Origin of the sequence: Agrobacterium rosae (assembly GCF_002915175.1) — a bacterium.
Classification (GTDB): Bacteria; Pseudomonadota; Alphaproteobacteria; order Rhizobiales; family Rhizobiaceae; genus Agrobacterium; species Agrobacterium rosae.
Genome location: NZ_NXEJ01000002.1, coordinates 1 through 459,272 on the forward strand (window position 1 = coordinate 1; position 459,272 = coordinate 459,272).

A 459,272-nucleotide genomic window follows, 5' to 3' on the forward strand; every position below is an offset into this window, starting at 1 on the left:
AACCTAAAAGGATGCCGGCTGGTGGCCCTGGGTCTTGCCGAGCGCAACCGTCTGGATCAGGGCGCGCATGATTGGTATCAGACCACACATGATTGGCATCAGACTACGCTTGACGTGTTCGTCGGAACTGTCGTCGGGTAAAGCCGCCATGCCGGTCCCCAAGTGACTGATGTTTCAACAAACTCAAACATTTTCCGACACATCGTGACACGCTTTGACAAGCGTGTTTCAAACGTCTTGAACTTCTTATCTATCACCGTCGCAACGATATGGATGCGGCGTATGTCGATTAGACTTAAGAGGGAGCCCTCGCGAAACCCAACGGAAAGGGCTGACTGTCGCGTAATTTTATATCATAGTCGGCCATAGTGCAGATATCCGTCGTGTGCGATCCTCGTCCCTTACGTTGTCGGGCAAAATCTCATTGAAAGTGCGTATTTCGGAAGAACGGGACAGTCGTTTCAGTAAATCGCGGACAGTGGTTTCACTAATTCCGGGACAGCATGATGTGGTCGATTTTCGCCTGTCTGGTTGAAGTCATGAGAGATTGATTTCGCCGTTTTCAGCGGCGGTCAAGTGGGATGGTGTTTTTTGCCGTCGCATGCTGTCTCCTTCAAGGGCAATGCGGTGCGCATTGTGGATGATCCGATCGAGGATTGCGTCTGCTATTGTCGGTTCTCCTATCATGTCGTGCTACTGGGCGACGGGAAGCTGCGCGGTGATTAGCGTCGATTTCCGGCGATAGCGTTCCTCGAAGATTTCCAACAAGTCGAGGCGCTGTTGATCGGTGAGCGTGTGGGTTCCCCAGTCGTCGAGGATCAGCAACGGGACGCGGGCGAGTTTATCGACCAGCCGTGGAAAGCGGCTGTCGAGCCTGGCAAGGCCAAGGTCTTCGAACAGACGCGGCATGCGCAGATACAGGATGGAATGATCGAGCCGGGCAGCTTGGCGACCGAAGGCGCAGGCAAGCCAGGTTTTTCCCGTGCCGGTCTGGCCTGTGATGATCATATTCTCATGCGCCTTCAGCCATGCCCCTTGCGCAAGCGACAAAGTGTTGCGGCGGTCGAGACCACGATGAGCGACAAAGTCGATGTTCTCGATGCAGGCATCGGGAAAGCGGAGCTTTGAAGCTGCAAGCCGGTTGGTCAGGCGCTTGTCGGATCGCAGAGCCGTTTCCCGATCAAGCATCAGGCCAAGCCACTCGTCACGGCTGAGATCGCTGCTGTTGTTCTGAGCGGCAAGTTCGCGATAGGCCGTTGCCATTCCGGCAAGGCCAAGGGCCTGCATCTGTTCGAGAGTTGGATGTGTCAGCATGGGTCTTTCCTTTCCTTCACTGGTAATAGGAGCCACCGCGGATGTTGGTGTGCGGCGGGGTGGGTTTTGCCGAATCGATCTGGGGTTTGGTCCGATCGAGACCGGATTTGAGAATGGCGGCGACAGAGGAATAGGTGATGGAGTTTATGACCAGCGCCCGCTCACAAGCCGCTTCCAGGCGATCCGTCTCGTAACGGCGGGCAAGGGACAGAATGCCGAAAGCCGAGCTATATCCCTGTTCGGGATGAGGACGATCGCGCATCACCCGCTCGACCAGAATGGCGGTGTTCACCCCGATCCTTGCGGCCTGGTTCAAAAGCGATGCCGGCGTCGTGTTGGCATAACGCTGGTGGGATTTGGGCATGTGCTCGTTGACCGTGACATGCCCGGATCGCTGAGAACGCCTGATATGGCTGGCAATCCGCTTGTGATCGAGGAATATCTCGACCACCCGATGGGTCAAACGCACATCAACTTGTCGGCCGATCAAGCGATGCGGCACAGAGTAGAATGTCTTGTCGACTTCGACGTGGTAATCGGGATGGACCTTTGCCGATTTCCATTCCGCATAGTCGAATGGCGTCGCTGGCAGCGGCGCAAGCGCCTTTCTCTCCACCTCCTCGAACAGATCTCGGCGCGACTTGCCGATGTGGCGCATCGGGCGGTTGTTCAAGTCGTCAAGCAGAACCGAGATCGCGGCGTTCAGATCGGACAGGCTGAAGAAGCGCCGGTTTCTGAGGCGAGCCAGTATCCAACGCTCGACGATCAGCACGGCGCCTTCGACCTTGGCTTTGTCACGCGGCTTGCGGCTTCTGGTCGGCAGGATGGTCGTATCATAATGTTCGGCCATGGCAGCGAAGGTGGCGTTGAGCGTGGGCTCGAACCACAGAGCCTTGGCGACGCCTGCCTTCAGATTGTCGCACACGATCGCCTTCGGGACGCCGCCGAAGAAGCTCAGTGCGCATCCCTGACCCTCGATCCAGTCCGGCAGTTTTTGGCTGAAGCTGGCATAAGCGAATGTCAGTGACGAGGCGGGAAGCATCGCCACGAAGATTTGCGCAGAGTGGACGACGCCGGTCGAAGGGTCGGTGATGGGGATGGTGTGGCCGGCGTAATCCGTCTGCATCCCCGCGCCCGCCTCATGGCGGTTGCGGAAGGTTGCGTGAGCGCGGCGTTCGAAGGCGGCAAAACGGTCGCAGAACCATGTGTAGCCGTAGCCGTCGGGATGGCTCGCCCTGTATTCCTGCCACAGCAGCGTCAGCGTCACACCCTTGCGCTTCAGCTCGGCAGAAACGGACCGCCAATCCGGCTCGACCAGATCTTGTGGCGGTCGACCAACCCGCCGGAAGAGATGTCGCTCCAGCGCGGCATCGTCATCGAGACCCGCAGGTAACGGCCAGACCGAAAGGCCGGTCTCCTTCGCTCGCAGCAGATACGTCGCCACGGAGGTTTTGCTGATCTTCAGGCGTTCCGAAACGGCGCGAACCGAAAGGCCCTGTTCATGCGTCAGCCGCAGTATCGATCGAATGTCTTTCACTGTCGTTCGTCTCGCTTGCTTCCGTCTTGGCACGGCCCCTCTCAACCGATGATGAGGAGGCAATATGCCAGAACGGCGCTTGCGAAAATCGACCTAAATCTGCGTCCGAGACTGTCCCGGAATTAGCGGAATCGCTGTCCCGTATTTACTGAAATCGCTGTCCGCGAATTACCGGAAGCACTGTCCCGAAATTAGTGAAACACGCAGTGAAAGACTAGTTTGGCAAATCGAACAGCCGAACGCCACGTCCCCGCCTGCTTGCCATCACACAGGCGGGACGACAGGTAACGCCTCTTCTTTAACCCAGCGGGGCTGTCAGCGCATCGTAACCATAGACCCAGGCCGGGTCCTCCGGCTGCTTCAGCCACGTATTGGCGTTGGATATCGTCTGTACGGTCGTCGCGCGCTCACGGCGTGTGGCTTCGTAAATCGCGAAAGCGTCCGTGTAACCGGCAATCCCGCTCTCTTCTAGGCAGCGTGTCAGGATTGCAGCGTCTTCGATGGCCATGCAGGCACCTTGCGCCATGTGCGGGCGCATTGGATGGCAGGCATCACCGAGCATCACCAGACGGCCACGACTCCAGAGGTTGAGCGGATCGCGGTTCCAGAAGGGCCATTTGGTCACTGTTTCCGTGGCATTGATCAGGGCCTGAACAACGGGATGCGATCCTCCGAAGATCGCTTCCATCTCCTCTTGAGAACTGTCAACGAAGCTGGTGTCGTGTTCCCATCCATCTACCGGTACACCGGTGACGTAATAATATTCATCGCCGTTGCCCTTGGTGGCATAGGCCATAATATGGCGCGATGCCTCCCACCACCATTTGACGCAGGTTTCAAATTCGAGACCCGATGCCCGCAGCTTGTCCATATCGACTACGGCTCGGTGGCCGACCCATCCCGAGAAGCGTGGTTTCTCCGGCCCAAGCAGCATTTCTCGGATCATGGAGTTTATACCATCCGCGCCGACCACAAGACCGGCTGAGATCTGGCGTCCATTGTCGAAAGTCAAGAGAACGTCACTGTCACGTTCCTCGATTGCCGTCAGGCGATGATTGAAATGTAAGTGGTCCTTTTCGAGGATGGAGATCTGCTCCGCATGCATGTCTCCTCGGTGGATTGTAATGTAGGAGGCACCGTATTCGCGCCGGCCATAGTCGCCAAGAGGAATACGGGAAAGATATTCGCCGGTATTTCCATCGCGCGAAAACCAGAAGTCAGGGTGCGCACCGATCTCTTCCAGACGCTTCTCCATCCCGATCTTACGGAAGATTTTCATGACATTTGGCCCGATGTGAATGCCCGCACCGATACGGGAAAAGGCAGGTGCCTGCTCGAAGGAGTGAACGTCGAACCCGGCTTGAGATAGAAGGGCCGCCGCCGCAGCACCTCCCAGGCCAGCGCCGATCACAGCGATTTCAACTTTCTCTATGGGAGTGGTCATTGTCTTTCCTTTCGATTTAAATTGTTCGTATACGAACGATTTTTGTGTTGCTTTCTCCATGCCCTTTTGGTCGGGGCCACAGGTTTGCTGGCTGCATCACCAGGTTGGAAGATCGGGGGCGAAGCGCTGGCGCAGATAGCCGGCAAGCGCCTGCCGGTCGTCGGGAGTGAATTCGTCTTTGAATGAGGGCATGTCGCGCAGGTCGAGTTGGTCGGGAGCTTTGAGGCCTTCGTTCAACACCGTGAACAGCGCATCCGGTCGGGGTGCGCGAAGGGCGGCGGACTGTGCAAGCGATGCCCGCGCAGCCGTTGCTGTACCGGGGATGGCCGGTTCATGGCAGACCGCGCAGGCGCTTTCATAGATACGGCTAGCACGACTTGGAGGTAAGTCTGGCGCTGACCTCGGCGTCACGTCGGGTGAATTGGCTGGAGCCTTGATTTGTGCCGCCAGATAATGTGCCATGGCACGAATGTCGTCATCTTGCAGCGTGGTGAGGCTTGCTACCACCTCAGCCATTGGGCCTGATGCGGCGGCATTCTGCGAATGGCCATGCCGCAGATAGTCGAAAAGTGTGTCGGCATTCCAGCCGATGGCATCCGGCTGCGGTCCTGAAAGGGCAGGAGCATACCAGCCCTTGATCATTGCGCCTGTCATCTCAGGCATTTCGGCACCGGCGATATTGCGTGGCGCATGGCATGCGGAGCAGTGACCTGCACCTTCCACCAGATATTTGCCCCGGTTGTAGATGTCGCTCTGTGCCGCATCGGGCTGGAAAGGAGTTGAGTCGTGATAAAGGAAGTTCCAGACGGCGAGTGTAGAACGGATGTTTGCAGGCGCGATCATGCGGGCCTGTGGTGTTTCCTGATGCACGGGCGCGAGTGTCTGAAGATAGGCATAGAGCGACAGCATGTCGTCGCCGGAGATTCGGGCAAAAGACGTATAGGGGAAGGCGGGATAGAGATTATGCCCGTCGCGGCTGATGCCGTGGCGCATGGCGCGTTCGAAGGCTTCGAAGCTCCAGCGACCAAGTCCTGTCTCAGGGTCGGGTGTCAAATTGGTGGAGTAGACGGTGCCGAAGGGAGTATCTATGGCACGGCCGCCTGCGTTTGCAGTTTTGCCATCGGCCGTATGACACGTGGCGCAGTTACCAGTCGCAAAGACCTGTCGGCCTCGCTCAAGTGTGGCCGTGGAGAACACATCGGAAGAGGGTGCATTGGACGGCGCGATGGCACGGTTTACGGAGAGGGAAACGGATCCCAATGTGAGAAGTCCACCAAGGACAGTGCCGAAAGCCAGAACCTTCTTGCGCGCCGCCCAACTCGGCCGTTTCTTCTGTGCTCCGGCCCCTGCCAGCAGTGGCGGTAGTGGTGGCAATCTTAGCGCGGCCAGTTCCGCGCGCATCTTCTCTGGCGTGAAGGGCACTTCGCGCATACGCACGCCTGTTGCGTCGAAGATGGCATTTGCAATTGCCGCTGCGCTAGGTACCGCAGCACTTTCTCCAACCCCAAGCGGTGGGTCTCCGGGGCGCTCGATCAGCATGGTCTGGATATCGGGTACGGACGGAAAGGTCTGGATCGGATAGGCGGCCCAGCTTTGTGGAGTGGGCGATATAGCGTCGAAGGTGACTTCTCCTACCAGCACACGGCTTGCCGTCTGAATGGCATTACCGTGGATTTGTTGGCGCACGCCGTCCGGGTTGATGACAAGCCCCTGGTCCTGCCCGATGAAGATACGTGAGAGTGTGACTTCACCCGTTTCCAGATCAACGGCGACATCCACCACCCAGGCAGCCGACGCCGCCGCCGTGCCGGGAAAGGTGCCGTGAACATAGGTTGCGAAGGCAAAACCTTGTCCAAACGCCATACGGCCTTCGCGGCGCAGGCGGGGGCCGTTGTGCTCGCGCCATCCCGCTTGCTCGGCAGTCCTCCTTACCAGATCGGCCTCGCGGGGATCATCGAGATGACGCAGCCGAAAGGCGACCGGATCTTCTCCGGCCTCAAAGGCCATCTCATCAATGAAGCTTTCGTGTGCGAAGGTGTTTGGCAAGGCGGACACGCCTCGCATCCACGAAGCTCGTACGATGGGTGCCATATCATGCACGGTGATGCGCTTGTTCGGCACACGATAGGGCGGAACGATCGTTCGATCACCCATGTCGGCAGCGCGGGGTTCCGGGCTGATCCTGCCTGTGAGAAGAAGGGCAAGGTTCGGTCCCCGGTTGGATGGATACCAGCTATCGAGTGCATAGGCGTGTAGCGAACCGGATTTCAGTCCGCCATTCACCTCCATCAATTGTGCAGCACCCTTGGGTTCCCAAAGATGCTCTTGCGCCCGCGTCAACTGAACGCGAACTGGCAGGCCGGTCGCGCGTGACAGCAGCAGAGCATCACCGCAGACGTCGTCCGCGCAATTGCGGCCGTAACAGCCGGCGGCCTGAAACCGGCGAATATCGATATTGTCAGACGCAATATCCGCCAGAACAGCAAGGTCTCCCCGCAGCATGTGCGGGTTCTGCGTTCCGGACCACACGATCGGTGCGCCGTCGTTCCAATTGGCAACCGCGCAGGATGGGCCAATCGAGCCATGCTCGTGATAGGGCCACAGATATGTGCGCTTGCGACTGATGTCGCAGTCGTTGATGGCGCGTGTAAAATCACCGGCTCGATCAAGGATACGGGGGGTCGAAGGGTAATCCTTGAGCGCTTGTCGCAGGTTCGACATGTCTGGAATATCGGGTGGCATATGCCACTGCGTCGGTAGGGCTTCGGCAATAGACTGAGCCTGATCGGCGCGTTCTGCAACCACGCCCAGAAAATCTTCATGTCGCACGATTGCGATGAAGCCCGGGAGGTCGCGGACACTCGCCTCATCATAGCTGATGAGACTGTGTCCGATGAAGAATCCACTATCACGCCCGGCATAGGGCGGGCGAATGACGTGACCATGCACCATGCCTGGCACATCTACATCATGAATATAGGGATGGATGCCAAGCAGCTTGTCCGGCAGATCACGTCGGCCCGTCTTTTGTCCGACGATACGATAATCCGTGGGATCCTTGACCTTGGTCGTCCGGTCGAGTTTCAGGAGAACCGTCTCGTTGCCAATCAGTTCGCGGTAATCGCAGGATTTATCGTGCCAGCTCAGGCGACCGTTTTCACTTTTGATGTCATCGGCAGATACGCCGAACCTATGAGCGGCTGCATCGATGAGATAAAGTCGGCCTTGCGCAGCAGCAATGCGTAGCGGGATTGCGGCAACCTGGATCGTTTCGGATGCAATCGTCGCACCCTGATCCGGCGTCAGCGCCGTATCGCCAAGGACCATGCGCACGGCAGAAACTGGGAGATCGAGTTCCTCTGCAACAATTTGCGCAAGAGCTGTCTCGACACCCGTACCGAGATCGACATGGCCGTTATAACCGGTGGCGTGTCCATCATGGTCCAGCCGCAAAAAGACAACCCGCCCCCCAGGAAGTTCGTCATAGACGCAAAGGCCGCCAGTCTGCGGATTAGCCGTCATTCTGGCGCTCCCGCATCAGTTCCGCAGCGCGCTCCACCGACGCAATGATCTCCAGATGGGTGCCGCATCGACACAGATTGTGGCGCAAGGCATTGCGAATATCGTCCCTTGTGGGTGACGAGTTCGTGTTTAAAAGTGCCGTTGCGGTTATAACCATACCGTTCAGGCAGTAGCCGCATTGTGCGCCCTCGCACTCGAGAAAAGCTTGCTGGACAGGGGACATTTTTCCGCTCGTCGGATCGGCCAGCCCTTCGAGTGTTGTGATCTCAAGACCTGCTGTGCGCTTGGCTCGCATCACGCATGATCGTGCTGGCATACCGTCAATAAGAATCGAACATGATCCGCATTGCGCTTTGCCACAGCCATATTTCGGCCCCTTGAGGCCGAGTTGCTCCCTCAAGACATCGAGGAGCGTCCTATCTCCCGTATCTTGAAGATGATGCACGGTTCCGTTCACGGTCAATTCGAGCGTGTTCGTCATGGTTCCCTCTGGGCTTTTTTTGACCCTTGTCGCGAATTCACCAGATAATTCGTTTGTGTGCAAACGATTTTAATGCCAAGGAGCAAGAAAAATGCGCAATTGTCGGGCAATAAATTTTTTGTAGTATTTTTAGGCAATTCTAATGTGTTGTTGACAGGAGGTTGCCTATGCTCTTTCAAAGCACTTCCTGCTTTGACCAGCAGCAACTCTATGCTTCAGTTCGATTGAGACGGATCAGAAGCTTTGGAATACTCGATGAACGATCGGAATGCCCCTTACATACTCGACGAGCAGGTCGGCTTTCTGCTTCGCCTTGCGTCCCAGCGGCACATGGCGCTGTTCGTGGAGCGGACGGCAGGCGGGTTGACGCCGACCCAGTTTTCGACGCTTTACCGCTTGCGTGAATCCTCCGAGGCGATTTCCCAAAATGCCCTTGGTCGTTTGGTGGGTATGGATGCCGCGACGACGAAGGGTGTTGTGGCGCGCTTGCTGGTGCGTGATCTGATTCGTGTCGAAAAGGACACGGAGGACCGGCGTCGCTACACGTTGTTCATCACCGATATCGGTAGCCAGTTGCTCGATGCCGTGCTGCCAGCCGTGCAGGACATAAGCGAGTCGACACTCGCGCCGTTGACGCTTTCGGAGCGCGATCAGTTTCTTAAGATGTTGAAGCAGCTGATTTAAAATTATACAAAAAAATAATTAATACGGTTTGCGTTGCAGTTCTGTAGCGAAAATGCCGGCAGATGAGGATGGCGTGGACAACACTAAAGAAAAAAACCGACGTCCAGGTCGCCCATCGAAAGCCGCTGTGCTTGGTGCGACGCCTGATTTGCGCGACAAGATTCTGGATCATGCCGAACTCGTTTTTGCCGAGATGGGTTTCGAAGGTGCCAATCTTCGTGAGATCGCAGCGCGGGCTGGCGTCAATCAAGGATTGATCCGATATTACTTCGGCGCGAAGGTCGATCTTTTCGATGAATGCTTCAAGCGGCGCGGTAGTCTTTTGGCAGGGTACAGGCATGTCAATCTTGACCGGCTTCTCGAAATGACGGAAACGCCTGGGGTCGAAGATATCATATATGCCTATCTGAAGCCGCAATGGGACATGAAGTATTCCGGTCCGAATGGTGCCGCCTTCGTTGCCATGCAGGCGCGCCTTCACGCTGAGCCTGAGGAGCACGCTCTTCGGTTGCGACGTGAAGTGTACGACGCTTCCGTCAAGCGTTATGTCGTTGCTCTATCCCATGCGCTGCCTGATGTGCCGAAAGACATCATCAGCGTACGGATGGCATTTCTCGTTGGAGCCTATCTTTTTATGCTCAACGATCTGGGCCGGATCGGCGACCTCACCGAGGGCCACCTCATGGCATTCAGCAAGGATGAAATGCTGGAGCAACTCGTCCGCTTTCTCGCAGCGGGGATCCGAGCCCGTACTTGAATGGCCGGGATTTCAAAAATTCCACTGGGCATTATTGGCTGAGGCCATCCTAAAAAACAAAAGAATAGAACGCGTTGCCGCGCTGGATCTGATTGTGCTTTCCTAAGGATTGCCTAATTTTGATGCTTGCCGAAAAAACACGCTTGTAATTCTTCAAATGAATAATTAACCTCCGTTCATAGGCTATGGAGGCTCACATGAAGACTTTTCGGATCGGCCAGATCGTTCCCAGTTCAAACATAACGATGGAAACCGAGATTCCGGCTCTGCTTCGCGCCCGTGAACTGATCTCGCCGGAACGTTTCACCTTTCACTCCTCGCGCATGCGGATGAAGCATGTAACGAAGGAAGAACTCGCTGCCATGGATGCCGATAGTGACCGTTGCGCGCTGGAGCTTTCCGATGCTCGAGTCGATGTCATGGGTTATGCTTGCCTGGTCGCCATCATGGCGATGGGACTGGGATATCACCGTGAAAGCCAGTCACGGCTGCAGGGCCTGACAGTCACGAACGGCAATCCCGCACCGGTTGTCACATCTGCCGGCGCTCTTGTGGATGGGTTGAAGGCGATCGGTGCCAAACGCGTTGCGCTCGTAGCCCCCTATATGAAGCCACTGACAGAATTGGTTGTTGCATACATTCGTAACGAGGGCATCGAAGTCTCCGACTGGCGGGCGCTGGAGATCCCCGACAATCTGGCGGTGGCGGCTCACGATCCCATGAACCTTCCCAATATCGTCAAGGGAATGAAGACGGACGACGTCGATGCAGTCGTGCTTTCTGCCTGCGTACAGATGCCCTCATTGTCGGCCGTTCCCATGGCAGAGGCGATTACGGGCAAGCCTGTGTTGACTGCGGCGATTGCCACAACTTGGCAGATGTTGAACGCACTTAATCTCAATACTCGCGTACCCGGCGGCGGCACCCTGCTGTCCGGCGTTTATTGAGGTGGAGCATATGACCAGAGGATATAACGTCAACGCAAATGGCATTCGCCATCATCTTCTTCATTTTTCAGGGGATGGGCCACCAATGCTGCTGGTGCCGGGCATAACATCGCCCGCCATCACCTGGGGCTTCGTTGCTGAACGGCTGAGTGATGCCTTTGACGTGCACGTACTGGACGTGCGCGGCCGCGGTTTAAGTCAAGCGGGCGATCTCGATTACTCGCTGGATGCTATGGCGGCAGATGTCGTGGCGCTCGTAGCGGCCACCGGCATCGAAAAACCGGTCATCCTTGGCCATTCGATGGGCGCACGCACGGCCATTCGCGCCGCGCGGCTGGCACCGGATGCCTTTTCGGGCCTCGTTCTCGTTGATCCTCCCGTTTCTGGGCCGGGACGACGTGCTTATCCATCTGCCTGGACCTGGTACGAGGATTCCATCCTGATGGCGCAGAAAGGGTGTTCAGGAGAAGACATGCGTCGCTTCTGTCCCTCATGGACCGATGAGCAGAATGCATTACGGGCCGAGTGGCTTCACACCTGCGAGCTGGATGCAATCCGCACGGCATTTGACGGGTTCCACACCGACGATATCCATGCCGATCTGCCCCATATTGCCTTGCCGATACGGCTTGTCGTCGCAGGCGGTGCAGCCGTGATCGGCCCGGAGGATATCGAGGAGATCAAGACCCTTGCACCAGCCGTCGAGGTACGAATCGTCGAAAAGGCGGGCCATATGATCCCTTGGGATGACCTGGACGGTTTTCTTGCCGCTAGTTTGGATTTTCTGCCGGCCCTACCTGCCAATTGAAAGGATATTGATATGGACCACGCGAGCTTCACAGAAATTTGCCTGCACCAGCTGAAAATGTCCGGCGTGCACGAAGGTGAGAAGCTGATCGTTCTGACGGAGGGCAACAACCGCCTGGATTACGCTGATGCCTTCATGGCGGCTGGCCAGCGGCTCGGTGCGCTGATGTACCATATGCGATTGCCCACCCCTTTGCCGACGGGCGGCTGGAATGTCGGCGTTACCGGTCTGGCTGCCATGCCGGATGCTGTCGAGGCATTGAAGGCCTGCGATATGCTGATCGACTGCATCTTTCTGTTGTTCTCGCCGGAGCAGATGGCCATTCAGGCCGCAGGCACACGCATCCTGACAGCTGTCGAGCCGCCGGAACTGTTGGCGCGCATGCTGCCAACTAAGGAAATCCGCGAAAAGGTCGAAATCGGCGGCGAGATGCTCGCCAAGGCAAAGGTCATGCGCATCACCTCGCCGCATGGAACCGACGTGATCTACAAGCTCAATACCTATCCGACCGTGACGGAATATGCCTGCACGGATGAGCCAGGCCGTTGGGATCATTGGCCGTCAGGCTTCGTCTTCACCGGCGGCGACGATGACGGTGTCGATGGTCAGATCGTGGTGGCACCTGGCGATATTCTGCTGCCGCAGAACATCTATGTCCGCGAACCGATCATTTACACGATCGAAAAAGGCTGGGTCACCGATATTCGTGGCGGGCTCGATGCGGAACTGGTCAAATCCTACATGGAAGACTTCAACGACCCGCGCGGCATGGGTATGAGCCATGTCGGCTGGGGCATGAACCCGCACGCCAAGTGGCACAATCTTGTTCCTGGCGCATTCTCTGGCGGCATGGGCATGGAGCCGCGCAGTTTCTATGGCAACGTCATGTTCTCGACCGGCCCCAACAATGAACTCGGTGGCCCCAATGATACGCCGTGCCACCTCGATATTCCCATGCGCGGATGCTCGCTGTTTCTCGATGACGAACCTGTCGTCATCGATGGCGACATCGTGGTGAAAGAAATTCAGATGGCTCGGTCTTAAGCGCCACTCTTTGCGGCGGGAAGGAAGAAAACATGTCGCAGCAGGAAATCTACCAGACAGCTGGCTTCGGGCAACCCGTTCCACGCGGAACACGCCCCGGGATTGTCGTCGTCGATTTTACCTACGGGTTTACTGACACGGTCTATCCGACAGCCGCGGATATGACACAGGCAATCGCCGCAACTCGGCGGCTGACCGACCTCGCCCGATCTAAAGGTATACCGGTCATCTACACGGCCATCGCCTATCATTCTGGCGACGTTAAAATGCTGCCATGGCTTCGAAAGGCAACGGGTATGGCGGCCTTGATCGAGGGCAGTCGTCTGGTTGAAATCGACGCCGACACCGGCATTCAACCCGACGATCCGGTGATCTTCAAGAAAGGGGCGTCTGCTTTTCACGGAACGGCGCTCGCTGCACTTCTCGCCGGAGCCGGTGTCGATACACTGATCGTCACAGGTGCGACGACATCCGGCTGCGTGCGTGCAACAGTCGTCGATGCCGTCCAGTCCGGCTTCAATGTCCTTGTTCCCGCTGACTGTTGTGCCGACAGGGCCAAGGCCCCGCATGATGCCAATCTCTACGACATGCATCAAAAATATGCCGACGTTACAGACGCCGCCGATATCGAACAGTGGCTTGCGTCACTTTGATCTGTAGATCTTAGCCTGTCCTCAAAGGTGCAGGCAACGCCTGCTCTGTCGGGTCTTTCGCCATAGTGCATGACCGCAGTGTCTAACCTTCAAATCAGCAGAAAAATTATAAAAAAGCCGCCTTGAAGCGGCAAACTCCAGAGGAACGGAACCATGAAAACACTTATGAGAATTTCCGGGATGATGCTCGCTCTGTCTTGGGCGGGGCATAGCATGGCAGACGAAATCAAGATTGGTGAAATCAACAGCTATTCCAGCCTTCCCGCGTTCACCGAACCCTACAGGAAGGGTTGGGAAATGGCGGTCGATGAAATCAACGCCGCTGGCGGCATCAAAGGTAGCAAACTCGTGGTCGTCTCAAAGGACGATGGCGGCAAGCCGGGCGAGGCTTTGACAGCCGCCAACGAACTGGTGTCGAAAGAAGGCGTCGTCATGGTAACCGGCTCGTTCTTTTCGAATGTCGGCCTTGCCGTGGCGGATTTTGCCAAGCAGAAAAAGGTCTTTTATCTCGCCGGTGAGCCTCTGACGGATGCCATGGTCTGGTCGAAGGGTAACGACTACACCTTCCGCCTTCGCCCGTCCAACTATGTGCAGGCAGCAATACTCGCACAGGAAGCAGCCAAATTGCCGGCAAAGCGCTGGGCAACCATTGCGCCGAATTATGAGTATGGCCAGAGCGCCGTTGCCGTCTTCAAGGAGCTTTTGCTAAAGGCCCGCCCGGATGTGGAGTTCGTAGCCGAGCAGTGGCCGCCCCAGGGCAAGATCGATGCGGGTTCCGTGTCTCAGGCCATAGAAGCATCGAAGCCGGAAGCCATTCTCAACGTCACCTTCGGTGCCGATCTGGTGAAGCTGGTGCGTGAGGGGACAACCCGTGAGCTGTTCAAGGACCGCTCTGTCGTGTCTTTCCTCACCGGAGAGCCAGAATATCTTGATCCGCTTCAGGCGGATGCCCCGCAGGGCTGGATTGTAACCGGCTACCCTTGGTCATCGATTGATACAGCAGACCATAAGAAATTCCTCGATGCCTATCAGGCCCGTTACAATGACTATCCACGTCTCGGATCGGTCGTCGGTTATTCCCTGATCAAGGCCGCAGCCGCTATCCTGGAACGCAGCCAGTCGACCGATGTCAAAGACCTGATCACCGCCGCAAAAGGCGTAACGTTTGATACCCCGTTCGGCCAGTCATCTTTCCGGGCCGCTGACCATCAATCCACTCTGGGTGCTTATGTCGGCAAAACGGCACTGAAGGATGGAAAAGGCGTCATGGTCGATTTCAAGTATCAAAGCGGTAGCGACTTCCTACCAACTGAAGCCGAAGCTGCCAAGCTTCGCCCCTGAAACAGATGAGGGCGACGCGGCAGGATTGCGTGTTGCCTTCCCTGCCGCGGCTTATATCGCCACGTAACAACTGCATGTTCTTCTGCGTGAATGCTGGAGAACAAGGGGATATCAATGGAACTCTATGTTGTCCAATTTTTGACGGGCTTGGCAAATGCTGCCTCGCTGTTTCTCGTCGCCTCCGGTCTTTCCCTGATTTTCGGGGTTACGCGCATCGTCAATTTCGCCCATGGCGCATTCTATATGCTGGGTGCCTATATCGCTTACAGCCTGACGGTGCGGTGGCAGACACCGCTTGGTTTTTGGGCGGCACTTCTCGTTTCGTCGGTGGCCGTCGCGGTTGTCGGCGTCATTATCGAAACCCTGCTTCTTCGCCGCATCTACCATGCGCCGGAACTTCTCCAGCTTCTGGCGACCTTCGGGGTGACGTTGATTGCTGAGGATGCGGTAAGGCTGATCTGGGGACCGGAAGATCTGGTGGGGCCACGTGCGCCTGGCCTATCCGGTGCCGTCTCCATCCTCGGTCGCGCAATGCCAGTCTATGATTTCGTCCTCATTGCTTTGGGGCCTGTTGTATTTGGTCTGATCTGGCTGCTGCTGCACCGCTCGCGCTGGGGACTGCTGGTGCGGGCCGCCACGCAGGACCGTGAAATGGTCAATGCGCTCGGCGTCAATCAGAAGTGGTTGTTTACCGGCGTGTTCGCGCTTGGTGTCTTTTTGGCCGCGTTTGGGGGAGGGCTGCAAATCCCGCGTGACGCGGTGACGCATTTCATGGATCTCTCCATCATCACAGAGGTTTTCGTCATCGTGGTGATTGGCGGTCTTGGCAGCATCGGCGGAGCATTTCTGGCCGCCATCATCGTCTCGCAGCTCAATGCATTCGGCATTCTCATTCTGCCGGGTATCTCGCTGGTTCTGATGTTTGCCGTCATGGCCATCGTGCTGGTGCTGCGTCCCTGGGGACTGTTGGGTAAGCCGGTTGTTCGCTCCCGCAGCCCGGCCGCGCCGCAGGGCGGTGCCTGGCGGCCTTTTGGAGCCAAGGGCCGTATCAGCTGTGCCATCGCATCTGTCATGGCGATGCTGTTGCCTTTCATTCTGGGTGATTACGGTATCAGCGTCGCATCTGAAGTGATGATCGCGATCATCTTCGCCATCAGCCTGCAATTTCTGATGTCGGTCGGAGGTCTTGATTCCTTTGGCCAAGCTGCAAACCTCGGGCTCGGTGCCTATGGCGCTGCGATGTGCGTTCAGTATTACGGTATCTCCATGGAACTGGCTTTGATCGTCGGGCCGCTGATTGCCGCAGCTTTTGCTATCGTCGCAGGGTGGTTCTGCGTCCGGCTGTCCAATATCTATTTCGCCATGTTGACGCTCGCCTATGCGCAGATCCTCTGGTCCGTCGTCTTCCAGTGGGTCGATGTGACCGGCGGTGACAATGGCATCGTTGGAGTCTGGCCATCCGAGTGGGCCTCAAGCCCCGAAGCCTTTTACTGGCTAACCGCAGCCTGCGCGGTGGGTGTCGTTTGTGCCATGCGGTATCTGACGTTCTCACCTTTCGGCTACAGCCTTCGAGCTCTGCGCGATTCTCCCATGCGTTCGGCAACGATCGGCATTTCCCAGCGGCATGTGCAGCACGTAGCATTCGTCGTCAGCGCTTTTTTCGCAGGGCTGGCCGGTGTGCTGTTTGCATTCCAGAAAGGCAGCATCTTTCCCGATGCGCTTGGAATATCGACCTCTGTCGATGGCCTGATCATGGTTCTGCTGGGTGGCTTCAACACCATATCGGGCAGTGTGGTCGGAGCCGTCGTCTACAAGGTGGCGTCCATCTGGCTCATGAGCAACACCGACTTTCCTCGCTTAATCCTGGGCAGTGTCATCGTGCTTCTCGTGGTCCTTTTCCCGCAGGGCATAGTCGGTTCGACCCAACGCTTACTTGAAAGCTGGCAAAACAGAAGACGACAATCCACGACCCTTGCCGCTGCACCGGCAGAAAATGGCGGTGCAGCATGACGGATGCTTTGCTGAAGGTTGAAAACCTCTCCAAAAGTTATCAGGGCGTCAAGGCTGTCCAGGGCGTATCGCTTGTTGTTGCCCCGGGTGAACTGCTGGCCATGATCGGACCGAACGGAGCAGGAAAGAGCAGTTGCTTCAACATGCTGAATGGGCAAATCCGTCCGGATGAAGGGCGCATTGTCATCTGTGGCAAGGACACGACCGGCTTTTCTCCAGAGCGGATTTCCCGGCTTGGGGTCGGTCGAACCTTCCAGGTCGCGGAGACATTTCTGTCCATGACCGTTCGCGAGAACGTTCAGTTGGCCGTCCAATGCGCACGATTCAACCCTTTGTCGCTTTCCGCGTTCTTCGGCAATCTCGGGCGCAATTTCCGCGCAGAGGCTGATGATCTGCTCGAACTGATTGGATTGAAAGAGCAGGCCGGACGATCCTGCCGGGAGCTCCCCTATGGTGATATCAAGCGGCTGGAACTGGCGATTGCGCTGGCAGGAAATCCGAAATTGCTTCTGATGGACGAGCCCGCTGCCGGCATGGCCACCAGAGAACGCAAGCTGTTGATGCAATTGACGTCACGCATCGCCAAGGAGCGGCAATTGGCTGTTCTGTTTACTGAGCACGATATGGATATCGTTTTCGACTATGCGGATCGGATCATCGTCCTTAACCGCGGCCAACTGGTCGCAGAGGGATCGCCTGCGCAAGTGCGAGCCAATGAAGATGTCCAGGCGATTTATCTGGGCTCCGGTGCTCTCTACAAACAGGAACACTAAGACATGCTGGAAGTTGCAAAGCTGAATAGCTGGTATGGCCCTGCCCATATTCTGTTCGATGTCAGCCTGAAGGTGGTGGCTGGAGAAGTCGTGGCGTTGTTGGGTCGCAATGGTGCCGGCAAATCCACAACGATGAAATCGATCGTCGGGCTTGTGAACCGTCGTGAGGGCAAGCTGATATTCAGGAATGAGGATATTTCGAATCTCGCGCCTTTCGAAATTGTCCGCAAGGGTCTCGGCTATGTGCCGGAGGATCGGCGCATCTTCACGGAATTGACCGTCGAGGAGAATCTTGAAGTCGGTCGTCAATCAAAGCGCGAAGGAAGTGCTGCCTGGTCGCCGGAACGGATTTACGAGATATTTCCCAATCTCGCTGAAATGCGCAAAAGACCGGCTGGACGAATGAGTGGCGGCGAGCAGCAGATGTTGACAATCGGCAGAACCTTGATGGGCAATCCCTACCTGGTTTTGCTCGACGAACCGTCCGAAGGGATCGCGCCAAAGATTGTCGAGCAAATGGCGGAAGCAATCGTCCTTTTGAAACGCGAAGGTGTCTCCGTATTGCTGTCAGAGCAAAACCTGCATTTTGCGCGGTTGATCAGCGATCGCTGCTACATTCTCGAAAAAGGCGTTACCCAGTTTTCAGGCACCGTAGCTGAATTGGATAACCGTTCCGACCTCAAGGAGGCCTACCTCGCCCTTTGAAGAGGCCAGCCGGAAACCCTGCTCCTAATTGTTACGAAAGAAAGGGATTGATATGAAAAATTACAGCATGTTTTCGATATTAGCGACTCTTATACTTTCCGGGATCTCTTCCATGAATGCGGCCAACGCCGCGCCGTCGACAGATTTTGCAGCGCGTTGTTTGGCTTTAAAAGGTGCCACTGTTGAAGGCGGCGTCGTTACTCTGGCCGAGGCAACGCAGGCCAGTGCCCTTCCTGTCACGGAGAAATCCGTGCCAGATCACTGTCTGGTGCGCGGGGCGATGAACCAGCGCACAGGAATCGATGGACAGCCCTATGCCTTGCAGTTTGAGCTTCGTCTTCCGGTCGAGTGGAACAAGCGATTTTATTATCAGGGCGGCAGTGGTGTTGACGGCATCTTGTTTCCGGCATTGGGCACCTATAGCGGAGGTGGCAACCTTCGCAATGCCCTTCTGGACGGGTACACCGTCGTCACAACGGACTCGGGCCATCAGGAGGTCGCAAACAAGCCGAATGGCCGCTTCTCGTTCGGCGCAGACCCGCAAGCAAGACTCGAATATGGCAACATGCAGGTTCCGCAGGTGACCGCCGCGGCAAAGACGCTCATCCGCGGTTTTTATGGCGAGTTGCCGCAATACTCCTATTTTTACGGTTCATCCAATGGTGGCCGCCAAGCGATGATTGCTGCGCAGCAGTATCCCGATCTATTCGATGGCGTATTGGCCAGCGCCCCCGGATTTCGGCTTGCACAAGCCTCCATTCAGGCCCTCTATCAGGCCAAGATTGCAGCAAAAATTGCTCCAAAGGGACCAGATGGTCGCCCCGATATCAAGAAGACTTTGACGGACAGTGAAAAGGCTATCGTGGTCAAAAAAATCCTCGATGCCTGTGACGCGCTGGATGGAGCGAGTGACGGGATGGTCAGCCGGATCAGCGCCTGTCATCCCGATCCTGCCGAATGGACGTGCAAGGCGGGTGAGACAACAGATTGTCTGCAGCCGGAAAAAGCATCCTACATCAAGGCGCTGTTTGCCGGAGCCTATACGAGTGATGGCCGCGCCATTTATTCAAAATGGCCGTTCGACCCCGGCATGGTGGAGCAGACAAGCAATTCTTTCTATTTCCTTTTCGCTGGAGAAGCCTCGCATATTTACACCACCCCTCCGACGATCACCGAGGATATCGCCGGTTATGGTCTATCGGCTGATATCGATAGGGAATTTGCAAAGATCTCGGCAACGGATGGAGTGTTCACGGTGCCTGGAACCAAATTTACCAATGCCGAGTCTCCCGACATGGATGCGTTTCGGGCAAAGGGTGGCAAGCTTATCATCTTCAACGGTACCGCAGACCTCGCATTCTCGGTCTATGATGTCGCTGACTATTACAAAAAAGTTGAAGAGAGATACGGCGCAGATGGTGCTCGCCAGTTCGCTAGAGTGTTCTTCGTACCGGGTATGGCTCATACCCGTGGCGGAGCCTACGGCACAGATCAGTTCAACGCTTTCGGTGCTTTGACCGAGTGGGTCGAAAAAGGCGTTGCGCCCACACGGCTGACCGCAACGGCGCGTGCCGATGCTGGTGTAAAGTGGCCAGGCAGAACACGTCCGATCTGCCTTTATCCAGCGGAAGCGGTTTATGATGGACATGGCGATATCGAAAAAGCTGAGAGCTTCGTATGCCAGTAATAAGGCGGCTTCGAGGTATCGACAGGTTTCGGAATGAAGCTGGCTGAATAATGCCTCATGCGAACGTCATCACCCCATCAAGATCACGGATTTGCCCGGAAGGCGGTTGCCGGCTTCCAAATCGCTGATCAAGGCAATTGCTTCTGAGAGGGAAACGATGCGGTTGATTGGGATCGTGAACTGGCCGGCGAGGGCTAGGTCTACGATCTTTTGCAGGATTGATGTGCTGAGCACGCCCCTGACGAAGTTGTGTCTCGATGAGATCAGTGATCTGAACACGTTACCGACGGTCGGATCGATGTCCACCGCGATGCCTGAGCGCTTGGTCAGGAAATCCTCCTCCGCGGAGGTAAGGCCGCCATGGCAGTCGAAGACGACGTCGAAGGTGCCCTTCAGGTTTTCGGGCAAGGCTTGAGTGTAATCCAGTACCCGCGCCATTCCCATGTCAGCGAAGCTGGCCAGAGATGAAGGCCCGACCCGCACGGTGATGACAGCTCCTAATGTCTTGGCGATGGCGGTCGCTGCCTGTCCGACGCCACCGGCGGCGCCGTTGATAAAGAGCGACTGCCCGGCCTTCAGCCTGCCGCCATCGATCAGCGCGCGCCAGGCGGTCACGCCGACGGTGGGCAGAGTGGCGGCTGCGGGAAAGGACAACGCGGCTGGCTTGTGGATGATCAAATCCTGGGTGGTGATCGCCGCTTCGGCAAAAGCGCCGGGCTTCATCATCGGCACCTGGCCCAGCACGTCGTCTCCAGGAGCAAAGCCGGTTACGCCGGGGCCGATCGCCTCAACAACGCCGGCGAAGTCCATGCCCATCGCCCGCGGAAAACGCCGGCCCATCATGAGTTTCATAAAGCCCTGGCGTAGCTTCCAGTCGAGCGGATTGATTGAGGCAGCTTTGACGCGCACCAGAATTTCTTGTCTGCCGAGGGCTGGGAGTTCGTAATCTTCAAGCCGCATCACGTCGGGTCCGCCATATCGATGGTACTGAATGCGCTGCATGTCATTCTCCTGGTTCGCGTGATTTCAGAATAGTCTCAAATATTGACTTACTCCAGATAGGTGACTACACATCGCCTAACAAGAACGCATATTTTCAGGACCAGGTCACATGGATATGCCTACACCACCCGACGCCGCCTCTGCCGATTGCCGTGGCGTCAGCGAGATTCTCAACCGGGTCGGCGACAAATGGACGATGCAGGTGGTGGTCGCGCTTCGCGACCGGCCACGGCGTTTCAACGAGCTCAAGCGCCAGGTTGCCGGCATCTCGCAGCAGATGCTGACGCGGACACTCAAGACGCTCGAACGCGACGGCATGGTCGAGCGCACTGTCTGTGGCACGACGCCGCCGCAGGTGGAATATGCGTTGAGCGAACTCGGTCACTCGCTGTCGGAGCCCGTGCGGCAGTTGGCGCAATGGGCAGTGACGCATCTCGCAACCATTCACGACAACCGCCTGCGCTATGACACGAACCGCTAAGACCGGACGTCCTCGTCCGCCGCCCGGATACATGATTTGAGACGCGGCACTCTTTGTCGTTTAGACCCCCGGCGCGACGAAGGCCTTCTCTGGAAACGCCTTCCCAACGACCTCCAAGAATGCGCGCACCTTGGCACCGACCAGGCGGCGTGAACTCTGTAGTGCCCAGATTTCCACGGGCGGCCCCGCTTGTTTACCCCAATAGGCAAGCCTGCCGGCTTCGATGTCTCCGGCAACAAGCAGTTTGGGCAGCATGGCTGCACCCGCACCTGCCAACACCGCATCGCGGACCATCAGCAGCGACGAGAGGCGGAGAACCGGGTCGGGCCGCAGGACGATGTCAGCTTCCGTTTCGGAACTGATCCGCCAGACGGTCCCCGCCGGCGTCGCGGAGAGCAGGATTGCCTTCACCGTCGATTCCTCACCATTCACACCTGGAAAAGGTCGCACCATGCCAGGCGGTGCCACGATCAGGCGTTCATCGTTGAGAAAACGGCGGCCGACGAGGCGTTCGTCCGGCGATGGGTCGATGCGGATGATCAGATCGTAACCATCCTCGACCGGATCGACCTTACGGTCCTCCGCAACGATTTCGAGCTGGACCTCCGGATAGGCCAGAGCAAACCGCGCGGCAATCCGGGGTAGCGCCACATGCGCGAAGACCATCGGCGCGCTCACCCTCAGCCTGCCTTTCGGCGTGGATGCGCCCAGCACGACCGCCTCGCCAGCTTCCGCGATTTCACTCAGCAGCCCATGCGTCCGCTCATGAAGCGCCCGTCCTTCATCCGTCAGTCGCAGGTTCTGGGATCCACGCTCGATCAGCCTCACACCGAGGCTCTCTTCCAGTTCGGACACCCGCCGTGACAGCGTGGCTTTCGAGCGGCCCGAGACGCGGGCGGCGCGGCCGAACCCACCATTGGCTGCGACAAGATCAAAGTCAGACAGAGCCTGCAGATCCATATGTGGTGTTCCGTATTTGAGACATCCAATCTCGATATTGGCACCTTCTCAGCGATAATGAAACGGCTATCTTCTCCCTCAGCAAATGCACACGACAAACACAAGGAGATTTCGACATGAGCATTCTCGTAACAGGCAGCACAGGAACCATCGGGGCGCAGGTCCTAGCCCATCTTCAAACTGGTAACCTCGATGTCCGAGCTCTGACGCGGTCACCCGAGACGGCGCAGCTTCCCGCTAGTGTGACGGCGGTTCGTGGTGACCTCGCCGATCCGGATTCAGTGCGCGCAGCACTTGTAGGTGTCAGCACATTGTTCGTGCTCGCCCCTAATGTCGCCGATGAACTGACCCAGACCATGCTGACCCTGACAGTCGCCCGTGAAGCCGGTGTCAAGGGCATCGTCTATCTCTCGGTATTCGGCGGCGACGACTATGCCGATGTGCCGCATTTTGCCGGCAAATACACGGTGGAGCGCATGATCGAGGCGCTCGACTTACCAGCCACGGTTCTGCGTCCCGCCTACTTCATTCAGAATGACCTTCGGCAGAAGGACGGACTTTTGAAGGCCGGTGTCTATGGCTCGCCGATCGGCAAGAAAGGCGTCTCGATGGTCGATATCCGCGATATCGGCGAGGCCGCCGCCATCGAGCTTATTCGTCGTGATCAGGCCCCAACGCCGCTCGGCCGCGAGACCTACGCCCTGGTTGGTCCCGACAGCCTGACCGGCGAAGGGATCGCCACCATCTGGAGCGACGCTCTCGGCAAACAGATCCGTTATGGTGGCGACGATCTGGTCGCCATGGAGCAGCGCACGAAGACCATGCTGCCCGCCTGGCATGCGCTTGACCTGCGCCTGATGTTCGGCCGCTATCAGACGGAAGGTGCTGTGGCGAGTGCTGACGATATCGCCCGTTTGACCACGCTCCTCGGCCGCGCGCCGCGTTCCTATGCCGCTTTTGCGAAGGATGCCGCCGCCCAGTGGGCGAAGGGCTGAGACCGCACCTTACATCCCCGACAAAGGAGATCTGCCATGATGACGATCCAACCCCTTTTGGCCGTAGACGCGCCAGTGGTGGCGGCGATGCGAAAGGCCGCCTCGGCCCATAAGGGTGAAACACTCGGGCCTGAAGCGCGGCCGATGTTCGACGCCATGTTGGCCGCAACACCTGCTGCGGCAAATGTCCGGGTCGAGACCGCGACGGTTGGCGGCATTGCGGGCTTCTGGCTCCGGGTGCCAAACGCACGACCGGGTGCACGCATCCTCTATCTTCACGGTGGCGGCTATGTGCTCGGTTCGGCCCAGGCGTTTGGCAGTTTCGTGGGCCAGATCGCCGCACGTGTCGGCACCGATGTGTTCGTGCCGAACTACCGGCTGGCACCTGAGCACCCGTTCCCGGCAGCAATAGACGATGCGGTTGCTGCCTATCGCGGCCTTGCCGCGGAGGGAGCGGAAAGGATCGTGGTGGTGGGCGATTCGGCGGGCGGCGGTCTGACGCTGGCGCTGTTGTCGATCCTTGCGACCGACAAGAACATCGGCAAAGTGCAGCCGGTCGGCGCGGCGGTGATGTCGCCCTGGACCGACCTTGCACTCACCGGCGAAAGCTTCGAGACAAGGGCGGAAGCGGATCCGATCTTTACGCGTGGCGTGCTCAAGGCCTTTTCTGATATGTATCTTCAGGGCCAGGATGCCACGAACCCGAAGGCCTCGCCGCTCTATGCTCAACTTAACGATCTGCCGCCCGTTCGCATCGATGTCGGAGACGACGAAGTGCTCCTCTCCGATTCAATCCGCTATGCTGAGCGGGCGCAAGCGGCAGGCGTGGAGATCAGGCTGTCGGTTTGGGAGGGCATGCCGCATGTCTTCCAATCTTCGATCAGTCAGTTTCGCGCGGCCGAACTGTCCGTGAATGCCATCGGTGATTTCCTGCGCCAGCGGCTCGATGCCGTGGCTGACGTTACCGTCCCTTCCAACTCACTCAAAGGAGCTTGATCATGACACGCGTATTGTTTGTAGGACAGAAGCCGGACACCGTCGACTTTTCCGACCCCTCCCTGCCACCGGGGTTCGATGCCGAAAAAATTCAGGCGGGTATCGACATTGCGGAGACGACCATGACCGAGCGCGGTTGGGACGGCGACATCTGCATGATCGCGCCCGACGACAGTGGCATCGCGACATTGGCCGCGCAGCTGGCAAGGGTGGATTATGATTGCGTCGTGATCGGTGGCGGACTGCGCCTCCCGCCCAAAGGGCTGGAATTCTTCGAGAAGGTTGTCAACGCAATCCACCAAGGCGCACCGAAGGCGGCAATCGCATTCAACACCCGCCCGCAGGATACCGCAGAGGCCGCAGCGCGGTGGATCAATAATGCTTCCCCGTCCATCACCACAAACTCGGAGGTTTGACATGAAAATTCTGGTATTGGGCGCGACCGGCGCCACCGGACGACTGATCGTCAGCACGGCCATCGCAAAAGGATACGAGGTCGCAGCCCTCGTTCGCTCCAAGGCAAAAGCTGCGGATCTCGTCGGTGCTGAACTGATCGAAGGCGACGCACGCGATCCCGCCGCGCTGACGCGCGCCATCGCCGGCTGCGACGCCGTTATCAGTTCGCTGGGTACGGCCATGAGCCCGATCAAGGAGGTGACCCTGCTCTCGACTGCAACTCGCGCGCTGGTCGATGTCATGGAGCAGCAGAACATCCGTCGTCTGATCTGCATCACCGGCCTTGGCGCTGGTGACAGCCGCGGCCATGGCGGCTTCTTCTTCGACCGGCTGTTCCTGCCGCTGATGCTGCGCAAGGTCTATGAAGACAAGGATCGACAGGAAGATGCAATCCGGGCCAGCACACTCGACTGGACCATCGTCCGGCCGACGGTGCTCAACGACAAGCCGGCGCGCGGCGGTATCAAGGCGCTAACCGACCTGTCAGGCGTCCATGGCGGTACCATCGCCAGATCCGATGTCGCGGAGTTCGTCGTGCAGCAACTCACCACCGATACGTGGCTGCACAAGGTACCGCTGATCACGTGGTAGCCTTTGGAGTAAGGCAGTAAAAGCACTTTTGCAGCTCTTGTTTACAACGCTGCGATCCGGAGTGCGGAGGGTTGCTGCGCAGGACCGAAATACCGGGACGCCAACCATCAGTCCTGCGCGGTAGGTCGTATCACGATACTGCCGACATCCACGTCGTCAGGTTGGTCGATGGCAAAAGCGATGCCACGCGCAATCGCCTCGGGCGGGATGGCGATTTCCTTAATCCGTTCTGCGATTGCATCCTTGACGGCGTTGTCGGTGAACGAGTCTGTAAGGTTGGTCGCAATCATACCTGGGGACACTTCTGTCACACGCAGATGGGGTCCTGCTTCCTGTCGCAGAGTTTCAGTTATCGTTCTGACGGCATTCTTGGTTGCGGCATAAACGCCCATCGTCGGCACGATCTTGAGGCCAGCCGTTGAAACCACATTAATGACATGCCCGCTGCTCTGGCGAGCAAATACAGGAAGCGCCGCGGCGATGCCGTACAACGTGCCGCGCAGATTCACGTCGATCATTGCGTCCCAGTCTTCGACTTGTAAGGCGTCAAAGCGCGAAAGCGGGCTGATCCCGGCATTGTTGACGATAACATCCAATCGACCCCAGCGCTCGACCGCGAGTGCCACAAGTGCTTCGAGATCGCTACGAACCTGCACGTCGGTTGCTTTGTAGGAAACTTTACCGCCACTCGCGGCTATGTCCCGACCAACCTCCGCCAAGACATCTTCACGCCGCGCGCCCAGCACAACAGCTGCGCCTGCTTTCGCAAGGTGTATTGCGGTTGCGCGGCCAATGCCGCTGCTTGCACCGGTAATCACCACTACTTTGCCTGCTATTGTCATGTCATTCTCCTTCAATTTGACTATAGGAGATGTGCGCTGGACGTACTATGCTTGAAGAGCCATGGTTTTATCGCAATCGTCTCTATTTTTTGACCCGCTGTCAGACGTACTCACCGTGCTGAACGCGCAAGCAACGCGCAGAACCCGCTTTGAGGGGTCGGGAGACTGGGCGCTGTCGTTTCCGGCGCTCGACCGTCTGAAGTTCGTCGCGGTTCTGCGTGGAGGAGGCTGGCTTTTGCTGCCCGGCATTTCCCCGCAGCGCATCGAAACCGGCGACTGCTGTTTAATCGGTCGTACGGCTTACGCGATTGCGAGCGATCCCGCATTGGACCCCATCGACGGTACGCCGCTTTATGCCAAAGGGAATGACGTTGTTCGCCTGCGGGGTAATGACACGGTCATTCTCGGCGGCGGCATTTCCTTTGCACCCGGGACCGCAGCTTTTTTCCTCGACATGGTTCCAGCGCTCATACCCGTATCAGGAGCGTCGCCGGAGGCAGCGGCGATTACGGCAGTTCTAAGTCTGTTGGAACGGGAGTCAGAGCAGTCTGCTATAGGGCACGAGATTGTCACAGCCAAGCTGGCAGAGGTTCTCATCATCCATGCAATCCGTACCTTCGCATCGGCATCGGGCATGACCAGTGGCTGGCTTGGTGCACTGGCGGATGTCCGTATCGGGCGCGCAATCCAATGCTTCCATAACAATATTGCGCGACCATGGACCGTTGCAGATCTGGCCGCTGAGGCGGGTATGTCAAGAGCGGCATTCTCGTTGAGTTTCACCCGTCGTGTAGGACTGGCACCGTTTGCATATATGCGCAACTGGCGCATGACACGCGCCCGCGTCGCGCTGTCTGAAGGTCATTCACGCGTTTTCGACGTCGCCGCAAGTGTCGGCTACACATCGCAAAGCGCATTTGGTCATGCTTATCGTCAAACATTCGGAGAGTCTCCGCGACGCTGAAAATAGTTCCTCACTATAGTGGAATGGGTGCCCTTGCGTTTGGCATGAGGCTCGGTCGCCCAGATCCGATACGGGTTCGAAATCTTGCTGAGTTGTTCGCCTTTTCTCTTTCGGAATGACAGGCCCGCGCGCCTTGTCTGTGCCGTTTTCAATAGACCGTGGATGCAGCCAAAAACTCTGCGATCACTTCCAGAAAGGCCGGGCCATAGCGGTCGAGTTTTGCTTCGCCTACGCCGGGGACCTTGGCCATTTCGGCGCGGGAGGTGGGTCTGGCACCGGCGAGTTCGATCAGCGTTTTGTCATGGAAGATGACATATGGCGGCAGGTTCTGGGTGCGGGCGATTTCCATGCGCCGTTCCCGCAGGGCCTGGAATAGTGCTGCATCGCTTTCTGGAAGATTTGTCGCTACTTGGCCACGCGCGTTGCGATCTCTGCTTGCTTTTCGCGGTGCCTGGGGCTTTCGCAGCAGCAATGCTGGCTTTTCGCGCAGGAACTGTCGTCCGGTTTCGGAAATGGAAAGGCCGCCGTGGCCTTCCAGATCGACCTCGATCAGGCGGGACGCGATCAATTGGCGCAGGATGGCGCGCCAGGTGCGGTTATCGTGTTCCTTGCCGATGCCATAGGTGGTGATCTGGTCGTGGCCGAAGCGGGTAATGCGCTCGTCTTCGACACCCAGCAAAACACTGATGATATAGGCTTGGCCGAAGCGCTCCCCCGTCCGGTAGATGCAGGACAGGATTTTCTGCGCGGCGATAGTGCCATCGAAGAGTTCCGGTGGCTCCGCGCAGGTATCGCAATTGCCGCAAGGGTCGCAACTGTCACCGAAGTAGGAGAGCAGGGCCTGTCTGCGGCATCCTGCCGTTTCGGCCAGACCCAGCAATGCATCCAGCTTTTGCCGCTCCATATGTTTGCGCTGGTCAGGCGCATCGGAGGTCTCGATGAAGCGATTGCGCAGCGCGATGTCTTCGGAGCCGTAGAGCATCAGCACATCGGACGGCAGGCCGTCACGACCCGCGCGACCCGTCTCCTGGTAATAGGCCTCGATGCTGCTTGGCAGATCGATATGGACGACAAAGCGCACATCTGGCTTATCGATGCCCATGCCAAACGCGATGGTGGCGACCATGATGATGGCTTCGCCATGCTGGAAATGGGTCTGGTTTGCCTCGCGGTCCTCTCGTGCCATACCGGCATGATAAGACAGCGCATCGTAACCTTCGGAGCGCAGCCATTCCGCCGTTTCCTCGGTCTTTCGTTTGGACAGGCAATAGATGATGCCGCTTTCATCCTGATGGTCCCGCAGGAAGCGTTTGACCTGCGCGCGGGGATTGTCCTTCTCCATAATGGCATAGCGAATGTTCGGGCGGTCGAACCCGGCTATGAAAGCGTCGCTGCCTTCAATGCGCATGTGCTCCAATATTTCCGCCCGCGTCGGCTCGTCCGCGGTCGCCGTCAGCGCCATGCGCGGCGTGTCGGGAAACCGCTCGATCAACATGTCGAGTTGGCGGTACGGAGGCCTGAAATCGTGTCCCCATTGCGACAGGCAGTGGGCTTCATCGATAGCGATAATTGATAGCGGCACGCTCTGGAGAGAATCTAGAACGTCCGGCTTCAGCAAGGTTTCGGGTGCCGCATAGAGAATGCTGACCTTGCCAGCGCGAATATCGGCCCATAATGCGCGTCGCTCGTCGGGCGCCAAGTTGGAGTTCAAGGCTTCGGCTCTGACACCAGCCTGACGAAGAGCTGCGACCTGATCGACCATCAGCGCGATCAATGGCGAGACGACGAGGCCCATGCCGGGGCGGGAGAGGGCGGGAATCTGGTAGCAGAGCGACTTTCCACCACCTGTCGGCATCAGCACGAAGGCATTGTTGCCGGCAATCACGTGCTGAACGATGTCTGCCTGCTGCCCGCGAAATGTGTCGTAGCCGTAGATGGTCTTGAGAATATGGAATGGATCAGTATTCAAGGGGGTCTTCTTTGAGATTCGGTTGTCCGGCACCTCATTCCATATTCATGATAATCACAACCCCTTTAGAGCGGGAAACACAGGCAATCACTCTGCCGCGGTTTTGAGGCAGCCGTCTATGATCCCTCGGATTTCTGCACGGCAGGACCCGCAATTCGTTCCCGCGCTCAAGGTCTTGCCGATGGCTTCGACGGTGTGGCATCCATCGCGGATGGCCGTCGTGATCTGGTTGACGCCGACATTGAAGCAGGAGCAGACTGTTGCGCCGGGGTCCGATTTGCCAAAGCCGGGTCGGCCTGCAACGAGGAAGAAACGGGTCCGTAAATCCTCGTGGCGGACAGAGAGTTGGGAGATTGCCCAGTTGCGTGCGACAGCGACAGGGTTATTGGCGATGTAAAGTGCTGCCAGCAATGTCTCGCCATCAAAGAAGGCAAGACGGACCTGGGCGCTGCTGTTGTCGGCATAGCCTATGGGTTCTATGCTGACATCGATACCAAAAACGCTGCGCGCCCAGCCGCTCCAGTCTTCGGGGATCTCATCGAACGCCATCTCCAGACGATAACCGCCGTCGGCCTTTGCCAGCGCCCAATAGGCGCAATCGAGACCCTGCGGTTTGGCCTGCGTTACCGCGAACGCATAGGCTTTCGCCTGAAAACGGCGCCCGGTGACGGCGATGTTTTTCGATGCCGGTTGGCCGGAGAAGGGGTCGGTTACCGATGGCACCAGCCTGTCCACACGGGCATTGGCAGCAAACTGGTCGTTCCAGTGCATGGGCACGAAGATATTGCCGCCCGCCTGTCGTTCCGTGACCAGCGCCCGCACGATGATCTTGCCGAGCGGGCTTTCGATTTCCACGAGATCGGCGCTTTCGATGCCGGCTTCCATGGCATCGCGCGGGTGCAGTTCAACGAAGGGTTCTGCGAGGTGAGATGAAAGGCGCGCGCTTTTGCCGGTGCGCGTCATGGTGTGCCACTGGTCGCGAATGCGACCGGTGTTGAGGGTCAGCGGGTAGGCTGCATCGATGCGGGATGTTTGCGGCAGGGCGGTGCTGACGAAGCGGGCCTTGCCATCGGCATGATAGAATTGTCCGTCTGCAAAGAAGCGGCTCGTTTCGCGTTGCCCGGAAGCGGCCTGTGGCCAGTTGAAGGGCGACAGGCCGTCATAGGCTGGCTTTGTCAGGGCGGAATAGGCGCCAATGTCGAAATCACGCGAGCCGTTATTCTCGAATGCGGAGAGATTTGCGTGTTCGGTGAAGATATCGGCTGGGCCGGNCGAGCCGTTATTCTCGAATGCGGAGAGATTTGCGTGTTCGGTGAAGATATCGGCTGGGCCGGTGTAATCGAACGCCTCGGCAAAGCCCATGCGGCGGCCAACTTCTGCCAACTGCCACCAGTCTGCCGTTGCCTCTCCCGGTGCGGGCAGATAGCCGCGCTGGCGGGAAATTCGCCGTTCAGAGTTGGTGACGGTTCCGTCCTTTTCGCCCCAGCCCAGCGAGGGCAGGAGGACATGGGCGTATTTGGCCGTATCGGTGGTTGCGAACATGTCGGAGACGACGACGAAGGGGCAGGCTTTCAATGCGGCTTCGACGGCGCTGGCATCGGGCATGGAGACCACTGGGTTCGTTGCCATGATCCACAAAGCTTTGATGCGGCCATCGGCCACCGCCTGAAACAGATCGACGGCTTTTAGGCCCGGCTTTTGGGCGATAGTCGGTGCGTTCCAGAACCGCTGCACGCGGTCGCGGTCATCGGCATTTTCGATGGCCATATGGGCGGCCAGCATGTTGGCGAGACCGCCGACCTCGCGCCCACCCATGGCATTGGGCTGACCGGTCAGTGAAAACGGCCCCATGCCTGACCTGCCGATGCGGCCGGTTGCCAAATGGCAGTTGATGATGGCGTTGACCTTGTCCGTGCCGCTGGCCGATTGGTTGACGCCCTGGCTGTAGCAGGTGACGGTCTTTTCCGTCCGCTCATAGAGTTCGTAGAACTGGATGAGTTCGGCAATGGTCAATCCAGTCGCTTCTGCAATTTCGGGAAGGCTGTATTCCTCAGCGGATTGGACCGAAGTATCGAAGCCGTTTGTGAAGCTCTCGATATAGGTTCGGTCGATGGCAGGGCCGTTGGCGAGATGGGCCAAAAGGCCGGTAAACAGCGCGACATCGCCATCCGGGCGGATCGCCAGATGCATGTCTGCGATGTCGCAGGTCATGGTGCGGCGCGGGTCGATGACGACGATGCGCATTTGCGGACGCTCGGCCTTGGCGGCGGCGAGACGCTGGTAGATGACCGGATGGCACCATGCGAGATTGGAGCCCGTGAGAATGACGAGATCGGCTTCGAAAATATCCTCGTAAAGGCCCGGCACTGTATCCGACCCAAAGGCGCGGCGGTGGCCGGCGACGGAGGAGGACATGCACAGGCGCGAATTCGTATCGATATTGGCCGAACCGATGAAGCCTTTCATCAGCTTGTTGGCGATGTAATAATCTTCGGTCAGCAACTGGCCGGAGACGTAGAAGGCGACCGAGTCAGGTCCATGTTCGGCAATGGCTTCAGAAAATTTAGCGGCCACGAGGTCAAGTGCACTGTCCCATGTCACCCGCTCGCCATCCACTTGCGGATAAAGTAGACGCCCGTCGAGATCGATGGTTTCGGCCAGCGCCGAGCCCTTGGAACAGAGCCGTCCCAGATTGGCAGGGTGATCGGGATCGCCTTTGACGGAAACAGCGCCATCGTCTTCGATCTTGGCAATCACGCCACAGCCGACGCCGCAATAGGGACAGGTAGTCTTGACCTCTTGTGCCATGCTCACTCCGCCGCGATCATGAGGCTTTCGATTGATATCGACAGCTTGCCGTCCACATTGCGAACGGGAATGGTGCGCACCGCACCCTCATCCGCACCCAGCGCCTTGCCGGTTTCCAGCGAAATCACCCAATTGTGCAGCGGACATGTGACCGATGCGCCGTGGACGATGCCCTGGCTTAAGGGGCCGCCCTTGTGCGGGCAGTGGTCTTCGATGGCATAGACATCGTTGTCCGCCGTGCGGAACACGGCGATCTTGCCCGATGGCGTTTTGACGCAGCGTGCGCCGCGCAGAGGAATGTCGGAGATTTCGCCGATATCGACCCAGTTCATTGCGTTCATCCTGTCCTTGTCGATGATGTCTCCGGGTGGGCGGAAACTCCTCTTTCCGCCCACCCGGCTGCCCACGCGTCCGTCACGCCTTGCGGCGGTCGGTCACTCTGCGGCTTGATTGAAGCCGATGGTCGCCATCGGTTTGAATTCGTGCTTGTGTTCGCCGGACACGCGCTCCGACCACGGATCGACCTGCGCAAATTTCTGGCTGAAGACGAAGCGCTCGAAATAGGCCTTGCGCTTTTCGGCATCACCCATGATCTGGCGGCGGACTTCGTCGTAACCAATGCGCTTGGCCCATTTGTAGATGCGCTCGAGATAACGACCCTGTTCGCGATACATCTGCGTTAGCGCCACGATATGCTCCAGCGCCTCGTCCTCGGTTTTGACGAGGCCTAGAACTTCCGTGCCCTTGATGTCGAGACCGGCAGCACCGGCGAAGTGGATTTCGTAACCACTGTCGACGCAGATGACTCCGATATCCTTGCAGGTGGCCTCGGCGCAGTTGCGCGGACAGCCGGAGACGGCCAGCTTCAGCTTTGCCGGTGTCCAGGAACCCCACATGAACTTCTCGACGCGAATGCCGAAGCCGGTCGAATCCTGCGTGCCGAAGCGGCACCAGTCCGAACCGACGCAGGTTTTGACGGTGCGAAGGCCTTTGGCGTAGGCCTGACCGGAGATGAAACCGGCCTTGCCGAGATCGGCCCAGACGGCGGGCAGGTCTTCTTTTTCGATGCCGAGCAAGTCGATACGCTGGCCACCGGTGACCTTCACCATCGGTATTTCGAACTTGTCGACAACATCGGCAATGGCGCGCAATTCGTTGGCATTGGTCACGCCACCCCACATGCGCGGCACGACGGAATAGGTGCCGTCCTTCTGGATATTGGCGTGAACACGCTCGTTGATATAGCGCGACTGGTAATCATCGGCATATTCATCCGGCCAGTCGGAAACGAGATAGTAATTCAGCGCCGGACGGCATTTGGCGCAGCCGCAGGATGTTTTCCACTCCAGCTCCTGCATGACGGCAGGGATGGTTTTCAGACCCTTGGCCTTGATCAGACGACGGACGTCATCATGGCCAAGCTCCGTGCAGGTGCACATGGGCTGAACGGCAGCTGGATTATAGCTGTCACCCAGCGTCAGCGTCATCAATTGTTCCACAAGGCCGGTGCAGGAACCGCACGATGCCGAGGCCTTGGTGTGGGCGCGGACATCATCCAGCGATGTCAGCCCCTTCGACGTGATGGTCGAGGTGATCTTGCTCTTGCAAACGCCGTTACAGCCACAGATTTCCGCGTCATCCGGCAAGGCTGCAACGGCCGCCATAGGGTCCAGTGGGGACCCTCCCTGATAGGCTTGGCCAAAAATCAGTGTGTCGCGCATTTCCGAAATATCGGTCGCTTTTTTCTTCAGGTCGTTGAACCACGCGCCATCGGAGGTTTCGCCGTAGAGAACGGTGCCGATAATGCGATTGTCTTTCAGGATCACGCGCTTGTAGACGCCTGCGGTAGCATCGCGCAGTACGATTTCCTCGCGGTCATCGCCATCGGCAAAGTCACCGATGGAGAAGAGGTTGATGCCGGTAACCTTGAGCTTCGTCGGCGTATCCGCATGGACGAAGGCCGGTGTGGCATCGCCCGCCAGATGAGAGGCCGCGACCCGTGCCATTTCGTAAAGCGGCGCGACGAGGCCGTAGACCATGCCATCCACCTCGGCGCACTCACCGACGGAGAGAATATCGCCGTCCGATGTCTGCATGCCTGCGTCCACGACGATCCCGCGATTGACGGCAAGACCTGTGTCCTTTGCGAGACCCGCATTGGGCCGAATGCCGACCGCCATCACCACCAGCGTGGCAGGGATGATGGTGCCATTGTCGAGCTCGATGCCTTCGACCTTGTCGGTGCCGACAATCTGCTTAGTATTGGCCTTGGTGATGACCTTGATGCCGCGATCTTCCATCGCTTTTTGCAGGAGATAGCCCGCTGCCGGGTCGAGCTGGCGCTCCATCAGCGTCGGCATTACGTGCAGTACGGTCACGTCCATGCCGCGCATAGAAAGACCGGCCGCCGCTTCCAGCCCCAGCAACCCGCCACCGATGACGACGGCCTTTGCGCGGGATTGGGCGGCCAGCAACATCGCATCCACATCATCTAGATCGCGATAGGTGATGACGCCGGGCAGATCCTTGCCCGGAACAGGGATGATGAAGGGAACGGAGCCGGTGGCGATGACCAGCTTGTCGTAGTTTTCCGTTACGCCATGGTCGGAGGTTACCGTCTTCGCAGCGCGATCGATGTTGACGATGCGGTGGCCCTTATAGAGCGTGATGCCGTGCTGGATATACCAGCCGTCACCATGGATGATGATGTCCTCATAGGACTTCTCACCCGACAGCACCGGCGACAGCATGATGCGGTCGTAATTGACGCGGGGCTCGGCGTTGAAAATCGTGACCTGATATCGATCAGGTGCTTTCTCGAACAGTTCTTCCAGCATGCGCCCGGGGGCCATGCCGTTTCCGATGATGACAAGCTTTTCTGTCATGTTGGTTACTCCGCAGCTTCGACGAAGCGGTGACGTTCGTAGAGGAACTTCAACACGGCTTCGCGGCATTTCAGGTAGGTTCGGTCGGAGGCAAGCTCGATGCGGTGGCGCGGTCTTGGCAGCGGCACATCGAGAATTTCGCCGATATGTGCGGCGGGACCGTTGGTCATCATGACGATGCGGTCCGAGAGCAGCACGGCTTCGTCCACGTCGTGGGTAATCATCACCATGGTGTTGCCAAGACGGGCGTGGATTTCCATCACCGCATCCTGCAAATGGGCGCGGGTCAGAGCGTCCAGCGCACCGAAGGGCTCGTCCAGCAGCAGAATTTTCGGCTCCATCGCCAGCGCCCGGGCAATGCCGACACGTTGCTTCATGCCGCCGGAAATTTCGGATGGTTTCTTGTCCTTGGCATGGGCCATCTGCACGAGGTCGAGATTGCGCATGACCCATTCGTGGCGCTCAGCCTTGGACTTGCTGTAGCGGAAGACCTTTTCGACGCCGAGATTGACGTTTTCGTAGACGCTCAGCCATGGCAGCAGGCTGTGGTTCTGAAAAACCACGGCGCGTTCCGGGCCGGGCTCGTTCACCTCGCGGTTTTCCAGAAGGACGACGCCGGAGGAAACCTTGGTGAGCCCCGCGATGAGGTTCAACATGGTGGACTTGCCGCAGCCGGAATGGCCGATGACCGAGACGAATTCGCCCTTGCTGATGGTCAGGTTGATGCCCTTCAGCACCTCGGCGCGGGCACCGCCCTTATCGAAATATTTGTCGATGTTATCGAGCTTGAGATAGGCGTTCATCATGTATTTCTCCTTTGACGCAATCCCGAACGGAAAACCGGTTTCCACTTTTCCTGGAATTGCTTGCCTTCTCAGTTGGCCGCTGCGCCGCGGGTGATGACATTGCCGAGTGCTGCGACCAGTTTGTCGAGCACGAAGCCGACGACGCCGATGTAGGCGAGGGCGACGATGATGTCGGGCAGGCGCGAGGAATTCCACGCATCCCAGATGAAGAAGCCGATACCGACGCCACCGGTCAGCATTTCCGCGGCGACGATGGCGAGCCACGAGAGGCCGACACCGATGCGCAAGCCCGTGAAGATGTAGGGCGCGGCGGATGGCAGCATGATCTTGTAGAAGAACTCCAGCTGGTTCAGCCGCAGCACCTGCGCCACGTTGCGGTAATCCTGCGGAATGTTGCGCACGCCAACCGCGGTGTTGATGATGACCGGCCAGATGGAGGTAATGAAGATCACGAAAATGGCGGATGGATTGCTGTCCTGAAAGGCGGCCAGCGAAAGCGGCAGCCAGGCCAGCGGCGGCACGGTGCGCAGCACCTGAAAGATCGGGTCGAGACCGCGCATCGCCCAGATGGACTGTCCGACGACCGCACCGAGGATGACGCCTGCTACTGCGGCAAGGCCGAAACCATAGGCCACGCGCTCCAGTGAAATCAGAACTCGCCAGCCCAGCCCGATATCCTGCGAGCCGTTGACGAAGAACGGATAGACGATCAGGTCATAGCTTTCCTGAAACACCTGGCTCGGCGGCGGCAAAGTCGCGCCGGGGGAGGAACAAAGCATCTGCCAGACGACCAGCATGATCACCAGCACGACGAGCGGCGGAACGACGTTGCGGGTTATGGCAGCGGCGATCTTTTTGGCGTTCAGTGCCGGTGCCTTGCGGCGGTCGATGGCAATCACAGTGCCGCTTTTCGGAATGGCGGTGGCCGTTGCCATGCTGTCTGTCTTGCGGGCGGTTGCGGTCATGGGTCTATCCTATTTGCAAGAGGTCCGTGCCCCTCACCCCAAGGAGGAGGGGCGAGAGCGTCTTTAAGAAGCGGCTTTGATCGAGAGGCTTTCGAGATAGGCGGATGGATTTTCCGGGTCGAAAACCTTGCCATCGAAGAAGGTCTCCTTGCCGCGGGATTTCGATGTCGGGATATCGGCTGCAGCCACGCCCAGTTCCTTTGCGGCTTCGCGCCACAGGTCTTCGCGGTTGACCTGGGACACCAGCGCCTTGATGTCGGTATCCGGCGCGAATTTGCCCCAGCGGACATTCTCGGCGATGAACCAGCTGTCATGGCTCTGGAACGGGTAGGACGCGCTATCTTTCCAGAATTTCATCTGCAAATCGGTGCCATGGGCCACACGGCCATTGCCGTAATTGATGTCACCCTTCAGGCGACCCAGCACATCCTTTGGCGGCACGTTAAACCATTGGCGCTTGCCGAGAATGGCGGACATCTCATCCTTGTTGTCCATGCTGTCGCACCATTGCTGGGCTTCCATCACGGCCATGAGGATGGCTTTGGCGGCGTTTGGGTTCTTCTCGACCCACTCGGCGCGCATGCCGAGTGCCTTTTCAGGATGTCCCTTCCAAAGCTCGCCGGTGGTACAGGCGGTAAAGCCGATGCCCTGGTTGACCAGCTGCTCATTCCAGGGCTCGCCCACGCAGAACACATCCATGTTGCCAACTTTCATATTGGCAACCATCTGCGGTGGCGGAACGACGATGGTGGAGACATCCTTGTCCGGGTTGATGCCGCCAGCGGCTAGCCAGTAGCGTATCCACAAATCATGCGTGCCGCCGGGGAAGGTCATGGCCGCCTTGATCTCCTTGCCTTCGGCCTTCTTCTTCTCGAAGGCTGCTCTCAGCTTGGAAGCATCCAGCTGCACGCCGGTCTCGGCATATTCCTTGGCAACCGAAATGCCCTGGCTGTCGAGGTTAAGGCGGGCGAGAATGGCCATCGGCACGGGCACATTGTTCTGTGTCACCTTGCCGGTGTGCATGAGGTAGGGCATGGGGGTCAGGATATGCGCACCATCGATGCCGTTGGATGCGCCGCCGAGAACGAGATTGTCGCGTGTCGCACCCCAGGAGGCCTGCTTGGCAACTTCCACATCAGGCATTCCGTATTTGGCGAAGAGCCCTTTTTCCGACGCGACGATGAGGGGTGCGGCGTCCGTCAACGCTATGTAGCCAAGTTTGGCGCCTTTAACCTCCGGCGCGGCGGTAGCGGCAAATGCGCCGGATGGGAAAGCGGATTTCATCGCCGTGATCAGGGCTGCGGTGGCGGTGGTCTTCAGCATGCTGCGGCGGCTTATGGTGCCGGTGAATGTCGGTTTCATGCGCATGTTCCCCATTTTTGATCCGCCGTTCCGGCGCTGTTTGCGAAAAGTAAAAATAAAAAAACGCCGCTCGGAGATTGCGTTTGCCGGGAGGGAGGTCCCGGTCAGCAAAAACCTTGCGACGTCAGTGTCGTTGGTAAGCAGCAGTGAAGCGCTTTTATCCTCGATCGCCGTTGACCGAGTGTTTTCTATAAAGCAAACGCTATGCCAGTTTGTTCAAAAGCTTCCATGTGGCTGAAATGGCATGGGTATTTTTAGATGCGCGGGTGCGCGGCTATATTTTGATCGTTGCGTTTTCGGATTATAATTTGCGCAGCTGATTGTGGCTCAATGTTTTTAATGCGCAGCTTTTGTGCAGATACGACGCTTAGGCTTCATCGATTCCAGTGTGATTTTCTGCATGCGCACTCACTGCAAAGCCGTTCACGTAGTCTACAATCGCGCCCGGATCGAAGACGTTGCCATCCATGAAACGGTCACCATCTCTGTCACCTTCAATCCGCGTATCGGCATCTTGCGGTGAATTACCTGTGCCCAAAGCATCGCGGTAGAGGTCGCTGCGATAGGCCGATGCCGCAGCTTCTGCGGCTTGCGGCGTAAATTGGGCCTGCCCCCAGCGGATCATCTGGCTGTAAATCCACAACGCCTGGCTCTTGCGTGGGTAATTGGCAAAATTGTCGTGGAAGGTGAAATAGCGCTCAATCACGCGCTGATTGCCTTGCGCATCGACACTGAAGCGTCCAGCTAGTACCTGGCGGATGATCTCGACGGGTGCGGCGATGTATTTCTCTTTCGCCAAGGTTTCGGCCAGCGCATTGTGGTTTTCTGCATCGTCACACCAGCGCGCCGCAGCATCTAGCGCCACCAGCAGGCGGGAAACTGCTTCGGGTTGTGCCTCTGCCCATTCCGGGCGCATACCGACGACTTTCTCCGGTGCTGATGGCCAGATATCCTGTTTTGCCGCAACGATACGGCCAATGCCACGTTCGCTTGCAACCATGTTCCAGGGCGCCCCGACGCAGAACCCGTCGATAGCACCAGCGGCCAAGGCATCCGACGTCAGCGGTGGCGGCACGACGACGAGTTTGACGTCTTTGTCAGGGTGAATACCGCCAGCCGCCAGCCAATAGCGAAATTCATAATTATGCGATGAGAAGGGGTAGGTAACGCCGAAGGTCGGTGCCGGTTCGCCACGTGCGCGCATTTCATCGAGAAGTGTTTTCAGTGCTTTGGCATTGTCCAGCGCGCTGGCGGTTTCGGAAATTCCCGCCACTTCGCGCATGCGCGCAAACAACCGCGTCGACAGCGTAATGGCATTGCCGCCACGCCCGAGCGAAAACGGCGTGATGGTGGGGGAGGGGTTGGAGCCGAGATCGAGCATCGAAGCAACAGGCATGGGAGACAACATGTGGGCGATATCGAACTGTCGGAACGCCAGACGGTCGCGCACATTGGCCCAAGATACATCCTTGACCAAATCAAGCGTCAGGCCTTCTCGCTCGGCGAAGCCGAATTCCGCAGCGGCGATCAGGACGGAGGCATCGACCAGTGGAATGAAGCCTGCGCGCAAGGTGCGCTGGCGGTCATTGCCAATAAGGCCGGGCGCGCTGTCTGCGCTGCCGCTTTTCGTTGTGTCGCTGACGATAGGCGTCATCTGTATGCTTCCTTTCCTGTCCCTGCGCCGCTCACATCAGCAAACCGGCGGCGGTGACCACGCTTTGCGCGATCTCGGACAGTTTCTTCTTCTCGTTCATCGCCGTCTGGCGCAAAAGCGCGAAGGCTTCCTCTTCGGAAAGGCCGCGCATCTTCATCAAAATGCCCTTTGCGCGCTCCACGATCTTGCGGTCTTCCAGTGCAGATTTTGCGTCAGCCAGTTCTCGCTTCAGGCGGCTAAAGGCGTTGAAGCGGCTGACGGCCATATCGAGAATGGGTTTGACGCGTTCTTTCTTCAGGCCATCAACGATATAGGCAGAGACACCTGCCTCGACCGCTGCTTCGATGGAGGCCGTATCGGACCGGTCCACGAACATGGCGATGGGTCGTCCTACGGTGCGGGTCAGTTGAAACAAATGCTCCATCATGTCCCGGTTGGGATTTTCGATGTCTATGACGATGACGTCGGGACAGAGCGTGTCGATGATGCGCGCCACGCCGTGGACCTCGTGGATCACGGTGACGCGGTCATGCCCCGCCTCTCGCAGGCCTTCCTCGATAATGGAGGCGCGAATGGCGTTTTCATCGATCACCAGAATGGTCAGGTCGCGCAGCGTCATGTGCGCATAGATGACGCAGCGCACAATCATTTGCAATCTTTTTCAGCGCGATTAAAAAATAGGCGTTTGGTATGATCTCTTTTGTACCAAAACATTTCTCTTCATCGGTGGCGGCTTGACAAGTATCTTATGTTTATAAAAAGTTAGCCGCATGAGTGCAGGGGTGGACTGGTTATCAGAAACAAGCCCGATCAGCCGTAAAAGCGCGGCGGAATCGGTATTTGAGGATTTGCGTCTGGCAATCGTCTCCGGGCGTTTGACCGTGGGCACGCGTTTGCCTGCCGAAACGCATCTCGCCGTCCGGTATGGCGTCAGTCGCCCCATCGTTCGCGAGGCTCTACGGTCCTTGCAAACGCTGGGCATGACGCAGACCCGGACAGGCAGCGGCACGTTCGTTCTGACCGACAGACCCAGCCCGGAATTGAGCTATGGTGGCTATTCGGCACGTGACCTGATCGAGGCCAGACCCTTCATCGAAGTTCCTGCAGCAGGTTGGGCGGCGGTGCGTCGCACCGGTGAGCAGCTTTCTCGTATCCTAAAACTGTGCGACGCGATGGACGTGCAGGAAGATCCGCACAAATGGGTCAAGCTGGACTCGGAGTTTCACAGCACCATCGCTGAAGCGTCCGGTAACTCCGTGTTCGCCAAAGTCGTTGCAGATGCCCGCGATTCGCTGAGCCAGCAATCTGAACTGCTCAACATCATGGCTCCGCGCCGCATCGCTTCGAATGTGGAGCGTCGCCTGATTGCAGAAGCCATCGCTGCCGGGTCGGATGAGACCGCCCGAAGCGCCATGGAAGCGCATCTCGGGCAGGTCAAACAGATCGTCACCGCCATTCTGGGCGATGAAAAAGCGTTGCGTTAAAGCACGTCCTCGCCCTTTGGTTGAAGGCTCAGCAATGGCAGATTGGCCAGCAATTCCGGCCTGAGTGCCTGCTCCAGCTGTTCAGCGGTCATGTAACCTTTTTCCAGAACCACCTGCGCAACCGTGCGCCCGGAGGCCAGTGCTTCCTGCGCCACCTGCGTTGCGGCATAATAACCGATCAGCGGGTTGAGTGCCGTCGCAAGCCCCAGCGATTCCTCCAGTCTGCGTGCCATGATCTCGACATTGGCGGTAATGCCGTCGACACAACGCTCTGCAAGTGTGCGGCAGGCGGCGCTCAGCTGTGAAATGCTGTCGGATAGCGAGCGCATGATGATAGGCTCGAATGCGTTGAGTTGAAGCTGTCCGCCTTCGGCGGCCATGGTGATCGTGATGTCGTTGCCAATAACGGCAAAGGCGACCTGATTGACCACTTCGGGAATGACCGGATTGACCTTGCCCGGCATGATGCTGGAACCGGCCTGGACCGGTGGCAGGTTGATTTCGCCAATGCCTGCGCGGGGGCCGGAGGACAGCAGGCGCAGGTCGTTGCAGGTCTTCGACAACTTGACGGCAACACGTTTCAAAACGCCGGAAAGGTGCACGAATGCGCCGGGGTCCTGCGTGGCCTCGATCAAATCTGCGGCGGTCACCAGCGGACGGCCCGTGAGTTCCACCAGATGTTTGCAGGCGACCTCGGCATAACCGGCAGGTGCGTTCAGCCGCGTGCCGATGGCCGTCGCACCCAGATTGATTTCATGCAGCAAGGCTGCGGATTCGATCAGGCGGAGGCGATCTTCACCAAGCATGACGGCAAAGGTGCGAAATTCCTGACCCAGCGTCATCGGCACGGCGTCCTGCAACTGTGTGCGACCCACCTTGAGGATGTCATCGAATTCCTTGGCCTTGCGCTCGAAAGCATCCTGCAAGATCAGCATGGAGGCGGCAAGATCATCGATGGCTTCGATCAGGGCGACATTGATGGCGGTCGGGTAGGCGTCGTTGGTCGACTGGCTGAGATTGACGTGGTCGTTGGGGTGCAGATGCGCGTAGTCGCCCTTGGCGTGGCCGAGAATTTCCAGTGCACGATTGGCGATGACCTCATTGGCATTCATGTTGGTGGAGGTTCCGGCACCACCTTGGATAACGTCGATGATGAACTGGTCGTGCAGCGCCCCACCACGGATTTCGCCGCAAGCCTGTGAGATAGCGTCGAGTTTTTCGCTGTCCAGCAAGCCTAACTCATGGTTTGCCCTTGCGGCTGCCTCCTTCACGAAGGCCAGTCCACGGATGAGATAGGTATAGCGGCCGATGGAGAGGCCGGTGATCTGGAAATTTTCGGCAGCCCGCGCCGTATGCACACCCCAATAAGCTTCGTTCGGAATGTCTTTTTCACCCAGCAGATCGTATTCCTTACGCATGGTCACCACGGTTTCCTCCACATGGAAAATCAATATATCTGTAAAGCTGCTTGACAGATTTTGATTTTGTACGCCTAGTACAGGGCAGCGTCAACGGGGGTGGATGGAGGGTTGACGCCCGTGAGAAGGGCCAGTATCTGGAAATAATCTGTCTTACAGCATTACAGAAGCAGCTGTTTTAGCATATTTTGTAGTGATCTAAGCAACATTGAAGTCGCTGATCCCACCATGCCGGATGGGCCATCCGGGTGGAGCGGGATTTGCTGGCGACGAAAGCTCTCAGGGAGGGGCGATGTCAGTGGACAAGTTGAACCAAGCCAACCATGAACCTCAATTGGAAGCCCGGGAAGAACTGGGCTATCACAAGGCGCTGAAACCGCGCCAGATTCAGATGATCGCCATTGGGGGTGCCATCGGGACCGGGCTGTTTCTCGGCGCAGGTGGTCGTCTCGCCGTTGCCGGACCGGCGCTGATTTTCGTCTATGCGCTTTGCGGCTTCTTCGCATTTCTGGTGCTGCGCGCCCTTGGCGAACTCATCATGCACCGCCCGACATCGGGCTCCTTCGTATCGTACGCCCGTGAGTTCTACGGCGAGAAAATGGCCTTTGCGGTCGGCTGGATGTACTGGCTGAACTGGGCCATGACGTCTGTCGCCGATGTAACGGCCGTGGCGATCTATATGAATTTCTTCAAGCAATATGTCCCTTGGATGCAGGGCATCGACCAATGGGTCTTTGCCCTTGGGGCGCTGATCATCGTGCTTGCCATGAACATGCTGTCCGTCAAGGTTTTCGGTGAGCTGGAATTCTGGTTCAGCCTCATCAAGGTCATCGCTCTCGCGACCTTTCTCGTGGTCGGTATCTATTTCGTTATTTTCGGCACGCCTATCGAAGGTCATGTCACCGGCTTCAGCCTGATTACCGACAACGGCGGCTTTTTCCCCAATGGTATTTTGCCAGCCTTCATCATCGTCCAAGGGGTGCTGTTCGCCTATGCATCCATCGAGTTGATCGGCACGACGGCGGGTGAGACGGAAGATCCGCGCAAGGTCATTCCGGGCGCCATCCGCACCGTGGTCTTCCGCCTGTTGGTGTTTTATGTCGGCTCCGTGCTGCTTCTGTCGCTGCTTTTGCCCTATACGGCTTACAAGGCTGGCGAGAGCCCGTTCGTGACTTTCTTCGGCTCCATCGGCATTGAAGGTGCCGATATCATCATGAACCTTGTCGTGCTCACGGCTGTTCTGTCATCCCTCAATGCGGGACTTTATTCCACCGGACGCATCCTGCATTCCATGGCGGTTTCCGGCTCCGCACCGGCAGCTTTGGCAAAGATGAACAAGGCGGGCGTGCCCTATGGCGGCATTGCCGTGACCGCCGTCGTCACCGTCATTGGCGTTATTCTCAATGCCATTGTGCCTGCTGCCGCGTTTGAAATTGCGCTCAATGTCGCAGCATTGGGCATCATTTGCGCGTGGGGTGCCATCGTGTTATGCCAACTCAAGCTGTGGCATCTGTCCCAGCAGGGGAAAATGAACCGTCCTGATTTCAGAATGTTTGGCACGCCTTATACCGGCGTCCTGACGCTTGTCTTCCTCTGCGGTGTGTTGGTACTGATGGCGATGGATTATCCGGCTGGGACTTGGACTGTAGGTTCGCTCATCATCATCGTTCCAGCTCTCGTGGCGGGGTGGTATCTGTTGCGCAATCGCATTCACGAACTGGCGAAAGCAGATGCATCGAGTAGCGCAGGTGCGCGGAGTAAAAATTGAGAATGACGGAATCGAAATTGCTGGTGGCTGTCATTGCCACCGGCGGCACCATTGCCAGCACGCGTGATGAAACCGGTACGGCCAAGCCCGCGCTTTCGGGAGAAGATCTGATTTCCGGCCTGTCCGGTGCCCATGTTCTGGTCAAGCCGGTCGAGCTTATGGCGAAGGATTCGTCCAGTCTCACCATTTCCGACATGCAGAATATCAGCGACGCGGTGGGCAGGGAGCTCGCCGACCCGGCGGTGTCAGGCATTGTCGTTCTTCATGGCACGGATGCCATGGAGGAAAGCGTGCTTCTGGTGCATCTCCAGCATCGCCTGACCAAACCGGTCATTTTTACCGGAGCACAGTTTACCGCGGACCATCCACAGGCTGATGGTCCGGGCAATCTTTCTGCGGCGATCGCCGCGTCGACCGATCCGTCCAATTCAGACAAAGGCGTTCTGCTCTGTTTCTGCGGCAGGTTGCTGCCTGCATGGGGCCTCTACAAACGCTCCGCCGACGAGCCCGATGCGTTCGATCTCTCCGGCCAGGCGACCTGTGCCGAAAGTCCGGGTTTCACCGCAGACGTTAAAAACATGCGAGTGGATATCGTTGCCATTTATCCGGGCTGCGATGCCGTTCATATCGATGCCAGCCTGAAGGCGGGTGCCAGGGGAATCGTCCTGTCTGCGCTGGGTTCAGGCAATGCCAACGCATCTATCGTCGATGCGGTCCGCCGCTGTACCGAAAACAACGTGCCAGTGGTCGTGTCCAGCCGGGTGTCAGTTGGTGAACTCGTTGCCGGTTATGGCGGTGGCGGCGGCGGTCACGATATGGGGGCACAGGGGGCTATCCACTCCCGGACGTTGCGGGCAGGGCAGGCGAGAATTCTGCTGGCCGCGATGCTGGCGTCTTCGAAAAGCAGGGCCGACATGACGGACGCATTCAACGATTTTCAAAAAATGGCGAAAACGTGATTTTTTTGGGAACCATTGTGATCTGATCCCGTTTCACCGGCTGGGAGACCACCGGGGGCTTTTTATGGCAGTGACATCAACTGCAGTCATCCTGACGCTTATTGGACTAGCAATTTTTGGCTTTGGATCTCAGCTCGTGATGCTGGGCGGAAGCTTTTATTATGCATTGGCAGGTATCGCATTCGTGGTCACTGCCGTTCTTCTGTTTAAGAGAAACAAAGCGGCACTGCACTTCTATGCCGCTTTCGTGGTCGCGACATTGTTGTGGGCCCTATGGGAAGTCGGCTTCGACTGGTGGCAACTCGGCCCTCGTGGCGGTTTCATCATCCTGATTGGCATGTGGCTTTTGATGCCATGGATCAGAAAGCCGCTCGGCTTTACCAGTCCGACAGGCACCTCTTACGGTGCGAATGCGGTTCCGTTACTGACGGCTGTGCTGGTTTCGGTCGGTGCCGCAGCGTTTGCCATGACCCAGGACCCGCATGATCTGGAAGGCAATCTTCCCAGCGAGATCGTTACGGCGGCTCCATCCTATGGAAACGACGTTCCTGATGGTGACTGGCACCAATATGGCCGGACATCCTACGGTCAACGTTATTCGCCGCTGACGCAGATCAACGCGACAAATGTCAGCGGATTGAAAGAAGCGTGGCGCTATCAAACGGGCGACGTCAAGTTGCCCGATGACGTGGGCGAGACGACCTATCAGGTGACGCCCTTAAAAGTCGGCAATTCGCTTTATCTCTGCACACCGCACAATTGGGCCATCGCGGTGGACGCTGCGACCGGCAAGGAAAAGTGGAAATACGATCCTAACGCCGGAATGAACCCCGACCGCCAGCACCAGACCTGCCGCGGCGTGACATATTATGCCGATCCGGCAGCTGAAAGCGGTGCCTTTTGTGCCGCTCGAGTTTATCTGCCGACGTCAGATGCCCGTCTCATCGCACTCGATGCGGCGACGGGCCAGGTCTGCACGACTTTTGCCGACAAGGGTACTCTTCGTCTGACGACCGGCATGGAGCATAATCCGGCTGGTTACTACTACTCGACATCCCCACCTGCTATTGCGGGCAACAAGATCATCATCGGCGGTGCCGTCAACGACAACTACTCGACGCAGGAGCAGTCCGGCGTCATCCGTGCGTTTGACGTTGCGACTGGTGCTTTGATCTGGAACTGGGATTCGGGAAACCCTACCCAGACCCGACCGCTTCAACCGGGTCAGACCTATACGACCAACTCTCCCAACAGCTGGTCGGTATTCAGCGTCGATGAAGCGCTTGGGCTTGTTTACATCCCCTTGGGAAATCAGGTTCCGGACCAACTCGGTATGGGTCGAAGCGAGAATGTCGAGAAATATTCATCGTCCATCGTCGCGCTGGATGTAAACACCGGGCAGGACAAGTGGGTTCGCCAGTTCGTGCATCACGACCTCTGGGACATGGATGTTCCGGCGCAGCCTGTGTTGCTCGACATTACCAAGAAGGACGGACAGACGGTTCCGGCCCTAGTTGGCCCAACCAAACAGGGCGACATCTATGTTCTGGACCGCCGCAGTGGCGAGCCTATTCTGGCTGTGACGGAAGAAAAGGCTCCCGGCGGTACGATTCCGGAAGATTTCAGCGCGCCGACGCAGCCGACATCCGCTTTGTCGTTCAAGCCTGATCCGCTGGTTGAAAAGAACATGTGGGGCGTTTCCATGTTCGACCAGCTGGCCTGCCGCATCAAGTTCCACCAGCTGAATTATGAGGGTCGCTATACGCCGCCGTCGCTGAATGGGTCTCTGATTTATCCCGGCAACTTCGGCACATTCAACTGGGGCAGCGTTGCGGTTGATCCAGAGCGTCAGGTGATGTTCGGCATGCCGACCTATCTGGCCTTCACGTCGCAACTCGTTCCGCGCTCTCAGATTCCGCCACGCGGTCAGGATGAAAAGGGCAGCGAGCAAGGCCTGAACCGGAACGATGGCGCGCCTTATGGTGTCTTTATGGGGCCATTCCTTGGGCCATTGGGTGTTCCGTGTCAGGCTCCGCCATGGGGCTATGTCGCAGGCGCTGATCTGCGCACCGGTGATGTGGCCTACAAGCACAAGAACGGCACCGTCTATGACATGACGCCGCTGCCACTGCCGTTCAAAGTGGGTGTTCCCGGTATCGGCGGACCGATGATCACCAAGGGTGGCGTCGCGTTTCTGGGGGCTGCGGTCGATAACTACCTGCGCGCCTACGACCTGACATCCGGAAAACAGCTTTGGGAAGCGCGGCTTCCTGCTGGGGGTCAGGCAACGCCGATGACCTATGCCATGGACAATGGCAAACAATATGTGGTGATGGTTGCAGGCGGACATGGTTCGGTCGGCACCAAGCCCGGTGATTACGTCATCGCCTATACGCTGCCTTAAAAATCTATCGAAAAGTCGATGTCGGAATGGCCGGGAAAATCTTTCCGGCCATTTTTCGTTGTGCCTGCCCGCAACATGAATTTGGGACTTGCGATAAAATGTAATAACATTACAAAAGCAATGCTTGACGACTCGTTTCCAATACGTCTATCTGGTTGTGACGGTTTCGAGCGAGTGATCGCAAGAAATAATAGGGAATGCGGTGCGAGCCTTCGGGTTTAATGCCGCAGCTGCCCCCGCAACTGTAAACGGATTGTCCAACCCTTTGGCGCTTTCACAAGCGTCATGCCACTGCGAAGCAATATCGCGGGAAGGTGGGTGAAGACGCAAATCCGTGAGCCAGGAGACCTGCCGTCATAAGTTCATTCCAATTCACGGGCGGGGATGCCCGGAGCAGGAGACGTCGTGATTGCATCTTGCGCACCTCAGCGCCTTATTCCATCTGCCATGTCCCGGTTTCAGATCGTCCTAGTGCTGCGTGTTGCGGACTGAAGGTCTAAACATGTTCATACAAGGCTGCCTTGTGCCGCCCATGACGATCGGGGACTATCGAAAAAATGACATTCCATTTCAAAAAGACAATGTGTGCTGCGGCTTTTGTTGTCGCGACAACGTGCGCATCCATGCTTTCGGCACAAGCCGCTGAAACAACCTATCCTCTGACGATCAAGAATTGCGGTCGGGACGTAACCTATCCGCATGCGCCGCAGCGCACCGCATCGCTCGGCCAGAGCACTACGGAAATTTTGTATCTGCTGGGTCTCGCTGACAAGGTTGTTGGTACCGCCGTATGGATTGGCCCTGTCATGAAGGGATATGAAGACGCCAATGCCAAGGTCAAGCGCCTTGCCGATAACGACCCCAGTTTCGAAAGTGTTCTGGCCACTAGGCCTGATCTCGTTACGGCGCAGTTTCAGTGGCATGTCGGCCCCGAAGGCATCGTTGCCAAGCCGGAGCAGTTCGAAGAGCTGAACATTCCCGTTTACACCTCGCCCGCCGATTGCACCGGCAAGGACAATTCGGGCGGTGGTGATGGCGTGCGTCATTCCGTCTTCACCATGGATCTGATCTATCAGGAGATCACTGAACTCGCGCAAATCTTCAACGTTCAGGACAGGGGCGAAAAGCTGGTTGCCGATCTCAAAGCCCGTGAAGACGTGGCGCGCAAGAAGATCGCGTCTGCGGATGGAAAGCTGTCCGCCGTCTTTTGGTTCTCCAGCGCAGAGCTGGACATCGATCCCTATGTTGCCGGCACCAATGGTGCACCCGGCTACATCATGTCTGCGCTCGGCATCAAGAACGTGATCGACAGCGAAGAGGAATGGCCAACGGTCGGTTGGGAAACCATCGCCAAGTCCGAACCGACTTTGATTGTGGCCGGTAAGATGGATCGTCGGCGCTTTCCGGCAGATGACGTCGTCGTCAAGGAGAAGTTCCTCAAGGAAGACCCCGTTACGAGCCTCATGCCTGCGGTTAAACTGGGCCACGTCGTCGCCATGGATGCGCAGGCGATGAACCCGACAATCCGCACCATCGAAGGCATTGAAGTTCTGGCCGACGCCGTCGTCCAGCTTGGACTATCCAAGTAAGTCATGGGTGCATGTTTCACCCTTGCCCGTGTCGCCTTGCTGGCGGTCGGGTGCCTCGCGCTTGCGCTCTGGCTCGGTGCTGCCATTGGCGAGACATCCATCCCCATGGATGTCGTCGCCAAGACGGTTGCGAACCGTGTGTTCCATGCGGGTTATCCGCTGGATGCCATCGATGAAGGCATCATCTGGAACTACCGCCTCAGCCGGGCGGTGGTCGCCGCCTGCTGTGGTGCGGCATTGGCAATGTCCGGCGTCGTCCTTCAGGCACTTCTGCGCAATCCATTGGCTGATCCTTACATTCTCGGCATTTCAGCGGGTGCTTCCACCGGGGCGGTCAGTGTTGCCATTCTGGGGTTCGGTGCCGGCATGCTGACCATGCCACTGGGTGCCTTTCTGGGTGCGCTTGTGGCATTTGCCTTGGTCAGTCTGCTTGCCCTGCGCGCAGGTCGTGGAAACAGTGCGATCATTCTGGCCGGCGTCGCGGGCTCACAGCTGTTCAATGCGGTCACGTCTTTCATCGTCACCAAGGCCGCCAATGCCGAGCAGGCGCGCGGCATCATGTTCTGGCTGCTCGGCAATTTGTCAGGGGTGCGCTGGCCGGACGTATGGCTGGCTCTGCCGGTCACCATCATCGGCTTTGCAGTCTGTCTCTGGCATGCGCGCGCACTGGATGCGTTCACGTTCGGCGCGCAATCAGCCGGGTCTCTCGGCGTACCGGTTCGGCGCGTCTACATCGTCCTCACCGGAGTATCCGCGCTGATGACCGGTATCATGGTCAGCATCGTCGGCTCGATCGGCTTTATTGGGCTCGTCATTCCGCATGCGGCGCGCATGATCGTCGGCATCCGCCATGGGCGTTTGCTGCCCGTCGCTGCGCTGACGGGTGCCATGTTCATGATCGCTGCCGACATCTTGTCGCGCACCATTATCGCCGGGCAGGTTCTGCCCATTGGCGTGATTACCGCCTTGTTCGGCGCACCCGCCTTTGCGCTCATTCTCAGCCAGCGCAGGAGGGCGATATGATACTTGTCGCCAAAGATCTGTGCTGGTCTGCCGGTGGGGTCGACATCGTCAAAAATGTCAGCCTTGAAATCAAGCCGGGCGAGTTTCTCGGTATCGTCGGGCCTAATGGCTCCGGCAAGACAAGCCTTATGTCGCTTCTGTGCGGTCTCAGGAAAGTGGGATCGGGCGAAGTCAGTCTCGATGGCAAGGCAATGCAGAGCCTGAACAGGCGCGACGTCGCGCGACATATTGCATTCGTGGAACAACAGGCGGAAACGCAGGAGCGGATCAACGCGCGTCAGGCTGTGGAGCTTGGTCGCACGCCGCATATTGGCGCTCTATCGCCATGGTCGGCGCAGGATGATGCCATCGTGGACCAGGCGCTGCGGGATGTTGACGCCGACCATCTCGCCAAGCGCATGTGGCATACGCTGTCGGGCGGGGAGCGGCAGCGCCTGCATATCGCCCGGGCGCTGGCGCAAAAGCCCGACATCCTGCTTCTGGACGAGCCGACGAACCATCTCGATATCGGCCATCAGATCGCGCTTCTGCACCTTGTGCGCAAACAGCGACTGACTGTTGCCGCCGCCCTTCACGATCTCAACCACGCGGCCATGTTCTGCGACCGTGTCGCCGTCATGAAAGGCGGCAACCTCGTTGCCCTCGGCAAGCCATCCACCGTGTTTACCGTCGATCTGATCGGCGATGTCTTCGGTGTGGCGGTGGATGTCGAGCGCGAAGATGGCGACATCTGCCATATCCGCTATCGACCGCCCCGCGATGAGACCCTATCAACAGACAGGACGACAAAATGAGCTTTGTTCGCATGCTTTCCGCCACCGTGTTTTTCACCTGCCTCGCCATCTCTCCGGTGCTTGCAGAAACATTCGAGGTGAAGATGCTCAATCAGGGCGAAAAAGGCTCGATGGTGTTCGAGCCGGATTTTCTGGCATTGAAGCCGGGTGACACGGTCAAATTCATCGCTACCCAGAAGAGCCACAATGCCGCGACCATCGATGGCATGGTGCCGGAGGGCGCGACCGGCTTCAAAGGCAAGATCAACGAGGAGATCGAGGTCTCGTTTGATCATCCCGGTTTTTACGGCATCAAATGCTCGCCGCATTACGGTATGGGCATGGTGATGCTGATTAAGGTCGGCGAAGCGATGCTCCCGGAAAGCTACAAATCGGTCAATCATCCCGCCCGTGCAAAACCGCGTTTCGATGCGCTGTTTGCCGCTGCCGAAGGCAAGCCCTGATCCTTGGATTTGGCCGTAATGAGTTGGCGCATCCGTTTTCGGTTGCGCCTCTCTTGAATTGAGCAGACGGCCTCCCACATCTGGATCAACCCGCTGGTCCGGGCCCCTCTGGTGAAAGTCTCGGCGCTTTCACGATGTCGGACCTTTTCCGATGTCTTCGCCGAGTGTGCAGAGGTTAGCGCATGATTTCCGATATTGCCGCGTGGTTCATCACGCTTTTCGTTCTCAATCCAATCCAGGCTGATGTGCAGGAGCGTATGCAAGGCGTCAACGCGTCGGCGCAGTCCATTCAGCAATCCCAGCAATGTATTGCGGCGCAGGGCCCAAAGCTGCTCCAGCGTGCCGGTGAAGACCCATCTTGGGCGATCGCCACTGCGGCAGGGTATACGCTCGGCTGGACTTCACCCATGCAATTGCTGGATACGAGCGATCCGAATTGCGCCGAACTCACCCGCCTGTTGCAGGCCGGTGAGGGCGAAGAGGCCAATAGCTAAATTCTATCGGACATCCGGCAGCCTGAGAGATCAGGCCTTGCCGGATTGCCAGTTGCGATACCATTCCACAAAGGCGGCAACGCCCGTTTCGATAGTGATATCAGGCGCGTAGCCGGTCAGTGCTCGCAGCAAATCCGGCGAGGCGAAAGTGCGCGGCACATCGCCCTGCTGCATCGGCAGCATATTGCGGATGGCCTTCTGGCCAAGAACGTCTTCCACCGTTTCCACAAAGCGCATCAGTTCCACCGGCTGGCCGCCGCCAATATTGACGACGCGGAACGGCGCGTGACTCGACAACGTGTCGGTCACGCCCTCTTCGGTCACGCGGTTGTCTTCCGATGGCGCGATGTGGCTCAGCCGCACGATGCCTTCGACCAGATCATCGATATAGGTGAAGTCACGGCTCATCTTGCCTTCGCCGTAGATGTCGATGGGCTGGCCCTTGAGGATTGCATCCACGAATTTGAACAGCGCCATATCAGGGCGTCCCCACGGGCCATAGACCGTGAAGAAACGGAAGGCCGTCGTCGGCACCTTGTGCAGATGCGCGTAGCTATGCGCCATCAGCTCCATGGACTTCTTGGTGGCGGCATAGATCGTCATCGGCTCGTCGGCCTTGTCGCTTTCTGCGAAAGGCACTTTTTCGTTGGAGCCGTAGATGGAAGAGGTAGAGGCCAGCAGCAGGTGCTTGGGTTGCAACGTCTTTGCCAGTTCCAGGATGTTCCACGAGCCGATCAGGTTCGAGTTCACGTAGTCCTTCGGGCAGTCGATGCTGTAGCGCACACCTGCCTGTGCAGCGAGATGGATGATCACCTCGGGCTCAGCAAGGTTTGCGGCGCGGTTCAGCGCATCGGCATCTTCCAGCATTCCGATCTGGGCTTTGAAACCGTTGGATCGGGCTAGAATGGCATGGCGTTTTTCCTTGAGCGCGATATCGTAATATTGCGTCATTCCGTCAAAACCGACGACGAAATGGCCATCATCCAGCAGTCTTTTTGCCAGATGAAAGCCGATGAAACCTGCTGTGCCGGTGATCAGATATCGCATGTTTTCGCCTAGCTTATAATGAGCGGCCGATGCCGGCATAGGTGAAGCCGTGAGCCGTGACTTCGTCCGGACGATAGATATTGCGCAGATCCACCAGCACGGGTGACGCCATGATCGACTTCAGCCGGTCGAGATCAAGCGCGCGGAACTGGTTCCACTCGGTCACGATCACCACCGCGTCGGCATCCTGTGCGGCCTCGTATGGGCCGGTCGCATATTCGATGCCCTCCATCAACGGGCGCGCATTGACCATGCCTTCTGGATCATAACCCGTTACCTTTGCGCCTGCGTCCTGCAAGGTCTGGACGACGGCAATCGCCGGGCTGTCGCGCATGTCGTCCGTGTTTGGCTTGAAGGTCAGGCCCAGCACGGCAATCTTCTTGCCTCTGATATCACCACCCACGGCGGCAATGACCTTGCGGCCCATGGCGCGTTTGCGCGTATCGTTGACCGCAATCGTCGTCTCGATCAGGCGGACCGGGCTGTCGAAATCCTGTGCCGTCTTGGCCAATGCCAGCGTATCTTTCGGAAAGCACGAGCCGCCATAGCCGGGACCGGCATGCAGGAACTTGGCCCCGATGCGGCCATCAAGGCCGATGCCGCGCGACACGTCCTGAACGTCCGCACCGACCTTTTCGCAAAGGTCTGCCATCTCGTTGATGAAAGTGATCTTCATGGCCAGGAAAGCGTTGGCGGCGTATTTGATCAGTTCGGATGTACGGCGTGTGGTGAACAGCAACGGTGACTGATTGAGATAAAGCGGGCGGTAGACTTCCGTCATGACAGGTCGGGCGCGCTCGTCGGACAGACCGACGACGATGCGGTCAGGACGCTTGAAGTCGTCGATGGCAGCCCCTTCACGCAGGAATTCCGGGTTGGAAACAACGGCGATATCTGCGCTTGGATTCTCCTCGCGGATGATGCGCTCAACCTCATCACCAGTCCCGACAGGCACGGTTGATTTGGTGACGATGACGGTAAAGCCGGTAACGGCTGCGGCAATCTCACGGGCCGCGGCATAGACGTAAGCAAGATCCGCATGGCCATCGCCACGGCGCGATGGTGTGCCAACCGCGATGAAGACGGCATCGGCATCTGCGACGGCGCTTTTCAGGTCGGTGGTGAAGCACAGGCGGCCAGCCTTGGCATTGCTGGCGACGATCGCATCCAGGCCCGGCTCGAAAATCGGGATTTGGCCGTTTTTCAGGGCTTCGATCTTCTCAGGCATCTTGTCGACGCAAATAACGTCATGACCGAAATCGGCAAAACAGGCACCTGAAACAAGCCCCACATAACCAGAGCCAATCATTACAATACGCATCAAAAGACCTTTCGGGATCAAAGCTGGCGACAAACTCACCGGCCGCACGTGCGCCAAACAGCATTTTGGCTAGGTGTTTATCCGCCTTCGCTGCCGGGGCCAAGCGTAGAGCCTGTTTTCAACGGAAGATTTCACGAAATTGTTGTAAATGAAGCTGATACCAAGGCACCGCAGGGCTTGTGAAGCGTTCATCCAACATATCTTCTGCTGCTTATTCCAGGGAACATCGTCATCCATGATCCAGCAATCCAGCCTTTCGGAAATTTCACTCTGGCTTTCGCAGCAAGGCTATGAAGGGGTCGCTGAAGAAACGCTGCTTTCCGGTTTTTGCGAGCGTTGCAATTCGGCAGGCATCAGCATTTCCTCGGCGCTGATCCTGATGGATACGCTGCACCCGGATTTCGAGGGTCACGCCTTCCGCTGGGACAGCCACGACGTTTTCGAATCGTCCAGTGTCTATGATTTTACCGATGATGGAACGGCGCGCGAGGCTTGGGAAAGCTCGGTGTTTTTCCATCTCATCAAAGAGAATGCCGATGAGGCGCGGCATCGGTTTTATCTCGGTGAAGACACGAAATTTCCAAAGCTCTCCGAACTGAAGCAAGCTGGACATACGGATTATCTGGCGGCGATCCATCGTTTTACGGATCGCGGGAGCATCGGTGAAATGAATGCCTTCTATTCGCACTGGCTGACGCGGCACCCGGAAGGCTTTCATGATGATGAGCTTGCCGCCCTGCGCCTGCTTTTGCCGACGCTTGCGCTGGCCTTCAAGGCCGCATCCTGCATGCGCATCATCGGCACGATCAGCGATGTCTATTTGGGCCGCGATGCGGGCCGCAAGGTCATGAGTGGCACGATAACCCGTGGCGAAGTCGAACGGATCGATGCTGTCCTGTGGTTTTCCGATCTGCGGGATTTTACCGGCATTTCCGACCGGGCACAGCCGGACCAGATCATTCCGTTTCTCAACGACTATGCCGGTCTGGTTATCGATGCGATCCACGCCCATGGCGGCAGCGTGCTGAAGCTGATCGGTGACGGGGTGCTGGCCATCTTTCGCGATGCCGATCAGAGTTCGGGATGCGCTGCGGCACTTGCGTCGGAAATTACGATGCGCACCAACCTGACCGTGCTGAACAACCGGCGACAGCAGGAGGGTCTGCCGACAACGGATGTCTATCTCGGCTTGCATGTGGGGGAGGTGTTCTACGGCAATATCGGCAGCCGCAACCGGCTTGATTTTACCGTGGTCGGACCTGCGGTCAACATGGTCAGCCGCATCGGCAGCCTGTGCAGCTCGGTTGATCGGGACACGGTGATGTCCCGCGAGTTCATGGCCATGTGTCCGGAAAACATGCGCGGCTTCATGGTGTCGATAGGGCGTTATGCTCTGCGTGGCTTTGCCAGGGCGCATGAGCTCTACACCATCGACCCGGAAATGTGCTGAAGGTCGACAACGAAACGAAATCGAACGGTTTTTCCGTTTTCATACCTTGTGCCACTTTGATGTAAGGCGTAGCCAGAGGTGGGGGCTATCGTCACATCACCGTCTTGCACGCATCTTTTCGATGTCGGACGGTTGCCTGTTCTCCGTTCAGGATCGGTTGCCATGCAAAAAGGTTTTCTACTGGGGTTGCTCGCCTATGCCAGCTTTTCCTGTGGAGACGCCACCATCAAGTCGCTGGGCTCTCAGGTCAGCGTCTTCGAGATCGGCTTTTTCAGCATCCTCTCATCGGCATCTCTCATTTTCTTTCTAAAGCCGAAGGAAGAACGCTGGCGCCACTTCTGGCGCATGAGCAGGCCGTGGGCCGTGCATGGGCGTGCGATTTCAGGCCTGTTTGCGGGCATTCTTGGCATCTATGCGTTTACCAGCGTGCCATTGGCCGAGGCCTATGCGCTGATTTTCCTGTCGCCGCTTTTCGTCACCATTTTGTCGGCGCTGGTGCTGAAAGAAGATATCGGGCTTTGGCGCTGGTCTGCGGTCATGGCAGGCATCGTCGGGGTGTTGCTGGTGGTGCGACCCGGCTTCAAAACGCTAGAACTTGGGCATTTCGCAGCCCTCTGCGTGGCATTTCTCGCAGGGCTCACCATCGTTCTTCTTCGGTCGCTTGCGGGGCGGGAAAAGCGCACGTCGATCATGGGCGTGCTGATCACCTACGGCCTGACATTCAATGGTATCCTGATGATACCTGATTTTCAGGTTCCGACGCTCAACCAGATCGGTGCCTTTATCGTCATCGGCATGTGTACGGCTGTGGGGCAGATAACCCTACTGACGGCGACGAAAATTGCGCCTGCCAGCCAGATCGCGCCATCTCACTACTCCCAAATCCTATGGGCCGTCGCCATCGGTGCATCCTTCTTTGGCGAATATCCGGACAGGCTTGCAATTTGTGGTCTGGTGGTTATCGCCTCTGCCGGATTGCTGACGATGATGCGCGAAAAAATCCGTCTTGGCTTCGTGCGCTGGAACCCGTTTTTCCGCAACAGGTTGTGAGCTAGAGGGTCTGGCCGACCTGCTCCAGCAGCCAGTTTTGAAACGCACGCGCCAGGATATTGTCCTGACGTCCCTCGGGCAACGCGATGTAATAGCTGTTTTCGGTGGTTAGCGGCACGTCGAAGACGACGTTCAACAAGCCCGATTTCAATTCGGTTTCGATCAGATAACGCGGCAAAAGCGCAAAACCCAAACCGCTGACAGCGGCTTCGATCAGCATGGAAAACTGGTCGAAACGGCTGCCGCGATAGGCACTGTCCGATGTCAGCTTGTTCATCTCGAACCATTCCGTCCATAGCTTGGGGCGTGTGGTCAGGTGCAGGAGCGGTCCCTCCAGCATATCGGCGTGTTTTTCCAGGACTTTGGACGCCAAAAGCTGTGGACTTGCCACGGGCACGATGACCTCATTGCACAGAAATGTGCAGGTGCCGTGGGCCCAGACTGGCTGACCGTAATGGATGGCGATATCGAAGCCTTCCTCGTCGAAGTCGAAGGGTTGTGCGCGAGAGCCCACCGTCAGCACCGTGTTCGGGTGCTTTACCATGAAGTCGTGCAGGCGCGGGGTGAGCCAGCGGCTGCCGAAGGTCGGAAGCGTGGCGATGGACAGCAGCGCGCTCGATGAGCCAGCGGTGACGGCTCGCACCATCAATTGTTCGGATTGATGCAGCAGTTTCTGCACATCAGGCAGGAACTTGCGCCCCGCATCGGACAGCACGACGCGGCGGCGAATGCGCTCGAATAACAGCATGCCGGTCTGCGCTTCCAGATCGCTGATCTGGCGGCTGACGGCGCTTTGTGTGAGGTTGAGCTCTTCGGCGGCGCGCGTGAAATTTCCGTGCCTTGCAGCGCATTCGAAAGCCTGCAAGGTCACGATATCAGGAACCAGCCGTCTGCGTGTGTCCATTCCCGTCTCGCATCAACCTACACGCTTTCTCGGTTGAAAGCAGCTCTCAAACCCGTACATGATCGGGAAAGAGAATGAAACGGAAATTCCAGCGCGGACAGGAAGCTGCCATCAGCCGATCGACATCAGGCTTGCATTGCCGCCAGCCGCCGTCGTGTTGACGCTGACGGAGACTTCTTCCAGCAGCCAGTTCAGATTGTAGGGCTGGTCACTTCCCTGCAATGCGTCGCTGGAGGCCGCCTGAACCAGGACAAGCGGCCCTGCAAGCCGCGCAATCTGGGCGTTTACCTGTTTCACGCGTTCCGCATCACCTTCCACCAGCGCACCGGCATATGGCCCGGATTTGCCCCAGTCGTCCGACCACGCGATGTGCGCTGCGACGCTGGATGGCAGTCCGCCGAGTTCCGTTTCCAGACCTGTCTGCTTGTCGATTGCAACCGTATTTCCGGTTGCTAAAGCTGCTGCCAACTGACGGAACAATCCCTGTGCAGTAAGTGGAGCCAAGAGGACGTGACCACGTGGATGCAAAGCATAAAGGTTGCGCTCGCCCACCGGGCCTGCCAGTTCCGTTTCGAAACCAAGGCCCGAGAGTTGGGACGAGAGGCGAGCCATTTCTGCCGCTGCCTTGTCGCTCTTGGTTTCCAGCCAGTTGGCGAAGTCGTTGACAGCAGTGTCGTTCTGCTGGCCCTTGCGCTCAACGGTCGGCGCATTTTTTGTCAAACGTCCAAGATAGAGCGGGCCGCCAGCCTTGGGGCCGGTGCCGGAAAGACCACGCCCACCAAAAGGCTGGACGCCGACGACAGCGCCGATGATGTTGCGGTTGACATAAAGATTGCCCGCTTTGATGCGTGAAAGGACATGCGCAATTGTCGTATCGAGACGCGTGTGCAGGCCGAAGGTCAGGCCATAACCGGTCGCGTTGATGTCATCGATCAGACGATCCAGTTTTTCGCGCTTGAAGCGGATGACATGGAGGACGGGGCCGAAGACTTCGTGTTTGAGGTCGGACAGCGACGTCAGCTCGATGATCGTCGGCGGCACGAAAGTACCCTTGTCCGTCTCACCGGAGGGCGTGATCTGCTCTATGCGGTTGCCCAGCGCACGCATGGATTCGATATGCTTTTCGATGTTGTCCTTGGCTTCCAGGGTAATGACCGGGCCGACATCCACCGATAGCCGATCCGTTCTGCCGATGCGCAATTCGTGCAAGGCACCTTTCAGCATGGTCAGCGTTCGCTCAGCCACATCGTCCTGAAGGCAGAGAACGCGCAGTGCCGAGCAGCGCTGACCGGCACTGTCGAAGGCGGATGCGATGACATCAGCCACCACCTGTTCGGCCAGTGCCGAGGAATCCACGATCATAGCGTTCTGGCCACCGGTTTCGGCGATCAGCGGAATGGGCTGGCCATCGTTAGATACCCGCGCTGTCAGTTGTTTCTGAATGAGGCGGGCGACCTCGGTGGAGCCGGTAAACATTACGCCTGCGGTTTGCTTGGCACCCACCAGCTGCGCGCCGGTTTGGCCATCGCCCGGCAGAAGCTGTACCGCATCTGCGGGAACGCCAGCCTCATGCAGCAGGCGAATGCCCTCTGCGGCAATCAGCGGCGTTTCCTCGGCAGGCTTTGCCAGAACCGGGTTACCGGCAACAAGTGCCGCAGCCACCTGGCCGATGAAGATCGCCAGCGGGAAATTCCACGGGCTGATGCAGACGACGGGACCTAGGGCCTGTTGCTGCGGACCAAACGTGCTGCGGGCTTCGGCTGCATAATAGCGAAGGAAATCGATGGCCTCACGCACTTCGGCAATGGCGTTGGGCGCGGATTTTCCAGCCTCGCGCATGATGAGGCCAAGCAGCGTTGGCAATTTCGCCTGCATCAGATCGGCAGCCTTTTCCAGGCAAGTAGCGCGATCCTCCACGCTGGTCTGTGGCCATGTGGATGCCGCTGCGGCTTCCAGTGCCTTGGTGACATCGTCCTCGGTCGGTTCGGTAACGAAGCCAACGACATCATTGCGGTCACCCGGGTTGAGAACGGATCGTGTAGAACCCGTGGCATGTGGTGATGCGGCTTTCCATTCGGTCTCAGCACTTGCCGAAAGGGCCTTGCCGAGCGCGGCGAGCGTCTCTTCATTGGCGAGATCCAGCCCCGAGGAATTCGTCCGAGCGCCATAGAGATTGGCCGGCTTGGAAATCTTGTCATGCTGTGCGCCCGGTATCGGCATGGATTTCACCACGGCGACCGGGTCCTCCAGAAGAGAGTCGACGGCAACATTCGGGTCCGCGATGCGGTTGACGAAAGAGAAGTTCGCACCGTTTTCCAGGAGGCGGCGCACGAGATAGGCCAGCAGCGTTTCATGGGTTCCCACCGGTGCGTAAAAGCGACAGGGGCGGTCGAGATTGTGTTTGCCGACGACCTCGCTGTAAAGCGGTTCGCCCATGCCATGCAGGCACTGGAACTCATAATCACCTATTTTGAACTCTGGACCGGCCAGATGATAAATCGTTGCCAGAGATTGCGCGTTGTGGGTCGCGAATTGTGGGAAGATGACGTCCCTGTTAGCGAGAAGTTTAACGGCGCAGGCGATGTAGGAGACATCCGTATGGACCTTGCGGGTGAAGACGGGGAAGTCTTCCAAGCCATCCAGTTGCGCCCGTTTGATTTCCGCGTCCCAATAGGCACCCTTGACGAGACGCACCATGATGCGGCGGTTCGATCTGCGAGCGAGGTCGATGATATAGTCGAGCACGAAAGGGCAGCGGCGGCTGTAAGCCTGCACGACGAAGCCAAGGCCCTGCCAGTTGCCCAGTTCCGGGTCCAGCGCGATGGATTCCAACAGATCGAGCGACAGCTCCAACCGGTCGGCTTCCTCGGCATCGATGTTGAGGCCGATATCGTAGCGCTTGGCCAGCAACATCAGGGATTTTACGCGCGGCAGAAGCTCATCCATCACACGCTGGGCCTGCGTACGGGCATAACGTGGATGCAGCGCAGACAGCTTGATGGAAATGCCGGGGCCGCCATAAACGCCGCGACCGGCGGAGGCCTTGCCGATGGCGTGGATCGCCTGTTCGTAGTCACGGTAATAGCGCTCGGCGTCCTTGGCCGTGGTCGCAGCTTCGCCCAGCATGTCGTAGGAATATTGAAAGCCCTTCGCTTCCAGTGCTTTGGAGCGGCTGATCGCCTCGCCGATGGTCTGGCCGGTGACGAATTGTTCGCCCATCATCCGCATGGCCATATCGACACCACGGCGGATGACCGGCTCTCCGGCGCGGGAAATGAGTTTGGTCAGCGCTGAGGAAAGACCCTTGTCGTTGACGGTAGACGTCAGCTTGCCGGTGATGACCAGCCCCCAGGTCGCAGCGTTGACGAACAGCGAGCGACCTCCGCCGAGGTGGGACCGCCAGTCGCCGGTGGCAATCTTGTCGCGGATCAGGGCGTCGCGTGTGGCAGCATCGGGAATACGCAGCAATGCTTCGGCAAGGCACATCAGCGCCACGCCTTCCTGGCTTGAAAGCGAATATTCCTGCACCAGCCCCTCGACGCCGGTACCTTTCGCCTTGGAGCGCAGGGCTTTGACCAGCTTGCGGGCAGTGTTGCGAATTGTCTCGCCCTGTTCAGGGGAAACAGTTGCCGCTTCCAACAGTGTTGCAACACAATCGGGCTCGGCAAGGCGGTAGGCGGCCGTTATGGCTTTACGCATAGCGCTTTGCGGTCGCACCGGCGGTGCGAAATCGGTGAAAACGCCGTCCGTTTCGTTTGCTTGTGTCGTGGTAAGCCCAGCTAGATTTTCGGCCATCGGTCCGGTCCCTGATATCGGTCACGAGCGATGTCTATTCCAGCGCTCTTTTTCGCAGATCAGAATATCATTGCTAGCAAAATTGCTATGGTCCTATTTTAGCGATATATCAGGGCAAAATGACTTATAATCGGCATCAACAGAGGTCAATCGGATGGCTAAACCATCAGAATCAGGTGATCTGGATCACTTTGATCTGAAGATACTACAAGCGATGAGCGAGGATGGGCGTATGTCCATCCTGCAACTCTCCAGGCAAGTCGGGCTTTCGAAGACACCATGTCAGACACGGCTCAAACGCCTGGTGGATGAGGGCTATATTCTCGGCTTTCGCGCCATGCTCAATCCGGCCAAGCTGGGGCTGGAGCATATTGCGTTCACAGAAGTCAAACTATCGGACACGCGTGAAAAGGCGCTGGAAGAGTTCAACACGGCGGTGCGCAAGATCAAGGAAGTGGAAGAGTGCCACATGATTGCGGGCGCTTTCGATTATCTGCTGAAGGTACGCACGACAGACATTCGGAAATACCGGCTGGTGCTGGGCGAAAAAATCTCCAGCCTTCCATGTGTGGCCAACACATCGACGTTTGTCGTCATGCAGTCGGTAAAAGATGTCGGAATATGAAAACGGCGCTGCCGTGAGGCAACGCCGTTTCAAATCTGAGCAAAGTGTTTAGCGAATTGCTGCTGCAGCAGTGACAGCGGCAACCTGGGCATCAGGCCCGAACTCGTTTTCGTCCTGGATACCAAGCAGTTCCTGCAGACGAAGACGCGCACGGCTCACACGGCTTTTGATCGTACCAACGGGGCAACCGCAAATCTCTGCAGCTTCCTCATAAGCAAAACCGGAGGCACCGATCAGGAGAATCGCTTCACGCTGATCTTCCGGAAGCTTTGCAAGAGCAGTCTTAAAGTCCTGCAAATCCACGGAGCCATGCTGTTCCGGTGGCACGGACAGCCGGGACGTGTAAACGCCATCCGTGTCCTGAACCTCACGGCCGGATTTTCTGATCTGGCTGTAGAATTCATTGCGAAGGATCGTCACCAACCACGCTCGCATATTGGTGCCCGGCTGGTAGCTTTCCTGCTTCGCCCAAGCCTTCATTATCGTATCCTGTACGAGGTCATCGGCGCGGTCGCGAGAGCGAATGAGGGAAATGGCGAATGCTCGTAGATTGGGAAGGGCGGCCAGCATTTCGCGCTTGAAATTGTGTTCGTTCTTGCTCGAATCTGTTTCCATCATCCCCTCGAAGCTTTTGCGTTATTTTCAGCTTCGTCGAGCTTTTCGAGCAGATCGAGAAATTTGTCTGGAATGCCCTCGTCCTGAACGGCATCATACAGTTCTCGTAATTTACGCGAGATGACGGCTCTACCCGAGTCGGAAACCGTCGGCGACGTTCCCTTGTCAGATGGATCCTGATCCGATTGAAACATATTCATGATTTCCGGTATTCGTTAGGTTATGCCCGTAGTAATGCACGACTAAAAAAATAGTTCCAACCCACTGGAACTATTTTTTGAACGCCGCGTTTTTTCCATTAGGTTTGCGTTGCAAGCCGCATGATACAGGGGAGAATTCCATGTCAGTTTCTACACGCATCGCACCGCATCTGCCTTACCTCCGCAGGTTTGCCCGTGCCGTTTGCGGTTCACAATCGACAGGTGACGCATATGTTGCCGCCAGCCTTGAAGCCTTGATCGCAGATGTGAGCATTTTTCCGCAGACAAGCAGCGATCGCGTTTCACTTTACCAATTGTTTGTCTCGATCTTTAGTTCCGTGACGATCAACATCAAGAGCGACGAAAACCTGACTGGCTGGGAAAAGCGCGCATCCGCCAATCTTTCTGCGGTCCCCGCAGTTCCGCGTCAGGCATTCTTGCTAACAACCGTTGAAGAATTCTCCATCGCCGAAGTTGCCGAAATTCTGCGCGTACCCGAACCGCAAGTTGGGAAGCTCATCGATGAGGCCGCCTCTGAAATCGCCCGCCAGGTCGCGACCGACATCATGATCATCGAGGACGAACCTCTGATCGCGATGGATATTGAGCAGATGGTGACCGATCTCGGCCATAACGTGACCGGCATTGCACGCACACACAAGGAAGCGCTCGAGCTGTTCCACCGGACACAGCCGAAGATGATCCTCGCGGATATTCAGCTTGCAGACGGAAGCTCCGGTCTGGAAGCAATGAAGGAAATTCTTCAGATGACCACGCTGCCTGTCATCTTCATCACGGCTTTCCCGGAACGCCTTCTCACAGGCGAGCGTCCTGAGCCGACCTTCCTCGTCACCAAGCCATTCAACCCTGACATGGTAAAAGCCCTCATAAGTCAGGCTCTGTTCTTTAATGAAAGTTCACGTGTCGCAGCTTAAGTGACGCTGGATTGAAGAGATTTTGGAACCCGGGTTCTTACCCGGCGTTCAGGTCTGCATGTTTGCTCGAACAAAGCGACCTTGATCGCCGTACCCGTTAGGAGACCATATTGCATCGGCTGGCGTGGCATAATGCGGGGCGAGATGAGGGCGACCTTCACGATTCACTCGTGCTTGCCCTGTTGGACTCTGATGAGACGGTCATGCTTCAGGACCGCGACAAAGAATATATCTTTATCGCAAACCTGCCAGACGTCTGGAGTCTGCCGACTGAAACCGACGAGGAGCCGAATGATGTAACGATGTTCGGCAAGGACCTCGCTACCCGCCTGTCGGATTTGAAGAAAGATCTGACATCGGCAGGAAGCAGGGGCATGCTGGAGGTGAGTGCGGGCAAGGACCGTGTCTTTCAGTTTCACGTCTACTCCACCGTCAACATGTCCGGACAACGCGTTCTGAAAACGACGATCAGAGAGATAACGGTTGAGCGAAGGCGAGAGCAGTTGCTCCGCTCACTGTTGCGCGAAGTCAGTCATCGCTCCAAAAACCTCCTCGCCATTATCCAGAGTCTCTCGTCCCAAACAGCGCGGTTCAGCCTGACGAAGGACGACTTTTTGCGCAAATTCAGGGGGCGGCTGCACGCATTGGCGCAGTCCCAGGATTTGATAACGGATTCCGATTGGCGCGGTGCCGAGATTTTCGACTTGCTGAAACAGCAGGGAGATCTCTATCTTCCGGAATACCCGCATCTGATCCAGATGAAGGGCGAGAACCTTCTTCTCAATCCCAATGGCGCTTTATATGTGGGGCTGGCCTTCCATGAACTGGTCGTCAACACGATCAGCCACGGGGGAAATCTGTCGCAACACCTGCCGTTGACGCTCGATTGTCGCAAAGACGGTGAGTTTTTCGAAGTGCGCTGGGTGGAGCCGCTGGGCGGAAGCGGTGCATCTCAGATGCCTGCCGATTCGGACAAGAGAAGCAATTTCGGAAGTGTGGTTTTGGAAAAGGTCGTGCCCGCTGCATTGGGTGGTGAGGCCACATACAAGGTCTCTGCCGATAGCATCGATTACTTCTTGAGATTTCCCGCTCCGCTGCCGACCTGAATCCTCACCTCGTAAAGCCGTTCAGCAAATTGCGCAGCCGCATAGACGTGCGGCTTTCTCTGCTTATGCATACTTGCGATGAATTACGGCGCAAAGCCCAACAAAAAAGCACGGCTCCGTAGAGCCGTGCTATCTATGGCAGGTTTTCAGGGGCAAAACCTGCGTGCGCCAAGCCTCAGGCGGGGACGGGGAGTGGCTTGGCTTGTTTTAAAAACGCAGGTCTCGAAACTTGGTTCCAAGCGGTTTCAATTTTAATTCGGGACGGCCGTTTTTTTTCGAGCGAGAAAATGATGCGTGGGTGCCGTAAGGGTCCAACGAAATCCATGAACCGTATAATCCGTTGAAATGGTTGCGGAAAATGAACTTTCTGCATGACGTTTCGTAATGGTTGTGCCGAAACCGCTTCGGGTCGGAGGAACGGCGGGCGGCCCGCCGACATCTTTCCAGCGGATGGTCAGCTGATCACGATCACCGTCGATCTCACGATCCCAAAAGAGTTCGACAGTGCCTGTGGCCGCTGACAGCGCACCGTATTTGATCGAGTTGGTCGCCAGCTCGTGAATGATGAGACCCAGATTTTGTGCAGCTTCCGGTGACAGCATGAAGTCTTGTCCGGCGAGCTTGACCTGATCTATGGCGCTTCCGAAAACCTTCAGATGCGTTTCCAGCAATTTGTGTATCGGCAGGCCCTGCCACTGAACCTCTGATAGTGCGCTGATCGACATCCCCAAACCACGGAGGCGGTGTTCTACCTCCTTTTGAAAATCGGCAACGCTGGTGTTTTCGCGCGCCAGCTGGCGCATCATCGCCTGAACCAGCGTCAGCATGTTCTTGGAGCGGTGTACTAGTTCGTGCAGGATGAGGTGGGTGCGGTCTTCCGCCTGGCTGCGATCGAAGGACGCGTTGGAAAGCGCAATGGCGACCTGGTTGGCTTCCTTTATCTTCGTGTCGATTGGCGACACGATTTCGCCCTCACCAATCCGCTTGGCCATCTCGACCAGTTCGCGTATCGAGCCGCGCATCTGTCTGCCGACCAGATAAGCGCCGGCAATAGCAATGAGAACCAGGGCAAAGCTGCCGGTTATCATCTTGCGCCAGGTGCTTGCCAATGCGGACTGGCTGTTGTCGGCTGGTCCCCAGATGATGGCTTTCCACGACCACCCCGGCAGCTGCGAGTAGGCATATATGGTACCGTCGTCATCTTCAAAGCTGCCGCTGAACGCCCGGATTTGATCGCTTGCCAAGGTTTGGGAGAAAGTGGCTCCGGCTGCGATTGTCTGCGGTGTGCTGGATGCCACGACGCGATTGTCTCCATCCAATATCGCTATCGTCCAGCCCGGCGGGAGGCTTTCCGTCGAAATCAGCCCCATCAAATCGCGGGCATTCTGCGTCATGATCAGCGCGTCACCCGCAGCAGAGAGTGCTGATGGCAATGGGCGCATGACGTTAAAGACCCATTCCTTGCTGGTATTGCCATAAAAGATGTTGGACACCACGGTCCTGCGTCCGGAAATGACGTCTGAAAGCTTGATCGCGGGCGGCACATTCCCGAGGGGCTGGTCGAGCGGCACGCGGCTGTTTAATCGCTGTTTGCCGTCGGCGGTTGCGATGATGACGTATAGACCTTGCTTTTGGAGGCTATCACTCACACGCTTGTGAAACGCCGCGAGGTCTCCATCCTCCAGCTCTGGAAACTGCGAGAGCAGATTGAGGGAGGTTGCCATTTCCTGCAGACGGCGGTCGATGTTGCGGCTGACCGCACGCGCATCTTCCATGGCCTCCCTTTGAAGGTCGCCCCGTTCGTCTGCCTCCAGCTTCAACATCAAATAGCCGACGAATATAATCAATGGCAGCGTGATAACCGTTGTCATAACAACGAGATAGACACTAATAGGCGCGGTTGGAAAAAAACCGGCAAGGCGCTGTCGTAGTCTCGGTATGATATTGTTCTGCATTGTCTCGCGGGTTTTTACCGGTGCTCAAATCATATTGGCATACCACAGAATGGCTCAAGCCTCGGTCCTTCGCAATCCCATAATGTGCCCGTTTATCCGCCACTTCTGATAGCCATTTGTGCCTTCAGGTGCCTAAAAAAACATCGGAACCAATTTCCTTCCTGCGCCGTTTGCAAATCAACAGGCTCACACAGAAACGGATTTACCGTCGGGAGCCAGTTGAAATTGACACCACAAGGAAGGTACGAAATGAAAAAGACACTCACCATGATCGCCACAGCCGCTCTCTTGGGTTCCACAACATTCGCACCAATTGCTATGGCACAGGCCACAGCGCAGCCCGCACCAGCGGCTCCAAGTGCGACTGCCCCGGCAACGACAGCATCGCCAGCTCCCTCGGCATCCACGGGTGGTGCATATCTGACGGAGCAGGCTGCAACGCAGATCAGCGCCAATGATTATATCGGCAATGCAGTCTACACCTCGACCGATGAAAGCATCGGTAGCGTGACCAACCTCATTCTCCAGGAAAATGGCGGCATCGTCGCAGCCGTTGTGGGCGTCGGCGGGTTCCTGGGCATCGGTGCCAAAGACGTCGCCGTTCCCATGGACAAGCTGACCGTTACGCGTGATGCGGCAAATGGCACAGTGCGTCTGACAACGACTGAGACCGCAGAGTCTCTCAAGGCTGCTCCCGAATTCGTCACGATGAAGGATAAGAAGGCCGCTGAAGGTTCTGCCGCACCAGCAACAAATTCCACGACGGGCGGCGCAACGACCACTGCGCCCAAGCCATAATACGGTTACCTGGGAGAGGAGCTATGAGAGTGGTCTCATAGCGGAAACACCGGTCCATTTGGACCGGTGTTTTTTTGTTTAGATGCTGGCGTTTCGTGACGAGTGCCAACGCCAAGCCGAGCGGATGATATCAGTCAGCGTATATTGCGGCTCCCAACCCAGGACTTCCCGTGCCTTGTCGTTGTTGGCAACGAGAGTGGTGGAATCGCCTTCGCGGCGGTCCGCATATTCTACGGGGAAGGGGCGGCCCGAGACTTCGGAAATCGTGTCGAGCAATTCCTTGACTGTCGTCCCGGTGCCGCTGCCGAGATTGAGTTCGACTGTCTCGCCACCATTCAGCAGATAATCGACGGCACGAACATGGGCATCGGCCAAATCCAGAATGTGGATATAGTCACGCACACAGGTGCCATCTCTCGTGTCGTAATCCGTGCCGAACACTTTGAAGCCTTCGCGACGTCCCAATGCAGCCTCGATGGCAAGCGGAATGGCGTGGGTCTCAGGCTTGTGCCACTCACCGATACGCCCCTCGAAGTCAGCGCCGGCCGCGTTGAAATAACGCAGCATCACAGATTTCAGACCTTTATAGGTGCTGTAGTCCTTCAGTGCCTGTTCCACCACCCATTTGGTGCGGCCATATGGATTGATGGGAGCCTGTGGGTGAGTTTCGTCCAGGGGCACGCGTTCCGGCAGGCCGTAGGTTGCGCAAGTGGAGGAGAAAACAAAGGCTTTGACGCCAGCGTCCATGGTCGCAGACAAGAGTGTCAGCGCGCCGGTGACATTGTTATCGTAAAAAGCGACGGGATTTTTGACCGATTCGCCGACTTCGATCAGCGCTGCAAAATGCAGTACAGCTTCCGGCTGATGTTTCGCGAAGACTTCGTCCAGCCGCTTACGGTCGCGAATGTCGCCCTGTTCGAAGGGCCCCCAACGCACGAATTCTTCGTGGCCATTGGAAAGATTGTCGAAAACGACGGGTTCATATCCGCGTTCGGCCAATAACAGGCAGGTATGGGAACCGATATATCCGGCACCGCCGACAACAAGGACTTTCTTCCGCATCCAACATTCTCTCCGTTAAAAGACGTGTTGGCAAACTGCCTAACATTTTGTCGGCAGAAGGGCAGCGGGAATTTGTTGCGGATGAAAAAGAAAGCCGCCTTCTGGTTGAGGCGGCTTTCGGTATTGGGTTACTTCTTTTTCAGGATCGTCGTTCGCGTGGCAACATAACCTAGCGCAATCGCCGCCAGTAATGTCACGTATGGCCGCGTCTGAAGGACACTCGAGGCCATGGTCTGCGCGGCAATCGGTGCAGCCGCCAACGGCAAAACAGGTCTCATTGCATACCGTCTTGGTCTGCGAGCGATCGCAAGGCTGACGAGCATGATAACGCCGAGCAGAAATGCGATCCCTGCAATCACCAGAGCCGCAGGACCGGCACCCAGTTCTTTTGCCAAATAGATCGAGCCACCGATAATGGCTGCGATGAAAGCGATGGCAAAGAAGATGCCCGCCAAGGTCCACAATAATAGAGTGGACTTGATACGGCGGGTCACTAACTGGCCCTCGCGCTGGGTGTCACCAAGATAAAGCAGCAGCGTTTGAAGCATGTTGCTGCCTTATTTACGGGTGACGAGAGCGAGAAGGAAACCTGCCGCGACAGCGATACCCAACGACTGAAGCGGGTTCTTCTGTACCTGATAGGTGAGGTTGTCGTTGATGGACTGGATTTCGTTGCGCACGGTTTCGACGGTTTCTTCGCCAGCGGCGTAAGCGTCATCTGCAACACGTGAAGCACGGGCCTTGACCTCATGCGAAACGCCAGCTCCCAGCGCCTTTACGCTACCAGCGAGATTTGCCAGGTCTTCGCGCAACTGTGCGAGCTGCGCAGATACTTCTGCTGCATCGCCGCTTTCAAGAGTTTCACGCACTTTGTCTTCCACGTTACGAACCGTCGCCATGATTTTTCCTTTGCTGAAATGATGTCCAAACGCCGTGTCTACGGCTCACGCGTAAGTTCAAAACGTGCCGCTCGGGGTTTGGTTCCGCTGTTTGCGCGGCCAGACATAAAAAACAGCCTCAGTGCAGAATCTGTGCTGCGGGTTTGTTTTCCTGTCACAAGCATCATATAAGGCCCGTCTCAAGACGCGACCTTCTCCCATCCACGACAAGATGTGACCGACAAATGCTGCAAACGCCATATTACCTGATCGACAAGACGAAGCTTCTCCGCAACATGGAGAAGATTGCCTATGTGCGCGAAAAATCCGGTGCCAAGGCTCTCTTGGCGCTGAAGTGTTTCGCAACATGGTCCGTGTTCGATTTCATGTCGCAATATATGGATGGTACGACATCGTCTTCGCTCTACGAAGTGCGCCTGGGTCGCGAGAAATTCGGCGGTGAAACGCATGCCTATAGCGTTGCCTATGCCGATTACGAGATTGACGAGGTCATCTCGAACGCTGACAAGATCATCTTCAATTCCATCGGTCAGCTGGAACGCTTCGCCGACAAGGCGTCTGGCATCACGCGCGGGCTGCGCCTCAACCCGCAGGTCTCCTCTTCTACCTTCGATATCGCCGACCCGGCGCGCCCGTTCAGCCGTTTGGGCGAGTGGGATGTTGCAAAGGTCGAAAAGGTCATGGACCGCATTTCCGGCTTCATGATTCACAACAACTGTGAAAATGGCGATTTCGATCTGTTCGACAGCATGTTGTCGCAGATCGAGGACAAGTTCGGCACGCTTCTGGCGCGTGTAGAATGGGTCAGCCTCGGTGGCGGCATTCACTTTACCGGGGACAATTACCCGCTCGACCAGTTCTGCGATCGTCTCAAGGAATTCTCTGAAAAATACGGCGTTCAGGTCTATCTGGAACCCGGTGAAGCCTCTATCACCAAGAGCACGACGTTGGAAACAACGGTTCTCGATACGTTGTTCAACGGCAAGAACCTTGCAATCGTCGACAGCTCGATTGAGGCGCATTTGCTGGATTTGCTGATTTATCGCGAAACCGCCAAGGTATCGCCCAATGAGGGTGATCATTCCTATATGGTCTGCGGCAAGTCCTGCCTTGCCGGCGACGTGTTTGGCGAGTTTCGTTTCGAAAATGAATTGAAGGTGGGTGACCGCGTCTCCTTCCAGGACACGGCCGGTTACACCATGGTCAAGAAAAACTGGTTCAATGGCGTCAAAATGCCGACCATTGCCATCAAGGAACTGGACGGTTCAATTCGTGCCGTCCGTGAATTTGGCTTCGCCGATTTCGAGCAGAGCCTGTCTTAAAGCACTCAAACACACTCATCCCTGCGGGGATAAAGGGGGCATCACCTGAAATGAAGAAGAACGTTCTCATCATCGGCGCCGGTGGCGTGGCACAGGTCGTGGCGCATAAATGCGCCCAGAACAGCGATGTATTGGGAGACATTCATATTGCGTCACGCACTGTCGAAAAGTGCCGCAAGATTGTCGAGTCCGTACGCGAAAAGAAGAGCCTCAAGACAGACGTCAAACTTGAGGCCCATGCGCTTGACGCGATGGATATCGAAGCAACGAAAGCATTAATCGCAAAAACCGGCGTTCAGATCGTCATCAATGTCGGTTCGGCTTTCGTCAACATGTCCGTTCTTCGCGCCTGCATGGATGCAGGTGTTGCCTATATGGATACCGCCATTCACGAAGATCCGACCAAGATCTGCGAAAATCCACCTTGGTATGGAAACTACGAGTGGCAGCGCGCGGCCGAGTGCAAGGAAAAGGGCGTTACCGCCATTCTCGGCGTCGGCTTCGATCCGGGTGTCGTCAACGCCTATGCGCGTTTGGCCAAGGATGAGTATTTCGACAAGGTCACCTCGGTCGATATCGTCGATATCAATGCCGGCAGCCATGGCCGCTGGTTTTCGACCAACTTCGATCCGGAAATCAACTTCCGTGAATTTACCGGCGTCGTCTATTCCTGGCAGAACAACCAGTGGCAGACGAACGAGATGTTCGAAGTCGGTCAGGAATTCGACCTGCCGGTCGTCGGCAAGCAGAAGGCCTATATGACCGGCCACGACGAAGTCCATTCGCTTTCCAAGAACATGGATGGCGCAGACGTGCGTTTCTGGATGGGCTTCGGTGACCACTACATCAACGTCTTCACCGTGTTGAAGAACCTTGGCCTGCTCTCCGAAAAGCCGGTCAAGACCGCCGAAGGTCTGGAAGTCGTGCCGCTGAAACTGGTCAAGGCCGTGCTACCCGATCCGTCTTCGCTGGCACCTGATTATGTCGGCAAGACCTGCATAGGCGATGTCGTGAAGGGCATCAAGGATGGCAAAGAGCGTGAAGTCTTCATCTACAACGTGGCCGACCATAAGGACGCCTACAATGAAGTCGGCTCTCAGGGCATTTCCTATACCGCTGGCGTTCCGCCAGTTGCTGCGGCCATGCTGATCGCCACCGGCGAATGGGATGTGAAGCAGATGGCAAACGTGGAAGAGCTGCCGCCGCAGCCATTCCTCAATATTCTCAACAAAATCGGCCTGCCAAGCCGCATCAAGGATGAGAACGGCGACCGCGCCCTGACATTCTGAACCGCCGATAAATGACAGCGAAAAGCCCCGCATGCCGGGGCTTTTTATTGACCTGACCTTGCTTGGGGTGGTCGGTTTATTTCTTGCCGTTCTTGCGTGCAGACACCTTGGGTTTCGCTGCTTCCTGGGCAGCGATGTCTTTCACGTCTGATTTTTTGCGGGTCGCGGGCTTTGTGGCCCGGGTATTTTCGAGCAGCGCATATTCGTGTTTGGCCTGTTCCCAGTGATCGGCGTCCCGTCCATGCGGATGCCCCTCGCTTTCCCACAGGGTGTAGGCACGTTTACTAATCCATTCTTGCGATGAAACCTGCATATTGATCTCCTGTTACGACGTCATCGCCCGAAAAGGGCTGTCTGTGTGGTCCGGCTGGAACGCTGGACAGGAATTGGTGCCGGTATTTTACCAAGTCATTACATGCCACGATTCGCGAAAGCGTCAAGTGAAATTGCTGCACCGCAAAACGCTATGGTTGTTCCTTTTTCGAGTGATATCAACGCTTGGGAAAAGGCCATGTTTCACGTCGCAGTGATAAATGTTGCGTGATGTTGCCGAGACCTTCACACTGTACAAGGATGCACTGTGACTGAGGAGGCATGATGCAGAACGGTTCCGTGACGGATGAAATTCTTATCGAGAAAAATGGCAGTGTCGGCCTTATCCGCCTGAACAGACCCAAAGCCATCAACAGCCTCAACGAAGCCATGGTTTCCGGCATGAAAGCCGGATTGGACCTCTTTGCCCGCGACCCGGATGTGACAAGTGTCGTCCTGTGCGGAGAGGGAGAACGCGGTCTTTGCGCCGGTGGAGATGTGCGCCTGATCTATCAGGCGCGATCCGACGATGAGGCTGGCCGCACGCGTTTCTGGCGTGAGGAGTTTCCACTGAATGAGCGGATTTCCCATTATCCGAAACCCTATATCGCTTTTATGGATGGCATCGTCATGGGCGGCGGCGTCGGCATTTCCGCCCACGGCCGATATCGTATTGTGACCGAGCGAACCCGGCTCGCCATGCCGGAAACCGCCATCGGTTATTTCCCGGATGTGGGTGCAACATGGTTGCTTCCCAAAGCACCGGGTGAAACCGGAACATGGTTGGGCCTGACGGGCCGTGAAGTTGGTGCGGCCGATGCGATATATGCGGGCCTTGCAGATTATCACATTCTCTCGCGCCGACTGCCTGAACTGGTGCATGAATTGGCGCAAACCTCTTTCGCTGCCGATGTCGGAGCCGTCATCGAGACGTTTTCGGTGAGGCCGGAAACCCCTGCTGTTCTCGCTGCCAACAGCGACGCAATCGACGCTGCATTCCGCTTCAACACGGTTGAGGAGATCATTGCTGCACTTGCGGCAGATGACGATGATTTCGCCAGGGAAACGCTCACTATCCTGCAATCGAGGTCTCCGACCAGCCTGAAATTGACCTTGCGGCTTTTGCGTGCAGGACGGCAAAGTTCCGGGCTGATCGAATGTCTGGAGCGGGAGTTTGCCGCAGGCTGCGAAGTGCTGCGCAATCATGATTTCTACGAGGGCGTACGCGCCGCACTCGTCGATAAGGATCGCAATCCCAAATGGCATCCGGACACGCTTGGCGACGTGACGGAGGAAGATTTGGATCGGTATTTCGTTTCCGTCAAGCCGCCGCTGTTTCGCGACCATCGCCTCTGACACCATCTTCGCGAACATGCGTTCGAATTTTACTGGCCATGCAGTAAAACATTCTAAGTTCGACTTGAGATGGAGAGGCTAATTCCTCGCGGCAGCCAGCAGGTTTACGTATCTTGCCGGTACAATTTTATGCTGTGGGGAATTCCATGAAACGGATCATGTTAATCGGTGCTGCCATTGCAGCACTTCTGTCAACCTCTGCCTTTGCGCAAGAGCCAAAAACGCTTCTCAACGCGTCCTACGACGTGGCGCGTGAAGTGTTTGCCGCTGAAAACGAAGCCTTCATCAAGGCGCATCCGGGCGTGACCATCGACCAGTCGCATGCGGGAACCTCCAAGCAGGCGCGCGCCATCGTTGAAGGTCTCGAGGCCGACGTCGTAACCTTCAATCAGGTCACTGACATTGATTTTCTGGTCAAGCAGGGCTTCGTTTCCGCCGATTGGCAGAAGAATTTCGCCAATGATGCGTCGCCCTTTTATTCCTTCCCATCCTTCCTCGTTCGCGCTGGAAACCCCAAGAATATCAAGGATTGGGACGATCTTGTCAGGGATGATGTGAAGCTGGTTTTCCCGAACCCGAAAACCTCAGGCAACGCCCGCTACACCTATCTGGCCGCGACTGCTTACGCGAAGGAAAAGTTCAATAGCGATGACGCCAAGGTTCAGGACTTCATTAAGAAAATCTTCGCCAACACGCCTGTCTTCGACACCGGAGGCCGTGCCGCAACGACGACCTTTGTCGAGCGTGAAGTCGGTGACGTGCTGATCACCTTCGAGGCTGAAACACGCGGCATTGCCAAGCAATATGGCAAGGACAAGGTCGAAAGCGTCGTTCCTTCGGTAAGCCTTCTGTCAGAGTTCCCGGTTGCCGTGGTAGACAAGGTTGTCGATAAGCGCGGTTCGCGTGAACTGGCAAAGACCTATCTTGATTTCCTCTACACCGAGGAAGGCCAGCGCATTGCTGCCCAGTTCGGCCACCGCGTTCACAATGAAAAGGTCGCCGCCGAGTTCAAGGACCAGTTCCCACAAATCCGCCTCGTCAACGTCAACGACGTGTTCGGCGGCTGGGATAAAATCCAGAAAGAACACTTCGCATCCGGTGCCGTGCTTGATACGCTTTACGGCAACCGCTAATCGCTGATTGGTTGAGATGACATCGACCCGGTGGGCCTCCCGCCGGGTCTCTCTTGCATGATGGGGGACGGTTTTGAAACGCAATGTTTTGCCGGGGCTGCGCTTGTCGCTTGGCGTGACCCTGCTTTATGTCGGCATCATTGTCGTCCTGCCACTGGCTGCCCTTGTCTTCAAGGCGGCGAGCGTTGGTCCTGCTGAATATTGGGCGATCATTTCCTCGCCACGCGCCGTCGCCAGCTACCGCGTCACCGTGCTCTGCGCCCTTGTCGCCACGCTGTTCAACGTCGTCTTCGGTCTCGCGCTCGCCTGGGTGCTCACCCGCTACCGTTTCCCCGGCTGGCGTCTGGTCGATGCCATTGTCGATCTTCCCTTCGCGCTGCCCACGGCTGTCGCCGGTATTGCGCTCACCGCACTTTTCGCGGGCAATGGCTGGTTCGGCTCGATCCTCGCCCATGCCGGTATCAAGGTTGCCTATACGCCACTCGGCATCATCATCGCCATGGCCTTTACCAGCCTGCCTTTCATCGTGCGCACGGTGCAACCGGTGTTGGAGGATTTGGACCCGGCCCTGGAGGAAGCAGCGCAATCTTTGGGCGGCTCGGATTTCGAGATTTTCCGTAAGGTGATTTTGCCTTTGCTGACGCCTGCCATTCTCGCGGGCCTGTCGCTGTCCTTTGCCCGCAGCCTTGGTGAATTCGGCGCGATCATCTTTATCGCTGGCAACCAGCCGTTTTCGACGGAGATCACCTCGCTCCTCGTCTTCATCCGGCTGGAGGAATATGATTATCAGGCCGCAGCCGCCATCGCTTCCGTGCTGCTGATTACGGCCTTCGTCATGCTGGCTGTCACCAATTACCTTCAGACACGCGCCCTGCGCTACACGGTGAGGAGCTAGCCGATGAGTGCTCATGCCTCCCGTCGTAAGCCGCCACGCGTGGGTGACGCCCCTTGGGTGCGCCGCTCGCTGATTGCGTTCGTACTGGTGATCGGTGCCTTGCTCGTCGTCGCGCCGCTGCTCATCATCGGCGTCGAAGCCTTCTCTCAGGGGTGGAAGACCTATACGGCCACCATCAATCACCCCGATACGCGCCACGCCATCATGCTGACGGTCATCACGGCGTTGATCGCGGTACCGGTCAACACTGCCTTCGGCATTGCCGCCGCGTGGGCGATTACGAAATTCGATTTCCGAGGCCGTCGCTTTCTGCTGGTCCTCATCGAGATACCCTTCTCCATCTCGCCCATCGTGGCGGGTGTGGCCTATCTGTTCGTTTACGGCCTGCAAGGTCTGCTCGGCCCATTCTTCGCTGCTTACGATATCAAGGTGCTGTTTGCCCTGCCGGGCATCGTCATCGCCTCCATGTTCGTCACGGCACCCTTCGTCGCGCGCGAACTGATCCCGCTGATGCAGGCGCAAGGGCGTGATCTGGAGGAGGCGGCCACCTCGCTCGGCGCATCCGGCTGGCGCACCTTCTGGTCGGTTACGCTGCCCAATATCAAATGGGCGCTGCTTTACGGCGTCGTGCTGTGCAATGCGCGCGTGATGGGGGAGTTCGGCGCGGTATCGATCGTATCAGGCAATATTCGCGGCCAGACCAATACGCTGCCTTTGCATATCGAACTGCTCTACCACGATTATCAGGCCGCAGGCGCTTTCGCCTCGGCATCCATTCTCGCGGCTCTCGCCGTCGTCACCATCATTGCCAAGGTCGCGCTGGAAAAGCGCGGGGCAGGGCGTGGAGCCAAGAAAACCGCTGCCATTTCGGAGACAACTGCATGAAAATCCGCCTCGAAAACGTGGTGAAGACCTTCGATAATTTTCGTGCAGTGCGGGATGTGTCGCTGGATATCGAAAGCGGTGAACTGCTGGCGCTGCTCGGCCCTTCCGGCTCCGGCAAGACGACGATCCTGCGCATGGTCGCAGGTCTGGAATATACCGATGGCGGCCAGATTTATTTTGGGGATGAGGACGCCACCAATATTCCAGTACGTGACCGTGGCGTCGGCTTCGTGTTCCAGCATTATGCGCTCTTCCCGCATATGACGCTGCACGAGAACATCGCCTTCGGCATGAAAGTCTCCAGGGTCAAGCGCGACAAGGCGGCCATCGATGCGCGGGTGGATGACCTGCTGCGGCTGGTGAAGCTGGATGGTCTGGGCGAACGGTTCCCGGCGCAAATCTCCGGCGGCCAGCGCCAGCGTGTGGCACTGGCGCGTGCGCTCTCGGTCGATCCCAAGGTTCTGCTGCTGGATGAACCCTTCGGCGCGCTGGACGCCAATGTGCGACGTGATCTGCGCCGCTGGCTGCGCGAAATCCACAACGAACTCGGTATCACCACCATCTTCGTCACCCATGATCAGGAAGAAGCGCTTGATCTCGCCGACCGCGTGGTCATCCTCAATCAGGGTGAAATCGTGCAGCAAGGCACGCCCAAAGAGGTTTGCCGCCAGCCCAACTCCTCCTTCGTCATGCGTTTTCTGGGCGATGCCAACCGCATTTCCGGCACGGCGCGTTCAGGTAAGGTTTTCGTCGGCTCAGCCGAAGTCCCCTTCGCCTATGGTCAGGCAGACGGCCCGGTCGATATCTACGCCCGGCCCAATGATCTGGAATGGGAAGACCTGCATGATGGCATTCCGGCCCAAGTAACCCGCGTGCTGGACCGCGCAGGTGATCGCCGCGTGATTGCCTCGACCACAGAGGGCGACCTTCTGGAATTCGACGTCTCCCCGGAAACCGCCGTCGAGGCAGGCGACCGCGGCCATATCGTCATCCGCCGCGCCAAGATTTTCCCTGCGGGTTAAACGCTGAGCTCAAACGTCGTTTCGGCCAGCGCCTCGCCATTCACCATCAGCTGTATCAGGTGCAGGCCGGGATAATGCTTGCGGGTGGTGAAATCGCGGATGGCGCGGCTGATGGACAGCGTGCAGCCTTCGCCCGGTTGAAGGCTCAACTCTTTCCATTTGAAAATCTTGAGCGAGGTGCCGCCGCCCTTCTTCACGTAGTGAACGGCGTAATCGATGACCAGCTTTTGGGGCTTTTCGGATGTCGAGCGAAGCGATGCCGAAATCCGCACATTGCCGCCCAGCGGCAGGGCGTCCGGCGTTACCTGAAATGCCTCTATCGCAATATCCGCTTTCTCGTGTGCGCCAAGATGTGCCAGCGCCGAGGCATCGCCCTTTTTCACGAGGGTTCGCAGAGCCTTCCGGATGATCCATGCGGTGTGTTTGTTCTCCTTCGGCCAAGTGGAGATGCGCTCAAGAACCCATTGCGGATTGTCCTTGGTGATATCGTTCAGATGGTTGGCCACGGATTTGCGCACATAGAGCGCGTCATCGCTCTTGAGGTTTTCCATAATATTAGCAACCGGCGAGGGATCATCGATCAGCGCCTTGATCTGGAACGACCATGGCAGACGCGGGCGGCAACCTTCGCTGGCCAATCGGCGCACGTGCTCGTTTTCATCTCGCGACCATTCCTCCATCGTCGCCAGCGCGCGGGGCATGTCGGCGAGGATGAAGTGACGGATGGCGAATTCCGATGAGCCAAAGCGCGTGAAAAATTTAAGCGCTGCCATGGACTTATCGAAATGCTCCAAGCCGTAGAGTGCCACGTATTCCGACAGGGAAATCGAGGCAAAGCCGTGGTTGATGCGCGGCGCAAGTGCGGTGAGGACTTCGAGGTTGCGAGCGTAATCGCCGGGCAGCATGGCGTGAAGGCTGGTTGCCACCTGGCGCATGCGCTGCATAATGCCGAGTGTATCGAGATCGGTCTCTGCCAGTGCCAGAAACGCCTCTTCATCGAAGGGCGGATAAACGGCTTTCGTTTCGGCGGCGATGAATTGCAGACGGTCGCGGTTGAAGATTTCCTTCAATGCCGGTGCCGCCGTGTCGCTTGCCTCTGCCATCTAATTCCCTCGTCGTTCCTTCTTTGTTCTTAATGGCGAGTGCGCAATTTTGCAAATGAAAAGCCCGGTGTCGCAAAACACCGGGCTTTAAACTTCAGTTCAAATCAGCCGGATATCAGTTCATCTGGCTCACGAAGCGTGTTTCCAGATAGGCACCGACGGCCTCCGAACCACCTTCCGTGCCGTAGCCCGAGTCCTTGATGCCGCCGAAGGGTACTTCTGGCAGAGCAAGGCCGTTGTGGTTGATGGTCAGCATGCCAGCTTCGACCTGACGGCCAAGTTCGTGCGCCGTCTTGACCGAGCCGGTGAATGCAAAGGATGCCAGGCCGAAGGGCAGGCGGTTTGCTTCCGAGATCGCGTCATCGAAGGACTTGAACGTGTTGACGATGGCAACCGGGCCAAACGGCTCGTCGTTCATGATCTTGGCAGATGTCGGGACGTTGGCCAGCACGGTCGGTTCGAAGAAGTTGCCCTTGTTGCCGATGCGCTTGCCGCCGGTCTTGAGTTCCGCGCCGTTGGAAACGGCATCCTGAATAAGGGCTTCCATCGCCGGGATGCGGCGCTCATTGGCGAGCGGCCCCATGGTGATGCCATCTTCCAGGCCGTTGCCGACCTTAACGGCCTCAGCGGCTTTGACGAAACCGTCGAGGAACTGGCTGGCAACGCCTTCCTGCACGAGGAAACGTGTCGGTGCGACGCAGACCTGACCGGCATTGCGGAACTTCGACATCGCCATGATTTCGACGGCCTTTTCGATATTGGCATCATCGAAAATCATGACAGGGGCGTGGCCGCCAAGTTCCATCGTGGCGCGCTTCATGTGCTTGCCGGCCAGGGCAGCGAGATGCTTGCCGATCGGCGTGGAGCCGGTAAAGGAAATCTTGCGGATGACCGGATGCGGAATGAGATATTCGGAAATTTCCGAAGGCACGCCATAGACGAGATTGACGACGCCAGCGGGAACGCCTGCATCAACGAAGGCGCGGATGAGTTCGGCAGGTGATGCCGGTGTTTCCTCGGGAGCCTTGACGATGATGGAGCAGCCAGCAGCGAGCGCTGCGGACAGCTTGCGCACGATCTGGTTGATCGGGAAGTTCCAAGGCGTAAAGGCTGCAACGGGACCGACGGGAACCTTGATGGCCAGCTGCGAAACGCCGGTGGCGCGGGCAGGGATGACCTGGCCGTAGGTGCGGCGTGCTTCTTCGGCAAACCAGTCGATGGTATCGGCAGCGCCCATGACTTCCATGGCAGACTGCGCCAATGGCTTGCCCTGTTCGCGGGTCATCAGCCAGGCAATCGTGTCCTTGCGCTCGCGCAGCAGGTCAGCCGCCTTGCGCATGATCTTGGAGCGCTCATAGGCGGATGTTTCGCGCCAGACCTTGAAGCCCTTGTCGGCAGCGTCCAACGCCAGATCGAGATCAGCCTTTTCCGCATGGGCGATCTGGCCGAGGATTTCGTCGGTTGCCGGATCGGATACGGCAATGGTCTTGCCGGACAAGGCGTCGCGCCATTCGCCGTTGATGAGGAGCTTGACGTTGGGATAGCTGTGCATGTGAAATACCTTCGTGACTTTACCGACCGGCACGGTGCCGATGCTTGGCGTTTAACTGAGGTCTCGGAATTTACCGGTGCTGCATGACATGTCTTCCGTGGCGGGACAATCGAATGCAGCGATACCGGATATGGCAAATGGATTTGCCAGAGACGATGATGACATCTCTATATTAATTCGTGCGGCGGCGGTTTCAACCGGTCAGCGCATTAAAAAGTATTATTTATTTCGCATCGCAGCAAAAACCGGCGGCATGGCACCGCCGGTTGCTTGATCGTTCAATCTCAGAAAAACGCCTGAATGCCGGTCTGGGCGCGGCCGAGGATCAGCGCGTGCACATCATGCGTTCCCTCATAGGTGTTGACCGTTTCCAGGTTCTGCGCATGGCGCATGACGTGATATTCGATCTGAATGCCGTTGCCGCCATGCATGTCGCGGGCCTGACGAGCAATATCCAGCGCCTTGCCGCAATTGTTGCGCTTGACGATGGAGATCATCTCAGGTGCCATCTTGTGGTCATCGAACAGACGACCGACGCGAAGCGAGGCCTGAAGGCCGAGCGTGATTTCCGTCTGCATGTCGGCCAGCTTCTTTTGGTAAAGTTGCATGCCGGCCAGCGGCTTGCCGAACTGCTTGCGGTCCATGCCATATTGGTGGGCGCGGAACCAGCAGTCTTCGGCGGCACCCAGCACACCCCAGGAAATGCCGTAGCGGGCGCGGTTGAGGCAACCGAACGGACCCTTGAGACCGGAGACACCAGGCAGCAACGCATCTTCGCCCACTTCGACGCCGTCCATGACGATCTCGCCGGTGATGGAGGCGCGCAGCGACAGCTTGCCACCGATCTTTGGTGCGGACAGACCCTTCATGCCTTTTTCCAGCACGAAGCCGCGGATCTGGTTGTCATGCGCTTCAGATTTTGCCCAGACGACGAAAACATCGGCAATCGGCGAATTGGAAATCCACATCTTGGAGCCGCGCAGGCGATATCCACCCTCGATCTTTTCGGCACGCGTCTTCATGCCGTTCGGGTCGGAACCCGCATCCGGCTCGGTCAGGCCGAAGCAGCCGATCAGCTCGCCGGAGACGAGGCCGGGCAGATACTTGTCCTTCTGCTCTTCCGAGCCATAGGCAAAGATCGGGTAGATGACGAGCGAGGACTGCACGCTCATCATCGAGCGATAACCGCTGTCGATGCGCTCGACTTCACGTGCGACGAGGCCGTAAGCGACATAGCTAGCTTCGGCAGCACCGTATTTCTCGGGAAGCGTCACACCCAGAAGGCCGGTCTGGCCCATCAGGCGGAACAGCTCAGGCTCTGAAGTTTCGGACAAATAAGCTTCGTTGATGCGCGGCAGAAGCTCCGATTGGGCAAAGGCCGCTGCCGTATCGCGGATCATCCGCTCGTCTTCGGTCAGTTGGTCCTCGAGAAGAAACGGGTCCTGCCAATTGAATGCTGTGCGTTCGCTCACGGTAAATCTCCAAAATTGCTGAGCCGATTATTGGCATTTGGTAGCGTCGCGGCAAGCCATGTTTACTCATTTTGCTATTACCGATAGGAATGCGCCATGACCTCGCTCAGCCGCAAACTTCTGCCCTCCACCAGCGCTCTCGCCGCCTTTGATTCCGTGGCGCGGCTGGGCAGTTTTTCGCTGGCCGCAGACGAGCTTTCGTTAACGCAAGGAGCCATCAGCCGGCAGGTTCTGTCGTTGGAAGAACAGCTTGGCGTGCGGCTGTTCGATCGTGGCGCGCGCGGTGTTTCGCTGACCGCCGAGGGTCAGACCTATGCCAAGGCCATCGGCACGGCGCTGGGCGATATCCGCTCCGCATCCTTGCAGATTATGACCAAAACGCATGGCAGCACGCTGAACCTCGCCATGCTGCCCACCTTTGGCACGCGCTGGCTGTTGCCGCGCATTCCCAAATTCGTGGCAGCGCACCCGGAAATCACGCTCAATTTCGCCACCCGCATCGGCCAGTTCGATTTCGAAAAGGAAGGCCTCGATATGGCCATCCATATTGGCCAGCCGGATTGGCCGGCGGCGGAAAGCACGTTTCTGATGGATGAGATGGTGGCACCGGTGTGCAGCCCATCCTTTCTCGCGCAGCACCCCATCGCCAAGGCGCAGGATATCTCGACCCTGCCGCTGCTGCATATGGCGTCCAGACCCGGCGCGTGGGACCACTGGTTTCAGAGCCTTGGGCTTGGCGCACAGAATGCACCCGCCATGCGGTTCGAACAGTTCTCCAGCGTGGCGCAGGGCTGCATCGCCGGGCTGGGTGTGGCGTTGATGCCGCTGTTTTTGATCGATATCGAACTCAAGGCCGGGCAACTGGTTCCGGCCTTCGATCATCAGGTCAAAAGCCCCAGTTCCTATTATGCCGTGGCTCCGCTTTCGCGCATCAACCATGCGCCCGTGGTGCTGTTCAAGCAGTGGCTTCTGGCTGAGGTCGAGGCGTTTCGCACGAGGGGTTGATAATAATTTCTCCCTTGTTTTCGCCACTTAGAGTTTTCCCGCAGAAATTCACCCGTTGCCGACTCGACAAAAACGCACTTTCGAATTACGCTGATTAAACGTTTAATCACGCGGATGGATAAGCCATGACCTCTGGTCGTGCAGGCGCAAATCTGACGGCAATCGCCTCGGCACTCGGTGTGTCTGCGGCGACGGTCTCCAATGCGCTTTCCGGCAAGGGTCGCGTCTCCGCAGAACTCTCAGACAAGATACGCCTGAAGGCTGCAGAACTGGGCTATGTGCCCAGCATCGCCGGTCGTGCCCTGCGTACCGGCAAAAGCGGCGTTCTGGGTCTGGTGTTGCCGGATATCGCCAATCCGCTGTTTCCGCAGATCGCCCAGGCCATCGAAAAGGCAGCTGACGATGCCGGTTACGGCGTTCTGATTGCAGACTCTCATGGCGATGTCGCCAAGCAGACACAAGCGATCAACCGCCTCATCGAACGCGGCGTCGAAGGTATGGTCATCGTGCCCCGTCGCGGTACGCGCATCGGCAATGTCGATTGCCCCGTGGCCGTCATCGATTCACCTTCCACCCCTGGAAATACGGTGTCCGCCGATCATTGGGACGGTGGCGTTCAGATCGGTCGGCATCTGGCGGAACTGGGTCACGACAGAGTGGTCATCATCGGCAACAATCCGGATTCCAACGTTCAGAATGACCGCGTTGGGGGAATCAGGTCTGGGCTTGGCAGTGCTGCGCGGACGGAGACGCTGTGGATTGCGTCTGTGGAAAAACAGGGTGGGGCAGGGTGTCCCTTGGGTGTCGCGCAGAAGGTAGCGCAGGGCTTTACCGCTTTTGCGGCGGTTTCCGATCTTCACGCGCTGCGCGTTCTGACCGAATTGCAGCGTGATGGCGTGACCGTGCCGGAACAGGCCAGCGTGACAGGCTTTGACGATCTTATCTGGGCACCTGTCGTCACGCCGGCGCTGACCACCATTCGCATGGATATGGCGCGTGTCGCGGATCTCGCCGTTACAGCACTGGTGCGCAGCATCGATGCCGAAGACCGCCCCGTTTCGGGAGGCGTCGTCGCCGATGTCTCGAAAGTCGCAATGCAGCTCATCATCAGAAGCTCTTGCGGCCCAAATCATAACAAGCAGACAGCCAACAAAACCTCGACAGCAGGAGAACTCACATCATGAAGAAGATCATTCTGGCATCCGGAACGGCGCTGATGCTGTCCATGGGTGCCGCGCAGGCGCAGGACAAGACACTGACGATTTCCGTCTATGCCTTCGCGCAGGACGAATTCAAGGAACTGGTCTACACGCCGTTCGAAGCCAAATGCGGCTGCAAGCTGGTGGTCGAAACCGGCAACAGCGTCGAGCGTCTGGCCAAGATGGAAGCCAACAAGGCAAGCCCGGTCATTGATCTCGCCATCGTCTCCATGGCCGATGCGCTATCCGCCGCCCGCAAGGACCTCGTTCAGAAGATCGATACCGCCAAAGTGCCGAATGTCGACAAGCTCTATGATATCGCCAAGGACCCGAACGGCGATGGCATGAGTGTTGGCGTCAACTTCTACGCCACCTCCATCGTCTACCGCACCGACAAGATGAAGATCGATAGCTGGGCCGATCTGTTGAAGGACGGCATCGTTGACCACGTGGCCTTCCCGAATGTCACCACCAATCAGGGCCCGCCAGCGCTCTATATGCTGGGCAAGGCCATTGGCAAGGATACGCCTGACCTCTCCGGCGCTATCGAGGCTGTCGGCGAAAAGAAGGACGAGATCGTCACCTTCTATGTGAAGTCTTCGCAGTTGGTGCAGCTGATGCAGCAGGAAGAAATCTGGGCCGCCCCCATCGGTCGCTTCTCCTGGGCACCCTTCACCAAGCTCGACCTGCCACTGGCGTGGGCAACGCCCAAGGAAGGCCAGACGGGCGGAATGAATGTTCTCGTGGTGCCGAAGAACGGCAAGAACGAAGACCTCGCGCTGCAGTTCATGGATTTCTGGCTCTCGACGGATGTGCAGAAGGCGCTGGCTGAAAAGCTGGTCGATAGCCCAACGAATAAAGAGGTGAAGGTCTCCGACGAAGTCGCCAACAACATCACTTACGGCGATGAGACGGCGAAAAGCCTCCAGCTCATTCCCTCTGCTGCCACGCTGGATAACCGCGACAAGTGGTTGTCGGAGTGGAATGCGAAGGTTGGTCAGTAAGGACGGTTCGGGCGTTGGGGGCTACGTGCTGACGCACGTCACCCCCCTCTGTCCTGCCGGACATCTCCCCCACAAGGGGGGAGATCAGCAGGATGCACCGACACCGCTCCTGTCTCGACCTATGAGATGGCCTGAAACTTTGCCGCGAGTCGATCTCCCCACCTGTGGGGGAGATGCCCGGCAGGGCAGAGGGGGGCTGGCACCCACCAACGCTCAATACAAATCCTCCGCCAAGCAAAGGCGGAGACAATTCAACACCGGAGAAGACTCCATGTTTCAAAACCGGGCTGAAGCCTTGGCGCTTGCCTTGCCCGCTGCAATCTTTGCGGCGGCGGTGTTTCTTGTGCCCGTGTTCATTCTTCTGTCGGAAGGGTTTCGCACCGCCGATGGCTGGACCTTTCAGGCCTATGTGGATTTCTTTTTCGATCCGCTGAACCGCGCCGTGTTCCTGCGCACGCTGAAGCTCGGCGCGCTCGTCACCGTAGTCTCCGCCATCATCGGTTATGCGGCGGCCTTCGCCATTGTCAATCTACCGGCCAACTCCAAAGGCCACATGATCAACCTCGTCATCCTGCCGTTGATGATCTCGCCGGTGGCCCGCACCTATGCCTGGATCGTCATTCTCGGTCGCACCGGCATGGTCAACGAGCTGCTGAAGCTTGTGGGCCTCACGGATGCGCCGATCCGCATTCTGTTTTCCGAAACGGCCGTCTTCATCGGCCTGCTGCAATTGTTTCTGCCGCTGATGATCATCTCCCTCATCAGTGCGCTGGAAAACATGCCGAAAGACGTCATCGCCGCCTCGCGGGTGCTCGGTGCCAACTGGTTGCAGGTGTTCTGGAAGGTCATTCTGCCGCTGACCAAGGAAGGTCTTGTCGTCGGCGGCACACTGGTCTTTACCGGCTCTCTGACGGCCTATATCACGCCCGCCATTCTCGGCGGCTCCAAGGTTCTGATGCTGGAAACGCTGCTCTACCAGCAGGTCACGGTCTCCAACAATTTCGTTGCCGCCAGCGTCATCGCCTTCATTCTGATCGTCATGAGCTTTGCGGCCAATATCCTGCTCAAGCGCATCGCCACGGCAAGGAACAAGAAATGACCCGGCACCTCTTCATTCCGCTCACGCTCGCGCTGGTCATCGGCTTTCTGATCGGCCCGTTCCTCATCATCGTCGCCGCATCCTTTTCGGCGGGCGATACGCTGGCCTTTCCGCCGCAGGGCTTTTCGTTGAAATGGATCGCCAAAGTCTTCACGGTCGAAAGTTTCCGCGAAAGCTTTGCCATGTCGATGTTTCTGGCCATCGGAGGAACCTTCGCAGCGCTCATCCTCGGCGTACCCGCATCCTACGCCATGTCGCGCTACAAGCTGCCGTTTTCGGAGACCATCCGCACCATCGTTTCGGCCCCGATCATCGTTCCCGGCATCATCGTTGGCCTGGCTCTGCTTAGATATTTCGTCGTGCCCTTCGGCATCGGCATCACTTTGGCACTGTTTCTGGCCCACACGGCGCTGATCCTGCCCTATGCCGTGCGCGTCGTCTCGGCCAGCCTCACCAATCTGCGCTCGGATATCGAGGAAGCAGCCGTCCTGCTCGGGTCTTCCCGCATCGGTGCATTCTTTCGCGTGGTGCTGCCGAATATCAGGGGCGGCATTCTCTCAGCCTTCATTCTGGGCTTCGTGACCAGTTTCAACCAAGTGCCGGTGTCGCTGTTCCTGTCCGGTCCCGGCGTGCGCACCCTGCCCATCGATATGCTGGGCTATATGGAAATCGTCTTCGACCCATCCGTGGCGGCGCTGTCGTCGCTGCTCGCCTTCCTGTCCATCGGCATTGTCTTCATGGCCGAACGTTTTCTGGGGTTCTCCCGTTATGTCTGATGCAAATTACCTCTCGCTCCAGAACCTGTCGCTGGCCTACGGCAACTCCGTTGCGGTCAAAGACCTCAATCTCGATATCCGCAAGGGCGAGCTTCTGGCGCTGCTCGGCCCATCCGGCTGCGGCAAGACCACCACGATGCGCGCCATTGCCGGGCTGATGCCCGTAGCCGGTGGTCGTATCGATCTTGACGGTGCCGATATCACCCGCGTGTCCGCCAACAAGCGGGCGGTGGGGCTGGTGTTCCAGTCCTACGCGCTGTTTCCGCATCTGACGGTCTACGAAAATGTCGCCTTCGGTCTGAAGCTGAAGGGCATGAAAGGTTCGCCGCTGGACGAGAAAGTCGTATCCGGCCTGAAATCCGTTGGCCTCTCCGCTTTCGCCTCGCGCAAACCAGCGGAATTGTCTGGCGGGCAGCAACAGCGCGTGGCGTTGGCTCGCTCCATGGTCATGGACCCCAAGGTTCTGCTTCTAGACGAGCCACTATCGAACCTCGATGCACGGTTGCGGCTGGAAATGCGCACGGAGCTTCAGCGCGTGCAGAAGGCCACCGGCGTCACCATGATTTTTGTCACGCATGATCAGGTCGAGGCCTTGGCGCTGGCCGACCGCATCGTGGTGATGAAGAATGGTACCATCGAGCAGATCGGCACGCCGGAAGAGATTTACAACGCACCCGTCTCGTCCTTCGTGGCTGACTTCGTCGGCTTTGAAAACATCTTTCGTCTGGAAGGTGACGAGCTGAAAACAGACAATGGCCGCATTGCCCTTTCCGGTCAGGTTCCGAGTACGGCGGGACTTGCCTGGAGGCCGCGCATGGTGACCCTCGGTTCAGGACCTTTCGAGGGAACCGTGCGCGGCACGTCTTTTGCGGGCAACACGCGTGAATATCTGCTGGATACACCGCTTGGCCCCATCAAAGCGGAAGTCGATGCCGGACTGCCGGTGCAGGACATCGGTACACCACTTGCCTTCGACCTGCCGGTCAAGAAAGCAGCCAGCCTGAAAGTGTTCAGCTGATCATGGGTATCTGGATCGACTGCGACATGGGCTTCGATGACATCGCCGCCATCATGGTGGCAACGTCTCACGGGCTCCAGATCGATGGACTCTCGCTGGTGTTCGGCAACGCACCGCTGGCGCAGGTGCGCCGCAATGCTGCCAGCGCGAAAATAGCCTTTGGCTGGGACTTCCCCATCCATACGGGCCGCGAAAATCCCGTTCTCGGAAAGCTTGAAACCGCACAAACTATCCTCGGCGATACCGGCATTCCAACGGTTGGTGCAGGCCTGCCCGCCGCTGCCGATCTGCCCCACAGCAATGCGTTTCAAGCGCTTTGCGACTGGCTGACAGATGGCAGCGAAGACAAGCGTATTCTCGCGCTCGGCCCCGTCACCAACATCGCCGCGCTCTGCCTTGCAAGGCCAGACCTTGCCGCCCGCATCACAGACCTCATCTGGATGGGTGGCGGCGTCACGGCTGGCAATCATACGGCATCTGCGGAATTCAATGCCTTCGCCGATCCCGAAGCGCTGGCCATCGTCATCGCTCACGGTCTGCCCCTGCGCATGGTCGATCTCGATCTCTGCCGGAAGGTCACCGCTACGCTTTCGGATGTTGCACCCATTCGCGCAGCCGGAGGCAAGAATGCAGGCTTGATTGCCGATATGCTGGAAGGCTTCATCAACATCGCGACCAGTCGCGGGCGTGATGCCATGGCCCTTTACGACCCCTGTGCAGCCGTCGCCTTGGTGGCCCCAGATTGCATTGGCTGGAAAAAAGCGCGCGTTGATGTCGAGCTTCACGGTGGGCTCACGCGTGGCCGCACCGTGGTCGAAGCGCGTGCCGCCCATGCGGAGCGTTTCAATGCGCAATTTGCCGAAACGGTTGATGCTATCAGCGCCAAATCCATCATTCTCGATGCCCTGCGTCAGGAGGCAAGCCGATGAAACAACAGACCATTATCGTTGATCGTGACGGGATGATTGAAGATACATTGCGCGCCCGCACCGTGGCGGCAGCACGGGGCGACCAGCCCTTCGATATCCTGATCAGCGGTGGCACGCTTGTCGATGTGGTCACGGGCGAGCTTCGTCTGGCCGATATCGGCATTGTCGGCCCGCTGATTGCCAGCGTCCACGCGGCTGGAAGCCGCACAGATGCCGCACAGGTTCTGGATGCGACGGGCGCTTTTGTTTCGCCGGGGCTGATCGATACGCATATGCATGTCGAAAGCTCCATGGTGACGCCCGCCGCCTACGCCGGTGCCGTTGTCCCTCGCGGCGTCACCACCATCGTCTGGGACCCGCATGAATTCGGCAATGTCCATGGCATCGATGGCGTGCGCTGGGCGGCGGAAGCCAGCAAGGGGCTGCCGTTGCGAGCCATCCTGCTGGCACCATCGTCCGTGCCGTCAGCGCCGGGGCTGGAACAGGCGGGTGCAGATTTCGACGCTTCCGCCATGGCCGAAATGCTGTTCTGGCCTGAGGTCGGCGGCGTTGCCGAAGTCATGAACATGCGCGGCGTCATCGACCGCGATCCGCGCATGAGCGCCATTCTTCAGGAAGGCCTGTTTTCCGACAAGCTGATCTGCGGCCATGCTCGCGGTCTTGAAAGTGCAGATCTCAACGCCTTCATGGCAGCAGGCATCACGTCTGACCATGAGCTGACATCCGCTGCCGATCTCATGGCAAAGCTGCGGGCCGGGCTGACGATAGAGCTGCGCGGTTCGCACGACCATCTCCTACCGGAATTCGTGGAAGCCTTGAACGCGCTCGGCCACCTGCCACAAACGCTGACGCTATGCACCGACGATGTTTTCCCCGACGATCTCGCTAAAAATGGCGGGCTGGATGATGTGGTGCGGCGGCTGGTGCGCTACGGCCTTAAACCGGAATGGGCATTGCGCGCGGCCACGCTGAATGCGGCCATGCGTCTGCAACGCAACGACCTCGGCCTCATCGCTGCCGGTCGTCGTGCCGATATCGCAGTCTTCGAAGACCTGTCGCAATTTGTCCCACGCCATGTGCTGGCCAGCGGCACGCCCGTTGCAGAAGCTGGCAAGATGCTTGTCGATCTCACAGAAATGGATGCAGCACCGCTCAAGCATTCGGTGAAGCTGACGTCTCGCTCGCCCTCCGATTTCAAGGTCAAGTCCGAGGGCAAAAGGGTCAAACTCGCCACCATCGACAAGCCGCGTTTCACTCAGTGGGGGACGGCGGAAGCAGCCGTCGAAAACGGTTTCGTGGTGCCGCCTGAAGGTGCAACCATGATTTCCGTCACCCACCGCCACGGCAAGGCCGACCCCGTCACCAAAACCGGGTTCCTGACCGGCTGGGGGAAATGGGACGGTGCCTTCGCCACCACAGTTGCGCATGACAGCCATAATCTGACGGTGTTCGGCGGCAATGCGGATGATATGGCGGTCGCCGCAAACGCCGTTATCAAATCAGGCGGCGGCATGGCCGTCGCATCCGGCGGTAAGGTTACGGCGTTGCTGCCACTACCGCTGTCCGGCCTCGTCTCCGACGTAGGTTTGGAAGATGTCGCATCCGGTTTTGAGACCGTGCGCGATGCGGTCGGCCAAATCGTGGAATGGCAACCGCCCTACCTCGTCTTCAAAGCCTGCTTCGGTGCCACGCTCGCCTGCAATATTGGCCCCCACCAGACGGATATGGGCATCGCGGACGTTCTAACGGGGAGAGTGATGGAAACGCCTGTGCTGGAGATTTTGGCTTAAAGGCGTACTCCGTCCTCACGTCCGTCATGCTCGGGCTTGTCCCGAGTATCTAATCACGTTGAATGTCGGCGGTTCGTTAGATCCTCGGGACGAGCCCGAGGATGACGCAAGAGGGAAGCTTTTGCGTCTATTCGCCCGCCAACTCCTGCTCCACCAATGTCGTCCAAAACGCGACACCTGACGCAGTCGCCTCATCGTTGAAATCATAGGACGTGTTGTGGTGCAGCGCGCCGTCTACCGCAGGGCCGTTGCCGAGCCAGACGTAACATCCCGGAGCTTCGCCCGCAAAGAACGAGAAATCGTCACCCGCCGTTGAAGGTGGGAAGGCAGTTCTGGCTTTTTCGCCGAAAACGCTTCGTGCTGCTTTGAGTGCCCGGGTTGTCGCATCCGGATCATTAATAACCGGTGGAATGCGGCGGATGAAGTCGTAATGCACCTCGATGCCGAACATGGCAGCGGTTCCCTTTGCCAGCCGCCCGATTTCCTCTTCCAGCTGGTCGCGAACATGGGCGGAATAGGCGCGTGCCGTGCCGCCGATTTCGACAATATCCGGAATAACGTTCAGCGCTTTGGGATCACCCGCCTGCACCGAACAGGCGCTGACGACAGCCGGTTGCAGCGGATCGACCACGCGTCCGACGATGCTTTGCAACGCAGCCAGAAAGCTTCCTGCCGCCGTGATCGGGTCGCGCCCCAGATGTGGCTTTGCGCCGTGGGTGCCGATACCCTTGAACGTCACCCGCCAGCTGTCGGAGGAGGCCAGTTGCGGCCCTTCGACCACCGCCATTTCATCCACATCCAGCCCCGGCATGTTGTGCAGCCCATAGACCGCATCGCAGGGGAAAAGATTGAACAGCCCATCCTCTACCATCTGTTTCGCGCCGCCGCGCCCTTCTTCGGCTGGCTGGAAGATGAAGTGCACGGTACCAGAAAAATTGCGGGTCTCGGCCAACTGCCGGGCAGCACCAAGGAGCATCACCGTGTGCCCATCATGACCGCAGGCGTGCATCTTGCCTGCTATGGTCGATTTATAGGAGCGGTCGGCCATTTCAGGCATGGCGAGCGCATCCATGTCTGCCCGAAGCCCGATGCGGCGCGTGCCGTTGCCCACCTGAAGCGTGCCGACGACACCGGTTTTGCCCAAACCACGATGAACGGCAATCCCGGCCTCTTCCAGATGCCTGGCAACCAGCGCGCTGGTGCGCTCTTCTTCGAAGCCGAGTTCGGGGTGCGCATGCAGGTCTCGCCGCAAAGCGGTCAGAAAAGGCAGGTCGTTTCCGAACCGGGCGAGCGGGGTCATGGGCGGTCTTTCCTTGCAAAGTCGAAACGGTCTTCTTTTTCTAGTGCAGAAGCCCCTGAAAATTAATAGGACCGACTGGGAAAACCGAAATAATATCGGAGTGAAAGGAATGGTCATGAAGCCGCACGAATTCTGGCAGGAAATCCACGCGCCCGGCAGCTTCGACCTCGCCGGTCCCCATTCCGGTTTCTTCCCGGTTACGCTCGATGATGGCAGACAATTGCGCCTGCCGATCCGCCCGCTGGCTGATGGGGAACACGCGCTCGCATCGCTCATCATCAACCAGGCGTCCTTTCCCGTGGTCGAAGCTTTGGCGGATGATCTGGCGGGCAAGCTCAAACATTTCGAGATAGACATTGTCGTGGGCCTTCCCACGCTGGGCCTCACGCTCGCGGCAGAGGTCGCGCGTCGCCTCGGTCACAGCCGTTATGTGCCGCTCGGGACGTCACGGAAATTCTGGTACCTGGAAGAACTTTCCGTGCCCATGTCATCCATCACCACCCAACAGCAGAAGCGTCTTTATATCGACCCGCGCATGCTTCCACTTCTGGAGGGCAGGCGGGTTGCGCTGGTGGATGATGTGATTTCCAGCGGCACCTCGATCATTGCAGGTCTGTCGCTTCTCGCGGCCTCCAATATCGAGCCCGTGGTCATCGGTGCCGCCATGCTGCAATCGGACAGATGGCGCGACAGGCTGTCGGATTTCGGGGCGCAATGGCCGGGCAGGGTGCAGGGCGTTTTCACCACACCTCTGCTGAAAAAGGCAGGCGACGGTTGGATTTTCTGACGGGCATCAATCGGCGGTAGTCGTTGAATGGCTATTTTTTCATCCTGCTCAATTTCTGACTTGCGAAGCCTTGGAGGATGGGCCTAGGATCGTCGCCGATTGAGTAAGCCCATGGCTTTAAATAAAAAAACGGCTGCGCCGTTTGGAATGTCTGCATGCAACTTGTTTTCGATGGTCATAATGATGTGCTCCTACGGCTGTGGCGCAATGCCAAATCGGGGAGCGATCCTGTCGCCGAGTTCATGCAAGGCACGTATGAGGGTCATATCGATGCGCCGCGCGCCAAGGCGGGCGGATTGGCCGGTGGCATCTGCGCCATCTACATTCCCTCCGGTGATCTGATCCTGCAGGAGCCAGATGTTTCAGGGCATTACGTCACCCCGCTTGCAGCCCCGCTGGATCGTCAGCTATCGCTCGATATCGCGCTGGAAAAAGCCGCCATTGCGCTGCGTCTCGATCAGGCGGGAGGCTGGAAGCTTTGCCGCTCGACCACCGAAATCCGCCAAGCCATGGAGAACGGCGTGTTTGCTGCCGTCCTACACATGGAAGGCTGCGAGGCGATTGCCGCCGATCTCGATGCGCTGGATGTGTTTTATGCCGCCGGTCTGCGCTCGCTCGGCCCGGTCTGGAGCCGCCACAATATTTTCGGCCACGGCGTGCCCTTCGCCTATCCCATGTCGCCGGATACCGCACCCGGCCTCACCGATGCCGGTTTTGAATTGGTGAAACGCTGCAACCAGCTCGGCATTCTCATCGATCTCGCCCACATCACCGAAAAAGGCTTCTGGGATGTGGCAAAAACCACCGATCAGCCCTTGATCGCCAGCCATTCCAACGCCCATGCCCTGACGCCCGTGGCGCGCAATCTCACCGATAAGCAGATGGACGCCATCAAGGAAAGCAACGGACTTGTTGGGCTGAACTACGCCGTCACCATGCTGCGGCCGGATGCGCGCGATGACGCCAACACGCCGCTTTCCGCCATGGTGCAGCATATCGATTACATGGTCGAGCGCATGGGCATTGATTGCGTGGCGCTGGGTTCGGACTTCGATGGTGCGACGATACCCGCTGAAATCCGCGATGCTAAGGGCAACAATAATCTTGTTGCGGCGCTCAAATCTGCGGGTTACGCTGATAAAGACCTTGCTAAAATTTGCCGGGAAAACTGGCTGCGCGTTTTGTCTCAGGCATGGCACGAACCGGCCTGAGACCGAGTAGACACAAAGACACAAACAGGGGAAGACGATGAACAAATCGCTCAACAAAGCCGCCCGCATCCTCGCCACCAGCGTGGCCCTTTCGATGCTCTCTCTCGCGCCACAGGCCTTTGCGGCAACGCCCGCTGACACGCTGGTCGAAGGTTTCGCTATCGATGACATCATCACGCTCGATCCGGGCGAGGCGTTCGAGATCACGACGGCCGAGGTCACCGGCAATACCTATAGCAAGCTCGTCTCCATCGACATCACCGACACGTCCAAGGTGAAGGGTGATCTGGCCGAGAGCTGGACGACATCGGATGATGGTCTGACCTACACATTCAAGCTGAAGCAGGGTCTCAAATTCGCCTCTGGCAATCCCGTGACGGCAGACGATGTGGCCTTCTCCATGGAGCGGGCCGTGAAGCTCGACAAGAACCCGGCATTCCTGCTCAATCAGTTCGGTCTCAAGGGTGACAATGTGACCGAAAAGGCCAAGGCTACGGATGCCAACACGTTCGTTCTGACGGTCGACAAAGCCTATGCACCCAGCTTCGTTCTCAACGTTCTGACGGCAACCGTTGCCTCCGTTGTGGACAAGAAGCTGGTGATGGAAAAGGCGAAGGCCGTTACGCCAAGTTCCGATTACAAATATGAAACCGATTTCGGCAACGAGTTCCTGAAGACCGGTTATGCTGGTTCCGGCCCCTACAAAATTCTTGGCTGGAAGGCCAATGAAGCGGTTATTCTGGAAGCCAACCCGAATTATTATGCCGAAAAGCCAAAACTGAAACGCGTCATCTATCGCCACATGAAGGAAAGCTCTGGTCAGCGTCTGGCGCTGGAAAATGGCGATATCGACGTGGCGCGTAACCTTGAGCCGGGCGATATGGAGTCCGTTTCCAAGAAGGACGGCTTCACGGTCATTTCCGCGCCTAAAGGCACGGTCTATTATCTCGGCCTGAACCAGAAGAACGACTATCTGAAAAAGCCCGAAGTCGTTGAAGCCTTCAAATATCTCATCGATTACGAAGGTATCGGCGCCACCATCATCAAGGGCATTGGTGAGGTCCACCAGACCTTCCTGCCAAAGGGCCAGTTGGGCGCGCTGGATGAAAACCCCTTCAAGCTTGATGTCGCCAAGGCCAAGGAATTGCTGGCAAAAGCTGGTCTGAAGGATGGCTTCACCGTCACCATGGATGTGCGCAACACCCAGCCGGTCACGGGCATTGCCGAGAATATTCAGCAGACCTTGGCGCAGGCGGGCATCAAGCTGGAAATCATTCCCGGCGATGGCAAGCAGACGCTGACGAAATATCGTGCCCGCCAGCATGACATTTACATCGGTGACTGGGGCTCGGACTATTTCGACCCGAATTCCAATGCTGAAACCTTCACCATCAATTACGACAATTCCGATGCCGGCAAGAACAAGACGCTGGCATGGCGAAATGCCTGGGACGTTCCTGAGCTAACGAAGCAGACGCAGGCCGCGCTTCTGGAAAAGGACAACGCCAAGCGCGCCGCCATGTATCAGGACCTTCAGAAAAAGGTTCTGGAAAGCGGCCCGTTCGTGGTGATCGAGCAGAAAACGGAAATTGCCGGTTTCTCCAACAAGGTCAAAGGTCTGAAGCTCGGACCGAGCTTCGACACCAACTATGTCTTCCCGGTCTCGAAGGAGTAATCCGGCAGGATTGGTCCATTGAGCATCGTTGAGACATCAGCAAGGCCACGGCGCGGCAAGAAAAGCCGCGCCAATACGCGCCTTATCGCCGTCCTTGGCTTCATCGTTACCGTCCTCACCACCTTTTTGGGTTTGATGGCGGTTACATTTTTCATTGGTCGCGTCATCCCCATCGATCCCGCCTTGGCGATCGTAGGAGACCGTGCGCCCGCCCATGTGGTGGAACGCGTGCGCGAGGAACTCGGCCTCAATCTGCCGCTCTGGGAACAGTTTTTCATCTATATCAAGCAGGCGCTTTCGGGGAATTTCGGCAACTCCGTGCTGACGACCAATCCGGTCTTTGAGGATATCAAGCGCTTCTTCCCAGCCACCATCGAGCTTGCCACCATCGGCACGCTGATCGGTGCTGTCTTCGGCATTCCGCTCGGTGTTCTCGCCGCCGTCAAGCGTGGCAGCATCATCGACCAGATCGTGCGCATCATCGGCCTCGTCGGTTATTCCGTGCCGATCTTCTGGCTCGGCCTGCTGGCGCTGCTGGTGTTTTACGCCAAGCTGAACTGGGTCGCGTATCCCGGTCGCATGGATATCGTCTACGAATTCACCTTCACGCCCGTCACCGGCTTCTACCTGCTGGATGCCTTCTGGCAGGGGCAATGGGATGTGCTGTGGGATCTCTTCCGCCACATCATTCTGCCTGCCGGATTGCTGGGGTATTTTTCGCTGGCCTATATCAGCCGCATGACGCGTTCCTTCATGCTGAATGAACTCTCCCAAGAGTACATCGTCGCCGCCCGCGCCAAGGGCTTGTCGGAAACGCGCATCATCTGGTTCCACGCCCTGCGCAATGCCGCCGTGCCGCTGTTGACGGTCATCGTGCTGTCCTATGCCGGTCTGCTGGAAGGCTCCGTCTTGACGGAAACCATCTTCTCCTGGCCAGGACTTGGCCTTTACATCACCAACTCCTTGCAGAATGCGGATATGAATGCCGTTCTCGGTGGCACCATCGTGATTGGCGCTGTGTTCATCAGCATCAATCTCCTGTCCGATCTGCTCTACCGGACGCTCGATCCAAGGACGCGCAGCCGATGACGCCAGCTTCGACACCACTAAAACCCTATAGCCGCGAATGGCTGCTGTCCGACCGGCCCGCCTCGCGTGGGCAGGCCCGGCTCGGCCGCGCCTATGTCATCTGGCGGCGGTTTTCGGAAAACCGGCTGGCGCTGGCCGGTCTCGGCATCATCATGGCGCTGGTCCTCGTCGCGATCTTCGCCGATGTACTGGCCCCGCATTCCGCCGTCCAAGGCGATCTGCGCAATGCCCGCCTGTTAGCCCCCGGCAGCGACGGCTATCTGCTCGGCACGGATGATCAGGGCCGCGATATTCTTTCGCGCCTCATTCACGGTTCGCGACTGACGCTGTTCGTGGTTCTGCTGGTTGCCATCATCGCCGCGCCTGTCGGCCTCATCGTCGGCACGGTTGCCGGTTATGCCGGTGGCTGGGTGGATGCCGTTTTGATGCGCATCACCGATATTTTTCTGGCGTTCCCTAAGCTCGTTCTGGCGCTGGCGCTGGTTGCGGCTCTGGGGCCCGGCATCGAGAATGCCGTGCTGGCCATCGCCATCACCTCATGGCCGCCCTATGCCCGCATCGCGCGTGCCGAAACCATGACGTTCCGCCATTCGGATTTCATCGCGGCGGTGCAATTGATGGGCGCGTCGCCTTGGCGCATCGTGCTCAAACACGTCATGCCGCTCTGCATGTCATCGCTCATCGTGCGTGTGACGCTGGATATGGCGGGTATCATTCTGACCGCCGCTGGTCTCGGTTTCCTCGGTCTCGGCGCGCAGCCGCCGCTGCCGGAATGGGGCGCGATGATCGCATCCGGTCGCCGCTTCATTCTGGATCAGTGGTGGGTTGCCGCCATGCCGGGCATCGCCATTCTCATCGTCAGCCTCGGCTTCAATCTGCTGGGTGATGGTCTGCGCGATGCGCTGGACCCGAAGGAGGCAGGCCAATGAGTGCGCCGCTTCTCACCGTCGAAAACCTGCGCGTCTCCTTTCCCACCCGCACCGGGTTGGTGGAAGCGGTGCGTGGCGTGTCGTTTACGCTCGGCAAGGAGCGTCTCGGCATCGTCGGCGAATCCGGCTCCGGCAAGTCCCAGACCGGTCGCGCCATCATGGGGCTGACGCCATCTTCTGCCAAAATCGAGGCGGATGCCCTGCGTTTCGGCGATATCGATCTGCTGACGGCCTCGGCCAAACAACGCCGCAGCATTCGCGGCAAGCGCATCGGCATGATCCTTCAGGACCCGAAATATTCGCTGAACCCGGTCATGCCCATTGGTCGCCAGATCGTGGAAACCCTGCAGACGCATGAACGCATCAGCACATCGGCGGCCAAACAGCGGGCGCTCGATATGCTGGAGGCCGTGCAGATCCGCGAGCCGGAACGCGTCTACGGGCTCTATCCGCACGAAGTGTCTGGCGGCATGGGCCAACGCGTGATGATTGCCATGATGCTGGTCTGCGGCCCGGAATTGCTGATTGCCGATGAACCGACCTCGGCGCTGGATGTGACCGTGCAACTGGAAGTGCTGGGCATTCTCGACAAGCTGGTGCGTGATCGTGGAATGGGCCTCATCTTCATCTCGCATGATCTGCGGCTGGTATCGTCCTTCTGCGACCGTGTCATCGTCATGTATGCGGGCCGCGTGGTGGAAGAGCTTCAGGCCTCCAATCTGGACAATGCTCAGCACCCCTATACGCGCGGGCTGCTCAACTGCCTGCCGAAAATTGGCGATAACAGGCATCCGCTGCCGGTTCTGGATCGCAAGCCGGAGTGGCGCGCATGACCACAGTTCTTTCCGTTAAAGACTTGGTCGTGGATTTCGATGGCCATATCGCGCTTGATGGTGTCAGCATCGATGTGGCCCAAGGCGAATCCTTCGGCCTCGTTGGCGAATCCGGTTCTGGTAAATCCACCCTGCTGCGCGCTATTGCCGGTCTCAACCACTTCGATGAGGGCAGCCTCATGTTGGAGGGGCGGACCTACAAGAGCAAATTCCGCGAAAAGAGCTTCTACCGCGATGTGCAGATGGTGTTTCAGGACCCCTATGGCTCGCTGCATCCGCGCCAGACGGTGGATGCGCTGCTACTGGAGCCGCTGACGATCCATGGGCTGGATGACAAGGAAGGCCGCATCACCCGCGCGCTGGATGAGGTGGGCTTGGGAACTGGTTTCCGCTTTCGCTATTCGCACCAGCTTTCCGGCGGCCAGCGCCAGCGCATCGCCATTGCCCGCGCGCTTATTCTGGAGCCGAAAATCTTGCTGCTGGACGAGCCCACATCGGCGCTCGACGCCTCCATTCAGGCCGAAATCCTCAATCTGCTGGAACAGGCCCGCAAGGACCGAAACCTCACCTTCCTCATGGTCAGCCACGACCTCGGCGTCATCAGCCATATGTGCGACCGTCTGGCCGTGATGAAAAGCGGCAAGGTGGTGGAGATGCTGGATGTGGAAGCGCTGGAAAGCCGCAAGTTTGAGGCCGATTATACGCGGCAGTTGCTGGTGGCGAGTGAAGGTTTCGTGCGCGATTGAGGGTTCCGCCGTTTGCCGGTATATGCCTCATTCTTGTTGAATGCGAATTTTGCCAAGCCCACCGTCGTCATCCTCGGGCTTGACCCGAGGATCTAATCACGTTGCCAAAACCGAGAGGTGGATAGATCCTCGGGTCAAGCCCGAGGATGACGACAGAGAACTTGGCCTAGCTAAAAAATGACGGAAATAGGCAGGGGCGGATACTCACCATGAATCTACGCGCATTGATGTATTTCGATGAGCTTGTCCGCACCAGTTCCATGCGGGCGGCGGCGGAAAATCTCAATGTTGCGCCCACCGCCATCAGCCGCCAGATCGAAAATCTGGAAGAGTATTTCGGCACGCCGTTGGTCGAGCGGTCCAGCCGCGGCGTGACCTTGACGGCAGCGGGAGAGCTTCTGGCAGAGCGCGCTGGCAAGACCCTGCGCGAGCTTGGGCATGTCCACCAACTGATCGATGATCTCAAAGGACTGGAGCGGGGACGTGCTACGATCTATGCCAATGGCGCTACCGTCGCCAGCCTGCTGGCACCGGCGCTATCGCAATTTTCCCAAGCCTATCCGAAGCTTCGTTTTGAGGTGCACATCACCTCTGCGCGTCAGGCCATCGACGCTTTGGTCTCCGCACAGGCCGATATCGCCATCACGCTGTTTGCGCCGAAGACATCAGAGGTCAAAATCCTTGCACAGCGGGAGATTGGCTATGATGTCATCCTTCCCGCAGATCATCCCTTGGCAGCCAAGTCTTCGATTTCATTAAAAGAACTTGCCAACATGCCGCTTGCCCTGCCGGAAAAAACCTTCGCGGCACGGCAGGCCTTCGATGCGTTGTTTGCGCAGGCCGGTGTCGCACTAGACCCGGTCTTCACCGCAAGCTCACTGGAACTGCTGAAAGAACTGGTGCTGGACCAAGCCGCCGTGACGCTTCTGCCAGCCCTTGCGGTTGCACGCGAAATCAAGTCCGGCCAGATGGTCGCGATCCCGCTCAGCGGCACAAAGGGCGTGCGCACAAACATGGAGCTTTGCGTTCCACCGGACCGTGAACTGTCCTTCGCCGCCGCGACGCTCGCCGCTTTCATCGAGACCTTTATGGGCAGTCTGCCGAAATAGGCGGTTGATTTTTACCCTTGTTGTCGTGTAGCGATTTTCGCAACGCGCTGAACACAAAATGTTTGCGCCACTCGACCGGAGACGATGATGATGCGCAGCACGCTTTTGCAATCGGTAAACCTCACACGCCGCCTGGCCTTGGGTCTTGCCGTTGCCACCACGCTTTCAGCCATGCTGCCCGCTACAGTGGCTTTTGCAGCGGCAAAAAATTTCATCACCATCGGCATGGGCACAGAGCCTGCAGGGCTTGACCCGACAGCCGGCGCCAACGTCTTCATCGGCCAAGTCACATGGCAGAACGTCTTTGAAGGTCTCGTCACCATCGACAAGGACGGCAAGATCCAGCCGCAACTGGCAGACAGCTGGGAGATTTCCGAAGACGGCAAGACCTATACGTTCAAGCTGCATGACGGCGTGAAATTCCACGATGGCGAGGCCTTCGATTCTTCCGTCGCCAAGGCGTCGCTGGACCGTGCGCGCGGTGACGCCTCCATCAATCCGCAAAAACGCTTCTTTGCGGCCATCGACAGCATCGAAACGCCAGATGCGACGACGCTTGTTCTGAAACTGAAGCAGCCCTCCGGCAGCCTGCTGTATTGGCTCGGCTGGCCCGCCTCGGTCATGGTCGGCACCAAATCCGCCGATGCCAACAAGACGACGCCCATCGGTACTGGCCCGTTCAAATTCGTCAATTGGGCCAAGGGCGAAAAGGTCGAGTTGGCGCGCAACATGGACTACTGGAACAGGTCCGTGACCGTTGCGCTGGATAAGGCGACCTTCCGCTTTATTCCAGATCCGCAGGCGCAGGCCGCAGCGCTGAAATCAGGCGATGTCGATGCCTTCCCAGAGTTCGGCGCACCGGAATTGATGAGCTCTTTCGAGGGCGACGCGCGGCTCGGCACCTTCATTGGCAATACCGAATTGAAGGTGGTGGCAGGCATGAACAATGCCGTCAAACCCTTCAACGATAAGCGCGTGCGGCAGGCGCTGATGATGGCGGTGGATCGCGCAACCGTCATCGAAGGCGCTTGGTCAGGCTTCGGCACGGCAATCGGCAGCCATTACACCCCCAATGATCGCGGCTACATCGATACGACTGATATCTTCTCGTATAATGCGGAAAAGGCCAAGGCGTTGCTGGCGGAAGCTGGTTATGCCAACGGTCTGACCTTCACCATCAAGGCCCCGCAGATGGCCTATGCCCAGCGCAGCGCACAGGTCCTGCAAGCCATGTTTGCCGAAATCGGCGTGACGATGAACATCGAAACCACCGAATTTCCGGGCAAATGGGTGTCGGATGTTTTGAAAGGTGCCAATTACGAAATGACCATCGTCGCCCATGCCGAGCCGATGGATATCGATATCTTTTCGCGCGATCCCTATTACTTCAACTACAAGAACCCGACCTTCAACGAAATCATCAAGAATGTCGAACTGACGTCCGATCCGGTGGAGCAGGAAGATTTGTATAAGGACGCGCAGAAGATTCTGGCGGCTGATGTGCCTGCATTGTTTCTGTTTGTGATGCCGAAGCTTGGTGTGTGGGACAAGAAGATTCAGGGGCTTTGGGAAAATGAGCCGATCCCGTCGAATGTTTTGGCGGATGTGCATTGGGAAGAGTGAGCTGGATGGCGGGTTTGCTTCATAGTGCGGCTCAGTGGGCTTGGGTTTCCCCCTCTGCCTGCCGGCATCTCCCCCACAAGGGGGGAGAAAGCACTTTGCGCACGCACCGCCAAACTGCAACTTTTAAGATGGTCGAAAGGTCGCCCCAACCTTTCTCCCCCCTTGTGGGGGAGATGCCGGCAGGCAGAGGGGGTAAGCTACACCCCCCATCATCCAACGTCGCCCGGGCACCCACATGATCGCCCTCATCTCCAAACGCATCCTAACCCTCCTCATCACCCTGCTCGCCGTCTCCTTCCTCATCTACTTCGTCATGGGCCTGCTACCCGGCGACCCTGCTGCCATCATGCTCGGCACATCGGCCAGTCCCGACACGCTCGCAGCGCTGCAAAAACAGATGGGCCTCGATCAGTCCTTGGCGCTGCGCTACCTGCACTGGCTAGCGGCCATCGCGCGGGGCGATCTCGGGCAATCCTACACCTACGGCGTCCCAGTCGCCGGGCTCATCCTCGACAGGCTCAGGGTCACACTCCCACTCGCCCTCATCACCGTCGGCCTGTCGATCCTCATCGCCCTGCCGCTCGGCGTTCTTGCGGCGCGATACAGAGGTGGCGTCATCGATTTTCTCTGCGGTCTGTTTTCCCATGCGGGCATTGCCGTTCCCGGCTTCTGGGTCGGGCTGTTGCTGATCCTGCTCTTTTCCACCACGCTCGGCTGGATGCCCGCAGGCGGTTTTCCCGGCTGGCAGGCGGGGTTTGGCCCGGCATTGAAGGCGTTGGTGCTTCCGGCGGTGGCGCTAGCCTTCTCGCAGGCCAGCGTGCTGACACGGATGTGCCGCTCGGCCATGCTGGAGGTGATGAGCGAGGATTTTGTGCGCACTATCAGGGCCAAGGGCATCGGCGAGGGTGCGACCCTGTGGAAGCACGTTCTGCCCAATGCGCTGATTCCCGTCATCACCATGATCGGCCTGCAATTCACCTTTTTGATTGCAGGCACGGTGCTGGTGGAAAATGTCTTCAATCTGCCCGGTCTCGGGCGTCTTGCCTATCAGGCGCTGACTCAGCGCGACATTGTCGTCATGCAATCGGTCGTGCTGTTCTTCTGCGCGCTGGTCATCACCATGAACTTCCTTGTCGATATGGCCTATCTGCTGATCGACCCGCGCTTGCGGGCGCGTGCCACATGAGACGATTCAATCGCCGCAGTGCCACCCTCCTAACTGGTGCCGTCATCACCGGAACTCTGCTGACCATCGCGTTGCTATCCCTCGTCTGGACGCCGCAGGTGCCGACGAAAATGAACATTGTCGCAAAGCTGAAACCACCGCTGATGCAGGGCCTGCTGGGCACCGATCATTTCGGGCGTGACATTCTTTCCATGCTGATGGTCGGTGCCTGGAATTCACTCTCTACCGTCGTCATGGCGGTTGCCATCGGCGCCACCATCGGCACGCTGGTCGGCGTGTTTGCCGCTGCGCAACGCGGTGTTGTGGAGGCTTTGCTGATGCGGCTTTGCGATATTATTTTCGCGCTGCCGCCCATCCTTTCGGCCATGATGCTGGGTGCTTTCATCGGCTCCGGCCGCTTCACCGCCATCGTCGCCATCGCCACCTTCATGGTGCCGGTCTTTGCCCGGCTGACCTGCGCTGCGGCCTTGCAATTATGGGCGCGAGATTTCGTGTTGGCAGCGGAAAGTCTGGGGCGGGGCAGGGGGGGCATCACCTTCACCCACATTCTGCCGAACCTTACCAATCTCATCATCGTGCAGGTCAGCATCCAGCTTGGTCTTGCCATTCTCACCGAAGCGGGCCTCAGCTTCCTTGGCCTCGGCATGCCACCACCGGCACCCACATGGGGGCGGATGTTGTGGGAATCGCAGACCTATCTCTCCGCCGCGCCCTGGCTCGCCATTCTCCCCGGCCTCGCCATTGCGCTGGCGGTTCTGGGCTTCAATCTGCTGGGAGATGGCCTGCGCGATCTGCTCGACCCCAAGCTGCGCCGATAGCGAAACAACGACAATGTGAGGCAGATGTCGTATTGCTGCCGCCATTGATCTGTTACAGCGGTGCCACAATTGTGGAGTTGAAACCCTATGCTGCGCCTGTCGGACAATCCCGCTCTATCGGTCGATGATGCCGAGCCGACCTTGGCGGAACCTGCCGAGACCCCTGTCGGCCTTGTCGATATTCTGCGGGCACTGGCAGGCGATGAAAGCCGTGCACGCATCTCCGTCGGTGATCTTCTGTCTGCGATGGGTGATCGCGCCTTCGGGGCACTGATGCTGGTCTTTGCTCTGCCCAATATCGTGCCCACACCGCCGGGCACATCGGCCATAACGGGCACGCCTCTCGTCTTCCTCGCCGCCCAACTCTTCGCGGGCAAAAGCCCGTGGCTGCCGCGTGTCATTGCGGATCGTTCACTGGCGCGCGAAGATTTTGCCCGCGTCGTGCAAAAGATCGTTCCTGTCTTGCTGTGGGTGCAAAAGCTGCTGCGCCCACGCATGGAAGGTCTGCTCTCGCCGGTTTTCGAGCGGGTGATCGGCCTCATTTGCCTGCTGCTCGCCGTCATTCTGGCCTTGCCCATCCCGCTCGGCAATATCCTGCCCGCCATCGCAATCTGTTGTTTTTCCTTCGCTCTTCTGGAACGCGATGGCCTGTTTGCGCTGCTGGGCGGTGTCTTGTCGGTCGTCTCGGTGGCCATCGTCAGCGGCGTGATTTATGGCATTGCCAAAGCCATGCTTTATTTCGTTATCGGACCACTGTTTGGCTGAGCTTGCCTTGCCTTGTTTGACATGGGCGTTGAAAAAATGTCAGCACAGTGGAAATATGACCTAAGGGCAGGCACATGGCCAAAAGATCCGAAACAGGTGGACGGCTAGATGACGCGGCGCGGGCCGGGTGGCTCTATTACGTTGCCGGCCGCACGCAGGATGAGATCGCATCCGCCATGGGCATCTCCCGCCAGTCCGCGCAGCGCCTCGTGTCATTGGCTGTTGCCGAACGCCTGATCAAGGTCCGGCTCGATCATCCCATCGCCGCCTGCCTGGAAAAAAGCGAGGCTCTACGCGAGCGCTTTTCGCTGAAATACGTGGAAGTCGTGCCGAGCGATCCGGCAGGCGTGTCCTCCACTGTCGGCATTGCCGAGGCGGGGGCTGCGGAAATCGAACGCTGGCTGCGCAAGACCGATCCCATCGTGCTGGCCATCGGCACGGGACGGACGCTGAAGGCGGCGGTCGATCAGTTGCCGCCGATGGAATGCCCGCAACACCGCATCGTGTCGCTCACCGGCAATATCGGCCCGGATGGGTCGGCTGCGTACTACAACGTCATCTTCTCGATGGCCGATGCCATCAAGGCGCGGCATTTCCCCATGCCCTTGCCGGTTCTCTGTTCGTCTGCGGAAGAACGGGAATTGCTGCATGATCAGTCGATGGTCCGCTCCACGCTGGCGCTGGGTGCCGCCGCTGATGTGACCTTTGTTGGTGTCGGTCAGTTGGCAGAGGATGCACCGCTGTGCGTCGATGGCTTCCTTGAAGTTCAGGAGATGCGCGATCTTATCGCGAAGGGTGGTGCGGGCGAGATTTGCGGTTGGTCTTTTGATCGGGACGGACAGATTCTCGACACGCCGATCAATGATCGTGTCGCCTCCGTTCCCCTGCCACCGAGAGAGACCAGCACGGTGATTGGCATTGCCCAAGGCAAGCAAAAATCACCCGCTATTCTTGCGGCGTTACGCGGTGGGCTGCTGAACGGTGTCATCACCGACGAGGCTTCCGCCGAATATTTGCTCAGAGATTGAGCAGAAATATTACTGTAAAACCAGTATGTTAGCTATTCCTTGTGCATCGCAGCGCAGGTAGGTGCTTGACTTCCGTCTCCCAAAAGTGAGTAATTGCCCTAGAGCAAAGCGAATGCTCACAAACTTCTTCTGGGAGGAAGATCATGACTTTGAAGACACTTCTGCTGGGCGCGTGCTCGGCTCTCGCCTTTTCGGGCCTCGCTTCCGCAGAAACGCTGACCATCGCCACCGTCAACAACGGCGATATGATCCGCATGCAGGGACTGACATCCGAATTCACCGCCAAAAATCCCGATATCAAGGTTGAATGGGTTACGCTGGAAGAAAACGTCCTGCGCGAACGCGTCACCACCGATATCGCCACCAATGGCGGCCAATACGACATCATGACCATCGGCAACTACGAAGTTCCGATATGGGCCAAGCAGGGCTGGCTTCTGCCGCTCGAAAAGCTCGGCGATAACTACGATGTCGCTGACATGCTGCCTTCGATCAAGGGTGGTTTGACTGTCGATTCCAAGCTCTATGCTGCACCGTTCTATGGCGAATCCGCCATGATCATGTATCGCAAGGACCTGTTTGAAAAAGCAGGCCTGAAGATGCCGGAAAACCCGACCTGGGAATTCATTGGTGACGCAGCCCGCAAGATCACCGATCGTAAGGCTGACATCAACGGCATGTGCCTTCGCGGCAAAGCCGGCTGGGGCGAAAACATGGCCTTCATCACGGCTCTCACCAACTCCTTTGGTGGTCGCTGGTTCGATGAAAACTGGAAGCCTCAGTTCGATCAGCCTGAGTGGAAGAACGCGCTTCAGTTCTACGTCGATCTCATGAAGGATGCCGGTCCGTCCGGTGCTTCCTCCAACGGCTTTAACGAAAACCTGACACTGTTCCAGCAGGGCAAATGCGGCATGTGGATCGACGCCACGGTAGCGGCCTCCTTCGTGTCGAACCCGAAGGATAGCAAGGTTGCCGACAAGGTTGGCTACGCGCTGTTCCCGACGCATGGCGAATTGAAGAACCACGGCAACTGGCTCTGGTCCTGGAACCTCGCCATTCCCAAGAGCTCGCAGAAGGCAGAAGCTGCTGAAAAGTTCATTGCCTGGGCAACCAGCAAGGAATACACGCAGCTCGTCGCATCCAAGGATGGCTGGGCCAACGTTCCTCCGGGCACCCGTACCTCGCTCTACAAGAACGCGGATTACGAAAAGGCGGCGGGCTTTGCAGCACCGACGCTCGCTGCCATGAACGCGGCTGATATCACCAAGCCAACGGTGAAGCCGGTGCCTTACACAGGCGGTCAGTTCGTGGCGATCCCTGAGTTCCAGTCCCTTGGCACCACGGTCGGTCAGCTGTTCTCGGCGGTTGTTGCCGGTCAGTCCAGCGTCGATGACGCGCTTGCCAGCGCACAGTCCACGGCCACGCGTGAAATGACGCGCTCGGGATATATCAAGTAATCCTCCCGAAGATCGCCGTCCGGCCTTAAGGGTCGGGCGGCGGGTATATTCAAAGCCGTTATGTTTCCGTGAAATCCCCTCCCCAACCCCTCCCCACAAGGGGGAGGGGCTTCATCCGCAGCACCGCTGTCGCCTCGAGTGAATTTCGGCGCTTGCGGCACGGTTTCTCCCCCCTTGTGGGGGAGATGGCCGGCAGGCCAGAGGGGGTCTTCGACACCAAGCTCAGAAGGCGGAGGAAGCCATCCGATGGCGACGCAAAATACGAAAAATCTGGCGCGGGTTATGATGGCGCCGTCGGTCATCCTGCTTCTCGTCTGGATGATCGTGCCACTGGCCATGACGCTGTGGTTCTCTTTCCAGAATTACAATCTTTTGAACCCGGCCAATGTCAGCTTCGCTGGCTTGTTCAATTACCAGTATTTCTATACCGACCCGGCCTTCTTCCAGTCCATCTGGAATACGCTGGTCATCGTCGGCGGCGTGCTGATGATCACGGTTATCGGCGGCATCGGCATTGCGCTGTTGCTGGACCAGCCCATTTTCGGGCAGGGCATCGTGCGCATTCTCGTCATCTCGCCCTTCTTTGTCATGCCACCCGTTGCGGCTCTCGTCTGGAAGAACATGATCATGCATCCCGGTTATGGGGTGCTGGCGGACCTATCAAGGTTCTTCGGATTTCAGCCCATCGACTGGTTCTCGCAGTTTCCGCTTCTGTCCATCGTCATCATCGTGGCCTGGCAGTGGCTGCCTTTCGCGACACTCATCCTGCTGACGGCACTTCAGTCGCTGGATGGCGAGCAGAAGGAAGCCGCCGAAATGGATGGTGCCAGCTTCTTCAGCCGCTTCATCTATCTGACGCTGCCGCACTTAGCGCGTGCCATCACCGTCGTCATTCTCATCCAGACGATCTTCCTGCTTGGCGTCTATGCGGAAATCCTCGTCACCACCAACGGTGGCCCGGGCTACGCCTCGACCAATCTCGCCTTCCTCATCTATCGCACGGCGCTGCTGGGCTATGATGTGGGTGGAGCGTCCGCCGGTGGCATCATCGCCGTCATCCTTGCAAACGTCGTCGCCATCTTCCTGATGCGCGCCGTCGGCAAGAACCTCGATCGATAGGAGACAGGATCATGGCTCGTAAAGTCTCGACACGCTCCAAAATCGGCTTCACCATTGCCGCCTGGGTTATTGCCCTCTTGCTGTTCTTCCCGATCCTCTACGCCTTCGTCACATCGCTGAAGACGGAGCCGGAAGCGATTGCGGGCTTCAGCCTCTGGCCATCGGGAACGTTTGAAAACTACATTACGGTCAATACGCAGCGGGATTACTTCAAGCCGTTCATGAACTCTGTGATCCTCTCGGTAGGCTCCACCATCGTGGCACTTCTGATCGCGATCCCTGCGGCCTGGGCCATGGCGTTTTCGCCTACCAAGCGCACCAAGGATATTCTGATGTGGATGCTCTCCACCAAGATGATGCCTGCGGTGGCGGTGCTGGTGCCGATCTATCTCATCTTCCGCAATGCCGGTCTGCTCGATACCCGCATCGGCCTCACCATCATGCTCACCTTCATCAATCTGCCGATCGTGGTTTGGATGCTCTACACATACTTCCGGGAAATTCCGGGTGAAATTCTCGAAGCGTCCCGCATGGATGGCGCATCGCTCTGGAACGAGATCGTCTATGTGCTGACGCCGATGGCGATCCCGGGCATTGCCTCTACGCTTCTTCTCAACATCATTCTGGCGTGGAACGAATCCTTCTGGACCATTCGTCTCACCACCACCAATGCCGCACCGCTGACGGCCTTCATCGCCTCCTTCTCCAGCCCGCAGGGTCTGTTCTGGGCGAAGCTGTCTGCCGCTTCGATGATGGCGATTGCGCCGATCCTCGTGCTTGGCTGGTTCTCCCAGAAACAACTCGTTCGCGGCCTGACCTTCGGCGCGGTGAAATAAGGAATAAGAAAATGGGCAGCATTTCCCTTAGAAAAGTTTCCAAGGTCTTTGGTGAAGCCAAGGTCATCCCCTCCATCGATCTCGATATCGAAGATGGTGAGTTCGTGGTCTTCGTCGGCCCGTCCGGCTGTGGCAAGTCCACACTGCTGCGCCTCATCGCAGGCCTTGAGGATGTCACCGGCGGTCAGATCATCATTGATGGCAAGGATGTGAGCGAGAAGGCACCGGCAGAACGCGGCCTTGCCATGGTGTTCCAGTCCTACGCGCTTTATCCGCATATGAGCGTGCGCAACAATATCGGCTTTCCCCTGAAAATGGCCAAGCTCGACAAGGCCGTCATCGACAAGAAGGTCAATGATGCCGCAAGCGTTCTGAACCTCACCGACTATCTCGACCGTCGCCCCTCGCAACTGTCGGGCGGCCAGCGCCAGCGTGTCGCTATCGGTCGCGCCATCGTGCGTGAACCCTCGGCCTTCCTGTTCGATGAGCCCCTGTCCAACCTCGACGCTTCCTTGCGCGGCACGATGCGGCTGGAAATTTCCGAACTGCACAACACGCTGAAGACGACGATGATCTACGTCACCCACGACCAGGTGGAAGCCATGACCATGGCCGACAAAATTGTCGTGCTCAATCGCGGCAATATCGAGCAGGTCGGCTCGCCGATGGAGCTTTACAAGACGCCGCGCAATCTCTTCGTTGCAGGCTTCATCGGCTCGCCACGCATGAACTTCGTCAAGGGTGCCTATGCTGCCGCCAAGGGTGGTGACACCGTCGGCGTTCGCCCGGAACATCTGCTGCTGTCCAAGGAAAGCGGTCTATGGCAGGGCAAGGTCACGGTAGCCGAACATCTCGGCTCCGACACCTTCATTCACATCAATGTCGATGAGATCGGCATGATCACCGCCCGTGCCGGCGGCGAGTTTGCGTGTCAGCATGGCGATACCGTCTTCATCACGCCGGATGACAGCAAAATCCACAAGTTCGATAGCAAGGGTCTCGCCATCTAAGGGCCAGACCGCATCGCCGTATGGTTGGCCGTATCAGCGGCCAGCCAAGGCGACTGCTCCATGACAGGAAATTCGAGGATCGTCTCATGACATCAAAACTCTCGCTCGCAACGCTCGATCAGGTCAAGGCAACGGCGTCCGTTCCGTCCTATTCGCGTGACGACCTTTCCGCAGGTATCGTGCATTTCGGCGTGGGCAATTTCCACCGCGCCCATCAGGCTATCTATCTGGACGATCTGTTCAACACCGGTGCCGATCATGATTGGGCCATCATCGGAGCGGGCGTTCTGCCGTCTGATACCGTCATGCGGGAAAAGCTTGCGGCACAGGATTTCCTGACGACGGTGGTGGAGCAGGACAACAACCGCACCAGCGCGCGGGTCACCGCCCCTATGATCGATATTCTCAAAATTGGTGACACAGCCGCTATCATCGAAACCCTCGCCGATCCGAAAATCCGCATCGTCTCGATGACCATCACCGAAGGCGGCTATTTCATCGATGCTTCAGGCACCTTCAATCCGCAGCACCCGGCCATTGCCGAAGACGGCAAGAACCCCACAACTCCCAAGACGGTGTTCGGCCTCATCGTCGCTGGCCTGAAAGCTCGCAAGGACAAGGGCATCCAGCCCTTCACCGTCATGTCCTGCGATAATATTCCGCACAATGGCAAGGTCACGAAAAACGCGGTCGTCGGGCTCGCAGCACTCTCCGATCCAGCCTTTGCCAACTGGATCAGCGACAACGTTTCCTTCCCCAATTCCATGGTGGACCGCATCACGCCTGCGACGGGTGATCGCGAGCGCGATATCGCCCGCGACGATTTTGGCATCGACGATAACTGGCCGGTCTTCTGCGAAGAGTTCAAGCAGTGGGTGATGGAAGACAATTTCCAGGCGGGACGTCCTGCGCTGGAAAAGGTCGGCGTGCAGTTCGTGCCGGAAGTCGCGCCCTATGAGCATATGAAGATCCGCATTCTGAATGGCGGCCATGCGGCGATTGCCTATCCGGCAGCTCTTCTCGACATCCACTTCGTGCATGAGGCAATGGAGCACCCACTGATCCGCGCCTTCCTCGCCAAGCTGGAGAAGGAAGAGATCATCCCGATCATTCCGCCGGTGCCGAATACGGATCTCAACGAATATTTCGATCTGATCGAGCGGCGGTTCCTCAACCCCAAGATCGGCGATACCATTCCTCGTTTGGCGCAGGATGGCTCCAACCGCCAGCCGAAATTCATCCTGCCATCAACGGCAGATCGCCTTGAAAAGGGTGATGATATCGTCGGCCTGTCGCTGGTCTCGGCGCTGTGGTGCCGCTATTTCGCCGGCACGTCCGATAGCGGCGCAAAGATCGTCTTCAACGATGCCAGCGCCGAGCGCCTTCAGGCCGCCGCCATCAAGGCCAAGGACGATCCGATGGCGTTTCTGGCACTGGACGGCATCTTTGGCGAGGTCGCCAAATCGGAACTCTTCCGCAAACGCTTCGCCCATGCCTTGAAGACGTTGTGGGAGAAGGGTACAGCCGAGACACTCGAACTTTACCTGCAAAACAAGCTCGTCAGCTGACGAAAAGAGATGTGCCATGCAAACCGGGAGCGCGCCTTTGCTGATCTTTGATTGCGACGGCGTTCTCGTGGACAGCGAGCCGGTTTCCATTGCTGTCCTGATCGACATGGTCGCCCATCAGGGCGTCCAGATCACCGAAGAGGAAGCCTATCAGCGGTTCCTGGGCCGTAGTGTCGCCAGCATGACGGCGACGTTGTGGGAGGAATATGGTGTCGAAACAGACATCGATTTTCTCGAACATATGCGCAGCGAACTCTTCCAGCGCTTTCGCGATGAACTGAAGGCTATAGACGGCATGGCCGAGACGCTGGATCGCCTGTCGGTGCCGCGCTGCGTTGCGTCCTCCAGCCAGCCGGAGCGCATTCGCTACTCGCTCGGCCTGACCGGCTTGCTCGACAAGCTCGAACCGCATATCTTCAGCGCCACTATGGTGAAAAATGGCAAGCCCGCACCGGATCTCTTTCTGCATGCGGCAGACCAGATGCAGGTGGAGCCTCGTCACTGCATCGTCATCGAAGACAGCCCTGCGGGAATTGTCGCGGCTAAAGCGGCAGGCATGCGCGTCTTTGCCTTTACCGGCGGATCGCATGCTCGTTTCCCGGCATTTCGTGAACACATAGCCAGCCTGAAACCCGATCTGGTGTTTGACGCCATGCCGGATTTGGTCCAACTTGTGGAGAACCACAAGATAGGCGGCAGTTCTGGAATGAAGGCTGATTGACGTGCGCATCCACATCTACTCCTCCGTCATTCCTGTGCTCGTCACAGGAATCCAGCCAGCCCAAGTCTTTGGGCTGAAAGGACTCTTTCCGCCGTGCGGACGTGCGTCGACTGGATTCCTGTCACAAGGACAGGAATGAGGGGCATGCGTCAACATCTTGTTGCTGTCGATGTCGGCACGGGCAGCGCCCGCGCTGGCGTTTTCGATGCGAGCGGCAGGCTGATTGCGCGCGCGACACACCCCATCATCATGCAGCGTCCCAAGGAAAACCACGCCGAGCACGATTCCGCCGACATTTGGAATGCCGTCTGCATCGCCGTGCGCCAAACTATGGCAGATGCCGCCATTCCCGCATCCTCCGTCGCAGCCATAGGCTTCGATGCCACCTGTTCGCTCGTCGTCCGCGGGCCACAGGGCGAGCAGGTCACGGTGTCCACAACAGGCGAAGAGCGCTTCGATACCCTCGTCTGGCTCGATCACCGTGCCATCGCGCAAGCAGATTTTCTAAGCAGCTCGGGCCATCCCGTGCTGGATTTTGCAGGCGGATCGATTTCGCCTGAGATGCAGATGCCCAAGCTAATGTGGCTCAAAAAACATCTGCCAGACAGCTGGGCCAAAGCCGGATATTTTTTCGATCTTGCCGATTTCCTGACATGGAAGGCCAGCGGCAGCGCCAAGCGTTCCAACTGCACGCTGACGGCCAAATGGAATTTTCTGGCGCATGAAGGGCAGGGCTGGAGCCAGGATTATCTTGAAATGGCTAGCCTGGGCGATCTTCTCCAACGCGGCAACCTGCCCACAGAAACCGTCGCGCCCGGCCAGAGCGTCGGCAAGCTTTCAGCGCAGGCTGCTGACGAGTTAGGCCTCGATACGGGCTGCGACGTCGCGGCAGGCATGATTGATGCCTATGCCGGTGCGCTGGGCGCTCTCGGCGGTAGCCTGCAATCGGACGTCGGCAGCAATGTCGCTTTGATTGCCGGAACCTCCAGCTGCCTCGTGACGCTCACGCCAAAACGCATGCCCGGCCACAGCCTCTGGGGGCCTTATTGGCAGGCGGTGCTGCCCGGTCATTGGCTGGTGGAGGGCGGGCAATCGGCCACCGGCGCGCTTTTGGACCACGTCGTGCGCATGCATGCCGCGGGCGGCGAGCCGACCTCGGCACTCCATGCCCGCATCGTGGAACGCGTGCTGGATTTGCGCAGCACGGAAGGCGAAGGCTTTGCCGATCACCTGCACGTCCTGCCGGATTTTCACGGCAATCGCTCGCCGCTGGCTGATCCACATGCGCGTGGTGTCGTCAGTGGGCTGACGCTCGACACCTCCTTCGATAGCCTCTGCCGTCTCTATTGGCGCACGGCCGTCGCCATCGCGCTCGGCGCACGACACGTGCTGGATGCCATGGAAGGTTTCGGTTATCGCGTGGAAACGCTGCATGTAACGGGCGGTCACGTGCACAATCCGCTCCTGATAGAACTCTACGCCGATGTCACAGGAAAACGCATCGTCATTCCCGCAAGCGCAGACGCGGTTCTGCTCGGCACGGCCATGACGGCGGCGTCTGCGGGTGGTGTGCATAAGGGATTGGCCGCTGCCGGTGCGGCCATGTATTCCGGCGGTGAAGAGAAGACATTAAGCGGCGAACGCAAACAGCGTTACGAGCGAGACTATCAGCGTTTTCTCGCCATGTACCGCCACAGGGCCGAACTCGAAGCCATCTGACGCTATAAAAAAGAGCGGCGCAAGCGCCGCTCTGGGTCATTCAGCCATTCAGCGCGCGCTGCATATCACCAATGCGGCGGTTCCGGTCTCTGCGGCCGGTTTCGCTTTTCTGAGACAGTGAGTGCAGCATGAATTCGGTAATCGCCACCAGTTGCAGCATGCTGTGTCCGCCATTTTGCGCTAGCGGAATGGTCAGGCAGATGTCTGCGCTGTCAGGTCCCCACTCGTAAAACCGGGTGGTGATCAGCACCGTCTTGTAACCAGCCTTCATGGCCATCTTCGCAAGGCGCTGCAAAGCGGCAAGATTGCCACCACAGTCCATCAGGATCAGAAGCGTGCCTTCGACGGGCTCATCCATCAGCGCGATGTAGGTTGCGCCATCACGTTGCAGATAATGAACACTCTCACGCGATTCCAAAAGCTTGGTGTAGAAGTAACGGCAGATGCCAAAACTTTCAGCCGACGAGGCCACAAACACCTTCTTGCTTTCGGCGATATTATTGAGCGCCGTTTTCCAAACGGATTGGCCAGCCAAATCATAGACCGCCTGAACCGCTTGAATCTGTTGCAGCATCAGCGATGACAGTGGTGTTTGCGGCGCTTCCTGCGCAACAGCCGGGGCTGTGTCGGCAATGTGCGATTCGTCACGCAGATGCTCGCGAATGTCGCTCAACTGTCTGTAACCCAGCGACCGCAGAAAACGACCGACGGTCATTGGGCTGAGGCTCAGCTTTTCTGCCAGTGTCGCGGCTGTTTCGAACGGCAGTTCGGCCAGATGCTCGATAAGGTATTTCGCAATACGTCGCTCAGACGGTGTGCCGGTCTTGAGCGAACGGGTGAGATCAATCAGCAATTTTTCCAACGACGCCTCTTTTTCTTGTCTTTAGCGGACGATGGTACTCAAGCGAGATTTCCCGCTGCCATTCGTGACGACTAGGTTGTACAAAAGGCCAAGTGTCATCCCGTTGATCCCCACTCCGACGAGAATATACGACTTTTTGCCTGTTTGTTTTTATAGTTTAGTAGTTGCTTTCCTTCAAGTGCAAAATGACGGGTTGAAATTTTTCTTTGCGGAAAAGTGGTGGATTCTTGTTAAAGGGCCCCTTGGCCCCTATTTCCACGTCCACATGCAAGCGAATCCGGATCGCCTGTAAATCCGCCAAAAGGGAGGCAGTTAATGATTTTTGGTGCGGCGCGAGATGCTTTCAAGAATCTTTTTGCGCCAGAGACACGATCGGTGTTCTGGAAGTCTCTCGGGCTGACGATTTTGGTGCTTATAGGGCTGTGGTTTGCCATCCGTGGCATCTTCATATGGCTTGCATTGCCGTGGCTTGATTCGCTGGTGCCCAGCATGCCGGAATGGGCGGGCTGGATGAGCTTCATTCTGGCCATCATCGCGGGCATCGGGCTTGCGCTCGCCCTGGCTCTGCTGATCTCGCCGGTCACTGCCGTCATCGCCGGTCTGTTTCTGGATGATGTCGCTGAAGTCATTGAAAAGAAAGATTATCCCAACGACCCCCAGGGTACGGCCATGCCGCTGGCGCAGGCCATTCCGTCATCCCTGAAGTTCTTCGGTATCGTCATTTTGGGCAACCTGATCGCACTCATGCTGCTGCTGGTTCCCGGCGTCAATCTCATCGCGTTTTTTCTGGTCAACGGCTATTTGCTGGGTCGGGAATTCTTTGAATTCGCGGCCATGCGCTTCCGCACACCTGAGGATGCACGCGCCTTCCGCTCAAAACACGGAACGACGGTTTTCATGGCCGGTCTGGTGATTGCAGCCTTCCTCGCCATCCCGTTTCTCAACCTTTTGACGCCGCTTTTCGCCGCTTCGCTGATGGTGCATCTGCACAAATCCATCAGCCGCCGCGACCCATCATTCACCCGTCAATTGGGCCGGTAGCTCGACAAGCGGGGCTGGAATATCGCAGGTTTTTTCCGGAGATTTGCACAGATCTGCAATCACGCAGCGCTCGCATTCCGGCTTTCGCGCCTTGCAACAGTAGCGCCCGTGCAGAATCAGCCAGTGGTGGGCGTGAAAAAGATAGTCGTCCGGGATGATTCGCACCAAGCGGTCTTCCACCTCATCCGGAGTTTTCCCCGGTGCCAGACAGAGCCGGTTGGCAATGCGAAACACATGTGTATCCACCGCCAGTGTGGGAACGCCGAAGGCCATGGACATCACCACATTGGCGGTCTTGCGGCCGACACCCGGCAGCTTGATCAGCTCCTCGCGGGTGCGTGGAACCTCGCCACCAAAATCATCGATCAGCATCTGCGAGAGCGCGACGACGTTCTTGGCCTTGTTTCGATAAAGACCAATGGTCTTGATGTAGCCGATCAGCCGCTCTTCACCCAGCTCCAGCATTTTCTGCGGGGTATCGGCCACGGCAAACAGGCCGCGCGTTGCCCGGTTGACGCCAACATCCGTGGCCTGCGCCGACAAGGCGACAGCCACCACCAGCGTAAACGGGTTGGAATGTTCCAGCTCCCCCTTCGGCTCCGGCCGCTGGATGGAGAAACGCCGGAAAATCTCCTTGAGTTCGTCCTGTGAATAGAGCGTCTTGACCCGCACCGGCTTGCGACGTGACGTCGTATTTGACTTTTTCACAATTTGGGTGCTGGATTTCTTCTTGGCAATTGTCATGGTCAGCTGTGGTTTCGGGCTATTGAGGACGGCAAGGTGGACAGGGTAAACGAGCAGCCGGTTTTTGCAGCGGAACTTGTTCCTTATCGCTCCCTTGGACGCAAGGGCTTTCGCATTCTTCTGGTGCTGACAGGTGCCGTTTGCCTTCTCTACGGCGTCTTCTTCATGGTCACCGGCGCATGGCCCATCGGCCTGTTTCTCGGCCTGGATTTTCTGCTTCTCTATGTTGCCTTCCGCGCAAACTACCGGGCTGCCAAAGCACGCGAAGAAGTTACCGTGTCGCGCACCAACCTCTCTATCCGCAAGTTCTCCCCGGCAGGCCAAATGGTGGAGCATCGCTTCAACCCGTTCTGGGCGCGGTTTCAGGTCCAGCGGCGTGATGATATCGGCATAACCTCTATGCATGTTTCAGGTGAGGGGCGGGTGACCGATGTCGGCTCCTTCCTCAATCCGGATGATCGCGAAAGTTTTGCCAAGGCTTTTCGCGGTGCGCTCGCGACGGTTCGGTTGAAAATCTAGCGGGTCGAGCAAGAAACGGGTGGAGATGGGCGAGACGTCGTGGTTTTGTGTCCCCCAAGGAGATACGCCATGAACGCCAATATCGTGCTGAAGGAAGACATCACCCCGGTTGGGTCTGACTATGAGACCGTACGGCAGGTGATCGAAATTCTGACGGTGGAATACCGCGATCAGCCATCACTGGAAACCATCGCGGCGAAGCTTTCGCAATCGCCCACGCAGTTGCAGAAGACCTTTACCCGCTGGGCCGGCCTGTCTCCGAAAGCATTTCTACAAGCGGTAACGCTGGATCATGCCAAGCGGCTGCTGGGGCAAGAGCGGTTGCCGCTGCTGGAAGCCTCCATCGAGGTCGGCATGTCTGGACCCGGCCGCCTGCATGACCTTTTCGTGACCCATGAGGCCATGTCGCCGGGGGAATGGAAAGCCAAGGGCGCAGGCCTGCAAATCCGCTACGGCTTCCACCCGTCTCCCTTCGGCCTGGCGCTCGTGATGATCACGGATCGCGGGCTGGCCGGATGCGCCTTTGCCGATGCCGGCGAAGAAAAAGCCTGCTTCGAGGACATGTCGCGCCGCTGGCCCAATGCCGACTACTCCGAAGACAGCGCTGCCACCGCCCCCTACGCATCCCGTATCTTCGATCCAGCCAAATGGAAAAGCGAACAGCCCCTGCGCGTCGTCCTGCTCGGTACGGATTTTCAGGTCCGCGTCTGGCAGAGCCTCTTAAAAATTCCGCTTGGCAAAGCTGTCACCTATTCCCATGTCGCCCACGATATCGGCCAACCCACGGCATCCCGCGCCGTCGGTGCCGCCATCGGTGCCAACCCCATCTCCTTCGTCGTCCCCTGCCACCGGGCAGTGGGCAAAAGCGGCGCGCTGACGGGGTATCACTGGGGGCTGACCCGCAAACGGGCTATGCTGGGCTGGGAGACGGGTAAGGTTTGATCAGTGTGCGGCGCATGTGATATAGGATGTGAAAATCACATCTGCCGTGTGAAACCATGGAAAGCGTATGAAAAGCACGATCCAACTTTCCGACGATATTGACCGCCGTATCGATCTGGTTGCGGCGAAGAGCAGTTTAACACGAAGCCAAATCGTTGAGGAAGCGCTTGCTCACGGTCGATCGATCGCTTGGCAGGAGCAGTGGGTCACAGGTGTGAAAGAGGGTTTGGATGACGCCAAAAACGGCAATTTCGCCAGCGAAGAGGATATTGCCGAGGTTTTGAACCGCTACGATCAGGCTTGACCGGCTCTGCGCGTTATCTGGACAAAACGATCTCTGAGAGAACTTGCCACTATCGGCGACTATATTGCTGAGCAGAATCCTCGGGCGGCAGTCCGCATTGTCCGCCTCATTCACAAGACCACAAGAGACTTACTCTCATCGAACCCATTCATTGGGAGGCGAGGGGACATCGAGGGCACGAGAGAACTCGTCATATCGGGCACGCAGTACATTGTTGCCTATGTCGTTTCCGGCGACGACGTCCAGGTTTTGTTCGTGCAACATGGTGCCCGCGAATGGCCCACTGCCGTTTCTGACTGACATCAGTTACGCTGCCGTCTCCCCCAACTCCAACAATGCCCGAGCCGCCGCCTCATCCGTAATCAACGTATTGCACCCAATGCGTTTGATGGTGGCGCGGATGGCAGTGGCGCGGTGGGCGCCGCCGGAGGCGAGAACGATGTGCTTGGCCTTTTTCAACGTGTCGAGGCCGATCGCCATAGCGCGCTGGTTGATGGGGTGGTCGACGGAGCGTCCCTCGGCGTCGATGAAGTTGAACATGGTGTCGCAGACGCAGCCTGCCGCCACCAGTTCGTCATGGGTCTGTTTGGAAATGAAGCCTTCCGACAGCGAGGTCGAATGCAGCCCGATATCGCCGCAGCTGACGATGGCGAGATCGAGATTTTCGGCGAGTTCGAACAGCGTGTTGAGGCCGCATTTTTCGATCAGCGCGCGGCGGGTCTCGGCGCTGTCCACCAGCAGCGGAGCCAGGAACATATAACATTCCGCTCCCAGCGCGCTGGCCAGACGCCACGTATAATCCAGCGGGTTGGTCTGGTGTACCGCCACGATGCCGCCCAACAAGGACACCACCTTGCAGTTTTCCCGGCGCGGCGGGCGGAAGCTGGAGAGCGATGCCGTCATGGTGCGGCCCCAGCCGACGCCGATGGTGGCATTGTCGGGCACCGCCTCGGACAGGAACTGGCCGAGTGCCAGGCCCACAGCCTTGGCAATGTCTTCTGCCTTCGATGAAGCGGACGGAATGATGATGGCTTCATCCAATCCGTAGGCGGCCTCCAGCTTGATCGCGAGTTCGACGTAATCCTCGATGCCTTCATTGATCCAGATCTGTACCTCGGAGCGCTTCATGGCCTCGTCCAGAAGGCGGATGACGGTGGAGCGGCTGATGCCGAGTTTTTCCGCCACGTCCTTCTGCGTCATGCCCTGATTGTAATAGAGCCACGCCGCCCGCAGCCGCAGGGATGCAGCTTCAGAATAGGCTGTATGGGTGTCTCTTCGCAGTTTCGCCACTGTTTTCGCCATGCTTGGAGGAAGCCGTCACTATGGCAGGCGTGAAACTTATGTCAATTGCATTGCGCAAATGTCTTGACTTTGGGATTGGCACCGCGCGATACTTAACAATGAGAAGACAGCTTGGTTCCGACATCGCGCGCAAGCGAGGGCAGGAACGAAACCCGGCTGAAACGGTTTTCAAAGATGACGAGGATCAATCAGCATGACATCCAAACTTGACCAACTCCGTAAAATCACGACGGTTGTCGCCGATACCGGCGATATCGAGGCCGTCGCACGCCTGAAGCCGGTGGATTGCACCACCAATCCGTCCATCATTCTGAAAGCACTCGGCACGCCGATGTTTGCGGATACCGTGAAGGAAGCCGTTTCCTGGGGTAAAAAGCAGGGTGGTGATTCCGATGCCGTGGTCGGTGCTATTGCGGACCGTCTGGCGATTTCCGTCGGTGCAAAGCTTGTCGAACTCGTTCCGGGCCGCGTATCGACTGAGGTCGATGCCGATCTGTCTTTCGACACCAAGGCGTCCATCGCCAAGGCGCATCAGATCATTGCCGGTTACAAAGAGCGTGGCATCGAGCGTGATCGCATCCTCATTAAGCTTGCCTCCACTTGGGAAGGCATCAAGGCTGCCGAAGTGCTGCAGGCCGAGGGCATCGATTGCAATCTGACACTGCTGTTTTCGCAGGCCCAGGCCATTGCCTGCGCGGAAGCCAAAGCCTTCCTCATCTCGCCCTTCGTCGGTCGTATTCTGGACTGGTACAAGAAGTCCACCGGTGAAGAGTACACAGCTGAAACCGATCCGGGCGTGGTCTCCGTTCGCAAAATCTACAATTATTACAAGGCCAACGGCATCTCCACCGTCGTCATGGGCGCTTCGTTCCGCAATGTCGGCGAGATTGAAGCGCTGGCCGGTTGCGACCGCCTGACCATCAGCCCGGCATTGCTGGAAGAGCTGGAAAAGGACACCGGCACGTTGGAGCGCAAGCTTTCTGCTGACGATTCCAAGGCCGAGCCCTTGCAGTCCCTCGATGAGAAGGCCTTCCGCTGGCACCTCAATGAAGATGCTATGGCAACGGAAAAGCTGTCGGAAGGTATTCGTCAGTTCGCCAAGGATCTCGAATCGCTGCGCGGCATCATTCGCAAGCAATTGGCCGCTTAAAGAATTCTGGAACCTTCGCGATAGTTGCTCGTTATTAAAGTATAATACCTCCAGTCAAGAAAACGCGATCGGTCCCCTGCCGGTCGCGTTTTTTATTGTCCGGCAGCCACTCCAGAGATTTTGCGGGCAGCGTCGCAAATGAGCTCTATGCAATCGTCCACGCTTGGCGCATCGCTGTTCAGAGGCGTAATGTAGGGGCAGGTGACAACCGCAAGTGCCGTGCCATCAAGCGTCGGGATCGGCGCGGAAATATTGCGAACGCCAGCGGTTTGAAGACTGTTCATGCTCTCGTATCCATCAGTCCTGATCTGCTCCAGGCGCTCGATCAGCCCTTCCGGCACGGATTTTTCATCGCCACCTCGAAGCTGTTCGGCAATCATGATCTCGCGTTGTGCATCCGTCTGGAAGGCCAGCAGGACATGGCCGGAACCGGTGTTGAACAGGCTCATCTGCGCGCCGACGCGGATCGACAGCGCCCAGTAGGTGGACGAATCCTGCTGCGCAATCACCGCCACGACGCCGCGATCATAAACTGCCAGATGGCACGCCTGCCGGGCGCTGTTGGAAAATTCCCGCATGACAGGAGCTGCAAAGGACACGAGTCTGCGCAGCGGCGCATGAAAATGGGCAAGGCCGAACATTTTCAAGGTCAGAAAAAACCGATCGCCGTCCTGCCGCTCCACATAACCCCGGCGGACAAGGCGGTCCAGCATGCGGTAGAACTCATTGGGGCTTTTACCGATCGCCTTGGCGATTTCCACCTGCGTCAGGCCACCATCCGTGCTGGCCAGAAGCTCGAGAATATCCAATCCCTTGTCCAGGGCGGGCGCGCGGTATTTATCGCTGTCGTCTTCGATCATCTGGTTCCTGTATGGTCCGGGCAAAGACCGTCACCGAGTTTACTTGACGTCATATAAATACACTGTTTACATATGAATTGTCGATCCATATTCGGCGTGGAGACGTGCCCCTATGGGCGGGAGGAGAAATACCATGGCGCAGGATTTTACTGGCCAGACAGTCGTCATTACCGCTGCGGGGCAGGGCATTGGTCGTGCAACGGCAGAGAGGTTCATCGAACTGGGCGCGCGCGTCATCGCGACGGATATCAACGAGGCGGCGCTTGCCACTTTGACACAGGCGGAAACCCGCGTCCTCAATGTTCTGGATGGAGATGCCGTCAAAACCTTTGCAACAGAGGTCGGCCATACCGATGTGCTGTTCAATTGCGCTGGCTTCGTACACTCCGGCACCATTCTCGATTGCGATGAGAAAGACTGGGACTTTTCTTTCGACCTCAACGTCAAGGCCATGTACCGAACCTGCCGGGCATTTCTCCCCGCCATGCTGGAAAAGGGCAAGGGTGCCATCGTCAATATGTCCTCGGTTGCTTCAAGCGTGAAGGGCGTGCCAAATCGCTTCGCCTATACCGCATCCAAGGCGGCCGTTATCGGCCTGACGAAATCCATCGCCTCTGATTTCGTCACCAGGGGCATTCGCTGCAACGCCATCTGCCCCGGCACGGTGGACAGCCCGTCTTTGCACGACCGTTTGCGCGCCACGGGCAATTACGAGCAGGCGCTCGCAGACTTCATCGCTCGCCAACCCATGGGCCGCATCGCCAAGGCAGAAGAGATCGCAGCACTGGTGACGTATCTGGCTTCGGATGAGGCTGGTTTTACGACCGGACAGGCGCATGTGATCGATGGCGGTTGGACGGCGTAAACGCCAAGCCACTCTTTTCCCTCCGTCATTCCGGCCTTGAGCCGGAATCCAGTCAGCCCAAGTCTTTGGGCTGAAAAGAGTCTTTGACCTGACAGACGTCAGGTCGCTGGATCCCGCATCAAGTGCGGGATGACGGTAAGGAATTATAAAAGAACAACAAAAAAACGGCGGACCCTGCGGCCCGCCGTTTTCCGTCATAGTCTTACGTTTAGAGGATAGCCTGGCCAGCCATCAGTGCCAGCACCAGGAAGATCACGAAGACCACCACGGCGATAAAGAACAGAATACGGGCGATGCCCGCCGTCGCCGCGGAAATGCCGGTAAAGCCGAATACACCGGCAATCAGCGAAACTACGAAAAATATGAGAGCCCACTTCAGCATGGCCATTCCCTTTGCGTCAATTGATGCGGTCGAGCGCACACGCCATCGACCTGCACATATTGACGCGAATCCCGCCCCTGTGGTTCCGCAGATTCTGAAATAATCTTTTCAATTGCGCACAATTGTCTTTCAAATCGCAGTTTCCACCCGGTTCGTGGCGCGCGCCTGCATTGTGGTGCGTAAAAATGCCAGAACGAACAGCGCTGTCATGACGAGAACGATGGTCGGGGCGGGGGCGCTATCGATCAGGAAGCTGGCCCATATGCCTGTTACCGATGAGAAAACGGCGATGATGACGGCTGCAATCAGCATGCTGGAAAAGCGCCGTGTGATCAGAAAGGCGATCGCCCCGGGTGCCACCAGCATGGCGACCGAGAGAATGATACCAATGGCCTGCAAAGCGCCAACCACCGTCAGAGACAGCACCGCCAGCAATCCGTAATGCAGCAGCCGCACCGGCAGGCCGATGGCCTTGGCATGCTGCGCATCGAAGGCATGAACCAGCAAATCCTTGCGCAGGATGACGAGAAACAGCGTCGCTGCCAGTGCAATCAGGCCGGTTTCGATGATGTCGCCCATGGCAACGCCCAGCATGTCGCCGAAGAGAATATGGTCCAGATGCACGTCGCTCTGCACTTTCACATAAAGAACCAGTCCCAGGCCGAACATGCCGGAAAAGACGATGCCGAGAACGGTATCTTCTTTGATGCGGCTGTTTTCCTTGAGGAAGCCCGTTCCCAAAGCGCAGATCATGCCCGCGACGAAAGCGCCAATCGAAAAGGGAATGCCGACGATATAAGCGATCACCACGCCCGGCAGCACGGCATGGGAGACGGCATCTCCCATCAGCGACCAGCCTTTCAGCACCAGAATGCACGACAGCATCGCCATCGGCACGGCAATCATCAGGGTGATGATGAAGGCATATTGCATGAAGGGTAGTTGGAACGGCAGGATTGCCAGTTGCAGGTTCTCGCTCATGGTGCGGTTTCCAATGCGGACTTCGCCTTCGCACGGGAGGCGAGATAGCCGTGTTTGGGCGCAAAAACAAAGGCGGTCAGGAAGATCAGCGTCTGCAACACGACAATGATGCCGCCGGTCGCTCCGTCGAGGAAGTAACTCAGATAAGCGCCGACGAAGCTGGTGGCAGCACCAATGCCGAAGCTCATGCCGATCAGCCGCTCAAACCTGTCGGTCAGCAGATAGGCCGTTGCACCCGGCGTGACGACCATGGCGACCACCAGAAACGCGCCGACTGTCTGCAAGGCCGCAACCGTGGAGGCGGCGAGCAAGGTAAAGAAGATGATCTTCAACAGTTCGGGGTTGAGACCCACGGTGCGGGCGTGGTTCTCATCGAAAAACACCACCATGAAATCGCGCCACTTCACCGCCAGCACCAAAAGGCTGATACCGCCGATCAGCGCCAGTTGAATGGTGTCTTCCGGGGTGATCGCCAAGATATTGCCGAGCACGATGGTCTGAATATTGATGGAGGTGGGCGACAGCGACACCATGAACAGGCCAAGGCCGAAAAACGAGGTGAAGATCAGGCCGATGATCGCGTCTTCCTTCAGCCGTGTTTTCTGGTTCAGGAACAGCATGGCACCCGCCGCCAGACCGCCGGACAGAAATGCGCCGAGCGAGAACGGCAGGCCCAGCATATAGGCACCGGCCACGCCGGGAACGATGGCGTGGGACAGCGCATCGCCGATCAGCGACCAGCCCTTCAGCATCAGATAGGACGACAGAAAACCGCAGACGCCACCCACGAGAGCGCTGACCCATATGGCGTTGAGCATATAGGAGTAGGTGAAAGGTTCGAGAAGAGTCTCAATCATGGCTCTTCGCTTTCGTCGTCGCGGTGGCCGTTCCATCCTTGCTGTAGATCACGAAGGGACGCTCATCATCCGTGATAACCTTAACGCGGCGCGTGTCGGCATCGTCATGCAGATCGGCACCGCCCAGAATGAAGTGGCGCAGGCTGCCGCCAAAGGCCTTCTGCAGGTTCTCTTCGGTAAAGGTATCCTCGGTCTTGCCCGACGCAATGACCGTGCCCTTGACGAAAACCGCCCGGTCGCAAAACTCCGGCACGCTGCCGAGATTGTGGGTGGAAACCAGCATGATGCGGCCTTCGTCGCGCAGCGCCTTCAACAGCGTGACGATCTGCTCTTCGGTGTTCACATCGACACCGGTAAAGGGCTCGTCCAGCAGAATGACCTGGCCTTCCTGTGCCAGCGCGCGTGCCAGAAACACCCGCTTTTTTTGCCCGCCGGAGAGTTCGCCGATCTGGCGCTTGCGGTAGTCCACCATGTTGACGCGGGCCAAGGCTTCATCGACCATCTGGTGATCGCGCTTGGAGGGAATGCGCAGAAAATTCATATGGCCGTAACGGCCCATCATCACCACGTCTTCCACCAGAACCGGAAAGCTCCAGTCCACCTCTTCGGCCTGCGGCACATAGGCGACGAGGTTCTTTTTCAGCGCATCGCGGGCGGGCAGATCGAAGATTGAGACCGCGCCTGCCGCTAGCGGCACAAAGCCCATGATGGCCTTGAAAATGGTGGACTTGCCTGCGCCGTTGACGCCGACAAGCGCCGTAATCGTGCCGCGCGGAATGGAAAAACTGGCGCTGCGCAGCGCCGTGTGGCCATTGCGGTAAGTTACGGTCACATCATCGACGCTTAGTCCTGTCTCAGCGCCCTTTCGCTTTCCCATCATCATTTGGAAAGGCCTTTCACAACAGTTTCCGTCGTTACACGCAGCAGGTCGAGATAGGTCGGTACCGGGCCGTCGGCTTCGCTCAGCGAATCCACATAAAGGACGCCGCCATAGGCAGCGCCGGTTTCCTTGGCCACCTGCTTTGCCGGGTCGGGAGAGACCGTGCTTTCGCTGAAAATGACCTGAATATTATGTTCGCGCATGGCATCGATCACGCCGCGCACCTGCTGCGGGGTGCCCTGGCTGTCGGCATTGACAGGCCACAGGAACAGTTCTTTCAGTCCGAAATCGCGGGCGAGGTAGGAGAATGCGCCTTCGCTCGTCACCAGCCAGCGCTTATTCTCCGGCAGCGCGGCAATGGCATCGCGCATCGGCTGTATCTCGTGTCTGATCTTGTCGGAATAGGCCTTGGCATTGGCCGCATAGAGATCGGCATGGTCAGGATCGATCTGCGCCAAAGCCTTGCGGATGTTCTCGACATAGATCAGCGCATTGTCTGGAGACATCCAGGCATGCGGGTTGGGCTTGCCCTGATAGGCACCTCCGCTGATCGACATCGGCTGCACGCCATCGCTCACCGTCACATTCGGCACGTCGGCAAGGTTTGCCAGAAATTTCTGAAACCACAATTCCAGATTGAGACCGTTCCACAAAACAAGGTCCGCATTGCGGGCTTTGAGAATGTCACGCGGGGTGGGCTGGTAGTTGTGAATTTCGGCACCAGCCTTGGTGATGCTGTCCACTTCGGCTGCATCGCCCGCCACATTGCGCGCCATGTCGGCGATGATGGTGAAGGTGGTCACGACCTTCGGTTTTTCAGCAGCCAGGGCTGAAAAAGGCAGGAAAAGCGCCGCTGCGGCCAGGACGTTGCGAAGTGTCGATACTGTCATCGCCCGATCAAACTCCTAATGCGATTAATTCGCAATATCAATTTGCGAGCATTTTTCGCCCTTGTCAACGCTATTGCAAATCGTTCGCAAAAATAAAAATCTTGATGAATTTTGACGGAGTCCAAAAATGGTCCACTCCTAGCGGCGGATTCTTGCCTGAGTTAAATCTTCTTCAACAACAACACGTCAGAATTGATCCCTGCATGTCGGTGGTTTTACCCGCTGGTGCACTCGATATCGCTCGCCATTACGGCCGCTGTTGCGATGTTGGGTTGATGGACATGAAACGGGGTAGTGAATGTCGGAACGTTCGACGTGAAAGCAGTGTTCAAGAGAATACGGTTTTCTCGCAAGTTCGTATTGATTGGCAGTGTTGTCCTCCTTCTCGGGGGAGCATCCGGCATGGCCGCCGTTTTTGTCGGTAAAGAGCGCCTGTTCGGCCCCTCCAGCGTATCTCTCAACGGTCTGGAGTGCACGCTGGTGCAATCCGTCAGCATCAAGAAAAATGGCTCTGTCTGGGTCCGCAAATTCATTCGCACGGATGGCGGGGATGGCCCTGAGCGCATAAAGACAGCGTTGCGTGTGGCGAAAGCCGTCTATGACAAGCAGAAGCCGGATCTCGTGCAAGTGTCCGTTCTGGACCAAAAAGGTCCAACCATGCGCTCGGATATGCGTGGGCGGGCGGTTGCTGCACAGATCGTTTTCATTCCCGACGTGAAGAAGCTACCTGATGATGCGGGTGCAAAAACCTATTCTGCCTATTATTACGATGGCGTTCCCAGCGCAGATGGCGTTTTCTACGGCCTGCGGGTCGATCTGCCTCTGGAAGACACTGAAAAACTGGCGACCAGCCTGAACGAGTTTACCGATTGCATTGATCTGGCCGCAAAAGAAACGCCTTCGGGTCATGATGCCCCTGCTAAGGGTCACGACAAACCGGAGGGCGGCCATGGCGAAACTGGCGGCCATGGCGAAGCAGCACCACCCGCGACCGAGCACGCGCCTGAATCCTCCGAGGGTGCACCGCATGAAACAGCGCCTGCCGCAGTGGACTACCCGGCACTTCTGACCTCAACGCCTGAACATGATAGCGTTAGCATATTCAGCTTTGCTTACATAAAGTCGCTGATCTTCGGCAAAGGCCCGACAGAGGCTGTGGCCGCAGAACCAGTTCAGGGCCAAGCACCAGTCGCGGAAGAGCCTGCCGCGCACGACGATGCCGCGCCTGACACGGCGCAAGAGCCAGCCAAATCTGAACATTGATCGTCGTTTGGACGGCGCAAACCTCCCCCTCCGTCATTCTCGGGCTTGACCCCAACCCACCATCGCCACCGGCCAACAAAAAAGCCGAAGGCATCGCGGCCTCCGGCTTTCAATATTCAGTGATAACAGCCCGTTATCAATCCGTCTTCTGGCGACGCGCCGGGAACAGGATGACGTCGCGGATCGATGGTGCATTGGTCAGCAGCATGACCAGACGGTCCACGCCGATACCGAGGCCACCGGCTGGCGGCATGCCTTGGTCGATGGCGTCGAGGAATTCGTCGTCCAGCTGCTTGTCCTTTTCACCGCGGGCATGCGCCTGCTCCAGCTGCTCCACCATGCGGCGGCGCTGTTCTTCCGGGTCGTTGAGTTCGGAGAAGGCATTGCCCACTTCCCAGGCGTTGCAATAGCTCTCGAAGCGCTCTACCAGACGCGGCTCGCCCGGCACTTCCTTGGCGAAGGGCGAAATGTCCTTGGGGAAATGCGTGACGTGGCTCGGCTGGATCAGTGTGCTCTCGACCTTTTCTTCAAAGATGAAGGCAAGGCATTCGCCCCAGGTCCAGTCCTTCTCGACTTCGAAACCGGCTGCCTTGGCGGCAGCACGGGCTTCTTCGTCAGTCTTGATGGCCAGGAAGTCGATTCCCGTGGCTTCCTTCACCGCATCCGGCATCGGCACGCGCTTGAACGGACCCTTGAAGGAAATCGTCTTGCCCTGGAAGTCCAGTTCCGTCGTGCCGTGAATGGCCAGCGCCAGCGTTTCGAACATCCGCTCGACCAGACCCATGATGTCTTCGTAGTCGGCATAGGCCCAGTAGCATTCCAGCATGGTGAATTCCGGATTGTGCCGGGTAGAAACACCTTCATTGCGGAAGTTGCGGTTGATTTCGAACACCTTGTCGGACAGGCCAGACACCAGCGTGCGCTTCAAAAACAGTTCCGGCGCAATGCGCAGATACATGTCCATCTTCAGCGTGTTGTGGAAGGTCTTGAACGGATCAGCCGTCGCGCCGCCATAGACGGTCTGCAACATCGGCGTTTCAACCTCGAGGAAGGCTTCCTCTTCCATGAAACGGCGAATGCCGGAAATGATCTTGGAACGCTGCTGGAAACGCAGCTTGGATTCCTCGTTGGACAGGATATCCAGATGGCGCTTGCGATAGCGAATTTCGATATCGGAAATCCCGCTCCATTTCTCCGGCATTGGCAGCAGAGACTTGGTCAGCATGGTGATTTCTTCGGCATTGATCGTCAGCTCGCCACGCTTGGTGCGACGCACCTTGCCGGTCACGCCGATGATGTCGCCGATGTCAATCATCGGCAGAAGATCGCGCGCTTCTTGCGGTGTCGTATCCTTGTGGGAGAAAATCTGCACCTTGCCGGAGGCGTCATGGATATCCATGAACATGCCGGAATTGCGGTTTGAGTAGACACGGCCCGCAACGGTGACGGTATCGCCAGTTTCAACGTCCGGCTCGATGTCGGCATATTTTTCCGCCAGTTCGGCGTTGGTCAGCGTGCGGTGAAAATGGGCGGGATAGACGTCGCCAACCTTCTCACGCAGCATCGCCAGCTTCTGGCGGCGTACTTCGGTCACGTCGGAGGAGAGGGCGGTCGTTTCGGGTGTCTTATCGGTCATCGTCGGGGCCTTTTTCGGGCTGTGTTGTTTTCATTGCTGCGGTCACGATACGCGCCCGCACCTTTTCCTTATCTGGTATCCTCGGCCCTCTCGGTCGTCATCCGCCCACCTCCACCTCCGTCATCCTCGGGCTTGACCCGAGGATCTACCGGCGGAGCGGCGTTCTCACCGTCGAGGCCTAGGCACCCGACGTAGATCCTCGGGTCAAGCCCGAGGATGACGAGCGTGGGGTCTGCCGAGCAACACCAAACAGCGTCGTTTTTACGTTCCAGCGCCAACCATCGTCGCCGCAACCGCAATCGCCACCTTCAACCGCTGGCGCACGACAGATCGACCCAGCACCGCCATCGAGTCAAACAACGGCAGCGAACGCGAAGAACCGGACATCGCAACAAACAGCGGCGGCGTCACCACGCGCAGCTTCTTGCCCGTCCGTTCCGCCACATCGCGCAATTCCGCTTCGATGGCCTCAAGCGTCCAGTCTGGCATTTTTTCCAGATCGGCAGCAACCGTGGTCAGGATTTCGTGGATTTCTTCCGGCTTGCTCTTCAGGCCAGCAAAGGACGCAGGCGTCAGGCCCACATCGCTCGACAGCAGGAAGCCCGCGAGGTTCGGCAGATCGCCCAGCTTGGAAATACGGCTCTGCGAAAGCTTCAGACCTTCTGTCAGACGCGCATTTTCCATCGCCCATTCCAGCGTGCGGGCAATGAACTCGTCCTGCGTCAGCTTTTCGCGCAGCCAGCGGCCATTTAGCCAGTCCAGTTTCTGAATGTCGAAAATCGCGCCAGCCTTGGACAACGCTTCCGGGTCGAACTTTTGCGCCAGTTCATCCATGGTCAAAAGCTCTTCGCCTTCGCCCAGCTGCACGAAAAACAGGCCGAGAAAGTTCATCAGCGCTTCCGGCAGATAGCCGAGTGCGGAGTAGTAGGAGATTGATGTCGGGTTCTTGCGTTTCGACAGCTTGGATTTGTCGGCATTGCGCATCAGCGACAGATGCATGAATGTCGGCTGGTCCCAGCCGAAATAGCGATACAGCAGAATGTGCTTCGGCACCGATGCCAGCCACTCTTCGCCGCGCGCGACATGGGTGATCTTCATCAGATGGTCGTCGATGACATTGGCCATATGATAGGTCGGCATGCCATCGGCCTTCATCAGAACCTGCATATCGACGCTGTCCCAGGGGATCGACACATCGCCATAAACGCCATCGGTGAAATCGCAGGAGCCTTCGGTCGGGATTTTCATCCGCACGACGGAGGCTTCACCAGATGCCATACGGCTAGTGACTTCCTCTGCTTTGAGATGCAAGCAAAGACCATCATATTTCGGCGGCTTGCCAGCGGCGCGCTGCGCCTCGCGCATTTCCGTCAGGCGTTCTGCCGTGCAGAAACAGCGGAAGGCATGGCCTTTTTCCAGCAGCTCGTCGGCAAATGGCTGGTACATGTCCTTGCGGTCGGACTGGCGGTAGGGGCCGTAAGGGCCGCCAACGTCAGGGCCTTCAGACCACTTCAGCCCGGTCCATTTCAGCGCTTCCAGCACCTTGTCTTCATATTCGCGCGTGGAACGCGTGGCATCGGTATCTTCGATGCGCAGAATGAATTCACCACCATGCTTCTGGGCGAAGAGATAGTTGAAAAGCGCAATATAAGCGGTGCCGACATGCGGCTCGCCAGTGGGGGAAGGTGCAATACGGACGCGGACGCCGGAAGTGGTCATTGAAATTCACTCGTCGTGACTGGTTGTGATAGCAAGCCGATAGGGCCCGATATCACGAAAATTGACGTTGGATGCGGCGGGAATGGCTGAAAACAGGCGCAAAGCGCAACTTTCACACGTTCCCATTAGGCATGGCCTTAGGCCATATTACGCCGCATGCGTCAAGAAAATTAGGTTGCAGCGCATTTATCAATCAGGTCCCGTAAAGCAGCCTTCAAGCAAAGTTGCGGCCTCATCCGAAATGCCGACGATCTTGTTTGTCGCCTGTCGGTAGAGCTTGAAGTTGAGTTCGGTCTCGGGCTTACCATCGTTCCAGTCGCTAAACGGCTTGAGTTGCGTCCGGCCCAGAGGCCTAGTCGCCATTGCCATGCACTTGACGGTAATGCTGACAAGCGGTGTCTGGCGATCAATGCCGGGCTTCTTGGCAATCGCTTCCGTACTCTCGACAATGCCCTTAGCGATAAGGCCATGCCCGCCTTCGTTCTCGCTCGCAAACAGAAACACGTTGTTGCCTTTGGCAATATGCTTGCCGCCATACATGGTCTTCTGCGCCGGGAATATGAATGTCGTCGCTTTCGCGTCTGGGATATCGGTCTTGATGACAAAGGCCATGCTTCACCTCCGCAACTACGCCGTCATCCCGCACTTGATGCGGGATCCAGTGCGATCAAGTCCTTGATCGCAAGAGACTCTTTAGCGCCGCAGACGCGGCGCTGCTGGATTCCGGCTCAAGGCCGGAATGACGGAAAAAAGAAGAGACTTCAATTTTCAAAACCATATTGTCAGTTGTCAAAGGCCCGCACGACGCGGGCCTTTTATTTCGTCAAAGCTGCTCAGCGCACTTAATGCACTGTACCCTTCTTTTTCTTGCGCGCGTTTCGCGAGATCATGTTCAGCACTTCCACCAGCGCCGAGAAGGCCATGGCGGCGTAGACGTAGCCCTTTGGAACATGGAAGCCCATGCCTTCGGCGATCAGCGTCGTGCCGATCATCAGCAGGAAGGCGAGTGCCAGCATGACGATGGTCGGGTTCTTTTCGATGAAGTTGGCCAGCGGCGTTGCGGCCAGCAGCATGACGGTGACGGCAAAGACGACGGCCACGACCATGATCGGAACATGCGGTGTCATGCCGACGGCGGTGATGATGCTGTCCACGGAGAAGACGAGGTCGAGCAGCAGGATCTGGACGATGGCGGACGAGAAGCTGTTGATGGCAGCACCACCGACCATGTCTTCCTTGTGATCTTCTGGGTCCACATTGTGGTGGATTTCCTTGGTCGCTTTCCACACGAGGAACAGGCCGCCGACGATCAGGATGATGTCTTTCCAGGAGAAGCCCTGGCCGAAGAGTTCGAACACCGGTTCGGTCAGCTGAACGATCCAGGCAACCGTGCCCAGCAGGCCCAGACGCATGATCAGCGCCAGACCGATACCGATCTTGCGGGCCTTTTCTCGCTGATGCTCAGGCAATTTGTTGGTCAGGATGGAGATGAAAATCAGGTTGTCGATGCCAAGCACGACCTCCATGACGATAAGTGTGACGAGCGCCACCCATGCGGCGGGGTCTGTCAATAGAGGGACAATGGAGTCCATCGGGCCTGTTTTCCTTTTCAGCTATCCGGCTTCGACAATTCGAAACGCAACAGTTCTATATTCGAATGCGCGAGAAACAAGCGTGTGACAGATGTGTCATGCCATATTTTCTGGATATTGCGCGCATAACGAGAAATGCGGATGCTGAATGGGCTCAAGCCTTCTTGGTTCCATACGCCGCCATAAAAACGTCGATGGCGCTGGAGAGGACGCGCTCGGCATCTTCGGGTGGGACATCCCCGTCCAACTCACCGAAGAGCCGCATTTTGAAGAACGTACCGGTGGCAAGCTCTATGAACTGGCGTGCTGCAAGGTCCACATCGGCAGCAACCAGCGTTCCTTGATCGACATGGTGCTGGAGAAAATCGCGCAGCACGACGCGGACATTGTTTGGTGCCGCGACGAAGAATCGTTGCGACAACTTTGGCATGCGGTCGATAACGCCAAGCACTGAGCGCATGGCAGGTATCATGTCAGTGCATGTCACCTTATGGATAAAAGCATCCCCGAACTGCCAAAGTCCGTCGCGGACTTCCTCTGTGCCAGCCAGAATGTCGCGCATGGAATGAGCGAATTCCGCGCGGTGGCGGTCGATCAGGGCAGCAAACAGCTCGTCCTTGTTCTGGAAATAGACGTAGATCGTACCCTTGGAAACGCTGGCTTCGCGGGTAATATCGTTCATGCTGGCGGCGTCGAAGCCCTTTTGCTTGAACACGCGCCACGCACCATCAAGGATCTGCTCTCGCTTTGCCGGGTCTTCGCCCGCCGCAAACCGTCCCGCCGGTGAAGCGGTGCAGCACTCCTCACTGTGTTTGTCTTCGGTCACGCTTTGATCCGCCAATCTTTTAGATTCGATTCAATATATCGAACCAACCGGTTCGATATCACTTGATATGTGTCAGGAAAAAGATTAAGTCAATCGAACCGAACGGTTCAGTTCGAAGTTATTCTTTTTTTACAGTGAATGGTGTTACCGATGTCGGCCCAAAAAAGCGGTGCAGTCCGTGCAGTCAATTCGTCAGATGAAACCGAGGCACGCGCCGACGAGGGCAAGCCGGTGACGGCGGAGCAGAGCGCTGCTCCCGCGCAGGCCGCTGTTCCAGAGAAGAAAAAGCGCAAATCCTTCGTGCTTCCGGTCATCGCGGTTGCCATTTTGGCTGCTGGCGGCTGGTATGGCTATCAGTACTGGACGGATGGCCGTTTCCTCATCTCCACCGATGACGCCTATGTAAAGGGCGATATCGCCGTCATCTCGCCTAAGGTTTCCGGCTACATCACCAAGGTTGATGTCGTCGCCAACCAGGAAGTCAAGGCTGGCGATGAACTGGTGACGCTGGATGATGGCGATTACCGCAATGCGCTGGATCAGGCAGAAGCTCAGCTTCTGACGCAGCAGCTGTCGCTCAACCGCATCGATGCGCAGATTGCCGGTGCAGAAGCATCGCTGGCGCAGGCCGTTGCCCAGAAGGGTTCCTTGGATGCCGCATTGCGCGGTGCCGACATCAACCTGAAGCGCGCCAACGAACTTAAAGCCAAGGATGTCGGCACGGCCGCATCGTCGGATAACGCCCAGATCGCCATGGAACAGGCCAAAGCCAATCTGGTCGCCGGTGAGGCGGGCGTCGTTTCCGCCCAGGCCAATATCGATCTGCTGAGAGCGCAGCGCAAGGAAGCCGAAGGTTCGGTCAAGTCGTTGGAAATTTCGCGCGACAAGGCTGCCCGCGACCTGTCCTTCACCGTGCTGCGCGCGCCTTATGATGGCGTCATCGGCAATCTCTCGGTCCAGACGGGCGATCTCGTTTCGGTCGGCAAGCGTCTCGCATCGCTGGTGCCGATGGACAACCTCTATATCGATGCCAATTTCAAGGAAACGCAGCTCGCCAAGATAGAGCCCGGTTCCAAGGTGCGCGTGCATGTCGATGCCTTCGGCGATCACGACATCGAAGCCACAGTGCAGTCGATCGCGCCTGCTTCCGGCTCCGTGTTCTCGTTGCTGCCGCCGGAAAATGCCACGGGCAACTTCACCAAGGTCATTCAGCGTGTGCCGGTTCGCGTCGTCTTCTCCAAGGAAGATCTTGCCAAGCATAAGCTGCGCGCCGGTTTAAGCGTGGTGGTCGATGTCGATACCCGGACGGCACCGGACAATACGCGCACGGCTCAGAATCAGGCGAAGTAACCTTCGCTAGACCGTTTTCACGCAATTCCGGCAACAGCGTTTCGCATGTGTTGCTGGCATTGCTCTAAGGACCAAGATCATGGCGGCAACAGCCACTATGGCAGGCGGTACGATGGCCGCCGCCGATCCACCGATGGATAAAAAACGCCTTATCGCATTTTTCGCGATGGTGTTCGGCATGTTCATGTCGATCCTGGATATCCAGATCGTGTCTGCATCGCTTGCGGAAATTCAGGCCGGCCTGGGTGCCGGGTCCGATGAAATCGCCTGGGTGCAGACCTCCTATCTGATTGCGGAAGTCATCATGATTCCGCTGTCGGGAACGCTGGCGCGTATCTTGTCGACACGGGTGCTGTTTGCCACCTGCGCCGCCGGCTTCACCATTTCCAGCGCCCTGTGTGCGACAGCCACGAACATCGACCAGATGATCGTCTATCGTTGCATTCAGGGCTTCATAGGCGGCGGCATGATCCCATCCGTATTTGCCGCCGCCTTTACGATTTTCCCGGCCTCGAAGCGCTCGGTGGTGTCTCCCATCATCGGTCTCGTCGCAACGCTGGCACCCACCATCGGCCCGACGGTCGGCGGTTATCTGTCCAATGCCTTCTCCTGGCACTGGCTGTTCCTCGTCAACATCATTCCCGGCATCATCGTGACGTTGGTGACGTGGAATTTCATCGATTTCGACAAGCCGGAACTGCCGCTGTGGAAGAAGTTCGACTGGTGGGGCCTGCTCTCCATGGGCGTGTTCCTGGGCTCGATGGAATATATCCTGGAAGAGGGCAACAACAACGATTGGTTCAACGACACCCACATCGTCATCGGTGCAGTGGCGATGACCATTGGCGGCGTCGTGTTCTTCTGGCGCGCCTTCAATGTCGATTTCCCCGTGGTGGATTTGAAGGCCTTTGCGGACCGGAATTTCTCCATCGGCTCGCTGTTTTCCTTCGTCATGGGCATCGGCCTTTACGGTTTGACCTATATGTACCCCCTCTATCTCGGGCGCATCCGCGGTTATGATGCGTTGATGATCGGTGAGACGATGTTCGTCTCCGGCATGGCCATGTTCTTCACCGCGCCGATCGCGGGCAGGCTTTCCACCAAGCTCGATCCCCGCGTCATGATGGCCATCGGTTTCATCAGTTTCGGTTCGGGAACGTGGATCATGACCTACGTCACTGCAGACTGGGATTTCTACGAACTGCTGATCCCGCAAATCCTGCGTGGCTTCGGGTTGATGATGTGCATGGTGCCAATCAACAACATCGCGCTCGGCACCCTGCCGCCCGCCCGCATGAAGAACGCGTCCGGCCTCTTCAATCTCACCCGTAACCTTGGCGGTGCCGTGGGCCTTGCGATCATCAACACCCTGCTCAGCCAGCGTACAGACGATCACTATTTCCGCATCGCCGAGCATGTGAATTTCGGCAATCCGGCCGCGCTGGAATGGCTGAACACCGTTGGTGCAAACTACGATTCCTACGGCATGGACGGCACCTCCGTGGCAGTCAAGAAGCTCGTCGGCGTGGTGTCGCAACAGGCATGGTTGCAGGCCTTTGCGGATGTCTTCCTGGCGCTGACCGTTCTGTTCAGCTGCCTCATCTTCCTGACGGTGCTCATCAAGAAACCCAAAGCCGCGCCTCCACCCGGTGCCGGGCACTAATTTCAAAAGTTCCACCGCAGCGCTGAAGGGTCGCCAGAAATGGCGGCCCTTTTCGTTTTGTGTGGGAAGCGTCGAATATGCCGCTTACCCCCCGCTGTCCTGCCGGACATCTCCCCCTCAAGGGGGGAGATCGGCTAGACGCGCGCTCATCACCCATCCACACCGCCAAAAATGGCCAAGAGGTTGCCACGAGTCGATCTCCCCACCTGTGGGGGAGATGCCCGGCAGGGCAGAGGGGGTAAGCCACACCCTCCAACCTACAACCATCAAACCTTAGCAGCAGAAACCGTCGCCTCGATATGCTCAACCAGCGCATCCGGCAAACCAAGACGGCCCGCGAGCAGATCCAGATAGCCGCGCTCTGCCCGGCTGTCGGGCTCGATGGTCAGGCGGGACGCGGTGTAGAGTTCCACCTTCTGCTCTTCGGTCTTGGCAGCGGCCACCAGTGCGTTGATATCGAGCGGATCGGCAAGTTCTTTCTCGATGAAGGCACCTGCTTCACTATCGAGCTCTGAGACCTGCACCTTTTCCATGATGCGGGCGCGCTCTGCCTCGTCTATGTGGCCGTCGGCCTTGGCGGCGGCGATCATGGCCTGCACCAGTGTCAGTGCAAAATTGTTGGAAAGCGTTTCAGACTGCGGGTGAAAGGGGGAGTCCACCGGTGGCGGCAACAGTGCCTGAGTGGGCTGCGGTTGCTGCACGGCCTCTGGCTTCTGGCCTGACTGATAATTCTTATAGGCGAGGTAGCCCAGACCGGCGATGGCGGCGATGCCACCAACGGCTGCGGCGTTGCCCGCCAACTTGCGACCGGTTTTGGTGCCGAAGATGGCAGCGGCGATGGCGCCTGCCTTCATCGGATTGTTCTTCGCAATCTGGGTGGCCTGTCCGGCCCGGTCCCGCACGCTTCCCGACAGGCCCGGTACGTTGGAGCCCAAAAACTGGTCTAGAAGCTTCTTCGCGTCGAACATTCAAATCTCCTGTTTTGTTCAATATCAAAACAGGAGATAGGGAGTGCGACGACGAATACAAATGGCTGTAACGTTCACGCAGTCGTGAACGCCAACGCTCAGCCGCGCAACGCTGCCGCTTCGGCTGCAAGCTTGGTGATACCAGCCCAGTCACCGGCCGCGATGAGTTCCTTCGGCGCAACCCACGAGCCGCCGACGCAAACGACGTTCGGCAGCGACAGGTAATCCTTGGCATTCTTTAGCGAAACGCTGCCCGTCGGGCAGAACTTGATGTCTGCCAGCGGTGAGGACAATGCCTTGAGGTAAGGCGCACCGCCAGCCTGTTCAGCGGGGAAGAATTTCAAAACCTTGTAGCCCTTGTCGCGCAGATGCATGACTTCGCTGGCGGTTGCGGCACCCGGCAGAAGCGGAACCTTGGAACCCTTGGCCGCTTCCAGAACGCTTTTGTTGACCCCGGGGCTAACGATAAAGGTGGAACCTGCCTTGACAGCGGCTTCGAAATCCTTGGCATTGAGAATGGTGCCAGCGCCCACATGCGCGCCTTCGACTTCGTCTGCCACAGCACGGATCGCGTCCAGCGCTGCCGGGGTGCGCATAGTGATTTCGATGGCTTTCAAGCCACCTTCGACCAGCGCGCGGGCCAAAGGCACGGCGGATGCGACGTCTTCGACAATCAGAACAGGCACAACCGGCTGGAGTTTCAGGATGGAAAGCAGCTTTTCGGAATCCTGGGCCATGATGGTGTCTCCTCTATTGAATCGATTGAATTGCGCATTCAATTACCGCGCCAAGCCTGACCTGTCGAGGCAAAACGAAATATTTCAGTTTCATTACTTTTTCATGACAGTTGCATAGGTTACGGTGGCCGAAATCAGGCAGGTTGTTGAATGGCAAAAGAAATCGAACGCAAGTTTCTGGTCGCGGATGAGAGCTGGCGCGACCAGATCGCGTCACGCACGCCGTTCCGGCAAGGCTATATCGTTTCTTTGCAAGACCGATCCGTGCGGGTGCGCATCAAAGGTGATGACAGCGCAACCCTGACCATCAAGATCGGCACCAACAGCCTTGTGCGCGACGAATATGAATATGACATTCCCGTCGCCGATGCCGAGGAACTGCTGACCACCGCCACCGGCATCATCATCGAAAAAATCCGCCACACGGTGGAGCATCAGGGTTTCATCTGGGAAATCGACGTCTTCGATGGTCTGTACAAGGGCCTTGTCGTTGCGGAAGTGGAGTTGAAAGCAGAGACCGACCAGCCCGACTTGCCAACATGGCTGGGCCCGGAAGTCACGGGCGATCCACGTTTTTCAAACCAGCATCTGGCAACAGACGATTTGCGTGCAGAGTTGAGCCATGTCATTCCAAATTAATCCTGCCAAACCTTTTCCGGATGAACTGAAACGGGTCGGACTGGAGCTGATCGATGACGCCATTTCCGGCTTGTCACAGCAACCGGATGGCCCCCATGCCGCCGTGCACGACGCACGCAAGAAGTTCAAGCGGCTGCGCGCCCTCTACCGCTTCACACAAGCCGAAAATCCCGCGTTCCGAACCAACGAAAACCTGCGTTTCCGCGACATTGCCCGCTCACTGTCTCAGGCCCGCGAGGCCGCTGCCCTTGTGGAAACCATTCATTACCTTCAGGATTTCACCAACACAGATGCGGAGCGCGCTGCCCTTACCAGCGCCCACGACACCCTGGCCAAACGGCGTGACGCAATAACCGGTGACGATGGCGACTTGCACGTGCGCATCGCAGCCGCGATTGCCGAGTGTGAAAATGGCAAGCGCGCCCTCAATCAGCTCTCCTTGCCGGAAAGCCGGAAAGTGGCTGTGAAACTGGTGAAGGCCACGTGGCGCAAGCAGCGCAAAAGGGCGTTGGAAGCTCTCAAGGCCTGCCAGGAACAGGCCCATGACGAAGCCTTTCACGACCTGCGAAAGAGCGGACAGGTCTATTGGATGCATCTGGCCCTCATGCGGCGGGTCTGGCCATCGGCCATGCGGGCCAAAAAAATCCAAGCCAAAGAGCTGGTCGATCTTCTGGGCCACGAACATGATCTTTCCGTGCTGGCAGCCTTTGCGACACAGGAGCCGGAAGGCTTTGCCAACGGCGAAACACTGAGTGTGCTGCGCGATGCGATCACCCATCGCCAGCAGGCGCTGCGTCAGGAGTGTCTCGATCTTGCCGACCGGGTGTTTGCCGAATCCGCCAAGAGTGAAAGCAGGATCATCGGCCTTTTGTGGGAACACGCTGCGAACTAAGTGATGAGGCTCGTGTTTTCAAAACTTCACCGCCAGCCGCACGCCTCAGCGAAATATGATTGCGCAAAAGCGCATCTGGCTGTATTTCAGCCGCCATGACCGACACCTCCACCCTACCCCGCCCGGAAGCCGCCGGCGATTTTCTCGTGGCTGCGCTGTATCATTTTGCCCGCTTCGCGCGGTTTGAAAGCGTACGCGAGCCGCTGTTCACGCTGTGTCAGCAAAATGGCGTCAAAGGCACGCTGCTTGTGGCCGCAGAAGGCATCAACGGCACCATCGCCGGAACGGATGCGGGTGTCGGCAATGTCCTAGCCTATCTTCGCGCCCAGCCGGAATTTGCCAATCTTGAGCACAAGGAAAGCCGCGCTTCCAAGATGCCGTTCGTGCGCATGAAGGTGAAGCTGAAGCAGGAAATCGTCACCATGGGCGTGCCGGATATCGATCCGAACCAGATCGTCGGCACCTATGTCGATCCGAAGGACTGGAACGAGCTGATTTCCGATCCCGATACGATCCTCATCGATACCCGCAACGATTACGAAACCGCCATCGGCCTGTTCAAGGGCGCGGTCGACCCGCAGACCAAGACATTCCGCGAGTTTCCCGACTGGGTGAAGAACAATCCCGGCCTGCACAACAAGCCCAAGATCGCCATGTACTGCACCGGCGGCATTCGCTGCGAAAAGGCCACTGCCTTCATGAAGGATCAGGGTTTTGACGAGGTCTACCACCTCAAGGGCGGCATTCTGAAATATCTGGAAGAGGTGCCGCAGGAAGAAAGCCTGTGGGAAGGCGCCTGCTTCGTGTTCGATGAGCGCGTGTCGGTGGTCCACGGTCTGGTTGAGGGCGACCACAAGCTCTGCCACGCCTGCCGCAACCCGATTACGCCAGAAGTTCGCCTCTCGCCGAAATTCGAAGAAGGCGTGTCCTGCCCAAGCTGCTATGACGACCGCACCGAAGAAGACCGTCAACGCTTCCGCAACCGCCAGAAACAGATCGATCTGGCGAAGATGCGGGGTGAGAAGCATATTGGGCGATAGGCGGTAGGCTTCTCCACCACAGCCGCCGCCTATCCGTCGTCTCTACCTTTTCTAGCGCCTTCACCCTCTCCGCCGTCATCCTCGGGCTTGACCCGAGGATCTGACCACGTTGGATGTTGGGGTTCGTTAGATCCTCGGATCAAGCCCGAGGATGACCGCGTGTTGTAGGTTGACGCCACGTTCTAGATGGACGCCACGACATCACACCTCAAGACACCTTGCGCTGCGCCACCGGCGCATCCTGCGCCTCCAGCAATGGCAAAATCTGTTCGGCCGGAATTGGCCTTGAGAACAGATAGCCCTGCAATTCATCGCAGCCGCACAGGTGCAGAATGGCGGCCTGGTCTTCCGTTTCGATGCCTTCTGCCGTTACCGGAATGCCGAGCGAGCGGGCCAATGCCACGGTGGCCGTCAGCATTTCCAGCGAGCGACCGCCTTCGTCCAGCGCTACTACCAGCGATTTGTCGATCTTCATGCGGTTGAAGCCGAAGCGGCGCAGATAACCGATGCTGGCAAAGCCGGAGCCGAAATCGTCCAGCGCGATGCTGACGCCGATCTGTTTCAGCTTCTCGATGGCAGCACCTGCCCGCTCCGGGTGGTGGATGAAATAGCCTTCGGTCATTTCCAGCATCACGCGCGCTGGCGCAATGTCGTGCTCCTCGAGAATAGACAGAACCTGTGCGGCAAAAAGCGGATTTCTGAACTGCACAGGCGAGATGTTGACGGCGAGCTTTATATCCGGCCAGGCGACCGCCTCATGGCAGGCCTTGCGCAGAACGGCCAGGCCAAGCTGGTCGATGAGACCGCTGCTTTCCGCAGCTGCAATGAAGACATCCGGCGACACCGGCCCATAACCGGCGCGGTTCCAGCGGGCCAGCGCTTCAACACCGTTGATCCGGCGGGTGAGCGTGTTGACCACGGGCTGGAACACGACCTTGATTTCATCGTGCTCGATGGCGTATTTCAGATCTGCCTCGAGCTGGTTCTTTTCCTCGCGGCGTGTGTCCATGTGCGGTTCATAGGCCATGTAGCGGCCTCGCCCGCTCTCCTTGGCCTCGTACATGGCCATATCGGCACGGCGCAACAGCTCCTCGCCGTCGATATCGCCACCCTTCGACACTGCCGTTCCGATGCTGCAGCCGATGGCGGCCACCCGGTCACCGATCATGAAGGGTTCTGAGAACAGGGTCAGAATGTCGTCGCAAAGCTTGCGGCTTTCGATGCGGGCATCGGGCCCTTGCAGGACGATTGCGAACTCGTCGCCGCCCAGCCGCGCCAGCAGCGTGCCGTCTGCCACAAGCACCTTCAAAGCTGCCGCAACACCCTTGATCAATAGGTCACCGGCACCGTGGCCGAAGGAATCGTTGATTTCCTTGAAACCATCAAGATCGAGATAAATGAGGTTGACGTAGGAATTGTCTTCGCCCGACCGCAGAAGGCACTTCTTCAGCCCCTGGAACAGTCCGGGGCGGTTGTATAGTCCGGTCAACCGATCGCTCAACAGTTCACGACGTGCAGACGCCTCGTCGCTTTTCAGCTTTCTCAGTGCAGCGGTACCAATTGCGATGAGCGCCAGAAAGAACAGAAGGCTGATGGCATTGGCGGCAAAGATGCGTGGTCTTACCTCGCGCATGCTGATGTCACCCGGCATTTGCGACTGCCAGGTCAGATTGCCCAGCACCTGCCCCCTGGGATCAACGATGCTGACGAAGTAATCCGGATGCGTATCGGGAGGCTGCAAGGCAAGCCCGTTGATGACGTAGGTATGCGCAAGCTGCTCGATCTTCTGCGCCGTCAAATGGCGGGCAAAGATCAGATACCGTCTTGCGGCTTCAGGCACGTCAAGCAAGCCGGATTTGTTGCGCACTAAAGCAACACCCACGGCGGCGATGCCGTCCTGCGTCCGCAAAAATCCCGAGACTTCGGATGGCTGGCCAGTCGGGATGGAGCGAGCCTGCTGGATCAGTCCCGCCAAGCCATCTCCGAAATAGCCTTGAAGCGACCAATCCGTTGCCACACCTTGGCGGTAGGACATCAAAATCTGATCGTTCATATCGATGAGGACAGCCGTATCGAACAATTCGCTGTTGACGGTCATGTCGCCATAATTGCTGATGATCCACTCCAGACCATCGGCGGCATAGGTAAATCGGGCAGCGTCGTCCCAGGCTGCGTAATCGTTGAGTGTCGCGGTGAGCTGATTGAGGTAGGTGGAGAGTGCGCCGGAGGTCGTTTCCAAAGAGCGCTGATCATCCAGTGCATTGGCATTTTTGGCGACATCGCCCAGCGCGGATAAAATGAGAACGGTGACAATGGCGACGACGATGGCAAGCGCAGACAAAACCCCTGCCACGGCGGTGGTCCGGCCGATCGACAGTGTTCTGGCATGCTTACGCGGCATCTGACAGCATCTTTTTTCCTCTAAAGGCTGTATATTCCGCGTGAAGTCTTCAAAAGCTATTAAAATACCCCGCCGCAATGCTCTCAATTGCAACGCGCATGGGGCAAAATCCGTAACGTCTTAGTTTAGGGCTAACCGAATGTAAAAAACCTCCCCCGTCTGCACGGGAGAGGCTGAAAAAGGCCGTCTGAAAGCGACGCTTACCAGGACGGAATGACCGTGCCGTTGTACTTTTCAAGAATGAAAGTCTTCACTTCCGGGCTCTGGTAGGATTCGACCAGTGTCTTCACCCAAGGCTTGTCCTTGTCCTGCGTACGCACCGCGATGACGTTGGCGTAAGGGGATTTCTCGCTTTCGATGGCGATGGAATCCTTCTTCGGGTTTAGGCCGGCAGCGGTTGCATAGTTGGTGTTGATGACCGAAGCGTCAGTATCATCAAGCGAACGCGGCAGCTGGGCAGCGTCCAGTTCCACGATCTGGATGTTCTTCGGGTTTTCGGTGATGTCTGCAGGTGTGACCTTCAGACCGACGTCAGGGTTGACCTTAAGCACACCCTTGGAGGCCAGAACCAGCAGCGCACGACCGCCATTGGTCGGGTCGTTCGGAATGCCGACGGTTGCGCCGTCCTTCAGCTCGTCAAGGCTCTTCACCTTCTTAGAATACACGCCCATCGGCGTGGTGATGGTGGTGCCGACGCTGACGAGATCGAACTTGCGATCTGCGACCTGGTTGTCGAGGTAAGGCTGGTGCTGGAAGGAGTTGGCCTGAAGCTCGCCATCTGCCAGCGCCTGGTTCGGCACGACATAGTCAGAAAATTCGAGGATTTCGAGGTCGAGACCCTTGGTGGCTGCAACCTTCTTCACCTGCTCCATGATCTGCGCATGTTCGGCGGGGGTGACGCCGATCTTGATGGTTTCAGCCAGTGCACTGCCTGCGAACAGGGCTGCCAGCGATGCTGCGATGATGAGTTTTTTCATGGGGTGTCTCCTTTGTTTTGTGTTTTTAGTTTTTACGATTGCGCTTGTCGAAGCTACGAGCCAGCGCGTCACCGGCGCTTTGCACGATCTGGACGAGCACGATGAGAACGACGACAACGACCAGCATCACGTCAGGCATGAAGCGCTGGTAGCCATAGCGAATGCCGAGATCCCCCAGCCCTCCACCGCCGACAGCGCCGACCATGGCCGAGTAGCCGATGAGACTGACGAGCGTCAGCGTCAGTGCCAGCGTAATGCCGGGCTTTGCCTCGGCCAGCAGCACCTTGGTGACGATCTGAAGCGGTGTTGCGCCCATGGCACGCGCGGCTTCAATCAGACCCTTGTCCACTTCGCGAATGGCAGCTTCCACCAGACGCGCCACGAAGGGAATGGTCGCGACCGTCAACGGTACGATGGCAGCGGAGGTGCCGATGGAGGTGCCTGCGACGAGCCGCGTGAAGGGAATAATCGCAACCACCAGAATGATGAAAGGCGTGGAGCGGGCGGCATTGACGATGAGCCCGATGACGCGGTTGACCATAGGTGCCTCGAACAGCTCTCCCTTACCACTGGTGGCGAGGAAAATGCCGATAGGCAGGCCGAGAAGCGAGCCGACGAGACCGGAGACCGCGACCATGTGGAGGGTCTGGATCAAACCCTTCCAGAGAACAGCAAAGAGCATATCAGGCGACATAACCGAGGACCTCCGTGGTCAGGCCGGTATCGGCATAGAAACGGCTGGCACGCGCCGTGACCTCTGGCGTTGCCGGATAGGACACCACCAGCGAGCCGAAAGGCTGGCCGGAGATTTCCTCGATGGTACCGGCGAGAATGTTCACGTCAGGACCGATCTCGGCAACCAGTCGCGCCGTGAGCGGCTGAAACGCGGTATCGCCGAAGAAGACGAGACGCACCAGTACGCGGTCGGCGGGCGCTGCATCCGGTTTCAAACCAGATGTGACCCAATGCGGCAGCTTCACGCCAACGGCTGACGATAGCAGGCTGCGGGTCGTTTCATGCCGCGGGTTCGTAAAGATATCGAAGGTGGTTCCCTGCTCAACGATCAGGCCCTTGTCGATGACCGCCACCTGAGAGGCTATGGTCTTCACCACCTCCATCTCATGGGTGATGAGCAGCACGGTAAGGTTCAGCTCGGCGTTGATCTTCTTCAACAGTTCCAAAATGGACTGCGTGGTCTCCGGGTCGAGCGCGGATGTGGCTTCGTCGGAAAGCAGCAGCTTCGGCTCTGTCGCCAGCGCACGGGCAATGCCGACACGCTGTTTCTGGCCGCCGGAAAGTTCGGCGGGATAACGGTTGGACTTATCGCCCAGCCCGACCAGATCGAGCAACGGCCCGACCTTCTGTTTGATCTCGGCCCGCGAGACACCAGCGATTTCCAGCGGCAAAGCGACATTGTCGTAAGCGGTGCGCGACGACAGCAGATTGAAGTGCTGGAAGATCATGCCCACAGAACGGCGCAGGGTGCGAAGGCCCGCTTCATCCAATGCGCCGACATCCACGCCATCGACGGCAACCTTGCCAGCGCTTGGGCGCTCCAGCCCGTTGACGAGCCGGATGAGGGTGGACTTGCCCGCGCCGGAGCGGCCGATGATGCCGGAAATCGAGCCTCTGGGGACGGTGTAATCGACACCGGCAAGCGCGGTGAACGACGTCTGGCTGGCCGGATCGCCAAAGGTCTTGGTCACGGCGTCAAAAACGACCATCGGGTCGCTGGCCGCCTGACCGGCAGGCACGGGGCTGGCCGCAAAATTCTGTGGTGTCATCAAATGCTCTTCGGATGAAATCTGTTACGTCGAAACCCGGCGGCAGAAAAGCCGCTCTTCACGCTGCCATCAGGCACATTCGACAAGGCAAGACGTTCCGTAGCACTGATGTTCAACTTTCCTGATAGAAGCCGGGATCGGCTGTTTTGTATCGCAAACATGCCCGTCTGCGATACCATTTTGTAGGTATGATTTTTCAATTATTAGCAGAACTTAGAAAAATCGACCAAATCAACGGATTAAACGATCACTTCACCGTGGTGACGAACTCTTCCAACGGGCGGCGCACCTTCTTGAGGTTAACCAGCCAGTCGCCCTCTTCCTTGCGATAGCCCAGCGGCAGGATCACTGCCGAGCGCAGGCCCTTTTCACGAAGGCCGAGAATTTCGTCCAGCTTGGCCGGATCGAAACCTTCCATCGGAGTGGAATCCACACCCTCGAACGCGGCCTGTGCAACGGCGATGCCGAACGCGATATAGGCCTGACGGGCGGCGTGCTGGAAATTCACCTCGGCATCACGCTGCGGGTAAGACGACAGCAGAGACTGACGGTACTTTTCCCAGCCTTCGTTCTTGAAGCCACGCTCGTCATTGGTCAGATCGAACATGTGGTTGATGCGGTCTGCGGTGTAGTTGTCCCAGGCGGCGAAGACCAGCAGGTGTGAGCCTTCGGTGACCTGCGCCTGGTTCCAGGAAATTTCCTGAATCTTGGCGCGGGTTTCCGGGTTGGTGACGACGATGATTTCGAAAGGCTGCAGGCCGCTCGATGTCGGCGCCAGACGGGCCGCTTCGATGATGCGGTCGACCTTGTCCTGCGAAACCGACTTGGAAGGGTCCATTTTCTTGGTGGCATAACGCCAGTTCAATTTCTCGATCAGCATAAAAATCTCCTTGGGACGACCCTCATGTCATGGCACGCATGCGCCGAGCCGGGCTCTCCATAAAACCCACCACACATAGGTCATGTTGCGCCGCACACAAGAAGGCACAGAGAAGTAACCACGCAAAATCCTCTCCGGCCCGCTTTATGAGAAAAGCGAACCGGAGGGATGATGAATGCCCGGCAAATGCGTGTTGCATTGGCAGGTATGGTCGAGGTCTTGGCATTTGCCGGACCCGTTACAACAGCACTCTCACGATATCTATCGGAACGCCCGGTCCCTTGCTTGGCCAGTGGCAAGAGGTGGGTCCACGGAAACGACCCTCTTTTAAGAGATGCCGCTTGTCGATACCGGCTTTCGAACCGCGGGAGTGCCGCGCGTTGCACCCCTTTGCTTCGAAAGCACGGGGATTATGCGAGAGGGTGGGAGAGCGTGGAGAAAAAATTATTTTTATTTTTTGTAGGGCTGGTTTGGCGACGAAACGGAGGCTTTTCAAGCATAGGCCTCGCCCCAATCTCCGTCATTCCGGCCTTGAGCCGGAATCCAGCAGCGCCGCGTCTGCGGCGCGAAAAAGTCTCTTGCGATCAAGGACTTGATCGCACTGGACCCCGGCTCAAGGCCGGGGTGACGGAGGTTCCGGGGCGGGGAGAGGAAGCGCCTGCCACAAGGGCAGGCGATACCCTTAAACGTAGCGATTGACCACATTTTCCAGATATTCCTGACGACCGGACTTCGGCTCAGGGTTGATGTTGTCCCGCTCGACCATCGCCGCGATCTCATCCAGCTTCAGCTCACCGCGCAGCAGCTTCTGGGCGTCTGCCGAATCCCACTTGGCATAACGGTCTGCCAGAGGCTGTGACAGGGCCTTGTCCTCGACCATCTTGGCCGCAGCCTTAAGGCCACGGGCGCAGCAATCCATACCGCCGATGTGACCGATCAGCAGATCGGCAGGATCCAGCGACTGGCGGCGCAGCTTCGAATCGAAGTTGGTGCCGCCGTTCTTGAAGCCGCCGCCTTCCAGCACGTGGTAATAGGCCAGCGCCATTTCCGGCACGTTGTTCGGGAACTGGTCGGTATCCCAGCCGGACTGGTAGTCGTTGCGGTTCATATCGATGGAGCCGAAAATGCCGAAGGCGTTGGCCATGGCCAGCTCATGCTCGAAGGAGTGACCGGCCAGAATGGCGTGGCCCTGCTCGATATTGACCTTCACTTCCTTGTCCAGCCCGTGCTTTTGCAGGAAGGCGTAAACGGTGGCGACGTCGTAGTCATACTGGTGCTTGGTGGGCTCCTGCGGCTTCGGCTCGATCAGGATCGTGCCTTCGAAACCGATCTTGTACTTGTATTCCACCACCAGATTGAGGAAGCGGCCAAGCTGATCCAGCTCACGCTTCACATCTGTGTTGAGCAGGGTTTCATAACCTTCACGACCGCCCCAAAGAACGTAGTTGGCGCCGCCGAGTGTCTTGGTGGCATCCATGCAGGTCTTCACCGTCGCAGCCGAATAAGCGAAAACGTCAGGGTCAGGATTGGTTGCAGCGCCGGACATGAAGCGGCGATTGGAGAACAGATTGGCCGTGCCCCACAGAAGCTTGACGCCGGTATCGGCCTGCTTCTGGCCGAAGTAATCCACGATCTCGTTGAGGTTGCGGGTGTTCTCCGCAAAGGTCTTGCCTTCGGGGCGCACATCGGCGTCGTGGAAGCAATAGAAGGGCGAGCCCAGCAGCGAGAAGAATTCGAACGCGACATCCGCCTTCAGCTTGGCGGCCTGCATCGTGTCTTCGAACCATGGACGTTCGAATGTCTGGCCACCGAACGGATCGCCGCCGGGCCATGTGAAGGTGTGCCAGTAGGCCACGGCAAAGCGCAGATGATCTTCCATGCGCTTGCCGCCGACGATTTCGTCGGGATTGTAATGGCGGAAGGCCAGCGGGTTGGTGCTGTCTGGGCCTTCATATTTGATTTTCTGGATGTCGCCGAAAAAGCCTGTGGTCATGGTTCTCTCCCTTGGATGGTATTCATGTCTTTGATGTCGGCGGGTGGAGTTCACCCCCCTCTGTCCTGCCGGACATCTCCCCCTCAAGGGGGGAGATCGACCTGTTGCTCGCTATCGCCCTTCTTGAACGTTGCGAGTGAAGCGTCGGTGGGCCGTCTTGCCGATCTCCCCCCTTGAGGGGGAGATGGTCGGCAGACCAGAGGGGGGTAACCCCATCCACCAGGGCTCAATGTGAAAGTGTTTTGATCGCCGGATAAAGCGCCCGATAACGCCCATAAGCCTCCTCATAGGCATCGCCCAGCGCTGCCACCGGCTCGATCGTCTCCTCCGTCTCCGGCTGCGAGCACACCGCAACCGGGTCTGCCCCCGTCGCCGCAATCAACCCCAGACGGGCAGCGCCAAACGCTGCGCCGAAGTCGCCTTCCGCCGGAATATCGACGGGGACCCCGAGCGATGTCGCAATGGACGCCAGCCAGTAGCGCGAGCGCGAACCGCCGCCGATGGCGGTGACGCGATCAATCGAGGTGCCGGCGGATTTGAGCGCTTCGAGGTTGTCTCTTATGGCAAAGGTAACGCCTTCCATCACGGCCTGCGTCAGCGCCTTGCGGTCGCTTTCATGGGACAGGCCGATGAAGGAACCGCGAATGGCTGCGTCATTGTGGGGCGTGCGTTCGCCGGAGAGATAGGGCGCGAAGGTGACGCCTGTCGGGGCCTTTAGCTCGTCGCCCAGTTCGGTGGAAAGATCGGCTGCGGATTTCCCCGTAATGCCGGAATACCAGTTCAGCGCATCGGTTGCCGAGAGGATGACGCCCATCTGGTGCCACGTGTTGGGCAGCGCGTGGCAGAAGGCGTGGACGGCGCTTTCGGGCTTGGGCAGGTAGGATGCGTTGGCGGCGAACAGCACGCCTGACGTGCCGAGCGACACGAAGGCATGGCCTTCCGACACGGTGCCCATACCACAGGCGGAGGCGGCATTGTCCCCTGCTCCACCGGCAACCACGACCTTGGCAGAAATGCCCCATGAGGAGGCAAGCTCGGAGCGCAGCGTGCCTGCTTCCTCGGTGCCTTCCACCAGCGATGGCATCTGCTTCTCGGAGAGTCCGGTGGCCTCCAGCAGTTCGGACGACCATTTGCGTGCGCCGGTGTCGAGCCACGAGGTGCCTGCGGAGTCGGACATTTCCGAGATATATTCGCCCGTCAGCCAGAGGCGCAGATAATCCTTCGGCAACAAAACCTTGCCGACCTTGGCGAAAATTTCCGGCTCGTTGTTGGCGACCCATACCAGTTTCGGTGCGGTGAAACCGGGGAAGACGATGTTGCCGGTGATCTTGCGGAAACGCGGGTCGGCATCCAGTTTCGCCGCTTCGGCGTAAGAGCGGGTGTCGTTCCACAGAATGCAGGGGCGCAGCACATCGCCTGCCGCATCCACCAGCGTTGCGCCGTGCATGTGGCCGGACAGGCCGATGCCCTTGACCGCCGAAAGCTCCTTCGGAAACTTGGCTTTCAGCCCGGAAATCGCCGTTTCCGTTGCCTTGATCCAATCTGCCGGATTCTGTTCCGACCAGCCATGATGGAGGCGTGAAACGTCCAGCGCGCCATTGGCTGAGCCGATGACGTTTTGATCGCCATCGATCAGCAGCGCCTTGACGCCGGATGTTCCCAAATCGAGACCGAGATACATGTTTCCTCCAGTGCTATGTCAGTGTCAGGGGAGATTATCCCGCAAGAATATGTCGATACGAATGCGTTCCTGCGCCTCGATGACGGCAAGGCCATCGGCACGCGCTTTGAGCACACGGATGGCGCTGCGCACCTCATGGCCTGCATCCTGGTTCAGCACGGCATCGAACACGCCTTCCGCCAGGGCATTGGCGGTGTTTTCGGTCAGTTCGTGGGCGATGACGCAAGGATACGATGATTGGCGCGACGCCTTCAGCGCCTTGATGAGACCGCGATTGCCAGCACCCAGACTGTAGAGGCCGAGAAGATCGGGATTTGCCTTGAGGCATTCCGCCACCAGCTGCTCAACCGTTTCGGGGTCATCGCGCCCCTCCAGAACCGGCAGCAGGCTCAGATCGGGAAACTCTTCTGCTATGACCGACTGGAACCCGGCGAGCCTTTCGCGGTGGTCCTTGACCAGCATCGAGCCCGCTAGGACCGCGACATTGCCACCTTTTTCCGGTAAGAACCGCCCCATCAGGCTGGCAGCGGTACGGCCTGCTGCGACGTTATCGACGCCCGCAAAATGATCGCGCCTGGAGCCGGTGATATCAGAGACGAGGGTAACGGCGGCGATACCGCTATCGGCCAGCCGATCCGCCGCTTCCACCACATCCTGCGCATCGATGGCGACGAAGGCAACGCCGGACGGCTTTTCCAACCGGGCCACATCCAGCGCCTGGGCGAGCGCCGCCGCATCGAAAGGCGGCACTTCGATGATGCGGATGGAGGTGCGCTCAACATAAGACCGGGAGGCTGCCGCCCTCACCTCGGCGCGAAGACCGGCCATGAAGGAATTGTCGTTGTTGGGCAGGATGAAGACCAGCGCATAGCTGCGGCCCTTGGCCAGATTGGCGGCGGCCATATCGCGCACATAACCCAGCTCCAAAATCGCCGTCTCGACCTTGGCACGCGTGACCGCGTGCACACCCGGACGCAGGTTGATCACCCGGTCAACGGTGGCAAGACTAACGCCTGCCTTCGAGGCAATATCGTGAACTGTCGGCTTCATGTTTTCTCCCGGGAGATTCCTTAGAGGAGTTTTTGAGGTACGTAAATCAGAAAATGATGTACGTACCTCAATATTGGGGTTGAGGGTGTTACTTTTGAGGCGAAGGGAAGTTACAAGGGGGGGGTGAGCCACACCCTCCAACCTCAACGCAATCCTCTGTTGTCTTTACCAACCACCTACCGTACATCTTTTCCCTCATTTTACGGGGATAAGAATGCGCGATCTCAGCCAGTTCAAAGGATGTCCGGCACCGCAACCGGTAACGCTCGAAGGTCGGTTCGTTACTGCTGTTCCGTTCGATCGCGCAGAGCATCTGGAAAAGCTGTGGGATGCGCTTGGCGGGCTCGGCATCAATGACCTGCTGAAATATTTCCCGAAGGATGGGTTTTTGAATTCGCAAGCTTTCGGCGACTGGATCGAAGGCGCGCAGGCCGGGTTTGGCTGGGTGACGCTGGTGTTTGTTGACAATGCCAGCGGCGAGGTCGTGGGCATGGCCAGCTATATGCGACCGGACCCGAAAAACGGCGTGGTGGAAGTGGGCTCCGTTGCCCATGGCGTAAAAATGAAGCGGTCGCCGCTTGCCACCGAAGCGCATTATCTGATGGCGCGCCATGTGTTCGATGACCTCGGTTACCGTCGTTATGAGTGGAAATGCCACAATGAAAACGAGGCATCCAAAGCTACGGCCAAGCGCTACGGCTTCATGTTCGAGGGCGTGTTTCGCCAACACATGGTCTCGAAGGGTGCCAACCGCGATACGGCTTGGTTCTCGATGATCGATAGTGAATGGCCGGTGATACGGCAGTCTTTCGAAGCGTGGCTTTCACCGAATAATTTTGGCGACGAAGGCGTTCAGAAGCAGAAGCTCGAAGATATTCGCGCAGGGATAACGGCATGACCGGCAAGACCAGCAGCTCGGCCATCATCGCCGCCATCGCCATCCTCCTCGGCTTCGGGGTGCTGTTCTACATCATGCCGACGATTACGCTGTGGCTGGCAAACCATTATTCCGTCTGGGCCGCTGCGGCCTTCGATACGGTTGCGGTGTTGGCCTTCTTTTTGATCTTCTGGCTGCGGGCGCGGTACCAACGGCGTCACCGCTAGCTAAGGCCACCAAATCGCACTCGCATAGCCTCACACCTGCAGGGATGCACCCAGCAAGCCAAGCCCCATCAGCAAGACGAACACCGCGCCGGCGATCTCTATGCCGTGGGTGATGCGTGATGCCTTGGTGCTGCCGGTGCCTGCGAAGCGGACGGCGATGTCTTTGGCTTTGACGGCGAGGCAGGCCAGGAGTGAGACGGTGATGGCGGTGCCGATGGACATGGCGAGGACGGAGAGGATGCCGCCCATCAACAACCCGTTCAGCACGGAAAAGCTCATGACGATGATGGCACCGGAGCACGGGCGCAGGCCAACGGCGATGATGGCCGACCATGCTTCATGCAGGCTGAAATCTTTCGCGCGCAGCATGGATGGGTCTGGCGCGTGGGCGTTGCCGCAGGTGGTGCAGAGGTCGCCCGTGCCGCTCTGGGCGTGATCTGCGAAGACGGGCTTGCCCTGGAAGCGAAGGCCGCTGCCCATTCCCGTTCTTGGCGGGCCAAGGGTGACGGGTGCGGGATTGGCGATGGCAAGAGCTGGTGCGGGCTCTACTTTCACCATGAGGCTGCGCAGCTTGCGGAACAGCAGCCATGCGCCGAACAGGGCGACCATCGCGAAGCTGGCGATTTCCATTGCCTGCGTCGCCTTGGTCATGGTGATGGAGGTGCCGCGCAGCACCAGATAGGCAGCACCGACCAGTGCGATGGCGACCGCGCCTTGTAAAATGGCTGAGATGAAGGAGATGACGATGCCGCGTCTCAGCTGCGTTTCGTTGGCAATCATATAGGACGAGATGACCGCCTTGCCGTGGCCGGGGCCGGCGGCGTGGAACACGCCATAGGCAAAGGACAGGCCGATGAGCGATGTCAGTGCCCACGGGTCGTCCCGCATGGCTTTCAACGCGCCCGTCAAGGCGCGGTAGAAGGTTTGCTGGTGGACGTTGATCCACTGGAAGAGGGGGGCGAGCGGTCCTCCGATGGAGATGGAGGGTTCTGCCGAGCCGATGCCGAGTGGAGACTGGGCGTGGGCGGTGGACAGGGTGGCGAGGAAGATGGCGCATAAGATGAGAAGAAAGCGAGCGCTGGTGAACTGTTTCATGTCGGTCGGTGAAGAAACCATGAGACCTTGGTGTTCGTGGTTTGCCCCCCTCTGCCCTGCCGGGCATCTCCCCCACAGGTGGGGAGATTTCATCGCCGCAACCCGCTTGCCCGTCTCAAAGGTTGAGGATGAAGCGAGGGGCGTGCCTCTTGCCGATCTCCCCACCTGTGGGGGAGATGCCCGGCAGGGCAGAGGGGGGCGGCCATTGGCGCTGCCGGACACTTGAGCACAAAATGCACTTACGACCCTCAGCATTTCAGCTCCAGTCGCGTGGCAAACAGCTTGGTCATGTCGGTGCCGGTCGGATCGTTGAAGAAGGCGTCGGTCAGATTGTTCTGGTTCTGGGAGATGATTTCATCCGGGTCTGGCCGCACGACCTTGTGTTTGCAGGCCGCCAGATGCGTGCCCTTGACGACGATGTCGGTGTCCTTGGCGAAGTCTATTGCCGTGTAGAGCGTCGGGTCCCATGCGCCGAAGGTTAGCGTGCCTTTTACGGGGAGCGGCTTTTGCGGCTTCATGGAAAAGAACATCAGCACCTGACCGTCTTTGTAATCGACATGGATGGCATCGGGCTTGCCGAGATCTACCGGTTTTCCGTTCATTGTGACGAAGGTGTAATAGGAGAATTCGGCAAGCGATTCGTGCACCGTCGCGCCGATTTCAGCCAGTTCGTCCTTGTCCAGCTTGGCATCGCTGTTCTTGTCATAGTCCAGCACCACGCTTGCTGAAAACATCTCATCGAAGCGCCAGATGTTGCGCACTTCCGCGATGTTCCCGTCGGCACCCTCGATGATTTCCATCCGCGCTTCGGCAAAGATATGCGGGTGCGCCATGGCGCTGAGTGGCGCAAGACAGGCGGACAGGCATGCGCCCAGCGGTACGATCACGTTTTTCATGGATGCCTGTCTGTCTCGACGCTTCAATCTGGTTTGTGATTCTACCGGAAAATGGGACCGAATTTCGGCTTGGCCGGAGATGTGCTGCGAACTCATCCGTAATTCTTGAACCAGTTCGACAGATAGTCCACGAAGCTGCGCACCTTGGCGGGCAGGTAACGCCGGTGCGGGTAGACGGCATAGATGCCGCGATCGCGGGAAATATAGTCATCGAACAGGGTCACGAGTTCGCCTGAGAGAATGTGCGGTTTGGCGATGAAATCAGGCACGATGGCGACGCCGAGGCCGGTGCGGGCGGCACGCAGCGTGGCCATCGGGCTGTTGACCTCGATAGGGCCGGTAATCGCCACGGAATTGGTGCCGCCGCCCGGTTCGAAATAGCGGATGTGGTTGTGGAAGCGGGAGTTGGTGTCCACGATGCAGGGCACCTTGGCCAGATCCTGCGGCGAATTCAGCGGGCCGTAACGATCCACGAATTCAGGGGTTGCTACCGCGTAAACGCGAAAGTCGGCCAGCTTCCTGGCGATCATGCCGGAATCTTCCAGCTTGGTGATTCGCACAGCCAGATCAAAGCTTTCCTCGATCAGGTCCACGAACCGGTCTTCAGCGACGATTTCCAGAACCAGTTCCGGGTTTTCCTTGGCAAAATCGATCAGGCTCTGGCCGATTTCCGCGTCGATGAAGGTGCGCGGCACGGAGATTCGCAGCTTGCCTTTCAGGTCGGCGTTGTTCTCGCGCACGAGATCAGCAAGGTTGTCGATTTCCTTTAGGATATCGGCGGCGGTGCGGTAATAGGTATGGCCGGCTTCTGTCATGGAAAACTGGCGCGTGGTGCGGTTGAGAAGCAGCGCGCCGAGATCGTCTTCCAGTTCACGGACATATTTGGACAAAAGCGCCTTGGAACGCCCGGTCTTGCGGGCGGCGGCGGAAAAACCCTCCGCTTCGACGACGTCGATAAAGGCCCTGATGCGGGTGAGAGTGTCCATATACGGCTCCTGTTTGTTCCATATTCTTGAACGTCCGAGCCCTATCGTTCAAGAATAAAATCGAGTGCCGAAAAAATCCGCATTATGATGAAAAATTCCCTTGATTGTTACAGCGAATATTCTTATCTCCCGTTTGCCCAAAGTCGCACGTGCCCATGTGTGTCCGCCGGACCCTCGATGTGGTGAGGAGTTTGGTAAGGTACCTGGAATTAACCCCTCCAGTCGCTATTCCGGCCAACCGGGAAATGCGAGGACATACGAAGCAACGACGGTGCGGGCCTTTCTGGTTCTCTGCCGGCTTTCCATCAGCCGGGGTACTAAAGAGGCACACCATCATTGCCGTAAGTGCGGTTGGGTATGATTCCCTCCAATCCCATGGCAGACAAAGCCGAATAATGCTCCTGGCAGGGCGTTGTTCATATTTGCGCCTTGAGCGTATGCGAATGATTCTGCGTCTCCACCAGCGGATCGTTCTGCATATCTTGAGCGCCCTTTGTCCTCCGGATTTTCCGGGGTCGGAACATTTTAGGGAATACAACGATGACGACTGCACGCATCATTGACTTCATCAAGACCCGCCGCCCCGAAGGCCCTTGCCTGGTGGTTGACCTTGACGTTGTGCGCGACAATTTCCACGCGTTCCGCCACGCTCTGCCAAACAGTGCGATCTATTATGCCGTCAAGGCAAACCCGGCTCCTGAAATTCTCAAGCTGCTGGCTGGCATGGGTTCCAACTTCGATTGCGCCTCCGTGGCTGAAATCCAGATGGCACTCGACGCCGGTGCGACATCCGACCGTATCTCCTACGGCAACACCATCAAGAAGGAACGCGATGTTGCGCGCGCATTTGCGCTGGGCATCGATCTCTTCGCCGTGGACAGCCATGAGGAAGTGGAAAAGGTTGCCCGTGCAGCGCCTGGTGCCCGCGTGTTCTGCCGCGTTCTGACCGATGGTGAAGGTGCCGAATGGCCGCTGTCGCGCAAGTTCGGCTGCGTGCCGCAGATGGCTGTCGATGTTCTCGTCTATGCCCATCAGATGGGTCTGGAGTCCTACGGCGTTTCCTTCCACGTCGGTTCGCAGATGATGAACCTCGACGCATGGGACGCTGCTCTTGGCGATGCAAAGCGCGTTTTCGCTTCGCTTGCCAAGCAGGGCATCCACCTGCAGATGGTCAACATGGGCGGTGGCTTCCCAACGAAGTACCTGCGTGACGTGCCTGCTGCCGAAGAATATGGCCATGCCATCGACACGGCGCTGCGCAAGCACTTCGGCAATCAGATTCCAAAGACAATCATCGAGCCAGGCCGCGGCATGGTCGGTAATGCCGGTGTCATCAAGGCGGAAGTCGTGCTTGTTTCGCGCAAGTCCGACAACGACAACCACCGCTGGGTGTTCCTGGATATCGGTAAGTTCGGTGGTCTGGCCGAAACCATGGACGAAGCCATTCGCTACCCGATCCGCACCGAGCGCGACGACGATGCGATGGAGCTTTGCGTTCTGGCCGGTCCGACCTGCGACAGCGCCGACGTGCTGTATGAGAAGAACATGTACCCGCTGCCGGTCTCTCTGACCATCGGCGACGATGTTCTCATCGAAGGCACGGGTGCCTACACGACCACCTATTCGGCGGTCGCATTCAACGGTTTCGAGCCGCTGAAGTCCTATGTGATCTGAATGAGTGACGCCTGTCTGGGGGCAGGCGACAGTCTCTAGGATCCTCCCGTTCCGGCTTTGCCATCCGCGCTTAGGCGCAAACCCTGCTTGCCGCACCTCTGTCCAGCCGAGGAAAGGCGTGGTCTGGCGGGCCGGAACGGTTTCACATTATTTATCGCATGTCGTATCGCAAAACCGCTCAACGCCTTTGCGCGACATGCTTTCATTTTAGGGTGCCGCTTTCGTGGGCGGCTTGGTGACGGGAGGCCGAGATGGCCGCTGTTCTCAATTCTGTACGTGCATTTTTCACACCGCAGACATTTCATATCGACGCTGAAAATCCGGGTGATGTCGTTGCCCGTGAAAATCTGCTGGACCGCGTCATGGGTCCGGGCCGTCGTCGCAAGTCGTCGGAAAAGCTCCGCGCAGGCCGCGTGCCTGCCGAAGGTCTTGCTCTGGTCGCCCGTGATGAAGATGGCCACGTCATCGGCACCGTTCGTCTGTGGAATGTTCAGGCAGGCGTAACCCGTGAAGGCCGTCCCGTGTCTGCCCTGTTGCTGGGACCGCTTGCCGTGGATTGCGCCCATGAAGGCAAGGGCATCGGCTCCGCCTTGATGCGCGCCGCCATTGCCGAAGCCGCCAAGCGCGATCACGGTGCCGTCCTGCTGGTGGGTGATGCGCCTTACTACGAACGCTTCGGCTTCTTCGCCAGCCACACCCAGCATCTCGTCATGCCAGGCCCGTTCGAGCGTTCGCGTTTTCTGGCCCTGGAGCTGAAAAAGGGCTGGCTGGACGGCGCGGCGGGTATGCTGGTCGCCAGTGGGCGTAAGTTTTCCTGAGCCAGGGCAGAAACTATAGAAAGAAATGGCTCCTTTACGGGGCCATTTTTGCTAGCAGATATTCTGCTGCCACAATCCATCGCCGGACTAGACCATCCAATCACTTATCGTGAAGCTTGAATGCTGCTTTGGTGCGATCGACAAAGTCGAAATAGGGACCGGGACCGCAAGAAAGGCGTGAGATTCCCGTCGAAGCCAGTTCGCTTTTCGTAGGCGTCGTTCCGGTCCGCATCACATTCACTGGCAATTCGACAGCACCACATATCTCTTTTATCGCGGGTAGATCGGTTAGGCCGGGGATGAAAAAGCCGGATGCGCCTGCATGTGCGTATGCCTTCCCGCGTTCTATCGCGTCTGCAACGAGAGTTTTGTGTTTACCTTTATCGTTCTGCTGCAAAAACAAGTCCGTTCGCGCATTGACGAACAACGGGATATTTGCACCTTTGGCAACATGACGAATGGTGGCAATGCGGTCACATTGCTTTTCGATGGTATGCAATCCTTGTCCGTCAACGATTTGGTCTTCGAAGTTTATGCCAATCGCGCCAGCGTCCAGCAGACGAGAGCAGTTTGCCGTCAAACCTTCAAGGTCCTCCGCATATCCGCCCTCGAAATCTACGGTCACGGGCAGGGCCACCGCTTTACACATCTGCGAAACAATGGCGATAACGAGGTCGAACGGTATTTTTTGACCGTCTTCGTAGCCATGTGCAAGTGCCATGGACATGCTGCCTGTCGCGATGGCTTTTGCACCTGCGTCCTCGATGGCCATCGCGCCACCCGCATCCCAGACGTTATAGAGAAACAGCGGATCACCGACACGGTGAAGCTGCGCAAAAGCTTGTGCTTTATCTGCTTGCGACATGAGGAGTATTCCTTTCATGAACGACAAACTGCCGTTCAATTTCAATGAGTTTCTGCTTCCTCCACAGCCCGCCGCCATAACCGGTGAGTGAGCCATCCGCGCCCATGACTCGGTGGCAGGGGATGATGAGGGATATCTGGTTTGCGCCGTTGGCGCGCGCTACGGCACGAGTTGCAGACGGTCTCCCAATGGCGCGTGCGATCTCACTGTAGCTGCGGATTTCACCGGCAGGAATGGCGCGCAGGGCATCCCAGACATTGCGGGAAAAATCGCTGCCATGCAGGGCCAGAGGCACGGTGAAGCCCGCTGATGCGCCGGAGAAATAATCGGCCAGCTGCGCTTCTAGGAGCCGATGCGGAGGGAGCCTACCAACGCCGAGCTGACCTTTGGACAACTCGAACAGTTTCTTCAACTCGCTGGAAAGCGCCTTGCGATCCACGAATTCAAGGAGATGGACTGCACGTTCGTCGGCGACTGCAATCATCTTTCCAAGCGGTGTGGACAGCCAGTGCGCCTGCAACATGGCGTTTTCCGCCAAACGCCCTGGCGCCTGCCCAATGAGACGGGAAAAGGCGGTACGGAAAGCAGAGGGAGAGGAGAAACCGGCGTCCTGCTGCGCATCGATCACACGCCCGCCATCGCTCAAGGTCTCAAAACCCCGCCGCAGGCGCTCCAGCCGTGCCATTTCCAGAAAGGTCATGCCGAAATGTCGTTTGAAGCTACGCCTGACCGTGGACGGGTCTAGGTTCATCGATGCAACATCCTGCTCGCTCCAGCGGCGGTCCGGCTGCTCCGAAAGGGCATTCAGAAGCATCGATATCGCCGGGTCCGCATTGGCTGAGGGAGCAAGCGGGTGGCACTTCAGGCAGGCGCGAAATCCGGCTTCCATACATTCTGCAACGCTGCAAAAGAAACGGCAATTCTCCGGCTTCGGCTTTCGTGCAGGGCATGTCAGGCGGCAGAAAATCCCAGTCGAAGTGACACCGACATAGGCGCGGCCATCATAGGACTGGTCGCGGTCGAGCAGCGCTTTGTAAAGGGTGGCGGTATCTGGCAGAGCGAACATCATGGCTCTTCCTATAGGCTCTTACGGGGTAGGACAGACGGAAATCGGGCGTCTATTGAAATAAATGCTCCGCCGCAATGTCTTTTAAAATACCCGAAAAACAGACGCCTTGGAGGCGGGTTTGCAATCGTCAAATCCCCGCGGTGTCGGACCTGCAGCAGTGTTGCGTGCGGCGTTGGGACATGCGCGCGATTCCTTATTGTGTTGATTATCTCAAACCGTCTTTTCTCTAAAGTCGATAGTCCGGGCTGAAAGACTATGTGATCAAGGAGAGACTTTGATGAAGAACCGCTATATTGTGATCCTAACGGCAACTGTTGCGTCGATTGTCGTTGCTCGTGAAAATCTGCTGGACCGCGTCATGGGTCCGGGCCGTCGTCGCAAGTCGTCCGAAAAGCTGCGCGCAGGTCCGCGCTTTCTGGCCCTGGAACTGAAAAAGGGCTGGCTGGATGGCGCGGCGGGTATGCTGGTCGCCAGTGGGCGTAAGTTTTCCTGATACATCATCCCCGATGATCCGGATTGCCGCACCGTTTCTAAGCGTGGTTAGAAACTGCCGCTGAAGCGGGAAGATATGGCACTGCCGCGATAGGCGGCGGTGTCATCCTGCTCATCGTGCAGCAGGCGGGAGAATTCCAGCTCCAGCTTGCGGTTCTTGCCGGTATCGAGCGCCAGCGTGGCGACAAGGCGACGTTCGCTGCTGTTGTCATCGTAGTAAATCCATTCCTTGTGGGTTCTTTCCACCGAGAGGTCGAAATCCAGCGTCTTGGTGAGCTTGGTTTTCATCACCGCTTTCCAGCGGCGCTGAAACTCGCCCAGTGCATCATCCAGATCATAGAGCGCGTAATCCTGGGAGAAGGCTGCGCCGAAGGACAGGCGGTCGTTGAGCGCCCATTCGGCTTCCGCGCGAAGGTAAGGGCGGGTGCGCTTGACCTGATTGCCGATCTCATCCCCCGAGATTGTCGTGAGGCCTGCTTCCATCAGAACCGCAAGGCTGTTGCCGAATTTGCGGCCATAGGCGAGCGAGCCGCGAAGGTTGGTGGCAGGGAAGCGACCATAGAGTTGCTGCTGGCTGTACGGTATCAGGCTGGTGTTGTAGGCGACGGTCACGCCGACTTCGCCTCCGGCCAGTGCGCGGATGTGGTCTGCTTTGAGGCCAAGGAGCGCTTCATTCGCTTCCAGCCGCGCAGGCAGGAAATAGCTGGGGCGGAAATGCAGCTTGCCCTTCATGAGGCTGGTGTAGCTGGCTGTCACCGTATTCTTGCCGCCGAGTGCTTCAAGCGTGGCTGTGGTGGAAAAATCGAACTTGTGGTCCAAACGACGATAGCCGATGACCTCATCTGGCAACTTGAGAAAGATATCGCCTGCGTCACTGCGCGTACCGCGCATCTGGGCGCTCCATTCCAGCTTGTCGGAGATCTTGCGCGATAGCGTGAAATTCACCCAGCTATTGTGTTCGTTGGCGAACTCATAACGCGGGACACGAACCTCCTGATGGTTGAAGGAGTAGCCGAATTTGGTGCCTTCCCGTTCGATATCGCCTTCGACCCCGATGCTCGTGCGCAGGCTGAGAACCGCTATTTTGTTGATGTCGTTGAAATAGTTCGTGTCGTAATTCGTTTCCGCATTGTAGGTGACGCGCGGGTCCGCGCCGGCGTTTTGAGCGCAAGCACCGCAGACGAGCAACGCGATAACGATGCGAGGAACCATCAACATCTCCGATATCTAATTGAGAGATATCTTATGGATAGATGGTTAATAACCTTTCGCTACTGACGGGCGTTGTTGCCGGTTGATGTTCGGTCAGCGGGAAGCGCGGCTTTAGCGCGTATTTTATTCAACTTACAAATGTTAATATTAACGGTTTATTATAACATTAGCATATGCTTGCATTAGGCGATCCTAATTGTACTGTCTGGTCACGCCAAGCGGCGTTGTTTTAAAGATCAGAGGAGAGACAAATGCTTACGAAAATCGCATGTGCTACGATCGTTCTAACCGTTGCTTCCATGGCTCCTGCTCATGCCGGCGGACTGCTGGGTGGCCTTCTTTCTGGTAACAGCAACAAGGGCGGCCTTGTCAATCTATCGCCAAATGTCGATCTCGGCGTCGGCAACATCCTGTCCGGCAACGGTTTGCTGAACGGCAACAAGACCGGCCTGTTGAGCGGCATTCTCAATGGCAACAGGACATCCGTCGATGCCATCGGCAGCGGCAATGATAACGACCGCGGTTATAACAAGAAGAAGCGTCGCCACTAGCGCATACCCCTCGTGCGTTTGACCCCGCGCACGGCGCAAAAAGGCCAATTATCTGCTGAGAGAGTTGCGGAAGGGGAGCCGAAAGGCTCTCCTTTTTTCGCGGTACATGGCGATGATGGCACCCTACGCTGTGTTGGATAGCCTTAAATAATACCCGTCCGGGTCAACGATCCGGAAATCGGTTATGCCCCATGGATGGGTGGTAAGATCACCGGAAATTGGCCATCCGCTTGCCTTTACCCGGTCGTATAAGGATTGAAGCTCATTGACTTCGATGACGATCTCCACGCCCCGACCGGCGCGTTCATCAGTCGCCACTTTTGCCGGATGATCCTCTGGCAGGGCATCGTTCTTGTTCAGAGCCAAGCGGATGTCACCCTTGGACAGAGGCGTATAGCCACCATAACCCTCTGGCCCAGCAGTAAAATCCAGCACGCTCGTATAAAAGCTCTTCGACCGGGCGATATCTGCCACAAAAAGCTCAATGCACAGTCTTGGCCTTCTCATATCCATCGACGTCCTCCGGCATGGCAATCGGGGCAACTATACCCGTTAGCGTAAGGACTATGGTCGATTTCAACGAAATTGCGATGGGGTTTTACGCCGTAATATCGATGATGCCGCAATCGCCTGCTTCCGACGCGAAGGCTAGCAGGTTGCCGTTGTTGCTCCAGTCCATGGAGGTGATGGCACCCTTGCCAGGGCGGCGTAGCAGCGCTTCCTTCTGATCGGCCAGACGCACACCGAGGATCATGCCGTCGGCAAAGCCGACCGCCAGCACTTCGTCCAGTGGGTGGAATGCGACATGGGTGACCATGATGTTGGCGCGGGTGCCGAGCTCCAGCGGGGCCTTGCCCATGGGGCCATCCTTGCCGGAGAACGGCCAGACGATGGCTGCGGGCGCGCCGGATGAGGCGAGCCATTTGCCCTTGTGCGACCAGGAGATGGATTTGACCTTGGCGGGATAGCCGGTCATGCGCATGTGGCGCGTTTCCATGCCACCCTTGGTGGCTTCCATCTTCCAGCCGTGCAGGGCGTTTTCCTGCATGGTGGTAACGAGGAATTTGCCGTCTGCCGAGAAGGTGACACCGGTATGGGCACCCTTCCAGTCGAGATCAATCGGATCGCCAGCGCTCGCCACCCAGTGCAGCGTCACGCCGTTGTAGCGGGCGGCCGCGATGCGCAGACCCTTCGGCGCAAAAGCGATGGCCTCGACCGTGCGTTCTTCCTTGAATTCCTTGACCGTGCCATCACCCAGACGCACGAAGCTGGACTTGCCGACTCCGTAGGCGATGGCATTTTGCGGACCGCCTGCGACAACGCTGATCCATTTGCGTGGCACATGGGCAAGCTCGGTCACCGTGCCATCATGGCCGATGCGCAGCACCTTGCCATCTTCGCCGCCGGTGAGCAGCGTTGCGCTGTGGGGATCACGGATGCAGGTGAGCAGGCCCTGATGCGCCTCGATGACCTTCTCGCCACCATCCAACCGGTGAATGCTGCCGGCAGCTGTGGCAAAGAGCGGGATTTCCCCCAGAAAATGCGTCGCGACGACGTGGCCTTCAAGGTCAAGAGGGGCAACGGTGGGCATGGGTGTTGGGTCTTTCTGTCGTCAGGCAGGCGCGTTGGCCTTTGGTTTTTATAAGCGTCTGGGCAAGCCGTTCACTCTTCCGTCACCCCGGCCTTGAGCCGGGGTCCAGTTGCCGCGCGTCTGAGCGGCCTGAAGAGTCTTTTGCGATCAAGGACTTGATCGCACTGGATCCCGCATCAAGTGCGGGATGACGGAGGCAAGTTCGGAGCAATCAAGCCGCAGCGACACACGCATTAAAGCTGTTTTCCAGCTTTTCGCGGTCGAGATCGCGGCCGATGAAGACGAGACGGCTTTCGCGCTTTTCGCCGTCTTTCCATGCCCGCTGATGGTCACCTTCGATGATCATGTGGACGCCCTGGACGACGTAACGCTCAGCATCGTCCTTGAAAGCGATGATGCCCTTGAGGCGCAGAATTTTCGGGCCGTCGGTCTGGGTGACCTTCTGAATCCACGGGAAGAAACGCTCGGCATTCATCTCACCGCCGCGCAGCGACACGGACTGGACCGTTACATCATGGATGGGTGAGGGGGCGTGGTGATGCCCATGATCGTGGTGGTCGTGGCCATGGTGGTCATGATCATGCCCGTGGCTATGGTCGTGATGATGGTGATCATGGCTATGGTCATGTCCGCAATCGGGGCCGCAGACGTGGTCGTCATGTTCCTGCTCGAGGAAGTGCGGATCGTTTTCCAATGCGCGTTCCAGGTTGAACGCGCCCTGATTGAGCACGTGGGCAAGATCGACGCCGGAGCGGCTGGTCTTGTGGATGCGGGCCGATGGGTTGATGGCGCGAACGACATCTTCGATGACGGCCAGTTCCTGCGGCGTGACGAGATCGGTCTTGTTGATGACGACCACATCGGCAAAGGCGATCTGGTCTTCGGCCTCGCGGCTGTCCTTCAGGCGCAGCGGCAAGTGCTTGGCATCCACCAGCGCGATGACGGCATCGAGCTCTGTCTTGGCGCGCACATCGTCATCCATAAAGAACGTCTGGGCGACGGGAACGGGATCGGCAAGGCCGGTGGTCTCTACAATGATGCCATCGAAACGGCCGGGGCGGCGCATCAGGCCTTCAACCACGCGGATAAGGTCGCCGCGCACGGTGCAGCAGACGCAGCCATTGTTCATTTCGTAGATTTCTTCGTCGGACTCGACGATGAGATCGTTATCGATGCCGATTTCGCCGAATTCATTGACGATGACGGCGTATTTCTTGCCGTGGTTTTCCGACAGGATGCGGTTGAGAAGCGTGGTTTTGCCCGCGCCCAGATAACCGGTCAACACGGTGACGGGGATTGGCTTGATGGTTGGTGCTGCTTCGGTCATGAGAAACCTCTGAAGGTAATGGGCCGCGACGCGGCTTTGAATGCGTTGTCGTTCATATAGGCGTGTGGCGAAGTGAGTTCAAAGAGAATTTGCCGAAGATTTTTGATCCGAGCTTTCAAGCAAATTCATGTCGAAGGCGGATACGTCCTCCAAAAGCTCCAGCAAGCCTGCGACCGCATGGGCGATGATCGCTTCACCCTTTTCGGCACTGGCGGCGGCGGCATTGCCCGCAACGCCCTGTGGATTCAGGTCCGACATGCGCCAGCCGAAGGCGTGTGGACCATAGGCGCGCAGGTGTTTGAACCGTCGTGTGAATTCGGACTGTTTCGACGCGAAGTTTTCGGCGTTTTCCATCCGTGCCAATTCAGGGTGGAGGGCTAGCATAACAGAGGTTTCGATATCGCCGCCGTGGATATCGATGGCCTTATCTTCCGGGGTGATGATGCCCTGCGGCATGCCGAAACGGGTCCAGCTGGTGGCGACCGCCAGCATATCGAACCGCACCCGTGCTTCCGTGGCGACGACGGTCATCAGCGGGGAATTGCCGCCATGGGCGTTGAGCATCACGAATTTGCGGATGCCCTTGTTGTGCTGGGCCTCGGCAATGCCAAGCCAACGGTGGACAGCCTCATCGAAGGAAAGCGTCTTTGTGCCTGAGACATCCATGTGCTCGATGGAATAGCCGACCGGTTCTGAAGGCAGGAAATGGATGGGCGTGTTGGGGGCAAGCGCCTGTTTCAACCGATCTACGATGCCCTCAACGATCAGCGTATCCGTCTCGAACGGCAGGTGCGGCCCATGCTGCTCATGCGCGCCCAAAGGCAGCACGGAGATGATCTCGTTTTGCGCGTAAGGTGCGGCTGTTACGTTATTGTCGTGAATATGCGTATATGTGTCAGACATCTGGCGATCTGCGCCTGCATTCGTTAAGTGTTACCAAGAACATATCGTCGTCCGGGACTTCAGGAAAGGCATTTGCTGATGAGCAAGGATAAGCTGGCTAAAAAGAGCAAGTCTGAGAAGAAAGCCAAGTCTGGCAAAAAGAAGGACTTGCCGTTCAACCCGGAAGAACTGGCCCAGTCCATTACGCAGGCGGCCCGCTCCATGCGCACGGCGCTGAGCCACAATCTTGCAGCCAGCGGTCTTTATGCGGGCCAGGATGGCGTGATCCTGGCACTAGCGCAGGAAGGCAGCATGACGCCGGGGCAGATTGCCCAGAAACTGGGCGTCAAGGCGCCGACCATGACCCGCACGATTGGCCGGATGGAGGCGCAAGGCTTTGTCGAGCGCAGTGCCGGTGATGGCGACGGGCGGTTGACCATGGTGAAGCTGACCGAGGCGGGCCTGAAAAGCGTCGAGCACATCAACACGTCTCTGGCCGATTGCAACACGCGTGCCGTGGATGGATTGTCCGCCAAAGAGGTGAAAACGGTGGTCAAATTGCTGCGCGCCATCGATGCGAATTTGCAGTCTTTTGAATCAATCGATTAAAATTTTGAATCTCTCTTATCGATCGCTTTGAATCCCTTAAAATTGTTGCGCGTTTTGTTTAAATTGTTTAGTCACAATTTAAAGGCTGCGGAGGCGGCTTGCGTGACCGTGGGAGGGTGCTGTGGCGCAAAAAATCAAGCTATCAACTATTGCTGAAAGTCTTGGACTTTCGACCGCGACGATCTCGCTGGCGTTGCGTGACAGCCCGCTGGTGGCAGGCGATACGCGGGAAAAAATCAAGATACAGGCGCGCGCGCTGGGTTATATTTATAACCGCCGTGCCGCCAGTCTGCGCACCTCTCGTTCCGGCATTATCGGGGTGGTTTTCCATGATGTGATGAACCCGTTTTACGGGGAAATTCTGAAAGCCATCGAAAGCGAGCTGGATCGCAGCCGCCAGACCTTCATTCTGTCCAACCATTACGATTCGGTCGAGAAGCAACGCACCTTCATCGAGACGCTGCTGCAGCTTGGCAGTGACGGCATCATCATGTCGCCTGCCATCGGCACGCCGCTGGAGGATATGACGCTGGCCGAGGAAAACGGCATGCCCGCCATTCTCGTGGCGCGTTCCATGGATGGCGTGGATATGCCGACCTTCCGGGGCGATGACAGCTACGGTATTTCGCTGGCCACCAACCACCTGATCAGCCTTGGCCACCGGACCATCGCCATGGTGGGCGGGACGGACCAGACATCCACGGGTCGCGACCGGTATCAGGGCTACGTCAATGCGCTGCGCAAGGCGGGCATCGAAGTGGACCCGAACCTGCGCATTCCCGGTGCGCGCTCCAAGCAGGGCGGGTTTGAGGCTGCGGTGAACTTCCTTTCCCTGCCGCAAAAACCGACGGCTGCCGTGTGCTGGAACGACCTTGTCGCCATCGGCCTGATGAACGGTATTTCCCGCGCCGGTTTCGTGCCGGGCAAGGATATTTCGGTGACCGGCTATGACGATCTGGAGGAAGCGGCCATTGCCACGCCTGCGCTGACGACGGTGTCCAACGGTCAGGCGGAAGTCGGTCGACTGGCGGCGCGGGCGCTGCTGGACAGGCTGGCGGGCAGCCATGAGCCGGATGGTATTCACCTGATCAAGCCGGAAATGCGCATTCGCCAATCCACCAGCCCCTGCGTTCCGCGCAAGTAGCTTTTTGGGTTCCGCTTTGTAAATCGATGGGCTAGCTTGGCCTCATGCACAGCAGGAGGATACACAAGCATGTCAGATAGCAAAGCCGTCGTTCTCGTTCCGGGCAAAATCCACCCACGCGTTCTCGAGCGCTTCGACGGCAAGGTGGAGATTAAGAAAGCACCGGCGGGGCCTGAGCCTTCGCTTTCTGCCGAGGATGCGCAGCGTGTTACCGCCGTTGCCGTGTCCGGTGGCTTCAATGCCAAGTGGATGGATGCGCTGCCCAATCTCGAGGTCGTCGCCAATTTCGGTGTCGGTTATGATGGCGTTGATGTGAAGCATGCCGCATCCCGTGGCATCATCGTCACCAACACGCCCGACGTTTTGAACGACGAGGTGGCGGATACGACGATTGCGCTGCTGATCAACACTGTCAGGCGTTTTTACGAGGCGGAAAAATATCTTCGCGAAGGCAAATGGGTGTCCGAAGGGCCGTTCGCGCTCTCGCCCTTTTCGCTGCGCGGCCGCAAGGTCGGCCTGTTCGGCATGGGCCGCATCGGCCAGGAAATCGCCAAGCGGCTGGAGCCGTTCAAGGTGGAGATCGGCTACCACACGCGCAGCCGCAAGTCGGAGCTTTCCTACACCTATTACGGCTCGCTGAAGGAAATGGCCGATGCTGTCGACGTGCTGATCTGCATTGTGCCGGGTACGCCGGAAACGCATAAGGCTATCAATGCAGACATCCTTGCGGCGCTGGGTTCCAACGGTGTGTTCATCAATGTCGGGCGCGGTTCCAGCGTGGATGAAGATGCGTTGCTGAAGGCGCTTCAGGATGGAACGCTGGGGGCGGCTGGTCTGGATGTGTTTTACGCGGAGCCGAAGGTGCCGGAAGGGTTCTTGTCGCTGCCAAACGTGACCCTGCTGCCGCATGTGGCATCGGCTTCGGTGCCGACGCGCAATGCGATGGCAGATTTGGTGGCGGATAATGTGTTGGGATGGTTGAGTGAGCGCAAGGTGGTAACGCCGGTGGCTGAGACGCCTGTTAAGGGGTAATGGGTGGTTACCTCTCCCCTTGTGGGAGAGGAAGAAAAATCATGACCTTAGCTGAAAGCTAAGTCATAGATTTTTCAGGTGAGGGGTTGGCCGCTTGCGCCGAGAGAAGACCCCTCACTTGCGATTTCTAACACTTAGCCTTTGGCTAAGATGTTGAAATCGCTTTCTCTCCCACAAGGGGAGAGATAAGGCCCGCATCCTTCAATCAAACCTTCCCAGCCTGATACTCCCGCACAGCTCTCCCAAACGCCTCGAACAACGCCCGTGACGGCGCATCGGTCTGCGCCCAATATTCCGGGTGCCACTGCACGCCGACGGCGAAGCCCTTGGCGTCGATGACCGATACCGCCTCGATGGTGCCGTCTTCCGCCGTTGCTTCCACCTGAAGCAGGGGTGCCGTCTGCGCGATGGCCTGGCGGTGCAGGGAGTTGATCTGCACTTCACCAGCGAGGCCCAGATGCTGCGCGATGCAGGAGCCTTCGCGGATGAAAACGGGCTGGCGGATGGCGAAGGCTGCGTCGCGATCGACGTCGGCGGGTTTGCGGTGGTCCCAATTGCCGGGTTGTTCCTGAATTTCACTGGCGAGCGTGCCGCCCAGTGCCACATTCAATTCCTGAATGCCTCGGCAGATGGCCAGCATTGGAATGCCGCGCTCTATCGCGCGACGAATGAGCGGCAGGCTGGTGGCATCGCGACCGGGATCGAACGGGCCATCGCTATCTTTGGCTTCGGCGCCATAGAGGGATGGGTGAACGTTGGTGGCGGAGCCGGAAACCAGGAGGCCGTCGACGCGGTCCAGAATGGCATCGATGTCGTTGCCCTGCTCGAAAGCGGGGACAATGAAGGACATGACGTCGGCCACATTAAGGGCAGCGGACAGGTACTGCGTTTGGGCCGCGTGCCACTCCGCACCATCGAGAAATCTGATGTCGGCGGGAATGGCGATGATGGGTCTGGACATGATGGCTCCGAAGTCGATGTCTACCTTGTGAAGGCCCTTGGGGGGATTCGTCAAGCTTTGCATTCGTGGTTTGCGCTCATCTCTTCATTCTAAAGTATAAGGCAGGACCTATTCTTGACCGACATGCTTGTCAGCGTCAAAGACCCGTGCTTTGCTCGCGATATGCCTGATAGCGGAGGGGAATTCGGCTGAGGCACAAGATTCGTATCTGGGAGGATATTTATGGATCGTCGTTCATTCATTAAAAAAGGTGCCGTTTCCGGTGCTGGAGCCGCCGCTGCAACCGTTCTGGCGGCACCCGCCATCGCGCAACAGAATACCAAGATTACGTGGCGTCTGACCTCGTCGTTTCCGAAATCGCTGGATACGATTTTTGGCGGTGCGCAGGATGTGGCCAATCATGTCTCGGCAGCGACCGATGGCAATTTCAACATCCAGATATTCGCCGCCGGTGAAATCGTGCCGGGTTTGCAGGCGGCCGATGCCGTATCGTCAGGCACCGTCGAGATGTGCCACACATGCTCTTACTACTATGTCGGCAAGGACCCGACATTCGCGATCGGCACGGCCATTCCGTTCGGGCTCAATGCGCGCCTGACGAACTCATGGTTCTATGAGGGCAATGGCAACACGCTGCTGAACGAATTCTACGCCAAGCACAATCTCTATGGCATGATCTCAGGCAATACCGGCGTGCAGATGGGCGGCTGGTTCCGCAAGGAAATCAACACCGTCGAAGACTTCAAGGGCGTGAAGATGCGCATTGCCGGTCTTGCCGGCAAGGTGGTCGAGAAGCTGGGTGTTGTGCCGCAGCAGATCGCCGGTGGCGATATCTATCCGGCGCTCGAAAAGGGCACCATCGATGCGGCGGAATGGGTTGGACCCTATGACGACCACAAGCTGGGCTTCCAGAAGGTGGCAAAATATTACTATTACCCGGCCTTCTGGGAAGGTGGCCCGGTCATCCATTCTTTCGTCAATCTGGACAAATGGAACGCCCTGCCGAAGCAATATCAGGCCGTGTTGCAGGATGCTTGCGCCTTCGCCAACACCAATATGATGGCGAAATACGATGCCAAGAACCCGACCGCGATCAAGCAGATCGTGGCCGAAGGCGCGACGCTGCGGCCATTCAGTCAAGACATTCTCGATGCTTGCTACAAGGCAGCGTTGGAAGTCTACGCCGAGATTTCAGCTGTTAATCCAGACTTCAAGAAGGTTTATGAAGACCAGGTGGCGTTCAAGCGCGAGGGGTATCTGTGGATGCAGCTGGCGGAATATACGTTCGATACCTTCATGATGATCCAGCAGCGCAACGGTAAGCTCTGAACGCGATCATAGGACGCAAGGGAAATGAAGCCCGGACCGAAAGGTCCGGGTTTTTATTTTGCTATTTTTGATTGAAAATTTCTCGACAACGTCTGGCGCAATCCTATAGTCGCGAAAGTTGAATGGCGAAGCAGTACACTCCGGGGCCAGACGGAGTATCGGCGGGGATGGGCCGCGCCGACCTTGGCAAGTGGCCTTGCTTTTCAACTGTGAAGGTAATGCAATGCGTAAACCGCTGAGTATTGCGTTTATCATAAAGAAAAACCGGACGGGCTGGTCGATAGCCGTCCGGTTCACATTCTTTACAAGATAGGCAAAAGAAAGGTAGGGCAGCAACCCTGCCTTCCACTTCACCAATATAATACATCAGTCCACACGCATCAAGTGTTTCCCTTACGGACCAATTTTCGGCGGCTCGTTCAGGTTCGGCATTCCCGGCAAGCCGTTTCCGCCCGGTTGTGCGGGTGCGCCGTCCATGGGTGGCAGGCCGAAATTCGGCATGGTGTTGCCGCCCTGATTGCCGAAGGCGGGGATGTCGATCTTGATGGTGTTGAGGTCGACCTGCGGTGCCTTGTCCAGCCAGTAGGTGACGGATTCCGGCCAGAAGATGACGATAGCGACGAGGATGAGCTGCATGCCAAGCCATGGTATTGCGCCCATGTAAATGTCCGATGTCTTGACGCTACGTGGCGCGATGGAGCGCAGATAGAACAGGGCAAAGCCAAACGGCGGATGCATGAAGCTGGTTTGCATGTTGATGCAGATCAGCACGCCGAACCAGATGAGGTCGATACCGAGAGATTGCGCAATCGGGGCCAGCATCGGGATGACGATGAAGGCGATTTCGAAGAAATCGAGGAAGAAAGCCAGGAAGAAGATGAAGATGTTGACGAAGATCAGGAAGCCAATGGGCCCTCCGGGAATGCCCGACAGCATGTGTTCGATCCACAGCGAACCATCCATGCCCTGAAAGACAAGGCTGAAGCAGGTGGCACCGACGAGGATGAATACCACCATCGACGTGATGTGCATGGTGGAATGCATGCCCTGCTTGACCAGATCCCATGTCAGGCGACGGTGGGCGGCGGCCAGCGCCATGGCACCGACGACACCGAGCGCACCCGCTTCCGTTGGCGTTGCAAGGCCCATGAAGATGGTGCCGAGCACAAGGAAGATCAGCACGATGGAGGGAACCATACCTGCCAGCACCTTGAAGACCAGAGCGCGGTTGAGTTCTCCGCGCGCTTCCGGCGGCAAAGCGGGCAAGTCCTTCGGGCGCAGTTTCGACATTACGAAGATGAACAGCAGGAAAATGGTGACCTGCAGGATCGATGGCCCGATCGCACCGAGATACATGTCGCCCACGGATTTTCCGAGCTGATCAGCCAGAACGATCAGTACCAGCGATGGCGGGATGACCTGCGTGATGGTGCCGGACGCCGCGATGACGCCGGTGGCAAGGCGCGGATTGTAACCGTATTTGAGCATGATGGGCAGCGAGATGACGCCCATGGTGATGACCGAAGCTGCCACCGTGCCGGTGATGGCACCGAGGATGGCCCCGACGAGGATGACAGCATAGGCGAGGCCACCAGGGATGGCACCGAACAGTTTGCCGGTGCCTTCCAGCAAATCTTCCGCCAGCCCGCATCGCTCCAATATGGCACCCATGAAGGTGAAGAAGGGAATGGCCAGCAGCAGATCATTGGAGATGATGCCGAAAATGCGAAGCGGCAGTGCCTGAAGAAAAGCCGGCGAAAAATGCTCTGTGAAAATGCCGATGACGCCGAACAGAAGCCCGACGGAGGCAAGCGAAAACGCCACGGGAAAACCGTAGAGCATGAAGATGATCATGCCCAGGAACATCAGCGGCGGCAGAATACCGTATTCGAACATGGAAATATCCTTTCCGTCAGCCGTGAAATTACTGGAGCGGTTTTTCGTATTTGGTGTCGAGCTGGTAGAGCCCGCCCAGCGCGCCGATGCGCTTCACCAGTTCGGATATTCCCTGAAGGACCAGCAGTGCAAAGCCCGCAAAGATGATGAACTTGACCGGCCAGCGAATAAGCCCGCCTGCATTCGACGAAACCTCGTTCTGTTGCAAGGAGAGCCAGAACATCGGCCAGCTCAACCACGCCAGAACGAAGCAAGCGGGAAGCAGAAAGAAGACGATGCCGATGATATCGACCCACAGGCGGGTGCGCGCTGAAATCGCGCCATAGATGATGTCGACCCGCACATGTTCGTTCATCCGCAGCGTATAGGACGCGCCGACGAGAACGATGAAGGCGAACATGTACCACTGGATTTCAAGCCAGCCGTTCGAACTGTAATTGAAAAGGTAACGCACAATCGCGTTGCCAGCGCTGACGAGGCAGCAGATCAGGACCAGATAGCCTGCGAACTTGCCCATCGCCTCACTGAACCAGTCAATAAGGGCGCTCAGCTTTAGAAGAGCTTTCATTCTTTCCCCTCCTCGAATCCCTTTGCGGGTATTATAGGTGGGAGGTGCCCTTTGCCGCCTGCACCTGACGATGCTGGCAGCGTGTCTGATCAAAGATTCGGACGTCCTCCACACTCTTTCGTGTAGGAGTTGGTTTTGAGAAATGCAACTGCGATAGCGCGCTGCTTCAGGTAAACCGGGTGTTTCGAAAGAATTGGCCTTGTGGCTGTTGCTGGACTGCACTGTTTCGCAACGTTTTTCGAAGTATCCTATCCAAGCAGACAGCTGTTACTCAATCCATTGCGTTTTTCTGCCAGTCCATGTTAGGTCTCGTGTCGGAGCTTTCTGCAATGTCTTGCCTTGGGAGGAACGTGCCGCGCGCACGTGGAGTACCAGGCAAGCTCGTGGATTTATGAAGGGGAAAGAGAATGAGCGAACATCATACAGGACCAGCCGAAGTCGGTGCGCCGATGAATTATTCCGAGCACGAAAAGACCTATAACGGCTTCCTGTCCGCAACCAAGTACGTGACCATTATGGTCACTGTGCTGATGATTGCCATGGCTGTCGGCTTTTTCACTACCGGCGGCTTTTTCGGTGGCGCGCTCGTGTTTTTCATTCTGACGATTGCCGGGTTCGTTCTGCTTCGTTGAGTTTCCGAATTGAGAGTGGCGGCGGGAGGCAAAACTCCCGCGGCCCATATTATTTTTACAATCTAAGATAATTTTTGTCTGAAATGGCAATTCATGGTTAAATATCGGCGATTCCCAATGCAGTCGCCTTTCCTTTTCAGTTTTACTGTTGGGTACCATGGCTTTTTCAGACTTCGTCTACCGTCCGTTCGAACGGCTGATCCGACCGCTTGACATTCCCTACAAGCCGCTGCCCCCGCAGGGGCCGTTTCACCTGCTGATGTATTTTGTGCGGATGTTCCGCGGCGTCCTCATCGCGATCTCCGTGTCTGCGATGTTGATGGAGGCGACCAACCTCTTTCTGATCTGGAGTTTCTCGGCCATCGTCGATGGCGTGACGGCGCAGGGTGCCAAGGCATTCCTGGAAAATGATTGGCCGCTCCTGGCGATCATGGTTTTCTTGCTGTTTCCCGTGCAGCCAATCCTTGCGTTCATAGCCAACACCTTGTCCTCACAAGCACTGGGGGTCGGCATGCCCGCAGCCATTCAGTGGCAGGGGCACAAGGCGGTCGAGCGTCAGGATATCCGCTTCTTTCACGATCTCTTTGCCGGGCAGGTTGCCTCACGTCTGTCGCAGGTGGCGTCGGCGGTTCAGCAACAGGTCGCCGTGGGATTTTACTCCATCCCGTATTTTCTGATGCAATTCGTCGGCTCGCTTTTCCTGTTGAGCACGGTTGCATGGCCGCTTGCGTTGACAGTGCTGATCTGGATCATCATCAGTGTCGTGATTGCCGTTCGCGCCGTGCCGAAATTTTCGGAACTGGGCCGACGCTCCGCCAAGCAGCGCAGCCTGCTTGTGGGGTCGATGACCGATCTCTACGGCAATATACAAATGGTCAAGCAATTCGCCGCCGAAGACAGCGAGGCGGGCATGCTACGCAAGGTGTTCGGCGATGTCATCGAGACGCAGCACAAGGAGCGACGGGCTTATCTGACCACGCGGTCGAACATCCTTCTCCTCAGTGTCTGTCTGTGGATTGCTATGCTGGGCATCGGCTTTTGGGGCATGATCGATGGCTTTGTGACCACCGGCCAGTTCGCAGGCTCGATCTATCTGACACAGCGGCTTTCCGCAAATGCTCGTGCCTTTCTGGATATGGGCCAGCAAATCTTTCAGGCCATCGGCACCATTCGTGATGCCATGCCTGTCATGACGACGCCACCGACGATCGTGGATGCGCCGCATGCCGTGCCACTTTTGGTGAAGCGGGGAGACATCAGTTTCGATCATATTCGCTTTGCCTACCGTTCGGAAAAAACGGTGATCGAAGATTTGACGCTCAAGGTTGCTGCCGGTGAAAAGGTCGGACTGGTAGGCTTGTCAGGTGCGGGAAAGACGACGCTGGTGAACCTGCTTTTGCGCTTTTACGAGCTGGATAAGGGTGACATTCTCATCGACGGCCAAAGCATCCGCTTCGTCACACAGGCCAGCCTGCGCGAAAGCATCGGCGTCATCTCCCAGGATGTTTCCCTGCTGCACCGCTCCGTGGGCGACAATATTCGCTACGGTAAGCCGGATGCCTCCGCCGAAGCCATCAATGCGGCGGCAAAGGCAGCGCAGGCCGACGGCTTTATCGCCGAATTGACCGATGCCGAGGGGCGCAGCGGCTACGACGCATTCGTGGGAGACCGAGGCGTGAAACTATCGGGCGGCCAGCGCCAGCGTGTTGCCATTGCACGCGTGCTCTTGAAAGACGCGCCCATCCTTATTCTCGATGAGGCGACATCTTCGCTGGATAGTGAATCGGAGGCGGCGATTCAGGAGAAGCTGGATGTGCTGATCGCTGGGAAAACGGTGATCGCCATCGCCCACCGCCTGTCGACCATCGCGCAGATGGACCGGATCATCGTGCTGGATAAGGGACGGATCGTGGAGGAGGGAGCGCCAGCGGCATTGTTGGAGCGGGATGGGCTTTACGCGCGGCTATGGCAGCGGCAGACGGGTGGGTATATTGCTGATGGGGATGAGGGGGGGTAGGGCGTATTGCTGGCGAGGGTCGCGGACTTCGGCTTCCCTCGCGTGTCATCATCAAGCGCCAAACGCACCGTCAATCGTATGCATCGCCCCGGTCACGAAACCGGCCTCGGGGCCTGCAAGCCAGGCGACCATTCCCGCAACTTCTTCAGGCCGTCCATGGCGCTTGATGGCCATGAAGCTGTGCATGAGGTCTTTCATCGGGCCGTTCTCCGGGTTTGCGTCGGTATCGACCGGTCCCGGCTGGACGACGTTGATCGTGATTCCTCTGGGGCCAAAGTCACGCGCCAGCCCTCGCGCCAAGCCTTGTAGGGCGGACTTGCTGACCGCATAGGACGCCATGCCAGGGACGGGCATCCGGTCACCATTGACTGAGCCGATGACGATGATCCGTCCACCGTCAGGCATCTGGCGTGCCGCCTCCACCGAGGCGTGATAGGGTGCCTGGATATTGATCTGAAATAGTCGGTCTATCGCATCCGGATCCTGTTCCAGAGCGTCACCGAAGATGGCTATCCCTGCATTGACCACCAATATGTCCAGAGGGCCGCTTTCGCGTACCCGGGAAATGACGTCATCGCGGTTGGCGCTGTCTGTCAAAACTGCCTTGCTTCCCGTCTCAGAAGCCAGCTGATCTGCCGCATCCCGGGAGCCCGCATAAGTGAATGTCACGACAGCACCGTCTGCTGCAAACCGGCGCACAATGGCTGCTCCGATACCCCGGCTGCCACCGAGTACCAGAACGGATTTTCCTTGAAAAGTTGACATCTGGGCTCCTTGAGAATTAATTTAATGAATGCTACATAAATGCCTGGATATTTTCGTCAAGAGATTTTTGTAATGAACACTACAAATACTGTACGCCCGCGTGGCCGTCCACGCCGTTTTGATCCCGACCAGGGCGTGGCCGTTGCCCAACAGCTGTTCCACGCGCGTGGCTATGACGCTGTCAGCGTGGCGGATGTCACAGAAGCGCTCGGCATCAATCCGCCCAGCTTTTACGCGGCCTTCGGCAATAAGGCGGGCCTCTATGACCGCGTTTTAGCTCGCTACGCAGCAACAGGTGCCATTCCTCTCGCCGATATCCTGCGACCCGACAGACCGGTGGCCGAATGCCTGGCGTTGCTGCTGGAAGAAGCCGCTCGGCTCTATGCTGCCGATCCGACAGCCGCCGGCTGTCTTGTGCTGGAAGGCACGCGTTGCAATGACGAGGAAGCGCGTGCGGCTGCTTGTGTCTTCCACACGGCTGCAGAGGGTGTCATCTGCGCCTACATTGCCGAACGCCACCCGAAGGAGGCGGAACGCCTGACGGATTTCATCGGCACTACCATGACAGGTCTTTCCGCCAAGGCCCGCAGGGGGCTCGCCCTCGACCGCCTGCTGCATATCGCACGCTTGGCTGGGCGGGCATTGGCGCAAGAACTCGCCGCTTGAGGATGTGATGGTTGGGGAGGGGGCTCCACAATAAAAAAGCCGGGAGCGATGCTTCCGGCTTTTTTCTATGTATATGACTGCTGTCGTTTACGCTGGTCTTGCACCGCGCGTACGGGCCAAGCCATCGACGGCCGGCTTGTATTTGGGGTCGAGGCGGGCGGCGTGGCCGTAGGATTTGGCGGCCTTGTCTTTTTCGCCGCGGCGCTCGTAAACCAGGGCCTGGTTTGCCCAGGATTCGGCCAGATCACCATTCAGCGCAATCGCGTGATTGAAGTCAGCGAAGGCGTTTTCGTCGTCATTGAGGGCGACGTAGGAAATGCCACGGCCGTTGTAAGGCTCTGGCGAGTTCGGCGACAGCGAGATGGCTTTCGAGAAGTCTTCGATGGCCTGGGCGTGCTGGTTGCGCAGCTGATAGATCAGGCCACGATTGTGCCATGCACGGCCATCCGTCGTCTCGAGATTGATGGCGGCGGAGAAATCGTTGAAGGCTTCGTTGACGCGGCCTGTCTGGCGATAAAGATTACCCCGACCGATCAATGCGACATCATAGCTGGGATTGATCTGAAGCGCGGAGTTGTAGTCCTGCAAGGCCAGCTGCTGCTGTCCGCTGTTGCGGTAGACGAGGGCGCGATTGGCATATGCCTGATAAAAACGCGGATTGAGCTGCAATGCGCGCTCGAAATCTGCGATGGCACGCTTGGAATCGCCAGAGCGTCCGTAGGCCGAGCCGCGGACATTATAGCCTTCTGGGTCTTGCGGGTTGGCATTGATGACCGAGGTCAGCGAGGTGATGTTTTCTGACGAGCCCTGAGCTCGGTCCAACTGGAAAACGTCATTCGTTTGTGTCGTCGTAGCGCAGCCCGAAAGGGTTACGAGCACTCCGCAGACGAACAGGGAAGAACTAAGCCGCATTTTTTTTCTCTGGGATACGCCGTTTGAGACTGCAAACGGATTTCTGGAATCACGGGTATCAACAGCGTTCATGCGATTTGGGTTCCCTTTACCACGTCCGTTTCACAGCTATAAACTCAAAGAGCGGCGGCGAAAAAATCGCCCCCGCCCCATAAGCATTCAATAACGTCTAAAAAACGGCCTTAGGTGCGGCCAGCTGCTGGACGTGGGCCTGCAATCAGACCTTCGCGCTGCATGCGCTTACGTGCCAACTTGCGAACGCGACGAACAGCTTCAGCCTTTTCGCGAGCGCGCTTCTGGGAAGGCTTCTCGTAAAAATCGCGCATCTTCATTTCGCGGAAAATGCCTTCGCGCTGCATCTTCTTCTTAAGAGCGCGAAGCGCCTGATCAACGTTGTTGTCGCGGACTAGTACCTGCACGTGAATCCCGTTCCTTTGGTTGGTTATTTTGCCGTGTGAATTATGGCATTCGCAAGCAAACAAAAAATCGTTCGGTTGGCCGGTGGCCGACGCGATTGGTGACGTGCAATATCAGATCGTTTTCGCCAAGTCCAGCCGTTAACTGTCTAGAGGCCTTAAAAACCAGCCTAGAGAGCATTCTTCTATCATATGTCAAAACAATCATGTCGGCGCGTCGCAAAATGGACATTGCAGTTGATATTGATTTGCCATGTGTATGATGGTGCCGGAATAATCCAGCCGGTTTTCAAGGAGTGGTTCGCGCATGCGCAAATATTCGGTTTTCGCCGTGGCTCGCGAGGCTCTGCGCGGACACAAAGGCTGGGATGCACAATGGGCCTCTCCCGAACCGCGCAAGGAATACGACGTCATCATCATTGGCGGTGGCGGGCATGGGTTGGGTGCAGCTTATTATCTGGCCAAGGAACATGGCATCACCAATGTCGCCGTGCTGGAAAAAGGCTGGATCGGCGGAGGAAACAGCGGACGCAACACCACCATCATCCGCTCCAACTATCTCTATGAAGAGAGCATGGATATTTACGAGCATTCCCTGAAGCTGTGGGAAGGCCTGAGCCAGGATCTCAATTATAACGTCATGTATTCGGCGCGCGGCGTGATGATGCTGTCGCACAATGTGCACGACCAGCAGAGTTTCAAGCGCCATATCAATGCCAACCGTCTCTATGGCATCGACAATGAATGGCTGACACCGGAACAGGCGAAAGCCTACTGTCCGCCGCTCGATATTTCCGCCAATGCGCGTTACGCCATCAATGGTGCGGCCTTGCAACGGCGTGGCGGCACGGCGCGACATGATGCCGTGAACTGGGGTTATGCGCGCGCGGCGTCGGATCGCGGTGTGCATGTCATTCAGAACTGCGAAGTGACGGCTATCCGCCGCGGGCCGGACGGCGCGGTGACGGGTGTGGAGACCAATCGCGGCTTTATCGGTGCCAAGAAGATCGGCGTTTCGGCGGCGGGGCATTCCTCCGTTGTCATGAAGATGGCGGATGTGCGGGTGCCGCTGGCATCCAACCCGTTGCAGGCGCTGGTGTCTGAACCGCTGAAACCGATTTTCCCCTGCGTGGTCATGTCCAACACGGTGCATGCCTATATCTCGCAATCCGACAAGGGTGAGCTGGTGATTGGCGCGGGGACGGACCAGTATAATTCCTATTCCCAGACCGGCGGTTTGCAGATCGTCACCCACACGCTGGATGCGATCTGCGAGCTGTTCCCGATTTTCCGCCGCGTGAAGATGATGCGCCAATGGGGTGGCATTACCGATAACACGCCGGATCGCTCGGCCATCCAGAGCGTGACGCCGGTGCCGAACCTGTTCCTCAACTGCGGCTGGGGCACGGGCGGGTTCAAGGCGACGCCGGGATCTGCGCATCTGTTTGCGCATCTGATCGCGCGCGGCGAGCCGCATAAATTGGCGGAAGGCCTTAATCTGGATCGGTTCCGTTCCGGACGGCTGATCGATGAGGCGGCGGCGGCGGCGGTGGCGCATTGAGGGCGGCTGCGGCAATTCTTGCTGCTGCTTTTGCAGCCTCGCCTGCGCAGGCCAACAAGCTTGTGTTGGAAGAGAAAGATTTCCGCATGCAGACGATCCGCAAGGCGCAAGGGGAGGCCAACTGGCCTTTTGCTGCAACCGAGGGCGTGCTGCTGTGCGCACCTGTCGTCGGTGACAAAGCAGTTTATTTCGTCGGCACGACCGAGGGTGGCGGGCAGCAAGAGCCTGTTATTCTCAACACCAACCCGATGATGATGGCTGTCATAAATCTCGGAAAAACGAAGGTTTTCCGCGACTTCACGACTGTCGATGAACTGATGGGCAGGCTCTACCCCTACATCACCATGGGGAAACGCCTGTGTGACCAACCCGCCGGAACCATCGTTCCGGAAAGCTCTCTTTGAGGCAAGAACATGCTGCTGATCCGTTGTCCCTATTGTGAAGAAGAGCGTTCCGAGCTGGAATTCCGCTGGGCGGGCGAGGCGCATATTGCGCGGCCCGAAAACATTGTCGGAATTTCCGATGAGGAATTTGCCGAATATTTCTTCATGCGCGACAATGACAAGGGCATGGTGTTCGAGCGCTGGCGGCACATTCACGGCTGCGGGCGGTTCTTCAACGCGGCGCGCCATTCCGTGAGCGACAAGATTTACCTGACCTACAAGGCAGGAGAGCCGAAGCCGGATGAGGCGACGGTTGCCGCCGGACATGAAGGAGCAGCCCGATGAGCGGCGCCTATCGCATCAAGGGCGCTGGCCGCCTGACGCCCGCCCGCACGGCGCGTTTTACCTTCGATGGCAAGATCCACACGGCTTTGCAAGGCGACACGGTTGCCTCTGCGCTGCTGGCCGATGGCGTGCATCTGATTGGCCGTTCGTTCAAATATCACCGTCCACGCGGTTTTCTCTCCGCCGGGCCGGAAGAGCCGAATGCGCTGATCGATGTTTCCAGAGACAGCAGCCGCAAACAGCCCAACGTGCGGGCAACGGTGCAGGAAGTGTTCGACGGGGCGATCGTGTCCTCGCAGAACCGCTTTCCATCGCTGTCTTTCGATGTCGGCGCGATCAACGACTTCTTCTCGCCGATGTTTGTGGCTGGCTTCTACTACAAGACCTTCATGTGGCCGAAGGCCGCGTGGGACAAGCTTTACGAGCCGATTATCCGCCGCGCGGCGGGTCTGGGCAATGCGCCCAAGGAAGGCGACAGCGACCATTATGCCAGCCGCTACGCCCATTGCGACGTGCTGGTAGCAGGCGGTGGCGTGGCCGGTCTGACTGCAGCGCTGGCGGCGGCGAAGACGGGTGCGAAGGTTATTCTGGCGGATGAGAACCCGGAGGTTGGCGGTGCGCTTCGCTTTGATACCGGCTCGACCATCGATGGTCTCAACGGCTATGACTGGGCGCAAAAGACGTTTGCCGAGTTGAAGGCCATGCCGAATGTGCAGGTGCTGACGCGCACCACCGTGTTCGGTTATTACAACCACAATTTCATTGGCCTTGCCGAGCGCGTGACCGACCATCTGGCGACACCGGGACATGAGCCACGCGAACGGCTGTGGCAGGTTCGCTCGAAGAAGGTGGTGCTGGCGACCGGCGCTATCGAGCGACACATGGTGTTTGCCAATAATGACCGCCCTGGCATCATGCTGGCATCTGCGGCGCGCACCTATCTCAACCAGTATGGCGTGACGGTTGGCCACAATGTGGGGGTCTATACCGCGCATGATTCTGCCTATGAAACCGCCTTCGATCTGAAGCGGGCAGGGGTGGCGATTGCTGCCATTATCGATTGCCGCGCCAACCCGGATGCCAAGCTTCTGGACGAGGCGCGGGCGCTGGGCATTGAGGTACTGGCGGGCCATAGCGTGTATAATACGGCGGGGCGTCTGCGGGTGTCCTCCATTACGGTGGGTCGCAATGGCGGTTCATCGAAGCGCAAGATCAAGGTCGATGCGCTGGTGGTTTCGGCCGGCTGGACGCCATCTGTGCATCTCTTCTCGCAATCGCGCGGCAAGCTGACATACGACGCTGAAAACCAGCGTTTTCTGCCCGACGTGCATGTGCAGGAGTGCGTCTCCATCGGTGCCTGCAACGGCACGGATGATCTGGGCGCCCTGATTGCTGAGGCAGCATCTGCGGGTGGTGGCACGGTGGAGCTCTCTGCCAGCAACTCGCATGTGTGGACCGGCGGCATGATTGGTGCGGCGGAAGGGGCTGGCGAAGGCGACAACGTCAAAGCCTTCATCGATTTCCAGCACGATGTCTGCGCCAAGGATATCCGCCTTGCGGTGCGCGAGGGCATGCATTCCATCGAGCATATCAAGCGCTTCACCACCAATGGCATGGCGTCGGATCAGGGCAAGATGTCCAACATGCATGGTCTGGCCATCGCCTCCGAAGCGCTGGGGCGTGATTTGCCCAAGGTGGGGCTGACGACATTCCGTGCGCCCTATACGCCTGTTACTTTCGGCACGCTGGTGGGCCATTCCCGTGGCAAGCTGTTCGACCCCGCCCGCAAGACGCCGATGCATGCGCTGGAAGAGGCTGCCGGTGCTGCCTTCGAAGACGTGGGCAACTGGAAGCGCGCGTGGTTCTATCCGCGCGCCGGTGAAGACATGCACCAAGCGGTGAACCGCGAGTGCAAGACGGTGCGCGAAACGGTGGGCGTTTTCGATGCCTCCACGCTCGGCAAAATCGAGGTTGTGGGGCCGGATGCCGCCAAGTTCCTCAACCTGCTCTACACCAATGCCTGGGACACGCTGAAGCCCGGTCGCTGCCGCTATGGCATCATGACCCGCGAAGACGGCTTCGTTTATGATGACGGCGTGGTGGGGCGTCTGGCGGAAGACCGTTTCCATGTGACGACCACGACCGGCGGTGCGCCGCGCGTGCTGCACCATATGGAAGACTATCTCCAGACGGAATTCCCGGACCTCAATGTGTGGCTGACATCCGCTACCGAACAATGGGCGGTGATTGCGGTGCAGGGGCCGAAGGCGCGTGAGGTGATTGCGCCGCTGGTAGAAGGCATCGACCTTTTGCCCGAAGCGTTCCCGCATATGGCGATTGCCGAGGGCACGATTTGCGGCGTGCCGACACGGCTCTTCCGTGTGTCCTTCACCGGCGAACTCGGTTTCGAAATCAACGTTCCCTCGGATTTCGGCCCGGCGGTTTGGAAGACGATTGCCGAGCGCGCCGAGGCCTTGGGCGGTTGCCTCTATGGCACCGAAACCATGCATATTCTGCGCGCCGAAAAGGGCTACATCATCGTAGGGCAAGATACGGATGGCACGGTCACGCCTGATGATGCGGGTCTTGGCTGGGCGGTGTCCAAGAAGAAGACCGATTTCGTCGGTATTCGCGGCTTGCAGCGCCCGGACCTCAAGCGTGAGGGCCGCAAGCAACTTGTGGGCCTGCTGCCAAAAAATCCACATGACGTGCCGGAAGAGGGTGGGCAGATCGTGGCCGATCCGAACCAGCCAAAGCCGATGACCATGCTGGGGCATGTGACCTCCGCCTACTGGTCGGAAAATCTCGGTCGCTCTATCGCCTTCGGTCTGGTGGCTGGTGGCCGGGCGCGCATGGGCGAAACGCTTTATATTCCGCTGGCCGACAAGACGATTGCGGTTGAGGTGACGGACATGGTGTTCTTCGACAAGGAAGGAGGCCGCATCAATGGCTGATCTGGCAAACCGCACTTTGGTTCTGGAAGGCGCACGCGCCGGCTCCGCCAACGTCTCCATCAAGATGGCAGCGCCCGCTTACCGGCTGTCGCTGCGCGCCAAGGCGGATGCGGTGACGGAGCTTTCGCAGGCGCTTGATATCAGCCTGCCGCAGAGCCCGAAAACCTCGACAACTTCGGCCTTGCGCGCCGCGCTTTGGCTCGGGCCAGACGAATGGCTGGTCATCGACCAGGGCGAAAGCAACCTGATGGACGCCTGCGCCGCCGTTTCCGCCCCCCACTCCGCTACCGACGTCTCCCACCGCAACACAGCCATTACCGTTTCCGGCACGGGCGCGGAAGCCACGCTAAACACGGGCTGCCCGCAGGATTTGTCGCTGGCTGTGTTTCCGGTTGGAGCATGCACGCGTACGATTTTCGGCAAGGCGGAAGTCGTGCTTTTGCGCGTGGCGGAAGACACGTTCCGGGTGGAGTGCTGGCGGTCTTTTGCGGATTATGTGTTCGGATTGCTGGAAGAGGGTTCGCGGGATGCTTGAGGATGATCAGGCAGAGCCTACGCACTGCCTGACGTACCTCTTCAGTTTCTGGTGCCGAGCGCCAGGCGGCATGCCAAACCGGCAAATACGGTTGCCAGTAGATATTGCGGTAGCTTGGGAAAGCGGCTGACTGCTGACAAGCGGTTACGGATGCCGGTACCCAAGAGAATGACCGCACCATTCACCAGAAAACCAATGCCGTTCAGAATGCTGGCGAGCACTACCGTCTGGATGAGCATCGAACTTCCGTTCGGATCGATAAATTGCGGGAAAAGAGCCAGCACGAACAGTGCCATTTTCGGGTTGAGGATGTTGGTCACCAGACCCTCGCTAAAAATCCGTTTGGCTGAGAGTTTTTTGAGACCTGCCGATGGCGCGAAGGCGGAGCTTCGGGAGCGAAGGGTCTTGTACGCCAGATACAGCAGATAGGCGCAGCCCGCCCAGCGCACGACCTCATAGGCAATGGGAACAGTCAGAAACAGCTGGGAAAGGCCAAGCGCTGCGGCGATCGCGTGGCAATACGTGCCGACAGCTATTCCGGCATAGGTGAGAAAACCGGCGCGTCGGCCTTGGCTGACACTGCGAGAGGCAATCAACAACATATCGGGGCCGGGCGTCGCGGTCAGAACGAGTGCTGCGGCGGAAAAAAGCATGAGTGTGGAAAAGTCCGGCATATGATTTCCTTTTGAAATGGGAGCCGGAATTCCGATGTATCATTGTTGCTGGGGATTGCAACTGCAACTGCCCTCGGTAACAGCTGCAATCTTTTGTGCGCAGACAATAGGTGACATTCTCCTCTCTCGTCATTCCGGCCTTGAGCCGGAATCCAGCTGATCCAACCTCATACATCATCCTGAGCCAGTCAAAGGAGAGGTGGCGCGTCGCACCCTCAAGCATCCGTCGTGCGCTCCGCCTTGGGATAGGGTCGTCCCATCCCCTCAAAGGCGCGCTAGCGGTATGTTTACGCCGCCGCCGTCAGTCGCTCCCCTGCTATCCGATAGGAAATCGCCTCTGCCAAGTGGATGCGGGTGACCGTTGCCTTGTCATCGAGGTCGGCCAGAGTGCGGGCGACTTTGAGGATGCGGTGGTAGCCTCGGGCGGAGAATTTTAGTTTTTCGGCAGCGTCGCGCAGCAGTTGCAGGCCTGGGGCATCGGGTTCACCGAATTTTTCGATCAGCGCCGTGGAGCAACGGGCGTTGGTGCGGATGCCGTTGAAACCGGCGGCGGAGAAACGATCCTGCTGTAGATCACGGGCGCGTGCCACACGTCTGGCGACATCGGCGCTGGCTTCGGCGGCCATGGGGCGAATGAGGTCTGCGGCGGAGACGGCGGGGACTTCGATACGGATATCGATACGGTCCATCAGTGGGCCGGAAATGCGCTGCTGATAATCGGTGACGCAACGCGGACCACGGGCGCAGGTGAAGCCGGGTTCACCGGCCATGCCGCATTTACACGGGTTCATGGCGGCAACCAGCTGGATTTCTGCGGGATAGCTGACGCGATGGTTGGCACGGGCAATGATGCATTCGCCGGTTTCCAGCGGCTGGCGCAGCGCATCTAAAGACTGTGGCGAAAATTCCGGGAATTCATCGAGGAAGAGCACACCAAGATGGGCAAGCGAGGCCTCGCCGGGTCTGGCGCGCAAGCCGCCGCCGACGAGAGCTGCCATGGTGGCGGAATGGTGTGGGGTGCGGAACGGGCGGCGATCCGACAACTTGCCGCCGGAGAGTTGGCCCGCGATGGAGTGGACCATGGAGACTTCCAGCAACTCCGCAGCCGACAGTGGCGGCAGAATGGAAGGTAGGCGCGAGGCCAGCATGGATTTTCCCGAACCGGGCGGGCCAACCATCAGCAGATTGTGGCCTCCGGCGGCGGCCACTTCCAGCGCGCGCTTGGCGCTTTCCTGCCCCTTGATATCGGCCAAGTCAGGCAGGTTGGCGGGATGGGCACGAATGGCCGGAACGGGGCGTGACAGGCGTTGCGTGCCGCGAAAATGATTGACGAGAGCAATGAGGCTGCGGGGTGCGAGAATATCGAAATCGGCTCCGGCCCATGCGGCTTCTCCCCCGCTATCTGCCGGGCAGATGAGGCCTTTGCCCTGAGCATTTGCGCCGATGGCAGCGGGAAGCGCGCCAGAGACGGCACCGATGGTGCCATCCAAGTTAAGTTCGCCCAGAACGACATAGGCACCCAGTGCATCAGCGGGGATAGCGCCCAACGCAGCCATCAGCCCAAGCGCGATGGGAAGATCGAAATGGCTGCCTTCCTTGGGAAGATCGGCGGGGGCAAGATTGACGGTGACCTTCTTGGCGGGAAGTGCAAGGCCGGAGGCGTGGAGGGCCGCCTGCACCCGCTCCCGGCTTTCGGCCACGGCCTTGTCCGGCAGGCCGACGATCTGCATGCCCACCTTTCCGGGTGCGACCATGACCTGAACTTCGACGGGCACACCCTCTATGCCCTGAAATGCCACCGTATTCACGCGCGCAACCATGTAAGCCCCCAACAGGCGGACTTTAGAAAACGCGCAATCAAGCGTGTAAGTGTCCGCCCATGCAACCTTGCATAACGCAAACCGGAAAACAAGAACAGGAAGTGAACAATTTCACTTGTACCGCACAGAAAATTGTGCGCGGTTGTGAGGCGTCAGACGCCGGTGGAGCCGAAGCCGCCGGTCCCGCGAGCGGTATCTGACGTCTCGGTGACCTCAAAGACGGCCACCTGGGTGACGGGTGCGATGACCATCTGGGCGATGCGCATGCCGCGTTCAACCGCGAAATCCTCTTGGCCCAGATTGGCGAGGATGACTTTGACTTCGCCGCGATAATCGCTATCAACCGTTCCCGGCGTATTGAGGCAGGTGATGCCGTTCTTGATGGCAAGGCCGGAGCGCGGGCGGATTTGCGCCTCAAAACCCTGCGGGACTTCGAAGATGAAGCCGGTGGGGACGAGCGCGCGCGCGCCCGGCTTCAGGACCAGGGGTTCATCTGATGGAACGGCGGCGCGCAAATCCATGCCGGCGGCACCTGATGTTTCGTAAGATGGCAGTTCTATGCCGTCCGCATGCGCCAGACGGAGGAGATTAAGAGCGGGGCAATTTTCGTTTTTTAGGGTCATGCGGCATTAGTTTGCCGTGTGGGTGCCAAGGTCAATTGCAAAAGCGGCCCCGAAACGCTAGATACCCGGCAATTCCACAGGATTTGTTTGATGCCCGAAACACTCGCAGAGGCGGTTTCCCGCCGCCGCACCTTCGCTATCATCGCGCACCCGGACGCCGGTAAGACGACGCTGACCGAAAAGCTGCTGCTGTTCGGCGGTGCCATTCAGCTGGCCGGTGAGGTGAAGGCGAAGAAGGATCGTATCCAGACGCGCTCCGACTGGATGAAAATCGAGCGCGAGCGCGGCATCTCGGTCGTGACCTCGGTGATGACGTTCGAATATGACGACAAGGTCTTCAATATTCTCGATACGCCGGGCCACGAAGACTTTGCTGACGATACCTACCGCACGCTGACGGCGGTGGATGCGGCCATCATGGTCATCGATGCCGCCAAGGGCATCGAGCCACGGACGCTAAAACTGTTCGAAGTGTGCCGCATGCGCGACATTCCGATCATCACCTTCGTCAACAAGATGGACCGCGAAAGCCGCGATATTTTCGAGATTCTCGATGAGGTCGAGGAGAAGCTGGCGCTGGACACGGCCCCGATCACCTGGCCGATTGGTCGTTCCAAGAGCTTCTGCGGCTCCTACCATCTGGCCAGCAACCGGGTGCGTGGGTCGGACAACGAAGTCGAGGCGACGCAGGTGAACGGGCCGCAGGCGGTGGCAAGCCGCTTGCCGGAAAACGAACGTGATGCCTTTATCGAGGAAACCGAACTGGCGCTGGAAGCCTGCCGCCCGTTTGATCGCACGGCATTTCTGGAGGGGCATCTGACGCCGGTGTTCTTCGGTTCGGCTTTGCGCAATTTCGGCGTGCGCGATCTGATCAACGCTCTCGGCGACATTGCGCCGCCGCCGCGCAACCAGGTGGCCGATACGCGCACCGTGCATGCCGATGAAGACAAGATGACGGCTTTCGTCTTCAAGATTCAGGCCAATATGGACCCCAACCACCGCGACCGTATTGCCTTTGCGCGCATCTGCTCCGGCAAGCTGGAGCGTGGCATGAAGGCGCGGCTGGCGCGCACCGGCAAGCAGATGGGCCTGACGGCACCGCAATTCTTTTTCGCCTCGCAGCGCCACATTGCCGATACGGCCTTTGCGGGCGATGTGGTGGGCATTCCCAACCACGGCACGTTGCGCATTGGCGACACGCTGACCGAGGGTGAAAACCTGGTGTTTCAGGGCGTGCCGAACTTCTCGCCGGAAATTCTGCGCCGCGTGCGGCTAGAAGATGCGATGAAGGCCAAGAAGCTGAAGGAAGCCCTGCACCAGATGGCCGAAGAGGGCGTCGTGCAGCTGTTTTCGCCGGAAGACGGCTCACCTGCCATTGTTGGTGTTGTCGGCGCGTTGCAGCTTGATGTGTTGAAGGAACGGCTGATGGGCGAATACGGCCTGCCGGTTTCGTTCGAAATGTCGCGGTTCTCGATCTGCCGCTGGATTTCAGCGGAGCAGGCGGCGGATATGGAGAAGTTTCTCACCGTCAAGCGCGGCGATATTGCCCGCGATCTGGATGGCGACCCGGTGTTTCTGGCGCAGGATGCGTTTTCACTGCGCTATGAGGCGGAACGGTATCCAGGCATCAAGATGGCTGCGATCAAGGAGTATCATGTCGCCAAGGCGGCGTGATTCTACAACAAAAGCGTCTCTCGCCGCACTAACGCGCGGCTGCTGGACCCCGCATCAATTGCGGGTGACGGAGCGGGAGTGATTGGCGCGAAGAAGAGGTGGATCACGCCGCCTTCTGCTGCATCTTCATATAGCCGACCGTCGCAAGCCACAGCAACACGCCAATAAACAGCAGCACACCGGCAATCGAATATTGCACCATATCGCGCCCTGTCCATGGGCCGACGAGGAAGAAGCAACTGACGGCGCCAATGATGGGCAGGATTGTCGGGGTGCGGAAATGTTTGTGCTCCACCTTGTCCTTGCGCAGCACCAGTACGGCGACGTTGACGATGGTGAAGACGCCGAGTAGCAGCAGCGCCGTGGTGCCGCCCAGCGCCGGTACGCCGCCTGCAAAGGCGATGAGGCCGATGGCGATCAAAGATGTGAAGACGATGGCGATGTAGGGGGTCTGGCGGGCTTTGTGGACCTTGCCGAGTGCGGGTGGCAGTACACCTTCGCGGCTCATGCCGTAGATCAGGCGGCTGGCCATCATCATGTTGATGAGGGCGGAATTGGCGACTGCGAACATGGTGATGATGCCGAAAATACCGATGGGGAAGTTTGGTGCGCCTGCGGCAACCACTTTCAGCAACGGCGTTTCGCCTTCTCCGAGATCAGCTGCCGGAACCAGCGTGATGGCGGAAATGGCGACGAGAATATAGATGACGCCCGTGATGGCGAGGCCGCCGAGCAGCACTTTCGGGAAGATGCGGGCTGGCTGTTTGCACTCCTCGGCCATATTGACCGAATCCTCGAAGCCGACCATGGCGAAGAAGGCAAGCGTCGTGGCCGCGACAACGGACCAGATGACGCCGTGTTCGCCGGCAGGCTCGAAGGTCCAGACGCGGGAAACATCGCCTTGTCCATTACCGATGGCCCAGAAGCCGATGCCGATGATGATCAGCAGGCCGGTTAGCTCCACGACGGTCAGCACGACATTCATCTTCACGCTTTCGCCCACACCCCGGAAATTGATGAGCGCAATGGCGACGATGAAGGCAATGGCGACGCCGGTGACGCCGAAAGCGCCGAAATCAAACCCGGTGACGGTGGTGAAGTTAGCGGCAAAGGCGCGTGACGCCGTGGAGGCGGATGTGACGCCCGACGACATGACGGTGAAGGCGACGAGGAAGGTGATGAAATGCACACCGAAGGCTTTGTGCGTGTAGAGCGCGGCACCAGCAGCTTTTGGGTATTTCGTGACAAGTTCCAGATAGGAGCAAGCGGTCAGAAGCGCGACGCCGAAGGCAATGAGGAATGGCAGCCAGACCACCCCTCCGACTTCCGCCGCTACCTGCCCGGTCAGCGCGTAGATGCCGGTGCCGAGGATATCTCCCACGATAAACAGAAGCAGCAGCCCCGGCCCGATGACGCGTTTGAGCTCAGTTTTCGGTTCTGCGGAATCGTCCGGCTGCGTGATATTTTGTGCCATTGAATTGTCCCCCTCAAGGCGTGTAGCCTTCAACGCGTATAGCGGGGACAGGTTCCGGCTCGTTGGGAAGAAAACGTTGTGCGCAATGGATGTTCGCTAGCGGGACCGTGAGGGCTAACGCCACATGATGCTGCGCGCGTCAAACATCGTCCGGCCGATCCTCCGGGTTAAACTGGCTGATGGTGGTCCACCGCGCTGTCAAAGCTGGTTTCTTTTCGTCTTCGATTTCCACTGTCACGTCATAGGTGTTCATCAGCATGGCACCGCCGCGGAAGCGGGCTTCGGTGAGCGTGAAGTGGCCGCGGATGCGGGTGCCGCTTTTGACGGGGGCGACGAAGTGGAGTTTGTCGAAGCCGTAATTGATGCCCATGGTTTGCTCACGGATTTTGGGCAGGGCGCTGTAGTTCATGGCTGACAGCAAGGACAGCGTCAGAAAACCATGGGCGATGGTGCCGCCGAAGGGGCTTTCATCCCTGGCGCGTTCGGGATCTGTGTGGATGAACTGGTCGTCGAGAGTGGCCTTGGCGAAGGCGTCGATCATCGCTTGATCGACGGTGATCCAGTCCGATACGCCGACTTCGGAGCCGACTAGGTCTTTAACGTCAGCCAGAGAAATTTCTTTGGGCATGGTTCCTCGCGAAGACAGGACGTTTGAACGCTTTGACGTGCCAAACTCTACAGGGGCGGGCCTAAAGAACAATGGCCTTTTTGCAATGCAGCATTCAAGGCCCCAGATAGAAGACAACTGAGCGGGCAGGCAGGTGGGCGGGATTGCCGAAATCCGTGCCGATGGCCTGCCAGCCTTCGCCGGGAAGTGAAAACGGCACGACCGCGTGGGTTCGGTTGAACAGAATGGCAAGCCGGGCCGGTTCGTCGGTTCGGCTGTCATGGGTTTTGATCAGTACCGCGAGCGGGGTGCCTTCCGGCTTTTCCCAGTCGGTTGGGGTCATCGGCTCTCCCAATGGCGACAGCCAAGAGATGTCATCGGTATGGGGCGAAAAGAAATTCATGTCGCTGAAAGCGCTGAAGCGCTGGCGCAGATTGGACAGAAAGGCCGTGTGTTCGATCAGGTCCGGCGAAAGCGCTGCCCAATCGACCCAGGTGATCTCGTTATCCTGACAATAGGCATTGTTGTTGCCCTGCTGGCTGCGCCCGCCCTCATCACCTGCCGTCAGCATGATGGTGCCGCGCGTGGCAAACAGCGTCGACAGCATCGACTTGACGTCGTTGATACGGGCTGCATGGATTGCCGGATCGGTGGTCGGCCCCTCGACGCCATTGTTCCAGGAATGGTTCTCATTGTGGCCATCGCGGTTGTCTTCGCCATTGGCCTCGTTGTGTTTGTGGGCGTGCGACACGAGATCGAACAGGGTGAAACCATCATGTGCCGCGAGGAAATTGACGCTGCGGGTTTCGGTTCTGTCGTGGCGGGAGAAAATGGGCGAGGAGCCGGCGAGCGCATCAGCGAGCGCGCCGGTCGTGGCGTCATCACCACGCCAGTAACGGCGTAGATCATCACGAGCGCGGTCATTCCATTCGAGGAAATTGTCAGGGAAATTGCCGAGCTGATAGCCGCCGGGGCCGATATCCCAGGGCTCTGCAATCAACACACGATCGTACAACAATGGGTCGGCTTTCATGGCGGCCAGGGTTTCGCTGGCGCTATCAAAACCGTCTGCCGTGCGGCCGAGGACGGGGGCGAGATCGAAGCGGAAGCCGTCTATGCCGGCATGTGCCACGAAGTGCCGGAGTGTATCCAGCACCAATTGCCGGACCTGCGGGTGGTCGCAGGCGACGGTATTCCCGGTGCCGGTATCGTTGACCAGCGTGCCGGGATCATTCGGCATATGGCGGTAATAGGTGAGGTTATCCAGCCCGCGCAGCGATAGTGTCGAGCCGAAACGGTCGCTCTCGCCGGTGTGGTTGAAGACGAGATCGAGGATAACGCCGATGCCTGCTTCGTGCAGGGCGGCGACCGTCTCACGCAGTTCCGTGATGCCGCCGGGGCAAAGGCGCGGGTCCAGCGTCATGAAACCGACTGGGTTGTAGCCCCAGCCATTGGTGAGGCCGAGCGGGGGCAAATGCCGCTCATCGATCCAGGCGGTGATCGGCATCAGTTCGATGGCATCGACGCCGATGTGCTTGAGGTGCGCGATGATGGCGGGGTGGGCAAGGGCCGCGACCGTTCCCTTGATGGTATCGGGCACATCAGGGTGCAGCATGGTGAAGGGCTTGACGGCGACTTCGTAGATCAGGCCGCCCGGTGCGAAGAGGGGTGGCTGGCGTTTTGCGGGCTGGTGTTGCGAGACGATGGATTTTGGCATCACCTGCGAGGTGTCGGTGCCGAAGATGAACAGTGCCGGATCGTGTACGAAAGGCCGGTCGATTTCCGTGGCGTAGGGATCGAGCAGGAGTTTCGATGGGTCAAACCACAGCCCGTGGTCTGGGGCGTAGACGCCGTCTGCGCGGAAGCCGTAGCGGGTGCCGATTGGGGCATTTGTGGTGAGGCGGTGGATGTCGTTTTCATCGCGCTTCATCGGTATGCGGGCGGTTTGGGTGGTGCCGGTGGGGTCGAAGAGGCAGAGGTCGATCTGCGAGGCGTGGCGGGAATAGACGGAGAATGCCGTGCCGTTTGCCGTGGGGATGGCGCCGAGCAGGGGAACGGTGGGGCTGGGCATGGGGGTTCCGTTCGTGTTTTGAGGTGTGTGGGTGGGGCTTACCCCCCTCTGCCCTGCCGGGCATCTCCCCCACAAGGAGGGAGATCGACTCGTTGAGAACTCTCACCCATCTTCAGCGTTGCGAATTGGTGATGAGCGCGCGCCCAGCTAATCTCCCCACCTGTGGGGGAGATGCCCGGCAGGGCAGAGGGGGGTAAGCCCCAACCGCTGCCCTAGCGAACCATCACGTAATAACCGTCGGAGCATCGCGCCCCGTATGCTTCTTAATGCCTGCAATCGCGTCCGCTGCCGAAATCAAATCCGCCAGCGCTTCCTGCGTTTCAATATTATGGCGAGACGCATCTGCCTCATAACGCTCGACATACAGCCGAAGCGTTGCGCCTGATGTGCCGGTGCCCGACAGGCGGATGACGATGCGGGAGCCGCCTTCGAAGAGGATGCGGATGCCCTGGTTCTTGCTGACGGACTGGTCGACCGGGTCGTTATAGGCGAAATCGTCGGCGGCCTTCACCTTCAGCGCGCCGTAGCTGGTGCCGGGCAGGGTGGCCAGTTTTTCGCGCAGGATGGAGACCAGCGTGTTGGCGGCGTCACTATCGACTTCTTCGTAGTCGTGGCGCGAATAGTAGTTGCGGCCATATTCGGCCCAGTGCTGGGTGACGATGTCCTTGACGCTTTCCTTGCGGGCGGCGACGATGTTCAGCCAGAACAGTACGGCCCAGAGACCATCTTTTTCACGCACGTGGTTGGAGCCGGTGCCGAAGCTTTCTTCGCCGCAGACGGTGACCTTGCCAGCGTCCAGCAGGTTGCCGAAGAACTTCCAGCCGGTCGGCGTTTCATACATGCCGATGCCGAGCTTTTCGGCGACGCGGTCAGCGGCTGCACTTGTGGGCATGGAGCGGGCGATGCCGGAGATGCCGGACGCGTAGCCGGGGGCAAGCTTCGCATTGGCGGCGATGATGGCGAGGCTGTCGGACGGGGTCACGAACATGCCCTTGCCGACCACCATGTTGCGGTCGCCATCGCCATCGGATGCGGCACCGAAATCGGGACCGTCAGCGCTCATGACAGCGTCATACATGTCCTTGGCATGGACGAGGTTCGGGTCCGGGTGGTGGCCGCCGAAATCTGGCAGCGGAACGGAATTCCACACGGAACCGGCGGGCGCGCCGAGGCGCTTTTCGATGATTTCAACGGCATAGGGGCCGGTGACGGCGCTCATGCTGTCGACAACGACCTTGAAGCCACCGGCGATGAGGTTTCGGATGGCGGCGAAATCAAAAAGCTCTTCCATCAACGCGGCATAATCGGAGACCGGATCGATTACTTCGACTGTCATGCCGTCAACATCAGCCGTTCCGATCGTGTCGAGGTCGACATCAGCGGCGTCGGAGATGCGGTAGGTATCGATCGACTTGGTGCGATCAAAGATGGCGTCGGTGATCTTTTCCGGTGCCGGGCCGCCATTGCCGATATTGTATTTGATGCCGAAGTCTTCGTTGGGGCCGCCGGGATTGTGGCTGGCCGACAGAACGATACCGCCGAAGGCCTTGTATTTGCGAATGATATGGGATGCCGCAGGCGTGGACAGAATGCCGCCTTGGCCGACCAGAACCTTGCCGAAACCGGATGCTGCCGCCATCTTGATGGTTTTTTGAATGACGTCGCGGTTGTAATAACGACCGTCGCCGCCGATGACCAGCGTCTGTCCGGCAAAGCCTTCCAGGCTGTCGAAAATCGACTGGATGAAGTTCTCCGCATAGTTTTCCTGCGCAAAGACCGGCACCTTCTTGCGTAGACCGGATGTACCCGGCTTTTGGTCCTGAAATGGCTTGGTCTTGATCGTGTTGATCGTCATTTATTGGCCTTTCGAAATAAGTCGGGCGTACAGTGCGGCGTAAAGGCCAGCACTTTTTTCCCAGGAAACGTCCGATTTCATGCCCTGCTTCTGCATCTGCGTCCACAGTTTCTGGTCGTGATAATAGCGCACTGTGCGCCTGATAGCCTGGCGCAAACCTTCCGCCGTAATCGAAGAAAATTGCACACCCGTCGCCACCTTCGCGGCGATGGCAGCGTGGTTGGCATCGATGACGGTATCATTAAGGCCGCCATTGCGCGCAACGACGGGAATGCAGCCGTAGCGCAGGGCGTAAAGTTGCGTCAGGCCGCAGGGCTCGAAACGGGAGGGAACGATGATGGCATTGCAGCCCGCCTGCATGAGGTGGGACAGTGGCTCGTTATAACCAATGGCAACGCCCACCCGGCCCGGATGGCGTGAGGCCGCGGCCAGAAGCGCGCCTTCCAGCCCGATTTCGCCCGCACCCAGCACGACAAGCCTGCCGCCTGCGGCGACGATATCGTCCACGACTTCGGCCACGAGATCGATGCCCTTTTGCCATGTCAGGCGCGATATGACGCAAAAGAGAGGGCCGCTATCCTGATCGATACGGTAGTGGCTGGCCACCCGCGCCTTGTTGAGGGTGCGCAGCTTGAGATTGGCCGCAGAATAATTGTCGTGGATGAGGTGGTCGGTCGCGGGGTTCCAGACATCGGCGTCGATGCCGTTGACAATGCCGTGCATGACATGGGCGCGGCTTCTGATAACGCCATCGAGACCCATGCCGAATTCCGGCGTCAATATTTCTTCGGCGTAAGACGGGCTGACCGTGCTGATGACAGTCGATGTCTGGATGCCGCCCTTCAGGAAGCTGATATCGTTATAATATTCGATGCTTTCGGTGTTGAAGGCATGCGCGGGCAGGCGCAATTCGCTAAAGATGTTCGCGCCGAACTGGCCTTGAAAGGCGATGTTGTGGATGGTCAGAATGCTGGGGATTTCCGGCGTTTCGGCATAGCGCATATAGACCGGGGCCATGGCGGCCTGCCAGTCATGGGCGTGCATCAGATCCGGTTGCCAGCCTTCCAGCTTGCCTGCAGCAATTTCGGCTGCGGCCAGCGACAGAGCGGCGAAGCGCTTCCAGTTGTCGGCAAAGTCCTTGCCGGTGGAATCGAGATAGGGGCCGGCCGGGCGGTCGTAATAAGCGGGGGCATCCAGAATGAGCAGGTCCAGCCCTTCGTGATGCGCCTCGAGAATATCGGCATGTTCGCCTAAGAGATCTGGCAGTTCGGCTATCTTCACCGCACCTTCGACCGCTGCTTTGACGGCGGGGTAACCGGGGATCAGCGTGCGGGTGGTGACCCCGCAGGCTTTAAGGGCGATGGGAAGCGCGCCGGCGACATCGGCGAGCCCCCCGGTTTTGATGAGGGGATAGACTTCGGATGCAACCGAAAGAACTTTCATGAGGCCTACAAATCCAGCTTGTCGATCATCGATTGGGTTATCAGGCAGATGCCGCTGTCCGTGCGGCGGAAACGTTTTGCATCCAGGTCATGGTCTTCTCCAACAACAAGCCCTTCCGGAATGACGACGCCGTGGTCGATCACGACATTGCTGAGCTGGGCGTGGCGTCCGATTTTCACACTCGGCAGCACTACGGCATTCTCAAGGCGTGAGTATGAATTTGCCCTGACGCCTGTGAACAGCAGGCTACGATTGAGCGACGAGCCGGAGATGATGCAGTCACCCGCGACCACAGAGGAAGTGGCCGAGCCACGGCGGTTTTCATCGTCATGCACGAATTTGGCAGGCGGCAGAATTTCCGCATAGGTCCAGATTGGCCAGGACTTGTCGTAGATGTCGAGGTCGGGAACGATGTCGGTGAGGTCGATATTGGCCTGCCAATAGGCATCGATGGTGCCAACATCGCGCCAGTATGGGCCGTTTTCGAAATCGGAGCGCACGCATGACGAGGCAAAACGGTGGGCCACGGCCTTACCATGCTGCACGATATGAGGAATGATGTCCTTACCGAAATCGCGGCTGGAATTCGGGTCGGCAGCATCACGGCGCAGGCATTCCATCAGGAATTTCGTGTGGAACACGTAGATGCCCATAGACGCCAGGGCGAAATCCGGATTGCCGGGAATGCCCGGTGGATCGGCGGGCTTTTCGATGAAATCGATGATTTCATCCTTTTCGTTGACATGCATAACGCCGAAACCGACGGCTTCCATGCGCGGCACTTCCAGGCAGCCGATGGTCACATCCGCGCCGGAATCCACATGCTGTTGCAGCATGTATTCATAGTCCATCTTGTAGATGTGGTCGCCCGCCAGAATGACCATATATTCCGGGCCGTGGGACTCGATAATGTCGATGTTCTGATAGACCGCATCGGCGGTGCCTTCATACCATTGCGTTTCGGACACGCGCTGGGAGGCGGGCAGAATATCGAAGCTTTCATTGCGTTCCGGGCGGAAAAAGTCCCAGCCGCGCTGAAGGTGGCGGATGAGTGAGTGGGCCTTATACTGCGTGGCGACGCCGATGCGGCGAATGCCGGAGTTCAGCGCGTTGGACAGCGCGAAATCGATGATGCGCGCCTTGCCGCCGAAATAGACGGCGGGTTTTGCGCGTCTGTCGGTCAGTTCTTTCAGGCGGCTGCCACGTCCACCGGCCAGAACATAGGCCATCGCATCGCGTGCCAGTGGCTGAATTCTTTTCTCACTCATAGCAGTCCTCCCATAAAATTCCGTAGATTATCTTGACGACAGACACCGCAGTTCCCGAACACGGTGCCAGATATTCAGTTCCCATGCCGTCAGCTTTCCAGCTCCAGCATGATGACGGCCAGCGGTGGCAGGGTCAGGGTTGCACCGATCTGCCCGCCCGCATCCACCGCCTGTACGCGCCCGCCATTGCCCTTGCCGGTGCCGCCATAAATCTCGGCATCGGTGTTGAGAACTTCGCGCCAGCGACCGGCAGTGGGTAGCGGCACGTAGAAATTCTCGCGGTAGACAGGCGTCAGATTGCTGATGACCGCCACCGGCTTTTCACCCGGTGCCAAGCGAAGCCATGCAAAAACGGAGTTTTCATGGTCGTCGGCAGAAAGCCACTGGAAGCCTTCCGGTTCACAGTCACGCGCATGCAGCGCGGCTTTCGAGCGGTACATGAAGTTGAGATCGCGCACGAGGCGGCGCATACCCTCATGCATATGATATTGCAGCAGGTTCCAGTCGAGCGAGGACTTCTCGCTCCACTCGCTCCACTGTGCGAATTCCTGGCCCATGAACAGCAGCTTCTTGCCTGGATAACCCCACATGAAGGCATAGTAAGCGCGCAGGTTGGCGAATTTCTGCCAGTCATCGCCCGGCATCTTGGCAATCATCGAGCCCTTGCCGTGCACCACTTCGTCATGGGAAATGGGCAGGACGAAGTTTTCGCTGAAGGCATAGAGCAGGCCGAAGCTGAGTTCCTGGTGGTGAAATTTGCGGTGCACCGGCTCGCGCTGGAAATAGCTCAGCGTATCGTGCATGAAGCCCATGTTCCATTTGAAGCCGAAACCGAGACCGCCTTCATGAACCGGCTGCGAGACCTTCGGCCATGAGGTGGATTCCTCGGCAATGGTCATGACGCCGGGGTGGTTGCCGTAAATCAGCGTGTTCATCTGCTGAAGGAAACGCACGGATTCCAGGTTCTCGCGCCCGCCATATTCGTTGGGAACCCACTCGCCTTCCTTGCGGGAATAATCGAGATACAGCATGGAGGCGACGGCATCGACGCGCAGGCCATCGAGATGGAATTTCTCGGCCCAATAGAGCGCGTTGTTGATGAGGTAGGACATGACCTCGACGCGACCGAAATTGTAGATCGCGGTGTTCCAGTCGGGGTGAAAACCCTGACGTGGATCGGCATGCTCATAAAGTGCTGTGCCATCGAACCATTTCAGGCCGTGTTCGTCGGTCGGAAAGTGGGCGGGAACCCAATCCAGGAGAACGCCGATGCCGACCTTATGGGCACCGTTGACGAAGCGGGCAAAGCCTTCCGGCTCTCCAAAACGGGCGGTTGGCGCGTAGAGACCAGTGGTCTGATATCCCCAGGATGGATCATAGGGATGTTCGGAAATGGGCATGAATTCGATATGGGTAAAGCCCATGTCGGCGCAGTAAGGGATGAGCCGTGCGGCCAGTTCATCCCATGTCAGGAACTCGCCGTTTTCGCCGTGCTGCCACGAGGAGGCGTGAACTTCGTAGATGCTGATCGGCTGGCGGCGCTGGTCGATGCTGGCCCAGTGTTTGCGGTGCGCGTCATCGCTCCATTCCTGAACCAGTTCAGGCGTGGTGACGGAGGCGTTCTTGGGACGCAGTTCGGCGCGGCGGGCATAGGGGTCGGCTTTCAGCGGCAGCAATTCGCCATGCGGACCGATAATTTCGAATTTGTAGCTGCAACCGGCGTAAACATCCGGCGCAAAGATTTCCCAGATGCCCGTATCCTTACGGAAGCGCATGACGTGACGGCGGCCATCCCAATTGTTGAAATCACCCACGACCGACACACGCCGGGCATTGGGTGCCCAGACGGCGAAGTGAAAGCCTTCGACGCCTTCGAGCTTTAGCGGATGCGCGCCCATCTTATCGAACAGGCGCAGGTGCGAGCCTTCACGCACGAGGTAATCGTCCATCGGGCCGAGAACCGGACCGAAGCTGTAGGGGTCGGTCACGGCCCATTCCGCATCGTCGCGCAGGGCGCGGTAGCGGATCGGCTGGCGTTTGGACAGGGTGATGGGGCCTTCGAAGAAGCCGTCGGCATCGGTGCGGGCCAGTTCGCCCGCAACGTTGCCGTCCAATGTCATGACGGTGACTTCTTCCGCACCGGGAATGAAGCACCGGGCCACAAAGCCGTCCGGCGTCTGGTGGACGCCCAGGACGGCAAAGGGGTTGGAATGCAAACCGCTCTTGATTGCCTCGATCTCAGCCTTAGCGATGGTGCCAGTCTTTTTCTCTTCGGCAGAATTGAGCGGTTTCTTCATCAGGCTCTCCAGATTTCGGACGCATATTGCCGGATCGTCCTGTCGGACGAGAACCAGCCCATGCGCGCCGTATTGCGTACGGTTTTTTCGTACCAGCTTGCCGGTTCGCTCCAGATGGCATCGACGTCACGCTGTGCTTGCGCGTAGGCGTCGAAATCTGCGGCGACCATGAACCAGTCGGTGTTGTAGATACCGTCCATCAACTCGGCGAAACGCGAGCGGTCGTCGGGCGAAAACACGCCCGATGCGATGGACGAAACGGCTTGTGACAACTCGGCAGAGTTCTCGATGATGGCACGTGGATTGTGCCCTTCGGCACGCGCCTGTGCCACTTCGGCGGCGGTTTTGCCGAAGATGACGATGTTGTCTGCACCGACATGTTCCAGCATTTCGACATTCGCACCATCCAGCGTGCCGATGGTCAGCGCGCCGTTCAGGCCGAATTTCATGTTGCCGGTGCCGGATGCTTCCATACCAGCCGTTGAAATCTGCTCCGACAAATCGGCTGCCGGAACCATGATTTCTGCCAGCGACACGTTGTAATTGGGAATGAAAACCACTTTCAGAAGCCCGCGCACTGCCGGATCGTTGTTGATGACGCGCGCGATATCATTGGCGAGCTTTATGATGAGCTTTGCATTGTGATAACTCGGCGCTGCTTTGCCAGCAAAGAACTTAACGCGTGGCACCCAATCCAGTTCCGGGCGCGAACGGATTTGATCATAAAGAGCAACGGCTTCGACGAGGTTCAAGAGCTGGCGCTTGTATTCATGGATGCGCTTGATCTGGATGTCGAACATGGCAGACGGATCGACGCGGATGCCCATGCGCTGAGCGACCAGATTGGCAAGACGCACCTTGTTCTGACGCTTGATTTCGGCGAATTTCTCGCGGAAGCCCGCGTCTTCGGCGAAGCGATCGAGGGCCACCAGTTTTTCCGCGTCATCGAGAAATTCATCGCCGATGGATTCGCGGATGAGGTCTGTCAGGCCGGGATTGCACTGCATCAGCCAACGGCGCGGGGTAATGCCGTTGGTCTTGTTGTTGATGCGGTCAGGATAGAGCGTGTGAAGGTCGGAAAACACCGTTTCCTTCATCAGCTCGGTGTGAAGTGCCGACACGCCATTGATGGAATGCGAACCGATGAAGGCGAGATTGCCCATGCGCACCCGGCGCTCGCCGCCTTCTTCGATCAGCGAGATGGAGCGCACCTGCTGGTCGAGCATCTTCTTTTCCTTGCGGGCAAAGAGAAGCGTCTGGGCGTTGATCGCATAGATGATCTGCATGTGGCGCGGCAGCAGGCGCTCCAGCAGCGGTACCGGCCAGCTTTCCAGCGCTTCGGGCAGAAGCGTGTGGTTGGTGTAGGAGAAGGTATGGCGTGTGATGTGCCAGGATTCCTCGAAGGTCAGGCCGTGCACGTCGCCCAGCAGGCGCATCATTTCGGCAATGGAAATGGCCGGATGCGTGTCGTTGAGCTGGATCGAAACCTTGTCCGCAAGGTTGGTGAAATCTGGATATTGCTGCAAGTGACGGCGCAGAATGTCCTGAAGCGAAGCGGACGAGAAGAAATATTCCTGGCGAAGGCGCAGTTCCTGGCCCGCCGGATTGGCGTCGGCGGGGTAGAGAACGCGGGTCAGCGCTTCGGCCTTGTTGCTTTCGCGCAGTGCGCCGATGTGGTCGCCGGCGTTGAAGGCGTCGAGCAGGATCGGGTCGATCGGCTGTGCCGACCACAGGCGCAATGTGTTGACGCGGGTACCGCGCCAGCCGACAACGGGTGTGTCGAAGGCGGTGGCGATCATGCGCTCGGCCGGTTTCCAGACGAAACGCTCCGGGTCTTCATATCCACCAACGGTTTCGACCGAACCGCCGAAACCGATTTCGTAGGAGCTCTCACGACGCTCGAATTCCCATGGGTTGCCGTGGGCAAGCCATGTCTCGGGCAGTTCCACCTGCCAGCCTTCGGCCATCTGCTGGCGGAAAAGGCCGTGGACGTAACGAATGCCGTAGCCATAGGCCGGGATATCGACGGTTGCCATGGATTCCATGAAACAGGCGGCGAGGCGGCCAAGGCCACCATTGCCCAGCGCTGCGTCCGGCTCCAGACCGGCGATCACGTCGAACTCGACACCCAGCGAGGTCAGAGCATCCTTGATCTCGCCCATCAGGCCAAGATTGGAGATGGCATCGCGCATCAGGCGGCCGATCAGGAACTCCAGCGACAGATAATAGACGCGCTTGCTGTCGTTCTGGTACGCCTTGCGCGTGGATTCCATCCACTTGTCGATGACGCGGTCTCTGATGACCAGAATGGTGGCCGTCAGCCAGTCATGCGGCTTGGCAACCTTCACGTCCTTACCAATGCGGTAGGTCAGTCGCTCGATAATTTCGGAGGCGAGAACTTCTGGTTCCGAGCTACGCGGGGCGGGACGAGGAAGATCGTTGGTAACGAGTTTATTGATCATTGGTCGGTCAGCACCTAGTTGGGAGGAGAGTGTCTGATTCTATCGATCCGGCATGCCAGTTATAACGGTAATTTATGCACCGATATCGAGCTGTGGCAACAGTCGTTTTGTCGGAAACGTGAATGACTTTAGAGTGTTACGACATGCTTATGCATGTTGTATGAAAACAACGAAAAAACCACGAAAACCGGGAGTGGTTTTCGTGGTCTATCAAATGGCGGTTAAGGATTCAGTTCGTCAGGCGGCTGATGTTTCCGGATGCTTTTCTGGCAATGTCGCCGAAAGCTTCAACGATTTCTTCCATATTTTCCGGCGCGTAATAGTTGTCGATGCTGGTGGCGCAGGCCTGAAGAAGGGCTTTACCCTTGTCCGGTGCCATGAAGGCGATGGTAAAAATCTTGATGTCGTCGGCCTTGGCTTTTGTGCATGTTGCACGAACCTGAGTGTCGATGGTGGAGTTCCAGCTTGAGCTTGAACCGGTCATTTCACCATCCGTCATCAGCACGATGTAGCGATTATAGAACTTGTTGTCCTGCTTACCCTGCTCGACACCTTCCTTGGTCGTCATGATATTCGTGTTGTTGCTTTTGAGTGCGTCATAAGCGGTATTCAGCGCGGTATTGGCATTCGTGCCGCCTTCAGGATATTGCGGAATGGCCTGCACATAGGCGTTTGTCTTCTTCGTGCCCCACTCAAATCCCTGTTCTGCAAATTTTACATCGCTATAAGCAACGGCTGCGGTGCGGACCAGCTTGGATTCCGGCGATCCGCCCAGCTGATAGGTGGGGTCGGCTTTGTTGAGTGTGTCGACAAGGTAGCTCACGGCAGTTTTAAGGGACGTGCTTTTGTTGACGTAGCAAGGGTTCGACGTGACCTTAGACTGGCTTTGGCCCCAGTTGCTGGAGGTGTAGTTCGGGCATGAATATTTGCTTCTGTCGACGGTATCCGTCCTGAACGACATCGAGCCGGAACGGTCCAGTACCAGATACATGGACATGGGAGCGCCCTTGTTGAAGCTGCTCTCTGACGTGCTTGTAGCGCTCAGCGTCAGCGTTTTTGCCCAGATCATGCCCAGCAACGGATTGAGCGGCATCTGATAGCTGACCGTCGTAGAGATCTTGAAGCTCGTTCCTTTGGTGGTTTCTGTCCGTTTTGCGACGCTGTTGATATTGGACTCGAGTGCTTTTTTCTCCAGCTCAGTCAGACCTTGCGCGAAGGACTGTCCGCCAAGAAAAGATGCGACTCCGCCCTTGAGCTCTTCGTCGCTCAGCTTGCCTTCGGATTCGCGAAATTTCGTTGCGGCGGCCAGAGTTGCAGCGTCAGCTGAATTCTGCAAATCGGATTTGACCTGCATGGCTTTGGTGAACTCAAGTCCGGCACCTGCAACACCCATCAGCAGCGGCAATGCTACCGCTGTCATCATCGCGAAATTGCCCTGTCTGTCAGCCAGCAGTGCGCGCATGTTTTTTACCATTCCGGCCCCGTTGAACATCATGTCCACCTGTTGGATTGTTGTATGGAATCAGCACTACCGCGGGGCGATGTAGATTTTCCTAACGTAACGTCAGCAAATTTATCGAGTGCTGGAAATGGCACAGAATCCTGTCGTGAAACGGCGCTGTGTGCCGCCGTCAGACGCGGGTCGTGCCGTTTTGGGTCAGGCTGAGGTTTTGACGGGGATAACGTCCACGGCTTGCGTGGTCTGCTGGTTACCGTAGCTTTTCAAGACGCCGATGACGGGGGCGATGTCCGAATAATCACGCCCATAACCGACCACGATATGGTCGTTGCCCGCGACGATATCGTTGGTGGGGTCTAGCTCGATATAGCCTGTCGCTTCACCGCACCAGACGCGCACCCAGGCGTGCATGGCGTCGGTTCCCTCCAGCCGTTCCTTGCCGGCGGGCGGAATGGTGCGCAGGAAGCCTGAGACATAGCCTGCGGGAATGCCGAGGCTGCGCAGCGCCGAAATCATGATATGCGAAAAATCCTGGCAGACGCCGCGTTTCAGCTTGAAGGCTTCCGCTGGCGTCGTATCGACCGTGGTCGCTTCCCCATCATATTTGAAATCCTTGTAGATGCGTTTGCACAGCGCCAGCGCTATTTCGCGGATCGTCATGCCGGGCTTGATGGTTTCGCTGGCGTAAGCGGCAATGGCGGTGTTTTCACCGATGCGCGGGCTGATGCCGGCCAAATGGTGGGGGGATTGCGGATCGAGCGACCAGACGGTGGCGAGATCCCGTGGCAATCTTGAAAGCTCCGGCGAAAAATCCGCCGTCAGCGACGTGCTTTCCACCGAGACACGGGCCTGCATGCGGATATCCAGCTTGTCATGTGATGCCCGCAGAAAGACCGATGTGGCGCTTTGCTGGAAGAAATCGTTGAAAACCGTGCGCTCTTCCGGCGAGGGAGAGACACTGAGCGAACCGGCGATTAACCTTTGCCTGCCGGGGATAGACAGGGGCATGACACGGATGATGTGGCGTGCGCCTGACGCCAGCGTATCGTAGATATAGCCCATGTGCAGCGTCAGATCGTAGAGCATGGATTATCCGAGATATGTCTGGGCAAGAAGGTCCGAGAGGTGTTCGAGATCCTGCTCCAGCTGCCGGAAGACGGCGGGGGACAGGTTCTCAGGCGTCATGACGGCAAGGCCGGAATGGACCCGCATCACTTCGCGGTAGAAAGGCGACATCTGGCCGTTGACGAAGGCATTGGGCAGTTGCTCGACCTCGGTTCGGATTTCATTGAGCTGGAAGAGAATGGAGCGCGGGTTGAGCGGATCGAGACCCAGCAGGTCCATGACCGTCAGCGCTGCGGTATTCACATTGTAGCGGCGGCGGTGCGTCATGACGCTGTCACCGATTTCCAGCAGCATATCGTAGGAACCATCCGGTGCATCCGGCCCGCTCATATGGCCGAGAAGGCGGGTCAGGTGCAGGCCGCGTTCCAGATAACGACCGATGGACAGGAACCGCCAGCCGGTGAAGCGATACATGTTTTCATGCACCAGACCGGCAAAGCCGGCCAGCTTGCGCAGCAGCACCGTCATGGCGTGGGTCGCGTCATCACCAGCGGCAACCTTGCTCTGGAAGCGGCGGGCGGTCTTGGCGAGGTCGTTCAGCGCCAGCCATCCATCCGGCGAGAAACGGTCTCTGATATTGCTGGCGGAATAGATCGCGCTGTTGAGATTGGCAATCAAGCTAGCCGGAACGGATTCCTCGACGTCGATATCCACGGTTTCGAGGTATTCGGTAACGTGTGCCAGCAGCGGCTGCTTCGGATCGGCGGATTCGGCAAAACGGGCGTGCCATGCGCGCAGGATGCGCAGCGCCCCTTCGGCACGCTCGATATAGCGGCCCAGCCAGAACAGATTGTCGGCGGCGCGGCTCGGCAGGCTGCCGGGCATGTTGCGGATGAAGTTTTCTTCCGCTGGCAGAAGCGTGGTGCGTTCCACCGGCTTGTCGGAGACGATCCAGACATCGGCAGCGCTGCCGCCGGCCTGCATGGCAATGGCCGCCGTATCGTTGCTGCGGCCGATGCGGGCAAAACCGCCGGGCATGACCTGCCAGCCGTCTTGCGTGCGGGCCGCAAAGACGCGCAGGCTCATGGGGCGCGGCACCAGCTTGCCATCGACATAGGCAGGGGTGGTGGACAGCGTGACGACTTCCTGACCGACCAACTTGTGGCCATCGCTTGCCAGCCAGTCACCGATGGAATCTTTCGCCGTTTCGCGCAGCGACGAGCCAAGCACCGACTGGCCATTATCATCGAAGAAGGGCAGGCGCGAATAGGCGGGACCGATGACCATGCGCTCTATATTGCGCGCCACATGCTCGCGCTCTGACGGCTGGCCGCACCACCATGTGGCGATGGAGGGCATGGCGAGGTCTTCGCCCAGCAGATGGCGGCAAATGGCGGGCATGAAGGCGAGCAGCGCACGGGTTTCCAGAATGCCTGAGCCGAGCGCATTGACCATGCTGAGCGAGCCGGAGCGCAGCGCCTGCACCATGCCGGGCGTGCCGATATGGGAGTTCTGGTCCAGCTCCAGCGGGTCGGTATAGGACGCATCGAGGCGCCGCCACAACACACCGATGGGCTTCAATCCCGCCACGGTGCGGACCATGACGCGGTTGTTGACGACGGTGAGATCTTCACCTTCCAGCAGCATGAAGCCAAGGTAGCGGGCGATATAGGCGTGTTCGAAATAGGTCTCGCTGGCCGGGCCGGGTGTCAGAACCGCGATGCGGTCATCCGGGTGCTGGCGGTGGGATTGCAGCGTATCGCGAAACGCTCCGAAGAAGGAGGCAAGGCGGTGGACGTGGGATTCGGCGTAGATATCGGAAAAGGCGCGGGTGGTGGCGACGCGGTTTTCCAGTGCAAAACCGGCACCCGATGGTGCCTGGGTGCGGTCTGCCAGCACCCACCAGTGACCATCAGGACCGCGCCCGATTTCGAACGAACAGAAATGCAGATAATGACCGTCTGCCGGTTTGACGCCCACGAGCGGACGCAGATATTCCGGGTTGGAAGCGAGCAGTGACGGCGGCACATAGCCCTGCTGGACCAGCCGGTTTTCGCCGTAAAAATCCGCAACGATGCTTTCCAGCAGATTGGCGCGCTGAATGAGCCCGTGCGATACCGCTTCCCATTCCTTGTCGTCGATCAGGACGGGAATATGGGAGATCGGCCAGTTGCGCTCGGTGTTCCCTTGCGCGCTGTAATCGCGGTAAAACACGCCGGCGTCGCGCAGGTAGCGGTCGGTGCGGGAAAAGCGCTCGTGCAGTTCGCGCTCTTCCATGCGGGAAAGCGCGTTGACGAAGGGCTGCCAGACCGGGCGGATGCGGCCGTTGATATCAAGCATTTCATCGGCAATTCCGGGCATGGAACGATAATCCAGCATGGAGGCCATGCCGGGTTTATCATTTGTCCGTTCCATTGCCGGTGCCTTTGCCAAGTCACACTCCCTGCGGGCGTCTCAAATCAAGCGTTAGCGGAAACTCCGGCGACGCAGCTTCCGGCCACAGAGTATACTGACCGGCGGTATGTCCCCAGGGTTCGAAACGGGCAAGCCTGCGGGCTTCCGCTTCGTTTCCGTTGATCGGGAACGTCTCATAGGTGCGTCCGCCCGGATGGGCAACATGATAGATGCAGCCACCGATCGATCGATTCGACCATGTATCATATATATCGAAGGTTAGCGGTGTGTTGACCGGCAGGGCCGGGTGCAGACCCTGCGAAGGCTGCCATGCCTTGAAGCGCACACCGGCGACCGAGACGCCCGAGTTTTCCGTCTGTTTCAGCGGCACGGCGCGGCCGTTGCAAGCCACGGTGTAACGGGACGGGTTGGAGGTTTCCAGCCGCACCTGCAAACGCTCGACCGAACTATCCACATACCGCACGGTGCCGCCGATGGCACCCTGTTCACCCATCACATGCCATGGCTCCAGCGCCTGACGCAGTTCCAGCTTCGAGCCCTCATATTCGACTTCGCCGAAGAAGGGGAAGCGGAACTCCAGCTGGGCGGCGAACCATTCCGGTTTCACGTCGAAGCCGTTGTCCTTCAGGTCTGCGAGAACATCGAGGAAATCGGCCCAGATGTAATGCGGCAGCATGAAGCGGTCGGCGAGCGCCGTACCCCAGCGCACGAATTTGCCGCCGACGGGGTTCTTCCAGAAGCGGGCGATGATGGCACGGACCAGCAATTGCTGGGCGAGCGACATGCGGGCATTCGGTGGCATTTCGAAACCGCGGAATTCCACAAGACCGAGGCGACCTGTCGGGCCATCCGGGGAGAACAGCTTGTCGATGCAGATTTCCGACCGATGGGTGTTACCGGTGACGTCGGTCAGGAGATTGCGGAACAGGCGGTCCACCAGCCATGGCAGCGGCGGGGCTTCGCCGTTGCCAGGCATCGGCACCTGCGCCATGGCGATTTCCAGCTCGTACATGCTGTCATGACGGGCCTCATCGATGCGTGGTGCCTGGCTTGTCGGGCCGATGAACAGGCCGGAGAAGAGATAGGACAGTGACGGGTGGCGCTGCCAGTGCAGCACGAGGCTTTTCAACAGATCGGGGCGGCGCAAGAACGGGCTGTCATTGGGGTTGGCACCTCCCACCACCACATGGTTGCCGCCGCCGGTGCCGGTGTGGCGACCGTCGATCATGAATTTATCCGCACCTAGCCGTGTCTGGCGCGCGTCTTCATACACGGCAGTGGTGATATCGACGCAATCCTTCCAGCTGGCCGCCGGGTGGATGTTGACTTCGATGACACCGGGATCGGGCGCGACGCGGATGACGTTCATGCGCTCGTCATGCGGCGGGGTGTAACCCTCGATATGCACGGGAAGGCCAAGATCTGTCGCGGCCTTTTCAGCCGCGGCGACGAGATCGAGATAGTCCTCGATCTCTTCTACCGGCGGCATGAAGACGCAGAGACGTCCATCGCGGGCTTCCACCGACAAAGCAGTGCGGACTTCGCCGTTGATATCGCTGATCGATTGCTCGATGCGTTCCTGCGTAGCCCCTTCCGAAGCCTGAAACGACGCTTCCGGCAGAACGCGCTCAGTGGGTGCCACGGCATCCGGCAGAGGACCGCGGGTCACCGAGGGATCGGCCGGATGGATATAGGGGAATTTCGATGGCGGCACGTGGGGCAGGGTGCCGAGCGGAATGCGGTAGCCAACTGGGCTATCGCCGGGCACGAGGAAGATGCGGCCGCGCCGGGTCTTCCATTTCTCGCTCATCCAGCGCTTTTCTGACGTCGCTTTCGCATTCCAGGCCTGTACCGGCAGAATGTAGCCAGTCGGCGTCGTGAGACCCCGCTCGAACACGCGGGCGATGCGGTTGCGCTCTTCCGGGTCCTTCAGCTGGGAATTGGACGGATCGACATTATCAGGAAGGTTGCCTTCCTTGATCAGCCATTCCGCCGGGTCTTCGTAAGCGGGCAGCACCAGTTCCGGCGCGATGCCGATATTGGTGGCGATGTTGGTGAGCAGCTTTTCGGCATCTTCCGAGGTGACGCCGGTATCGGCACCTTCGCGGGCGACCAGATCGGGATTGTGCCAGACGGATTGACCGTCCTTGCGCCAATAGAGCGAAAACGTCCAGCGTGGCAGGCTTTCGCCGGGATACCACTTACCCTGACCGTAATGCAGGAAGCCGTTGGGGGCGAAGCGTTCGCGCAGCTTGCGGATCAGCACATCGGCCTTTTCGCGCTTGGTCGGGCCGACGGCGTCGGTGTTCCATTCGCCCGATTCAAAATCATCAATCGAAACAAAGGTCGGCTCGCCGCCCATGGTGAGGCGCACGTCCTGCTGCGCCAGAACCTTGTCCACCTCTTCGCCGAGCGCATTGAGGCGGTCCCAGCTTTCGTCGGAAAACGGCTTGGTGATGCGGGGATGCTCGGCCACGCGGGTGACCTTCATATCGAAGGCGAATTCGGTGTTGGCCTCACCGTAATAACCGCCGGAAATGGGGGCGGCATTGCTGAAATGCGGGGTTGCGGCCAGCGGCACATGGCTTTCGCCGGTCAGCAGGCCGGATGTCGGATCAAGCCCCACCCAGCCCGCACCGGGAAGATAGACTTCCGCCCAGGCGTGCAGATCAGTGAAGTCCACCTCTGTTCCCGAGGGACCATCCAGAGCTTTCAAATCCGGAGTCAGCTGAATGAGATAACCGGAGACGAAGCGTGCCGCAAAGCCGAGATGGCGCAGGATCTGCACCAAAAGCCAGCTCGTGTCGCGGCAGGAGCCTCTGGCAGTGCCGAGCGTTTCCTCCGGCGTCTGCACACCGGTTTCCATGCGGATGACATAGCCGATTTCGCTTTGCAGGCGGGCATTGAGACCGACGACCATATCGACGGTCGGCTGTCCCGACGTCCAGTCGAGGGTTTTCAGGTAGTTTTCCAGAAGCGGGCCAGTCGGTTCCGGCGTCTGGTAGATCGAAAGGTCTGCCTTCAGAGTTTCGGGATATTCGAAAGGCCAATAGGTGGCGCTTTCCTCCACGAAAAAGTCGAAGGGGTTATAGACCGTCATATCCGCGACGAGATCGACCTCGATGCGGAATTCGGTGACCGGGTCTGGAAAGACGTAGCGGGCCAGAAAATTGCCGTAGGGGTCCTGCTGCAAATTCACGAAGTGATTGGCAGGCGTGACTTTCAGCGAATGGCTGATGACGTGTGTGCGGGAATGCGGCGCAGGCTTCAATCGTATGATCTGAGGTCCGAGTCGGATCGGATTGTCATATTTATAATGCGTCAGATGATAGATGCTTGCTTTGATGGACATGCGTTCCCTTGCCCGGTTTTTCCGGTTTGCGCGGATCGTGCCGCCTTTGGTTAATTGCTTCGACTTTGTGCAATGCACGCAAAGAAAGCAAGGAACATTTGACGCCCTTGGCGCATTGCTGCGCGATGTCCTTTTTCGGCCTTGTGTCGGAAGTAGACAAGCCTTCGCGTCATGCTATTGCTGTCACGACACGCAACTATGTTCGACGCCTGCAAAAAGTCCCGAAATCTGAAATATTATGGAAATGGCAAGGTACTGATGGCGCAAGGTAATCTGTCCACCGAGGCCGTCGGCCACCCGTCCTTCGATTTGAATTTCAAATCGCAGTTGGCGATGATGGGCAATGCCTTCTGGACATCCAGAGTGCGCGGCAGGCTCATTCTTCTGATGTGCGCCCTTTTGACCATCATTCTCGTCACCGCTTATGGCCAGGTCAAACTGAACGAGTGGAACGCGCCGTTTTACAATGCGCTGGAGCGACGCGATCTCAACGCATTTCTGCACCAGCTGGAAGTCTTTGCGGTGATCGCGGGGACACTTCTGCTGCTCAACGTCTTCCAGACGTGGCTGAACCAGATGACGGCGCTGAACATGCGCGAAGGCTTGGCGAAGGATATGGTCGACCAGTGGTTCAAGCCCGGTCGCGCCGCAAGGCTTGCGGGTTTCGGGGCTATCGCCATCAACCCTGATCAGCGTCTGCACGACGATGTGCGCAATCTGGCGGAAAGCAGCACGGCGCTGGCCATCGGCCTCGTCAACGCAACCATTCTGCTGATCAGCTTCATTGGCGTGTTATGGGGTCTGTCTGAAGGTTTCGCTATCAAGATCAGCGGGAAGCTGGTGACGATACCCGGTTACATGGTATGGGCAGCGTTGATTTACGCGGGTTCTGCTTCGCTGCTTTCCAACCTCGTCGGCTACCGCCTGGTGCCCTTGAATGCCGAGCGCTACTCGAAAGAAGCGGAACTTCGCTTCTCGCTGATGCGGGCCAGTGAAAATCTGACCGCAATCACGCTGGCGCGTGGAGAGAAGAACGAGCGGCACCGCATCGGCGAGGACATCAATTCCGTGCTGGGTGTCATCAAAGGCCTTGCCATGGCGCTGACCCATTTGACTTGGGTCTCCTCCGGTTATGGCTGGCTGGCCATCGTCGCGCCCATTCTGATTGCCGCACCGGTATATTTCTCCGGGCATCTGAGCTTCGGTGGGCTGATGATGGCGGTGGGTGCGTTCAACCAGGTGAACGTCGCCCTACGGTGGTACATCGACAATTTCGGCCCCATCGCCGCCTGGAAAGCGACCTTGCAGCGCGTTTCGGTGTTTCGCAACGCGTTGATCCAGATGGATAGCGTGGAGCAGCATGGAAATGCCATCGAGATCGAAAGGTCTACCTCGGGGCCGATCCGTTGGACATCGGTTGAAATCTCTCCGGAGGCGGGCGGGCAGGATATGTCACGCGTCTTCCGCCTGCGGGAAGCGCCTGTCGAGATCGAGATCGGGGACCGGTTGATGGTCAATGGCGATCAGGGCGTCAACCGACGCCTGTTCTTCGCAGCGATTGCAGGTCTATGGCCGTGGGGGCGCGGCAATATGATCATGCCGCCGCGCGAGGAAACCCTGTTCATTGCCCAGCATGGCTATCTGCCAGCGGCCCCGTTGCGTGAAATCCTGTGCTATCCGCGCAGCCCGCAGAAATTTCAGGAACAGGACTTTCTGGATGCCATGGAGCAGTGTGGTCTTGGCCACATCATTCCACGCATGGACGAGAATATCCGCTGGGACAAGAAGCTCGATTCCGATGAGCAGGCCTGTGTGCGTGTCGCCAACGCTGTGCTGTTAAAGCCGCGCTGGCTGTTCATCGATGATCTTCTCGAAGGTTTGGAGACCGAAACAATCGACAGGTTGGCGGCGGTTCTGGCGGGAATGAAGGATACGGCGATTATCTATATCGGCCGGTCCGAAACCATTCTTCAGGTCCTGTCACCAAAACTGCTGCATCTGGATCTGGTGAAGGCATAACGCCTATGCGGGCCTGATCTCGACCGCGCTCGTTTCAATGACATGCTGCGGCGATGCCGTCTTGATCAGTCTCAGCGGCGCGATGGTGACCAACAGCACCAGCGCCACGACGGCGACCATAACCACGACCGTCCAGTCGTCGTGTTTTTCCTTAACGGTATTCCCACTCCAGTCATATGCCATAGCGTTCCTCGCATATATCAGTATATGAAAATAAAAGAATTCAACGCCAGAGTGCCGCAGTATGGTTAACCAACGGTTACTTCTTTGTTTCATTCCTTGTGTTTTCGGGAGGTGCCATATCGTTAAAGCATGGGGCAGGGTCTTTGGTCGCGTAAAGAACAACCAATGCGCGCGGATGCGCTCTGACGCAAAGCACCGCGCACTATCCAGAAAAGCTTGAGTGATTGGCGGGTGCTATAGCCCGGAAAGCATGGCCAGCGCTTGGGCGTGGACGGCCTTGCTGCCGGCGGCAAGGATGCGACCCGCCGCTTCGGGTCTGCCGCCATTCCAATTGGTGATGATACCGCCCGCCTGCTCGATGATGGGAATGAGCGCGCCGACATCATATGGCTTCAGGCCGGACTCGATGACGAGGTCGACATGGCCACCCGCCAGCAGCGCATAGGCGTAACAATCGACACCATAACGGAACAGGCGAACCTTTTCCTCGACCGCGCCATAACGTGCTGCTTCTTCGTTGGTGAAGATATGCGGCGATGTGGTGAAGAGGATCGCATCCGATAGTGTTTCGCAATTGCGGGTTTTGATCTGCCTGTCGCCACCGGGACCGAAATACCAGGCATTTTCGCCATCCGCGAAATAACGTTCGCCGGTAAAGGGTTGGTCCATGACGCCCATGACGGCGCGACCGGACGACTGGAAGCCGATGAGGGTTCCCCAGACCGGAAGGCCGGAAATGAAGGCGCGGGTTCCATCGATGGGGTCGATGACCCAGACATGCTCGCGGTCTGTGCCCACACTGCCGTGTTCTTCACCCAGAATGCCGTGATCGGGAAAACGCTCCGTAATCAGTGCACGGATGGCGGTTTCGGCTGCCTGGTCGCCCTCGGTGACGGGGTCGTAACCGCCATCCTGCTTGTTGGCGACGGCGATGCCGGTGCGAAAGCGTGGAAGTGTTTCGGCCTTGGCTGCATCGGCAAGACGAAAGAAGAAATCGCGATCTGGCAGCATCAAGAACCTCGTCGTTCCACAAGCAATTCCTGCAAGAGCGATGTGTGAACGCCAAACGCCCTGCAACTCCATCAGGACATAACCCGCTTTGCCCGACTTCGTCCACTTGCTATTTGCTGCCCGTCTTAAATGCATTCCGGCGACAGCGTCGGTTAAATACAATGCAAACAGCGAAAATTTGTACAAATTATAGGCAATAATAAAATTGATTGACAAATAAGCACGATATTCGTAAATTTTGATCACAGTCTTTGACTGTAAATACCCTCCTTGGGTGTTTCCTCCCTAGACTTGACCGCGCTAAGGCGCGGTTTTTTTTGCGCAGGCAGCGCCCGCGCTCATTCTTCACTCAGCAAAATCGAAGTTGCTATTCGGCGGCAAATGCCATGTCGTTTGCGTATTCCGACACGAACATCGAAAGCTGACGCATGAACGTATCCAGCGCGGACTGCACGGCGTAAAATTCTGCCGTTTTCAAAAGGGTCTTCTCATCCACATAGAGGGCGCGGTTGACCTCGATCTGCAGCGCGTGAAGAGAGCGGACCGGGCGACCGTAATGTTCAGTGATGAACCCGCCCGCGTAAGGCTTGTTGCAGACGGCGGTAAAGCCCAGTTCTTCCAGCAGATACAGCGCAGCGCGGGAGATTTCCGCTGACGCGCTGGTGCCGTACCGGTCTCCGATGATGACGTCGGGCCGGATGTTGGAACCGGCGAGGCGGATGTTGCCTGGCATCGAGTGACAATCGATCAGCACCGCCATGCCGAAGGCGGCATGAGTGCGCGAGACAAGCTTTCTCAGGCAGGCATGATACGGCTTGTAGATGTTTTCTATTCGGCTGATGCCTTCGTCTACCGGCAGCCTGTGGGCGTAGATGTCCATGTTCTCTGCGACGATGCGCGGCACGGTGCCGAGACCGCCTGCCACGCGCATGGAGCCGATATTGGCGTAAGATGGCAGCGGGCCATCGAACATGCGCTGATCGAGCTCGTACGGCTCGCGGTTGACGTCCAGATAGGCGCGCGGAAAATTGGCTTTGAGGAGCGGCGCGCCGATATCGGTGGCGCTGGAAAACAGCTCGTCGACGAAGTGATCTTCGGACCGGCGGATTTCGTAGGCGTTCAGTCGGGATGATTCGAGGAACGAAACGGGGTAGCAGCGGCCGCTGTGGGGAGAGTTATACACGAACGGAATGCTGTGAACGGCGGGTTCGTGCACTTCGAAGAGTTCGTACTCGCCCGTGACCCAGTCCATTCCGCCCCGTTTACCATGTCATAATTCTGCCAGAAGCTTCATGTTGCCAGTTAAGGCAGAGCAAGTCCATACTGTGCGTCAGTCACCCGAGTCATGATTCTACCGTTCACACGATATTTACTGAAAACACGGTATGATCGAGATAAGGTAATCCCAGTAAATCAGAAGTTACGGTCACTTAAATGGTACAGAAAATTCTTCTCGCGGAAGATGACAACGATATGCGCCGCTTTCTCGTGAAGGCGCTGGAGAAAGCCGGTTACAAGGTTTCCTCTTTCGACAACGGCGCAAGCGCCTATGACCGGCTTCGTGAGGAGCCTTTCTCGCTTCTGCTGACCGACATCGTCATGCCTGAGATGGACGGCATCGAGCTGGCGCGCCGCGCCACCGAACTCGACCCGGACCTCAAGGTCATGTTCATCACCGGTTTCGCAGCGGTCGCGCTCAACGCTGATTCGAAGGCGCCGAAGGATGCGAAGGTGCTTTCCAAGCCTTTCCACCTGCGTGATCTCGTCGATGAAGTGAACAAACTCCTTGTGGCATAAGGCCTCGCATAAACCTTTCACAAAACTGAAAAAAAGCAGTTGACGCTTCATCCAGTTTTGTGATTTATGCGGCGCAACGGATGGGCGTATAGCTCAGCGGGAGAGCACTACGTTGACATCGTAGGGGTCACAGGTTCAATCCCTGTTACGCCCACCATCCAGTTTCGTTTGAAGGTCTTGCAAGAAATTGCGAGGCCTTTTTGCGTTGTGGGTGACAGGTTCATCACATCCAGCCGCCGTGATCGGCAGAGGGTTTATATGTCGGGGTTGGTATCATGCGAATCAGCGCCCGCCGACACAATCAGCACCATTGCTCCGCGCCTGTGCTATACGCTGGAGACCCACATAAGGAATTGAGCGATGACCAAGATCAGACTGATTGTTATTGCCGCTTATAAATCTGACGACGAGGGGAATATGGTTGAGGCATTTGAGCCAAAGCAGATGCCGACTGAGGACCGGGCGATACGCGAGGGGAAAACATTATCCAGCCAGTACGAGGGTGTCTTAGCTTGGGCGCGTGATGCAGACCCAGATATCGGGGAATACGGTCCTCCAACCATCATCTACCAGCACGGTGAAATTCCGGACATTGGTTGATACGTTCGACAAAATGTGAGTACGGTACTTTTGTCAGATGAATTGTGTCGTCTCCTGCCTCGCATCCGTGACAGTCAGATCCTGGAGTTGGCACTCTAAGCGGTCAACGGTTCATTCCTTTGAACCGCGCGCGGGTTCCCCTCATCATCCACTGCCACCATGATGAACACGGCTTCCGTGACCTTGTCACGGGACTGTTCGGAGTAGCGCCGGGTCCAGGCTTCTATCTTGAGGGTGATGGAGGTGCGGCCGACTTTTTCGATGCGGGTGTAGACGCAGAGCGTATCGCCGATTTTGACGGGTTTCTTGAAGACGATTTCGTGGACGGCGACTGTCACGGTGCGACCGCCTGCAACGTCATTGGCGCGCACGAAAGCGGCCAAGTCCATCTGTGACATGACCCATCCGCCGAAAATATCACCTGCCGGGTTTGCGTCGGCTGGCATGGCGAGGGTGCGGAGGGTGAGTTCCATATCTGTGGGCGGCTGTAATTCCATTCTTGAAAACCTTTTCTCTAAATTCACCTGACGATACGCAAGGATGCGTACAGCATTGACAGGGAAATCAGCATTGATTTTCAGGAAGACAAGCGATGCGTCAGCCGCATGTTGTCACCAGCAGGCATGGGAAAATCGCAGGTTTTCGCGCGTTCGAGCCTACGGCGGACCTTAGCTGCCTATATTCTCGACAGTCAGTGTGCGGCCATGTGCCGACGCTATGCGTACACGTGTTCCTGCGGGCAGGTCTTCGCCCTGCACCGACCACCACGTGTCATCCAGTCTGATCCGACCCCGACCTTCGGTAATCGGCTCCTGAAGTGTGGCTGTCCGACCGATGAGGCTGGCTTCGCGTTGGTTGAGGAAAGGCTCGTCGGTGGAGTTGCGGTTCTTATGGTAGTACCGGCGGCCCAGCAGGGCGAAGGCGACCGATAGCACCGCAAACAGCAGAAGCTGGACGTGCCAGCTCCACACAGCGGTATCCCATAGCGCCAGCGATATGGCACCGATCACGAGAGCCGCAGCACCGATCCAGATCAGGAAGACGCCGGGGGCCAGAAGCTCCGCAGCGAGCAGAATGGCGGCCAGTATCCACCAGCTCCATGGGCCGAGATCGGTGACGAGTTTGGCGATCATCTCATCTCTCCGAGGACGGGCCGAACGGATTGTTGGGGATGGTCACGTTGATGGTCTGGCCTGTCGGGCGACTGGAAGACGGTGGAACGGAGCTGCGCTGTCTTGCCGGCGCGGGTGCATCAGGTGCTGCCGGACCATCGCTGTTCTTGCCGAACACTTCCTTGGCAATGGCACCGATGCCGCCAAGCGAGCCAATCAGTGCCGAAGCTTCCATCGGCATCAGCACGATCTTGGAGTTCTTTGCGGTGCCGATTGCGGCCATGGCTTCGGTGTATTTCTGTGCGATGAAGTAGTTGATGGCGTGAATGTCACCGGCGGCGATGGCTTCAGACACCATGCGGGTGGCGTTGGCTTCAGCTTCGGCCAGACGTTCGCGCGCCTCGGCATCACGGAAAGCTGCCTCGCGCTGGCCTTCGGCTTCGAGAATGGCGGATTGCTTGGCACCTTCGGCGCGCAGGATCTGCGCGTTTCTGGAGCCTTCGGCCTCGAGCACCTGTGCGCGCTTTTCGCGTTCGGCCTTCATCTGACGCGCCATGGAATCCACAAGATCCTTTGGCGGCGCGATGTCCTTGATCTCGATGCGGGTGACCTTGATGCCCCAAGGGCCAACGGCCTCATCGACCACGCGCAACAGGCGGTCATTGATGGCATCACGGTTGGACAGCAGCTCGTCCAGATCCATCGAGCCCATGACCGAGCGAATGTTGGTCATGGTCAGGTTCTGGATGGCAAATTGCAGATTGGTGATCTGGTAGGCGGCCTGGGCGGCGTTCAGCACCTGATAGAAGGCGACGGCATCTGCCGAAACGCTGGCATTATCCTTGGTGATGACTTCCTGTGTGGGAATATCCAGCACCTGTTCCATGACGTTCAGGCGCGCGCCGACACGCTCGATATAGGGCGTGAGGATGTTGAGGCCGGGCTCCATGGTTCGGGTATAGCGACCGAAGCGCTCCACCGTGTAGCGATAGCCCTGTGGCACGGTCTTGATGCCTGCAAACAGCGTCAGAATGACAAGGCCGACCGCTACAATAACAACGATATCGAAACCACTCAGATCCATCACGGCATTCTCCCAATGCTAAAACGCGGGTTCAAAAGGCTGGCTTACACCCAGCCCTGCAACTCCCGACGCACAACTTTTTCGAGAACTCTCATACCCTCGGCGCTGTCGTTGAGGCAAGGAATATGTGAAAATTTCTCGCCGCCGTTGTGGTGAAAGCTTTCGGCCGCTTCCTCGGCGATTTCTTCCAGCGTTTCCAGACAGTCGGACACGAAGCCGGGGTTCATGACCGCGATACGCTTGACGCCCTCGGTTGCCAGCCGCTCGACGGTCTTGTCGGTATAGGGCTGCAACCATTCTTCCGGCCCAAAGCGGGACTGGAAGGTGATGAGGAAGCGATCCTTATCCAGCCCCAGCCTTTCGCGCAGCAGCCGACCCGTCTTCATGCATTGGCAATGATAGGGATCGCCCTTCTTGAAATAGGATTGCGGGATACCGTGGAAGGAGGCGATGATCTTTTCCGGTTCCCAGTCCAGCGTTGCCAGATGCGATGTGACGGAATTGGCGAGCGCATCAATATAAGTTTCGTCATCGTGATAAGGTGGCACGGTGCGCAACGCCGGTTGCCACCGCTGCTTCATCAGATGCTCGAACGCCTTGTCATTGACGGTCGCCGTGGTGGCGGCGGCATATTGCGGGTAGAGCGGAAACAGCAGAATTTTCTCGCAGCCCTGTTCTTTCAGCGCATCGATGCGCTGGGCGATGCTGGGTGTGCCGTAGCGCATGCCCCAATCGACCACGACATTCGGCAAATCCTTCAGTGCATCACCCAGAAGCTGACCCTGATTGCGTGTATAGGTGCGCAAATAGCTTTCGTTCAGCTCGTTGTTCCAGATCGACTGGTAGGCCTTGCCGACCTTCTGCGGACGCTTGTTCAGCACGATGCCGTAGAGGATCGGATACCAGAACACCCGCGACCACTCGATAACGCGCTTGTCGCTCAGGAACTCCGCCAGATAACGGCGCATGGATTTGTAATCGGTACCATCAGGCGTGCCCAGATTGACCAGGAGAACGCCAACCTTGCCGAAGGTGACGCGAGGGTGGTCTGCGGGAAGTGAAGACATATCAACAGTCATGCAATCGTCCTGAAGTCTGTAAGGGGGGCGCGGGGCTCTACGTCCACGCATGTGTCATGGATCAACTTGTAGAGCATTGATCCGCCAATCTGAATTGATTTTTGATAGAACCTGCGCGGCATTTCAACGCGTCGTGATGGCTGAGCGACATATAGGTATAAGTGTAGCCATCTGAGAGCTGAATAGTGATGCAGCAGAGGTCAGTGTGCGTGGCTCACCCCCCTCTGTCCTGCCGGACATCTCCCCCACAGGTGGGGAGATCGATATGCGGCAACGCCGCAGCCATCTTTAGCGTCTGTCGTTTTAGCGATGGTCTCTCGACTTGCCGATCTCCCTCCTTGTGGGGGAGATGTCCGGCAGGACAGAGGGGGGTGAGCCACGCACACTGACCTCTGCTGGAAGCGGCAGTTAAGCTTCCGCGATCAAAATGAAGTCTTCTATCGAAGCCAGTCCACGCGAGCTGGCTTCGATAGAGTGATATCAAACAATTACTGTGCTGGTACGTTCAGTTCTTCACCAACTTCGATGTGGTTTGGACGCTTCAGCGCGTTTGCTTCGGCAATCTTCTTCCACTCGAGACCATTGCCGTATTTTTCAGCGGCAATTTTCCACAGCGAGTCACCGCGTGCAACCACGTATTTCCCAGCGGCGGCTGGTGTCGTGGCAGCGGCCGAGGTGGTGGTTGCCGGTGCCGGGGTCGCTGGTGCCGTTGCGGTTGGAGCCGGAGCAGCAGGTGGGGTGGCGGCTGGAGGCGTTGCGGTTGCAGGGGCCTGCGCCGTCGTTGCCGGGGCAGGTGTCGCAGGCTTGGCTTCCTTTGGTGGCGCAACGTAGTCGGCTGGCGTGACGTCCGCTACGCGGCCATCGAGGTAAGGCTTGTAAGGGCTGTGCGCGCCGATATAGGCGGCAACGGCATCTTCAAGGCTTGGTCCGAAGTCGTAGGGATTGATGGCCTTGGTGGCGAAGGTCTTGAAGCCATCACCGCCGGTGCGGGTGTAGTTGTTGGTCACGACGCCATAGGTCTTTTCAGGGTCGAGCTTGACGAAGGCATCGCCTTCCTTGACCTCGACGGAGACGATGCGGCTGCCGGCTGGCTTGGAGCGGTCGAAGCTGTATTTCAGGCCTGCCGTCTGCACGAAGCGGCCAGCGCCTTCTTCGATCTGGCCCGCGCCATTTTCCAGTGCTGCCAGCAGATCGACGCCCTTGATCTGGAAGGTAGCGATGGAGTTCTGGAATGGCAGAACCGTCAGCACTTCACCCATGGTCACAGGACCGGCGTCGATGGAGGCGCGCAGACCGCCACCGTTCTGGATGGCGATGGTGATGCCCTGATCCTTCACGCGGTCGAGCAGCGCGTCGGACACCAGGTTGCCCATGGTGCATTCCTTGGCGCGGCAAACTTCGCGGGAACCGTCGATGGCGGCTTCACTCGTGCCGATTTCCTTGGCTTTTACGGCTTCGAGAGGTGCTGCAAGTTCGGTAACGCGCTTGGTGAAGGCTTCGTCTGGGGTGACGGATGCGTCCAGCAGCTTCGGTGCGCCGCTGGTGGATTTGACGACGCCGTTATCATCAAAGGTAACCGTCAGGTCGCCGAGATATTTGGAATAGGCATAGGCCGTCACGATCGGCACTTCAACGCCGGAAGGGTCCTTGACCAGCGTGGGGTAGGGACCGGCGGCCTTCGGATCTGTGCTCGACAGGAGCGTGTGGCTGTGGCCGCCGACGATGACGTCGATACCATCCACCGAGCGCGCGATTTCCTGATCCTTGACGTAGCCGACATGCGAGAGAACAACGATCTTGTTGACGCCCTGATCCTGGATTTCCTTGACGGCACCCTTCAGATATTCGATCTCGTCTTCAAACGTGACCTTGTCGCCGGGCGACGAAGTTTCGTTGGTGTCCGTAGCAAGCACGGAAACAACGGCAACCTTCTGGCCGCCCATTTCCTTGATGATGTAGCCCTTGAACTTGTCCTTCAGCTCCGAGCCGTCGGCGATCTTGGTGTTGCCGGAGATGATTGGGAATTTCACGGCGTTGATGAGCTTGAGCAGTTCAGCCGGGCCGTCATCGAATTCGTGGTTGCCGATGGCCATGGCGTCGAAGCCGATGCCGTTCATGAATTCGGCAACGGGGCCACTCTTATACTGTGTGTAGAACAGCGAGCCCTGAAACTGGTCGCCAGCATCCAGCACGAGAATGTTGGCATTGGCACCCAACTCGGTGCGGCGAGCGTCGATGGCGCTTTTCACACGGGCGATACCGCCGAAGCATTCCTTCTTGTCGGCTTCTGCCGTGGAGCAGGTGGAGTCGGATTTGTTGATCGCTTCGATACGCGAATGCAGATCGTTGATGTGGAGAATATTGAGTTGGTAATCGGCCAGAGCCGCACCAGCGGAAAGCGAAACGACCGATGCGGTCATCAGGCCAAATCTCAAAATCCTGTTCATCGTTCTATCTCTCCTGTTTAAGCAAAAAGCTGAAGGGCTCGTCCCTGCCATCATAGCTATTCTGAAAATGTGTCAGCCGTTCAAAGGTGATGTTTTCACCTCGCGGCATCTGCCGCAAGTAGAATTATGACAGAGTTGCACAAATAAAAACGCGCGCTACACGCGCGCGTTGAAATTAAACATGGAGAAGGTAAGGGCGATCAGCCCTGACGCGTCAGTGTGAACTGGCCGTTGGTATCGGTCGTGCAGTTCAGCTGTCCGCGGGAAATGAGTGCGCAATTGACGCGCGACTGGGTGTTGCGCACCAGCGACGTCATGTTGATCTCATACAATGTTGGCGACAGCGTAACATAGGTGCCGGATGCCAGCAGGGTGTTGCTATCCGTGGAGCGGGTGGAGAATGCGCCCGCTTGGAATGTCGAGACGATACCGTTCTTGTCGACCCAGCGACCATCGACGGCCGGACCTTGCGGCATGGCGGAGGCCATGGGGCGTGGGGAGGGTGCGGAAGGAGCGCATGAAGAGGCAGCAATTGCGGCCAGAACCAAGGCTGCGCCTGTCTTGAAATTCATCTCTTTCGTCTCCTGCTATGCGTGTCGATCTCGATGAAAAGATCATGGATGGAAGTTGACCTTATTGCAAGCGAACGAAGGTCGCTATGCACGGGTTCCCGGCGGTTTCGACAAAATAGAAAGCGTTGCAAAACTGCACTAGGACGAAAGGCCCCGATGTTTGAAAATCGAGGCCCTATGTCATTTTCCAGTTCGGCAAACTCAGCCACGCACGAGAATGTTGCGGAACTGCCATGGGTCGTTCGCGTCGATGTCATCAGGGAAGAGGCCGGGCCTGCCATCCAGTGGCGTCCAATCGGTATAGTGGCCTTCCACGGCACCGAGATAGCGCCGCTGGATATTGAGGCAGCGGCGATAATCCACCTCATCAGCCTCGACGATGCCAGCATGCGGATTTTCCAGAGCCCAGACCATGCCTGATAGCACGGCGGAACTGACCTGAAGTCCGGTGGCGTTCTGCTCCGGGGCAAGCTTGCGCGCTTCTTCTAGTGTCAGGCGCGAGCCATACCAGTAGGCGTTCTTTTCATGGCCGTAGAGCAGCACGCCGAGTTCATCCGAACCGTCGGTCAACTCGTCTTCGGTCAGGACATGCTGAACGGGCTGGGCCGTGCCACCATTTCCGAACATTTCATACAGCGACAGCACGGCGTCGTTGCATGGGTGGTAAGCATAGTGGCAGGTGGGGCGGAAATCGATATGGCCGCGCTTGTCGCGCACGGTGAAATAATCCGAGATCGAAATCGCCTCGTTGTGCGTCACCAGCAAGCCGTACTGGGCTCCCAGCGTGGGGCACCATGTCCGCACGCGGGTTGTGGCACCCGGCTGGTCGAGGAAGATGGCGGCTTTGCTACCCTTTTTCTGCTTTTTCGCATTTTTCGGCATCCACTTTTCGTGGCTGCCCCAACCCAGTTCCGCCGGCTGCATGCCTTCGGCGATGAAGCCTTCGACGGACCACGTGTTCCAGAATGTGTTGAAGGGTTTCGGTTCCTTGGCGCGCTGTGTGTCGCGCTCGGCAATGTGGACGCCCTTGACGCCGAGTGTCTGCATCAGCCGTGCCCAACCTTCACGGTCGTTGGCCGCAGGTTCTTCGAATTCCAGGCCTGTGTCCTTGGCCAGATTGACGAGCGCCTGTTTGACGAACCACGAAACCATGCCAGGATTTGCACCGCAGGTAGAAACGGCGGTCGTGCCGCCGGGGCGCTTGGCCTTTTCCTTCAGCATCGTTTCGCGCAGCGTATAATTCGTGCGGGCGGAATTGTCGGCATCCGTATCGAAATAGAAGCCCGGCCATGGCTCGACCACCGTGTCGATGTAGAGCATTCCATATTTGCGGCAGAGTTTCATCAGATCGACTGAGGAGGCATCGACCGACAGGTTGACGCAAAAGCCTTGGCCCTCGACACCCTTGACCAGAGGCTTCATCACATCCTTGTAATTTTCCTTGGTCAGATGTGTGCGGATATGGCGGATGTTGCGGCTTTGCAGATAGTCGGCAATGTCTTCTCGCGGGTCGATGACGACCAGCCGCGACATATCAAATTTGAAATGCCGTTCTATCAACGGAAGCGTACCGCGCCCGATTGAGCCGAAACCGATCATGATGATGGGACCGGTAATTTCGCCGTAAATCGGGTGTTCAACATCCGTCATTCTAAATTTCCTCTTTAAATGCAATGTCTAAGCTAGATGATTAGACTGTAACAATAAAGGGTAGCCGGATGACGGGCGTATGAAGACTGCGAGAAAGGTAAACCGATCAACCCCGGTTTCTCATGAAATCATCGATATAGCTTCGTACTACGCATTTTCTGGCCATCGATTATACTGAGACCGGGTACAGGTGTTTTCAACTCCGACAGAGGGCAATTATTGTGCGTCAGGAGACTGCCAATTTGGATAGTCTGATTGAGCGCGTCATCGCGCTACAGGATATGACGCCCGTTTTTATTGCCCTTTACGATACGGAAGACAGGCTCCGCCACGCCAACCGCTCCTTTCGTGAAGCCTTCAACGTAAAAAGTGACGTCTTTCCCACCTGGGGCGAACTGCTGCGGGCGAATTATTGCGACAAAAAAGGCCTCATCATCACCACCGATGATTTTGGAGCATGGCTTTTGTCGGCACAATCGCGCCGGGGCAAGCTTCCGTTTCGGGGGCTGGAGCTGGATCTGCATGATGGTCGCTGGATCTGGATGACGGAAACCGTGCAGGAAGACGGCTGGATGCTGTGCGTAGGCAGCGATATTACGGAACTGAAACAACAGAACCAGCGGAGCCTGCGTCAGGATCGCGACCTTGCGATGCGCGCTGCCCAGACTGACGAATTGACCGGAACCGCCAATCGCCGTTTTGTGTTCGCTAAGCTGGGCGTTCAGATCGATAACGTCCAGAAGGGCATCGAAAGTCCCTTTGGCCTGTGCGTGATGGACATCGATTTCTTCAAAGGCATCAATGACCGTTTCGGCCATCAGGGCGGCGATGCCGTTCTGCGTGATTTCGTCAAAATCGCCCATTCCACGATCCGTCGTTCCGATTGCTTCGGGCGCGTCGGCGGCGAAGAGTTTATGCTCATCATGCCACGTACGATATTGTCGGAGTGCGTCGGCATCGTCGAGCGGCTGTTAAAGAATGTCAGCGCTTCCAGTCCCTTCCCGGGGGTGGACGATTTTTCCTATGGCTGTTCCGCAGGACTTGCGCTTTATCAGCCGGGTGAAAGCGGCAGCGATCTCTATCAACGCGCCGACCGCGCGCTTTATGCGGCCAAGCAGAAAGGCCGCGCGCGGGTGGAGTGGTTGTTGGAGTAGATGGTCGGCCTCGCGATTACATATTAGAATGCGGCGGGTGTGGCTTACCCCCCTCTGTCCTGCCGGACATCTCCCCCACAGGTGGGGAGATCGACTCGTGATAAGGTCTCGCCCATCTTTAACGCTGCAGATAGAGCGTTGAGCAAGCGTCTAGCCAATCTCCCTCCTTGTGGGGGAGATGCCCGGCAGGGCAGAGGGGGGTAAGTCACACCCGCCATCGCCCCATAAAAGCCGAATTCAAACCAGTTCCGCCGCCACCAAGCCATGCAGCGAGTTGCCCACAAACAGCTTGCGGCCCTTCAGATCATCCGGCCTCAGTGCCTGCCCACGCGCCCTACGTTCCCGAATGAGGTCGGCGCGCAAGACGCCTGGCAGAATGCCGCTGTCGAGCGGTGGGGTCAGCAATTGCCCTTCAGCACCCTCCACGAAAATGCTGGTGGTGGAGCCTTCGCAGATTTCTCCGCGCTCGTTCAAAAGCAGAACCTCATCCGCATCCTTGGTCGAAAATTCGGCGCGGGCGGCATCGTAGGGTTCGCGACGGGAGGATTTGTGGCGGTAGAAGGTATCAGCGGAATCGAGACGGGTCTTTTCCGCGATACGGACGCGCCAGATAGCGTCGGCTTGCAGGGGCACGAAGGGTTCGGCAGCAATATCAAGCTCGCCCTTGTAGTTCATAACGACACGCACGGTTAGCGGTGCGGTGCCACTGACGGCCGCGTTGAGCGCTTTGACTGTGTCCGCGGGTGCGCGAAAGCCCAGCGCATCGGCAGAGCGTAGCAGACGGCGCAGATGTTGTTCCAGCCGCCGAAAACCGGTGTCGGGTTCCCAGCGCAGCGTTTCCCTCAAGGTCAGGTCAGCCGGTTTGCGTTTCATGATCTGCGTCCGTGATGCGGTTTACGTAAGGTAAGGCATAAAAACCGACGAAGCTTGCCCGAAATGGGTGCTTCGTCGGTTTCTCCCTACTCTTTGTCCAGCGCTTCCAGCTCGTCTATCAAGCCTTCGATCATCGAAAGACCCTTGTTCCAGAAAGACGGATCGGTTGCATCGAGACCGAAAGGCTTCAACAGTTCGGAATGGTGCTTGGTACCGCCAGCCTTCAGCAACTCGAAATATTTGTCCTGAAAACCTGTGTCCGCATTCTGGTAGACGGCATAGAGCGAGTTGACGAGGCAATCGCCAAACGCATAGGCGTAGACATAGAAAGGCGAGTGGATGAAATGGGGAACGTAGGTCCACCAGTTCTCATAGCCTTCGGAAATCTTGATGGCCGGTCCAAGACTTTCCTCTTGTACGGAAAGCCAGAGTTCGCCGATCTGTTCTGCCGTCAGTTCACCGTCCTTGCGGGCGGTGTGGACCTTGCGTTCGAATTCGTAAAACGCGATCTGGCGCACGACCGTGTTGATCATGTCCTCTACTTTGCGGGCCAGCATGTCCTTGCGTTCGCGTTTGTCTTTCGTACCATCCAAGAGCTTGCGGAAGGTTAGCATTTCACCGAAGACCGATGCCGTCTCGGCCAAGGTTAGCGGCGTGGCGCACATCAGGGCACCCTGTCCACCGGCCAATACCTGGTGCACGCCGTGGCCCAGCTCATGCGCCAGTGTCATCACGTCGCGTGGTTTGCCGAGGTAGTTGACCAGCACGTAAGGGTGCGCGGATGGCACGGTTGGGTGGGCGAAAGCGCCGGGGGCCTTGCCGGGGCGGGCCGGGGCGTCGATCCATTCTTCATCGAAGAAGCGGCGGGCAATGTCGGCCATCTCAGGCGCGAAATCGCCATAGGCGGAAAGCACCGTTTCCTTGGCGTCTTCCCAGGGAATGATGGCGTTGGAGCTATCGGGCAGGGGCGCGTTGCGGTCCCAATAGTTCATCTGCTCCATGCCCAGCCATTTCGCCTTCATCTTGTAATAGCGATGGGACAGGCGTGGATAGGCTTCGGTTACGGCCTTCGCCAGCGCGTCGACCACCTCGCGCTCCACCCGGTTTGCCAGATGGCGGCTATCGGCGATGTCTTTGAAATTGCGCCAGCGATCGGCGATTTCCCGGTCCTTGGACAGCGTGTTGGTAATCAGCGTGAAGACGCGCAGATTGTCCTTGAAGGTGGCGCTCAGCGCCTCCGCCGCCTTTTTGCGGATTTCGGGGTCGGGCTCTTGAAGTAGGTTGAGGGTGCGTTCCAAAGCGAGGCTTTCACCATCCACGATGAAGCGCAGGTCCGACATGGTTTCATCGAACAGGCGGTTGAAGGCGGCGGCGCTGGTCATCGACTTTTCGAGAAACAGCTGTTCCAGCTTGTCGTCCAATTGGTGAGGCTTGTCCTTACGCAGGTCCACCAGCCACGGTTTGTAATGGCCAGCCAGCGGATCGTTCGCCATGGCAGCGTCGATGGTCGCGTCATCGATGCGATTGAGTTCCAGCGCGAAGAACAGCAGGTGCGACGACATATCGGTCAGCTTCGACTGCGCATCGCCGTAAAGCTTGCCATTTGCGGGATTGGATGTGTCGGAAAAATATGTAAGCCCGGCAAACGAGCCGATACGGCCGAGAAGATCTTCCAGCGCTTCGTATTCCTTCAGCGCAGCACCGAGACCCTCGTTGCCGGAGAGCTTTGCCGCCGCCTCAAGCTTGCCCTTCCACTTTACCTCAAACGCCTTCGCATCGCTGGCGGCCTTTTCCAGCGCGCTCTTGTATTCCGGTGAATCTGCGGATGCATAGAGATCGGAAAGTTTCCATGTCGGGAGGTCGCCGAGGGCTGCGCTTGCTGCTTCTGCGGTGGAAAAAGCGGGCAGCGGGATCGATGTCTTGAAGGTCATTCTTGGTTTCCTCTTTATCTCTGCACCAAAGCATATGGGCGCCACTGTTTCCCGTGGCAATGCATAAAATGCAAGCTAATCTCAAAACCCGATGTTCAAGCCTTCCATGTCACATTCGGTTCAAAGGCCTGCATGAAGCAGGTCCATAAACCGGAAACCGGAGCCTGACATGACAGCGCAAGTACTCGTTATCGATGACGATCCAGTTCAGCGCCGCCTGCTTAAACAAGCGGTGGAGCGTTATGGACATCAGCCAATCCTTGCTGAAAACGGCCGGGTAGGGCTGGAGCTTTTGAAACAGCACAGTGGCGATATCAGCGTTATCGTTCTTGATCTCATGATGCCGGAGATGGACGGTCTGTCCTTCCTCAAGGCCGTCGGGGAACTGGGAACGGACGTGCCCGTCATCGTGCAGACGGGGCAGGGCGGCATCGATACGGTTGTGCAGGCCATGCGCGCCGGTGCCTTCGACTTCGTGGTCAAGCCGGTATCGCCGGAACGCATCGGTTCAGCCATCGCTAACGCCCTGAAGCTCGATCAGCGTGAAGCCAAGGCTCGCACCGGCAAGCGCTCGCGCAATCAGGCTGTGAATTTCACCGATATCGTATCCGCCAGCCCAGCCATGCTGCGTGTCATCGAACTGGCGCAGCGTGCAGCGCAGTCCAATATTCCCGTCGTGCTGGAAGGCGAGTCCGGCGTTGGCAAGGAAATGATTGCCCGCGCCATTCAGTCCGGTAGCGACCGAGCTGGTAAACCTTTCATCACCGTCAATTGCGGTGCCATTCCGCACAATCTGGTGGAAAGCATTCTTTTCGGCCATGAAAAAGGTGCCTTCACGGGTGCCACCGAAAAGCACATCGGCAAATTTATGGAAGCCGATGGCGGCACCTTGTTCCTGGACGAGATCGGCGATCTGCCGCTGGAAGTGCAGGTCAAGCTTCTGCGCGCCGTGCAGCAGGGCGAAATCGAAACCGTTGGGTCCGCCCGCGTCCAGAAGGTCAATGTGCGGCTGATTTCGGCCACCAACAAGGACCTGATCGAAGAGGTAAAGGAAGGCCGCTTCCGCGAAGACCTTTATTATCGCCTCAACGTGTTCCCCATCACCATTCCGGCATTGCGCCGCCGTAAGGAAGACATTCCTTATCTCGCGCGCGTGTTTGCCGAGCGATTTTCCGTCGAACAGAAATTGCCGCACTCGCTGAGCGTCAGTGCCGGAGCGCTCGCCCTGCTGACCGCTTATGACTGGCCAGGCAACATCCGCCAGCTCGAAAATGCGGTTTTCCGCTCTGTCGTTCTGGCCCAAGGGGATGAACTCACCGAAGCCGATTTCCCACAGATCGCGCTGCAAGTACCGGAATTTGCGGGTGACGTCGGCGACCACGACATTCCGCATCGCCCGACCGAGCGTTCGCTTCTGGTTGCGTCACCGCCGGCAGACGTCAGAACCAATGCTGCCGAAATCATGTCTGTGATGGAAGCGATGGCGACGGATGAAGACCGTTCTTCGTCGGCCGTCTTTCCGGGCGGTAGCCTGATTGCCAGTACGGATAATAGCGGCGATGTGCGCAAGATAGCCGATATCGAAGAGGAACTGATCCGGTTTGCGCTGCGATTCTATCGTGGTCAGATGAGCCAGGTTGCCCGTAAACTCGGCATCGGACGCTCCACACTATACCGTAAGTTGAAAGATTATGGCATTGATCCTGATAATCCGCTGCGTGACGCCGCTTAACCGCGGCGGAGCCTTCTTAGATTAGCAAATGCAATATTTGTTAACTCCTGGGCAAGGATATTCACTTACGGTCTATAAACCTCTTGTTAGTATCGCATTCACTATATAGAGGATGAATGTCCATGTGTGGCAAAATTGCCATCGTGTGACCGTATTTGAGGTTCATGTGGGGCAATGTGACGAATTGTCTGCCAGGCGGGGATCAAATTGCCTAATCTGCATCGGAATATCGCGCTCTCGGGCAAGATAGCGCGCGGCTTGATCAAAACGATCTGCACGAAGCTGTCGGCACGCGTGGTGACATGCATGTGCATCATGATGGCTGCTTTGCCCGCTCTTGGCGTTTCGGCGACGGAAGCTGCCGCCGAAACACGCAGTCTCAAGCTCTATTATATTCACACCAAAGAAAAAGCCGTCATCACGTTCAAGAGAAACGGCAAGTACGACCAGAAGGGTCTACAGGAGCTGAACCGCTTCCTGCGCGACTGGCGTCGTAACCAGCCGACGAAGATGGACCCGCGCCTGTTCGATCTGGTGTGGGAAGTCTATCGTCGTTCCGGCGGCACGGATTATATCAATGTGGTCTCGGCTTTCCGTTCGCCTGAGACAAACGGCATGCTGCGTTCGCGCACCAAGGGTGTTGCCAAGAGCAGCCAGCATACGCTTGGCAAGGCCATGGATTTCTACATCCCCGGCGTCAAGCTTGCCCGCCTGCGCGAAATCGCCATGCAGATGCAGATCGGCGGCGTTGGCTTCTATCCGACGTCCGGTTCTCCGTTCGTGCACCTCGACGTTGGCAATGTGCGTGCCTGGCCACGCATGAGCCGTCAGGAACTCGTGCGTATTTTCCCGCAGGGCAACACCATTCACCTTCCAGCCGATGGCAAGCCATTGCCGGGCTATGAGCAGGCGATGGTCGATTATAAAAGACGCGTAAGCTCTTCGTCCGTTCAGGTTGCCAGCACCGCAGGTGCAGGCCCTGCCGGTTCTTCATCCGGTGGCAAGCGCAAGACGCTACTGGCCGCGCTCTTTGGTGGCGGGGATGAAGACGAAGATGCCGAAAGCATTGCAACGCCGCAGCCCGCATCGCGCTCTTCGGCTCCAGCACCGGTGGCTCAGGAAGCTGACGAGGAAGCACCTGCTGCATCAGTTGCCGTTGCATCCGCAACGCAGGCTCCTGCTGTTGCCGACGCACCGTTGCCAACAGCTCGTCCGGCATTCCGCAATGACGCAGGTCAGACAGGACTTGCCACGGCGCTTTATTCGCCAAACCGCAATGCTGCACAGGACGCGCTTCAGGCTGCAACCCTGCCGACCCCGACAGCTGCACCGGCTGAGCAGCAATTTGCCGACTTGGCGCAATATTCCATCCCTGTGCCGACCCTGCTTGGGCCGCGCCGCATGAAGGGTGATGCCGATGGCTCCGTGATGACGGCATCGCTTGGCTCTGAAGATATGCCCGGTGACGTATTGGCCGCACATGTACCGGTGCCGGCAAATCGCCCAGCTGTCGCAGAAGCGCTTCTCGCTTCCGCCAATGCCAATGTGGATGGTCAGGAAGACGAAGCCGATACACAGCAGGCGAGCCTTTCGCCGGTCGTCGTCGCGGCGCTTGAACAAAGCGGTCAGGACGCGCGCTCCGCCATTACGGCAACTGCCATGCCGAGTGCGGCGCAGTTCCCTGCCGCCATCAACCGCACCGTTTCCGCGCAGCCTGCCGCCAAGCCTGTTCAGGCGGCGAAGGCCGAGCCAGCGGCTGCGACACGTGACGAGCAAGCTTACGGCGATGCATTCGACGTGAAGCCCCGTGGCAACAATAGCGGTCTCACCGCTGGTCTGCCGACAAAGGGTGCGCGCCCCAGCAAGCAGGATGCCGCCGTGTCTGAAAAAGCCATGGTCAGCGGTGGACGTCTGACGCAGGAAGCAATCTCGGATTGGGCGCTGAGCCAGGACAAGGGTGTCACGGGCCGTGCGGTCAAGGCTCCACGCGTCGTCAACAACCGGATGCTCAGCCACGACATGTCTGCATCTGCGGCCACCGCAAGCTTCCGTCCAGGCGCTGCCGCCATCGACTCCAGCCGCTTCAGCACACCGTTCAAGATGCCTTGAGGCAGTTTGTGAGAGCGTTCTGAATCTCTATTGCCGCCCCGTTATCCTATGAAGATGATGGGGCGGTTTTTGTTTAAATTGCTCAAGGGTTGCATCTTTTTACGGCCTAATGCTTTAAGGCGAGCTTGACGTGTGTTAACCACGCTGTTACTCTGCCGATCAGTAATATCGATTGTCGTTCTAGTAGTTTTGAGTAGAAGATAATTATTGTACGAGACATTATTTGTCTTGTGGCGCAGAGGCAGAGTTCCTGATGGATATCTGCTTGCATGAAGCACATTCAATGCGCCGGTTCTCGCGAGCCATGTTCCTGAAAAATCGCTGTTTGCGTAACGTGTTCTTTGGTGTTTGCCGTTCGGCTTTCACCGGACCTGTTGTTATCGACAGGTATGACATCTGCCATGGGTAGTGTTTTACCACAATGTCGGGGCAAGATTCGTTGCGTAAAGATCGTTCTTGACCAGTAATTGATGGTGTTACGCGCTCATGGCCTCTGAAATCGCCTCTCTTCCGACCCGGCAGATCGCTCTGCTTCCAACGTCTACCATAGCCTCTTTGTCGGCGAGCGATCTGGGCGAACTCAGTTCTGCGCAGTTGAAGGCGCTGACATCCACACAGGTGGGTGCCCTTGCCGACTCGACCATCTCGTCGCTGACGACGAAGGTCATGAGTGCGATTGCGCCGAAATCCGTCACCGGATTGACGTTGAACCAGCTGGCAGCGCTCGGTAACGAGCAGGTTTCGGGCATGACGACGGCGCAGGTCAAGGCGCTGTATGCGAGCCAGCTCGACGGATTTTCCGAAACGGCCATAGAAGCGCTGAACAAATCGCAGGTGTCGGTGTTCAGCAGTCAGCAGGTGGCCACGCTTTCGGCTACGGAGCTCAACAGCTTCACCGATGAAGAAATTGCGTCGATCAAGAAGACGTCGATCTCGGGGTTGACGACATCAGCGATAGCAGGTCTGAACACAGACAAGATCACTGCCCTGACCACCACGCAAATATCAGCTTTCTCCTCGAGCCAGATGAATGCCCTGACTGCGGAGCAACTGTCGGCGCTGACGACCAATCAGTTTTCTGCTTTGACATCGAAACAGATTGCCGCTCTTTCAACGGATGTGATCGCTAACCTCGACAGCTCCAAGCTTGCAGCGATGACCATGAAGCAGGTTGCAGCGCTGACGACGGCGCAATTCAACGCTTTGGATGCCACAAGTCTCGAAAATCTGACGACAACGCAGGTCGCTGGACTGAATACGCAGCAGGTCGCAACCTTGTCTGCCGAGGAACTCAACACCTTTACTCTCGATGAGATCGCTTCGATATCAAAGAAGGTGATCGGCGGGCTGACGACAGAAGCCTTGGCCGGCCTTTCTACCGACAGGATCGCGGCTCTCACCACGGCGCAGGTCTCGGCCTTGTCGTCCAACCAGATGAAAGCCCTCAACTCGGAACAGCTCGCGGCGCTGGAGCCTAGCCAATTTGCTGCCATGACGACGAAGCAGATTGCCGGACTTTCGACCGCCGCAATCGCCAATCTCGCCAGCACGCAAGTGGCTTCGCTGACTGAGAAGCAGGTGGCTGCGCTAACGACGGCGCAGTTCGAAGCCTTGACTGCCACGAGCCTCGAAGGTCTGACTGCAAAGCAGGTTGCGGGCCTGAAGACGCAGCAGGTCGCAACGCTAACGGCTGAAGAACTCAACACCTTTACCGCCGAAGAGATTGCGTCGTTAGGAAAGAAGGCGATTGCCGGGCTTACGACGGAAGCTTTGGCGGGCCTGTCTACCGACCGGGTCGCAGCCTTGACCACGGTACAGGTCGCAGCCCTGTCATCCGACCAGATGAAGGCCCTGAGCTCAGAACAACTCGCGGCATTGGAGCCCAGTCAATTTGCGGCCATGACAGCAAAGCAGATTGCCGGACTTTCGACCGACGTGATCGCCAATCTCGACAGCACGCAAGTCGCGTCGCTGACGACGAAGCAGGTGGCGGCACTGACGACCGCGCAATTCGAGGCTTTGACCTCTGTTAACCTCGAAGGCTTGACGACAAAGCAGGTTGCCGGCCTGACGGCAACGCAGGTTGCGACTCTGACGGTTGACGAGATCAACTCCTTCACCGAGGAGGAAATTGCCGCGCTGTCGAATAAAGCGATTGCCGGATTGAAGACGCAGACGCTGGCTGGCTTGGAAACCAACAGGATTGCAGCCCTGACTTCGACGCAAATTTCGGCTTTGTCGTCGCAGCAAATCCAGGCGCTGAATTCAGAACAACTCGCGGCAATGACGCCAAGTCAGTTTGCCGCCATGACGGCAAAACAGATTGCGGGCCTTTCAACGACTGTTATGGCCAATCTGCAAGCCGAGGACGTCTCTGCTTTCACCACGAAACAAATCCAGTCGCTGTCTACGGCGCAGTTCGACGCCTTGAGCCTCGACAGTATCGAAGCTCTGGATGAGGATCAAATCGGCGGTTTGAGTTCCAAGCAAGTCGCTACGCTCTCAGCCGAAGAGCTGAACAAATTTACCGGCTCTGAAATCGCGGCCATTAAAAAGGCAGCGATTACTGCTTTGACAACGGCTGCCATTGCCGGTCTCTCCGATGAGTTGGTCGGTGCTTTGACGACGTTGCAGATTTCCGGTCTGTCCGCCGACCAGACGAAGGCATTTACAACCAGTCAATTCGCGGCGCTTACGCCTCAGCAGTTTTCCGCATTCGGAACAAAGCAGATTGCCGGCCTTTCGACGGCAACGATTGGTAGCCTCGATGGTGCCAAGCTGGGTGCCATGAACACCAAGCAGATCGGTGCCCTGACGGCAGACCAGTTTGCGGCCTTGACGTCAGAAAGCATCGAAGCCTTGAGTGCTGCGCAGGTCGCAGCGCTGAACGCCAATCAGGTCGCGACACTTGATGCAGACGAACTCAACAGTTTCACCGCACCTGAAATCGCATCGATCAAGTACGCGGCGATTTCCGGGTTGTCGACCTCTGCACTCAGCGGCCTTACGGATGAGAACCTCGCTGCGTTCACAACCAAGCAGGTACAGTCCATGAGCGCAGCGCAGGTGAATATCATCGTCGCTGCCTATCAGGATAACTGACGCATATCGCGCAACGTGCGTTGACACGCTTGCTGCTGGAAACAAAAAAGGCGCGGCCAATGCCGCGCCTTTTTTGATTTCGTGTAGCGTTTATCAGACGCCGCTCTGGCCATCGGAGCCGATATAGGCGATGCGGACCATGTTGGTAGCGCCAGGCGTGCCAAGCGGAACACCGGCCGAGATGATGATGCGATTGCCAGGCTGGCCGAAGCCTTCATCGACAACGATGCGGCAGGCGCGGTTGACCATATCGTCCTGGTCGCTGGCGTCGCCGGTGACGACGCAGTGCAGACCCCACACTACAGACAGGCGGCGCGCCGTCTGAATGATCGGCGACAGGGCGATGATCGGAACCTGCGGGCGCTCACGCGCGGCACGCAGACCCGTCGTGCCTGACGATGTGTAGGTAACGATGGCGGACAGGCCGAGTGTTTCGGCAATCTGACGCGCTGCCAGCGAAATGGCATCGGCACCGGTTGCTTCAGGCTGCGGACGCTGCGCGTAGATGATGTTGGAGTAGTAAGGATCCTGCTCCACGGTGCTGGCGATGGATGCCATGGTGGAGACCGCTTCGACCGGATAATCGCCCGAGGCGGATTCGGCAGACAGCATGATCGCGTCGGCACCTTCGAACACGGCGGTTGCCACGTCGGAGACTTCAGCACGTGTCGGAACTGCAGCCGAGATCATCGATTCCAGCATCTGCGTAGCGACAACAACCGGCTTTCCAGCGCGACGACATGCGCGGGTCAGTTGCTTCTGAATGCCGGGAACGGCCTCCAAAGGCATTTCGACGCCAAGGTCACCACGGGCAACCATCAGCGCGTCGGACAGCGCGATGATTTCTTCGATGCGCTCGACAGCCTGCGGCTTTTCGATCTTCGACATGAGGCCGACGCGGTTACCGGCGATCTTGCGCACTTCGACCAGATCTTCCGGGCGCTGTACGAAGGACAAAGCGACCCAGTCGACTTCATCGGTTGCCAGAACGGCATCGAGATCGATGCGGTCCTTGTCGGTGAGAACGCCGACGCCGAGCAGGGTGTCGGGAAGGCTGATGCCCTTGCGGTCGGAAATCTTGGTGCCGGATACGACTGTGGTGACGATGCTTTTGCCATCGCACTTTTCAGCGCGCAGATGCAGCTTGCCATCGTCGATCAGCAGGCGGTCGCCCGGCTTTACGGCTTCGAGAATCTCAGGATGCGGCAGGAACACGCGGTTCTTGTCGCCTGGCTCCTGATTGTTGTCGAGCGTGAAGGTCTGGCCGGCCACGAGATCGACCTTGGTGTCTGCAAATTTGCCGACGCGCAGTTTCGGACCCTGAAGGTCGGCGAGAATGCCGATCGGGCGGCCAACACGGCTTTCGACGGCGCGGATACGCTGAATGAGGCTGCGCATCACGTCATGGCTGGCATGGCTCATATTGATGCGGAAAAGATCGGCGCCGGCCAGATGGAGCTTCTCGATCATTGCCTCATCGGACGACGCAGGACCGAGAGTTGCAAGGATTTTGACTTTGCGGTTACGCTTCATCAGTTCTGACTTTCCTGTGTACCTGGCGTGTCCGAAAGCTGGACCATCCAGCTTCCCTGTCTGCCCGTATCGTATTCCTTGAAGCCCATTCGCTGGAAACTACGGGCATAACAATCGTCGACACCGTTGATCTTGAACTCGTTTTCGGCAACGCACATGTTGACGTCGCCGGTCCACCTGCCGCCGCGGGCTGCATCTTCGGCGTAGAGATAATAATAACGTGATTGCAGCTCACCCTCGATCAGGGTGGCGCATGTGGAGGCGGGAACCTGCCACCAGCCTTCGCTGATCCAGCCATCCTGCGCGCGGTAGCCAATGGCTACGCCCACGAGGTTCTGTGTGCTGTTGCAGACACGGAAATCAGCCAATGCCGGTTCTGCAAGAAGAAGCGGTGTGGAGAAGAGGGTGGCTGCGCAAAACAGGCGAATCGCGCGTCGGTGTTTTTGAAGCTTAGCGGAGAATGTCTGTGTCACGGCTTCCATCCGGATTCCATGGTTATAAAATGAGAACACTTCTTGGCGCGGACGCCCACGAAAGTCAACGCAAGTTCAATCGATTGTATCTGTATGGAATATCGTGAACGGTGATGTCGATGGCAGTCTCGCCATCTCAACTTGCGCGTGGCATCTAGCCATGGCATCAAGCGTCTCTCCCTTATCGGCTCAAGAAATCAACAATGACAGACTTCCAGCCATACGAAATCATAGAAGGCGATTATGACAAAGGCATGGTTCTGCTTGCAGATCATGCCATGAACCTTCTTCCGCCAATTTACGGTAATCTCGGCCTACCGCAAGCCGCTTTTCAACGCCATATCGCCTTCGATATCGGCATCGAAGGGCTGACGCGACAGCTCGCTGCCAAGCTTGGTGTGCCTGCGGTGATGAGCCGTTTTTCGCGCCTGCTGATCGATCCCAATCGCGGCGAGGATGACCCGACGCTGGTCATGAAAATTTCCGATGGCGCGGTCGTTGCCGGCAATCATCCCATCACGGACGAAGAATGGGATCTGCGCCTGAATAGCTATCATCGCCCCTATCATCAGGCGATCGGGTCGGTTCTGGATAGGGTTGCCGGGCAATCTGGTAAGGCACCGCTGGTGCTTTCGCTGCATTCCTACACGCCGTTCTGGAAAGAGACCGCCCGCCCGTGGCATGCCGCCGTGCTGTGGGACACGGACCACCGCGCCGTCTTGCCCTTGCTCGAAGGCCTACGTGCAGCGGGCGACATTCTCGTTGGTGACAATGAACCCTATGACGGCGCGTTGAAGGGTGACACCATGTATCGGCATTGCATGGTCCCAGGCATTCCACATGCACTTCTGGAAGTGCGCCAGGACCTGATTGCGGATGAGGCGGGCATTACGGGCTGGAGCGAACGTCTTGCCCCTATTTTTGCCGCAATGAACGATGATCCCGCCTTGCATGACTACCAGCAGTTCGCCTCGCGGACAGGACCATATTGACGGGAGAGCACGATGAGCGAACTTGACGATATCAACAAAACCGAACTGGAGGCTGCGGCATTCCGCAGGCTGCTTCAGCATCTGCGCGAACGTAGCGACGTGCAGAACATCGACCTCATGAACCTGGCCGGTTTTTGCCGCAACTGCCTGTCCAATTGGTACGCGGAAGCGGCGAAGGACGCGGGCCACGAGGTGAGCAAGGATATGGCCCGCGAGATGGTTTACGGCATGCCCTATGACCAGTGGAAAAGCCTGCATCAGGGCGAGACGAGTGCGGCACAGAAAGCCGCATTCGAACAAAACAGACCCAAGGAATAGGGTGGCATCACCTGAAACGGCTTGACGTGAGGCCCGCAGGCGGGCAGGTCACCAGCCGGGAATTTTGCTGCCTTAACGGCAGCGGGCGATAATCTCGCCATATGCAGAACAGGGCTCGGCCATGAGCCGCCACCACAAAGGATAGAATGATGGACGAAACAGCGACAACCGAGACCGTAGCCGCCGCCGAACTGCGCCAGTTCATCGAGCGTATCGAGCGCCTCGAAGAAGAAAAGGCTGCAATCTCGGGTGATATCAAGGACGTGATGGGCGAAGCCAAGGGCCGTGGTTACGACACCAAGGCTATCCGCACGATCATCCGTCTGCGCAAGAAGGACGCCAACGAGCGTATCGAAGAAGAAACGATTTTGCAGACCTACATGGCCGCACTCGGAATGGAATAAGGCGGGGCAGGGCTGAGCCACGCGCTCAGCCGAAGTTTTGTCATGGCGGCGTTACCTGCGCCGCCATTTTCTTTTGAGGACGAGCGTGAACTCACGTCTGTAGTTCGGTGCGATTTGCAAAATGCGACAGCGCGTCGGGATTTGCCAAAGCCTCAAGATTTTTCACCGTCCGCCCGTGAACGACCTCGCGAACGGCAAGCTCGACGATCTTTCCAGACTTGGTTCGAGGAATATCCGGGACCGCAATGATCTTTGCCGGAACATGGCGGGGCGACGCGCCCATGCGGATTTTGTTGCGGATCGCATTCGATAATTTCTCATCGAGCTGAATGCCCGCTGCCAGCCGAACGAACAGAACGACGCGCACGTCGTCTTCCCAATCCTGGCCGATGCAAATTGCCTCTTCCACCTCGGCAAGCTGTTCGACCTGATTGTAGATTTCGGCCGTGCCGATGCGCACGCCGCCGGGGTTTAGGGTGGCATCGGATCGACCATGGATGATCAATCCGTCATGCTGCGTCCATTCCGCGAAATCCCCGTGGCACCAGACATTGTCGAAACGCTCGAAATAGGCGGCCTTGTATTTCGCCCTATCCGGATCGTTCCAGAACATGACGGGCATGGATGGAAAAGCCTTGGTGCAGACAAGTTCGCCCTTGGCCTCACGGAGCGTATGTCCCTGTTCGTCCCAGACATCGATGGCAAGGCCCAGCCCGGGCCCCTGGATTTCGCCACGCCACACCGGCGACAGCGGGTTGCCGAGCACGAAGCACGATACGATGTCCGTGCCGCCGGAAATGGACGCAAGCTGAACATCGGCTTTGATCCCCTCATAGACGAATGAAAAACCTTCCGGCGACAAGGGGGAGCCGGTGGAAGTCATCAGCCGTAGTGACGTCAGATCATGGGTGGTGATGGGTGTGAGGCCGCTCTTGCGGACGGCATCGATATATTTGGCGGAGGTGCCGAAGAGGGTGAATTGTTCAGTCTGCGCATAATCGAACAGGACGTTGCCGTCAGGTGCGAAGGGAGAGCCATCATAGAGGCAGATGGTTGCCCCGGCCGCCAGACCCGCCACCAGCCAGTTCCACATCATCCAGCCACACGTCGTGAAGTAGAAAATATGTTCGCCCGGAACGACGCCGCAATGCAGCCGGTGTTCCTTCATCAGTTGCAGCAACGAGCCGCCGGCAGAGTGGACGATGCATTTGGGAATGCCCGTCGTTCCCGAGGAAAACAGAATGAAGAGCGGGTGCGAAAAGGGTAGCTGTGTAAACTCGACAGGTTTTGCCGTGAAAGGCTGGATGAGATCTTCCAGCAAACGCGCACCGTCGGTGGTTTCAAGCGCGGATGTCACGCCACCGGCATAGGGCACGATCAAGGTGGGACAGCCGAGACGTCGGGCGATGCCTCCGACCTTATCGGCAACGTTCAGAAGCTTGCCATTATACCAATAACCGCTGCAGGCGATGAACAGTTTGGGCTCGATCTGCCCGAAGCGATCCATCACGCCCTGTTCGCCAAAGTCCGGTGAGCAGGAGGACCAGATGGCACCGATGGATGTTGCCGCCAGCATACAGGCCACCGTCTCAGGCAGGTTCGGCATCATCGCGGCTATACGGTCGCCGGGTGCGATGCCGAGCGCCTTGAGCGCCTGCTGGAGCTTCGAGACCTGCTCATGCAGGTGGTCCCAGGACCAGCGGTCGGACGCCCTGTCTTCCGCGCGAAATATGATGGCATCGGCGCTGCCCTTGGTGGACAGCAGGTTTTCTGCAAAATTCAGCGTGGCATCGGGGAAAAATGCTGCGTCCAGCATCTGCTCGCCGTTGATCAATGCCCGCTCGCCCCGATGCCCTTTGATTTCGCAGAAATCCCAAACCGCTGTCCAGAAATCGGCACTCTGATCCACCGACCATGCGTGCAAATCCGAGTAGCTGGTCATGTTTTGCGCGAAGGTGGCGTTGCAATGCTGCATGAAGGCATAGATCGGCGTCGACCGCTGAAACGCTTCTGATGGCGTCCATAAAGGCGTGTTGTCTGTCATCTGTCTCCTCCCCAGGATTTCAGGCTTTTGGGCACGGAAAATCTGCAACGCGCCGCGAGCGCGCGTCCAAGTCTTGCAGCATTGTTTTTATCTTGCCAAGGCTTGCAGGCGTCGGACTTTAAGATCAGGCGTCCGGCGCAAAAAACGCATCGATGGCGGCTAGCGCCTGGTTGCGATAGACGTCTCGCTCCAGCAGCAGCTCGTGGCGCGCACCCGTGACGGGGATAAGTTGCGCGGCCCGGAAGTTACGCGATAGCTCCTCCTGCGCCGCATAGGGCGTGATGGCATCCAGCACGGGGGCCAGAAGCAGGGTGGGTACGGTGATTTTGGTGAGGTGATCCTGCCGGATGACCCAGGGCATTGTTTTCAGCACTTCAAACAGCCAGCGCGCCGTGGGTGCGCCAATGAAGAGTTCGGGATGTTCGAGGCCGATGGAGGCATTGCGGGCAAAGCGAACCGGGTCCGAGGTCAGGGGGTTGCCCTCGAAATGCCTCTCGCGCTGGTCTTTTCCCAGTTGAACGCCGCCAAGTCCGATCATGCTAAGGCACGTGGCGATGGCTCTGATCCAGGGTTTCGGTACGGATTGCCCGCCCAGCGTGATGAAGGGCGCGGTCAGCACCATGCGCTCTATGCGGTTGGAAAGTGTCGGGGCCATGGACAGTGCTGCCAATCCGCCCGTGGAATGGGCAATCATGAAGAATGGCAGGCGCGTATCCGGCAGAACAACCTGCTCCAGAAACAGCGAAATATCCTTCTGGTAATCGGAAAAGCGCCGGACATATCCGGCATGGGCTTTCTTCAACAATCGTTCCGATCCGCCCTGACCGCGGGTATCGAAGGTGGCGATCCAGAAACCCTTGGCGGTCAGATCGTTGATCGTCTCGAAATATTTCTCGATACATTCATTGCGGCCATGCAGCAGAACAATCGTGCCGCGCGCCACGGACTGGCTGGAGCGAAAGACCGAATAGCGCAGCTTCTTGTTTTTATGACCGGTGAAATAGCCTGCGAAATGGTTCTCAGGCACGGGGTTGCCCTTGGTCGCATGCAAAATGGCTTCGGTCATGGATGGTGGTTCCGACTTGGCACTGAAAGGTGTTTCACAACGGGATAAGTTGCGCGTCTTTGCACGTCAAAGGAAAAATTGCCGGAACCGTCGGGCTTAGCAGTCGCGGTTCCGGCGAATGTGACAGAAGAAAGGGACAATATCTTCTGTCGCCGGAGGTTGTCTCCGATGCCCTGATGAATAGCGTTGTGAAACTGAACGATTTCGGAACCGCCCGTTCAGATGATGTTCAGGCATATTCAGCGTCACGACATCTCTTGAACTTGCTCAAAAGCCTTCCCATCTCTTGGTTACGGTCGCCAGAACGGGGCCGTATCCGGGTCTTCGCCGCCCAATCGGGGTGAAGACTTTAACCGCAAACAGTCGCTCACAGGAGGACACCATGCGTCACGTTGATTTTTCACCGCTTTACCGCTCCACAGTCGGTTTCGACCGCCTTTTTTCCATGCTCGACGGCATTGGTCAGCCGGAACAGGCGCAAGCCTATCCGCCCTATAACATAGAGCGCACCGGCGAAAGCTCCTACCGCATCACCATGGCCGTTGCCGGTTTTGACGAAAGCGAGCTCAGCATCGAGTCCCGCGCCAATGTCTTGACCGTCAAGGCCGAGAAGGCAGAAGAAAACAAGGAGAGCGAAGGCGAATTCCTCTATCGCGGTATCGCCAAGCGCGCCTTCGAGCGCCGCTTCCAGCTTGCCGATCACGTCGAGGTTCAGAACGCCTCTCTGAAGAACGGCCTGCTCCACATCGATCTCTTACGCAACATTCCCGAAGCCATGAAACCGCGCCGCATCGCGATTGTTTCAGACGTGACGGATGAGCCAAAGCAGATCGAAGCGCAGGTTACGCCTTCTCAGGTCAACTAAGCCTCTATCGCAAAGCCTGACGAAACGGCCCTCATTGCAGGGCCGTTTTTGTTTGTTCCGGCGCAAGCGCAATCTCTGCGGTTTTCTGCGTCTCGATTTTCTTCGCCTTGCTAGCATATCGTTGCGCGATCACGGCGCAGGCCATCAACTGGATCTGGTGAAACAGCATGAGGGGCAGGACGATCGCGCCGATGCTCTGGCCAGCAAAGATTGCCCCTGCCATCGGTACGCCACTCGCCAAGCTCTTCTTCGAACCGCAGAAGGTGATGGTGATTTCGTCTTCTTTGTTGAAGCCGAGCAGGCGGCTACCGAACATGGTGATGCAGAGGACCACGGCAAGCAGAGCCATGTCGATGCCGATGACGACGCCGATGTCGCGCAGAGTGAACTGGTGCCAGATGCCTTCGATAACCGCTTCACTGAACGCCAGATAGACCACCATCAGAATTGAGCCGCGATCCACGGGTGCCAGCAGCTTTTTGCGCGCGCGGATCCAATCGCCGATCCATGGCTGCAAGGCTTGACCCACGATAAATGGTGCCAGCAATTGCAGGAAGATCTGTCCGAACGCATCCAGCGAAAATCCGCCGCCATGGCCACCCACGGTAAACAAAAGGCCAACCAAAAGCGGCGTCAGGAACATGCCGAAAATATTCGACGCCGATGCGGAGCAGATCGCCGCTGGAACATTTCCGCCAGCCATCGAGGTGAAGGCGATGGAGGATTGCACGGTGGAGGGCAGCACGCAGAGAAACAGAACGCCCATATAAAGCGGAGCGGGCAGAATGCTCTGCGGGATATAACCGAGGCCAACGCCAATCAGTGGAAACAGGCCGAAGGTGACAAACAGGATGACCAGATGCAAACGCCAGTGCAGAATGCCAGCGATCACCACGTCGCGGGACAAACGCGCGCCGTGCAGAAAGAATAAAAGAGCAATCGCGCATTTGGTGGCGATGCCGAAGTAATCGGCGGCGTCTCCGCTGACGGGCAGGAAAGATGCGATGATGACGGTGGCGACCAGCATCATGGTGAAGCGGTCGGGCAGGAAGCGGCTCATGGCGGCGTGCTCTCGTTTTTTCGGTTTTGCATTGAACTGATGGGCATTATCGCTCATCATGAAAGCAGATGCAAAAACTAACAGTTATCATGATGTGAGATAACGATGCTCAATCTTCAGCACCTTGCCAGCTTCGTGACGCTGGAACAAACCATGAGTTTTACCCACGCCGCAGAACGGCTGGGCATCGGTCAATCGACGCTCAGCCAGCATATTCAAAGGCTGGAGGCGTTTCTGGGGCAACGGTTGATTGCGCGTGATACGCACAGGGTTCGATTGACCCCGGAAGGGGAGGCGCTGCTGGGATATGCTCGCAGCATGCTCGACATCAACAACAAGGTCGCCGCCCTCTTCGGTGAAAGCAAGCTGCGTGGCCGCCTGCGCCTCGGCGTATCCGAGGATTTCGTTGCCAGCCGTCTAACAGTTATTCTCGAGGAGTTCACACGGCTTTATCCGCTGGTCGATCTGGAACTGACGGTGGCACTCAGCGGCTCTCTTTACGAAATGCAGGATAATGGCGAGCTGGATGTCGTGCTCGCCAAAAGGCGGCTGGGCGATCACCTCGGCCACTTTCTCTACCGTGAGCCTCTGGTGTGGCTGGCGAAAGACCCTGACGCTGTCCTGTCGCGAGAAAACGCCCTACCGCTTATCGCCTTTCCACCACCCAGCATCACCCGCAAGGCAGCGTAGGAAGCGCTGGACCGCGCCGGTGTCGCCTGGCGCATCGTCTGCACCTGCGCCAGCCTCAGCGGCCTAACCGCCGCCGCCCGTGCCGGAATGGGCGTTCTGGTGCAGCCTCGCAGCATGGCACCATCCGGTTTACGAGAACTGCCGAAGGGCACGCTGCCCGTGTTGGAAGACGTGGAGTTCGTGCTTCAGCCGAGGAAAGGGGCAGATGCGGAACTGGTGGAGGCGCTGTCGAAGTTGGTGATGGCGAAGGGGATGGTGCCGGGCGTTTAAGCCACGGCAGCGAGACTGATTGTTGAATCTCAGTCGACGTCAACAGACACGTCTCATCCTCCGTCATTCCGGCCTTGAGCCGGAATCCAGTGCGCCGCGTCTGCGGCGCAGAAGAGTCTTTTGCGATCAAGGACTTGATCGCACTGGACCCCGCATCAAGTGCGGGGTGACGGAATAAACTTAGGTCTAAGCCCCGCCGCAAATCCGCAGGAAATCATCCACGTCGTTTTCCAGCGTCGCAAAGCTGGTCACAAGGCGGATCAACTGTTCGTTTTCGCCGACAGGTTCTGGCATGTCGTGCGGCACCGGCCAATCGTAGAAGCTGGCACCGGCTTCTTTTGCCGCCTTGGCCTTGGCCTTGTTCAGCACCACGAAAAGCTCGTTTGACTGGGTCGGCCATGCCAGCCGCGCGCTGTTGGAGGCCGACAGGCCGTTACGCAGGCGGGTTGCCATGGCGTTGGCGTGGGCGGCCAGTTCAAGCCACAGGTTGTCCTTGAAATAGGCGTCGAATTGGGCGGCCATGAAGCGGGTTTTGGAGAAAAGCTGGGCGGAGCGCTTGCGGATGAAGGGCAGGTCTTCTGCCGTTTTCGGATCCATGTAGACAATGGCTTCCGCGCACCAGCAACCGTTCTTGGTTGCGCCGAAGGACAGGATATCGACGCCGCGCTTCCATGTCATTTCCGCCGGCGTGGTGTCGAGCGCGATCATGGCGTTGCCGAAACGCGCGCCATCCATGTGCAGCGGCACACCGGCATTTTTGGCGATTTTCGAAATGGCGTCGATTTCATCGAGCTCGTAGACCGTGCCTTGTTCCGTCGCCTGTGTTACTGTCACCAGCATCGGCTGGCCCTGATGAATGGAGCCGGGTGGAAAGCGACCGATGGCGGCTTCCAGGTTCTTTGGCAGCATTTTGCCGTTGGGTCCGGCTACGGGCATCAGGCGTGAGGCGTTGGAGAAGTACACCGGCGCGCCACATTCATCTTCGATGACATGGGCTTCGGAGTGACAAAAGGCGATGCCGCCGGGGCGGGCGACGCTGGCCATGGCCAGAGAATTGGCAGCGGTGCCGGTGCCGACGAAGAACACGGCGACTTCGCGTTCGAAAATTTCGTTGAAGCGCTTTTCGATGGCGCGGTCCAGCTCGCTTGTGCCGTAAGCGGCGGCGAACCGGGTGGATTCCTTCATCAACCGCTCATTGATTGCGGGGTGGGCGCCTGCCCAGTTGTCGGAAGCAAAAAACATGGGTCTGCACTTTCGATGAGTTGGGAGTGGCCGGACTGCCAAACGATTGTCGTTCTATGGCCTTATCGCATGGAACGCAAATCCAGCAATGAAAGCAATGATTTCGTCGCTTTGTCGGAAGAAAATTGCGCGAAGATTCACGACCGAGACATATAGCGTCATTTTCTGTGTCTATAAAATGTTGAGGTGGACTTGCAGAGCGTAGCTGTTTCTGTCAAAATCTCAGAAGAATTGAGACAGCATTGCTGTCCTAAATTGACAAGCGGACGCGAAGCCATTATCCGGGAACGGTGAAGAGGTTGAGCATCCGCCTCTCTGCGTGAAGCCATGCAACCTGTTGCAGGAGGGACGAAAAATGACGATCAAGCTGGAAGGCGAAAACGCCGCTGCTACCTTGACCAATGACTGTCCGACTAGCGCCCAGCCGAAGGCTGCTGTGCGCGCGACGATTGGTGGTCTGCCTCCAAAGCAGGGTCTTTATGATCCGCGCAATGAGCATGATGCCTGCGGCGTCGGCTTCGTGGCCCATATGAAGGGTCAGAAGTCGCACCAGATCGTCAAGGACGGCCTGTTCATTCTCGAAAACCTGACCCACCGTGGTGCTGTCGGTGCCGATCCCCTGATGGGCGATGGCGCGGGCATTCTGGTGCAGATCCCCGACAAGTTCTTCCGCGAGGAAATGGCGCTTCAGGGCGTGACATTGCCGAAGGCTGGCGAATATGCCGTTGGCCACATCTTCATGTCGCGCGATGCAGCCCAGATCGAGCACTATAAGAAGGTCATCATCGACGTCGTCGCCGATGCCGGTCAGCAGTTCCTTGGCTTCCGTGATGTGCCGGTCGACAATTCCTCACTGTCGGAAGCGCCAGACATTGCCGCGACCGAGCCGCACCATGTGCAAGTCTTTATCGGCGCGGGCCGTGATGCCGCCACCAATGCCGATTTCGAGCGTCAGCTGTTCTTGATCCGCAAGGTCATTTCCAACACCATTTACGATGCGGGCGGCGGCAAGGAAGCGCAGGATTTCTATCCTGTTTCGCTGTCCTCCTCGACCATCGTTTATAAGGGGATGTTCTTGGCCTATCAGGTCGGTGCCTATTATAAGGACTTGGCCGATCCGCGTTTCGAAAGCGCTGTAGCCCTCGTTCACCAGCGCTTCTCGACCAACACTTTCCCATCGTGGAAGCTTGCGCACCCGTACCGCATGGTGGCCCACAACGGCGAAATCAACACGCTGCGCGGCAACGTCAACTGGATGGCGGCGCGTCAGGCGTCTGTTGCCTCGCCGCTGTTTGGTGAAGACATCTCCAAGCTTTGGCCGATTTCCTATGAGGGACAATCGGACACCGCCTGCTTCGACAACGCGCTCGAATTCCTCGTGCGCGGCGGCTACTCCATGGCGCATGCCGTGATGATGCTGATCCCCGAGGCCTGGGCGGGCAACCAGTCTATGTCGCCGGAACGCAAGGCGTTTTACGAATACCATGCAGCGCTGATGGAGCCATGGGATGGCCCAGCTGCCGTTGCCTTTACCGATGGCAAGCAGATCGGCGCGACACTGGACCGCAACGGTCTGCGTCCTGCGCGTTATCTCGTGACCGACGATGACCGTATCATCATGGCATCCGAAGCTGGCACATTGCCGGTGCCGGAAGAGCGCATCATCAAGAAGTGGCGCTTGCAGCCTGGCAAGATGCTGCTGATCGATATGGAAAAGGGTGCGATCATTTCCGATGAGGATGTGAAGCACGAGCTTGCCGCCAAGCATCCGTACCGCACATGGCTGGATCGCACGCAACTGATCCTCGAAGACCTGAAGCCCGTTGAGCCGCGCGCTCTGCGTCGCGACGTGTCGCTGCTCGACCGTCAGCAGGCCTTTGGTTACACCAGCGAAGACACCAAGCTTCTGATGTCGCCCATGGCCACGACAGGTCAGGAAGCCATCGGCTCCATGGGTACGGATACGCCGATTTCGGCCATGTCGTCCAAGTCGAAGTCGCTTTACACCTATTTCAAGCAGAACTTTGCGCAGGTTACCAACCCGCCGATTGACCCGATCCGCGAAGAGCTGGTGATGAGCCTTGTCTCCTTTATCGGTCCGCGCCCGAACATTCTGGACCATGAGGGTGCTGCCCGCGCCAAGCGTCTGGAAGTTCGCCAGCCGATCCTGACCAATGGCGATCTGGAAAAGATACGCTCCATCGGCCACACCGAGGACCGTTTCGATACCAAGACTTTGGACTTCACCTACGCTGTGGAGCGTGGAGCCGAAGGCATGCCTGAGATGCTGGACCGCCTGTGTGAACGTGCGGAATCCGCTGTTCGCGGTGGCTACAACATCATCGTTCTCTCCGACCGTCAGTTGGGGCCGGACCGCATCGCAATTCCGGCGCTGCTGGCAACCGCTGCCGTGCACCACCACCTGATCCGCAAGGGCCTGCGCACCTCGGTCGGCCTCGTTGTCGAAACCGGCGAGCCGCGCGAAGTGCACCATTTCTGCCTGCTGGCAGGTTACGGTGCCGAAGCCATCAACCCCTATCTCGCCTTCGATACGCTTTTGGACATGCACAAGCACAATGCATTTCCGAAGGAAGTGTCTGATGATGAAGTGGTTTATCGCTACATCAAGGCGGTCGGTAAGGGCATTCTCAAGGTCATGTCCAAGATGGGCATTTCCACCTACCAGTCCTATTGCGGCGCGCAGATTTTCGATGCCATCGGCCTGTCTTCGGAGTTCATCGAACAGTATTTCTTCGGCACCGCCACGCAGATTGAAGGCGTTGGCCTGAAGGAAATTGCCGAGGAAACCGTGTCGCGTCACACCGACGCCTTCGGCAAGGACCCGATCCTCGCCAGCACGCTGGATATCGGTGGCGAATATGCCTATCGCATGCGTGGCGAAAACCATGCCTGGAGCCCGGACGCGGTTGCCACCTTGCAGCACGCCGTGCGTGGCAACAGCCAGGAACGTTACCGGGAATTCGCCGAGATGGTGAACGACACCAACCTGCGCATGAACACCATTCGCGGTCTGTTCAAGGTCAAGGGCGCGGAAGCTTTGGGCCGTAAGCCGATCTCTGTCGATGAGGTCGAGCCTGCTGTCGATATCGTCAAGCGCTTCTCCACCGGTGCCATGTCCTTCGGCTCCATCAGCCGTGAGGCGCACACCACGCTTGCCATTGCCATGAACCGCATTGGTGGCAAGTCGAACACGGGTGAGGGCGGCGAAGAATCCGACCGTTACCTGCCGCTTCTGAACGGCAAGCCGAACCCGGAACGCTCCGCCATCAAGCAGATCGCCTCTGGTCGTTTCGGTGTGACGACGGAATATCTCGTCAACGCGGATATGTTGCAGATCAAGGTCGCGCAGGGTGCAAAGCCCGGCGAAGGCGGTCAGTTGCCCGGCCACAAGGTGGACGCGACGGTTGCCAAGACGCGTCACTCCACGCCGGGCGTCGGCCTCATCTCGCCACCGCCGCACCACGATATCTACTCCATCGAAGATCTGGCGCAGCTGATCTACGACCTGAAGAACGTCAACCCGGAAGCCGATGTGTCCGTCAAGCTCGTTTCCGAAGTCGGCGTCGGTACGGTTGCTGCCGGTGTTGCCAAGGCGCGTGCGGACCATATCACCGTCTCCGGTTTCGATGGCGGCACGGGTGCGTCGCCGCTCACCTCGCTCAAGCATGCCGGTTCCCCTTGGGAAATCGGCCTTGCCGAGACACAGCAGACGCTGGTTATGAACGGCCTTCGGTCGCGCATCGCCTTGCAGGTGGATGGCGGCTTGAAGACGGGCCGCGATGTCATCATCGGCGCGTTGCTGGGAGCCGACGAATTCGGCTTTGCGACGGCTCCGCTGATCGCGGCTGGTTGCATCATGATGCGCAAGTGCCACCTCAACACCTGCCCTGTGGGCGTTGCCACGCAGGACCCGGTTCTGCGCAAGCGCTTCAAGGGTGCACCGGAACACGTCATCAACTATTTCTTCTTCGTCGCTGAAGAAGTGCGCGAAATCCTCGCCTCGCTGGGTGTGTCCAAGCTGGATGAGATCATCGGCGCTTCCGAACTGCTCGAAAAGGATGAGATGCTGGCTCACTGGAAAGCTAGGGGACTCGACTTCAGCCGCATCTTCCACAAGGTCGATGCACCGAAGGCCGCAACCTACTGGACCGAGCGCCAGAAGCACCCGATCGACGATATTCTCGACCGCAAGCTGATCGAGAAGTCGATGCCGTCTCTCGAAAACCGCGAGCCAGTGGTCTTCGAAGTGCCGATCAAGAACGTCGACCGCTCTGCCGGTGCCATGCTCTCAGGCGCGCTTGCCAAGCGTTGGGGTCATAAGGGCCTGAAGGACGACACCATCCACGTGCTGCTGCGCGGTACGGCGGGTCAGTCCTTCGGCGCGTTCCTCGCACGCGGCATCACCTTTGATCTGGTGGGCGATGGTAACGACTATGTCGGCAAGGGTCTGTCGGGTGGCCGCATCATCGTGCGTCCGCCGGAAAATGCCCGCATCGTTGCGGAAAACTCCATCATTGTCGGCAACACCGTGCTGTACGGTGCCATCACCGGCGAGTGCTACTTCCGTGGTGTGGCGGGTGAGCGTTTTGCCGTTCGCAACTCCGGTGCCATCGCCGTTGTCGAAGGCGTGGGCGACCATGGCTGCGAATATATGACCGGCGGTATCGTCGTTGTCTTGGGTGAAACCGGCCGCAACTTCGCAGCCGGCATGTCCGGCGGCGTGGCCTATGTGTTGGATGAGCAGGGCGATTTCGCCAAGCGCTGCAACATGGCCATGGTCGAGCTGGAGCCGGTGCCGGAAGAAGACGACATGCTGGAAAAGCTGCACCATCATGGCGGCGACCTCATGCACAAGGGACGTGTGGACGTTTCCGAAGACATGACGCGCCACGACGAGGAGCGCCTCTACCAGATGATCTCCAACCACTTCCACTACACCAACTCCAACCGCGCCAAGGACATCCTCGACCGCTGGAGCGAGTTCCGCCCGAAATTCCGCAAGGTCATGCCGGTCGAATACCGCCGTGCGCTTGAGGATATGGAACGGATGAAGATGGGTGTTGCGGCGGAGTAACTCGCAGCATGAGAACACTACACCGACTGATCTCGCTGATGATCGCAGTCGCCGTTCCCACGGCGACCTATTTGATGGGCGGCGAGATCAGAACTGAATTCATCGTGCTAGGGGCCGCCATGGGTGGGGCTTACTGGTACTGGGGCCCGACAGGCGCTCCACTTTGATGTGAGGATATAAACATGGGCAAGGTTACAGGTTTTCTGGAGATCGACCGTCAGGTTGGCAAGTATCAGCCGGCGTCGGATCGTATTCGCCATTTCCGGGAATTCACCATTCCCATGTCGGACCCCGAAGTGCAGAAGCAGGCGGCGCGATGCATGGACTGTGGCATTCCCTATTGCCATGGCCCGACCGGCTGCCCGGTTCATAACCAGATCCCCGACTGGAACGATCTGGTCTATAACAACAACTGGGAAGAGGCGATCCGCAACCTCCATTCTACCAACAACTTCCCGGAGTTCACCGGCCGTGTCTGTCCCGCCCCTTGCGAGGAAGCCTGCACGCTGAACCTCGAAGATGCGCCCGTCGCGATCAAGACGGTTGAGCAGGCGATTGCGGATAAGGCCTACGAGCTTGGTTTCATCGTGCCTAAGCCTGCCACGGTTCACACTGGCAAAAAGGTCGCCATCATCGGTTCGGGCCCGTCCGGTCTGGCCGCGGCCCAGCAACTGGGTCGTGCCGGTCACGATGTGCATGTCTATGAGCGTGAATCCAAGGCGGGTGGTCTGCTGCGTTATGGTATTCCCGACTTTAAGATGGAAAAGAACTTCATCGATCGCCGCGTCGAGCAGATCAAGGGCGAGGGTGTGACCTTCCATTACGGCGTTAATGTCGGTGTCGATGTGACCGTTGAAACGTTGACGGCGGATCACGATGCCGTTCTGTATTGCGGTGGCTCCGAAACCCCGCGTCCTGCCGGTATTGGCGGAACGGATTTCCACGGCGTTCACGATGCTATGCCATACCTCGTGCAGCAGAATCGCCGCGTTGGTCGTGAAAACATCGACAGCATCGGCTGGCCGTCCGATCCTATTCTGGCAGGCGGCAAGCATGTCGTGGTTGTCGGCGGTGGTGATACCGCATCCGACTGCGTCGGCACGGCCTTCCGTCAGGGCGCGGTTAAGGTAACCCAGCTCGACATTCGCCCGATGCCGCCGGAGAAGGAAGACAAGCTTGCCGTCTGGCCCTATTGGGCCACCAAGATGCGCACGTCCTCTTCGCAGGCCGAAGGTGCGGCGCGCGAGTTCCAGGTGGCGACACTTGAATTCGTGGGTGATGAAGATGGCGTGCTGACGGGCGTAAAGTGCTGCCAAGTGGATGATGCGCGCAAGCCGATTGCCGGCACGGAATTCATCATCAAGGCCGATCTCGCCTTCATCGCCATCGGCTTCTCCGGCCCGTTTACGGACAGCGTTTTGAAGGAACTCGACGGAAAGCTGACGCTCAACACCGATCGCCGCGGCTCCACCAACGTCGTTGCCAACGACAAAGACTACAAGACTTCGGTCGACAAGCTCTGGGTTGCTGGCGACGTTCGCCGTGGCCAATCGCTGGTCGTCTGGGCCATCCGCGAAGGCCGTCAGGCAGCCCGCGCGATTGATGAAGCGCTGATGGGCGAGACGCTTTTACCGCGCTGATGTCCAGTATTTGAAAGAATAAAGCCTCCGAAGGTTTGCCCTTCGGAGGCTTTTTTTGGTGAGCCATTATCGATACGTTGACCAACGAGATGTGCTGATCCACCTTGGGTGGATAATACCTAACTGGAGTATTGCGCTTCAATCGCCGTAGAGGGCTAAGGCCGCATTGCGCCAATTGCGGTCACCGCGGTGTCGCATCTCGGCGGTATGTGCTTGCGCCTTGCACCCCATTAGAGGCATCGAATGATCGAAACGGAGCGCCTTATTTTACGACAGCCCAGCGGGGCCGACCGCCTTGCCTGGACCGCATTTCTTTCCGATCCAGAAGTGACGCAATTTATCGGCGGACCGCAGGATGCCGTTGGCGCATGGCGTAACCTCTGCCTTTTCACTGGGGCATGGAGCATTCAAGGATACAGCAATTTTTCAGTCATTGAAAAAGCGACTGGCTGCTGGGTAGGACGCGCGGGTGCATGGTCCCCTCCGGGCTGGCCGGGACTTGAAATCGGTTGGGCATTCAGCCGTGAAGTACGGGGAAAGGGATATGCTACAGAGGCAGCGGGCCGCTGCCTGACCTGGGCTTTTGACGAACTTGGGTGGACTGGAGCCGTTCACATCATTCATCCTGACAATGATGCCTCTATTGCTGTTGCCCGAAGGATTGGGGCGACACTCCGCACATCAGACGCGACCGAGAAGAATTTGATCTATGTCAGCACCAGACGCACTTTTGCTGCCAGACCCACGGTGAAAGCATAGTAGGTGGATGTCTGCTAAGGGCCAAAAGGTGACTATCCCGTTAGAGTGTCATTTCGCCCTCTACCGGAACCGACCCGTTTCTGGCGTTCAGGAACTTTTCTCTTTCCAAAAATCGGATACTTGCGCCGCTCAGTAATTTACATTGGCCTGCCGTTATGCATAGATCACGAACATGAGCACGCAGCGTAACATCGCCGTCAATAATAATGGCCCCTTTGGGGTCGTGGACGGCGTGTGCGCATTTTAGCGTAGCTTACTGATCATCACAGCCCTGCCGGTTTCGGAAGGGCTTCAGGTTTTGGCTTTTCCTCCCGGCTTTTCCGGAGAAAGTCATGTCTGATATTTTATCGTTAAGCCATCCAGCCATTACCGACCTGTCCCATTACATTGGGCATCGCGTTACAATTCATGGATTTGTGGACGCCATTCGCGACCAAAAGCGGATGCGCTTTATCGTTCTGCGCGACAAGACAGGAAAGGTTCAGCTCGCTCAAAGCAAAGAAGGTTCAGCGCTGACAGAGGTGGAATTCGGATGATGGGCGACCGTGATGCTGTTGTGGTTAGGCAGATTGTAGAGCTGCCCGACCAGCTTGATCAATTGCTGCTAGAGGCGGAGGCAGAAGGCTTTGAGATGATTTCTGTGCTTCAAGACGAATGGCGCAGCGGGGCCAATCGCTTTGAGCGCCCAGGGGAAATTCTAGCTCTTGCCACAATCGATGGTGAGGTCGCCGGTATTGGCGGCACGACACAGGATTTCATGGATAGCGGTTGGCTGCGTATGAGACGATTCTATGTTCGGCCAGCCTATCGAAGGCTAGGGGTTGGCAGACAGATTGCGTTGTTTGTTCTTGAACATGCGAAAGCTTTCGATCGCCCGATCGTACTTTATACCGCAGGCCCAGAGGCGGAAGCATTCTGGCCAACGATTGGATTTATCCCAATTGAGCGCGATAACACGACCCATATCTTTCGTGGCAAGCAATGACGGCTTTGGGCCAGCAGTAGACTTCAGTCGTTTGTTTGCCCCGTATCATTCCACGGCAAAAGCTCATCGATCCGGCTTGACTATGGCATTCACGATGGCGGTGAGCGTTGTGGTCAGATTGCCAGCGGAATCGGCAGCGTTAAGTTTGAACGTTCATGTTGGAGGAGGAACACGTGGACGTTTGACGATGACGTCGCCTCCTACTTCGCCGCCGTCTCCGCTGGTGCTGGCATGCGGTAGTCATCCACACGGCCTAGTGGGGCGTCGTCCATCAGGCCGCGTTTGGTGAGTTTTTCGCGCGGAGATTCCGTGACGGAGAGTTTGGGGGGCGTTTTGCCTCCCAGCAGGATGTCGCCGCCATCGAGGTCTGGGTCGGTCAGGCTGATGGGCTGGGTGCGGACTTGCTGGGCGTCGATGCCGAGTGCGGGGAGCGAGGTGAGGGCGGGCAGGTTGCTGCCGTCGAGTTTCATCAGGTCCGGGCCTGCGCCATCCAGGTGGCGGCGCACGAATTTTTCGACGTAGAATGCGAGTTTCTGCTTGCCGGCCTGCGTCATGCCGATGCCGTCGGCTTCACGCAGGCGTGCCTGCTGGCCGTTTACATCATAGCCGGTGGTTACGAACTTGCCGGCTTCATCGACGAAACCGTCCCAGACATCGACGAATTCGCCGCCAGCCTTTTCGATATGGTTGCGATAGAGGCGGTTGAAGCTAACGAAATCAGCCGTGAGGGATGGGGATTGGAAGGCGGGGAGGCCAACCCAGAGAACCGGCACCTGCTGGCGCTTGGCAAGGGCAATCAACGCATCGATGCGCCGCTCATATTCCTTGAGCCAGAGATCGGTGCCGTATTTTTCTTTCACATCGCCAATCGCCATCTGCTGGCGGTCGTTGGAGCCCATCATGATGACGATGGTGGCCGGGCTGGTTTCTTTGATGAACTGCGGAAGATTGGAAAACCAGTCGTAATAATCCGTGCGCACCAGACCGGATGAGCCGTTGGAGCGGACATCGACCGTGATGGCGGGGGAGCTTTCGAAGGTGGAAACCAGCGCTTCACCCATGCCGCCCGCTAGAAAATCGCCGATGACAAGAACGCGGCGGGCGTTTTCAAGCTTGGCAACGGGGCCGGGCTTTTCCGTCCGCATCTGTACCACGGATGGCGTTTTGCGGGGGGCAGGTGGGCGGGTCACGGCGCGGTTGTCGCGCTGCGGTGGCGGACGTCGCATTCTTTGTTGTTGGCCGCGTTCGGGTTCGTACATGCGGTCATCACGTCTGATCGGGCTGCCAAACATCATTTCGAACAGGGTGCGACGTTCACGCATCTCCTGCGCATGCGAATCTTGAGAAACGACCGGCAGGCAGATGACCAGCGCAAGAAACACGGCACCGCTGCGCCGTGTTTTGCTCCAGATAGTACTTTTGCGTTGTGTCACCACGGCGTGAACCTCCCGGACGGTTCTTTATTTTTTTTCTAATACTGGTGCCGTTGGCAAAGTCTGTCAATTGCGCAGGGCGCGGAGCAGCATGCGCGATGGTTCGCCATCGTTTTCCATGCCCATGCGGCGCTGAATGGCGCTGATCGCAGCCTTGGAGCCGGAGCCGAAATTGCCATCGACCTCGCCGTCATAATAGCCGAGTTCTTTCATGCGCGTCTGCAATTCGAACTTTTCTTTTACATCAAGCGTGTTGTCCGGGCGCGGCCAGCGCTGCTGCATACCACCGGTTCCGGCAATTTCATCGGCCAGCAGACCCACGGCCAGCGCATAGCTGTCGGAGGCGTTGTATTTCTTGATGGTGAAGAAGTTCTTCGTCATCAGGAAGCCGGGGCCGTTGCCGCCGCCTTGCATCTTCAGCATGGCACGGTCAGCACCGCGCGGAAAACCCTTGCCGTTGGGACGAGCGAAACCGAGCTTCTGCCACTCGGCCATGCTTTTCGTCTGGCCTTCATAGCGCGCGCCACCGGTTGGTACGGCTGTTTCATAACCCCAGGTGCGGCCCGGCTCCCAGCCGTTTTTGGCCAGAAGATTGGCGGCGGTCGCCAAAGCATCGGGAATGGAGTGCCAGATGTCGCGCTTGCCGTTGCCATCAGCATCGACAGCGTAAAGCAGGTAGCTGGTGGGAATGAATTGGGTATGACCCATGGCACCTGCCCAGGAGCCGGTCAACTGCTTTGGCGTCACATCACCATTTTGCAGAATCTTCAGCGCTGCGATCAGCTGCGTGCGCGCAAATTTGCCGCGCTTGGGGTCGGAATAGGCAAGTGTTGCCAAGGCCTGCGGAATATTGTGCAGGCGTTCCGGCTTTTCCAGAACTGCGCCGTAATTGGACTCCATCGACCAGATGGCGAGGATGATGTGCTTGTCCACTTTGAAATTGCGCTCGATCCAGTTGAGCGTGGTGGCATGCTTCATCTTCATTTCACGGCCGATGCGGACCGTATAGGGGTTCACGCGGCTATCGACGTAATCCCAAATCTTGGTTGTGAATTCTGGCTGGAAGGTCGCCTTGCGCAGGGCATCCGGATCCGGCTCGTCAACGCCTGCAAAAGCCTTCTGATAGGTCGATTTGCTGATGCCTTCTTTCGCGGCAGTGGTATAGAACTGGTTGATCCATTGTCTGAAGCCTGCGTCGGCGTTCGCTGTTGCAGGCGCAAGGGCAATTGCAATGCCCGCAAGTGCCATGCATCCATATTTACGGACGGTGGAAAGGATCAGCTTTTTCATCGGCAGTCTTTCGTTTCTCTCGAATGTCATTTCGATAGCGAGATACGCATCGGGCTCATCGATGTAATACCAACTCAAAGTCAACAAATTCTTTACCATTAACCAAAGGTATCGTCACCCTTTACAAAAGTTTGCCACTTTTTAAATAACAAAGTCGTGTGCGATTAATGCTCCAGTGAATCTCTGAGGAGGGATGTGTGGTAGAACAGAAAAAAATTCGGAAAGCGGTTTTCCCAGTCGCGGGTCTTGGAACGCGTTTCCTGCCTGCAACCAAAGCGGTTCCGAAGGAAATGCTGACCGTTGTCGACAAGCCTGTCATCCAATATGTGGTGGATGAGGCCGCGGAAGCCGGTATCGAGCATTTCGTGTTCGTTACGGGCCGTGGAAAAGGCGTTATCGAAGACTATTTCGATATCCAGTTCGAACTCGAGCAGATGCTGCGCGAGCGCAACAAGAATGCCGAATTGACGCTTCTGTCGAACATTTTGCCAAAAGCAGGTACGGCAAGCTTCACGCGCCAGCAGGTTCCGCTTGGTCTCGGCCACGCGGTATGGTGCGCACGCGATATCGTCGGTGACGAGCCTTTCGCCGTGCTGTTGCCTGATATGATCATGCACTCCCAGAAAAGCTGCCTCAAGGGCATGGTCGATCTCTATGACCAGACCGGCGGCAACGTCATCGCCGTTCAGGAATGCGAGCCGGACCAGGCGCATAAATACGGCATCGTCGGCGTTGGCGAAACCGTGGGCGAAGGCTTCAAGATCACTGAAATGGTGGAAAAGCCCGCCAAGGGAACCGCGCCGTCGAACTACTATATCAACGGTCGCTACATCCTTCAGCCTGAGATTTTCAACATTCTTGAAAATCAGGAACGTGGTGCCGGCAACGAAATTCAGCTGACCGATGGCATGCTGTCGCTTGCCAAGAGCCAGGAATTCGCTGGTTATCGCTTCGATGGCGAAACCTTCGACTGCGGTGCCAAGGATGGCTTCATCCTCGCCAACCTGGCTTTCGCTCTGGAACGTGCGGACATCCGCCCATCCATCGAAGAGCCGTTGAAGAAGCTGGTCAGCAGACTGAAGTAAGGCTGTGTGCTTGCTGCAAGCCATCAAGTGACAAGAAACCCGGCCGTCGCGCCGGGTTTTTTCGTTTCAGCGCCACTCTCTATTGATCCGCAGCGATCGCGTCCTCACCCTGAGGTACTCCGGAGCAGCCTCGAAGGGCGAGGATGCAGGCCGGGAATGAGGATTAAAATGATGCTGCGAGGCTTTGTCTTGGGACAAATCGCCTCAGCATGAGGGAGAACATGCCGATCACCGTTACCGTTTCAGAATCAGCCCGGCACCGATCCGCCATGTGCGATTGTCGGTAACCGGCGTTACCTCGTAAGCGATGTCGGTGGTCAGATCGAGATAGCGGTTGATGCTCCAGGTCAGCCCGGCACCGGCGACATATTCCGTTTCGTCGTTAAGGCTGGAGGTGAGGTAAGAGCGGCGCTCTATGCCCGCCGTCAGGCGTGCGACAAGATCGCTACGCAATTGCTGTGTCAGGCCCGTGGTGAACTGTCGGGAAATCCAGCCGCCGCGGGATCCGCCAGCGAAATCCTCGATCGTGGTGCGAAGCCCGAAGCTGACATCCGTGCCACGCTGCGGCGACCAGACGATGTTGCCATCAGTTGTCAAAGCATCGATAGCAGACAGCCTGCTGTCGTCATAGCCCTTGCGCAGATAACCGACTGCTGCTTCACCCTTCAGCTTTTCACCCAGATCGATCTGCGCACCGACCTTTGCACCGTAGGATTGGGACGAGCGTTCATAGCCCGTGTTGTCGCGGCTCTGGTCATAATTGGTCAGGCCCGCCGTGACTTCCAGGAATGGAATGAGGGCAGGGGAAAGCTCGTATCCCAGACGGCCTCTGATATCCGCGCCGTAACGGTCACGGTCAGCGAGGCTGATGGCCTGGCCGTTGACGCCCTTTGCATCGGTATAAACGGTGCGCGAGAGGTCGAGTGCGGCGAGGGCCTTCAATATCCCGACATTGCGCTCAACCGATGCACCGGCGGTGAATATATGTTCGCCACCCTGGACGGATGCACCTGATACGGCGTTGGGATCGTTGGTGTCTTCACGGCTGAAAGCGTATCCGGCAGTCAGGTTTGCCTGCGTTCCATCACCCAGATCGAGGCGAAGGTCTGCGGCGATATTGGCGCTCGGCTCTTCGCCTGCGCTGCTGCCACCGAGATTGCGCTGGTAGGCACCATCGCCGGTTACCGTCAGTGCGTGTCGGGACCAATCACTGGTCAGGGTGCCACGAATGCCCGTCGTCAGATAATTTCGGCTGGTCGAACCACCGGGAAAAGTCTTGCTTTCGTGGTTCAACGTCTGGCTGATCGATGGGCGCAGGGTGAGTGTGCCGATGCGGATGCCGGGCGGCGTGCCATCGTCTATCGTTGCATTCTCGCCGCCATCGACGGTCGTCTCGAAGGTGTTTTCGCGCGTATCGACCGGCTCGATCGCCTGATCGCCATCTTCAGGAATTGCTTCGCCCGGATTGGACTGCGGCCGCGTGCTGCCGGTGGTAACCGTGTCGGTCGCAACGGGCGCTTTCAGTTGCCGGCTGGCACTATCCGGATCGATAACGGAAAGGTCGTTCTGGCCGAGGAAGGGGTCAGCGCTGGTCAGGGGCCTGGCGGTCGGGGTTGCCTGCGTTTGGGTTGTCGACTGGGCGAAACCAAGCGTGGCCGGGCACAGCACGGTACAAGCCAGCAGCACCAGGGCTGCTTTCCGCCACGTCGGCAGACGTCTTGCGGTGCTGTGAAAAACCATGCTTGTTTCTATCCGTTTCTGACCAAATGACTGCCGAGAGTAAGTCTGCCATTGTCCGCATGTGCCAGCTTTTACAAGCCATAAGCATATGTTTTTCTTTGCAGATTTTGACTATCGACAGTGCCGTAATGAAAAGGCAGTTTGCCCGCGCCGGGTTATTTTATGGTTAACGTTCTGTAAAAAGGCGTCGGAGACGTCCGTGCTCTTCAATGGATACGCTGCCTCGTCTATAGGAGCGCTGGACGAGTTTACGACAACCAAGGAAATGAAATTGAACAGGCTTTTGCGACGTGCGGCCCATCTCTTGATTTTAATGCTGCTGCCCTGCGGCATGGCCGTAGCTTCTGATCTGCCGTCCCGCAAGGCAGGACTATGGATTATAACATCGAAGGACAATCCATTCGCGAACTGGTCTGCCTGTATTGATGACAGGTTAGATAACTTCATAAATAGCGATGTCTGGAGTGATTTCGAGCAAGAGTGCGAAGGCGTGTCCATAAATAAAACTATGAAAGGCCAAAAATTGACTGCGATGTGTAAACACGGTTCTCCCAACGAAGTGGCACTCATCGTGGAGTTTTCGGGTGATTTTCAAAGTCGCTACCAATTTCGATCCACGACCAAAAATGCAGAGAGAATGGATGAAGAAGGGCAGACTTTCACGGTTGATGGCAATTATGCAGGCGAATGCCCCGCAGATTTACCGCCGGGCAAAAAAACGATGACGCGCTAAAACAGGCGTCGTCATTGCACTTGGCCAATGGACACGATTTGCTGAAAAGAGTATCAGTCCGAGCATGATTACGAGAGCTGTCACATTGGTTGAAAACCACGCCGTTGAGTCCGCGTTGCGGACCGTTTCAATTGAGAAAAACGGCCTGGCCACTTTGGAACAAGCGCTTCTGGGCGACCTTGGCGATGGTTTCTGCAAGGCCATCGATGCCATCGGCAACTCCGATGGGCGTCTCATCATCACCGGTGTTGGCAAAAGCGGTCATATCGGCTCCAAGCTCGCCGCCACCTTCGCATCAACGGGAACACCTGCCTTCTTCGTGCATGCGGCGGAAGCCAATCACGGCGACCTTGGCATGATCGGTGGCAATGATGTGGTGCTGGCCATTTCCAAAGGTGGCGAGAGTGTCGAGCTGCGCAGCATCATCAATTACACCAGACGCTTTTCCATTCCACTGATCGCGATGACCTGCACGCAGCACGGCTCGCTGGCGAAATCGTCCGATATCGTGCTGCTCATTCCCGATGAGCAGGAAGCCTGCCCGCATGGCTTGGCACCGACGACATCGACCATGATGCAACTGGCGCTGGGTGACGCGCTGGCGGTTGCTCTTCTGGAAGCGCGCAGTTTCACGGCGGGTGATTTCCGTGTGTTTCATCCCGGAGGAAAACTCGGTGCCAGCCTGGCGCTGGTCGGCGATATCATGCATACGGGCGAGCGCTTGCCGCTGGTTTCCAAGGGTACGCCAATGCCGGAAGCCGTTGGCGTTCTGGCGCGCAAGCATTTCGGCTGTGTGGCGGTTCTGGATGATGATGGCCGCCTCTGCGGCATCGTCACCGAGGGTGATATGGCGCGTAATCTGACGCGCAATCTCTCGGAACTCTCTGTCGATGAGATCATGACGGTAAAGCCGAAAACCGTGACCAAGAGTGTGCTGGCGACGGCTGCACTGGCGACGCTGGAAAAGCATCACATCGGCGCGCTGATCGTGGTGGATGAGGACAATCGCCCCATCGGCCTCGTGCACTTCCATGATCTGCTGCGCATCGGCGTGGCGTAAGTCGAAACTGGTTTAGCTGCGCGTGCCCGCAAGCTTCTCCGCAAGGTCGCCAGCCTCTTTTTGGGCGTCCTTGTCGGCGGGGTAGACCGCCAGATAGCGTTCCCACACTTTCAGTGCCAGTTCGTTGCGCTCCGTACTTTCGAGAATATTGGCGAGGCTGGCGAGTGCCGGGAAATAGCGCGGCTCTTTTTCCAGCGTCTGGTTCAGGTCCGACATCGCCTTGCGGGTGTCGCCATCGGCAAAATGCACCAGAGCGCGGCGGTACCACGCTTCCGCATAGTCAGGCTCCAGCAGAATGGCCTGGTCGAGAAAGTCGTAGGCTGCGGCCTTGCGCTTCTCGTCAGCTGCTTCTTCCGCCCATTTCATCAAAAGATTGATGGTCGCGCTGCCGGAATCTGTCCACGCGCCGACAATCTCGTTGGCGATGACGCGGGCCTTTTGGGCGTCACGTTCTTTTTTCAGGCTGGAAAACAGGTTGCCGACGGAATCGCTTTGCGGATTGTCAGGCGGTGTCGCTGCTTGCGCCGGCTTTGCCGAATCGGCTGCATGGGCAGCGGAAACGTAAAGGGAGGGAAGGGCGCTGAGGGCAGCGGTTCCGAGGCAGGCAATGAGAAACGTATGAAAACAAAATTGGCGCATACGAATACGATAATCCGCCTGCGCCAATTATGAAATCAAATTCTGTAGTCTATCAACAATGTGATCCGCCTCGACCGGGCGGACACGCATGCAACCGGTAATCAGCCCTGACGAGCTTTGAAACGCGGGTTCATCTTGTTGATGATGTAGACGCGGCCCTTGCGGCGAACCAGACGGTTATCGCGGTGACGGGCCTTAAGCGCTTTGAGCGAGTTCTTGATCTTCATTTTTCTGGTCCGCAGTTTGGCGTGACGCTTCTTGGCACGCATATATAAACAATCAAAAACGCGCTACGAGGGCGCGCTTTTTTCGGTTGGCAGGCAAATACCTTGTCAGTCCCAGCCTGTCAACACGCTAAGCCATATTTTGCCGGGAAAGACTTGGTTTTCCGGGGTTCATCAGCTCCGTGACATGGCCCATCTTGCGGCCCGCACGCGCTTCCGTCTTGCCGTAGAGATGCACGAGGCAGTCTTTTTTCGCCAGCCATTGCGGCACGGCGTTGATGTCGTCACCAATCAGATTGGTCATCACGCAGTCGGAATGACGCTGTGTGGAGCCGGGGGCGAGCCCCGCTACTGCGCGAATATGCTGCTCGAACTGCGAGACGACGCAAGCGGCTTCCGTCCAGTGGCCGGTGTTGTGCACGCGCGGTGCCATTTCATTGGCCACCAGCGATCCATCCGGCAGCACGAAGAACTCGATGCCGACCACACCAATATAATCGAGTGCGGCCAGCAGCTTTTCGGCTGATTGCATGGCCACGGTTGTCGCGGCCTCGGAAAGCTGCGACGGAACCGTCGATGTGTGGAGAATGCCGCTCAGGTGCACGTTCTCTGCCGGGTCGTAGCAGGTGACGGTGCCGTCCTGAAAGCGTGCGGCGATGATCGAGACTTCACGCTCGAACGGCACGAAGCTTTCCAGGATGAGCGCCACGCCACCCAGCGCGTCGAAGGCACCAGCCAGGTCTTCGCCACCCTTGAACACGCGCTGGCCTTTGCCGTCATAGCCCATGCGGCGGGTCTTCAGCACGCCCTTACCTCCGAAATCGGAAAGGGCTGCCTCAAGGCTCGCCTGGTCATCGACCTGCCGGAAATCGGCGGTGGGTATGCCGCAATCATTGAGGAAGCGTTTTTCCGTCAACCGGTCCTGCGAGGCGCTGAGCGCCTTCGCCGGTGGATAGACGGGTACGGAAGCCGCCAGCGTCTGCGCGGCAACCACCGGAACGTTTTCGAATTCGTAGGTCACGACATCACAGACATTGGCCAGTTCAGCCAGTGCTTTCTCGTCATCGTATGCGGCGACGATCTGGCGGTTGCAGACCTGCGCTGCCGGACAGTCGGCCTGCGGTTCCAACACAATGGTGCGGAAGTTGAGGCGCGCTGCGGCCATCGCCAGCATACGGGCAAGCTGGCCACCACCGATAATGCCGATGGTTCCGGATTTTCCGGTCACTGCCAAGGTCATTGCGGGGTGTCCATGGGATATTCCGCAATCGCCGCCGTCTGGCGGGCGCGGTATTCATCGAGACGGTCGGCGAGATCTTCGTCGGAAAGCGCCAGAACGGCAGCGGCCAGAAGGGCTGCGTTGATGGCGCCGGCGCGGCCGATGGCCAGCGTGCCGACGGGAATGCCTGCGGGCATCTGCACGATGGAATAGAGACTATCCTGACCCGACATCGTCTTCGACTGCACGGGAACGCCAAATACCGGAAGCGGTGTCAGCGCAGCCGTCATGCCCGGCAGATGCGCCGCGCCACCGGCACCGGCGATAATGACCTTGAAGCCTTCGTCACGCGCGCCGCTGGCGAAACTGAACATACGTTCCGGTGTGCGGTGGGCGGAAATGATGCGTGCTTCATATTCCACATCCAGCGCATCCAGCGTGTCGGCTGCGTTTTTCATGGTTTCCCAGTCGGACTGGCTTCCCATGATGATGGCGACGGGCGGTGTCTCTGTGCTCAACGGTCTCTCCGTATCAGGCAATGATATCAGGAATAATCTGGTCTTCGATCTGGGTCATCTTGTCCTTGATGACCAGCTTTTTCTTCTTCATTCGCTGAATGCGCAATGCTTCGCAATTGGTCTGGATCATCGCATTGATCGCGACATCGTAGTCTTCATGCTCTTGCCGCAGCCTTGCAAGTGCAAGCCTGACATCAGCGTGGTCCTGATCGGGCATCTGTTTATCCCCATATGATACAACCGGACCGCCATCCGGCCATTTTGTTGTCGCTCTTGGTGCCTGTACCATCAAATGACGGTAACGGGAAGTTTCCCTAATGCGCATTTTGCCTAGATATTGCCTTGATTCTGCCTTCGACAAGCCGGGCGTTCCATGTCACATTGGTGTCGTAAACCTGAAACTCCAGCGATGGAGCGCTGGAGGTAGGTTCAACAAGGAAGGACGTGCCGCATGACCATTCAGGCTCATATAGCATCGCTGGAAAAGAAACACGGTGCTCTTGAGGAGGAGCTCGAAACCGTTCTCGCTTCCCCCTCTTCGGATGATAAGCAGATTGTGGATCTTAAACGCAAAAAACTGCGCCTGAAGGACGAAATGCAGAGGCTGCAAGCCTCCACCACGCATTGATCAAACCATATCTTTGTTGCCTGACGTCAGTATAGTTTACGTCGCAGCCTGAAAGCCCGGCTCTGATTGCTCTCGCGATCAGGGCCTTTTGTTTGAACGCGTGTCCTTGGTGCCTAGACCGGTAGTCCGTCCCAGAGAAGTTTCAGCGCGGCCAGAAAGGCCATGCCATACATGAGCGGATAAAAGATTGCAGGTTTCATGTATTTCACCACTTTCGCCCCGGCAAATGTCGCGACCATGGCAACGGGCAACAGCATGGCTGATGTGGTGAGGTTGGTGGCATCCAGCGCCCCCAGCGCGAAATAGGGTATGAGCTTGATGGCGTTCATGATCGCAAAAAAGCGAACGCTCATGCCGGTATAGACTTTCGGGTCCAGTTTCAGCGGCAGCACGTAAATCTGGAATGGCGGCCCGCCCGCATGTGCCACGAAGCTGGCATAGCCTGAAAGGCTGGACCAGATCGTCGCCCTGACCGGCCGCTGGCCTTTCGCCGGCGTTTCCAGCCCACCGCGAGAGGTTCTGTAGGCTTCATAGAAATAGCGCAACACGAAGATAATCGTGACGCTTGCCACCACCAGACGCATGGCATCAGGCGAAATCATGCTCGACATCGCCCAGCCCAGCGTTATGCCCACAATCGCCCCAGGCAGCATGATCAACAGGGTCTGGCGGTGATTGTATTTGCGCCAGGCGATCAGCGCGACCATATCCATGACAACGAGAATGGGCAGAAAGATCGCAGCCGCCTGTACCGGCGGCACGGCAAGTGCCATCAAAGGCACACCCATCAGCGCCAAAGCGCCGCCCAGCCCGCCTTTGGAGAGGCCGACGAGGATGACTGCGGGGATGGCAACGAGGAAAAAATGGAAATCAGCTAGCATGGATGGATGGTTGATCCTTTCGCCTGTCCGGTTTATCGGAAGTATGACATGAAAACGAGTGCAGATTGCGCGTGAAGCGTCCTGTCTGCGGAAAATGGAAAAACCGATGACTGCACCTAGAGATCGCTGCCGACTCGTTCTGATCGTTCCTGCGCACGACGATGCCGACCATCAGGCCAAGACGTTGGAAGACGCGCTGCGCGGTGGCGATGTCGCGTCGGTCATCATTCCGCAATACGGTCTGGATGATGCGAGCTTCCAGAAACTGGCCGAAACGCTGGTGCCGATCGTTCAGGAAGCCGGTGCCGCAGCGCTCGTCGCAGGCGACAGCCGCACGGCCAGCCGCGTCAAGGCAGATGGCCTGCACGTCATCGGCGGGGCGGATGCGCTTTCCGAAGCGGTCGAGAGTTTTTCGCCGAAGCTGATCGTTGGTGGCGGCAATGCCGATGACCGTCACAAGGCGCTGGAGCAGGGCGAGAGCAACCCCGACTACATGTTCTTCGGCAAGCTGGAAGGCGACATCAAGCCGGAAGCACACCCCAAGAACATGGCGCTGGGCGAATGGTGGGCCTCCATGATCGAGATCCCCGTTATCATCATGGGCGGTTCGGATGTTGCATCGGTCATTCCCGTTGCCGAAACGGGCGTTGAATTCGTAGCCTTGCGTTTGGGTGTGTTCAGCCATGCTGGCGGTGCTGCGCAGGCGGTGGCTGAAGCGAATGCGCTGCTTGACGAAAAAGCGCCACGGTTTGGCGGTTGATACAGGCGATGATCGCTCGCTCGCTTCGTTTTCGTCTGTCTGTGTCCGCTCTTGCCGTTGCCTGGGCGGTGATGCCGCATGTGGTGCTGGCGCAAACCCCGCCGCCCGCACAGTCTGACCTGTTGCCTGGCCTCGGGACGCAGGCTCCGCCAGCGGATGCGACGCCTGTGGACGAAGATACGGACTTCGGCCCTGCCAACAAAACGGCACCGGACGTGTTGTCGCGACCATCGAATGCGGACGCCGAACCGATCCGCAAGGGTCGGGTCGTGACCGAGGAGCAGAAGGATTTGCAGCCTTCCGGCGGCGTCAATGTCTATCAACGCATGGGAGCAGAGCTGCCAGCCCTGCCGCCTGAGAAGAAATTCACCGGCAAGGTCGATGAAGCCTATGGTCATTACCAGCGCGGCGAATACGTTCAGGCGCTGTCCAAGGCATTGACCCGCGCGCAGAACGGCGATGCGAGCGCGCAGACGCTGGTGGCGGAAATGATGTCGCGTGGTTTCGGCATTGCCCGCGACGACAAGACCGCAGCCTTCTGGTACGAGCAGGGAGCAAAGGGCGGTGACGCCGTTGCGATGTTCAAATACGCTCTGCTGTTGATGGAAGGCAAACTCGTCAAGCACGACAAGACGCTGGCCGATGATTATATGCGCCGCGCCGCAGACGCTGGTAATGCCGAGGCCGAGTTCAACTGGGCGCAGATTCTGGTCTCTCAGACGCCCGGTCCCAACGGCTTGCATGCCGCGCTGCCGTTTTACGAGAAATCCGCTGAAAAGGGCGTGGCGGATGCGCAATATGCGGTTTCGCAGATTTACTGGAACCTCAAGGACATTCCCGCCGACAAGAAAGCCAAGGCCCGCGACTGGTTGACGCGTGCGGCGAAAGCCGGTTTTGATACGGCGCAGGTCGATCTTGGCGTATGGCTCGTCAACGGCGTGGGTGGCGAGCGCAATCTGGAAGAGGGTTTCCGCTGGCTCTACGGTGCCGCACAAAGGGGCAATGTCGTCGCCCAGAACAAGGTGGCGCATCTCTACATCCAGGCGCTCGGCACCAAGCCTGACCCGGTCGAAGCGGCCAAATGGTATGTGCTGTCGCGCCGTGCCGGTCTGAAAGACCCCGGCCTAGAGGATTTCTATCTCGGCATCGAAGAGGATCAGCAAAAGAAGGCTATCGAGGCTGCCAACCGCTTTCGTCCGGCGTGACCCTGGCACCAGCTTTCGGCTTTTTACCTTGAATTCCGGCGCGTTTTGTGGTCTTGAACCGCAAACTTTCAATCAGAAACCGCATTTGCGTGCCTGCCGGAAATTTCGGCTAGCAGGTTCAGCCACCTTTCAGGAACATCTTCATGGCCCGTTCAGCCCTTCTCAATGTCATGGTTCAGGCCGCGCTCAAGGCGGGAAAATCTTTGTCGCGTGACTTCGGTGAAGTGCAGAACCTGCAAGTTTCGGTCAAGGGACCCGGCGATTTCGTATCGCAGGCGGACCTAAAGGCCGAAAAGATCGTCCATGACGAGTTGATGAAGGCACGCCCCACCTACGATTTTCTGGGTGAAGAAGGCGGCGAGGAAAAGGGTTCTGACGGCGCACATCGCTGGATCGTCGATCCCTTGGACGGTACAACCAACTTCCTGCACGGCATTCCGCAGTTCGCCGTTTCCATCGCCTTGGAGCGCAATGGCGAAGTCGTCGCTGGCGTGATCTTCAATCCTGCGACAGACGAACTGTACACCGCCGAGCGCGGCAGCGGCGCGTTCCTCAACGATCGCCGCATTCGTGTGGCTGCTCGTAAGCAAATCACCGATTGCGTCGTCAGCTGCGGCGTTCCGCATCTGGGCCGCGGCAACCACGGCAAGTTCCTGGTCGAACTTCGTCATACCATGGGTGAAGTCGCCGGCATCCGCCGTTTTGGTGCTGCCTCGCTCGATCTCGCTTACGTTGCGGCTGGCCGTCTCGACGGCTTCTGGGAAGCCGAACTTGCGCCTTGGGACATGGCCGCTGGCCTCGTTCTCATCCGTGAAGCCGGCGGTTTCGTCAGCGACATGAAAGGTGGACAGGATATTTTCGGCACAGGCAGCGTCGTTGCCGGAAACGAATATATTCACAAGGCACTGAGCGAAGTCATCAACCGCCCGATTCCGGGCCGTTAACACACCCTCCGCCCGTCATTCCGGCCTTGAGCCGGAATCCAGCAGCGCCGCGTCTGCGGCGCAAAAGAGTCTTTTGCGATCAAGGACTTGATCGCACTGGATCCCGCATCGAGTGCGGGATGACGGAAGATAGGTACGGTCACACAATCGGCAGCCCACGCCAAACGGCACCCTCCACAGCCATTGCATGACCACACCGTGCAAAAACCCTTGCGGCGTCCGGCTTTTCACTTCAATTCGTCGTAATTTTCCACTAGCTTCCGGTCGTAACCGCGATCACGCTTGCCGAATGCCTTGAGGTCTTCGCGCGGACGTTGCGGCAGTGCCAGAGGGAACGAGCATTATGACGGATACGGAACGGCTCGATGTCGGCGTCGAGCGATCGGTGACGAAGCAATATCATCACAAGCTGTCGAGCCCCACGCCATTTTTGTGGACGATGATCATCTTCCTCATCATCGTCGCGTTCCTCGCCGCCATTCTTTTCCGGCAGGCGCAGACGGCGTTCATGACCAATCCAGGACTGAACGGCTTCATTCTCGGCGTTCTCGTCATCGGCATCATTCTGGTTTTCACGCAAATTCTCTCGCTTCGCCCGGAAGTGCGCTGGTTCAACGGCTTTCAGGCCGTTGGCAATGTTGACAAGGCTGGCCGCACACCCAAACTGCTTGCGCCGATGCATTCGGTCATCGGCAAGCGTGGCGAGGTGCGACTGTCGACCGTTACGCAGCGTTCCATTCTCGATTCCATCGCCACACGACTGGACGAATCGCGCGATACCTCGCGTTATCTGATCGGCCTGCTGGTTTTCCTCGGCCTGCTCGGCACCTTCTGGGGCTTGATCGGCACCATCGCCGCCATCAGCGATGTCATTCAGGGTCTGGACCCCACATCTGGCGATACCAATGACGTTCTTTCATCGTTGAAGTCCGGTCTGACCGCGCCTCTGGCCGGTATGGGCACGGCGTTCTCGTCGTCGCTTCTTGGTCTGTCCGGTTCGCTCATTCTCGGTTTTCTCGACCTTCAGGCTGGCCGCGCGCAGAACCGCTTTTACACCGAACTCGAAAACTGGCTGTCTTCTGTGACCGATCCGGGAACGGATGTGACGGGCGAGATCAAGACCAGCGGTTACGGCGCTGTCGGCACGGAGCGGTCACTGGCCGCCATGACCAGCCTTGCCGAAGGCATTCAGGGCCTCGTCAAGAACATGCGCGGCGAGCAGCAGATGCTGCGCGACTGGATTGAAGCGCAGCAGGAGGAAGCGCGGGCGTTACGCCGGACGCTGGACAGGCTGTCTGCTAAAATAGATGCGGACCAGAAAACCACGGGCCGTCCCACTCGCCACGATAATGGGAGCGAGTGATCATGGCGCTTGGGCGCAATCGCCGTCGCGACCGGGGTGTCGATTACTGGCCTGGTTTTGTGGACGCCTTGTCCACGCTGCTCATGGCCATCATGTTCCTGCTTACCGTTTTCGTGCTGGCGCAGTTCATTCTCTCACGGGAAATTTCCGGCAAGGACGAGGTCCTCAGTCGGCTGAACAACCAGATCTCAGAACTCACCGAGTTGCTGGCGCTGGAAAAGGGCAGCAAGCAGGATATCGAAGATACGCTCGCCAATCTGCAATCGACGCTCGCCGTCTCGGAAAGCGAACGGTCTCGTTTGCAGTCTCTGCTGGATTCGGGCGCAGGCAATAGTTCCGCTGCCAATGCACGTGTTGGCCAGCTTTCCGGAGAGCTTGAGGATGCCCGGCAGGCGGGCGCACGGGCATCGTCACAGATCGATCTTCTGAACCAGCAGATTGCAGCACTTCGTGCGCAGATTTCCTCTGTGGAGGCAGCCTTGCAGGCATCGGAAGCAAAGGACACGTCGTCGCAGGTCAAGATCGCCGATCTCGGACGCCGCCTCAACGTGGCGCTGGCGCAGCGTGTGCAGGAACTTAACCGCTACCGCTCCGATTTCTTTGGGCGCCTGCGGGAAATTCTGTCCGACCGTGAGAATATCCGCATCGTCGGCGACCGTTTCGTCTTCCAGTCCGAAGTCCTGTTTCCCTCTGGCGGCAACGACCTGAACCCGGAGGGGCAGGTGGAGATGGCCAAACTCGCCACCGCCATCATCGACCTTGCCAAGGAAATTCCGGCGGAGATCAACTGGGTGCTGCGGGTGGATGGTCACACGGATAATGTGCAACTGTCAGGCAATGGCAGGTTCCGCGATAACTGGGAGCTGTCTTCGGCGCGCGCCACCTCTGTGGTCAAATACCTCGTGTCCAAAGGCGTTCCGGCTAACCGTCTGGTCGCCGCCGGTTTTGGCGAATACCAACCGCTGGCCGAAGGCGATACGCCGGAAGCGCGTTCTCAGAACAGACGGATCGAGCTGAAGCTGACGGAGCGGTGACTTGCAACGCACAGCCCCAGTCATAAACTTGAGTGTGTAGACGGAGAGGCGGGCACAACGGTAGCAACCCTCATCCTGAGGTGCGGAGGCGCAGCCGAAGCCTCGAAGGACGAGGGTTGCGGTTTAGAGCTGAGTATGTTGCGGATGCTTCGAGGGCGCTACGCACCACCTCAGCATGAGGACGGAGTGTGTAGCAGTTTTGACAACGCTGATGTCGCTACCGCGGTAGCAACCCTCATCCTGAGGTATGACGGTGCAGCCGGAGCCTCGAAGGACGAGGGGTGCGATTTATGAGCTGAGTATGTTGCGGATGCTTCGAGGGCGCTGCGCGCCACCTCAGCATGAGGGCGGAGGGTGTAGCAGTTTTGACAACGCAGATGTTGCTGCTGCGGTAGCAACCCTCATCCTGAGGTGCGGAGGCGCAGCCGGAGCCTCGAAGGGCGAGGGTTGCGGGTTATGCGCTGTGTCGTGCGAGGGATGCTTCGAGGGCGAGCCTGTTGAAGCAAACGCTTCCCTAACTGGATTTCACCAGTGTCACGACCTCGTCGCCGCCGGTTTCGAACTGAAGGCGGGCGAGCTTTGCGTAGAGGCCACCTTGGCGGATCAGGCTCTGGTGGTTGCCTTCTTCGATGATGCGGCCTTCATCCATCACCAGAATGCGGTCGGCCTTCAGAACGGTGGCCAGACGGTGGGCGACGACGATGGTGGTGCGTTTGGCAATCAACTGATCCAGCGCCTTCTGTACCAATGTCTCGCTTTCCGCGTCCAGAGCAGATGTCGCTTCATCGAGCAGCAGGATCGGCGCATTGCGAAGAATCGCACGGGCAATGGCGATACGCTGGCGCTGACCACCTGATAGTGTCACGCCGCGCTCTCCAGCAACGGTGTCATAGCCATCATGGAGCTTGGTGATGAAGCCATCCGCCTGGGCGGCGATGGCTGCGGCACGAACCTCTTCCCTGCTAGCATCGGGTTTGCCGAAGGCGATATTGTCATGGATGGACGAGGCGAAAATGGCCACATCCTGCGGTACAATGGCGAGACGCGAACGCAAATCTTCCAGCGTCACTGAGCGAATATCCGTGCCGTCAATCGTGATGCGCCCCGCCTGCGGATCGTAAAACCGCATCAACAGCGAAAAGACCGTGCTTTTGCCTGCACCAGATGGCCCGACGATGGCAACGGTTTCACCTGCCGCGACCGTGAAGGACAGGTCCGTGATGATGGGCCTGCCGGCACCTTGCGGATAATGAAAAGCAACGTTTTCGAAGCTCGCCTCTCCGCGTGCCGGAGCGGGCAGGGCAAGGGGAGCCGAGGGGTCTTCAACCGGCGATGTCTCGTTCAACAGTTCGGAAAGCCGCTCTGCCGCGCCACCTGCCTGCGAAAGCTCGCCCCAGACTTCGGACAGTTGGCCAAGCGAACTTGCGGCGATGACGGCGTAAAGGACGAATTGGCTGAGCGTGCCAGCCGAGATGGTACCGACCAGAACGCCATGCGCGCCGTACCAGAGGATGGCAACGACGCTGCCGAAGACGAAGCTGATGGCGACGGCCGTCAGCACAGCGCGTGCGCTGATGGCGGCGCGCGCGCCCTCATAGGCTTTCTCGACCGCGTCGTTGTAACGGCCATTGGCCAGCGTTTCTGCGTTGAATGACTGGATCGTCCGGCTTGCAGACATCGTCTCAGCCGCGAAGGCGGCAGATGCCGCAAGTGTATCCTGCGTGGTTCTGGAGCGAGAGCGGACCGAACGGCCAAAAGCGATGAGCGGGAAGACGATCAAGGGAATGGCTAGCAGCGCAAGGCCCGCAAGGCGCGGGCTGGTATAAACCATCATCACCACGCCGCCGAGACAGAGCAGGATGTTGCGCAACGCCACCGAGGCGGAGGAACCGAAAGCGGAACGGATCTGCACCGTGTCGGCGGTCAGGCGCGAGGTTAATTCGCCGGAATGGTTGGTATCGAAAAAGCCTTGAGACAACGAGGTCAGATGCGCAAAGACATCGCGGCGCAGATCGGTCACCACACGCTCGCCGATGGTCATGACGTAATAATACCGCATGGCGCTGGCGACTGCCAGAACCACCGCGATGGCCAGAAGCACTGCGAAATAGCTGTTGATCATCGTCCCGTCGGCACCCTCGAACCCGTGGTCGATGATGCGGCGGACGGCAAGCGGCAGGGCGAGTGTCGTGGCTGAGGACAGAACGAGCGCGAAAAGTGCCGCAGCGACCAATCCGCGATATCGCTTGAGATACGGAAAGAGGCTGGCCAGCGGTCTCGGCGTTTTGCGCTTTGCCGATTTCTGTTCCTGCATGTCTGCCACGGTCTACTCCTGCATGTGCCAACATAGCTGGCTTTTTGCCGCTATACGGCAACTTTCTGCTCTACTCACATGTGTCTTATCAGATGTGTGGCCAAGTGTGGGGCCAAGCATCGGCAGGCACTTGTTATCTCGGCGACCTTCATGTATAGGCTCCGCATCGAATTGGGAAGCCATGGCCAAATGGTCTAGAGCTTCATTATTGAATTGGCTCAGTTGACGCAATTGCGGCAAATGGTCCGCATGTCACCAAAGCAGGAAGATTGTCATGAAGGCTGAAATTCATCCCGACTATCACATGATCAAAGTGGTCATGACCGATGGCACAGAATACGAAACATTCTCCACATGGGGTTCCGAGGGTCAGACCATGAACCTCGAAATCGATCCTAAGTCGCACCCAGCATGGACTGGTGGCAACCAGCAGCTTATGGACCGCGGCGGTCGTCTTTCCAAGTTCAACAAGCGCTTTGGCGGCCTCGGCCTCTAATCCTGTTGGATGTCTTGAATGCAAAAACCCCGGAGCGATCCGGGGTTTTTTGTTGTCTGGTTTCGCTATGACTATTCAGGCAACAAAAAAGCAGGCCGAAGCCTGCTTTCATAAATCGCCATCTGGCTAAAACTCAGTTGCCTGCAAACGCCGTGCGCAGAAGGTTGAGCTGGGCCTGGACGCTGTTTTCGTTGTCCGGCACCTTCGTTGCTTCAGAAGGACGATAGATTTCGCGGTCGAGCAAAGCTACGCGGTTCTGGAGACGCAGCGAGCGATCAACCAAGTCGCGGAAGGATTCGGGCAGGTTGTTCCAGCCAGGTGCGTTGCGATCGACATTGAAGTTGTCGAGACGGACCTTGTTCTTCTCGCTTAGGACTTGATCGCGGCTCATCTCGCCATTGTTGACAGCGCGCTGGAGCAACAGCCAGGATGCCATCTGCATGAGGCGGGTGGTGAGGCGCATGGATTCGGCAGCGTAAAGGACGGATGCCATACGCGGCAAAACCTTGGAAGCTGCGCGGCCAGAGCCGTCCAGATAAGTCGCCGTTTCTTCCACCAAAGTCATACCCTCTGTATAGAGAGTCTTGAACTGGTTGGAAGCTGCAGCACGACCAGCAAAGCTGATGGTATTCAAAACCTGTTCTGACATTTTTCCAAATCCTGCTTACGCACCATACTGGCAACGGGATAGAGGCTTAATAGTTCCGGCCTCTTTGTATTTTCAGGATGATATCAATAGCGCAAATGCGCAAGCTGATTATTAAAGAAAGGTTAATACCCACAGTTTTGGCACTTTTTCCACGGCACAAAAAAAGAGCCGCAAAAGCGGCTCTCAAGGTAAAACAGGGAGAAAAATCAGACCAATTCGCCGATGGGAGAAACTGCCTGAAGTTCAGAAGAACTGAACATGTATAGTTATCGCTTAGAAAGCTTAATTTTTCATTAATGGTAAACAGAAAACTGACCCGCTCCGTAACGTTAATAAAACGTTCCTTGTGGTCTCAGCTCCGGAAAAGGCTTTCGGCAGCCTTGCGACCAACCGACTTCTTCTCAAGCTCGGCTTCCAGTCTTTCGATTTCCGTGTGCAGAACGGCGATGCGCGCGGTCAGCTCATCGACGGAAAGCAGGGAAATATCACCGCCCACGACGTGAGTCGTTGCGGGCCTTGTCGGTAGTTCTTCATCGAAACCACTCATATTCCGGCTCCCTTTTCCAGCTCGGCCTCGTCCTGCGGATATTGCGGTGCGCGAGGATCTAGCGAAACGCTTTCAGGCGTGGCCATTGGTGCTGCCGCTGCCGTGGAGAAGTTTTCCTTCTCCGCTGTCGGCAGTGTCGCACGTTGTCTGGACCGGAATATAGCATAGGCCGTGATGAGAAGATGCGCCACTGCGGTAACGGAAAACAGGGCGTAAGGGCCATAGGACGTCATGATCGGGCCGCCGAGTGTGGGGCCGATAATGGTGCCAATGCCGTAGAGCAGCAGCAGGCCGCCCGAAACTTTGACGAAATCCTCCGAGGCTGCATAGTCGTTGGCATGGGCCACGGCGATGGGGTAGAGCGCGTTTGCGGTGGCACCATAAACTGCGATCATGCTGATTAGCACATAGATGTGGCTTGGTTGTATGAGCGTGACGGCAAGGCCCGCAATGGCGGCCACGCCGGACAGACCGGCCAGCACAAAGCGACGGTCTATTCTGTCGGACAACTTACCGGCTGGAAATTGCGCCAATGCGCCGATGAAGATGGTCACGCTGACCATGATGGCAATCGTCGTGGGAGCAAGACCCGCGCGAGCGCCAAAAACCGCGCCGAGCGTGCCGTAAGCGCCGTTCGCGATACCAATCAGCAAAATACCGACGAAAGAGACCGGCGACGTTCTGTACAGGGCAGGCAAGTCCAGCTTCACCTTTTTCAGCGGTTGCGGACTTTCCGCTTTTGACAGCATGGCGGGCATGATGGCGACGCAATAGATAATGGCGCAGACCATGAACAGCGATGTGCCACTGACAGTACCGAACGGCACGACCAACTGACCGGCCACGACGCCGAACAGCGTGATGGCAATGTAGAGCGAGAAAATAGCGCCCCGACTTTCATTGGTGGCGCGCTCGTTCAGCCAGCTTTCGATGATCATCGAGGTGCCAGCGGTGCAAAAACCGGTCAGCGCACGCAACGTGACCCAGGCCACATCATCGATGAAGAGACCGGTCAAAAGCACGGTCAGGCAAATGAGCGCAACGAAACTGCCGAATGCGCGGATATGGCCCGCGCGCCGGACGATGGCCGGTGCGACGAAGCAGCCGATGACGAACCCTGCCGCCCAGGACGTGCCGAGAAAGCCCAGCACTTCGTTGGAATATCCTTCCGCCGATCCCCGCACGGGAAGCAGCAGTCCCTGCAGGCCATTGCCCAGAAACAGAAACAAGGTGCTGGATAAAAGAGCGAATACGGGTAGAAGGTTTCTGCTCATAAGCCACTCTCATGCTAGGCGATTCAAGGTGTAGATCTGGGTCGACGACGCGCGAATAGGTTGCCTGTCATTGGTGAACATTAAAAATGTCCAGCCTGTGACGCTGTTTCAATAAAGCCAAAAGGTTTCTGGATGACGAAGGCAATCGGGCTTTTTCTGCTTCTGGCAATGTGCATCCAGATCATCCGCCCGCTCGGCCTGCCGGGCCTTCGCAAGCGCGGCGATTGCTGGAAAATCGCCGCCGGCGCTTTCGTGCTGTGGACGCTGGTGCTGTTGTTGCGTCCGTGAGGGGCTGTGACTTTCTTAGCGAGCAGTTTTTAGCGCGTAGTTTAACGGAGGCCGCACTCCGCCCTCATGCATCATCCTGAGCCTGTCGAAGGAGAGGTGCTTTGACCGAAGGGCAAAGCCTCGAAGCATCCGGCCACGCACTGTGCCTCCAAACCCGCAACCCTCGTCCTTCGAGGCCCCTGCGGGACGCCTCAGGATGAGGGTTGCTGCCGTCGTACCTTTTGCCTCAGCCTTAAAAACCGTGCTAAGAGGCGGATCGTATTTCGTCAAGTGGCACTCTCCGCCCTGATGCATCATCCTGAGCCTGTCGAAGGAAAGGTGCTTTGGCCGAAGGGCAAAGCCTGGAAGCATCCTTGGTTGGCCCACCCTCTGCCTCACAAGAAAAACCGCCCGCAACAAGTTGCGAGCGGTTTGTAAAATGACGGCGTGAAGCTAACGCTCAAGCAGCCTGTTCGTCTTCCTGCGTCCAGTTGCCAAGGGCTGCGAGCGAGTTCAATTCTGCGCGGTGCTGGAAGGCGCGTTGGCCGGCGGCGACGTTTTCTGGCTTGCCGCCCCAGGCTTTGAGCGCGGTATCCTGAAGTGCGCGACCGTAGGAGAAGGTCAGCGCCCAAGGCAGGTCGTAACCGGCGTTCATGGCGGAGAGATGCGCGGTGGCTTCCTCGGAGGACTGGCCGCCGGAGAGGAAGGCGATGCCGGGAACAGCGGATGGAACCGTTGCCTTCAGAACCTTGACCGTCTTCTCGGCCACTTCATCGACCGATGCCTTGCGGGCATTCTTGCCGTCGATGACCATGTTCGGCTTGAGGATCATGCCTTCGAGGTTGACGCGGGCGTCGTAGAGATCGGTAAAGACCGTGCGCAGAACCCATTCGGTGACTTCGGCACAGCGATCGATGCTGTGGGTGCCTGGTTCGCCATCCATCAGCACTTCCGGCTCAACGATCGGCACGATGCCTGCCTGCTGGCAAAGAGCAGCATAACGGGCGAGGGCTTGCGAGTCCGCCTTGATGGAGCCCCATGTGGGCAGGCCATCACCGATATTGATGACGCCGCGCCACTTTGCGAAACGTGCACCGGCATCGTAATATTTTTTCAGACGGTCAGCGAGACCATCGAGACCTTCGGTCACGGTTTCACCGGGAAAGAAGGCCTGTGGCTTGGCACCCGTGTCGACCTTGATACCGGGGAGGCTGCCCGCAGCTTTGATAATGTCGACGAAGGGCGTGCCATCAGCGGCTTTCTGGAACAGCGTTTCTTCGTAGAGAATGACGCCGGAGATGCACTTCGTCATCGCTTCGTCTGTGCGGAACAGCATTTCGCGATAATCACGGCGGCTGGTTTCTGTCGATTCCAGGTTGATGCTGTCAAACCGCTTCTTGATCGTGCCGGTGGATTCGTCCGCTGCCAGCAGACCCTTGCCATTGGCAACCATTTTCACTGCGATATCTTCAAGACGTTCTGTCATTTTTCAATCTCCCTTGGCACAATGATTTTGGGTTAGCAGAAGTTCCAAGGCAGGAAAATGGCACGCTAAAGCATTGAAACGATTGAAATCATTTCAATCGTTTGAAACTTTAGAAAATCTTTAAAAATTTTTAAATGTGGAGAGGCGGGTGTGCTTATTCGACTCAGACGGAGAGCGCAAACCTTAACCCCGTCGTGCTCGGGCTTGTCCCGAGCATCTGCTGCGTTGCAACTTGGGTGACGTGGTTGAATCCTCGGGTCAAGCCCGAGGATGACGTCGAATGTTAGAAGGCCGATGAGGTGGGCCGAGTTTATCTACCGTTACTTGTGCTCATGCAAGATCGCCACACCCGGAAGAACCTTGCCTTCCATCCACTCCAGGAATGCACCGCCAGCGGTGGAAATGTAGGTAAAGTCATCGGTTACGCCGGCATGGTTCAACGCAGCGACGGTGTCGCCACCGCCGGCGACGGAGACGAGTTTGCCGGCCTTGGTGCATTCCGCCGCATGCTGGGCAGCGGCAACCGTTGCCTTGTCGAAGGGTGCGATTTCGAAGGCACCGAGCGGGCCGTTCCACACCAGTGTTTCTGCGCGCGAAATCCAGCCCTTGATGACTTCAACAGACTTCGGACCAACATCCAGAACCATGGCATCTTCGGGGATGGCGTTGATGTCTACGACTTCGTTTTCCGCGTTTGCCTTGAATTCGCGGGCGACAACGCCGTCTTCCGGCAGCACGATGGCGCAGCCAGCAGTGGCGGCTTCGATCATGATCTGCTTGGCGGTTTCGGCCAGATCATGCTCGCACAGCGACTTGCCGACATTGGTGCCGCGTGCCGCAAGGAAGGTGTTAGCCATGCCACCACCGATAACCAGCGCATCGACCTTTTTGACGAGGTTCATCAGCAGGTCGATCTTGCTCGAGACCTTTGCGCCACCGACGATGGCAACGACAGGACGTGCGGGTGCGCCGAGGCCTTTTTCCAGGGCCTCAAGCTCTGCCTGCATGGTGCGGCCAGCATAGGCTGGTAGATGGCGGGCAAGGCCTTCTGTGGAGGCGTGGGCGCGGTGCGCAGCGGAGAAGGCATCATTGATGTAGATGTCGCCATTCTTTGCCAGATCCTGAGCGAAAGTGGCGTCGTTCGTCTCTTCGCCCTTATGGAAGCGGGTGTTTTCCAGAAGCAGAATATCGCCATTCTTCATGGCTGCCACAGCATCTGCCGACTTTTCACCGATGGCTTCGGACGAGAAATGCACTGTGTGACCGAGAACCTCTTCCACGGCAGAGGTGATGAGAGACAGCGACATATCCGCAACCGGCGCACCCTTGGGGCGGCCGAAATGGGCAAGGAGAATAACCTTCGCGCCTTTTTCAGACAATTCGAGGATCGTTGGCGCAACGCGCTCGATACGAGTCTTGTCCGTGACCTTGCCGTCAGCAACCGGCACGTTGAGGTCGACGCGCACGAGAACGCGCTTTCCAGCGATGTCGGTGAGGTGATCGAGGGTCTTGAAGGCGGGCATATGTCGATCCTGATGTCGTTGAATGGAATGGGTTTGGTGGCGAACATACTATGCTGGACTGTCGGCGCAAGGCGCTTAACGATCATTTTCTCCAGTGCCGACCTCGTCAGTCGCGGCTGGTATGTCGTTACCGGAGACGTTTGCTGACCGGGCTGTTCGTTTCTGTGCAAAATGGGTGCGGGTGCGCTGAACGATTTCCTTGAGATTGATGAAGACGGGCAAGGCGGTGGCCGGTTCGACAGGTTCGAGAGAGATGCCGACACTGGAGACCGCGTCGTTTTCATCAAGATCACGCACGATCAGAATTAGCGAACCCAACCGGACGCGATCCGCATATTCCGGCTTGCCGCCGAGGCGGCTTTCGATGAGTTCGGCAATGGTCAGCGTCAGTTCCTGTGTGGACAGCAGACCGGGACCATAGGAAGCATCCAGTTCTTTGGCGGGACGCTGAGGAGAAATGGCGAAGGTCCCGAAAATGTCCTCGTCGTCCTTTGTCACAGGCTTGGCGCTGGCAAACAGCCGGTCCAGCAGGCGGGTATAGCTGGGCATAACGAACAGATAGACCAGATCGTTTTCCCGCAGGCGGCCTGCATATTGGTAGCGAATGGATTTTCCATCCCGGACCACCAGCGACGGCATGGCCCAGCGCGGAATGCGCCCGCCCTGCAAAATGGCGCTGCCATGGGCGACGCGATAGGAAATCAGCTCGTGGTTGGCGGTGCCGGGCAAGTCCACCTCCAGCTTGTCGACATCGCCCATGCGCGGCGGCACGATGAGGCCGAGACGGGTGGCGACGGGCTTGATCGTCCAGCCTTGCAGCAGCAGAGAAACCAGCACGATGATGAAGGCTGCATTGAAATAGGTTTCGGCACCCTCCAACCCACCGAGGGCTGGGAGAATTGCCAGGAGTATGGAGACTGCGCCACGCAAGCCGACCCATGCGACGAAGGTCGTTTCCTGCTGGGTATAGTTGAACGGCATGAGGCTGAGCCACACGGCAAGCGGTCTGGCAATGAAGATGAGGAACAGTGCCAACAGCACTGCCGGAATGAGAATGGCCGGGAACTGTGATGGCGTGGCGAGAAGACCGAGCATCAGGAACATGATGATCTGCGCCAGCCACGTCATGCCTTCATGAAACCGGCGAATGGCACCCTTGGCGAAAATCTTGCGGTTTCCCGCGACGATGCCCGCAACATAAACCGCCAAAAAGCCGCTGCCGTGCAGCGCGCCGGTGAAGGAAAACACCAGCAGCGCCAAAGCCAACACGAGGATCGGCACGAGGCCGCGATCCACCTGAAAGCGGTTGACGACATTGACGATCATCAACCCGCCCAGCACGCCGAAGATAACGCCGAGCACCATTTCCTGAACGAACAGCAGGATGAAGCTGCTGTCGAATCCTGCAAAGCCTTGTCCCTTTGCCACCACTTCCACCAGGGCAATCGTCAGGAAGATCGCCATGGGATCATTCGTGCCGGATTCGACTTCCAAAGTGGAGCGCACCTGATCGCGAATATGAATGCCGCCGATGCGCAGCAGGAAAAACACTGCGGCGGCATCGGTTGAGGCAACGATAGAGCCCAGCAACAGGCCTTCAAGCCATGAAAAGCCAAGCAGCAGCGCAGCGGCACCGGCAAAGAAAACCGAAGTCAGCACCACGCCGACGGTAGCCAGCGAGATGGACGGCCCTGCAGACAGCCTGAACGATTGGATGGATGTACCGAAACCGGAATCGAACAGGATGACGGCCAACACCAGCGAGCCCAGCATATAGGCCAGTGGATTGTTGCTGAAATGAATGCCCAGCCCATCCGTGCCAGCGGCAAGGCCGATGACCAGGAAAAGCAAAAGAAGCGGTGCGCCGAAACGATAGGCAATCAGACTGGAAAATGCAGCGACGAGAACGAGGACGGTGGCGACCAGCAACAAGATGTAAAATGATTCCACGCCAACGTCCTTTACATGAAGGCCGCGCGCCATGCATGCTCCTGCACGTCAGCAGTCAATGCGCCACGTTTTGGACGGCCACGGCGCAGTGTTTTTTGCGCAGCGGGCAGGGCAAGGCGAGGTGTATCGAATGATACGGCAGGGCACGATGCGCTGTATGTGCGACCGAATCCCTCAATGAATTTTTCCGGGCCAAAATGGACCAGAGCAAGGCGAGACGTGGGAAAAGAACGGAATAGAAAGGAGAAGAGCATTTCTCCTCCTACCAAAGTGTAGGATTTAATCGTGTCACATGGTAGTTTGGATTTGGATACGGAAGGGTACTGCGATGCGGACGACGAAATCACTCAGTGTGACCCTGCCCCTTGATATGGCGGAGATGGTGAAGGCCAAGGTTGCCTCTGGGGAATATGCGACGGAAAGCGAAGTTATTCGCGATGGATTGCGCACACTGGCTGCGCGGGATTTGGCCGTTGAGCGGTGGCTGAAAGAAGACGTTGCCGCTGCCTATGATGCGCACAAGTCAAACCCTGAAAGGGCCGTGCCCATAGGTAAGGCACTTTTGCAGTTGAACCGTCGTTTTAATGAGCTTGATAACGGCAAGTGATGAAACGCTACGACGTCAGATTGTCGCCTGAAGCCGAGACCGACCTCGTTGATATCTACCAATATGTTCGCGTCGCTTCCCAGTCACCGGCGGTGGCAAGACAATATCTCGATCGCGTGACATCCTATCTGTCTTCGTTCGATGTTTTTCCGGAACGGGGCAGCTTGCGCAATGATATCCGGCCGGGTTTGAGGGTGGTCGGTTTTGAACGCACCATCAGTGTTGCCTTCATTATAGAAGACGAAAGCGTGATTATTCTGCGGGTGGGACATAATGGGCAGCAGTTAAACTTATCCGATACACGCCAGTAGCGCTGCTCCAGCGAGCGGATCATGCAGATTTTGAGCGATAGATAGTGCGAAAACACAAAACCCGGCGGGATCACTCCAGCCGGGTTTTGCTTATTCACTATCTGACAAAAATCAGAACGTTTTGAACAGTGCCACTGCCGTGTCGGACATGCGGTTGGAGAAGCCCCATTCGTTGTCGTACCAGGTGAGGATACGCACGAAGTTGCCTCCCATGACCTTGGTCTGGTCCGTCGCGAAGATGGAGGAGTGGCTGTCGTGGTTGAAGTCACGGGATACCAGCGGCTCGTCGGTGTAGCCAAGGATGCCCTTCAGCTTGCCGTTGGAGGCAGACTTGATGGCTTCGTTGATTTCTTCGACCGTCGTTGCCTTCTTGGCCACGAACTTGAAGTCGACGACCGAGACGTTTGGCGTTGGAACGCGGATCGATGTGCCGTCCAGCTTGCCCTTGAGGTGCGGCAGCACGAGGCCAACGGCCTTTGCGGCACCTGTCGACGTCGGGATCATGGAAAGGGCTGCGGCGCGGGCGCGGTACAGGTCCTTGTGCATGGTGTCCAGCGTCGGCTGGTCGCCCGTGTAGGAGTGGATCGTGGTCATGAAGCCGTGGTCGATGCCGACCGCATCATCCAGAACCTTGACGACCGGCACCAGGCAGTTGGTGGTGCAGGACGCGTTGGAGATGACGAGGTGGTCCTTCGTCAGCTGGTCATGGTTCACACCGAAAACGACCGTCAGATCAGCACCTTCGGCCGGTGCCGAGATGATGACGCGCTTTGCGCCGGCGGTCAGGTGGGCGGCGGCCTTGTCACGGGCGACGAAGATGCCGGTGCATTCCAGAGCGATGTCGACGCCAAGTTCCGCGTGCGGCAACTGTGCAGGGTCGCGAACCGCCGTCACCTTGATCGGCTTGCCGCCACCAACGATGATGGTGTCGCCTTCGACCTTCACGTCTGCCGGGAACCGGCCATGGATGCTGTCATAGCGCAGCAGGTGCGCATTGGTTTCAACGGGGCCGAGGTCGTTGATGGCAACGACTTCGATGTCCGTGCGGCCGGATTCCACGATGGCGCGAAGGACGTTGCGGCCGATGCGGCCAAAACCATTGATGGCAACTTTTACAGTCATATACATACTCCCGATCAATATTTTCGTTTTTGTATGGAATGGTGACGGCGTTAGCCGTCAGCCCAACTTTTCTTCTGCGGCAGCGACCACGGCTTCTGCGGTGATGCCGAAATGCTTGTACAGGTCCTTCGCAGGCGCGGATGCACCGAAGGAATTCATGCCGATGAACGCGCCGTCATTACCGATGAAATAATCCCAGCCCTGACGAATGGCAGCTTCGACACCGACCTTGACCGGCGAATTGCCGATGATGGCCTTGCGATAGGTTTCCGGCTGTTCCTTGAAGAGTTCGAAGCAAGGGACGGAAACGACGCGGGTTGAGATACCCTTGACCTTCAGGTCAGCGGCAGCCTTCAGCGCAATCTCGACTTCCGAACCGGAGGCGAAGATCGATACCTTGGCGTCGCTTGCCGAAACCAGCTCGTATGCGCCGTAAGATACGAGGTTCTTTTCCTCATAATCCTTGCGGGCCGGTGCAAGGTTCTGGCGGGTCAGCGCCAGCGCAGACGGACGGTTTTTCTGATGCAGGGCAAACTGCCAGGCTTCCGCCGTTTCCGTTTCATCCGCAGGGCGGAAGACCAGAAGGTTTGGAATGGCGCGCAGCGCTGCGATCTGCTCCACAGGCTGGTGAGTCGGGCCGTCTTCGCCAACGCCAATCGAGTCATGCGTCAGCACGTGGACGACGCGGATGCCCATGAGTGCGGCAAGGCGGATCGATGGACGGCAATAGTCCGAGAAGATCAGGAAGCCACCAGCGTAGGGAATGAGACCGCCATGTAGGGCGATGCCGTTCATGGCTGCTGCCATGCCGTGTTCGCGAATGCCGTAATGCAGGTAACGGCCCGAGAAATCGGTCGGTGTGATCGACTTCATCTGGCTGGTCTTGGTGTTGTTGGATGGCGTCAGGTCGGCAGAGCCACCAATCGTTTCCGCCAGAATGCCATTTATGACTTCGAGCGCATCTTCGGATGCCTTGCGGGTCGCGACAGTCGGGTTGTTCGCGGCGACCTTCTTCTTGAAGGCGTCGATGGAGCTGTCGAAGTTGCCGGTCAGATCGCCAGCAAAGCGGCGCTTGAACTCGGCCTTCTTGTCGCCATCGGTCGCTTCGAGGCGCGCTTCCCATTCCTGACGGGTCTTGGTAGCGCGCAGACCGGCCAGACGCCAGGCGTCCAGTACGTCCTCGGGGATGACGAATGGTTCGGCTTCCCAGTTCAGGCTCTTGCGGGCTGCGGCGATTTCCTCGGCACCCAGCGGGTTGCCGTGCACCTTGTGCGTGCCCTGCTTGTTCGGCGCGCCAAAACCGATAACGGTCTTGCAGGCGATGAAGGTTGGGCGGTCCGACGTGTGAGCGGCTTCGATGGCGTTGGCAATCGCTTCCGGGTCGTGACCGTCGATTTCGATGGTGTTCCAGTGAACGGCCTTGAAGCGCGCAATCTGGTCTGTCGAATCGGAAAGGCCGACTTCGCCATCGATGGTGATGTTGTTGTTATCCCAGAACAGGACGAGCTTGTTGAGCTTCAGGTGGCCTGCGAGCGCAATCGCCTCGTGGCTGATGCCTTCCATCAGGCAGCCATCGCCGCACAGTACATAGGTAAAGTGGCTCTGAAGATCGGAGCCGAATTCTTCTTCCAGCTTGCGTTCGGCAATGGCCATGCCGACGGCGTTGGCAATGCCCTGGCCAAGCGGACCCGTGGTGGTTTCGATGCCTGTCGCGTGGTGATATTCCGGGTGGCCGGCGGTCTTGGAGCCCAGCTGGCGGAAACGCTTGATCTCGTCGATCGTCATATCCTCGTAGCCTGTGAGGTAGAGGAGCGAGTAGAGCAGCATGGAGCCGTGACCGGCAGACAGAACGAAGCGATCGCGGTCCGGCCACTGCCAGGCCTTCGGATCGAACTTCAGATAGCGCGTGAAGAGAACCGTGGCGACATCCGCTGCGCCCATTGGCAGACCGGGGTGGCCAGAATTGGCCTTCTCCACAGCATCCATGGCAAGAAAGCGGATTGCATTGGCCATCCGGTCGTGTTTGTCGCGAGAAATCATAGCTTTTCCGTCTGTTCCGGGTGATAGGAGATAGTCATTATAACTATCCAAAAAGCGGGTTGATCCATAGCAGGTAGGGCGGGCGAGTCAATAAAACCGGGGCGGTTTGCAGTTCGATCCTGAACAAAAATCGTTTCGTATTCTGGCAATATTTAGGCCGCCGCCATCTTCTGGGCCTTCTGGTGCTGCATTCATCCACAGCGCAAAGTGCTTGAATGTATTGGATTGATTGACGTGACGGTTAATCGAGTCATATCGTATAAGCGCCCTGATTTAGACCAGGCAATAACGATTCGGCTTGTTGCTTGCGGCTTGGAAGAAACGATGACGGCGGAAAAAACCATACATGTCGCGTTGTCGGAGCTAGGCTCCGCGATCAACGGTCTCGAAAACGCAATCGATATGCGTATCGAGCGGCAGCGTGAGAACGGCGAGGTCGAGAGCGAAGTGAAGCGCGTGCATGTGGACCGTGCCCGTCTTGCACAGGAGCTGGACCAATCGCAATTCCGCGCCAACCGTCTCGAGGAAGTCAACCGCGAGGTCTCACGCCGCCTCGTGACAGCCATGGAAACAATCCGCGCAGTGCTGGACCGATAAGGACTTAAACGATGGCTCAAGTCACCGTGATGATTGACGGCAAGGCGTACCGCATGGCCTGCGAGGCAGGGCAGGAGGATCACCTGACCGATCTCGCCAGCCAGTTCGATCAATATGTCGGCCATCTGAAAAGCCAGTTCGGCGAAATCGGTGATCTGCGGCTAACCGTCATGGCTGGCATCATGATAACCGACGAAATGTCGGAGCTGAGACGCAAGATCGAATCGCTAGAGGGTCAGGTTGAGACATTGCAAAGCAATCGCGATGGAATGGCGGAAAGCAGGGCAAATACCGAGGAAATGCTGGTCAGCGCCATCTCCGACCTTTCGACGCGCTTGAATGGCATTACGGAAAAGCTGGTGGCCCGGCCCAAGCCAACAGTCAATTAAGACAGACACGTCGTAAAAGTCGGTGTCCAAATGCTTGTTTGTGCGTGGCGGGAGCCTGCCGAACAATCTGTCATATTCTGACTTTCGACCCCTTCCGCATTTGGCCGAACCATCCTATATATGAACTGCGTTCTGCGCTTCTCGACAGGAAACTCAATCCCTGGGGCCATACTCGATCCAAAGGGAGCTGTCCCTGGCCAGGCCCGTGGGCTTGGACATATGGCGCCCACCTACGTTTGTAGGCACCCAGGATCGTAAAACTCCATCGGTCGCCGCGGATCGCACCTTTTCTCTTTTTGGATCGTTTGGCTTAGCGTCGCAGTTTCAAGGCTTGCTTCCTGTTGAACAAGCCGGGTAGTTGCTTTGGCCATATCCATGTGCACGCCTTCTGGCAGTAAGCTCAGACGCTACCCGGTCTGGCTGTATGAATTGACTTTTTGATCCGCCGGTCATTGCATTGACGGAACTATTCCTTATTATCAGCATTGGTATGTCCGCTCCCGCTCTCAACTATAGCGATTGTGGTTGCAGCCGCGACATGCCGTTCAACAGCCCAAAAAGAGCTAAACTTGTTTACTGAAATTATGATTGTGGTTCTGCTTACCGTACTCAACGGTGTGCTTGCCATGTCCGAGCTTGCCGTTGTCTCCTCCAGACCGGCGAGGTTAAAAGTGCTGGCCGCGCAAGGCAGCAGAGGTGCCACCATGGCACTCACCCTTTCCGAAAATCCCGGACGCTTTCTCTCCACCGTGCAGATCGGCATTACGCTGGTCGGCGTGCTCTCAGGCGCTTTCTCTGGTGCGACACTCGGTGCCCGTTTCACCGGATGGCTGCTGGAGCAGGGTGTTCCGGATCGCGCTGCCGATGCGATCGGCGTCGGTGTGGTGGTTGTCGCCATTACCTATCTTTCGCTGATCGTCGGCGAGCTGGTGCCAAAGCAGATTGCTCTGCGCGATCCTGAAAAGGTTGCCGTGAAGGTATCTCCTGCCATGGTGATGCTGTCGAGGATCGGTGCGCCGGTGGTGTGGCTGCTGGACAAGTCCGGCAAGCTCATCCTTGCGCTTCTTGGCCATAGTGGTGAATCCAACAATTCCGTAACTGACGATGAAATTCGCACCGTTTTGGCCGAAGCGCATAGCGCTGGTGTCATCGAGAGCGAAGAATCCGCCATGATCACCAGCGTCATGCGTCTGGCAGACCGCAATGCGCGCGGCCTGATGACGCCACGCCGTGACGTGGAAGTGGTCGATATCGAAGATACGGCTGAAGAAATCCGGGTGCAGTTGCGTGAAACGCAGCGCTCACGCCTGCCGGTCAGAAACGGTGCTTCCGACGAGATACTTGGCGTTCTCTTTGCCAAGGATGCGTTCGATGCGCTCGCCTCCGGCAAGGAACTGAATGTTCGAGAGCTGCTTCGCGAAGTGCCTGTCGTATCGGACCTGACAAGTGCCGTCGACGTCATCCAGTCGCTGCGCCGTTCGACCGTGCATATGGTTCTCGTTTATGACGAGTACGGCCACTTCGAAGGTATCGTCAGCTCCGGCGACGTTCTGGAGGCCATCACAGGCGCATTCCAGGAAGATGACGGCGAAGAGCCCGCGATGGTCGAGCGCGAAGACGGAAGTTTCCTCGTTGCAGGCTGGATGCCGGCCGACGAATTTGCCGACCGCATGGGCTTTCAGATTGCCGACGATGCCGAGTTCGAGACGGTTGCCGGTCTGGTTCTCGATGAATTCAGGCGTTTGCCGGAACTGGGTGAGCATATTACCCGCGATGGCTGGCGCTTCGAAGTGATCGACCTTGATGGGCACCGGATAGACAAGGTGCTGGTCAGCCGGGCGGCCTGATGACATCGGGCCCTCTCACTAAAGCCCAGATACGTGTGGAGCGTCTCGCCTTGCGGGACGCTCTTTCCGTTGAAGAGCGCCAATCGAAAAGCCAAAGCATTACGGCGCATGGCGCACACGGTTTGAGCTTTGCTGCCGGAACCATCGTTTCGGGTTTCATGTCGATCCGTTCCGAGGTTGATCTGCGCCCGTTAATGGAGGCGTTGCGGGACAAGGCGGCGCGGATATGTCTGCCAGTCATGCTCGACCGTGAAACCATCATATTCAGGGAATTTGCCAAGGGTACCGAACTGGTCAAATCGGGCTTTGGCACAACCGGGCCTGACGAAAGCGCTGCCGTGCTGGATCCCGATATTTTGCTTGTCCCGCTCTCTGCATTCGACGCAAATGGCCAGCGGATCGGTTATGGGGCAGGACATTATGACCGCGCAATTGCCAGGCTGCATGCAAAAGGACTGAATCCTGCTCTCATCGGCATTGCATTCGACTGCCAGGAAGTGCCATCAGTGCCCGCGCAAGCGCATGATGTGGCGCTGAACGCCGTTCTGACCGAGAGCGGTCTACGATATTTCAATAACAGGACGGCGCAATGAGATTGCTTTTTCTCGGGGATATGGTTGGCAAGACGGGACGCACGGCGGTGTGGGAGCGTCTTCCGGGGCTGATCTCCGATCTCAAGCTGGATTTCGTTGTCGTGAATGGCGAAAACGCCGCGGGTGGTTTCGGGATCACTGAAGAGATTTATCTCGAAACGATCAATGCCGGAGCCGATGTGGTGACGACCGGCAACCACGTCTGGGACCAGAAGGAGGCCGTCTCCTTCTGCGAGCGCCACGACCAGTTCCTGCGTCCAGCCAATTATCCCAAGGGAACACCAGGCAAGGGCTCCGGTCTGTTTTACGCTCGCAATGGCGCGCGCATCCTCGTTGCCAACATCATGGGTCGGGTCTTCATGCATCCCGAGCTGGACGATCCCTTCAGCGCGGCGGAAGCCATTCTTGGCGCATGCCCGCTTGGGGAACAGGCGGATGCCATCGTCTTCGATTTTCACGCCGAGGCGACCAGTGAAAAGCAGTGTTTCGGCCACTTTGTCGACGGACGCGCCAGCTTCGTCGTGGGCACCCATACGCATGTACCGACGGCGGATGCGCAAATCCTGAATGGCGGCACGGCCTATATGTCGGACGCCGGCATGTGCGGCGATTACGACTCGTCGCTTGGTATGGAAAAGGAAGAGCCGATCAACCGCTTCATCTCGAAAATGCCCAAGGGGCGTTTCGAGGCTGCCAGCGGCCCGGCGACCATCTGCGGCGTCGGCGTCGAGATTTCCGACCGTACTGGTCTTGCTGAGAAGATCGCTCCGCTGCGGTTGGGGCCGCGGCTGGCGGAGACGGTTCCGGCGTTTTGGGTTTGATCGGATTTCATTAGTTTTAATTTTAGATGGCAGCGGGTGTGGCTCACCCCCCTCTGGCCTGCCGGCCATCTCCCCCTCAAGGGGGGAGATCGACCCGTGGTTACCTCTCGGCCATCTCTTGCGTCGAGATGAAGCTAGGTCGTGCGCCCAGCTAATCTCCCCACCTGAGGGGGAGATGTCCGGCAGGACAGAGGGGGGTAAGCCACACCCGCCAACCTCTCTGACGCGACCTCCAATAACAACATTGTGAGCGGCCTCCACCTCTTGCGTCTGGACGATCTTCACCCCTTGCCGCATCCTGCCCGCACTCATCTCGTTTATGGGAGTGGTGCCGATGCTTCGCATGCTCATCTTCGCATTGTCAGGGCTTTTGGTGGCCACTGGCGCATCGGCCCAGCAACAGCCAAGCCGTCCTTCCATAAACCGCCCGCCCATCAGCCAGTGTCAGGCGATTGCCCAGACTATGCCGGGCGCGACTTTTGCAAGCTTTCAGGCTTCGAATGTTCAATTGGCGCAGGCCAATGGCAAGGAAGAGGTGAAAATCCAATATATCGGGCATTCGACGTTTCTGATCACCTCTCCCGAAGGGGTGACCATCGCCACGGATTATAACGGCGTTTACCTGCCACCCGTTACCCCCACCATCGTCACCATGAACAACGCCCATTCGACGCATTATACGCTGCATCCGGACCCGGCGATCAAATATGTGCTGCATGGCTGGAGCGATGCGCCTGATGACAAAGCCGTCCACAAATTGCAGGTCGGGGACGTCTATGTCCGCAATGTCACGTCGGATATCCGCAACCGCTGGGGTGGGGGCGGGTTGTTGAAGAAAGACGGCAATTCGATTTTCATCTTTGAAATCGCCGGTCTTTGCATCGGCCACCTTGGGCACCTGCATTATGAGCTGACGGAAACGCAATATGCGGAAATCGGTCGATTGGATGTGCTGATGGTACCGGTCGATGGGGGTTTGACGATGGGGGCGGACAGTATGAGCCGGATCGTCAAACGGCTGCGGTCTGCACTGATTCTGCCGATGCATCAGCCGAGCGCTCTGGAGCAATTTCTGGTGACGTTCGGCGCTCAGTTCAAGATCGCCTATGCGAACGATCCTGTTATTCGCGTGTCGATGCGAAGTCTTCCCCGCCAACCGCAAATTCTCGTGCCACAAGGCATGTGAAAGGGCGATTGGCGGGAAATAAGGAGTCTTATGCAAATGCCAGATGCTGGCGAACGCCGATATCAGGCGTTTTGTCGTCGCTAAGGTTGGCCTTGGCAATTTCCCAGCCGAATTTCAAAGTGCTGTCCGTGGAAGCCCAGATATCGGCATCGTCCACATGCAGAGCAAGCATTGTCAACTGCGGGTCGTTTTTGCCGTGTTCGTACCAGGCGGCGGTCACGGAGTTCCAGTATTCGTCGAGCTTCGCCTTGTCTTCGCGAACTTCCAGCTTGCCGGAGAGGCAGGCATGGTAATCATGGTCCTTCCCCACGACGCAGAAATGCGCGCGGCCGCCCGACTTCAGAGCCTGCACGATGTGCGCATCCTTCTTTGTGAAGAACCAGATGGTATTTGTCTTTGGATCCGCATGCGGAGCCATGGGCTGCATGTTGCTGTGGAGGCCTTCCAGGCCGAGCATGCCGGCATGCACGGAATTAATTTCGTCCCACAACTGACGGGCGGGTGCTTCGCGTGCTTCACTCAGACTGACCATGAAATTGGCTCCTTCATATTTCTCGTTATCTTTTACGATGATAGGGACAGGTTGCCCGCATCAGCGCTCACTACCAAAACGAAGAGAGTACATTTCTGTTCCCTAAAGCGTTGAGAGAAGAGTGGGCGCGTGGGCTTGAACAGCAGAGCCATCGCACTTATAAGCACCGCAATCCAAACAAACGATCCGATCAGGGGTGCCATGGCTGGCCATTCACAGTTCAAGAACATCATGCATCGCAAGGGAAAACAGGATTCGATTCGTTCGAAGATGTTTTCCAAGCTCGCGCGCGAAATTACCGTCGCTGCCAAATCCGGCCTGCCGGATGTGAGCATGAACGCGGCGCTGCGTCTGGCGGTTCAGAACGCCAAGGCGCAGTCGATGCCGAAGGACAACATCGACCGCGCCATCAAGAAGGCTTCGGGCGCGGATGCCGAGAACTACGATTACGTACGTTACGAAGGCTATGGCCCCGGCGGTACGGCTGTCATCGTCGAAGCACTGACCGATAACCGCAACCGCACGGCATCCAACGTTCGCTCGATCTTCACCAAGGCTGGTGGCGCGCTGGGCGAAACCGGCTCGGTTTCCTTCTCCTTCGATCGCGTTGGCGAAATTACCTACAAGGCCGCCGTTGGCGATGCCGACACCGTCATGGAAGCCGCTATCGAAGCCGGTGCCGACGATGTGGAAAGCAGCGAAGATGGCCACATCATCATTTGCGGTTTTGAAGCGATGAACGAAGTGTCCAAGGCTTTGGAAGCTGTTCTCGGTGAAGCTGACAGCGTCAAGTCCATCTGGAAGCCGCAGAACACGGTGCCGGTGGATGAAGAAAAGGCGCAATCGCTGATGAAGCTTATCGACAATCTCGAAGACGACGACGACGTCCAGAGCGTCTATTCCAACTTCGAAGTATCCGAAGAAATCATGGCCAGACTTTCGGCCTGATCGTCGTTCCGATCAAAGATAAAAAGCCCTCGGCAGCGATGTGCGAGGGCTTTTCTGTTTCAGGTATCGATCAAGCGGCTAGTCGCAAGCCGCCACGAACCTCTGCGAACACCTCGACCGAGCGCAGGCGTTTTTCGATGTCATGGACCGGCATGGAGACGATCAGCTCATCCGCACCGGTGTCCGACAGAAACTCTGCCAATTTTCGTTCGACCGTGGCGTGAGAACCGACCACGGCGTATCTGAGTGTATGGTCGACAGTCATGCGTTCCATATCGCTCCAGTGGCTGTCCATGCTTTCAACAGGTTTGGGGAACTGGGTGCGAATGTTTTTCCGCAGGTTGACGAATTGCAGTTGCGCCGAGGTGAAGAGATGTTGCGCCTCTTCATCGGTTTCTGCGCCAACGCCCATAACGCCCACCATGACATAGGGTTCTGCCAATGTGGCGGAAGGTTGGAAGCGCTCGCGGTAGATGGCGATGGCATCCATCAGCATATCGGGCGCAAAATGGGATGCGAAGGAATAGGGCAGTCCGAGAGCCGCCGCCAGATGCGCGCTGTAGACGCTCGAGCCGAGAAGCCAGATAGGCACATTGGAATTGATGCCCGGCACCGACAGGATAGCCTGATCCTGAATCGGCTCACCAAGATACTGTTGCAACTCGAGAATATCCTGCGGGAAACTTTCAGCCCCCGCATCCATATTGCGCCGCAACGCACGCGCTGTGCGCATGTCCGTTCCCGGCGCACGTCCAAGACCCAGGTCGACACGACCCGGCAACAACGCTGCCAGAGTACCGAACTGTTCCGCAATGACCAGCGGCGAATGATTGGGCAGCATGATGCCGCCGGAGCCGACGCGAATGCGCTTTGTGGCAGCACCAACATGGGCAATGACGAGAGCGGTTGCAGCGCTGGCGATGCCTGGCATGCCGTGGTGTTCGGCAAGCCAGATGCGCTCATAACCATTTTCTTCGGCCTTGATGGCCATCCGGCGCGAATTCTCGAGCGCCTTGCTCACGGTCTCACCCTCACCGATGGGGGAGAGATCGAGGATGGAAAAAGGGATCATCGGACGCTCCTGACGCGTTGATTTCATATGTTGGTCAAGATGTAAGTTTTACCGCACGATTTGCCAGAGCAGTCGCGGCGAATTGATCCAAGGATCAAAAAAACTGTTCCTGAACTGCGGCGTTTTGGCACACTGTCTTGCGGTTCCTGTGCCGCCTCCCAAATTCAGTGCAGCGGACCGGGCCCCTCTGACCAGATTATTTCATCTGGTGATGTCGGACCGCATCGAGCATGCTCGGTGCAGTCTGGCCAACCATCCAAACTCTCTGAGCACGCTCGATTTTTTTAGCCATGCGCATCAGCGCATCTTGCGAAAGAGAGTGTAAATTATGTGCAATCTATCTCGACGTTTATTATTGACCGTAGGTGCGGCAACCGCCGCTGCTGCCATTCCCGCCGTCACGCAAGCGCAGTCATCATCATTGCGACAGGCAACGCCTTTGACACCCGCGCCTGTGAAGGACGGTAAATCCGCGCTAACACCAGATGGTGCGCTCAAGCTTCTCAAGGAAGGCAATGAGGCATTCCTGCGCGATGAGTTGGTCTTTGCTGATCGCAACGAAGCGCGGCGGCTTGAGCTTGCCAAAGGACAGGCGCCATTTTGCGCCTATGTTTCCTGCTCGGATAGCCGAGTGCCGCCCGAACTTCTGTTTGGACGCGGATTGGGCGAACTCTTCATCATTCGTAACGCCGGCAATACGGTCGACACCGTCGCCATGGGGTCGATCGAATATGCCGTCGCCGTCCTCGGTGTCCCGCTTGTGGTCGTAATGGGCCATGAAAGCTGCGGTGCGGTGAAGGCGGCCATGTCTGTCGTTGAGAAAAACGCCCGTTTCCCCGGGCAGATCGACAATATGATCGAGCCGATCATTCCCGCTGTGCTGGAAGCACGCGGGCAGGCGGGTGACGCGACGGAAAACGCCGTCAAACAGAATGTGCGGCGCGTTGTGCGGACATTGAGAGAGGAAAGCGATCCGCTGCTGTTGAAGCCTTTGGCAGACGGCAAGATCAAGATCGTCGGCGCTTATTACCACCTCGATACGGGTGCAGTCGATTTCTTCGACACGATGTAAGACGATGCGGGGAGCGGCGGTGCGCCGCCGCTCCTCTCAAATCACTTGATGGATGTTGTCGTTTTGTTCACTTATCGCTGGCAGGTTTTGCGCTGTGAGGATAGGGTGACATATGCAAAATGCGATTCGAATTATCGGGATTGATCCTGGGCTGCGGCGAATGGGCTGGGGTGTCATTGAAACACTCGGCAACAGCCTGCGTTTCGTGGCGTCCGGCACCGTGACATCAGATGGTGACATGGATCTCGCATCCCGCCTTTGCCAGCTGCATGATGGCCTTGCAGAGATCGTTCATTCCCACCAACCCCATGAGGCGGCTGTCGAGCAGACCTTCGTCAACAAGGACGCGGTTGCCACCCTGAAGCTGGGGCAGGCACGTGGCATCGCCATGCTGGTTCCGGCACGAGCCGGATTGCCGGTTGCGGAATATGCGCCGAATGCGGTGAAAAAAGCCGTGATCGGTGTCGGCCACGGTGACAAGCAGCAGATTCACATGATGCTGAAAATTCTGATGCCCAAAGCCGAATTCAAGGGCAATGATGCGGCGGACGCGCTCGCCATCGCCATTTGCCACGCTCACAATCGGGTCAGTGAGCGCATGCGGCGCGTTCTGGCTGCCAGCTAATCTTTTATTCATCGGACGGGCATCGACATGATCGGAAAACTCAAAGGCACAATCGACGAAATCGGCGACGACCATGTGGTTGTTGATGTGCACGGCGTTTGTTACGTCGCCTATTGTTCGACACGTACCCTGTCACGCCTCGGCTCTGCCGGCGAAGCCGTGGTTCTCTTCATCGAAACCTATGTCCGTGAAGATCAAATCAGGCTTTTCGGTTTTATCAGTGCGCTGGAACGGGAATGGTTCAATCTGCTGCAGAGCGTTCAGGGCGTTGGTGCCAAGGTTGCGCTGGCCGTGCTGTCGACGCTGACGCCATCAGAGCTTGCCAATGCCATTGCGCTACAGGACAAGGTGGTCGTGTCGCGTGCCCCCGGTGTCGGGCCGAAAGTGGCGGTGCGTATCGTCACTGAGCTTCGCAACAAGGCTCCCGCTTTTGCAGGCGAGGCATCCGCCTCCATTGGTTTCAAGCAGGAGCTGAGCGAAGGTGTCGCATCCGCGCCGGTGGCCGACGCCGTCTCAGCACTCACCAATCTCGGCTACTCGCGCGATCAGGCCGCCAATGCCGTGGCCGCCGCGCTGAAGAATGGCGGCGAGGGTGGCGACAGTGCCAAGCTGATCCGCTTGGGGTTGAAAGAGCTTTCGCGGTAAAAGTCCATTTGGTGTTTTGTTGGAAGAATGGTAATATTTCTTACAAATTAGATTTTGATGGAGGATTTTGTTTTGGGATGGGAATTGACGCTTTCGTCCAAAGGGCAAGTAACGCTTCCAAAAGACATGCGCGAGGCTTTAAACCTCCGCGCTGGTGATCAGATCGTTTACACCGTGATCGACGGAGAGGTGGTTTTGACGCCTAAAAACGTTGATTTCAACGATCTCGCAGGGCTGTTGGGCAAACCTCCAAGAGGTCGTTCAACATTGGAAGAGATCGATGAAGCCGTTTTAAATGCCGCTGGCCATAATGTTGTCGATACGGATGATGAAAGCTCGGAAGCTGCTGCATGAACATGTTTGGTCTGGACACGAATGTTGTGCTGAGACTTTTCGTAGACGATGATCCAAAGCAACGGCAGGCAGCGCTGCGGTTTGGTTCGGAAATAGGGCGTAGCCACACCGTATTCGTCACCCTCATAACGCTCATTGAACTCGATTGGGCGCTACGGTCCAATTACGGCTTTGATCGAAGGCAAGTTGTGGTCGCGATCCGGAAGCTTCTGCATACACGCGGGCTTTTCGTGGAAGGTCACGATATTGTGGTCAAGGCATTGCGTTTCGTTGAGAAGAACAATGCAGATTTCGCGGATGCGTTGATTGCATGCCGGTCCCAAAGCGAAGAGTGCGCGGTGACCTATACATTCGATCAGAAAGCGGCGCGTAAAATACCTGGAATGGAACTGCTGACATGAGTGACGCGGCACGGCTGATTTCTTCGGAAAAGCGCGGCGAGGATATCGACACCACGCTGCGCCCGCAGACGCTGGATGATTTTACCGGGCAGGCGGAAGCGCGCGCGAACCTGAAAATCTTCATCGAAGCGGCGAAGAACCGCGGCGAGGCGTTGGACCATGTGCTGTTTGTTGGCCCTCCCGGTCTCGGCAAGACGACGCTGGCGCAGATCATGGCCAAAGAACTGGGCGTCAATTTCAAGTCTACCTCCGGCCCCGTCATTGCCAAGGCGGGCGATCTGGCGGCGCTTTTGACCAATCTCGAAGAGCGCGACGTGCTGTTCATCGATGAAATCCACCGTCTGAGCCCTGCTGTAGAGGAAATTCTCTACCCGGCGATGGAGGATTTTCAGCTCGACCTTATCATCGGCGAAGGGCCGGCGGCGCGTTCGGTGAAGATCGATCTGTCGAAATTCACGCTGGTGGCGGCCACGACGCGGCTTGGGCTTTTGACCAACCCGTTGCGAGACCGTTTCGGCATTCCTGTTCGCCTGTCTTTCTACACCGTCGAAGAGCTTGAACTGATCGTGCGGCGTGGTGCGCGCATCATGGGATTGCCGATGACGGAAGAGGGTGCGCGTGAAATCGCCCGCCGTTCGCGTGGCACTCCGCGCATCGCCGGGCGGCTATTGCGCCGGGTGCGTGATTTTGCCGAGGTGGCAAGGGCCGAATCCGTGACACGCCAGATTGCCGATGAGGCGCTGACGCGCCTGCTGGTCGACAATATGGGCCTCGACCAACTCGACATGCGGTATTTGACCATGATTGCCGTCAATTTTGGCGGTGGGCCGGTGGGGATCGAAACCATTGCCGCTGGCTTGTCCGAACCACGCGATGCCATCGAAGATATCATCGAGCCTTATATGATCCAGCAGGGCTTCATCCAGCGCACGCCACGTGGCCGTATTTTGACCGCAACCGCGTGGAAGCATCTCGGCATGCAGCCACCAAAGGATCTGGAAGCGGCGCAGTTCCGCATGACGCTCGAGGACGATTGATCTTGATTACCCGTCGCGCTTTGCTGAAGACGGCCGCCACGATGGCGGCGGGTCTTGTTTCTTTGGGCGCTTATGCGGGCGGTATCGAACCCCTGGCGCGACTCTCTACCACACGCTACCGCATCACTCCGCCGGGCTGGCCCGCAGGTCAGCGTTTGCGATTCGTGGCGCTGGCGGATTTTCACGCTTGCGAACCGTGGATGCCCGCCGAGCGGATCGCCAAAATTTGCGATTATGCCAATACATTGGGTGGCGATATCATTCTGTTGCTGGGCGACTACATGTCGGGCATGAAGCTGGTGACGGGCGTCGTTCCCCCCGAGGACTGGGCGCGTGCGCTCTCCGGATTGAAAGCAACCTACGGCGTTCATGCCATCTGCGGAAATCACGACTGGTGGCAGGACTCTGAGGCCCAACGGCTGAGGCTGAAAGAGACCGTGGCGCATCGCGCGTTGAGGGCGGTCGGTATTCACGTGCATTCCAACGACGCCGTGAAAAGCGGGTCTGCCGAGCAGCCATTCTGGATTGCCGGGCTGGAAGACCAGTGGGCGTATCTTCAAAGGCGTCGAAGGACGGGGCTCGATGATCTGGGCGGAACGCTTGCGCAGGTCACGGATGACGCGCCAGTCATCTTGCTGGCGCACGAGCCTGACATTTTCACGTCGGTTCCTGACCGTGTTGCTCTGACGCTTTCGGGCCATACCCATGGTGGACAGGTGAACCTTTTCGGCTGGCGACCCGCTGTGCCCTCCCGTTACGGTGAGCGCTTCGCCTATGGACACGTGGTGGAAGACAACCGCAACCTCATCGTATCCGGTGGTCTTGGCTGTTCCATTGCCCCTGTCCGCTTCATGTCCCCGCCGGAGGTGGTCGTCATCGAACTGGGTTGAGGCAGCCGGAACCATCCGTGCTGCCCATCATTTCCGTTCTTTACGAGGAGCGAGCAATGACCAAATTTCGCAAGGGTGCCAAGGTCCAGTGGAAATGGGGAACGGGTAAGGGCGAGGGCAAGGTAGCCGAAAGCTTTACCGAAGACGTCGAACGCAAAATCGAAGGTTCTGTCATAAAACGTAAGGCGAGTGCGGAAGAGCCAGCCTATCTGATTGAACAGGAAGATGGTGGGCGGGTTTTGAAAAGCCATTCGGAACTGGAAAAGGCTGACTGACGCGACAGCCAGTTCAACGCGGAGACATTGCGATGACCTATGACGCTTGCCGCGTGTTCAAAAAGCTGGCGCGTAACAATCTCCTAGCAAATCTCAGGCTGCACACGACTTGCCTTCTGCTTTCCCCAGAAGAGCTTGTAGAGCATCGCACGAGCTTCTTCCCGACGATACGTGCGACGTTGAACCATATCTATTGCGTCGATCTGTTTTATGTCGATGCGCTTAAAGGCGGCACATTGGGATATGCCGCTTTTGCGTTGGATGAGCCCTACGCCGACATGGATGCTCTGCGCGATGCGCAGGCCAAGCTGGATACCGAGCTTGTCGCATTCGTTGACGGGCTAACAGTCGACCGGCTTTCTGCCGATGTCCAAGTGCATCGTGCGGAGCGGGTTCAGATCGATCGTAGCGACGATCTTCTGACGCATCTTTTTCAGCACCAGACCCACCATCGCGGTCAGGTGCATGCAATGCTGTCTGGAACCTCCGTCAAACCGCCGCAACTGGACGAATTTATCGTCGGTGACGATGCGGGGGTTCGCAAAGCGGAGTTGGACACGCTAGGTTGGTCAGAACGTGACCTCATGTTTCCGAAAGAAAAAACGCATGACTGAAGACACCCGCATTCGCATGAAATTTAAACCCAAGCGTATTTTCCAGATGCGCGTGGCGGGGATCGCGTTTCGCGATGGGCATGTTCTGGTGCACCGAGCCACGCATGAGAAATTCTGGAGCTTTCCCGGTGGTCGCGCCGAAATGGGTGAGCAATCACAGGAAACGCTGGCGCGGGAAATGGTGGAAGAACTCGGCGTCGAGGCCAAGGTGGGTCGACTGCTCTGGGTGGTCGAGAACTTCTTTCATTATGAGGGCAAAGATTGGCACGAGCTTGGTTTTTACTACCTCATGGAGTTGCCCCAAACTTTTCCTTTCCACGAAGAAAACATCGTCCACCGTATGCAGGATGGCAAACATCCGCTGGAATTCCGGTGGGCAAGAGCGACCACCGAATCCTTGACGCAACTAGACATTCCGCCCTATTTCATCGCCGGACAGATTGAAAACCTCCCTGCTTCCGTTCAGCATGTTGTTTGGGACGACCGTAATTTGGACGATAAATAGGGGCCATCTCGTCCCTCACTCCTGTGCTCGTCACAGGAATCCAGCCAGTCCAAATCCTTGGGCTGAAACGAGTCTCTCCGCCGCGCAGACGCGCGTCGACCGGATTCCTGTGACAAGCACAGGAATGAGGGAGGTGGTTTTACCGCCGCGTCTCAAGCAGAAAAATTTTCCAAGGACCTTCGTATGTCTGACCTAACCGTATCCCTCTCCGGCGAACTCATCGAACACGGTCACCGCCTGATCCAGCGTGTCTATTACGAAGATACCGACTTTTCCGGTCTCGTTTATCACGCGCGCTACCTGCATTTCCTCGAGCGTGGTCGCACGGATTACCTGCGTTGCCTCGGCTGCGAACAGAGCGCGTTGTTGACGGCGGATGAGGAGGGGCTTGTGTTCGTTGTTCACCGCATGGAAATCGATTTCAAGGCACCCGCGCGGATGGATGATGTGTTGACCATTACGACGCTCACCGAAAAAGCCGGTGGGGCGAAGATGGTGCTCAACCAGGAAATCCGGCGTGGCGAAACACTTTTGATTGTCGCGAAAGTGATTATTGCTGTCATCAACGCCAAGGGAAGACCGCGGCGTTTGCCCGATACGATTGCGGAGAAATTTCTGAAGTAAGAATTCAGGAATATGCGGTTGCTGTTTGAAGTGTCGATTTCGTAACACTCTCTTAACCATAATGTAGTCTTACTTAACCATTCGGTATTTGTGCGCCGCACGCCTTCCTTTTACCAAATTTACGGTCAAGGAAGGCTGAATGGTAATATCGGGGCACGGCTCAAGGGGTTTTCGGCAGTGGCCGCAGGACTTCAAACGTTGATGCGCGTTTAAATCGCCCGGTCACGTACCGGGCGTTTGGATTCGGGGATTGGATTTTTATGGAACAGGCAGGTTTGGCCGCGGCAACGCACGACGTAAGTCTTTGGGCGCTGTTCATGCAGGCGGGTCTCATCGTCAAGCTGGTTATGATCGGCCTCATCGCCGCCTCTGTCTGGACGTGGGCCATCGTCATCGACAAATACGTGTCCTTCGGTAAGGCAAAGCGCCAGTTCGATCAGTTCGAGCAGGTGTTCTGGTCCGGCCAGTCGCTTGAAGAGCTGTACCGGACGCTGGCCGAGCGGCAGAACACGGGCCTTGCGGCCATCTTCGTGGCTGCGATGCGCGAATGGAAGAAATCCTTCGAGCGCGGTGCACGGTCTCCCATCGGTCTTCAGATGCGTATCGACCGGGCGATGGATGTGACCATGGCGCGTGAAGGCGAAACTTTCGAGGCGCGTCTCGGTTCGCTGGCGACCATCGGTTCTGCGGGTCCGTTCATCGGTCTGTTCGGTACGGTTATCGGTATCATGACCTCGTTCCAGGCGATTGCCGGTTCCAAGTCCACCAACCTTGCGGTTGTGGCACCTGGTATCGCCGAAGCGCTTCTGGCGACGGCCATTGGTCTCGTTGCCGCTATTCCGGCGGTTATCGCTTACAACAAATTCACAGGCGATGCAGGCAAGCTCTCTGCGCGCATGGAAGGTTTTGCGGATGAGTTCTCCGCCATCCTTTCGCGCCAGATCGATGAGAAGCTGCAGACCCGTCAGGCCGCGCAGTAAGCGCGCACCCGAGCGAGTGGAGTAACACAATGGGAATGTCAGCAGGCGGTGGCGGCGGTGGGTCCGGTGGACGCCGTGGCCGAGGTCGGGGGCGCCGCAAGGGTGGCGCGATCAGTGAAATCAACGTGACGCCCCTCGTGGACGTCATGCTGGTGCTGCTCATCATCTTCATGGTGGCGGCACCGATGATGACGGTCGGCGTGCCTGTCGATCTGCCGCAGACATCTGCGAATGCGCTGAATTCCGATACGCAGCCGATTACGATTTCGGTCAATGCTGACGGCGTGATCCATTTGCAGGAAACACCGATCCAGGCGGCGGAAGTTGCCGACAAGCTGCAGGCGATTTCGACCACCGGCTACAATGAGCGGATTTTCGTGCGCGCGGACTCGGTTGCCGCCTACGGCATTGTGGCCGATGTCATGGCGCGTATTCAGGCAGCGGGCTTCAAGAATATCGGCCTCGTAACGCAACAGAAACAGGACAATTGATCTAAGCATGAAGGGCAGCGTCACCACATCTGCGATCGTGCACGCCTCGCTGCTGGCCTTTGCCCTCGTGTCTCTGGGCTCGCCAGCACCGCTCGAGGTGTCTCAGGCTGAGTCGATGCCTGTGGATCTCGTATCCGTGGAAGAGATGACGCAGATCCAGCAGGGCGACAAGAACGCGCCCAAGGCTGAGAAGTCTGCACCTGTCCCGACGACCCGCCCGGATATCATTCCCAATGCCCAGAACATGGGCAACAACACCGCTGATCTAGACGCACCGCCGACACCAACGGAAAAACCCAACAACAACGATAGTGCCGCTGCCCCGCCCAAGCAGGAGAAGCCGGCACCTGTGGTCGATACCAAGCCAAACGATGTAAAAGACATCGTCAAGGAAGAGACGTCTGCGCCGAAGCCGCAGGAAACGGCGTCGCTTCCCATTCCCAAGCCCGAAATAGCAACGCCGCCAACACCGACACAGCCGCCAGCGCAGCAACAGGCGCAGGAGCCTCCGCCGCAAAATCAGGAGCCTGCCGAAATTCCCGTGCCGCCAAATGTGCCGCGCCCAAATTCACGCCCGCAGCCGCCTGAGCCGAAGCCGGAGCCGCCGAAGCAGGCCGAACAAAAGCCAGCCGAGCAGAAACCTGCTGAAAAACCGGCTGAAAAGAAGCCCGAGCAGGCAAAGTCGAACGAGAAGCCAACCGACAAGAAACCGGCTGATCGCAAGCAGGAAACCGCCAAGTCTGCCGCGTCGCAGGCCAGCGAGTTCAATGCCGACGAAATTTCTGCATTGCTGAACAAGCAGGCTCCGTCTGGCGGTGGCGCGAAACGCTCCACCGAGACGGCATCGCTGGGTGGCAAGAAGACGATTGGCACTGGCTTGAGTGCCAGTGAAATCGACAGTGTCAGAGGCCAGATTCAGAACAATTGGGCCATGGCATCCGGCTTGACCGGCGTTGCCGAGGTGCGGGTGGTGGTTCGCGTGTCTCTCGACCAGTCCGGCAACATCGTCGGCCAGCCGGAAGTTACTGCGACAGGCGGACCCGAGGGGACGCGCCGTGCCGTTGAAGGCAGCGCGCGCCGTGCGATCTTCAGGTCTGCGCCGCTGAAAAATCTGCCAGTTGAAAAATACGATGGCGAAAGGGGATGGAACACCTTGGTCCTGAACTTCGACCCATCTGAGTTTGCGCTTTAAACCGACAGTTTTGGGACCGATGAAAAGACCAATGCCCAACTCGATGTCCAATTTTTGTATGAAGCTGAAAGGCTTGTCTCAATGATCAAGTTCTCTCTCCTGCGTGCGGTGATGGTTGCCTCCGGCATGCTGTTTTCGTTCGTTGCGGTCACACCGGCCAGTGCTGAAGTTCAAATCAACATCAACAAGGGCAACGTTCAGCCGTTGCCGATCGCGGTTACCGATTTCATGTCGGGTGACGGCATTGGCGCGCAGGTCTCGCAGGTTATCGCAGCCGACCTTCAGCGGTCCGGCCTGTTTGCCCCGGTCAACAAAAACGCCTTCATCGAAAAGATCAGCAATCCGGATCAGCAGCCGCGATTCGAAGACTGGAAGGTCATCAACGCACAGGCCCTGGTGACGGGTCGCGTGACGAAGGAGGCCGATGGCCGCCTGCGCGCCGAGTTCCGCCTTTGGGACACGTTTGCAGGCCAGCAGATGACCGGTCAGCAGTTTTTTACCCAGCCGGAAAACTGGCGTCGTGTTGCCCATATCATCGCCGACGCGATCTATGAGCGCGTGACGGGTGAAAAGGGTTACTTCGATACCCGCGTCGTTTTCGTTTCCGAGAGCGGACCGAAGACAGACCGCAAGCGCGCTCTGTCGATCATGGACCAGGACGGTTTCAACGTTCGCAACCTGACCAACACCAAAGACCTCGTTCTGACGCCGCGTTTCTCGCCCAGCCGTCAGGAAGTCACCTACATGTCGTTCGAGGGTCAGCAGCCGCGCGTTTACCTGTTGCAGCTGGAAACCGGACAGCGTGAAGTCGTCGGCAACTTCCCCGGCATGACGTTTTCGCCGCGCTTTTCGCCAGATGGCCAGAAGGTCATCATGAGCCTTCAGCAGGAAGGCAACGCCAATATCTACACCATGGACCTGCGGTCCCGCACGACAACGCGCCTGACCAATACGGGTGCCATCGATACGGCACCGTCCTATGCACCGGATGGTCAGCGTATCGCCTTTGAAAGTGACCGTGGTGGCCGTCAGCAGATTTATGTCATGAATGCCGATGGCTCCGGCCAGACGCGTGTCTCCTTCGGTGATGGTTCCTATTCCACCCCGGTCTGGTCTCCACGCGGCGATCTCATTGCTTTCACCAAGCAGTCCGGTGGTAAATTCTCCATCGGCGTGATGAAGCCGGATGGTTCGGGCGAGCGTATCTTGACCACGGGCTTCCACAATGAAGGCCCGACATGGGCACCGAACGGTCGCGTGATCATGTTCTTCCGTCAGAATGCGGGTGCGGGCGGTCCTCAGCTCTACTCCATCGACCTGACGGGTTATAACGAGCAGTTGATCAAGACGCCGACATTTGCGTCGGACCCGGCCTGGTCGCCGCTGCTGGACTAATTCAACCATTGTGGCGGCACTGCGGGAGCAGTTGCCGTCATAGACTACGCATGCCCTTACCAGGAACTGCTCTGCTTTCTGCCGCCATGTGTTGCGGAGGCGCGAAAAATCAGGCATTTCCTTTTTGTTAACCATAATTGTTTGGGGGCAATTAACTGCATTCGGTTATTGTCTGGCAACGTTACTGAATTCTAAGGAGAGACCGGCAATGAGCCGTACAAACACTTCGGCACTCGGCCCGATGCAGAGAATTGCCCGCAACCCGGCCATGATCGCTCTGACGCTAGCGCTTGCGCTGGCCGGTTGCGCCAACAAGAAGAACATGCCCAACAGTGCTGGCGAACTTGGCCTTGGTGGCGGCGCAGGCTCTGCAACGCCGGGCTCTGCCCAGGACTTCACCGTTAACGTCGGCGACCGTATCTTCTTCGATACCGACAGCACATCCATCCGCGCCGATGCACAGCAGACCCTGCAGCGTCAGGCACAGTGGCTTGCTCGTTATCCAAACTACGCAATCACCGTTGAAGGCCACGCCGATGAGCGCGGCACACGCGAGTATAACTTGGCTCTGGGTGCACGTCGTGCCGCTTCGACCAAGCAGTTCCTGGCATCGCAGGGTGTTCCTGCAAACCGCATGAAGACCATTTCCTACGGTAAGGAACGTCCGGTTGCTGTTTGCGACGACATCTCCTGCTGGTCGCAGAACCGTCGCGCTGTCACGGTTCTCGGTGGCGCAGGCATGTAATTGCCTCGCACGGATGTGATGACGATTGAAAGGCGGTCTTCGGGCCGCCTTTTGTTTTTTCCATAGTTTGGCCGAAGTTAAGTTGCTTTTTTACGCCAAATGGAAAAAATCCGGTTTTGCGTCGTTGGGGCGCAAATCAACCAGACAGGACGCAACATGAAGAAACTTGTGGTGGCGGGTATGCTGGGGCTTGCAGCCTGCACCGGTTTGAGCGGCACTGCCGTTTCAGGACCGCTGTTCGGGTGGGGTGGGGGCTCCGGTACGGTCAATTCGCAACAGGCACCGGTGGTGAATGTTCAGGCGAACGATACTTACCGTGTACAGCAATTGGAAGAACAGCTTCGTCAGCTGAACGGTCGTATCGAGGAAATGAGTTTCCAACTGCTGCAAATGCAGGAAACGATCCGCAAGGCGCAGGAAGACAACGAGTTCCGTTTCCAGGAACTTGAAGGCGGCAAGCCTGCTGCGCCGACTGCACCGAAGAAGAAGACCGAAGCCGATATTCCATCTGCAGGTCGCCAGGATGACGTCGCAACCATCATTGAAACGCCTCCGCAGGGCGGCGCTTCAATGGGTGGCGCGCCTGGTGCGGGCCAGACGGCAACAGGTCCACGGACGAATGCCGCGCCGGGTGAGACGACGCTCGGCTCTATCGAGCTCGACCAGCGCGGCATGCCGATTGGCGGTTCGCTGAACAGCAACGCGCAGAATTCTGCGGGTGCTCTTCCCGGTGTCGAAACCGGTCGCTCGTCCAGCCCCGATCCGGTCAACACGGCGGCTTTGACCAGTGAGAACGATATCTACCAGGCGGCCTACAGCCACGTTCTGTCGGGTGACTACAAGGCGGCGGAAAAGGGTTTCGATCAATATATTCAGAGCTACCCGAAGGGCGCAAAAGCAGCTGATGCGAATTTCTGGCTGGGTGAGGCGCAATATAGCCAAGGCAAGTTCACCGATTCTGCCAAGACGTTCCTCAATGCTCACCAGACCTACAGCAAGTCGCCAAAGGCACCGGAAATGCTGCTGAAGCTCGGCATGTCCTTGGCTGCGCTCGACAACAAGGAAACCGCCTGCGCGACACTTCGCGAAGTGCCAAAGCGTTATCCCAGCGCCTCCAAGACCGTTCTCGGCAAAGTCACGAGCGAACAGAAACGCCTGAGCTGCTGAGCAGGTGTTGGCCGGTGATGACGATCTGTCGTTTCCCGTAGAGCCGATTGCGCCCCTTGAGGCGGCACGGCTGTTCATCGAAAAAATTTCAAACCCCGCCCGTATTCTCGTTGCCGTTTCTGGCGGCAGCGATTCGACCGGCTTATTGCTTGCGCTGCATCGGGCATTGACCGAGATGAGCAGGCGCGAGATCTCGCTGCACGCCGTGACGATAGACCATGCACTCCGATCCGGTTCCTCCGATGAGGCGAGGGGAGTTGCAGCGCTTTGCGCGCGGCATGACATTCCCCACCACATCCGTCGATGGGATGGTGAGAAGCCCGCAACCGGAATTTCCGCCGCCGCCCGGCTTGCACGATATGATCTGATAGGCGAAGTGGTGGCCGACATTGGCGCAGACGTAATTGCCCTCGGCCATACGCTTGGCGATCAGCAGGAAACCATAGCCATGCGCGTTGCGCGGAGCGAGCGGCCGGACAATCTCGGCCTTGCCGGGATGGCGGACGCTGTTCTCTACGCCGGTCGCCACTGGATCGTACGACCGCTTCTGTCCTCCACGCGTGAGGATATTCGCAACTTCTTGAGTGGGCAGGGCCAATCCTGGTACGACGACCCCAGCAATGAAGATGCTAAATACGAGCGGGTGCGTATGCGTAACCTGTTGCCGGAGCCGCAAGGTAAGTTGATTGATCGATCAATCAACAGATCGGCGCTGTCGTCGTCTTCGGCGCAATGGCTTGGACAACAAGCGGAATCTTATCTTGACTGCCTGATCAAGATAAACGCCGCTGGTCTCCAGCACGACGCGACCATTCTCCGATACGCGCTGTCGGCGCTGGCGAGTGTCATCGGCGGTCGGCGGTTTGCGATGGCGGCAGACAGCATGGACAGGGTCTTGGCATTCGTGACCAAGGGTGAGCCGGGGCGGGTAACGGCGAGCCGCGTCGTGTTTGATCTGCGCAAGGATGCACTTTATCTGACGCGAGAAAACCGGGGCATACCATCCTTGGCGGTTGCCGCGGGTGCCACCGCCCTGTGGGATGAGCGGTTTGAGATAACGAATCGGTCAACTCGCACCCTGATGATTGGCGGCAGAGGCGCACGAATGGCGGTTGATCTGCCGTCCTCCATTCCAAAAGGCGTTGCGAAGCGGGTGATGCAGACAAGGCCGGCTACCGAGGTTGAGGGTGACCAAAGTCCTGCGTTGGAGGCGGGCGACGTCGTCATCCGACCGCTGCTCGCGCCTTACGATCTGTTTTTGCCGCGGTTCGATCTTGAATTGGCGAACGTGATTGCCCGCCTTATCGGTCGTTCTCCGTACCCGCAGCCTCCGGTTTAGCGCAACTTGCGCTTTTCAAACGGATTTTCTCAGAGTTTTTACCTCAAATCGCATCTGATGCACCCGCCTGCCTTGGCAAGGGCGACTGTCCTCCTTATGTTAGGGTCAACATAATGGCGGGCGCGCATTTGCCCGTTGGAGTTCGGGGAGTTCGATGAACCCAAATTTTAGAAATTTCGCCTTGTGGGCAGTGATTGCTCTGTTGTTGATCGCATTGTTCAGCATGTTCCAGACGTCACCGTCACAATCGGCTTCGCGAGAGATTCCGTATTCGCAATTCCTGCGCGATGTTGATTCCGGGCGTGTTCGTGACGTCACCGTTACCGGCAACCGGGTTCTCGGCACCTATAGCGACGGCGGCACTGCCTTTCAGACCTATTCGCCCGTGATCGATGATTCGCTGATGACTCGTCTTCAGAGCAAGAACGTCACCATCGTGGCGCGGCCTGAGAGCGACGGTTCGTCCGGCTTCCTGAGCTATCTCGGTACGTTGCTGCCGATGTTCCTCATTCTGGGTGTCTGGTTGTTCTTCATGCGCCAGATGCAGGGTGGTTCGCGTGGCGCAATGGGCTTCGGCAAGTCCAAGGCCAAGCTGCTAACGGAAGCACATGGCCGTATCACCTTTGAAGATGTTGCTGGCGTCGATGAGGCCAAGCAGGATCTGGAAGAAATCGTGGAATTCCTGCGTGACCCGCAGAAGTTCCAGCGCCTTGGCGGCAAGATTCCCCGCGGCGTTCTGCTCGTTGGCCCTCCCGGTACGGGTAAGACCCTGCTGGCTCGCTCCGTCGCCGGTGAAGCAAACGTTCCGTTCTTCACGATTTCCGGTTCTGACTTCGTTGAAATGTTTGTCGGCGTCGGCGCAAGCCGCGTGCGTGACATGTTCGAACAGGCCAAGAAAAACGCACCTTGCATCATCTTCATCGATGAAATCGACGCTGTCGGTCGCCACCGTGGTGCCGGTCTTGGCGGCGGTAACGATGAGCGCGAACAGACGCTGAACCAGTTGCTGGTCGAGATGGACGGCTTTGAGGCCAATGAGGGCATCATTCTCATTGCCGCGACCAACCGTCCTGACGTGCTTGACCCGGCTCTTCTGCGTCCAGGCCGTTTCGACCGTCAGGTCGTCGTGCCAAACCCTGATATCGTCGGTCGTGAACGTATCTTGAAGGTTCATGCCCGCAACGTACCATTGGCACCGAATGTCGATCTCAAGGTTTTGGCTCGCGGTACACCCGGTTTCTCCGGTGCTGATCTGGCCAACCTCGTCAATGAAGCTGCTCTTATGGCTGCCCGTCGCAACAAGCGTGTGGTGACGATGGCGGAATTCGAAGACGCCAAGGACAAGATCATGATGGGTGCCGAGCGTCGCTCGTCCGCCATGACCGAAGCCGAGAAGAAGCTGACGGCTTACCATGAAGCCGGTCACGCAATCACGGCACTGAAAGTTCCGGTTGCCGATCCGCTGCACAAGGCTACTATCATTCCGCGTGGTCGTGCGCTGGGCATGGTCATGCAGTTGCCGGAAGGCGACCGCTATTCCATGAGCTACAAATGGATGGTGTCTCGTCTCGTCATTATGATGGGTGGCCGTGTGGCTGAAGAGCTGACCTTCGGCAAGGAAAACATCACCTCCGGCGCATCGTCTGATATCGAGCAGGCAACGAAACTTGCCCGTGCGATGGTCACGCAATGGGGCTTCTCCGACGCGCTTGGTCAGGTTTCCTATGGTGAAAACCAGCAGGAAGTGTTCCTTGGTCATTCCGTTTCGCAGTCCAAGAATGTTTCCGAGGCAACGGCCCAGACCATCGATACCGAAGTGCGTCGTTTGATCGATGAAGCCTATACTGAAGCGCGTCGTATTCTGACGGACAATCACGATGGTTTTGTTGCCATTGCCGAAGGTCTTCTGGAATATGAAACGCTCTCTGGCGAAGAGATCAAGGCGCTGATCCGCGGTGAAAAGCCATCGCGCGATCTGGGCGACGATTCGCCAGGCCGTGGTTCCGCAGTTCCAAAAACCGGAACGAAGAAAGATGGTCCGACTGAAGCCAAGAGCGACGGTGAGACCAAGGGCGATGGAGAAGCCGAAGGTGGCATGGAGCCGCAACCGCGCTGATTTTCTGAACCCGTTTTGATAACAAGGCCGTCCGTTTTGCGGGCGGCCTTTTTCGTTGTTCACAGACCTCTTCTTCAGTTGGGGAGGGTTGGTAACAACATATATTGGGTTTTAGCGGTAATTGACGTGTTGTTTTGCAGCTTTTATGGCATCTAGCCAGAAAGGCCATGGCGCGCATTGAAGGCGCTTGCCATGCACGGGGCAAATTCTGGAGTTCAAATGACACGTCGCTATTTCGGAACCGATGGTATTCGCGGGCAATCCAACGTCTTTCCGATGACGCCTGATCTGGCGATGCGTGTGGGTATCGCCGTCGGTACGATCTTCCGCCGCGGCAACCACCGCCATCGTGTCGTCATCGGTAAAGATACGCGCCTGTCGGGTTATATGCTGGAAAATGCGCTGGTCGCCGGTTTTACCGCAGCTGGCCTCGATGTGTTCCTGTTGGGACCCATTCCAACACCTGCCGTCGCCATGCTGACGCGCTCCCTGCGCGCCGATATCGGCGTGATGATTTCGGCCTCGCACAACCCGTTCGCCGATAACGGCATCAAGCTTTTCGGTCCGGATGGATACAAGCTTTCCGACGAGTTGGAGCTTGAGATCGAAGATCTGCTCGACAAGGATATCTACTCACAGCTGGCGAAGCCGCATGAAATCGGACGCGCCAAGCGTGTGGATGGTGATATCTATCGCTATATCGAGTTCGTGAAGCGCACGCTGCCCCGCGACGTGACACTGAGCGGTCTCAGGATTGCGATCGATTGCGCCAATGGTGCCGCCTACAAGGTGGCTCCGGCAGCTCTATGGGAGCTGGGTGCCGAAGTCGTCACCATCGGCAATGAGCCAAACGGCACGAACATCAATTTTGAATGCGGCTCCACGCATCCAGAGACCCTGCAACGGAAAGTGCATGAAGTGCGGGCCGATATCGGCATTGCACTCGATGGCGACGCGGACCGGGTCATCATTGTCGACGAGTTGGGCCAGATCGTTGATGGCGACCAGTTGATGGCGACGATTGCCGCCAGTTGGGCGGATGACAAAATTCTGCGTGGCGGTGGTATCGTCGCGACAGTGATGTCGAATCTGGGTCTTGAACGCTTCCTCGGAGACCAGGGCTTGACGTTGGCGCGCACCAAGGTTGGTGACCGTTATGTGGTGGAGCATATGCGCAACCACGATTTCAACGTCGGTGGCGAGCAATCCGGCCATATCGTGCTGTCTGATTATGGCACCACGGGCGACGGGCTGGTTGCCGCACTCCAGGTTCTTGCCCGCGTAAAACGCTCCGGCCGTACGGTCAGCGAAGTCTGCCGCAAATTCGAGCCTGTTCCACAGTTGCTGAAGAATGTCCGCATCTCCGGCGGTAAGCCATTGGAAAACCCGGTGGTGAAGCAAGCCATTGCCGACGCAGAAAGCGCGCTGGCCAATAATGGCCGTCTGGTCATTCGTCCTTCGGGCACAGAGCCGCTGATCCGCGTGATGGCCGAAGGCGACGACAGCGCGCAGGTGGAGCGCATCGTTAACGAGTTGGTTGGCGTGATTTCCAGTGCGAGATCGGCAGCGTAAAAATCCGAGAGACCGGATGATCAGGGTCAGCGGTAACGCTGGCCCTTTTTATTATGCGTACAGCTTTACGCCATGCGGTAATAAGGCCGGTGAGCATCCGTCTCCGACGCCAGAAAGTCGAGGATGGCGTTTTCGGCCATCGGCCGTGAAAACAGATAGCCCTGCACCAAAGTCCCACCGAGATGGCTGATGACGGCGATCTCTTCTGCGGTTTCGACGCCTTCAACAATGGCATCGAGCCCCATTTCTCGGCTCAGCGTCAAAACGGATCGCACGATTTTTTCGCTGGCGGGGTTGTCCTGTATCTCGTGGACAAAGCTGTGGTCGATCTTGATCTTGGTCAGCGGCAAGGAGTGCAGACACGTCAGGCTGGAATATCCGGTGCCGAAATCATCCAGAGAAATGCCGCAGCCGATGTTTCTCAGCATTTCGACCGACTGCCTGGCTTGGCGCGTATCGTGAATGAAGGCTGTCTCGGTGATTTCCAGATCGACGCGGGAGGCATCGAAACCGCTTGTCTCGATGATGGCGATGATGACCATCACCGCTTCCGAACTGTTCAAATCCTGTGCGGAAAGATTGAAGGAGAGCCGGATGTCCTCCGGCCATTTGCGGGCAGCTTCCAGTGCTTTCTTGAGCAGGGGTCTCGTGAGGCTGCCAATGATGCCGGCGCGTTCTGCAATGGGAATGAATTGGGCGGGCGACACTCGCCCCAGGGCCGGGCTGTCCCAGCGGGCCAGAGCTTCAAAACCGGTGGTCTTGTTCAGTGATATATCCACGATGGGCTGAAACACGACGGAGAGTTCCGCGACGAGGTCTGCCTGTTTCAATGTCTGCTCGATGCGCGCATCGCGATGGATTTCTGCCACGTGGCGGGCGGTGAAAAGCGTGCTGTTTCCACGTTTCTGGCGTTTGCCATGGTATAGCGCATAATCGGCACGGTCGAACAATTCTTCGGGCGATGATGCCAGATCGGGATAGACGGCAATGCCGATAGAGCCGGAAATCATGATCGTTGCGTCCGGCAACGTGAAGGGTGAATGCATATGTTCGCACATGCGATTGGCTTCGCCCACGACGTCTCTGTTGATTGCGACATCGGAGATGATGAAGGCAAATTCATCGCCGCCCAGCCGCGCCAGGAAAAGGTCTTCCGATGCGAAAGAGTGGGTGAGGCGGTTGCTGACTTCCATCAAAAGCCGATCACCGGAGGAATGACCGTAGAGATCATTGACGGGTTTGAAGCCATCGAGATCGATCACCCCAACGGCCAGACGTGTCTGCTCGTGGTTTGCGGTATCGAACGCTTCCGTCAGATGGTTGAAAAATGCCCGTCGGTTCGGCAACCCGGTCAGGCTGTCGATATTCGCCAGCCGCAGATTTTCATTGCTCAACGCTTCGGTCTGCTGCTGGGCGACGATCATGCGTTCGAAATTGCCGTAGTTGACCATCAGCACCGCCAGCATACCAAAGCTGACCAGAAGAATATTGACAGCGATTGCGACGAACGTTGCGTGACCAGTGGACATGAAAAACACGATAAATGCGCCGTTCACGATGACGGCAACAATGAAGGCGGCCGAGCGCACGTGCATCATGCAGAAGATGCAGGAGATGACCGTGATGGCCATATAGAAGGCAATGTGAGACTGCTGGTAAGCATCGCCGTAAGGATAAAGCAGGAAAGACCACAGCGTAAAAGCGATAGAGATAACAACAGCCAGTCGTTGCGTTCTTTTCAGCGCTCTGAAAGTTTCCTCTGCGGATGGCAAATGATTTCGTAACTTCCACCAGAATATGACCCTGATGATGCTGATGACGGAAAAGACGGATGGCACGGTAACCGTCAGCCACGCTGGCGCAACCGACATGTGCGTTGCTGCCAACGCCCAGGTACTCGATATCAAAATAAAGTACATGACCGGCATCTGCCTGCAAAAAGCACGATACTTCGCTTTCAGCAGGTCTGGATTATGAACCGGAATTCGGATGAATTCGATAAGATGCTTGAGCTGGACGTTCAAAGAAGACAAACCTTGGAGGATTTTTTTAACGGTCCGCTGCACAGAGTGCCACTGAAACGTGCGGGAGTAAATTTCCCTTACCAACAGACCGTCATGTCTGATCTTCACATCATGTTTTGCGAGGACACTCGCAATCTATACTGATCCTACGCGACTATTGTTTCGATTAGGACAATAATATTAGCTAACGAAATATTATTCCGGCTGCATAGGCTCGGCCGCGGTCCCGGCATGGGGCAGTTGGAATCACCCGTATTCCGTGAGTTTTATTTTCCCACGTTAGCCGTGTCGGTTTGCGATCTGTCTGGAGTGTTAACCGTACTTCTTCATAAAGATGACTGAAGTATCCGCGGATTTTAATCGGTATTTAACCATTTTCCTTCAGGCTTCGTAAATGAAGAATTTCACGGGTATTGTCGCGCTTGACGCCTATACCGCTTAGGGAGCCGCCGTTATGAAAAAGAGCCTAATCGGTGTTGTCGCCGCTTTGATGACATGCCAAACCGCCTTCGCAGCCGATGTTTACCAGGAACCAGCGCCAGCTTTTGTCGATCAGGCACCGGAAGTTCAAGTGCAGCAGGCAAGTGGCTGGTATCTGCGTGGCGATGTCGGTTACTCGTTCAACAAGTCGCGTGGCGCAGAATATACCCGTTTTGATTCTGGTAGCCCAGTGAATTACAGCTTCGGGAATAGGTCTGTCGAAGACAATTTCCTTTATGGTGCTGGTGTTGGTTATCAGATCAACAACTATCTCCGTACGGATCTGACCTTCGACTACATGGCAAAATCGAAGTTTAGTGCCAATGGACCACTTATTAATAATGTGGATTCGGCAGTGCGTGCTTATTCGCTGATGGCCAATGCCTATGTCGATCTGGGAACCTATGGCCGCATAACGCCATATCTCGGCGCTGGTATCGGTGGTGCACATGTAAAATGGGACAAGGTGTCGAGCTGCGGTAACTGCGAAATCGAGGGCGAGGGCAATTGGCGTTTCGCTTACGCTTTGATGGCTGGTGCCTCGATCGATGTTACCTGTAACTTGAAAGCCGATGTCGGCTACCGTTTCCGCCAGATTGGCAGCGGCAGCATGTTCGGCACGAGTGGAAGTGGCTTGACGTCTGCCGGCCGTGACAAGGGTCTCACCTCGCATGAAGTGCGCGTCGGCGGCCGTTACGTCTTCAACGGTTGCGACACCGCCCAGTATATTCCGCCAGCAGACATTCCGCTGCAGCCTGCCGTTTACAAATAAGCGTCTTGCTCTATCGATCTTCAAACCGTTCGCGTCCTCTTTGGATGCGGGCGGTTTTTGCTATGTAGCGCGTTTGACGATGACGCAGACGCGCCAAGAAACCTGTCGGCTGCGACATATTCCGCTTGACTGCGACAGGCGAGAGGCATAGCAACGACGGCAGGACACCTCTCCCTAACGAGAGGCGCCTATCTGAAAGGGTAGTCAAATGACTGATATAGTGAAGCCGGACACCCGTCCGGGCAATGCGCATTTTTCTTCTGGTCCTTGCTCGAAGCGCCCCGGTTGGTCGCTCGAAGCTCTCGCTGATGCACCGCTCGGTCGCTCGCATCGCGCCAAGGTTGGCAAAGCCAAGCTGAAGCAGGCCATCGATCTCACCCGCGAAGTTCTGAACGTTCCTGCCGATTATCGCATCGGTATCGTTCCCGCATCCGACACTGGTGCCGTGGAAATGGCTCTGTGGTCGATGCTCGGTGAACGTGGCGTCGATATGGTTGCGTGGGAAAGCTTCGGTGCCGGTTGGGTGACCGACGTCGTCAAGCAGCTGAAGCTGAAGGACGTGCGCAGAATAGAAGCCGACTACGGCGTCCTCCCTGACCTTTCCACAATCGATTTTGACCGTGACGTGGTCTTTACCTGGAACGGCACCACATCCGGTGTTCGCGTTCCAAACGCTGATTTCATTCCCGCTGATCGCAAGGGTCTGACCATCTGCGATGCGACATCTGCCGCATTTGCGCAGGACATGGACTTTACCAAGCTCGACGTGGTGACCTTCTCCTGGCAGAAGGTTCTGGGCGGCGAGGGTGGCCATGGCGTCATCATTCTGTCGCCGCGTGCTGTAGAGCGTCTGACGACTTACGTGCCTGCTTGGCCACTGCCGAAGATTTTCCGCATGACTTCAGGCGGCAAGCTGATCGAAGGCATCTTCACTGGCGAAACCATCAACACGCCATCCATGCTCTGCGTTGAAGACTACATCGATGCGCTGCTTTGGGCTAAGAACCTCGGTGGTCTGAACGCCCTGATGGCGCGTGCCGATGCAAACGCCAAGGTCATCTTCGACTTCGTGGCCGAACATAACTGGATTGCCAATCTGGCAGTCGTTGACGAGACGCGCTCCAACACCTCCGTCTGCCTCAAGATCGTCTGCAAGGATGTTGCAGCTCTCGATGCTGCCGCGCAGGCCGATTTCGCCAAGGGCATGGTTGCCCTTCTCGAAAAGGAAAATGTTGCGCTCGACATTGGTGCTTACCGCGATGCGCCGTCGGGCCTTCGCATCTGGGCCGGTGCCACCATCGAAACGGCTGATATGAAAGCCGTCACGCCTTGGCTGAAATGGGCATTCGAAACGCAGAAGGCTGCGGTTTTCAAGGCTGCCGCCTGATCTATTCCGGCCCTGCCACGGCAGGGCCGCCCATGCCTCATTCTCAAGACTGAACTCATTTTAGGGAGCCCAAACCATGGCACCTCGCGTACTCGTATCTGACGAACTGTCGGAAACCGCCGTCCAGATCTTCCGTGATCGCGGCGTCGAAGTCGATTTCCAGCCGAAGCTTGGCAAGGACAAGGACAAGCTGGCCGAAATCATCGGCAATTATGATGGTCTGGCCATTCGTTCCGCCACCAAGGCGACGGAAAAGCTGATCGAAGCGGCAACCAACCTCAAGGTCATCGGTCGCGCCGGTATCGGTGTCGACAATGTCGATATTCCAGCCGCATCGCGCCGTGGCATCATCGTCATGAACACGCCTTTCGGCAACTCCATCACCACGGCTGAACACGCGATTGCGCTGATGTTTGCCGTTGCTCGCCAGCTTCCAGCTGCCGATACGTCTACACAGGCTGGCAAGTGGGAAAAGTCCAAGTTCATGGGCGTCGAAATCACCGGCAAGACGCTTGGCGTCATCGGTGCGGGCAATATCGGCGGCATCGTCTGCTCGCGTGCTCTCGGCCTCAAGATGAACGTTCTGGCCTACGACCCCTTCCTGTCGCCAGAGCGCGCGCAGGAAATGGGCGTGACGAAGGTTGAGTTGGACGAGTTGCTTGCACAGGCCGATTTCATCACACTTCACGTGCCGATGACCGACAAGACACGCGGCATTCTCGGCGCTGAAAACCTTGCCAAGACCAAGCCCGGCGTTCGCATCATCAACTGCGCCCGTGGTGGTCTGGTCGATGAGGCAGCGCTTGCCGACGCCATCAAGTCCGGCCATGTCGCCGGTGCCGGTTTCGATGTGTTCGAAGTCGAGCCCGCAACGGAAAGCCCGCTGTTTGGCCTGCCCAACGTCGTCTGCACGCCGCACCTTGGCGCTTCGACCACTGAAGCACAGGAAAACGTGGCGCTTCAGGTTGCCGAGCAGATGTCGGATTACCTCGTCAAGGGTGCCGTTTCCAACGCCATTAACATGCCGTCGATCACCGCTGACGAAGCCCCGCGCCTCAAGCCCTTCATCAAGCTGGCAGACGTTCTCGGCTCCTTCGTCGGTCAGGTGCAGGAAAGCGCCACCAAGGAAATCGAAATCCTTTATGATGGCGCAACCGCCAACATGAACACCAAGGCGCTCACATCTGCGCTTCTCGCTGGTCTGATCCGCCCACAGGTGGCTGACGTGAACATGGTTTCCGCGCCCATCATGATCAAGGAAAAGGGCATCATCCTTTCCGAAGTTAAGCGCGACAAGACCGGTGTCTATGACGGCTTCATCAAGCTGACGGTGAAGACCGAAAACCAGGTTCGTTCGGTTGCCGGCACGGTGTTTTCGGATGGCAAGGCGCGCTTCATCCAGATCAAGAACATCAACATGGATGCCGATGTCGGTCAGCACATGATCTACATCACCAACACCGACGTTCCCGGCATGATCGGCTTCATGGGTACGACTTTGGGTGAAGCTGGCGTCAACATCGCTAACTTCCAGCTGGGTCGCGAAAAGGAAAGCGGCGACGCCATCGCGCTTCTCTACGTCGATGGCCCGGTGTCGGAAGATGTGCTGGACAAGCTGCGCGCCAACCCCGCCATCCGTCAGGTCAAGTCGCTGTCCTTCAACATCGACTGATCTGGTTCAGTTTTTCGCTGATGATAATTGCCCGGTAAAGGAGAAATCCTGTGCCGGGTTTTTTGTGTTTACATGCGTATAATTACTCATAGTTGTATATCACGAAAAATTTTATGCCATTCCTCTAAAAATGATGATCCATAGTTGCTATATCGACCATGACGAGCCGCTCAATGGGAGGGCGGCGTAACAGGAGAAGACGATGTTTGCTGCCATTAGGCGCTTTAGAGGTTTGTTTGCGGTTGCCGCGTTGGGTATTGCAGTGTCATTCATTGCTGTGGATATGGCTGAGGCAAGACGTGCAAGCGGCGGATTTGGCAGCCGTGGCACCCGCACCTTTTCCGCGCCGCCTGCGACAGCGACAACGCCGGGCCAGGCTGCGCCTATCAACCGCAGCATGACACCAAACACCAACCAGGCAACGCAGCCAGGTGGTGCAGCACGTCCAGCGGCACAGGCACCGCAGCAGAGCCGCGGTATGTTCGGTGGCATGATGGGCGGCCTCATGGGTGGCTTACTGATGGGCGGCCTGTTCGGCATGCTTATGGGCGGCGGTTTTGGCGGCATGGCCGGTTTCTTCGGCCTGTTGATCCAGGGCCTCCTGATTGGCGGTCTCGTGATGCTCGCCATGCGCTTCTTCGCATCGCGCCGTCAGGGCAAGCCTGCTTTCGGCGGTGCGGCTGGTAACAGCTCTGCGCGCAATGACTATTCTGCGCCGCAGGGTAACCAGAATTCCATGGGTGGCTTCAAAATTCCGCAGATGGGCTCCAAGGCCGGATCCTTCGGTGGCGCTGCCGCCGCTGCAACAGCTGCTCCCGTTGCGCCAAAGCCGGTCCCGCATGAAAATGCGATGTCGGAAGGTGACGAAATCGGCGTGACACAGGTTGATCTTGAGACCTTCCAGAAGACGCTCGAAAACGTTCAGGCCGCCTATGCTGCCGAAGACTACGGCACGCTTCGCAAGCTGACGACGCCGGAAGCCATGTCCTATCTTGCCGAGGAACTGAGCGACCACGCCACCAGCGGTGTCAAGAACGATGTGCGTGACGTGACCCTGTTGCAGGGTGATGTTTCGGAGGCCTGGCATGAAGAGGGCAAGGATTACGCTACCGTTGCCATGCGCTACTCCGCCATCGATGTGATGCGTGACCGTAACACTGGCAAAATTGTTGAAGGTGACGAGCACAAGCCGGAAGAATCAACCGAACTGTGGACATTCGTTCGCCAGAACGGTGCGGAGTGGCAGGTTGCCGCTATTCAAGCCGCAGCCTGATTGGTTGAAAAAAACTGAGTGAAATGTGGCCGGTGTGGAGGACTTCCGCACCGGCCACAGTCGTTCTAAACGCCCTGTATTTCAGGCAATCACGGCACCTTTTCCGCTAAGCCATTGTTCCGGCTCGCCGCACTTCGTCCACGCAATGACCCTTTTTCATTCATCCGGCGTTCATTCGGTCCGCTCTAACCAAGGGCAGAACACATCAATGTGAAATCAGCGCGAGCGGTAAAACACTGTTTTCAGCGGAACCGTAGCTTAAAAACCGCGTTCACGATCCAAGTCAGGATGGCGACCCAAGATCCATCCAGTCGTTCGGATCAGGCCAATTGGTTTCCAAAGGCCTGCGAGTATGGAGAGCAATCTAAATGAAACGCTTCGACCTGATCGATGGGATGCGCGGGTATTTTCTCGTTTTCATGCTGATCAACCACTTGGTCTTTGCCGGTGGTCTTTGGCTGATGGAAATCAATCATAGACAGTTTGCTTTCGTGGAAGACGCTCAAGGCTTCGTATTCCTATCCGGCCTTTTGATCGGCATGGTCTATGCGCGCAAGATGATGAAATACGGTTACGAAGCCGGACGCGACATGATCTGGAGCCGGGCTCTAGAGCTTTACAAATACGCGATGGGTCTCGTCATTGCGGTGCTTTTCGTTCGCATGGTCGTACCGCACGCACCTTACATCTGGTACAACTGGTTGGGCATGACGTCGTTTGACGATCCGTTGCGTCTGGCAGCAATCGCGACGTTCCTGTTCCAGCCGACCTTTATGGATATTCTGCCGCAATATATCGTCTACATGATTTTTGCGCCGTTCCTGGTTAAGCTCTGCCTTGATGGCAAGTGGGCCTATGTCATGGCGGGTTCGCTGCTGGTGTGGATGGCTGGTCAGCTCGGCTTGCAGCAGCTGTTCACGACGCCCATCAACGAACTGGTAAAGGGGGCGGACGAGCAGGGCATTCGTGTCAGCTTCAACCTGTTCGGCTGGCAGCTGGTTTTCTTCTCTGCACTGGTGATGGGTGCCATGACGGCCCAGAACAAGATCGCATGGACGAAAATCTTCTCGCCGCAGCGTAGCTGGATCGCCAAAGCGGCGCTCATCGTCTGCCTGTTCTTCGTGCCGCTGCGTATTGCAACGGCGTGGAACCTGATGCCGGAATTCATGCTCGGCAAGTTTTCGACCATGGAAATCCGCGCTGACTTCGGTCCAGTCTATCTCATCAACTTTCTCGCCGTCGGCGTTGGACTGACATGGTTGCTGATCGCTGGTCCCAAGCACCACAATCCGCTGGTGCAGAAAGCGGCCGCTGCCGTGATCTGGGTTCTGTCGCTGAAGTTTCTTCAGCTTCTGGGTCGCCACTCGCTTCAGGTCTATGTCTGGCACGTCGCCATTGTCTACGGCATCTACTATCTCGATGGCCGTACCGCAGAGCTGACACAGGTGGAAAAGACGATCATCGCACTTGTTGGCGTCGCCATGTTGGCTCTTCCCGCCTTGTGGAGAGAACGAGAAAAGTGGCTGGGCGACGGTCAGAAGACTGCTGGCGCTTAACCAACCTAAATCGATCTATGTCCTGATGCAGGGCGGCCTTGCCGCCCTGTACTTGCGCGTGAAAGCATTTCTTTCTATATGCAAGCTGAAAAATACGACAGGCAGCGGGGCCTTGACCCCCGGTATGACTGACGATTGGAAAACCAGTGAACACGCTCGACTTTGATAAGAAGCCGGAAGATACCCGGATTGTCGTCGCCATGTCCGGCGGCGTGGACTCCTCCGTTGTGGCAGGCATTCTGAAACGCGAGGGCTATGATGTCCTCGGCATTACCCTTCAGCTCTACGATCACGGCGCTGCCGTGCATCGTGCAGGCTCCTGCTGTGCGGGTCAGGATATCGATGACGCCCGTCGCGTTTGTGAAACGCTGGGCATCCCTCATTATGTGCTGGATTATGAAGCCCGCTTTCGTGAAACGGTGATCAACCCGTTTGCCGAAGCCTATGCCATGGGCGAAACCCCGGTTCCCTGCGTTGCCTGTAACCAGACAGTCAAGTTCGCCGATCTCTTGGCGACTGCACAGGAACTGGGTGCGGATGCACTGGCAACGGGACATTATATCCGCTCGAGACTCAACCCCGTTGCCGGCCATCCCAATCGCCGAGCCCTCTATCGCCCCATTGATAGCGACCGTGACCAGAGCTGGTTCCTGTTTGCCACCACGCAGGAGCAGATCGATTATCTGCGCTTTCCGCTGGGTGGTCTCTCCAAGGCGCAAACGCGCGAACTGGCAGAAGAGATGGGCCTCGTCGTGGCGAAGAAGGCCGACAGTCAGGACATCTGTTTCGTACCACAGGGCAAATACACCGATATCATCAACAAGCTGAAGCCAAATGCGGCGCTGGTGGGGGATATCGTTCATCTCGATGGCCGCGTACTGGGGCGTCACGATGGCATCGTGCACTACACCATCGGCCAGCGGCGTGGCATTGGCGTCGCGACGGGTGAACCGCTTTACGTCGTACATCTGGATGCCCGCGGCCGTCGCGTCATCGTCGGCCCGCGTGAGGCGCTGGAAACCCACCGGGTCTATCTACGCGACATGAACTGGCTGGGTGACGGCGACCTCACCAGTGATGCTCATGAGGGCTTCGCGTGCTTCGCCAAGGTCCGTTCGACGCGTCCGCCTGGAGAAGCGACGTTGCACGTTGATGAGAGAGGCGTTTACGTCGATCTGGCCATAGGCGAGGCCGGTGTCGCGCCTGGGCAAGCCTGCGTCCTCTATTCTGCCCCTGGTGCCGATGCGCGCGTATATGGTGGCGGGTTCATCGAACGTTCCGAACGTTCAGCAGAGGCTGAGGCATTGCTGAAGGCACTGCTCCAAAGTCAGGTTGCAGCCTGAAACCATTCAGGTTTTTGCCACATGGCAGAAAGCTTCGTTTTTGCGCATCTTGCGCTTGACACTTTAGGGAGCGGCACCTTATAAGCCGCTCATCCTGATGGACGGACAGTTACACAACTGTCACGTCCCTCTGTGGCGGGGTAGCTCAGGTGGTTAGAGCAGCGGAATCATAATCCGCGTGTCGGGGGTTCAAGTCCCTCTCCCGCTACCATTTTTCCAGATTTATCTGACGTTTCAACTCCTCCGAGAGCGGTTGATGCACTGAGCGTTCCCCATTCTCGAACTTCGCTGCCAACAACCCATTCTCACAAGGGCGATCATCGTCCCAACCGGGGTGGTTGACGATGGGGTAGAGGCAGATGCCCTCGATGGGCACGCCTTGTTTCATTGCCGCGGTGACTTCCTGGTGGATGTAAGATGCCCAGCTTGCACGCCTGTCCCCTTCGATGCCGGTTTCGGCGATGAAGATGGGTTTGCCATAACGGGCGTAGGTCTCAGTGAGGACGGTTCTGAAGGGTTTGTAGAGTGGGTGGTCCATGTCGATGGGTGGGCCGCCGTGGATCCATTGGTTGTTGTGATAGTAATTGACGCCGATGATATCGAGATATTTGTCTGCACCACCGATTTGCGGCCACATGCGGCCTGAGAGCAGATCCCAACCTTGAAATTGCGATTGACGATGGCCTTCTGCGACGCCGCGTTCCCATGGGCGGGAGGGGTCGGTGATGACGTTGATGACGGGGTCGCAATGGACGAAACGGGCTCTTGGTTCGACCGAGAGAATGGCATCCATGGCGGCGATTGCCGCATGGGCCAATTGTACCTTGAGCTCGAAGCCGCGTCCGTGGGCGAAGGGGTTGAGGTAGGCCGCGTCACCGCCACCCCAGGAGAAGAACGAGATTTCATTGACGGGAGAGTAGTAGGGAATGGCATCGGTTTGGTCTTTGACGACCTGTGCGGCGGCGGCGGCAAACCGGGCAAATCGATCCACGAAATGCGGGGACCATATGTCGATATCATCAGGCCAACCATAATGCAGAATATCCCAGATGACCTGAGTGCCGGTGTCATTTGCCGCCTTCAGCATCGGTGTGAAACTCGACCAGTCGTATTGTCCTGATGTGGTTTCGATCAGGTGCCAGCGCAGTCCGTCGCGCACCGTGCGGATCGCGTGAGATGCCAGCTGCCGGTAGTCCGCTGCCGCGTGGGTGTCATGCTCCGTCGACGCGATAACATCCAGACGCCTGCCGATGGTTTGACCGTCCCGGGGCCGTAGGCGGTGGGTGGAACATTCGAAACCGCCTTGTAGGAAAGATTGGAACAGGCCGGTTGGGCCGGATGCCGGTCTTTCGGCGATAACCGTGTCGATCAGCCGTTCCCACTGCGGAACAACGGCGGTGGCGCTGTAGGTGGTTTCCACCTTGTAACGGAGGGCCTGTCCTATTGTCCTGCGCAACTCGGCGGATGTGCTCAGCGTGTCAATTGCAGCGGCGACGGCTGCAGGGTCGTTGTAGGGGACGAAAAGACCGGATACGCCATCTGCGATCTGCTGCATCGCGCCATTATCGGGTGTAGCAATGACCGGCAGACCGGCGGCACCTGCTTCCGCAATGACATGCGGCATGCCTTCGCCCTTTGAAAGCCAGACGAAGATATCCAGTGCCGACAGAAGAGCAGGGATGTCCTTGCGATCACCGAGGAAACGAAGGACGTTTTGCAACTGTCTGGTCTGTGCCAATGTCTGCAACTGCTCGGCATATTCAGGCATAAAGGCGTCCGGGCCGCCGATGACGAGAAACCGCATATCGGGATTTCGTGCATGCGCCAGTGCTGCCGCTTCGATGAAATCCTCGACATTCTTCTTGGGGTCGAGCCTGCCCACCCAGCCCACCAGGACCGTGCCTTGATCCACGCCGAGTGACGCGCGCACCGCCGCGCGCTCAATGCCATCGAACTCAGAGAGGTCGACCATGGAGGGGATTTCGACAACATCGCTCTCGCGTCCCGGCATGATGGATGCGGCGGCGTCGCATATGGAGCGGCAGACGCCAACGTAACGGCTGGTGAAATGTTTGGGGCCGGCCAAGGCCTCGGACACCAGCCCGCCATGTTCAATCAGTGGCGGACGCCAATGCATGCGCTCCAATGCAGGGTAAATATCGGCAACGTTCTGGCAGGAGATGACGACATCGTAGCTCGCTATCTTGTTTGCAAGATACGCGGCCGTATCCTCGAAAGACAGGCTGTAGGGGGTCGTATCGACGTTGACGCCGAGTTCGGTCAATTGCTCATGTGTCTGATGCGGCATGTTGGGTTTGTGAAAACAGGCAACGACGTCGATTCGGTAGCGACGAGGGTCTAGATTGCGAGCGAGCAACCGAACCTCGGTTTCCTCACCGCCGACGACAAGCCATGCGAAAACGAAGAGAATGCGAATAGGCGGTTGTTGCGGTATCATGCGTTGACCTTGAAAACGATCTGGAGAAATTCCGGGCGGTTTGTGAGGAGGTCAGCCAGAAATGCGGGTCCGTCTTCAAGCGGGATTACATGCGTTATCATCTGTTCGCGGATAATAGCGCCGTGGCTTTTCAACAGGCTCACGGTCTCAAGGGAAAGACGCCGCTTGTCCCACTGGCCAGACAGACCGCGTGGGACGCGGTTGATCTGCGCGCAGCGGATGTTGAGGCCATTGTGGTGGAATTCCTCTCCCAGCCGCAGCCTGTCCGCTCCGCCTTGATAGAAGGCGAGATCGACGACCGTTCCTTGCGGGCGAAGGGCCTTCAGCGCGATGTGCAGACTTTCAGCGTGAGCGCGTGTCTGGAAAACGATATCCGCTCCACGGTCGCTGCCGCCGTTGTGCCAGCGCGCTTTCGCGTGCTGCCAGGCTTCGTCCTCCGTCATGGCGATAATGCCCATGGCGTTAGCCTTTTCACGCCTGAACTGCGAAGGGTCGGCAAGGATAACGCCGAGCGCTCCCGCTTTTTGCGCAAACAGTGCCGTCATCAGACCAACGGTGCCGGCTCCAATAACGATGACGTGACGGCCTGCGACACCCGCACCGAATGACGGGACGTTGTTTCCAAGGGCGTCGGCATCCGCGTGCAGAATGCCGTTGGCAGCGATGGGCCCCATCTGCGCGGCCAAGACGCCGAGAATGGGGTCGATATCATCACGAAGTGGAACAAAAACATCATGAAACGGATCGGCGGTGTGGCCGCTTTTGTGACCGTAGGTACCGGCGAGGATCTCGCCAGCTTGGAAGCCAGCCGCACGGGATTCCGACACGCGAGCGACCTCCATGTAACCCAAAAACGGCACGGGATAATGCAAATCCGGTTCGTTTTCGAGGAATACACCTCTGCCAGCATCGAACCGCGAATGGAAATACGGGTTGGTGTTCTTCATGAAGGTCAGCTCGGTCCCGGCCGAAAAACCGGTGTAGAGGGTTTCCAGACGAACCTGACCATCGCCGGGCGGGCCTTCTTCATAATCGAAGAGATAGGCTTTTCCCGGCGCTTCGATGCCGAGAGAGCGGATGATGCGGTGGCCGGGCGGCAGGCCTTGCGGAACATCCTCGCGCGGCGGGTAGCGCAGGGGTGCCTGCGGATTGCGGTCAAGAAGAGGCTGTTGCAGCGAAACCGCTTCACCGCTGTGCGCTGATGTTGCCACGGCCAATGCAACGCGGTGCGTTGCCAGTGCGTCCTCATAGGTACAGCGAATGTGGTTTTCGCCACCCAGTACGGCATCGATGAAATCACGGTCTTCCCGCCAAACAGGGTCGCCTTCGGCGTGGCGAACCGGGCGTCCGGCACCCACATCGACCATGATGTCGTGATCCGTCAGCTCGATTGCCAGACGATCCGCGAAGATGTTGAGGCCAACCTTGTGGCTCCAGCCCAGCAAGCAGGAGGAGGATATGTTGGCAATAACTCCGGACTGGAATGTCAGACTTGCCGTCGTGACCGCTGGCACATCGAGGCCGGGAAAATCGGCGCGATCCTTGAAGCCCACACGACCGTAGACATCGGTGATTTCGCCGACGAGGTAGCGGGCGAGATCGATGATGTGGGTTGCCTGCTCCACCATCTGACCACCTGATAGGTCCAACTTCCACCACCATTGCGGAGGCGGTGTCTGGTCCAGCCAATAACCCGACAAAAGCTGAGCGGGGTTTTCAGCCAGACGGTTGCGCGCCTCCTCGACGGTATCGAGATAACGCCAATGGTAACCGACACCCGTGATCAGGTTTGCGGCTTCGATGGCGGCGCTGAGTTCTTCGGCCAAAGCGAGATCGAGCGTGATCGGCTTTTCGACGAAGAACGGTATGCCGCGGCTGATCAGGTCTCGCTCCGCGTCGCCATGGGCGAAAGGTGGAATGCAGATATAGACGGCATCCAGCGTTTCCCGCTCCAGCATGGCGCGGTGGCTGTCGAAAGCTCTTGCTCCGAAGCGTGAGGCTGCCTGTTCGGCGCGTGTGAAATCCGGGTCGGCAAATGCCACCAGTGCCACGTCCTGGAAACCGGCAAGAATATCCAGATGCCGGTTGGCGATGCCGCCGACGCCGATAAAGCCGATGCGTGCCTTGTTCATGGAAGTCTGTCCTTGTGTGGGTTGTGTGCGGCTGAAAAGAACGCGCCGGTAAACGGCTGCGGTTTCGCTCGCCATGCGTTGTGCTGAGAATTCCTTGTGAAAGCGGGTAGAGCCAGCTTGGCCGACGGCCTTGGCCCGGTCTGGGTCGTTGAGTGCTTTGATCAGCACCTCTGCCAAAGATGCGGGGTTTCCGCTTTCGGCGAGGTAGGGATGGTCGGGTCCGAGAGCTTCGATATTGCCGCCAATGTTGGTGGCTATGACGGGCAGGCCAATCGACATGGCTTCCAGCACCGCAAGTGGCAGGCCTTCGAATTTTGACGGTAAAACGAACAGATCGGCACTCGCCATCAGATCGGCGATATCGCTGCGGTGACCGGCAAACAGAACGTTCTCGGTTAGAGAAAGCTCTTCGACCAAAGCCCGAACCGCCGTCATCTCTTCGCCCCTGCCCACCAGAACAAGTGCTGTGGACGGGTGGGCTGTCAGGACAGCCGGTATCGCCCGAATGAGTGTTGCGTGGTCTTTTTGCCGAGAAAACCGGGCAACCGTCATCAGGACTTTTTTGCCCGCAACCTTATCCGTCACGTCGATGTGCCGGTCGGTGCGAGGCTCCAGCGCGAATGTGCCGTTGCGCACCACCGTCAAGTGTTGGGGATCGATGCCACTGGTTTCAAAGCTTACCTTTGATGCCTGCGACACGACGATGCGGTGAGCAAGAGCTGCGCATTCGCGGGCATATTCTTCTTTCTGGTCGCTATCGGTGAGGAGATAGGGAAGGTGTTCCGTCCTGACCACAGGCACATCGCAAGCGATGCCTGCCCGGGCAATCTCGTGGCCTTCCCAGCCGATGCCCGCATGGACATGAAGCAGGCAAGCGTCCGATGTTTTCAGCCACCACGCCAAATCCGCTGCATCAGCGAATATCTTGATGGCAAGTCCATGACGGGCGGCTTTCGTCATGAGTTCGTCTGCATGCCCGGTGAGGGCGGCGATGGTGACGTCCCATTCATCGCCCAAAGCTCGGCCAAGCGTCAGCATATGCTCACCCATTCCGGATGGGTCGAGACTGTCAGTTGCAAGAACGATCCGGCGTCGATCGTTGCTCATAGGCCGCTTAAGGCCACGGCGTCGTTGCGCGATGCGACGGGAGATTGGCTTGTTTTGCGGGTAACAGGCTGAGCGGCTGTCATGGCGGGATAGGTGTTGCTGAGCACAGCGTCATCCACCAGGGCTTTCATGCTGAGAAATGTCTTGTCCCAGGATGATCCCTCAAGCATTGCATCGACAGGCACCAGCCAATCGCGCCCAGATTTTCTCAGAGCAAGCGCGTCATCACAGGCCGTTGCGAACCCTTCTGCGTCAGCGGCAACGAACACGCCTTCGACGTCGCCGTAGTGTCGAATGACGTCGGTGATGGCTGTGCTGACGACAGGCCGGCCAGCGGCCAGATATTCCGGGGTCTTGGTCGGGCTGATGAATTGTGTCGAGCTGTTGAGCGCAAACGGCATCAGCGCGGCGTCCCATCCCGATAGATAGGCGGGCAGTTCGCTGTAGTTTTTCTGGCCGAGGTAATGAATGTTCGCGGCTCGTGGAAGGTCTTCCAGCGCGATCTTCGCAACGGGGCCGATGATAACGAAAGACAGCTGCGGTCTGGCTTTGGCGACCGCCTCGATCAGTGCCAGATCCAGACGCTCATCGATCACGCCGTAATATCCGACTTTGGGACCGGGGATCGACATCTGATCGGCTGGCTCCTGCCGGTCCTTGCGGGCGGCGTGAAAATGCGCGACGTCCACGCCCGATGGGAAGGCATGAATGTTGTCGTGCTGATCGCATTTCGCCTCGTAAAGGCTGTAACCGCCGGTAAAGACGACGTCGGCGCGCGCGATCAGTGCTGCCTCCATTTCCTTCATACTTTGGGGCGCAAATTTGAAATTCGCCAGCTCATCCATGCAGTCATAAACCACAGCGGAAGCTTCGACATGGCGGGCAAAACCAAACATGGCAGGTGTGTAGAACCACAGGATCGGGGGTGCCGCCCCGTACATGGCCAAGAGATCGTCCAGCAGCTTGGAGAGGGCGAGTTCCCGATCCGCCTCGTTCCACCAATGGGGAATGCGTGGGCGCACTGATTTTACCGTCGTTCCCTCGAAGGGGTGGATTTCGAGATAGGGCAAATGGTGATCTGTCGGAATGAATTCCTCGAAAAAGAAGATGGCTCTGTCTTTGGCAAAGCGTCCCATCAGATGTTGTGGACGTTGAAGGACGAAATCCCATCGCAAATGCGAAAAACAGATGAGCGGCGTTTTGCGCTCGGTCATTGTCTGTAGTGGTGAGGATATCGAACTTGAGAGATTCATTGACGCATCCGCGTTTGAGGGGCGTACTCAAACCGGATGAAATAGGGTTTGTTCCTGAGCTATTGAAAACTTTCTAATACTCTGAAATTCCCATGAGTTCCCGCAATTTGCGGACCGAATGCGGCCATGCCCAATTGTCGATAACCGCCTGCCGAGGTGAGAAGGTCGATATATTCTCCAGTATCGTTTTGATGCCTTCATGAAACTGTTCGGCAGATGCGACCTGACCGGTTTGTGGTGTGATGTATTGAAGGCCGCAACTGAGAGCGCTGTTAGCCAGCACCGGTAGACCGGCAAGCATGTATTCGGTGATGATTGCGGGTGCGCCGTCATTGACGCCACAGACGACGCCGATTTTGGCGAGGTTCATCAGCCGGTTAACTTCGGAAAATGGCACGCCCGGTGGACCTATGAAGTCCACATCGATGCCCAAATCCAGTGCGTAATTTTGCAGTTCGTCGCTCATTTCGCCGTAGCCGAAAACGCATAATGTGCGAATCGACCGTGGGAGCTTGGCTAGAGCCTCGAACAGAATATCGTGGCGTTTGTAGCTCTGTGCTGCCGCAACATAGATGATGTCATAGGGTTTTTCGCCATCGGTCGGGTAGAACATGCAGTCGGATGCGAATTCCGGTCCGATGGGCAGGATTGCAGTTTTTATATGTGGGTGGCGGTTTACCACTTCCTGAGATTGCCATTCCGCACCTGTCAGTATCAGATCGAAATGCTTGCTGACATCAGGTGGTACCCGCAGGGCAGGGGCGTCAATGGAATTATATATTTTATAGCTTGTCTCGCAGGCATTCAAAATATCTTCAGACACGCCAAGTCCCCAGACACATAGAATTTCAGGCGGACCGAATGTGCGGATATGTGCGAGCATATCATTGGAGCTGAAGGGCGGTTGTGGCCCGTTCATCTGAAAAGCACGCCTGATGATGAGGGGCGCTCCCTGCAAATCCTGTTCCGGGGCATCTCCGCCGCGCCAGTGGGTCCAGACCTCCACGACATCCACCAGACCGGCCTTCACGCAGGCCAGCGGTAGACGCTCGATATAGCCGCCCTCGACGTTGAAATCCGGAATAGCTTCAGAGGCGCAGGCTGGTTTTCCACGCTCTCCGCTTTGCCATTGATGTTCTAAGTGTTCGACGTTTGGAACGTCCTCGGGGAAAGGGCCGCCATCCTGATAGTCGCTGATGACGACGAGGCGTCTGAGCGTTGGGTTCTGTGTCATCGCAACGTTCCAGCAGACAATCGAAGTCAAAAGCGCGACACCGGAGTGCCGCGCTTTTGGTATTTTATTTTTTGGGAGGCGCAGACGCCTTGCCAAGCTTTACCGATGGCTCGCGACCCCAGACCCGCAAATCAGCGAGCTTGGATACGAAATCCGTCGGGTCTTCATCCTGCGGCAGAGCAACCACACCTTCATCGATCGCGTCCGCGATGCCTGCCTTTTGCAGCAACGGCATTGCCGATTCGACGTAACCGATGAACTTGCAGTGCTGGAAGGCATCTGCCACAAAGTCCCGCGCAGTCGCTTCATCGACCAGGTCTTCGACACCTTCCGGCGAGGTCAGCAGCGCGACCGCATCGAAGAGCACTGAAGGGCCACCATCGATCATGTGGTGAGCCTTGATCATGCTGCCATCGGAGGCTTTGACGCCACCAACCTTCGGAGCAATCAGCTCGAACACGGCTTTCTCTGCGGTAATCGCGTCTGTCAACGCCTTCAACATGCCGACATCGACGCCGTCTGTAATCAGAATACCAAGCTTGCGGCCTTCGAAACGTTTAGGGCCGTTTTCCACGATGCTGAGTGCTGGCGATGGCTCCAAATCCTGGCGGGTCGGCATGGCGGCATCGGCAGGTTTCGGCATCGACTCGAGGCCAAGCTTCTGCGCGACCGTTGCGGCCAGCGTTTCATCGATATTCAGCAAATGAGAAACCATTCGCTCGCGGATGGCAGGTATTTCGACCTTGCTGAGTTCGAAAGTCAGTGCTGCTGCGATGTGGCGCTGCTCGGCACCTGTCTGGCTGATATAGAATTGCCGCGCCTGGCTATAATGGTCGGCGAAGCTTTCAGGGCGCAGGCGTGCCTTAGTACCCTGTTCTTCCGCCGGGAAGTGACGATATCCTTGAGTGGGCGATTCCCGAGGGCCTTCGCCGTGCGAGTTCGGCTGATAATTGACCCGGCCGACAGGGTTGCGCATGGCCATATGACCATCCTGCTGGAAATGCGCAAAAGGACATTTCGGTGCATTGATGGGCAAATGGGTGAAGTTCGGACCACCGAGGCGCTTCAACTGGGTGTCGAGATAGGAGAAGTTCCGGCCCTGAAGCAGTGGGTCATTGCTGAAATCGATGCCCGGCGGCACGTTCTGCGTCATGAACGCGACCTGTTCGGTCTCGGCAAAGAAGTTGTCTGGCATACGATCCAGCACCATTCGACCGATGGCCTTTGGTGGCAGGATTTCCTCTGGGATGATCTTGGTCGGATCGAGAACGTCGAAGTCGAAGCTATCGGCAAATTCCTGATCGAAAAGCTGAACCTGCAATTCCCATTCCGGAAAATCACCTGACTTAATCGCGTTCCAGAGATCGCGGCGGTGGAAATCCGGATCGGCACCGTTGATTTTGACCGCTTCGTTCCAGGCGACAGACTGAAGACCCAGTTTTGGCTTCCAGTGGAATTTTACGAAGGTGGATTCGTCCTTGTCGTTGACGAAGCGGAAGGTGTGAACGCCGAAACCTTCCATAAAGCGCAGCGAGCGGGGGATGGTTCTGTCCGACATGGTCCACATGATCATGTTCATGCTCTCAGGCGTCAGGCTGATAAAATCCCAGAAATTGTCATGGGCCGTCTGCGCCTGCGGGAAAGCACGGTCCGGCTCCTGCTTGGCAGCATGGATGAGGTCGGGAAACTTGATGGCATCCTGAATGAAGAAAACCGGAATGTTGTTGCCAACCAGATCCCAATTGCCTTCCTTGGTATAAACCTTGACGGCAAAGCCGCGCACATCGCGCGCCAGATCGGCCGAACCCTTGTTGCCCGCAACCGTGGAGAAGCGCACGAACAGCGGCGTCTTTTCTCCCTTGCGCTGGAACAGGTCGGCCTTGGTGTATTGCGCAAGCGAATCGTAGTTTTCGAAATAGCCGTGCGCGCCATAACCGCGTGCATGGACGACGCGTTCTGGAATACGCTCGTGGTCGAAGTGGAACATCTTTTCGCGGAAATGAAAGTCATCCACCACGAGAGGACCACGGGCGCCGATCCGCAGCGAGTTCTGATCGTCGGCAACGGGGCCGCCCTGGGCGGTCGTCATGACGGGCGTGTCGCCTTCTGCGAACTGATGAAGTTCGCCGCCCTGTCCGCGTTGCATCTTCTGGTCGTGAATGGTGACGACGTCGGTGTCTTGCATCGACTTTGGAGCAGCTGGTTTCTTGGCCATGATAAAGTTCCTCATAGTTTGGACCTGAACTGCGTCAGCGCAACCCAGACATAAAAAGGCCGCCCGAAAGAGGCGGCCTTCTGAGCATTCAGTCTGGCTTAGAGGCCGGGGCGGCCGTAGCGAGTACGCTCTTTTTCGATCTGTTCGGCATTGTAGGGATCAAGCGTATCGTCAAACTTTTCCCAGCCCTGCTCGTTGTAGGCAACGCGGCGTTCAGCCGGATCGACCCAGTTTGAGCGCTTGAGAATGGCTTCGGCTTCAGGCACGAGACCGTCATCAACCTTTGCGGTGACGATGGTGCCGCCGCGGCGAACGCCCTCTGCGTAGACATGGGCATCTTCTTCAGACACGCCATTGTCTGTCATCGCACCGACAATACCGCCCGCTGCACCACCTGCGACAGCACCAGCAACGGCACCTGCGGCAGTGGCTGCAAGCCAGCCGGCGGCAACAACCGGGCCAACGCCTGGAATAGCCATGATGCCAAGGCCGGTCAAAAGACCGCCAGCGCCACCGACGACTGCACCAATGCCAGCGCCGGTGCCAGCACCTTCAGCGGCTTTGGAATCATCGTGGTGGTTGTTGGTGTTGTTGGAAACGATGCTGATGTCATCGGATGGTACACCAGCAGATTCCAAGGCAGTGACTGCCGAGCGTGCGTCTGAATGGTCGTCGAAAAGTCCAGTAATGGTTTTCATATCAAATTCCTCGAATTTCGTTGACGTCACTGGTTGCGACGTTACTTGGCGACGACGTTGCCCTGGTAATCCAAAGCGATCATGACAGCCTTGCCGTCCTTCATGCCTGCAGCCATCCAGATGCCCTTGTCGTCCTTCTTGAGGTCCTTGACATCGGAATAACCGGCTTCTTCGATGCGGGTCTTGGCCTGCTCTTCGGTGAAGCTGTTAGCGCCTTCTACAGGTGCAGTCGGGTTCTTGGTGTCAGGTGTGGCGACTGCTGGTGTCTTGCCGTCAGTGCTCGTCGCTGGGGCAGATGTGGCTGGGGCAGTCGTTGTAGGTGCGGTGGTCTGGGCAGCAGCCGTCAGGGCAGTAGCGCTCAACAGCGCTGCTGCAAGAATGAACTTCTTCATGGTGATTTCCTCTCATGCGGACCGTTCTTCACAGCTCCGTGGCTCAATAACCGTCCGCCAGACCATTCGTTCCATATTAGTGAAATTAAATGGACTTTGATGGCTGTCCGGTCTCGATCCTGACAGGGATCGCCTTGGAGGCTGGCGTCTTGGAGAGCTCGTCATGATGATCTATGGAAATCAACGTGTTGGCTTCGGGGTAATATGCGCCGATCGTGCCTCTGGGCAGGTTATGGGTGCGCACGGAGAGGCCACCGAGCTCGCGTCGTTTGCCATCTTCGAAATCGCTGACAAGCGTGATTTTCTGGCCCTCATGCAGGCCGGCTGCGGCCATATCCTGCGCGCACATCAGGACCACGTCTCTGGTGCCTTCGATGCCACGGAAGCGGTCGGAATAACCATAGATCGTCGTGTTGAACTGGTCGTTCGAGCGCATCGTGACCAGGCGGAAGCGTCCGTCGGCGTCGTCAAAGGACAGAGCATTCAGCCGGTGCGGCGCGGTAAACACAGCCTTTTTCTCATCCGTATTCCAGATGCGCTTATGGGCGTTGTTGCCGCGATAGAAGCCGCCGGGCTGGAACATGCGGGCGTTATAGTCTTTGAAATCCTTAGGGTAGGTGAATTCGATCAGGTCGCGAACGAGGCCGTAATTTCCTGTCCACTCATCCCACTTCAGTTTCGGATTGGGAGCCAGCGCAGCCTTTGCGATACTTGTTACGATTGCCAGCTCGCTTTTGAGGTGAGCGGATGCGGGCGTTCTTTTGCCCAAAGAGCCGGAGATATGAGAAAAGCTGTCTTCCGTCGTCACGGCCTGCGGTCCCGTCGCCTGACTGTCTATCTCCAACCGAGACAGGCAAGGCAGGATATAGGTGTTTGCACCTGGGAAGAGATGGCTGCGGTTCAGCTTGGTGGAGATCATGACCGTCAATTCCTGACGGCTCCATGCCTGCTCCATGTCCTTCTGGTCCGGCACGGCGCGCACCAGATTGCCGCCGAGACAGATGAAGGCTTTGATACTGCCCGCCATCAACCCTTTCACGGCATCGACAATCGTCGTGCCGTCTTCCATGGGTGGATCGAAGTCGAACAATTGTTTCAGCTTGTCCATGGGGATCAGCTTGGTCTTTTCGGCTATGCCGACAGTGCGTTGCCCCTGCACATTCGAGTGACCGCGCACCGGACAGCAGCCAGCCCCTTCACGACCGATATTGCCCCTCAGAAGCAGCAAATTGACCAGCATGGCAACGTTGAGCGCACCCTGAGAATGTTGCGTCAGCCCCATGCCATAGACGCCAATGACACGCTCGGACCGAACGTAGATGTCGCCAGCGCTGCGTAGAGCTGCTTCGGTAAGACCGCTTTCCCGTTCGATGTCTGGCCAGCCCGTGTCGCGGACAGATTGAATGAATTTATCGAAGCCAACCGTGTGTTCCGCAATGAAGTCGACATCGATGACGCGCTTACCGGCATTGGCTATCGCTGCATCGTCCGCCTCCATGACCACCTTGCACAGGCCCAGTATCGCGGCGATATCGCCTCCGGCCTTCACTTGCAGATACTCGTCGGAAATCGTCGTTTCATGACCGGTCAGCATATCGACCGGGCTTTGCGGGTTCACGAAGGACACCAATCCCTGCTCCACGACAGGGTTGAAGGTGACGATATGCGCACCACGCTTCTTCGCTTCCTGGAGTGGATGCAGGAAACGAGGGCTGTTGGAGCCGGGGTTCTGGCCGAAGAAAAAGAAGGCATCCGCCTTTTCGAGATCTTCCCAGACAATGGTTCCCACTGGCGAGCCGATGACCTTGTTGAGACCGACCGACGTCGTTTCGTGGCACATGTTGGAACTTTGGGGCAGATTGTTGTTGCCATAAGCGCGGGCCATCAGCGCATAGAGATAGGACGCTTCGAGCCCGGCGTGGCCTGACGAATAGAACACCGCGCTTTCACGCGGCAGCGCTTTCAGCCGTTGACCGATATCGGCAAAGGCTTCCTCCCAATCCACTTCGACATAGCGGTCAGTCTGGTGGTCGTAGCGCATGGGATGGGTGAGGCGGCCGGTTTTTTCCAGATCATGGTCTTTCCAGTCGCGAAGCTCCGCAACTGTATGGTCGTTCCAGAAATCCGGCGTGCATCGTGCACTGGTCAAATCCGATAGCGTGGCTTTCGCACCGTTTTCGCAAAACTCGAACGGGTGGTAGTTAGCGGGCTTTGGCCAGGCGCAGGACACGCACATGACCCCGCCTGGTTTGTTGAGATGCGCCAACGTATCGAGTGCGGCAGGGGTGGGCCAGTTCTCGCCGTAGATGCGGGCGATCGATTTGACCGATCCCCAACCACCGGACGGGCCTTCGGATTCGGGATTGGGGATTTGGTCTGCCATTTTATCGATCCATCATTCTGGAGAAAGAGTGCGCGTTTTTGAGCCCGTTATTCTTGGGGCTCATGGATGGGACAGCGGTTGAAACCTGCACGAAACTGCGACGAGTGCTGGTAGGTGTCTTTTCTGGCTCGGTTGATATTGCCCAGTGGCCGGTGTGCCGCGAGGCCGGTCCAGACACTGAAGCGCATCTCTTCATCGACCTTGCGAACATTGTCGTCACTCCAACTGTCTTGCGGCGCGGCGCTGACCTTTGCGACGGTGATGAAGGGCGCGTCCTGTTCATCCCATTCGACCGTGGGGTCCTCGATCGGTTGTTTTTCCAAATAGCGACAGAGCTGAACCTGAAACAGCCACTCGCCAGCGGTGTCACGCATTTCTGCCTGCACCGTGTCTCGGATTGCGTTGTCGCCGATGCTGGTGTCGATCTCCCGGCCCGTCAGCTCCACAAGACCGTGGGCAACCGGTTTCAGGCGAAACTTCGCGACATAGTCGCCATACAGAAATGGCGTGACGCTGAAATAGGTCTCGCCCAACGGGTCGATATTGGGTGCGCCGCCCAGAGATTGGACCGCGGAACTCGAGATGCCGACAGCTTCCAGCGCGCTGTTTACGCCCTGCAACACGCTGGAGAGAACCTTTTTGGTTCCTTCCATGCGGTCCGTCGTTTTTGCAAGCAGTTTCAGATTGCCGTGAAATTTTTTGGCGTCTGGAGCCTGGAAAACGGGGCCGTTGACCATTACGAAATCCTGCGTTTCGCCCTCTGCGTCCTCGATGCGGGTGCCTTGGACGCCGACGACTTTCATCGCCAGACCGCGCGGTAGAGAAATGGCATCGGGCAGAATATCACCGGCATTGGTGGAGAGGCGCAGATAGACTTTGTAGCTGCCCGGCGAGGCGAAAAGTCCTTGAGCCAATTCCGGCGTCAGTCCGTCCTCAACGGTCATCGTTCCCTCCAGAATGCCATGGGACTTTGCGTGGACGGAGCGGACGGCGTGACCGTAGTCCTCGGCGGTTCGTGTCAAGATGACATCGAAGGTTTCGTTGAGATCGGCGATGACCTGCTTCTCGTCAGGCTTGATCTCTTCCAAATCGGCGCTGTAGCGGACAGGCTGTGGTGTCGTCATGATGGAAGTCTCCATTGCGGGAAAAGGAAGAAATTTGGGATGCGACGGCCTCGAGCGGGCGCGTTTCTCAATTCTAACAACGGCGACTTCCTTATTGTTCCAACAGCCTCGTTTGCGGGCGCTGACACTCACGCAACTGTGTGAGGTGATGTTTTCGTTGGGACGGGCAACGATGTTGGCGCTGCGTCGTTTAGGACACGCGCCAATGAGGGAGTTCACGGTCATGCCACGTCACGTTTTCTGGAAAGGGCACTTACGGCTCTCCCTCGTCACGGCGGCCGTTTCCCTGACGCCGGCGACTACTGAGAGCGCGAAGGTCAGATTTCACATTCTGAACCGCAAGACGGGCAACCGCGTCGAAAGCCACTACGCTGACAGCACGACGCATCGCCGCGTTGCCGATAAAAATCAGGTCAAAGGATTTCCCAAGGAAGATGGCGGTTTCGTTTTGCTGGAAGACGACGAGATCGACGCCGTCGGGTTGGAAAGCACCAAGACCATCGATATCCAGACCTTCGTTCCCGCAGGCTCCATCGACTGGATCTGGTACGACCGTCCGCATTTTCTAAAACCAGAAGACAAGATCGGTGCTGAGGCCTTCGGCGTTATCAGGGACGCGATGAAGGCCAACAATGTCTCGGGCATAGCGCGGCTGGTGATCTATCGCAGGGAACATGCCGTTCTGCTGGAGCCCGCGGGCAATGGCATCATTTTATGGACGCTGCATTATGCCGATGAGGTTCGCGAGAGTATGGATACGCTTGAGCCCAAACAGAAACTCGATTCCGATCTGCTTTCGCTGCTTGAAAAGCGGATCGAGGACAACACGATTGCGTGGAAACCTTCGGTCACTCAGGACAAGGTTCAGAAGAAGATCAAGGCGCTCCTCAAATCCAAGGAAAAGGGGAAAACAACGTCGAAATCAAAATCCGCGCCTGTCAAAAAGAGTGGCGGAAACGTCATCAACATCATGGACGCCCTCAAGAAGAGCCTCGCTTCCGAAAAGCGAGGCTAAGCGATTTCCGCTATTTAGGCAGCGGCCTGGCGGCATCGAAAAAGCCGCTCCATGGGTCATGCTTCATGGCGGCCAGACGCGGCGCGATGTTGCTGACGGTGAAATAATCCGGGCTTATCTCGTCCGACAATTCCGACCATTCCAGCGGCATGGAAACAGCAGCTCCGGGCCGTGCCCGTGAGGAGTGGGGGGCAACGGCGGTGTTGCCGCGCCCGTTGCGAAGATAGTCGATGAAGATGCGACCGGGCCGCTTGGACTTGGTCGAGACGGCGATGAATTTATCCCCATCATCCTTCGCCATGCTGACAGCCATGGCTTTGGCGAAGGCCTTGACCGCCGTCCATCCTGCCTGTGGCTTGAGAGGACTGACGACATGAAGCCCCTTGCCACCCGATGTCTTTACGAAGGCCGCCAGCCCGACGTCCTCAAAACGCCGCTTCAGCTCAAGTGCTGCACCGATGACATCGCTCCAGGTCACGTCCTCACCCGGATCGAGATCCATGGTGATCATGTCGGGCTTTTCCCAGCTGCGCGTGGTCGCGCCCCAGGGGTGAATTTCCAGCGCTGCCGACTGTACCAGTGCCATCAGCCCGTCGAAGTCGGTGATGCGGATCAGCGGCTCGCCCTGCTTATCCTTGGGATCGGTAATCTGCCCGATGGCTTTGTTGGTGCCGCGCCACGGGTGTTTCTGGAAAAAATGCGGTCCGTCGATACCATCCGGGCAGCGAACGAGGGCCAGCGGCCTGTCTACGATGTAGGGTGCCATCAGGTGCCAGACCTGCGCGTAATAATCGGCGAGACCTTCTTTCGTCACGCCGTCCTTCGGCCAATACAGCCGTTCCGGGTGGCTAAAGGTCACGCTGGTTTTGGGAACAGGCTTTGCGGAACTTTGCGCATCCTCGCGATGGATATCTTTCGCATCCTTGTCCTCTCGAATGCCCCGAAACGATGCGTGGCGCAGGTTGCCATCGGCAGACCATGTGCGAAACTCCACTTCCGCAACGATATCAGGCTTCACGAAAATCAGATCGCGCTTGGCCAGCGCCGTCAGCTTGTCGGCGAAGGGGCTTGATTTTTCCGTCAGGGGGTTCAGCGTCTGAAACAGTTTTTCCGCGACATCCGCCGTAAAACCGGTGCCGGCGCGTCCGACGTGGTGAAAACCGTCTTTATCGTAGACGCCGAGGGCCAGCGAACCGATGGCCTGATCCGAGGTGGATGACAGCGTGAAGCCACCGATGACGAACTCCTGACGGCTGGAGCATTTGGACTTTACCCATTGCCCCTTGCGTCCTGAAAGGTATTTGCTGCTTTTCTGTTTGGAGATCACACCCTCGAGGCTGAGGCGGCAGGCGTGATCAAGGATCATGTCGCCGTTTTCCTCGAAATGCTCGCTATATCTCAAGGCAGCATCGCCGGATGGCAGCAGCTTTTCGAGGAGATGCTTGCGCTCGATCAGCTCCCCGTTTTGAAGGCTTTGGCCATCCAGATGCAACAGATCGAAGGCGTAATATCGGAAGCGGTCCGTTCGACCGGCGCTCAAGTCCTCTTGCAGAGCTGAAAAGTCCGATGCGCCATTGTCGCGTTCCACAACAATCTCTCCATCGAGTATCGCATTTTGAACGGGAAGCTTGCTGAACGCCTTGACGACCTGGGGGCCAAACTTTTCCGTCCAGTCCAACCCGCTGCGGGTCAGAAGCGACACTTTGCCATCATCGATCCGAACCTGAACGCGGTAACCATCGAATTTGATTTCGTGCAGCCAGCGGTCGCCTGCGGGTGGCTTGGGTTTGAGGGTTGCAAGGGCAGGCGGGATGAAATCCGGTAGCGCTGCCTTGCGTGCGCCTTTTGGAAAATCATGCGTCTGCTTCGCTCCCGCAGTGGCCTTGGCCTTTTTGCTGACCGGCTTCGAATTCCACGTATCATCGGGTTTTGCGGCCACGTCTTTGATGCCGCGCCCAGATTTGATGGAGTTGGGCTCCTCGACCAGAATATCCTTGTCACCCTTGGTGCGGGCTTCTTCGTCCTCGACCTTGATCAGGAGCCAGTTTTCGCGGGTTTCGCCGGGTTTACCGTGCATACGAACCAGATGCCAACGACCTCTCAGCTTCTCGCCATCGAGATCGAATTCCAGATGGCCTTTCTTGTAGCCTTTTTTGGCATCACCAACCGGGCGCCAGGTTCCCTTGTCCCACAGGATCACCGTGCCGCCGCCATATTGACCCTTGGGTATGACGCCTTCGAATTCGCCGTAGCTCAAGGGGTGGTCTTCCACATGGACCGCAAGCCGTTTGTCTTCTGGGTCAAGGCTGGGGCCACGCGTCACCGCCCAGCTCTTGAAAACACCGTCCATTTCCAGTCGGAAGTCGTAGTGAAGCCTGCGGGCATCGTGTTTTTGTATGACGAAGGACGACCCCTGATCCTCGCTCTTGGTGCCGCGTGGTTCTGGCGTCTGGTCGAAGCGGCGCTTGGCGTTGTAGCTTTGCAGGCCCATGGTCAGCTCGCTTTTTTCGTTTTGGTGGCCGGCTTCTTGGCGGTTTTTTCAATGGCACCCTTGTCTCCGGCTGCACTGCGGCGCAGAGCCTCCTTCAGGTCGACGACATTGTCGCGTTTTTCCTCGATGGGTTTCTTGATTGGGCGACCCTCGATCTTGGCTTTGACCAGTTCCGCCAAGGCGTCGTTGTAACGATCGGCATAGGCCGCGGGATCGAATTTTCCGGCCCGTTTCTTGATGATGTGGCTGGCAAGTTCCAGCATTTCATCATCGAACTTCATGTCTGGAATGGATTTGAAGGTGGTGTTCTGCGAGCGGACCTCATAATCGAAACTGAGGGTCGTCGCGATCAGTGCCTTGCCGTGCGGGCGGATGATGAGGTTGCGGTTGCGGCGAAACAGCACGGCCTCCGCAATTGCGACCACATTTTGCCGCTGCATGGCCTGTGCTAGCAGGCTGAGTGCATCCTCTCCATCTCCGTCGGTCGCTGCGAGGAAATAGGGCCGGTCGAAATAGAGCTTATCTATGTCGTCGCAGGCAATGAAGTTCTCGATGTCGATGACCTTGTTGCTGTCGGGCATGAGTGCTGCGATTTCGTCACCTTCAACGATGACGTGGTCGCCATTGTCGAGTTCAAAGCCTCTGACCTGATCAGACTTGTCGACCTGCTCGCCGGTATCACTATCGACATATTGCCGCTCGACGCGGTTGCCGGTCTTTCGATTGACGATATTGAACGAGATTTTTTCCGACGAGGTGATGGCCGAATACAGCCCGACCTCGCAGGCGAAATCACCAAATTTGATGTGGCCTTTCCAGCTTGCCCGGCGTGTCATGAGTGTGCACCCCCACGCCCGGTTTCAAGCTGTAGATGCTTGAGTGAGCTGTCGATCATTTGCATGTCCTCGGCGGTAACGACCGGAATGGGATCGGAGGCCATGGCTTCCAGAACTTCCGGTGAAAGCCCACCATTGCGCATCACCCATTCCATCGCCTCACGCGTCTCACGTTCCGCTCTCAACTGCGCGTGGAGCGCCAGTATCAACCGGTCCCTGACGTCATAGGTTTTATGATCTTGCTTCTTCGGTACGCGTGACATGAACCGCTCCTGCGCAATATGGCTAGACTGCTGTTGTCATTCCAATGGCTATTCTAACGTCTCCAAGGGGCCGTCGTTCCATGGCCTGGACATTGCGCGGAACCAAACGCGATCAGCCGAGTTGTTGCGCTGGGGCATTAGGACGTACGGGGATAGCTTTGAATTTTGTAGGCGGCGGCGAATGCGGAAATTTGTTCCGGAATTTTGCTTGGGATGACAGCCCTTTGGGCACCCCTGATGCATGGCCGGTCGAACTTCAAACGCTTGTCAACGTCATGCTTGGCTCTTTGCAGCCCATGTTGATCGTGTGGGGTCCGTCGCAAATTACCCTCTATAATGACGGTTATGCCGCGATGTGCGGAAATCGCCATCCTGCAGCATTCGGTCATCCGTTTCGTGATCTTTGGTACGACATCTGGGACGCCGTCGATCCCATCATTTCCGCCGCCTATGCTGGGCAAGGCACGTCGATGGACGACATAGAGTTCATCATGTATCGCAAGGGTTATGCGGAGGAAACGCATTTCTCGTTTTCCTATACGCCTGTTCGAGATCAATCGGGCGTGGTGCTGGGAATGTTTTGCGCCTGTTCCGAAATCACCGGCGAGATCATCGTTCGTCGCGAGCAGAAAAGCCTTCAAGAAAAGCTTCTGCAAATATTCGAAATGTCACCTGCGGGCATCGCCACGTTGGGTGGTCCCGACCACATCTTTGAATTTGCGAATGAAGAATATTATTCGATGATCGGCATTGGCCGGGACATCATCGGAAAATCCGTTGCCGAGGCTGTGTCCGAGGTTGTCGATCAGGGCTTCATCGATCTTCTCGATACCGTCTATAAAACGGGAGAGCCTTTCGCAGCGCGTGCTGTTCCCGTTGAGCTTAATCGCGGACCTGATGGTGAGAAGCAGAAGCGTTTCATAGACCTTGTGTATCAGGCAATGCGCGCGCCCTCTGGTGAGATTATGGGCATATTGGTCCAGGCGCAGGATGTGACGGAGCGGCTGGCCGAGCAGAAGCACCGGGAATTGATATCGCACGAGCTTGGCCACCGCCTCAAGAATCAGCTCGCCATGGTGCAGGCGATCGCATCTCAAACGCTGCGTTCCGCAGAGAGCCTGGATTCGGCCCGGAAAATACTCTCGGGTCGCATTGGCGTTTTGAGTGCGGCACATGATACGGTGATCCAGGGCGGTTTGGGAACGTCCAATGTTCATAAGCTGGTCAACCAGATGCTCGAAGTTCACGACGATCCCATGGCGTCACGGTTTACAGTTTCAGGAGCCAATCTGCGCGTCGGCTCACGCCCGTCCCTGTCTCTTTCGTTGATTCTGCATGAGCTGGCCACGAATGCGGTTAAATACGGAGCTCTCTCGGTGCCGGATGGCAAAGTGGATATCAGTTGGCACATCACCGGAGAGGCCAAAGACAGGTTCGAACTCGTTTGGACGGAAACCGGTGGCCCGGAGGTCGCCGCACCGGAACGTGTCGGTTCTGGTTCCCGGCTTATCAAGGCAGGTCTTGCCGGTGCCGCCAATGGGCGTGTTGATATTTTGTACGAAGCCTGCGGTCTGCGCTGCGTTATTTCGGCAGATCTGACCAGTTTTCAGCAGGAGCATTGATCGATGCAACCGCGACTTCTCATCGTTGAAGATGACGGGCTCATTCGCCTTGATCTGGTTGATATGGTCTCGGATCTAGGTTTCCTGGCAGAAGAAGCGGCGACAGCCGATCAGGCAGTTGAAATGCTGGAAACCGAAGACCGGATCGATGCGATCTTGACGGATATCGATATGCCCGGATCGATCAACGGTCTGGGGTTGGCAAATGTGGCGCACCGGCGCTGGCCGGATATCAAAGTCGTCGTCATTTCCGGCAGATACGATCCCGCCGAAGGGGTGTTGCCACCGGGCGCGATTTTTCTGACGAAGCCGGTCTCGCCCGACCTCATCGAAAAGGCACTTCTAGACGTCGGCATAGCCTTCCCCTGACCACTGACGATGCCTTCAACGACGCTTATCTTCATGCGGCATCCTGACGTTGTGACATGAAAGTAACGGCTGCAACCAGACTCTTGTCTAGGCAAAATAATCATTGAAAATTCGTTAAAATCTGATTCGACACGCGATTCGATCAGGTGTAATAAATAATCGTTCAAGGAATGAGTACAGATAACTCGCATCTTTCGGGAGGATGGGCCTTGTCTTACGTGGCTTTTCAACGTGTGGGTACACAGTTGTCACCCCAACAGGTCACTGATCTTCAGACGATATTCGATGGCGTTTGTTTTGAGTGCCTTGAAGATCGGAGCAGTCCGGTGGCCAATGAGTGCGCGGCAGTTCTGATTAGAAGCGCCCAGCGTGGCATTCTCGATCACGACATGCTGCGTGATATCGGTAAAGCGGTTATGCGCCGCCACTGATCCAAGACATGGAAAAGTTCAAGCGCCCGGTTGCCCGGGCGCTTTTGTGTTGGGTCAGCTTTTTTCCTGAACGTGGGCTTCAAGGAACCAGAGCGATTTATCCAAATCTCGTGACGCTGCCGTAAAGATGTCGGCGGTGTTCGGATCGCCTGCATCATCCGCTTCATCGATTGATTTGCGAATGAGATTAGCAACATCACCATAGCGTTCGATCAACTCATCGAGGTGATCCTGAGTTTTGAAGATATCCGTTGGATAGGCCTTCAGCTTGGATGTCGACGTGACCGACTGCACGCTGCCAAGGGCAGTGCCACCCAGCTGCACGGCGCGTTCCGCAATGGTGTCGCTATGCTTATCGAGCAGGGTGCGGAATGTGTCCAGCAGTTCGTGGATCGCGATAAATTGCGGTCCCTTCAGGTTCCAATGGGCCTGTTTCGTTACCAGCGACAGATCGATGACGGAAGCCAGAGCTTCGTTCAAGAGCCCTATGACCGTTGCCTTGGTATTGGATGGTAGATCGTTTCGGGTCTTGTGGGTTCTCATGTTGTTCTCCTGAAACGCGATTATATTTTGGTTTTTTAAACGTCCGGGAAATCAACGGGTAGGAGCGGTAGTCGTTCCATCATCCGCGGTTGCAAATATATGTTAATTGTCTGTTGGGGGGTCGCTTATAATTTCGCGGTCGAGAAGCGTTAAGGACCTGTCCGGTTCGATGCGATAGGTTTCATGGGCTCGTCGGCCGTCCTGCATAACGAACTCGTGGCTGAAGGTGCTGCCGACAGGAGACTTGGTTAGTTTTGTTCGGGGCTGGCCGCCATAGGTGATGCTACCGGGAATGGGCTCGATAGCGGAGGCGCCGGTTGTGCAGGACGCGAGCGCCAAGACGAGCAGCAGAGCGAATTTGCGCATGATGTCTTCCCTAAAAAGGTGATATCCTACTAAAACGAACTGCAACCTTTTCCGTTCCTGATATAAAAAAGCCCCGCATCCTTTCGAATGCGGGGCAGGCCCTTGGGAGGGAGCTCTTTATCAGTCTTCGTTAGCAGCAAGCTGCGTCAACACCTGGCCGCGACCGCGAATACGCATGATCAGCGGGATGATAAATGCTGCGGCAGCGACGGCGAACAGGCCAACGGCAATCCACGACGTGAACAGCACCGATGGATCACCCTGACCGATGGCCAGTGCGCGGCGCAATTGCTGTTCGGCCAGCGGCCCGAGGATGAGGCCGACGACGGCAGGTGCAATCGGATAGCCGAAGATGCGCATGATATAGCCGAGGATACCGAAGGCCAAGAGCATGCCGAGTTCGAACACGGACGGGTTCGCGCCGATGGTGCCGAGCGTTGCAAACAGCAGAATGCCAGCATAGAGCCATGGCTTTGGAATGGTCAGCAGCTTCACCCACAGGCCGATCAGCGGCAGGTTGAGAACCAGCAGCATGAGGTTGGCGATGAACAGGCTGGCGATCAGACCCCAGACGAGCTGCGGGTTGGTCGCAAACAGAAGCGGGCCGGGCTGAAGGCCGAACTGCTGGAAACCGGCGAGCATGATGGCAGCCGTCGCTGTTGTCGGCAGGCCGAGTGTCAGCAGTGGCACCAGCGTACCGGCGGCAGATGCGTTGTTGGCCGCTTCAGGGCCGGCAACGCCTTCGATGGCGCCGTGGCCGAATTCTTCCGGGTGTTTGGACAGCTTCTTTTCCGTTGCGTAGGACAGGAAGGTGCCGATTTCAGCGCCGCCCGCTGGCATTGCGCCAATCGGAAAGCCGATCAACGTGCCACGAAGCCATGGCTTCCACGACCGTGCCCAGTCCTGTGCGCTCATCCAGACCGAACCCTTGACGGCCTCGACCTTTTCGTCACCGCTCTGGCCCTGTGCGACGATGAACAGGGTTTCACCGATAGCGAACATGGCCACCGCGAGCGTTGTGACTTCCACGCCATCGAGCAGGTCGGGGATGCCGAAGCTCATACGCGTCTGGCCGGTCAACTGGTCGATACCGACGATGGCGAGCGCAAAGCCGATGAACAGCGAGGTGAGACCGCGAAGCGCCGAGTCACCGAAGGCCGACGACACGGTAACGAAGGCGAGAACCATCAGCGCGAAATATTCGCGTGGGCCGAAAACCAGCGCCAGCTTGACGATGTAGGGTGCCACGAAGGCCAGCGCGATGGTCGCAATCAGACCCGCCACGAAGGAGCCGATGGCGGCTGTGGCAAGGGCGGGACCGCCGCGCCCGGCGCGGGCCATCTTGTTGCCCTCCAGTGCGGTTACGATGGACGCACTTTCGCCGGGTGTGTTGAGCAGGATCGATGTGGTCGAGCCGCCATACATGCCGCCGTAATAGATACCGGCAAACATGATGAGCGAACCGGCAGGATCGAGCTGGTAGGTAACGGGCAGAAGCAGCGCGACGGTCAATGCCGGGCCGATGCCGGGCAGAACGCCGACGGCGGTGCCGAGCGTGACGCCAATCAGCGCATAAAGAAGGTTCATCGGTTGCGCAGCAACAGCGATGCCTTGCAGCAGAAAATCAAAAGTGCTCATGGACAGTTGTCCCCCTGTCGGGTGAAGTCTTTGCTGCGCTTAAAATGCGGGCACCAAGGCTTCATGTCTTGTTGTTTATCGAGTGGATCGGCCGTCAGAAGAACAGCCGCTCCAAGGGTCCAGCAGGCAGCGACAGTTGCAGCAGCTGTGCAAAGATCACCCAGATGACGAAGCTGAAAACGATACCGATGGGGATCGAATACCAAAGCTTGCGTTTGCCGAAGGCGCGGGCCGTAAAGGCAAAGAGCAGGCCGGTGGCAATCGAGAAACCGGCGATGTTCAGCAGCAGCATCTGTGCGGCAAGGCCTGCGATGACCCAGAAGACCGGTCCCAGTTCCTGCTTGTCGCGGGTCGGAAACTCGTTGCGCCATGCTTCAAAGCCGGTCCAGATGGCCAGACCGACAAGACAGAAGGCAATGGCGTAAGGAACGGTTGCCGGGCCGACCGGAGAATAACCGGTGACGCTGGCAAGGCGGGCCGAATCCCAGAAGATCACAGCTGCAACGACCACGAGAAAGACGGCGATGCCGAACGCCGCCCAATCAGGGCGGCGCTTTGTGGGTTGGGAAGGGGATGAACCCTGGCTCATTTTACCAGTCCGATGTCTTTGAGGATGGCTTCTGTCGAGGCGGTGTCCTTTGCAAGCTGTTCCTTGAAAGCGTCACCGGCAAGATAGGTGTCCATCCAGCCCTTGGTCTTCAGCGTTTCCTGCCACTTTGCAGACTTCGCCAGCTTTTCGACATCGGCGCTGACGGCCTTTTCCTGTTCAGGCGTCAGGCCTGGAGGGGCCGCAACCATGCGCCAGTTCTGGATCACGACGTCGAGGCCGCTTTCCTTCAGCGTCGGGGCATCGATGCCTTCGATCTTGGCTTCGCTGGAGATGGCGAGAAGGCGAACGGTTCCAGACTTTACCTGGCTTTCGAATTCGCCATAGCTGGAGATACCGGCAGTCACCTGTGCGCCGAGGATGGAGGCCAGAGCCTCACCGCCGCCGGAGTAAGCGATGTAGTTGATCTTGGTTGGATCGACGCCCGCAGCCTTGGCAATCAGGCCAGCCGTGATGTGGTCGGTGCCGCCAGCAGAACCGCCGCCCCAGGAAACGCTACCCGGGTCTTTCTTGAGCTGTTCGACCAGTTGACCGATGTTCTGGATCGGCGACGAGGCCGGAACGACGATGACTTCGTATTCACCGGTCAGACGCGCAATCGGCGTGACGTCCTTAAGCGTAACCGGAGCCTTGTTCGTGAGGATAGCCCCAACCATGACATAGCCGCCGACGATCAGCGCGTTGGGATTGCCCTTCTGCTGGCTTGCGAACTGCGCAAGGCCAATGGTGCCACCGGCGCCGGGAACGTTCTGAACCTGGACGCGCTTCGAAATGCCGTCTTCCTGCAGCACGCTCTGCAACGAACGTGCCGTCTGGTCCCAGCCACCGCCGGGGTTTGCAGGAGCAATGATGGTGTAATCGGCTGCTGCTGCCGGAAGTGCGATTGCGCCAGCGAGTAGCGAAGCGATGAAGAAATGCTTCAAAGTGAACCCTCCTTGTATGCCATTCGGCATGTTGTGATGATAGCGGAAGGGGCGCACATGGCCGACATCGAGGGCTGCACTTGAGCAACCGGACAACGATCTGTCGGATGAGACTTCCTCCCGCTTCTTCAGTCCGCCTCCACGGATGAACGAAGAATTGCACAGCACCACAGAAAGCTGTCATCTAACTGACGCTTGGCAATTCCTCAGCGCATTTACTGTCTATTAATTTTTGAAATCCGTCTACTGGGCGCGTAAAGCTTCGTTCCAGCGCTCGATTATGCGGGCGCGCTTGACCTGATCGAGATAAACCATCAGCCCCGGACTGACCGGCACCGGTCGCAATTGTGCGCCGTGGATGGCCTGCATCATGTTGGCGGTGTTCTCACCCGCCACGTCAGGGCTGACCGCCGGTATCTGCAACTGCCGCGCCATAATGGTCTGGCCTTCTTTCGACATGAAGAATTCCAGATAGCGACGGCCAAGCTCCGCATTCCTTGCCGCCTGCGGCACCAGCCCGATGCGCGACATGACGACGGTATAGTCCTTGGGTAGCACGATGCCGACATCGGGATGGCGCGAGGCCCAATCCGCCGCGTAGGAGCCGAGGATGTTATAGCCCAGCACGAAGCGACCATCCGAGATGCGTTCCAGAATGGCGGAGCTGGTGGAATAGACTTTTACCCCCGCCGTGCCCATGCTCTTGATGACATTCCAGATATCGCTGAACTGTTCTTGATCCCGAGACATGAACAGGAAGCCGACGCCGGAGCGCTCTATGTCGTAAGTCGCGATGCGCCCATGCACGTCCTTGGCATGGCGCTCCAGATAATCCACGAATTCGGCGCGGCTGGCCGGTGGCTTTTCGGTCTGGAAGCTGGGCTTATGGTAGACGAAGACTGCGGGTTCGAAGGTCAGCGCATAGGCTGTGTTGCGCCAGTTGGCCCAGGCGGGCCAGCGTGCGCTCATCGGCAGATCGGAGCGTTGGGCGTAACCGTCATTGCTGAGTTTGACCTGCAGGTCCATGGCGGAGGAAAAGGCGAAATCAGCGGTTTTTTCGCCCGCATCCGTTTCCCGCACAATGCGATCGTAGATTTCGCCGGTCAGCATATCCTCGTAGGAAACCGCCACATCCGGGTTCGCCCTTTGGAAACCTTCGATCATGGGGGTGGCGAGCGGTTCGTCCAGAGACGAATAGACCACGAGCATTTCCGCATCTGCCTTACCTGATAGGGCAGGGAAAAGCATCTGCTGCGCCTGCAAACAGGTGGCGGCAGTCAAGAAAAGACAGAGGGACAGAAGAATACGCATGGAAAAGATCATGCCGCAGGCCCTTGCCATTCACAAGACGGGAAGGCTTGGATAAATTTGATCCAAATGGAGGGCGTCTGCTTGCGAATTTTGCTGGTGGAGGACAATCAGGTTTTATCGGAGGGCTTGTCGGCGCTGTTGCGCGGAAGCGGCTATGCCGTGGATGTGGTGTCCGATGGTGCGTCTGCCGATGCCGCCATCGCTGCCGAAAATTTCGATCTCGTTATTCTCGATCTCAACCTGCCGGAAATGGACGGCATCGATGTGCTGCGTTCAATGCGCGCCCGGCAGGACAAGGCGGCGGTGCTGATCCTCACGGCCCGCGGCACACCGGAAGAGCGGGTAAAGGGGCTCGACCTCGGTGCCGATGATTACATGATAAAGCCCTTCGACATTACCGAATTCGAGGCGCGGGTTAGGGTGCTTTTGCGCCGTAACGCGGGTTTGCGCTCGTCGCTGGTCAGCTTCGGCAAGGTGTCGTTCGATCTGACATCGCGCACGTTTACCGCCGATGGCAACCCTTTGGATATTCCCGCCCGCGAAGTGGCGTTGTTGGAAGTCCTGTTCATGCGCGCCGGGAAGGTGGTGGCCAAGGAAGCCATCGTGCAATCGCTGACCGGTTTCGATGACGAGTTGTCCGGTAATGCCATCGAGCAATATGTCAGCCGCCTGCGCAAACGCCTTGGCCCGCATGGGCTGACGGTGAAGACGGCGCGGGGCATTGGTTATTATCTCGAAAAACTGCCGGAGATGGCGGAATGAAGCAAGCCGCCTATTCGCTGAGGCGGCGTCTGCTTGGCTGGCTTCTGATTTCCACAGCCATCATCGGCTGCATCGCGCTGGCCGATACCTATCGCGAAGCGATCAACACCGCCAATATCGTCTCCGACCGCGTATTATCAGGCTCTGCGCTTGCCATTGCCGAGCGTGTCGTTGTGTCAGAAGACGGTTCGCTCGAGGTCGATATTCCCTATGTGGCGCTGGAAATGCTGACCTCGGCGGCGCAAGACCGGGTATTCTACCGGGTCAACGGGCCGAATGGTCAGTTTTTGACGGGCTATCAAAACCTGCCTTCTGTGGACAAGGCACGCAGCGATGCGCCGATCTTCGTGGACGCCGAATTTCGTGGTGAGCCCATTCGTGTCGCGGCCATCGAACGGTTCGCATCGACCGGAGTCAATTCCGTGCCATTCACGGTGACGGTGGCGGAGACCACGATTGCGCGAAGTCGCCTGGCACAGGCCATTATTCTGCGGTCCGCGTTGCGGCTTCTGTTCATGATCGTGGGTGCCGCCATCATCGTATGGATTGCGGTAACGATTTCATTACGCCCGCTTTACCGGTTGAGTGAGGCAATCGATGAGCGCAGCCCCAATGACCTGCATCCCATACGGCAATCGGTGCCTGTTGAGGTCGAGAACCTCGTGGAAACCGTCAATTCCTTCATGGTGCGGCTGCAATCGGCGCTGGATGCGCTGCGGCATTTTACCGGCAATGCCAGCCATCAGCTCAGGACGCCGCTGGCTATCATCCGCACTCAGCTTGCGCTGTCCGCGCGGGCATCTACCTTGCAGGAGGCGCAGGCCGCAGCGCATAAGGGTGATGCATCGGTGGCGCACGCCGAACATATTCTGGCGCAGCTTTTGCGCATGGCCAATATCGATGCGGCGGGATCAGGTGAAAAGCAAAGGCTTGTCGACGTCGATCTCGTATCGCTGGCACAGTCTGTTACTGCCGATTACGTGCCTGTTGCCGCAGAGGCGGGGATCGATCTCGGCTTCGAGCTGATTGAAACAGCCAGCATCCCGGCAGACCCGCTTTTGCTGGGCGAGTTGCTCGGCAATCTCATCAGCAATGCAATCGCCTATGCAGGCCAAGGTGCGGAAGTGACCGTGAGGGTCGGAAAGGTCGATGGCGTCGCTTTTCTGGAGGTGGAGGACAACGGTCCTGGTATCTCGGCGGAAAAGCGCGATGTGGTGCGGCAGCGTTTTGCAAGAGGCGATGGCAATGCAGCTCCCGGCGCGGGTCTGGGGCTTTCGATCGTCGAGGAAATTGCGACACTGTTCAAAGGGCGTCTGTCGTTGGAAGACGGTGCTGGGGGGCGTGGGTTGAAGGCAACCGTTCGTTTTTCGTGAAGCGGCGCATGAATGCGCCGCCTCCTGTCATCGCAGGCAATGCTACTCGTTAATCTTGTCGATCAACTGCATCATGATGTCAGCGCAAGCCTTCATGGGCTCGTCGTCGGCACATTTGATGTCAATCTTGGTTTCACCCTGCTCGATGCGGAAATGCGCACCCTTGGATGGTGGCGGCATCATCATGCGCTCACGCGGCCCGCCGTCTCTTGGACCACCATCTTTCGGACCCCAATGGCCGGGTGGCGGTGGAGGAGGGGCATCGGCTCTCGGACCCGCACCTGGTGGCGGCGGTGGGGGAGGCGGCGCATCAGCCTGTTGACCGGCATCCGGCGCACCTGGAGGTGGCGGTGGTGGCTGCTGGGCAAACGTCGAACCTGCCGCGAGGAAAAGCGCGGCACTGGCAATAATCAGTTTTTTCATGAGGGAGACCTCTGTGTTTGACAACGTGAAAGGAACGGTCAGTCAGGCGGTCGGTTGCTCCCGGGCGAAAATAAAGTTCAAGATTCTCATCGGTAAAAAATTACCCCATCCGCTCCGAAGCGTAGGAGCCGGGGCTTGGTGGGAAAACGACTGTGCGGTTGCCGTTGATGAAGGTGCGGTGGTGGATGTGGGCGTGGATGGCGCGGGCCAGAACCTGGCTTTCGACATCGCGACCCAGCGACACGTAATCTTCCGCAGACTGCGCGTGAGTGACGCGGACTGTGTCCTGCTCGATGATCGGGCCTTCATCGAGATCTGCGGTGACATAGTGGGCCGTTGCGCCGATCAGCTTCACGCCGCGCTCATAGGCCTGCTTGTAGGGGTTGGCACCCTTGAAGCTGGGCAGGAAGGAGTGGTGGATGTTGATGATGCGGCCGGACATTTTGCGGCACATCTCATCCGAGAGTACCTGCATGTAGCGGGCCAGCACGACCAGTTCGGTGCCGCTTGTGTCGATCAGGTCCAGCAACTGTGCTTCGGCTTTAGGCTTGTTGTCCTTGGTTACCTTGATGTGGTGAAAGGGAATGTCGTGATTGACGACGACCTTCTGGTATTCGAAATGGTTGGAGACGACCCCTACGATATCGATCGGTAGCGCGCCGATCTTCCAGCGGTAGAGCAGGTCGTTCAGGCAATGGCCAAAACGTGACACCATCAACAGCGTCTTGGTCCGCTCGCCATCGCTATAGATATTGGCCTCCATGCCGAATTCCGTGGCAATCGGCGCAAAGCCGGCCTGCAAGGCTTCCATACTCTGGCCTTCCTCGGAGATGAAGGAGACGCGCATGAAGAATTTGCCGGTTTCGAGGTCATCGAACTGGGAGCTATCGACGATGTTGCAACCCTTGCCCGCCAGATAACCCGAGATGGCGGCGACGATGCCGCGCTTGGATGTGCAGGCCACGGTCAAAACATAGGTCGTCATAGGCTTTCCCTCATCATGTGTCGCAACGGCCTATAGCGTAGGTCGAGAGTGGCGCAAAGCGCTCTCGTGTTTTACCAAGGCTTTGAATTGATAGGGCATGATGGGAGGGGCAAGACATGCCGGAAGCGACATTCGATGTTCAAAGGAAAAGCCGCTACCGAAATGATAGGTAGCGGCTTCACGTGTTCGTCAGGCGAGGAAGCTGTCGCGCAGCGCTTCGAACTTCGAAAGCTGATCCGCCAGCAATGCCTTGTTCTCATCTCGGCGCACGAACAGCTTGAACATGGCGCTGCCGCCCGCATTCATGAACCACACGGACAGTGACCGGCGTCCGTGAAATTCTCGATCAATGAAGGTGATCGAGGCACAGTTGTCTTTCTTGATATGCCCGCCGATGGGGCTATCACCATGAATGTTGAACCAGCCATGCCCCTCCGTTCCCTCGGGAAGATGGCCGGGAACCTCGAAGACGATATCCGGCGTCTGGACGATCATCAGGACTTCGCCCCAGGAGCGCAACTCGGTCCAGATGTCATTGAACTTTTCCGCAGGTGCTGAAACGGCCGCACCATGCGGTAACAGAGCCAGAATTTCCGCTGGCGTCACCTCTGCTTTGGTGGCAATGGCTTCCACCACACCATCGGGCTTTTCCGCAAGGGCTGCCTTGGCGCGCTCAAGCCGCTCGTCGTTGTTTTCGGCAACGGCACTCATGGTCATGATCAAGCCGCAACCGGACGGTCTTGCCCGTCCTTGTCTTCATGGATGATGACGTCGAAGCCTTCGAAATGCGGACCGGAGAGGTATTCGACCTTTCCGCGATTGTTGCCGGCATTGGCGTGGGCCGCGCGGAACTGCTCGGACTTCGTCCAGGCGGTGAAATCGTCCTTCGTCGCCCAGACGGTGTGGGAGGCGTAAAGCGTGTGGTCGTCGGCCTTGGCACCCTTCAGCATATGGAATTCCAAATAGCCGGGCATTTCGGCCAGATGACGCTTGCGGTCACGCCAGATGGTTTCGAACGCTTCTTCAAAGCCCGGCACGACACGGAACCGGTTCATGGCAATAAACATCGATAGTCTCCCTTAAATTTCCGGCACCAGTCATAGCCCCGCTGCCCATGAAGACCGAAATATAAAAGATAACGAAAATAGTCAACTTATCGGATTGTGCCAAAAATAAAGATGTGTAATGAACTCAACTTATCTGGCATGCAGACTGTGGCGTGCCGCATTGTTCAGGATCAAAAGATGTCGCTTTCACTTCGCTCAATCGCTTTCGGCACCGTTCTTCCAGTGGCGCTGGCTCTCGTCCCTCACGTCGGCATGGCATCGGACAAGGGTAATCCAGAGGCGAAGCGGATTGTCGCGGTCGGCGGCACGGTGACGGAAATTCTTTATGCGCTGGGTGCCGGAGACCGCATCGTCGCGCGGGACTCGACCAGCAGTTTTCCAGCCGAAGCGTTGGCGAAGCCCGATGTCGGTTACATGCGCGCGCTGTCTTCGGAAGGCATTCTATCGCAGAAACCTGACCTCATTTTGTCAGAAGACGGCTCCGGTCCTGCCGACGTAATCGGCATTTTGAAGGCGAGCGAAGTGCCGATGGTCACTGTCGATACCCCACCGGAAGGCAGCGCCATTGCCAAGAAAATCGAGGATGTGGGCGCGGCTGTAGGGCTTGAGGACAAGGCGAAAGCACTCGCAACACAGGTCAATTCGGATCTGGCAGCGCTGTCCATGGACGTTGCTGCGGTTGGCGACAAAAAGAAGCGGGTTCTCTTCGTTCTGTCCACCGCAGGCGGGCGCATCATGGCGGCAGGCAAGGATACGGAAGCCGCCGCTATCATCGAGATGGCTGGTGGCATCAACGCTGCCGAAGAGATTACCGGCTACAAGCCACTGACAGACGAGGCAGTCATTGCCGTGGCCCCCGATGTGGTCCTGACCATGCAGCGCGGCAACCACGCGGAAAATCCCGATCAGGTCTTTGCACTTCCCGCCTTCCAGTCCACTCCCGCCGCTGCCTCCAAATCGCTGATCAGCATGGATGGTCTGTATCTGATCGGCTTTGGTCCGCGCACGCCTGCCGCCGGTCGTGAACTTGCCTCCAAACTTTACCCGGAGATTGTAAAGCCGTGAGCGCGTTGGCTGTGACCGAGGTTGCAGGTCCCATGCCGGGCGATCGCTCTCGCAAGGGTGTCATCACTCTTGTTGCCTTGTGCGCCTTTCTGGTCTTTGCCTGTTTCGTGTCGCTGTCCAGCGGGCCGACGGGCGTCGGCTTGCATGAACTGTGGCTATATTTCACCGGCCATTCCCAGACCATGGAGCCGCGCGACCGTGTAATCCTCGAGGCAGTGCGCCTGCCGCGCACCGGTCTGGGCCTGATGATCGGTGCAGCATTGGCTGTCTCCGGTGCCATGATGCAAGGCCTGTTCCGCAATCCGCTTGCCGATCCCGGCCTTGTTGGCGTGACCTCCGGTGCAGCGCTGTTTGCCGTTGCCGCCTTAGCACTGGGCGGCAGTCTGCTGGCACCCCTCTCGGCATTGCTCGGTGTTCATTTCCTACCGCTCATGGCGTTTGTGGGCGGGCTGATGAACACGGTGCTGCTCTACATGATCGCGACCCGAAACGGTGCGACATCCACCACGGTGCTCGTGCTGGCGGGGATCGCCGTCGCCGCTCTGAGCGCCGCCTTGATGGGTCTGATGATCTTCATGGCGGATGACCGCGCCTTGCGCGACATTACCTTCTGGAGCCTCGGCTCATTGGGTGGTGCAACGCCGCTGAAGATATGGACGACGCTGCCATTTTTCATCGTCATCATGGCCAGCATTCCATTCGTTTCGAAAGGGCTGGATGCGTTGATCCTGGGAGATGCCGCGGCGTTTCATATGGGTATTCCGGTGCAGCGTCTGAAACGTCTTGTCATTCTCGCGGTTGCCGCCGCCTGCGGCGCAAGCGTTGCTGCTGCTGGGTCTATCGGCTTTGTCGGCATTGTCGTGCCGCATCTGCTGCGGCTGGTGATTGGCTCGTCTCATCGCTTTCTCCTACCTGCCTCCGCTATTGGTGGGGCAGGGCTGCTGCTGCTGGCGGATAGTTTTGCGCGGACGGTTGCTGCGCCCGCCGAATTGCCTATCGGCGTTGTGACAGCGCTCATCGGTGCGCCAGTCTTCCTGTTTCTGCTGCTGGGTCGCGGCAATGGGCTCGGTTTGAGGAATGTGACATGATTTCCACGCGCGGTGTCACCGTCGTCCGTTCCGGGCGCAAATTGCTGGACGATGTCTCGATCAAGCTCGAGCCTGGCACCTTCAGCGTCATCATCGGCCCGAATGGTGCGGGTAAATCCACCCTGATGAAGGTGCTGTCCGGCGAGATGCGGGCTGATGCGGGCGACATTGCCTATAACACCGTCGACGTGAAGCTGTTTTCACCGGTGCAGCTGGCGCGCATTCGCGCCGTGTTGCCGCAAAGCACGGTGTTATCGTTTCCGTTCACGGCGCTGGAAATCGTGCGCATGGGTGCTGTTGCGCAAGGATCTCTTAAGCCGGAAGAACAGGCAAGGCAGGCGCTGGCGAAGGTGGGTCTCAGCGGGTTTGAGGGTCGATCCTACAACATGCTATCCGGTGGAGAACAGCAGCGGGTGCAGTTTGCCCGTGTCTTGGCGCAAGTTCCCTATCCGGTGGAAGATGGTCAGGCGAGGGCGCTTTTGCTGGATGAGCCGACGTCCAGCCTTGATCTCGGCCACCAGATTTCTGTGCTCGAAACCGCGCGAGATTTCGTCCTTGCTGGCGGCACCGTGCTTGCCGTGCTGCACGATCTCAATCTCGCTGCCGAGTTCGCCGATCAACTTATCGTCATGCATCGCGGTAAGATCACGGCCTGCGGACCTGCGCTGGAAACGATCAATGACGAGACGATCGCGCGGGTTTACGGCATTGGCGGCACTGTTGGTCGCGTTCCCGCACGGCACATTCCCTATGTCCTGCCGCAGTCACGACATCGCTGACGGCAGGGTTACGGTTCTGGCCGGGTGGTGACGAACAGGGCGGCACCCAACATGACGGCGGCGACGAGTGAGGCGCGCAACGGCGTCGGTTCGGTTCCGAACCAGAAAATCGCGTAACTCATTGTCATCAGAGACACTGCGGCGATTTTTGCCCTGCGCGGGATGGCACCTTTTTCCCGCCAGTTGCACAGGGATGGCCCAAATCTGGGGTGGGACAGAAGCCATGCTTCCAGCTTCGGAGACGATTTTGAAAAGCACCACAGCGCGATCAACAGAAACGGTGTCGTCGGCAAAACGGGCAGAAACGCACCGACAACACCGGTTGCGACCATCAGCCAGCCAAGACAGAGATATAAGATGCGCATGAGTGCCGGTATCATGAGTTAAGATGTCATGATAGTGCGAAAGCTGCTGTGTAGAAGACGTGTTTGATGATCTGCCATGCGGCTCGAAAAGGCCTCAAGGGTTGAAACTCTTGGCTTCAGCCGTTATCTGCCTGCCCGGAGGCCTGCAGTATAAGTAGGCAACCACTAGGCAAAAAGAAGGAAACACCATGGCCAAACTTATTCACTCTATGGTCCGGGTGCTGGACGAGAAGCGTTCGGTGGGTTTTTATAACCAAGCTTTCGGGCTGGAGGTCGCGGAGCGTTTCGAGTTCGAGACATTCACTCTGATCTATCTCTCGAATGCCGACGGTGATTTCGAGCTTGAGCTGACAGTCAACAAAGGCCGCGAAGTGCCTTATGCGCTGGGCGATGGCTATGGTCACATTGCGGTCAGCGTTGAAGATGTGGATGCCGAGCATGCCCGCCTGACGGAGCTTGGTCTTTCCGCTGGCAAGATCGTGAATGCAGAGTACAAGGGTGCGCCGTTTGCGAAGTATTTCTTCATCTGTGATCCAGATGGCTACAAGATCGAAGTGCTTCAACGCGGCAGCCGCTTCAAATAAATCAAGAGGTTTTCCATGACAGAGGCGGGCGTGAAACTGGAAGAAAGCTGGAAACATGTGCTTTCCGCAGAATTCGCCAGCCCCTACATGCAGAAACTGAAAGACTTTCTGCTTGCCGAGAAAAATGCCGGCAAGCATATTTTCCCTAGAGGTAGCGAGTATTTTCGCGCGCTCGACCTCACGCCACTCGATGAGGTCAAGGTTGTTATTCTCGGCCAAGACCCCTATCACGGCGCAGGCCAAGCACATGGTCTGTGCTTTTCCGTGCAGCCGGGCGTGCGCACGCCACCATCTCTCGTCAATATCTACAAGGAATTGCAGAGCGATTTGGGCATCCAGCCCGTTAAGCACGGCTTTCTGGAAAGCTGGGCCAAACAGGGTGTGTTGCTGCTCAATAGCGTTCTAACCGTGGAAGAAGCCCGTGCCGCATCCCATCAGGGGCAAGGCTGGGAAAAATTCACCGACGCCATCATCCGCACCGTGAATGACGAATGCGACGGCGTCGTCTTCTTGCTGTGGGGCTCTTACGCGCAGAAGAAAGCGGCTTTCGTCGACCAGACGAAGCATCTGGTTCTCAAATCGCCGCATCCATCACCGCTCTCCGCCCACAACGGATTTTTCGGCAACCATCATTTTTCGAAAGCCAACGAGTTTCTCGTTTCACGCGGCAGAGAGCCAATAGATTGGCAACTGCCCGAAAAAGTGTGATGAACGTCGCAAAAACAGCTTTGCACTTTTAAATTGACTGATCTAAAGATAACCGGACTGTTATCTGAAGGATTTATGCCGGTGACTTTTCTGTCTGCGAAAACATCTGTTGCTCTTCCCGATCCGCACGCCATCGTTGCAGCTTTTCATGAGCACTTCGCCGAGTATATGACGATGACCCGCGAGGGTGCGGCGGTGCATTTCGAGGCAGATTACGGCAATGGCACATTTGGTGCCGAGGATGGCCGTTTTGCAGCGCGCATCAATTGTGTTTCGGAAAATGTTCTGCTGTCCGTCAAGGCCATGGTTGCTGAGCATATCGTCGAGTTTTCCGGCGATACGTCGCTTGATTTTCGCTGGGAAGGCGATGGGGCAGAGCTGCGTGAACTGCCCAATCTTTTCAGCGGTCGGGTGGTGCGAGCCTATAATCTGACGCCGAAGATGCGGCGTGTCGTGATTGCGATCGAAGAGGGCATCGAGCGGTTGATGAATGGCGGGCTGCATGTCCGCATCCTCATCCTTCCCGATCAGGCCCGCGCTCCCGTATGGCCGCATCTGTCGAAAACCGGTGCCATCGTCTGGGCGCAGGGTGAGGATGAACAGGCGCGCCGCGTCTATACGATCCGTTCCGGCAATATCGAACGCGGGGAAATCGATCTCGATTTTGTCATGCACGAGGGTGACGACATGCCCGGCGCGCATTTTGGCGCAACGGCCAGCGAGGGTGATCTTGTTGGTATCGTTGGTCCCGGTGGCGAATTGCCCGATGCGGAAAGCTATGTTTTCGCCGGTGATGAAACCGCACTGCCTGTGATGTTGCGTATGGCAGCTGAAATGCCTGCGGGCAAAAAGCTAACGGTTTATGCCGAAATCGACAATGAGAACGAGCGGCAGAGTATTGATTCCAAAGCTGACATGAATTGGAATTGGCTATATCGCAACGGTGAGGATGCTGGAACGGCTGGAGTGCTGGTGCAGGCGCTGCGCGCTCACGCGTGGCCCAGCCCCGACGGGCTGCATGTGTTCGTCGGCTGTGAAAAGATCGAAGCACGCGCCATTAAGAAAATACTCGGCGATGAAGCCGGGCTCCCAAAGACCTGCCTGCACACCGCCGGTTATTGGGTCCGGGGCGCGAACGACGACCATTGATCCAACATCGTTGATTTGCTGAACAGTTCTTTCGATCGTTTCCAATTTGAGAACAATCCGTTCTGAACGTCCTGTCTATGCGAACGGCCCGATCTGCACCATCTTGAGCCCATGAACGAAGGGCGTCGCTTTTCCGCGAGCCCATCCAATCGGAGGGTTAAAATGCTGAACCAGATCAAGGGTCTGCACCACGTCACATCCATGGCGGCGAGTGCGCGTGGTAACAACCATTTCTTTACCGACACGCTCGGCCTGCGCCGCGTCAAGAAGACGGTTAACTTCGACGCGCCTGATGTCTACCATCTCTATTACGGCGATGAAGTCGGCACGCCCGGCTCGGTAATGACCTATTTCCCCTTTCCGCACATGGCGCGGGGTCGTCAGGGCACCGGCGAAGTCGGCACGACGCTGTTTTCCGTTCCCGAAGGTTCGCTCGGCTACTGGCAGGACCGACTTGCCAAGGCCAATGTCGATGGATTGAAAGCCGATGAAGCCTTTGGCAACAAGCGCCTGCATTTTGCCGGACCGGATGGCGATGGTTTTGCCTTGGTCGAGGTCAAGGATGATGCACGTGCGCAGTGGACTGCCAACGGCGTCGGTGAAGATCAGGCGATCCGTGGTTTTCAAGGAGCGTCGCTGCGGCTTGCAGATGAAGGTGCCACCGCTGAACTTTTGAAGTTCATGGGTTATCATGAAGTGGACCGGCAGGACGGCGTTTTGCGGCTGGGCATGCCTGGTGGCAACGGTGCCGATGTCATCGATATCGAAACGATGCCGAATATTTCCGGCGCTCGTCTGGGGGCAGGATCCGTTCACCACATCGCTTTTGCCGTGGAAAACCGCGAGACGCAGTTGGAAGTTCGTAAAGCGCTGATGGATACGGGGCATCAGGTCACGCCTGTCATCGATCGGGATTACTTCTGGGCGATCTACTTCCGCACGCCCGGCGGTGTGCTGTTTGAAATCGCCACCAACGAACCGGGTTTCGACCGCGACGAAGACACGGCGCATCTGGGTGAAGCGTTGAAGCTGCCATCACAGCACGCGCATCTGCGCGCCACGCTGGAGCAGCATCTGGAGCCGTTGGACGGCGACGCAAAGTAAATGACGGAAGGCTGGTCGGCCCGATGGCCACCAGCCATTCCCAGGAGTATTGCCATGAGCAAGGATAGTTATGTTCACAAGGTCCGCGCCGGTGCGCCGGGCCAGCCCGCTTTCTTCGTGTTTCACGGCACTGGCGGCGATGAAAACCAGTTCTTCGAGTTCGGCTCTCGTCTGCTGCCGAATGCCACCGTGATTTCCCCACGGGGTGATGTTTCGGAATTCGGAGCGGCACGCTTTTTCCGCCGAAAGGCCGAAGGCGTTTATGACCTCGATGATCTGGACCGCGCCACACGGCATATGGCCGAATTTATCAAGGCCAACCGCGATTATCACGAGGCAGGTCTCGTCGTCGGTCTGGGTTTTTCCAACGGCGCGAATATTCTCGCCAATGTGCTGATCGAATTCCCTGATCTGTTTGACGCAGCCGTGCTGATGCACCCGCTCATTCCGTTCGAGCCGAAGCCCGCGCCAGCACTCGCGTCACGGCGTGTGTTGATCACGGCGGGCGAACACGACCCGATCTGCCCGGTTCCACTGACCAATGCTTTGGCGGACTATTTCAGGGCGCAGGGTGGGGAGGTTGAGATGGAATGGCATTCCGGCGGGCATGAAATTCGTGGGAATGAGATCGAGGCGGCGAGGGCGTTTTTGACGCCCCAGGTTTGATGGCTTCCGCCACTCACCTCCTCTTCCCTGTGCTTGTCACAGGGATCCAGCCGGCGCGCGTCTGCGCGACAGGAGACTCTCTCAGCCCAAAGACTTGGGCTGACTAGATTCCTGTGACAAGCACAGGAATGAGGGTGGAGAAAGCGTCTGGAAAAATTACCGATACCCGCAATCTCGCAATTGCTTCTCATACCGCATGGCCACGTTGGCGGATTTGCGGGCGGCATTCTTGATGGCGGTATTGCTGCGCCAGACGCCGTTCGCATAGCCCGTATGGCCGGAATAATAGGCGAGGTAGAGATTGTAGGGATCGTTGAGGGCGATGCCGTTCTGGCGGTTGCTCTTGGCGTGGTACCAGCCGACGAAGTGGATAGCGTCGGTGAAATCGGTGCGACTGGCGTTCCAGCGTCCGGTCTCGCGCTGATAGACTTTCCACGTACCATCCAACGCCTGTGCATAGCCGTAGGCGGTGGATTTCCGTCCCCAGGGAATGAAGCCGAAGAGTTTGTTGCGCGGAGGGCGGGCGTAGGGCTGGAAGCTGGATTCGGTGTAGATGGTTGCCATCATGACCGGCACTGGCACGCCGAACTCCCGTTCTGCGGCTTGTGCATCCTTCTTCCAATTGTTGAACATGCCGTTTCGCTGTTCGAAAATCGCACAGGCATTGGTGATCTGCGACGGAGCGGTCGCGCAGCCAGCCAGAACAGTCAAAAGAAAAACGACGACAAATACGCCACGCATCGCGAAACCTCTCGTTCCGCTCATTACTAAATTGTAAATGTTAACGCTCGGTTTTGAGACAAGGTTAATGCAAATGCGGTCTATTAAGGTTTTGTTTACGGTCAGATACGACCGATAGCGCTTGCCATCTGGTAAAGCGCGAGGCCGGAGGCCGTGCCGGCATTGAGGCTGTCGAGCTGAGGCGATTGGGCGATACGGGCCGTATGAAAGCGCGCCAGGACGTCGGGGGCTAAGCCATCTCCTTCAGTGCCGATGACAAGCGCCATGCGGTTGGAGGCCGTTATCTGACGGATTTCCGTCGTGCCTGCGGGAGACAGGCTCCAGATGTCGAACCCTTCCGCTGCCAGAGTTTCCAGCATCTGAACCGCGCCGCCACCGCGGTGATAGGCGACTGACAGCACCGAGCCGACGGAAACGCGCAACGACTTCCGGTAAAGCGGGTCGCAGCAGGTGGCATCCATGAACACTGCATCGGCATAAAACGCCGCGGCATTGCGAAACATCGAGCCGAGATTATCGTGGTTGGAAATGCCACAGCCGACGAGCACCAGCGAGGATTGCGGCAGTTGTTGGAGTGTTTGCTCCATATCCTTGTCACCCTTGCGCTTGCCGAGCGCCAGAATGCCGCGATGCAGGTTGAAGCCGACAATCGCATCCAGGACCGATGCCGTCGCCACATAGATCGGCACATCGGATGGAAATTCACTCAGAATATCCGCCACGCCTGCCAGGCGGTTTTCAAGGATCAAAATGCTCTCCGCCTCGAAATCGCGACCCGCCTTGTGGGCTGCGGCCAACATGCGCAGCACGACGGTGCCTTCCACGATGAAGCGACCCTGCCTGCCGGTGAGGTCACGTTCACGAATATCGCGGAAGGCAGCGATGCGTGGATCATCCGCCTCGGTTACAGAGGTGAATGCGAGATCAACGGGCATCGATGGTGATGTCTGCGACGAAACGGCCAGCCTGAACGTTGAACACCAGCGCCTTGCGTGTACCGTTGGCCAGACGTCCGTAGAACAGCATATCGCCACTGGCAAACGAGACGTTTTCGATGGTGAAGCCCTGCGGCAGGCTTGCTGTGGCTGCAACCGGCGCATCCGAGGGAACGGTCGCGGTGGTATTGGTGGTGGTCGCGGTCTTGGATGGGCCGACCGCCTTGTAGACAACGGCACCGAAGACAGCCATAAGGCTGATAAACATCACGGAGCCCGACACGATCTGCAACCGGATCATCTTGCGGCGAACTTTTTCCATGGCCGGGTCTAACGGCTGGTCGTCCTGTTCGGCTTGCTCGATCTGCGTCATCGGGATCCTTGGATATTGTTGAGTGATCGGAAATAAGAATGAACGACCCCTTTAAACAAGGCGGAGACGCAAGGAAAGTCCTGATTGCCGGGGAAGATGCCGAAGGCCGCCTCGACGCATGGCTGGCTGCTGAAGTCGGCGGTGATCTGTCGCGCAGCCGCATCAAGGCGCTGATGGAGCAGGGCGCGGTTTTTCTCAACGGCACAGCCATTACGGAACCGAAGAAGAAGGTTCATCCCGGCGACCGTATCGAGATCACCATGCCTGAACCGGAAGACCCGGAGCCCAAGGGTGAGGATATTCCTCTTGAGGTGGAATATGAGGACGAAGACCTCATCGTACTTCTCAAGCCAGCCGGTCTGGTCGTGCATCCCGGTGCTGGTAACTGGACTGGTACGCTGGTCAATGCGCTGATCCACCATTGCGGTGATAGTCTGTCCGGCATTGGCGGCGTCAAGCGCCCAGGCATCGTTCACCGCCTGGACAAGGAGACCAGCGGCGTCATGGTGGTGGCCAAGAATGATAATGCCCACCGCAAGCTGGCCGCACAATTTGCCGACCATGGCCGCACCGGGCCGCTGGAACGGGCCTATAAGGCTATCGTCTGGGGTCGCCCGAGAACATTGCGCGGCACGATCGATGCGGCGCTAGGCCGGGGTACAGATCGCACGAAGCGCGCCGTGAAACGCGAAGACACCGATGATGCGCGTGAGGCCATCACCCATTACGAGGTGATCGAGCGTTATCACGAAAAGCAGGATGCGACATCGCTTGCCTCGCTGGTGGAGTGCCGTCTGGAGACCGGGCGCACCCATCAAATCCGCGTCCACATGGCCCATATTGGCCACCCGTTGATCGGTGACCCGGAATATGGTGCGGCGTTCCGCACCAAGGCCAATCTGTTGCCGGACGAGGCGAAAGCAGTGGTGAACCGTTTCCCGCGTCAGGCTTTGCATGCCTATCTACTAGCGTTCGAGCATCCACGCACAGGCGAGGTGATGGAGTTTGAAACGGATATGCCTGATGATATGGAAGAGCTGGCGCAAGCGCTGAGAGGCTAAAACTGCCCAAATACAGACACAGTCACTCCGGGAGCGGATGCTTCCCGGAGCATTTTGCGCTGGCCAAAATTCTCGTAAGCAGCAAATTACCCTCATAATTTAGTTTATTATAATTACTTAAATAAGCAGCATAATTATACTGTCTCAATTTTGCTCTATTTAGCCCTACCTTTTCGCACTGCAATAAAGCTCCTCTTTAAAGGTAGTATATCTCTCAATAAAATCCACCGAAGATTGAAATGTATTTTGCAACCTGCTCTCTAGCATGCAGAAACCAGGGATTGAACGCCATGAACGTCAATGACCGAAAATTCATCTTTCATGATCTGCAAAAAATCGAAGGTTATATTGACCCTCCAGACGCCCTCGTCTTCACCTCCCTGTTGCATGCGCAACAAAAAAAATCGTTTGAGGGAGGGGTTGCCGAGATTGGCGTATTTTACGGGCGCTCTTATTTTCTCCTGCGCAAAGCCGTGGGCAATGATGGCCAAGTCCTTGCCGTGGACCTGTTCGATCTTGACGATGCGGATGGCACCTGTCGCCAATATGAGCGCTTCCTCGACAATGGCAGGCGGCTCGACCTGAAGGTCGATGAAAGCCTCGTGATCAAGGGCGACAGCACGCAGCTCGACCCAAATGAAGTGCTGGAGAAAATCGGCAAGGTCCGGTTCTTCAGCATCGATGGCGGCCATATGCTGCATCACGTTCTGGCGGACAGTAAATTGGCGATGGACGTGTTGGCCGACCATGGCGTGATCGCGTTCGATGATACTTTCAATCCGCAATGGCCGGAGGTGACCGTTGGTGTCGCGGATTTTTTGCGCCAGAAAGGCGACAGCTTCAGCGCGTTCTGTATGACGAAATACAAGACGTATGTTTGTCGGCGTGAGTACCATGATTTTTATGAAGGGGTGGTTCTTCGATCGCCGGAGTTGCTGGCTTTCGACCATGTCGAAACCGAGTTCCTGGGTTCGAAAGTCACGCGGCTGCACAACCCCATGGGACGTCGGATGATCTATGAGCTGATGCTACGTTCTGGCCTCACAAATTTTTCGGAACGAATTTATCGTTGAGCTGTTTTCACAGGGTCAAACAGGCAGGTAATTTTATAACGCGTGTGTGAAGCGCAAGCGCTTGAAACGTGAGTTTCCAATACATATTTGTTACGTGGGTTCGTGCGGGGTCGGAGTTCGACACGCAATTTTGGTTTGCCTGCAAAGGGAGCCAGCCTGGAACATAGATAAGGGGGTGCTTTATGGCCCGCAATAGTTTGCCTTCAATTACCGCCGGTGAAGCCGGCCTTAACCGATATCTCGATGAGATCCGCAAGTTCCCAATGTTGGAGCCGCAAGAGGAATACATGCTCGGCAAGCGTTATGCCGAACATGGTGACCGCGATGCAGCGCATAAGTTGGTGACGAGCCATCTGCGTCTCGTGGCAAAAATCGCCATGGGATATCGCGGTTATGGTTTGCCGATCGGTGAAGTCGTCTCCGAGGGCAATGTGGGCCTGATGCAGGCGGTCAAGAAATTCGACCCCGAGCGCGGCTTCCGCCTTGCTACATACGCCATGTGGTGGATCAAGGCTTCGATCCAGGAATATATCCTGCGGTCCTGGTCGCTGGTGAAAATGGGAACGACCGCCAACCAGAAGCGGCTGTTCTTCAACCTTCGTCGCCTCAAGGGTAAAATTCAGGCCATCGAAGATGGTGACCTAAAGCCTGAACATGTGACAGAGATCGCCACCAAGCTTCAGGTGTCCGAGGAAGAAGTGATTTCCATGAACCGCCGCCTGCATGGCGACGCTTCGCTGAACGCGCCGATCAAGGCTGCGGAAGGGGAAGCGGGGCAGTGGCAGGATTGGCTTGTGGATGACCACGAGAGCCAGGAAACGGTGCTCATTCAGCAGGACGAGCTGGAAACACGTCGCCGTATGCTTTCTAGGGCAATGGGTGTTCTGAATGATCGTGAACGTCGTATCTTCGAAGCCCGTCGTCTTTCGGAAGATCCGGTGACGCTGGAAGACCTGTCCACCGAGTTTGACATCAGTCGGGAGCGTGTGCGTCAGATCGAAGTCCGCGCCTTTGAAAAGGTTCAGGAAGCCGTCCAGAAGGACGCGCTTGAAGCCGCGAAGGCCCTGCGCGTCGTCGACGCATAAGCGTTGTGATTTCCAAATGACAAAGGCCCCGGATGTTGTCATCCGGGGCCTTTTTGTTTCAGTTGATACGATCGTTACTGACCGGTGGCGGGCGCGGCAGCGCTCCACTCACGCAAAGCCGTCTCGAATGCAGGCTTGCCATCGGCACCCTTTTGCAAGGTCAGCAATGCGCGGCGGCCGTTGCGATAGGACACCGGAATATCGATCCAGTCACGCGTCCGCATCAGCTCGAGATTGGTTTTCAAGGCATCCGGAAAATCATTCAGTGCGATCATGTGGAAATCGTCGGTGATTTTCGCTGGAACGGCGATGAGCGCGTTACCACGATCCTGCTCGGTGCTCTTCATCGCGATGCGCTGAACGCTGTCGATCGCACCGCCTTCAAAACCGGCACCCACAGAGAAGACGATCTCAACCAGATGGCTGGCGGGTAGGGACGGGTCGGTGTTGCGCTTGAAGGTGATCAAGGCGCTGAGGCCACGACCGGGAATGGTGATCTGACCCTGAACGGTTGGCGAAGGCTTGCCTTCGGCATCCGCTTCATTCTGAAGCGACCACGAAACGGTACCCTCGATCGCTGTCGGTACGGTCTGGCCGAGAACTTCTTCGTAAAGGAACATGCGGTGGCCGGAAGCTGCCGCTGCCTGCTGTTGTGCCGGAGCGGTCTGACCGGCAGGCGCTGCCGTTGTTGTTGGCGGCGTGGTCTGCGCGGTGGCTGCCGGTGCCTCTTCATTCTGGACGTAAACAGACTGGCCCTCGGCCGTTACCGGCTGGCCGTTGGCACCCGGGCCAGCGCCTTCGTCTTTTTCCGTTCCATCCGTCAGGAGACGCTGGGTAAACTTTGTGCCGGTTACCGAACCATCATCCACCGCAGCCGTTTGTGTCGGCGTTGGTGTTGGCTGGCCATTGGCACTTGTTTGTGCAGGTGTGGTCGTGGCAGGTGCAGAGGCTGGGGTGGACGTCGTTCCCGACGGCGCGGATGCAGTCGTCGTGGCATTCTTTGCAGACTGCACGAGGCCGCCGACCACGTCATTCAGGGTGTCACGGTTGATCCAGAGGGCGTAAGCGCCACCAGCCAACAGCACGACGCCGCAGAGCGAAAGCACAAGCGCTGCGTAGTTGCGACGCGGCTTTTTCTTCGTCCGATAGGCCGCAGCCGGAATGCCGTCTGTCGAGAGACCGGAATCGTAATCGCTCCTGCCCGTGTTGCCGGCAGAGTTGCTCGAGGAGCCGTCATAGCCGATCAGCTCTTCCAGATCGTCCCAAGGCGTGCGCTCCTTGTCATCCTTCTGTCCAGGCTGCGGAGCGAAAGGATCATTGTCGGCACGCGGAAGACCGGGGCTGGTTTTGGGCGGCAGATCAAGTGCCGTATCCTGGAAATAGGTGGAGTAGTCCTCGACAACCGCTGGCGTCTGCTTTGGCGCATCTGCCTTCGGCTCAGGCTTGCGGTAATCGTCGTCGGAGAAGGTCGGTGCTTCACCGAAATGGACATCGTCGTTGCGATGTTCATCCTGCTGCGTTTCGGCATTCACATCCTGATAATAGGGGGACGGAGCCGAGTAGCTGGCATTATAGGGCAACGCTGCGTTTTCGTGGAAAACATCGTTTTCCGCATGGCGCACCGGTTCTTCGTGTAGCTCTTCGGCAGTCGGGTGAGCGTGGTCATCAGCAGGATTGTCCTGTCCGACCCAATGCTGGTGGGCGTGCTCCTCCTCCGCGACAGGCTCTGGCTCGACAGCCGGTTCCGGCGCGTAGTGCGGCTCTTCCGTGGCGCTCGTGAAATATGTCTGGGCTTCCGGCTCCGGTTCAGCGTTCGCATAGGCGTAGTCAGCCTCGACCGGTTTGGGCGCAACTGGCTCCTGTTCGACATATCGCTCAGCCGCAACTTCCGGCTCGTCGTGATAGGTCGCGTATTGTGGTTGATGCTCTTCTTCTACCGGTGCGGCCTGTACAGGCTCCGGTTCAACAGTGTCCTCGTCGTATCGGCGCTGCTCGTCGGCAACCGTCTCTTCATAATAGGGTGAAGAGACATCCGGCTGCACGGGAACCGCCAGCGGTGCTGGGGCTGGCTCGACGTAGTCAGGCTCGTCATCCAGGGCCGGAAGTGCCTCGGAATATTCGCCTTCGACCTCAGCAATGGCTGTGTCCAGCTTGAGTATTTGCCGCTTCAACAGTTCTTCCGGCGGGCGCGGCTTCATGTTTTCAAGTTGGCGAACGACGGCGCTACGCGCCTTGTCGTACACCTTAGCCCGGTTTTCGGGAGTATTGTTCGCCAAGCCATCCACGGCTTTGCGAATGACTGCTACAAAATCCGCCATAAGCACTTTCTCGTCGAGGCCAACGACGTACTGGCCCGATATGGGTTATGAAACTCGATCATCGAGGACATTAGTCTTCAAATGGATCAGTCACAAGTATGGTGTCATCCCGCTCAGGGCTCGTGGAAAGAAGCGCAACCGGTGCGCCGATCAATTCCTCGACCTGACGGACATATTTGATAGCTTGAGCAGGCAAATCCGCCCATTTACGGGCACCGACGGTAGATTCTTTCCAACCTTCAAGCGTGACGTAGATAGGCTCGACGCGGGCCTGTGCGCCCTGGCTCGCGGGAAGGTGATCGATTTCCTGCCCGTCAAGCTTGTAGCCGACGCAGATTTTCAGCTCTTCGAGGCCATCCAGCACGTCAAGTTTTGTCAGCGCGATGCCGGTGATGCCGTTGGTTGCGACCGACTGGCGAACCAGTGCGGCGTCGAACCAGCCGCAGCGGCGCTTGCGCCCTGTGACGGTGCCGAATTCGTGACCCTTTTCGCCCAGGAACTGGCCGACTTCATCGTGCAGTTCGGTAGGGAAGGGGCCTTCGCCAACGCGTGTGGTGTAGGCCTTGGTGATACCGAGGATATAGCCGAGCGAGCCCGGACCCATGCCGGAACCGGCTGCGGCCTGCCCAGCAACAGTGTTGGATGAGGTCACATAAGGGTATGTGCCGTGGTCGATATCGAGCAGCGAACCTTGCGCGCCTTCAAACAGAATGCGGGCACCTGCGCGGCGCTTCTTGTCCAGCAGCAACCACACGGTTTCGCTGAAGGGCAGAATCCGCTCAGCAACCGAGGTCAGTTCTTCCATGATCGTTTCGTGGCTGACTTCCGCCGCACCAAAACCGCGGCGAAGCGCGTTGTGGTGCGTGAGGATGCGATCGACCTTGGCCGACAGCGCTTCGGTGTCTTCGAGATCCATAACGCGGATGGCGCGGCGGCCGACCTTGTCTTCATAGGCAGGGCCGATGCCGCGGCGGGTGGTGCCGATCTTGGTGCCGCTGTTGGAGGCCGCGTCTTCGCGCATGCCATCCAGTTCGCGGTGCAGGGACAGAATGAGCGTTGCGTTATCAGCAATCCGCAGGTTCTCAGGCGTGACTTTTACGCCCTGGGCGTCAAGACGGCCGATTTCGGCGATCAGCGCATGTGGGTCCACGACGACGCCGTTGCCGATAACGGCAAGTTTGCCGGGGCGCACCACACCGGAGGGCAAAAGCGACAGCTTGTAGCTGACGCCATCGATAACAAGTGTATGACCTGCATTGTGACCACCCTGGTAGCGCACGACAACGTCTGCGCGCTCGGAGAGCCAATCAACGATCTTACCCTTGCCTTCATCGCCCCACTGCGAGCCGACCACCACGACATTCGTCATTTCTTGCTTTCCTGCTCATGGCGTCATCGACGCCCCTAACTCAAACGCGCGATATATACTGCGTTGTTTTGCGGAAAGCGACCCCGTTTATGGTTGGAAACCTTGTTTTTCCGGGACAATTCAAATCGCTAGCTGTTTAACAGACGTCATCTGCGCTTGCAGAACGAGAATCGGCGGTGCAGAAAAGCGACAGGTCTTCATCTGAAAGTCGAAAATTCCGTGTCATCCAAAGCGTATCTCGTTCTGATCATCGCCGCGCTGTGCTGGGGCGGAAATGCCGTGGCTGGAAAGCTGGCGGTGGGCCATGTCAGTCCCATGGTGCTGACATTTCTCAGATGGACGCTTGCGGTCGGCATCATCCTTGCGATTTCGCTGCCGCAATTGGTACGGGACTGGCCGGTCGTCAAAAAGCGTCTGCCGTATTTCATGCTCCTGGGGGCGGTGGGTTACACCTGTTTCAACGCCGCACTCTACACGGCACTGAGATATACGTCGGCCATCAATGTCGCGGTTATTCAGGCTGGCATCCCGATGGTCATTTTCGCCTTCAACTTCGCGCTGTTCCGAACACGTATTTCCGTCGGTCAGATCATCGGCTTTGTGCTGACGATGGCCGGTATCGCGCTGCTTGCCTCACAAGGCAACCTGATGTCGCTGATCCATCTCGATATGAATATTGGCGATGCCATTATGTTGATCGCGGTTCTTTCCTATGCGATCTACACGGTGATGCTGCGCTGGAAGCCGCAGGTCAACTGGCGAACTCTGATGGCCTTTCCTGCCATTGCGGCACTGATGTCATCGATACCGCTGATGTTGTGGGAGGTTTCGCGCGACGCAGCTGTCTGGCCGGATGCCAAAGGCTGGTTGATCACGGTTTATACGGCGCTGTTCGCATCGCTTTTGGCGCAGATATTCTTTATTCTGGGTGTGGAGCGCATCGGCCCCAACCGCGCGGGGCTGTTCATCAATCTCATTCCGGTCTTCGGCACGTTTCTATCCGTGCTTATTCTCGGCGAAACGTTGCATCCCTACCAGATCATCGCGCTGCTCTTGACGCTTGGCGGCATTGCCGTGGCTGAAAGAAAAAAACCGCCGCTTCCTTGAGGAAACGGCGGCAAGTCAGTCATGAACTTTTGACGTCGTGGCTTACTTCGTGGCTCGCGTCTGGTCGAAGCCGCCGAAATAGTGATCCAGTGCGGCAATGTCATCCTGTCGTGAAACGTCGATCTTGTCTGCGCTGCTCAAGGGTGAGATGGAGGCGACAGCATCGCGTTCGAGAATTGCAAATCCACGGGCGAAACCGCCTGGGCCTGCTGCATCTGCGTGGGTGGAGATAGAGGCGATAACGGCTCCGCAAATGGCAGCGGCAAAGAGTTTCTTCATCATGGTCATACCCCGTTTTGCGTCAGCCAGCTTTGTGCTGGTCTTTTTCGCGTTGTTCTGTTTGGCCGCAGTTTTTTGTCTGGGCCAGTGATCACGACATTACAGGGCAGTGTTTTCAGGGGATTTAAGCCGATAGCTACAATTTTATCGGTCTTTATTTTTAATGCGATCTATCGCGATTTTTTTCGGAATACGCAGAAAGCCGCTAGTTTTTCTGCTGCGCAAAAGCGTCCCGGGCAAGAACGGCCAGGTTTTTGCGACCATTTTCGCTGGACGTATTGGCGATGATGCCCGGCAAAGGAGAGGCTTCACCTTCCTGAGCCGCGGTCAAAGCAATCATCCGTGCGGCAATCTGCGAGATTTCCTTCCGGATCGCCTCGTCGTTGCCACTGCCTTTGCCGTTCAGAAGTCGCTCGGTCAAAGCCGTGCCCTGGTTGCGAATATCCTCGATCTCGCGGGCAATCCGGTCGGGCGTCATCGCGACCGCGCCCAGCTGAATGGCGGGCGACGCTATGGTCGCAGTTTCTTCGGTGGCGTTGCTGGCACGGTGTTGTTTGAGGCGCGCGACTTCCTGAGCCCGACGCTCCAGCAACATTTCGTTGTCGGCGTTGCGGGAGGCCTCGGTGGCGAGTTGCTCTTCCAGGCGTGCTATCTTGCGGCTCTCTCGGCTCATATGGTTTGCGGCTTCGCGGTTTTTGGCTGCGGCCTCTTCCAGTTCCTTGGTGATGGCTTCACGTTCCTTGCGCCATGTCGCCATTTTGTGCTTGGCCTGTTCGACTTCTATGTCGCGGGCAGATAGAGTGATTTTCAGATCGTCCAGCTCGCGCGAAATAGCGCTGACGCGCTTGGTCAGATTGGAAATTTCCTGCGTGCGGGCAAGTGCCGTTTCTTCGGCATCGTTCAGCGCCGCCTTCAACCGGGCGGACGCATCTTCATGACGGCGTGACTTGGCGCGAACTTCGTTCGCCTCAAGCGTCATCGCTTCGAGTTGCGATTTCAGGTCGCGGGTTTCCGCCAAAAGCCTGCTGGAATCGGTAACCGCCGTGTCGTTTCTGAATTTCAACGACAGCGCTTTTTCGCGCTCGGCATCCAGTTCCTGGCGGGTTCGTGCATTTTCGGCAGCATAAAGCGCGCGCGCCATATCTTTCTGCGCCCTGACTTCCTGCGGGCTTATCGGCATCGTCGCGCGCAGCCGCTTTTCCGTGTAGACGACGATACGACGGTGAATGGCCGGTGCCATCAGCGAAACCAGCAGAATGGCAGAGAGGAAACCCAGGCCAAAAAGAAGGGCGTACTCGATCACGCAGCTTGTCTCCACTCGAAAACGCTATGCTGGAACTGACTCGGTTTTCAGCTGCGCGGATTATTCAACAGGCCCGAATTATTTCACGCCAATCTTGTGCCAGGCCTTATCCTTGCAAGGCAAAGCCAGCACCATGTTACGCCAATATCAGCCAATTGCGAATCAGAACGGATTCCATGTCGGCTGCGGCGTCAGCTTCAGATAACCGACATTGATACCGAGACGTGCGCCGATGCCTGTTCTGATCGGGGCAATGGTGACATCGCTGTTTTTCAACACGGTCATGCCAACGCCTGCAACGATGAAGGCCGAGCCGGACACACCACCGTAACGGCGGTAAAGTGCGTTGACGGCGGGAAGATTATAAACAAGCATCATGGCGCGTGTACCCTGGCCACCATAATCCAGCCCAAGCGAAGGACCCTGCCAGAAAACCGGGTGTTGGCCGGCATTCTTGGTGTAAAGCTGGCCTTCGCCATAGGTCAGGCCGGCCACGAATGCGCCGGAACCTTCCTGGCCGAGAATATAACCATTGGGCAGGCCATATTGCTGAAAGGCGCGTTCCACCACCTTTGCCAGGCCGCCGGTGGTTTCACCAAAAAATCCATGTCCAGCGTCAACAATCTCCTGAAGGGAGTATTGGTCGCTGCTCTGGGCAGAGGCATGCGCGGCAGACACGCAAAGGCTCGCGAGTACCACGAAAATCTTTACCAGTCCGAGGCGTGCGATGGTGCGGAGTTCGGTATGTCGCATCTTCAATTCCGTCCGTCTGTTTCGTTCGTTTTGCCCTGTTAAGACATTTGGCATTTTGAAACCATGATATTAACAATCGGTTTACCAAATATGGTGTCATTATGGCTTAATAACTTCCACACGGTCCGCGCAGCCTTGCGCAGGAGAGAATTCTATGACGAGCAAACCCAACCTGACTCTATCAGGCCCCGATCTGGCGGCTCTTCTGTGCAGTCGCGTGTGCCACGATGTGATCTCGCCCGTGGGTGCCATCAACAACGGACTGGAGCTTCTGGATGAGGGCGGTTCCGACGCGGACGCACTTGATCTGATCCGCACCTCGGCCGTCAATGCGTCCGTCCGTCTGAAATTTGCCCGCCTGGCGTTCGGTGCGTCCGGTTCCGCCGGTGCGTCCATCGACACCGGTGAAGCCGAAAAGGCTGCCAAGGACTTTGCCGCAGCTGAAAAGAAGGCCGAAGTGACGTGGAACGGTGCCCGCGCCATCGTGCCCAAGAACCGCGTCAAAATGCTTCTCAACCTGTTTCTTGTGGCCTATAGCGCCATTCCACGCGGCGGTAACATTGATGTGACCGTGGAAAATCCAGAAACGGATGCCAAGTTCGAAATCACTGTGAAGGGTCGCATGATGCGCCTGCCGGCGAAGTTCGTGGCTTTATCTGAAGGCACGGAAGAAGAAGACGTCGATGCGCATTCCGTGCAGCCTTATTACACGCTGCTGATGGCCCAGGAGGCCGGAATGAAAATCGAGTACGTCGTTCACGAGGACCGTATCGTGTTTACGGCGAAAACCGTAGAAACTGCCTGATTCGAAAAAAAAGCATGTCGTAAATCGGGCTGCCTTTGGCGGCCCGTTTCTGCGTTGCTTTAAACGATCTGACGCCGAAGGACCTCGTTGAGATAAGCCTGATTCGCGATGCGAAATTGTGTCTGGCCGATGTTGTGGAAGTCGAGCGCCGAATAAAACGTCAGCGCCGCCGTATTTTCGGAATTCACCGTCAGCCAAACCGCATCCACTCCCAAATTCGCGCATTGGTGAAGACCCTCATTCAAAAGACCTTTTCCAACGCCTTTTCCGTGATGTCGTGGCTGGACATAGAGTGTTTTGATTTCCGTGGACGAGCCACCAGGCAGCGGTGCTGGACTGTCCAAGGAGAGACAAATGAAGCCATCGATGCCGTTCTCGTTTTCCGAGACGATGATGTGTTCGGCATCAGCAGCAATGATCGCTTCGAACTTGGCAGCGGTGAACTCGGTCAGCGCATAATCGGCGAAAAACCCGTTTACCCCATTGCGTAGATATGTCCCGACCCAAACCTCGATTGAAATGGCTGCAAGGCTTGAGGCGTCTGATGCTTTGGCATTTCTGAAAAACATTGATGCTATTCCGCGTAATTCCGCCCGCCAGATCTATAAGCCGCGAATTTTTCGTCTATAAAATACAAAAAAACCGCCGGATGAAGGGCGGTTTTTCTGTTTGCGGGCATGCTTGGGAGACTATCAGGCTGTTTCGAGGAATTCAGCCGCGCCATCGGGCTCGCGCAGAACGTAACCACGGCCCCAGACGGTTTCGATGTAGTTTGCGCCGCCTGCGGCATTTGCCAGCTTCTTGCGCAGTTTGCAGATGAAAACGTCGATGATCTTCAGTTCAGGCTCATCCATACCGCCATAGAGGTGGTTGAGGAACATTTCCTTGGTGAGCGTGGTGCCTTTACGGAGCGAAAGCAGCTCCAGCATCTGGTATTCCTTGCCGGTCAGGTGAACGCGCTGACCGCCAACTTCCACCGTCTTGGCATCCAGATTGACGATCAGTTCGCCAGTCGAGATGACCGATTGGGCGTGGCCCTTGGAACGGCGTACAATAGCGTGAATGCGAGCGACAAGTTCGTCCTTGTGGAACGGCTTTGTCATATAGTCGTCTGCGCCGAAGCCCAGTCCGCGTACCTTGTCTTCGATGCCGGCCATGCCAGAGAGAATCAAGATAGGTGTCTTGACCTTGGACAGGCGAAGCGTTCTCAGAACCTCGTAACCCGACATGTCGGGGAGGTTAAGGTCGAGAAGAATGATGTCGTAATCGTAGAGCTTTCCAAGGTCCACGCCTTCCTCACCGAGGTCGGTCGTATAGACGTTGAAACTTTCAGACTTCAACATCAGCTCAATGCTCTGAGCTGTTGCGCTGTCGTCTTCGATCAATAGAACCCGCATAATTATCCCCTTTGCCGCCGCGGAAGGTAAATGATTGCCCTTTGCGCGATGCGGATCCAGTCGTTGCCTGATTTGCAGGCTGCCACCAAATGGTTAACAAATTCTAATTACCTTTGGCAAGGTGTGTAGAATTTATTAAATACCGGCTCCAGTCTACTGTTATTCAACGCGAATCTGCATCACCAAACATGAATCATAACGTGAACAAATCCCGCTAAGTGACTCAATCGACTCTTACATTGTCGTGCCCGTTTTTTCGGACTTGGCGTTTACCGACCTTTAAATGATCTGCCTTATCATTAACGATGCCCGTAAACGAAAGGTTAACGACGCCATTTTTTTATTAACGTCGGGTAACTTTTCGGAATCATTCCGGCACATGCCGTAATGAAGGGTCGGTTCCAGTTATGACCGGGGTCTCGCTATCCACGGAGTATTGCGTATGAAGTCGCGTGACAGCCTAGTTCGCCTGAAGGAATTTCAGGTCAACGAAAAACGTCGTCAATTGCAGCAATTGCAATCAATGATGTCCGAATTCGAACGAATGGCCAAGGAGTTGGTCCATCAGATTTCTCTGGAGGAGAGCAAATCAGGGATTACAGATCCAACGCATTTCGCCTATCCGACCTTCGCGAAGGCCGCTCGCCAACGCGCGGATAATCTTCAGGTCTCCATTCGTGAACTGAAGATGCAGGAAGAAGCCGCAGAAACGGTTCTGGAAGAAGTTCAAGCAGAGTACGAGAGAGCAACTGCTCTGGAAAATCGCGACGTTGCGATTCGTGCCCGCGCCTGAGACGTAAAAGAAGAAACGAAACGTCCTCATTGACGGTGGCCAGTGGATCAGGAGGCTGCTTTCAATGGCGTGACGTCATGTCCTGTCGTCGGTAGCAAAATCACTCGAATTTGCCCGGCGCAAAATCGTTTTCTCTGTAATGACAAAAGCCGCTCGATTTTTCGGGCGGTTTTTTTGTGGTGTGATTTGCGACCGATGATCGGCTACAGGATGCAGAAAGAAACAAGGGCTGGAAATCGATGAGCGATGCGCCAAAACCAATCCGCGGCTCCTGCCTGTGCGGGCAAGTCAATTGGGAATTTCGCGGTGAGATCGCGGATGCCACGATCTGCAATTGCACGGCATGCCGACGTTACGGCGTCCTTTGGGCCTATGATTATGAAGGCCACGGCATTTCCGTGGACGATCCCAATGCGCAACTCGTCAGCTATCGGCGTGGATCGGAGGTTCTGACGTTCGATTTCTGCAAGACGTGCGGTAATCTGGTCTCATGGCGGCGAACGACTGCCGACGCGGATGGCAGGGTCAGGATGGCCGTCAATCTTCGGCTCGCCGAACCCTCTGACGTCGCGGGGATACCGATCGTGCGCTTCGAGGGCCTTCATAGTTTCAAGGATTTGCCGATGGACGGGCGTACCGTGGGTGATGTCTGGTTCTGATCAACCCGAAATCACGTCAGCCCATTCTGCATGTCTTAACGCCTGTGCCTTGAAGAACGGGCACAGCGGCACGATTTTCCAACCGCCTTTGCGAGCTTCCTCGACGGCATGAGCTGCCAGCGCCTGGCCGACACCTTTTCCGCGAAGTTCATCTGCCACGCCGGTGTGGTCGATGATGATGAGTTTTGGGGAGGCGCGGGAATAGGTCATTTCACCGACATGGCCATCAAGCGTTGCCGTGTACTGACCCTTCGACCCCGTCTCGGATGTGGAAATCTGCATGTCTCTCAACTCCGTTGACCCTGAGCTGAAGTTTACAGGCTTGATCGGAAAAGAAAATGCCGTCGATTGTGAACGGTGCGGGCACCGGACGAGTATGTTTTACCGAGCCAAAACAAATCAGCGCCACGCATTCCCCATCATATTGGAGAAAGGTGACGCTTGATTTTTGTCGTTGATTTCCCTTTTGGGGAAAGCGCAAACTAGTGGCGGTATTGCTGGATGCGCGTGGTGCGCAGACCGGCAAGGCCGTGGTCACTGATAGAAGACTGCCAGGAGAGGAACTCCTCCACTGTCAGCGTGTAACGTTCGCAGGCTTCCTCGAGGCTCAATAGTCCTCCTCGTACCGCGGCGACAACCTCTGCCTTTCGACGAATGACCCAGCGGCGCGTGTCCGCAGGGGGCAAATCGGCAATCGTCAGAGGGCTGCCATCGGGGCCGATGACATATTTAACTCGTGGGCGTATCATTTCGGTCATTGGACACTCTACACAAACTCAAGACCATATCTGATGCACTTTAGGGCGGTACCTTTAAAAATTACCTAAGCAACTTGTGAGGATTTGTTAAGAATTTGAATGGTTTCGCCTGATTTGTTCGAGCTTTGCTGGTTTCTTGTGCCAAAAAGAAAAAATCATTTTGTTATTTTTTGTGTCGATGGCTGCGATATGAAGTCATATCGGAACTCCATCATATCTGCGGGCAGTGGTTAGCCTGGCAGAATCCGCTCTATTCTGGCTTCAACGCCGTCGTGAAAGTAAAGTCCGCCTGCCGTCCGCTTTCGTAACGGCAGGCGTAATAGATTAGAGCATCGTCAGTGAGATTTCCGATTTTCCCGCGCCGTAGGCAAGCTGGCAGGTGCCGCCATGTGCCAGTGATATCCGGTCATTCGCTGTCAGCGGGACTATAAAGCTTGCAGATTGCACGCTGTTGGCAGCAGATGCGGTGCCGTTCAAGGCAAATGAACTTGACGTGCCATTGATCCTGATCGTGACCGTATGTCCCGAAGATGAGACGACGGCCAGCGACACGGTCATGACGTAGATACCGGTTGCCGGGACCCTCAATTCTTTCAGCGTATCGGTCACGACATTGCCGAGCGCAAAACCGCCTTGCTGAACGGGGAGGTCGGTAAAGCCTGAGACTGACCCCGCCGCATGCGAAATATTGCCTGCTACGCGACCGGCGCGCACGAGGGGACGGGCGGGCATCGAGACGTGCCCGGCACCGGAGATCGAAAGCGCAGTCGTCCACGTTGCGCCATCTGCCGTGGTCTTGATCGAAAAACTGTCGTTGCCGGCCAGCCCCATTTCCGCACGTCCGCTCCAGCCGGACTGGAACAGCAGCGACGCGGTATCCGTTGATGTCGCCTTGTTGACCTTTACCTGATGCCCACCGCCGGATGAGGCGTTGGTGAACAGGCTGGCTGCGGACGATACGGCCAGTCGATTGGCCGCATCTGCGGTGGCGTTTACACCGAGCTGGAGGAAGCTGGCGCTTTCAGGCAGTGGAATGTCTCGCCAGCTCCCATTTTGCAGTGCGCGTGCGCGTCCGCTTTCCACAAACCAGGCCTGCCATCCTTCTCGCGGAGACAGGTAGATCCAGGCGTCATCCTGCCGGAATGCCAGTTGCCCTGTTTTATCAGACCATTCGCCGGTGGCTGTTGCAGCAATCAGAAAGCAGTCGCCCTCTTTCGGCGTGCCGGGAGGTGCGCCGATCTCGCTGTGGATGACCAGTTGGGTGATCGCATCCAGCCGTTGCAGGGCTTCATTGTGGGTCACGTGCTTCTGTGCCTGGGACGGCAGAATATAGGGCAGTTCAAGTCGTGTCGTCTGTTGCGTCATGGTTCAATCTCCGTTGCGCTGGAGATTGTGCGGCCACGCGATCGTTCGTGGAGAAAAATGCGAAATTATTTTTTGAGCGGCTTCAAGGTGCGGCACCCCAGGCAATGAAGTCCGGGTTGGCAAGACCGTCTTCGTCGCCATCCTCAAGCTCGTAGCGCAGGGGTAGGCCAGACATATCCAATGTTATGCCGCCCGCCGCTCTCAAAACGGCATCGCCCGCTGCGGTATCCCACATCATGGTACGGCTGAAGCGCGGATAGACGTCTGCCGCGCCTTCGGCCAGCATGCAGAATTTCAAGGAAGAGCCTATGGATATGCTGTCGATCAAACCATGTGCGGCAACGAAGGCTTCCGTCTTGGGCGTACAGTGGGAGCGGCTGATGACGGCAATGGGAATGGTCGGCTTGGCGCGGCAACGAACCTTGCGCACGTCGGTCTGCTCGAATTCATCGGAAATATGAACCTTGCAGGCGACATTCCCGTCTCCTGTCCACAGCACTTTTAACGCCGGTGCGTAGACAACGCCGAGCACGGGAGTGCCATCGCGAACCAGCGCGATATTGACGGTGAAGTCCTGTTTTCCGGAAATGAACTCCTTTGTACCGTCCAGCGGATCGACCAGGAAAAACTCATCTCCGGTATTCGGGACGATGCCGTTGGCGGCAGCTTCTTCGGCGATGACCGGGATGTGAGGAAAGTGTAGCGCAAGCGCGTCCAGGATGACGTCTTCTGCTCTCTGATCGGCTTCTGTCACGGGTGAGCAATCGTTCTTGTAGGTAACATGCGGTCCGGCAGCATGCACTGACATGATCTCTTTGCCCGCTTTCAATGTGGCCGCTATTAATATTTCGAGCATCGACGTCCCTTTGCCGGTTGCCAGAGGCATCCTCCAGCAAAGACGACATAAGCTTTCACGGCTTGATTTACAACGCAATCGGATCGTTGCTCATGATCCCCAAGAGCGGGCGAATCTCTTCATCGGTCTGAAGCCAAGCCGTTTTTTATGGCACCTCGTGCCGAAAATATGATCGTTGTGATCTGTCAGGCAGCATTGCATGGGGAAATTTCAAATATTGAGACAAATGACTCCTTTTTGACTTCACATTTCTTCCGAACGCGATATGGGTTTTGGGTAAGGGGGACAAAAAATGCAGCCCCCGGAAGCAACATAAACGAGACCTGTTCCGTTCGAGGGTGGGTCCGGGGGAAAAATATGGAGTACTTCTTCCAGCAGCTCATCAACGGGCTGACTCTTGGGTCGATCTATGGACTCATCGCTATTGGCTATACGATGGTTTATGGCATTGTCGGCATGATCAACTTCGCCCATGGCGATATTTTCATGCTTGGCGGCTTTGCGGCGTTGATCGTTTTTCTGATTCTCACCTCCTTTTTCGCTGGTATCCCCGTCGTCATTCTTCTTCTGGTGATGATGGTCGTGGCGATGTTGATGACCGGCCTGTGGAACTGGGCAATCGAGCGTGTGGCCTATCGCCCGCTTCGTGGCTCGTTCCGTCTCGCGCCGTTGATCACGGCCATCGGAATGTCGATTGCATTGTCCAACTTCATTCAGGTTACGCAAGGCCCGCGCAACAAGCCGATCCCATCGCTGGTCACGGACGTCTATCATTTCGGTGCCATTACCATTTCGCTGAAGCAACTCGTTATCGTGGCAATTACCTCGGTTCTGCTGCTCGCCTTCTGGTATATCGTCAACAAGACGCCGCTTGGCCGTGCGCAGCGCGCCACCGAGCAGGATCGCAAGATGGCAGCCCTTCTGGGTGTGGATGTTGACCGCACGATTTCGATCACCTTCGTCATGGGTGCCGCACTCGCTGCCGTCGCTGGCACGATGTATCTGATGTATTACGGTGTGGCGTCCTTCAACGACGGCTTCATTCCAGGCGTCAAGGCGTTCACGGCAGCTGTTCTTGGCGGCATCGGCTCGCTACCGGGTGCCGTGCTGGGCGGCTTGCTCATCGGTCTCATCGAGAGCCTCTGGTCTGCCTATTTCTCCATCGCTTACAAGGACGTCGCCGCATTCGGTATCCTTGCATTCGTTCTGATTTTCAAGCCGACTGGTATTCTGGGCCGTCCGGAAGTCGAGAAGGTTTAAGATCATGGCAAATATCACTTCCGAAAAAGCAACCTCCGGCCAGAGCCTTATGGCTCAGGCCCTGAAGGAAGGCTTGCTGGCAGGTGTCGTCTCGCTGGGAATGTTCGTTCTTTACGTCGGCATTGTCACCTATCAGGACATCAACAACCAGTTGATCTGGGGTACGCGCTGGGGTCTTCTCGCCATCTTCGTCGCCATTGCAGCCGTTGGCCGTTTCCTCGTCGTCGGCTTCATCAAGCCGCATCTGGACAGCCGCAAATTGGCAAAGGCCAAGTCCGGAATTCTGGAAGTTTCCGACGAGAAAGGTTTCCTGCGCAAGCACTTCCTCAAGATCGCGCTGGTGTTCCTGCTGATTTATCCTGCGATTGCCGTCGGTATTTTTGGTTTCCAGGGTTCCCTGAAGCTCGTCGATAACTTCGGCATCCAGATTCTGATCTATGTCATGCTGGCATGGGGTCTCAACATCGTGGTTGGCCTCGCTGGCCTGCTCGATCTGGGTTACGTCGCCTTCTACGCGGTCGGCGCTTATTCTTACGCCCTGCTATCCAGTCACTTTGGATTGTCGTTCTGGGTTCTTCTGCCGATGGCCGGAGTTCTGGCGGCGTTCTGGGGCATTATCCTGGGCTTTCCGGTGCTGCGCCTGCGCGGCGACTACCTTGCCATCGTTACGCTGGCCTTCGGTGAAATCATCCGGCTTGTGCTGCTCAACTGGACGGAAGTTACCAAGGGAACATTCGGTATTTCGGGCATCGCCAAGGCATCCGTCTTCGGCATCTGGTCTTTCGATGTCGGCGCGCCCAACAACTTTGCCAAGACATTCGGCCTGACGATGTCATCGTCCTACTACAAGATCTTCCTATTCTACGTCATTCTGTTGCTGTGCATGCTGACGGCTTACGTCACGATCAAGCTGCGCCGCATGCCGATCGGTCGCGCATGGGAAGCCTTGCGTGAAGACGAAATCGCCTGCCGCTCGCTCGGCATCGATACCGTCAAGACCAAGCTGACTGCCTTTGCGACCGGTGCCATGTTCGGCGGTTTTGCTGGCTCGTTCTTTGCGGCGCGCCAGGGTTTCGTCTCGCCGGAAAGCTTTGTCTTCCTGGAATCGGCGGTCATTCTCGCCATCGTCGTTCTCGGTGGTATGGGCTCGCTGACGGGGATCGCGATTGCGGCTGTTGTCATGGTGGGTGGCACAGAACTGCTGCGCGAAATGGAATTCCTCAAGCACATCTTCGGTCCTGACTTCACACCGGAACTTTACCGTATGCTGCTGTTCGGTCTGGCGATGATCATCGTCATGCTGTTCAAACCCCGCGGTTTTGTAGGCTCTCGTGAACCCACGGCCTTCCTGAAAGAGCGCAAGTCCGTCTCCGGCAGCTTCACCAAGGAAGGTCACGGCTGATGGCTTCCGGAAACATTGACATGACACAAGATACGATCCTGAAAGTCGAACACCTGTCCATGAAGTTCGGCGGCCTTATGGCCATCAACGACTTCTCCTTCGAGGCCAAGCGCGGTGAGATCACAGCTCTGATCGGCCCGAATGGCGCGGGCAAGACGACCGTCTTCAACTGCATCACCGGCTTCTACAAGCCGACGATGGGCATGATCACCATGCGTCGGAAAACCGGTGAGGAGCATCTCCTCGAGCGGTTGCCGGATTTCGAGATCACCAAGAAAGCCAAGGTGGCGCGCACCTTCCAGAATATCCGGCTTTTCTCAGGTCTGACGGTGCTGGAAAACCTGCTGGTCGCCCAGCACAACGCGCTGATGAAGGCGTCGGGCTACACCATCCTTGGTCTTCTGGGTCTGCCGACCTATAGCAAGGCTGCAGCAGCGGCGATCGACAAGGCCAAATATTGGCTGGACAAGGCCGATCTGACGGATCGTGCGGACGATCCTGCTGGCGATCTTCCCTATGGCGCGCAGCGCCGTCTGGAAATTGCGCGTGCCATGTGCACGGAGCCGGAACTCCTGTGCCTCGATGAACCGGCGGCCGGTCTCAATCCGAAGGAATCGCTGGCGCTCAACAACCTGTTGCGCGGCATCCGAGCCGAGGGCACGTCCTTGCTCCTCATCGAGCATGACATGTCTGTGGTGATGGAGATTTCCGATCACGTCGTGGTTCTCGAATATGGTCAGAAGATTTCCGATGGTACGCCAGATCATGTGAAGAACGACCCGAAGGTCATCGCCGCCTATCTGGGTGTCGAGGATGATGAAGTGGAAGAAGTGATTGCAGAAGAACTTGGGGGAACGCTTTGATGTCCGTTGAACCCCTTCTCAAAGTCCAGAACGTCGAAACCTATTATGGAAACATTCGCGCCCTTGCTGGCGTCGATGTGGAAGTCAACAAGGGCGAAATCGTCAGCCTGATTGGTGCTAACGGTGCCGGCAAGTCGACGCTGATGATGACGATCTGCGGCAGTCCGCAGGCGCGCACAGGCTCGGTGATATTCGACGGTGAAGATATCACCCAGATCCCAACGCATCTGATTGCCCGCAGGCGCATCGCTCAGTCGCCTGAGGGGCGTCGTATCTTTCCGCGCATGACCGTGCTGGAAAATCTCCAGATGGGCGCAAATCTCGATAACCTCAAATATTTCAAAGAGGACGTTGAGAAGATTTTCGTGATGTTCCCGCGTCTGAAGGAACGTCAGAGCCAGCGCGGCGGTACGCTTTCGGGTGGTGAGCAGCAGATGCTGTCCATCGGGCGTGCGTTGATGTCCCGCCCCAAATTGCTTTTGCTGGATGAGCCGTCGCTCGGCCTCGCACCCTTGATCGTCAAGGGTATCTTCGAGGCGATCAAGACACTCAATAAGGAAGAAGGGCTCACCGTCTTTCTGGTGGAGCAGAACGCGTTTGCGGCCTTGAAACTGTCTGATCGGGCTTACGTCATGGTCAACGGCAAGGTCACGATGAGCGGGTCCGGCAAGGAACTTCTGGCAAATCCGGAAGTGCGCGCAGCCTATCTCGAAGGCGGTCGTCACTGATTTTATGTCTGCGCCTGTGTTTGCGGGCGCAGATCATCGGCAAATACCCCGTTGGGCTTTGTCGATCACAGATAACAATAAAGCCTTCCGATAAACGGTGGGCGCAATACTAAAAGGCATGCTCTGCGGCGAAACCGCTTCGGGGCACGGATGGGGAAAAAGATGCAGGGACTTTTTTTCGAAAGTGACATCGGTGTGCGGTACGTTCTACGCGTTCTGGTCGTCATTCTTGGGTTCTGGACGGCGTGGCGGGCTGGCAAGTCCGTGGCGGATGGCTGGGGCGACTATCCAATGGTCGTCGTTTACACGCTGCTTTTGGGCGTCGTGATGCGCTTTCTGCACTATTCGCTGTTTGCAGGGCCGATGCTCAACGGCTTTTATTATCTGATCGATGTCGTTCTGTTGCTCGCTTTTGCGACAGTTGGTTTCCGCATGCGGCGGACCAGTCAGATGGTCGATAACTACTATTGGCTGTATGAGCGAACTTCATCCTTTTCTTATAAGAAGAAAGATTGACAGCGGCGTTTTTCTGAATTCAGAATGCCCGCAAGAGTGGAACAGCCTGAGCAGTTAAGGTGGGTGCTGAGCAGGCATGGATAAACAACCCAACCATGGAACTGGGAGTAATATAATGAAGAAGTCTCTTCTTTCCGCAGTTGCGCTGACCGCAATGGTCGCCTTCAGTGGTTCTGCCTGGGCTGACATTCTCGTCGGCGTCGGCGGCCCTCTGACAGGCCCGAATGCGGCTTTTGGTGCACAGCTCCAGAAGGGTGCTGAGCAGGCTGCGGCAGATATCAATGCTGCCGGTGGGATTAACGGCGAAAAGATCAAGATCGTGCTTGGCGACGACGTTTCCGACCCGAAGCAGGGCATCTCGGTTGCCAACAAGTTCGTTGCTGATGGCGTCAAGTTCGTTGTCGGTCACTTCAACTCCGGCGTTTCGATCCCGGCGTCTGAAGTCTATGCAGAAAACGGCATCCTCGAAATCACGCCTGCTGCGACTAATCCTGTTTTCACGGAACGCGGTCTGTGGAACACGTTCCGTACCTGCGGTCGTGACGACCAGCAGGGTGGTATCGCCGGCAAGTATCTGGCTGATCACTACAAGGACGCAAAAGTCGCCATCATTCACGACAAGACACCTTACGGTCAGGGTCTTGCCGATGAAACCAAAAAAGCAGCCAACGCTGCTGGCGTCAAAGAAGCCATCTATGAAGGCGTAAACGTTGGCGACAAGGACTTCTCGGCCCTCATCGCCAAGATGAAGGAAGCTGGCGTTACGGTTATCTATTGGGGTGGTCTTCACACCGAAGCCGGTCTCATCATCCGCCAGGCTGCCGATCAGGGTCTGAAAGCCAAGCTCGTTTCCGGTGACGGCATCGTCTCCAACGAACTGGCCTCCATCGCTGGCGACGCCGTTGAAGGTACGCTGAACACGTTCGGTCCTGATCCAACCATCAACCCTGCCAACAAGGACCTTGTTGCCAAGTTCAAGGCTGCTGGCTTCAACCCTGAAGCTTACACGCTGTATTCCTACGCCGCTCTGCAGACGATTGCTGCTGCTGCCAAGGACGCTGGCTCGCTTGATGCAGAAGCCGTTGCTGCTGCCATGAAGAAGGGTAAGTTCTCCACCGTTCTCGGCGAACTTTCCTTCGACGAAAAGGGTGACCCGAAGCTTCCAGGCTACGTCATGTACGAGTGGAAGAAGGGCCCAGACGGCAAGTATAGCTACTTCCAGCAGGGCACCTGAGCCTTATCGACCTAATACCAGAAAGCCCGGCAGAGATGCCGGGCTTTTTCGTTTAGGGCGTATTCCGGTTGGCATTGCCATAATGGAGCCAACAAAGCGGGAAACAACAACGTCGCGCAAAAATTGCAAACAGAGGTAGCAATGGTGGTTCGGCGGTTTATTCCTGTTTTCCTCTTTCTCGTTGCCCTCGTCGGTGTCTTGATCGGTGTGCACCTTTTGAGCAAATCCCGCACCACGCAATTGTTCGGCGACATCGTCGCGAGGGTCGAAACCAACAAGCCGATTGTGGCGCTGACCTTTGATGACGGCCCGTCGCCGCGCTTTACGCAGGATGTCTTGACCATTCTCAGGGATCGCAATGTCACCGCGACGCTCTTCTTGACTGGTAAAGAAATAGAGGAAAATCTACCGCTGGCGCGATTGATCATGGCGGCAGGTCATGAGATCGGCAATCACTCCTATTCGCATTCCAACATGACGTGGATGGGATCGACGCGAGTGAAGGAAGAGATCGAGCGCACGGATGTGGCGATACGGGCTGCGGGATATCAGGGCGAAATCCTGTTTCGTCCACCCTATGGCAAGAAGCTCGTGACACTTCCATGGTATCTCTCGCAGCACGGTCGAAAAACCATCATGTGGGATGTCGAGCCGGAATCATTTCCTGAAGTGGCCGATAGTGCCGATGCGATGACACGCCATGTCCTCGATAACGCCAAAAACGGATCGATCATCATCCTGCATGTCATGTATCGCAGCCGTGAAGTGTCGCGCCAGGCTCTGCCGCAGATTATCGATGGCCTGCGTCAACGCGGCTTCGAATTCGTCACCGTGTCACAGCTCATCCAGAACCAGTAGTTCAGCCGAGGCGGTTCAAAACGAAATCGGCGCGTGCACTGACACTCAGTTTCGGCAGTACGACGACTTCGTAGTCAAGATCAGCATAATCGCGAAGCAAGCGTTCATACTCATCGACAGCTGCCGCGAAATCATGCTGACGCTCCCCATCCGTTACGTAGATTTCTGGCCACGGCGGCGTCAGGAAGACGAGGGAATTGTAGCGGTGGAGGTGTTTCAGATCGTGCAGGAAACCATCGCCACAAACCTGATGAAGCGCAGAGGCCGCATCGATCAACCCTCGATCAAAGAACACCCAATCTTTCTCTGGTGCATCATCCCGATCACCCAATGCCATCGCGGCGGCACGTCGGGCGAATGCCTCCATGTCGACCCACGGGAGGGCCGTTCCCTTGCTCTGCATTTCCTGGCCAACGATACGGCGGCCGGGTTCTTCGACGGTGGCGTAACCGCGTCTGGCAAGTTCGTCCAGCAGAGTGGATTTGCCGCCACCCGAGCAGCCGGAGAGGACGATCAGATTATTCGTGTCTTTTCTAATATTCATTCATCTATGTCGCTGGAAGATTTACGCTTTTTGGAATGAGCAACATTACGCAGGTTTAATGTTTTTCGCTGGAACCGCTGACGTGATCGAACGTTTGTTCGCAACATAACAATGAGGTCTCGCCATGAAAATACTTCTCATTTCGTCTTTGATCGCAGTTTCGTCTGTTTTCACCTTCGCCGCTCCTTCTTTTGCCCAAGGTGTGACAGTCACGACGACCGAACGCGTCGTTCGCCAGCCAGTGCGTGAAGAATACCGTCCGCGCCATCACCGCCCAGCACGCGATTGTTTCGTCAAGAAAGTGCGCACCAACCATCACGGCCGCGTTGTTATCAAAGAAACCCGCGTCTGCCGTTAATCGGTCTCACAGTATGGTTCTACGAACGGGTGCAGTTTCTGCGCCCGTTTTGCTATGCGTCGTGCAGAATGTGGGCAGCTTTGACAGCGGCAGAAGCACGATTTTCAACGCCCAACTTGACGTAAATCTGCTCCAGATGCTTGTTCACCGTGCGAGCGGATAGACCGAGAATATCGCCGATATCGCGGTTTGACTTTCCTTTGGCAATCCACAGCAACACTTCGGATTCACGGATGGTCAGCGAAAAATGCTGGCGCAACATGGCATCGGCGGATTTATCGCTGGCAGCCGTCAGCCGAAACAGATGCTCGTCCGGCCCCATGGCACCCAGGAATGTCAGCTGCAACGTGGCGCGGTCCGCCTGTTGAATGGTCAGCGGTGCGTCCCGAAGTGCGTCGTTTCCGCGATTGGCCAGCCAGCCCGCGATGTGTTGCGTTACGATCTCGAGCCCGTCATCGCGACCCGTTGCGGCGTTGACCAGCCGTGTCGCCTGCGGGGTTGACCAGTGGATGGCACCATTGGCGCGCACCGCCAGCAGGTGACGGCCAGCGGCATCTAGTGCCACGCGCGCGCTCTGTGCGGAACGGGCATTGGACAGGTGAACGCGGATGCGAGCGCGCAACTCATCGATATTGATCGGCTTGGTCAGATAATCGACGCCGCCGGATTCGAGCGCGCGTACGACATGCTCCGTCTCGGTCAGCCCCGTCATGAAGATGACCGGCACCTGCGTTACCGCCGCGTTGGATTTCAGCCGCGTGCAGGTTTCGAAACCATCCATGGATGGCATGACGGCATCCAGCAGGATGATATCGGGTGTAATGCGTTCGGCGATGTTGAGAGCAGACTGCCCCGAGGTGGCGATCAGCACGGAAAAGCCGGATTGCTCCAACGCATCGGTCAGGAAGCCCAGTGCGTCCGGGCTGTCATCCACCAGAAGAACGATATCCTTCGCTGGCGCGGCAGGCTGTAAGCTCATGGCTGACGCTCCTTGGATGGTGGGTTTTCAAAACGGCGGAGAAAAGCGGCATAACCTGCCATGTCGAAGGCCTGTACGTAACTTGTCAGTTCTTCGGTGAAGGCGATATTTTCAGATGTGCGGGCGAGATCGGCAAGCTTTGCCTCAATGCCTCTGATATAGCCGATTTCACCCAGCTGCTGCAAATCCTTGATATGCGATGGCCCCGGTGTGATGATTTCGGCCCTGGCGGGTTTGGGTGGGGTAGGGGCATCCGTCTCATAAACCCATGTCAGACCCAGATGAACGGCGAGCTTATCGCACAGGCGGCGAATGTCGACGGGCTTGGCAATCGTGTCGTTGTGATTATCATCACCCGCACCAGCAATCGACCCGTCACCAATATTGGCCGAGAGCATGATGAGCGGTGCCGTCTGGCCTGCCTCGCGCAGTCTCGTTACCAGTTGCCAGCCGCTCATGCCGGGCATGGAAATGTCGATCAGAAATAGGTCGGGTTGGACGCCTTCGATGAGCGTCAGACAATCCGGGCCGCTCTGCGCCGTCAGCACGACGAAATCGAGAGGGCCGAGCACCTCGCGCATCAATTCGCGATGATCCTCATTATCGTCAACCACGACGATGGTGCGGCGTGGGCCGGAATAGGAGACGATGGTTTTTTCCGGTGCAGGCGCGGTGCTGGGGCGATCCACCGCCGACAGCATCAGCCGCACCTTGAATGTCGAGCCCTTGTCCTTCTCGCTGACGACGGAGATTTCACCGCCCAACGTGTTGGTCAAAAGCTGGGTGATGGTAAGCCCGAGGCCAAGGCCCGGCATGGGGCGAATGCTCTCGGCTTCGCCACGCTGAAACGGTTCGTAGATGCGGCTCAAATCCTTTTCGGCAATGCCGCGTCCCGTATCTGAAATGGTGAAGGTCGCGACCTGGCTGCGATAGGCGACATCGAAATTGACGGTGCCAGCATCCGTGAATTTGATGGCGTTTGATAGAAGATTGACGAGGATCTGGCGCAGGCGCTTTTCGTCGGTACGGACATATTGCGGCAAGGCGCGGGTGCGCTCATGCAACAATTCCAGCCCCTTTGCCTGCGCCTGTGGACGGAAAAGATCGATGATCTGGTCGAGGAAGTCCTGAATGTTGATTTCGTTGGAATAAACCTGCAAGCGGCCCGCTTCGATCTTTGAAATATCCAGCAGGCCATCGATCAGTCCCGACAGGTGGTCGGCGGAGCGGCGAATGACCTTGATGGCGGATTGGCGCGGCTGCGGGATCGTTTCGTCGCGCTCGAGGATTTGCGCATAGCCGAGAACGGCATTCAGCGGCGTGCGCAATTCGTGGCTGAGGCCGACGACGTAACGGCTTTTCGCGCGGTTGGCAGCTTCCGCTGTGTCCTTGGCGTTCTGAAGTGCGGCGTCCGTCTTTTTATGAGCGGCAATTTCCTTAAGCAGCAGCGTGTTCTGTCGCGACGATTCCTCCTCGGCCACGACGCGGCTGTCATGGGCGAGCACCAGAAACCAGCAGACGATACCGGCGATGACGGCGAAGACGAAGAAGACGGCAAGGATGGTGCGATTGACCACATCCACTGTCGCGGGGGAGGCGGTGCCGACCTGATGGGCGATCAGTGCCAGCGTTGCGCCCAAGACGATGATGGCCAGCGCCGCCGACATGGCGTAGCGTCCCAGCCTAGTGGCGAGCCGGGCCACCAGATCATTCGGCAAGAACGTGCGCGCGACGGTGGCGACCTGATAATTCAGCTTGGCCTTTGGCTTGCACATATCGTGGCATCGGCTGTCCAGCGAGCAGCAGAGCGAACAGATCGGCGCAGCATAGGCCGGGCACCACGCCATGTCTTCCGGCTCGAACGGATGTTCGCAGATGGAGCAGGTGATGCTGCTTTCATGCTTCCACTTCTGTCGTGGTTTGCGTGCCAGATAGAACTTGCCCTTCGTGCCCCAGGCGAGCAGTGGCGACACGGTGAAGGCGATAACCAATGTGAGGTAAGGCGCAAGCGATGCAGCAAGGCTGCCGAACAGGCCGAAATGAGCTGTCAGCGCAACCGTCGCCGACAGCGCCATGGTGCCGACGCCGACGGGGTTGATATCGTAGAGATGCGCGCGTTTGAATTCTATGCCCGGCGGCGCAAGGCCGAGTGGTTTGTTGATGAAAAGGTCAGCTGAGATGGTGCACAGCCACGCCATGGCGATGATGGAGAAGATGCCGAGCGTTTCTTCCAGCAGCCGGTATATGCCGAGTTCCATCAACAGCAGCGCGATCAGCACGTTGAAGACGAGCCAGACGACGCGGCCGGGGTGGCTGTGGGTGAGGCGTGAGAAGAAATTCGACCATGCCAGCGATCCGGCATAGGCGTTCATGACGTTGATCTTCAACTGTGAGACCACCACGAAGGCGACCATCAGCAACAGTGCTGCATTCTGGTTCGGGATCATATAGCCGAAGGCGGTGAGATACATTTGCGAGGGGTCGGCGGCGCGGTCTACGGGAACGCTGGAGCTGAAGGTCAGCACCACGAGGAAGGAGCCTGCCAGAAGTTTCGGTACGCCGACCAGAACCCAGCCGGCCCCGGCGAGAAACACGGCAAAGCGATGCCGTAGCTTCAGCTTGCCCTCGGCGGGCAGGAAGCGCAGGAAATCCACCTGCTCCCCGATCTGCGACATCAGCGCCAGAATGACGGCAGAGGCAGCGCCGAACTCGATCAGATTGAAATCGGCCGTCGTTCCGGGCCGGCCTGAAGCGTGATGGATCCCGGCAAAGGCCCGCCACAGGTCGAATTTCTCCCAGTCCAGAAACGCGATGAAGATGAAGGGCAGGACGTTGAGAACGATCCAGAATGGCTGGGTGATGATCTGAAAGCGGCTGATGAGCCGCACACCGTGGGTGACGAGCGGAATGACCATGATGGCCGAGATGATGTAGCCAATCCATAGGGGTATGCCGAGCGCCAGTTCCAGCGCGCCGGACATGATCGATGCCTCGATGGCAAACAGCATGAAGGTGAAGGCGGCGTAGATCAGCGAGGTGATGGTGGAGCCGATATAGCCGAAGCTTGCGCCACGGGTCAGAAGATCGATATCGACTCCGTAGCGAATGGCATAGCGGCTGATTGGCACGCCCACGGCCAGCATGACGGAGGCAGCGACGAGAATGGCGAAGAATGCGTTTGTCGTGCCGTAGGAGAGGGTGATCGCGCCGCCGATGGCTTCGAGCGCCAGAAAGGAAATTGCGCCGATGGCGGTGTGAGAGATACGGCTGGAGGAGAATTGTCGGGCGCTTTTGGCGGTAAAGCGCAGCGCATAATCTTCCAGCGTCTGGTTGGCGACCCAGCGGTTATATTCGCGCCTGACGGGGATGATGCGTTGCCGTGCGGCCATGCCTAAAAACCAGCGCCTTTTCCGGGGTGATGCTCAATTGTGCACATTCGGGCTAACGGTCTTGGTTTGCAAGAGAAATACGGTTTCAACGGTCTTAAAGGCGGACCGACATGCCGCCATCCACAGTCAAGACGTGGCCATTGACGAAAGAGGCGGCGTCACTGGCCAGAAACAGGGCCGCACCGGCAATTTCATCCGGTTTTCCCCAGCGCTCCAGGGGTACACGCAGCTTGGCGAAAGCCAGCATATCCGGGTCTTCCGCAAGGGCGGCATTGGTTTCCGTGGCGAACATGCCGGGTGCGATGGCATTGCTGGTAATGCCGCGCGCGCCATATTCCACAGCGATGCTGCGCATCAATCCGGTCAGACCCTGCTTGGCGACGGGGTAGATCGCATCGCCTGGCCTCACAACATGGCCGAGAATAGAGGTGATGGTGATGATACGCCCGTAGCCGTTTGCGTTCATGGCTTCGGCTGCATCCCGCGAAAGGCAAATGGAGGAGGTGAGGTCGGTGCGGATGAGATCCAGCACGTCATCGTCTTGGAAGTCACAGAGTGGGCGGCGGTCTCGTGCGCCGACATTGTTGACGAGAATATCGAGGTGCCCGGCCTCTTTCATGATGTGGCGAACGAGGTCGCTGCCAGCGGCAGTGTCGGCAATATCGAAGGCGGCATAATCCGCTTTCCCGCCGGCTTTACGAAGGTTGTCGACTGATTTTTCCAGCGTTTCGGCATTGCGCCCGGTCAGCCAGACATGGGCTCCTGCCTCCGTAAAGGCCTTGGCAATTTCAAAGCCGAGGCCCCGCCCGCTGCCGGTAATGATGGCCGTGCGGTTTTCCAACGAAAATTTTTGGAGAATGCCCATCGCTCACCGTCCCGATTAAATGGTTACGTCAGCGCAGAGAATAGGCCGCGTACGAGGGAGGGAAAGGTCAACTGAGCGACCAGCCGTTCGCATTTGCAAACTCTGGACAGAAAAATGGCGTCACCCGGAACGAGCGACGCCATCTTCTGATTTATCAGGCAGCAGCAGACTTTGCGAGCGGCACTTCAGCAATCGTCTGGAGGACGACGGAAGCGATCTGGTATGGGCAGCCCTGGCTGTTCGGACGACGGTCTTCAAGGTAACCCTTGTAGCCGTTGTTGACGAAGGAATGCGGAACGCGGATCGACGCACCACGGTCAGCGATGCCGTAGGAGAACTTGTTCCATGGCGCTGTTTCGTGCTTGCCGGTCAGGCGCAGATGGTTGTCTGGGCCGTAAACGTCGATGTGCTCTTTCCAGTTCTTTTCGAAAGCAGCCATGAGCGCTTCGAAATATTCCTTGCCGCCAACTTCACGCATGAACTTGGTGGAGAAGTTGCAGTGCATGCCAGAACCGTTCCAGTCGGTATCGCCGAGTGGCTTGCAGTGGAATTCGACGTCGATGCCATACTTTTCGCAAAGGCGAAGAAGCAGGTAACGCGCGATCCAGATCTGGTCGGCAGCGCTCTTGGAGCCCTTGCCGAATACCTGGAATTCCCACTGGCCCTTGGCCACTTCGGCGTTGATGCCTTCGTGGTTGATGCCGGCTTCGAGGCAGAGATCGAGGTGCTCTTCAACGATTTCACGAGCGATGGAGCCGACGTTCTTGTAGCCGACGCCTGTATAGTATGGGCCCTGTGGAGCTGGGTAACCCTGCTCAGGGAAGCCGAGCGGACGGCCGTCTTCGTAGAAGAAGTATTCCTGCTCGAAGCCGAACCATGCGCCTTCGTCGTCAAGGATCGTCGCGCGGCTGTTGGAAGCGTGCGGTGTTACGCCATCCGGCATCATGACTTCGCACATGACGAGTGCGCCGTTGGTGCGGGCTGGGTCTGGATAAATGGCGACGGGCTTCAGAACGCAATCCGAGCTATGGCCTTCGGCCTGCATCGTGGAGGAGCCATCGAAGCCCCAGAGCGGAAGCTGCTCGAGTGTCGGGAATTCGTCGAATTCCTTGATCTGCGTCTTGCCGCGCAGGTTTGCTACCGGCTTGTAACCATCCAGCCAGATGTACTCGAGTTTGAACTTAGTCATTACGAACCTCTCATAGGTTAAGATGCGAAGCCTTGATATCCTTCTGCGGGTAAAACCGTTTTCTCAACCGTTCCCGCTTTCAAGTGCTGTCCTTACAGAAGCATGCGCCGTGCCAGTTTCGCGATTGAGATAAGGTCATCTTCATTTTTTTGCACTAAAGTGATTCTCGAGAGCAAAAAATGCGTGGAAAGCCCAGCGTTGCGAATTTGAAAAATCGTGCAATTTCCGATGCTTTTGCAGGGGCAGACGCTATTTTTGGTCAAAAATGATGCCGTTTTGGTGTGTGAGCTCAATTTTCCCGCAAAAACTCTGCGGTTTGGGTCGATATCTGCATAAAGACTGTTCTTTAGATCAAACTGATTATGTGTCGCCTATTTTTTAGGCTTATTGATATTTTTTTAATCAGATGGGGTGCTTTTCAGCTTTTTTGAGAGTATATTCCAAGTGAAGCAACAATGCCGGGTATTCAACGAAAGAGTGAATGTCATGAGAAGCGAACCGCATATGGAAAGCGCAACCATCTACCAGTTTCCCGTCGGCGGCCGTTCAGGCTTTAAGGGACTGCGCAACGATGCCATTTTGAACGGTCCTTCGGTCACAGCGCCGAAGACGCATATCGATTTCGATAGCTGGTATCATCAGGAAGCGATCCTCGAAAATTCTGATACTGACAAGCCGCACAATTGAGCGCTTGATCTCCAGCATGTCTCGGCGCAATCAGATCCGCGCCGGGAAGAATGGGCGAGCGTTCCGGTTTCGCCACCCCACCTACGTCAATTGACGTATACGGTTTTGCAGATGCGAGACCGATAGTCCCCTCCAGCAGCGGTAAAATAACCGCTGAGCCCACAGAGGCTGAACAGGAGAGGGGTCCTTCCGATGACTTTCAAGAAGATGCTGACCGGCGCTTTGCTCGGTGCCATTTTATCCACCACCGCATTCCACGGTGCTTTTGCCGCTGACGATACGATCAAGATCGGCGTTCTGCATTCGCTTTCCGGCACTATGGCGATTTCCGAAACGACATTGAAAGATGCCATGTTGATGCTCATCGATGAGCAGAACAAGAAAGGTGGCGTTCTCGGCAAGAAGCTCGAAGCCGTCGTGGTCGATCCGGCCTCCGACTGGCCGCTTTTTGCTGAAAAAGCCCGTCAGCTGATTAGCCAGGATAAGGTCGCTGCCGTTTTCGGTTGCTGGACCTCGTCTTCACGCAAATCCGTTCTGCCGGTTTTTGAGGAGCTGAACTCCATCCTCTTCTACCCCGTGCAATATGAGGGTGAAGAATCCTCGCGCAACATTTTCTACACCGGTGCTGCTCCCAACCAGCAGGCCATTCCAGCGGTGGATTACCTAGCAAGCACCGAAGGCGTGGAGCGCTGGGTTCTGGCTGGCACCGACTATGTCTACCCACAGACGACCAACAAGATCCTCAAGGCCTATCTGGAATCTAAGGGCGTGAAGCCGGAAGACATCATGGTCAACTACACGCCATTCGGCCACTCCGATTGGCAGACCATCGTCTCCGACATCAAGAAGTTCGGCTCTGCCGGCAAGAAGACCGCCGTCGTTTCCACCATCAATGGTGATGCCAACGTGCCATTCTACAAGGAACTGGCAAACCAGGGCGTGAAGGCTGAAGACATTCCAGTTGTCGCCTTCTCCGTGGGTGAAGAAGAGCTCGCCGGTCTCGATACCGGCCCGCTGGTCGGCCACCTTGCCGCCTGGAACTACTTCCAGTCCGTTGACAGCCCTGTGAATGCCGAGTTCATCAAGGAATGGCACGCCTTTACGAAAAACGACAAGCGCGTGACCAATGACCCGATGGAAGCCGCCTATATCGGCTTCAATGCATGGGTTAAGGCTGTTGAAGCCGCTGGCACGACAGAAACCGACAAGGTGCTGGACTCGATCATCGGCGTTTCGGTTCCAAACCTATCCGGCGGTTACGCCACCGTCATGCCGAACCACCACATCACCAAGCCGGTGCTGATCGGCGAAATCCAGTCGGACGGCCAGTTCGAAATTGTGCAGCAGACGGCGCAGGTCGTGGGTGACGAGTGGTCGGATTATTTGCCGGACTCGAAAGACCTGATCTCCGATTGGCGCAAGCCGATGTCGTGCGGCAACTTCAATGTCGCTACGGGTAAGTGCGGCGGTAAGGGGATGTAATCCTGAGGAGGTTTGAGGCGCACCTTTAAGGAGCGCCTCTTCCCACTCCAACGTCATCCTCGGGCTTGACCCGAGGGTCTGCTGCCGCCGCTCCGCGCTCGTCATTGGCGAGAGAGTGCAGTCAACGTGGTTAGATCCTCGGGTCAAGCCCTAGGATGACGTCGACAGGGTGGATCGCTTGGAGGTCACATATCGCCTTCAACTCTGGCTCGCCGCTTACGTCCAGTCGATCTCCCTACTTGTGGGGGAGATGCCCGGCAAGGCAGGGGGGGTGAGCCACACCCGCGACGCTCAAACACCCGCACTGAAGCATTGTTGCAATGAGGAGCTGACATGACGATCCGATTTCTTCTTCGAGCCATGTTTCTATGGCTGACGCTTGGGATCGCCGCTCCGTCCTTTGCCCAGCAGAGTGACCCCAAAGCGCTGATCGATGCGCTCGGTACCGCAGATTTCAAGCAGGCCGAAACCCTCACCGGGCAGATTGCCGCAACCGGAGACCCACGTGTTGTACCCGCGCTGGAAGCTTATGCTGAGGGTGATCTCTACGTCCGCAAGGCCGACAATCTGGTTTTCATGGCCAAAGCCGCTGGGGCCAATTTCACGCTGATCGATCCTTTGACGGGTGCCAGTGCCGGCGAGGTGTCAAAGGCTGCCGTGACCAAGATCAGGGTCAACAACAATCTTCGCCGGGTCATTCGCGCAGCCCTTGGTGGCTTGACGCTGCTCAGCCCTGACAAATCCGTTCGCCTTTCTGCCGCCGATGCCGTTTTGAAAGCGCCGAGTGCCGAAAACCTGCAATTGCTCGAGGCGGCTCTTGCCAAGGAAACGGACGCGCAGGTGCGCACCCGCATGGAAGAAGCGCGTGCCGTTTCGTTGCTGGCCTCCGATCGTTCCATCGACGAAAAGCGCGCCGCCATCGAGACCATCAAGAGCCTGGGTGGGCGTGGTGCCATTAGCATTCTAATGGCGGCTGCGCCTGTTACCGATGCCAGCCTGAAACCCGATGTCGATGCCGCGATCTCCCACATTGAAAGCACTTTAGCGCTTTGGGATGCCGCGCAGAACATCTGGTATGGCCTGTCGCTGGGTTCCGTACTGCTGCTGGCGGCCATCGGCCTTGCCATTACCTTCGGCGTTATGGGCATCATCAACATGGCGCATGGCGAAATGGTGATGATCGGGGCTTATTCCACTTTCATGGTGCAGGAGGTGATCCGCAACAATTACCCTGTGATGTTCGACTGGTCGCTGACCATTGCGCTGCCGGTGGCGTTTCTGGTCACGGGTGCTGTCGGCTTGGTGATGGAACGCGGCGTCATCCGCTTTCTCTATGGCCGTCCGCTGGAAACACTGTTGGCAACATGGGGCATCTCGCTTATTCTCCAGCAGGGCGTGCGCTCAATCTTTGGCCCGACCAACCGTGAGGTCGGAAATCCCAGCTGGATGTCTGGTTCTTTCAGCGTCGGTTACCTAAACTTCACCTGGAACCGTGTCTGGATCGTCTGCTTCTCGCTGTCGGTGTTTTTCGCGCTGCTTCTGCTCCTGAAACGCTCTGCTTTCGGCCTGCAAATGCGCGCCGTGACGCAGAACCGGCGCATGGCATCGTCCATGGGTATTCGCACGCCGTGGGTGGATGCTTTCACCTTCGCACTGGGGTCCGGTGTAGCCGGTTTGGCTGGGGTGGCGCTTTCGCAGATCGACAATGTCTCGCCCAATCTCGGCCAGTCCTACATCATCGATAGCTTCATGGTGGTGGTGTTCGGTGGCGTCGGCAATCTCTGGGGCACCTTTGTCGGTGCGCTGACACTCGGTGTGCTCAACAAGTTCCTTGAACCCACCGTTGGCGCGGTTCTCGGCAAAATTCTCGTCCTCGTCCTCATCATCCTGTTCATCCAGAAGCGGCCACGCGGTCTCTTCGCACTCAAGGGAAGGGCGATCGAAGCATGATTACCGGCTTCCTCCTTCGCGCGCTCGACCGCCGCATCTCCATCGCCATCGGCATCATTCTGGCCATCGCACTGCTCGTGCCCGCGTCCAATTTGCTGCTTCCCGCAGACAGCGCTTTCCGCATTCCGACCTACATCATGTCGATGCTGGGCAAGTATCTGTCCTATGCCATTCTGGCGCTGGCGCTTGATCTGGTGTGGGGATATTGCGGCATTCTTTCGCTCGGCCATGCCGCCTTCTTCGCGCTCGGTGGTTATGCCATGGGCATGTATCTGATGCGGCAGATCGGCACGCGCGGAACCTACGGCCATCCCATTCTGCCTGACTTCATGGTGTTTCTGAACTGGAAGGAACTGCCGTGGTTCTGGCATGGGTTCGACATGTTCTGGTTTGCCATGCTGATGGTGCTGGTCGTGCCCGGTCTGCTTGCCTTTGTGTTCGGCTGGCTCGCTTTTCGCTCCCGCGTCAACGGCGTTTATCTCTCCATCATCACCCAGGCTATGACCTATGCGCTGTTGCTCGCCTTTTTCCGCAATGACATGGGCTTCGGCGGTAATAACGGCCTGACGGATTTTAAGGATATTCTCGGCTTTTCCGTGCAGGCGGATGGTACGCGCGCAGTTCTGTTTGCGATGACGGCCATCATGCTGGCTGTATGCCTGCTGATCGCGTCTGGCATCGTCAATTCCAAATTCGGCAAGGTGCTGGTGGGTGTGCGGGATGCGGAAAGCCGTGTTCGCTTCCTGGGTTTCCGGGTGGAAAACATCAAGCTCTTCACCTTCGTCGTCTCGGCCATGATGGCAGGCATTGCCGGCGCATTGTTCGTGCCGCAGGTGGGCATCATCAACCCCGGTGAATTTTCGCCTGCCAACTCCATCGAAGTCGTGGTGTGGACGGCAGTCGGCGGGCGCGGAACTTTGATCGGGCCGATCCTCGGCGCGATCCTGGTCAATGGCGGCAAGAGCTATTTCACCGGCGCGTTTCCCGAGTTCTGGCTGTTTGCGCTGGGCGGGCTGTTCATTGCGGTGACGCTGTTTTTTCCCAAGGGCATTGTCGGCACCGTGCAGCACTATATGGCAGGACGGCGTGAAAAGCGGCAGGTGGCGTCTGCTGACGCTGCCAAGACGGCGCAACAGGCAGCGGAGTAACGGCTATGAACACGGTTTCTGAAAACAGAACGAAAAGCCTGCTCTATCTGGACGGCGTGTCTGTCTCCTTTGATGGTTTCAAGGCGCTCAATTCGCTGTCTTTCGTGGTCGAGCCGGGTGAGCTGCGCGCCATCATCGGCCCCAATGGTGCCGGCAAGACGACGATGATGGACATCATCACCGGCAAGACGCGGCCCAACAGCGGCACGGTGCTGTTTGAAGACAGCATCGACCTCACCAAAAAGGACGAGGCGGATATCGCCCAGCTCGGCATCGGCCGGAAATTCCAGAAGCCGACGGTGTTTGAGAGCCACACCGTGTGGGACAACCTGGAACTGGCGCTGAACCGCAAACGTGGGGTCTTTGCCACGCTCTTCTATCAGCTGACGAAGGACGACAAGGCGCGCATCGAGGAAATCCTCGCCACCGTACGCCTCGGTCATCGCCGCGATGCACTCGCGGCCAATCTTTCGCATGGTCAAAAGCAATGGCTTGAGATCGGCATGCTGCTGGCGCAGGAGCCAAAGCTGCTTCTGGTCGATGAGCCCGTGGCTGGCATGACGGATGCAGAAACGGCGGAGACGGCAGTGCTGCTCAAGGAAATCGCCAAGACCCGCTCCGTAGTGGTGGTCGAACACGACATGGGCTTCATTCGTGATCTCGGCGTCAAGGTGACATGTCTGGCCGAGGGATCGGTGCTCGCCGAGGGGTCGATCGATTTCGTGTCGAACGACCCAAAGGTCATCGAGAATTATTTGGGGCGATGATGGGAAACGCAGTGGTCTTGGTGCCCCCATCTGCCCTGCCGGGCATCTCCCCCACAGGTGGGGAGATCGGCAAGACGATGGCGCGACATATTATCTGCGACGTTCAAGATGGACGAGAGGCTGCCACTTGCCAATCTCCCCACCTGTGGGGGAGATGCCCGGCAGGGCAGAGGGGGGTGAGCCACACCCATGATACCACAATGGGAGCGACATCATGCTAAGCGTTGACAACATCAATCTCCATTACGGAGCAGCGCAGGCTTTGCGCGGCATTTCGTTGAACGCGGAAATGGGCAAGATCACCTGTGTGCTGGGTCGCAACGGTGTCGGTAAAAGCTCTTTGTTGCGGGCCGTGACCGGCCAGCACGCAACAAGTGGCGGAACGATCAGCTTCGGCGGCGAAAGTCTCAATGGCCTTGCGCCTTACCAACGCGCAAAGCGTGGTGTTGGCTATGTGCCGCAGGGGCGGGAAATCTTTCCGCTTTTGACCGTGCAGGAAAACCTGGAATCGGGCTATGCGCCGTTGCCGCGCAAGGAACGTTTCATTCCCGATGATATCTTCAGCCTGTTTCCCGTGCTGCAATCCATGTTGTCGCGAAGAGGCGGGGACCTATCCGGCGGGCAACAGCAACAGCTGGCCATCGGTCGCGCGCTGGTCACGCGGCCGAAAATTCTCGTGCTGGACGAGCCGACGGAAGGCATTCAGCCTTCGATTATCAAGGATATCGGCCGGGCGATCAAATATTTGCGGGATTCGACGGGCATGGCGATCCTACTGGTCGAACAATATCTGGATTTCTGCCGCGAGCTTGCAGATTACGTCTACATCATGGATCGCGGTGAGATCGTTCACCAGGGTCTGGCCGAAACGCTGGATACGCCGGAGGCACGACGGCACCTGACGGTGTGAAATGCGGCGCTTTCGCGATCACGAACAGATAAAATCCAAACAATATTGTGACCGCTATTGCATCCTTGCATAGCATTCATGCGCAGTTTAAGCGTTTCCTTGAGTATAGAGTTGTGTTATTTCCGCAAAAAAATGCAGCGTGCGAGACACAGTGGTCCAACATACGCATGCCGCGCTCCGTCAAACCCTTACATTCCACGCATTTTCCGGCATAGTGTCGGGAACCTGTGCCAATAAAGGCGTGCTGATGACATCAACGACTGCTTCCAGCCGGTTCGTTCGGGCTGCCCGCCCGCTCCGAGTTTTTCTCGCGAGCTTTGCTATTCTTACAAGCATGAGTGCAGCCGCGCTGGCATCAACCTGCGGGCAGACAATGGAACCGGGCCGTCACGCGTTTTCGCTGACGTCTGAAGGTTCACAACGCACCGGCGTATATTTTGTTCCGTCTTCTTATGATGGACAGAAGAAATTGCCTGTCGTCTTTGATTTTCATGGCAGCAACAGCAATCCCAACGGACAGATGGACCGCAGTGGCTGGGACAAACTGGCCGAGCGTCAAGGGGTCGTCGTTGTTGCGCTTCAGGGTAGCCTCGATGGTGATCTTCCCGGCACCCATGCCTGGAACGTGCCGGGCGTGACCACGCGCAAGGGCGGGCTCGACGAGCCCGGTTTTATTCGCGATGCCATCACCATGGTAAAATCCAAGTTCTGCGTTGATGAAGAGCGCTTTTTTGGCTCCGGTTATTCCGGCGGCGGGCGCATGCTGTCGCAGTTCATTTGCAGCGGCAACCGAGATTTTACGGCTGCCGGTTTCGTAGCCTCGCTGCGCGCAGGCTATCCCGTTGAAAATTCTGGCAAGTGGGCACCTGATACGGCAAGCTGCGCACCGGCAAAGCCGATGTCGATCATTGCTTTCGCAGGCTTGAAGGACCCGGCCAACCCCTATCAGGGCGGTGGTAAGGCCTATTGGCAGTATAGCGGCGAGACAGCGTTGAAGCGCTGGGCCGAAATGGACGGCTGCAAGGGCGGTGCCAAAAGCAAGGCTACGGACAGCTTCACCTTCAATTCCTACGATGTGTGCAAGAGCGGCGCGCGTATCCACTCCTACGTCATCGATGCCTGGGACCACGCATGGCCACGCGCCACGATGAAGGCCGAGGTCATCGCCTCTGCCGCAGCCGTGATGCGCAAACCAGCCAGCGATGTTGCTGGAAAGGTTCAGCCTGCCGTCGATCGCAAAACGTCCACAGGTGATACGGTACGCCAGATTGATGCGGCGGAAAGAATGTGGGATTTCTTCCAGAATACGGAAGGGCAGATGGTTGTCGATGCAACGTCAAAGGCAGATTGCTCTGTGAAAGCGGTTTCCGCATCCGCGAATGCATCGGAGACGACGTGCAGCCAGACCAGCAAAGTATCCAGCAACCCCGTCCGCAACGTGCCCGTGGCCGAGGACGCATTGTAACAAAAGCGCTGAATGGGCGCAGCCGTCTGGACGAGTTGTTTCAGGAAGGCTGCGCCAAGATCAGACTGCCGGATACATTCTCCAATGAAATGGAAGCGATCCTCATCAATTCCTCCGGTGGATTGACCGGAGGCGATGAGCTTGAATGGCAGGCGGTTGCTGGTGCCGGCACGTCGCTGGTGGTGACGACGCAGGCTTGTGAAAAAGTTTATAAGGCAGCCGCTGGCACGGCGACCGTTACCGCCCGCGTTTCGGTTGGCCCCGGCGCGAAACTGCACTGGCTACCCCAGGAAACCATTCTCTTCGACCGTGCCTCGCTGACACGCAGGCTGGAGGCGGATATAGATGCCTCTGCGGAGTTCATTGCTGTCGAAGCCGTTCTCCTCGGACGCCAGGCGATGGGTGAGGCGATGAAGGAGGGCCTGTTTCGGGATCGATGGCGCATTCGCCACGGCGGCAAGCTCATCCATGCCGAAGAGCTTCGTCTTGATGGGGATATCTCTGATCTGACGAAAGCTGCCCCTGTTCTCTCGGGTCAGGTGGCTTTCGCGACCCTCCTTTATATCGGTCCTTTAGCTGAGGCCCTTCTTCCCAAGCTTCGAGACATTCTTGGTGCCGCTGGCGGTGCCAGTGAGTGGCAGGGAAAGCTCGTCGTTCGACTTTCCGCGCCAGATGGCTTCACATTGAGAAAAATGCTGTTTCCCATCATTTCGCTCTTGCGAAATGGCGCGTCAGTGCCGAAAGTCTGGAATCTCTGACGCACGAACTGAATTGGTGTTCGAGCGTCCTTTATGTGTTCTCAAGAATGCATGGCGCTCTAGAAACGGGACGACGATGAACCTCACCCCCCGAGAAAAAGACAAGCTTCTGATTTCCATGGCCGCGATGGTGGCACGCCGCCGTCTGGAGCGCGGCGTCAAGCTCAATTACCCCGAGGCGATTGCCCTGATTTCCGACTTTGTGGTCGAAGGTGCCCGCGATGGCCGTGCCGTGTCGGAACTGATGGAGGCAGGCGCGCATGTCATCACCCGTGATCAGGTCATGGAGGGCATTGCCGAGATGATCCATGACGTGCAGGTTGAAGCGACGTTTCCCGATGGCACCAAACTGGTGACTGTCCACCAACCCATTCGCTGAGGAGCGCTACAATGGCCCTAGACCTTCGCCCAAACTGCGAATGCTGTGACCGGGACCTGCCGCCGGATAGCCTCGATGCGATGATGTGCTCGTTTGAATGCACCTATTGCCGTGACTGCGCGACGTCCGTTCTGAGCGGGACATGCCCCAATTGCGGCGGTGAGTTGGTGCGGCGTCCGGTGCGCCCTGCTGGAAAGCTGGTGAAAAATCCGGCGTCGACCAAACGGGTTTTGAAGGCTGAAGGCTGCGCACCGGTCAAAGCGGCGTGACGATAAAGGAAAAGATCATGATTCCAGGTGAAGTCATTGCGGCAGAGGGTGAGATCGAGCTCAATGCGGGTCAGCCCACCATAACGATCGAAGTTGCCAATACCGGTGACAGGCCGGTTCAGGTCGGTAGCCATTACCACTTTGCGGAAACCAATGCCGCTCTGGATTTCGAGCGGAACAAGGCGCACGGTATGCGTCTGGATATTCCCGCCGGAACTGCGGTTCGCTTCGAGCCTGGCCAGAAGCGCGAGGTAACATTGGTGCCGCTGTCCGGAAAACGGGAAGTCTATGGTTTTCGTAAACTCGTCATGGGGAGGCTGTGACAATGGCTACAGAACATTATCATGGAAGTTGCCAGTGTGGTGCGGTGAGCTTTGAAGTCGATGCCGATCTGGACAAGACGGTGACGTGCAATTGTTCTCGTTGCAAACGTCTTGGCTCGGTGCTGACTTTTGCGCCGAAAGACAAGTTCACGTTGCTGTCCGGCGACGATCACCTGAAAGAATATCTCTTCAACAAAAAGCAAATTCACCACCTTTTCTGCGGCGATTGCGGCATCGAAAGCTTTGCTTACGCCACCGCGCCGGATGGCAGTGAGGTCGTTGCGGTCAATGCCAATTGTCTCGATGGTGTTGAACCACGCGCGCTGAAATCGCATGCACATGACGGTGCGTCCGCATGATCGATAGTATCAAGATGCTCCGCTTCTCATGCGGCCTTGCGCTGCTTTGCGGGGCGTTGTCGTCATACGCCGCATTCGTTAATGACGCCCGTGCGCAGGACATGCCGAATTGTGCCGAACCGACGACGCAGAGCGATATGAACAGCTGCGCGGCCCTCGATTATGAGAAGGCCGACAAGGACCTGAACAAGGCCTATCAGCAGGTTCGCAAAAAGATGGTTGATTGGGACAAGAGCGCTGATGATGACAGTAAGGGTGCGGTCGAAGCACTCGTTGCTGCCCAGCGCGCCTGGGTGGAGTTTCGCGATGCCAACTGCGAAGCGTCTGGTTTTCAGGCCCGCGGCGGATCGATGGAACCGATGCTCGTTTCTTCCTGCCTCGCTGACATGAGCACAAAACGCGCCGAAGAACTACGCGAGCTTTCGGAAGGGTTCTGATGGTGGCCAGCGTCGCACATCTATCCCTAGCCAATGGCGGCCTTGCCGGCATCTCTAGTCTATCGCTTTTCTCCGCCTTCCAAGGAGCCTGATTTCCATGCCTTACAAGATTTCCCGCGCCTCCTATGCCAGCATGTTTGGCCCGACAGTCGGTGACAAGGTGCGGCTTGCCGATACCGAGCTTTTCATCGAGATCGAAAAGGACTTCACCATTTATGGCGAAGAGGTGAAATTTGGCGGCGGCAAGGTCATTCGTGATGGCATGGGGCAAAGCCAGGCGACGCGGGCACAAGGCGCTGTCGATACCGTCATCACTAATGTCGTTGTTGTCGATCATAGCGGCGTCTACAAGGCGGATGTCGGCTTGAAGGACGGGCGTATTTTCGCCATCGGCAAAGCGGGCAATCCCGATACGCAGCCGGGCGTCACCATTATCGTTGGCCCCTCGACGGAGGCGATTGCCGGTGAGGGCAAGATTCTCACCGCTGGCGGCATGGATGCGCATATCCACTTCATCTGCCCACAGCAGATCGAGGAAGCCTTGATGAGCGGCGTCACCACCATGCTGGGCGGCGGCTCCGGTCCCGCGCATGGAACGCTGGCGACGACGTGTACCGGCGCATGGCACATCGAGCGCATGATCGAGAGCTTCGATGCGTTTCCGATGAACCTTGCTCTTGCGGGCAAGGGCAATGCCTCGCTGCCGGCACCGCTGGAAGAGATGATCCTGGCTGGGGCCTCCTCGCTGAAACTGCATGAGGACTGGGGAACAACGCCTGCTGCCATCGACAACTGCCTAACGGTTGCCGATCAGTTCGATGTGCAGGTGATGATCCACACAGATACGCTGAATGAAAGCGGCTTCGTGGAAGACACCGTTGCGGCCATCAACGGGCGCACGATCCATGCTTTCCATACCGAAGGGGCAGGCGGTGGGCATGCGCCTGACATCATCAAGATTTGCGGCAACCCCAACGTCATTCCGTCTTCCACAAACCCGACGCGTCCTTACACCATCAATACATTGGCAGAGCATCTGGACATGTTGATGGTCTGCCACCACCTGTCGCCGTCCATCCCTGAGGATATTGCCTTTGCGGAAAGCCGCATTCGCAAGGAAACCATTGCGGCCGAAGATATTCTCCATGATCTGGGTGCGTTTTCGATCATTTCATCAGACAGCCAAGCCATGGGCCGTGTGGGTGAAGTGGCCATCCGCACATGGCAGACGGCGGATAAGATGAAGCGCCAGCGCGGTCGCCTGAAGGAAGAAAAGGGCGAGAACGATAACTTCCGCGTTCGCCGCTACATCGCCAAATACACCATCAACCCGGCTATCGCCCACGGCATCAGCCACGAGATCGGCTCTGTTGAGGTTGGCAAGCGCGCCGATCTCGTACTTTGGAACCCTGCTTTTTTCGGTGTGAAGCCGGAGATGGTGCTGTTGGGCGGCTCTATTGCGGCGGCACCCATGGGTGACCCAAATGCGTCTATCCCCACCCCGCAGCCAATGCACTACCGGCCGATGTTTGCTGCCCATGGCAAGCTGCTGACCAATTCCTCCGTGACTTTCGTGTCGCAGGCGTCGCTTGATGGCGGCATTGTGCAGCGCCTGGGTGTTGCCAAGAAATTGCTGGCGGTACGCAACGTTCGCGGCGGTATTTCAAAGGCATCCATGATCCACAACTCCTTGACGCCGCATATCGAGGTAGACCCGGAAACCTACGAAGTGCGCGCGGATGGGGAGCTTCTGACCTGTGAACCGGCAACGGTTTTGCCGATGGCACAACGCTATTTCCTGTTCTGACGGTTGATCTGACGAACGAGTGTTTCCTCCTGTGCATGACTGCCCTGCATGCGCAGGTTTTTGCTGCACTGCAAACGTTTTTGCGGTATCGCAAAGTCAGTTTTAGACGTGAATTGTTCCCAAGGCTTTTCACACGACACACTCGCACAGGAGAAAACCATGCTCGGTAAAAAAGTGCCTGCCGTTACCTTTCGCACGCGCGTTCGCGACGAGGCCGTTGGCGGCCCAAATCCTTACCGTTGGCAGGATTTGACATCCGATGATTATTTCAAGGGCAAGAAGGTCGTTCTGTTCTCTCTACCCGGCGCTTTCACGCCAACATGCTCGACCTACCAGCTTCCCGATTTTGAAAAGCTGACGCCGGAATTTCGTGCGCTGGACATCGATGAGATCTATTGCCTGTCGGTCAACGATGCTTTCGTCATGAATGCCTGGGCTAAGGGACAAAACCTGGAGAACGTCAAGGTCATTCCAGATGGCTCCGGTGAGTTCACGCGCAAGATGGGAATGCTGGTCGCCAAGGACAATCTCGGCTTCGGCATGCGATCGTGGCGCTACGCTGCCATCGTCAATGATGGCGTGGTTGAACAGTGGTTCGAAGAGGAAGGCCATTCGGACAATTGCGAGAGCGATCCCTACAGCGTTTCTTCGCCGCAGAATATTCTCGAAAATCTCAAGGCCCGCATCGCAGCCTGATTTTTTGTGCGTTATAATATGAAAGCCCGGAAGCAATTCCGGGCTTTTTGATGTGTGGCAATTTGCTTGACGCGGGTGATGTTAATAACTGCGACATCATCTGCTTTGAAAATATATATTAATTGGCGGGCTGCTCACTCCGCTGCCAACCTATGAGATCGCACAATAAGAAGATCGTCATATGCTGTGTTTCAAGGACTTTTAAGCATTGTCTTGTATTACGCAACGGCATGTTAAGCGAGCTGTGACATTGCGAATGCAATCCACAAATATAGCTGTAATAGCTAAATATTTAGGTATTTGATTTACTTCCAGCCAATCTCTGGTCTTTATCGATTATGTCATGCAAGGAAGAGGTGCGATGACTGAACGTTTGAGGGAATTTATTTCGTTAGAAGTGAGTTTGACCGACCTTGGTGAAGGGCAGGACCTTCGCGGGTTCACAACCAAAATGGTGTTCATTTCTATCATTTTGTCTTTGCTCGTCAGCTGTATCGTTATCGCCGTGGCGAACTCTCTCAATCTGCTGCCACTCCCGCTGCTGGAAGCGTTGATGTACAGCGTGGCCATGGCCTGGATCGTCGGCGGTGTCGTTACGGGAATACTCTGTTGGGTCGTTGCGGGTGCAATCCGCAAACTGCACGCGTCACATGCGGAGTTCGAACGTCTGAGCCGGACCGATACTTTGTCGGGCTTGGCCAACCGACGGGCTTTCAATCAATGTTTCGACGAAGTCGAAAGCGATGCATCGCTGGCCATCTTCGATCTGGATCGGTTCAAGGGCATTAACGACAATCATGGTCACGCAGCCGGTGACGTCGTCATCAAAAGGGCTGCTGCTGCAATCGAGGACGTGTTCGGAGAATTTCACTGCGTGGCACGGCTGGGAGGCGAAGAGTTTGCGGTGATCGTTCGTGGTGGAATACGCAAGGATCGCCTCACTCTCATCGAGCTTGCGCGCATTCGCGTGTCTTGCCTGACCATAAATTACAATGGAACACAGCTCCAGACGACGGTTTCCGTCGGCGTTGCGGATATCGATCCGTCCCGTTCCAAGCACGATACATTTGCCGTTGCCGATAAGGCGCTCTATCTCGCCAAGGCATCGGGACGCAATTGCGTTTGCCATGAAGACGAATTGTGTGTTGCGCAGGCGGTTGAAAATCTGAAATCGACGTTGCTGGCGGCATCCTGATTGTGCCTGATCTTGGTGCGCACCGCGTATAAGAGTGCATTGCGTCATCAGCGACTTGCAATCGATCTCGTCATCCTTCAGGTTTCTTAGAGACGTAATATTACCTTGGAAAGCTCATGCTGCGCGTTCAATCCTACCTTCCCGTCGGCACGCCTGCGGACGAACCGACCGGTTATGTAACACTGGCCCACGATCAGCGGCATCTGCGCCGCAAGCTGCTGCATCTTCAAAACGACGAGATGGTTATGCTAGACCTGAAAGAGCCGGTGCTGTTTGCACATGGCGATCTGCTGGTCATCGAGAATGGTGACCTTGTGGAAGTTCGTGCGGCCGATGAAAAGCTGTTCGAAATCACCGCTAAAAATACGCTGCATCTCATCGAACTCGCATGGCATTTGGGCAACCGTCACTTGGCTGCGCAGATCGAGGAGGGTCGGATCGTCATCCTTCGGGACCACGTCATCCGCGCCATGCTGGAGGGATTGGGGGCAACGGTGCGCGAGGTGGAGGAACCATTCCAGCCTGCGCGTGGTGCCTATCATGCCCATGGCGGTCATTCGCATGGTCACGATCATCACAACCACAGCCACGACTGATCCATGACGCACAAACGTAGCGTCGATGCATTGCTGAGATTGATGGCATGGATGTCTCCGGCCTTTCCGGTCGGAGCCTTTTCCTATTCCGGCGGGCTGGAAAGCGCAGTGAATGATCGTCGTCTATCGTCGGCCCTCGATCTTCGCAACTGGATCAGCCTGCTTTTGCAGCGTGGAACGCTTTGGAACGACGCTGTTCTGATGGCGCAGGCTTGGCGCTGCCATGAAGACCGCGAGGCGCTGGCCGAGTTGACGCAACTGGCGCAGGCCTTGGCGGGTTCGGCAGAGCGCTATCGCGAAACGACCCTGTTGGGTGATGCCTTTACGGATGCCGCCGCCGCATGGCCGCATGATGTTTTTCAGCGTTTGGCGAAATCGACCCCTTATCCTGTCGCGGTGGGGGCGGTTGCCTCGGCACATGGGGTTGACCTTGAGGACGCACTGGCGGCCTATCTGCATTCCGGCGTGTCGCAATTCGTGTCGGCGGGCATCCGCCTGGGCGTTGCAGGCCAGAAAGATGGCGTTGCCATTCTCGCGCATCTGGAAAGCGATATCGTATCCTTGGCACAGCATGCGGCGGTCTCGACGCTGGATGATCTTGGCTCTGCGACCATTCTTGCCGATACGGCAGCCATGCGCCACGAGGTGCAGGAAACGCGGCTTTTTCGGTCATGAGAATGGCGTAGAATTTGCTTATGTCTTTTCGCCGGCGTGTCGAAATCGCTCGTATGGAATAAAATGTCATCCGGAAGGGAAATGGAAATGAAATCGGGAAATGGCCCGCTGCGGGTCGGTATCGGCGGACCTGTCGGATCCGGCAAAACGGCTCTGACGGAAAAGCTTTGCAAGGCGATGAGCGCTGATTATTCGGTCGCCGTCGTCACCAACGATATCTACACCAAGGAAGATGCCGAAGCACTCGTGCGCATGCAGGCGCTGCCTTCTGAGAGGATTGTGGGCGTAGAAACCGGTGGCTGCCCGCACACGGCCATTCGCGAAGATGCGACCATCAACCTTCAGGCGATTGCTGGCCTCAATGAGCGATTTCCGGATTTGGATATCGTCTTCATCGAGTCCGGCGGTGACAATCTGGCGGCGACGTTTTCGCCTGATCTGGCCGATATCACCCTCTATGTCATCTCAGTGTGTCAGGGTGAGGAAATTCCCCGCAAAGGCGGTCCCGGCATCACACGCTCTGACCTGCTGGTCATCAACAAGAAAGATCTCGCACCCTATGTCGGGGCCGATCTTGGCGTGATGGACACGGACGCGACGCGGATGCGCAAGGACATGCCCTTTGTTTTCACCGACATGAAGCGCGGCGAGGGCGTGGGAACCATCGTTAACTTTCTCAAGCAACACGGCGGATTGTAAGACACAATAGAAGCTGAAACGGCTTTGGTTTGATGACGGATAGAAAAAGAAAACGCCGGGCAGTGCCCGGCGTTTTGTGATTTATGGCCTTCGCTTTACTCTGCCGCAAGTGGCGGCAGGCGCAGCACATTGTTGGCATTCCCTGCCGTTTTGGCAGCGGGGCCGTTTTTCTGCTCGATGTTTGCCAAGCGCTCTTCGAGGCCCGACAACGCGTCCTGATTGGTGCGTGCCGCTTCCGACAGTTCCTCGTTGGACAGAACCGGATGCTCTTCTTCCTTCTTGCCTATGAAGCGACCGAAGAGATGAGCGAGCAGCCGCGACAGATCATCCATGATGAGGAAGAAGGCGGGCACGACAACCAGAGACAGAACCGTCGAAACGATGATGCCGCCGATAACCGCAATCGCCATGGGCGAGCGGAACGAACCACCTTCACCAACGCCGAGCGCAGACGGCAGCATGCCCGCCGACATGGCAATCGAGGTCATGATGATGGGCCGCGCGCGCTTGCGGCCCGCTTCGACCATAGCGTGAACCCGCTCCATGCCATGACGACGCATTTCGATGGCGAAATCCACCAGCAGAATGGCGTTTTTGGTCACGATACCCATCAGCATCAGAATGCCGATGAGGACGGGCATGGAGAGTGCATTGTTGGTGATGATGAGCGCCACCGCCACACCGCCAATCGCCAACGGCAGTGAAAACAGAATGGTGAAGGGCTGGATGATATCCTTGAACAACAGGATGAGAACGACCAGCACGAGCAGCAGGCCGAGCAACATGGCATTGGTAAAGCCGCGCTGCATTTCACCCTGCACCTTGGCGTCGCCGCTTTCTGCAAGACGCACGGTGGGGGGCAATTGTGTTTCCGCTACGATGCGCTTGAACTCAGCAGATGACGTATCCAGCGCCGTACCGAAGGGGACATCGGAGCCGATGGAGACGACGCGATTGCGGTCGTTGCGCTTGATCGAGCTTGGGCCTTCCGAATAATCGATGTCAGCCACGCTGTAGAGCGGCACAGTGGCACCCGTTGCGGTCTTGATTTTCAGCGCGCGGATGGACGCTAGATCACGGCGAACATCGAGCGATGCCTGAACGCGAATCGGAATCTGTCGGTCATCCAGCGAAATCTTGGTGAGCTGCGCATCGATATCACCGATGGTGGCGACGCGGACCGTTTGGGATATCTGCTGTGGCGTAATGCCGAGGCGAGCAATCTCATCCTTGCGCGGGCGGATCTGCAGTTCGGGGCGCGGAAGCGCGCCTTCCGAGCTGACATTGACGAGGATCGGCGAGGCGCGAAGACGCGTTTCCAGAATGCCGACGGCCTTTTGCAAATCCTCTTCGCTTGACGACAGGAAGTTGAAGCTCAGTTCCCGTTCAGCGCGATCATTCAGCTTGATGATGCGCACATCCGGGATCGTGTTCACCTTGGCGAAAATATCCCGCTCCACATCCCATTGCGGACGCGTTCTGCCATTGTCTTCGACCTTCGGAAGATATTGGCCGATCAGCGGTATCGAGCCCAATCCATTATTGACCAGCGCCTTCACCAACGAGTGATCGATATGCTGGAGAATGACGCGCACCGTTGCACGCCGCAGTTCCAGATCGCCCTTTGGCGATGCGCCGCCCAGAATGAAGACGCTTTCGACGCCGTTGATATCCTTTACGGCCTGATAGATTTTCGATGTCGTCGTATCAGTTTCTTCCAGCGTCGCATTGGGCGGAAGCTCGATGGAGAGCACGACGCGCGACGCATCATCCGGCGGCAGGAAGCTGCCGGGAACGCCGCTCAAGAGAATGATCGACCCGACAAGGAAGCCGATGGCGCCGAGTAGCGTGAGGTAACGCGCCCACCATCTGCTGGTGGTGGCCGTCACCATCCGCGTATAGGACTTCATCAACCAGCCGTCATTGTCGTGGTGGTCATCGACGGCATCATCGGAACGCATAAGGTAAGCGGCCATCAACGGCGTGATGAGGCGCGCGACCATCAGCGAGAAGAACACCGAGAAGGCGACGGTAAGGCCGAATTGGATGAAGTATTGGCCGGGGACACCCGGCATGAAGGACACAGGCACGAAAACGGCGATGATAGTAAAACTCGTCGCGATCACCGCAAGGCCGATTTCGTCGGCGGCTTCCAGCGAGGCGCGATAGGGCGATTTGCCCATCTTTATGTGGCGGGAGATATTCTCCACCTCCACGATGGCGTCATCCACGAGAATACCGGTCGCCAGCGTCAAGGCGAGGAAGCTGACGAGATTGAGCGAGAAGCCCAGCACATCCATGACCCAGAAGGTGGGGATGGCTGACAAGGGCAGGGCTACGGCGGCGATCAGTGTCGCGCGCCAGTTTCGCAGGAACAGCAGCACCACGATGACGGCAAGAATGGAGCCTTCCACCAGCGTATGAAGCGCGGCCTCATAGTTGCCATAGGTGAAGTAGACGGCGTCATCGACCATTTCGATGGAGACGTTGGGGTGGTCTGCGCGCACCTTGTCCAGATTTTGCGCGACGGTTTCGGCAACGGAGACTTCGCTGGCACCCTTGGAGCGGAAAACCGCAAAGGTGACGCCTGGATTGCCGTTGAACCGCGAGAAGGATTTGGGTTCTTCGTAGGTATCGGTGACCGTTCCGAGTTCCGACAGCTTGACGAAGCGACCGTTGGACAGCGAAATCGTGGTATTGGAAAGCTGCGCCACATCACGGGTGTCGCCCAAGGTGCGGATGGTCTGCTCGTTGCCAGCCACCTGTCCACGACCGGAGCCGAGATCGATGTTGGTGCCACGCAGTTGGGTGTTCACATCCGAAGCGGTGATACCGTAGGCATCGAGCTTGGCTGGGTTGAGCGACACGCGCACTTCACGGTCCGCACCGCCGTAACGGTCGATCTTGCCGATGCCCGACTGGCCCTGAAGCGCCCGCTTGATGGTGTCATCTACGAACCAGGACAACTCTTCCAGGGTCATGTTGGGGGAGGAAACGGCAAAGGTCTGGATTGCCTGTCCCTCGACATCGATCTTGCTGACGACGGGCTCTTCGATATCCGCAGGCAATTCGCTGCGGATTTTATCGATGGCGTCTTTGGTGTCCTGAACGGCTTCTTCGGTAGGCTTTTCAATGCGGAACAGCACCGTGGTCAGGGACTGACCGTCGGTGACCGTGGACTGTATCTCATCGATTCCGCTGATGGAGGCAACCGCGTCTTCGACTTCCTTGGTAACCTGCGCCTCTAGCTCGGACGGCGAGGCACCGCTTTGCGTGACGGTGATGGCCACCACCGGCACGTCGATGTTGGGAAAGCGGGTGATCGGCAGATCGTAAAACGCTTTCACGCCCAAAAACAGCAGCAAGGCGAAGCAGAGCAACGGCGCAATCGGGTTGCGGATGGACCATGCGGAAAAGTTCATGGTGTTCTCTCAGTCAGTTCGAGGCTGCGGCATCAGCCGGGACCGGGTTGATCTTGTCACCATCGCGCACGAATGCGCCTGCTTTTTCGACGACCACGTCGCCTGCGGAAATCCCGTTTTTGATTTCCACGAAACCACCGTCCTGAATGCCGATTTCGACAGCCACCTGTTTGACCACGCCGTTTTCGACACGTCTGGTGGTCGATCCATCGCGACCTGACGTCACTGCGGAAAGCGGCAGGGCCAGAGCATTGGCTGAGGCGATCACCACTTCGGCGCTGCCATACATGCCAGCGCGGGCTGGGCTGTCCGTTGGTAACAGAATATGCACGGAGCCGAGGCGCGTAGTCGCATCAACCGTGGGCGACACAAGCCGCACCTTGCCTTCGATCTTGTTGCGACCACCAGCGACGGTAATGATGGCTCTTTGCCCGACCTGAACCTTCTGGATATCGGTTTCCGAGAGGTCAGCAACGAGTTCGATCGCGTTGTCCTTGATGACGGTAAAGAGCGGATTTCCGCTGCCGCTGGCAATGGCACCGACGCGTGCGTTCTTGGCCGATACGATGCCGGCAACCGGCGTTTTGACGCTGGTGCGCGACAGTTTGAGGTCGATGTCTTCGATCTGCGCATCTACTACCTTGGTGTCGGCTTCACCAACCGTCACGGCCTGTCTGGAGGCCTGAAGGCGGGCCTGGGCGACATCGGCGGCGGCGGCTGTCTGTTCGACCTGCGAGACTGAACCCGAGCCGGATTTGCCGAGACGATCTGCCCGGTCACGCTGGCGAACCGCATCGTCTAAATTGGCTTGCGCTTCAATGACCTGCGCTTTGCTCTGCGCGACAGAGGCTTCCGCCTTTGCGCGGTTGGCTTGCAGCTGGCTTTTTTGCAGGATGAGGCTGTCTTTCGACAGTTCGGCAAGGGAGGCACCGGCCTCGACCTTATCACCAATATCGACATTCAGCTTGTCTACCGACAGGCCATCCACCAGCGGCTGCACATAGATTTCATCGACCGGCTTCAGCGTTCCGGTTGCCACGACGCGGTCCACGAGATCGCGTTTGGTTGCTTCGCTGACGACGATGGACGGCAGGTTCTTGCGGTCTGCACCACCCTGCGCGCTCGCAAGGCCAGGCACGAACAAAGCCGAGACCATGAGAAGCGAGAGCCGGGTTGCAAGTGTGTTGCGATGCATATGCCTGTCCGTTCAAAGGTGCGGATCGCACGTCCATCATGCACATTGGGTGCTTTTGAAAGTCATGCGACGATGAATGCAAAAAAATGGGGTGACATATCTCGCACTCACCTCGCAGATGTCTGCGTCCTCCACAAAACTGGCCGCTCCCAATTGGGCCAAGTCTCCTGCGAGGCAAATATCCGAGCCTGTCGTAGCGGAATGTAATTCGTCCCCGGGGTTAATTCAATCCGTCTAACTGATGGAGCGGATATACATTTTTGAATATCACCGAATGCAGCAATAAATAACGGTGGGCCGAGGCGCGACACTTTGCGCGCCTCGGTTGGTGGCCGTCTATTTCAAAGCGGCATCTGTGATTTCAGTAGTAAAGGCACCCGTCGGCTCCTTGGTAATGACAGGGTCGGAACCGCCGCCCAATAGGGTTTTGACGGTGCGGTCGTAATCCGCCTTATCAAGCGCGCCGGTGGAGCCTGCCGTCAACTTGGCGACCTCCGTCATCATGCCCTTCTGGTGTGCTTCTGTCTGCGCGCCGGAGGCATCGTTTTCCAGAATGATATCGGCGGCATCATTGGGGTTCTCTTCCGCCCACTTCCAGCCCTTCATGGAGGCGCGCACGAATTTCACCATGTTGTCCTTGAACTTGGCGTCCTTCAGCTTGTCTTCCAGTACGTAGAGGCCGTCTTCCAGAGTCGCCACGCCTTCGTCTTCATATTTGAAGGTTACGAGATCGCTTGCCTTCACACCCGCTTCCAGCACCTGCAAATATTCATTGTAGGTCATGGTGGAAATGCAGGCGGCCTGCTTCTGCAACAGCGGGTCGACGTTGAAGCCCTGTTTCAGCACGATCACGCCATCGGCTCCGCCTGTCGTTGGTATCTTCAGATGCGCCATCCACGACAGGAAGGGATACTCGTTGCCGAAGAACCAGACGCCGAGCGTCTTGCCCTTGAAATCCGCCGGTTTGGTGATGCCGCTTTCCTTGAGGCAGGTCAGCATCATGCCGGATTTTTTGAAGGGCTGGGCGATGTTGACGAGCGGCACGCCCTTTTCGCGGGTTGCGAGCGCAGATGGCAGCCAGTCCACGACGACATTTGCGCCGCCGCCTGCCAGAACTTGCGCAGGAGCAATATCCGGGCCGCCGGGCTTGATCTCGACATCGAGCCCTTCGGCTTCGTAAAAGCCCTTGTCCTTGGCCACGTAATAACCGGCGAACTGGGCTTGGGTGACCCATTTCAATTGAAGCGTGACCTTTTCGGCGGCTTGAGCGCCGAACGCCGTCATCAGCGTCGCTCCGGCCAGAAGCATGGATGCAAGTCTGTTTCTCATCGCTGTTCCCTTTTTTCGTTGTTTACGTGCGTCCACTGCGGACGGACGGATGCCAGAAGGTGACGGCGCGCTCTGCCAACGCCACCAAACCGTAAAAGCCGGAACCTGCGATTGCCGCGACGGCAATCTCGGCCCAAACCATATCCACATTGCTCCGGCCCATTTCGGCGGAGATGCGAAACCCCATGCCCACAATGGGCGTACCGAAGAACTCGGCCACGATGGCACCGATCAGCGCCAGCGTGGAATTGATCTTCAAGGCGTTGAAGATGAAAGGCCATGCGGCGGGCAGGCGCAGTTTTACCAACGTCTGCCACCAACTGGCGGCATAGGTGTGCATCAGGTCACGCTCCATGTGGCTGGAGGCGGATAGTCCCTGCACCGTGTTCACCAGCATGGGGAAGAAGGTCATGATGACGACAACGGCAACCTTGGACTGCCAGTCGAAGCCGAACCACATGACCATGATGGGCGCGATGCCAACCACGGGCAGAGCCGACACGAAATTGCCGATGGGCAGCAGCCCACGTTGCAGGAAAGGCGAGCGGTCGATGATAACGGCAACGGCAAAGCCCAGACCGCAGCCCAGCACGTATCCCGTCAGCACCGCTTTCAGAAACGTCTGCCGGAAATCCGCCCAGAGAATGGGGATGGAGCTGATAAGGCGCAGGAAGATGGCGCTTGGTGCGGGCAGCAGGATGGAGGGAATGGCAAAACCGCGCACCATGCCTTCCCACAGCACGATGATGGCGGCGCCGAAGATGAGCGGGATGGCGATGCTACTCGCCCGTTTTGCGGTCGATGTCTGAAAGCGCTGGCGCACCAGCCATTCGTTCAACGCCCAAGCGGCAAGCCAGAACAGAACAGCGCCAATGATCCATAAGGGGTTACTCATGGTCGCTCTCCCATTCTTTTTAGCACCGCTGTGTGGGCGATGCCGACAATCGAAACCAGAATGGCCGCAACGGCTGCTGCCATGAAGAGCGCGGCCCAGATTTGCACCGTCTGGCCATAATAGGAGCCGGAGAGCAGCCGCGCACCGAGGCCTGCGACAGCACCCGTCGGCAATTCCCCAACGATAGCCCCGACCAGCGAAATGGCGATGGCAATTTTCAGTGAGGTGAAGAGATAGGGCAGGGCCGATGGCCAGCGCAGCTTCCAGAAGATTTGCGAGGGTGCGGCGTGATAGGTGTGCATCAGATCAAGCTGAATGCTCTCAGGGCTGCGCAGCCCCTTCACCATGCCGACCACGATGGGAAAGAAGCTGAGATAGGTCGAAATCAGCGCCTTCGGCAGCAGGCCGGAAATGCCCATGGAGTTCAGCACCACAATGATCATCGGTGCGACCGCGATGATCGGGATCGTCTGGCTGGCAATGATCCACGGCATGACCGAACGATCCATGGCCCGGTTATGGACGATGGCGACGGCCAGTAGAATGCCGAGCGCCGTGCCGATAGCAAAACCCAGGAGTGTCGCCGAAAGCGTGATGCCCGCATGGTAGACGAGGCTGCGCTTGGAGGTGATGGCCTTGTTGACGGTCGTATCCCACAGCTCCGCGATGATCTGGTGCGGGGCGGGCAGGACGGGGCGCTCCTGGGCGAATGTCTGCGGCAGGAGTTCCGAGAAGCTCGGTTGCTGGCCTGCTCTGGCGGCCTGGTCACGTGCGAAGGGCATGTTGAGGTAGACGACGGCGATGTGCCAGATGACAAGGATCGCGAGGAGGATGGTGAGGACGGGGAGGATGCGATGCCGGAGGGTGGTCATGGGTGGCCCCGATCCAGACATTTGGAGATGGATTGCTCCAGTGAGATCACAATGTAGTCTGGGTTATCAATGACCTGACTGTTATCAAACCGCAGCACCGTAAAGCCTTGAGATGTGAGAAAGGCATCTCTTTTGAGGTCATGTTGCCGACCGTGCGTCGTTTCATGGCTATCGCCATCGACCTCTATGATGTAACGGGCGGAGAGCCAGGCGAAGTCCGCAATATAAGGCCCGATGGGTGTTTCGCGCCGAAACAGTGCGCCTCTGGGGCGGAAATCCCGAAGAATATCCCACATGATCCGTTCGGCTTTTGTCATTTCCCGGCGCAGGGTCTTGGCACGCTGGCGAGTTTTGACTTCGATATTCGAATGCGCCATGCGTCGCTCCCCAATCACCCTTAGCGTTTTGCCGCGTTCCCCCTCTGGCCTGCTGGCCATCTCCCCCACAAGGGGGGAGAAACCGTGCTGCATCCCCGAGGCTTCATTGAGCCTAAACGGACGAGGCTGGGTTAAGCCCCTCCCCCTTGTGGGGAGGGGTTGGGGAGGGGTTCGTGACCTCGACGTCAAAACCTCACCCCTCATAACTATGCCCCGCCTTCAACCCCTCGCGTACCCGATGCGCAATCTCCAGAAACTCCGGCGTCTCGCGAATCTCCAGCGGCCTTTCGCTGGGCAAAGTCGATTCGATAATGTCAGTCACCCGCCCGGGACGCGGCGACATGACGACGATTTTGGTGGAGAGATATACGGCTTCGGGAATGGAGTGGGTGACGAAGCAGATGGTTTTGCCCGTAGTGCTCCAGAGTTTCAGAAGCTGCTCGTTGAGATGATCGCGGACGATTTCGTCCAACGCGCCGAAGGGCTCGTCCATTAGCAGCAGATCGGCATCGAAAGCGAGTGCGCGGGCGATGGAGGCGCGCTGCTGCATGCCGCCGGACAGTTGCCAGGGGAATTTCTTGGCAAAGCCGCTGAGATTGACGAGATCGAGCGTGCGTTCGATCCGCGCCTGCTGTTCTGCCTGGGTGTAGCCCATGATTTCGAGCGGCAGGGCAATATTCTTTTCGATGGTGCGCCATGGGTAGAGAGCCGCTGCCTGAAACACATAGCCATAGGACCGGTCCTTGCGAGCGTTTTCCGGCGTCGTGCCGTTGACGGTGATCTCACCGGACGTGTGCTTTTCCAGATCGGCAATGACCCGCAAAAACGTCGTCTTGCCGCAGCCGGAAGGGCCGATGAAGGACACGAAGTCGCCCTTCTTGACCTCCAGATCGACATTGGAAAGCGCATGCACTGGACCATCCCCGGTTTCAAAGGTCAGGCCGAGATTTTTGGCGGAAACGACGGAGAAGGGAGCGGGTTCTGTCATTGGCATTTCGGAAGCGGTCCCCAGCTTGTGCCATCCTTGAAATTGATCGTGTATCCATCGGTACTCTTTTTGAGCTCGATGGTTTCCTTTTGCCCTTTGTCCCCCTCACTTTCGCATTGGGTGACGATTTTGAACCCGGTCGTTGTTTTTGTCGGTTTGCCGGAAAACGCGCAGAAGGCCGTCGCGGTGGTGACGCCTTCGTCATTCAGCAGGAAAAATTCGTCGGCACCGCTCGATTCGCCTGTTTTCGAATAGGTGCAGCCTTCTTTCTCGCCATAGGCTCCATCGAGAAATGTCGCGCTGTTGGCTGTGGAACCGAGCAACGCCGACATGATGGCTGCTATCAAAATGGTCTTCATCATCAAACTCCGCTTGCCGGTATGCCTGTGCGTTCCACCTTGCGGGGCGCGACGAGTTCTTTCCATGTGGATAGTGCTTTGGCTACGGCGGGGTAGGGCTCGCGGGCCGCGAACTGGCCGTGGCCTTCGCGCGTCTTTATGGTGCCTTCCTCGATTGCCACGACACCGCGAGAGAGCGTGAAGCGCGGCAGGCCCTTCACCGTCTGGCCTTCGAAGACATTGTAATCGATGGCAGATTGCTGGTTTTCGGCGGTGATGGTCTTTTTGAGTGCCGGGTCCCAGACAACGATATCCGCATCGCTACCGACAAGGATCGCGCCCTTTTTGGGATAGAGATTGAGGATCTTGGCGATATTGGTCGAGGTGACGGCGACGAATTCGTTCATCGTCAGGCGGCCCGTGGTTACGCCGTGCTTCCACAACAGCGGGAGGCGGTCTTCGAGCCCGCCGGTGCCGTTGGGGATTTTGGTGAAGTCACCGAGACCGTTCCGCTTCTGCTGCGTGGTAAAGGCACAATGGTCCGTCGCCACACATTGCAGCGAGCCTGCAGCAAGTCCTGCCCAGAGACTGTCCTGATGCTGCGTGCTTCTGAAGGGTGGCGACATGACGCGGCGGGCGGCGTGGTCCCAACAGGGGTTGGCATATTCGCGCTCATCGAGAATCAGATGCTGGATCAGCGGTTCGCCATAGACCCGCATACCGTTTTGCCGCGCCCGGCGGATGGCCTCATGCGCCTGTTCACAGGAGGTATGGACGACATAAAGCGGTGCGCCCGCCATATCGGCGATGATGATGGCACGGTTGGTGGCTTCACCTTCCACGGAGGCGGGACGGGAGTAGGCATGGGCTTCCGGCCCATTGTTGCCTTCCGCCAGCAATTTCGCCTGCATCTGCGCGACGATATCGCCGTTTTCCGCATGCACCATGGGCAGCGCGCCGAGTTCCGCGCAGCGCGAGAAGGATGCGAACATCTCGTCATCATTCACCATCAGGGCACCCTTATAGGCCATGAAGTGCTTGAAACTGTTGATACCCTTGTCCTGTACGACAGTCTTCATTTCGTTGAAGACCTGCTCACCCCACCAGGTAATCGCCATGTGAAAGGCATAATCGCAGGTGGCGCGGGTCGCCTTGTTGTCCCAGCGGTTGAGCGCATCCAGCAACGACTGGCCGGGTTCCGGCAGGCAGAAATCCACTACCATCGTGGTGCCACCGCTCAAGGCAGCGCGTGTGCCACTCTCGAAATCATCCGCCGAATAGGTGCCCATGAAGGGCATCTCCAGATGCACATGCGGGTCGATACCACCGGGCATGACGTAGCAGCCCGTCGCATCCAGAACGGTGCCGCCGGAGAGGTTTTGCCCGATTTCGATGATGACCCCGCCATCTATTTTGACGTCGGCCTTGTAGGTCAGGTCCGCAGTGACGATGGTGCCGTTTTTGATGATGCTGGTCATTTGTCAGCGCTTTCCAGAAGAAATGCAGGGGAAAAACGATCTGGATGATCACTCTCGAAACGTTCGCCGTTTAGGATAGCAAGGATTGTTTCGAGAGTGCTGCGTCGTTCTTCGAAGATTTCATGATTCCAGAATCTGAGCACAGAATAACCTTGGCTGTTCAGCCATTTTGTTCTCTGACGATCATGAATCGAGTCCGCATGTTGCGATCCGTCGAGTTCGACAATCAACATTCGCTCTCGACAAACAAAATCTGCGATAAAGCTGCCGAGCGGAATCTGCCTGCCGAATTTGAAGCCGTTCAAGCGCCTGCTCTTGAGTTCGTACCAAAGCCGATATTCCGCATCGGTTTCCTGCCGGCGAAGGTTTCGCGCTTGCTGCGTCTTGCCTGGCAGGCGTTTTGATACTTTTCTGCTGATGTCATCCACGGTTGCGCTTGCCCCCTCATCCGACCCTTCGGGCCACCTTCTCCCCGGCGGGGAGAAGAACTCTGCCGCAGCCTTGCGGCCAAAGGCCACGTTGACGTTTGGAGTGATGTGGGTGCCACCGGTTTCTTCTCCCCGCCGGGGAGAAGGTGGCCCGAAGGGTCGGATGAGGGGGCTTGGTCTCGGCAGGGCAATCATTCCACGATCTCCGCAGTTTCCAGAACCGCGTGCAGCAACACGTTACACCCCGCGGCGGCCCATTCGGGGGAAATGTCTTCGGCTTCGTTGTGAGAGAGGCCGTCCACGCAGGGGCAGAAGATCATGGTGGATGGTGCCACTTGGGCTGTCCAACAGGCATCGTGGCCTGCGCCAGAGATGATGTCCATGTGGCTGTAGCCCAGTTTTTCTGCCGCATCGCGCACGCGCCCGACCAAGACTGGATCGAAGGTGACGGGGTCGAAATGGCCGATGGCTTCGATTGTGCAGCCGACGCCGAGCTCTTCGGCGATGAGCGGCACTTCGCGCTCGAAGATGGCGCGCATGGCATCCAGCTTTTCTTGCGAGGGCGTGCGCAGGTCGATGGTGAAGACCACCTTGCCGGGAAGGACATTGCGAGAGTTGGGCGTAAAGATCATCTGGCCAACGCCAGCAACCGCGCCGGGCTGGTGGGCCATGGCGACCTCCTGGACTTTCTCCAGAATACGGGCGGCGGCGAGGCCTGCATTGACGCGCATGGGCATCGGGGTGGAGCCGGTGTGGGCTTCCTTGCCGGTCAGCGTCACCTCCAGCCACCAGAGGCCCTGGCAATGGGTGACGATGCCGATCTGTTTGTTCTGCGCTTCGAGGATCGGCCCCTGCTCGATGTGATATTCGAAGTAGGCGTGCATCTTGCGCGCCCCGACCTGTTCATCGCCTAGCCAGCCGATGCGTTTCAACTCGTCACCATAGGCCTTGCCGTCCGTGTCGGTGCGGCCATAGGCATAGTCGAGATCGTGAATGCCCGCGAAAACGCCGGATGCTAGCATGGCAGGGGCGAAGCGCGCGCCTTCCTCGTTCGCCCAATTGGTGACGACGATAGGGTGCTTCGTGCGGATATCGAGATCGTTCAGGCTTCGCACCACTTCCAGCCCCGCCAGCACGCCCAACACACCGTCGAACTTGCCGCCGGTTGGCTGGGTGTCGAGGTGGCTGCCGATATAGATGGGCAGGGCATCCGGGTCGGTGCCGGGGCGGGTGGCGAACATGGTGCCCATGGCGTCGACGCCAACGCTCATGCCTGCTGTTTCACACCAGTTCTTGAAGAGCTCGCGGCCTTGCGCATCTTCATCGGTCAAGGTCTGGCGGTTGTTGCCGCCAGCAATGCCGGGGCCGATCTTTGCCATGTCCATCAGGCTGTCCCACAGACGGTCGGCATTGATGACCAGATTTTTTCCGGGCAGTTCATTTTTTGCGGGTGTTTCCGGCATGCCAGTCTTTTCCTCACCTGTTTTGATCGTCATGATGCAAGGGGCGTGCCGTTCCATTAGGATGCGGCGAAATGCTTTTGGAAATCGACCACCAATAATTTGACCGACTGGTAAACATTGTGAAATCTAGCTTTGGCACTTAAAAGAAACCGAGGGATTTTTGCTGTGTAAAGCGGTATTTTAGATTGAGCTTTGATCATCGATTATTTTTTGCCCATCTTGCCCGAATAATGCATCAAAAACAGACAGAGAACCCTTCATGCCCATACCCAGAGCGGCGAAGACACAAAAGCGAACGCGGATACAGGAAGAGAAAGAGGAGACCATTCTCGAGGCTGCTCTCGATGTCTTCTCGGCAAATGGTTTTCGCGGCACGACGATTGACCAGATCGCCGAGGTGGCCGGAATGTCGAAACCGAATGTCCTCTATTATTTTCGCACCAAGGAGGCGATGCACCGGGCGCTGATCGAGCGCGTGCTGGATACGTGGCTGGATCCGCTTCGCGCCTTCGATGCCACTGGTAATCCCGAAACCGAAATCCGCTCCTATCTTCGCCGTAAACTGGAGATGGCGCGGGACTATCCGCGCGAAAGCAGGCTGTTTGCGAATGAGGTGTTGCAGGGTGCGCCGCATGTGGAAGACGAGTTGAAGGGGCCGCTGAAGCAGTTGGTGGATGAGAAGGCAGAGGTGATCAGGGCCTGGGCGAAGGCGGGTAGAATCGCAGCTTGCGATCCCTATCATCTGATTTTCTCGATATGGGCAACAACCCAGCATTATGCGGATTTCGACGTGCAGGTTCGCTCTGTGTTAGGCGAAGGCAATTCGGGCGAGGGGCGCTTTGAGGATGCCGCCCGCTTCCTGGAACAGCTCTTCATGGGCGGTCTGGGGATAAATCCTGTGCCTTTGCGAAAAACATGATCTAAATAATCAACTTTATACTTTACACTAAAACTCATCTTTATTATCGTGCACCCAGCCTGATCGCACAGGTGGTGTTTTTTGATGATGAGGTAAGGCATGGCGCGCAAGGACAAGAAGAAGGCGGAGCGGAACGGCAAGCGGGACAATCGTCCGCAGCAGGCATCGCAACCCGTCGCTGTCCCTGCCGGGCCGAGGAGCTTTCTCTATGTCGGAGGACGTGACTGTCAGGTTGCCCATCTTCGCCAGATTGCCAGCAACTTCGACGCCGAGCTCATCCACCATGATGGCGGCTTGCGCGAAGCGGTATCCCGCATCGATACGCTGCTTCCATCGGTGGATTGCGTTTTTTGCCCCATCGACTGTATCAGCCATGATGCGTGTTTGCGGGTAAAGTCCGGCTGCAAGAAGTTCGGCAAGACCTTCATTCCGCTGCGCAACGGCAGCAAATCCAGCCTGGAGCGGGCGCTTCAAACGATGAACGACCGCGCTGCAGCCAATTAGGATATTACTGGCGCGCCGTTTTGAAAAAAGCGGCGGCTGCCAGCGCGACCCAGCCGAGAATCATGCCAAGGCCACCAATAGGTGCGGCCATCGGGAAGGCACCGTTGCCGGTAAAATGGCGTGAGACGAGGTCTCCGGCAAAAAGCACCGTTCCAAGACCGAGCAGGATGGCTGCCGGTGCTGCGGTTCTGATACGCTCCCAGCCGACGTAGATGCCCAGAAGAATGGGCGCATGGGCAAGACACATTGTCGAGGCATTGCCCAACAATTGCGTTGCGCCGGTATGCGTTGCCGCAGCCGCGAGAGCCACGCCGCTGGCACCCAAAAGGCCGGAGAGGAAAAGGCTCGTTGCGCGCAGCCAGCTTTTGCTCATGATGCAGTATCTTCCTGATTTTGCATGTGAAATGCCAGCCGCTCTATCGGCGTCCAGATGATTTCGCGAAGTTTTGGATTTTCGATTGTCTCATCCATGGCCCGGCGGAAGCACAGCAGCCATTCGTCGCGCTCCGTAGCGCCGATGGGTGCCACGAAGTGCCGCCGCCTCAGCATAGGATGACCGTATTTCTCGACATAAACAGGTGGGCCACCGAGATAGCCGAGCAGATAATCGGTAAATTTGCTCTCGCTGCCGGTAAGGTCCGGTGGATGGATGGCGCGACAGCGGGCGGCTTCCGGCAGAGTATCCATCAATTCATAGAAACGCTTGGTCAGTGCGCGGACGGTCGCCTCACCGCCGATGGCCTCATAAAGCGTGATGGTTTCGTCCGACACCGCGTGCAGTCTCCGTTTCCCGTCGGTTTTGCCGCTTGAAGGCCGAAAGTGCAACAGGGAAAGGAAGGTGCGGCAATTCGTTCGCCGCACCTGAAAGAGATTTCAGCCGAAATTGCGGATGAGATCGAGCCCCTTGTTCAACAGTGCGTCTGCCTCATCTTCATTTGCGGCTTCCACATAGCAGCGCATTTCCGGGGCATTGCCGGAGGGGCGGAAGTGGATGGTGTTGCCGTTGCTGAGTGTGACCCGCAGGCCGTCGATATCGCTGGTTTCTTTGACAGTACCGACGGACTTGAGGAAGTTTTCAAGATTGGTCGGTGATGAGCGCAGATGCTCCATAAGCGCGGCGCTTTTTTCCTGTGCAAAGTCCTGTAGACGGTCCGCTGCGGCGACCGGGAGTTTGTAGGCGGCGGCGATTTCAGAGAGTGGCTTTTTCTGTTCGGCTGCCAGTTTCAAGGCGGCGAGCAAGGGCAGGAAGCAATCGCGAGTCGGCAGGGCGGAAACTGTCTTGCCATTCAGCGTGAAAGGCGATGCCGTCAAGAAACCGCCATTGGCTTCGAAGCCGATCACACCCTTGTTGCCCTTTGATAGAGCCTCTTCCATGCCAGCAATCACGAAGGGGGAGCCGACTTTGGTGCGCAGAACCTCGAATTCACCGCTGTCTTCGATGCCGGAATTGGAGGTGACGGGTGTTACGACGACATCCGCTTTCAGGAAATTTGCGGTGATGAGGCCAAGCAGATCGCCGCGCAGGGGAACGCCGTGCCCATCGGCCAGCAAGGGGCGATCGCCGTCACCATCAGCGGAAATGATGGCGTCGAGCTTGTGCTCAGTGGACCAGGCTTTAAGCTTCTCAAGAGTGTCGGCAGAAACCGCTTCTGTATCGACTGGAATGAATGTTTCAGAGCGGCCAAGCGGCAGAACATCTGCGCCATAATGCTTCAGAACATCCACGAACGCGTCGCGGGCAACCGTGCTGTGCTGGTAAACGCCGATCTTGAGGCCGGTGAGCGATTTCTCTGGCAGGAGGGAGGCGTTGCGTTTGAAGAAGAAGGCATTGGCCTTATCTGCGTGGTTTTCAGCGCTCGCTGAGGTGACCGAGATATTTTCCGCCCCGACTGTCTTGGCAAGTTCGGCGATGGCCGTTTCGTCCTGTTTGTCGATCTCGCCATCCGGGCGGTAGAATTTGATGCCGTTGCGATCTGCGGGGATGTGCGATCCGGTGATCATTAAAGCCGCTGCGTTGAGAGATAAGCTGTAGAGCGCCAGCGCCGGCGTTGGCAGCGCGCCGCAATCGATGGGCTTCAGACCTGCCGCTGCGAGTGCGGCGATGCAGGTCTCAGCAATCGCTGGACTTGAGTCTCTGAAATCCTGCCCGATCAGAATAGGATCACCAGCTTTTGCCTGTCCGGAAGTGAGAAGATGTCGCGCGAAGGCCGTGGCATATATGGCGGATGCCTTGCCTTTCAAATCCTTCGAAAGACCGCGAAGACCGCTTGTTCCAAACTTCAGGCTCATGTCAAATGCTTCCTTATTCCGGGTCGTTCCATGCTGTTTCGATCAAAGAGATCGCAGACTTAACGCAAAAAGCGCCGCATTGATCCCCAATTTCGATATGCTTCTGGTTGGTACCCGATCGGCAATGATCTCTCAAGTTTTGACAGTTCGAGGTGATCCGCCATATATCAAGCGGTGTCGTAATCGGCAATTTTGATGGGAAGTGGGTCACATGGACACTGTATCGATCGATAATCGTGGTGATTTCGGTCTTTGGGCAATCGAACGTGCCAAGGCCATTATCGCAGAGAAAGGGTCCGAACTTGCGATAGCGTCGCGGGATGGTGATCAGGATGCGATCCGCGAAGCGGCCAATAATTTGGGTGCGGCCATTTCCGCCGCACTTCTGGAGGTCTATGACGGTCTTGTGCCGGAGGAGTGATCGGCCCGGCTGATCCCCGCATATCGAAGCGCGATGAAGGCCGTGAGAAAGGCCACTGCGAAGGCGTTGAGGTTGAAAAGCCTGGCGAGGTCAGGTGCGCTCCAGATGTGGAGTGCATCGCCAATCAGATAGCGGGTGAACAGGAAACCTGCAAAGACCACGCCGGTCATGCCGATTTGCCAGTATCTTTCGCGCGGGCGGAACGACAGGGCCACGAGCATGATGCAGGCTGCAAAAAACAGCTCAGTGCCCGCAGAGGTGCCGAACAGCTTGGTCTCGAAGATCGTATCGATGGTGCCGATCAGCGGTAATGCGATCCGCGCAGCAAGTGCCGATCTGCGGGCAATCAGTGAAATGGCGAGAAAGAAAAACATCGAGACAATGCTTATCAGCGATGCCTCGACGCCGTTTCCAACCAGCCACCAGATGGAAAGAGGATAGAACGGCTTGTTGAGAATGATGACCCAGGCGACAGTTAGTGTCGCCGCCGTCAGGGGATCATGCGTTCTATCCTTGCTTGTCATGCGTTAGTTTCTCACAGGCGAGAGCAGATAGTGGCCAACGCCCCAGACAGCGCCCTTGTCATGGCCAAACAGCCCGGCCGTTGCCAGGAAGAACAAGCGCCAGCGGCGACGCCACAAGTTGGCGTCAGGACCATAGACCTGCTGCAATATCGGCGTGATGCGCGCGGATTCACGGTCGAAATTCGCGAGCCAGTCCATCGCCGTGCGCCGGTAATGATCTCCAGACCAACGCCACTCCGCCTCGACATTGTAAATGTCCTCGAAGCGATGCGGCAGATCATGTGCGGGCATGATGCCGCCGGTGAAGAAGTGGTGGGCAATCCAGTCTGCCGGATCGTTCTGGTCGAAACGATAGGACCGGTCCTTGTGGGTGAAGACGTGGATGAAAAGCTTGCCGTCTTCCTTCAACCAGTTGCGCGTCCGCTCCATCAGGGCGCGCCAGTTCGACATGTGTTCGAACATCTCCACTGAAACGACGCGATCGAAGCTGCCGGATGGCGCAAAATCATTCATGTCTGCGGTGATGACCGTCAGATTGTGAATGCTCCGGCGTTCCGCCTGACTGAGGATGTAAGCGCGCTGCGATGCGGAATTGGAGACGGAGGTGATGCGAGCATTCGGAAACTGGCGGGCCATATAGAGCGACAGCGAACCCCAGCCGCAGCCCAGTTCCAGAATGTCCATTCCATCAGAGATATCGGCATGTTTTACTGTCTCGGCCAAAGCCGCCGTCTCTGCGTCATCCAGCGTGGTGGTGGCGCTGGGATAATAGCAGCAGGAGTATTTTCGCTGAGCGCCGAGCACGAGCGAGAAGAACTCCGCCGGCACCTCGTAATGCTGGCGATTGGCCTCGTCCGTGTGGATCGCGACGGGGAAATCCGCCATGTCGCGCGCAAAAATGACCTCCTGATCGTGGGACACTTTTTCCATCTTACGTTTTGTGCGAGCGCACAGGAAATCAATCCCAGCCAACGTCAAGCTGTCGGAAAGCGGCGCTCTTTCGGCGGTGTTGATGGCAAAAGCCAGCATGTTCATGGTTATTCCTCCTCTTTTCTCGGTCCGGGAAAAAATGCGTTGACGCGGCGCTGGAGCGAGCGAAATTTTTCGCCTCGTGACCGCAGCATGTGCTCTTCAAGCGGGGGAATGCCCGACGCATGAACCAGCAGCCAATACATGAGGGCAGGGGCCAGCAGCGCGGCCCAGCTCCACGGCGATGAACCCGTCAGCGCCAGCAGCGGCCACGCACACCAGAACAGCCACTCGAAGAAATAATTGGGATGGCGCGAATAACGCCAGAAACCTTCCTCGCAGATTTCAGTCTTTGCCTCCGGCTTCTTGCGGAAATGCGCAAGCTGACGGTCCGACAGGGCTTCACCAACCAAAGCTACCAAGGCTACAATGATACCTGCAATATCCAGAATGCCGGGGAATTGAGAGCCGTTGGAGGCCGCAACATAGACTGCAAGCACGAGGATGAACCCTGCCAGTGCCTGGATTTGCAGGAACTGGAACAGGCGGCGGCTGGCCTTGGTGCCCCATTCCTCGACCAGCTTGGCGTAGCGCGGGTCCTCGCCACCACCTTTTGTGCGCGAACCGATGTGGCTTCCAAGCCGGATCGACCATATAGCGACAATCAGGAAAGCAGCGACGCGCCGCTCGAACGTACCGTCCGCCGCCACGATGACGGCAAGACCGCCGATGCCGATCGCAAAAGACCAGATCGTATCGATCCAGCCGCTGGCACCAGTTTTTCTCTGGATGGCCCAGGCCGCGGTCATTGCAAGACTAAGGCCGATGGCGATCACGATCAGCAGTCCATAATTCATCGCAAGGGTCTTCCCATCAAATCGCTGTGCTTTTTCATAGACTACGGTCAGGCGACCGATTTGGTTTTCATGTCTGAGTAAAAATGATCCGACGACGACAAGTGATCCAAATTGGCGTTTCGACCGTTCTACTCTGCAAAAGCCGATGCCAATGCATCGCCGTGGAGGAAACTGTCATGAAAGCTTTAGTGAAATATGCAGCCTGCATTGTACTCGCTTGCGCAGGGAGTGCTTCCGCTGCCGACATTAACGGCCAGTGGGCGCGCGGTGACGGCAACGCGAAAGTGCAGATCGCGCCATGCGGTTCGGACATCTGCGCGACCAACACCTGGATCAAACCCGGCACGCCGAAAGAAAAGACCGGCGACCGGCTGGTCATGAGCATCAAGCCGACCTCTGACGGTGAATATGCCGGGACCGCGTTCGATCCACAGCGCGACCTCACCTACAAACTGACCGTTTCGGTCAAGGGCGATACGATGACGACCAAGGGCTGTGTTCTGGCAGGCATCATCTGCAAGGGCGTCGACTGGTCTCGCATACAGTAATGATTGGAAAGGCTGGGTTTGGAATGAAAAAACGTGTGGTTGCCTATCTCTCGACTTTGGTCGTCTTCGTCGCGATTGACTTCGTCTGGCTCAGCGTCATGGCAAATGTGCTCTACAGACCGGCGCTCGGCGATATGCTGGCGGCGGAGTTTCGCCTGATGCCTGCCGTGTTATTCTACCTTATGTATGCGGCCGGCCTGACCTTCTTTGCGGTACGCCCCGGACTGGTCACCGCCAAATTCGGCACGTCGTTTCTTTATGGCGGTCTGTTGGGTTTCATGGCTTACGGCACCTACGATCTCACCAACCAGGCAACCTTGGCCAACTGGTCCACGACGCTGACGGTTGCGGATCTGATCTGGGGTTCTCTTCTGTCTGCCATTTCAGCCTGCGCTGGACACTGGGTGACTGAGAAAGTGAGCGGGCGCGTCGTCCGCTAGATATCCGAGCCTACACGATTTTCTACTCCTTGCAGGGTTATCATGGCATCTTATCTCGTTGGTATGTGTGGTATCGTCTTCGCGATGATGCTTGGGGGAGGCGCTTTGGCTTCTGAAAAAATCGATAGCGCACTCAAGTCCGGCGAGGTCAAAATCGATGTTGGTGGCTTCAAGCTGAACAGCGTCCTTTTGCCCGCGAAAAAGGGCGCGACGCTTCCGCCCATCGTTTTCATCCACGGTGCCAGCACCAGCCTTTATGACCCCATGTATACGTTCCGCGACAAGCTGGAAGGCAAGGCGACGCTGTTGTTTGTCGACAGGCCCGGTCACGGGCGCTCCGATATCGGGCCTAAAGACAATATCCAGCCGGATGCGCAGGCAGACGCTATCGCGCGGCTGATGAAAAAGCGCGGCATCCGCAAGGCGATTATCGTCGGGCATTCCTTTGGGGGCGCGATAACGGCGGCCTTCGCTATGCGGCACAAGGACATGGTCGAGGGATTGGTGTTTCTGTCGCCAGCCCTGTACCCATGGCCGGGCGGCGTTTCCTGGTATTATGATGCCGCCAGTGTGCCTGTGGCTGGCGTGCTGTTCAGCACGCTGATTGCGCCCGCCGCCGGTGCTTTGGTGATCGACGGTGCTGTGAAGTCCGTCTTTGCGCCCAATCCACGCCCTGCGGACTACATATCCAAAACGAAAGCCTATCAGGCTCTGCGCCCCGTCGCCTTTCGCCACAATGCGCAGGAGGTTGCGGGTCTCAACGCCTGGGCCAAAACCGCCTCTGCCGGATTTCGCAGCATAAAGGCACCGACGGTTATCATCGCCGGCGATGCCGACAAGGTCGTCTCGACCGAAATCCACTCACGCCATCTGGCACGGGACGTCAGCGGTGCAGAGCTTATCGTCGTGCATAATCTCGGACATAAATCGGATTATGTGGCCAGCGATCTGGCCGTTGCCGCAATCGAAAAAATCGCTGGCAAAAAACGCAATCTGAAGGCCATTGCGAAAACGCTGGAAGCCAAAATCGCCAATGACGGCAAGTAAAGAAAACTGGCCGGTCTGAAACCGGCCAGTCCTTGTTCCGCCAGCTTACGCGGCAGGGAGAACGGCGATAGCGCGGATAGGTGTTTCGACGCCGGTCACATCAGCCACCTTCGTTGCCTTGCCGGTTTCCAGATCGACGGTGTAAAGCGTCTTGTCTGCTGCCAGCCATGCGGTGTTCTTGCCTTCCGCAGTCGTCTGAATGTCGAAGGCATAGGTTGCGGGCTTGCCGTCGATGCCGAGCTTGCCGATGGCCTTCAGCGTTCCGTCATTTGGCTTCGTCTGCTGAACCAGCGCACCGATGGTGGCATCGATGTTGTACATCGCGGTCTTTTCAGGCTTGCCATAGGAATTGGTATAGGCGGCAGCCACGACATTCGGTGTTTCACCCTTGTGCATGTCGCCGTCTTCATAGGCCAGCGTACCATCGACGGTTACGGCACCCGTATCCGGGTGTACGCGGTGGTTGGTGGTGCCGGTCATGTAGCGAAGGCGGTCTGCCATGGGGTTGAAGTCCACGATGACAGGAGCCTGGGTCATGGCCAAAGGCTTGTCCATTTTCGCAACTTCGGTGGCGGCACCCGTTTCCAGGTTGATCGAAACGATGGTGTTATCAGGTGTTACGCCGATGACGGTCTTGTTGCCGGGACGGAAATCGATGCCGACCAGCTTGTCCACGCCGGTGACATCCATGGTCTTCGTGACGGCAGGTTTTTCGGTATCGAACATGACGAGTGTCTTGTCGCCGGTTAGACCCAGAACAGGTGCTGCCGAGGCAAAGGTAGCTGTTGCTGCTAGCAGGGCAGAGGCAATCGATGCTGTGCGAAGGATGGTCATATCTTTCTCCCGTGTTTGATCCGTTTCAAGAGGCGGCCAGCGGATGCTTTCCATCGCTCTTGAAGGTTAGACACATGGGGAGGGTCGTTTGGATGCAGCGGTCTAAATTTTTTTGTGATTTGCATCCATGCCCCTCTTTCATGTGTATGATTTTCTGAAACGGTATGGTCATCGGGAGAGCCTCTTTGGACGTGAAGCAGACACAAGCGGACGATTTTGGTGCAGCGCTTCACGCATGTGCCAAGGGAGATCGAAACGGCTTGCGGTTGATCTTCGACAAGGAGGCCGGGCGGCTGATTGCCGTGGCCGAACGCATCGTGCGCAGACGCGATCTGGCCGAAGAGGTCGTTCAGGAAGCCTTTATCCGCATCTGGAAAAACGCATCTCAATATGCGCCGGAACGTGGCTCCGCACGCGGTTGGATCTACGCCATCGTTCGCAACCGCGCACTCAACATGCTCAGGGACGGCAAGCGCGAAGATCTGGTGGCCGACGACCATCTGGATACGCTGCAGGAGGCGCAGCACGTCGAACACATTATGACGTCCTGGCACCGGCTGGATCAGAACAGCAGGCTTCGCGATTGCCTATCGACCCTGGATGAAACCAGACGTCGCGGCATCCTCATGGCCTATGTGGGCGGCTATACGCATGGCGAAATCGCCGGGCGGCTGAAGGTGCCACTGGGAACGACGAAATCGTGGATACGACGCGGCCTTTCCTCGCTTCGGGAGTGCATGGCATGACGATATCAAGGGAAGACATGGCCCGCTTGGCGGATGAATATGTCCTCGGCCTTCTCGATGACGACGAAAGCCGACGCGTGGAGACCGAAAGCCACAAGGATGACGAACTGCGCGATGCCATCGCCACGAGCCGCGAACGCTTTCTGCCGCTCGACCTATCCGTGGACGAAGCCACGCCAAGCGCGTCGCTCTGGCAGCGGATCGATGCCGATTTGAGTGGCACGCAAGAAAAGCAGAACGCTCACGAGCGTCCCGCCCCATCCAACGACAACCGTCTCCATGTCTGGAAGCGAACAGCCGTCGCGTCTCTGGCTGCATCGCTGTTGCTGACCGCAAGTCTCGGCTGGTCTCTAATGCGCAAGGTGGACCCGGTCGTCATCGCGATTTTGCTGAACGATGCGGGCGAACCCCAGGCGATCGTCGAGGATTTCAGCAATGAACAGGCCAGCATCCGTCTGCTTGCCGACTTCACTGTGCCTGAGGGGAAAACCATGCAGGTCTGGACCCTTCCCAACCAGGAAACCGGCCCTGTTTCCCTAGGGCTGCTGAACGAACATCGCTCCGCCAAACTCGCAACGCCATCGCTTCCGCGGCCCAAGGACAAACAGCTCTACGAAATCACGCTGGAGCAAACAGGCGGATCGCCAACGGGCAGGCCGACAGGGCCGATATTGGTCAAGGGACTTGCGAAGATACCGTTGTAGTGACGCACCGGATACGTCGTTTTTTGACGATGGCTTCGGCGGATGGTCATACGCCATCGCGCCCTTCACTCGGCACCCACCCCCTCGTGTAGCCTCTGCCCATTGCAACAACGGCCAGACTGAGCTGGTGCTGCAGGTGTTCAATCTCTTCCTGCATCGCTTCGATAGCGGCTGTGGCGTCTCCGTCATGGCATTGCAAAATGTATTCAGCCACATCTTTGACGGCTTTGGTTATCTCCGGCTGCACGTTCTCAATCTCCATTTTTCAGAGCCTCAATGCCGCATGGTCAGTGGAAACACCCGCCCCGGTGTCAATGACGTTCTACTTATGTTCTCAATATTGAATGAGTCAACAAGACTTTTTATCGGGTTGCAGACCCTTCGGTTTTCACGTTAGGTGCCGAGACTGACGGAAGATGGGATTTGCAATTGAGCGGGCCGGAAGATCCTGCGGGAAAAACACAGCGACGAAGACGCGCCATCTGGCCGTGGCTGGTATTGTTCGCTATCACGCTTTTGGCGATTTATGCCTATGGGCAGGCCGTTACTGCCTGGGAGGGTATGGTCAGGACGTGGCGGGACCTCGTCCAGCTTTTTTGGTGGATTATTCCTGATGGACAGTAGAAAAACATGGCGCACCCGACAGGATTCGAACCTGTGACCTTTGGAATCGGAATCCAACACTCTATCCAGCTGAGCTACGGGTGCATCCGTGTGTGCGATGAATCGCATCTGACAGCGATTGGTTCTTAACCCAGCTTGTCTTTCGCATCAATGCGTAAAATTGATATGGCGTTCTGTGAAGCGGTGGTTATGCAGAAATTCCTGTTTAAATATTGGTTTTTCTCGCTCAAAAATTGAACAATAAAATATTGGGACGATGAAATTTTGAGTATTTTTTTGACGATTGTCCCTTTCATCATTTGTCGTTTGACCTTCGTATAAATCATATGGCTTCCTGTCGGAGATGGGGATTTCTTAGGGGGCGGCGCGTTAAACGCGGAGATAAATATGCAGCCTCTGTTATGTTTGCGCTAACTTGAGACGACGCTGATAAGTCACGGAGCAAAACTTTATATCTTTGCTTTATCTATTATTAAACCTTGTTCTAATAAACATAATTGGGTAATTTGAGAATAATTCAAAGGCGAATCAAAGGGGACGGATATGACGATAGGTCTCGCATTCGAGCATGGCAGAGGTAAGATGACCTATGTGGAGGCTGATGAAGCGCCACTGGTTTCCAAAGGTGAAATTGATTATTCGATCCTATCCGAAGCTGTTGTTTATCGGCTGCGACGTGCTCAGCTATCGGTTGTGAGCGAGTTTAACGAGAGCCTGTTCGAATTCGGCCTTCGACCCGCCGATTTTTCAGTTTTGATCGTCGTCGCCAACAATACCGGCTTGAAGCAGAGCGATGTGGCCGAAGCGCTGGGAATTCAGCGTGCTAACTTCGTGGCCATTATCGATGGTCTCGAGGACAAGGGGCTTCTGCAAAGACGCCGGTCCGATTCCGACCGCCGTGTCCACTATATTGAGATGACTGACGAAGGTCGTTCCGTTCTGGAAGAGATTTCCCAGATATGGAAAAGTCACGAAGCCAAGTTGATCGATCGTCTCGGTGGCGAAAAAGCGCGTGACCAGCTGGTTGGCCTTCTGCGCCGTATTCAGGACTGATCAACGCAGTTCCTGATCAAGTGTCTAGGATTGAAAAGGTGCGGTTCTGTCGCACCTTTTTTATTGCTTTTCGCGCTCTCACATTTTCATCGCGCCGGGGCCTGCCGTTGCGCCCGGTGGTACCTTGCCAAGAATGATCATGCCAAGCACTTCGTCCTTGGTCACATCCTGCGTTCTGGCGTGGCCGACCACTTTGCCGTTCTTCATGACGAAAACCCGGTCTGCGAGATCGAAGACGTCGTGGATGTCATGGCTGATGAGGAAGATGCCGATCCCCTCTTTCTTCAGTTCCTTGACGAGATCGCCGACCTGAGCGGTTTCCTGTGGGCCCAATGCCGCTGTCGGCTCATCCATGATGAGAATGCGGGCATCGAAGAGGATAGCGCGGGCGATGGCGACAGATTGGCGCTGGCCGCCGGAAAGCGCTTTCACCGGCTCCTTGAAGCGCTTGAAGTTGGGGTTGAGGCGGCCCATGACCTCACGAGCGGAAGCTTCCATGGCCACATCATCCAGCGTGCCCCATGGGGTGCGCAGCTCGCGGCCCAGATAAAGATTGGCGGCGGCATCGACATTATCTGCGACGGCCAGTGTCTGGTAGATGGTTTCGATGCCGTATTTCTTGGCATCGCGTGGATTGCGGATATCGACCTCTTCACCATTGATCAGGATTTCGCCGCCGTCGCGACGGTAAGCGCCAGACAGGACTTTGATTAACGTCGATTTGCCCGCGCCGTTGTGGCCCAGCAGCGCCACGACCTCACCGGGGTGAAGATCGACCGAGGCGTTTTCCACCGCGTGGATGCCGCCGAAAGAGATGGAAATATTGCGCATTTCCACAAGCGGAGTGGATTGGTCCGTCATATCGGAAACTCCTCTTTTTATTATTTGGCTCTGGCGCGATAAACGGTGTCCAGCCACACGGCCATGACAAGCACGATGCCGATGACAATGCTCTGCAAAGGCGTATCCATTCCCAGAAGCACCATGCCGGAATTGAGCGATTGCATGACAACCGCACCCAGAATGGCACCAGCTATGGTGCCGGCGCCACCGGCGAGCGAGGTGCCGCCGATGACGGCTGCGGCGATGGTATATAGCTCGTCCAGCGTGCCTTGCGCATTGGTCGCGGCATTGAGGCGGGCTGTGGAGATGGCCGCCGCTATGGCGCAGAGCGCGCCCATCAGCGCAAAAATCCTGACCGTGACCCAGCGTGTCTTGATGCCAGCCAGCACCGCGGCCTCCGGGTTGCCGCCGATAGCAAACACATAACGACCGAAGCGGGTGCGGTTGGTGATGAAGTTCATGACGATGGCGATGCCAAGGGCAATCAGCACCGGTATGGCGATGCCCAGGGATATCTCCAGCCCCGCATCCGGCCATGCCATATTGTTGGCCTCGGCATATTTGCGGGCGAGATTGGTGGGCATGTAATAGCTGTTCAGAACCTCTACGGAGCCGAGCACGATTCCACAGCCGATCAGGCCCATAAAATACTCGGCCCAAACAGGCTTCAGCGGAAAGCCAAACCGTTTGCGCTGTCTTCGCGAATTGAGGATGGATAAAACGATGAGGACGCAGGCGATGATGCCGACGACCCAGCTTGCCGTTGCGCCGATGGAGCCATCGGCACCGCCACCCATCAGGCGGAAACGTGTATCCATAGGCGCGACCGTTGCGCCGCTGGTCACCATCCAGGCCGCTCCGCGCCACACCAGAAGGCCACCGAGCGTCACGATGAAGGATGGCACGTTCATGAAAGCGATGATGACACCCTGAAATGCGCCGATGGCGGCACCCAGTGCGATGCCGACGCTCAAAGCCACCATCCATGACATGGGGTGGTCGTAGCCGAGCCAGCCGGGCAGAAACCGCGTCTGTGTCACGGCCATGATCATGCCGACGAAGCCAAGGATCGACCCGACCGACAGGTCGATATTGCGGGTGACGATGACGAGCACCATGCCGGTGGCCATGACCGAAACGGATGCAGCCTGCACCGAGAGGTTCCAGAGATTGCGTGATGTCAGGAAGAGGCCGCCCGACAGAATTTCAAAACCAACCCAGATCGCGAAGAGTGCAATCACCATGCCCAGCAGGCGGGTGTCTATTTCCGTCGCGTTCAAGAAACGGCGCAACGGGTTTCCCCGCTCTGTCTGTGCACCGGACGATGGTGCGGCAATGGTTTGTTCCGCCATGTTTCTAGTGCTCCCTGAAATATATCATGACTTGCACGTCCCGGTGCCGCCGCAGGGTAAACCCTGCGACGCTTTCGGTTGAGATCTCCCGAAATGAATGCCGTTGTGCTTCAGTTCGGGAGGCTCGTTACGGCTTTATTTGCACGCGGCGGCAGTGCCAGCTTTCACGCCCTGGCAAAGTTCGCTCTTGGTGATCCATTTGGCATCCAGAACAACGTTCAGATTGTCCTTGGTTATGGCCTGTGGCTCTAGGAAGTATGAGCTCATTTCAACACCATTGGTGCCGCCCTTGAATTTGACGGTGCCTTCAAGCGATTCCATCTTCGTACCCTTGGCCAGCGCAACGGCGACTTCGCCCGCCTTTTTGCCGAGCTTACGGCTGTCTTTCCAAACGGAAACAGTCTGGGTGCCGAGTGCCACGCGGTTCAGTGCCGCCTTGTCGCCATCCTGACCGGAAACGGGGACAGAGCCGGCAAGACCCTGCGCTTCAAGGGCTGCGACAACGCCGCCTGCCATGCCATCATTGGACGAGACGACCGCATCGACCTTGTTGTTGTTGGCGGTTAGGAACTGCTCCATGTTCTTCTGAGCGATTTCCGGCTTCCAGCCGTCGGTATAGGCTTCGCCGACATTCTTGATCTTGCCGGACGCGATGGCGTCTTTCAGCACTTCCATCTGGCCGGAGAAGACAAAGTTGGCGTTCGGGTCCGTCGAGCCGCCCTTGATGAAGACGTAATTGCCCGTCGGCTTGATCTTGAAGACTTCCTTGGCCTGCAAGCGGCCGACTTCCTTGTTGTCGAAGGTGATGTAGTAGGTGCTGGGGTTTTCGATCAGGCGGTCATAACCGACGACTGGAATGCCTTCGGCATTGGCCTTCTCGATGGCTGGCCCAATCGCGCTGGAATCCTGCGCAAGCACGATCAGTGCATTGGCACCCTGCGCAATAAGACTTTCGATGTCGGTCAGCTGCTTTGCGGCGGATGTCTGCGCATCTGCGGAAATGTATTTTGCACCGGACGCTTTCAGCGCGTCCTTGATGGCGGCTTCGTCGGTCTTCCAGCGTTCTTCCTGGAAGTTCGACCAGGACACGCCGACAACGAGATCGGCAGCAACGGCGACCGTATGCAGAGAAACGAGTACGGCTGTACCCGCCAACAACTTGGCAAATGAATTCATGATGTCCTCCCGGGTAACGACGAAACGCTAAGGCACCTCCATGCCCGCGCGATCGCCTGAAAACCTGCCGAGCTACGCCAAAAGCATTTTTTCTCGACAGTCGAGAAATTAAATGTCAGAGAATCCTGAGACTGTCAACAGGCGGTACCAGCGGCTTTCGTGGCCTTGGTTGCGGCTTGGTCCCACAAGGTTTATGGCGGTGAAAACAGGCGGAGGAACCGGAGCGCAATGTCGGCCATAGCAAGCACAGAGCTGGTGCGACAACAAAACAGTCTACGAACGTTGACCGCCCTGCGCCGCCATGGCGACCTTTCACACACAGACCTTGCCGCATTGACCGGTCTTGCTTCGGCCACCGTATCTGTCATCACCGCCGAGCTGGAGCGTGTCGAGCTCATCAAACGAACCGAGCAACAGGCATCGTCGGGCAGGGGGCGCCCCAGGGTGCTGTTTCAGCCAAACCGGCGCTTTGGCTATGTCGCAGTGGTCGTCATATCCTCCGATGCGGTCCAATATTCGCTGGTAGATTTCACCGGTACGCTGATGGACCGCTTCGCAGAGGGCAGGGCCGCTGACACGGGTGCTGATTTCGGTCGAGCGGTTCTAGACGGCCTGCTGAGGCTCGCCAGCCGTTCCAAGATTGCCCCTAGCGCCGTGCTGCACATATCCATCAGCAGCAAAGGGTTGGTCGATCCCACCAGTGCGACCCTGGTCTGGTCCCCCGTTTTGGGGGAGGTGCGGGTGGAGTTTCGAGAAGTGCTGTCTTCTCATTTCCAGGCGCGGATCTACCTGTACAACGAAACGCTGCTGGCAGCAGAAGCGCTCTGGGTTCGTACACGCCAGGAAACGGGTCAGACAGGTACCCTCGCAGCCCTTTCATTGGGGCATAGCATCGGGCTTGGTGTCGCGCGCGAGCGTGATAATGAGCGCGCCGATGTCGTTGCACCCAATTTCGGGCATATGCTGCACATGCCGGATGGAGCGCTGTGTCGTTGCGGTGCGAAGGGGTGCGTCGAGGCCTATTGTGGGTTCTACGGAATTTTGCGTTCGGCTTTCGAGGTTCCAACAAATACGATCCCCGCGAAATTCGTACCCATTGCAGAGGTGGAAAAGATCGCCGCTTCCGCCCGCTCCGGCAACCGCATGGCGGCCTTTGCCTTTCGGCAAGCAGGGCTGGCGCTCGGGAACGGACTTTCACGGTTGTTCAGCCTGTACGGCCATATGCCCGTTTTCGTGACCGGGCCGGGGACACGTTTCTTCGACCTGCTGAAAGCCAGCATTCATGATGGTATGGTGCAGACGAATGCCATCCGGATTGGCGGTGTACCGCAGATCACAATCGTGCCAGATGAGCAGACTTTGGTTTTCGAAGGCCATATGGGGCTTGCATTGTCCCGTCTGGACGGAGATATCGTGATGTCTGGCATGGCAGCGCCGCAGATATCTCAAGCGCCGCTGGCACGTTGAATGGAGACGATATGCTGATCATCGATACGAGCCACCCCATCTACCGGCCTCTGTGGGTCAGGCTGCTGATCGTCGGGTTCTGCGCGGGCTGGGCCATCATCGAGTTCGTCAATCACGAGATTTTCTGGGCGACCGTTGTGGGTGGTGTTGCGGTATATTCCGCCTACGTTCTGCTGATCACCTTCAAGCCACCGCCGGAAAAGGTCGAGGAACCTGCATCCGTCCCACCTGACGAAGCGTAGTTATCTCTCGAGAAACCGAATCGCCTGATCGATCAGCAGATTGGCAGCCGTCATGCGCCGGTTGGCGTTATCCCGGAATTGTGGACTGACCGCATCTGGATGATTGAGGCGTGCGAAGCTTCGGCGCTTTTCACTCAGACTCTCCACGGTGTCCTTTTCCCCGATTGCCAGTTCGTCCGAGACGTCGCTGAGTGATGTTTTTTCCAGATAGGCTGGCATCTGTTCCGGTTCAGGGGCAGGCGGCGGTAATGGCTCCTCCAGAAAGCCGAGATACGAATCAAGGGGAAGGTTGGACGTTGCCGGGTCTTGAGTCGCGGTGTCGAAGACGAGACTGGCACTGAAGCTTTTGATGCCGGAGGCGGATGCCGTCTCTTCGATTTGTGGATTGTCTTCCACCTCACGCTCGAGGCGTTCCACCACTGACTGAAAAACGGACTGTCCGAACAGCATCTAAACTTTCCTGTTGATCTGTCGATTCGATCACACGAACGTGGCGTCTGGCTTGCGTCGTCAGGTCCAGGTCAGGTTGAGGCTTTCTTCCAGCACCAGATCGTAGAGCAGTTGGGCACTGGGCGGCAATGCGCGGTCCTTGGTGACGATCAGGCTGTAGGGTTTGACGTTGAGCTCGAACTCGGTTGGGAGAATTCTGATATCGCCCATTGGCGAGTGCTGACCTGAAACGAACTGCGCCATTTCAAAGGCAATCGGCGCTATTGCGTTGGTTTGCGTCACGATGGCCAGCGTCAGGACGATCGACGGGGTGTTGATGATGTTGCGGGGCAAAGCGACGCCCTGAGACAAGAAAACGTCTTCCATGGTTCGTCTTAACAGCGCGCCGGGTGGCTGAAACACCCAGTCGTACTCCGACAAATCCTCCAGTTGCGCTGGCGCGGCTTGCAGAAGAGGATGGTCCTTTCTTACCAGAAGACAGGCGCGTTCGATGCCGATCTCATGGGCGTTAAAGAGGGCGGGATCGATGTCATCAGGTATGCGGCCAATGACGAAATCATGGCGGGCGGCGAGCAGCTCCCGGGCCAAAATGTTGCTGGTCTCGACCTGCACATTGACCTCGATGCCGGGATAGGTGTCCATCGCCTTGCGAAGCGCGGGCACCACCAAGCTGATCGCTGGCGCGGTCACGGAGCCGATAAAGACCGATCCGCCGCTGCCGGATTTCATCTGCGCCAGTTCGCGGCTGGCCTCTCTCAACTCGAGAAGAATCTTTTTTGCGCGTTTTGCAAGGGCTTCACCAAACTGCGTCAGCACGACTCCCCGAGATGCGCGCTGACATAAGGGGCTCTTAACAATGGCCTCCATTTCGGACAACATGCGCGATGCGGCAGGTTGGGTCATATTCAGCGCTGCCGCCGCAGCACTTACCTGGCCGTGTTCTTCAATGGTCACAAGCATGCGCAAATGGGACATTTTCAGCCCTGCGCGCAACAGGGGGTTGTCTTCAGTTAACGACAAAAATTCGAAACTGTTCGTTCCATTTCGTTCCATAAAGTGCCGTTTCCGCCGCGTTAAAAAATGGTTGATGGGATTATATCGATTTAATATATCAAAAATGATATAGGAAAAGTCTTATATTGTATTTGACAGTTATATGGATTCAGAACAGTTTGCGCCGGTGCCGAGGAGGAGCGGTGAAAGATCGGATTGTGTTTGCAATCCGTTCGAGTAAGTTAGACTCCTACGCTCGGGCGTGAATTTGTCGGGGCATCGTGGAGTATGATGCCTAAAAGGGTTTCAAGGGAGAGAGTTTTATGAAATCAGTCATTTCGTTGTTTGCAGCCTGTGCCATCGGCGCTGCAGCATTTGCTTCGCCTGTATGGGCGCAGGACAAGGGCGCTGTCGGCATTGCTATGCCAACGAAGTCCTCCGCACGCTGGATCGACGATGGTAACAACATCGTCAAGCAGCTTCAGGAAGCCGGTTACACAACCGATCTTCAGTATGCTGACGACGACATTCCGAATCAGCTTTCCCAGATCGAGAACATGGTCACCAAGGGCGTTAAGGTCCTGGTTATCGCGTCCATCGACGGCACCACGCTGTCGGACGTTCTCAAGCAGGCTGGCCAGCAGGGCATTAAGGTCATCGCTTATGACCGCCTGATCCGCAACAGCGGCGACGTCAGCTACTACGCCACGTTCGACAACTTCCAGGTTGGCGTTCTGCAGGCGACTTCGATTGCTGACAAGCTTGGCCTGAAAGACGGCAAGGGTCCATTCAACATCGAACTGTTCGGCGGTTCGCCAGACGACAACAACGCCTTCTTCTTCTATGATGGCGCAATGTCTGTTCTCAAGCCTTACATCGACAGCGGTAAGCTCGTCGTGAAGTCCGGCCAGATGGGCATGGACAAGGTCGGTACGCTGCGTTGGGATCCTGCAACAGCCCAGGCACGCATGGACAACCTTCTGTCTGCTTACTACACAGACGCAAAGGTTGACGCCGTTCTGTCGCCTTACGATGGTATCTCCATCGGCATCATCTCCTCGCTCAAGGGCGTAGGCTATGGCTCGAAGGACCAGCCACTGCCGGTCGTTTCCGGTCAGGACGCTGAAGTTCCTTCCGTCAAGTCGATCATTGCTGGCGAACAGTATTCCACCATCTTCAAGGACACACGCGAACTCGCTAAGGTCACTGTTGGCATGGTCAACGCTGCGATGCAGGGCAAAGAGCCTGAAGTCAACGACACCAAGACCTATGAAAATGGCGTCAAAGTCGTTCCTTCCTACCTGCTGAAGCCAGTTGCTGTTACCAAGGAGAACTACAAGCAGGTTCTCGTTGATGGCGGTTACTACAAAGAAGACCAGCTCAAGTAAGATTATATGACCGTGGCGGGGGTGGGCGTGATGTCCATCCCCGCTTCTCCACATAAGAACGCCGGACTGTACGGCGCTGGATTTTGACATGGACAATACCATCCTCGAAATGCGGAACATCACCAAGACGTTCCCGGGCGTAAAAGCGCTGGAGAACGTGAACCTGAAGGTTCGCCAAGGTGAAATACACGCACTCGTTGGCGAAAATGGCGCTGGAAAGTCGACCCTCATGAAGGTCCTTTCGGGTGTTTACCCCGCTGGCACCTATGAAGGCGAAATTCATTATGAAGGTGAGCTACGCAATTTCAAAGCTATCAACGATAGCGAGGAAATCGGCATCATCATCATCCACCAGGAGCTGGCACTGGTGCCGCTTCTGTCGATCGCCGAAAACATTTTCCTCGGAAACGAGATCGCCACCAATGGCGTCATCAGCTGGCAGCAGACGTTCAATCGTACGCGCGAGCTTTTGAAGAAAGTCGGCCTGAAGGAATCGCCCGAAACGCTGATCACCGACATCGGTGTGGGCAAGCAGCAGCTGGTTGAAATCGCCAAGGCTCTTTCAAAGAGCGTTAAGCTGCTGATCCTCGACGAGCCCACGGCTTCGCTGAACGAGAGCGATTCGGAAGCGCTTCTCAACCTGCTGATCGAGTTCCGCAAGCAGGGCCTGACTTCCATCATCATCACGCACAAGCTGAACGAAGTGCGCAAGGTTGCAGACCAGATCACCGTTCTGCGCGATGGCATGACGGTGAAGACGCTCGACTGTCACAACGAAGAGATCAGCGAAGACGTCATCATCCGCAATATGGTGGGCCGCGATCTCGAAGACCGTTATCCACCACGCGACGTGCCGATCGGCGAGACCATTCTGGAAGTGAAGAACTGGAACGCCTATCACCAGCAGCACCGTGATCGCCAGATGCTTCACGACATCAACATCAATGTCCGCAAGGGCGAGGTTGTTGGTATTGCAGGGCTTATGGGTGCCGGCCGCACTGAATTCGCCATGAGCGTGTTCGGCAAGTCCTATGGTCACAAGATAACCGGCGACGTGATGATCCACGGCAAGCCAGTGGATGTCAGTACCGTTCGCAAAGCCATCGATGCCGGTCTCGCTTACGTCACTGAAGACCGCAAACATCTGGGTCTCGTGCTCAACGATAATATTTTGCACAACACGACGCTTGCCAATCTGGCCGGTGTGTCGTCTGCAAGCGTTATCGACGACCACAAGGAAATGTCGGTCGCGAATGATTTTCGCAAGCGTCTGCGCATCCGGTCTTCGGGAATTTTCCAGGAAACGGTCAACCTTTCCGGTGGCAACCAGCAAAAGGTCGTGCTGTCGAAATGGTTGTTCTCCAACCCTGACGTTCTCATTCTGGACGAACCGACGCGCGGTATCGACGTCGGTGCGAAATATGAAATCTACACCATTATCAACCAGCTCGCCGCCGAAGGAAAAGGTGTTCTGATGATCTCATCTGAAATGCCTGAACTGCTCGGCAATTGTGACCGCATCTACGTTATGAACGAAGGACGCATTGTCGCGGAATTGCCGAAGGGAGAGGCGAGCCAGGAAAGTATCATGCGCGCTATCATGCGCTCAGGGGAGAAGAACTGATGAGTTCGGCCAACACATCCACCGAAGAAAGCAACGTCATCTCAGTCGGCTCGTATATCCGGTCCAATATCCGGGAATACGGCATGCTGATTGCGCTCGTCGCCATCATGGTTTTCTTCCAGTTTTACACCGGCGGCATTCTGTTTCGCCCGGTTAACCTGACGAACCTGATCCTGCAGAACTCGTTCATCGTCATCATGTCGCTCGGCATGTTGCTGGTTATCGTCGCAGGCCATATCGACCTTTCGGTCGGCTCCATCGTTGCCTTTGTCGGCGCGGTTGCGGCCATCTTGACTGTGCAATGGGGCATGAACCCGCTTCTGGCGGCGTTAATCTGCCTCGGCGTCGGCGGTTTGATCGGCGCAGCGCAGGGCTACTGGATTGCCTATCACCGCATTCCGTCGTTCATCGTGACGCTTGCTGGCATGCTCGTGTTCCGCGGACTGACGCTGTTCGTTTTGGGCGGTAAGAACATCGGCCCGTTCCCGATCGATTTTCAGGTGGTCAGCACAGGCTTCCTGCCCGACATCGGCGGTATCGAAGGCTTCAACACGACCTCGATGGTTCTTACGCTTGCAATTACCATTGCGTTGTTCGTGCTCGGCCTTCGTCGTCGTCAGGTCAATGTGCGCCACGGCATCGATGTCGAGCCATTTGGTTTCTTTCTGGTTCAAAACGTTTTGATCGCTGCTGCGATCCTGTTCCTCGGCTATCAGTTGTCGACATATCGTGGTCTGCCGAACGTGCTGATCGTGATGCTGGTCCTGATTGCCGTTTACAGCTTCGTCACACGCCGCACGACAATCGGCCGCCGCATCTACGCGATGGGCGGCAATGAGAAGGCGACCAAGCTTTCCGGTATCAACACCGAACGCCTGAGCTTCCTGACCTTTGTCAACATGGGTGTTCTCGCCGGTCTTGCTGGCATGATCATCGCCACACGCTTGAACTCGGCAACGCCAAAGGCGGGTGCGGGCTTCGAACTCGACGTGATCGCAGCCTGCTTTATCGGCGGTGCTTCGGCCTCCGGCGGCGTTGGCAAGATCACCGGTGCCGTCATCGGTGCCTTCATCATGGGCGTTATGAACAATGGTATGTCGATTGTCGGCCTCGGCATCGACTTCCAGCAGATGGTCAAGGGTCTTGTGCTTTTGGCTGCCGTGTTCTTCGACGTTTACAACAAGAACAAGGGCTGATCGAAAGATCGGCTTACCAGAGATTGAACGACATGAGTGGCCGGTTTCCGGCCACTTCCATGAGATGCAGGCGTCATAACGTCTTTGAAAGGAACTACCGTGCTGATTTCTCAGATCAAGGATGCGAGCGGAAATATCATCGTCGCCGTTCGTGAAGAGGGTGGGCAAGCGCGTGCCGTCAACAATGCAGGCTCCGTTTATGCACTGGCCCTGGAGGCCGCCAATGGCGGAAAGTCGCTGGCCGATGTCGTTGCCGCGCGCGGCTACGGCGATGCTGTCGATCTCGAAGAAGCTTATGCGGAAGGCCGTTTCCTGCCGCCGATTACCCATCCGGATCCTGCGCATCTGCATCTGACGGGCACAGGCCTGACCCACCTTGGTTCGGCCGCCACGCGTGACAGCATGCACAAGAAGACCAGTGAATCATCCGACGAGAGCCTCACGGACTCCATGAAGATGTTCAAGATGGGTCTTGAGAATGGCAAGCCGAAGGCCGGTGAGAAGGGCGTTCAGCCCGAGTGGTTCTACAAGGGCAACGGTCATGTGGCGACATCGCCCGGCGCGGCACTTGTTTCTCCATCCTTTGCGCTCGATGGCGGTGAAGAGCCGGAAATGGCTGGTATCTATGTGATATCGGACAAGGGCGAGCCGTTCCGCATCGGTTTTGCTGTCTCCAACGAGTTCTCCGACCACGTTACCGAGCGGATCAACTATCTTTATCTCGCCCATTCCAAGCTGCGCCCAGCCAGCTTCGGCCCGGAAATCCGCGTCGGCGCACCGCCATCGGATATTCGCGGAACCTCACGTATCCTGCGCGATGGAAAGGTGATTTTTGAAAAGCCGTTCCTGTCGGGCGAAGATAACATGTCGCACACCTTCGCCAACCTCGAATATCACCACTTCAAGTATGGCCTGTTCCGCGCAGCCGGCGAAGTGCATGTGCACATGTTCGGCACCGCGACACTGTCTTTCGCTGACGGTGTGAAACCGGAAGCAGGCGATGTGTTCGAAATCGAAGCGGCCGGTTTCGGCCTGCCTTTGCGCAATGCGCTGCGGGTTGAGATGGAAGAGCCGGTTGTGATCCATCAGCTTTAAGTTCTCGGTTTGATGCCGACGATAAGCCCCGAACGCAACCGTTCGGGGCTTTTTTGTTTGGCTTGATCTATTGTTTTGTTATCCCTACCTAAAGCACATTCCCTGTCTCTATTCTTTGCAGAGAGTAAAAGCGGTGCTTGAGTGATTTTCATGTCGCAGTAGGGAATGCTTGAACTGTCATCCCTTATCCATCAGCACTGATAAATGCTCTCGCTCCCTCTCGGCTAGAGAGGTGTGAGCGTCCATGTCGCATCGCCCTTGCTGTGCGTAGCAAGAGTTCTGTCACTTCAATGGTACACGGCTGGCGGATTCGCATTCGTGTGTTGGCGCTTGAGTCTTTAGAAAGACGGAGTGCTGAATACGGTCTTCTTTAAAAGGGGAGTGAGCGCTTTGCTGTCTACGACAGCAGCGAGTGCATATCCCGCAAACAAAAACGGCGCGACCTAAGTCGCGCCGTTCGATTTCAGTAATAGCCGGTGAGTTTATGCGTTGCCATAAGCAGCAATAATGGCGGCTACCTGTTGGTCGTTGAGAGACTGCTTCTGCGCGTCTGTCAGACCATCAATAATGGTGTCTGTCAGTCCGGTAATCGCATCTGTCGTCAATCCAGCGAGCGAACCGACGCTCAGTGCAGCGATTTCAGCTGTGGTGAAGCTGTTGAGTTCATCACTGCTCAATGTTGCGACCTGTGCAGAGTTCAGCGCCTTCACTTGCGTTTCCGTCAGTGCAGCGATGTTGTCAGAGTTGAAGGTTGCCAGCTGACCGGCGGTAAGTGCTCCAACTTGTACTGCGGACAGTCCAACAACCTGATTGCTTGTCAATGTCGACAGGGCTTCGGTTGTGATCGCCTTTACCTGTAGAGCAGACAATCCAGCGATCTGAGTGGTCGTCAGTACGCCGAGCTGATCGGAGGTTAGGGAAGCAACCTGGGCCGTGTTGAGCTTGGAAAGCTGTCCAGCTGTCAAAGCGACAACCTTGTCAGTGTCCAGACCAGCAAGTGCTGCTGTCGTCAAGCCGGAAAGGGCTGCTGCGCTCAGTGCGGCAATCTCTCCAGTTGCGAAGCTGTTCAGTTCGTCCTTATCGAAGGTCGCGACCTGTGCTGCGCTCAGCGCACCGACCTGAGACGTGGTCAGAGCGATGATGTTGTCGGAGCTGAATGCTGCCAACTGTGCAGTGGTCAGTGCCGTCAGCTGCTTGTTGCTGAGAGCTTCGACCTGATTGCTCTGAAGACCCTTCAGCATTTCGGTTGTCAGAGCCCCGATTTGACCGGCGGTCAAAGAGGCGATCTGGGTTGTGGTGAGCGCCATAAGCTGGTCCGAGGTGACCGATCCAACCTGCAGAGTAGACAGCGCCTGAACTTGCGAGGCGGTGAGGGCGACGAGCTTATCCGTGCTCAGACCGGCTAGTGCACTCGTCGTCAGGCTTACGAGGGACTTGACGTTGAGAGCTGCGATTTCACCGGTAGAGAAGCTGTTCAGTTCGTCAGAGGACAGTGTCGCAACCTGAGCGGCGCTCAGCGCACCAACCTGTACCTGCGTCAGCGCTTCGATATTGTCGCTGTTGAAGGTCGCCAACTGATCGGCGCTGAGGGCACCAACCTGCACAGCAGACAGAGAACCAACCTGCGTGCTCTGCAAGCCAGTCAGGGCCTGTGTTGTGATTGCCTTGACCTGTAGAGCCGTCAACCCAGCGATCTGACCGCTTGTCAATACGCCGAGCTGGTCGGACGTAATGGAAGAAACCTGGGCCGTGTTGAGCTTGGAAACCTGTCCAGCTGTCAATGCGACAACCTTATCGGTGCCAAGGCCTGCAAGAGCAGTTGTGGTCAAGCCTGTGAGGGCAGCGACGCTGAGAGCGGCGATGTCTTCCGATGCCAAGCGGTTGAGTTCATCGCTATCGAACGTGGCAACCTGTGCTGCTGTCAGGGCACTGACCTGCGAGCTTGTCAGGGCTTCGATCTTGTCGGAGTCGAGACTTGCGATTTGTGCGGTGGTCAGAGCAGTGATCTGGGCATTCTTCAGCGAGCCAACCTGTGTAGACTGCAGACCTACCAGAGCGTCGGTTGTGACAGACACGATCTGCTTGGCAGTGAGAGCGCCCAGCTGAGTGGATGTAAGTGCCGTGATCTGGTCCGAAGTGATGGATGCGACCTGGGCATTCGACAGCGCCGCAACCTGCGTGGCGGTGAGTGCGACGAGTTTATCCGTGCTCAGGCCAGCCAGTGCTCCTGTCGTCAGGCCGGTCAGTGCCTTGACATTGAGAGCTGCGATTTCACTGGTGGAGAAGCTGTTGAGTTCGTCAGAGGACAGTGTTGCAATCTGAGCGGCGCTCAGGGCTGCGACATGCGAGCTGCTGAGAGCCTCGATGTTGTCGGAGCTCAAGCTTGACAACTGATCGACGGTGAGTGCGGAAACCTGCGAAGCTGACAGGGAACCAACCTGCGTGCTCTGCAAGCCAGTCAGGGCCTGGGTTGTGATCGCCTTGACCTGTAGAGCTGTCAAACCAGCGATCTGACCGCTTGTCAATACGCCGAGCTGATCGGATGTGATGGAAGAGACCTGTGCCGTGTTGAGCTTGGAAACCTGTCCAGCTGTCAAAGCGACAACCTTATCGGTGCCAAGGCCTGCAAGAGCAGTTGTGGTCAAGCCTGTGAGGGCAGCGACGCTGAGAGCGGCGATGTCTTCCGATGCCAAGCGGTTGAGTTCATCGCTATCGAACGTGGCAACCTGTGCCGCGGTCAGAGCGCTAACCTGCGAGCTTGTCAGGGCTTCGATCTTGTCGGAGTCGAGACTTGCGAGCTGTGCAGTGGTCAGAGCAGCGATCTGGGCATTCTTCAGCGAGCCAACCTGAGTGGACTGCAGACCTACGAGAGCGTCGGTTGTGACAGACACGATCTGCTTTGCAGTGAGAGCGCCCAGCTGCGTGGATGTGAGTGCCGTAACCTGATCCGAAGTGATGGATGCGACCTGGGCATTCGACAGCGCTGCAACCTGCGTGGCGGTGAGTGCGACGAGTTTGTCCGTGCTCAGACCGGCTAGTGCTCCCGTCGTCAGGCTTGTGAGGGACTTGACGTTGAGAGCTGCGATTTCGCCGGTAGAGAAGCTGTTGAGTTCGTCAGAGGAGAGTGTCGCAACCTGAGCGGCGCTCAGTGCACCAACCTGTACCTGCGTCAACGCTTCTACGTTTTCGGAGTTGAAGGTCGACAACTGGTCAACAGTGAGTGCACCAACCTGCGTGGCAGACAGAGAACCAACCTGCGTGCTCTGCAAGCCAGTCAGGGCCTGTGTTGTGATCGCCTTGACCTGTACAGCCGTCAAACCAGCGATCTGACCGCTTGTCAGTACGCCGAGCTGATCGGATGTGATGGAAGCAACCTGGGCCGTGCTGAGCTTGGAAACCTGTCCAGCTGTCAATGCGACAACCTTATCGGTGCCAAGGCCTGCAAGAGCAGTTGTGGTCAGGCCTGTAAGGGCAGCAACGCTGAGGGCGGCAATGTCTTCCGAGGCGAAGCGGTTGATTTCATCGCTGTCGAGAGAGCTGACCTGCGCTGCAGTCAAAGCGGCGACCTGCGAGCTTGTCAGGGCTTCGATTTTATCAGTGTCGAGAGCGCTGAGCTGGGTGGAGGTCAGGGCAGCGATCTGTGCGGTCTTCAGTGAACCGACCTGTGTGGACTGCAGACCTGCCAGAGCTTCCGTCGTAACAGAAACGATCTGCTTTGCGGTCAGAGAGCTCAGCTGTGTGGATGTCAGTGCCGTGATCTGGTCCGAAGTGATGGATGCGACCTGGACATTCGACAGCGATGCAATCTGCGTGGCGGTGAGTGCGACGAGCTTATCCGTGCTCAGGCCGGCCAGTGCTGACGTCGACAGGCTTGTGAGCGTCTTGGCGCTGAGAGCTGCGATTTCGCCGGTCGAGAAGCTGTTGAGTTCGTCAGAGGACAGTGTACCAAGCTGCGCGGCTGTCAGCACTGCAACCTGCGAGCTGGTCAGTGCCTCGATGTTCTCGGACGAGAGAGCATCGAATTGGCTCGAGTAAAGCGCGACGATCTGGGTAGCCGAAAGGACGGAAACCTGTTCCGAACCGATGGCACCAAGCTGATCGACGCTCAAACCGACGATGGCTTTGGCGGAGATAGCAGAGATCGAGGCAGTGGTGAATGAGCTGATCGTGTCAGTTTTGAACGCGGCGATCTGCGCCGACGATAAAGACGCGACCTGCTTGGCGCTCAAAGCTGCGACGTCATCGGATTTTAAGCTATTAATGGTGCTGGTTGTAAGGTTTGAAATCTGTTTGACAGAAAGTGAAGAGATAATTGAAGTCATGGACACGTGCCCCCGTTGATAACTGGCCAAAGCGCCACCCACCGTGTCAATCTCGCGCCGCGCAGCCATAAGGCCGCATCCGATCCCCCGGATGCGCTTTTGCGCGAACTGACAAAGTGTCTCATCCGCTCGACGGTTGCGTCGCTCGAGTGAGAGTCCGTTCTGGACAATAGCAAGATTAAGCAGAACATGGCTCGTGTGAGCCGGCGCTTGGAAGGGCATCATGCGTACAGAACTCTTATGGGGTTCTGATCCCTACGCCATCAGACATTAGAGCTTCGCTTTAAGGGCGACGCTTTTGGAACACGTGCCGCACCAATATAGTGCGTCAGCGAATACCTCATATGACCGGCGTCACTATCGTTCAAAAAGTGTGAAATATTGGTTAACGCGGTTGCGCTACTTATGTGTTGTCGAAGTCGCTGTGGAGTCTAAATGGGCCGAATATTCTTAACGGGTACCAGAATTTGCGTCACAAAGTAGGAATTTCAAATCTCGCTCTTGAGGATTCAAGAGTATCGACGTCTTTTAGTTGGCTATAAAATAGNAGGAATTTCAAATCTCGCTCTTGAGGATTCAAGAGTATCGACGTCTTTTAGTTGGCTATAAAATAGAAATTTGCTCCTATCGCATAGATGGCGACTTTTTTTGGCATGAGAACGTTTTAACAGGATTTTACCAAATAAAAAATATTTCCGGTTGTGGATTTTGAAGAGAGATGGCCCGCATCTGCCGTTTCCCCTTGTTCAACTCGAGTATATTTCGAGAATATTTTCGTATAAAAGGAATTTCAACCAATAAAAATATCGATATAGGCAGAAGTTAAGGTGCTCATCGAAAATACTGGCGAGCTTTTTCGATGCAGGCGAAGCTCGGACTCTCATTGAGAGGCCATAGCTTCAGGCGACTGCGGATTGCTCTTAAGACTGACTTTGGCTCTGAGATTGCTGCACCGTTACGGACACTGTCAGGCTTTCTCCTGAGAGCCCCACACGCATGCCGGAGACCGGCGCACAATCGCGATAGCTGAGGCCGCTGGCAATACGGACGTATCGTTCGTCGGGGCACAGCTTGTTGGCAGCATCAAAGCCGACCCAACCCAGGCCTGGAACATGGGCTTCCGCCCATGCATGTGTGGCAATCTGCTCCGCCACGTCTTCCATCATCAGATAGCCGGAGACATAGCGCGCCGGTAGACCCATGTGGCGAGCAGCGGAAATGAAGATGTGGGTGTGGTCCTGGCAAACACCTTTGCCGGCTTCCAAGGCCTCTTCCGCTGTCGTTTCCGTTCCCGTTGATCCGGTTTCATACTCCACTTCGAGATGGATGAGAGCCATCAACTCGTGCAGGCGCTCCAGTGGCGTGTCGCCCATGGATTGTCGTGCGAGATCTCGAATGAGCTTGCCTGTTTTGGTAAGGGGCGTTTCACGCATGAAAAGCCAAAGCGGTGCATTGCCAATATGGGTGCCGAACACGCCCGCCTTGTCGATCGTCTCGACTTCACCGCATGCAATCACCTTGACAGCGCTACGAGGACCTTCGGTTTCCACCAGTTCAACGCGGTTGCCGAAGTGGTCGTCATAGCGAACCTCGAGCTTTGCCCCGTCGACGGTCACGTCCCAGTCCAACACCGTTTGCGTCGGCCCACTCGCGGGCGTCAGCCGCAGGCGTTGCAGCGAATAGGGGACCGGTTCATCATAGAGATATTCTGTCGTGTGATTGATCTTTAAACGCATGCCATGTCCCCGTATTACGTTTCCCGCTCACTACTGGTAGAAGCGGTAGCCATCCGTAATTTCCTGTCCCAATTGCGCGTTTTTGTTGACAAACAGCTCGAGAAACTCGTGCAAGCCTTGATCCATCACGCGGTTTATCGTTGTTTTCTGCAACGTCGCCTGAATGGCTTCCGCCGTGTCATGCGCCTTGTGTCTTTCTTCATAGTCATCGGCAAGATGTTTCAAGTTGCTGACGATCTTCTCGTAACAATAGGCGAGGGATCGTGGCATTCTTCCATTCAAGATCAGGAAGTCGGCAATATTGGCCGGTTTATACTCCGCGTCATAAACCCAGCCGTAAGAGCGGTGTGCTGAAACAGAGCGCAGAATGGATTCCCACTGCGCATTGTCCAGTGATGACCCCACTTGCGCCGCCGCAGGTAGAAGCACGTAATATTTCACATCCAGAATGCGCGCGGTGTTGTCAGCGCGCTCGATGAAAGTGCCGATACGCGAGAAGTTATAGAGATCATTGCGCAGCATCGACCCATGAAACGCGCCTCGCACAAGGCCGGCTCTATGCTTAATCACATCGATGACTTGCGGTAACTCTGCCGCCTTTACTTTGCGACCAAGGAGATTCTTGAGTTCGATCCAGAATTCGTTGGTCGCTTCCCAGGTTTCACGCGTCAGTGCCGTGCGCACCATGCGGGCATTGTTTCTGCCGAATTCGATGCAGGACATGACACTCGAGGGATTTGATTTGTCCCGAAGCATGTAGTCGATGGCATCTGCCGACGTGACTTTTTCGTGGTGTTCGAGAAACTCCTCGTGGGCACCGGCGCTTTGCAGCACGCCGTCCCAGTCCTCATCGCCTCCGCCACTTCTGGTCAACGAGACACGCATGCCCGCATCCACCAGTCTTGCAATGTTTTCCGCACGCTCGATGTAGCGGAACATCCAGTAGAGTCCGTTCGCCGTTCTTCCCAGCATGGCTTAGTCCTCCAGTACCCAGGTATCCTTGGTGCCGCCGCCCTGGCTGGAATTCACCACCAGTGATCCCTGCTTAAGCGCAACGCGTGTCAATCCGCCAGGAATGATCTTCACCTTGTCTGAGACCAGAACATAGGGACGAAGATCGACGTGGCGCGGCGCGATGCCGTTTTTCACCATGATAGGCACTGTGGAAAGTGAAAGCGTGGGCTGAGCGATGTAGTTGGACGGGCGGGAACGAAGCTTGTCGGCAAACAACGCGCGCTCTTTCTTGGACGCCGTAGGGCCGACCAGCATTCCGTAGCCGCCAGAACCGTGAACTTCCTTCACGACCAGATCCGCGAGATTGTCCAAAACATATTTCAGACTATCCGGCTCCGAGCACCGCCATGTCGGCACATTTTCGAGAAGTGGCTTGCGGCCGGTATAGAACTCGACGATTTCAGGCATGTAGGAATAGATCGCCTTGTCATCGGATATGCCGGTGCCTGGCGCATTGGCGATGGTAATGTTGCCTGCGCGATAAACGTCCATGATACCAGGGACACCCAGCGCGGAGTCAGGCCGGAAGGTGAGGGGATCAAGGAAGTCGTCATCCACGCGGCGGTAGAGCACGTCGATGGCCTCATAGCCGCGTGTCGTGCGCATCTTGACCTTGCCGTCCATAACGCGCAGGTCGGAACCCTCCACGAGTTCGACGCCCATCATGTCGGCAAGGAACGAGTGTTCGTAATAGGCCGAGTTATGGATGCCAGGGGTCAGAACGGCGACACGTGGTTTGCCTTTGCAGCCCGGAGGCGCAAGCGAAGCCAGCGACTGGCGAAGCTGATAGGGGTAGTCCTCGACCCTGCGAACCTTGTTCTCATGGAACAGTTCCGGGAACATCTGCATCATCGTTTCGCGGTTTTCCAGCATGTAGCTGACACCGGACGGTGTGCGGGCATTGTCCTCGAGAACGTAGAACTGGTCTTCGCCGGTGCGAACGATGTCTGTGCCAACAATGTGCGTGTAGACGCCGCCGGGTGGCTTGAAGCCGATCATTTCAGGCAGAAACGCTTCGTTCCGCTCGATCAGTTCACGGGGAATGCGTCCAGCGCGAATGATTTCCTGCTTGTGGTAGATATCATCCAGAAAGGCGTTGAGCGCCAAAACCCGCTGTTCGATGCCCTGCGCCAGTTTGCGCCACTCTCTGGCTGAGATGATGCGGGGAATGATGTCGAAGGGGATGAGCTTTTCGGCGCTGTCGGCATGGCCGTAAACAGCAAAGGTGATGCCTGTTTTTCGAAAGATGTTTTCAGCGTCACGAGACTTCTGGATCAGATGCGATCTGTCCTGACGGCTGTACCAGTCATTATAGGTTTTATATGGGCTTCGCGGAGTGGAGTCCGCATCAATCATTTCGTCAAATGCCAACTTTATGTTCCCCATTTTTGCCCATTTGAATACAACGACGACAGCAATGCAAGAACCATGCGCTGTCTAGACCGAGATTTTTTGCCACCTGCGGCTTTGCTAAATATGCAAAAAATAAGCAGTTTCGCCTTTTGTGACGTAAAATGCGGCGCAGTGGCAAAGGGTTCCTTCGCCGCGCTCGACGCAGTGCCGATTTGCAAAGACCGTCATCGAATTTTCTGCCTAAATTTAAGCCATTCTCATCTCGCTCGCCCGCCGCTGATTGATGTGCTCGTGCCTATACTTGGTTAATTGTCGTGGCCGCAATTAGAGGTTTGTTAACCATAAAATTATACTCCTTGGTAACAGAGAGATTCATCGACCGGGGGTAATATGTCTATTTCGCGCCGTGGAGTCCTGTTCGGACTACCGCTTCTTCTTGCAGGTTGCGCCAGCACCAATTTCGTTCAGCAAAAGCAAAACTATGCCGCCGTGCCGGATGAGAAGTTTCCGCTGAAGGCGATGCCTCTGGATAAGATCGACCCGGAACTGCGTCGCCAGGAAGTCGCCTATCAGACCACACATCCAGCCGGAACAGTGGTTGTCGATACGCCGGCGCGTCGCCTCTATTACGTCATGGGTAACGGTCGTGCCATGCGTTACGGTGTCGGCGTTGGCCGTCAGGGACTGGCGCTGCGCGGAAACGCATATATTGGCCGTAAGGCCGAATGGCCGAGCTGGACGCCAACTCCGAACATGATCCGTCGTGAGCCGGATCGTAACCGCAAATATGCAGGTGGCATGCCAGGCGGCCCGAACAATCCGCTGGGTGCGCGCGCGCTGTACCTCTACCGCGATGGCGG

The 459,272-nt window shown here is 57.4% G+C and carries 418 protein-coding genes, 3 tRNA genes, 1 other RNA gene, 9 pseudogenes and 1 riboswitch (1 of these 432 running past the window's edge); of the genes and pseudogenes, 231 read left to right on the forward strand and 200 right to left on the reverse strand.

Annotation, left to right across the window (positions count from 1 at the left end; translation table 11 throughout):
* Positions 1–537: 537 nt before the first annotated feature.
* The 5 genes and pseudogenes from istB to CPJ18_RS02775 form a co-directional block, all read right to left on the reverse strand.
* Positions 538–1,314 (reverse strand): annotated as a pseudogene (gene istB, locus CPJ18_RS02755) (IS21-like element helper ATPase IstB).
* Between the two features lie 16 nt (positions 1,315–1,330).
* Positions 1,331–2,884: an IS21 family transposase gene (istA, locus tag CPJ18_RS02760; RefSeq protein ID WP_103656971.1), complete on the reverse strand. Its 1,554-nt coding sequence runs from the start codon at positions 2,882–2,884 to the stop codon at positions 1,331–1,333.
* Positions 2,885–3,149: 265 nt separating this feature from the next.
* Entirely contained in the window at positions 3,150–4,295 is a 1,146-nt protein-coding gene (locus CPJ18_RS02765) for an FAD-dependent monooxygenase (RefSeq protein WP_103656972.1), read from the reverse strand.
* Between the two features lie 96 nt (positions 4,296–4,391).
* On the reverse strand, positions 4,392–7,817 hold the full coding sequence (locus tag CPJ18_RS02770) for a molybdopterin cofactor-binding domain-containing protein (RefSeq protein ID WP_103656973.1): 3,426 nt from the start codon (positions 7,815–7,817) through the stop codon (positions 4,392–4,394).
* The gene (locus tag CPJ18_RS02775) at positions 7,807–8,298 is read right to left on the reverse strand and encodes a (2Fe-2S)-binding protein (protein WP_103656974.1); all 492 of its coding nucleotides are present in this window, start codon (positions 8,296–8,298) and stop codon (positions 7,807–7,809) included. The genes CPJ18_RS02770 and CPJ18_RS02775 overlap by 11 nt, the downstream gene beginning before the upstream one ends.
* Before the next feature lie 255 nt (positions 8,299–8,553).
* Between CPJ18_RS02775 and CPJ18_RS02780 the strand changes: the two genes are divergently transcribed.
* From CPJ18_RS02780 to CPJ18_RS02830, 11 genes are all read left to right on the forward strand, one after another.
* On the forward strand, positions 8,554–8,982 hold the full coding sequence (locus tag CPJ18_RS02780; protein WP_103656975.1) for a MarR family winged helix-turn-helix transcriptional regulator: 429 nt from the start codon (positions 8,554–8,556) through the stop codon (positions 8,980–8,982).
* 73 nt (positions 8,983–9,055) lie between these two features.
* Positions 9,056–9,739: a TetR/AcrR family transcriptional regulator gene (locus CPJ18_RS02785; protein WP_245445305.1), complete on the forward strand. Its 684-nt coding sequence runs from the start codon at positions 9,056–9,058 to the stop codon at positions 9,737–9,739.
* A gap of 197 nt (positions 9,740–9,936) precedes the next feature.
* Complete coding sequence (locus tag CPJ18_RS02790) at positions 9,937–10,686, forward strand: maleate cis-trans isomerase family protein (RefSeq protein ID WP_478252643.1); 750 nt, start codon at positions 9,937–9,939, stop codon at positions 10,684–10,686.
* 10 nt (positions 10,687–10,696) lie between these two features.
* Entirely contained in the window at positions 10,697–11,494 is a 798-nt protein-coding gene (locus CPJ18_RS02795; protein ID WP_103656977.1) for an alpha/beta fold hydrolase, read from the forward strand.
* A gap of 12 nt (positions 11,495–11,506) precedes the next feature.
* Positions 11,507–12,538 (forward strand): 2,5-dihydroxypyridine 5,6-dioxygenase NicX family protein, encoded by a 1,032-nt coding sequence (locus CPJ18_RS02800; RefSeq protein WP_103656978.1) that lies wholly within the window; start codon positions 11,507–11,509, stop codon positions 12,536–12,538.
* Positions 12,539–12,570: 32 nt separating this feature from the next.
* Positions 12,571–13,191, forward strand: coding sequence for an isochorismatase family protein (locus CPJ18_RS02805; protein WP_103656979.1), 621 nt, complete (start codon positions 12,571–12,573; stop codon positions 13,189–13,191).
* Between the two features lie 165 nt (positions 13,192–13,356).
* A complete protein-coding gene (locus CPJ18_RS02810; protein WP_167397840.1) occupies positions 13,357–14,532 on the forward strand; it encodes an ABC transporter substrate-binding protein in 1,176 nt (391 codons plus the stop codon).
* A gap of 114 nt (positions 14,533–14,646) precedes the next feature.
* Positions 14,647–16,542, forward strand: a complete 1,896-nt coding sequence (locus CPJ18_RS02815; protein ID WP_103656981.1) for an ABC transporter permease — start codon at positions 14,647–14,649, stop codon at positions 16,540–16,542.
* The gene (locus CPJ18_RS02820; RefSeq protein WP_103656982.1) at positions 16,539–17,315 is read left to right on the forward strand and encodes an ABC transporter ATP-binding protein; all 777 of its coding nucleotides are present in this window, start codon (positions 16,539–16,541) and stop codon (positions 17,313–17,315) included. Before CPJ18_RS02815 ends, CPJ18_RS02820 begins: the two co-directional genes overlap by 4 nt.
* Before the next feature lie 3 nt (positions 17,316–17,318).
* On the forward strand, positions 17,319–18,020 hold the full coding sequence (locus CPJ18_RS02825; RefSeq protein ID WP_103656983.1) for an ABC transporter ATP-binding protein: 702 nt from the start codon (positions 17,319–17,321) through the stop codon (positions 18,018–18,020).
* Positions 18,021–18,132: 112 nt separating this feature from the next.
* A complete protein-coding gene (locus CPJ18_RS02830; RefSeq protein WP_167397820.1) occupies positions 18,133–19,707 on the forward strand; it encodes a tannase/feruloyl esterase family alpha/beta hydrolase in 1,575 nt (524 codons plus the stop codon).
* A 69-nt stretch (positions 19,708–19,776) separates the two neighbouring features.
* Here the strand turns inward: CPJ18_RS02830 and CPJ18_RS02835 are convergent, their stop codons facing one another.
* Positions 19,777–20,709, reverse strand: coding sequence for an NADP-dependent oxidoreductase (locus CPJ18_RS02835; protein ID WP_103656985.1), 933 nt, complete (start codon positions 20,707–20,709; stop codon positions 19,777–19,779).
* A 109-nt stretch (positions 20,710–20,818) separates the two neighbouring features.
* On the opposite strand from CPJ18_RS02835, the gene CPJ18_RS02840 reads away from it, so the two are divergent.
* Complete coding sequence (locus CPJ18_RS02840) at positions 20,819–21,190, forward strand: winged helix-turn-helix transcriptional regulator (RefSeq protein WP_103656986.1); 372 nt, start codon at positions 20,819–20,821, stop codon at positions 21,188–21,190.
* 60 nt (positions 21,191–21,250) lie between these two features.
* Here the strand turns inward: CPJ18_RS02840 and CPJ18_RS02845 are convergent, their stop codons facing one another.
* Positions 21,251–22,150, reverse strand: a complete 900-nt coding sequence (locus tag CPJ18_RS02845) for a LysR family transcriptional regulator (RefSeq protein ID WP_103656987.1) — start codon at positions 22,148–22,150, stop codon at positions 21,251–21,253.
* Between the two features lie 116 nt (positions 22,151–22,266).
* Here CPJ18_RS02845 and CPJ18_RS02850 point away from each other — a divergent pair, with 116 nt between their 5' ends.
* From CPJ18_RS02850 to CPJ18_RS02865, 4 genes are read left to right on the forward strand one after another with little or no spacing between them, the layout of a single operon-like run.
* A complete protein-coding gene (locus tag CPJ18_RS02850) occupies positions 22,267–23,145 on the forward strand; it encodes an NmrA/HSCARG family protein (RefSeq protein WP_103656988.1) in 879 nt (292 codons plus the stop codon).
* 36 nt (positions 23,146–23,181) lie between these two features.
* Positions 23,182–24,141, forward strand: coding sequence for an alpha/beta hydrolase (locus tag CPJ18_RS02855; protein ID WP_103656989.1), 960 nt, complete (start codon positions 23,182–23,184; stop codon positions 24,139–24,141).
* 2 nt (positions 24,142–24,143) lie between these two features.
* Complete coding sequence (locus tag CPJ18_RS02860; protein ID WP_103656990.1) at positions 24,144–24,557, forward strand: hypothetical protein; 414 nt, start codon at positions 24,144–24,146, stop codon at positions 24,555–24,557.
* Between the two features lies 1 nt (position 24,558).
* Positions 24,559–25,188: an NAD(P)-dependent oxidoreductase gene (locus tag CPJ18_RS02865; RefSeq protein WP_103656991.1), complete on the forward strand. Its 630-nt coding sequence runs from the start codon at positions 24,559–24,561 to the stop codon at positions 25,186–25,188.
* A 107-nt stretch (positions 25,189–25,295) separates the two neighbouring features.
* Here the strand turns inward: CPJ18_RS02865 and CPJ18_RS02870 are convergent, their stop codons facing one another.
* The gene (locus CPJ18_RS02870) at positions 25,296–26,030 is read right to left on the reverse strand and encodes an SDR family oxidoreductase (protein ID WP_103656992.1); all 735 of its coding nucleotides are present in this window, start codon (positions 26,028–26,030) and stop codon (positions 25,296–25,298) included.
* 61 nt (positions 26,031–26,091) lie between these two features.
* Here CPJ18_RS02870 and CPJ18_RS02875 point away from each other — a divergent pair, with 61 nt between their 5' ends.
* On the forward strand, positions 26,092–26,994 hold the full coding sequence (locus CPJ18_RS02875) for an AraC family transcriptional regulator (RefSeq protein WP_103656993.1): 903 nt from the start codon (positions 26,092–26,094) through the stop codon (positions 26,992–26,994).
* A 148-nt stretch (positions 26,995–27,142) separates the two neighbouring features.
* On the opposite strand, the gene recQ is transcribed toward CPJ18_RS02875, so the two are convergent.
* From recQ to CPJ18_RS02920, 10 genes and pseudogenes are all read right to left on the reverse strand, one after another.
* The gene (recQ, locus tag CPJ18_RS02880; protein WP_103656994.1) at positions 27,143–28,963 is read right to left on the reverse strand and encodes a DNA helicase RecQ; all 1,821 of its coding nucleotides are present in this window, start codon (positions 28,961–28,963) and stop codon (positions 27,143–27,145) included.
* Positions 28,964–29,050: 87 nt separating this feature from the next.
* Positions 29,051–30,234, reverse strand: a 1,184-nt coding sequence (locus CPJ18_RS27090) for a nitrate reductase (RefSeq protein WP_245445307.1), incomplete at its 5' end; no start/stop codon positions are given.
* 1 nt (position 30,235) lies between these two features.
* Positions 30,236–31,771, reverse strand: a pseudogene (locus CPJ18_RS27095) (molybdopterin-dependent oxidoreductase); the annotation flags it as partial.
* Between the two features lie 2 nt (positions 31,772–31,773).
* Positions 31,774–32,103, reverse strand: coding sequence for a nitrite reductase small subunit NirD (nirD, locus tag CPJ18_RS02890; protein ID WP_103657325.1), 330 nt, complete (start codon positions 32,101–32,103; stop codon positions 31,774–31,776).
* A gap of 102 nt (positions 32,104–32,205) precedes the next feature.
* Positions 32,206–34,656, reverse strand: coding sequence for a nitrite reductase large subunit NirB (gene nirB / locus CPJ18_RS02895; protein WP_103656996.1), 2,451 nt, complete (start codon positions 34,654–34,656; stop codon positions 32,206–32,208).
* A gap of 5 nt (positions 34,657–34,661) precedes the next feature.
* Positions 34,662–35,459: an ABC transporter ATP-binding protein gene (locus CPJ18_RS02900; RefSeq protein ID WP_103657326.1), complete on the reverse strand. Its 798-nt coding sequence runs from the start codon at positions 35,457–35,459 to the stop codon at positions 34,662–34,664.
* Positions 35,460–35,530: 71 nt separating this feature from the next.
* Positions 35,531–36,427, reverse strand: coding sequence for a nitrate ABC transporter permease (gene ntrB, locus CPJ18_RS02905; RefSeq protein WP_103656997.1), 897 nt, complete (start codon positions 36,425–36,427; stop codon positions 35,531–35,533).
* Between the two features lie 63 nt (positions 36,428–36,490).
* Positions 36,491–37,789, reverse strand: coding sequence for a CmpA/NrtA family ABC transporter substrate-binding protein (locus CPJ18_RS02910; protein ID WP_103657327.1), 1,299 nt, complete (start codon positions 37,787–37,789; stop codon positions 36,491–36,493).
* Between the two features lie 367 nt (positions 37,790–38,156).
* Entirely contained in the window at positions 38,157–39,443 is a 1,287-nt protein-coding gene (locus CPJ18_RS02915; protein WP_103656998.1) for a CmpA/NrtA family ABC transporter substrate-binding protein, read from the reverse strand.
* A 31-nt stretch (positions 39,444–39,474) separates the two neighbouring features.
* On the reverse strand, positions 39,475–40,062 hold the full coding sequence (locus CPJ18_RS02920) for an ANTAR domain-containing response regulator (protein ID WP_045228282.1): 588 nt from the start codon (positions 40,060–40,062) through the stop codon (positions 39,475–39,477).
* 151 nt (positions 40,063–40,213) lie between these two features.
* Here CPJ18_RS02920 and CPJ18_RS02925 point away from each other — a divergent pair, with 151 nt between their 5' ends.
* Positions 40,214–40,927, forward strand: coding sequence for a FadR/GntR family transcriptional regulator (locus CPJ18_RS02925; RefSeq protein ID WP_103656999.1), 714 nt, complete (start codon positions 40,214–40,216; stop codon positions 40,925–40,927).
* On the opposite strand, the gene CPJ18_RS02930 is transcribed toward CPJ18_RS02925, so the two are convergent.
* On the reverse strand, positions 40,924–42,345 hold the full coding sequence (locus tag CPJ18_RS02930) for an aspartate ammonia-lyase (RefSeq protein WP_153366735.1): 1,422 nt from the start codon (positions 42,343–42,345) through the stop codon (positions 40,924–40,926). The two genes, CPJ18_RS02925 and CPJ18_RS02930, sit on opposite strands and share 4 nt — an antisense overlap.
* Positions 42,346–42,637: 292 nt before the next feature.
* Here CPJ18_RS02930 and CPJ18_RS02935 point away from each other — a divergent pair, with 292 nt between their 5' ends.
* From CPJ18_RS02935 to CPJ18_RS02970, 8 genes and pseudogenes are all read left to right on the forward strand, one after another.
* Positions 42,638–44,113: an amino acid permease gene (locus tag CPJ18_RS02935; RefSeq protein ID WP_103657000.1), complete on the forward strand. Its 1,476-nt coding sequence runs from the start codon at positions 42,638–42,640 to the stop codon at positions 44,111–44,113.
* 2 nt (positions 44,114–44,115) lie between these two features.
* On the forward strand, positions 44,116–45,072 hold the full coding sequence (locus CPJ18_RS02940; protein ID WP_103657001.1) for an asparaginase: 957 nt from the start codon (positions 44,116–44,118) through the stop codon (positions 45,070–45,072).
* 64 nt (positions 45,073–45,136) lie between these two features.
* Complete coding sequence (locus tag CPJ18_RS02945) at positions 45,137–47,476, forward strand: glucose/quinate/shikimate family membrane-bound PQQ-dependent dehydrogenase (protein ID WP_103657002.1); 2,340 nt, start codon at positions 45,137–45,139, stop codon at positions 47,474–47,476.
* A 144-nt stretch (positions 47,477–47,620) separates the two neighbouring features.
* Positions 47,621–47,846, forward strand: a riboswitch (cobalamin riboswitch).
* A gap of 259 nt (positions 47,847–48,105) precedes the next feature.
* Positions 48,106–49,065: pseudogene (locus CPJ18_RS02950) on the forward strand (ABC transporter substrate-binding protein); the annotation flags it as partial.
* Between the two features lie 3 nt (positions 49,066–49,068).
* Positions 49,069–50,088, forward strand: a complete 1,020-nt coding sequence (locus CPJ18_RS02955) for a FecCD family ABC transporter permease (RefSeq protein ID WP_103657004.1) — start codon at positions 49,069–49,071, stop codon at positions 50,086–50,088.
* On the forward strand, positions 50,085–50,882 hold the full coding sequence (locus CPJ18_RS02960) for an ABC transporter ATP-binding protein (protein ID WP_103657005.1): 798 nt from the start codon (positions 50,085–50,087) through the stop codon (positions 50,880–50,882). The genes CPJ18_RS02955 and CPJ18_RS02960 overlap by 4 nt, the downstream gene beginning before the upstream one ends.
* Before the next feature lie 11 nt (positions 50,883–50,893).
* Positions 50,894–51,325, forward strand: coding sequence for a pseudoazurin (locus tag CPJ18_RS02965; protein ID WP_103657329.1), 432 nt, complete (start codon positions 50,894–50,896; stop codon positions 51,323–51,325).
* Between the two features lie 182 nt (positions 51,326–51,507).
* On the forward strand, positions 51,508–51,819 hold the full coding sequence (locus CPJ18_RS02970) for a hypothetical protein (RefSeq protein WP_103657006.1): 312 nt from the start codon (positions 51,508–51,510) through the stop codon (positions 51,817–51,819).
* A gap of 30 nt (positions 51,820–51,849) precedes the next feature.
* Here the strand turns inward: CPJ18_RS02970 and CPJ18_RS02975 are convergent, their stop codons facing one another.
* Together CPJ18_RS02975 and CPJ18_RS02980 are read right to left on the reverse strand one after the other, a co-directional pair.
* On the reverse strand, positions 51,850–52,866 hold the full coding sequence (locus CPJ18_RS02975; RefSeq protein ID WP_103657330.1) for an NAD-dependent epimerase: 1,017 nt from the start codon (positions 52,864–52,866) through the stop codon (positions 51,850–51,852).
* Positions 52,867–52,879: 13 nt separating this feature from the next.
* Positions 52,880–54,187, reverse strand: a complete 1,308-nt coding sequence (locus CPJ18_RS02980; protein ID WP_077120564.1) for a UDP-glucose dehydrogenase family protein — start codon at positions 54,185–54,187, stop codon at positions 52,880–52,882.
* Positions 54,188–54,422: 235 nt separating this feature from the next.
* On the opposite strand from CPJ18_RS02980, the gene CPJ18_RS02985 reads away from it, so the two are divergent.
* Positions 54,423–55,637, forward strand: coding sequence for an adenylate/guanylate cyclase domain-containing protein (locus CPJ18_RS02985; RefSeq protein ID WP_153366708.1), 1,215 nt, complete (start codon positions 54,423–54,425; stop codon positions 55,635–55,637).
* A 162-nt stretch (positions 55,638–55,799) separates the two neighbouring features.
* Complete coding sequence (locus tag CPJ18_RS02990) at positions 55,800–56,687, forward strand: DMT family transporter (RefSeq protein ID WP_103657007.1); 888 nt, start codon at positions 55,800–55,802, stop codon at positions 56,685–56,687.
* Between the two features lies 1 nt (position 56,688).
* On the opposite strand, the gene CPJ18_RS02995 is transcribed toward CPJ18_RS02990, so the two are convergent.
* Positions 56,689–57,591: a LysR family transcriptional regulator gene (locus CPJ18_RS02995; RefSeq protein WP_103657008.1), complete on the reverse strand. Its 903-nt coding sequence runs from the start codon at positions 57,589–57,591 to the stop codon at positions 56,689–56,691.
* A gap of 111 nt (positions 57,592–57,702) precedes the next feature.
* On the reverse strand, positions 57,703–61,386 hold the full coding sequence (putA, locus tag CPJ18_RS03000) for a trifunctional transcriptional regulator/proline dehydrogenase/L-glutamate gamma-semialdehyde dehydrogenase (protein ID WP_103657009.1): 3,684 nt from the start codon (positions 61,384–61,386) through the stop codon (positions 57,703–57,705).
* A gap of 154 nt (positions 61,387–61,540) precedes the next feature.
* Here putA and CPJ18_RS03005 point away from each other — a divergent pair, with 154 nt between their 5' ends.
* Complete coding sequence (locus CPJ18_RS03005) at positions 61,541–62,011, forward strand: Lrp/AsnC family transcriptional regulator (protein WP_103657010.1); 471 nt, start codon at positions 61,541–61,543, stop codon at positions 62,009–62,011.
* Between the two features lie 48 nt (positions 62,012–62,059).
* Here CPJ18_RS03005 and CPJ18_RS03010 read toward each other — a convergent pair whose 3' ends face one another.
* On the reverse strand, positions 62,060–62,626 hold the full coding sequence (locus CPJ18_RS03010) for a sigma-70 family RNA polymerase sigma factor (RefSeq protein WP_077105873.1): 567 nt from the start codon (positions 62,624–62,626) through the stop codon (positions 62,060–62,062).
* The gene (locus tag CPJ18_RS03015) at positions 62,626–62,826 is read right to left on the reverse strand and encodes a NepR family anti-sigma factor (protein WP_077105833.1); all 201 of its coding nucleotides are present in this window, start codon (positions 62,824–62,826) and stop codon (positions 62,626–62,628) included. Before CPJ18_RS03015 ends, CPJ18_RS03010 begins: the two co-directional genes overlap by 1 nt.
* 140 nt (positions 62,827–62,966) lie before the next feature.
* Between CPJ18_RS03015 and CPJ18_RS03020 the strand changes: the two genes are divergently transcribed.
* A complete protein-coding gene (locus CPJ18_RS03020; protein WP_077105832.1) occupies positions 62,967–63,761 on the forward strand; it encodes a response regulator in 795 nt (264 codons plus the stop codon).
* A gap of 110 nt (positions 63,762–63,871) precedes the next feature.
* Positions 63,872–64,867: a sensor histidine kinase gene (locus tag CPJ18_RS03025; protein WP_103587985.1), complete on the forward strand. Its 996-nt coding sequence runs from the start codon at positions 63,872–63,874 to the stop codon at positions 64,865–64,867.
* A gap of 251 nt (positions 64,868–65,118) precedes the next feature.
* On the opposite strand, the gene CPJ18_RS03030 is transcribed toward CPJ18_RS03025, so the two are convergent.
* Positions 65,119–66,822 carry a sensor histidine kinase gene (locus CPJ18_RS03030; protein WP_103657011.1) on the reverse strand — a complete coding sequence of 568 codons (1,704 nt, stop codon included), beginning with the start codon at positions 66,820–66,822 and terminating at the stop codon, positions 65,119–65,121.
* Between the two features lie 249 nt (positions 66,823–67,071).
* On the opposite strand from CPJ18_RS03030, the gene CPJ18_RS03035 reads away from it, so the two are divergent.
* On the forward strand, positions 67,072–67,620 hold the full coding sequence (locus CPJ18_RS03035; RefSeq protein WP_103657012.1) for a PRC-barrel domain-containing protein: 549 nt from the start codon (positions 67,072–67,074) through the stop codon (positions 67,618–67,620).
* 78 nt (positions 67,621–67,698) lie between these two features.
* Here CPJ18_RS03035 and galE read toward each other — a convergent pair whose 3' ends face one another.
* From galE to CPJ18_RS03050, 3 genes are all read right to left on the reverse strand, one after another.
* Entirely contained in the window at positions 67,699–68,682 is a 984-nt protein-coding gene (gene galE / locus CPJ18_RS03040; protein WP_103657013.1) for a UDP-glucose 4-epimerase GalE, read from the reverse strand.
* A 128-nt stretch (positions 68,683–68,810) separates the two neighbouring features.
* Complete coding sequence (locus CPJ18_RS03045; RefSeq protein WP_103657014.1) at positions 68,811–69,230, reverse strand: hypothetical protein; 420 nt, start codon at positions 69,228–69,230, stop codon at positions 68,811–68,813.
* Positions 69,231–69,239: 9 nt separating this feature from the next.
* Positions 69,240–69,581: an ElaB/YgaM/YqjD family protein gene (locus CPJ18_RS03050; RefSeq protein WP_077105826.1), complete on the reverse strand. Its 342-nt coding sequence runs from the start codon at positions 69,579–69,581 to the stop codon at positions 69,240–69,242.
* A 224-nt stretch (positions 69,582–69,805) separates the two neighbouring features.
* On the opposite strand from CPJ18_RS03050, the gene nspC reads away from it, so the two are divergent.
* Positions 69,806–70,903, forward strand: coding sequence for a carboxynorspermidine decarboxylase (gene nspC / locus CPJ18_RS03055; protein WP_103657015.1), 1,098 nt, complete (start codon positions 69,806–69,808; stop codon positions 70,901–70,903).
* A 50-nt stretch (positions 70,904–70,953) separates the two neighbouring features.
* Positions 70,954–72,192 (forward strand): saccharopine dehydrogenase family protein, encoded by a 1,239-nt coding sequence (locus tag CPJ18_RS03060; RefSeq protein WP_077120543.1) that lies wholly within the window; start codon positions 70,954–70,956, stop codon positions 72,190–72,192.
* A gap of 76 nt (positions 72,193–72,268) precedes the next feature.
* Here CPJ18_RS03060 and CPJ18_RS03065 read toward each other — a convergent pair whose 3' ends face one another.
* A complete protein-coding gene (locus CPJ18_RS03065) occupies positions 72,269–72,505 on the reverse strand; it encodes a DUF2934 domain-containing protein (RefSeq protein ID WP_077105823.1) in 237 nt (78 codons plus the stop codon).
* Between the two features lie 284 nt (positions 72,506–72,789).
* On the opposite strand from CPJ18_RS03065, the gene CPJ18_RS03070 reads away from it, so the two are divergent.
* The 5 genes from CPJ18_RS03070 to CPJ18_RS03090 all read left to right on the forward strand — a co-directional run bounded on the left by CPJ18_RS03070 (position 72,790) and on the right by CPJ18_RS03090 (position 77,795).
* Entirely contained in the window at positions 72,790–73,860 is a 1,071-nt protein-coding gene (locus tag CPJ18_RS03070) for an enoyl-CoA hydratase/isomerase family protein (protein ID WP_167397823.1), read from the forward strand.
* Positions 73,861–74,006: 146 nt separating this feature from the next.
* A complete protein-coding gene (gene cysP / locus CPJ18_RS03075; RefSeq protein WP_103657017.1) occupies positions 74,007–74,993 on the forward strand; it encodes a thiosulfate ABC transporter substrate-binding protein CysP in 987 nt (328 codons plus the stop codon).
* Between the two features lie 73 nt (positions 74,994–75,066).
* Positions 75,067–75,888 carry a sulfate ABC transporter permease subunit CysT gene (gene cysT / locus CPJ18_RS03080; protein ID WP_103657018.1) on the forward strand — a complete coding sequence of 274 codons (822 nt, stop codon included), beginning with the start codon at positions 75,067–75,069 and terminating at the stop codon, positions 75,886–75,888.
* A gap of 3 nt (positions 75,889–75,891) precedes the next feature.
* A complete protein-coding gene (gene cysW / locus CPJ18_RS03085; RefSeq protein WP_103657019.1) occupies positions 75,892–76,773 on the forward strand; it encodes a sulfate ABC transporter permease subunit CysW in 882 nt (293 codons plus the stop codon).
* The gene (locus CPJ18_RS03090) at positions 76,770–77,795 is read left to right on the forward strand and encodes a sulfate/molybdate ABC transporter ATP-binding protein (protein WP_103657020.1); all 1,026 of its coding nucleotides are present in this window, start codon (positions 76,770–76,772) and stop codon (positions 77,793–77,795) included. Before cysW ends, CPJ18_RS03090 begins: the two co-directional genes overlap by 4 nt.
* Here the strand turns inward: CPJ18_RS03090 and CPJ18_RS03095 are convergent.
* On the reverse strand, positions 77,792–78,898 hold the full coding sequence (locus tag CPJ18_RS03095) for a DNA alkylation repair protein (protein ID WP_103657021.1): 1,107 nt from the start codon (positions 78,896–78,898) through the stop codon (positions 77,792–77,794). The two genes, CPJ18_RS03090 and CPJ18_RS03095, sit on opposite strands and share 4 nt — an antisense overlap.
* Positions 78,899–79,013: 115 nt before the next feature.
* Positions 79,014–80,450 (reverse strand): NAD-dependent succinate-semialdehyde dehydrogenase, encoded by a 1,437-nt coding sequence (locus CPJ18_RS03100; RefSeq protein ID WP_103657022.1) that lies wholly within the window; start codon positions 80,448–80,450, stop codon positions 79,014–79,016.
* 76 nt (positions 80,451–80,526) lie between these two features.
* Between CPJ18_RS03100 and CPJ18_RS03105 the strand changes: the two genes are divergently transcribed.
* Positions 80,527–80,724: a hypothetical protein gene (locus tag CPJ18_RS03105; protein ID WP_146258645.1), complete on the forward strand. Its 198-nt coding sequence runs from the start codon at positions 80,527–80,529 to the stop codon at positions 80,722–80,724.
* A gap of 10 nt (positions 80,725–80,734) precedes the next feature.
* Here the strand turns inward: CPJ18_RS03105 and CPJ18_RS03110 are convergent, their stop codons facing one another.
* On the reverse strand, positions 80,735–81,922 hold the full coding sequence (locus tag CPJ18_RS03110) for an acyl-CoA dehydrogenase (protein ID WP_103657024.1): 1,188 nt from the start codon (positions 81,920–81,922) through the stop codon (positions 80,735–80,737).
* Between the two features lie 96 nt (positions 81,923–82,018).
* Between CPJ18_RS03110 and CPJ18_RS03115 the strand changes: the two genes are divergently transcribed.
* The 8 genes from CPJ18_RS03115 to CPJ18_RS03155 all read left to right on the forward strand — a co-directional run bounded on the left by CPJ18_RS03115 (position 82,019) and on the right by CPJ18_RS03155 (position 90,742).
* Entirely contained in the window at positions 82,019–82,927 is a 909-nt protein-coding gene (locus tag CPJ18_RS03115; RefSeq protein WP_103657025.1) for a LysR family transcriptional regulator, read from the forward strand.
* Positions 82,928–83,052: 125 nt separating this feature from the next.
* Positions 83,053–84,111, forward strand: coding sequence for a LacI family DNA-binding transcriptional regulator (locus CPJ18_RS03120; RefSeq protein WP_103657026.1), 1,059 nt, complete (start codon positions 83,053–83,055; stop codon positions 84,109–84,111).
* Positions 84,108–85,130, forward strand: coding sequence for an ABC transporter substrate-binding protein (locus CPJ18_RS03125; protein WP_103657027.1), 1,023 nt, complete (start codon positions 84,108–84,110; stop codon positions 85,128–85,130). Before CPJ18_RS03120 ends, CPJ18_RS03125 begins: the two co-directional genes overlap by 4 nt.
* A 271-nt stretch (positions 85,131–85,401) precedes the next feature.
* Complete coding sequence (locus CPJ18_RS03135) at positions 85,402–86,229, forward strand: ABC transporter permease (protein ID WP_062452230.1); 828 nt, start codon at positions 85,402–85,404, stop codon at positions 86,227–86,229.
* Positions 86,226–87,005, forward strand: coding sequence for an ABC transporter permease (locus CPJ18_RS03140; RefSeq protein WP_103657028.1), 780 nt, complete (start codon positions 86,226–86,228; stop codon positions 87,003–87,005). The genes CPJ18_RS03135 and CPJ18_RS03140 overlap by 4 nt, the downstream gene beginning before the upstream one ends.
* Entirely contained in the window at positions 86,998–88,023 is a 1,026-nt protein-coding gene (locus tag CPJ18_RS03145) for an ABC transporter ATP-binding protein (protein ID WP_103657029.1), read from the forward strand. Before CPJ18_RS03140 ends, CPJ18_RS03145 begins: the two co-directional genes overlap by 8 nt.
* A 2-nt stretch (positions 88,024–88,025) precedes the next feature.
* Complete coding sequence (locus CPJ18_RS03150) at positions 88,026–88,952, forward strand: nucleoside hydrolase (protein WP_103657030.1); 927 nt, start codon at positions 88,026–88,028, stop codon at positions 88,950–88,952.
* Positions 88,949–90,742: an adenine deaminase gene (locus CPJ18_RS03155; RefSeq protein ID WP_103657031.1), complete on the forward strand. Its 1,794-nt coding sequence runs from the start codon at positions 88,949–88,951 to the stop codon at positions 90,740–90,742. Before CPJ18_RS03150 ends, CPJ18_RS03155 begins: the two co-directional genes overlap by 4 nt.
* A gap of 127 nt (positions 90,743–90,869) precedes the next feature.
* Here CPJ18_RS03155 and CPJ18_RS03160 read toward each other — a convergent pair whose 3' ends face one another.
* Positions 90,870–92,042 (reverse strand): M20 aminoacylase family protein, encoded by a 1,173-nt coding sequence (locus CPJ18_RS03160; protein ID WP_103657032.1) that lies wholly within the window; start codon positions 92,040–92,042, stop codon positions 90,870–90,872.
* A 115-nt stretch (positions 92,043–92,157) separates the two neighbouring features.
* On the opposite strand from CPJ18_RS03160, the gene CPJ18_RS03165 reads away from it, so the two are divergent.
* The 20 genes from CPJ18_RS03165 (at position 92,158) to CPJ18_RS03265 (ending at position 114,271) form a co-directional block, all read left to right on the forward strand.
* Positions 92,158–92,829 carry a phosphoribosyltransferase gene (locus tag CPJ18_RS03165; protein WP_245445309.1) on the forward strand — a complete coding sequence of 224 codons (672 nt, stop codon included), beginning with the start codon at positions 92,158–92,160 and terminating at the stop codon, positions 92,827–92,829.
* A gap of 155 nt (positions 92,830–92,984) precedes the next feature.
* Complete coding sequence (locus CPJ18_RS03170; protein ID WP_103657033.1) at positions 92,985–94,040, forward strand: dipeptidase; 1,056 nt, start codon at positions 92,985–92,987, stop codon at positions 94,038–94,040.
* Positions 94,041–94,077: 37 nt separating this feature from the next.
* Positions 94,078–95,715: an ABC transporter substrate-binding protein gene (locus CPJ18_RS03175; protein ID WP_103657034.1), complete on the forward strand. Its 1,638-nt coding sequence runs from the start codon at positions 94,078–94,080 to the stop codon at positions 95,713–95,715.
* A gap of 18 nt (positions 95,716–95,733) precedes the next feature.
* Positions 95,734–96,804: an ABC transporter permease gene (locus tag CPJ18_RS03180; protein ID WP_103657035.1), complete on the forward strand. Its 1,071-nt coding sequence runs from the start codon at positions 95,734–95,736 to the stop codon at positions 96,802–96,804.
* Positions 96,801–97,733, forward strand: a complete 933-nt coding sequence (locus tag CPJ18_RS03185) for an ABC transporter permease (protein ID WP_103657036.1) — start codon at positions 96,801–96,803, stop codon at positions 97,731–97,733. The genes CPJ18_RS03180 and CPJ18_RS03185 overlap by 4 nt, the downstream gene beginning before the upstream one ends.
* Positions 97,730–98,566 (forward strand): ABC transporter ATP-binding protein, encoded by an 837-nt coding sequence (locus tag CPJ18_RS03190; RefSeq protein WP_103657037.1) that lies wholly within the window; start codon positions 97,730–97,732, stop codon positions 98,564–98,566. The genes CPJ18_RS03185 and CPJ18_RS03190 overlap by 4 nt, the downstream gene beginning before the upstream one ends.
* Positions 98,563–99,312, forward strand: coding sequence for an ABC transporter ATP-binding protein (locus CPJ18_RS03195; RefSeq protein ID WP_103657038.1), 750 nt, complete (start codon positions 98,563–98,565; stop codon positions 99,310–99,312). Before CPJ18_RS03190 ends, CPJ18_RS03195 begins: the two co-directional genes overlap by 4 nt.
* A 209-nt stretch (positions 99,313–99,521) precedes the next feature.
* On the forward strand, positions 99,522–100,421 hold the full coding sequence (locus tag CPJ18_RS03200; protein ID WP_103657039.1) for a LysR family transcriptional regulator: 900 nt from the start codon (positions 99,522–99,524) through the stop codon (positions 100,419–100,421).
* Positions 100,422–100,505: 84 nt separating this feature from the next.
* Entirely contained in the window at positions 100,506–102,044 is a 1,539-nt protein-coding gene (locus tag CPJ18_RS03205) for an ABC transporter substrate-binding protein (RefSeq protein WP_167397824.1), read from the forward strand.
* 235 nt (positions 102,045–102,279) lie between these two features.
* On the forward strand, positions 102,280–103,230 hold the full coding sequence (locus tag CPJ18_RS03210) for an ABC transporter permease (RefSeq protein ID WP_103657040.1): 951 nt from the start codon (positions 102,280–102,282) through the stop codon (positions 103,228–103,230).
* Entirely contained in the window at positions 103,227–104,048 is an 822-nt protein-coding gene (locus CPJ18_RS03215) for an ABC transporter permease (RefSeq protein ID WP_103657041.1), read from the forward strand. Before CPJ18_RS03210 ends, CPJ18_RS03215 begins: the two co-directional genes overlap by 4 nt.
* 87 nt (positions 104,049–104,135) lie before the next feature.
* Positions 104,136–104,813, forward strand: coding sequence for an exopolysaccharide biosynthesis protein (locus CPJ18_RS03220; protein WP_245445311.1), 678 nt, complete (start codon positions 104,136–104,138; stop codon positions 104,811–104,813).
* A gap of 74 nt (positions 104,814–104,887) precedes the next feature.
* On the forward strand, positions 104,888–105,841 hold the full coding sequence (locus CPJ18_RS03225; protein ID WP_103657042.1) for a sugar-binding transcriptional regulator: 954 nt from the start codon (positions 104,888–104,890) through the stop codon (positions 105,839–105,841).
* Positions 105,842–105,984: 143 nt separating this feature from the next.
* Positions 105,985–107,298: an ABC transporter substrate-binding protein gene (locus CPJ18_RS03230; RefSeq protein WP_103657043.1), complete on the forward strand. Its 1,314-nt coding sequence runs from the start codon at positions 105,985–105,987 to the stop codon at positions 107,296–107,298.
* A gap of 246 nt (positions 107,299–107,544) precedes the next feature.
* Positions 107,545–108,417, forward strand: a complete 873-nt coding sequence (locus CPJ18_RS03235; protein WP_077120493.1) for a carbohydrate ABC transporter permease — start codon at positions 107,545–107,547, stop codon at positions 108,415–108,417.
* 11 nt (positions 108,418–108,428) lie between these two features.
* Positions 108,429–109,253 (forward strand): carbohydrate ABC transporter permease, encoded by an 825-nt coding sequence (locus CPJ18_RS03240; RefSeq protein WP_062452212.1) that lies wholly within the window; start codon positions 108,429–108,431, stop codon positions 109,251–109,253.
* An 11-nt stretch (positions 109,254–109,264) separates the two neighbouring features.
* Positions 109,265–110,263 (forward strand): ABC transporter ATP-binding protein, encoded by a 999-nt coding sequence (locus CPJ18_RS03245; RefSeq protein ID WP_103657044.1) that lies wholly within the window; start codon positions 109,265–109,267, stop codon positions 110,261–110,263.
* Positions 110,264–110,349: 86 nt separating this feature from the next.
* Positions 110,350–111,831, forward strand: a complete 1,482-nt coding sequence (locus CPJ18_RS03250; RefSeq protein ID WP_103657335.1) for a mannitol dehydrogenase family protein — start codon at positions 110,350–110,352, stop codon at positions 111,829–111,831.
* 16 nt (positions 111,832–111,847) lie between these two features.
* The gene (locus CPJ18_RS03255) at positions 111,848–112,552 is read left to right on the forward strand and encodes an HAD family hydrolase (protein WP_103657045.1); all 705 of its coding nucleotides are present in this window, start codon (positions 111,848–111,850) and stop codon (positions 112,550–112,552) included.
* A 144-nt stretch (positions 112,553–112,696) separates the two neighbouring features.
* Positions 112,697–114,271, forward strand: a complete 1,575-nt coding sequence (locus tag CPJ18_RS03265) for an FGGY-family carbohydrate kinase (RefSeq protein WP_103657046.1) — start codon at positions 112,697–112,699, stop codon at positions 114,269–114,271.
* A gap of 40 nt (positions 114,272–114,311) precedes the next feature.
* Here CPJ18_RS03265 and CPJ18_RS03270 read toward each other — a convergent pair whose 3' ends face one another.
* Positions 114,312–115,133, reverse strand: a complete 822-nt coding sequence (locus CPJ18_RS03270; protein ID WP_153366705.1) for a MurR/RpiR family transcriptional regulator — start codon at positions 115,131–115,133, stop codon at positions 114,312–114,314.
* A 315-nt stretch (positions 115,134–115,448) separates the two neighbouring features.
* Here CPJ18_RS03270 and CPJ18_RS03280 point away from each other — a divergent pair, with 315 nt between their 5' ends.
* Complete coding sequence (locus CPJ18_RS03280; protein WP_103657048.1) at positions 115,449–116,174, forward strand: sulfate transporter family protein; 726 nt, start codon at positions 115,449–115,451, stop codon at positions 116,172–116,174.
* Here CPJ18_RS03280 and nth read toward each other — a convergent pair.
* A complete protein-coding gene (gene nth, locus CPJ18_RS03285; protein WP_103657049.1) occupies positions 116,148–116,918 on the reverse strand; it encodes an endonuclease III in 771 nt (256 codons plus the stop codon). The genes CPJ18_RS03280 and nth overlap by 27 nt on opposite strands.
* A 36-nt stretch (positions 116,919–116,954) precedes the next feature.
* On the opposite strand from nth, the gene CPJ18_RS03290 reads away from it, so the two are divergent.
* The 4 genes from CPJ18_RS03290 to CPJ18_RS03305 all read left to right on the forward strand — a co-directional run bounded on the left by CPJ18_RS03290 (position 116,955) and on the right by CPJ18_RS03305 (position 118,983).
* A complete protein-coding gene (locus CPJ18_RS03290) occupies positions 116,955–117,437 on the forward strand; it encodes a DUF2244 domain-containing protein (RefSeq protein ID WP_103657050.1) in 483 nt (160 codons plus the stop codon).
* 69 nt (positions 117,438–117,506) lie between these two features.
* Positions 117,507–118,379, forward strand: a complete 873-nt coding sequence (locus CPJ18_RS03295) for a methylated-DNA--[protein]-cysteine S-methyltransferase (RefSeq protein WP_103657051.1) — start codon at positions 117,507–117,509, stop codon at positions 118,377–118,379.
* Between the two features lie 67 nt (positions 118,380–118,446).
* A complete protein-coding gene (locus CPJ18_RS03300) occupies positions 118,447–118,683 on the forward strand; it encodes a CopG family ribbon-helix-helix protein (protein WP_103657052.1) in 237 nt (78 codons plus the stop codon).
* A 15-nt stretch (positions 118,684–118,698) separates the two neighbouring features.
* Entirely contained in the window at positions 118,699–118,983 is a 285-nt protein-coding gene (locus CPJ18_RS03305; protein WP_342588085.1) for a type II toxin-antitoxin system RelE/ParE family toxin, read from the forward strand.
* Positions 118,984–118,989: 6 nt separating this feature from the next.
* Here CPJ18_RS03305 and CPJ18_RS03310 read toward each other — a convergent pair whose 3' ends face one another.
* A complete protein-coding gene (locus CPJ18_RS03310) occupies positions 118,990–119,973 on the reverse strand; it encodes a sugar-binding transcriptional regulator (RefSeq protein WP_167397841.1) in 984 nt (327 codons plus the stop codon).
* A gap of 205 nt (positions 119,974–120,178) precedes the next feature.
* Between CPJ18_RS03310 and tal the strand changes: the two genes are divergently transcribed.
* Positions 120,179–121,135 carry a transaldolase gene (tal, locus tag CPJ18_RS03320; protein WP_103657055.1) on the forward strand — a complete coding sequence of 319 codons (957 nt, stop codon included), beginning with the start codon at positions 120,179–120,181 and terminating at the stop codon, positions 121,133–121,135.
* Between the two features lie 92 nt (positions 121,136–121,227).
* Here tal and CPJ18_RS03325 read toward each other — a convergent pair whose 3' ends face one another.
* Positions 121,228–121,995 (reverse strand): IclR family transcriptional regulator, encoded by a 768-nt coding sequence (locus CPJ18_RS03325; RefSeq protein WP_103657056.1) that lies wholly within the window; start codon positions 121,993–121,995, stop codon positions 121,228–121,230.
* A 133-nt stretch (positions 121,996–122,128) separates the two neighbouring features.
* Here CPJ18_RS03325 and CPJ18_RS03330 point away from each other — a divergent pair, with 133 nt between their 5' ends.
* Positions 122,129–122,860: an SDR family oxidoreductase gene (locus CPJ18_RS03330; RefSeq protein ID WP_103657337.1), complete on the forward strand. Its 732-nt coding sequence runs from the start codon at positions 122,129–122,131 to the stop codon at positions 122,858–122,860.
* Between the two features lie 208 nt (positions 122,861–123,068).
* On the opposite strand, the gene CPJ18_RS03335 is transcribed toward CPJ18_RS03330, so the two are convergent.
* From CPJ18_RS03335 to CPJ18_RS03355, 5 genes are all read right to left on the reverse strand, one after another.
* A complete protein-coding gene (locus CPJ18_RS03335) occupies positions 123,069–123,242 on the reverse strand; it encodes a DUF1328 domain-containing protein (protein ID WP_077105863.1) in 174 nt (57 codons plus the stop codon).
* A 129-nt stretch (positions 123,243–123,371) separates the two neighbouring features.
* Positions 123,372–124,223 (reverse strand): metal ABC transporter permease, encoded by an 852-nt coding sequence (locus tag CPJ18_RS03340; protein ID WP_103586515.1) that lies wholly within the window; start codon positions 124,221–124,223, stop codon positions 123,372–123,374.
* Positions 124,220–125,080, reverse strand: coding sequence for a metal ABC transporter permease (locus tag CPJ18_RS03345; protein ID WP_067651116.1), 861 nt, complete (start codon positions 125,078–125,080; stop codon positions 124,220–124,222). The genes CPJ18_RS03340 and CPJ18_RS03345 overlap by 4 nt, the downstream gene beginning before the upstream one ends.
* Positions 125,073–125,960, reverse strand: coding sequence for a manganese/iron ABC transporter ATP-binding protein (locus CPJ18_RS03350; RefSeq protein ID WP_407026438.1), 888 nt, complete (start codon positions 125,958–125,960; stop codon positions 125,073–125,075). Before CPJ18_RS03350 ends, CPJ18_RS03345 begins: the two co-directional genes overlap by 8 nt.
* Positions 125,960–126,850, reverse strand: coding sequence for a metal ABC transporter substrate-binding protein (locus CPJ18_RS03355; RefSeq protein ID WP_103657057.1), 891 nt, complete (start codon positions 126,848–126,850; stop codon positions 125,960–125,962). Before CPJ18_RS03355 ends, CPJ18_RS03350 begins: the two co-directional genes overlap by 1 nt.
* Positions 126,851–127,186: 336 nt before the next feature.
* On the opposite strand from CPJ18_RS03355, the gene CPJ18_RS03360 reads away from it, so the two are divergent.
* A complete protein-coding gene (locus CPJ18_RS03360; protein ID WP_167397842.1) occupies positions 127,187–128,113 on the forward strand; it encodes a hypothetical protein in 927 nt (308 codons plus the stop codon).
* Positions 128,114–128,249: 136 nt separating this feature from the next.
* Here the strand turns inward: CPJ18_RS03360 and lysS are convergent, their stop codons facing one another.
* From lysS to CPJ18_RS03390, 5 genes are all read right to left on the reverse strand, one after another.
* Complete coding sequence (gene lysS, locus CPJ18_RS03365) at positions 128,250–129,749, reverse strand: lysine--tRNA ligase (RefSeq protein WP_103657058.1); 1,500 nt, start codon at positions 129,747–129,749, stop codon at positions 128,250–128,252.
* A 261-nt stretch (positions 129,750–130,010) separates the two neighbouring features.
* Positions 130,011–131,468, reverse strand: coding sequence for a glutamate--tRNA ligase (gene gltX, locus CPJ18_RS03375; protein WP_103657060.1), 1,458 nt, complete (start codon positions 131,466–131,468; stop codon positions 130,011–130,013).
* 189 nt (positions 131,469–131,657) lie between these two features.
* Positions 131,658–132,080 carry a hypothetical protein gene (locus CPJ18_RS03380; RefSeq protein ID WP_103657061.1) on the reverse strand — a complete coding sequence of 141 codons (423 nt, stop codon included), beginning with the start codon at positions 132,078–132,080 and terminating at the stop codon, positions 131,658–131,660.
* 230 nt (positions 132,081–132,310) lie between these two features.
* Entirely contained in the window at positions 132,311–133,060 is a 750-nt protein-coding gene (locus CPJ18_RS03385; RefSeq protein ID WP_103657062.1) for a TerC family protein, read from the reverse strand.
* Between the two features lie 154 nt (positions 133,061–133,214).
* Complete coding sequence (locus CPJ18_RS03390) at positions 133,215–133,886, reverse strand: TetR/AcrR family transcriptional regulator (protein ID WP_188348519.1); 672 nt, start codon at positions 133,884–133,886, stop codon at positions 133,215–133,217.
* A 150-nt stretch (positions 133,887–134,036) separates the two neighbouring features.
* Here CPJ18_RS03390 and CPJ18_RS03395 point away from each other — a divergent pair, with 150 nt between their 5' ends.
* Both CPJ18_RS03395 and CPJ18_RS03400 read left to right on the forward strand, forming a co-directional pair.
* Positions 134,037–135,236 carry an HlyD family secretion protein gene (locus CPJ18_RS03395; protein ID WP_103657063.1) on the forward strand — a complete coding sequence of 400 codons (1,200 nt, stop codon included), beginning with the start codon at positions 134,037–134,039 and terminating at the stop codon, positions 135,234–135,236.
* A gap of 79 nt (positions 135,237–135,315) precedes the next feature.
* Positions 135,316–136,899 (forward strand): DHA2 family efflux MFS transporter permease subunit, encoded by a 1,584-nt coding sequence (locus CPJ18_RS03400; protein ID WP_077120450.1) that lies wholly within the window; start codon positions 135,316–135,318, stop codon positions 136,897–136,899.
* A 266-nt stretch (positions 136,900–137,165) separates the two neighbouring features.
* Here the strand turns inward: CPJ18_RS03400 and CPJ18_RS03410 are convergent, their stop codons facing one another.
* Together CPJ18_RS03410 and CPJ18_RS03415 are read right to left on the reverse strand one after the other, a co-directional pair.
* A complete protein-coding gene (locus tag CPJ18_RS03410) occupies positions 137,166–137,867 on the reverse strand; it encodes a tellurite resistance TerB family protein (RefSeq protein ID WP_103657064.1) in 702 nt (233 codons plus the stop codon).
* A gap of 98 nt (positions 137,868–137,965) precedes the next feature.
* Positions 137,966–138,604 (reverse strand): 2-dehydro-3-deoxy-phosphogluconate aldolase, encoded by a 639-nt coding sequence (locus tag CPJ18_RS03415; RefSeq protein ID WP_103657065.1) that lies wholly within the window; start codon positions 138,602–138,604, stop codon positions 137,966–137,968.
* 150 nt (positions 138,605–138,754) lie between these two features.
* Between CPJ18_RS03415 and CPJ18_RS03420 the strand changes: the two genes are divergently transcribed.
* The 3 genes from CPJ18_RS03420 to trhO all read left to right on the forward strand — a co-directional run bounded on the left by CPJ18_RS03420 (position 138,755) and on the right by trhO (position 141,175).
* Positions 138,755–139,243 carry a CYTH domain-containing protein gene (locus tag CPJ18_RS03420; protein ID WP_103586542.1) on the forward strand — a complete coding sequence of 163 codons (489 nt, stop codon included), beginning with the start codon at positions 138,755–138,757 and terminating at the stop codon, positions 139,241–139,243.
* Positions 139,227–140,135 carry a CHAD domain-containing protein gene (locus CPJ18_RS03425; protein ID WP_103657066.1) on the forward strand — a complete coding sequence of 303 codons (909 nt, stop codon included), beginning with the start codon at positions 139,227–139,229 and terminating at the stop codon, positions 140,133–140,135. The genes CPJ18_RS03420 and CPJ18_RS03425 overlap by 17 nt, the downstream gene beginning before the upstream one ends.
* Positions 140,136–140,230: 95 nt before the next feature.
* Positions 140,231–141,175 carry an oxygen-dependent tRNA uridine(34) hydroxylase TrhO gene (gene trhO, locus CPJ18_RS03430; protein WP_103657067.1) on the forward strand — a complete coding sequence of 315 codons (945 nt, stop codon included), beginning with the start codon at positions 140,231–140,233 and terminating at the stop codon, positions 141,173–141,175.
* Between the two features lie 208 nt (positions 141,176–141,383).
* Here trhO and CPJ18_RS03435 read toward each other — a convergent pair whose 3' ends face one another.
* From CPJ18_RS03435 to CPJ18_RS03475, 8 genes are all read right to left on the reverse strand, one after another.
* On the reverse strand, positions 141,384–143,576 hold the full coding sequence (locus CPJ18_RS03435) for a putative bifunctional diguanylate cyclase/phosphodiesterase (RefSeq protein WP_103657068.1): 2,193 nt from the start codon (positions 143,574–143,576) through the stop codon (positions 141,384–141,386).
* Positions 143,577–143,776: 200 nt separating this feature from the next.
* Entirely contained in the window at positions 143,777–144,553 is a 777-nt protein-coding gene (locus CPJ18_RS03440; protein WP_077120436.1) for a MetQ/NlpA family ABC transporter substrate-binding protein, read from the reverse strand.
* 25 nt (positions 144,554–144,578) lie between these two features.
* Positions 144,579–145,247 (reverse strand): methionine ABC transporter permease, encoded by a 669-nt coding sequence (locus CPJ18_RS03445; protein ID WP_103657069.1) that lies wholly within the window; start codon positions 145,245–145,247, stop codon positions 144,579–144,581.
* Positions 145,237–146,277 (reverse strand): methionine ABC transporter ATP-binding protein, encoded by a 1,041-nt coding sequence (locus tag CPJ18_RS03450; RefSeq protein WP_103657340.1) that lies wholly within the window; start codon positions 146,275–146,277, stop codon positions 145,237–145,239. Before CPJ18_RS03450 ends, CPJ18_RS03445 begins: the two co-directional genes overlap by 11 nt.
* Positions 146,278–146,584: 307 nt before the next feature.
* Positions 146,585–147,217 carry an NAD(P)H-dependent oxidoreductase gene (locus tag CPJ18_RS03455; RefSeq protein WP_077120441.1) on the reverse strand — a complete coding sequence of 211 codons (633 nt, stop codon included), beginning with the start codon at positions 147,215–147,217 and terminating at the stop codon, positions 146,585–146,587.
* Between the two features lie 682 nt (positions 147,218–147,899).
* Entirely contained in the window at positions 147,900–149,210 is a 1,311-nt protein-coding gene (gene xylA / locus CPJ18_RS03460) for a xylose isomerase (protein ID WP_103657070.1), read from the reverse strand.
* 226 nt (positions 149,211–149,436) lie between these two features.
* Positions 149,437–150,891: a xylulokinase gene (gene xylB, locus CPJ18_RS03470; protein WP_103657071.1), complete on the reverse strand. Its 1,455-nt coding sequence runs from the start codon at positions 150,889–150,891 to the stop codon at positions 149,437–149,439.
* A gap of 24 nt (positions 150,892–150,915) precedes the next feature.
* Positions 150,916–151,941 (reverse strand): LacI family DNA-binding transcriptional regulator, encoded by a 1,026-nt coding sequence (locus CPJ18_RS03475; RefSeq protein ID WP_103657072.1) that lies wholly within the window; start codon positions 151,939–151,941, stop codon positions 150,916–150,918.
* A gap of 214 nt (positions 151,942–152,155) precedes the next feature.
* On the opposite strand from CPJ18_RS03475, the gene CPJ18_RS03480 reads away from it, so the two are divergent.
* Together CPJ18_RS03480 and CPJ18_RS03485 are read left to right on the forward strand one after the other, a co-directional pair.
* Positions 152,156–152,839, forward strand: coding sequence for a GNAT family N-acetyltransferase (locus CPJ18_RS03480; protein ID WP_103657073.1), 684 nt, complete (start codon positions 152,156–152,158; stop codon positions 152,837–152,839).
* On the forward strand, positions 152,836–153,045 hold the full coding sequence (locus CPJ18_RS03485) for a hypothetical protein (protein ID WP_103586550.1): 210 nt from the start codon (positions 152,836–152,838) through the stop codon (positions 153,043–153,045). The genes CPJ18_RS03480 and CPJ18_RS03485 overlap by 4 nt, the downstream gene beginning before the upstream one ends.
* A 30-nt stretch (positions 153,046–153,075) precedes the next feature.
* Here CPJ18_RS03485 and CPJ18_RS03490 read toward each other — a convergent pair whose 3' ends face one another.
* The 3 genes from CPJ18_RS03490 to CPJ18_RS03505 all read right to left on the reverse strand — a co-directional run bounded on the left by CPJ18_RS03490 (position 153,076) and on the right by CPJ18_RS03505 (position 156,022).
* Positions 153,076–154,140 (reverse strand): nickel/cobalt transporter, encoded by a 1,065-nt coding sequence (locus tag CPJ18_RS03490; protein WP_103657074.1) that lies wholly within the window; start codon positions 154,138–154,140, stop codon positions 153,076–153,078.
* Between the two features lie 248 nt (positions 154,141–154,388).
* Positions 154,389–155,036 (reverse strand): DUF1007 family protein, encoded by a 648-nt coding sequence (locus CPJ18_RS03500; protein ID WP_103657341.1) that lies wholly within the window; start codon positions 155,034–155,036, stop codon positions 154,389–154,391.
* Positions 155,037–155,128: 92 nt separating this feature from the next.
* Complete coding sequence (locus CPJ18_RS03505) at positions 155,129–156,022, reverse strand: LysR family transcriptional regulator (protein WP_077106662.1); 894 nt, start codon at positions 156,020–156,022, stop codon at positions 155,129–155,131.
* A 540-nt stretch (positions 156,023–156,562) separates the two neighbouring features.
* Here CPJ18_RS03505 and odc2 point away from each other — a divergent pair.
* Both odc2 and CPJ18_RS03515 read left to right on the forward strand, forming a co-directional pair.
* Positions 156,563–157,696: an ornithine/lysine decarboxylase gene (gene odc2 / locus CPJ18_RS03510; RefSeq protein ID WP_103657075.1), complete on the forward strand. Its 1,134-nt coding sequence runs from the start codon at positions 156,563–156,565 to the stop codon at positions 157,694–157,696.
* Between the two features lie 251 nt (positions 157,697–157,947).
* Positions 157,948–158,514 carry a GNAT family N-acetyltransferase gene (locus tag CPJ18_RS03515; RefSeq protein WP_077106664.1) on the forward strand — a complete coding sequence of 189 codons (567 nt, stop codon included), beginning with the start codon at positions 157,948–157,950 and terminating at the stop codon, positions 158,512–158,514.
* 100 nt (positions 158,515–158,614) lie between these two features.
* Here the strand turns inward: CPJ18_RS03515 and CPJ18_RS03520 are convergent, their stop codons facing one another.
* On the reverse strand, positions 158,615–159,379 hold the full coding sequence (locus tag CPJ18_RS03520) for an isocitrate lyase/PEP mutase family protein (protein ID WP_103657076.1): 765 nt from the start codon (positions 159,377–159,379) through the stop codon (positions 158,615–158,617).
* Positions 159,363–160,448 (reverse strand): bifunctional transcriptional activator/DNA repair enzyme AdaA, encoded by a 1,086-nt coding sequence (locus CPJ18_RS03525; RefSeq protein ID WP_103657077.1) that lies wholly within the window; start codon positions 160,446–160,448, stop codon positions 159,363–159,365. The genes CPJ18_RS03520 and CPJ18_RS03525 overlap by 17 nt, the downstream gene beginning before the upstream one ends.
* Positions 160,449–160,857: 409 nt before the next feature.
* Between CPJ18_RS03525 and CPJ18_RS27580 the strand changes: the two are divergent.
* Positions 160,858–160,941 (forward strand): annotated as a pseudogene (locus CPJ18_RS27580) (GNAT family N-acetyltransferase); the annotation flags it as partial.
* Positions 160,942–160,988: 47 nt separating this feature from the next.
* Here the strand turns inward: CPJ18_RS27580 and CPJ18_RS03535 are convergent.
* Positions 160,989–162,152 carry a hypothetical protein gene (locus CPJ18_RS03535; protein ID WP_146258646.1) on the reverse strand — a complete coding sequence of 388 codons (1,164 nt, stop codon included), beginning with the start codon at positions 162,150–162,152 and terminating at the stop codon, positions 160,989–160,991.
* A gap of 251 nt (positions 162,153–162,403) precedes the next feature.
* Between CPJ18_RS03535 and CPJ18_RS03540 the strand changes: the two genes are divergently transcribed.
* On the forward strand, positions 162,404–162,703 hold the full coding sequence (locus tag CPJ18_RS03540; protein WP_077120410.1) for a hypothetical protein: 300 nt from the start codon (positions 162,404–162,406) through the stop codon (positions 162,701–162,703).
* Positions 162,704–162,826: 123 nt separating this feature from the next.
* On the opposite strand, the gene CPJ18_RS03545 is transcribed toward CPJ18_RS03540, so the two are convergent.
* The 4 genes from CPJ18_RS03545 to CPJ18_RS03560 form a co-directional block, all read right to left on the reverse strand.
* Positions 162,827–163,216, reverse strand: a complete 390-nt coding sequence (locus tag CPJ18_RS03545) for a VOC family protein (protein ID WP_103657080.1) — start codon at positions 163,214–163,216, stop codon at positions 162,827–162,829.
* An 85-nt stretch (positions 163,217–163,301) separates the two neighbouring features.
* Entirely contained in the window at positions 163,302–164,294 is a 993-nt protein-coding gene (locus tag CPJ18_RS03550) for a WD40 repeat domain-containing protein (RefSeq protein ID WP_103657081.1), read from the reverse strand.
* A gap of 211 nt (positions 164,295–164,505) precedes the next feature.
* Entirely contained in the window at positions 164,506–165,621 is a 1,116-nt protein-coding gene (locus CPJ18_RS03555) for a CobW family GTP-binding protein (RefSeq protein ID WP_103586572.1), read from the reverse strand.
* A 78-nt stretch (positions 165,622–165,699) separates the two neighbouring features.
* The gene (locus tag CPJ18_RS03560) at positions 165,700–166,524 is read right to left on the reverse strand and encodes a creatininase family protein (protein ID WP_103657082.1); all 825 of its coding nucleotides are present in this window, start codon (positions 166,522–166,524) and stop codon (positions 165,700–165,702) included.
* Positions 166,525–166,602: 78 nt separating this feature from the next.
* On the opposite strand from CPJ18_RS03560, the gene CPJ18_RS03565 reads away from it, so the two are divergent.
* The 3 genes from CPJ18_RS03565 to CPJ18_RS03575 all read left to right on the forward strand — a co-directional run bounded on the left by CPJ18_RS03565 (position 166,603) and on the right by CPJ18_RS03575 (position 169,288).
* Complete coding sequence (locus CPJ18_RS03565; RefSeq protein ID WP_077106671.1) at positions 166,603–167,112, forward strand: MarR family winged helix-turn-helix transcriptional regulator; 510 nt, start codon at positions 166,603–166,605, stop codon at positions 167,110–167,112.
* Positions 167,113–167,233: 121 nt separating this feature from the next.
* Positions 167,234–168,256 carry a LacI family DNA-binding transcriptional regulator gene (locus CPJ18_RS03570; RefSeq protein WP_067651002.1) on the forward strand — a complete coding sequence of 341 codons (1,023 nt, stop codon included), beginning with the start codon at positions 167,234–167,236 and terminating at the stop codon, positions 168,254–168,256.
* Between the two features lie 69 nt (positions 168,257–168,325).
* Positions 168,326–169,288: a 2-hydroxyacid dehydrogenase gene (locus CPJ18_RS03575; RefSeq protein WP_103657083.1), complete on the forward strand. Its 963-nt coding sequence runs from the start codon at positions 168,326–168,328 to the stop codon at positions 169,286–169,288.
* A gap of 205 nt (positions 169,289–169,493) precedes the next feature.
* Here the strand turns inward: CPJ18_RS03575 and CPJ18_RS03580 are convergent, their stop codons facing one another.
* Entirely contained in the window at positions 169,494–170,249 is a 756-nt protein-coding gene (locus CPJ18_RS03580; protein WP_103657342.1) for a gamma-glutamyl-gamma-aminobutyrate hydrolase family protein, read from the reverse strand.
* A 222-nt stretch (positions 170,250–170,471) separates the two neighbouring features.
* Here CPJ18_RS03580 and CPJ18_RS03585 point away from each other — a divergent pair, with 222 nt between their 5' ends.
* Positions 170,472–171,578, forward strand: a complete 1,107-nt coding sequence (locus CPJ18_RS03585) for a TRAP transporter substrate-binding protein (protein WP_077106674.1) — start codon at positions 170,472–170,474, stop codon at positions 171,576–171,578.
* Positions 171,579–171,971: 393 nt separating this feature from the next.
* Here the strand turns inward: CPJ18_RS03585 and CPJ18_RS03590 are convergent, their stop codons facing one another.
* Together CPJ18_RS03590 and CPJ18_RS03595 are read right to left on the reverse strand one after the other, a co-directional pair.
* Positions 171,972–173,474, reverse strand: coding sequence for a TRAP transporter large permease (locus CPJ18_RS03590; RefSeq protein ID WP_077106675.1), 1,503 nt, complete (start codon positions 173,472–173,474; stop codon positions 171,972–171,974).
* 28 nt (positions 173,475–173,502) lie between these two features.
* Positions 173,503–174,042, reverse strand: coding sequence for a TRAP transporter small permease subunit (locus tag CPJ18_RS03595; RefSeq protein ID WP_103586579.1), 540 nt, complete (start codon positions 174,040–174,042; stop codon positions 173,503–173,505).
* 407 nt (positions 174,043–174,449) lie between these two features.
* Between CPJ18_RS03595 and CPJ18_RS03600 the strand changes: the two genes are divergently transcribed.
* The gene (locus CPJ18_RS03600) at positions 174,450–174,674 is read left to right on the forward strand and encodes an aa3-type cytochrome c oxidase subunit IV (RefSeq protein WP_077106677.1); all 225 of its coding nucleotides are present in this window, start codon (positions 174,450–174,452) and stop codon (positions 174,672–174,674) included.
* Between the two features lie 157 nt (positions 174,675–174,831).
* Positions 174,832–176,691: an ABC transporter ATP-binding protein gene (locus tag CPJ18_RS03605; RefSeq protein ID WP_103657084.1), complete on the forward strand. Its 1,860-nt coding sequence runs from the start codon at positions 174,832–174,834 to the stop codon at positions 176,689–176,691.
* A 51-nt stretch (positions 176,692–176,742) separates the two neighbouring features.
* Here CPJ18_RS03605 and bdcA read toward each other — a convergent pair whose 3' ends face one another.
* Positions 176,743–177,456, reverse strand: coding sequence for an SDR family oxidoreductase (gene bdcA, locus CPJ18_RS03610; RefSeq protein ID WP_077120395.1), 714 nt, complete (start codon positions 177,454–177,456; stop codon positions 176,743–176,745).
* Positions 177,457–177,528: 72 nt separating this feature from the next.
* Here bdcA and CPJ18_RS03615 point away from each other — a divergent pair, with 72 nt between their 5' ends.
* Complete coding sequence (locus CPJ18_RS03615; RefSeq protein ID WP_103657085.1) at positions 177,529–178,122, forward strand: TetR/AcrR family transcriptional regulator; 594 nt, start codon at positions 177,529–177,531, stop codon at positions 178,120–178,122.
* A gap of 87 nt (positions 178,123–178,209) precedes the next feature.
* Here the strand turns inward: CPJ18_RS03615 and CPJ18_RS03620 are convergent, their stop codons facing one another.
* On the reverse strand, positions 178,210–179,106 hold the full coding sequence (locus CPJ18_RS03620) for a tetratricopeptide repeat protein (RefSeq protein WP_103657086.1): 897 nt from the start codon (positions 179,104–179,106) through the stop codon (positions 178,210–178,212).
* Between the two features lie 110 nt (positions 179,107–179,216).
* Positions 179,217–179,453 (reverse strand): 30S ribosomal protein S21, encoded by a 237-nt coding sequence (rpsU, locus tag CPJ18_RS03625; protein WP_077106682.1) that lies wholly within the window; start codon positions 179,451–179,453, stop codon positions 179,217–179,219.
* A 304-nt stretch (positions 179,454–179,757) separates the two neighbouring features.
* Here rpsU and CPJ18_RS03630 point away from each other — a divergent pair, with 304 nt between their 5' ends.
* Genes CPJ18_RS03630 through CPJ18_RS03650 form a run of 5 tightly spaced genes read left to right on the forward strand, consistent with a single transcriptional unit; the run spans position 179,758 to position 185,228 of the window.
* Positions 179,758–181,011: a sarcosine oxidase subunit beta family protein gene (locus CPJ18_RS03630; RefSeq protein WP_103657087.1), complete on the forward strand. Its 1,254-nt coding sequence runs from the start codon at positions 179,758–179,760 to the stop codon at positions 181,009–181,011.
* Positions 181,008–181,415, forward strand: coding sequence for a hypothetical protein (locus CPJ18_RS03635; protein WP_194287479.1), 408 nt, complete (start codon positions 181,008–181,010; stop codon positions 181,413–181,415). Before CPJ18_RS03630 ends, CPJ18_RS03635 begins: the two co-directional genes overlap by 4 nt.
* 9 nt (positions 181,416–181,424) lie before the next feature.
* The gene (locus tag CPJ18_RS03640; RefSeq protein ID WP_103657088.1) at positions 181,425–181,739 is read left to right on the forward strand and encodes a sarcosine oxidase subunit delta; all 315 of its coding nucleotides are present in this window, start codon (positions 181,425–181,427) and stop codon (positions 181,737–181,739) included.
* On the forward strand, positions 181,736–184,693 hold the full coding sequence (locus CPJ18_RS03645) for a sarcosine oxidase subunit alpha (protein ID WP_103657089.1): 2,958 nt from the start codon (positions 181,736–181,738) through the stop codon (positions 184,691–184,693). Before CPJ18_RS03640 ends, CPJ18_RS03645 begins: the two co-directional genes overlap by 4 nt.
* Positions 184,686–185,228 carry a sarcosine oxidase subunit gamma gene (locus CPJ18_RS03650; RefSeq protein WP_103657090.1) on the forward strand — a complete coding sequence of 181 codons (543 nt, stop codon included), beginning with the start codon at positions 184,686–184,688 and terminating at the stop codon, positions 185,226–185,228. Before CPJ18_RS03645 ends, CPJ18_RS03650 begins: the two co-directional genes overlap by 8 nt.
* A gap of 41 nt (positions 185,229–185,269) precedes the next feature.
* Here the strand turns inward: CPJ18_RS03650 and CPJ18_RS03655 are convergent, their stop codons facing one another.
* The 3 genes from CPJ18_RS03655 to dut form a co-directional block, all read right to left on the reverse strand.
* Entirely contained in the window at positions 185,270–185,902 is a 633-nt protein-coding gene (locus CPJ18_RS03655; protein WP_103657091.1) for a LysE family translocator, read from the reverse strand.
* Between the two features lie 287 nt (positions 185,903–186,189).
* Positions 186,190–187,722: a YifB family Mg chelatase-like AAA ATPase gene (locus CPJ18_RS03660; RefSeq protein WP_103657092.1), complete on the reverse strand. Its 1,533-nt coding sequence runs from the start codon at positions 187,720–187,722 to the stop codon at positions 186,190–186,192.
* A gap of 152 nt (positions 187,723–187,874) precedes the next feature.
* A complete protein-coding gene (gene dut, locus CPJ18_RS03665) occupies positions 187,875–188,345 on the reverse strand; it encodes a dUTP diphosphatase (RefSeq protein WP_103657093.1) in 471 nt (156 codons plus the stop codon).
* Positions 188,346–188,435: 90 nt separating this feature from the next.
* Between dut and CPJ18_RS03670 the strand changes: the two genes are divergently transcribed.
* Positions 188,436–190,019: a peptide chain release factor 3 gene (locus CPJ18_RS03670; protein WP_103657094.1), complete on the forward strand. Its 1,584-nt coding sequence runs from the start codon at positions 188,436–188,438 to the stop codon at positions 190,017–190,019.
* A gap of 103 nt (positions 190,020–190,122) precedes the next feature.
* On the opposite strand, the gene CPJ18_RS03675 is transcribed toward CPJ18_RS03670, so the two are convergent.
* The 12 genes from CPJ18_RS03675 to CPJ18_RS03735 form a co-directional block, all read right to left on the reverse strand.
* The gene (locus CPJ18_RS03675) at positions 190,123–191,493 is read right to left on the reverse strand and encodes an APC family permease (RefSeq protein ID WP_103657095.1); all 1,371 of its coding nucleotides are present in this window, start codon (positions 191,491–191,493) and stop codon (positions 190,123–190,125) included.
* 139 nt (positions 191,494–191,632) lie between these two features.
* A complete protein-coding gene (locus CPJ18_RS03680; protein WP_103657096.1) occupies positions 191,633–192,121 on the reverse strand; it encodes a MaoC family dehydratase in 489 nt (162 codons plus the stop codon).
* Positions 192,122–192,215: 94 nt separating this feature from the next.
* A complete protein-coding gene (gene glgX, locus CPJ18_RS03685; protein WP_103657097.1) occupies positions 192,216–194,171 on the reverse strand; it encodes a glycogen debranching protein GlgX in 1,956 nt (651 codons plus the stop codon).
* 223 nt (positions 194,172–194,394) lie between these two features.
* Positions 194,395–196,026, reverse strand: coding sequence for an alpha-D-glucose phosphate-specific phosphoglucomutase (locus CPJ18_RS03695; protein ID WP_103657098.1), 1,632 nt, complete (start codon positions 196,024–196,026; stop codon positions 194,395–194,397).
* The gene (gene glgA / locus CPJ18_RS03700; protein ID WP_103657099.1) at positions 196,027–197,469 is read right to left on the reverse strand and encodes a glycogen synthase GlgA; all 1,443 of its coding nucleotides are present in this window, start codon (positions 197,467–197,469) and stop codon (positions 196,027–196,029) included. It lies immediately after the preceding gene.
* A gap of 5 nt (positions 197,470–197,474) precedes the next feature.
* On the reverse strand, positions 197,475–198,737 hold the full coding sequence (gene glgC / locus CPJ18_RS03705) for a glucose-1-phosphate adenylyltransferase (RefSeq protein WP_067650931.1): 1,263 nt from the start codon (positions 198,735–198,737) through the stop codon (positions 197,475–197,477).
* Between the two features lie 89 nt (positions 198,738–198,826).
* Positions 198,827–201,034 carry a 1,4-alpha-glucan branching protein GlgB gene (glgB, locus tag CPJ18_RS03710; RefSeq protein WP_077120371.1) on the reverse strand — a complete coding sequence of 736 codons (2,208 nt, stop codon included), beginning with the start codon at positions 201,032–201,034 and terminating at the stop codon, positions 198,827–198,829.
* Positions 201,034–203,496, reverse strand: coding sequence for a glycogen/starch/alpha-glucan phosphorylase (locus tag CPJ18_RS03715; RefSeq protein ID WP_103586603.1), 2,463 nt, complete (start codon positions 203,494–203,496; stop codon positions 201,034–201,036). Before CPJ18_RS03715 ends, glgB begins: the two co-directional genes overlap by 1 nt.
* A 229-nt stretch (positions 203,497–203,725) precedes the next feature.
* Positions 203,726–204,970: a vWA domain-containing protein gene (locus tag CPJ18_RS03720; RefSeq protein WP_103657344.1), complete on the reverse strand. Its 1,245-nt coding sequence runs from the start codon at positions 204,968–204,970 to the stop codon at positions 203,726–203,728.
* Between the two features lie 183 nt (positions 204,971–205,153).
* Positions 205,154–206,041, reverse strand: a complete 888-nt coding sequence (locus CPJ18_RS03725; protein WP_103657100.1) for a transglutaminase family protein — start codon at positions 206,039–206,041, stop codon at positions 205,154–205,156.
* A gap of 3 nt (positions 206,042–206,044) precedes the next feature.
* The gene (locus tag CPJ18_RS03730) at positions 206,045–208,453 is read right to left on the reverse strand and encodes a circularly permuted type 2 ATP-grasp protein (RefSeq protein WP_407026434.1); all 2,409 of its coding nucleotides are present in this window, start codon (positions 208,451–208,453) and stop codon (positions 206,045–206,047) included.
* Between the two features lies 1 nt (position 208,454).
* Positions 208,455–211,787, reverse strand: a complete 3,333-nt coding sequence (locus CPJ18_RS03735) for a transglutaminase family protein (protein ID WP_103657101.1) — start codon at positions 211,785–211,787, stop codon at positions 208,455–208,457.
* A 258-nt stretch (positions 211,788–212,045) separates the two neighbouring features.
* Between CPJ18_RS03735 and CPJ18_RS03740 the strand changes: the two genes are divergently transcribed.
* Positions 212,046–213,806 (forward strand): ABC transporter ATP-binding protein/permease, encoded by a 1,761-nt coding sequence (locus CPJ18_RS03740; RefSeq protein WP_103657346.1) that lies wholly within the window; start codon positions 212,046–212,048, stop codon positions 213,804–213,806.
* A gap of 3 nt (positions 213,807–213,809) precedes the next feature.
* Here CPJ18_RS03740 and CPJ18_RS03745 read toward each other — a convergent pair whose 3' ends face one another.
* The 3 genes from CPJ18_RS03745 to CPJ18_RS03755 all read right to left on the reverse strand — a co-directional run bounded on the left by CPJ18_RS03745 (position 213,810) and on the right by CPJ18_RS03755 (position 216,252).
* The gene (locus CPJ18_RS03745; RefSeq protein ID WP_103657102.1) at positions 213,810–213,989 is read right to left on the reverse strand and encodes a hypothetical protein; all 180 of its coding nucleotides are present in this window, start codon (positions 213,987–213,989) and stop codon (positions 213,810–213,812) included.
* A 234-nt stretch (positions 213,990–214,223) separates the two neighbouring features.
* Positions 214,224–215,000: a histidinol-phosphatase gene (gene hisN / locus CPJ18_RS03750; protein ID WP_103657347.1), complete on the reverse strand. Its 777-nt coding sequence runs from the start codon at positions 214,998–215,000 to the stop codon at positions 214,224–214,226.
* 367 nt (positions 215,001–215,367) lie between these two features.
* Complete coding sequence (locus tag CPJ18_RS03755) at positions 215,368–216,252, reverse strand: N-formylglutamate amidohydrolase (RefSeq protein ID WP_077120364.1); 885 nt, start codon at positions 216,250–216,252, stop codon at positions 215,368–215,370.
* A 182-nt stretch (positions 216,253–216,434) separates the two neighbouring features.
* Between CPJ18_RS03755 and cpdR the strand changes: the two genes are divergently transcribed.
* From cpdR to CPJ18_RS03770, 3 genes are all read left to right on the forward strand, one after another.
* On the forward strand, positions 216,435–216,797 hold the full coding sequence (gene cpdR / locus CPJ18_RS03760; RefSeq protein ID WP_027675545.1) for a cell cycle two-component system response regulator CpdR: 363 nt from the start codon (positions 216,435–216,437) through the stop codon (positions 216,795–216,797).
* Positions 216,798–216,879: 82 nt separating this feature from the next.
* Positions 216,880–216,954: transfer RNA gene (locus CPJ18_RS03765), tRNA-Val, on the forward strand.
* 203 nt (positions 216,955–217,157) lie between these two features.
* Positions 217,158–217,397: a hypothetical protein gene (locus tag CPJ18_RS03770; RefSeq protein WP_103657103.1), complete on the forward strand. Its 240-nt coding sequence runs from the start codon at positions 217,158–217,160 to the stop codon at positions 217,395–217,397.
* A 95-nt stretch (positions 217,398–217,492) separates the two neighbouring features.
* On the opposite strand, the gene CPJ18_RS03775 is transcribed toward CPJ18_RS03770, so the two are convergent.
* The 7 genes from CPJ18_RS03775 to CPJ18_RS03810 form a co-directional block, all read right to left on the reverse strand.
* Complete coding sequence (locus CPJ18_RS03775) at positions 217,493–217,894, reverse strand: acyl-CoA thioesterase (RefSeq protein ID WP_103657104.1); 402 nt, start codon at positions 217,892–217,894, stop codon at positions 217,493–217,495.
* Between the two features lie 171 nt (positions 217,895–218,065).
* Positions 218,066–218,530 (reverse strand): NfeD family protein, encoded by a 465-nt coding sequence (locus CPJ18_RS03780; RefSeq protein WP_103657105.1) that lies wholly within the window; start codon positions 218,528–218,530, stop codon positions 218,066–218,068.
* Position 218,531: 1 nt separating this feature from the next.
* The gene (locus CPJ18_RS03785; protein WP_077106011.1) at positions 218,532–219,593 is read right to left on the reverse strand and encodes an SPFH domain-containing protein; all 1,062 of its coding nucleotides are present in this window, start codon (positions 219,591–219,593) and stop codon (positions 218,532–218,534) included.
* Positions 219,594–219,637: 44 nt separating this feature from the next.
* The gene (gene hemH / locus CPJ18_RS03790) at positions 219,638–220,672 is read right to left on the reverse strand and encodes a ferrochelatase (protein WP_103657106.1); all 1,035 of its coding nucleotides are present in this window, start codon (positions 220,670–220,672) and stop codon (positions 219,638–219,640) included.
* Between the two features lie 488 nt (positions 220,673–221,160).
* The gene (locus tag CPJ18_RS03800; protein WP_103657107.1) at positions 221,161–223,119 is read right to left on the reverse strand and encodes a 5'-nucleotidase C-terminal domain-containing protein; all 1,959 of its coding nucleotides are present in this window, start codon (positions 223,117–223,119) and stop codon (positions 221,161–221,163) included.
* Positions 223,120–223,319: 200 nt separating this feature from the next.
* Positions 223,320–223,691, reverse strand: coding sequence for an outer membrane lipoprotein Omp10 (gene omp10 / locus CPJ18_RS03805; RefSeq protein ID WP_077106008.1), 372 nt, complete (start codon positions 223,689–223,691; stop codon positions 223,320–223,322).
* Positions 223,692–223,892: 201 nt separating this feature from the next.
* A complete protein-coding gene (locus CPJ18_RS03810; protein ID WP_103657108.1) occupies positions 223,893–225,341 on the reverse strand; it encodes a homospermidine synthase in 1,449 nt (482 codons plus the stop codon).
* A 242-nt stretch (positions 225,342–225,583) separates the two neighbouring features.
* Here CPJ18_RS03810 and CPJ18_RS03815 point away from each other — a divergent pair, with 242 nt between their 5' ends.
* Positions 225,584–226,495, forward strand: coding sequence for a sensor domain-containing diguanylate cyclase (locus CPJ18_RS03815; protein ID WP_077120634.1), 912 nt, complete (start codon positions 225,584–225,586; stop codon positions 226,493–226,495).
* A 237-nt stretch (positions 226,496–226,732) separates the two neighbouring features.
* Here CPJ18_RS03815 and CPJ18_RS03825 read toward each other — a convergent pair whose 3' ends face one another.
* Both CPJ18_RS03825 and CPJ18_RS03830 read right to left on the reverse strand, forming a co-directional pair.
* Entirely contained in the window at positions 226,733–227,368 is a 636-nt protein-coding gene (locus CPJ18_RS03825) for an aminotransferase class IV family protein (protein WP_103657109.1), read from the reverse strand.
* A gap of 86 nt (positions 227,369–227,454) precedes the next feature.
* Positions 227,455–229,299, reverse strand: coding sequence for a M3 family oligoendopeptidase (locus tag CPJ18_RS03830; protein WP_103657110.1), 1,845 nt, complete (start codon positions 229,297–229,299; stop codon positions 227,455–227,457).
* Positions 229,300–229,468: 169 nt separating this feature from the next.
* Here CPJ18_RS03830 and CPJ18_RS03835 point away from each other — a divergent pair.
* From CPJ18_RS03835 to CPJ18_RS03845, 4 genes and pseudogenes are all read left to right on the forward strand, one after another.
* Positions 229,469–230,657, forward strand: a pseudogene (locus CPJ18_RS03835) (sigma-54-dependent transcriptional regulator); the annotation flags it as partial.
* Between the two features lie 173 nt (positions 230,658–230,830).
* A pseudogene (locus CPJ18_RS27585) lies at positions 230,831–231,031 on the forward strand (helix-turn-helix domain-containing protein); the annotation flags it as partial.
* Between the two features lie 207 nt (positions 231,032–231,238).
* Complete coding sequence (locus CPJ18_RS03840; RefSeq protein ID WP_167397825.1) at positions 231,239–233,140, forward strand: peptidoglycan L,D-endopeptidase MepK; 1,902 nt, start codon at positions 231,239–231,241, stop codon at positions 233,138–233,140.
* Between the two features lie 486 nt (positions 233,141–233,626).
* Entirely contained in the window at positions 233,627–236,242 is a 2,616-nt protein-coding gene (locus CPJ18_RS03845; protein ID WP_103657112.1) for an ice nucleation-like protein, read from the forward strand.
* Positions 236,243–236,335: 93 nt separating this feature from the next.
* Here CPJ18_RS03845 and pyk read toward each other — a convergent pair whose 3' ends face one another.
* Together pyk and CPJ18_RS03855 are read right to left on the reverse strand one after the other, a co-directional pair.
* On the reverse strand, positions 236,336–237,775 hold the full coding sequence (pyk, locus tag CPJ18_RS03850) for a pyruvate kinase (RefSeq protein ID WP_077106001.1): 1,440 nt from the start codon (positions 237,773–237,775) through the stop codon (positions 236,336–236,338).
* Complete coding sequence (locus CPJ18_RS03855) at positions 237,775–238,257, reverse strand: DUF1036 domain-containing protein (RefSeq protein ID WP_077120341.1); 483 nt, start codon at positions 238,255–238,257, stop codon at positions 237,775–237,777. The genes pyk and CPJ18_RS03855 overlap by 1 nt, the downstream gene beginning before the upstream one ends.
* Positions 238,258–238,451: 194 nt before the next feature.
* Between CPJ18_RS03855 and CPJ18_RS03860 the strand changes: the two genes are divergently transcribed.
* From CPJ18_RS03860 to CPJ18_RS03870, 3 genes are all read left to right on the forward strand, one after another.
* A complete protein-coding gene (locus CPJ18_RS03860; protein ID WP_103657113.1) occupies positions 238,452–239,240 on the forward strand; it encodes an N-formylglutamate amidohydrolase in 789 nt (262 codons plus the stop codon).
* 12 nt (positions 239,241–239,252) lie between these two features.
* Complete coding sequence (locus CPJ18_RS03865; RefSeq protein WP_103657114.1) at positions 239,253–239,558, forward strand: DUF1244 domain-containing protein; 306 nt, start codon at positions 239,253–239,255, stop codon at positions 239,556–239,558.
* Between the two features lie 146 nt (positions 239,559–239,704).
* Positions 239,705–239,962: a DUF2312 domain-containing protein gene (locus tag CPJ18_RS03870; protein ID WP_103089095.1), complete on the forward strand. Its 258-nt coding sequence runs from the start codon at positions 239,705–239,707 to the stop codon at positions 239,960–239,962.
* 91 nt (positions 239,963–240,053) lie between these two features.
* Here the strand turns inward: CPJ18_RS03870 and CPJ18_RS03875 are convergent, their stop codons facing one another.
* Both CPJ18_RS03875 and CPJ18_RS03880 read right to left on the reverse strand, forming a co-directional pair.
* Entirely contained in the window at positions 240,054–242,006 is a 1,953-nt protein-coding gene (locus CPJ18_RS03875; protein WP_103657115.1) for an acetoacetate--CoA ligase, read from the reverse strand.
* Between the two features lie 124 nt (positions 242,007–242,130).
* Complete coding sequence (locus CPJ18_RS03880; RefSeq protein WP_103657116.1) at positions 242,131–243,072, reverse strand: alpha/beta fold hydrolase; 942 nt, start codon at positions 243,070–243,072, stop codon at positions 242,131–242,133.
* Positions 243,073–243,454: 382 nt separating this feature from the next.
* Between CPJ18_RS03880 and CPJ18_RS03885 the strand changes: the two genes are divergently transcribed.
* On the forward strand, positions 243,455–243,937 hold the full coding sequence (locus CPJ18_RS03885; protein ID WP_077120333.1) for an Hsp20 family protein: 483 nt from the start codon (positions 243,455–243,457) through the stop codon (positions 243,935–243,937).
* A gap of 31 nt (positions 243,938–243,968) precedes the next feature.
* On the opposite strand, the gene CPJ18_RS03890 is transcribed toward CPJ18_RS03885, so the two are convergent.
* A complete protein-coding gene (locus CPJ18_RS03890; protein ID WP_103657349.1) occupies positions 243,969–244,997 on the reverse strand; it encodes a bile acid:sodium symporter family protein in 1,029 nt (342 codons plus the stop codon).
* 105 nt (positions 244,998–245,102) lie between these two features.
* Here CPJ18_RS03890 and CPJ18_RS03895 point away from each other — a divergent pair.
* Positions 245,103–245,957 (forward strand): annotated as a pseudogene (locus CPJ18_RS03895) (LysR substrate-binding domain-containing protein).
* 186 nt (positions 245,958–246,143) lie between these two features.
* On the opposite strand, the gene CPJ18_RS03900 reads toward CPJ18_RS03895, so the two are convergent.
* Positions 246,144–247,199, reverse strand: coding sequence for a threonine aldolase family protein (locus tag CPJ18_RS03900; RefSeq protein WP_103657117.1), 1,056 nt, complete (start codon positions 247,197–247,199; stop codon positions 246,144–246,146).
* Between the two features lie 355 nt (positions 247,200–247,554).
* Between CPJ18_RS03900 and gltB the strand changes: the two genes are divergently transcribed.
* The 6 genes from gltB (at position 247,555) to CPJ18_RS03925 (ending at position 255,678) form a co-directional block, all read left to right on the forward strand.
* Complete coding sequence (gltB, locus tag CPJ18_RS03905) at positions 247,555–252,294, forward strand: glutamate synthase large subunit (protein WP_103657118.1); 4,740 nt, start codon at positions 247,555–247,557, stop codon at positions 252,292–252,294.
* 8 nt (positions 252,295–252,302) lie between these two features.
* A complete protein-coding gene (locus tag CPJ18_RS26750) occupies positions 252,303–252,461 on the forward strand; it encodes a hypothetical protein (protein WP_153366700.1) in 159 nt (52 codons plus the stop codon).
* Between the two features lie 15 nt (positions 252,462–252,476).
* Positions 252,477–253,934 (forward strand): glutamate synthase subunit beta, encoded by a 1,458-nt coding sequence (locus CPJ18_RS03910; protein WP_103657119.1) that lies wholly within the window; start codon positions 252,477–252,479, stop codon positions 253,932–253,934.
* Between the two features lie 243 nt (positions 253,935–254,177).
* Positions 254,178–254,693 (forward strand): GNAT family N-acetyltransferase, encoded by a 516-nt coding sequence (locus tag CPJ18_RS03915; protein WP_103657120.1) that lies wholly within the window; start codon positions 254,178–254,180, stop codon positions 254,691–254,693.
* 332 nt (positions 254,694–255,025) lie between these two features.
* Positions 255,026–255,229, forward strand: a complete 204-nt coding sequence (locus tag CPJ18_RS03920) for an OB-fold nucleic acid binding domain-containing protein (protein WP_103657121.1) — start codon at positions 255,026–255,028, stop codon at positions 255,227–255,229.
* A complete protein-coding gene (locus CPJ18_RS03925; RefSeq protein WP_077120320.1) occupies positions 255,226–255,678 on the forward strand; it encodes a GNAT family N-acetyltransferase in 453 nt (150 codons plus the stop codon). Before CPJ18_RS03920 ends, CPJ18_RS03925 begins: the two co-directional genes overlap by 4 nt.
* 200 nt (positions 255,679–255,878) lie before the next feature.
* On the opposite strand, the gene CPJ18_RS03930 is transcribed toward CPJ18_RS03925, so the two are convergent.
* Both CPJ18_RS03930 and CPJ18_RS03935 read right to left on the reverse strand, forming a co-directional pair.
* Entirely contained in the window at positions 255,879–257,114 is a 1,236-nt protein-coding gene (locus tag CPJ18_RS03930) for a DUF459 domain-containing protein (RefSeq protein WP_421424974.1), read from the reverse strand.
* A 63-nt stretch (positions 257,115–257,177) separates the two neighbouring features.
* Positions 257,178–258,401 (reverse strand): lytic murein transglycosylase, encoded by a 1,224-nt coding sequence (locus tag CPJ18_RS03935; RefSeq protein ID WP_077106031.1) that lies wholly within the window; start codon positions 258,399–258,401, stop codon positions 257,178–257,180.
* A 197-nt stretch (positions 258,402–258,598) separates the two neighbouring features.
* Here CPJ18_RS03935 and galU point away from each other — a divergent pair, with 197 nt between their 5' ends.
* Entirely contained in the window at positions 258,599–259,486 is an 888-nt protein-coding gene (gene galU, locus CPJ18_RS03940) for a UTP--glucose-1-phosphate uridylyltransferase GalU (RefSeq protein ID WP_077105986.1), read from the forward strand.
* A 234-nt stretch (positions 259,487–259,720) separates the two neighbouring features.
* Here galU and CPJ18_RS03945 read toward each other — a convergent pair whose 3' ends face one another.
* Positions 259,721–261,226, reverse strand: coding sequence for an outer membrane beta-barrel protein (locus CPJ18_RS03945; protein WP_103657122.1), 1,506 nt, complete (start codon positions 261,224–261,226; stop codon positions 259,721–259,723).
* 88 nt (positions 261,227–261,314) lie between these two features.
* Here CPJ18_RS03945 and CPJ18_RS03950 point away from each other — a divergent pair, with 88 nt between their 5' ends.
* Together CPJ18_RS03950 and CPJ18_RS03955 are read left to right on the forward strand one after the other, a co-directional pair.
* The gene (locus CPJ18_RS03950; RefSeq protein WP_103657123.1) at positions 261,315–261,959 is read left to right on the forward strand and encodes a hypothetical protein; all 645 of its coding nucleotides are present in this window, start codon (positions 261,315–261,317) and stop codon (positions 261,957–261,959) included.
* 64 nt (positions 261,960–262,023) lie between these two features.
* A complete protein-coding gene (locus CPJ18_RS03955) occupies positions 262,024–263,019 on the forward strand; it encodes a KpsF/GutQ family sugar-phosphate isomerase (RefSeq protein ID WP_103657124.1) in 996 nt (331 codons plus the stop codon).
* Positions 263,020–263,031: 12 nt separating this feature from the next.
* Here the strand turns inward: CPJ18_RS03955 and CPJ18_RS03960 are convergent, their stop codons facing one another.
* The 5 genes from CPJ18_RS03960 to CPJ18_RS03980 form a co-directional block, all read right to left on the reverse strand.
* Positions 263,032–263,658: a tetratricopeptide repeat protein gene (locus CPJ18_RS03960; protein ID WP_103657125.1), complete on the reverse strand. Its 627-nt coding sequence runs from the start codon at positions 263,656–263,658 to the stop codon at positions 263,032–263,034.
* Positions 263,659–263,759: 101 nt separating this feature from the next.
* A complete protein-coding gene (ykgO, locus tag CPJ18_RS03965; RefSeq protein WP_007607121.1) occupies positions 263,760–263,885 on the reverse strand; it encodes a type B 50S ribosomal protein L36 in 126 nt (41 codons plus the stop codon).
* A gap of 127 nt (positions 263,886–264,012) precedes the next feature.
* Positions 264,013–265,122 (reverse strand): 5-(carboxyamino)imidazole ribonucleotide synthase, encoded by a 1,110-nt coding sequence (locus tag CPJ18_RS03970; protein WP_103657126.1) that lies wholly within the window; start codon positions 265,120–265,122, stop codon positions 264,013–264,015.
* Positions 265,119–265,586, reverse strand: a complete 468-nt coding sequence (purE, locus tag CPJ18_RS03975; RefSeq protein ID WP_045228442.1) for a 5-(carboxyamino)imidazole ribonucleotide mutase — start codon at positions 265,584–265,586, stop codon at positions 265,119–265,121. The genes CPJ18_RS03970 and purE overlap by 4 nt, the downstream gene beginning before the upstream one ends.
* Positions 265,587–265,632: 46 nt before the next feature.
* On the reverse strand, positions 265,633–265,836 hold the full coding sequence (locus CPJ18_RS03980) for a YdcH family protein (RefSeq protein ID WP_077105981.1): 204 nt from the start codon (positions 265,834–265,836) through the stop codon (positions 265,633–265,635).
* A 234-nt stretch (positions 265,837–266,070) separates the two neighbouring features.
* Between CPJ18_RS03980 and CPJ18_RS03985 the strand changes: the two genes are divergently transcribed.
* Positions 266,071–266,247: a YdcH family protein gene (locus CPJ18_RS03985; protein ID WP_077105980.1), complete on the forward strand. Its 177-nt coding sequence runs from the start codon at positions 266,071–266,073 to the stop codon at positions 266,245–266,247.
* A 113-nt stretch (positions 266,248–266,360) separates the two neighbouring features.
* Here CPJ18_RS03985 and CPJ18_RS03990 read toward each other — a convergent pair whose 3' ends face one another.
* Complete coding sequence (locus CPJ18_RS03990) at positions 266,361–267,128, reverse strand: sulfite exporter TauE/SafE family protein (RefSeq protein ID WP_103657127.1); 768 nt, start codon at positions 267,126–267,128, stop codon at positions 266,361–266,363.
* A 106-nt stretch (positions 267,129–267,234) separates the two neighbouring features.
* Between CPJ18_RS03990 and CPJ18_RS03995 the strand changes: the two genes are divergently transcribed.
* From CPJ18_RS03995 to CPJ18_RS04015, 5 genes are all read left to right on the forward strand, one after another.
* Positions 267,235–267,888, forward strand: coding sequence for a thiamine phosphate synthase (locus tag CPJ18_RS03995; protein WP_103657351.1), 654 nt, complete (start codon positions 267,235–267,237; stop codon positions 267,886–267,888).
* An 8-nt stretch (positions 267,889–267,896) separates the two neighbouring features.
* Positions 267,897–269,093: a tetratricopeptide repeat protein gene (locus CPJ18_RS04000; RefSeq protein ID WP_246670355.1), complete on the forward strand. Its 1,197-nt coding sequence runs from the start codon at positions 267,897–267,899 to the stop codon at positions 269,091–269,093.
* 143 nt (positions 269,094–269,236) lie between these two features.
* Complete coding sequence (locus tag CPJ18_RS04005; RefSeq protein ID WP_067650808.1) at positions 269,237–270,037, forward strand: inositol monophosphatase family protein; 801 nt, start codon at positions 269,237–269,239, stop codon at positions 270,035–270,037.
* A gap of 343 nt (positions 270,038–270,380) precedes the next feature.
* Entirely contained in the window at positions 270,381–271,400 is a 1,020-nt protein-coding gene (locus CPJ18_RS04010) for a flagellar motor protein MotA (RefSeq protein ID WP_077120303.1), read from the forward strand.
* A gap of 2 nt (positions 271,401–271,402) precedes the next feature.
* Positions 271,403–272,434: a peptidoglycan -binding protein gene (locus CPJ18_RS04015; RefSeq protein ID WP_077120301.1), complete on the forward strand. Its 1,032-nt coding sequence runs from the start codon at positions 271,403–271,405 to the stop codon at positions 272,432–272,434.
* A gap of 514 nt (positions 272,435–272,948) precedes the next feature.
* Here the strand turns inward: CPJ18_RS04015 and CPJ18_RS04020 are convergent.
* A complete protein-coding gene (locus CPJ18_RS04020) occupies positions 272,949–274,757 on the reverse strand; it encodes an ABC transporter transmembrane domain-containing protein (protein ID WP_103657128.1) in 1,809 nt (602 codons plus the stop codon).
* A 265-nt stretch (positions 274,758–275,022) separates the two neighbouring features.
* Here CPJ18_RS04020 and rpmE point away from each other — a divergent pair, with 265 nt between their 5' ends.
* Complete coding sequence (gene rpmE / locus CPJ18_RS04025; protein WP_077105974.1) at positions 275,023–275,244, forward strand: 50S ribosomal protein L31; 222 nt, start codon at positions 275,023–275,025, stop codon at positions 275,242–275,244.
* Between the two features lie 133 nt (positions 275,245–275,377).
* Here rpmE and rcdA read toward each other — a convergent pair whose 3' ends face one another.
* The 3 genes from rcdA to CPJ18_RS04040 all read right to left on the reverse strand — a co-directional run bounded on the left by rcdA (position 275,378) and on the right by CPJ18_RS04040 (position 277,714).
* Complete coding sequence (gene rcdA / locus CPJ18_RS04030; protein WP_103657129.1) at positions 275,378–275,893, reverse strand: protease adaptor protein RcdA; 516 nt, start codon at positions 275,891–275,893, stop codon at positions 275,378–275,380.
* Between the two features lie 352 nt (positions 275,894–276,245).
* On the reverse strand, positions 276,246–276,440 hold the full coding sequence (locus CPJ18_RS04035) for a DUF1192 domain-containing protein (protein ID WP_103586672.1): 195 nt from the start codon (positions 276,438–276,440) through the stop codon (positions 276,246–276,248).
* Positions 276,437–277,714: an MFS transporter gene (locus CPJ18_RS04040; RefSeq protein ID WP_103657130.1), complete on the reverse strand. Its 1,278-nt coding sequence runs from the start codon at positions 277,712–277,714 to the stop codon at positions 276,437–276,439. The genes CPJ18_RS04035 and CPJ18_RS04040 overlap by 4 nt, the downstream gene beginning before the upstream one ends.
* A 132-nt stretch (positions 277,715–277,846) precedes the next feature.
* Here CPJ18_RS04040 and CPJ18_RS26755 point away from each other — a divergent pair, with 132 nt between their 5' ends.
* Positions 277,847–278,002 carry a hypothetical protein gene (locus tag CPJ18_RS26755; protein ID WP_167397826.1) on the forward strand — a complete coding sequence of 52 codons (156 nt, stop codon included), beginning with the start codon at positions 277,847–277,849 and terminating at the stop codon, positions 278,000–278,002.
* Positions 278,003–278,441: 439 nt separating this feature from the next.
* Here CPJ18_RS26755 and CPJ18_RS04050 read toward each other — a convergent pair whose 3' ends face one another.
* The 3 genes from CPJ18_RS04050 to CPJ18_RS04060 form a co-directional block, all read right to left on the reverse strand.
* Positions 278,442–279,467: a class I fructose-bisphosphate aldolase gene (locus CPJ18_RS04050; protein WP_103657132.1), complete on the reverse strand. Its 1,026-nt coding sequence runs from the start codon at positions 279,465–279,467 to the stop codon at positions 278,442–278,444.
* Between the two features lie 320 nt (positions 279,468–279,787).
* The gene (locus CPJ18_RS04055; protein ID WP_103657133.1) at positions 279,788–280,990 is read right to left on the reverse strand and encodes a phosphoglycerate kinase; all 1,203 of its coding nucleotides are present in this window, start codon (positions 280,988–280,990) and stop codon (positions 279,788–279,790) included.
* A 75-nt stretch (positions 280,991–281,065) separates the two neighbouring features.
* Positions 281,066–282,973 carry a potassium/proton antiporter gene (locus CPJ18_RS04060; RefSeq protein ID WP_153366698.1) on the reverse strand — a complete coding sequence of 636 codons (1,908 nt, stop codon included), beginning with the start codon at positions 282,971–282,973 and terminating at the stop codon, positions 281,066–281,068.
* Positions 282,974–283,268: 295 nt separating this feature from the next.
* On the opposite strand from CPJ18_RS04060, the gene CPJ18_RS04070 reads away from it, so the two are divergent.
* Positions 283,269–283,547, forward strand: a complete 279-nt coding sequence (locus CPJ18_RS04070) for a ribbon-helix-helix domain-containing protein (protein ID WP_103657135.1) — start codon at positions 283,269–283,271, stop codon at positions 283,545–283,547.
* The gene (locus CPJ18_RS04075; protein WP_103657136.1) at positions 283,547–283,858 is read left to right on the forward strand and encodes a type II toxin-antitoxin system RelE/ParE family toxin; all 312 of its coding nucleotides are present in this window, start codon (positions 283,547–283,549) and stop codon (positions 283,856–283,858) included. The genes CPJ18_RS04070 and CPJ18_RS04075 overlap by 1 nt, the downstream gene beginning before the upstream one ends.
* Before the next feature lie 111 nt (positions 283,859–283,969).
* Here CPJ18_RS04075 and gap read toward each other — a convergent pair whose 3' ends face one another.
* Both gap and tkt read right to left on the reverse strand, forming a co-directional pair.
* Positions 283,970–284,980, reverse strand: coding sequence for a type I glyceraldehyde-3-phosphate dehydrogenase (gap, locus tag CPJ18_RS04080; protein ID WP_103657353.1), 1,011 nt, complete (start codon positions 284,978–284,980; stop codon positions 283,970–283,972).
* Between the two features lie 57 nt (positions 284,981–285,037).
* Positions 285,038–287,020 (reverse strand): transketolase, encoded by a 1,983-nt coding sequence (gene tkt, locus CPJ18_RS04085; protein WP_103657137.1) that lies wholly within the window; start codon positions 287,018–287,020, stop codon positions 285,038–285,040.
* Between the two features lie 324 nt (positions 287,021–287,344).
* Between tkt and CPJ18_RS04090 the strand changes: the two genes are divergently transcribed.
* The 7 genes from CPJ18_RS04090 to CPJ18_RS04125 all read left to right on the forward strand — a co-directional run bounded on the left by CPJ18_RS04090 (position 287,345) and on the right by CPJ18_RS04125 (position 292,453).
* Positions 287,345–287,617, forward strand: coding sequence for a DUF4164 domain-containing protein (locus tag CPJ18_RS04090; RefSeq protein WP_077105966.1), 273 nt, complete (start codon positions 287,345–287,347; stop codon positions 287,615–287,617).
* Positions 287,618–287,628: 11 nt separating this feature from the next.
* Positions 287,629–288,006, forward strand: coding sequence for a cell division protein ZapA (locus CPJ18_RS04095; RefSeq protein WP_103657138.1), 378 nt, complete (start codon positions 287,629–287,631; stop codon positions 288,004–288,006).
* A gap of 126 nt (positions 288,007–288,132) precedes the next feature.
* Positions 288,133–288,291, forward strand: a non-coding RNA gene (ssrS, locus tag CPJ18_RS04100) — 6S RNA.
* A gap of 299 nt (positions 288,292–288,590) precedes the next feature.
* A complete protein-coding gene (locus tag CPJ18_RS04105; protein WP_077120279.1) occupies positions 288,591–289,853 on the forward strand; it encodes a hemolysin family protein in 1,263 nt (420 codons plus the stop codon).
* Positions 289,853–290,446, forward strand: coding sequence for a 5-formyltetrahydrofolate cyclo-ligase (locus CPJ18_RS04110; protein ID WP_103657139.1), 594 nt, complete (start codon positions 289,853–289,855; stop codon positions 290,444–290,446). Before CPJ18_RS04105 ends, CPJ18_RS04110 begins: the two co-directional genes overlap by 1 nt.
* Complete coding sequence (locus CPJ18_RS04115; RefSeq protein ID WP_103657140.1) at positions 290,443–291,267, forward strand: TIGR00282 family metallophosphoesterase; 825 nt, start codon at positions 290,443–290,445, stop codon at positions 291,265–291,267. The genes CPJ18_RS04110 and CPJ18_RS04115 overlap by 4 nt, the downstream gene beginning before the upstream one ends.
* Before the next feature lie 334 nt (positions 291,268–291,601).
* Positions 291,602–292,453: an MBL fold metallo-hydrolase gene (locus CPJ18_RS04125; protein ID WP_103657141.1), complete on the forward strand. Its 852-nt coding sequence runs from the start codon at positions 291,602–291,604 to the stop codon at positions 292,451–292,453.
* A 28-nt stretch (positions 292,454–292,481) separates the two neighbouring features.
* Here the strand turns inward: CPJ18_RS04125 and CPJ18_RS04130 are convergent, their stop codons facing one another.
* Positions 292,482–292,985: a pyridoxamine 5'-phosphate oxidase family protein gene (locus CPJ18_RS04130; protein WP_103657142.1), complete on the reverse strand. Its 504-nt coding sequence runs from the start codon at positions 292,983–292,985 to the stop codon at positions 292,482–292,484.
* A 201-nt stretch (positions 292,986–293,186) separates the two neighbouring features.
* Here CPJ18_RS04130 and CPJ18_RS04135 point away from each other — a divergent pair, with 201 nt between their 5' ends.
* Positions 293,187–293,933, forward strand: coding sequence for a YebC/PmpR family DNA-binding transcriptional regulator (locus CPJ18_RS04135; RefSeq protein WP_103657355.1), 747 nt, complete (start codon positions 293,187–293,189; stop codon positions 293,931–293,933).
* A 70-nt stretch (positions 293,934–294,003) separates the two neighbouring features.
* On the opposite strand, the gene CPJ18_RS04140 is transcribed toward CPJ18_RS04135, so the two are convergent.
* Positions 294,004–295,005: an LLM class flavin-dependent oxidoreductase gene (locus CPJ18_RS04140; protein WP_103657356.1), complete on the reverse strand. Its 1,002-nt coding sequence runs from the start codon at positions 295,003–295,005 to the stop codon at positions 294,004–294,006.
* 355 nt (positions 295,006–295,360) lie between these two features.
* On the opposite strand from CPJ18_RS04140, the gene CPJ18_RS04145 reads away from it, so the two are divergent.
* The 20 genes from CPJ18_RS04145 to glmM all read left to right on the forward strand — a co-directional run bounded on the left by CPJ18_RS04145 (position 295,361) and on the right by glmM (position 313,044).
* Positions 295,361–296,077, forward strand: coding sequence for a carbonic anhydrase (locus tag CPJ18_RS04145; RefSeq protein WP_342588080.1), 717 nt, complete (start codon positions 295,361–295,363; stop codon positions 296,075–296,077).
* Positions 296,078–296,189: 112 nt separating this feature from the next.
* Entirely contained in the window at positions 296,190–296,702 is a 513-nt protein-coding gene (gene ruvC / locus CPJ18_RS04150) for a crossover junction endodeoxyribonuclease RuvC (RefSeq protein WP_067644305.1), read from the forward strand.
* 27 nt (positions 296,703–296,729) lie between these two features.
* A complete protein-coding gene (gene ruvA / locus CPJ18_RS04155; RefSeq protein WP_103657144.1) occupies positions 296,730–297,347 on the forward strand; it encodes a Holliday junction branch migration protein RuvA in 618 nt (205 codons plus the stop codon).
* Positions 297,348–297,404: 57 nt separating this feature from the next.
* Positions 297,405–297,701 carry an AbrB/MazE/SpoVT family DNA-binding domain-containing protein gene (locus tag CPJ18_RS04160; RefSeq protein ID WP_083716385.1) on the forward strand — a complete coding sequence of 99 codons (297 nt, stop codon included), beginning with the start codon at positions 297,405–297,407 and terminating at the stop codon, positions 297,699–297,701.
* Positions 297,698–298,102: a type II toxin-antitoxin system VapC family toxin gene (locus CPJ18_RS04165; RefSeq protein WP_103657145.1), complete on the forward strand. Its 405-nt coding sequence runs from the start codon at positions 297,698–297,700 to the stop codon at positions 298,100–298,102. Before CPJ18_RS04160 ends, CPJ18_RS04165 begins: the two co-directional genes overlap by 4 nt.
* On the forward strand, positions 298,099–299,139 hold the full coding sequence (gene ruvB / locus CPJ18_RS04170; protein ID WP_103657146.1) for a Holliday junction branch migration DNA helicase RuvB: 1,041 nt from the start codon (positions 298,099–298,101) through the stop codon (positions 299,137–299,139). The genes CPJ18_RS04165 and ruvB overlap by 4 nt, the downstream gene beginning before the upstream one ends.
* Before the next feature lie 2 nt (positions 299,140–299,141).
* Positions 299,142–300,029 (forward strand): metallophosphoesterase, encoded by an 888-nt coding sequence (locus CPJ18_RS04175; RefSeq protein ID WP_425353144.1) that lies wholly within the window; start codon positions 299,142–299,144, stop codon positions 300,027–300,029.
* Positions 300,030–300,085: 56 nt separating this feature from the next.
* A complete protein-coding gene (locus CPJ18_RS04180; RefSeq protein WP_103657358.1) occupies positions 300,086–300,304 on the forward strand; it encodes a hypervirulence associated TUDOR domain-containing protein in 219 nt (72 codons plus the stop codon).
* A 32-nt stretch (positions 300,305–300,336) separates the two neighbouring features.
* Positions 300,337–300,918 carry a DinB family protein gene (locus CPJ18_RS04185; RefSeq protein WP_103657147.1) on the forward strand — a complete coding sequence of 194 codons (582 nt, stop codon included), beginning with the start codon at positions 300,337–300,339 and terminating at the stop codon, positions 300,916–300,918.
* Positions 300,911–301,423: an NUDIX hydrolase gene (locus CPJ18_RS04190; protein ID WP_103657148.1), complete on the forward strand. Its 513-nt coding sequence runs from the start codon at positions 300,911–300,913 to the stop codon at positions 301,421–301,423. The genes CPJ18_RS04185 and CPJ18_RS04190 overlap by 8 nt, the downstream gene beginning before the upstream one ends.
* A 183-nt stretch (positions 301,424–301,606) precedes the next feature.
* Positions 301,607–302,047, forward strand: coding sequence for a tol-pal system-associated acyl-CoA thioesterase (ybgC, locus tag CPJ18_RS04200; RefSeq protein ID WP_103657149.1), 441 nt, complete (start codon positions 301,607–301,609; stop codon positions 302,045–302,047).
* A 260-nt stretch (positions 302,048–302,307) separates the two neighbouring features.
* Positions 302,308–303,027, forward strand: coding sequence for a protein TolQ (tolQ, locus tag CPJ18_RS04205; protein ID WP_045228480.1), 720 nt, complete (start codon positions 302,308–302,310; stop codon positions 303,025–303,027).
* A 29-nt stretch (positions 303,028–303,056) separates the two neighbouring features.
* Positions 303,057–303,518 (forward strand): protein TolR, encoded by a 462-nt coding sequence (tolR, locus tag CPJ18_RS04210; protein ID WP_045228481.1) that lies wholly within the window; start codon positions 303,057–303,059, stop codon positions 303,516–303,518.
* 7 nt (positions 303,519–303,525) lie between these two features.
* Complete coding sequence (locus CPJ18_RS04215; RefSeq protein ID WP_103657150.1) at positions 303,526–304,710, forward strand: hypothetical protein; 1,185 nt, start codon at positions 303,526–303,528, stop codon at positions 304,708–304,710.
* A gap of 81 nt (positions 304,711–304,791) precedes the next feature.
* Positions 304,792–306,105 (forward strand): Tol-Pal system beta propeller repeat protein TolB, encoded by a 1,314-nt coding sequence (gene tolB / locus CPJ18_RS04220; RefSeq protein ID WP_077104163.1) that lies wholly within the window; start codon positions 304,792–304,794, stop codon positions 306,103–306,105.
* Positions 306,106–306,313: 208 nt separating this feature from the next.
* Positions 306,314–306,850, forward strand: coding sequence for a peptidoglycan-associated lipoprotein Pal (gene pal, locus CPJ18_RS04225; protein ID WP_077104161.1), 537 nt, complete (start codon positions 306,314–306,316; stop codon positions 306,848–306,850).
* A gap of 156 nt (positions 306,851–307,006) precedes the next feature.
* Complete coding sequence (ybgF, locus tag CPJ18_RS04230) at positions 307,007–308,017, forward strand: tol-pal system protein YbgF (protein WP_153366695.1); 1,011 nt, start codon at positions 307,007–307,009, stop codon at positions 308,015–308,017.
* 7 nt (positions 308,018–308,024) lie between these two features.
* Positions 308,025–309,356: a tRNA lysidine(34) synthetase TilS gene (gene tilS / locus CPJ18_RS04235; protein ID WP_245445315.1), complete on the forward strand. Its 1,332-nt coding sequence runs from the start codon at positions 308,025–308,027 to the stop codon at positions 309,354–309,356.
* Between the two features lie 154 nt (positions 309,357–309,510).
* Entirely contained in the window at positions 309,511–311,472 is a 1,962-nt protein-coding gene (ftsH, locus tag CPJ18_RS04240) for an ATP-dependent zinc metalloprotease FtsH (RefSeq protein ID WP_077120248.1), read from the forward strand.
* A 219-nt stretch (positions 311,473–311,691) separates the two neighbouring features.
* Complete coding sequence (gene glmM, locus CPJ18_RS04245; protein ID WP_103657360.1) at positions 311,692–313,044, forward strand: phosphoglucosamine mutase; 1,353 nt, start codon at positions 311,692–311,694, stop codon at positions 313,042–313,044.
* Positions 313,045–313,109: 65 nt separating this feature from the next.
* On the opposite strand, the gene CPJ18_RS04250 is transcribed toward glmM, so the two are convergent.
* On the reverse strand, positions 313,110–314,963 hold the full coding sequence (locus CPJ18_RS04250) for a putative bifunctional diguanylate cyclase/phosphodiesterase (protein WP_245445317.1): 1,854 nt from the start codon (positions 314,961–314,963) through the stop codon (positions 313,110–313,112).
* Positions 314,964–315,522: 559 nt separating this feature from the next.
* Between CPJ18_RS04250 and CPJ18_RS04260 the strand changes: the two genes are divergently transcribed.
* From CPJ18_RS04260 to CPJ18_RS04290, 7 genes are all read left to right on the forward strand, one after another.
* On the forward strand, positions 315,523–316,320 hold the full coding sequence (locus tag CPJ18_RS04260) for an outer membrane protein (RefSeq protein ID WP_103657153.1): 798 nt from the start codon (positions 315,523–315,525) through the stop codon (positions 316,318–316,320).
* A gap of 208 nt (positions 316,321–316,528) precedes the next feature.
* Positions 316,529–317,707 (forward strand): phosphoserine transaminase, encoded by a 1,179-nt coding sequence (locus CPJ18_RS04265; RefSeq protein ID WP_103657154.1) that lies wholly within the window; start codon positions 316,529–316,531, stop codon positions 317,705–317,707.
* A gap of 76 nt (positions 317,708–317,783) precedes the next feature.
* Entirely contained in the window at positions 317,784–319,379 is a 1,596-nt protein-coding gene (serA, locus tag CPJ18_RS04270) for a phosphoglycerate dehydrogenase (protein WP_077104152.1), read from the forward strand.
* Positions 319,380–319,581: 202 nt separating this feature from the next.
* Positions 319,582–320,652, forward strand: a complete 1,071-nt coding sequence (locus tag CPJ18_RS04275) for a Tim44 domain-containing protein (RefSeq protein ID WP_103657155.1) — start codon at positions 319,582–319,584, stop codon at positions 320,650–320,652.
* 368 nt (positions 320,653–321,020) lie between these two features.
* Positions 321,021–322,208: an OpgC family protein gene (locus CPJ18_RS04280; RefSeq protein WP_103657156.1), complete on the forward strand. Its 1,188-nt coding sequence runs from the start codon at positions 321,021–321,023 to the stop codon at positions 322,206–322,208.
* A gap of 146 nt (positions 322,209–322,354) precedes the next feature.
* The gene (gene mnmA, locus CPJ18_RS04285; protein ID WP_103657157.1) at positions 322,355–323,551 is read left to right on the forward strand and encodes a tRNA 2-thiouridine(34) synthase MnmA; all 1,197 of its coding nucleotides are present in this window, start codon (positions 322,355–322,357) and stop codon (positions 323,549–323,551) included.
* A gap of 134 nt (positions 323,552–323,685) precedes the next feature.
* A tRNA-Met gene (locus CPJ18_RS04290) sits at positions 323,686–323,762 on the forward strand.
* Here CPJ18_RS04290 and CPJ18_RS04295 read toward each other — a convergent pair.
* The 9 genes and pseudogenes from CPJ18_RS04295 to CPJ18_RS04335 form a co-directional block, all read right to left on the reverse strand.
* Positions 323,757–326,009 (reverse strand): glycosyltransferase family 4 protein, encoded by a 2,253-nt coding sequence (locus CPJ18_RS04295; RefSeq protein ID WP_103657158.1) that lies wholly within the window; start codon positions 326,007–326,009, stop codon positions 323,757–323,759. The two genes, CPJ18_RS04290 and CPJ18_RS04295, sit on opposite strands and share 6 nt — an antisense overlap.
* Positions 326,006–329,248, reverse strand: a complete 3,243-nt coding sequence (locus CPJ18_RS04300) for a glycosyltransferase (protein WP_245445319.1) — start codon at positions 329,246–329,248, stop codon at positions 326,006–326,008. Before CPJ18_RS04300 ends, CPJ18_RS04295 begins: the two co-directional genes overlap by 4 nt.
* 104 nt (positions 329,249–329,352) lie before the next feature.
* A pseudogene (locus CPJ18_RS04305) lies at positions 329,353–330,501 on the reverse strand (glycosyltransferase family 1 protein); the annotation flags it as partial.
* A 73-nt stretch (positions 330,502–330,574) separates the two neighbouring features.
* A complete protein-coding gene (locus CPJ18_RS04310; RefSeq protein WP_103657160.1) occupies positions 330,575–331,735 on the reverse strand; it encodes a glycosyltransferase in 1,161 nt (386 codons plus the stop codon).
* A gap of 64 nt (positions 331,736–331,799) precedes the next feature.
* A complete protein-coding gene (gene katE / locus CPJ18_RS04315; RefSeq protein ID WP_407026437.1) occupies positions 331,800–333,920 on the reverse strand; it encodes a catalase in 2,121 nt (706 codons plus the stop codon).
* Between the two features lie 128 nt (positions 333,921–334,048).
* A complete protein-coding gene (locus CPJ18_RS04320) occupies positions 334,049–334,648 on the reverse strand; it encodes a hypothetical protein (RefSeq protein WP_077104130.1) in 600 nt (199 codons plus the stop codon).
* A 41-nt stretch (positions 334,649–334,689) separates the two neighbouring features.
* A complete protein-coding gene (locus tag CPJ18_RS04325; RefSeq protein ID WP_167397828.1) occupies positions 334,690–335,040 on the reverse strand; it encodes a PepSY domain-containing protein in 351 nt (116 codons plus the stop codon).
* Between the two features lie 85 nt (positions 335,041–335,125).
* The gene (locus CPJ18_RS04330; protein ID WP_103657161.1) at positions 335,126–337,423 is read right to left on the reverse strand and encodes an FdhF/YdeP family oxidoreductase; all 2,298 of its coding nucleotides are present in this window, start codon (positions 337,421–337,423) and stop codon (positions 335,126–335,128) included.
* 47 nt (positions 337,424–337,470) lie between these two features.
* Positions 337,471–338,547 (reverse strand): catalase family protein, encoded by a 1,077-nt coding sequence (locus tag CPJ18_RS04335; protein ID WP_103657362.1) that lies wholly within the window; start codon positions 338,545–338,547, stop codon positions 337,471–337,473.
* Between the two features lie 223 nt (positions 338,548–338,770).
* Between CPJ18_RS04335 and ku (CPJ18_RS04340) the strand changes: the two genes are divergently transcribed.
* The gene (gene ku, locus CPJ18_RS04340) at positions 338,771–339,562 is read left to right on the forward strand and encodes a non-homologous end joining protein Ku (RefSeq protein WP_103657363.1); all 792 of its coding nucleotides are present in this window, start codon (positions 338,771–338,773) and stop codon (positions 339,560–339,562) included.
* 10 nt (positions 339,563–339,572) lie between these two features.
* On the opposite strand, the gene ligD is transcribed toward ku (CPJ18_RS04340), so the two are convergent.
* The 3 genes from ligD to CPJ18_RS04355 are packed head-to-tail and all read right to left on the reverse strand — an operon-like array spanning position 339,573 to position 343,152.
* Complete coding sequence (gene ligD / locus CPJ18_RS04345; protein WP_103657162.1) at positions 339,573–342,053, reverse strand: DNA ligase D; 2,481 nt, start codon at positions 342,051–342,053, stop codon at positions 339,573–339,575.
* A 2-nt stretch (positions 342,054–342,055) separates the two neighbouring features.
* On the reverse strand, positions 342,056–342,889 hold the full coding sequence (ku, locus tag CPJ18_RS04350) for a non-homologous end joining protein Ku (RefSeq protein ID WP_103657163.1): 834 nt from the start codon (positions 342,887–342,889) through the stop codon (positions 342,056–342,058).
* Positions 342,886–343,152, reverse strand: a complete 267-nt coding sequence (locus CPJ18_RS04355; RefSeq protein WP_103657164.1) for a hypothetical protein — start codon at positions 343,150–343,152, stop codon at positions 342,886–342,888. The genes ku (CPJ18_RS04350) and CPJ18_RS04355 overlap by 4 nt, the downstream gene beginning before the upstream one ends.
* A 224-nt stretch (positions 343,153–343,376) precedes the next feature.
* Between CPJ18_RS04355 and CPJ18_RS04360 the strand changes: the two genes are divergently transcribed.
* A complete protein-coding gene (locus CPJ18_RS04360; RefSeq protein WP_167397829.1) occupies positions 343,377–344,774 on the forward strand; it encodes a sensor histidine kinase in 1,398 nt (465 codons plus the stop codon).
* Between the two features lie 3 nt (positions 344,775–344,777).
* Positions 344,778–345,143: a response regulator gene (locus CPJ18_RS04365; protein WP_077120216.1), complete on the forward strand. Its 366-nt coding sequence runs from the start codon at positions 344,778–344,780 to the stop codon at positions 345,141–345,143.
* A 248-nt stretch (positions 345,144–345,391) separates the two neighbouring features.
* Here CPJ18_RS04365 and CPJ18_RS26970 read toward each other — a convergent pair whose 3' ends face one another.
* The 7 genes from CPJ18_RS26970 to CPJ18_RS04400 all read right to left on the reverse strand — a co-directional run bounded on the left by CPJ18_RS26970 (position 345,392) and on the right by CPJ18_RS04400 (position 350,962).
* On the reverse strand, positions 345,392–345,571 hold the full coding sequence (locus CPJ18_RS26970; protein WP_188348520.1) for a hypothetical protein: 180 nt from the start codon (positions 345,569–345,571) through the stop codon (positions 345,392–345,394).
* A 57-nt stretch (positions 345,572–345,628) separates the two neighbouring features.
* Positions 345,629–346,117, reverse strand: coding sequence for a DNA starvation/stationary phase protection protein Dps (dps, locus tag CPJ18_RS04375; RefSeq protein WP_077104109.1), 489 nt, complete (start codon positions 346,115–346,117; stop codon positions 345,629–345,631).
* A 102-nt stretch (positions 346,118–346,219) separates the two neighbouring features.
* The gene (locus CPJ18_RS04380; protein ID WP_103657166.1) at positions 346,220–346,483 is read right to left on the reverse strand and encodes a hypothetical protein; all 264 of its coding nucleotides are present in this window, start codon (positions 346,481–346,483) and stop codon (positions 346,220–346,222) included.
* 120 nt (positions 346,484–346,603) lie between these two features.
* Entirely contained in the window at positions 346,604–348,121 is a 1,518-nt protein-coding gene (locus tag CPJ18_RS04385) for a tripartite tricarboxylate transporter permease (RefSeq protein WP_077120211.1), read from the reverse strand.
* Between the two features lie 94 nt (positions 348,122–348,215).
* On the reverse strand, positions 348,216–348,710 hold the full coding sequence (locus tag CPJ18_RS04390) for a tripartite tricarboxylate transporter TctB family protein (protein ID WP_077120209.1): 495 nt from the start codon (positions 348,708–348,710) through the stop codon (positions 348,216–348,218).
* Complete coding sequence (locus CPJ18_RS04395; protein WP_103586752.1) at positions 348,707–349,651, reverse strand: Bug family tripartite tricarboxylate transporter substrate binding protein; 945 nt, start codon at positions 349,649–349,651, stop codon at positions 348,707–348,709. The genes CPJ18_RS04390 and CPJ18_RS04395 overlap by 4 nt, the downstream gene beginning before the upstream one ends.
* A 243-nt stretch (positions 349,652–349,894) precedes the next feature.
* A complete protein-coding gene (locus CPJ18_RS04400; RefSeq protein ID WP_167397830.1) occupies positions 349,895–350,962 on the reverse strand; it encodes an ABC transporter substrate-binding protein in 1,068 nt (355 codons plus the stop codon).
* Between the two features lie 81 nt (positions 350,963–351,043).
* Between CPJ18_RS04400 and CPJ18_RS04405 the strand changes: the two genes are divergently transcribed.
* Positions 351,044–351,724, forward strand: coding sequence for a response regulator (locus CPJ18_RS04405; protein WP_077104206.1), 681 nt, complete (start codon positions 351,044–351,046; stop codon positions 351,722–351,724).
* On the forward strand, positions 351,721–353,097 hold the full coding sequence (locus tag CPJ18_RS04410) for a sensor histidine kinase (RefSeq protein ID WP_103657167.1): 1,377 nt from the start codon (positions 351,721–351,723) through the stop codon (positions 353,095–353,097). The genes CPJ18_RS04405 and CPJ18_RS04410 overlap by 4 nt, the downstream gene beginning before the upstream one ends.
* Before the next feature lie 42 nt (positions 353,098–353,139).
* On the opposite strand, the gene CPJ18_RS04415 is transcribed toward CPJ18_RS04410, so the two are convergent.
* The 4 genes from CPJ18_RS04415 to hmuQ all read right to left on the reverse strand — a co-directional run bounded on the left by CPJ18_RS04415 (position 353,140) and on the right by hmuQ (position 355,572).
* A complete protein-coding gene (locus tag CPJ18_RS04415; protein ID WP_103657168.1) occupies positions 353,140–353,520 on the reverse strand; it encodes a hypothetical protein in 381 nt (126 codons plus the stop codon).
* 100 nt (positions 353,521–353,620) lie between these two features.
* The gene (gene purU / locus CPJ18_RS04420) at positions 353,621–354,505 is read right to left on the reverse strand and encodes a formyltetrahydrofolate deformylase (RefSeq protein ID WP_103657169.1); all 885 of its coding nucleotides are present in this window, start codon (positions 354,503–354,505) and stop codon (positions 353,621–353,623) included.
* Positions 354,506–354,694: 189 nt separating this feature from the next.
* Positions 354,695–355,216: a heme utilization cystosolic carrier protein HutX gene (gene hutX / locus CPJ18_RS04425; RefSeq protein WP_103657365.1), complete on the reverse strand. Its 522-nt coding sequence runs from the start codon at positions 355,214–355,216 to the stop codon at positions 354,695–354,697.
* Positions 355,217–355,224: 8 nt separating this feature from the next.
* Positions 355,225–355,572 (reverse strand): heme-degrading protein HmuQ, encoded by a 348-nt coding sequence (gene hmuQ / locus CPJ18_RS04430; RefSeq protein WP_077120202.1) that lies wholly within the window; start codon positions 355,570–355,572, stop codon positions 355,225–355,227.
* Between the two features lie 177 nt (positions 355,573–355,749).
* Here hmuQ and CPJ18_RS04435 point away from each other — a divergent pair, with 177 nt between their 5' ends.
* The 3 genes from CPJ18_RS04435 to CPJ18_RS04445 are packed head-to-tail and all read left to right on the forward strand — an operon-like array spanning position 355,750 to position 358,504.
* Positions 355,750–356,637 (forward strand): heme/hemin ABC transporter substrate-binding protein, encoded by an 888-nt coding sequence (locus CPJ18_RS04435; protein WP_103657366.1) that lies wholly within the window; start codon positions 355,750–355,752, stop codon positions 356,635–356,637.
* Between the two features lie 32 nt (positions 356,638–356,669).
* Complete coding sequence (locus tag CPJ18_RS04440; protein WP_103657367.1) at positions 356,670–357,725, forward strand: FecCD family ABC transporter permease; 1,056 nt, start codon at positions 356,670–356,672, stop codon at positions 357,723–357,725.
* Positions 357,722–358,504, forward strand: a complete 783-nt coding sequence (locus CPJ18_RS04445; protein WP_103657170.1) for a heme ABC transporter ATP-binding protein — start codon at positions 357,722–357,724, stop codon at positions 358,502–358,504. Before CPJ18_RS04440 ends, CPJ18_RS04445 begins: the two co-directional genes overlap by 4 nt.
* 8 nt (positions 358,505–358,512) lie before the next feature.
* On the opposite strand, the gene CPJ18_RS04450 is transcribed toward CPJ18_RS04445, so the two are convergent.
* Complete coding sequence (locus CPJ18_RS04450; protein WP_103657368.1) at positions 358,513–358,869, reverse strand: YbaN family protein; 357 nt, start codon at positions 358,867–358,869, stop codon at positions 358,513–358,515.
* 188 nt (positions 358,870–359,057) lie between these two features.
* On the opposite strand from CPJ18_RS04450, the gene CPJ18_RS04455 reads away from it, so the two are divergent.
* The 5 genes from CPJ18_RS04455 (at position 359,058) to CPJ18_RS04475 (ending at position 363,080) form a co-directional block, all read left to right on the forward strand.
* Positions 359,058–359,453: a VOC family protein gene (locus CPJ18_RS04455; protein ID WP_103657171.1), complete on the forward strand. Its 396-nt coding sequence runs from the start codon at positions 359,058–359,060 to the stop codon at positions 359,451–359,453.
* A gap of 15 nt (positions 359,454–359,468) precedes the next feature.
* Complete coding sequence (ung, locus tag CPJ18_RS04460) at positions 359,469–360,161, forward strand: uracil-DNA glycosylase (RefSeq protein ID WP_103657172.1); 693 nt, start codon at positions 359,469–359,471, stop codon at positions 360,159–360,161.
* Between the two features lie 75 nt (positions 360,162–360,236).
* Entirely contained in the window at positions 360,237–361,310 is a 1,074-nt protein-coding gene (locus CPJ18_RS04465; protein ID WP_103657173.1) for a DUF2218 domain-containing protein, read from the forward strand.
* 162 nt (positions 361,311–361,472) lie between these two features.
* Positions 361,473–362,414, forward strand: a complete 942-nt coding sequence (locus tag CPJ18_RS04470; RefSeq protein ID WP_103657174.1) for a VOC family protein — start codon at positions 361,473–361,475, stop codon at positions 362,412–362,414.
* A gap of 54 nt (positions 362,415–362,468) precedes the next feature.
* Complete coding sequence (locus tag CPJ18_RS04475) at positions 362,469–363,080, forward strand: alpha/beta hydrolase (RefSeq protein WP_103657175.1); 612 nt, start codon at positions 362,469–362,471, stop codon at positions 363,078–363,080.
* Between the two features lie 156 nt (positions 363,081–363,236).
* On the opposite strand, the gene CPJ18_RS04480 is transcribed toward CPJ18_RS04475, so the two are convergent.
* The 3 genes from CPJ18_RS04480 to CPJ18_RS04490 form a co-directional block, all read right to left on the reverse strand.
* Positions 363,237–363,821: a transglycosylase SLT domain-containing protein gene (locus tag CPJ18_RS04480; RefSeq protein ID WP_103657176.1), complete on the reverse strand. Its 585-nt coding sequence runs from the start codon at positions 363,819–363,821 to the stop codon at positions 363,237–363,239.
* Positions 363,822–363,922: 101 nt separating this feature from the next.
* Positions 363,923–364,756 (reverse strand): TrmH family RNA methyltransferase, encoded by an 834-nt coding sequence (locus tag CPJ18_RS04485; RefSeq protein ID WP_103657177.1) that lies wholly within the window; start codon positions 364,754–364,756, stop codon positions 363,923–363,925.
* The gene (locus CPJ18_RS04490; protein ID WP_077120183.1) at positions 364,746–365,129 is read right to left on the reverse strand and encodes a hypothetical protein; all 384 of its coding nucleotides are present in this window, start codon (positions 365,127–365,129) and stop codon (positions 364,746–364,748) included. Before CPJ18_RS04490 ends, CPJ18_RS04485 begins: the two co-directional genes overlap by 11 nt.
* Positions 365,130–365,167: 38 nt before the next feature.
* On the opposite strand from CPJ18_RS04490, the gene CPJ18_RS04495 reads away from it, so the two are divergent.
* The 3 genes from CPJ18_RS04495 (at position 365,168) to rpoH (ending at position 368,348) form a co-directional block, all read left to right on the forward strand.
* Positions 365,168–366,190: an RluA family pseudouridine synthase gene (locus CPJ18_RS04495; RefSeq protein WP_103657178.1), complete on the forward strand. Its 1,023-nt coding sequence runs from the start codon at positions 365,168–365,170 to the stop codon at positions 366,188–366,190.
* Positions 366,191–366,480: 290 nt separating this feature from the next.
* Complete coding sequence (locus CPJ18_RS04500; protein ID WP_077117955.1) at positions 366,481–367,263, forward strand: class I SAM-dependent methyltransferase; 783 nt, start codon at positions 366,481–366,483, stop codon at positions 367,261–367,263.
* A gap of 182 nt (positions 367,264–367,445) precedes the next feature.
* Entirely contained in the window at positions 367,446–368,348 is a 903-nt protein-coding gene (gene rpoH, locus CPJ18_RS04505) for an RNA polymerase sigma factor RpoH (RefSeq protein WP_077104062.1), read from the forward strand.
* 74 nt (positions 368,349–368,422) lie between these two features.
* On the opposite strand, the gene CPJ18_RS04510 is transcribed toward rpoH, so the two are convergent.
* The gene (locus CPJ18_RS04510; RefSeq protein ID WP_103657179.1) at positions 368,423–370,666 is read right to left on the reverse strand and encodes a hypothetical protein; all 2,244 of its coding nucleotides are present in this window, start codon (positions 370,664–370,666) and stop codon (positions 368,423–368,425) included.
* A gap of 70 nt (positions 370,667–370,736) precedes the next feature.
* Entirely contained in the window at positions 370,737–372,035 is a 1,299-nt protein-coding gene (locus CPJ18_RS04515; protein WP_077117951.1) for an adenylosuccinate synthase, read from the reverse strand.
* Positions 372,036–372,254: 219 nt separating this feature from the next.
* On the opposite strand from CPJ18_RS04515, the gene CPJ18_RS04520 reads away from it, so the two are divergent.
* The gene (locus CPJ18_RS04520) at positions 372,255–373,142 is read left to right on the forward strand and encodes a DMT family transporter (RefSeq protein ID WP_103657369.1); all 888 of its coding nucleotides are present in this window, start codon (positions 372,255–372,257) and stop codon (positions 373,140–373,142) included.
* A 42-nt stretch (positions 373,143–373,184) separates the two neighbouring features.
* Here the strand turns inward: CPJ18_RS04520 and CPJ18_RS04525 are convergent, their stop codons facing one another.
* The 3 genes from CPJ18_RS04525 to CPJ18_RS04535 form a co-directional block, all read right to left on the reverse strand.
* Positions 373,185–373,424, reverse strand: coding sequence for a hypothetical protein (locus CPJ18_RS04525; RefSeq protein WP_146258647.1), 240 nt, complete (start codon positions 373,422–373,424; stop codon positions 373,185–373,187).
* Between the two features lie 202 nt (positions 373,425–373,626).
* The gene (locus CPJ18_RS04530; RefSeq protein WP_103657181.1) at positions 373,627–374,724 is read right to left on the reverse strand and encodes a coiled-coil domain-containing protein; all 1,098 of its coding nucleotides are present in this window, start codon (positions 374,722–374,724) and stop codon (positions 373,627–373,629) included.
* Positions 374,725–374,886: 162 nt separating this feature from the next.
* Positions 374,887–375,483 carry a DUF1134 domain-containing protein gene (locus CPJ18_RS04535; protein WP_077104054.1) on the reverse strand — a complete coding sequence of 199 codons (597 nt, stop codon included), beginning with the start codon at positions 375,481–375,483 and terminating at the stop codon, positions 374,887–374,889.
* A gap of 148 nt (positions 375,484–375,631) precedes the next feature.
* On the opposite strand from CPJ18_RS04535, the gene chpT reads away from it, so the two are divergent.
* Positions 375,632–376,282 (forward strand): histidine phosphotransferase ChpT, encoded by a 651-nt coding sequence (chpT, locus tag CPJ18_RS04540; protein ID WP_103586787.1) that lies wholly within the window; start codon positions 375,632–375,634, stop codon positions 376,280–376,282.
* A gap of 59 nt (positions 376,283–376,341) precedes the next feature.
* Here the strand turns inward: chpT and CPJ18_RS04545 are convergent, their stop codons facing one another.
* Positions 376,342–376,851, reverse strand: coding sequence for a GNAT family N-acetyltransferase (locus tag CPJ18_RS04545; protein WP_103657183.1), 510 nt, complete (start codon positions 376,849–376,851; stop codon positions 376,342–376,344).
* A gap of 123 nt (positions 376,852–376,974) precedes the next feature.
* On the reverse strand, positions 376,975–377,679 hold the full coding sequence (ctrA, locus tag CPJ18_RS04550) for a response regulator transcription factor CtrA (protein ID WP_006314973.1): 705 nt from the start codon (positions 377,677–377,679) through the stop codon (positions 376,975–376,977).
* A 442-nt stretch (positions 377,680–378,121) separates the two neighbouring features.
* On the opposite strand from ctrA, the gene CPJ18_RS04555 reads away from it, so the two are divergent.
* Both CPJ18_RS04555 and CPJ18_RS04560 read left to right on the forward strand, forming a co-directional pair.
* Positions 378,122–378,472 carry a flagellar export protein FliJ gene (locus tag CPJ18_RS04555; RefSeq protein ID WP_067644494.1) on the forward strand — a complete coding sequence of 117 codons (351 nt, stop codon included), beginning with the start codon at positions 378,122–378,124 and terminating at the stop codon, positions 378,470–378,472.
* A gap of 239 nt (positions 378,473–378,711) precedes the next feature.
* Positions 378,712–379,131, forward strand: coding sequence for a GFA family protein (locus tag CPJ18_RS04560; RefSeq protein ID WP_103657184.1), 420 nt, complete (start codon positions 378,712–378,714; stop codon positions 379,129–379,131).
* Here the strand turns inward: CPJ18_RS04560 and CPJ18_RS04565 are convergent, their stop codons facing one another.
* From CPJ18_RS04565 to cysQ, 4 genes are all read right to left on the reverse strand, one after another.
* Entirely contained in the window at positions 379,132–379,413 is a 282-nt protein-coding gene (locus CPJ18_RS04565; protein ID WP_103657185.1) for a GNAT family N-acetyltransferase, read from the reverse strand. It lies immediately after the preceding gene.
* Between the two features lie 200 nt (positions 379,414–379,613).
* Positions 379,614–379,889, reverse strand: a complete 276-nt coding sequence (gene sciP / locus CPJ18_RS04570; protein ID WP_027675777.1) for a CtrA inhibitor SciP — start codon at positions 379,887–379,889, stop codon at positions 379,614–379,616.
* 324 nt (positions 379,890–380,213) lie between these two features.
* The gene (locus CPJ18_RS04575) at positions 380,214–381,254 is read right to left on the reverse strand and encodes a DUF2793 domain-containing protein (protein ID WP_103657186.1); all 1,041 of its coding nucleotides are present in this window, start codon (positions 381,252–381,254) and stop codon (positions 380,214–380,216) included.
* An 82-nt stretch (positions 381,255–381,336) separates the two neighbouring features.
* Complete coding sequence (cysQ, locus tag CPJ18_RS04580; protein ID WP_103657370.1) at positions 381,337–382,110, reverse strand: 3'(2'),5'-bisphosphate nucleotidase CysQ; 774 nt, start codon at positions 382,108–382,110, stop codon at positions 381,337–381,339.
* Positions 382,111–382,467: 357 nt separating this feature from the next.
* Between cysQ and CPJ18_RS04585 the strand changes: the two genes are divergently transcribed.
* From CPJ18_RS04585 to CPJ18_RS04615, 7 genes are all read left to right on the forward strand, one after another.
* Positions 382,468–383,370, forward strand: a complete 903-nt coding sequence (locus tag CPJ18_RS04585) for a branched-chain amino acid ABC transporter permease (RefSeq protein WP_077117938.1) — start codon at positions 382,468–382,470, stop codon at positions 383,368–383,370.
* A 4-nt stretch (positions 383,371–383,374) separates the two neighbouring features.
* Positions 383,375–384,772, forward strand: coding sequence for a high-affinity branched-chain amino acid ABC transporter permease LivM (gene livM, locus CPJ18_RS04590; protein ID WP_103657187.1), 1,398 nt, complete (start codon positions 383,375–383,377; stop codon positions 384,770–384,772).
* The gene (locus CPJ18_RS04595) at positions 384,772–385,635 is read left to right on the forward strand and encodes an ABC transporter ATP-binding protein (RefSeq protein ID WP_103657188.1); all 864 of its coding nucleotides are present in this window, start codon (positions 384,772–384,774) and stop codon (positions 385,633–385,635) included. Before livM ends, CPJ18_RS04595 begins: the two co-directional genes overlap by 1 nt.
* Positions 385,635–386,363, forward strand: coding sequence for an ABC transporter ATP-binding protein (locus CPJ18_RS04600; RefSeq protein WP_077104035.1), 729 nt, complete (start codon positions 385,635–385,637; stop codon positions 386,361–386,363). Before CPJ18_RS04595 ends, CPJ18_RS04600 begins: the two co-directional genes overlap by 1 nt.
* Before the next feature lie 162 nt (positions 386,364–386,525).
* Entirely contained in the window at positions 386,526–386,879 is a 354-nt protein-coding gene (locus CPJ18_RS04605; protein ID WP_077117931.1) for a DUF6867 family protein, read from the forward strand.
* 115 nt (positions 386,880–386,994) lie between these two features.
* Positions 386,995–388,113 (forward strand): branched-chain amino acid ABC transporter substrate-binding protein, encoded by a 1,119-nt coding sequence (locus CPJ18_RS04610; RefSeq protein ID WP_103586800.1) that lies wholly within the window; start codon positions 386,995–386,997, stop codon positions 388,111–388,113.
* A gap of 141 nt (positions 388,114–388,254) precedes the next feature.
* Positions 388,255–388,971 (forward strand): polysaccharide deacetylase family protein, encoded by a 717-nt coding sequence (locus tag CPJ18_RS04615; protein WP_103657189.1) that lies wholly within the window; start codon positions 388,255–388,257, stop codon positions 388,969–388,971.
* Between the two features lies 1 nt (position 388,972).
* Here CPJ18_RS04615 and CPJ18_RS04620 read toward each other — a convergent pair whose 3' ends face one another.
* Positions 388,973–389,515 (reverse strand): AAA family ATPase, encoded by a 543-nt coding sequence (locus tag CPJ18_RS04620; protein WP_103586802.1) that lies wholly within the window; start codon positions 389,513–389,515, stop codon positions 388,973–388,975.
* Between the two features lie 124 nt (positions 389,516–389,639).
* Between CPJ18_RS04620 and CPJ18_RS04625 the strand changes: the two genes are divergently transcribed.
* Positions 389,640–389,873, forward strand: a complete 234-nt coding sequence (locus CPJ18_RS04625) for a hypothetical protein (protein ID WP_077104026.1) — start codon at positions 389,640–389,642, stop codon at positions 389,871–389,873.
* Positions 389,874–389,925: 52 nt separating this feature from the next.
* Here CPJ18_RS04625 and CPJ18_RS04630 read toward each other — a convergent pair whose 3' ends face one another.
* From CPJ18_RS04630 to CPJ18_RS04645, 4 genes are all read right to left on the reverse strand, one after another.
* On the reverse strand, positions 389,926–390,852 hold the full coding sequence (locus CPJ18_RS04630) for a response regulator (RefSeq protein ID WP_103657190.1): 927 nt from the start codon (positions 390,850–390,852) through the stop codon (positions 389,926–389,928).
* On the reverse strand, positions 390,849–394,241 hold the full coding sequence (locus CPJ18_RS04635) for a hybrid sensor histidine kinase/response regulator (RefSeq protein ID WP_103657191.1): 3,393 nt from the start codon (positions 394,239–394,241) through the stop codon (positions 390,849–390,851). The genes CPJ18_RS04630 and CPJ18_RS04635 overlap by 4 nt, the downstream gene beginning before the upstream one ends.
* A 94-nt stretch (positions 394,242–394,335) precedes the next feature.
* Positions 394,336–395,106: an SDR family oxidoreductase gene (locus CPJ18_RS04640; RefSeq protein ID WP_103657192.1), complete on the reverse strand. Its 771-nt coding sequence runs from the start codon at positions 395,104–395,106 to the stop codon at positions 394,336–394,338.
* 154 nt (positions 395,107–395,260) lie between these two features.
* Positions 395,261–396,295, reverse strand: a complete 1,035-nt coding sequence (locus tag CPJ18_RS04645; RefSeq protein WP_067644538.1) for a glutamine synthetase beta-grasp domain-containing protein — start codon at positions 396,293–396,295, stop codon at positions 395,261–395,263.
* A gap of 486 nt (positions 396,296–396,781) precedes the next feature.
* Between CPJ18_RS04645 and CPJ18_RS04650 the strand changes: the two genes are divergently transcribed.
* From CPJ18_RS04650 to ureG, 19 genes are all read left to right on the forward strand, one after another.
* Entirely contained in the window at positions 396,782–396,982 is a 201-nt protein-coding gene (locus CPJ18_RS04650) for a DUF2735 domain-containing protein (protein ID WP_067644541.1), read from the forward strand.
* A gap of 192 nt (positions 396,983–397,174) precedes the next feature.
* Positions 397,175–398,464, forward strand: a complete 1,290-nt coding sequence (urtA, locus tag CPJ18_RS04655; protein ID WP_077117917.1) for an urea ABC transporter substrate-binding protein — start codon at positions 397,175–397,177, stop codon at positions 398,462–398,464.
* A gap of 333 nt (positions 398,465–398,797) precedes the next feature.
* Complete coding sequence (gene urtB, locus CPJ18_RS04660) at positions 398,798–400,414, forward strand: urea ABC transporter permease subunit UrtB (protein ID WP_103657193.1); 1,617 nt, start codon at positions 398,798–398,800, stop codon at positions 400,412–400,414.
* Positions 400,411–401,562, forward strand: a complete 1,152-nt coding sequence (urtC, locus tag CPJ18_RS04665) for an urea ABC transporter permease subunit UrtC (RefSeq protein WP_103657194.1) — start codon at positions 400,411–400,413, stop codon at positions 401,560–401,562. Before urtB ends, urtC begins: the two co-directional genes overlap by 4 nt.
* Before the next feature lie 5 nt (positions 401,563–401,567).
* The gene (urtD, locus tag CPJ18_RS04670) at positions 401,568–402,329 is read left to right on the forward strand and encodes an urea ABC transporter ATP-binding protein UrtD (protein WP_077117910.1); all 762 of its coding nucleotides are present in this window, start codon (positions 401,568–401,570) and stop codon (positions 402,327–402,329) included.
* Positions 402,330–402,543: 214 nt separating this feature from the next.
* Positions 402,544–403,239: an urea ABC transporter ATP-binding subunit UrtE gene (urtE, locus tag CPJ18_RS04680; protein WP_103657195.1), complete on the forward strand. Its 696-nt coding sequence runs from the start codon at positions 402,544–402,546 to the stop codon at positions 403,237–403,239.
* A gap of 247 nt (positions 403,240–403,486) precedes the next feature.
* Complete coding sequence (locus CPJ18_RS04685; RefSeq protein WP_407026431.1) at positions 403,487–404,704, forward strand: CE1 family esterase; 1,218 nt, start codon at positions 403,487–403,489, stop codon at positions 404,702–404,704.
* Positions 404,635–405,462 carry an urease accessory protein UreD gene (locus CPJ18_RS04690; protein WP_245445321.1) on the forward strand — a complete coding sequence of 276 codons (828 nt, stop codon included), beginning with the start codon at positions 404,635–404,637 and terminating at the stop codon, positions 405,460–405,462. Before CPJ18_RS04685 ends, CPJ18_RS04690 begins: the two co-directional genes overlap by 70 nt.
* 76 nt (positions 405,463–405,538) lie before the next feature.
* Entirely contained in the window at positions 405,539–405,841 is a 303-nt protein-coding gene (locus CPJ18_RS04695) for an urease subunit gamma (RefSeq protein WP_077104006.1), read from the forward strand.
* An 11-nt stretch (positions 405,842–405,852) separates the two neighbouring features.
* Positions 405,853–406,110, forward strand: coding sequence for a DUF1272 domain-containing protein (locus CPJ18_RS04700; RefSeq protein ID WP_103657197.1), 258 nt, complete (start codon positions 405,853–405,855; stop codon positions 406,108–406,110).
* A gap of 17 nt (positions 406,111–406,127) precedes the next feature.
* Positions 406,128–406,433, forward strand: coding sequence for an urease subunit beta (locus CPJ18_RS04705; protein WP_103657373.1), 306 nt, complete (start codon positions 406,128–406,130; stop codon positions 406,431–406,433).
* Positions 406,434–406,435: 2 nt separating this feature from the next.
* Positions 406,436–406,792, forward strand: a complete 357-nt coding sequence (locus CPJ18_RS04710; RefSeq protein ID WP_103657198.1) for a GFA family protein — start codon at positions 406,436–406,438, stop codon at positions 406,790–406,792.
* Positions 406,789–407,229, forward strand: coding sequence for a lysozyme inhibitor LprI family protein (locus tag CPJ18_RS04715; protein WP_245445323.1), 441 nt, complete (start codon positions 406,789–406,791; stop codon positions 407,227–407,229). Before CPJ18_RS04710 ends, CPJ18_RS04715 begins: the two co-directional genes overlap by 4 nt.
* A 97-nt stretch (positions 407,230–407,326) precedes the next feature.
* The gene (ureC, locus tag CPJ18_RS04720) at positions 407,327–409,036 is read left to right on the forward strand and encodes an urease subunit alpha (protein ID WP_103657199.1); all 1,710 of its coding nucleotides are present in this window, start codon (positions 407,327–407,329) and stop codon (positions 409,034–409,036) included.
* A gap of 159 nt (positions 409,037–409,195) precedes the next feature.
* Complete coding sequence (locus tag CPJ18_RS04725; protein WP_103657200.1) at positions 409,196–409,732, forward strand: peroxiredoxin; 537 nt, start codon at positions 409,196–409,198, stop codon at positions 409,730–409,732.
* Between the two features lie 361 nt (positions 409,733–410,093).
* Positions 410,094–410,927, forward strand: coding sequence for a GGDEF domain-containing protein (locus CPJ18_RS04730; RefSeq protein ID WP_167397832.1), 834 nt, complete (start codon positions 410,094–410,096; stop codon positions 410,925–410,927).
* A 116-nt stretch (positions 410,928–411,043) separates the two neighbouring features.
* Positions 411,044–411,523 (forward strand): urease accessory protein UreE, encoded by a 480-nt coding sequence (gene ureE / locus CPJ18_RS04735; protein ID WP_077103995.1) that lies wholly within the window; start codon positions 411,044–411,046, stop codon positions 411,521–411,523.
* Positions 411,524–411,526: 3 nt separating this feature from the next.
* Positions 411,527–412,198: an urease accessory protein UreF gene (locus tag CPJ18_RS04740; protein WP_103657202.1), complete on the forward strand. Its 672-nt coding sequence runs from the start codon at positions 411,527–411,529 to the stop codon at positions 412,196–412,198.
* An 87-nt stretch (positions 412,199–412,285) separates the two neighbouring features.
* Positions 412,286–412,897, forward strand: a complete 612-nt coding sequence (ureG, locus tag CPJ18_RS04745) for an urease accessory protein UreG (protein WP_103657375.1) — start codon at positions 412,286–412,288, stop codon at positions 412,895–412,897.
* A gap of 95 nt (positions 412,898–412,992) precedes the next feature.
* On the opposite strand, the gene CPJ18_RS04750 is transcribed toward ureG, so the two are convergent.
* The 11 genes from CPJ18_RS04750 to CPJ18_RS04800 form a co-directional block, all read right to left on the reverse strand.
* Positions 412,993–416,319, reverse strand: coding sequence for an efflux RND transporter permease subunit (locus CPJ18_RS04750; protein WP_103657203.1), 3,327 nt, complete (start codon positions 416,317–416,319; stop codon positions 412,993–412,995).
* Between the two features lie 13 nt (positions 416,320–416,332).
* Positions 416,333–417,475: an efflux RND transporter periplasmic adaptor subunit gene (locus CPJ18_RS04755; RefSeq protein WP_407026436.1), complete on the reverse strand. Its 1,143-nt coding sequence runs from the start codon at positions 417,473–417,475 to the stop codon at positions 416,333–416,335.
* Between the two features lie 375 nt (positions 417,476–417,850).
* A complete protein-coding gene (locus tag CPJ18_RS04760; RefSeq protein WP_103657376.1) occupies positions 417,851–418,843 on the reverse strand; it encodes an ABC transporter substrate-binding protein in 993 nt (330 codons plus the stop codon).
* Between the two features lie 22 nt (positions 418,844–418,865).
* A complete protein-coding gene (locus CPJ18_RS04765; RefSeq protein WP_103657205.1) occupies positions 418,866–419,738 on the reverse strand; it encodes an ABC transporter permease in 873 nt (290 codons plus the stop codon).
* Entirely contained in the window at positions 419,735–420,610 is an 876-nt protein-coding gene (locus tag CPJ18_RS04770) for an ABC transporter permease (protein ID WP_103657206.1), read from the reverse strand. Before CPJ18_RS04770 ends, CPJ18_RS04765 begins: the two co-directional genes overlap by 4 nt.
* Entirely contained in the window at positions 420,607–420,987 is a 381-nt protein-coding gene (locus tag CPJ18_RS04775) for an endonuclease domain-containing protein (protein ID WP_103657207.1), read from the reverse strand. The genes CPJ18_RS04770 and CPJ18_RS04775 overlap by 4 nt, the downstream gene beginning before the upstream one ends.
* A 193-nt stretch (positions 420,988–421,180) precedes the next feature.
* A complete protein-coding gene (locus CPJ18_RS04780; protein ID WP_103657377.1) occupies positions 421,181–421,975 on the reverse strand; it encodes an ABC transporter ATP-binding protein in 795 nt (264 codons plus the stop codon).
* Positions 421,972–422,334 (reverse strand): hypothetical protein, encoded by a 363-nt coding sequence (locus CPJ18_RS04785; protein ID WP_146258648.1) that lies wholly within the window; start codon positions 422,332–422,334, stop codon positions 421,972–421,974. Before CPJ18_RS04785 ends, CPJ18_RS04780 begins: the two co-directional genes overlap by 4 nt.
* A 2-nt stretch (positions 422,335–422,336) precedes the next feature.
* The gene (gene hydA / locus CPJ18_RS04790; RefSeq protein ID WP_103657209.1) at positions 422,337–423,791 is read right to left on the reverse strand and encodes a dihydropyrimidinase; all 1,455 of its coding nucleotides are present in this window, start codon (positions 423,789–423,791) and stop codon (positions 422,337–422,339) included.
* Positions 423,788–424,414 (reverse strand): endonuclease domain-containing protein, encoded by a 627-nt coding sequence (locus CPJ18_RS04795; RefSeq protein ID WP_245445326.1) that lies wholly within the window; start codon positions 424,412–424,414, stop codon positions 423,788–423,790. Before CPJ18_RS04795 ends, hydA begins: the two co-directional genes overlap by 4 nt.
* Complete coding sequence (locus CPJ18_RS04800) at positions 424,411–425,682, reverse strand: Zn-dependent hydrolase (protein ID WP_103657378.1); 1,272 nt, start codon at positions 425,680–425,682, stop codon at positions 424,411–424,413. The genes CPJ18_RS04795 and CPJ18_RS04800 overlap by 4 nt, the downstream gene beginning before the upstream one ends.
* Positions 425,683–425,941: 259 nt before the next feature.
* On the opposite strand from CPJ18_RS04800, the gene CPJ18_RS04805 reads away from it, so the two are divergent.
* Positions 425,942–426,601 (forward strand): TetR family transcriptional regulator C-terminal domain-containing protein, encoded by a 660-nt coding sequence (locus CPJ18_RS04805; protein WP_077117874.1) that lies wholly within the window; start codon positions 425,942–425,944, stop codon positions 426,599–426,601.
* Between the two features lie 192 nt (positions 426,602–426,793).
* A pseudogene (locus CPJ18_RS04810) lies at positions 426,794–427,105 on the forward strand (DUF2325 domain-containing protein); the annotation flags it as partial.
* Between the two features lie 4 nt (positions 427,106–427,109).
* On the opposite strand, the gene CPJ18_RS04815 reads toward CPJ18_RS04810, so the two are convergent.
* The 3 genes from CPJ18_RS04815 to CPJ18_RS04825 form a co-directional block, all read right to left on the reverse strand.
* A complete protein-coding gene (locus CPJ18_RS04815) occupies positions 427,110–427,478 on the reverse strand; it encodes a DUF423 domain-containing protein (RefSeq protein WP_103657211.1) in 369 nt (122 codons plus the stop codon).
* Positions 427,475–427,876: a group II truncated hemoglobin gene (locus tag CPJ18_RS04820; RefSeq protein WP_103657379.1), complete on the reverse strand. Its 402-nt coding sequence runs from the start codon at positions 427,874–427,876 to the stop codon at positions 427,475–427,477. The genes CPJ18_RS04815 and CPJ18_RS04820 overlap by 4 nt, the downstream gene beginning before the upstream one ends.
* A gap of 102 nt (positions 427,877–427,978) precedes the next feature.
* Complete coding sequence (locus CPJ18_RS04825) at positions 427,979–429,394, reverse strand: phosphomannomutase (protein ID WP_103657212.1); 1,416 nt, start codon at positions 429,392–429,394, stop codon at positions 427,979–427,981.
* 211 nt (positions 429,395–429,605) lie between these two features.
* Between CPJ18_RS04825 and CPJ18_RS04830 the strand changes: the two genes are divergently transcribed.
* Positions 429,606–429,815 (forward strand): hypothetical protein, encoded by a 210-nt coding sequence (locus tag CPJ18_RS04830; RefSeq protein WP_103657213.1) that lies wholly within the window; start codon positions 429,606–429,608, stop codon positions 429,813–429,815.
* Here CPJ18_RS04830 and CPJ18_RS04835 read toward each other — a convergent pair.
* The 3 genes from CPJ18_RS04835 to CPJ18_RS04845 are packed head-to-tail and all read right to left on the reverse strand — an operon-like array spanning position 429,788 to position 432,165.
* Complete coding sequence (locus CPJ18_RS04835; RefSeq protein ID WP_103657214.1) at positions 429,788–430,339, reverse strand: hypothetical protein; 552 nt, start codon at positions 430,337–430,339, stop codon at positions 429,788–429,790. The genes CPJ18_RS04830 and CPJ18_RS04835 overlap by 28 nt on opposite strands.
* A 3-nt stretch (positions 430,340–430,342) precedes the next feature.
* On the reverse strand, positions 430,343–431,374 hold the full coding sequence (locus CPJ18_RS04840; protein WP_103657215.1) for an SAM-dependent methyltransferase: 1,032 nt from the start codon (positions 431,372–431,374) through the stop codon (positions 430,343–430,345).
* 2 nt (positions 431,375–431,376) lie between these two features.
* On the reverse strand, positions 431,377–432,165 hold the full coding sequence (locus tag CPJ18_RS04845) for a DUF1295 domain-containing protein (protein ID WP_103657216.1): 789 nt from the start codon (positions 432,163–432,165) through the stop codon (positions 431,377–431,379).
* 176 nt (positions 432,166–432,341) lie between these two features.
* Between CPJ18_RS04845 and CPJ18_RS04850 the strand changes: the two genes are divergently transcribed.
* From CPJ18_RS04850 to CPJ18_RS04860, 3 genes are read left to right on the forward strand one after another with little or no spacing between them, the layout of a single operon-like run.
* Entirely contained in the window at positions 432,342–432,713 is a 372-nt protein-coding gene (locus CPJ18_RS04850) for a DUF2147 domain-containing protein (protein ID WP_067644635.1), read from the forward strand.
* A gap of 23 nt (positions 432,714–432,736) precedes the next feature.
* Positions 432,737–433,153 (forward strand): DUF2177 family protein, encoded by a 417-nt coding sequence (locus tag CPJ18_RS04855; protein ID WP_103657380.1) that lies wholly within the window; start codon positions 432,737–432,739, stop codon positions 433,151–433,153.
* A gap of 42 nt (positions 433,154–433,195) precedes the next feature.
* Positions 433,196–434,200, forward strand: coding sequence for an alpha/beta fold hydrolase (locus CPJ18_RS04860; protein WP_103657217.1), 1,005 nt, complete (start codon positions 433,196–433,198; stop codon positions 434,198–434,200).
* 45 nt (positions 434,201–434,245) lie between these two features.
* Here the strand turns inward: CPJ18_RS04860 and CPJ18_RS04865 are convergent, their stop codons facing one another.
* Positions 434,246–435,034, reverse strand: a complete 789-nt coding sequence (locus tag CPJ18_RS04865) for a DUF4394 domain-containing protein (protein ID WP_103657381.1) — start codon at positions 435,032–435,034, stop codon at positions 434,246–434,248.
* 191 nt (positions 435,035–435,225) lie between these two features.
* Between CPJ18_RS04865 and CPJ18_RS04870 the strand changes: the two genes are divergently transcribed.
* Together CPJ18_RS04870 and CPJ18_RS04875 are read left to right on the forward strand one after the other, a co-directional pair.
* Complete coding sequence (locus tag CPJ18_RS04870; RefSeq protein ID WP_245445328.1) at positions 435,226–435,780, forward strand: sigma-70 family RNA polymerase sigma factor; 555 nt, start codon at positions 435,226–435,228, stop codon at positions 435,778–435,780.
* Positions 435,777–436,484, forward strand: a complete 708-nt coding sequence (locus CPJ18_RS04875; RefSeq protein ID WP_103657219.1) for an anti-sigma factor — start codon at positions 435,777–435,779, stop codon at positions 436,482–436,484. The genes CPJ18_RS04870 and CPJ18_RS04875 overlap by 4 nt, the downstream gene beginning before the upstream one ends.
* Positions 436,485–436,530: 46 nt before the next feature.
* On the opposite strand, the gene CPJ18_RS04880 is transcribed toward CPJ18_RS04875, so the two are convergent.
* Together CPJ18_RS04880 and CPJ18_RS04890 are read right to left on the reverse strand one after the other, a co-directional pair.
* Positions 436,531–436,746: a hypothetical protein gene (locus CPJ18_RS04880; RefSeq protein ID WP_103657220.1), complete on the reverse strand. Its 216-nt coding sequence runs from the start codon at positions 436,744–436,746 to the stop codon at positions 436,531–436,533.
* A gap of 369 nt (positions 436,747–437,115) precedes the next feature.
* Positions 437,116–437,192: transfer RNA gene (locus CPJ18_RS04890), tRNA-Arg, on the reverse strand.
* 459 nt (positions 437,193–437,651) lie between these two features.
* Between CPJ18_RS04890 and CPJ18_RS04900 the strand changes: the two genes are divergently transcribed.
* Positions 437,652–438,161: a MarR family winged helix-turn-helix transcriptional regulator gene (locus CPJ18_RS04900; RefSeq protein WP_244554357.1), complete on the forward strand. Its 510-nt coding sequence runs from the start codon at positions 437,652–437,654 to the stop codon at positions 438,159–438,161.
* 78 nt (positions 438,162–438,239) lie between these two features.
* Here the strand turns inward: CPJ18_RS04900 and CPJ18_RS04905 are convergent, their stop codons facing one another.
* From CPJ18_RS04905 to xylF, 3 genes are all read right to left on the reverse strand, one after another.
* Positions 438,240–439,022: an ATP-binding cassette domain-containing protein gene (locus CPJ18_RS04905; protein WP_077117852.1), complete on the reverse strand. Its 783-nt coding sequence runs from the start codon at positions 439,020–439,022 to the stop codon at positions 438,240–438,242.
* Between the two features lie 20 nt (positions 439,023–439,042).
* Positions 439,043–440,356: a sugar ABC transporter permease gene (locus tag CPJ18_RS04910; RefSeq protein ID WP_103657222.1), complete on the reverse strand. Its 1,314-nt coding sequence runs from the start codon at positions 440,354–440,356 to the stop codon at positions 439,043–439,045.
* 135 nt (positions 440,357–440,491) lie between these two features.
* Positions 440,492–441,532, reverse strand: coding sequence for a D-xylose ABC transporter substrate-binding protein (gene xylF, locus CPJ18_RS04915; RefSeq protein ID WP_077117848.1), 1,041 nt, complete (start codon positions 441,530–441,532; stop codon positions 440,492–440,494).
* Between the two features lie 228 nt (positions 441,533–441,760).
* On the opposite strand from xylF, the gene CPJ18_RS04920 reads away from it, so the two are divergent.
* Both CPJ18_RS04920 and CPJ18_RS04925 read left to right on the forward strand, forming a co-directional pair.
* Positions 441,761–442,999 carry an ROK family transcriptional regulator gene (locus CPJ18_RS04920; RefSeq protein WP_103657223.1) on the forward strand — a complete coding sequence of 413 codons (1,239 nt, stop codon included), beginning with the start codon at positions 441,761–441,763 and terminating at the stop codon, positions 442,997–442,999.
* A gap of 11 nt (positions 443,000–443,010) precedes the next feature.
* Positions 443,011–443,241 carry a hypothetical protein gene (locus CPJ18_RS04925; protein WP_077117844.1) on the forward strand — a complete coding sequence of 77 codons (231 nt, stop codon included), beginning with the start codon at positions 443,011–443,013 and terminating at the stop codon, positions 443,239–443,241.
* Here CPJ18_RS04925 and CPJ18_RS04930 read toward each other — a convergent pair whose 3' ends face one another.
* Positions 443,242–443,691, reverse strand: coding sequence for a hypothetical protein (locus tag CPJ18_RS04930; protein WP_103657224.1), 450 nt, complete (start codon positions 443,689–443,691; stop codon positions 443,242–443,244).
* Positions 443,692–443,751: 60 nt separating this feature from the next.
* Positions 443,752–444,744 carry a LysR family transcriptional regulator gene (locus CPJ18_RS04935; RefSeq protein WP_103584513.1) on the reverse strand — a complete coding sequence of 331 codons (993 nt, stop codon included), beginning with the start codon at positions 444,742–444,744 and terminating at the stop codon, positions 443,752–443,754.
* A gap of 263 nt (positions 444,745–445,007) precedes the next feature.
* On the opposite strand from CPJ18_RS04935, the gene chvE reads away from it, so the two are divergent.
* The 4 genes from chvE (at position 445,008) to araD1 (ending at position 449,987) form a co-directional block, all read left to right on the forward strand.
* The gene (gene chvE / locus CPJ18_RS04940) at positions 445,008–446,072 is read left to right on the forward strand and encodes a sugar ABC transporter substrate-binding protein ChvE (RefSeq protein WP_077103930.1); all 1,065 of its coding nucleotides are present in this window, start codon (positions 445,008–445,010) and stop codon (positions 446,070–446,072) included.
* An 88-nt stretch (positions 446,073–446,160) separates the two neighbouring features.
* Complete coding sequence (gene gguA, locus CPJ18_RS04945) at positions 446,161–447,696, forward strand: sugar ABC transporter ATP-binding protein GguA (protein WP_077117838.1); 1,536 nt, start codon at positions 446,161–446,163, stop codon at positions 447,694–447,696.
* Complete coding sequence (gene mmsB, locus CPJ18_RS04950; protein WP_077103926.1) at positions 447,696–448,892, forward strand: multiple monosaccharide ABC transporter permease; 1,197 nt, start codon at positions 447,696–447,698, stop codon at positions 448,890–448,892. Before gguA ends, mmsB begins: the two co-directional genes overlap by 1 nt.
* Before the next feature lie 99 nt (positions 448,893–448,991).
* Positions 448,992–449,987, forward strand: coding sequence for an AraD1 family protein (gene araD1, locus CPJ18_RS04955; RefSeq protein ID WP_103657225.1), 996 nt, complete (start codon positions 448,992–448,994; stop codon positions 449,985–449,987).
* A gap of 482 nt (positions 449,988–450,469) precedes the next feature.
* Here the strand turns inward: araD1 and CPJ18_RS04960 are convergent, their stop codons facing one another.
* From CPJ18_RS04960 to CPJ18_RS04975, 4 genes are all read right to left on the reverse strand, one after another.
* Complete coding sequence (locus CPJ18_RS04960; protein ID WP_146258649.1) at positions 450,470–454,309, reverse strand: beta strand repeat-containing protein; 3,840 nt, start codon at positions 454,307–454,309, stop codon at positions 450,470–450,472.
* Between the two features lie 920 nt (positions 454,310–455,229).
* Complete coding sequence (locus CPJ18_RS04965; protein WP_077117832.1) at positions 455,230–456,045, reverse strand: transglutaminase family protein; 816 nt, start codon at positions 456,043–456,045, stop codon at positions 455,230–455,232.
* A 30-nt stretch (positions 456,046–456,075) separates the two neighbouring features.
* Complete coding sequence (locus CPJ18_RS04970) at positions 456,076–457,017, reverse strand: alpha-E domain-containing protein (RefSeq protein ID WP_077103918.1); 942 nt, start codon at positions 457,015–457,017, stop codon at positions 456,076–456,078.
* 3 nt (positions 457,018–457,020) lie between these two features.
* The gene (locus tag CPJ18_RS04975; protein ID WP_167397833.1) at positions 457,021–458,430 is read right to left on the reverse strand and encodes a circularly permuted type 2 ATP-grasp protein; all 1,410 of its coding nucleotides are present in this window, start codon (positions 458,428–458,430) and stop codon (positions 457,021–457,023) included.
* A gap of 372 nt (positions 458,431–458,802) precedes the next feature.
* Between CPJ18_RS04975 and CPJ18_RS04980 the strand changes: the two genes are divergently transcribed.
* A protein-coding gene (locus CPJ18_RS04980; RefSeq protein WP_077117828.1) for a L,D-transpeptidase crosses the window boundary here: on the forward strand, positions 458,803–459,272 show its 5' portion. The gene runs 151 nt beyond the window's last position; 470 of the gene's 621 nt are visible here — the first part of the coding sequence; its start codon is at positions 458,803–458,805; the stop codon falls past the right edge of the window.

Bases quoted from the DNA above. Each gene is read 5' to 3' on its own strand.
- CPJ18_RS02765 (WP_103656972.1), bottom strand. From the start codon at position 4,295: ATGACCACTCCCATAGAGAAAGTTGAAATCGCTGTGATCGGCGCTGGC.
- CPJ18_RS02770 (WP_103656973.1), bottom strand. From the start codon at position 7,817: ATGACGGCTAATCCGCAGACTGGCGGCCTTTGCGTCTATGACGAACTT.
- CPJ18_RS02775 (WP_103656974.1), bottom strand. From the start codon at position 8,298: ATGACGAACACGCTCGAATTGACCGTGAACGGAACCGTGCATCATCTT.
- CPJ18_RS02780 (WP_103656975.1), top strand. From the start codon at position 8,554: ATGAACGATCGGAATGCCCCTTACATACTCGACGAGCAGGTCGGCTTT.
- CPJ18_RS02790 (WP_478252643.1), top strand. From the start codon at position 9,937: ATGAAGACTTTTCGGATCGGCCAGATCGTTCCCAGTTCAAACATAACG.
- CPJ18_RS02795 (WP_103656977.1), top strand. From the start codon at position 10,697: ATGACCAGAGGATATAACGTCAACGCAAATGGCATTCGCCATCATCTT.
- CPJ18_RS02800 (WP_103656978.1), top strand. From the start codon at position 11,507: ATGGACCACGCGAGCTTCACAGAAATTTGCCTGCACCAGCTGAAAATG.
- CPJ18_RS02805 (WP_103656979.1), top strand. From the start codon at position 12,571: ATGTCGCAGCAGGAAATCTACCAGACAGCTGGCTTCGGGCAACCCGTT.
- CPJ18_RS02810 (WP_167397840.1), top strand. From the start codon at position 13,357: ATGAGAATTTCCGGGATGATGCTCGCTCTGTCTTGGGCGGGGCATAGC.
- CPJ18_RS02815 (WP_103656981.1), top strand. From the start codon at position 14,647: ATGGAACTCTATGTTGTCCAATTTTTGACGGGCTTGGCAAATGCTGCC.
- CPJ18_RS02820 (WP_103656982.1), top strand. From the start codon at position 16,539: ATGACGGATGCTTTGCTGAAGGTTGAAAACCTCTCCAAAAGTTATCAG.
- CPJ18_RS02825 (WP_103656983.1), top strand. From the start codon at position 17,319: ATGCTGGAAGTTGCAAAGCTGAATAGCTGGTATGGCCCTGCCCATATT.
- CPJ18_RS02830 (WP_167397820.1), top strand. From the start codon at position 18,133: ATGAATGCGGCCAACGCCGCGCCGTCGACAGATTTTGCAGCGCGTTGT.
- CPJ18_RS02835 (WP_103656985.1), bottom strand. From the start codon at position 20,709: ATGCAGCGCATTCAGTACCATCGATATGGCGGACCCGACGTGATGCGG.
- CPJ18_RS02840 (WP_103656986.1), top strand. From the start codon at position 20,819: ATGGATATGCCTACACCACCCGACGCCGCCTCTGCCGATTGCCGTGGC.
- CPJ18_RS02845 (WP_103656987.1), bottom strand. From the start codon at position 22,150: ATGGATCTGCAGGCTCTGTCTGACTTTGATCTTGTCGCAGCCAATGGT.
- CPJ18_RS02850 (WP_103656988.1), top strand. From the start codon at position 22,267: ATGAGCATTCTCGTAACAGGCAGCACAGGAACCATCGGGGCGCAGGTC.
- CPJ18_RS02855 (WP_103656989.1), top strand. From the start codon at position 23,182: ATGATGACGATCCAACCCCTTTTGGCCGTAGACGCGCCAGTGGTGGCG.
- CPJ18_RS02860 (WP_103656990.1), top strand. From the start codon at position 24,144: ATGACACGCGTATTGTTTGTAGGACAGAAGCCGGACACCGTCGACTTT.
- CPJ18_RS02865 (WP_103656991.1), top strand. From the start codon at position 24,559: ATGAAAATTCTGGTATTGGGCGCGACCGGCGCCACCGGACGACTGATC.
- CPJ18_RS02870 (WP_103656992.1), bottom strand. From the start codon at position 26,030: ATGACAATAGCAGGCAAAGTAGTGGTGATTACCGGTGCAAGCAGCGGC.
- CPJ18_RS02875 (WP_103656993.1), top strand. From the start codon at position 26,092: ATGGTTTTATCGCAATCGTCTCTATTTTTTGACCCGCTGTCAGACGTA.
- nirD (WP_103657325.1), bottom strand. From the start codon at position 32,103: ATGAACTGGGTCGATATCGGCGAAATCTCCGACATTCCTCTGCGCGGC.
- nirB (WP_103656996.1), bottom strand. From the start codon at position 34,656: ATGACAGAAAAGCTTGTCATCATCGGAAACGGCATGGCCCCCGGGCGC.
- CPJ18_RS02900 (WP_103657326.1), bottom strand. From the start codon at position 35,459: ATGAACGCCTATCTCAAGCTCGATAACATCGACAAATATTTCGATAAG.
- ntrB (WP_103656997.1), bottom strand. From the start codon at position 36,427: ATGACCGCAACCGCCCGCAAGACAGACAGCATGGCAACGGCCACCGCC.
- CPJ18_RS02910 (WP_103657327.1), bottom strand. From the start codon at position 37,789: ATGAAACCGACATTCACCGGCACCATAAGCCGCCGCAGCATGCTGAAG.
- CPJ18_RS02915 (WP_103656998.1), bottom strand. From the start codon at position 39,443: ATGACGCCTATCGTCAGCGACACAACGAAAAGCGGCAGCGCAGACAGC.
- CPJ18_RS02920 (WP_045228282.1), bottom strand. From the start codon at position 40,062: ATGACGCTGCGCGACCTGACCATTCTGGTGATCGATGAAAACGCCATT.
- CPJ18_RS02925 (WP_103656999.1), top strand. From the start codon at position 40,214: ATGAGTGCAGGGGTGGACTGGTTATCAGAAACAAGCCCGATCAGCCGT.
- CPJ18_RS02930 (WP_153366735.1), bottom strand. From the start codon at position 42,345: ATGCGTAAGGAATACGATCTGCTGGGTGAAAAAGACATTCCGAACGAA.
- CPJ18_RS02935 (WP_103657000.1), top strand. From the start codon at position 42,638: ATGTCAGTGGACAAGTTGAACCAAGCCAACCATGAACCTCAATTGGAA.
- CPJ18_RS02940 (WP_103657001.1), top strand. From the start codon at position 44,116: ATGACGGAATCGAAATTGCTGGTGGCTGTCATTGCCACCGGCGGCACC.
- CPJ18_RS02945 (WP_103657002.1), top strand. From the start codon at position 45,137: ATGGCAGTGACATCAACTGCAGTCATCCTGACGCTTATTGGACTAGCA.
- CPJ18_RS02955 (WP_103657004.1), top strand. From the start codon at position 49,069: ATGGGTGCATGTTTCACCCTTGCCCGTGTCGCCTTGCTGGCGGTCGGG.
- CPJ18_RS02960 (WP_103657005.1), top strand. From the start codon at position 50,085: ATGATACTTGTCGCCAAAGATCTGTGCTGGTCTGCCGGTGGGGTCGAC.
- CPJ18_RS02965 (WP_103657329.1), top strand. From the start codon at position 50,894: ATGCTTTCCGCCACCGTGTTTTTCACCTGCCTCGCCATCTCTCCGGTG.
- CPJ18_RS02970 (WP_103657006.1), top strand. From the start codon at position 51,508: ATGATTTCCGATATTGCCGCGTGGTTCATCACGCTTTTCGTTCTCAAT.
- CPJ18_RS02975 (WP_103657330.1), bottom strand. From the start codon at position 52,866: ATGCGATATCTGATCACCGGCACAGCAGGTTTCATCGGCTTTCATCTG.
- CPJ18_RS02980 (WP_077120564.1), bottom strand. From the start codon at position 54,187: ATGCGTATTGTAATGATTGGCTCTGGTTATGTGGGGCTTGTTTCAGGT.
- CPJ18_RS02985 (WP_153366708.1), top strand. From the start codon at position 54,423: ATGATCCAGCAATCCAGCCTTTCGGAAATTTCACTCTGGCTTTCGCAG.
- CPJ18_RS02990 (WP_103657007.1), top strand. From the start codon at position 55,800: ATGCAAAAAGGTTTTCTACTGGGGTTGCTCGCCTATGCCAGCTTTTCC.
- CPJ18_RS02995 (WP_103657008.1), bottom strand. From the start codon at position 57,591: ATGGACACACGCAGACGGCTGGTTCCTGATATCGTGACCTTGCAGGCT.
- putA (WP_103657009.1), bottom strand. From the start codon at position 61,386: ATGGCCGAAAATCTAGCTGGGCTTACCACGACACAAGCAAACGAAACG.
- CPJ18_RS03005 (WP_103657010.1), top strand. From the start codon at position 61,541: ATGGCTAAACCATCAGAATCAGGTGATCTGGATCACTTTGATCTGAAG.
- CPJ18_RS03010 (WP_077105873.1), bottom strand. From the start codon at position 62,626: ATGGAAACAGATTCGAGCAAGAACGAACACAATTTCAAGCGCGAAATG.
- CPJ18_RS03015 (WP_077105833.1), bottom strand. From the start codon at position 62,826: ATGAATATGTTTCAATCGGATCAGGATCCATCTGACAAGGGAACGTCG.
- CPJ18_RS03020 (WP_077105832.1), top strand. From the start codon at position 62,967: ATGTCAGTTTCTACACGCATCGCACCGCATCTGCCTTACCTCCGCAGG.
- CPJ18_RS03030 (WP_103657011.1), bottom strand. From the start codon at position 66,822: ATGCAGAACAATATCATACCGAGACTACGACAGCGCCTTGCCGGTTTT.
- CPJ18_RS03035 (WP_103657012.1), top strand. From the start codon at position 67,072: ATGAAAAAGACACTCACCATGATCGCCACAGCCGCTCTCTTGGGTTCC.
- galE (WP_103657013.1), bottom strand. From the start codon at position 68,682: ATGCGGAAGAAAGTCCTTGTTGTCGGCGGTGCCGGATATATCGGTTCC.
- CPJ18_RS03045 (WP_103657014.1), bottom strand. From the start codon at position 69,230: ATGCTTCAAACGCTGCTGCTTTATCTTGGTGACACCCAGCGCGAGGGC.
- CPJ18_RS03050 (WP_077105826.1), bottom strand. From the start codon at position 69,581: ATGGCGACGGTTCGTAACGTGGAAGACAAAGTGCGTGAAACTCTTGAA.
- nspC (WP_103657015.1), top strand. From the start codon at position 69,806: ATGCTGCAAACGCCATATTACCTGATCGACAAGACGAAGCTTCTCCGC.
- CPJ18_RS03060 (WP_077120543.1), top strand. From the start codon at position 70,954: ATGAAGAAGAACGTTCTCATCATCGGCGCCGGTGGCGTGGCACAGGTC.
- CPJ18_RS03065 (WP_077105823.1), bottom strand. From the start codon at position 72,505: ATGCAGGTTTCATCGCAAGAATGGATTAGTAAACGTGCCTACACCCTG.
- CPJ18_RS03070 (WP_167397823.1), top strand. From the start codon at position 72,790: ATGCAGAACGGTTCCGTGACGGATGAAATTCTTATCGAGAAAAATGGC.
- cysP (WP_103657017.1), top strand. From the start codon at position 74,007: ATGAAACGGATCATGTTAATCGGTGCTGCCATTGCAGCACTTCTGTCA.
- cysW (WP_103657019.1), top strand. From the start codon at position 75,892: ATGAGTGCTCATGCCTCCCGTCGTAAGCCGCCACGCGTGGGTGACGCC.
- CPJ18_RS03090 (WP_103657020.1), top strand. From the start codon at position 76,770: ATGAAAATCCGCCTCGAAAACGTGGTGAAGACCTTCGATAATTTTCGT.
- CPJ18_RS03095 (WP_103657021.1), bottom strand. From the start codon at position 78,898: ATGGCAGAGGCAAGCGACACGGCGGCACCGGCATTGAAGGAAATCTTC.
- CPJ18_RS03100 (WP_103657022.1), bottom strand. From the start codon at position 80,450: ATGCACAGCTATCCCAACGTCAAGCTCCTCATCAACGGCGAATGGCGC.
- CPJ18_RS03115 (WP_103657025.1), top strand. From the start codon at position 82,019: ATGACCTCGCTCAGCCGCAAACTTCTGCCCTCCACCAGCGCTCTCGCC.
- CPJ18_RS03120 (WP_103657026.1), top strand. From the start codon at position 83,053: ATGACCTCTGGTCGTGCAGGCGCAAATCTGACGGCAATCGCCTCGGCA.
- CPJ18_RS03125 (WP_103657027.1), top strand. From the start codon at position 84,108: ATGAAGAAGATCATTCTGGCATCCGGAACGGCGCTGATGCTGTCCATG.
- CPJ18_RS03135 (WP_062452230.1), top strand. From the start codon at position 85,402: ATGTTTCAAAACCGGGCTGAAGCCTTGGCGCTTGCCTTGCCCGCTGCA.
- CPJ18_RS03140 (WP_103657028.1), top strand. From the start codon at position 86,226: ATGACCCGGCACCTCTTCATTCCGCTCACGCTCGCGCTGGTCATCGGC.
- CPJ18_RS03145 (WP_103657029.1), top strand. From the start codon at position 86,998: ATGTCTGATGCAAATTACCTCTCGCTCCAGAACCTGTCGCTGGCCTAC.
- CPJ18_RS03150 (WP_103657030.1), top strand. From the start codon at position 88,026: ATGGGTATCTGGATCGACTGCGACATGGGCTTCGATGACATCGCCGCC.
- CPJ18_RS03155 (WP_103657031.1), top strand. From the start codon at position 88,949: ATGAAACAACAGACCATTATCGTTGATCGTGACGGGATGATTGAAGAT.
- CPJ18_RS03160 (WP_103657032.1), bottom strand. From the start codon at position 92,042: ATGACCCCGCTCGCCCGGTTCGGAAACGACCTGCCTTTTCTGACCGCT.
- CPJ18_RS03165 (WP_245445309.1), top strand. From the start codon at position 92,158: ATGAAGCCGCACGAATTCTGGCAGGAAATCCACGCGCCCGGCAGCTTC.
- CPJ18_RS03170 (WP_103657033.1), top strand. From the start codon at position 92,985: ATGCAACTTGTTTTCGATGGTCATAATGATGTGCTCCTACGGCTGTGG.
- CPJ18_RS03175 (WP_103657034.1), top strand. From the start codon at position 94,078: ATGAACAAATCGCTCAACAAAGCCGCCCGCATCCTCGCCACCAGCGTG.
- CPJ18_RS03185 (WP_103657036.1), top strand. From the start codon at position 96,801: ATGACGCCAGCTTCGACACCACTAAAACCCTATAGCCGCGAATGGCTG.
- CPJ18_RS03190 (WP_103657037.1), top strand. From the start codon at position 97,730: ATGAGTGCGCCGCTTCTCACCGTCGAAAACCTGCGCGTCTCCTTTCCC.
- CPJ18_RS03195 (WP_103657038.1), top strand. From the start codon at position 98,563: ATGACCACAGTTCTTTCCGTTAAAGACTTGGTCGTGGATTTCGATGGC.
- CPJ18_RS03200 (WP_103657039.1), top strand. From the start codon at position 99,522: ATGAATCTACGCGCATTGATGTATTTCGATGAGCTTGTCCGCACCAGT.
- CPJ18_RS03205 (WP_167397824.1), top strand. From the start codon at position 100,506: ATGATGATGCGCAGCACGCTTTTGCAATCGGTAAACCTCACACGCCGC.
- CPJ18_RS03210 (WP_103657040.1), top strand. From the start codon at position 102,280: ATGATCGCCCTCATCTCCAAACGCATCCTAACCCTCCTCATCACCCTG.
- CPJ18_RS03215 (WP_103657041.1), top strand. From the start codon at position 103,227: ATGAGACGATTCAATCGCCGCAGTGCCACCCTCCTAACTGGTGCCGTC.
- CPJ18_RS03220 (WP_245445311.1), top strand. From the start codon at position 104,136: ATGCTGCGCCTGTCGGACAATCCCGCTCTATCGGTCGATGATGCCGAG.
- CPJ18_RS03225 (WP_103657042.1), top strand. From the start codon at position 104,888: ATGGCCAAAAGATCCGAAACAGGTGGACGGCTAGATGACGCGGCGCGG.
- CPJ18_RS03230 (WP_103657043.1), top strand. From the start codon at position 105,985: ATGACTTTGAAGACACTTCTGCTGGGCGCGTGCTCGGCTCTCGCCTTT.
- CPJ18_RS03235 (WP_077120493.1), top strand. From the start codon at position 107,545: ATGGCGACGCAAAATACGAAAAATCTGGCGCGGGTTATGATGGCGCCG.
- CPJ18_RS03240 (WP_062452212.1), top strand. From the start codon at position 108,429: ATGGCTCGTAAAGTCTCGACACGCTCCAAAATCGGCTTCACCATTGCC.
- CPJ18_RS03245 (WP_103657044.1), top strand. From the start codon at position 109,265: ATGGGCAGCATTTCCCTTAGAAAAGTTTCCAAGGTCTTTGGTGAAGCC.
- CPJ18_RS03250 (WP_103657335.1), top strand. From the start codon at position 110,350: ATGACATCAAAACTCTCGCTCGCAACGCTCGATCAGGTCAAGGCAACG.
- CPJ18_RS03255 (WP_103657045.1), top strand. From the start codon at position 111,848: ATGCAAACCGGGAGCGCGCCTTTGCTGATCTTTGATTGCGACGGCGTT.
- CPJ18_RS03265 (WP_103657046.1), top strand. From the start codon at position 112,697: ATGCGTCAACATCTTGTTGCTGTCGATGTCGGCACGGGCAGCGCCCGC.
- CPJ18_RS03280 (WP_103657048.1), top strand. From the start codon at position 115,449: ATGATTTTTGGTGCGGCGCGAGATGCTTTCAAGAATCTTTTTGCGCCA.
- nth (WP_103657049.1), bottom strand. From the start codon at position 116,918: ATGACAATTGCCAAGAAGAAATCCAGCACCCAAATTGTGAAAAAGTCA.
- CPJ18_RS03295 (WP_103657051.1), top strand. From the start codon at position 117,507: ATGAACGCCAATATCGTGCTGAAGGAAGACATCACCCCGGTTGGGTCT.
- CPJ18_RS03300 (WP_103657052.1), top strand. From the start codon at position 118,447: ATGAAAAGCACGATCCAACTTTCCGACGATATTGACCGCCGTATCGAT.
- tal (WP_103657055.1), top strand. From the start codon at position 120,179: ATGACATCCAAACTTGACCAACTCCGTAAAATCACGACGGTTGTCGCC.
- CPJ18_RS03325 (WP_103657056.1), bottom strand. From the start codon at position 121,995: ATGATCGAAGACGACAGCGATAAATACCGCGCGCCCGCCCTGGACAAG.
- CPJ18_RS03330 (WP_103657337.1), top strand. From the start codon at position 122,129: ATGGCGCAGGATTTTACTGGCCAGACAGTCGTCATTACCGCTGCGGGG.
- CPJ18_RS03335 (WP_077105863.1), bottom strand. From the start codon at position 123,242: ATGCTGAAGTGGGCTCTCATATTTTTCGTAGTTTCGCTGATTGCCGGT.
- CPJ18_RS03340 (WP_103586515.1), bottom strand. From the start codon at position 124,223: ATGAGCGAGAACCTGCAACTGGCAATCCTGCCGTTCCAACTACCCTTC.
- CPJ18_RS03345 (WP_067651116.1), bottom strand. From the start codon at position 125,080: ATGATTGAGACTCTTCTCGAACCTTTCACCTACTCCTATATGCTCAAC.
- CPJ18_RS03350 (WP_407026438.1), bottom strand. From the start codon at position 125,960: ATGATGGGAAAGCGAAAGGGCGCTGAGACAGGACTAAGCGTCGATGAT.
- CPJ18_RS03355 (WP_103657057.1), bottom strand. From the start codon at position 126,850: ATGACAGTATCGACACTTCGCAACGTCCTGGCCGCAGCGGCGCTTTTC.
- lysS (WP_103657058.1), bottom strand. From the start codon at position 129,749: ATGACCGATAAGACACCCGAAACGACCGCCCTCTCCTCCGACGTGACC.
- gltX (WP_103657060.1), bottom strand. From the start codon at position 131,468: ATGACCACTTCCGGCGTCCGCGTCCGTATTGCACCTTCCCCCACTGGC.
- CPJ18_RS03380 (WP_103657061.1), bottom strand. From the start codon at position 132,080: ATGGCCTTTGTCATCAAGACCGATATCCCAGACGCGAAAGCGACGACA.
- CPJ18_RS03385 (WP_103657062.1), bottom strand. From the start codon at position 133,060: ATGGACTCCATTGTCCCTCTATTGACAGACCCCGCCGCATGGGTGGCG.
- CPJ18_RS03395 (WP_103657063.1), top strand. From the start codon at position 134,037: ATGTCGGCCCAAAAAAGCGGTGCAGTCCGTGCAGTCAATTCGTCAGAT.
- CPJ18_RS03400 (WP_077120450.1), top strand. From the start codon at position 135,316: ATGGCGGCAACAGCCACTATGGCAGGCGGTACGATGGCCGCCGCCGAT.
- CPJ18_RS03410 (WP_103657064.1), bottom strand. From the start codon at position 137,867: ATGTTCGACGCGAAGAAGCTTCTAGACCAGTTTTTGGGCTCCAACGTA.
- CPJ18_RS03415 (WP_103657065.1), bottom strand. From the start codon at position 138,604: ATGGCCCAGGATTCCGAAAAGCTGCTTTCCATCCTGAAACTCCAGCCG.
- CPJ18_RS03420 (WP_103586542.1), top strand. From the start codon at position 138,755: ATGGCAAAAGAAATCGAACGCAAGTTTCTGGTCGCGGATGAGAGCTGG.
- CPJ18_RS03425 (WP_103657066.1), top strand. From the start codon at position 139,227: ATGTCATTCCAAATTAATCCTGCCAAACCTTTTCCGGATGAACTGAAA.
- trhO (WP_103657067.1), top strand. From the start codon at position 140,231: ATGACCGACACCTCCACCCTACCCCGCCCGGAAGCCGCCGGCGATTTT.
- CPJ18_RS03435 (WP_103657068.1), bottom strand. From the start codon at position 143,576: ATGCCGCGTAAGCATGCCAGAACACTGTCGATCGGCCGGACCACCGCC.
- CPJ18_RS03440 (WP_077120436.1), bottom strand. From the start codon at position 144,553: ATGAAAAAACTCATCATCGCAGCATCGCTGGCAGCCCTGTTCGCAGGC.
- CPJ18_RS03445 (WP_103657069.1), bottom strand. From the start codon at position 145,247: ATGTCGCCTGATATGCTCTTTGCTGTTCTCTGGAAGGGTTTGATCCAG.
- CPJ18_RS03450 (WP_103657340.1), bottom strand. From the start codon at position 146,277: ATGGTCGTTTTTGACGCCGTGACCAAGACCTTTGGCGATCCGGCCAGC.
- CPJ18_RS03455 (WP_077120441.1), bottom strand. From the start codon at position 147,217: ATGCTGATCGAGAAATTGAACTGGCGTTATGCCACCAAGAAAATGGAC.
- xylA (WP_103657070.1), bottom strand. From the start codon at position 149,210: ATGACCACAGGCTTTTTCGGCGACATCCAGAAAATCAAATATGAAGGC.
- xylB (WP_103657071.1), bottom strand. From the start codon at position 150,891: ATGTATCTCGGTCTCGATTTGGGAACATCCGGCGTCAAGGCGCTGCTG.
- CPJ18_RS03475 (WP_103657072.1), bottom strand. From the start codon at position 151,941: ATGAAGCCGACAGTTCACGATATTGCCTCGAAGGCAGGCGTTAGTCTT.
- CPJ18_RS03480 (WP_103657073.1), top strand. From the start codon at position 152,156: ATGCGCGATCTCAGCCAGTTCAAAGGATGTCCGGCACCGCAACCGGTA.
- CPJ18_RS03485 (WP_103586550.1), top strand. From the start codon at position 152,836: ATGACCGGCAAGACCAGCAGCTCGGCCATCATCGCCGCCATCGCCATC.
- CPJ18_RS03490 (WP_103657074.1), bottom strand. From the start codon at position 154,140: ATGAAACAGTTCACCAGCGCTCGCTTTCTTCTCATCTTATGCGCCATC.
- CPJ18_RS03500 (WP_103657341.1), bottom strand. From the start codon at position 155,036: ATGAAAAACGTGATCGTACCGCTGGGCGCATGCCTGTCCGCCTGTCTT.
- CPJ18_RS03505 (WP_077106662.1), bottom strand. From the start codon at position 156,022: ATGGACACTCTCACCCGCATCAGGGCCTTTATCGACGTCGTCGAAGCG.
- odc2 (WP_103657075.1), top strand. From the start codon at position 156,563: ATGACGACTGCACGCATCATTGACTTCATCAAGACCCGCCGCCCCGAA.
- CPJ18_RS03515 (WP_077106664.1), top strand. From the start codon at position 157,948: ATGGCCGCTGTTCTCAATTCTGTACGTGCATTTTTCACACCGCAGACA.
- CPJ18_RS03520 (WP_103657076.1), bottom strand. From the start codon at position 159,379: ATGTCGCAAGCAGATAAAGCACAAGCTTTTGCGCAGCTTCACCGTGTC.
- CPJ18_RS03525 (WP_103657077.1), bottom strand. From the start codon at position 160,448: ATGATGTTCGCTCTGCCAGATACCGCCACCCTTTACAAAGCGCTGCTC.
- CPJ18_RS03535 (WP_146258646.1), bottom strand. From the start codon at position 162,152: ATGGTTCCTCGCATCGTTATCGCGTTGCTCGTCTGCGGTGCTTGCGCT.
- CPJ18_RS03540 (WP_077120410.1), top strand. From the start codon at position 162,404: ATGCTTACGAAAATCGCATGTGCTACGATCGTTCTAACCGTTGCTTCC.
- CPJ18_RS03545 (WP_103657080.1), bottom strand. From the start codon at position 163,216: ATGGATATGAGAAGGCCAAGACTGTGCATTGAGCTTTTTGTGGCAGAT.
- CPJ18_RS03550 (WP_103657081.1), bottom strand. From the start codon at position 164,294: ATGCCCACCGTTGCCCCTCTTGACCTTGAAGGCCACGTCGTCGCGACG.
- CPJ18_RS03555 (WP_103586572.1), bottom strand. From the start codon at position 165,621: ATGACCGAAGCAGCACCAACCATCAAGCCAATCCCCGTCACCGTGTTG.
- CPJ18_RS03560 (WP_103657082.1), bottom strand. From the start codon at position 166,524: ATGTCTGACACATATACGCATATTCACGACAATAACGTAACAGCCGCA.
- CPJ18_RS03565 (WP_077106671.1), top strand. From the start codon at position 166,603: ATGAGCAAGGATAAGCTGGCTAAAAAGAGCAAGTCTGAGAAGAAAGCC.
- CPJ18_RS03575 (WP_103657083.1), top strand. From the start codon at position 168,326: ATGTCAGATAGCAAAGCCGTCGTTCTCGTTCCGGGCAAAATCCACCCA.
- CPJ18_RS03580 (WP_103657342.1), bottom strand. From the start codon at position 170,249: ATGTCCAGACCCATCATCGCCATTCCCGCCGACATCAGATTTCTCGAT.
- CPJ18_RS03585 (WP_077106674.1), top strand. From the start codon at position 170,472: ATGGATCGTCGTTCATTCATTAAAAAAGGTGCCGTTTCCGGTGCTGGA.
- CPJ18_RS03590 (WP_077106675.1), bottom strand. From the start codon at position 173,474: ATGTTCGAATACGGTATTCTGCCGCCGCTGATGTTCCTGGGCATGATC.
- CPJ18_RS03595 (WP_103586579.1), bottom strand. From the start codon at position 174,042: ATGAAAGCTCTTCTAAAGCTGAGCGCCCTTATTGACTGGTTCAGTGAG.
- CPJ18_RS03600 (WP_077106677.1), top strand. From the start codon at position 174,450: ATGAGCGAACATCATACAGGACCAGCCGAAGTCGGTGCGCCGATGAAT.
- CPJ18_RS03605 (WP_103657084.1), top strand. From the start codon at position 174,832: ATGGCTTTTTCAGACTTCGTCTACCGTCCGTTCGAACGGCTGATCCGA.
- bdcA (WP_077120395.1), bottom strand. From the start codon at position 177,456: ATGTCAACTTTTCAAGGAAAATCCGTTCTGGTACTCGGTGGCAGCCGG.
- CPJ18_RS03615 (WP_103657085.1), top strand. From the start codon at position 177,529: ATGAACACTACAAATACTGTACGCCCGCGTGGCCGTCCACGCCGTTTT.
- CPJ18_RS03620 (WP_103657086.1), bottom strand. From the start codon at position 179,106: ATGAACGCTGTTGATACCCGTGATTCCAGAAATCCGTTTGCAGTCTCA.
- CPJ18_RS03630 (WP_103657087.1), top strand. From the start codon at position 179,758: ATGCGCAAATATTCGGTTTTCGCCGTGGCTCGCGAGGCTCTGCGCGGA.
- CPJ18_RS03640 (WP_103657088.1), top strand. From the start codon at position 181,425: ATGCTGCTGATCCGTTGTCCCTATTGTGAAGAAGAGCGTTCCGAGCTG.
- CPJ18_RS03645 (WP_103657089.1), top strand. From the start codon at position 181,736: ATGAGCGGCGCCTATCGCATCAAGGGCGCTGGCCGCCTGACGCCCGCC.
- CPJ18_RS03650 (WP_103657090.1), top strand. From the start codon at position 184,686: ATGGCTGATCTGGCAAACCGCACTTTGGTTCTGGAAGGCGCACGCGCC.
- CPJ18_RS03655 (WP_103657091.1), bottom strand. From the start codon at position 185,902: ATGCCGGACTTTTCCACACTCATGCTTTTTTCCGCCGCAGCACTCGTT.
- CPJ18_RS03660 (WP_103657092.1), bottom strand. From the start codon at position 187,722: ATGGTTGCGCGCGTGAATACGGTGGCATTTCAGGGCATAGAGGGTGTG.
- dut (WP_103657093.1), bottom strand. From the start codon at position 188,345: ATGACCCTAAAAAACGAAAATTGCCCCGCTCTTAATCTCCTCCGTCTG.
- CPJ18_RS03670 (WP_103657094.1), top strand. From the start codon at position 188,436: ATGCCCGAAACACTCGCAGAGGCGGTTTCCCGCCGCCGCACCTTCGCT.
- CPJ18_RS03675 (WP_103657095.1), bottom strand. From the start codon at position 191,493: ATGGCACAAAATATCACGCAGCCGGACGATTCCGCAGAACCGAAAACT.
- CPJ18_RS03680 (WP_103657096.1), bottom strand. From the start codon at position 192,121: ATGCCCAAAGAAATTTCTCTGGCTGACGTTAAAGACCTAGTCGGCTCC.
- glgX (WP_103657097.1), bottom strand. From the start codon at position 194,171: ATGCCCAGCCCCACCGTTCCCCTGCTCGGCGCCATCCCCACGGCAAAC.
- CPJ18_RS03695 (WP_103657098.1), bottom strand. From the start codon at position 196,026: ATGACGATCAACACGATCAAGACCAAGCCATTTCAGGACCAAAAGCCG.
- glgA (WP_103657099.1), bottom strand. From the start codon at position 197,469: ATGAAAGTTCTTTCGGTTGCATCCGAAGTCTATCCCCTCATCAAAACC.
- glgC (WP_067650931.1), bottom strand. From the start codon at position 198,737: ATGAGTGAGAAAAGAATTCAGCCACTGGCACGCGATGCGATGGCCTAT.
- glgB (WP_077120371.1), bottom strand. From the start codon at position 201,034: ATGAAGAAACCGCTCAATTCTGCCGAAGAGAAAAAGACTGGCACCATC.
- CPJ18_RS03715 (WP_103586603.1), bottom strand. From the start codon at position 203,496: ATGATCAATAAACTCGTTACCAACGATCTTCCTCGTCCCGCCCCGCGT.
- CPJ18_RS03720 (WP_103657344.1), bottom strand. From the start codon at position 204,970: ATGGTAAAAAACATGCGCGCACTGCTGGCTGACAGACAGGGCAATTTC.
- CPJ18_RS03725 (WP_103657100.1), bottom strand. From the start codon at position 206,041: ATGCTCTACGATCTGACGCTGCACATGGGCTATATCTACGATACGCTG.
- CPJ18_RS03735 (WP_103657101.1), bottom strand. From the start codon at position 211,787: ATGTCCATCAAAGCAAGCATCTATCATCTGACGCATTATAAATATGAC.
- CPJ18_RS03740 (WP_103657346.1), top strand. From the start codon at position 212,046: ATGGCGCAAGGTAATCTGTCCACCGAGGCCGTCGGCCACCCGTCCTTC.
- CPJ18_RS03745 (WP_103657102.1), bottom strand. From the start codon at position 213,989: ATGGCATATGACTGGAGTGGGAATACCGTTAAGGAAAAACACGACGAC.
- hisN (WP_103657347.1), bottom strand. From the start codon at position 215,000: ATGCTGCCAGATCGCGATTTCTTCTTTCGTCTTGCCGATGCAGCCAAG.
- CPJ18_RS03755 (WP_077120364.1), bottom strand. From the start codon at position 216,252: ATGGACTGGGTCACGGGCGAGTACGAACTCTTCGAAGTGCACGAACCC.
- cpdR (WP_027675545.1), top strand. From the start codon at position 216,435: ATGGTACAGAAAATTCTTCTCGCGGAAGATGACAACGATATGCGCCGC.
- CPJ18_RS03770 (WP_103657103.1), top strand. From the start codon at position 217,158: ATGACCAAGATCAGACTGATTGTTATTGCCGCTTATAAATCTGACGAC.
- CPJ18_RS03775 (WP_103657104.1), bottom strand. From the start codon at position 217,894: ATGGAATTACAGCCGCCCACAGATATGGAACTCACCCTCCGCACCCTC.
- CPJ18_RS03780 (WP_103657105.1), bottom strand. From the start codon at position 218,530: ATGATCGCCAAACTCGTCACCGATCTCGGCCCATGGAGCTGGTGGATA.
- CPJ18_RS03785 (WP_077106011.1), bottom strand. From the start codon at position 219,593: ATGGATCTGAGTGGTTTCGATATCGTTGTTATTGTAGCGGTCGGCCTT.
- hemH (WP_103657106.1), bottom strand. From the start codon at position 220,672: ATGACTGTTGATATGTCTTCACTTCCCGCAGACCACCCTCGCGTCACC.
- CPJ18_RS03800 (WP_103657107.1), bottom strand. From the start codon at position 223,119: ATGAACAGGATTTTGAGATTTGGCCTGATGACCGCATCGGTCGTTTCG.
- omp10 (WP_077106008.1), bottom strand. From the start codon at position 223,691: ATGAATTTCAAGACAGGCGCAGCCTTGGTTCTGGCCGCAATTGCTGCC.
- CPJ18_RS03810 (WP_103657108.1), bottom strand. From the start codon at position 225,341: ATGACGGATGTTGAACACCCGATTTACGGCGAAATTACCGGTCCCATC.
- CPJ18_RS03825 (WP_103657109.1), bottom strand. From the start codon at position 227,368: ATGAAACGCAAACCGGCTGACCTGACCTTGAGGGAAACGCTGCGCTGG.
- CPJ18_RS03830 (WP_103657110.1), bottom strand. From the start codon at position 229,299: ATGACCTTCAAGACATCGATCCCGCTGCCCGCTTTTTCCACCGCAGAA.
- CPJ18_RS03845 (WP_103657112.1), top strand. From the start codon at position 233,627: ATGGCCTCTGAAATCGCCTCTCTTCCGACCCGGCAGATCGCTCTGCTT.
- pyk (WP_077106001.1), bottom strand. From the start codon at position 237,775: ATGAAGCGTAACCGCAAAGTCAAAATCCTTGCAACTCTCGGTCCTGCG.
- CPJ18_RS03855 (WP_077120341.1), bottom strand. From the start codon at position 238,257: ATGGAAGCCGTGACACAGACATTCTCCGCTAAGCTTCAAAAACACCGA.
- CPJ18_RS03860 (WP_103657113.1), top strand. From the start codon at position 238,452: ATGACAGACTTCCAGCCATACGAAATCATAGAAGGCGATTATGACAAA.
- CPJ18_RS03865 (WP_103657114.1), top strand. From the start codon at position 239,253: ATGAGCGAACTTGACGATATCAACAAAACCGAACTGGAGGCTGCGGCA.
- CPJ18_RS03870 (WP_103089095.1), top strand. From the start codon at position 239,705: ATGATGGACGAAACAGCGACAACCGAGACCGTAGCCGCCGCCGAACTG.
- CPJ18_RS03875 (WP_103657115.1), bottom strand. From the start codon at position 242,006: ATGACAGACAACACGCCTTTATGGACGCCATCAGAAGCGTTTCAGCGG.
- CPJ18_RS03880 (WP_103657116.1), bottom strand. From the start codon at position 243,072: ATGACCGAAGCCATTTTGCATGCGACCAAGGGCAACCCCGTGCCTGAG.
- CPJ18_RS03885 (WP_077120333.1), top strand. From the start codon at position 243,455: ATGCGTCACGTTGATTTTTCACCGCTTTACCGCTCCACAGTCGGTTTC.
- CPJ18_RS03890 (WP_103657349.1), bottom strand. From the start codon at position 244,997: ATGAGCCGCTTCCTGCCCGACCGCTTCACCATGATGCTGGTCGCCACC.
- CPJ18_RS03900 (WP_103657117.1), bottom strand. From the start codon at position 247,199: ATGTTTTTTGCTTCCGACAACTGGGCAGGCGCCCACCCCGCAATCAAT.
- gltB (WP_103657118.1), top strand. From the start codon at position 247,555: ATGACGATCAAGCTGGAAGGCGAAAACGCCGCTGCTACCTTGACCAAT.
- CPJ18_RS26750 (WP_153366700.1), top strand. From the start codon at position 252,303: ATGAGAACACTACACCGACTGATCTCGCTGATGATCGCAGTCGCCGTT.
- CPJ18_RS03910 (WP_103657119.1), top strand. From the start codon at position 252,477: ATGGGCAAGGTTACAGGTTTTCTGGAGATCGACCGTCAGGTTGGCAAG.
- CPJ18_RS03915 (WP_103657120.1), top strand. From the start codon at position 254,178: ATGATCGAAACGGAGCGCCTTATTTTACGACAGCCCAGCGGGGCCGAC.
- CPJ18_RS03920 (WP_103657121.1), top strand. From the start codon at position 255,026: ATGTCTGATATTTTATCGTTAAGCCATCCAGCCATTACCGACCTGTCC.
- CPJ18_RS03925 (WP_077120320.1), top strand. From the start codon at position 255,226: ATGATGGGCGACCGTGATGCTGTTGTGGTTAGGCAGATTGTAGAGCTG.
- CPJ18_RS03935 (WP_077106031.1), bottom strand. From the start codon at position 258,401: ATGAAAAAGCTGATCCTTTCCACCGTCCGTAAATATGGATGCATGGCA.
- CPJ18_RS03945 (WP_103657122.1), bottom strand. From the start codon at position 261,226: ATGGTTTTTCACAGCACCGCAAGACGTCTGCCGACGTGGCGGAAAGCA.
- CPJ18_RS03950 (WP_103657123.1), top strand. From the start codon at position 261,315: ATGTTTTTCTTTGCAGATTTTGACTATCGACAGTGCCGTAATGAAAAG.
- CPJ18_RS03955 (WP_103657124.1), top strand. From the start codon at position 262,024: ATGATTACGAGAGCTGTCACATTGGTTGAAAACCACGCCGTTGAGTCC.
- CPJ18_RS03960 (WP_103657125.1), bottom strand. From the start codon at position 263,658: ATGCGCCAATTTTGTTTTCATACGTTTCTCATTGCCTGCCTCGGAACC.
- ykgO (WP_007607121.1), bottom strand. From the start codon at position 263,885: ATGAAGATCAAGAACTCGCTCAAAGCGCTTAAGGCCCGTCACCGCGAT.
- CPJ18_RS03970 (WP_103657126.1), bottom strand. From the start codon at position 265,122: ATGACCTTGGCAGTGACCGGAAAATCCGGAACCATCGGCATTATCGGT.
- purE (WP_045228442.1), bottom strand. From the start codon at position 265,586: ATGGGAAGCCAGTCCGACTGGGAAACCATGAAAAACGCAGCCGACACG.
- CPJ18_RS03980 (WP_077105981.1), bottom strand. From the start codon at position 265,836: ATGCCCGATCAGGACCACGCTGATGTCAGGCTTGCACTTGCAAGGCTG.
- CPJ18_RS03985 (WP_077105980.1), top strand. From the start codon at position 266,071: ATGACCATTCAGGCTCATATAGCATCGCTGGAAAAGAAACACGGTGCT.
- CPJ18_RS03990 (WP_103657127.1), bottom strand. From the start codon at position 267,128: ATGCTAGCTGATTTCCATTTTTTCCTCGTTGCCATCCCCGCAGTCATC.
- CPJ18_RS03995 (WP_103657351.1), top strand. From the start codon at position 267,235: ATGACTGCACCTAGAGATCGCTGCCGACTCGTTCTGATCGTTCCTGCG.
- CPJ18_RS04000 (WP_246670355.1), top strand. From the start codon at position 267,897: ATGATCGCTCGCTCGCTTCGTTTTCGTCTGTCTGTGTCCGCTCTTGCC.
- CPJ18_RS04005 (WP_067650808.1), top strand. From the start codon at position 269,237: ATGGCCCGTTCAGCCCTTCTCAATGTCATGGTTCAGGCCGCGCTCAAG.
- CPJ18_RS04010 (WP_077120303.1), top strand. From the start codon at position 270,381: ATGACGGATACGGAACGGCTCGATGTCGGCGTCGAGCGATCGGTGACG.
- CPJ18_RS04015 (WP_077120301.1), top strand. From the start codon at position 271,403: ATGGCGCTTGGGCGCAATCGCCGTCGCGACCGGGGTGTCGATTACTGG.
- rpmE (WP_077105974.1), top strand. From the start codon at position 275,023: ATGAAGGCTGAAATTCATCCCGACTATCACATGATCAAAGTGGTCATG.
- rcdA (WP_103657129.1), bottom strand. From the start codon at position 275,893: ATGTCAGAACAGGTTTTGAATACCATCAGCTTTGCTGGTCGTGCTGCA.
- CPJ18_RS04035 (WP_103586672.1), bottom strand. From the start codon at position 276,440: ATGAGTGGTTTCGATGAAGAACTACCGACAAGGCCCGCAACGACTCAC.
- CPJ18_RS04040 (WP_103657130.1), bottom strand. From the start codon at position 277,714: ATGAGCAGAAACCTTCTACCCGTATTCGCTCTTTTATCCAGCACCTTG.
- CPJ18_RS26755 (WP_167397826.1), top strand. From the start codon at position 277,847: ATGACGAAGGCAATCGGGCTTTTTCTGCTTCTGGCAATGTGCATCCAG.
- CPJ18_RS04050 (WP_103657132.1), bottom strand. From the start codon at position 279,467: ATGACAGAACGTCTTGAAGATATCGCAGTGAAAATGGTTGCCAATGGC.
- CPJ18_RS04055 (WP_103657133.1), bottom strand. From the start codon at position 280,990: ATGCCCGCCTTCAAGACCCTCGATCACCTCACCGACATCGCTGGAAAG.
- CPJ18_RS04060 (WP_153366698.1), bottom strand. From the start codon at position 282,973: ATGGCGCGCGGCCTTCATGTAAAGGACGTTGGCGTGGAATCATTTTAC.
- CPJ18_RS04070 (WP_103657135.1), top strand. From the start codon at position 283,269: ATGCGGACGACGAAATCACTCAGTGTGACCCTGCCCCTTGATATGGCG.
- CPJ18_RS04075 (WP_103657136.1), top strand. From the start codon at position 283,547: ATGAAACGCTACGACGTCAGATTGTCGCCTGAAGCCGAGACCGACCTC.
- gap (WP_103657353.1), bottom strand. From the start codon at position 284,980: ATGACTGTAAAAGTTGCCATCAATGGTTTTGGCCGCATCGGCCGCAAC.
- tkt (WP_103657137.1), bottom strand. From the start codon at position 287,020: ATGATTTCTCGCGACAAACACGACCGGATGGCCAATGCAATCCGCTTT.
- CPJ18_RS04090 (WP_077105966.1), top strand. From the start codon at position 287,345: ATGACGGCGGAAAAAACCATACATGTCGCGTTGTCGGAGCTAGGCTCC.
- CPJ18_RS04095 (WP_103657138.1), top strand. From the start codon at position 287,629: ATGGCTCAAGTCACCGTGATGATTGACGGCAAGGCGTACCGCATGGCC.
- CPJ18_RS04105 (WP_077120279.1), top strand. From the start codon at position 288,591: ATGATTGTGGTTCTGCTTACCGTACTCAACGGTGTGCTTGCCATGTCC.
- CPJ18_RS04110 (WP_103657139.1), top strand. From the start codon at position 289,853: ATGACATCGGGCCCTCTCACTAAAGCCCAGATACGTGTGGAGCGTCTC.
- CPJ18_RS04115 (WP_103657140.1), top strand. From the start codon at position 290,443: ATGAGATTGCTTTTTCTCGGGGATATGGTTGGCAAGACGGGACGCACG.
- CPJ18_RS04125 (WP_103657141.1), top strand. From the start codon at position 291,602: ATGCTTCGCATGCTCATCTTCGCATTGTCAGGGCTTTTGGTGGCCACT.
- CPJ18_RS04130 (WP_103657142.1), bottom strand. From the start codon at position 292,985: ATGGTCAGTCTGAGTGAAGCACGCGAAGCACCCGCCCGTCAGTTGTGG.
- CPJ18_RS04135 (WP_103657355.1), top strand. From the start codon at position 293,187: ATGGCTGGCCATTCACAGTTCAAGAACATCATGCATCGCAAGGGAAAA.
- CPJ18_RS04140 (WP_103657356.1), bottom strand. From the start codon at position 295,005: ATGATCCCTTTTTCCATCCTCGATCTCTCCCCCATCGGTGAGGGTGAG.
- ruvC (WP_067644305.1), top strand. From the start codon at position 296,190: ATGCAAAATGCGATTCGAATTATCGGGATTGATCCTGGGCTGCGGCGA.
- ruvA (WP_103657144.1), top strand. From the start codon at position 296,730: ATGATCGGAAAACTCAAAGGCACAATCGACGAAATCGGCGACGACCAT.
- CPJ18_RS04160 (WP_083716385.1), top strand. From the start codon at position 297,405: ATGGAGGATTTTGTTTTGGGATGGGAATTGACGCTTTCGTCCAAAGGG.
- CPJ18_RS04165 (WP_103657145.1), top strand. From the start codon at position 297,698: ATGAACATGTTTGGTCTGGACACGAATGTTGTGCTGAGACTTTTCGTA.
- ruvB (WP_103657146.1), top strand. From the start codon at position 298,099: ATGAGTGACGCGGCACGGCTGATTTCTTCGGAAAAGCGCGGCGAGGAT.
- CPJ18_RS04180 (WP_103657358.1), top strand. From the start codon at position 300,086: ATGACCAAATTTCGCAAGGGTGCCAAGGTCCAGTGGAAATGGGGAACG.
- CPJ18_RS04185 (WP_103657147.1), top strand. From the start codon at position 300,337: ATGACCTATGACGCTTGCCGCGTGTTCAAAAAGCTGGCGCGTAACAAT.
- CPJ18_RS04190 (WP_103657148.1), top strand. From the start codon at position 300,911: ATGACTGAAGACACCCGCATTCGCATGAAATTTAAACCCAAGCGTATT.
- ybgC (WP_103657149.1), top strand. From the start codon at position 301,607: ATGTCTGACCTAACCGTATCCCTCTCCGGCGAACTCATCGAACACGGT.
- tolQ (WP_045228480.1), top strand. From the start codon at position 302,308: ATGGAACAGGCAGGTTTGGCCGCGGCAACGCACGACGTAAGTCTTTGG.
- tolR (WP_045228481.1), top strand. From the start codon at position 303,057: ATGGGAATGTCAGCAGGCGGTGGCGGCGGTGGGTCCGGTGGACGCCGT.
- CPJ18_RS04215 (WP_103657150.1), top strand. From the start codon at position 303,526: ATGAAGGGCAGCGTCACCACATCTGCGATCGTGCACGCCTCGCTGCTG.
- tolB (WP_077104163.1), top strand. From the start codon at position 304,792: ATGATCAAGTTCTCTCTCCTGCGTGCGGTGATGGTTGCCTCCGGCATG.
- pal (WP_077104161.1), top strand. From the start codon at position 306,314: ATGAGCCGTACAAACACTTCGGCACTCGGCCCGATGCAGAGAATTGCC.
- ybgF (WP_153366695.1), top strand. From the start codon at position 307,007: ATGAAGAAACTTGTGGTGGCGGGTATGCTGGGGCTTGCAGCCTGCACC.
- ftsH (WP_077120248.1), top strand. From the start codon at position 309,511: ATGAACCCAAATTTTAGAAATTTCGCCTTGTGGGCAGTGATTGCTCTG.
- glmM (WP_103657360.1), top strand. From the start codon at position 311,692: ATGACACGTCGCTATTTCGGAACCGATGGTATTCGCGGGCAATCCAAC.
- CPJ18_RS04250 (WP_245445317.1), bottom strand. From the start codon at position 314,963: ATGTACTTTATTTTGATATCGAGTACCTGGGCGTTGGCAGCAACGCAC.
- CPJ18_RS04260 (WP_103657153.1), top strand. From the start codon at position 315,523: ATGAAAAAGAGCCTAATCGGTGTTGTCGCCGCTTTGATGACATGCCAA.
- CPJ18_RS04265 (WP_103657154.1), top strand. From the start codon at position 316,529: ATGACTGATATAGTGAAGCCGGACACCCGTCCGGGCAATGCGCATTTT.
- serA (WP_077104152.1), top strand. From the start codon at position 317,784: ATGGCACCTCGCGTACTCGTATCTGACGAACTGTCGGAAACCGCCGTC.
- CPJ18_RS04275 (WP_103657155.1), top strand. From the start codon at position 319,582: ATGTTTGCTGCCATTAGGCGCTTTAGAGGTTTGTTTGCGGTTGCCGCG.
- CPJ18_RS04280 (WP_103657156.1), top strand. From the start codon at position 321,021: ATGAAACGCTTCGACCTGATCGATGGGATGCGCGGGTATTTTCTCGTT.
- CPJ18_RS04295 (WP_103657158.1), bottom strand. From the start codon at position 326,009: ATGATACCGCAACAACCGCCTATTCGCATTCTCTTCGTTTTCGCATGG.
- CPJ18_RS04300 (WP_245445319.1), bottom strand. From the start codon at position 329,248: ATGAGCAACGATCGACGCCGGATCGTTCTTGCAACTGACAGTCTCGAC.
- CPJ18_RS04310 (WP_103657160.1), bottom strand. From the start codon at position 331,735: ATGACACAGAACCCAACGCTCAGACGCCTCGTCGTCATCAGCGACTAT.
- katE (WP_407026437.1), bottom strand. From the start codon at position 333,920: ATGCAAGACACCGACGTCGTCACCATTCACGACCAGAAGATGCAACGC.
- CPJ18_RS04320 (WP_077104130.1), bottom strand. From the start codon at position 334,648: ATGAAAACCATTACTGGACTTTTCGACGACCATTCAGACGCACGCTCG.
- CPJ18_RS04325 (WP_167397828.1), bottom strand. From the start codon at position 335,040: ATGAAGAAGTTCATTCTTGCAGCAGCGCTGTTGAGCGCTACTGCCCTG.
- CPJ18_RS04330 (WP_103657161.1), bottom strand. From the start codon at position 337,423: ATGGCAGACCAAATCCCCAATCCCGAATCCGAAGGCCCGTCCGGTGGT.
- CPJ18_RS04335 (WP_103657362.1), bottom strand. From the start codon at position 338,547: ATGACGACACCACAGCCTGTCCGCTACAGCGCCGATTTGGAAGAGATC.
- ku (WP_103657363.1), top strand. From the start codon at position 338,771: ATGCCACGTCACGTTTTCTGGAAAGGGCACTTACGGCTCTCCCTCGTC.
- ligD (WP_103657162.1), bottom strand. From the start codon at position 342,053: ATGGGCCTGCAAAGCTACAACGCCAAGCGCCGCTTCGACCAGACGCCA.
- ku (WP_103657163.1), bottom strand. From the start codon at position 342,889: ATGACACGCCGGGCAAGCTGGAAAGGCCACATCAAATTTGGTGATTTC.
- CPJ18_RS04355 (WP_103657164.1), bottom strand. From the start codon at position 343,152: ATGTCACGCGTACCGAAGAAGCAAGATCATAAAACCTATGACGTCAGG.
- CPJ18_RS04365 (WP_077120216.1), top strand. From the start codon at position 344,778: ATGCAACCGCGACTTCTCATCGTTGAAGATGACGGGCTCATTCGCCTT.
- dps (WP_077104109.1), bottom strand. From the start codon at position 346,117: ATGAGAACCCACAAGACCCGAAACGATCTACCATCCAATACCAAGGCA.
- CPJ18_RS04380 (WP_103657166.1), bottom strand. From the start codon at position 346,483: ATGCGCAAATTCGCTCTGCTGCTCGTCTTGGCGCTCGCGTCCTGCACA.
- CPJ18_RS04385 (WP_077120211.1), bottom strand. From the start codon at position 348,121: ATGAGCACTTTTGATTTTCTGCTGCAAGGCATCGCTGTTGCTGCGCAA.
- CPJ18_RS04390 (WP_077120209.1), bottom strand. From the start codon at position 348,710: ATGAGCCAGGGTTCATCCCCTTCCCAACCCACAAAGCGCCGCCCTGAT.
- CPJ18_RS04400 (WP_167397830.1), bottom strand. From the start codon at position 350,962: ATGCGTATTCTTCTGTCCCTCTGTCTTTTCTTGACTGCCGCCACCTGT.
- CPJ18_RS04410 (WP_103657167.1), top strand. From the start codon at position 351,721: ATGAAGCAAGCCGCCTATTCGCTGAGGCGGCGTCTGCTTGGCTGGCTT.
- CPJ18_RS04415 (WP_103657168.1), bottom strand. From the start codon at position 353,520: ATGAAAAAACTGATTATTGCCAGTGCCGCGCTTTTCCTCGCGGCAGGT.
- purU (WP_103657169.1), bottom strand. From the start codon at position 354,505: ATGACGACCTATGTTTTGACCGTGGCCTGCACATCCAAGCGCGGCATC.
- hutX (WP_103657365.1), bottom strand. From the start codon at position 355,216: ATGAGTGCCGTTGCCGAAAACAACGACGAGCGGCTTGAGCGCGCCAAG.
- hmuQ (WP_077120202.1), bottom strand. From the start codon at position 355,572: ATGTTTATTGCCATGAACCGGTTCCGTGTCGTGCCGGGCTTTGAAGAA.
- CPJ18_RS04435 (WP_103657366.1), top strand. From the start codon at position 355,750: ATGTCGCTTTCACTTCGCTCAATCGCTTTCGGCACCGTTCTTCCAGTG.
- CPJ18_RS04440 (WP_103657367.1), top strand. From the start codon at position 356,670: ATGCCGGGCGATCGCTCTCGCAAGGGTGTCATCACTCTTGTTGCCTTG.
- CPJ18_RS04445 (WP_103657170.1), top strand. From the start codon at position 357,722: ATGATTTCCACGCGCGGTGTCACCGTCGTCCGTTCCGGGCGCAAATTG.
- CPJ18_RS04450 (WP_103657368.1), bottom strand. From the start codon at position 358,869: ATGCGCATCTTATATCTCTGTCTTGGCTGGCTGATGGTCGCAACCGGT.
- CPJ18_RS04455 (WP_103657171.1), top strand. From the start codon at position 359,058: ATGGCCAAACTTATTCACTCTATGGTCCGGGTGCTGGACGAGAAGCGT.
- ung (WP_103657172.1), top strand. From the start codon at position 359,469: ATGACAGAGGCGGGCGTGAAACTGGAAGAAAGCTGGAAACATGTGCTT.
- CPJ18_RS04465 (WP_103657173.1), top strand. From the start codon at position 360,237: ATGCCGGTGACTTTTCTGTCTGCGAAAACATCTGTTGCTCTTCCCGAT.
- CPJ18_RS04470 (WP_103657174.1), top strand. From the start codon at position 361,473: ATGCTGAACCAGATCAAGGGTCTGCACCACGTCACATCCATGGCGGCG.
- CPJ18_RS04475 (WP_103657175.1), top strand. From the start codon at position 362,469: ATGAGCAAGGATAGTTATGTTCACAAGGTCCGCGCCGGTGCGCCGGGC.
- CPJ18_RS04480 (WP_103657176.1), bottom strand. From the start codon at position 363,821: ATGCGTGGCGTATTTGTCGTCGTTTTTCTTTTGACTGTTCTGGCTGGC.
- CPJ18_RS04485 (WP_103657177.1), bottom strand. From the start codon at position 364,756: ATGCCCGTTGATCTCGCATTCACCTCTGTAACCGAGGCGGATGATCCA.
- CPJ18_RS04490 (WP_077120183.1), bottom strand. From the start codon at position 365,129: ATGACGCAGATCGAGCAAGCCGAACAGGACGACCAGCCGTTAGACCCG.
- CPJ18_RS04495 (WP_103657178.1), top strand. From the start codon at position 365,168: ATGAACGACCCCTTTAAACAAGGCGGAGACGCAAGGAAAGTCCTGATT.
- CPJ18_RS04500 (WP_077117955.1), top strand. From the start codon at position 366,481: ATGAACGTCAATGACCGAAAATTCATCTTTCATGATCTGCAAAAAATC.
- rpoH (WP_077104062.1), top strand. From the start codon at position 367,446: ATGGCCCGCAATAGTTTGCCTTCAATTACCGCCGGTGAAGCCGGCCTT.
- CPJ18_RS04510 (WP_103657179.1), bottom strand. From the start codon at position 370,666: ATGGCGGATTTTGTAGCAGTCATTCGCAAAGCCGTGGATGGCTTGGCG.
- CPJ18_RS04515 (WP_077117951.1), bottom strand. From the start codon at position 372,035: ATGACGAATGTCGTGGTGGTCGGCTCGCAGTGGGGCGATGAAGGCAAG.
- CPJ18_RS04525 (WP_146258647.1), bottom strand. From the start codon at position 373,424: ATGATGAAGAAACTCTTTGCCGCTGCCATTTGCGGAGCCGTTATCGCC.
- chpT (WP_103586787.1), top strand. From the start codon at position 375,632: ATGACGAGCAAACCCAACCTGACTCTATCAGGCCCCGATCTGGCGGCT.
- CPJ18_RS04545 (WP_103657183.1), bottom strand. From the start codon at position 376,851: ATGTTTTTCAGAAATGCCAAAGCATCAGACGCCTCAAGCCTTGCAGCC.
- ctrA (WP_006314973.1), bottom strand. From the start codon at position 377,679: ATGCGGGTTCTATTGATCGAAGACGACAGCGCAACAGCTCAGAGCATT.
- CPJ18_RS04555 (WP_067644494.1), top strand. From the start codon at position 378,122: ATGAAGTCGCGTGACAGCCTAGTTCGCCTGAAGGAATTTCAGGTCAAC.
- CPJ18_RS04560 (WP_103657184.1), top strand. From the start codon at position 378,712: ATGAGCGATGCGCCAAAACCAATCCGCGGCTCCTGCCTGTGCGGGCAA.
- CPJ18_RS04565 (WP_103657185.1), bottom strand. From the start codon at position 379,413: ATGCAGATTTCCACATCCGAGACGGGGTCGAAGGGTCAGTACACGGCA.
- sciP (WP_027675777.1), bottom strand. From the start codon at position 379,889: ATGACCGAAATGATACGCCCACGAGTTAAATATGTCATCGGCCCCGAT.
- CPJ18_RS04575 (WP_103657186.1), bottom strand. From the start codon at position 381,254: ATGACGCAACAGACGACACGACTTGAACTGCCCTATATTCTGCCGTCC.
- cysQ (WP_103657370.1), bottom strand. From the start codon at position 382,110: ATGCTCGAAATATTAATAGCGGCCACATTGAAAGCGGGCAAAGAGATC.
- CPJ18_RS04585 (WP_077117938.1), top strand. From the start codon at position 382,468: ATGGAGTACTTCTTCCAGCAGCTCATCAACGGGCTGACTCTTGGGTCG.
- livM (WP_103657187.1), top strand. From the start codon at position 383,375: ATGGCAAATATCACTTCCGAAAAAGCAACCTCCGGCCAGAGCCTTATG.
- CPJ18_RS04595 (WP_103657188.1), top strand. From the start codon at position 384,772: ATGGCTTCCGGAAACATTGACATGACACAAGATACGATCCTGAAAGTC.
- CPJ18_RS04600 (WP_077104035.1), top strand. From the start codon at position 385,635: ATGTCCGTTGAACCCCTTCTCAAAGTCCAGAACGTCGAAACCTATTAT.
- CPJ18_RS04605 (WP_077117931.1), top strand. From the start codon at position 386,526: ATGCAGGGACTTTTTTTCGAAAGTGACATCGGTGTGCGGTACGTTCTA.
- CPJ18_RS04610 (WP_103586800.1), top strand. From the start codon at position 386,995: ATGAAGAAGTCTCTTCTTTCCGCAGTTGCGCTGACCGCAATGGTCGCC.
- CPJ18_RS04615 (WP_103657189.1), top strand. From the start codon at position 388,255: ATGGTGGTTCGGCGGTTTATTCCTGTTTTCCTCTTTCTCGTTGCCCTC.
- CPJ18_RS04620 (WP_103586802.1), bottom strand. From the start codon at position 389,515: ATGAATATTAGAAAAGACACGAATAATCTGATCGTCCTCTCCGGCTGC.
- CPJ18_RS04625 (WP_077104026.1), top strand. From the start codon at position 389,640: ATGAAAATACTTCTCATTTCGTCTTTGATCGCAGTTTCGTCTGTTTTC.
- CPJ18_RS04630 (WP_103657190.1), bottom strand. From the start codon at position 390,852: ATGAGCTTACAGCCTGCCGCGCCAGCGAAGGATATCGTTCTTCTGGTG.
- CPJ18_RS04635 (WP_103657191.1), bottom strand. From the start codon at position 394,241: ATGGCCGCACGGCAACGCATCATCCCCGTCAGGCGCGAATATAACCGC.
- CPJ18_RS04640 (WP_103657192.1), bottom strand. From the start codon at position 395,106: ATGGGCATTCTCCAAAAATTTTCGTTGGAAAACCGCACGGCCATCATT.
- CPJ18_RS04645 (WP_067644538.1), bottom strand. From the start codon at position 396,295: ATGACTAAGTTCAAACTCGAGTACATCTGGCTGGATGGTTACAAGCCG.
- CPJ18_RS04650 (WP_067644541.1), top strand. From the start codon at position 396,782: ATGAGAAGCGAACCGCATATGGAAAGCGCAACCATCTACCAGTTTCCC.
- urtA (WP_077117917.1), top strand. From the start codon at position 397,175: ATGACTTTCAAGAAGATGCTGACCGGCGCTTTGCTCGGTGCCATTTTA.
- urtB (WP_103657193.1), top strand. From the start codon at position 398,798: ATGACGATCCGATTTCTTCTTCGAGCCATGTTTCTATGGCTGACGCTT.
- urtC (WP_103657194.1), top strand. From the start codon at position 400,411: ATGATTACCGGCTTCCTCCTTCGCGCGCTCGACCGCCGCATCTCCATC.
- urtD (WP_077117910.1), top strand. From the start codon at position 401,568: ATGAACACGGTTTCTGAAAACAGAACGAAAAGCCTGCTCTATCTGGAC.
- urtE (WP_103657195.1), top strand. From the start codon at position 402,544: ATGCTAAGCGTTGACAACATCAATCTCCATTACGGAGCAGCGCAGGCT.
- CPJ18_RS04685 (WP_407026431.1), top strand. From the start codon at position 403,487: ATGACATCAACGACTGCTTCCAGCCGGTTCGTTCGGGCTGCCCGCCCG.
- CPJ18_RS04695 (WP_077104006.1), top strand. From the start codon at position 405,539: ATGAACCTCACCCCCCGAGAAAAAGACAAGCTTCTGATTTCCATGGCC.
- CPJ18_RS04700 (WP_103657197.1), top strand. From the start codon at position 405,853: ATGGCCCTAGACCTTCGCCCAAACTGCGAATGCTGTGACCGGGACCTG.
- CPJ18_RS04705 (WP_103657373.1), top strand. From the start codon at position 406,128: ATGATTCCAGGTGAAGTCATTGCGGCAGAGGGTGAGATCGAGCTCAAT.
- CPJ18_RS04710 (WP_103657198.1), top strand. From the start codon at position 406,436: ATGGCTACAGAACATTATCATGGAAGTTGCCAGTGTGGTGCGGTGAGC.
- CPJ18_RS04715 (WP_245445323.1), top strand. From the start codon at position 406,789: ATGATCGATAGTATCAAGATGCTCCGCTTCTCATGCGGCCTTGCGCTG.
- ureC (WP_103657199.1), top strand. From the start codon at position 407,327: ATGCCTTACAAGATTTCCCGCGCCTCCTATGCCAGCATGTTTGGCCCG.
- CPJ18_RS04725 (WP_103657200.1), top strand. From the start codon at position 409,196: ATGCTCGGTAAAAAAGTGCCTGCCGTTACCTTTCGCACGCGCGTTCGC.
- CPJ18_RS04730 (WP_167397832.1), top strand. From the start codon at position 410,094: ATGACTGAACGTTTGAGGGAATTTATTTCGTTAGAAGTGAGTTTGACC.
- ureE (WP_077103995.1), top strand. From the start codon at position 411,044: ATGCTGCGCGTTCAATCCTACCTTCCCGTCGGCACGCCTGCGGACGAA.
- CPJ18_RS04740 (WP_103657202.1), top strand. From the start codon at position 411,527: ATGACGCACAAACGTAGCGTCGATGCATTGCTGAGATTGATGGCATGG.
- ureG (WP_103657375.1), top strand. From the start codon at position 412,286: ATGAAATCGGGAAATGGCCCGCTGCGGGTCGGTATCGGCGGACCTGTC.
- CPJ18_RS04750 (WP_103657203.1), bottom strand. From the start codon at position 416,319: ATGAACTTTTCCGCATGGTCCATCCGCAACCCGATTGCGCCGTTGCTC.
- CPJ18_RS04755 (WP_407026436.1), bottom strand. From the start codon at position 417,475: ATGGTCTCGGCTTTGTTCGTGCCTGGCCTTGCGAGCGCGCAGGGTGGT.
- CPJ18_RS04760 (WP_103657376.1), bottom strand. From the start codon at position 418,843: ATGAGAAACAGACTTGCATCCATGCTTCTGGCCGGAGCGACGCTGATG.
- CPJ18_RS04765 (WP_103657205.1), bottom strand. From the start codon at position 419,738: ATGAGTAACCCCTTATGGATCATTGGCGCTGTTCTGTTCTGGCTTGCC.
- CPJ18_RS04770 (WP_103657206.1), bottom strand. From the start codon at position 420,610: ATGACCACCCTCCGGCATCGCATCCTCCCCGTCCTCACCATCCTCCTC.
- CPJ18_RS04775 (WP_103657207.1), bottom strand. From the start codon at position 420,987: ATGGCGCATTCGAATATCGAAGTCAAAACTCGCCAGCGTGCCAAGACC.
- CPJ18_RS04780 (WP_103657377.1), bottom strand. From the start codon at position 421,975: ATGACAGAACCCGCTCCCTTCTCCGTCGTTTCCGCCAAAAATCTCGGC.
- CPJ18_RS04785 (WP_146258648.1), bottom strand. From the start codon at position 422,334: ATGAAGACCATTTTGATAGCAGCCATCATGTCGGCGTTGCTCGGTTCC.
- hydA (WP_103657209.1), bottom strand. From the start codon at position 423,791: ATGACCAGCATCATCAAAAACGGCACCATCGTCACTGCGGACCTGACC.
- CPJ18_RS04795 (WP_245445326.1), bottom strand. From the start codon at position 424,414: ATGATTGCCCTGCCGAGACCAAGCCCCCTCATCCGACCCTTCGGGCCA.
- CPJ18_RS04800 (WP_103657378.1), bottom strand. From the start codon at position 425,682: ATGCCGGAAACACCCGCAAAAAATGAACTGCCCGGAAAAAATCTGGTC.
- CPJ18_RS04805 (WP_077117874.1), top strand. From the start codon at position 425,942: ATGCCCATACCCAGAGCGGCGAAGACACAAAAGCGAACGCGGATACAG.
- CPJ18_RS04815 (WP_103657211.1), bottom strand. From the start codon at position 427,478: ATGAGCAAAAGCTGGCTGCGCGCAACGAGCCTTTTCCTCTCCGGCCTT.
- CPJ18_RS04825 (WP_103657212.1), bottom strand. From the start codon at position 429,394: ATGAGCCTGAAGTTTGGAACAAGCGGTCTTCGCGGTCTTTCGAAGGAT.
- CPJ18_RS04830 (WP_103657213.1), top strand. From the start codon at position 429,606: ATGGACACTGTATCGATCGATAATCGTGGTGATTTCGGTCTTTGGGCA.
- CPJ18_RS04835 (WP_103657214.1), bottom strand. From the start codon at position 430,339: ATGACAAGCAAGGATAGAACGCATGATCCCCTGACGGCGGCGACACTA.
- CPJ18_RS04840 (WP_103657215.1), bottom strand. From the start codon at position 431,374: ATGAACATGCTGGCTTTTGCCATCAACACCGCCGAAAGAGCGCCGCTT.
- CPJ18_RS04845 (WP_103657216.1), bottom strand. From the start codon at position 432,165: ATGAATTATGGACTGCTGATCGTGATCGCCATCGGCCTTAGTCTTGCA.
- CPJ18_RS04850 (WP_067644635.1), top strand. From the start codon at position 432,342: ATGAAAGCTTTAGTGAAATATGCAGCCTGCATTGTACTCGCTTGCGCA.
- CPJ18_RS04855 (WP_103657380.1), top strand. From the start codon at position 432,737: ATGAAAAAACGTGTGGTTGCCTATCTCTCGACTTTGGTCGTCTTCGTC.
- CPJ18_RS04860 (WP_103657217.1), top strand. From the start codon at position 433,196: ATGGCATCTTATCTCGTTGGTATGTGTGGTATCGTCTTCGCGATGATG.
- CPJ18_RS04865 (WP_103657381.1), bottom strand. From the start codon at position 435,034: ATGACCATCCTTCGCACAGCATCGATTGCCTCTGCCCTGCTAGCAGCA.
- CPJ18_RS04875 (WP_103657219.1), top strand. From the start codon at position 435,777: ATGACGATATCAAGGGAAGACATGGCCCGCTTGGCGGATGAATATGTC.
- CPJ18_RS04880 (WP_103657220.1), bottom strand. From the start codon at position 436,746: ATGGAGATTGAGAACGTGCAGCCGGAGATAACCAAAGCCGTCAAAGAT.
- CPJ18_RS04900 (WP_244554357.1), top strand. From the start codon at position 437,652: ATGACGATAGGTCTCGCATTCGAGCATGGCAGAGGTAAGATGACCTAT.
- CPJ18_RS04905 (WP_077117852.1), bottom strand. From the start codon at position 439,022: ATGACGGACCAATCCACTCCGCTTGTGGAAATGCGCAATATTTCCATC.
- CPJ18_RS04910 (WP_103657222.1), bottom strand. From the start codon at position 440,356: ATGGCGGAACAAACCATTGCCGCACCATCGTCCGGTGCACAGACAGAG.
- xylF (WP_077117848.1), bottom strand. From the start codon at position 441,532: ATGAATTCATTTGCCAAGTTGTTGGCGGGTACAGCCGTACTCGTTTCT.
- CPJ18_RS04920 (WP_103657223.1), top strand. From the start codon at position 441,761: ATGTCGGCCATAGCAAGCACAGAGCTGGTGCGACAACAAAACAGTCTA.
- CPJ18_RS04925 (WP_077117844.1), top strand. From the start codon at position 443,011: ATGCTGATCATCGATACGAGCCACCCCATCTACCGGCCTCTGTGGGTC.
- CPJ18_RS04930 (WP_103657224.1), bottom strand. From the start codon at position 443,691: ATGCTGTTCGGACAGTCCGTTTTTCAGTCAGTGGTGGAACGCCTCGAG.
- CPJ18_RS04935 (WP_103584513.1), bottom strand. From the start codon at position 444,744: ATGGAACGAAATGGAACGAACAGTTTCGAATTTTTGTCGTTAACTGAA.
- chvE (WP_077103930.1), top strand. From the start codon at position 445,008: ATGAAATCAGTCATTTCGTTGTTTGCAGCCTGTGCCATCGGCGCTGCA.
- gguA (WP_077117838.1), top strand. From the start codon at position 446,161: ATGGACAATACCATCCTCGAAATGCGGAACATCACCAAGACGTTCCCG.
- mmsB (WP_077103926.1), top strand. From the start codon at position 447,696: ATGAGTTCGGCCAACACATCCACCGAAGAAAGCAACGTCATCTCAGTC.
- CPJ18_RS04960 (WP_146258649.1), bottom strand. From the start codon at position 454,309: ATGACTTCAATTATCTCTTCACTTTCTGTCAAACAGATTTCAAACCTT.
- CPJ18_RS04965 (WP_077117832.1), bottom strand. From the start codon at position 456,045: ATGCGTTTAAAGATCAATCACACGACAGAATATCTCTATGATGAACCG.
- CPJ18_RS04970 (WP_077103918.1), bottom strand. From the start codon at position 457,017: ATGCTGGGAAGAACGGCGAACGGACTCTACTGGATGTTCCGCTACATC.